Origin of the sequence: Carnobacterium sp. CS13, assembly GCF_016653495.1 — a bacterium.
Classification (GTDB): Bacteria; Bacillota; Bacilli; order Lactobacillales; family Carnobacteriaceae; genus Carnobacterium_A; species Carnobacterium_A antarcticum.
In genome coordinates this window covers 729,215-1,190,587 of the sequence record NZ_CP067364.1, presented here as the reverse complement: position 1 = coordinate 1,190,587, position 461,373 = coordinate 729,215, and the positions used below count along the sequence as shown (strand labels likewise).

456 protein-coding genes, 2 tRNA genes, 2 other RNA genes, 1 pseudogene, 3 riboswitches and 5 other annotated features (2 of these 469 only partly in view) are annotated in these 461,373 nt (G+C 37.3%); of the genes and pseudogenes, 69 read left to right on the top strand and 392 right to left on the bottom strand.

The genetic code is table 11. The features are described 5' to 3' along the window. The 4 genes from tsf to JHE06_RS05800 form a co-directional block, all read right to left on the bottom strand. Positions 1–61, bottom strand: partial view of a translation elongation factor Ts gene (gene tsf / locus JHE06_RS05815; protein ID WP_058918508.1) — the 5' portion only. Its footprint begins 821 nt before the window's first position; only the first 61 of its 882 coding nucleotides appear in the window; it begins with the start codon at positions 59–61; its stop codon lies beyond the left edge, outside the window. A gap of 159 nt (positions 62–220) precedes the next feature. After that, on the bottom strand, positions 221–1,006 hold the full coding sequence (gene rpsB / locus JHE06_RS05810; protein ID WP_058918507.1) for a 30S ribosomal protein S2: 786 nt from the start codon (positions 1,004–1,006) through the stop codon (positions 221–223). Between the two features lie 204 nt (positions 1,007–1,210). Continuing rightward, positions 1,211–1,537, bottom strand: a complete 327-nt coding sequence (locus JHE06_RS05805) for a DsrE family protein (RefSeq protein WP_058918506.1) — start codon at positions 1,535–1,537, stop codon at positions 1,211–1,213. 53 nt (positions 1,538–1,590) lie between these two features. Beyond that, complete coding sequence (locus JHE06_RS05800) at positions 1,591–4,818, bottom strand: DEAD/DEAH box helicase (RefSeq protein WP_058918505.1); 3,228 nt, start codon at positions 4,816–4,818, stop codon at positions 1,591–1,593. A 295-nt stretch (positions 4,819–5,113) separates the two neighbouring features. Here JHE06_RS05800 and JHE06_RS05795 point away from each other — a divergent pair, with 295 nt between their 5' ends. Further along, positions 5,114–5,734: a lysophospholipid acyltransferase family protein gene (locus tag JHE06_RS05795; RefSeq protein ID WP_058918504.1), complete on the top strand. Its 621-nt coding sequence runs from the start codon at positions 5,114–5,116 to the stop codon at positions 5,732–5,734. A gap of 316 nt (positions 5,735–6,050) precedes the next feature. Here the strand turns inward: JHE06_RS05795 and JHE06_RS05790 are convergent, their stop codons facing one another. From JHE06_RS05790 to JHE06_RS05770, 5 genes are all read right to left on the bottom strand, one after another. Continuing rightward, the gene (locus tag JHE06_RS05790; protein ID WP_201089835.1) at positions 6,051–7,835 is read right to left on the bottom strand and encodes an ABC transporter ATP-binding protein; all 1,785 of its coding nucleotides are present in this window, start codon (positions 7,833–7,835) and stop codon (positions 6,051–6,053) included. After that, entirely contained in the window at positions 7,835–9,586 is a 1,752-nt protein-coding gene (locus JHE06_RS05785) for an ABC transporter ATP-binding protein (RefSeq protein ID WP_201089833.1), read from the bottom strand. The genes JHE06_RS05790 and JHE06_RS05785 overlap by 1 nt, the downstream gene beginning before the upstream one ends. 115 nt (positions 9,587–9,701) lie before the next feature. Continuing rightward, entirely contained in the window at positions 9,702–9,938 is a 237-nt protein-coding gene (locus JHE06_RS05780; protein WP_058918501.1) for a YneF family protein, read from the bottom strand. 187 nt (positions 9,939–10,125) lie between these two features. Beyond that, positions 10,126–12,129: a transketolase gene (tkt, locus tag JHE06_RS05775; RefSeq protein WP_201089831.1), complete on the bottom strand. Its 2,004-nt coding sequence runs from the start codon at positions 12,127–12,129 to the stop codon at positions 10,126–10,128. Positions 12,130–12,248: 119 nt separating this feature from the next. Continuing rightward, positions 12,249–12,491 (bottom strand): DUF896 family protein, encoded by a 243-nt coding sequence (locus JHE06_RS05770; protein WP_058918499.1) that lies wholly within the window; start codon positions 12,489–12,491, stop codon positions 12,249–12,251. A 162-nt stretch (positions 12,492–12,653) separates the two neighbouring features. Here JHE06_RS05770 and lexA point away from each other — a divergent pair, with 162 nt between their 5' ends. Next, positions 12,654–13,277: a transcriptional repressor LexA gene (gene lexA, locus JHE06_RS05765; RefSeq protein WP_058918498.1), complete on the top strand. Its 624-nt coding sequence runs from the start codon at positions 12,654–12,656 to the stop codon at positions 13,275–13,277. 69 nt (positions 13,278–13,346) lie between these two features. Here the strand turns inward: lexA and JHE06_RS05760 are convergent, their stop codons facing one another. The 12 genes from JHE06_RS05760 to obgE form a co-directional block, all read right to left on the bottom strand. Next, the gene (locus JHE06_RS05760) at positions 13,347–13,859 is read right to left on the bottom strand and encodes an adenine phosphoribosyltransferase (RefSeq protein WP_058920206.1); all 513 of its coding nucleotides are present in this window, start codon (positions 13,857–13,859) and stop codon (positions 13,347–13,349) included. 23 nt (positions 13,860–13,882) lie between these two features. Then, the gene (gene recJ, locus JHE06_RS05755) at positions 13,883–16,216 is read right to left on the bottom strand and encodes a single-stranded-DNA-specific exonuclease RecJ (RefSeq protein WP_201089829.1); all 2,334 of its coding nucleotides are present in this window, start codon (positions 16,214–16,216) and stop codon (positions 13,883–13,885) included. A 120-nt stretch (positions 16,217–16,336) separates the two neighbouring features. Then, a complete protein-coding gene (locus JHE06_RS05750) occupies positions 16,337–17,203 on the bottom strand; it encodes a DegV family protein (protein WP_201089827.1) in 867 nt (288 codons plus the stop codon). 10 nt (positions 17,204–17,213) lie between these two features. After that, positions 17,214–17,807: a DUF1836 domain-containing protein gene (locus JHE06_RS05745; RefSeq protein ID WP_058918495.1), complete on the bottom strand. Its 594-nt coding sequence runs from the start codon at positions 17,805–17,807 to the stop codon at positions 17,214–17,216. Between the two features lie 181 nt (positions 17,808–17,988). Next, a complete protein-coding gene (locus JHE06_RS05740) occupies positions 17,989–18,603 on the bottom strand; it encodes an acetate uptake transporter (RefSeq protein WP_201089825.1) in 615 nt (204 codons plus the stop codon). Between the two features lie 234 nt (positions 18,604–18,837). Further along, on the bottom strand, positions 18,838–20,211 hold the full coding sequence (gene mgtE / locus JHE06_RS05735) for a magnesium transporter (RefSeq protein WP_201089822.1): 1,374 nt from the start codon (positions 20,209–20,211) through the stop codon (positions 18,838–18,840). A 293-nt stretch (positions 20,212–20,504) separates the two neighbouring features. Next, a riboswitch (M-box (ykoK) riboswitch) is annotated at positions 20,505–20,668 on the bottom strand. A gap of 187 nt (positions 20,669–20,855) precedes the next feature. Continuing rightward, positions 20,856–21,191, bottom strand: coding sequence for a group II intron maturase-specific domain-containing protein (locus JHE06_RS12165; RefSeq protein WP_236253564.1), 336 nt, complete (start codon positions 21,189–21,191; stop codon positions 20,856–20,858). Positions 21,192–21,223: 32 nt separating this feature from the next. Continuing rightward, positions 21,224–22,141, bottom strand: a complete 918-nt coding sequence (ltrA, locus tag JHE06_RS05730) for a group II intron reverse transcriptase/maturase (protein ID WP_236253551.1) — start codon at positions 22,139–22,141, stop codon at positions 21,224–21,226. 587 nt (positions 22,142–22,728) lie between these two features. Further along, positions 22,729–23,130, bottom strand: coding sequence for a LapA family protein (locus JHE06_RS05725; protein ID WP_058918493.1), 402 nt, complete (start codon positions 23,128–23,130; stop codon positions 22,729–22,731). A 99-nt stretch (positions 23,131–23,229) separates the two neighbouring features. Continuing rightward, positions 23,230–24,033 carry an SDR family NAD(P)-dependent oxidoreductase gene (locus tag JHE06_RS05720; RefSeq protein ID WP_058918492.1) on the bottom strand — a complete coding sequence of 268 codons (804 nt, stop codon included), beginning with the start codon at positions 24,031–24,033 and terminating at the stop codon, positions 23,230–23,232. 11 nt (positions 24,034–24,044) lie between these two features. Next, a complete protein-coding gene (gene rnz / locus JHE06_RS05715) occupies positions 24,045–24,989 on the bottom strand; it encodes a ribonuclease Z (protein ID WP_201089820.1) in 945 nt (314 codons plus the stop codon). Between the two features lie 175 nt (positions 24,990–25,164). Further along, the gene (gene obgE, locus JHE06_RS05710; protein WP_201089956.1) at positions 25,165–26,472 is read right to left on the bottom strand and encodes a GTPase ObgE; all 1,308 of its coding nucleotides are present in this window, start codon (positions 26,470–26,472) and stop codon (positions 25,165–25,167) included. Between the two features lie 399 nt (positions 26,473–26,871). Between obgE and JHE06_RS05705 the strand changes: the two genes are divergently transcribed. Next, positions 26,872–27,603, top strand: a complete 732-nt coding sequence (locus tag JHE06_RS05705) for a peptidylprolyl isomerase (RefSeq protein WP_201089953.1) — start codon at positions 26,872–26,874, stop codon at positions 27,601–27,603. Between the two features lie 235 nt (positions 27,604–27,838). Here the strand turns inward: JHE06_RS05705 and pheA are convergent, their stop codons facing one another. From pheA to aroF, 5 genes are read right to left on the bottom strand one after another with little or no spacing between them, the layout of a single operon-like run. After that, a complete protein-coding gene (gene pheA / locus JHE06_RS05700) occupies positions 27,839–28,993 on the bottom strand; it encodes a prephenate dehydratase (RefSeq protein ID WP_201089818.1) in 1,155 nt (384 codons plus the stop codon). A 17-nt stretch (positions 28,994–29,010) separates the two neighbouring features. Beyond that, complete coding sequence (gene aroC, locus JHE06_RS05695; RefSeq protein WP_201089816.1) at positions 29,011–30,084, bottom strand: chorismate synthase; 1,074 nt, start codon at positions 30,082–30,084, stop codon at positions 29,011–29,013. Beyond that, positions 30,062–31,372, bottom strand: a complete 1,311-nt coding sequence (gene aroA, locus JHE06_RS05690) for a 3-phosphoshikimate 1-carboxyvinyltransferase (RefSeq protein WP_201089814.1) — start codon at positions 31,370–31,372, stop codon at positions 30,062–30,064. The genes aroC and aroA overlap by 23 nt, the downstream gene beginning before the upstream one ends. 45 nt (positions 31,373–31,417) lie before the next feature. Further along, positions 31,418–32,473, bottom strand: a complete 1,056-nt coding sequence (gene aroB / locus JHE06_RS05685) for a 3-dehydroquinate synthase (protein WP_201089812.1) — start codon at positions 32,471–32,473, stop codon at positions 31,418–31,420. Positions 32,474–32,506: 33 nt separating this feature from the next. Further along, the gene (gene aroF / locus JHE06_RS05680) at positions 32,507–33,520 is read right to left on the bottom strand and encodes a 3-deoxy-7-phosphoheptulonate synthase (RefSeq protein ID WP_201089811.1); all 1,014 of its coding nucleotides are present in this window, start codon (positions 33,518–33,520) and stop codon (positions 32,507–32,509) included. A 470-nt stretch (positions 33,521–33,990) separates the two neighbouring features. Here aroF and aroE point away from each other — a divergent pair, with 470 nt between their 5' ends. The 4 genes from aroE to JHE06_RS05660 are packed head-to-tail and all read left to right on the top strand — an operon-like array spanning position 33,991 to position 36,621. Further along, positions 33,991–34,803, top strand: coding sequence for a shikimate dehydrogenase (gene aroE, locus JHE06_RS05675; RefSeq protein WP_058918485.1), 813 nt, complete (start codon positions 33,991–33,993; stop codon positions 34,801–34,803). Positions 34,804–34,811: 8 nt separating this feature from the next. After that, entirely contained in the window at positions 34,812–35,339 is a 528-nt protein-coding gene (locus JHE06_RS05670; RefSeq protein WP_058918484.1) for a shikimate kinase, read from the top strand. Then, a complete protein-coding gene (aroQ, locus tag JHE06_RS05665; RefSeq protein ID WP_201089809.1) occupies positions 35,336–35,794 on the top strand; it encodes a type II 3-dehydroquinate dehydratase in 459 nt (152 codons plus the stop codon). The genes JHE06_RS05670 and aroQ overlap by 4 nt, the downstream gene beginning before the upstream one ends. Beyond that, positions 35,791–36,621, top strand: a complete 831-nt coding sequence (locus tag JHE06_RS05660; RefSeq protein WP_201089807.1) for a prephenate dehydrogenase — start codon at positions 35,791–35,793, stop codon at positions 36,619–36,621. Before aroQ ends, JHE06_RS05660 begins: the two co-directional genes overlap by 4 nt. A gap of 64 nt (positions 36,622–36,685) precedes the next feature. On the opposite strand, the gene JHE06_RS05655 is transcribed toward JHE06_RS05660, so the two are convergent. Together JHE06_RS05655 and JHE06_RS05650 are read right to left on the bottom strand one after the other, a co-directional pair. Continuing rightward, on the bottom strand, positions 36,686–37,816 hold the full coding sequence (locus tag JHE06_RS05655; RefSeq protein ID WP_201089805.1) for a DUF1648 domain-containing protein: 1,131 nt from the start codon (positions 37,814–37,816) through the stop codon (positions 36,686–36,688). Then, the gene (locus JHE06_RS05650; RefSeq protein ID WP_058918480.1) at positions 37,813–38,202 is read right to left on the bottom strand and encodes a GntR family transcriptional regulator; all 390 of its coding nucleotides are present in this window, start codon (positions 38,200–38,202) and stop codon (positions 37,813–37,815) included. The genes JHE06_RS05655 and JHE06_RS05650 overlap by 4 nt, the downstream gene beginning before the upstream one ends. Positions 38,203–38,346: 144 nt before the next feature. Between JHE06_RS05650 and JHE06_RS05645 the strand changes: the two genes are divergently transcribed. Genes JHE06_RS05645 through JHE06_RS05635 form a run of 3 tightly spaced genes read left to right on the top strand, consistent with a single transcriptional unit; the run spans position 38,347 to position 41,939 of the window. Further along, on the top strand, positions 38,347–39,099 hold the full coding sequence (locus tag JHE06_RS05645) for a DeoR/GlpR family DNA-binding transcription regulator (RefSeq protein WP_058918479.1): 753 nt from the start codon (positions 38,347–38,349) through the stop codon (positions 39,097–39,099). After that, a complete protein-coding gene (pfkB, locus tag JHE06_RS05640) occupies positions 39,096–40,010 on the top strand; it encodes a 1-phosphofructokinase (RefSeq protein WP_058918478.1) in 915 nt (304 codons plus the stop codon). Before JHE06_RS05645 ends, pfkB begins: the two co-directional genes overlap by 4 nt. Positions 40,011–40,037: 27 nt before the next feature. Then, positions 40,038–41,939, top strand: coding sequence for a PTS fructose transporter subunit IIABC (locus JHE06_RS05635; protein WP_058918477.1), 1,902 nt, complete (start codon positions 40,038–40,040; stop codon positions 41,937–41,939). Positions 41,940–42,132: 193 nt separating this feature from the next. Here the strand turns inward: JHE06_RS05635 and JHE06_RS05630 are convergent, their stop codons facing one another. Both JHE06_RS05630 and JHE06_RS05625 read right to left on the bottom strand, forming a co-directional pair. Continuing rightward, positions 42,133–42,858, bottom strand: coding sequence for an amino acid ABC transporter ATP-binding protein (locus JHE06_RS05630; RefSeq protein ID WP_058918476.1), 726 nt, complete (start codon positions 42,856–42,858; stop codon positions 42,133–42,135). Beyond that, the gene (locus tag JHE06_RS05625) at positions 42,851–44,347 is read right to left on the bottom strand and encodes an ABC transporter substrate-binding protein/permease (RefSeq protein ID WP_058918475.1); all 1,497 of its coding nucleotides are present in this window, start codon (positions 44,345–44,347) and stop codon (positions 42,851–42,853) included. Before JHE06_RS05625 ends, JHE06_RS05630 begins: the two co-directional genes overlap by 8 nt. A gap of 307 nt (positions 44,348–44,654) precedes the next feature. Here JHE06_RS05625 and JHE06_RS05620 point away from each other — a divergent pair, with 307 nt between their 5' ends. Then, positions 44,655–44,792 (top strand): hypothetical protein, encoded by a 138-nt coding sequence (locus tag JHE06_RS05620; protein WP_156413256.1) that lies wholly within the window; start codon positions 44,655–44,657, stop codon positions 44,790–44,792. Positions 44,793–44,858: 66 nt separating this feature from the next. On the opposite strand, the gene JHE06_RS05615 is transcribed toward JHE06_RS05620, so the two are convergent. The 31 genes from JHE06_RS05615 to JHE06_RS05465 all read right to left on the bottom strand — a co-directional run bounded on the left by JHE06_RS05615 (position 44,859) and on the right by JHE06_RS05465 (position 71,732). Next, positions 44,859–45,188 (bottom strand): nucleoside triphosphate pyrophosphohydrolase family protein, encoded by a 330-nt coding sequence (locus JHE06_RS05615; RefSeq protein WP_201089803.1) that lies wholly within the window; start codon positions 45,186–45,188, stop codon positions 44,859–44,861. A 103-nt stretch (positions 45,189–45,291) separates the two neighbouring features. Further along, on the bottom strand, positions 45,292–45,882 hold the full coding sequence (yihA, locus tag JHE06_RS05610) for a ribosome biogenesis GTP-binding protein YihA/YsxC (protein ID WP_058918473.1): 591 nt from the start codon (positions 45,880–45,882) through the stop codon (positions 45,292–45,294). Positions 45,883–46,091: 209 nt separating this feature from the next. Beyond that, on the bottom strand, positions 46,092–47,336 hold the full coding sequence (gene clpX / locus JHE06_RS05605; RefSeq protein ID WP_058918472.1) for an ATP-dependent protease ATP-binding subunit ClpX: 1,245 nt from the start codon (positions 47,334–47,336) through the stop codon (positions 46,092–46,094). Positions 47,337–47,570: 234 nt separating this feature from the next. Then, positions 47,571–48,851, bottom strand: a complete 1,281-nt coding sequence (gene tig / locus JHE06_RS05600) for a trigger factor (RefSeq protein ID WP_058918471.1) — start codon at positions 48,849–48,851, stop codon at positions 47,571–47,573. 242 nt (positions 48,852–49,093) lie between these two features. Beyond that, positions 49,094–50,050: a hypothetical protein gene (locus JHE06_RS05595; RefSeq protein WP_201089801.1), complete on the bottom strand. Its 957-nt coding sequence runs from the start codon at positions 50,048–50,050 to the stop codon at positions 49,094–49,096. A 174-nt stretch (positions 50,051–50,224) separates the two neighbouring features. Then, positions 50,225–51,007, bottom strand: coding sequence for an acetyl-CoA carboxylase carboxyl transferase subunit alpha (locus JHE06_RS05590; protein ID WP_058918469.1), 783 nt, complete (start codon positions 51,005–51,007; stop codon positions 50,225–50,227). Between the two features lie 51 nt (positions 51,008–51,058). Continuing rightward, on the bottom strand, positions 51,059–51,907 hold the full coding sequence (gene accD, locus JHE06_RS05585; RefSeq protein ID WP_201089799.1) for an acetyl-CoA carboxylase, carboxyltransferase subunit beta: 849 nt from the start codon (positions 51,905–51,907) through the stop codon (positions 51,059–51,061). 28 nt (positions 51,908–51,935) lie between these two features. Next, positions 51,936–53,303, bottom strand: a complete 1,368-nt coding sequence (locus tag JHE06_RS05580; protein ID WP_058918467.1) for an acetyl-CoA carboxylase biotin carboxylase subunit — start codon at positions 53,301–53,303, stop codon at positions 51,936–51,938. A gap of 4 nt (positions 53,304–53,307) precedes the next feature. After that, on the bottom strand, positions 53,308–53,730 hold the full coding sequence (gene fabZ, locus JHE06_RS05575; protein ID WP_197408988.1) for a 3-hydroxyacyl-ACP dehydratase FabZ: 423 nt from the start codon (positions 53,728–53,730) through the stop codon (positions 53,308–53,310). 20 nt (positions 53,731–53,750) lie between these two features. After that, positions 53,751–54,251, bottom strand: coding sequence for an acetyl-CoA carboxylase biotin carboxyl carrier protein (accB, locus tag JHE06_RS05570; RefSeq protein WP_058918465.1), 501 nt, complete (start codon positions 54,249–54,251; stop codon positions 53,751–53,753). Continuing rightward, complete coding sequence (gene fabF / locus JHE06_RS05565; protein WP_201089797.1) at positions 54,251–55,492, bottom strand: beta-ketoacyl-ACP synthase II; 1,242 nt, start codon at positions 55,490–55,492, stop codon at positions 54,251–54,253. The genes accB and fabF overlap by 1 nt, the downstream gene beginning before the upstream one ends. 19 nt (positions 55,493–55,511) lie before the next feature. Beyond that, complete coding sequence (gene fabG / locus JHE06_RS05560; RefSeq protein ID WP_058918464.1) at positions 55,512–56,249, bottom strand: 3-oxoacyl-[acyl-carrier-protein] reductase; 738 nt, start codon at positions 56,247–56,249, stop codon at positions 55,512–55,514. Positions 56,250–56,287: 38 nt separating this feature from the next. Next, positions 56,288–57,238 carry an ACP S-malonyltransferase gene (gene fabD, locus JHE06_RS05555; protein WP_201089795.1) on the bottom strand — a complete coding sequence of 317 codons (951 nt, stop codon included), beginning with the start codon at positions 57,236–57,238 and terminating at the stop codon, positions 56,288–56,290. 163 nt (positions 57,239–57,401) lie between these two features. After that, entirely contained in the window at positions 57,402–58,361 is a 960-nt protein-coding gene (gene fabK, locus JHE06_RS05550) for an enoyl-[acyl-carrier-protein] reductase FabK (protein WP_058918462.1), read from the bottom strand. 27 nt (positions 58,362–58,388) lie between these two features. After that, on the bottom strand, positions 58,389–58,619 hold the full coding sequence (locus JHE06_RS05545) for an acyl carrier protein (RefSeq protein ID WP_058918461.1): 231 nt from the start codon (positions 58,617–58,619) through the stop codon (positions 58,389–58,391). A gap of 83 nt (positions 58,620–58,702) precedes the next feature. Continuing rightward, the gene (locus tag JHE06_RS05540) at positions 58,703–59,680 is read right to left on the bottom strand and encodes a beta-ketoacyl-ACP synthase III (RefSeq protein WP_201089793.1); all 978 of its coding nucleotides are present in this window, start codon (positions 59,678–59,680) and stop codon (positions 58,703–58,705) included. Positions 59,681–59,697: 17 nt separating this feature from the next. Further along, positions 59,698–60,150: a fatty acid biosynthesis transcriptional regulator FabT gene (fabT, locus tag JHE06_RS05535; RefSeq protein WP_442861671.1), complete on the bottom strand. Its 453-nt coding sequence runs from the start codon at positions 60,148–60,150 to the stop codon at positions 59,698–59,700. A gap of 280 nt (positions 60,151–60,430) precedes the next feature. After that, the gene (locus JHE06_RS05530; protein WP_058918459.1) at positions 60,431–60,766 is read right to left on the bottom strand and encodes a DUF2187 domain-containing protein; all 336 of its coding nucleotides are present in this window, start codon (positions 60,764–60,766) and stop codon (positions 60,431–60,433) included. A 405-nt stretch (positions 60,767–61,171) separates the two neighbouring features. Then, complete coding sequence (locus JHE06_RS05525) at positions 61,172–61,780, bottom strand: alpha/beta hydrolase (RefSeq protein ID WP_058918458.1); 609 nt, start codon at positions 61,778–61,780, stop codon at positions 61,172–61,174. Positions 61,781–61,839: 59 nt separating this feature from the next. Beyond that, positions 61,840–62,277, bottom strand: a complete 438-nt coding sequence (locus tag JHE06_RS05520) for a MarR family winged helix-turn-helix transcriptional regulator (RefSeq protein ID WP_058918457.1) — start codon at positions 62,275–62,277, stop codon at positions 61,840–61,842. 990 nt (positions 62,278–63,267) lie between these two features. Beyond that, positions 63,268–63,831, bottom strand: coding sequence for an NADPH-dependent FMN reductase (locus tag JHE06_RS05515; RefSeq protein WP_058918456.1), 564 nt, complete (start codon positions 63,829–63,831; stop codon positions 63,268–63,270). 224 nt (positions 63,832–64,055) lie between these two features. Then, a complete protein-coding gene (locus JHE06_RS05510) occupies positions 64,056–64,622 on the bottom strand; it encodes a CDP-alcohol phosphatidyltransferase family protein (RefSeq protein ID WP_201089791.1) in 567 nt (188 codons plus the stop codon). 182 nt (positions 64,623–64,804) lie between these two features. Beyond that, positions 64,805–65,539 (bottom strand): hypothetical protein, encoded by a 735-nt coding sequence (locus JHE06_RS05505; RefSeq protein ID WP_058918455.1) that lies wholly within the window; start codon positions 65,537–65,539, stop codon positions 64,805–64,807. A gap of 55 nt (positions 65,540–65,594) precedes the next feature. Beyond that, positions 65,595–66,695: a lipoprotein gene (locus JHE06_RS05500; protein ID WP_201089789.1), complete on the bottom strand. Its 1,101-nt coding sequence runs from the start codon at positions 66,693–66,695 to the stop codon at positions 65,595–65,597. A gap of 964 nt (positions 66,696–67,659) precedes the next feature. Continuing rightward, on the bottom strand, positions 67,660–68,190 hold the full coding sequence (locus JHE06_RS05495) for a hypothetical protein (RefSeq protein ID WP_201089787.1): 531 nt from the start codon (positions 68,188–68,190) through the stop codon (positions 67,660–67,662). Between the two features lie 8 nt (positions 68,191–68,198). Next, positions 68,199–69,116 carry a DUF6731 family protein gene (locus JHE06_RS05490; RefSeq protein ID WP_201089785.1) on the bottom strand — a complete coding sequence of 306 codons (918 nt, stop codon included), beginning with the start codon at positions 69,114–69,116 and terminating at the stop codon, positions 68,199–68,201. Positions 69,117–69,311: 195 nt separating this feature from the next. Beyond that, the gene (locus JHE06_RS05485) at positions 69,312–70,313 is read right to left on the bottom strand and encodes a LysM peptidoglycan-binding domain-containing protein (protein WP_201089783.1); all 1,002 of its coding nucleotides are present in this window, start codon (positions 70,311–70,313) and stop codon (positions 69,312–69,314) included. A 2-nt stretch (positions 70,314–70,315) separates the two neighbouring features. After that, positions 70,316–70,585 carry a hypothetical protein gene (locus tag JHE06_RS05480; protein ID WP_201089781.1) on the bottom strand — a complete coding sequence of 90 codons (270 nt, stop codon included), beginning with the start codon at positions 70,583–70,585 and terminating at the stop codon, positions 70,316–70,318. Beyond that, positions 70,585–70,995 (bottom strand): hypothetical protein, encoded by a 411-nt coding sequence (locus tag JHE06_RS05475; protein ID WP_201089779.1) that lies wholly within the window; start codon positions 70,993–70,995, stop codon positions 70,585–70,587. The genes JHE06_RS05480 and JHE06_RS05475 overlap by 1 nt, the downstream gene beginning before the upstream one ends. Then, positions 70,992–71,396 (bottom strand): hypothetical protein, encoded by a 405-nt coding sequence (locus tag JHE06_RS05470; protein ID WP_201089777.1) that lies wholly within the window; start codon positions 71,394–71,396, stop codon positions 70,992–70,994. Before JHE06_RS05470 ends, JHE06_RS05475 begins: the two co-directional genes overlap by 4 nt. A 102-nt stretch (positions 71,397–71,498) precedes the next feature. After that, positions 71,499–71,732, bottom strand: coding sequence for a hypothetical protein (locus JHE06_RS05465; RefSeq protein WP_201089775.1), 234 nt, complete (start codon positions 71,730–71,732; stop codon positions 71,499–71,501). A 76-nt stretch (positions 71,733–71,808) separates the two neighbouring features. On the opposite strand from JHE06_RS05465, the gene JHE06_RS05460 reads away from it, so the two are divergent. Further along, positions 71,809–72,489, top strand: a complete 681-nt coding sequence (locus JHE06_RS05460) for a hypothetical protein (protein WP_201089773.1) — start codon at positions 71,809–71,811, stop codon at positions 72,487–72,489. Between the two features lie 320 nt (positions 72,490–72,809). On the opposite strand, the gene JHE06_RS05455 is transcribed toward JHE06_RS05460, so the two are convergent. The 34 genes from JHE06_RS05455 to JHE06_RS05290 form a co-directional block, all read right to left on the bottom strand. Then, positions 72,810–74,885, bottom strand: a complete 2,076-nt coding sequence (locus JHE06_RS05455) for an SGNH/GDSL hydrolase family protein (protein ID WP_201089771.1) — start codon at positions 74,883–74,885, stop codon at positions 72,810–72,812. A 13-nt stretch (positions 74,886–74,898) separates the two neighbouring features. Then, a complete protein-coding gene (locus JHE06_RS05450; RefSeq protein ID WP_201089769.1) occupies positions 74,899–76,623 on the bottom strand; it encodes a phage tail protein in 1,725 nt (574 codons plus the stop codon). After that, on the bottom strand, positions 76,623–77,339 hold the full coding sequence (locus JHE06_RS05445; protein ID WP_201089767.1) for a hypothetical protein: 717 nt from the start codon (positions 77,337–77,339) through the stop codon (positions 76,623–76,625). The genes JHE06_RS05450 and JHE06_RS05445 overlap by 1 nt, the downstream gene beginning before the upstream one ends. Then, on the bottom strand, positions 77,336–81,553 hold the full coding sequence (locus JHE06_RS05440; protein WP_201089765.1) for a phage tail tape measure protein: 4,218 nt from the start codon (positions 81,551–81,553) through the stop codon (positions 77,336–77,338). Before JHE06_RS05440 ends, JHE06_RS05445 begins: the two co-directional genes overlap by 4 nt. Before the next feature lie 17 nt (positions 81,554–81,570). Further along, on the bottom strand, positions 81,571–81,735 hold the full coding sequence (locus JHE06_RS05435; protein WP_201089763.1) for a hypothetical protein: 165 nt from the start codon (positions 81,733–81,735) through the stop codon (positions 81,571–81,573). 23 nt (positions 81,736–81,758) lie between these two features. Further along, on the bottom strand, positions 81,759–82,076 hold the full coding sequence (gpG, locus tag JHE06_RS05430) for a phage tail assembly chaperone G (RefSeq protein WP_201089761.1): 318 nt from the start codon (positions 82,074–82,076) through the stop codon (positions 81,759–81,761). A gap of 110 nt (positions 82,077–82,186) precedes the next feature. Further along, positions 82,187–82,750 (bottom strand): major tail protein, encoded by a 564-nt coding sequence (locus JHE06_RS05425; protein WP_201089759.1) that lies wholly within the window; start codon positions 82,748–82,750, stop codon positions 82,187–82,189. 21 nt (positions 82,751–82,771) lie between these two features. After that, a complete protein-coding gene (locus JHE06_RS05420; RefSeq protein WP_201089757.1) occupies positions 82,772–83,194 on the bottom strand; it encodes a hypothetical protein in 423 nt (140 codons plus the stop codon). Continuing rightward, on the bottom strand, positions 83,194–83,562 hold the full coding sequence (locus JHE06_RS05415; protein WP_201089756.1) for an HK97-gp10 family putative phage morphogenesis protein: 369 nt from the start codon (positions 83,560–83,562) through the stop codon (positions 83,194–83,196). Before JHE06_RS05415 ends, JHE06_RS05420 begins: the two co-directional genes overlap by 1 nt. Continuing rightward, positions 83,559–83,909 (bottom strand): phage head closure protein, encoded by a 351-nt coding sequence (locus tag JHE06_RS05410; RefSeq protein ID WP_201089754.1) that lies wholly within the window; start codon positions 83,907–83,909, stop codon positions 83,559–83,561. Before JHE06_RS05410 ends, JHE06_RS05415 begins: the two co-directional genes overlap by 4 nt. Further along, complete coding sequence (locus JHE06_RS05405; protein WP_201089752.1) at positions 83,899–84,210, bottom strand: head-tail connector protein; 312 nt, start codon at positions 84,208–84,210, stop codon at positions 83,899–83,901. Before JHE06_RS05405 ends, JHE06_RS05410 begins: the two co-directional genes overlap by 11 nt. 2 nt (positions 84,211–84,212) lie before the next feature. Next, complete coding sequence (locus JHE06_RS05400; protein WP_082664154.1) at positions 84,213–84,335, bottom strand: HeH/LEM domain-containing protein; 123 nt, start codon at positions 84,333–84,335, stop codon at positions 84,213–84,215. A 17-nt stretch (positions 84,336–84,352) separates the two neighbouring features. Then, positions 84,353–85,558, bottom strand: a complete 1,206-nt coding sequence (locus tag JHE06_RS05395) for a phage major capsid protein (protein ID WP_201089750.1) — start codon at positions 85,556–85,558, stop codon at positions 84,353–84,355. Between the two features lie 56 nt (positions 85,559–85,614). Further along, complete coding sequence (locus JHE06_RS05390; protein WP_201089748.1) at positions 85,615–86,334, bottom strand: head maturation protease, ClpP-related; 720 nt, start codon at positions 86,332–86,334, stop codon at positions 85,615–85,617. Then, positions 86,312–87,532 carry a phage portal protein gene (locus tag JHE06_RS05385; RefSeq protein ID WP_201089746.1) on the bottom strand — a complete coding sequence of 407 codons (1,221 nt, stop codon included), beginning with the start codon at positions 87,530–87,532 and terminating at the stop codon, positions 86,312–86,314. Before JHE06_RS05385 ends, JHE06_RS05390 begins: the two co-directional genes overlap by 23 nt. Before the next feature lie 172 nt (positions 87,533–87,704). Then, positions 87,705–87,902 (bottom strand): hypothetical protein, encoded by a 198-nt coding sequence (locus tag JHE06_RS05380; RefSeq protein WP_201089744.1) that lies wholly within the window; start codon positions 87,900–87,902, stop codon positions 87,705–87,707. An 11-nt stretch (positions 87,903–87,913) separates the two neighbouring features. After that, positions 87,914–89,629, bottom strand: a complete 1,716-nt coding sequence (locus tag JHE06_RS05375) for a terminase large subunit (protein WP_201089742.1) — start codon at positions 89,627–89,629, stop codon at positions 87,914–87,916. A gap of 85 nt (positions 89,630–89,714) precedes the next feature. Continuing rightward, the gene (locus JHE06_RS05370; protein ID WP_201089740.1) at positions 89,715–90,239 is read right to left on the bottom strand and encodes a phage terminase small subunit P27 family; all 525 of its coding nucleotides are present in this window, start codon (positions 90,237–90,239) and stop codon (positions 89,715–89,717) included. Positions 90,240–90,407: 168 nt separating this feature from the next. After that, positions 90,408–90,557 (bottom strand): HNH endonuclease, encoded by a 150-nt coding sequence (locus tag JHE06_RS12395; RefSeq protein ID WP_442857134.1) that lies wholly within the window; start codon positions 90,555–90,557, stop codon positions 90,408–90,410. A gap of 181 nt (positions 90,558–90,738) precedes the next feature. Continuing rightward, positions 90,739–91,104, bottom strand: coding sequence for a hypothetical protein (locus JHE06_RS05360; RefSeq protein ID WP_201089738.1), 366 nt, complete (start codon positions 91,102–91,104; stop codon positions 90,739–90,741). Between the two features lie 429 nt (positions 91,105–91,533). After that, positions 91,534–91,986 (bottom strand): hypothetical protein, encoded by a 453-nt coding sequence (locus tag JHE06_RS05355; RefSeq protein WP_058918422.1) that lies wholly within the window; start codon positions 91,984–91,986, stop codon positions 91,534–91,536. Positions 91,987–92,000: 14 nt separating this feature from the next. Continuing rightward, complete coding sequence (locus JHE06_RS05350; RefSeq protein ID WP_082664153.1) at positions 92,001–92,513, bottom strand: nucleotide modification associated domain-containing protein; 513 nt, start codon at positions 92,511–92,513, stop codon at positions 92,001–92,003. Positions 92,514–92,528: 15 nt separating this feature from the next. Further along, on the bottom strand, positions 92,529–92,753 hold the full coding sequence (locus JHE06_RS05345) for a hypothetical protein (protein ID WP_058918421.1): 225 nt from the start codon (positions 92,751–92,753) through the stop codon (positions 92,529–92,531). Continuing rightward, the gene (locus tag JHE06_RS05340; protein WP_201089736.1) at positions 92,746–92,892 is read right to left on the bottom strand and encodes a hypothetical protein; all 147 of its coding nucleotides are present in this window, start codon (positions 92,890–92,892) and stop codon (positions 92,746–92,748) included. Before JHE06_RS05340 ends, JHE06_RS05345 begins: the two co-directional genes overlap by 8 nt. Before the next feature lie 123 nt (positions 92,893–93,015). Further along, the gene (locus JHE06_RS05335; RefSeq protein ID WP_201089734.1) at positions 93,016–93,222 is read right to left on the bottom strand and encodes a hypothetical protein; all 207 of its coding nucleotides are present in this window, start codon (positions 93,220–93,222) and stop codon (positions 93,016–93,018) included. Further along, the gene (locus tag JHE06_RS05330; protein WP_201089732.1) at positions 93,223–93,429 is read right to left on the bottom strand and encodes a hypothetical protein; all 207 of its coding nucleotides are present in this window, start codon (positions 93,427–93,429) and stop codon (positions 93,223–93,225) included. Positions 93,430–93,441: 12 nt separating this feature from the next. Next, the gene (locus JHE06_RS05325) at positions 93,442–93,666 is read right to left on the bottom strand and encodes a hypothetical protein (protein ID WP_201089730.1); all 225 of its coding nucleotides are present in this window, start codon (positions 93,664–93,666) and stop codon (positions 93,442–93,444) included. Beyond that, a complete protein-coding gene (locus JHE06_RS05320; RefSeq protein WP_058918417.1) occupies positions 93,659–93,949 on the bottom strand; it encodes a hypothetical protein in 291 nt (96 codons plus the stop codon). The genes JHE06_RS05325 and JHE06_RS05320 overlap by 8 nt, the downstream gene beginning before the upstream one ends. Positions 93,950–93,975: 26 nt before the next feature. Next, complete coding sequence (locus JHE06_RS05315) at positions 93,976–94,674, bottom strand: putative HNHc nuclease (protein WP_058918416.1); 699 nt, start codon at positions 94,672–94,674, stop codon at positions 93,976–93,978. A gap of 13 nt (positions 94,675–94,687) precedes the next feature. Then, positions 94,688–95,158 carry a single-stranded DNA-binding protein gene (gene ssb, locus JHE06_RS05310; RefSeq protein WP_058918415.1) on the bottom strand — a complete coding sequence of 157 codons (471 nt, stop codon included), beginning with the start codon at positions 95,156–95,158 and terminating at the stop codon, positions 94,688–94,690. Beyond that, positions 95,159–95,581: a hypothetical protein gene (locus JHE06_RS05305; RefSeq protein WP_058918414.1), complete on the bottom strand. Its 423-nt coding sequence runs from the start codon at positions 95,579–95,581 to the stop codon at positions 95,159–95,161. Next, positions 95,578–95,784, bottom strand: a complete 207-nt coding sequence (locus JHE06_RS05300) for a hypothetical protein (RefSeq protein WP_201089728.1) — start codon at positions 95,782–95,784, stop codon at positions 95,578–95,580. Before JHE06_RS05300 ends, JHE06_RS05305 begins: the two co-directional genes overlap by 4 nt. Beyond that, positions 95,781–96,278 carry a hypothetical protein gene (locus JHE06_RS05295; RefSeq protein ID WP_201089726.1) on the bottom strand — a complete coding sequence of 166 codons (498 nt, stop codon included), beginning with the start codon at positions 96,276–96,278 and terminating at the stop codon, positions 95,781–95,783. The genes JHE06_RS05300 and JHE06_RS05295 overlap by 4 nt, the downstream gene beginning before the upstream one ends. Further along, positions 96,275–96,490, bottom strand: coding sequence for a hypothetical protein (locus JHE06_RS05290; RefSeq protein ID WP_201089724.1), 216 nt, complete (start codon positions 96,488–96,490; stop codon positions 96,275–96,277). The genes JHE06_RS05295 and JHE06_RS05290 overlap by 4 nt, the downstream gene beginning before the upstream one ends. 91 nt (positions 96,491–96,581) lie before the next feature. Here JHE06_RS05290 and JHE06_RS05285 point away from each other — a divergent pair, with 91 nt between their 5' ends. Beyond that, a complete protein-coding gene (locus JHE06_RS05285) occupies positions 96,582–97,574 on the top strand; it encodes a DUF4393 domain-containing protein (RefSeq protein WP_201089722.1) in 993 nt (330 codons plus the stop codon). Positions 97,575–97,717: 143 nt separating this feature from the next. Here JHE06_RS05285 and JHE06_RS05280 read toward each other — a convergent pair whose 3' ends face one another. The 7 genes from JHE06_RS05280 to JHE06_RS05250 form a co-directional block, all read right to left on the bottom strand. Further along, positions 97,718–98,446 carry a hypothetical protein gene (locus JHE06_RS05280; protein ID WP_201089720.1) on the bottom strand — a complete coding sequence of 243 codons (729 nt, stop codon included), beginning with the start codon at positions 98,444–98,446 and terminating at the stop codon, positions 97,718–97,720. 24 nt (positions 98,447–98,470) lie between these two features. Then, positions 98,471–98,896, bottom strand: a complete 426-nt coding sequence (locus JHE06_RS05275; protein WP_201089718.1) for a hypothetical protein — start codon at positions 98,894–98,896, stop codon at positions 98,471–98,473. A 5-nt stretch (positions 98,897–98,901) separates the two neighbouring features. After that, positions 98,902–99,849, bottom strand: coding sequence for a DnaD domain protein (locus JHE06_RS05270; protein ID WP_201089716.1), 948 nt, complete (start codon positions 99,847–99,849; stop codon positions 98,902–98,904). Between the two features lie 120 nt (positions 99,850–99,969). After that, entirely contained in the window at positions 99,970–100,110 is a 141-nt protein-coding gene (locus tag JHE06_RS05265) for a hypothetical protein (protein WP_156413248.1), read from the bottom strand. Further along, positions 100,097–100,360: a hypothetical protein gene (locus JHE06_RS05260; RefSeq protein WP_058918408.1), complete on the bottom strand. Its 264-nt coding sequence runs from the start codon at positions 100,358–100,360 to the stop codon at positions 100,097–100,099. Before JHE06_RS05260 ends, JHE06_RS05265 begins: the two co-directional genes overlap by 14 nt. Before the next feature lie 4 nt (positions 100,361–100,364). Continuing rightward, entirely contained in the window at positions 100,365–100,703 is a 339-nt protein-coding gene (locus tag JHE06_RS05255; protein ID WP_201089714.1) for a DUF771 domain-containing protein, read from the bottom strand. Between the two features lie 5 nt (positions 100,704–100,708). Next, positions 100,709–100,906 carry a helix-turn-helix domain-containing protein gene (locus JHE06_RS05250; RefSeq protein WP_201089712.1) on the bottom strand — a complete coding sequence of 66 codons (198 nt, stop codon included), beginning with the start codon at positions 100,904–100,906 and terminating at the stop codon, positions 100,709–100,711. 149 nt (positions 100,907–101,055) lie between these two features. On the opposite strand from JHE06_RS05250, the gene JHE06_RS05245 reads away from it, so the two are divergent. Together JHE06_RS05245 and JHE06_RS05240 are read left to right on the top strand one after the other, a co-directional pair. Then, positions 101,056–101,280 carry a DUF2188 domain-containing protein gene (locus tag JHE06_RS05245; RefSeq protein ID WP_201089710.1) on the top strand — a complete coding sequence of 75 codons (225 nt, stop codon included), beginning with the start codon at positions 101,056–101,058 and terminating at the stop codon, positions 101,278–101,280. Positions 101,281–101,324: 44 nt separating this feature from the next. Next, positions 101,325–101,564 carry a DUF1883 domain-containing protein gene (locus tag JHE06_RS05240; RefSeq protein WP_201089708.1) on the top strand — a complete coding sequence of 80 codons (240 nt, stop codon included), beginning with the start codon at positions 101,325–101,327 and terminating at the stop codon, positions 101,562–101,564. A gap of 28 nt (positions 101,565–101,592) precedes the next feature. Here JHE06_RS05240 and JHE06_RS05235 read toward each other — a convergent pair whose 3' ends face one another. From JHE06_RS05235 to JHE06_RS05225, 3 genes are read right to left on the bottom strand one after another with little or no spacing between them, the layout of a single operon-like run. Next, positions 101,593–101,751, bottom strand: a complete 159-nt coding sequence (locus tag JHE06_RS05235) for a hypothetical protein (RefSeq protein WP_201089706.1) — start codon at positions 101,749–101,751, stop codon at positions 101,593–101,595. Continuing rightward, positions 101,752–102,459, bottom strand: a complete 708-nt coding sequence (locus tag JHE06_RS05230; RefSeq protein WP_201089704.1) for a BRO family protein — start codon at positions 102,457–102,459, stop codon at positions 101,752–101,754. It lies immediately after the preceding gene. Positions 102,460–102,495: 36 nt separating this feature from the next. Next, on the bottom strand, positions 102,496–102,756 hold the full coding sequence (locus JHE06_RS05225; RefSeq protein ID WP_058918403.1) for a helix-turn-helix domain-containing protein: 261 nt from the start codon (positions 102,754–102,756) through the stop codon (positions 102,496–102,498). Positions 102,757–102,927: 171 nt separating this feature from the next. Here JHE06_RS05225 and JHE06_RS05220 point away from each other — a divergent pair, with 171 nt between their 5' ends. The 4 genes from JHE06_RS05220 to JHE06_RS05205 all read left to right on the top strand — a co-directional run bounded on the left by JHE06_RS05220 (position 102,928) and on the right by JHE06_RS05205 (position 105,840). Beyond that, positions 102,928–103,578, top strand: a complete 651-nt coding sequence (locus JHE06_RS05220) for a LexA family protein (protein ID WP_058918402.1) — start codon at positions 102,928–102,930, stop codon at positions 103,576–103,578. A gap of 72 nt (positions 103,579–103,650) precedes the next feature. Continuing rightward, entirely contained in the window at positions 103,651–104,313 is a 663-nt protein-coding gene (locus JHE06_RS05215; protein WP_201089702.1) for a hypothetical protein, read from the top strand. 38 nt (positions 104,314–104,351) lie between these two features. Beyond that, on the top strand, positions 104,352–104,543 hold the full coding sequence (locus JHE06_RS05210) for a hypothetical protein (protein WP_058918400.1): 192 nt from the start codon (positions 104,352–104,354) through the stop codon (positions 104,541–104,543). Between the two features lie 148 nt (positions 104,544–104,691). Then, positions 104,692–105,840 carry a site-specific integrase gene (locus JHE06_RS05205; RefSeq protein WP_201089700.1) on the top strand — a complete coding sequence of 383 codons (1,149 nt, stop codon included), beginning with the start codon at positions 104,692–104,694 and terminating at the stop codon, positions 105,838–105,840. Between the two features lie 146 nt (positions 105,841–105,986). Here the strand turns inward: JHE06_RS05205 and JHE06_RS05200 are convergent. From JHE06_RS05200 to JHE06_RS05175, 6 genes are all read right to left on the bottom strand, one after another. Then, positions 105,987–106,077: transfer RNA gene (locus JHE06_RS05200), tRNA-Ser, on the bottom strand. Positions 106,078–106,279: 202 nt separating this feature from the next. Continuing rightward, positions 106,280–106,552 carry a hypothetical protein gene (locus JHE06_RS05195; protein WP_058918398.1) on the bottom strand — a complete coding sequence of 91 codons (273 nt, stop codon included), beginning with the start codon at positions 106,550–106,552 and terminating at the stop codon, positions 106,280–106,282. A 453-nt stretch (positions 106,553–107,005) separates the two neighbouring features. Continuing rightward, positions 107,006–108,151, bottom strand: coding sequence for a THUMP domain-containing class I SAM-dependent RNA methyltransferase (locus JHE06_RS05190; protein ID WP_201089698.1), 1,146 nt, complete (start codon positions 108,149–108,151; stop codon positions 107,006–107,008). A 94-nt stretch (positions 108,152–108,245) separates the two neighbouring features. Next, positions 108,246–108,621: RNase P RNA component class B (gene rnpB / locus JHE06_RS05185), an RNA gene on the bottom strand. A gap of 39 nt (positions 108,622–108,660) precedes the next feature. Next, entirely contained in the window at positions 108,661–108,996 is a 336-nt protein-coding gene (gene gpsB, locus JHE06_RS05180) for a cell division regulator GpsB (RefSeq protein ID WP_058918396.1), read from the bottom strand. A 160-nt stretch (positions 108,997–109,156) separates the two neighbouring features. Continuing rightward, positions 109,157–109,696 (bottom strand): DUF1273 domain-containing protein, encoded by a 540-nt coding sequence (locus JHE06_RS05175; RefSeq protein ID WP_058920199.1) that lies wholly within the window; start codon positions 109,694–109,696, stop codon positions 109,157–109,159. Between the two features lie 70 nt (positions 109,697–109,766). On the opposite strand from JHE06_RS05175, the gene recU reads away from it, so the two are divergent. Together recU and JHE06_RS05165 are read left to right on the top strand one after the other, a co-directional pair. Then, positions 109,767–110,402, top strand: a complete 636-nt coding sequence (gene recU, locus JHE06_RS05170) for a Holliday junction resolvase RecU (protein ID WP_058918395.1) — start codon at positions 109,767–109,769, stop codon at positions 110,400–110,402. A gap of 77 nt (positions 110,403–110,479) precedes the next feature. Continuing rightward, positions 110,480–113,110, top strand: a complete 2,631-nt coding sequence (locus JHE06_RS05165) for a PBP1A family penicillin-binding protein (RefSeq protein WP_201089696.1) — start codon at positions 110,480–110,482, stop codon at positions 113,108–113,110. 141 nt (positions 113,111–113,251) lie between these two features. Here JHE06_RS05165 and nth read toward each other — a convergent pair whose 3' ends face one another. The 11 genes from nth to JHE06_RS05110 all read right to left on the bottom strand — a co-directional run bounded on the left by nth (position 113,252) and on the right by JHE06_RS05110 (position 125,160). Continuing rightward, complete coding sequence (nth, locus tag JHE06_RS05160; protein WP_201089694.1) at positions 113,252–113,902, bottom strand: endonuclease III; 651 nt, start codon at positions 113,900–113,902, stop codon at positions 113,252–113,254. Between the two features lie 16 nt (positions 113,903–113,918). Then, the gene (locus tag JHE06_RS05155) at positions 113,919–114,632 is read right to left on the bottom strand and encodes a DnaD domain-containing protein (protein WP_201089692.1); all 714 of its coding nucleotides are present in this window, start codon (positions 114,630–114,632) and stop codon (positions 113,919–113,921) included. 116 nt (positions 114,633–114,748) lie between these two features. Continuing rightward, positions 114,749–116,047 (bottom strand): asparagine--tRNA ligase, encoded by a 1,299-nt coding sequence (asnS, locus tag JHE06_RS05150; protein ID WP_058918391.1) that lies wholly within the window; start codon positions 116,045–116,047, stop codon positions 114,749–114,751. Between the two features lie 152 nt (positions 116,048–116,199). Then, entirely contained in the window at positions 116,200–116,676 is a 477-nt protein-coding gene (locus tag JHE06_RS05145; RefSeq protein WP_058918390.1) for a cell wall elongation regulator TseB-like domain-containing protein, read from the bottom strand. A gap of 30 nt (positions 116,677–116,706) precedes the next feature. Beyond that, the gene (dinG, locus tag JHE06_RS05140) at positions 116,707–119,511 is read right to left on the bottom strand and encodes an ATP-dependent DNA helicase DinG (RefSeq protein WP_201089690.1); all 2,805 of its coding nucleotides are present in this window, start codon (positions 119,509–119,511) and stop codon (positions 116,707–116,709) included. A 117-nt stretch (positions 119,512–119,628) separates the two neighbouring features. Further along, positions 119,629–120,102, bottom strand: coding sequence for a hypothetical protein (locus JHE06_RS05135; RefSeq protein WP_058918388.1), 474 nt, complete (start codon positions 120,100–120,102; stop codon positions 119,629–119,631). Positions 120,103–120,283: 181 nt separating this feature from the next. Further along, the gene (locus JHE06_RS05130) at positions 120,284–120,886 is read right to left on the bottom strand and encodes a nitroreductase family protein (RefSeq protein ID WP_058918387.1); all 603 of its coding nucleotides are present in this window, start codon (positions 120,884–120,886) and stop codon (positions 120,284–120,286) included. 91 nt (positions 120,887–120,977) lie between these two features. Continuing rightward, a complete protein-coding gene (locus JHE06_RS05125; RefSeq protein WP_058918386.1) occupies positions 120,978–122,189 on the bottom strand; it encodes a CCA tRNA nucleotidyltransferase in 1,212 nt (403 codons plus the stop codon). Further along, a complete protein-coding gene (dapB, locus tag JHE06_RS05120) occupies positions 122,186–122,977 on the bottom strand; it encodes a 4-hydroxy-tetrahydrodipicolinate reductase (protein WP_058920198.1) in 792 nt (263 codons plus the stop codon). Before dapB ends, JHE06_RS05125 begins: the two co-directional genes overlap by 4 nt. A gap of 292 nt (positions 122,978–123,269) precedes the next feature. Further along, positions 123,270–123,845 carry a ReoY family proteolytic degradation factor gene (locus JHE06_RS05115; RefSeq protein ID WP_201089689.1) on the bottom strand — a complete coding sequence of 192 codons (576 nt, stop codon included), beginning with the start codon at positions 123,843–123,845 and terminating at the stop codon, positions 123,270–123,272. Positions 123,846–123,894: 49 nt separating this feature from the next. After that, positions 123,895–125,160, bottom strand: a complete 1,266-nt coding sequence (locus JHE06_RS05110; RefSeq protein ID WP_058918384.1) for a tetratricopeptide repeat protein — start codon at positions 125,158–125,160, stop codon at positions 123,895–123,897. 611 nt (positions 125,161–125,771) lie between these two features. On the opposite strand from JHE06_RS05110, the gene JHE06_RS05105 reads away from it, so the two are divergent. Then, positions 125,772–126,278: a hypothetical protein gene (locus tag JHE06_RS05105; protein WP_058918383.1), complete on the top strand. Its 507-nt coding sequence runs from the start codon at positions 125,772–125,774 to the stop codon at positions 126,276–126,278. A 686-nt stretch (positions 126,279–126,964) separates the two neighbouring features. On the opposite strand, the gene JHE06_RS05100 is transcribed toward JHE06_RS05105, so the two are convergent. The 23 genes from JHE06_RS05100 to dnaE all read right to left on the bottom strand — a co-directional run bounded on the left by JHE06_RS05100 (position 126,965) and on the right by dnaE (position 153,572). Continuing rightward, positions 126,965–127,240: an HU family DNA-binding protein gene (locus tag JHE06_RS05100; protein ID WP_058918382.1), complete on the bottom strand. Its 276-nt coding sequence runs from the start codon at positions 127,238–127,240 to the stop codon at positions 126,965–126,967. A gap of 294 nt (positions 127,241–127,534) precedes the next feature. Next, complete coding sequence (gene der, locus JHE06_RS05095; protein ID WP_058918381.1) at positions 127,535–128,848, bottom strand: ribosome biogenesis GTPase Der; 1,314 nt, start codon at positions 128,846–128,848, stop codon at positions 127,535–127,537. 200 nt (positions 128,849–129,048) lie between these two features. Then, positions 129,049–130,281, bottom strand: coding sequence for a 30S ribosomal protein S1 (gene rpsA, locus JHE06_RS05090; protein WP_058918380.1), 1,233 nt, complete (start codon positions 130,279–130,281; stop codon positions 129,049–129,051). 344 nt (positions 130,282–130,625) lie between these two features. Continuing rightward, positions 130,626–131,300, bottom strand: a complete 675-nt coding sequence (gene cmk, locus JHE06_RS05085) for a (d)CMP kinase (RefSeq protein ID WP_058918379.1) — start codon at positions 131,298–131,300, stop codon at positions 130,626–130,628. Positions 131,301–131,373: 73 nt separating this feature from the next. Then, a complete protein-coding gene (locus tag JHE06_RS05080) occupies positions 131,374–132,009 on the bottom strand; it encodes a LysM peptidoglycan-binding domain-containing protein (protein WP_058918378.1) in 636 nt (211 codons plus the stop codon). 61 nt (positions 132,010–132,070) lie between these two features. Next, complete coding sequence (locus JHE06_RS05075) at positions 132,071–133,516, bottom strand: RecQ family ATP-dependent DNA helicase (RefSeq protein ID WP_201089687.1); 1,446 nt, start codon at positions 133,514–133,516, stop codon at positions 132,071–132,073. Then, complete coding sequence (locus JHE06_RS05070; RefSeq protein WP_236253562.1) at positions 133,509–134,573, bottom strand: helix-turn-helix domain-containing protein; 1,065 nt, start codon at positions 134,571–134,573, stop codon at positions 133,509–133,511. Before JHE06_RS05070 ends, JHE06_RS05075 begins: the two co-directional genes overlap by 8 nt. A gap of 202 nt (positions 134,574–134,775) precedes the next feature. Beyond that, positions 134,776–135,360: an ECF transporter S component gene (locus JHE06_RS05065; RefSeq protein WP_201089683.1), complete on the bottom strand. Its 585-nt coding sequence runs from the start codon at positions 135,358–135,360 to the stop codon at positions 134,776–134,778. A 136-nt stretch (positions 135,361–135,496) separates the two neighbouring features. Further along, positions 135,497–135,620, bottom strand: a riboswitch (FMN riboswitch). Between the two features lie 80 nt (positions 135,621–135,700). Then, positions 135,701–137,515: a sensor histidine kinase gene (locus JHE06_RS05060; protein WP_201089681.1), complete on the bottom strand. Its 1,815-nt coding sequence runs from the start codon at positions 137,513–137,515 to the stop codon at positions 135,701–135,703. A gap of 8 nt (positions 137,516–137,523) precedes the next feature. After that, the gene (locus JHE06_RS05055; protein ID WP_058918373.1) at positions 137,524–138,246 is read right to left on the bottom strand and encodes a response regulator transcription factor; all 723 of its coding nucleotides are present in this window, start codon (positions 138,244–138,246) and stop codon (positions 137,524–137,526) included. A gap of 154 nt (positions 138,247–138,400) precedes the next feature. Further along, positions 138,401–139,141: a pseudouridine synthase gene (locus JHE06_RS05050; protein ID WP_058918372.1), complete on the bottom strand. Its 741-nt coding sequence runs from the start codon at positions 139,139–139,141 to the stop codon at positions 138,401–138,403. A 12-nt stretch (positions 139,142–139,153) separates the two neighbouring features. Continuing rightward, positions 139,154–139,756 carry an SMC-Scp complex subunit ScpB gene (gene scpB / locus JHE06_RS05045; protein ID WP_058918371.1) on the bottom strand — a complete coding sequence of 201 codons (603 nt, stop codon included), beginning with the start codon at positions 139,754–139,756 and terminating at the stop codon, positions 139,154–139,156. A gap of 4 nt (positions 139,757–139,760) precedes the next feature. Beyond that, a complete protein-coding gene (locus JHE06_RS05040) occupies positions 139,761–140,525 on the bottom strand; it encodes a segregation/condensation protein A (RefSeq protein ID WP_201089678.1) in 765 nt (254 codons plus the stop codon). Between the two features lie 3 nt (positions 140,526–140,528). Then, positions 140,529–140,942 (bottom strand): N-acetyltransferase, encoded by a 414-nt coding sequence (locus tag JHE06_RS05035; RefSeq protein ID WP_201089676.1) that lies wholly within the window; start codon positions 140,940–140,942, stop codon positions 140,529–140,531. A 51-nt stretch (positions 140,943–140,993) separates the two neighbouring features. Then, entirely contained in the window at positions 140,994–142,307 is a 1,314-nt protein-coding gene (gene lysA, locus JHE06_RS05030; protein ID WP_201089674.1) for a diaminopimelate decarboxylase, read from the bottom strand. A 187-nt stretch (positions 142,308–142,494) separates the two neighbouring features. Next, positions 142,495–143,316, bottom strand: a complete 822-nt coding sequence (locus JHE06_RS05025; RefSeq protein WP_058918367.1) for a purine-nucleoside phosphorylase — start codon at positions 143,314–143,316, stop codon at positions 142,495–142,497. A gap of 27 nt (positions 143,317–143,343) precedes the next feature. After that, positions 143,344–144,513, bottom strand: a complete 1,170-nt coding sequence (deoB, locus tag JHE06_RS05020) for a phosphopentomutase (RefSeq protein ID WP_201089672.1) — start codon at positions 144,511–144,513, stop codon at positions 143,344–143,346. A gap of 94 nt (positions 144,514–144,607) precedes the next feature. Continuing rightward, entirely contained in the window at positions 144,608–145,498 is an 891-nt protein-coding gene (gene xerD, locus JHE06_RS05015) for a site-specific tyrosine recombinase XerD (protein ID WP_201089948.1), read from the bottom strand. 94 nt (positions 145,499–145,592) lie between these two features. Beyond that, positions 145,593–146,060, bottom strand: coding sequence for a ferric iron uptake transcriptional regulator (gene fur / locus JHE06_RS05010; protein ID WP_058918365.1), 468 nt, complete (start codon positions 146,058–146,060; stop codon positions 145,593–145,595). Between the two features lie 41 nt (positions 146,061–146,101). Further along, complete coding sequence (locus JHE06_RS05005) at positions 146,102–146,980, bottom strand: CvfB family protein (RefSeq protein WP_201089671.1); 879 nt, start codon at positions 146,978–146,980, stop codon at positions 146,102–146,104. Between the two features lie 255 nt (positions 146,981–147,235). Then, the gene (gene pyk / locus JHE06_RS05000) at positions 147,236–148,993 is read right to left on the bottom strand and encodes a pyruvate kinase (RefSeq protein ID WP_058918363.1); all 1,758 of its coding nucleotides are present in this window, start codon (positions 148,991–148,993) and stop codon (positions 147,236–147,238) included. A gap of 68 nt (positions 148,994–149,061) precedes the next feature. Beyond that, positions 149,062–150,024 carry a 6-phosphofructokinase gene (gene pfkA / locus JHE06_RS04995; RefSeq protein WP_201089669.1) on the bottom strand — a complete coding sequence of 321 codons (963 nt, stop codon included), beginning with the start codon at positions 150,022–150,024 and terminating at the stop codon, positions 149,062–149,064. A gap of 209 nt (positions 150,025–150,233) precedes the next feature. After that, positions 150,234–153,572, bottom strand: coding sequence for a DNA polymerase III subunit alpha (dnaE, locus tag JHE06_RS04990; RefSeq protein ID WP_201089667.1), 3,339 nt, complete (start codon positions 153,570–153,572; stop codon positions 150,234–150,236). Positions 153,573–153,722: 150 nt separating this feature from the next. On the opposite strand from dnaE, the gene JHE06_RS04985 reads away from it, so the two are divergent. Beyond that, positions 153,723–153,914, top strand: coding sequence for a YjzD family protein (locus JHE06_RS04985; protein ID WP_058918360.1), 192 nt, complete (start codon positions 153,723–153,725; stop codon positions 153,912–153,914). A gap of 58 nt (positions 153,915–153,972) precedes the next feature. Here JHE06_RS04985 and clpB read toward each other — a convergent pair whose 3' ends face one another. From clpB to JHE06_RS04965, 4 genes are all read right to left on the bottom strand, one after another. Then, positions 153,973–156,594: an ATP-dependent chaperone ClpB gene (gene clpB, locus JHE06_RS04980; RefSeq protein ID WP_201089946.1), complete on the bottom strand. Its 2,622-nt coding sequence runs from the start codon at positions 156,592–156,594 to the stop codon at positions 153,973–153,975. 208 nt (positions 156,595–156,802) lie between these two features. Beyond that, positions 156,803–157,990, bottom strand: a complete 1,188-nt coding sequence (locus JHE06_RS04975) for a polysaccharide pyruvyl transferase family protein (protein ID WP_201089665.1) — start codon at positions 157,988–157,990, stop codon at positions 156,803–156,805. 141 nt (positions 157,991–158,131) lie between these two features. Continuing rightward, positions 158,132–158,473 (bottom strand): metal-sulfur cluster assembly factor, encoded by a 342-nt coding sequence (locus tag JHE06_RS04970; RefSeq protein ID WP_201089663.1) that lies wholly within the window; start codon positions 158,471–158,473, stop codon positions 158,132–158,134. An 86-nt stretch (positions 158,474–158,559) separates the two neighbouring features. Further along, positions 158,560–159,321 (bottom strand): prolyl oligopeptidase family serine peptidase, encoded by a 762-nt coding sequence (locus JHE06_RS04965; RefSeq protein WP_201089661.1) that lies wholly within the window; start codon positions 159,319–159,321, stop codon positions 158,560–158,562. Positions 159,322–159,454: 133 nt separating this feature from the next. Here JHE06_RS04965 and JHE06_RS04960 point away from each other — a divergent pair, with 133 nt between their 5' ends. Further along, positions 159,455–160,267, top strand: coding sequence for a Cof-type HAD-IIB family hydrolase (locus JHE06_RS04960; protein WP_058918356.1), 813 nt, complete (start codon positions 159,455–159,457; stop codon positions 160,265–160,267). 53 nt (positions 160,268–160,320) lie between these two features. Here the strand turns inward: JHE06_RS04960 and JHE06_RS04955 are convergent, their stop codons facing one another. Then, positions 160,321–161,217 carry a YitT family protein gene (locus tag JHE06_RS04955; protein WP_201089659.1) on the bottom strand — a complete coding sequence of 299 codons (897 nt, stop codon included), beginning with the start codon at positions 161,215–161,217 and terminating at the stop codon, positions 160,321–160,323. Positions 161,218–161,389: 172 nt separating this feature from the next. Here JHE06_RS04955 and JHE06_RS04950 point away from each other — a divergent pair, with 172 nt between their 5' ends. Beyond that, positions 161,390–161,881 carry a YajQ family cyclic di-GMP-binding protein gene (locus JHE06_RS04950; RefSeq protein WP_201089657.1) on the top strand — a complete coding sequence of 164 codons (492 nt, stop codon included), beginning with the start codon at positions 161,390–161,392 and terminating at the stop codon, positions 161,879–161,881. A 65-nt stretch (positions 161,882–161,946) separates the two neighbouring features. Here JHE06_RS04950 and JHE06_RS04945 read toward each other — a convergent pair whose 3' ends face one another. The 25 genes from JHE06_RS04945 to JHE06_RS04825 form a co-directional block, all read right to left on the bottom strand. Beyond that, positions 161,947–162,375, bottom strand: a complete 429-nt coding sequence (locus JHE06_RS04945; protein ID WP_058918353.1) for an OsmC family protein — start codon at positions 162,373–162,375, stop codon at positions 161,947–161,949. Positions 162,376–162,407: 32 nt separating this feature from the next. Beyond that, positions 162,408–162,845: a hypothetical protein gene (locus JHE06_RS04940; protein WP_058918352.1), complete on the bottom strand. Its 438-nt coding sequence runs from the start codon at positions 162,843–162,845 to the stop codon at positions 162,408–162,410. Between the two features lie 379 nt (positions 162,846–163,224). Next, complete coding sequence (locus JHE06_RS04935) at positions 163,225–163,794, bottom strand: GNAT family N-acetyltransferase (protein ID WP_058918351.1); 570 nt, start codon at positions 163,792–163,794, stop codon at positions 163,225–163,227. A 354-nt stretch (positions 163,795–164,148) separates the two neighbouring features. Beyond that, complete coding sequence (rplS, locus tag JHE06_RS04930; RefSeq protein WP_058920195.1) at positions 164,149–164,493, bottom strand: 50S ribosomal protein L19; 345 nt, start codon at positions 164,491–164,493, stop codon at positions 164,149–164,151. 148 nt (positions 164,494–164,641) lie between these two features. Continuing rightward, positions 164,642–165,379, bottom strand: coding sequence for a tRNA (guanosine(37)-N1)-methyltransferase TrmD (trmD, locus tag JHE06_RS04925; protein WP_201089655.1), 738 nt, complete (start codon positions 165,377–165,379; stop codon positions 164,642–164,644). Continuing rightward, the gene (gene rimM, locus JHE06_RS04920; protein WP_058918349.1) at positions 165,379–165,894 is read right to left on the bottom strand and encodes a ribosome maturation factor RimM; all 516 of its coding nucleotides are present in this window, start codon (positions 165,892–165,894) and stop codon (positions 165,379–165,381) included. The genes trmD and rimM overlap by 1 nt, the downstream gene beginning before the upstream one ends. Positions 165,895–166,025: 131 nt before the next feature. Continuing rightward, positions 166,026–166,268: a KH domain-containing protein gene (locus tag JHE06_RS04915; RefSeq protein WP_058918348.1), complete on the bottom strand. Its 243-nt coding sequence runs from the start codon at positions 166,266–166,268 to the stop codon at positions 166,026–166,028. Positions 166,269–166,282: 14 nt separating this feature from the next. Beyond that, positions 166,283–166,555 (bottom strand): 30S ribosomal protein S16, encoded by a 273-nt coding sequence (gene rpsP / locus JHE06_RS04910; protein ID WP_058918347.1) that lies wholly within the window; start codon positions 166,553–166,555, stop codon positions 166,283–166,285. A 128-nt stretch (positions 166,556–166,683) separates the two neighbouring features. Then, the gene (ffh, locus tag JHE06_RS04905) at positions 166,684–168,108 is read right to left on the bottom strand and encodes a signal recognition particle protein (RefSeq protein WP_201089653.1); all 1,425 of its coding nucleotides are present in this window, start codon (positions 168,106–168,108) and stop codon (positions 166,684–166,686) included. 16 nt (positions 168,109–168,124) lie between these two features. Continuing rightward, positions 168,125–168,469: a putative DNA-binding protein gene (locus tag JHE06_RS04900; protein WP_058918345.1), complete on the bottom strand. Its 345-nt coding sequence runs from the start codon at positions 168,467–168,469 to the stop codon at positions 168,125–168,127. A 200-nt stretch (positions 168,470–168,669) separates the two neighbouring features. Continuing rightward, positions 168,670–170,283: a PTS transporter subunit EIIC gene (locus JHE06_RS04895; RefSeq protein ID WP_201089944.1), complete on the bottom strand. Its 1,614-nt coding sequence runs from the start codon at positions 170,281–170,283 to the stop codon at positions 168,670–168,672. 192 nt (positions 170,284–170,475) lie between these two features. Beyond that, on the bottom strand, positions 170,476–171,474 hold the full coding sequence (gene ftsY / locus JHE06_RS04890; RefSeq protein WP_201089651.1) for a signal recognition particle-docking protein FtsY: 999 nt from the start codon (positions 171,472–171,474) through the stop codon (positions 170,476–170,478). Between the two features lie 32 nt (positions 171,475–171,506). Beyond that, positions 171,507–172,337, bottom strand: a complete 831-nt coding sequence (gene yidA, locus JHE06_RS04885; protein WP_201089648.1) for a sugar-phosphatase — start codon at positions 172,335–172,337, stop codon at positions 171,507–171,509. Between the two features lie 56 nt (positions 172,338–172,393). After that, entirely contained in the window at positions 172,394–175,969 is a 3,576-nt protein-coding gene (smc, locus tag JHE06_RS04880) for a chromosome segregation protein SMC (RefSeq protein WP_201089646.1), read from the bottom strand. A 73-nt stretch (positions 175,970–176,042) separates the two neighbouring features. Next, positions 176,043–176,738 carry a ribonuclease III gene (gene rnc, locus JHE06_RS04875; RefSeq protein WP_201089644.1) on the bottom strand — a complete coding sequence of 232 codons (696 nt, stop codon included), beginning with the start codon at positions 176,736–176,738 and terminating at the stop codon, positions 176,043–176,045. 215 nt (positions 176,739–176,953) lie between these two features. Then, positions 176,954–178,753, bottom strand: coding sequence for an oligopeptide ABC transporter substrate-binding protein (locus JHE06_RS04870; protein WP_201089642.1), 1,800 nt, complete (start codon positions 178,751–178,753; stop codon positions 176,954–176,956). Between the two features lie 18 nt (positions 178,754–178,771). Then, complete coding sequence (locus JHE06_RS04865; protein WP_201089640.1) at positions 178,772–179,674, bottom strand: ABC transporter permease; 903 nt, start codon at positions 179,672–179,674, stop codon at positions 178,772–178,774. 34 nt (positions 179,675–179,708) lie between these two features. Next, on the bottom strand, positions 179,709–180,671 hold the full coding sequence (gene opp4B, locus JHE06_RS04860; protein WP_201089638.1) for an oligopeptide ABC transporter permease: 963 nt from the start codon (positions 180,669–180,671) through the stop codon (positions 179,709–179,711). Positions 180,672–180,674: 3 nt separating this feature from the next. After that, positions 180,675–181,631, bottom strand: a complete 957-nt coding sequence (locus JHE06_RS04855; protein ID WP_201089636.1) for an ATP-binding cassette domain-containing protein — start codon at positions 181,629–181,631, stop codon at positions 180,675–180,677. Beyond that, positions 181,618–182,643: an ABC transporter ATP-binding protein gene (locus JHE06_RS04850; protein ID WP_201089634.1), complete on the bottom strand. Its 1,026-nt coding sequence runs from the start codon at positions 182,641–182,643 to the stop codon at positions 181,618–181,620. Before JHE06_RS04850 ends, JHE06_RS04855 begins: the two co-directional genes overlap by 14 nt. 203 nt (positions 182,644–182,846) lie before the next feature. After that, complete coding sequence (locus tag JHE06_RS04845; protein ID WP_058918340.1) at positions 182,847–183,089, bottom strand: acyl carrier protein; 243 nt, start codon at positions 183,087–183,089, stop codon at positions 182,847–182,849. A gap of 126 nt (positions 183,090–183,215) precedes the next feature. Then, entirely contained in the window at positions 183,216–184,229 is a 1,014-nt protein-coding gene (gene plsX, locus JHE06_RS04840) for a phosphate acyltransferase PlsX (protein ID WP_058918339.1), read from the bottom strand. Positions 184,230–184,312: 83 nt separating this feature from the next. Next, complete coding sequence (gene recG / locus JHE06_RS04835) at positions 184,313–186,361, bottom strand: ATP-dependent DNA helicase RecG (protein WP_201089632.1); 2,049 nt, start codon at positions 186,359–186,361, stop codon at positions 184,313–184,315. Between the two features lie 206 nt (positions 186,362–186,567). Then, complete coding sequence (locus tag JHE06_RS04830) at positions 186,568–188,244, bottom strand: DAK2 domain-containing protein (protein ID WP_201089630.1); 1,677 nt, start codon at positions 188,242–188,244, stop codon at positions 186,568–186,570. A gap of 57 nt (positions 188,245–188,301) precedes the next feature. After that, positions 188,302–188,664, bottom strand: coding sequence for an Asp23/Gls24 family envelope stress response protein (locus tag JHE06_RS04825; RefSeq protein ID WP_058918336.1), 363 nt, complete (start codon positions 188,662–188,664; stop codon positions 188,302–188,304). 419 nt (positions 188,665–189,083) lie between these two features. On the opposite strand from JHE06_RS04825, the gene rpmB reads away from it, so the two are divergent. Further along, positions 189,084–189,272, top strand: coding sequence for a 50S ribosomal protein L28 (rpmB, locus tag JHE06_RS04820; RefSeq protein WP_058918335.1), 189 nt, complete (start codon positions 189,084–189,086; stop codon positions 189,270–189,272). Positions 189,273–189,326: 54 nt separating this feature from the next. Here the strand turns inward: rpmB and JHE06_RS04815 are convergent, their stop codons facing one another. The 24 genes from JHE06_RS04815 to JHE06_RS04700 all read right to left on the bottom strand — a co-directional run bounded on the left by JHE06_RS04815 (position 189,327) and on the right by JHE06_RS04700 (position 213,701). Beyond that, positions 189,327–189,974 carry a thiamine diphosphokinase gene (locus tag JHE06_RS04815; protein ID WP_201089628.1) on the bottom strand — a complete coding sequence of 216 codons (648 nt, stop codon included), beginning with the start codon at positions 189,972–189,974 and terminating at the stop codon, positions 189,327–189,329. 1 nt (position 189,975) lies between these two features. Further along, positions 189,976–190,626: a ribulose-phosphate 3-epimerase gene (gene rpe, locus JHE06_RS04810; RefSeq protein ID WP_058918333.1), complete on the bottom strand. Its 651-nt coding sequence runs from the start codon at positions 190,624–190,626 to the stop codon at positions 189,976–189,978. An 11-nt stretch (positions 190,627–190,637) separates the two neighbouring features. Beyond that, positions 190,638–191,537 carry a ribosome small subunit-dependent GTPase A gene (gene rsgA, locus JHE06_RS04805; protein ID WP_082664150.1) on the bottom strand — a complete coding sequence of 300 codons (900 nt, stop codon included), beginning with the start codon at positions 191,535–191,537 and terminating at the stop codon, positions 190,638–190,640. Between the two features lie 154 nt (positions 191,538–191,691). Next, on the bottom strand, positions 191,692–193,698 hold the full coding sequence (gene pknB, locus JHE06_RS04800) for a Stk1 family PASTA domain-containing Ser/Thr kinase (protein WP_201089941.1): 2,007 nt from the start codon (positions 193,696–193,698) through the stop codon (positions 191,692–191,694). A 2-nt stretch (positions 193,699–193,700) separates the two neighbouring features. Then, entirely contained in the window at positions 193,701–194,450 is a 750-nt protein-coding gene (locus tag JHE06_RS04795) for a Stp1/IreP family PP2C-type Ser/Thr phosphatase (RefSeq protein WP_058920193.1), read from the bottom strand. Between the two features lie 37 nt (positions 194,451–194,487). Continuing rightward, entirely contained in the window at positions 194,488–195,864 is a 1,377-nt protein-coding gene (gene rsmB / locus JHE06_RS04790; RefSeq protein ID WP_058918330.1) for a 16S rRNA (cytosine(967)-C(5))-methyltransferase RsmB, read from the bottom strand. Then, positions 195,854–196,807, bottom strand: a complete 954-nt coding sequence (gene fmt, locus JHE06_RS04785) for a methionyl-tRNA formyltransferase (protein WP_201089626.1) — start codon at positions 196,805–196,807, stop codon at positions 195,854–195,856. Before fmt ends, rsmB begins: the two co-directional genes overlap by 11 nt. Beyond that, positions 196,804–197,298 carry a peptide deformylase gene (def, locus tag JHE06_RS04780; RefSeq protein ID WP_201089624.1) on the bottom strand — a complete coding sequence of 165 codons (495 nt, stop codon included), beginning with the start codon at positions 197,296–197,298 and terminating at the stop codon, positions 196,804–196,806. The genes fmt and def (JHE06_RS04780) overlap by 4 nt, the downstream gene beginning before the upstream one ends. Before the next feature lie 25 nt (positions 197,299–197,323). Further along, positions 197,324–199,738 carry a primosomal protein N' gene (gene priA / locus JHE06_RS04775; protein WP_201089622.1) on the bottom strand — a complete coding sequence of 805 codons (2,415 nt, stop codon included), beginning with the start codon at positions 199,736–199,738 and terminating at the stop codon, positions 197,324–197,326. A gap of 14 nt (positions 199,739–199,752) precedes the next feature. Beyond that, a complete protein-coding gene (gene coaBC / locus JHE06_RS04770; protein ID WP_201089620.1) occupies positions 199,753–200,958 on the bottom strand; it encodes a bifunctional phosphopantothenoylcysteine decarboxylase/phosphopantothenate--cysteine ligase CoaBC in 1,206 nt (401 codons plus the stop codon). Positions 200,959–201,170: 212 nt separating this feature from the next. Next, positions 201,171–201,386, bottom strand: coding sequence for a DNA-directed RNA polymerase subunit omega (gene rpoZ, locus JHE06_RS04765; protein WP_058918326.1), 216 nt, complete (start codon positions 201,384–201,386; stop codon positions 201,171–201,173). Between the two features lie 5 nt (positions 201,387–201,391). Continuing rightward, positions 201,392–202,006 (bottom strand): guanylate kinase, encoded by a 615-nt coding sequence (gene gmk, locus JHE06_RS04760; protein ID WP_058918325.1) that lies wholly within the window; start codon positions 202,004–202,006, stop codon positions 201,392–201,394. Between the two features lie 65 nt (positions 202,007–202,071). Further along, complete coding sequence (locus JHE06_RS04755; RefSeq protein WP_058918324.1) at positions 202,072–202,293, bottom strand: YdbC family protein; 222 nt, start codon at positions 202,291–202,293, stop codon at positions 202,072–202,074. A 108-nt stretch (positions 202,294–202,401) separates the two neighbouring features. Beyond that, a complete protein-coding gene (locus tag JHE06_RS04750; RefSeq protein ID WP_201089618.1) occupies positions 202,402–203,772 on the bottom strand; it encodes a patatin-like phospholipase family protein in 1,371 nt (456 codons plus the stop codon). 188 nt (positions 203,773–203,960) lie between these two features. Further along, entirely contained in the window at positions 203,961–204,587 is a 627-nt protein-coding gene (locus tag JHE06_RS04745) for a V-type ATP synthase subunit D (protein WP_058918322.1), read from the bottom strand. Positions 204,588–204,593: 6 nt separating this feature from the next. Further along, positions 204,594–205,970, bottom strand: coding sequence for a V-type ATP synthase subunit B (locus JHE06_RS04740; RefSeq protein ID WP_058918321.1), 1,377 nt, complete (start codon positions 205,968–205,970; stop codon positions 204,594–204,596). After that, a complete protein-coding gene (locus tag JHE06_RS04735) occupies positions 205,963–207,750 on the bottom strand; it encodes a V-type ATP synthase subunit A (protein ID WP_201089616.1) in 1,788 nt (595 codons plus the stop codon). Before JHE06_RS04735 ends, JHE06_RS04740 begins: the two co-directional genes overlap by 8 nt. A 12-nt stretch (positions 207,751–207,762) precedes the next feature. Beyond that, positions 207,763–208,074, bottom strand: coding sequence for a V-type ATP synthase subunit F (locus JHE06_RS04730; protein ID WP_058918319.1), 312 nt, complete (start codon positions 208,072–208,074; stop codon positions 207,763–207,765). Beyond that, positions 208,064–209,068, bottom strand: a complete 1,005-nt coding sequence (locus JHE06_RS04725; protein WP_058918318.1) for a V-type ATP synthase subunit C — start codon at positions 209,066–209,068, stop codon at positions 208,064–208,066. The genes JHE06_RS04730 and JHE06_RS04725 overlap by 11 nt, the downstream gene beginning before the upstream one ends. 15 nt (positions 209,069–209,083) lie before the next feature. After that, the gene (locus JHE06_RS04720) at positions 209,084–209,665 is read right to left on the bottom strand and encodes an ATPase (RefSeq protein WP_201089614.1); all 582 of its coding nucleotides are present in this window, start codon (positions 209,663–209,665) and stop codon (positions 209,084–209,086) included. 44 nt (positions 209,666–209,709) lie between these two features. After that, positions 209,710–210,189 (bottom strand): V-type ATP synthase subunit K, encoded by a 480-nt coding sequence (locus JHE06_RS04715; RefSeq protein WP_058918316.1) that lies wholly within the window; start codon positions 210,187–210,189, stop codon positions 209,710–209,712. A gap of 49 nt (positions 210,190–210,238) precedes the next feature. Continuing rightward, positions 210,239–212,194 (bottom strand): V-type ATP synthase subunit I, encoded by a 1,956-nt coding sequence (locus JHE06_RS04710; RefSeq protein WP_058918315.1) that lies wholly within the window; start codon positions 212,192–212,194, stop codon positions 210,239–210,241. Next, complete coding sequence (locus tag JHE06_RS04705) at positions 212,181–212,507, bottom strand: hypothetical protein (protein ID WP_058918314.1); 327 nt, start codon at positions 212,505–212,507, stop codon at positions 212,181–212,183. Before JHE06_RS04705 ends, JHE06_RS04710 begins: the two co-directional genes overlap by 14 nt. A 47-nt stretch (positions 212,508–212,554) precedes the next feature. Further along, positions 212,555–212,601, bottom strand: a sequence feature (sodium ion sensor (DUF1646 type); this cis-regulatory element may regulate processes involved in with the transportation of sodium ions). 233 nt (positions 212,602–212,834) lie between these two features. Further along, a complete protein-coding gene (locus tag JHE06_RS04700) occupies positions 212,835–213,701 on the bottom strand; it encodes a DegV family protein (RefSeq protein WP_058918313.1) in 867 nt (288 codons plus the stop codon). Between the two features lie 168 nt (positions 213,702–213,869). Between JHE06_RS04700 and JHE06_RS04695 the strand changes: the two genes are divergently transcribed. Then, entirely contained in the window at positions 213,870–214,199 is a 330-nt protein-coding gene (locus tag JHE06_RS04695; protein ID WP_058918312.1) for a hypothetical protein, read from the top strand. A gap of 40 nt (positions 214,200–214,239) precedes the next feature. Here JHE06_RS04695 and JHE06_RS04690 read toward each other — a convergent pair whose 3' ends face one another. The 9 genes from JHE06_RS04690 to JHE06_RS04650 all read right to left on the bottom strand — a co-directional run bounded on the left by JHE06_RS04690 (position 214,240) and on the right by JHE06_RS04650 (position 222,674). Next, positions 214,240–214,902, bottom strand: a complete 663-nt coding sequence (locus JHE06_RS04690; protein ID WP_058920191.1) for an ABC transporter permease — start codon at positions 214,900–214,902, stop codon at positions 214,240–214,242. A 9-nt stretch (positions 214,903–214,911) separates the two neighbouring features. Then, entirely contained in the window at positions 214,912–215,853 is a 942-nt protein-coding gene (locus JHE06_RS04685) for an osmoprotectant ABC transporter substrate-binding protein (protein WP_058920190.1), read from the bottom strand. A 27-nt stretch (positions 215,854–215,880) separates the two neighbouring features. Then, the gene (locus tag JHE06_RS04680) at positions 215,881–216,507 is read right to left on the bottom strand and encodes an ABC transporter permease (protein ID WP_058918311.1); all 627 of its coding nucleotides are present in this window, start codon (positions 216,505–216,507) and stop codon (positions 215,881–215,883) included. Positions 216,508–216,519: 12 nt separating this feature from the next. Continuing rightward, entirely contained in the window at positions 216,520–217,698 is a 1,179-nt protein-coding gene (locus tag JHE06_RS04675) for a betaine/proline/choline family ABC transporter ATP-binding protein (RefSeq protein ID WP_201089612.1), read from the bottom strand. Positions 217,699–217,877: 179 nt separating this feature from the next. Further along, positions 217,878–219,329, bottom strand: a complete 1,452-nt coding sequence (gene cls / locus JHE06_RS04670; protein WP_201089610.1) for a cardiolipin synthase — start codon at positions 219,327–219,329, stop codon at positions 217,878–217,880. A 147-nt stretch (positions 219,330–219,476) separates the two neighbouring features. Continuing rightward, the gene (gene thiT / locus JHE06_RS04665) at positions 219,477–220,061 is read right to left on the bottom strand and encodes an energy-coupled thiamine transporter ThiT (protein ID WP_058918308.1); all 585 of its coding nucleotides are present in this window, start codon (positions 220,059–220,061) and stop codon (positions 219,477–219,479) included. Between the two features lie 75 nt (positions 220,062–220,136). Next, positions 220,137–220,239, bottom strand: a riboswitch (TPP riboswitch). 86 nt (positions 220,240–220,325) lie between these two features. After that, positions 220,326–221,402, bottom strand: coding sequence for a hypothetical protein (locus JHE06_RS04660; protein WP_156413245.1), 1,077 nt, complete (start codon positions 221,400–221,402; stop codon positions 220,326–220,328). A 51-nt stretch (positions 221,403–221,453) separates the two neighbouring features. Next, the gene (locus JHE06_RS04655) at positions 221,454–221,975 is read right to left on the bottom strand and encodes a GNAT family N-acetyltransferase (protein ID WP_231726755.1); all 522 of its coding nucleotides are present in this window, start codon (positions 221,973–221,975) and stop codon (positions 221,454–221,456) included. A gap of 33 nt (positions 221,976–222,008) precedes the next feature. Continuing rightward, positions 222,009–222,674, bottom strand: a complete 666-nt coding sequence (locus JHE06_RS04650) for an HD domain-containing protein (protein WP_058918305.1) — start codon at positions 222,672–222,674, stop codon at positions 222,009–222,011. A gap of 450 nt (positions 222,675–223,124) precedes the next feature. Between JHE06_RS04650 and JHE06_RS04645 the strand changes: the two genes are divergently transcribed. Together JHE06_RS04645 and JHE06_RS12160 are read left to right on the top strand one after the other, a co-directional pair. Further along, positions 223,125–224,324, top strand: coding sequence for a quaternary amine ABC transporter ATP-binding protein (locus JHE06_RS04645; protein WP_058918304.1), 1,200 nt, complete (start codon positions 223,125–223,127; stop codon positions 224,322–224,324). Further along, a pseudogene (locus tag JHE06_RS12160) lies at positions 224,317–226,156 on the top strand (ABC transporter permease/substrate binding protein). The gene JHE06_RS04645 and the pseudogene JHE06_RS12160 overlap by 8 nt, the downstream one beginning before the upstream one ends. A 48-nt stretch (positions 226,157–226,204) precedes the next feature. Here the strand turns inward: JHE06_RS12160 and JHE06_RS04630 are convergent. From JHE06_RS04630 to JHE06_RS04620, 3 genes are read right to left on the bottom strand one after another with little or no spacing between them, the layout of a single operon-like run. After that, the gene (locus JHE06_RS04630; RefSeq protein ID WP_058918301.1) at positions 226,205–227,884 is read right to left on the bottom strand and encodes a ribonuclease J; all 1,680 of its coding nucleotides are present in this window, start codon (positions 227,882–227,884) and stop codon (positions 226,205–226,207) included. Positions 227,885–227,918: 34 nt separating this feature from the next. Beyond that, positions 227,919–228,797, bottom strand: coding sequence for a 4-hydroxy-tetrahydrodipicolinate synthase (dapA, locus tag JHE06_RS04625; RefSeq protein ID WP_201089604.1), 879 nt, complete (start codon positions 228,795–228,797; stop codon positions 227,919–227,921). A gap of 40 nt (positions 228,798–228,837) precedes the next feature. Beyond that, complete coding sequence (locus JHE06_RS04620; RefSeq protein WP_058918299.1) at positions 228,838–229,884, bottom strand: aspartate-semialdehyde dehydrogenase; 1,047 nt, start codon at positions 229,882–229,884, stop codon at positions 228,838–228,840. Between the two features lie 204 nt (positions 229,885–230,088). Here JHE06_RS04620 and JHE06_RS04615 point away from each other — a divergent pair, with 204 nt between their 5' ends. Then, a complete protein-coding gene (locus JHE06_RS04615) occupies positions 230,089–230,850 on the top strand; it encodes an alpha/beta hydrolase (protein ID WP_201089602.1) in 762 nt (253 codons plus the stop codon). Positions 230,851–231,088: 238 nt separating this feature from the next. Here the strand turns inward: JHE06_RS04615 and pnp are convergent, their stop codons facing one another. The 8 genes from pnp to JHE06_RS04575 all read right to left on the bottom strand — a co-directional run bounded on the left by pnp (position 231,089) and on the right by JHE06_RS04575 (position 241,266). Then, the gene (gene pnp, locus JHE06_RS04610; protein ID WP_058918297.1) at positions 231,089–233,197 is read right to left on the bottom strand and encodes a polyribonucleotide nucleotidyltransferase; all 2,109 of its coding nucleotides are present in this window, start codon (positions 233,195–233,197) and stop codon (positions 231,089–231,091) included. Positions 233,198–233,394: 197 nt separating this feature from the next. Continuing rightward, positions 233,395–233,664, bottom strand: coding sequence for a 30S ribosomal protein S15 (rpsO, locus tag JHE06_RS04605; protein ID WP_058918296.1), 270 nt, complete (start codon positions 233,662–233,664; stop codon positions 233,395–233,397). Positions 233,665–233,807: 143 nt separating this feature from the next. Then, the gene (uvrB, locus tag JHE06_RS04600) at positions 233,808–235,793 is read right to left on the bottom strand and encodes an excinuclease ABC subunit UvrB (protein ID WP_201089600.1); all 1,986 of its coding nucleotides are present in this window, start codon (positions 235,791–235,793) and stop codon (positions 233,808–233,810) included. A 273-nt stretch (positions 235,794–236,066) separates the two neighbouring features. Next, the gene (gene rpsT, locus JHE06_RS04595) at positions 236,067–236,324 is read right to left on the bottom strand and encodes a 30S ribosomal protein S20 (protein ID WP_058918294.1); all 258 of its coding nucleotides are present in this window, start codon (positions 236,322–236,324) and stop codon (positions 236,067–236,069) included. 158 nt (positions 236,325–236,482) lie between these two features. Further along, entirely contained in the window at positions 236,483–237,508 is a 1,026-nt protein-coding gene (gene holA, locus JHE06_RS04590) for a DNA polymerase III subunit delta (RefSeq protein WP_058918293.1), read from the bottom strand. 68 nt (positions 237,509–237,576) lie between these two features. Beyond that, the gene (locus JHE06_RS04585; protein WP_201089598.1) at positions 237,577–239,937 is read right to left on the bottom strand and encodes a DNA internalization-related competence protein ComEC/Rec2; all 2,361 of its coding nucleotides are present in this window, start codon (positions 239,935–239,937) and stop codon (positions 237,577–237,579) included. 45 nt (positions 239,938–239,982) lie between these two features. After that, complete coding sequence (locus JHE06_RS04580; protein WP_058920188.1) at positions 239,983–240,438, bottom strand: ComE operon protein 2; 456 nt, start codon at positions 240,436–240,438, stop codon at positions 239,983–239,985. A 123-nt stretch (positions 240,439–240,561) separates the two neighbouring features. Continuing rightward, a complete protein-coding gene (locus JHE06_RS04575; protein ID WP_236253550.1) occupies positions 240,562–241,266 on the bottom strand; it encodes a ComEA family DNA-binding protein in 705 nt (234 codons plus the stop codon). Positions 241,267–241,401: 135 nt separating this feature from the next. On the opposite strand from JHE06_RS04575, the gene JHE06_RS04570 reads away from it, so the two are divergent. Continuing rightward, positions 241,402–242,145, top strand: coding sequence for a TspO/MBR family protein (locus JHE06_RS04570; RefSeq protein ID WP_058918291.1), 744 nt, complete (start codon positions 241,402–241,404; stop codon positions 242,143–242,145). A 52-nt stretch (positions 242,146–242,197) separates the two neighbouring features. Here JHE06_RS04570 and JHE06_RS04565 read toward each other — a convergent pair whose 3' ends face one another. From JHE06_RS04565 to gdhA, 16 genes are all read right to left on the bottom strand, one after another. Next, entirely contained in the window at positions 242,198–243,238 is a 1,041-nt protein-coding gene (locus JHE06_RS04565) for a SepM family pheromone-processing serine protease (protein WP_201089596.1), read from the bottom strand. Positions 243,239–243,290: 52 nt separating this feature from the next. Next, positions 243,291–243,785: a pantetheine-phosphate adenylyltransferase gene (gene coaD / locus JHE06_RS04560; protein ID WP_058918289.1), complete on the bottom strand. Its 495-nt coding sequence runs from the start codon at positions 243,783–243,785 to the stop codon at positions 243,291–243,293. Then, positions 243,778–244,353, bottom strand: a complete 576-nt coding sequence (gene rsmD, locus JHE06_RS04555) for a 16S rRNA (guanine(966)-N(2))-methyltransferase RsmD (protein ID WP_201089594.1) — start codon at positions 244,351–244,353, stop codon at positions 243,778–243,780. The genes coaD and rsmD overlap by 8 nt, the downstream gene beginning before the upstream one ends. A 73-nt stretch (positions 244,354–244,426) precedes the next feature. After that, positions 244,427–244,759: a YlbG family protein gene (locus JHE06_RS04550; protein ID WP_058918287.1), complete on the bottom strand. Its 333-nt coding sequence runs from the start codon at positions 244,757–244,759 to the stop codon at positions 244,427–244,429. A 59-nt stretch (positions 244,760–244,818) separates the two neighbouring features. After that, positions 244,819–246,036 (bottom strand): CAP-associated domain-containing protein, encoded by a 1,218-nt coding sequence (locus tag JHE06_RS04545; protein ID WP_201089592.1) that lies wholly within the window; start codon positions 246,034–246,036, stop codon positions 244,819–244,821. Positions 246,037–246,068: 32 nt separating this feature from the next. Further along, positions 246,069–249,500 (bottom strand): pyruvate carboxylase, encoded by a 3,432-nt coding sequence (locus JHE06_RS04540; protein WP_201089590.1) that lies wholly within the window; start codon positions 249,498–249,500, stop codon positions 246,069–246,071. Between the two features lie 136 nt (positions 249,501–249,636). Next, positions 249,637–250,797 carry an FtsW/RodA/SpoVE family cell cycle protein gene (locus tag JHE06_RS04535; protein ID WP_201089588.1) on the bottom strand — a complete coding sequence of 387 codons (1,161 nt, stop codon included), beginning with the start codon at positions 250,795–250,797 and terminating at the stop codon, positions 249,637–249,639. A gap of 249 nt (positions 250,798–251,046) precedes the next feature. After that, on the bottom strand, positions 251,047–252,891 hold the full coding sequence (gene typA, locus JHE06_RS04530) for a translational GTPase TypA (RefSeq protein ID WP_058918283.1): 1,845 nt from the start codon (positions 252,889–252,891) through the stop codon (positions 251,047–251,049). Between the two features lie 358 nt (positions 252,892–253,249). Beyond that, the gene (locus JHE06_RS04525; RefSeq protein ID WP_201089586.1) at positions 253,250–254,038 is read right to left on the bottom strand and encodes an inositol monophosphatase family protein; all 789 of its coding nucleotides are present in this window, start codon (positions 254,036–254,038) and stop codon (positions 253,250–253,252) included. A 49-nt stretch (positions 254,039–254,087) separates the two neighbouring features. Beyond that, on the bottom strand, positions 254,088–254,372 hold the full coding sequence (locus tag JHE06_RS04520) for a UPF0223 family protein (protein WP_058918281.1): 285 nt from the start codon (positions 254,370–254,372) through the stop codon (positions 254,088–254,090). Positions 254,373–254,383: 11 nt separating this feature from the next. Further along, positions 254,384–255,328: a lactate/malate family dehydrogenase gene (locus JHE06_RS04515; protein ID WP_231726754.1), complete on the bottom strand. Its 945-nt coding sequence runs from the start codon at positions 255,326–255,328 to the stop codon at positions 254,384–254,386. A 265-nt stretch (positions 255,329–255,593) separates the two neighbouring features. Beyond that, on the bottom strand, positions 255,594–257,000 hold the full coding sequence (lpdA, locus tag JHE06_RS04510; RefSeq protein ID WP_058918279.1) for a dihydrolipoyl dehydrogenase: 1,407 nt from the start codon (positions 256,998–257,000) through the stop codon (positions 255,594–255,596). A gap of 13 nt (positions 257,001–257,013) precedes the next feature. Next, the gene (locus tag JHE06_RS04505) at positions 257,014–258,663 is read right to left on the bottom strand and encodes a 2-oxo acid dehydrogenase subunit E2 (protein ID WP_058918278.1); all 1,650 of its coding nucleotides are present in this window, start codon (positions 258,661–258,663) and stop codon (positions 257,014–257,016) included. Positions 258,664–258,800: 137 nt separating this feature from the next. After that, positions 258,801–259,778 (bottom strand): alpha-ketoacid dehydrogenase subunit beta, encoded by a 978-nt coding sequence (locus JHE06_RS04500; RefSeq protein ID WP_058918277.1) that lies wholly within the window; start codon positions 259,776–259,778, stop codon positions 258,801–258,803. A 2-nt stretch (positions 259,779–259,780) separates the two neighbouring features. Beyond that, the gene (pdhA, locus tag JHE06_RS04495; protein WP_058918276.1) at positions 259,781–260,890 is read right to left on the bottom strand and encodes a pyruvate dehydrogenase (acetyl-transferring) E1 component subunit alpha; all 1,110 of its coding nucleotides are present in this window, start codon (positions 260,888–260,890) and stop codon (positions 259,781–259,783) included. 540 nt (positions 260,891–261,430) lie between these two features. Continuing rightward, the gene (gene gdhA, locus JHE06_RS04490) at positions 261,431–262,777 is read right to left on the bottom strand and encodes an NADP-specific glutamate dehydrogenase (protein WP_058918275.1); all 1,347 of its coding nucleotides are present in this window, start codon (positions 262,775–262,777) and stop codon (positions 261,431–261,433) included. A gap of 223 nt (positions 262,778–263,000) precedes the next feature. On the opposite strand from gdhA, the gene def (JHE06_RS04485) reads away from it, so the two are divergent. Then, on the top strand, positions 263,001–263,564 hold the full coding sequence (gene def / locus JHE06_RS04485) for a peptide deformylase (protein WP_058918274.1): 564 nt from the start codon (positions 263,001–263,003) through the stop codon (positions 263,562–263,564). A 229-nt stretch (positions 263,565–263,793) separates the two neighbouring features. On the opposite strand, the gene JHE06_RS04480 is transcribed toward def (JHE06_RS04485), so the two are convergent. The 4 genes from JHE06_RS04480 to JHE06_RS04465 form a co-directional block, all read right to left on the bottom strand. After that, positions 263,794–263,866 (bottom strand) — tRNA-Ala (locus JHE06_RS04480). A 38-nt stretch (positions 263,867–263,904) separates the two neighbouring features. Continuing rightward, positions 263,905–264,684, bottom strand: a complete 780-nt coding sequence (locus JHE06_RS04475; RefSeq protein WP_058918273.1) for a Cof-type HAD-IIB family hydrolase — start codon at positions 264,682–264,684, stop codon at positions 263,905–263,907. Between the two features lie 63 nt (positions 264,685–264,747). Beyond that, positions 264,748–266,526: an ABC transporter ATP-binding protein gene (locus tag JHE06_RS04470; protein WP_201089584.1), complete on the bottom strand. Its 1,779-nt coding sequence runs from the start codon at positions 266,524–266,526 to the stop codon at positions 264,748–264,750. Continuing rightward, positions 266,523–268,253 carry an ABC transporter ATP-binding protein gene (locus JHE06_RS04465; protein WP_058918271.1) on the bottom strand — a complete coding sequence of 577 codons (1,731 nt, stop codon included), beginning with the start codon at positions 268,251–268,253 and terminating at the stop codon, positions 266,523–266,525. Before JHE06_RS04465 ends, JHE06_RS04470 begins: the two co-directional genes overlap by 4 nt. Before the next feature lie 447 nt (positions 268,254–268,700). Here JHE06_RS04465 and JHE06_RS04460 point away from each other — a divergent pair, with 447 nt between their 5' ends. Both JHE06_RS04460 and rnjA read left to right on the top strand, forming a co-directional pair. Then, entirely contained in the window at positions 268,701–268,919 is a 219-nt protein-coding gene (locus tag JHE06_RS04460; RefSeq protein WP_058918270.1) for a DNA-directed RNA polymerase subunit epsilon, read from the top strand. Continuing rightward, positions 268,916–270,592 carry a ribonuclease J1 gene (gene rnjA, locus JHE06_RS04455; RefSeq protein ID WP_058918269.1) on the top strand — a complete coding sequence of 559 codons (1,677 nt, stop codon included), beginning with the start codon at positions 268,916–268,918 and terminating at the stop codon, positions 270,590–270,592. The genes JHE06_RS04460 and rnjA overlap by 4 nt, the downstream gene beginning before the upstream one ends. A gap of 41 nt (positions 270,593–270,633) precedes the next feature. Here the strand turns inward: rnjA and JHE06_RS04450 are convergent, their stop codons facing one another. From JHE06_RS04450 to JHE06_RS04395, 12 genes are all read right to left on the bottom strand, one after another. Next, positions 270,634–270,933: a HesB/YadR/YfhF family protein gene (locus JHE06_RS04450; protein ID WP_058918268.1), complete on the bottom strand. Its 300-nt coding sequence runs from the start codon at positions 270,931–270,933 to the stop codon at positions 270,634–270,636. Positions 270,934–271,517: 584 nt separating this feature from the next. Further along, positions 271,518–272,150, bottom strand: a complete 633-nt coding sequence (locus JHE06_RS04445) for a response regulator (RefSeq protein WP_058918267.1) — start codon at positions 272,148–272,150, stop codon at positions 271,518–271,520. After that, entirely contained in the window at positions 272,147–273,217 is a 1,071-nt protein-coding gene (locus JHE06_RS04440) for a sensor histidine kinase (RefSeq protein ID WP_058918266.1), read from the bottom strand. The genes JHE06_RS04445 and JHE06_RS04440 overlap by 4 nt, the downstream gene beginning before the upstream one ends. Beyond that, positions 273,214–273,951 (bottom strand): cell wall-active antibiotics response protein LiaF, encoded by a 738-nt coding sequence (gene liaF, locus JHE06_RS04435; protein ID WP_058918265.1) that lies wholly within the window; start codon positions 273,949–273,951, stop codon positions 273,214–273,216. The genes JHE06_RS04440 and liaF overlap by 4 nt, the downstream gene beginning before the upstream one ends. 185 nt (positions 273,952–274,136) lie before the next feature. Continuing rightward, entirely contained in the window at positions 274,137–274,610 is a 474-nt protein-coding gene (gene greA / locus JHE06_RS04430) for a transcription elongation factor GreA (RefSeq protein ID WP_058918264.1), read from the bottom strand. A 154-nt stretch (positions 274,611–274,764) separates the two neighbouring features. Next, complete coding sequence (gene udk / locus JHE06_RS04425; RefSeq protein ID WP_058918263.1) at positions 274,765–275,412, bottom strand: uridine kinase; 648 nt, start codon at positions 275,410–275,412, stop codon at positions 274,765–274,767. A gap of 93 nt (positions 275,413–275,505) precedes the next feature. Next, entirely contained in the window at positions 275,506–276,666 is a 1,161-nt protein-coding gene (gene mltG, locus JHE06_RS04420; protein ID WP_058918262.1) for an endolytic transglycosylase MltG, read from the bottom strand. 312 nt (positions 276,667–276,978) lie between these two features. Continuing rightward, entirely contained in the window at positions 276,979–277,305 is a 327-nt protein-coding gene (locus tag JHE06_RS04415; protein ID WP_058918261.1) for a DUF1292 domain-containing protein, read from the bottom strand. Between the two features lie 64 nt (positions 277,306–277,369). Continuing rightward, the gene (gene ruvX / locus JHE06_RS04410) at positions 277,370–277,792 is read right to left on the bottom strand and encodes a Holliday junction resolvase RuvX (protein WP_058918260.1); all 423 of its coding nucleotides are present in this window, start codon (positions 277,790–277,792) and stop codon (positions 277,370–277,372) included. Then, positions 277,792–278,058, bottom strand: coding sequence for an IreB family regulatory phosphoprotein (locus tag JHE06_RS04405; RefSeq protein WP_058918259.1), 267 nt, complete (start codon positions 278,056–278,058; stop codon positions 277,792–277,794). Before JHE06_RS04405 ends, ruvX begins: the two co-directional genes overlap by 1 nt. A gap of 210 nt (positions 278,059–278,268) precedes the next feature. Next, complete coding sequence (gene alaS, locus JHE06_RS04400; RefSeq protein WP_058918258.1) at positions 278,269–280,917, bottom strand: alanine--tRNA ligase; 2,649 nt, start codon at positions 280,915–280,917, stop codon at positions 278,269–278,271. A gap of 421 nt (positions 280,918–281,338) precedes the next feature. Next, positions 281,339–282,229, bottom strand: a complete 891-nt coding sequence (locus JHE06_RS04395) for a YitT family protein (protein ID WP_058918257.1) — start codon at positions 282,227–282,229, stop codon at positions 281,339–281,341. Positions 282,230–282,445: 216 nt separating this feature from the next. On the opposite strand from JHE06_RS04395, the gene JHE06_RS04390 reads away from it, so the two are divergent. Then, the gene (locus tag JHE06_RS04390; RefSeq protein ID WP_201089581.1) at positions 282,446–283,399 is read left to right on the top strand and encodes a diacylglycerol/lipid kinase family protein; all 954 of its coding nucleotides are present in this window, start codon (positions 282,446–282,448) and stop codon (positions 283,397–283,399) included. An 83-nt stretch (positions 283,400–283,482) separates the two neighbouring features. Here JHE06_RS04390 and recD2 read toward each other — a convergent pair whose 3' ends face one another. The 11 genes from recD2 to JHE06_RS04340 all read right to left on the bottom strand — a co-directional run bounded on the left by recD2 (position 283,483) and on the right by JHE06_RS04340 (position 295,219). Next, the gene (gene recD2 / locus JHE06_RS04385) at positions 283,483–285,999 is read right to left on the bottom strand and encodes an SF1B family DNA helicase RecD2 (protein ID WP_058918255.1); all 2,517 of its coding nucleotides are present in this window, start codon (positions 285,997–285,999) and stop codon (positions 283,483–283,485) included. 57 nt (positions 286,000–286,056) lie between these two features. After that, positions 286,057–286,740 (bottom strand): tetratricopeptide repeat protein, encoded by a 684-nt coding sequence (locus JHE06_RS04380; RefSeq protein WP_201089579.1) that lies wholly within the window; start codon positions 286,738–286,740, stop codon positions 286,057–286,059. A gap of 135 nt (positions 286,741–286,875) precedes the next feature. Then, positions 286,876–288,000, bottom strand: a complete 1,125-nt coding sequence (gene mnmA, locus JHE06_RS04375) for a tRNA 2-thiouridine(34) synthase MnmA (RefSeq protein ID WP_201089577.1) — start codon at positions 287,998–288,000, stop codon at positions 286,876–286,878. A 227-nt stretch (positions 288,001–288,227) separates the two neighbouring features. Then, on the bottom strand, positions 288,228–288,569 hold the full coding sequence (locus JHE06_RS04370; protein WP_201089575.1) for a DUF1831 domain-containing protein: 342 nt from the start codon (positions 288,567–288,569) through the stop codon (positions 288,228–288,230). Between the two features lie 94 nt (positions 288,570–288,663). Further along, positions 288,664–289,812, bottom strand: a complete 1,149-nt coding sequence (locus JHE06_RS04365; RefSeq protein ID WP_201089573.1) for a cysteine desulfurase family protein — start codon at positions 289,810–289,812, stop codon at positions 288,664–288,666. Positions 289,813–289,964: 152 nt separating this feature from the next. Further along, the gene (gene gshAB / locus JHE06_RS04360) at positions 289,965–292,247 is read right to left on the bottom strand and encodes a bifunctional glutamate--cysteine ligase GshA/glutathione synthetase GshB (RefSeq protein WP_201089571.1); all 2,283 of its coding nucleotides are present in this window, start codon (positions 292,245–292,247) and stop codon (positions 289,965–289,967) included. 4 nt (positions 292,248–292,251) lie between these two features. Beyond that, positions 292,252–292,491 carry a hypothetical protein gene (locus JHE06_RS12310; protein WP_268905525.1) on the bottom strand — a complete coding sequence of 80 codons (240 nt, stop codon included), beginning with the start codon at positions 292,489–292,491 and terminating at the stop codon, positions 292,252–292,254. Positions 292,492–292,520: 29 nt separating this feature from the next. Beyond that, on the bottom strand, positions 292,521–292,772 hold the full coding sequence (locus JHE06_RS12305) for a hypothetical protein (protein ID WP_268905524.1): 252 nt from the start codon (positions 292,770–292,772) through the stop codon (positions 292,521–292,523). Positions 292,773–292,941: 169 nt separating this feature from the next. Next, positions 292,942–293,997 carry a hypothetical protein gene (locus JHE06_RS04350; protein WP_201089569.1) on the bottom strand — a complete coding sequence of 352 codons (1,056 nt, stop codon included), beginning with the start codon at positions 293,995–293,997 and terminating at the stop codon, positions 292,942–292,944. A 123-nt stretch (positions 293,998–294,120) separates the two neighbouring features. Next, on the bottom strand, positions 294,121–294,828 hold the full coding sequence (locus tag JHE06_RS04345; RefSeq protein ID WP_058918247.1) for an LrgB family protein: 708 nt from the start codon (positions 294,826–294,828) through the stop codon (positions 294,121–294,123). Continuing rightward, positions 294,806–295,219, bottom strand: coding sequence for a CidA/LrgA family protein (locus tag JHE06_RS04340; RefSeq protein WP_058918246.1), 414 nt, complete (start codon positions 295,217–295,219; stop codon positions 294,806–294,808). The genes JHE06_RS04345 and JHE06_RS04340 overlap by 23 nt, the downstream gene beginning before the upstream one ends. 193 nt (positions 295,220–295,412) lie before the next feature. Here JHE06_RS04340 and JHE06_RS04335 point away from each other — a divergent pair, with 193 nt between their 5' ends. The 5 genes from JHE06_RS04335 (at position 295,413) to JHE06_RS04315 (ending at position 298,317) form a co-directional block, all read left to right on the top strand. Continuing rightward, positions 295,413–296,690, top strand: a complete 1,278-nt coding sequence (locus JHE06_RS04335; protein ID WP_058918245.1) for a replication-associated recombination protein A — start codon at positions 295,413–295,415, stop codon at positions 296,688–296,690. 90 nt (positions 296,691–296,780) lie between these two features. Further along, positions 296,781–296,968: non-coding RNA, 6S RNA (gene ssrS, locus JHE06_RS04330), on the top strand. Positions 296,969–297,094: 126 nt separating this feature from the next. After that, positions 297,095–297,379: a hypothetical protein gene (locus JHE06_RS04325; RefSeq protein WP_058918244.1), complete on the top strand. Its 285-nt coding sequence runs from the start codon at positions 297,095–297,097 to the stop codon at positions 297,377–297,379. A 156-nt stretch (positions 297,380–297,535) separates the two neighbouring features. Then, the gene (locus JHE06_RS04320; protein WP_058918243.1) at positions 297,536–297,997 is read left to right on the top strand and encodes a universal stress protein; all 462 of its coding nucleotides are present in this window, start codon (positions 297,536–297,538) and stop codon (positions 297,995–297,997) included. A gap of 140 nt (positions 297,998–298,137) precedes the next feature. Beyond that, positions 298,138–298,317 (top strand): ATP-binding domain-containing protein, encoded by a 180-nt coding sequence (locus JHE06_RS04315; RefSeq protein ID WP_058918242.1) that lies wholly within the window; start codon positions 298,138–298,140, stop codon positions 298,315–298,317. 424 nt (positions 298,318–298,741) lie between these two features. Here JHE06_RS04315 and JHE06_RS04310 read toward each other — a convergent pair whose 3' ends face one another. The 29 genes from JHE06_RS04310 to JHE06_RS04170 form a co-directional block, all read right to left on the bottom strand. Continuing rightward, positions 298,742–299,935: an acetate kinase gene (locus JHE06_RS04310; protein WP_058918241.1), complete on the bottom strand. Its 1,194-nt coding sequence runs from the start codon at positions 299,933–299,935 to the stop codon at positions 298,742–298,744. Between the two features lie 22 nt (positions 299,936–299,957). Continuing rightward, entirely contained in the window at positions 299,958–300,965 is a 1,008-nt protein-coding gene (locus tag JHE06_RS04305) for a class I SAM-dependent methyltransferase (protein WP_058918240.1), read from the bottom strand. Positions 300,966–301,176: 211 nt separating this feature from the next. Then, the gene (locus JHE06_RS04300) at positions 301,177–301,512 is read right to left on the bottom strand and encodes a hypothetical protein (protein ID WP_058918239.1); all 336 of its coding nucleotides are present in this window, start codon (positions 301,510–301,512) and stop codon (positions 301,177–301,179) included. Positions 301,513–301,606: 94 nt separating this feature from the next. Then, entirely contained in the window at positions 301,607–301,891 is a 285-nt protein-coding gene (rpmA, locus tag JHE06_RS04295) for a 50S ribosomal protein L27 (RefSeq protein ID WP_058918238.1), read from the bottom strand. Between the two features lie 29 nt (positions 301,892–301,920). Beyond that, positions 301,921–302,256, bottom strand: coding sequence for a ribosomal-processing cysteine protease Prp (locus tag JHE06_RS04290; protein ID WP_058918237.1), 336 nt, complete (start codon positions 302,254–302,256; stop codon positions 301,921–301,923). Between the two features lie 17 nt (positions 302,257–302,273). Continuing rightward, positions 302,274–302,582, bottom strand: coding sequence for a 50S ribosomal protein L21 (rplU, locus tag JHE06_RS04285; RefSeq protein ID WP_058918236.1), 309 nt, complete (start codon positions 302,580–302,582; stop codon positions 302,274–302,276). A 15-nt stretch (positions 302,583–302,597) separates the two neighbouring features. Then, positions 302,598–302,672 (bottom strand) — a sequence feature (ribosomal protein L21 leader region). A 106-nt stretch (positions 302,673–302,778) separates the two neighbouring features. Next, entirely contained in the window at positions 302,779–303,471 is a 693-nt protein-coding gene (locus tag JHE06_RS04280) for an amino acid ABC transporter ATP-binding protein (RefSeq protein ID WP_058918235.1), read from the bottom strand. 12 nt (positions 303,472–303,483) lie between these two features. Continuing rightward, positions 303,484–304,119: an amino acid ABC transporter permease gene (locus tag JHE06_RS04275; RefSeq protein WP_201089567.1), complete on the bottom strand. Its 636-nt coding sequence runs from the start codon at positions 304,117–304,119 to the stop codon at positions 303,484–303,486. A 30-nt stretch (positions 304,120–304,149) separates the two neighbouring features. Further along, positions 304,150–304,959: an amino acid ABC transporter substrate-binding protein gene (locus JHE06_RS04270; RefSeq protein WP_201089565.1), complete on the bottom strand. Its 810-nt coding sequence runs from the start codon at positions 304,957–304,959 to the stop codon at positions 304,150–304,152. A gap of 51 nt (positions 304,960–305,010) precedes the next feature. Continuing rightward, positions 305,011–305,811 (bottom strand): amino acid ABC transporter substrate-binding protein, encoded by an 801-nt coding sequence (locus JHE06_RS04265; protein ID WP_201089563.1) that lies wholly within the window; start codon positions 305,809–305,811, stop codon positions 305,011–305,013. Between the two features lie 95 nt (positions 305,812–305,906). Next, positions 305,907–306,157, bottom strand: a binding site (T-box leader). A 24-nt stretch (positions 306,158–306,181) separates the two neighbouring features. Continuing rightward, positions 306,182–306,976 (bottom strand): septum site-determining protein MinD, encoded by a 795-nt coding sequence (gene minD, locus JHE06_RS04260; RefSeq protein WP_058918232.1) that lies wholly within the window; start codon positions 306,974–306,976, stop codon positions 306,182–306,184. Continuing rightward, positions 306,976–307,698 carry a septum site-determining protein MinC gene (locus JHE06_RS04255; RefSeq protein WP_058918231.1) on the bottom strand — a complete coding sequence of 241 codons (723 nt, stop codon included), beginning with the start codon at positions 307,696–307,698 and terminating at the stop codon, positions 306,976–306,978. The genes minD and JHE06_RS04255 overlap by 1 nt, the downstream gene beginning before the upstream one ends. 46 nt (positions 307,699–307,744) lie before the next feature. Then, a complete protein-coding gene (gene mreD, locus JHE06_RS04250) occupies positions 307,745–308,266 on the bottom strand; it encodes a rod shape-determining protein MreD (RefSeq protein ID WP_058918230.1) in 522 nt (173 codons plus the stop codon). Between the two features lies 1 nt (position 308,267). Beyond that, positions 308,268–309,119, bottom strand: coding sequence for a rod shape-determining protein MreC (mreC, locus tag JHE06_RS04245; RefSeq protein WP_058918229.1), 852 nt, complete (start codon positions 309,117–309,119; stop codon positions 308,268–308,270). Between the two features lie 148 nt (positions 309,120–309,267). Beyond that, complete coding sequence (locus JHE06_RS04240) at positions 309,268–310,281, bottom strand: rod shape-determining protein (protein ID WP_058918228.1); 1,014 nt, start codon at positions 310,279–310,281, stop codon at positions 309,268–309,270. A 381-nt stretch (positions 310,282–310,662) separates the two neighbouring features. Then, positions 310,663–310,863, bottom strand: a complete 201-nt coding sequence (locus JHE06_RS04235; protein ID WP_058918227.1) for a cold-shock protein — start codon at positions 310,861–310,863, stop codon at positions 310,663–310,665. 311 nt (positions 310,864–311,174) lie between these two features. Continuing rightward, complete coding sequence (locus JHE06_RS04230) at positions 311,175–312,584, bottom strand: ISLre2 family transposase (RefSeq protein WP_201088607.1); 1,410 nt, start codon at positions 312,582–312,584, stop codon at positions 311,175–311,177. 208 nt (positions 312,585–312,792) lie between these two features. Further along, positions 312,793–312,993: a cold-shock protein gene (locus JHE06_RS04225; RefSeq protein WP_058918227.1), complete on the bottom strand. Its 201-nt coding sequence runs from the start codon at positions 312,991–312,993 to the stop codon at positions 312,793–312,795. A gap of 224 nt (positions 312,994–313,217) precedes the next feature. After that, a complete protein-coding gene (locus JHE06_RS04220; RefSeq protein ID WP_058918226.1) occupies positions 313,218–313,418 on the bottom strand; it encodes a cold-shock protein in 201 nt (66 codons plus the stop codon). Between the two features lie 240 nt (positions 313,419–313,658). Further along, positions 313,659–313,859 carry a cold-shock protein gene (locus tag JHE06_RS04215; RefSeq protein ID WP_058918226.1) on the bottom strand — a complete coding sequence of 67 codons (201 nt, stop codon included), beginning with the start codon at positions 313,857–313,859 and terminating at the stop codon, positions 313,659–313,661. Positions 313,860–314,082: 223 nt separating this feature from the next. Beyond that, entirely contained in the window at positions 314,083–314,775 is a 693-nt protein-coding gene (radC, locus tag JHE06_RS04210) for a RadC family protein (protein WP_058918225.1), read from the bottom strand. Between the two features lie 91 nt (positions 314,776–314,866). Continuing rightward, positions 314,867–315,541 (bottom strand): HAD family hydrolase, encoded by a 675-nt coding sequence (locus tag JHE06_RS04205; RefSeq protein WP_058918224.1) that lies wholly within the window; start codon positions 315,539–315,541, stop codon positions 314,867–314,869. A 13-nt stretch (positions 315,542–315,554) separates the two neighbouring features. Beyond that, the gene (locus JHE06_RS04200) at positions 315,555–316,862 is read right to left on the bottom strand and encodes a bifunctional folylpolyglutamate synthase/dihydrofolate synthase (RefSeq protein ID WP_201089561.1); all 1,308 of its coding nucleotides are present in this window, start codon (positions 316,860–316,862) and stop codon (positions 315,555–315,557) included. A 134-nt stretch (positions 316,863–316,996) separates the two neighbouring features. Further along, a complete protein-coding gene (locus tag JHE06_RS04195) occupies positions 316,997–319,642 on the bottom strand; it encodes a valine--tRNA ligase (RefSeq protein ID WP_058918223.1) in 2,646 nt (881 codons plus the stop codon). Positions 319,643–319,721: 79 nt separating this feature from the next. Continuing rightward, positions 319,722–319,956 (bottom strand) — a binding site (T-box leader). A 66-nt stretch (positions 319,957–320,022) separates the two neighbouring features. Further along, positions 320,023–320,514: a thiol peroxidase gene (gene tpx, locus JHE06_RS04190; RefSeq protein ID WP_058918222.1), complete on the bottom strand. Its 492-nt coding sequence runs from the start codon at positions 320,512–320,514 to the stop codon at positions 320,023–320,025. 109 nt (positions 320,515–320,623) lie between these two features. After that, the gene (locus JHE06_RS04185) at positions 320,624–321,265 is read right to left on the bottom strand and encodes a redox-sensing transcriptional repressor Rex (protein ID WP_201089937.1); all 642 of its coding nucleotides are present in this window, start codon (positions 321,263–321,265) and stop codon (positions 320,624–320,626) included. Between the two features lie 252 nt (positions 321,266–321,517). Further along, the gene (gene thiI / locus JHE06_RS04180) at positions 321,518–322,735 is read right to left on the bottom strand and encodes a tRNA uracil 4-sulfurtransferase ThiI (protein ID WP_201089559.1); all 1,218 of its coding nucleotides are present in this window, start codon (positions 322,733–322,735) and stop codon (positions 321,518–321,520) included. 23 nt (positions 322,736–322,758) lie between these two features. After that, positions 322,759–323,901 (bottom strand): cysteine desulfurase family protein, encoded by a 1,143-nt coding sequence (locus JHE06_RS04175; protein WP_058918220.1) that lies wholly within the window; start codon positions 323,899–323,901, stop codon positions 322,759–322,761. A gap of 161 nt (positions 323,902–324,062) precedes the next feature. After that, complete coding sequence (locus JHE06_RS04170) at positions 324,063–325,778, bottom strand: septation ring formation regulator EzrA (RefSeq protein ID WP_058918219.1); 1,716 nt, start codon at positions 325,776–325,778, stop codon at positions 324,063–324,065. 217 nt (positions 325,779–325,995) lie between these two features. Between JHE06_RS04170 and JHE06_RS04165 the strand changes: the two genes are divergently transcribed. From JHE06_RS04165 to JHE06_RS04130, 8 genes are all read left to right on the top strand, one after another. Next, on the top strand, positions 325,996–326,463 hold the full coding sequence (locus JHE06_RS04165; RefSeq protein ID WP_058918218.1) for a GAF domain-containing protein: 468 nt from the start codon (positions 325,996–325,998) through the stop codon (positions 326,461–326,463). Between the two features lie 229 nt (positions 326,464–326,692). Beyond that, positions 326,693–327,298: a 30S ribosomal protein S4 gene (gene rpsD / locus JHE06_RS04160; RefSeq protein WP_058918217.1), complete on the top strand. Its 606-nt coding sequence runs from the start codon at positions 326,693–326,695 to the stop codon at positions 327,296–327,298. A gap of 276 nt (positions 327,299–327,574) precedes the next feature. Continuing rightward, positions 327,575–328,873: a Y-family DNA polymerase gene (locus tag JHE06_RS04155; protein ID WP_058918216.1), complete on the top strand. Its 1,299-nt coding sequence runs from the start codon at positions 327,575–327,577 to the stop codon at positions 328,871–328,873. Next, positions 328,870–329,241, top strand: a complete 372-nt coding sequence (locus JHE06_RS04150; RefSeq protein ID WP_058918215.1) for a hypothetical protein — start codon at positions 328,870–328,872, stop codon at positions 329,239–329,241. The genes JHE06_RS04155 and JHE06_RS04150 overlap by 4 nt, the downstream gene beginning before the upstream one ends. 22 nt (positions 329,242–329,263) lie before the next feature. Next, positions 329,264–329,575 (top strand): hypothetical protein, encoded by a 312-nt coding sequence (locus tag JHE06_RS04145; RefSeq protein WP_058918214.1) that lies wholly within the window; start codon positions 329,264–329,266, stop codon positions 329,573–329,575. A 134-nt stretch (positions 329,576–329,709) separates the two neighbouring features. Beyond that, positions 329,710–330,036: a hypothetical protein gene (locus JHE06_RS04140; RefSeq protein ID WP_201089557.1), complete on the top strand. Its 327-nt coding sequence runs from the start codon at positions 329,710–329,712 to the stop codon at positions 330,034–330,036. A 721-nt stretch (positions 330,037–330,757) separates the two neighbouring features. Next, positions 330,758–331,114: a hypothetical protein gene (locus JHE06_RS04135; protein WP_058918211.1), complete on the top strand. Its 357-nt coding sequence runs from the start codon at positions 330,758–330,760 to the stop codon at positions 331,112–331,114. 286 nt (positions 331,115–331,400) lie between these two features. Next, on the top strand, positions 331,401–331,544 hold the full coding sequence (locus JHE06_RS04130) for a hypothetical protein (RefSeq protein ID WP_156413243.1): 144 nt from the start codon (positions 331,401–331,403) through the stop codon (positions 331,542–331,544). A 50-nt stretch (positions 331,545–331,594) separates the two neighbouring features. Here JHE06_RS04130 and JHE06_RS04125 read toward each other — a convergent pair whose 3' ends face one another. Then, entirely contained in the window at positions 331,595–332,221 is a 627-nt protein-coding gene (locus tag JHE06_RS04125) for a DUF1054 family protein (protein WP_058918210.1), read from the bottom strand. A gap of 149 nt (positions 332,222–332,370) precedes the next feature. On the opposite strand from JHE06_RS04125, the gene JHE06_RS04120 reads away from it, so the two are divergent. Next, positions 332,371–332,817, top strand: a complete 447-nt coding sequence (locus tag JHE06_RS04120) for a YueI family protein (protein WP_201089555.1) — start codon at positions 332,371–332,373, stop codon at positions 332,815–332,817. Positions 332,818–332,920: 103 nt separating this feature from the next. Here JHE06_RS04120 and JHE06_RS04115 read toward each other — a convergent pair whose 3' ends face one another. From JHE06_RS04115 to JHE06_RS04100, 4 genes are all read right to left on the bottom strand, one after another. Further along, complete coding sequence (locus JHE06_RS04115; RefSeq protein ID WP_201089553.1) at positions 332,921–333,469, bottom strand: GNAT family N-acetyltransferase; 549 nt, start codon at positions 333,467–333,469, stop codon at positions 332,921–332,923. Positions 333,470–333,566: 97 nt separating this feature from the next. Then, positions 333,567–334,259, bottom strand: coding sequence for a 5'-methylthioadenosine/adenosylhomocysteine nucleosidase (locus JHE06_RS04110; protein ID WP_058918207.1), 693 nt, complete (start codon positions 334,257–334,259; stop codon positions 333,567–333,569). 18 nt (positions 334,260–334,277) lie between these two features. Beyond that, positions 334,278–334,529, bottom strand: coding sequence for a cell wall synthase accessory phosphoprotein MacP (macP, locus tag JHE06_RS04105; RefSeq protein ID WP_058918206.1), 252 nt, complete (start codon positions 334,527–334,529; stop codon positions 334,278–334,280). A gap of 18 nt (positions 334,530–334,547) precedes the next feature. Next, positions 334,548–335,099 carry an NUDIX hydrolase gene (locus tag JHE06_RS04100; protein ID WP_058918205.1) on the bottom strand — a complete coding sequence of 184 codons (552 nt, stop codon included), beginning with the start codon at positions 335,097–335,099 and terminating at the stop codon, positions 334,548–334,550. Between the two features lie 261 nt (positions 335,100–335,360). On the opposite strand from JHE06_RS04100, the gene JHE06_RS04095 reads away from it, so the two are divergent. The 6 genes from JHE06_RS04095 to JHE06_RS04070 all read left to right on the top strand — a co-directional run bounded on the left by JHE06_RS04095 (position 335,361) and on the right by JHE06_RS04070 (position 341,240). Next, the gene (locus JHE06_RS04095) at positions 335,361–336,065 is read left to right on the top strand and encodes a 5-bromo-4-chloroindolyl phosphate hydrolysis family protein (protein ID WP_058918204.1); all 705 of its coding nucleotides are present in this window, start codon (positions 335,361–335,363) and stop codon (positions 336,063–336,065) included. A 20-nt stretch (positions 336,066–336,085) separates the two neighbouring features. Next, positions 336,086–337,303 carry a toxic anion resistance protein gene (locus JHE06_RS04090; RefSeq protein WP_082664144.1) on the top strand — a complete coding sequence of 406 codons (1,218 nt, stop codon included), beginning with the start codon at positions 336,086–336,088 and terminating at the stop codon, positions 337,301–337,303. A 241-nt stretch (positions 337,304–337,544) separates the two neighbouring features. Next, entirely contained in the window at positions 337,545–339,728 is a 2,184-nt protein-coding gene (gene nrdD / locus JHE06_RS04085; RefSeq protein WP_201089551.1) for an anaerobic ribonucleoside-triphosphate reductase, read from the top strand. Positions 339,729–339,759: 31 nt separating this feature from the next. Next, positions 339,760–340,317, top strand: a complete 558-nt coding sequence (gene nrdG / locus JHE06_RS04080; protein ID WP_058918202.1) for an anaerobic ribonucleoside-triphosphate reductase activating protein — start codon at positions 339,760–339,762, stop codon at positions 340,315–340,317. Positions 340,318–340,452: 135 nt separating this feature from the next. Further along, positions 340,453–340,701 (top strand): GlsB/YeaQ/YmgE family stress response membrane protein, encoded by a 249-nt coding sequence (locus JHE06_RS04075; RefSeq protein ID WP_058918201.1) that lies wholly within the window; start codon positions 340,453–340,455, stop codon positions 340,699–340,701. Between the two features lie 101 nt (positions 340,702–340,802). Beyond that, a complete protein-coding gene (locus JHE06_RS04070) occupies positions 340,803–341,240 on the top strand; it encodes an SRPBCC family protein (RefSeq protein WP_058918200.1) in 438 nt (145 codons plus the stop codon). Positions 341,241–341,308: 68 nt separating this feature from the next. Here JHE06_RS04070 and cspD read toward each other — a convergent pair whose 3' ends face one another. The 32 genes from cspD to dapG all read right to left on the bottom strand — a co-directional run bounded on the left by cspD (position 341,309) and on the right by dapG (position 373,586). Further along, entirely contained in the window at positions 341,309–341,509 is a 201-nt protein-coding gene (gene cspD / locus JHE06_RS04065; RefSeq protein ID WP_058918199.1) for a cold-shock protein CspD, read from the bottom strand. A 408-nt stretch (positions 341,510–341,917) separates the two neighbouring features. Beyond that, the gene (locus tag JHE06_RS04060) at positions 341,918–343,237 is read right to left on the bottom strand and encodes an ISL3 family transposase (RefSeq protein ID WP_201089511.1); all 1,320 of its coding nucleotides are present in this window, start codon (positions 343,235–343,237) and stop codon (positions 341,918–341,920) included. A gap of 181 nt (positions 343,238–343,418) precedes the next feature. Then, complete coding sequence (gene ileS, locus JHE06_RS04055; RefSeq protein ID WP_058918198.1) at positions 343,419–346,202, bottom strand: isoleucine--tRNA ligase; 2,784 nt, start codon at positions 346,200–346,202, stop codon at positions 343,419–343,421. A 100-nt stretch (positions 346,203–346,302) separates the two neighbouring features. Next, positions 346,303–346,518 (bottom strand) — a binding site (T-box leader). After that, the gene (locus JHE06_RS04050; protein WP_082664143.1) at positions 346,514–347,194 is read right to left on the bottom strand and encodes a DivIVA domain-containing protein; all 681 of its coding nucleotides are present in this window, start codon (positions 347,192–347,194) and stop codon (positions 346,514–346,516) included. (Overlaps the previous feature by 5 nt.) A gap of 81 nt (positions 347,195–347,275) precedes the next feature. Beyond that, a complete protein-coding gene (locus tag JHE06_RS04045) occupies positions 347,276–348,058 on the bottom strand; it encodes a YlmH family RNA-binding protein (RefSeq protein WP_058918197.1) in 783 nt (260 codons plus the stop codon). A 16-nt stretch (positions 348,059–348,074) separates the two neighbouring features. After that, on the bottom strand, positions 348,075–348,341 hold the full coding sequence (locus JHE06_RS04040) for a YggT family protein (RefSeq protein WP_082664255.1): 267 nt from the start codon (positions 348,339–348,341) through the stop codon (positions 348,075–348,077). Between the two features lie 47 nt (positions 348,342–348,388). Then, positions 348,389–348,880: a cell division protein SepF gene (locus JHE06_RS04035; RefSeq protein ID WP_058918196.1), complete on the bottom strand. Its 492-nt coding sequence runs from the start codon at positions 348,878–348,880 to the stop codon at positions 348,389–348,391. A gap of 45 nt (positions 348,881–348,925) precedes the next feature. Continuing rightward, entirely contained in the window at positions 348,926–349,603 is a 678-nt protein-coding gene (locus JHE06_RS04030; protein WP_058918195.1) for a YggS family pyridoxal phosphate-dependent enzyme, read from the bottom strand. A 3-nt stretch (positions 349,604–349,606) separates the two neighbouring features. Continuing rightward, positions 349,607–350,857: a cell division protein FtsZ gene (gene ftsZ, locus JHE06_RS04025; RefSeq protein ID WP_201089550.1), complete on the bottom strand. Its 1,251-nt coding sequence runs from the start codon at positions 350,855–350,857 to the stop codon at positions 349,607–349,609. Between the two features lie 33 nt (positions 350,858–350,890). Then, positions 350,891–352,219, bottom strand: a complete 1,329-nt coding sequence (ftsA, locus tag JHE06_RS04020; protein ID WP_201089547.1) for a cell division protein FtsA — start codon at positions 352,217–352,219, stop codon at positions 350,891–350,893. Positions 352,220–352,377: 158 nt separating this feature from the next. Further along, entirely contained in the window at positions 352,378–353,304 is a 927-nt protein-coding gene (locus tag JHE06_RS04015) for a cell division protein FtsQ/DivIB (RefSeq protein WP_201089545.1), read from the bottom strand. Positions 353,305–353,334: 30 nt separating this feature from the next. After that, positions 353,335–354,435: an undecaprenyldiphospho-muramoylpentapeptide beta-N-acetylglucosaminyltransferase gene (murG, locus tag JHE06_RS04010; RefSeq protein ID WP_058918192.1), complete on the bottom strand. Its 1,101-nt coding sequence runs from the start codon at positions 354,433–354,435 to the stop codon at positions 353,335–353,337. Positions 354,436–354,457: 22 nt separating this feature from the next. Continuing rightward, complete coding sequence (gene murD / locus JHE06_RS04005; protein ID WP_058918191.1) at positions 354,458–355,840, bottom strand: UDP-N-acetylmuramoyl-L-alanine--D-glutamate ligase; 1,383 nt, start codon at positions 355,838–355,840, stop codon at positions 354,458–354,460. Positions 355,841–355,957: 117 nt separating this feature from the next. Next, positions 355,958–356,923, bottom strand: a complete 966-nt coding sequence (gene mraY / locus JHE06_RS04000; protein WP_058918190.1) for a phospho-N-acetylmuramoyl-pentapeptide-transferase — start codon at positions 356,921–356,923, stop codon at positions 355,958–355,960. 12 nt (positions 356,924–356,935) lie between these two features. Further along, on the bottom strand, positions 356,936–358,414 hold the full coding sequence (locus JHE06_RS03995; RefSeq protein ID WP_058918189.1) for a UDP-N-acetylmuramoyl-L-alanyl-D-glutamate--2,6-diaminopimelate ligase: 1,479 nt from the start codon (positions 358,412–358,414) through the stop codon (positions 356,936–356,938). Between the two features lie 14 nt (positions 358,415–358,428). Then, entirely contained in the window at positions 358,429–360,606 is a 2,178-nt protein-coding gene (locus tag JHE06_RS03990) for a penicillin-binding protein (RefSeq protein WP_201089543.1), read from the bottom strand. Further along, entirely contained in the window at positions 360,603–360,980 is a 378-nt protein-coding gene (gene ftsL, locus JHE06_RS03985) for a cell division protein FtsL (RefSeq protein ID WP_058918187.1), read from the bottom strand. Before ftsL ends, JHE06_RS03990 begins: the two co-directional genes overlap by 4 nt. 41 nt (positions 360,981–361,021) lie before the next feature. Continuing rightward, positions 361,022–361,972, bottom strand: a complete 951-nt coding sequence (gene rsmH / locus JHE06_RS03980; protein WP_058918186.1) for a 16S rRNA (cytosine(1402)-N(4))-methyltransferase RsmH — start codon at positions 361,970–361,972, stop codon at positions 361,022–361,024. 39 nt (positions 361,973–362,011) lie between these two features. Continuing rightward, positions 362,012–362,443, bottom strand: coding sequence for a division/cell wall cluster transcriptional repressor MraZ (mraZ, locus tag JHE06_RS03975; RefSeq protein WP_058918185.1), 432 nt, complete (start codon positions 362,441–362,443; stop codon positions 362,012–362,014). 233 nt (positions 362,444–362,676) lie between these two features. Next, positions 362,677–363,054 (bottom strand): DUF3397 domain-containing protein, encoded by a 378-nt coding sequence (locus tag JHE06_RS03970; protein ID WP_231726751.1) that lies wholly within the window; start codon positions 363,052–363,054, stop codon positions 362,677–362,679. Between the two features lie 762 nt (positions 363,055–363,816). Then, positions 363,817–363,996, bottom strand: a complete 180-nt coding sequence (gene rpmF, locus JHE06_RS03965) for a 50S ribosomal protein L32 (protein ID WP_058918122.1) — start codon at positions 363,994–363,996, stop codon at positions 363,817–363,819. A gap of 71 nt (positions 363,997–364,067) precedes the next feature. Then, the gene (locus JHE06_RS03960) at positions 364,068–364,628 is read right to left on the bottom strand and encodes a YceD family protein (protein ID WP_058918121.1); all 561 of its coding nucleotides are present in this window, start codon (positions 364,626–364,628) and stop codon (positions 364,068–364,070) included. A gap of 127 nt (positions 364,629–364,755) precedes the next feature. Beyond that, positions 364,756–365,955 (bottom strand): nucleotidyltransferase, encoded by a 1,200-nt coding sequence (locus JHE06_RS03955; RefSeq protein ID WP_058918120.1) that lies wholly within the window; start codon positions 365,953–365,955, stop codon positions 364,756–364,758. Positions 365,956–365,967: 12 nt separating this feature from the next. Further along, positions 365,968–367,737, bottom strand: coding sequence for a DNA helicase RecQ (recQ, locus tag JHE06_RS03950; protein ID WP_058918119.1), 1,770 nt, complete (start codon positions 367,735–367,737; stop codon positions 365,968–365,970). A gap of 126 nt (positions 367,738–367,863) precedes the next feature. Then, a complete protein-coding gene (locus JHE06_RS03945; RefSeq protein WP_058918118.1) occupies positions 367,864–368,598 on the bottom strand; it encodes a class I SAM-dependent DNA methyltransferase in 735 nt (244 codons plus the stop codon). Between the two features lie 5 nt (positions 368,599–368,603). Next, complete coding sequence (gene rsfS / locus JHE06_RS03940; protein WP_156413303.1) at positions 368,604–368,957, bottom strand: ribosome silencing factor; 354 nt, start codon at positions 368,955–368,957, stop codon at positions 368,604–368,606. A gap of 13 nt (positions 368,958–368,970) precedes the next feature. Next, on the bottom strand, positions 368,971–369,579 hold the full coding sequence (gene yqeK, locus JHE06_RS03935; RefSeq protein ID WP_058918116.1) for a bis(5'-nucleosyl)-tetraphosphatase (symmetrical) YqeK: 609 nt from the start codon (positions 369,577–369,579) through the stop codon (positions 368,971–368,973). Continuing rightward, complete coding sequence (locus JHE06_RS03930; RefSeq protein WP_058918115.1) at positions 369,560–370,213, bottom strand: nicotinate-nucleotide adenylyltransferase; 654 nt, start codon at positions 370,211–370,213, stop codon at positions 369,560–369,562. The genes yqeK and JHE06_RS03930 overlap by 20 nt, the downstream gene beginning before the upstream one ends. Positions 370,214–370,245: 32 nt before the next feature. After that, on the bottom strand, positions 370,246–370,566 hold the full coding sequence (gene yhbY / locus JHE06_RS03925; protein ID WP_058918114.1) for a ribosome assembly RNA-binding protein YhbY: 321 nt from the start codon (positions 370,564–370,566) through the stop codon (positions 370,246–370,248). Between the two features lie 48 nt (positions 370,567–370,614). Further along, positions 370,615–371,745 carry a ribosome biogenesis GTPase YqeH gene (gene yqeH, locus JHE06_RS03920; RefSeq protein ID WP_058918113.1) on the bottom strand — a complete coding sequence of 377 codons (1,131 nt, stop codon included), beginning with the start codon at positions 371,743–371,745 and terminating at the stop codon, positions 370,615–370,617. Further along, positions 371,723–372,268, bottom strand: a complete 546-nt coding sequence (locus JHE06_RS03915) for a YqeG family HAD IIIA-type phosphatase (protein WP_058918112.1) — start codon at positions 372,266–372,268, stop codon at positions 371,723–371,725. Before JHE06_RS03915 ends, yqeH begins: the two co-directional genes overlap by 23 nt. Positions 372,269–372,368: 100 nt before the next feature. Then, positions 372,369–373,586: an aspartate kinase gene (gene dapG, locus JHE06_RS03910; RefSeq protein WP_201089541.1), complete on the bottom strand. Its 1,218-nt coding sequence runs from the start codon at positions 373,584–373,586 to the stop codon at positions 372,369–372,371. Positions 373,587–373,784: 198 nt separating this feature from the next. On the opposite strand from dapG, the gene JHE06_RS03905 reads away from it, so the two are divergent. Continuing rightward, entirely contained in the window at positions 373,785–374,426 is a 642-nt protein-coding gene (locus JHE06_RS03905; protein ID WP_197408984.1) for a copper homeostasis protein CutC, read from the top strand. A 50-nt stretch (positions 374,427–374,476) separates the two neighbouring features. Here the strand turns inward: JHE06_RS03905 and thrB are convergent, their stop codons facing one another. The 10 genes from thrB to JHE06_RS03855 all read right to left on the bottom strand — a co-directional run bounded on the left by thrB (position 374,477) and on the right by JHE06_RS03855 (position 384,303). Next, on the bottom strand, positions 374,477–375,346 hold the full coding sequence (gene thrB, locus JHE06_RS03900) for a homoserine kinase (protein WP_058920178.1): 870 nt from the start codon (positions 375,344–375,346) through the stop codon (positions 374,477–374,479). Continuing rightward, on the bottom strand, positions 375,346–376,404 hold the full coding sequence (gene thrC / locus JHE06_RS03895) for a threonine synthase (protein WP_201089539.1): 1,059 nt from the start codon (positions 376,402–376,404) through the stop codon (positions 375,346–375,348). The genes thrB and thrC overlap by 1 nt, the downstream gene beginning before the upstream one ends. Continuing rightward, positions 376,404–377,696 (bottom strand): homoserine dehydrogenase, encoded by a 1,293-nt coding sequence (locus tag JHE06_RS03890; RefSeq protein WP_058918109.1) that lies wholly within the window; start codon positions 377,694–377,696, stop codon positions 376,404–376,406. The genes thrC and JHE06_RS03890 overlap by 1 nt, the downstream gene beginning before the upstream one ends. 238 nt (positions 377,697–377,934) lie before the next feature. Further along, the gene (locus JHE06_RS03885) at positions 377,935–378,168 is read right to left on the bottom strand and encodes a YkuJ family protein (RefSeq protein WP_058918108.1); all 234 of its coding nucleotides are present in this window, start codon (positions 378,166–378,168) and stop codon (positions 377,935–377,937) included. A 218-nt stretch (positions 378,169–378,386) separates the two neighbouring features. Beyond that, positions 378,387–379,271 (bottom strand): NAD(P)-dependent oxidoreductase, encoded by an 885-nt coding sequence (locus tag JHE06_RS03880; RefSeq protein WP_201089537.1) that lies wholly within the window; start codon positions 379,269–379,271, stop codon positions 378,387–378,389. 163 nt (positions 379,272–379,434) lie between these two features. Further along, positions 379,435–380,457 carry a glycosyltransferase family 4 protein gene (locus JHE06_RS03875; protein WP_058918106.1) on the bottom strand — a complete coding sequence of 341 codons (1,023 nt, stop codon included), beginning with the start codon at positions 380,455–380,457 and terminating at the stop codon, positions 379,435–379,437. Positions 380,458–380,482: 25 nt separating this feature from the next. Beyond that, complete coding sequence (locus JHE06_RS03870; RefSeq protein WP_058918105.1) at positions 380,483–381,658, bottom strand: glycosyltransferase family 4 protein; 1,176 nt, start codon at positions 381,656–381,658, stop codon at positions 380,483–380,485. Between the two features lie 279 nt (positions 381,659–381,937). Beyond that, positions 381,938–383,659: a phosphoenolpyruvate--protein phosphotransferase gene (gene ptsP, locus JHE06_RS03865; RefSeq protein ID WP_058918104.1), complete on the bottom strand. Its 1,722-nt coding sequence runs from the start codon at positions 383,657–383,659 to the stop codon at positions 381,938–381,940. After that, entirely contained in the window at positions 383,659–383,925 is a 267-nt protein-coding gene (locus tag JHE06_RS03860; RefSeq protein ID WP_058918103.1) for a phosphocarrier protein HPr, read from the bottom strand. Before JHE06_RS03860 ends, ptsP begins: the two co-directional genes overlap by 1 nt. 186 nt (positions 383,926–384,111) lie before the next feature. Beyond that, positions 384,112–384,303: a hypothetical protein gene (locus JHE06_RS03855; RefSeq protein WP_058918102.1), complete on the bottom strand. Its 192-nt coding sequence runs from the start codon at positions 384,301–384,303 to the stop codon at positions 384,112–384,114. A gap of 224 nt (positions 384,304–384,527) precedes the next feature. On the opposite strand from JHE06_RS03855, the gene JHE06_RS03850 reads away from it, so the two are divergent. Together JHE06_RS03850 and JHE06_RS03845 are read left to right on the top strand one after the other, a co-directional pair. Next, positions 384,528–386,756 (top strand): ATP-dependent Clp protease ATP-binding subunit, encoded by a 2,229-nt coding sequence (locus JHE06_RS03850; protein ID WP_058918101.1) that lies wholly within the window; start codon positions 384,528–384,530, stop codon positions 386,754–386,756. 235 nt (positions 386,757–386,991) lie between these two features. Then, positions 386,992–387,273: a DUF1827 family protein gene (locus tag JHE06_RS03845; protein ID WP_058918100.1), complete on the top strand. Its 282-nt coding sequence runs from the start codon at positions 386,992–386,994 to the stop codon at positions 387,271–387,273. Between the two features lie 190 nt (positions 387,274–387,463). Here the strand turns inward: JHE06_RS03845 and JHE06_RS03840 are convergent, their stop codons facing one another. The 6 genes from JHE06_RS03840 to JHE06_RS03815 all read right to left on the bottom strand — a co-directional run bounded on the left by JHE06_RS03840 (position 387,464) and on the right by JHE06_RS03815 (position 394,082). Continuing rightward, positions 387,464–387,709, bottom strand: a complete 246-nt coding sequence (locus JHE06_RS03840) for a hypothetical protein (protein ID WP_058918099.1) — start codon at positions 387,707–387,709, stop codon at positions 387,464–387,466. Between the two features lie 189 nt (positions 387,710–387,898). After that, positions 387,899–389,482: a peptide chain release factor 3 gene (locus tag JHE06_RS03835; protein WP_201089535.1), complete on the bottom strand. Its 1,584-nt coding sequence runs from the start codon at positions 389,480–389,482 to the stop codon at positions 387,899–387,901. 158 nt (positions 389,483–389,640) lie between these two features. Further along, complete coding sequence (locus JHE06_RS03830) at positions 389,641–390,207, bottom strand: thermonuclease family protein (protein ID WP_236253549.1); 567 nt, start codon at positions 390,205–390,207, stop codon at positions 389,641–389,643. A gap of 77 nt (positions 390,208–390,284) precedes the next feature. After that, positions 390,285–391,649: an FAD-dependent oxidoreductase gene (locus JHE06_RS03825; protein WP_058918097.1), complete on the bottom strand. Its 1,365-nt coding sequence runs from the start codon at positions 391,647–391,649 to the stop codon at positions 390,285–390,287. A 266-nt stretch (positions 391,650–391,915) separates the two neighbouring features. After that, the gene (locus JHE06_RS03820) at positions 391,916–393,019 is read right to left on the bottom strand and encodes an AI-2E family transporter (protein WP_058918096.1); all 1,104 of its coding nucleotides are present in this window, start codon (positions 393,017–393,019) and stop codon (positions 391,916–391,918) included. 19 nt (positions 393,020–393,038) lie between these two features. Continuing rightward, complete coding sequence (locus JHE06_RS03815; protein WP_201089533.1) at positions 393,039–394,082, bottom strand: M42 family metallopeptidase; 1,044 nt, start codon at positions 394,080–394,082, stop codon at positions 393,039–393,041. A gap of 417 nt (positions 394,083–394,499) precedes the next feature. On the opposite strand from JHE06_RS03815, the gene JHE06_RS03810 reads away from it, so the two are divergent. Next, the gene (locus tag JHE06_RS03810; protein ID WP_058918094.1) at positions 394,500–394,943 is read left to right on the top strand and encodes a GNAT family N-acetyltransferase; all 444 of its coding nucleotides are present in this window, start codon (positions 394,500–394,502) and stop codon (positions 394,941–394,943) included. A 63-nt stretch (positions 394,944–395,006) separates the two neighbouring features. Here the strand turns inward: JHE06_RS03810 and JHE06_RS03805 are convergent, their stop codons facing one another. From JHE06_RS03805 to JHE06_RS03780, 6 genes are all read right to left on the bottom strand, one after another. Further along, positions 395,007–395,279 carry a DUF3006 family protein gene (locus JHE06_RS03805; RefSeq protein WP_058918093.1) on the bottom strand — a complete coding sequence of 91 codons (273 nt, stop codon included), beginning with the start codon at positions 395,277–395,279 and terminating at the stop codon, positions 395,007–395,009. 1 nt (position 395,280) lies between these two features. Further along, the gene (locus tag JHE06_RS03800; RefSeq protein ID WP_058918092.1) at positions 395,281–396,303 is read right to left on the bottom strand and encodes a ComEC/Rec2 family competence protein; all 1,023 of its coding nucleotides are present in this window, start codon (positions 396,301–396,303) and stop codon (positions 395,281–395,283) included. Between the two features lie 92 nt (positions 396,304–396,395). Next, positions 396,396–397,769, bottom strand: a complete 1,374-nt coding sequence (gene mgtE, locus JHE06_RS03795) for a magnesium transporter (RefSeq protein ID WP_058918091.1) — start codon at positions 397,767–397,769, stop codon at positions 396,396–396,398. A gap of 16 nt (positions 397,770–397,785) precedes the next feature. After that, positions 397,786–398,697 carry an RluA family pseudouridine synthase gene (locus tag JHE06_RS03790; RefSeq protein ID WP_058918090.1) on the bottom strand — a complete coding sequence of 304 codons (912 nt, stop codon included), beginning with the start codon at positions 398,695–398,697 and terminating at the stop codon, positions 397,786–397,788. Next, positions 398,687–399,499 (bottom strand): NAD kinase, encoded by an 813-nt coding sequence (locus JHE06_RS03785; RefSeq protein WP_058918089.1) that lies wholly within the window; start codon positions 399,497–399,499, stop codon positions 398,687–398,689. The genes JHE06_RS03790 and JHE06_RS03785 overlap by 11 nt, the downstream gene beginning before the upstream one ends. A gap of 36 nt (positions 399,500–399,535) precedes the next feature. Beyond that, the gene (locus JHE06_RS03780) at positions 399,536–400,198 is read right to left on the bottom strand and encodes a GTP pyrophosphokinase (protein ID WP_058918088.1); all 663 of its coding nucleotides are present in this window, start codon (positions 400,196–400,198) and stop codon (positions 399,536–399,538) included. 200 nt (positions 400,199–400,398) lie between these two features. On the opposite strand from JHE06_RS03780, the gene JHE06_RS03775 reads away from it, so the two are divergent. Continuing rightward, positions 400,399–400,995 carry a CYTH domain-containing protein gene (locus JHE06_RS03775; protein WP_058918087.1) on the top strand — a complete coding sequence of 199 codons (597 nt, stop codon included), beginning with the start codon at positions 400,399–400,401 and terminating at the stop codon, positions 400,993–400,995. Between the two features lie 155 nt (positions 400,996–401,150). Further along, entirely contained in the window at positions 401,151–401,837 is a 687-nt protein-coding gene (locus JHE06_RS03770; RefSeq protein WP_058918086.1) for a DsbA family protein, read from the top strand. Positions 401,838–401,955: 118 nt separating this feature from the next. On the opposite strand, the gene pepF is transcribed toward JHE06_RS03770, so the two are convergent. From pepF to opp3b, 8 genes are all read right to left on the bottom strand, one after another. Further along, positions 401,956–403,776, bottom strand: a complete 1,821-nt coding sequence (gene pepF / locus JHE06_RS03765) for an oligoendopeptidase F (RefSeq protein WP_201089531.1) — start codon at positions 403,774–403,776, stop codon at positions 401,956–401,958. Between the two features lie 254 nt (positions 403,777–404,030). Continuing rightward, on the bottom strand, positions 404,031–405,230 hold the full coding sequence (locus tag JHE06_RS03760) for a competence protein CoiA (protein ID WP_201089529.1): 1,200 nt from the start codon (positions 405,228–405,230) through the stop codon (positions 404,031–404,033). Positions 405,231–405,352: 122 nt separating this feature from the next. Continuing rightward, positions 405,353–406,018 (bottom strand): adaptor protein MecA, encoded by a 666-nt coding sequence (locus JHE06_RS03755; RefSeq protein ID WP_058918082.1) that lies wholly within the window; start codon positions 406,016–406,018, stop codon positions 405,353–405,355. Positions 406,019–406,333: 315 nt separating this feature from the next. Then, the gene (gene spxA, locus JHE06_RS03750) at positions 406,334–406,732 is read right to left on the bottom strand and encodes a transcriptional regulator SpxA (RefSeq protein WP_058918081.1); all 399 of its coding nucleotides are present in this window, start codon (positions 406,730–406,732) and stop codon (positions 406,334–406,336) included. Between the two features lie 355 nt (positions 406,733–407,087). Beyond that, entirely contained in the window at positions 407,088–408,029 is a 942-nt protein-coding gene (locus JHE06_RS03745; protein ID WP_058918080.1) for an ABC transporter ATP-binding protein, read from the bottom strand. A gap of 2 nt (positions 408,030–408,031) precedes the next feature. Further along, positions 408,032–409,126 carry an ABC transporter ATP-binding protein gene (locus JHE06_RS03740; protein ID WP_058918079.1) on the bottom strand — a complete coding sequence of 365 codons (1,095 nt, stop codon included), beginning with the start codon at positions 409,124–409,126 and terminating at the stop codon, positions 408,032–408,034. A gap of 14 nt (positions 409,127–409,140) precedes the next feature. Then, positions 409,141–410,133, bottom strand: a complete 993-nt coding sequence (gene opp3C, locus JHE06_RS03735) for an oligopeptide ABC transporter permease (RefSeq protein WP_156413299.1) — start codon at positions 410,131–410,133, stop codon at positions 409,141–409,143. A 56-nt stretch (positions 410,134–410,189) separates the two neighbouring features. Continuing rightward, a complete protein-coding gene (gene opp3b, locus JHE06_RS03730; protein WP_058918077.1) occupies positions 410,190–411,137 on the bottom strand; it encodes an oligopeptide ABC transporter permease in 948 nt (315 codons plus the stop codon). A gap of 258 nt (positions 411,138–411,395) precedes the next feature. Here opp3b and JHE06_RS03725 point away from each other — a divergent pair, with 258 nt between their 5' ends. Together JHE06_RS03725 and trpS are read left to right on the top strand one after the other, a co-directional pair. Further along, on the top strand, positions 411,396–411,764 hold the full coding sequence (locus JHE06_RS03725; protein WP_058918076.1) for a DUF3899 domain-containing protein: 369 nt from the start codon (positions 411,396–411,398) through the stop codon (positions 411,762–411,764). A gap of 91 nt (positions 411,765–411,855) precedes the next feature. Then, positions 411,856–412,860 (top strand): tryptophan--tRNA ligase, encoded by a 1,005-nt coding sequence (gene trpS, locus JHE06_RS03720; RefSeq protein ID WP_058918075.1) that lies wholly within the window; start codon positions 411,856–411,858, stop codon positions 412,858–412,860. A gap of 76 nt (positions 412,861–412,936) precedes the next feature. Here the strand turns inward: trpS and JHE06_RS03715 are convergent, their stop codons facing one another. The 18 genes from JHE06_RS03715 to JHE06_RS03630 form a co-directional block, all read right to left on the bottom strand. After that, positions 412,937–413,956: a lipoate--protein ligase gene (locus JHE06_RS03715; protein WP_058920172.1), complete on the bottom strand. Its 1,020-nt coding sequence runs from the start codon at positions 413,954–413,956 to the stop codon at positions 412,937–412,939. A gap of 69 nt (positions 413,957–414,025) precedes the next feature. Beyond that, a complete protein-coding gene (locus JHE06_RS03710; RefSeq protein ID WP_058920337.1) occupies positions 414,026–414,772 on the bottom strand; it encodes an MBL fold metallo-hydrolase in 747 nt (248 codons plus the stop codon). Between the two features lie 121 nt (positions 414,773–414,893). Beyond that, positions 414,894–416,297, bottom strand: coding sequence for a protoporphyrinogen oxidase (gene hemG, locus JHE06_RS03705; RefSeq protein WP_058920171.1), 1,404 nt, complete (start codon positions 416,295–416,297; stop codon positions 414,894–414,896). A gap of 97 nt (positions 416,298–416,394) precedes the next feature. After that, the gene (locus JHE06_RS03700; RefSeq protein WP_058920336.1) at positions 416,395–417,477 is read right to left on the bottom strand and encodes a M42 family metallopeptidase; all 1,083 of its coding nucleotides are present in this window, start codon (positions 417,475–417,477) and stop codon (positions 416,395–416,397) included. A 159-nt stretch (positions 417,478–417,636) separates the two neighbouring features. Then, a complete protein-coding gene (locus tag JHE06_RS03695; protein WP_442861670.1) occupies positions 417,637–419,301 on the bottom strand; it encodes a peptide ABC transporter substrate-binding protein in 1,665 nt (554 codons plus the stop codon). A 192-nt stretch (positions 419,302–419,493) separates the two neighbouring features. Continuing rightward, the gene (locus JHE06_RS03690) at positions 419,494–421,179 is read right to left on the bottom strand and encodes a peptide ABC transporter substrate-binding protein (protein WP_058920170.1); all 1,686 of its coding nucleotides are present in this window, start codon (positions 421,177–421,179) and stop codon (positions 419,494–419,496) included. Positions 421,180–421,503: 324 nt separating this feature from the next. Beyond that, complete coding sequence (gene rplT / locus JHE06_RS03685) at positions 421,504–421,863, bottom strand: 50S ribosomal protein L20 (RefSeq protein ID WP_058918074.1); 360 nt, start codon at positions 421,861–421,863, stop codon at positions 421,504–421,506. A 101-nt stretch (positions 421,864–421,964) separates the two neighbouring features. Beyond that, positions 421,965–422,165 carry a 50S ribosomal protein L35 gene (gene rpmI / locus JHE06_RS03680; RefSeq protein ID WP_201089525.1) on the bottom strand — a complete coding sequence of 67 codons (201 nt, stop codon included), beginning with the start codon at positions 422,163–422,165 and terminating at the stop codon, positions 421,965–421,967. A 25-nt stretch (positions 422,166–422,190) separates the two neighbouring features. Beyond that, the gene (infC, locus tag JHE06_RS03675) at positions 422,191–422,712 is read right to left on the bottom strand and encodes a translation initiation factor IF-3 (protein WP_058918072.1); all 522 of its coding nucleotides are present in this window, start codon (positions 422,710–422,712) and stop codon (positions 422,191–422,193) included. A 216-nt stretch (positions 422,713–422,928) separates the two neighbouring features. Further along, positions 422,929–424,866 (bottom strand): threonine--tRNA ligase, encoded by a 1,938-nt coding sequence (thrS, locus tag JHE06_RS03670; RefSeq protein WP_201089523.1) that lies wholly within the window; start codon positions 424,864–424,866, stop codon positions 422,929–422,931. Positions 424,867–425,294: 428 nt separating this feature from the next. Then, a complete protein-coding gene (gene dnaI, locus JHE06_RS03665; RefSeq protein ID WP_201089521.1) occupies positions 425,295–426,221 on the bottom strand; it encodes a primosomal protein DnaI in 927 nt (308 codons plus the stop codon). Between the two features lie 2 nt (positions 426,222–426,223). Next, positions 426,224–427,660 carry a replication initiation and membrane attachment family protein gene (locus tag JHE06_RS03660; RefSeq protein WP_201089519.1) on the bottom strand — a complete coding sequence of 479 codons (1,437 nt, stop codon included), beginning with the start codon at positions 427,658–427,660 and terminating at the stop codon, positions 426,224–426,226. A 25-nt stretch (positions 427,661–427,685) separates the two neighbouring features. Continuing rightward, positions 427,686–428,153: a transcriptional regulator NrdR gene (gene nrdR, locus JHE06_RS03655; protein WP_058918069.1), complete on the bottom strand. Its 468-nt coding sequence runs from the start codon at positions 428,151–428,153 to the stop codon at positions 427,686–427,688. A gap of 186 nt (positions 428,154–428,339) precedes the next feature. Continuing rightward, a complete protein-coding gene (gene coaE, locus JHE06_RS03650) occupies positions 428,340–428,954 on the bottom strand; it encodes a dephospho-CoA kinase (protein WP_201089517.1) in 615 nt (204 codons plus the stop codon). A gap of 44 nt (positions 428,955–428,998) precedes the next feature. Continuing rightward, a complete protein-coding gene (gene mutM / locus JHE06_RS03645; protein WP_058918068.1) occupies positions 428,999–429,823 on the bottom strand; it encodes a DNA-formamidopyrimidine glycosylase in 825 nt (274 codons plus the stop codon). A gap of 33 nt (positions 429,824–429,856) precedes the next feature. Beyond that, positions 429,857–432,517 (bottom strand): DNA polymerase I, encoded by a 2,661-nt coding sequence (gene polA / locus JHE06_RS03640; protein ID WP_201089516.1) that lies wholly within the window; start codon positions 432,515–432,517, stop codon positions 429,857–429,859. 205 nt (positions 432,518–432,722) lie between these two features. Then, the gene (murC, locus tag JHE06_RS03635; RefSeq protein WP_058920167.1) at positions 432,723–434,051 is read right to left on the bottom strand and encodes a UDP-N-acetylmuramate--L-alanine ligase; all 1,329 of its coding nucleotides are present in this window, start codon (positions 434,049–434,051) and stop codon (positions 432,723–432,725) included. Positions 434,052–434,571: 520 nt separating this feature from the next. After that, complete coding sequence (locus tag JHE06_RS03630) at positions 434,572–437,547, bottom strand: DNA translocase FtsK (RefSeq protein WP_201089513.1); 2,976 nt, start codon at positions 437,545–437,547, stop codon at positions 434,572–434,574. A gap of 281 nt (positions 437,548–437,828) precedes the next feature. Here JHE06_RS03630 and JHE06_RS03625 point away from each other — a divergent pair, with 281 nt between their 5' ends. Further along, entirely contained in the window at positions 437,829–439,148 is a 1,320-nt protein-coding gene (locus JHE06_RS03625) for an ISL3 family transposase (RefSeq protein ID WP_201089511.1), read from the top strand. Positions 439,149–439,232: 84 nt separating this feature from the next. On the opposite strand, the gene ytpR is transcribed toward JHE06_RS03625, so the two are convergent. The 4 genes from ytpR to pepA are packed head-to-tail and all read right to left on the bottom strand — an operon-like array spanning position 439,233 to position 441,778. Continuing rightward, positions 439,233–439,844 carry a YtpR family tRNA-binding protein gene (ytpR, locus tag JHE06_RS03620; RefSeq protein ID WP_201089933.1) on the bottom strand — a complete coding sequence of 204 codons (612 nt, stop codon included), beginning with the start codon at positions 439,842–439,844 and terminating at the stop codon, positions 439,233–439,235. A gap of 12 nt (positions 439,845–439,856) precedes the next feature. Continuing rightward, complete coding sequence (locus JHE06_RS03615) at positions 439,857–440,318, bottom strand: universal stress protein (protein WP_058918062.1); 462 nt, start codon at positions 440,316–440,318, stop codon at positions 439,857–439,859. 47 nt (positions 440,319–440,365) lie between these two features. After that, complete coding sequence (locus tag JHE06_RS03610; protein ID WP_058920165.1) at positions 440,366–440,677, bottom strand: thioredoxin family protein; 312 nt, start codon at positions 440,675–440,677, stop codon at positions 440,366–440,368. A gap of 21 nt (positions 440,678–440,698) precedes the next feature. Next, the gene (gene pepA / locus JHE06_RS03605) at positions 440,699–441,778 is read right to left on the bottom strand and encodes a glutamyl aminopeptidase (RefSeq protein ID WP_058920164.1); all 1,080 of its coding nucleotides are present in this window, start codon (positions 441,776–441,778) and stop codon (positions 440,699–440,701) included. A 174-nt stretch (positions 441,779–441,952) separates the two neighbouring features. Between pepA and JHE06_RS03600 the strand changes: the two genes are divergently transcribed. Beyond that, entirely contained in the window at positions 441,953–442,291 is a 339-nt protein-coding gene (locus tag JHE06_RS03600) for a PepSY domain-containing protein (RefSeq protein WP_058920163.1), read from the top strand. Between the two features lie 52 nt (positions 442,292–442,343). Here the strand turns inward: JHE06_RS03600 and trmB are convergent, their stop codons facing one another. The 6 genes from trmB to JHE06_RS03570 all read right to left on the bottom strand — a co-directional run bounded on the left by trmB (position 442,344) and on the right by JHE06_RS03570 (position 448,593). Beyond that, a complete protein-coding gene (gene trmB / locus JHE06_RS03595) occupies positions 442,344–442,991 on the bottom strand; it encodes a tRNA (guanosine(46)-N7)-methyltransferase TrmB (protein ID WP_058920162.1) in 648 nt (215 codons plus the stop codon). 80 nt (positions 442,992–443,071) lie between these two features. Continuing rightward, positions 443,072–443,869, bottom strand: a complete 798-nt coding sequence (locus JHE06_RS03590) for a phosphotransferase family protein (RefSeq protein ID WP_058920161.1) — start codon at positions 443,867–443,869, stop codon at positions 443,072–443,074. Positions 443,870–444,120: 251 nt separating this feature from the next. After that, entirely contained in the window at positions 444,121–445,569 is a 1,449-nt protein-coding gene (locus tag JHE06_RS03585) for an MDR family MFS transporter (protein ID WP_236253548.1), read from the bottom strand. A gap of 86 nt (positions 445,570–445,655) precedes the next feature. Further along, positions 445,656–446,516, bottom strand: a complete 861-nt coding sequence (dat, locus tag JHE06_RS03580) for a D-amino-acid transaminase (protein ID WP_201089509.1) — start codon at positions 446,514–446,516, stop codon at positions 445,656–445,658. A 110-nt stretch (positions 446,517–446,626) separates the two neighbouring features. After that, positions 446,627–447,856, bottom strand: coding sequence for an ABC transporter permease (locus JHE06_RS03575; protein WP_058920159.1), 1,230 nt, complete (start codon positions 447,854–447,856; stop codon positions 446,627–446,629). After that, positions 447,853–448,593, bottom strand: a complete 741-nt coding sequence (locus JHE06_RS03570; RefSeq protein WP_058920158.1) for an ABC transporter ATP-binding protein — start codon at positions 448,591–448,593, stop codon at positions 447,853–447,855. The genes JHE06_RS03575 and JHE06_RS03570 overlap by 4 nt, the downstream gene beginning before the upstream one ends. Before the next feature lie 217 nt (positions 448,594–448,810). Here JHE06_RS03570 and JHE06_RS03565 point away from each other — a divergent pair, with 217 nt between their 5' ends. The 3 genes from JHE06_RS03565 (at position 448,811) to JHE06_RS03555 (ending at position 450,809) form a co-directional block, all read left to right on the top strand. Next, complete coding sequence (locus JHE06_RS03565) at positions 448,811–449,239, top strand: HIT family protein (protein WP_201089507.1); 429 nt, start codon at positions 448,811–448,813, stop codon at positions 449,237–449,239. A gap of 2 nt (positions 449,240–449,241) precedes the next feature. After that, on the top strand, positions 449,242–449,598 hold the full coding sequence (locus tag JHE06_RS03560) for a YtxH domain-containing protein (protein WP_058920156.1): 357 nt from the start codon (positions 449,242–449,244) through the stop codon (positions 449,596–449,598). Between the two features lie 224 nt (positions 449,599–449,822). After that, the gene (locus JHE06_RS03555) at positions 449,823–450,809 is read left to right on the top strand and encodes a peptidylprolyl isomerase (protein ID WP_058920155.1); all 987 of its coding nucleotides are present in this window, start codon (positions 449,823–449,825) and stop codon (positions 450,807–450,809) included. 195 nt (positions 450,810–451,004) lie between these two features. On the opposite strand, the gene JHE06_RS03550 is transcribed toward JHE06_RS03555, so the two are convergent. The 5 genes from JHE06_RS03550 to JHE06_RS03530 all read right to left on the bottom strand — a co-directional run bounded on the left by JHE06_RS03550 (position 451,005) and on the right by JHE06_RS03530 (position 458,780). After that, on the bottom strand, positions 451,005–451,967 hold the full coding sequence (locus JHE06_RS03550) for a 3'-5' exoribonuclease YhaM family protein (RefSeq protein ID WP_201089505.1): 963 nt from the start codon (positions 451,965–451,967) through the stop codon (positions 451,005–451,007). Between the two features lie 29 nt (positions 451,968–451,996). Next, complete coding sequence (locus JHE06_RS03545; RefSeq protein WP_236253547.1) at positions 451,997–454,843, bottom strand: ATP-binding protein; 2,847 nt, start codon at positions 454,841–454,843, stop codon at positions 451,997–451,999. Next, positions 454,833–456,080 carry a metallophosphoesterase family protein gene (locus JHE06_RS03540; protein ID WP_236253546.1) on the bottom strand — a complete coding sequence of 416 codons (1,248 nt, stop codon included), beginning with the start codon at positions 456,078–456,080 and terminating at the stop codon, positions 454,833–454,835. Before JHE06_RS03540 ends, JHE06_RS03545 begins: the two co-directional genes overlap by 11 nt. Positions 456,081–456,212: 132 nt before the next feature. Continuing rightward, the gene (locus tag JHE06_RS03535) at positions 456,213–456,557 is read right to left on the bottom strand and encodes a YlbF family regulator (protein ID WP_058920331.1); all 345 of its coding nucleotides are present in this window, start codon (positions 456,555–456,557) and stop codon (positions 456,213–456,215) included. 105 nt (positions 456,558–456,662) lie between these two features. Beyond that, positions 456,663–458,780: a PBP1A family penicillin-binding protein gene (locus JHE06_RS03530; RefSeq protein WP_201089499.1), complete on the bottom strand. Its 2,118-nt coding sequence runs from the start codon at positions 458,778–458,780 to the stop codon at positions 456,663–456,665. Between the two features lie 528 nt (positions 458,781–459,308). On the opposite strand from JHE06_RS03530, the gene JHE06_RS03525 reads away from it, so the two are divergent. Then, entirely contained in the window at positions 459,309–460,682 is a 1,374-nt protein-coding gene (locus JHE06_RS03525) for a hemolysin family protein (RefSeq protein ID WP_201089497.1), read from the top strand. Between the two features lie 23 nt (positions 460,683–460,705). Here the strand turns inward: JHE06_RS03525 and JHE06_RS03520 are convergent, their stop codons facing one another. Beyond that, a protein-coding gene (locus tag JHE06_RS03520; protein ID WP_058920151.1) for a DHH family phosphoesterase crosses the window boundary here: on the bottom strand, positions 460,706–461,373 show its 3' portion. Its footprint extends 286 nt past the window's final position; the window shows 668 of its 954 coding nt (coding positions 287–954); the start codon falls outside the window, past its right edge — the gene reads right to left on this strand; it ends in the stop codon at positions 460,706–460,708.

Here is a 461,373-nt window from a genome sequence, read left to right as displayed (position 1 = left end):
TCATGCCGACACCTGTCATATCACGTAATTTTTTTACTAAAGCAGCTGTTACTTGTACCATTATAAATTTCCTCCTAATAAGTTGCCTTGATTTTCATAAGATAATAAATACCCTTAATTTTCATAAAAAAACTGCCCCAAGTAAAATTGAAATGATGCCGCTTCGTATAAAGTCGCTTCTCACTTCTCCTTTTGCTCGAGACAGCCGTTAATTATTTAATTATTCAGCGTTGTCGCCTTCAACAACTTCAACGATTTCTTCGATTGATGCTGTTTCAGCAGCAGGAGCTTCAGCTGTGAAAGTTTCTTCAACAACTTCGTCTTGTCCTTGGTTTCCTTCGATCATAGCGTCAGCCATTTTTGAAGTAATCAATTTAACAGCACGGATAGCATCATCGTTTGATGGAATGATAACATCGATTTCATCTGGGTCACAGTTAGTGTCAACCATAGCCACGATAGGAATGTTTAATTTGTGTGCTTCTTGGATTGCAATACGCTCTTTACGAGGGTCTACAACAAACATTACGTCTGGAATTCTAGGCATATCTTCGATTCCGCCTAAGAATTTTTCTAAACGGTCACGTTGTTTCAATAAGATACCGACTTCTTTTTTAGGAAGGACTTCAAATGTTCCGTCTTCTTCCATTTTGTTGATTTCTTTCAAACGTTTGATACGTTTTTGGATAGTATCCCAGTTCGTTAATGTTCCACCTAACCAACGGTGGTTTACATAGAATTGTCCTGAACGGATTGCTTCTTCTTTAATAGCTTCTTGTGCTTGTTTTTTAGTACCTACGAATAAAGCGATTCCGCCGTTTTCAGATACTTCTTTCATGTAGTTGTATGCTGCATCAGCTAACTTAACTGTTTTTTGTAAGTCGATGATGTAGATACCGTTTCTTTCTGTAAAGATAAAACGTTTCATTTTCGGGTTCCAACGACGTGTTTGGTGACCGAAGTGTACGCCTGCTTCAAGCAATTGTTTCATTGAGATTACTGCCATGATTTGTTTCCTCCATTTGGTTTTTATTTTCCCTCCCTCAAAATCAACTGTAAGGAGACTTGATTGCTCAAGCACCGTCCTTTACATCCTTTGAGGTGTGAAATAGTTTGGTGTTTTAGCACCGTTTATTATTATATAGTTTCTTGATGAATAAATCAAGCCAAAAAGTTTGTTTTGCCAAAATAAATGAATAGCTGTTTTTTATTAAGGTTTCACATAAGCTGCTCCTGCTTGTTGTTGTACAACCAACTCCATTACACCTGAAGGCACGATTTTAATTTCAGGTGCAAGATCATTTTCTTTGATTTCATGTGCGCGTAAAGCGTTATTGCACGCTACAAACCAAACATGTTGCTCAATCAAAGGCTTGATTTCTTCTAAAAGAACAGAATCAAGATATCCTTTGACAGCTGCGGCATTAGCCACCACTTCAATTTTGAGAGAAGCTTGGGCTTTTTTTAAGTTTCGAACATTTCCTAAGACTAAAGACCATTTCTCTAATTCATCAATGTGCAAAATAACATCTGCCACCTGAATCACTTCCTCTCGTTTCTTTGATTTCTATTCCTATTCACTGATCAAATTTAGTTTCCAATACTCAAAATTTCACGAATATCTGATTCCGTTAATTGATTCAATGATTTTTGATCCCCAGCTTCAGCAGTTATAACTTGATCAAATAGAGCTTTTTTCTCTTGCTGAAGCGCATTGATTTTTTCTTCAATGGTTCCTTCAGCTATCAAACGCCAAACTTCAACGACTTTCTTTTGTCCTAAACGGTGAGCACGACCGGCAGCCTGCTCTTCTACAGCAGGGTTCCACCATAAGTCATATAAAATAACGGTGTCTGCTCCGGTTAAGTTCAAGCCTGTTCCACCTGCTTTTAATGAAATTAGGAAAATTTCCTTTTCGCCATCGTTGAAGCGATTGACCATTTCTAAACGCTCTTTTGGTTTTGTTTGGCCGCTTAAATAGAACGTATCTACTCCTTCAGTCGCTAGTTCTCTTTCAATAATCGTCAACATAGAAGTAAATTGCGAGAAAATGAGTACGCGCTTGCCGCTTTCTTTAGCAGTCGCCAATAGGTCTTTTAATTGCTCTAATTTTCCTGATTCTCCTTCGTAGTCTTCCAAGAATAATCTTGGATCACAACAAATTTGACGCAATCTCGTTAATCCAGATAAAATTTCAATACGATTTTTACGGAAATCTTCACCGGACATGTTTTGTACACTTTCTTGAATACGTTGTAAATAAGCTAGATAAACCGTTTTTTGCTCTTTGGTCATGGAACTGTATAAATTTGTCTCGATTTTATCAGGCAATTCTTTTAGCACATCTTTTTTAATTCGGCGCAATACGAACGGACGAATCATTTTCGCAATTTGTTCATAAGGCAATGTTTTGAACTGTTTAATGCTAGGGAAAAAGCCTGGCATGATCAATTGAAAAATAGCCCATAATTCTTCTATCTTATTTTCTATAGGTGTCCCGCTTAATGCAAATCGTTTCTTAATGCTCAGTCCTCTAAGTGCCTGGGCTGTTTTAGTATGGTAGTTCTTTACCATTTGTGATTCATCCAATGCCAGCAAGCTAAATGTCTTCTTTTTATAAAGGTCGGCATCTTGTCTAAAACTTGGGTATGAAGTAATTAAAACCTGATTGGGTTGAACAGAATCGATGATAGCCATTCTTTCTTCCGCTGTACCAGCAACTACAAAGTTTTCAATCGAAGGTGCAAATTTTTTGAATTCATGATTCCAGTTATAGGTTAACGATGCTGGAGCCACAATCAAGAAAGGATCATTTTTACCTTTTTCTTCAATTTCAGAAAGGATATAGGTGATGACCTGGATTGTTTTACCCAACCCCATATCATCGGCTAATATACCGCCAAATCCGTATTTCGAAAGCATCTTCAACCATTTGTACCCAGTGATTTGATAAGGCCTTAAATCAGCGTGTAATCCTTTTGGCACAACTGCTTCAAATTGATCCGGAAAGTTTAAATCTTGTATCAAGTCTTGGAACTTTCTAGAAAGGGTTTGTTTATTTTTTTCTTCCAAACCAAACTTTTCATGTAATTCCAATCCGCGGTAACTTGGCAAACTGATTTTTCCATTTTGAAAATTCTTCAATACTCTCAATTCGCTTAATACATCACTAATTTGTTTAAAGTTATCGGTTTCCAAGTCAATTAAAGTTCCATTGTCTAATTTATGGAAAGCTTTCTTTTCGCTTAGACTTTTTAAAACTTTATCGACCTCTTCTGAAGTAATTCCACCGATATCAAAGCGAATATCTAAAAAAGATCCATCGTTTTGGACGTCTATACTTGTTTCAGGATCGATTTGATCTAAAAACATACTGTCTAATAAATCATCCACATAAATAGTAGCCTCTAATTCAAGTGTGGGGATTTCTTGTGTAAACAAGGTATAAAAATCCTCGTCCCGCACCATACGTTTAGTATAACTTGTTTCAGTCCGATGGTAATTGTATTCTTTTAGACGATTTAATATACTCATTTCTTTTTGGCTGTCCCGAATAATTTGGACCCCCACGTCTGGCAATTGGTTTTCTTCAGGATTGGTTGACAAAACCAATTGTTTATAATTGAACTCAACGGTTGCGTGAACCGCTTCTTTTTCATATCTAAAATAAATAATCGTTTTTAAAGGTTCTTGGATAAATGAATTTTTCAATGCTTCATCAATCGTCACCTCTCCCATTTTTGTCAATAACGGCATAACATAAGCTGTGAAATCCGGCATGTTTTCTGGCAATATTTCGATATCTTTCCCATCGTAACGCTGCAAAAAGTAACGCAAAGGTTGAACTGTCCGCAATTGCTCCTTAGAGGGCTGAAAGATAACATTTCCAGAAATGAACCACTGGTATTCATCTAAATAACTGTCAATTAGGTTTAATGTGTCTAATATAACTACACCGTTTCTTTGAAACAATTCAAAAGAAATAGGCAATTGATTTTCCACAAAAACAACCGTTTTATATTTATTTTTACCATTCACGAATTGAAGATTGCCGCTATCTTGAAGCATTTGTAACGTTAACTCAGCGAGTATAGGCGACAAAACTAGGTACCGCTTGTTATTCGTTAACAATGTCGCTTCTTTTTGATTGCCGATGATCAAAGCATTCGAATGAATTTGTTTTTGAAGAAAATCCATGATTGCTGCATCTTCGTCAGTTAACTTAATTTGTTTAAAATCAATCGTCTGACCAGGTTTTATTTCAAACACGCTTTGAGCTGAAAAACTGTCAAAAAAGCTGGTTAAATCTTTAACAATATAAAGTTTATCAACACCAGCACGGATACTTAAGGCAAAAACTTCGCTTTTTGACCGAACGAGTGCTGTACTTAATGGTTTCGTTTCTATTTTATATTCCAGCTCCAAAATGCGGTTCTTTTGTAAAGGAGTTAAAGTTTCTCTGTGTTCATTTAAGAAAACCCGCGTAAATGATTCCGTTAACTCTTGTCCTGGGTTGGGTGAATCAGCTGCAACTTCTTTGGCATTTTCTTCTGTCATTATCCGACTGATTCCACGATCGCGCAGTTCTAATTCAACCGCTACCGTGTGTCTACAATAACCGTGTTCCTTCCAATAACTGCATTCACAATAGTCGTCTTCTTTAGTTGTACCATCTAGTTCAACACGATAAATTTCATCTCCCATAACTTCAGCAACCCATACCTTTTTTTCAAAATAAGAATTGATTGAAAGGACTCGTTTATCGGCGACATATTTTCTAGCTTGGTCAATAACACGTTCTGGAATACTCCACTTCATTCAACGTTCCCCTACTTTCATACATTTTACCTTTTACATCTTGATTTTTAACTATCTCTCTATTCTACGCCATTCTTGTACAAAAAGAAAACTTTTTCATTCATTTTAATAAGAGCCGGTTTTAATAAAAGCAAAATCGAGTCTGTCGCTTCTTCTTTTTCCAAATACTTTGGTGAATTAAACTAAGATAAAATTGCTTGTTTTTTTGAAATAGCTTGCTAAAACAACTCATCTCGCTCATAATTATACCATCACAATATCGTTCAGTCATCTGAACGCGAAAGGTTGAAAGCCATTGTTTTTTAGAGTATTACGTAGTATCGTCGGTTTCTTATTAGCCATTTTAAATGGGAATGCGCATTATCAAAATAAAGAGAAGCTGCCTAAAGAAGGTTCTTTCATTTTAGTAGCTCCTCATCGTACATGGATCGATCCAATTTATTTAGCACTAGCTGCTAAACCTCATGAATTCACGTTCATGGCAAAAAAAGAGTTGTTTAAAAATCCAATTATGGGATGGGTCATTCGTCACGCTAACGCTTTTCCTGTTGATCGCCAAAATCCTGGACCAAGCGCTATCAAAACACCTGTAAAAATTCTAAAACAAGGAGAGCTTAGTCTTGTTATCTTTCCCACGGGAACTAGACATTCTTCTGAGCTCAAAGGCGGTGCAGCCACCATCGCAAAACTAAGCGGTGTGCCCATTATCCCAGCAGTTTATCAAGGTCCTTTGACCGTTTCAGAGCTGCTTAAACGAAAACGGATAACGGTCCGCTTTGGTGATCCGATCACCATTGAAAAAAGCACAAAATTAACTAAGGATAACTTGAAAGGTATCGAAGAACAAATTCAGCATGCCTTTGATCAACTGGACCATGAAATTGATCCAACTTACAAATACGATTACCACAAATAATTCATTTTATTACCTAAAAAAGGCAACGCTTCAGCTGAAGTGTTGCCTTTTTTAGGTTCTATCATTTTGGGTGTTGGTAAGTGAAATGACTATATGCTACAATCTTGAAATTTTTGGAGGAATAGTGGCTGCTTGTAGCCATGAAAAGGATTCAATGCGAATTACGAAGCGTTTACGCTTCGTTTGAGGCTTGAAAACCTGGAGACCCAAAGAGGCTCCAAGCGGTCCCATGGCTTTCTACAAGCAAACACGTAAGTTCCGAAGGAAATTTCAATCTAAGAGACACCAACACGATTTGATAAAGATCCCTTTTTTACTATTTCACCAGACCATTGTTTTGAAGTCGGTACATTTCATGGTAAACACCATTTTGTTTAATCAATTCGTCATGTGTTCCTTGTTCGATGATCTCACCATGATCTAAAACTAAAATCATATTGGCATCACGAATGGTTGACAATCGATGGGCTATGGCCAATGTAGTACGCCCTTGCCGCATTTTATTCAGACCTTCTTGAATCAATGCTTCTGTCTCTGTATCAATATTGGCTGTTGCTTCGTCCAGTATCAGTATTTTAGGATCCGTTACGATTGTACTAGCAAAAGAAATCAATTGTTTTTGACCACTGGAATAACTTGCTCCTCTTTCAATCACTTTCGATTCATACTGATTAGGCAGCTGCTCAATAAAGGCATCTGCTTGAACAAATTGAGCAGCGGCTTCAACTTGACGATCAGTAATGGCGGGATTTTTCAGACGAATATTGTCATTAATGGTTCCGTAAAATAAGAAGGAGTCTTGCAAAACCAACCCCATTTTGCTACGCAATTCCTCAATCGGGTATTTTTTGATCGAAATACCATCAATTAAAATATCCCCTTCCGAAAATTCATAAAAACGCATCATTACATTGATAATAGAACTTTTCCCACTTCCTGTATGACCGACTAGAGCCACTGTTTCGCCGGGATTCGCCGTAAAGGTAATGTTATTTAACACATTCTTTTTACCATCATAAGAAAAACTAACATTTTTAAACTCAATTTTCCCTGCTTTGATCTTCGCAGAGCTATCAGGTTCTTGCTGAGGCGTGAGTTCTTGATTATCCAATACATTCAATACCCGGTTACTTGAGACCACGCCATCTTGAAAAATACTCAAGCTATCCATCATACGAACCATCGGATTGAAGAAATTTCGCACATAAGAAGCAAATGCATAAATAACACCAACTCCAACCGCTCCAGTTAAAGCGTTGTATCCAAAAAAGCTTAAAACGACTACCAAAGCTAATGTATCCAATAAGTTAATGATCGGACCAAGCAGCAATGCATTGGCTTTAACCATGGCATAACGCGATTCGAAATAAGAACTGTTGGTTTTTTCAAAATCTTTTTGCAATCTTTTTTCTTGTCGAAATTGTTGGATGATACTCATTCCAGAGATTGATTCTGCCAGCTTTGTATTTAAGATACTCAGCTTTTCACGCATACTCCGGTAGATCGTCGAACTGTATTTTTGATAATACCAAATAACTATCAGTAATACTGGAACGAATAACATGATCCACAAAGTGATTTCCAAACTTAATAAAGCCATCGCAATAAAAGAAGCTACAACTCCAAAAATCCCTTGCAAAACGGTAAGAAATACTTCAAAAAACTCTTTGATCGTCTCAGTATCATTGGTTACGCGCGTCACGATTGAACCAGCAGGCGTTTGATCAAAAAATCTCATCCCTAAAGTATGCAATTTAGTAAACACTTTGTTCCGGATATTCTCCACTGTTTTTTCAGAGGCCAAATTAAACAGGTACAGGTTTAAATACCAAACAATAATTTTGAGCAAGGTTACTCCGAAATAAGCAGCGGCAAATAAACCGATAATTCTAGTTGTGGCTGTTTGCGTTGCTAGATAATCATCCATAAACGTTTGTAAAATACGAGGCAACACTACATTCGTTATAGCCACTAATACTCCGAAGAAAATAGCCATAAAAAATTTACCTTTAAACGGGGCGCCAAATTTAAATATTCTACTCACAATTTGGAACTGTTCTTTAAGAGGAAAGGATTTTGACCCACTTGTTTTTTGCTCCATTAGTCTCCCCCTCCTTCAGTTGTTCTTTCCAATTGCTGTTTGTCATACATTTCTTTATACCAACCATTGAGAGCCAATAATTCTAAGTGAGTCCCGCGTTCAATGATTTTTCCTTCTTCGATAACGATGATCTCATCAGCATGCAACACACTGCTGATGCGATGAGCCGCAATAATCGTAGTTTGTTCTGACCGTTCGTGTTTCAAAGCATTCAAGATAGCTTCTTCCGTTTTGGCGTCCACAGCTGAAAGTGCATCGTCCAAAATCAACAGTTCTGGTTTGATGATTAGAGCACGAGCAATTGAAAGCCGCTGTTTTTGACCGCCGGACAATGAAACTCCGCGCTCTCCCACTAAAGTATCGTAGCCTTGCTCCATTTCCATAATATCTTCATGAACAGCTGTTAGTTTCGCTGCATGCTCGACTGCGGATTGATCTAATTCTTGATCTGCAAAACGAATGTTTTCTTTGATGCTCGTTGAAAACAAAAATTGGTCTTGCGGCACATAACCGATATGCTGCAATAGAGCATTTAAAGAATAATCCCTAATGTCTGTATTTCCATATCGGATTTGGCCTTTATAGCGGTCGTATTCACGCAATAACAATTTGAACATAGTTGTTTTCCCGGATCCGGTTTTACCAACTACTCCAAGTGTTTGGCCTCGTTTCAATTCAAAATGAATGTCTTGCAAAACAACTGCAGAGCTTTTTGGATAACAAAACTTTTCAACAGTGTAATCGATATCTCCTGTGATGGCAGTTTGAATGGCATCAGGATTTTCAACGATTTTAGATGTTTCTTGCAAAAGACCTTCAACCCGGTCGTAGCTTGCACTACCTCTTTCTAGAATATTAAATAACCGTCCAATGGCAAACATGGGCCAGACCAACATCGCGATATAGTTGATAAAGGTAACAAAGTCACCGATGGTTATCGCATTAGTCATCACAAGATGTCCTCCGACGATAATGGTTAAAATATAAGAAATACCAATAATAAAAGTCATTACTGGATCAAATAAAGAATCAATTTTATAGACTTTTCTATTTGCAGAAACAACCTGTGCCGTTTTTAATTTGAAATCTTCCACATCTTCATTTTCCTGTCCAAAAGTTTTAATCACTTTCATTCCAGAAATGCTTTCTTGCGTTTTATCGTTCATATGTGAAAATGCAGCCTGTGCTTTACGGAAACGTGTATGCAATTTAGAACCCAGCACCCGCGAAGCAACTCCTAACAAAGGCAAAGGAATCAAGGCAATCAATGTAAGCCGCCAGTCAACCACTATCATCATAGCTGTAATCGTTATGCCGCCCGTAATAATAGAATCCACAAAAGTTAAAATCCCGCCTCCAGCTACGTTTCGGATGGCATTTAAGTCATTCGTCGCATGTGCCATCAAGTCTCCTGTACGGTATTTTTGGAAAAAACTATTATCCATCTCCGTAAAATGATCGAATAAACGTTTCCGTAAAATCCGTTCTAGCTTAGCGGATGTTCCCCAGATGTTCATACGCCAAATATAGCGAAAAAGATATTGCGTAAGAGCTGTGACAGTTAAGATAATGAGCCATTTAATCAAAACTATTTTGGTCAAAGAACCTTGTTTGATTTCATCGATCACGATTCCAAGGATTCTCGGTGGTAATAGTTGTAAAATTGAAACCAGAATTAAAAAACTGATTCCTGTAATATAGGCTTTTTTCTCTTGTTTAAAAAACCAACCTAACTTTTTATAGACGCCCATATAACTTTTCACCTACTCCCTTTTTTGTCCTTTTAAAAGGCTGTTTATGAAATAAAAAATGCGAACAGAAAAAATCTGCTCACATAAATAATATAAGCAAAACATCATATGCCGCTTATTTTTTTTTATTTGCTTTATCTGATTGCACTTTCATCGATGCCATCATTTGTTTGATTTTCTTTTCAGATGGTTTTTGACCCATTTGCATCATCAACATACGTAAAGTATCTTCATTAATTGGCGGGTTCTTTTTGAAATAATCCATCATGTATTTTCTTGCTAAGAAAAATCCACCAACTAAACCTGCAATTAACGCAAGAATAATAAAAAGTATTGCTAAACCTGTGCTCATTTCATTCACTCCTTTCAAAATCTCTCAATGGTTAATTGTACTAGACTTTAAACTAAAAATAAATAGCTAAACGCCTTACTTAAGAAAAAAATGTACCGTTTGCCTGAAGATCTTTCAATTTCCATATAAGAAAGCCATGTGAATTGAACTGTTCTCAATCCACATGGCTGACAAATGAAGAAATAGTCTATAGCTTACTGTAAGCCGCTACAACATTTTCCACTGTAAACCCATAATTTTCAATAACCGTAGCACCAGGTGCACTCGCGCCATATTTGTCGATGGCTACCATAGCTCCATCTAGACCAACATAGCGTTCCCAGCCAAAGCTGGCGCCCATTTCAATGGAAACCCGTTTGCGGACGGCATTCGGTAAGACAGACTCTTGGTAAGCTGCGTCTTGTTTTTCAAATAGATCAAAACTTGGCATCGAAACCACGGAGACATCTTTCCCGTCTGCTTTTAATGCTTTTTGAGCCTCTAATGCTAAGGCTACTTCAGAACCTGTCGCAATCAAGATGCCTTCAGGCGTTTCTCCTGATTGAGGTGAAAGAACATAAGCCCCTTTAGCCACGCTTTCTTGCGCTTTTTCTTGTGTGCCTGGTAAAACCGGCAAGTTTTGACGAGATAAGACCAATAATGTCGGGTGATCCGTTGACATTATTGCGATCTTCCAAGCAGCGGTTACTTCATTCCCGTCTGCTGGACGCAAAACAGTTAAATTCGGCATGCCGCGTAAGCTAGACAAGTGTTCAACCGGTTCATGGGTCGGTCCATCTTCGCCGACTGCCACCGAATCATGGGTAAACACATAGGTTACCGGCAATTTCGAGATCGCCGCTAAACGAATCGCTGCACGTAAATAATCGGTAAAGACAAAGAACGTGCCGACATAGGTTCTTGAACCACCATGTAAAGCGATTCCGTTAGCAGCAGCTGTCATCGCAAACTCACGGACACCGTACCAAATATTGCGGCCCTCATATTGTCCCGGTTGGAAATCTTTTTCTCCAGCAACCATCGTGTTGTTTGAAGACGATAAGTCGGCTGATCCGCCCCAGAAATAAGGAACTTTTTCAGAGATAGCAGTCAAAACTTGGCTTCCGGTAACACGAGAAGCTAAAGCGTCGTCTTCTACGGAGAAGCTTGGCAATTCACTGTCCCAACCTTCTGGCAGTTCAGTAGTCATCGACAATTCGAATTGAGCCGCTAGCTCAGGGTAATCTTTACGGTAAGCTTCAAAAGCAGCCGTCCATTCTTTTTCCGCTGCAACGCCTTTATCGACCATCGTTTCTTTGAAACGTTGTGCTACTTCAGCGGGCACGAAGAAGTCTTCGCCTTCCCATCCGTAAGCTTTTTTCGCTGCTTCGATCCCTTCGGGACCTAGTGGAGCACCGTGGACTTTATGAGATCCCGCATTAGGAGCCCCAAAACCGATCACCGTTTTCACTTCGATCAAGGTTGGTTTCGTTGTTTCTGCTTTTGCTGCTTCAAGTGCAGCATTGATTTCGTCTAAATCGTTTCCATCTTTTACTAAAATATAGTGCCAATTGTACGCTTCAAACCGTTTTCCAACGTTTTCAGTGAAGGCTTTTGAAGTCGGTCCATCCAATGAAATATCATTCGAATCGTATAACATGATCAGTTTACCTAACTCTAAATGACCCGCTAAACTTGCTGCTTCTGCAGAAACCCCTTCCATTAAATCGCCATCGCCACACAAAGCATACGTGTAATGATCCACGATTTGGTGATTTTCTTTGTTATACGTAGCGGCTAAATGGGCTTCAGCCATTGCCATTCCTACAGCATTTGCGATCCCTTGTCCTAATGGACCAGTAGTCGCTTCAACCCCATTGGTATAGTGAACTTCTGGGTGTCCAGGAGTCTTACTTTCCCATTGGCGGAATTTTTTTAGATCATCAATCGACACCTGATAGCCTGCAAGGTGTAAAAGGCTGTACAACATCATTGAACCATGGCCGGCTGAAAGGACAAACCGATCCCGATCCACCCACGTTGAATTTTTAGGGTTTACTTTTAATTGTTGCGTCCAAAGAGTATACGCCATCGGCGCTGCCCCCATCGGCAAGCCTGGGTGACCAGAATTGGCTTTTTGCACTCCGTCTATACTCAGTGTTCTAATTGTATTTACCGCTAATTGGTCCGTATTGTCAAACAAGTAAATCATCCTTTCAATTGTAATACCTCTATTTTACTGTTTTATTCCCATTGAAGCAATCACTGAATGCATTTTTTATAAAGACAGTCTTTCTTTCCTCATACCTGCACTATTTATCGCTCCATTTGTTAGGAACGGTCGTGGATGCCTTTTTCTTTTTGGATTTCTTTCAATTTATCGGGAGTCACATCGTTGCCTTCCTCATCAACAACTTTTAGTCCTTCGATATGATTGCGCATTCCTCCTCGAAAAGCCGCTAAATACGCTTCGCGAAGTTTTTTTTGTTCTGCTTGTTCAGACAAGCTCAGCCCTTCAGCTTTAGATTTATTTGCTAATTCATTGATTCTGGTCAATTGTTCTTTAGGTAACATTTTACTCACTCCATTATTTGTATTCTTTAGCTACTATACCAAAAAAATCCTATAAAATACATCAAATTGATTTTTAAATATAGCGAACATTTGTTTGATTCGCATATAATTTTATGGTATTCTATGAATAAGAAATATATAGGAATTGAGGTGCAGCTATTTATGCGTAAAACTCCAGAATCTAGACAAATTGAAGTATTACAATATATCCACGAACAAGTCCAATCAAAAGGTTACCCACCGACTGTACGCGAGATTGGAACAGCCGTTTCTTTATCTTCTACATCGACTGTCCATGGGCATCTGTCCAGATTGGAAAAAAACGGGTTTATCCAACGAGATCCTAGTAAACCGAGAGCAATCGAATTAACAGCTACGGGGTTATCAAAATTAGGTGTTCAATTAAAACAAATTCCTTTGCTAGGAACTGTTACAGCGGGCGAACCCATCTTAGCAGTAGAAGAAGCGACCGATTATTTTCCGCTTCCGCCAAACTTAAAACAAGAAAGCGAATCGCTTTTCATGTTGACTATCCGTGGGGAAAGCATGATCGATGCTGGGATTTTTGATGGTGATGAAGTGATCGTCCGCAAACAATCCAGCGCCAACAACGGAGATATCGTTATTGCCTTGACCAATGAAGACGAAGCAACATGTAAGAGATTTTATAAAGAAGATCATTATTATCGTTTGCAGCCGGAAAATGAGACCATGGATGCTATTATTTTAGATGAAGTATCTGTTTTAGGAAAAGTCGTAGGACTTTACCGCAGCCATATATTTTAATACAAAAAGTCGCTAAACAAATTTTGTTTAACGACTTTTTATATTGTCCATTATTAGTTTATCAAGCTTCTAGTATTCCATTAAAGCTAAAATATCGTATCCTTTAATTTTGTCACGTCCATTTAAATCGGTTAACTCAACTAAGAAAGCCATACCGACTACTTCTCCTCCTAGTTGCTCAATCAATTTGACTGTTGCCGCAATTGTTCCACCAGTAGCTAGTAAATCATCGCAAACCAGCACTTTTTGTCCAGGTTTGATAGCATCTTTATGAATTTGCAAAACGTCATTGCCGTATTCTAAACCATAGTTGACTTCGACTGTGTCACGAGGCAATTTTCCTTTTTTACGTGCCGGCGCAAAACCGATACCTAATTCATAGGCAACGGGACATCCTACAATAAATCCACGAGCTTCAGGTCCAACAATCATATCCACGCCTTTATTTTTTGCGTATTGAACGATTTCGTTGGTAGCATAACGGTAAGCTTCTCCATCTGCCATTAAAGGTGAAATATCACGAAAGATAATGCCTTCTTCGGGAAAATCGGGTACATTTGCAATATATTTTTTTAAGTCCATTGAAACTTTTCCTCCATCCAATTTTACAGTTCTTTTTTCAACTGTTGTTTTAACCAGGTTTCTAGTTCAGTAAACCGACTATAGATCAAAGCTTCTTCAGCTGCTATTTTTTTCAAACGGTTTTGATAAGTAGTCGATTCAGTCAACTCTTTCTTTTCAGCATTTGGAACAATATTCATAACACCGTCTTTTATTGTAACAAATCCTACTTCAAAAAACACAGAAATCATAAAAATCAATAGTTTTTCTTTTATTTTCAAATGCGTTGCTAATAAACTTATTTTATGACGAACATCAATATCAATATGAGTTGCAGTATACTTAAAAACTTGTGAAAATTGCATCCGACTAGGTATTCCAGTAAGATAAGCTTCTTCTTGGTTAAAGAAACAAGCCACAACCTTTGTTGGCTCTACCTGATTCAATACAGTGCTTAATAAAGTTAAATCTGAGGGGCAATCAACTAAAATAAGTTGATCCGTGTGCAGGATAAAACCCTCGGCACTTTCTTGATCAGTGATCAAATGACTGTAACTTGTCTCAGTGATGCTGCTTTCATATTGTTGATAGTTTTTTTCATTGAAAAATAAATAATCAGCAGGTGCCATCTGCCAAATTGCTGGAGCGATTTGAGTACTTCTCAAATCAAAAACTTGCACTCCCTCAATTGCCAAGTCTTCAATCATCAACTGAGGCTTACGCAACCCATTCCATTCATTAATGCTTAACTGTCCTACAATCGATAGTTCAGCATCAGCACCAATCTCAGCTGCAACAGGGCCGAATTGAAAACCGATCACATCTAAAGCTGCTGTTTCATCCGCTATTTTTAATTTCAAATGTGCATTATCTCCGCCGATACGTCGAACATCTTGTGCTTTTACATTTTCGAATAAAAAGACCGGTTTAGGATTATCCGTTCCAAAAGGAGCAAGCTTTTGCAGCTCTTCGATTGATTCCACGCTACTCTCAGCTATGGTCAACCGTTCATCAACTACGATTTCTTCCGTTAACTGCTCAGCTAAACCGCTTTGCAGTAAGAAAGCATTGAGTTCTGTTTGAATCGCACCAATATTCTCGACAGGCAGTGTCAAACCTGCTGCCATATGGTGTCCGCCAAAATTCGTCGTCAAGTGACTGACATCTTCTAATGCTTCATACAGATGGTAAGCTGACACGCTTCGTCCTGATCCTTTAGCTGTCCCATTCGTCCTATCCATATTCAATACAATAGCTGGTTTTCCAGTCTTGCCAACCACTTTGCTGGCCACGATTCCTAAAACTCCTTCATGCCAGCCTTCTTTTGCTAATACATACACATGCGGGTTCGCATCGCTTTTTTCAATCATATCAAAAGCTTCAGCTGTGATGGTTGAAACCAAGGCTTGTCGTTCTTTATTTTTCTCATTAATTAACTGAGCTAAGGAATTCGCTTCGGCCTCATCGAATGTCGTCAACAATTCTACAGCAGGAGCAGCCTCGCCTAAACGCCCAATCGCATTCAACCGAGGGGCTAAAATAAAGCCAATCGTCTCTTCATCCACTTCTGATTGCTTGGCTCCAGCCACCTTGCATAAAGCAGCTAAACCCACTCTTTGCGATTCTCTTAAAACAGCTATTCCTTGCATGACCAAAGCCCGGTTTTCTCCTAATAAAGAAACTAAATCCGCCACGGTACCAACAGCTACTAAATCGAGTAATTCAAGTGGAACTTCACCCAGTAAAGCAGTCGCCAGCTTAAACGCTACTCCTACTCCTGCCAAATCTTTAAATGGATAGTGGCCATTTGGATGACGGGGATGAACAATTGCATAAGCCGCTGGCAAGATTGCAGGCAATTCATGATGGTCGGTTATGACTACATCAATTCCTAACTCATTGGCTTTAGCAATCGCCTCATGTCCTGAAACACCATTGTCACAGGTAACGATCAACCCAGTTCCAGCTTCGATCAATTTTTCAAACGCCTGAGTATTCGGACCGTAACCGTCGCTAAATCGATTTGGAATATAAAAATTTACTTCTCCGCCAATCATTTCGATGGCTTCTTTCAAAACGGACGTACTTGTGACACCATCCGCATCATAGTCGCCATAAACAGTGATCAGCTCACCTTTTTCAATTGCTTCCATAATACGGGAAACGGCTTTATCCATATCGTGCATGAGAAAAGGATCATGAATCCACGTCTCATCCGGCTTCAAAAAATGCTGGATTTCTTCTTCTGTCCCTAAGCCCCTTTGTAAACACAAAGTCGTAAATAATGATGTGAAACCTAATTTTCGGCTCAATTCTTCTTCATGTTCTTTGTCCATCAGCGTTTCTTTTACTTTCCATTTTGTATGTGCTTTTAGCAAATCGTTTCACTCCCAACTTTCATATTATAGCAAAGAATCCTCCTGAAATGTTATTTAAAAGTCTAAAACAAACAGAAAAAAGCTTTCCTAATAGAAATCAGGAAAGCTTTTCGTTTCACTTTAAGGTTCCAAGATACAGACACCGATCCCGATTAACCCAGGACCCGTATGAACACCTAGTGCTGGGCTAATTTGACCTTCGTAAATTTTATCAAAAAGCGGCAATTGCTTTTTAAGTTCAGCACGAATGCCCGCAACTTGGCTTTCAGCAGTTTTTCCGCCATAAGCAATAGCTAAATGGTATTTTTTAGCCGTTCCTGCAAATTCAACTGCTAAAGAAATTGCTTTTTGAACACTTTTCTTGCTGCCGCGTATCTTAGCGACGGTATCGTAAACCCCGTCTTCATTGCAGGTAATAATAGGTTTTAAATTTAACATATTGCCCAAGATAGAAGCGACCAAACCGATTCGACCACCTTTTTGCAGATACTCTAACGTTGGTACGTGGAAAAAGATTTTAGACTTTGCAACATCTTCTTCTAATTTAGTTTTGATTGTTTCCCAATCCAAGCCTTCTGCAACATAAGTATAGGCTTGGACAGCAATCAACCCGCTGCCGATTCCGATATTTTTTGTATCAACTGTGAAGATATCCAAATCTTTAAACTGTTCCGCCACTACTCGAACCATATTGTTTGTGCCGCTCAGTCCACTAGAAATAGTGACACAGATCACTTTTTCAAAGCCTTCTGATTGAATTTCTTCCAGCATTTCAGTGATGGTTTCGCCGCTCGGCAATGAAGTTTTAGGTATTTCTTCTTCTAACCGATCATATACATCTTGCGCTGTGATATCCACATTATCAGTGAATTCTTCATTATTATAGATAATTTTTAAAGGAATAACTTTCATATTTCCTAACTTAACGATTTCTTCAGGGACATTGGACCCAGAATCGACGAGAAAAGCAATTTTTTCTTTGTTCATAATTATCTCCTCACAGTTCAGTTTCTTTTTTTTGTTTGGTCTCTTTCCTATTTGCTGTTTTTTCTTGAGCAATCAAAGATAACGTTTTTTCAGTAACGATTTTAGTCGCTACCGCTATCGTTGCAGTGCGAACAACTAAATTAGCCATATCTGTATCATTTGGCATCAACGGCAAAGGGTGTCGATCTTTTTTCTCCAAATGTGAAGCGATAGCTATCAAAGCTGCTTCTTGTTCAGTACAAAACAAATCATACGCTTCCCGAATGCCGCTGATTGAAGCTTGATAGATAATTCCTTCTTTAACTTCTGGAATAGTCAAGACTTGTTTCAAAACAGAAATCGCAATTAGGTACGCTAAATGTTTTTTCTTATATCGCTTTTTCACAGGAGCTGGAATCAACCCTAATTTCACATAATTATTTACCATTGACGCCGTAATGATTTTTTTCTGTTGACTCGGATTAAACACAGAAAGATAAGTATCAATCAAAGTCAGTACTTGATCCATGTATAAATCAAAATCTGGCAAGTCTTCCCAACGCGGAAACCGAAATTGAGTAATTTCTTTTGTCCAGGCTATTAATTCTTCTTCTATTTTATTCATGTAGTCACCTATTCTAACAATTTAATTACCCATAGTTTACCATAAGTCAGATAACTAGACAAACTAGTTATTGAAACTAGATATTTTTTTGAAAAGCACTTCGAAGAATCAGCACCTAAAGGTAACCGCATACATAATAGCGTGGTTTAAACTCCTCTTGCAAGAAGAGGAGTTTCTTTTTTTATTTTTTAAAAATACCAAAAGGTTTGCCGATTGGCAAGAAAGTATAACCAAAATGTCCATTTAAAACTGCTGCCGCACTTCCATAAAAAGCAAAGATAGCAATCAAAAACTCAGCAATAGCAGCCATCATGTGAAAGAAGTTTTCTGCAATTCCAAAACTTGACATAAACAGCCCTAAGAAAAGAAAAGCAATCAATAAGAAAATCATAAATAAATTTTTATTGGTTTCCATCGCTCCCAATGTCATAAACACAGTGAAAACAAAGTAGCCTAAGAAAGCCACACCTAATTGTCTAGGGTCATACATTGCCTGAAAAGCAGCTCCAAATAAACCGTTTTGAACCATCCAGCTCATTCCTGTTCCTAACCAAAATAAGCCGTAAGCTGCAAAAGCTGTTGCTCCAAATAAATTGTTGTGTTTTGCATCATATGACGAAGCAATCAACTGCCCAATTCCACCTAGCATAAAAGCCCAAGGGACGATACCGGAAACGCCGTTAGTCCATCCTAATTTTTGTGTAGAAGCAACTAATGTCACTATTGCTAATCCAAATAATCCAATTGCTGTTGGATCTATTATTACCTGTTTAACCTGAACATGTTCTTTTTTCACTGTATGCATACTCCTCTGTTTGTAATATCAACTTATTCAAAGTAGCATCTCCTACAGCTTGAGTCAATAACACTTTGATTGATTTCGCTTTCAATCCTTTAAACCGACACTTTGATTCACAAGTTCTCTTTAGATTGGTTAAAATCTTTTAAATAGAAAAGTACTGTTTTAGGTTTGCCCTAAAAAGAGCAGCACCAAACGTCTTGAGATACGTTTGGTGCTGCTTCCAGATTTTTAAAGCACATGGAGTAGTTTTGTTGCTACGCTAAAGTAAATCAATAACCCCATTGCATCATTGATGGTCGTGATGAAAGGACCAGAAGCAATAGCAGGGTCAATTTTCAGTCTGTTGATAAGAAAAGGAATTACAGCACCCACTACAGTAGACAAGCTTAAGGTCACAAAAAGAGAAAACCCAATAATCACTGCTAAAACTAGATTCTGATAAAAGATACCTACTACGAGTGCTAATACTATTCCCGCAGCTAACCCGATTATCATTCCTGCTACTAATTCTTTTAGTATATTCTGCCAAAATTCTTCCTTGGTTCTTTTTTCTCCCATAGAAATGTTTCGGACCGCTACTGCCAATGACTGCGTTCCTACATTTCCGGCTGAATCCATAATAATGGGGATAAAAGCAGCAAGCACTACAACTTGATTCAAAGTTTCTTCAAAAGAACTAATTAAAGAGGCACTGATCATTCCCAAGAAAACAAGGATGATGATCCACGGCATCCTTACTCGAGCAGTTTGCCAAGCGCTTTCTTCTCCTCTTTCCATTTTGCTTTTAGTTTTTCGGATAGCAGAAAATTCATTAAAATCTTCTGTAGTCTCTTCAACTAGAATATCCATCACATCGTCAACAGTTACAATTCCTAACATCACATCTTCATCGTTTAAAACAGGAACTGCTAGTAAATCGTAATCTTGAATCATACGTGCAACTACTTCCTGGTCATCATTGATTCTCACAAAGGTTAGCTGGGTAAGCATAACGTCTTGAACTTTTGTATCTTCTGGATGAAGAATCATGTCACGAAGAGACAAAATACCTACCAATCTGTTTTCTTTATCTAAAACATAAATATAGTAAACCATTTCTGTTTCTTTAGCAAAGATACGCACCATTTTTACCGTCTGCTGCACAGTGTTTTCAGGAGAAACACTGATAAATCCTTTAGTCATAATGGATCCGGCAGTCTCTGGCTCATAGGCAAGCATTTCTTCTACTCTGCTTCTTTCTGCTGCATCCAACTGGTTTAAGAGAGCCTGTCTTTCTTCGTCATCTCGGTAGGATAAAAAATCCACCACATTATCTATCTCCATATAATGGAATAAATTCGCAATATATTCAGTTGAAAAGGCTTCATAGGCTTCCGTTTGATCAGCGGGATCCATCCATTCAAATAATTCCGCAAACTCTGACGGTTCCAAGAAACTCTCTACTTTTTTCTTTTTTTCAGTATATAGAAGATGGAAGAGTTCTACTTGGTCATTTGTATGGAGTTTTAAGAATAACTTACGAAACTTCTTACGATTATTTTCCTTCGCAGCTTTAAAGATTCCTTCATAGTAATTATTTTTTCTATCATCAATTCTTTTCATTAAAATCATTCCTCTCAGGAAGGCTCCTCAAACGAGCTTCTCCTTCTTGTAATAGTTTATGTAGCGTATGGATGGGATGTTTTTGATTTGTTTCATCTGTCGACAAGACGGAATAGAATCCATCCGAACCACCTCCCTTAAAGGATTTTATGATAAGGCATCAAGAGCAAGATAGGAGCAAAATTATTCTTCTGCTCCTATCTGTCTTTAAGATAAAATAGAAACAAAAAAAACACGCTCCGAAGGGCGTGCAAAACAATTGCTGGGCAAGTTGCTTCAAATGGGCTTAATCCCCGCACCCCTTCATTGAGTTTCAGCACTGTACAGCATAGGGTCAGACCCAGCTACGTTAAAAATTTCCTTAATTCGAAAATTCCTGTTGACCCGTTGGCGTCTTTGGACGTTTCTGGGCAGTAGCTTATCTCTGGTACAGTAGCCTCACCTAACAAGGCTATTTAATTCTATCTATCTTATTCATTGTAGGACAAAAAAAATTAATATTCAAGCCAGCTCTTTTTTAATGATGCGCTTTAGTCTTTTCTAACTTTGATCTGTCTGAATTCTATTCTATATTAATCGAGTAGGAGGAGCCTTACGGCTCCGACCTCTCACACCACCGTACGTACCGTTCGGTATACGGCGGTTCAATAACTTAAGTATCTCTGCTGGAAAAGTTGGTTTAGGTCTTTTAGACCCCAATTTACCAGCTTTTTCTTCGTAATCGCTCCGTGAAGTGTGTGGGTACGGGTCATACGCCAATACCCTTTTCTCGTATTAGCCACCTTCCATGCTTCTTCTTTCTCTATTCCATACTTTCTTAACATACGAAATTTAGTCGATACTTTGTTCCATCGTTTCCAACATAGTTGTCTCAATCGATGATTTAGCCAATGAGCTACGCTCTTGATAAAGCTTTTCATATCTCCAATTCCATAATAATTAATCCAGCCTTGTGTATAGAGGTTAATTTCTTTTATAATTTGTTTGAATGTACCAGGACGTTTTCGGCTCGTTAGTTTTCTGAGTCGGTTACGGAACTTGAGTTTAGCCGCCTTAGATGGGCGGCTTCTGACTTTCCCTGTGTTTTCCAGATAGTGAAACCTAGAAACTTAGCTTTAGCTGGAGTAGTCACTTTACTTTTTTCCGTATTAATCTCCAACCGGAGGTTTCCCCCTATAAAGGTCGTCACGCTTTTTAAAACTCGTTCTCCTGCTCTAGGTGTTTTCACATAGATACAAAAGTCGTCCGCATAACGTACAAACCGGTGTCCTCGCTTCTCTAATTCTCTATCTAGTTGATTTAAATAGACATTAGCGAGTAGTGGAGAGATAACTCCACCTTGAGGGGTTCCTTTATAATTCTCAATAAAGACATTGCCGTCCATAATTCCAGCTTTAAGAAAATTCCATATTAACCGCAACACTATTTTATCTTGGATATAGTAGTTGAGGTAATTCATCAACTTTTGATGATGAACTGTATCAAAATAGTTACGCAAATCACAGTCGACAATCGTTTTGTATCCTTCGGATACATATTGTTCTGCCTGTTTAATCGCTTGATGAGCGTTCCTGCCTTTCCTAAAACCATAACTGTATGTCGAAAAGGAAGGGTCAATGATGGGTTCAATCACTTGTAGAATAGCTTGTTGCACCACTCGATCTCGCACTACGGGAATTCCCAAGTTTCTTATACCACCGTTATCCTTAGGGATAGAAACCCGCTTAACAGGTTGTGGTTGGTAAGTTCCTGCTCTCATCTTCTCTATCATTTGCTGACCATATTTTATTAAGTGAGCGTCCAATTCATGAACGGTCACTCCATCGATACCGGCAGCTCCTTTATTTTGATACACTTTCTTGCTGGCTAACTTTAAATTATCTGAATTAGCGATTTGATTGATTAATGAGATACCATCTTGTTTCATCATATCGTTACTGTAGCTCTCTACACTCTCTTGTACTCTTTCGTTTCCAACTTATCCCTCCAAGAGTAGCCATCTTTCGGTCTATACCACGATGTTTTCTGTAGTCGTGAGCTACATCCACCTCCTTGTTTATTCCAAGATTATTATTGTTCTGCCCTTCGGAGAACTGTGTTCTCCTACTATGGCGTCTGCTGACTTCTCACTATTCGTTGTTACTACGGTGTTTACCGCTAGTGAGACCTCCCGGGTAAGAATGATAACCTTCCACTCATGTCACTGCCTCATTTACTGTAGGAGACTCGTGCAGTATCGGACTTCGCTTTGTTTGGCAAGCTCGTCCATCTCCAGTCAGCCTTGTATGAGATTTCTGTTCGTCAGTGCGAGTGTTTGCGTCCAGCTTCCTTCGGATTCTTTCTCGCGAAAGACACCCTTGCTATTCGCTAACAGTTCCTACTGCCAAGCCTGTAGTGGACTTTCACCACCAAGTTATCACCCATGCCGGGCGCACCAAAAAAGATTGAGACAAAAAATTGTCCCAATCTTTTAAAGGAAGTTATTTCTTTCATACCCTAAAAATAATCCATTGTGTTTTATTTGTTGTCTGGTGTTGCATGAGTCATTCGATCGATCAATTCTTTTTCTAAACTGTTGATTTTATTTTCTTGTTCAATGATTTTAGCATCTTGATCGTTTAATTTTTGTTCATATTCCATTCTCACATTATCTAGTTCATTTTGTTTCGTTTGGTCTATTTTGGATAATTCATCTTTATAATTTTTAATTTGTTTCTTGGTCTTAAAAGCAGAATTCGTTGCGATCAACACCGTTATCAGTGCCCCAATAAATAAAGAACCTAAGATCACCATGATCAGCGGCCACGACACCATTGTAAAGCCAAAGTTAACTGGAACCGCTTCTACATTCACTACTGCAAATAAAGCAATCATTAAAACTAATATAATAGCTACCACAATGCCCCACTGTTTTTTCATTTTATCTTCCCCCTTTTACTAAAAATAAAACTGAAACTCTGCTCAATTTCTATACATTGATTTTAGCATAACGGGGTTTCTTCCCCTAATGAAAACTCTTTATTTATTGTTAAATAGATTCAATGCTAAAAAATCTCCTACTTTCGGAAATAAGTAATACAATTTTCCAGCTATTTCCATAGAATAAGGAAGATTTAACTCTCTTTTAGACGTGCCCATCAAAGCCACGACACGTTTTGCAACAACAGTAGAATTTAAGACCATGCTTCCAACTTTTTCTAAATATTTTCCGCTTTCATCTGCAATATCAAAGAAGTTGGTTTCAATTGGTCCTGGATTTACAGTTGTAACAAAAACATTTAAAGGTTTTAACTCCAATCGTAAGGCATTTGAGTACCCTATGACAGCAAATTTTGTAGCTGAATAAATACTTGACTTCGGAGTTGCCATTTTGCCTCCTTGTGAAGCCACATTGATAATATGGCCTTGACGTTTTTCTGCCATTTGGATAGCGACTAATTGAGTTACATACATCATTCCCAAGACATTTACCCTAAACATATTTTCAGCAACACTCATTTTAAAGGTCAATGCTTCTTCAAAATGGCCAAAACCAGCATTGTTAACTAAAATATCAACAGCGCCTACTTCTTGATGGATGGTTTCAATAACCGTCTGAATTTCTTCTGGATCAGAAACATCCATAGCATAGGCGTAAGCTGCTTTTCCAGAGTAGTTTGCACACTTCTTTTTTACTTCTGCTAGTAAATCCATCCTGCGAGCACTGACCACTACGATTGCACCTTGCTTAGCTGCTTCATAAGCGATTTGTTCCCCTAAACCAGTGGAACCTCCCGTAATAAGTACAATCTTATTCGCTAAGCCGTTTCGCTTGTTTGCCATATCTTACACCCTCATTTCTTAGTTGTCGTTCTTTTTAACGGAATATCAATTTCTTCAAAATCCTTTACGATATGAGTCTGTTTAAAGATTTTTTGTGCTTCTTTTTCCAATAGATGAACATCTTTTCCAAGGTAGCGAGCGCTGATATGAGTTAAAAGCAGTTGTTTAACGCCTGCATCTAAAGCAACTTCAGCTGCATCCAGATTCGTTGAATGGTTGTAGTCACGAGCCATTTTTCGATCAGATCCTTCAAAGGTGCTTTCATGTACCAATACGTCAGCATTTTGAGCTAAAATAGCACTATTGGCAGTTTTTTTTGTATCTCCTAAAATAGCGACCACTCGTCCTTTTTGTGTTTCTCCAATAAAATCTTGACCGTTAAAAATCCGACCATCCGCTAAAGTAATGGTTTCGCCGTTCTTTAACTTTCCATACAGCGGACCAAAAGGCACTCCAGCTTCTTTTAATTTTTCAACTTTCAGACTTCCTTGATGATCAGCTTCTTCAACTCGGTAACCAAACGATTGGATGCCGTGTTCTAGCGGCAAGCATGAAACCTTAAATTGTGCATCTTCAAAAATCACATCTGCTTCATGAATTTCATGAAAATTTAATGGATACTTCAAAAAAGTACCTGAGACTTTCAAACTGGTCAATACAAAATTTTTGATGCCTTTTGGTCCGTAAATCGTTAATGGGTCTTCTCCCCCTTGAAAAGCTCGGCTGCTGATCAAACCAGGCAATCCAAAAATATGATCTCCATGAAGATGTGTAATAAAAATCTTATTTATCTTACGCGGTTTTAAAGTAGTGTGCAGAATTTGCTGTTGCGTGGCTTCTCCACAATCAAATAGCCAAATACTGTTTCGTTCTTCTAACAATTTTAGTGCAATGCTTGTGACATTGCGATGTTTTGCCGGAACTCCTGCACCGGTTCCTAAAAATAATAATTCCATTTTATCCTGTCCCAACTGTGTCATATTTTTATTGAATAGCAATAGTGCTCAAACGATTCACTTTATTTTAGCAAACTTCACTTGAATTAGCGATAAGCACTTACTCGTATCAAAAAAAGAACCCAATAAGATGTCGCCATCCATTGGATTCTTCTTTACACTATTCAACTTACTGCTACTCAACAAACTCAAATTCATATTTCATAATACGAACTGTATCTCCGTCTACTGCGCCTCTTTCGCGCATTTCTTCATCAATGCCCATAGCTCTTAATTGACGAGCAAAACGTCTGATGGATTCATCGTGGCTGAAATTAGTCATCTTGAACAGTTTTTCAAGTTTCTCACCAGAAAGAACCCATGTAGCATCTGGATCTCTTGTGATTTCATACCCTTTTTCTTCTGGGCTATATTTATAGAGTACTGTTTCTTCTTCTTGATCCAATTCTTCTAATTGGAATTCCGAAGTAACGTCCAATATGTCGGCTGTTGCATTCAATAAATTGCTTGTTCCTTTATGAGTGACTGCCGAAATCGGGAAAATTAAAATATCATCGTCGTATTCATCTTTTTTCAGTGCTTGTATTTTTTTTCTGAAAGCTTTTAAATTTTCTTCTGCTTCTGGCATATCCATTTTATTCGCAACAATTAATTGAGGACGTTCCATCAACCGTAAATCATAACTTTCTAATTCGTTATTGATGGTTACATAGTCATCATAAGGATCTCTTCCTTCGCTGCCGCTCATATCAATGACATGCAGAATAACTCGTGTCCGCTCAATATGACGTAAAAACTGAATCCCAAGCCCAATACCCTGTGAAGCCCCTTCAATCAGTCCTGGTAAATCGGCCATAACAAAACTTTTGCCATTGTCCGTTTGAACCATTCCTAAATTAGGAACCAATGTCGTAAAATGATACGCTCCGATTTTAGGCCGGGCTGCAGAAACAACAGATAGTAAAGTTGATTTCCCCACAGATGGGTAACCAACTAATCCAACATCCGCTAAGACTTTTAATTCTAGTTCTAAATTGCGTTCTTCACCAGGCTCACCATTTTCAGCAACTTCTGGTGCTGGGTTTCTTGGAGTAGCGAAACGAACATTGCCACGTCCGCCGCGTCCGCCTTTTGCGACAACTAAACGTTGACCATCATGAATCAAATCGCCTAGGACAATACCTGTATCTATATCACGCACAACCGTACCAGGCGGAACTTTAACTACTTTATCGCCTGCCCCACGACCGTGCATACTTTTACTCATTCCATTTTCGCCATCTTCAGCTTTATAGTGACGCGTGAAACGGAAATCCATTAACGTACGGAGACCTTCGTCTACGACAAAAATCAAACTTCCGCCTTTTCCGCCATCTCCACCTGCTGGTCCGCCATCCGGCACATACTTTTCGCGCCTGAAAGCAACCATGCCATCGCCGCCTTTTCCGGCTTTCACATTAATTGTTACTTGATCTAAAAACATTGACATCGTTAGTTTCCTCCTCATTTTTTTGAGTTTATGAGAGTTTCATTTTGATTTATCTTTTGGGTTACTCTTTAGATGTAGCGATAGTTCTTGCTGTTACATTTGTTCCAAGATGTAATCAAGATTGTTCTTCATCACGTATTCTCTAAAAAAAGGAAGTATTGTTCAGTATACCCCATTCTAATCCATTTTCTATTGTACGTGTGTTTTACTTGTTTGTCTATTTAAATCAAATAAAATCAACAGATAATTCGCTTCTTTTTTCAATGTTCTTCCATAAAAACGATTCCTCTTCTTTTTTTAATACAAAAATCATTTCATTTTAACTATTTAAACTTTGGCTCATCTAGCGTATAATGAAAAAGGACTAATATAAAAGGACGTGAAATGCGAAACATGAAATCAACTAAACTTCTGCTCGGAGGTCTCTTATTCATCATAGCCGTAGCTATGATTATTTATGGTGTCTTTTTTCTGATTCCTAGTCAACCAACGACTTCATCAACACAAATGAGTTCGACCTCCCTTTCCACAACAAAAGAAACAATCGATTCCTTTCCACAACTATCGACAGATATCGCTGAAAATGAAACAGCGGTAGATATGGTAACTTCTATGGGGACCATCAAAATCAAACTTTTTCCTGAATTAGCGCCTAAAGCAGTAGAAAATTTTATTTCTCTCAGCAAAAAAGGCTATTACGATGGAACCATTTTCCATCGTGTGATTCAAGATTTTATGATTCAAGGTGGCGATCCTGAAGGAACGGGTACAGGTGGCGAAAGTATCTGGGGAGAACCATTCGAAGTAGAGCCTTCTGATCAGCTTTATCATATTAGAGGGGCGCTTGCGATGGCAAAAACCAATGCTCCTATTTCAATCGGTAGTCAATTTTTCATTGTTCAAAATCAACAAGACATGTCGAGCTCTGTAGCAGATACTGTCCCTAATGAAATAGCTGAAGCTTACGAAAAAGGCGGTTATCCATCATTGGATGGCCATTATACTGTTTTCGGTCAAGTCATCCATGGTATGGAAGTTGTCGACGCCATCGCTGCTTTAAAAACTGCTAAAAATGATTTGCCTATTGAACCCGTAACAGTAGATTCTATTGTCGTCCATGAATAAGAAAAGAGGTTGGGACAAAAGTCCCAACCTCTTTTGCATATCCGAATATTTATTCTAGAACGTGTTCCAAAAAGCAGACCCGACGTCCACTTCACGAATAATGCTCGATGATCTGTGACCATACTGCGCTTACTCGTTCCAGTTTCCTTAGCCCTTGCAGCTTTAGCTGCTTAGGGATACGGTATGCGAAGTAGAAGATTCGGGTCTAAACGCTTTTTGTCTCACTCCCGTTTTTTTATTTTTTGTTTTTTTCAGCGGCCTGATAGGTGCCGATGACTTTAAAAAAAGAACTCGTTTGGTGAATGGTTTGCAATGCTTGTTGAACTTCTGGCATGTTTACGTTTCCTTCAAAATCAATGTAAAACAGATAATGCCAGGGTTCGTTGGCGACTGGACGAGATTCGATTTTTATCAAATTCAATTTGTTTTCAGCGAAGTGGTGCAACAAATGATGCAGCGTCCCCACTCGATGTTCAATTGAAAAGAGAACACTAACTTTGCTGCAGACATCAGACGATTCTAACCGTTTTGATAACACAATAAAACGCGTGCTGTTCTCATGTTGATCATTGACCTTTTCTTGAAGTACAGTAAGGTTGTATCGATCTGCAGCTCGTTTACTGGAAATAGCAACTTTGGTAAGGTCTTTTAATTCGCTGACTAATTTGGCACTCTCTGAAGTACTACGATAAGGTATCCACTTCCACTCAGGATGCTGATTTAAAAAAAGCATGCTTTGTTCAAAACCCTGAGGATGAGAATAAACTTCAGCGACATTAGCAAGTTCGGTGTCCTGGAATCCTACCAAATACTGGTCTACGTGGATGTATTGTTCTCCAACGATGTAAAAATCGTATCGAGTCAATAAGTCATAAATTTTTGTGATAGCTCCTGTCGATGAGTTTTCAATCGGCACAACCCCATAGTCAATGTCATTTTGTTCAATAGCTGAAAAAACATCTTCGAACTTAGTAAAGTAATGTGGTTGTTCAACCGAACCAAAGTAACTCAACATGGCTTCTTCACTAAAAGATCCTTCTGCTCCATAACACCCAACTTTAGGATTTTTTTTAGTTTTTTTAGAAGAAGCTGGAACAAAAGGCAAGTCCAACGGTTGTTCTTTGCTGGAGTTTTTGTTTTGTAACCCTTTTGAAATAGCCATCAGCTGTTGAAAAAATAAAGCTAGTCCTTGTTGATAAGCAGAATCCACCAAATAAGCTTGGTTTTTACTAATAACTTCTGCTTCTCTATTTTCATTATAGATGGGTAAGTGTTTAGCTTTTTTATATTGGCCGACTTTTTTGACCGTCTCCATTCGCTGTTCAAAGAGTTGGGTCAGTTGCTGATCGATCTCATCGATTTTTTTTCGGTACTCTTCAATTTCTGTCATTTTGCGACCCCCTTTTGCTAAAGCATCAGATCTAATATTCCAATAGCTGTCACAGCTTCAATAACTGGCAAAACTCTTGGAACGATGCAAGGATCATGTCGTCCTTCGATCACCAGCTCCGTGTCTTTTTTTTCTGAAATGTTGATCGTTTGCTGTTTTTTTGTAATCGATGCAGGAGGTTTTACAGCTGCGCGAAAAACAATCGGCATCCCGTTTGAAATTCCTCCGATGATTCCGCCGTTATGATTGGTAGCCGTTTTAATTTGATCCCCTTCATAGTAGTAAGCGTCATTGCTCTGTGAACCAAAAAGTTCTGTAATGGCAAAGCCTGTTCCAAATTCAATTCCCTTGACTGCTGGAACAGAGAACATTAAATGAGCGAGCGTTGATTCAATAGAATCGAAAAAAGGATTGCCGTATCCGGCTTCTAAACCTAAAACCATACATTCTACCGTTCCGCCAACAGAATCACCCTCTTGTTTTGCAGCCAAAATCAGCTGCTTCATCTCTTCTGCTTTTGCTTCATTAAAAACAGGCAATTGTTCTGTCTTAAATTTTTCTAGTTGCTCTTTAGTTACGGTAGTTTCATTGAAGCTGATATCTTGAATCGTACCGATGCTCTTGATATGCGACCCAATCATTATGCCTTTTTCAGCTAGTAGTTGTTTGCAGATCGCTCCAGCAAAAACCAAAGGAGCGGTGATCCTTCCCGAAAAGTGACCGCTGCCGCGATGATCATTGTGACCGCCATAACGCACGTGTCCAGGGTAGTCTGCTTGCCCAGGACGCATAATGTTTTTCAACTGACTGTAGTCTTTAGAACGGGTATCCTGATTGCGTATAATCGCGGTTAAAGGAGCACCTGTTGTTTTCCCTTCAAACAACCCGCTTAAAACCTCAGGTAAATCAGATTCTTTCCGAGGGGTGGTTAAATCATTTTGACCTGGCGCTCTTCTAGCCATTTCTACTAATACTTCATCCCAATCAACTTCAAAACCCGTTGGCAATCCATTGATCACCACTCCGATTCCAACCCCATGTGATTCGCCAAAAATAGAAATTTTTAATTTATTTCCCCAAACACCGCTCATGGCTGTTTCCTCCTAACATAGTATAATCTTCCCAAAAATGAGGATAAGATTTTGAGACACATTCAGCATCTTTCAAGACGATTGGTTCTTGGCAAACGGTAGCTGCAATGGCTAACATCATAGCAATACGATGGTCTTTGTGACTCCAAACTTCAACGCCTCCAACAAGCTGCTCAACTCCTTCAATAATCAACCCATCTGCTGTTTCAAAAATTACTGCTCCTAGTTTAGATAATTCACTGGTAACAGCTTTTAAACGGTCGCATTCTTTGATTCTTAATCTTCCTGCATTAATAATTTCTGTTGTCCCTTCGCTCAAAGCAGCAACTAAAGAAACGACGGGAATGATATCAGGGCATTGTGAACCGTCAATTAACGCAGCTTTTAACCTGCCTGTTGGCTTGCCTTCTAAAGCGTGAGGAGTGCTTAATATTTCAACACCCATTCGTTCCAAGATGGCAATAATTTCTCGATCGCCTTGTAATGAATGGGGCTTTAAGTCTTGAACGACAACTTGATTTGCTAGTGCATCTGCACATAAGAAAAAGGCAGCTTGCGAATAATCTCCTTCAATTCGATACTCTTGTTTTTGATAACGCTGATTTCCTTTAATGATCAATTCACGATAGTCATTGTTCAAAACCTCGATACCAAAAGTTTGCATCATACTTAATGTTAAATCTATGTAACCTTTAGATTCCAATTCTGTTGTGATGACGATTTTTGAATCATTCTTTAACAGCGGCAGTGCAAATAATAAACCAGAAATAAACTGTGAACTAACATCGCCTCGTAATTCGAATAAATCAGGTTGTAAGTCTCCATTGATCGTCAAATGCAATTGGTTTGCTTGTTTTGTGTAGGCAATTCCTTGCCTATCAAAAATTTGATAATAGGGCTCTAACGGACGTGTGCCTAAATTACCTCTGCCGATAAAACGTGTGTCGCCTTCGAATAGAGTAGCGATTGGAATCAAAAAACGCAGTGTTGAACCTGATTCGTTACAGTCGATTGTCCTTGACTGGTCTTTTTCGAGCTCATTTACTGTTTCAGCTTCCCAGTCGATACCTGCTACTTCCAAACCAGCTTCTTTTCTATTGAAACTGGCTCCTAACGAGCGCATGGCTTCAATGGTAGCTATAATATCATCAGAATATTCAATGTTTGTCAACAAGCTCTTTCCTTCGCTTAACGCTGCGCAGATCACGGCTCGGTGGGCCATACTCTTAGAAGGAGGAACTGTAACGGCTCCGGACAATTTAGCTGGTGTTAGAATTAAATCCGTCATTTGCTCACCTCTTTTTAACTATTTCTACTTATTAAACCTACCTATTTAATTCACAAAAAATGTGGCGGTTGTTTCTTCCAAATACGATTTTCCAATAGTTTTTAATAAAACAACTTTTAAAACCCCGTTTATATTCTTTTTATCAAGTGCTACATACTCCAATACTGCTGCATAATCTTTGTGTTCTAAGGTGTAGGGCAAATGATATTGGATCAAAAGCGATTTGATCGTTTCAGCTGTGCCAATAGCCGATAATCCTTTTTCTTCGGCAAGCAATGTGATTTGATACATCCCAATGGCAACAGCTTCCCCGTGAGTGTACTTTTTATAAGCGTAAAATGTTTCCAAAGCATGACCAAGGGTATGACCAAAATTTAACAACATTCGTTCAGCAGTATCTCTTTCGTCTGATTCAACGATTGCTTTTTTTAGAGAACAACACGTATAAATAATTTGTTCGATTTGTTTTGTCATCTCTGCTCTAGTCTTTAGCGTTTTTAAAAAAGCAAAGAAATCAACGTCTAGGATACAAGCATACTTAATGACTTCTGCCATCCCATCGTAAAAGAAACGATCGCTTAACGTTTCCAAAACAAGCGGGTCGATCAAAACTAATACAGGATGGTAAAAGCTGCCTACCAAATTTTTTCCTTCTGGCAAATCAACAGCAACTTTTCCGCCGATGCTGCTGTCAACCTGTGCCAGTAAAGTCGTCGGGATTTGAACAAATGGGATTCCTCTTAAAAAAGTGGCAGCGGCAAACCCTCCAACATCCCCAACAACTCCGCCTCCCAGCGCTACAATTAAATCGCTTCTCGTTAATCCAAAATCGATTAATGCTTTATACAAAAATGGCAGCTGATTCAAAGATTTAGATTCTTCTCCTGGAGGAAGGGCAATCACCACAACCTCGTACCCCTCTTTCAACAGACCCTCCTTTACTTGCTTTTCATAATAACGTGCAACGGTTTGGTCGGTTATGATGGCTACTTTTTTTCCATGGTAGAAACGAGTGATTTCTAAACCAACGTCATTTAAGAGTCCTTTGCGAATTTTTAATGGATAGCTCTGTTCTTTTAAATCGACTACTAATTCTGCCATAATTCCCCTTCCTCCCATTCCATTCTGAGTTCATTAAATTTCTCTTCCTTCAACTTCTGCTAATCGTTTGGCTTTATCCATCAAACGATCGAACTCATCTGGAGTCAGGCATTGTTCGCCATCGCTCCAAGCATTCTCAGGATCGTCATGAACTTCAATCATTAAACCATCTGCTCCAGCAACTACAGCTGCTTTAGCCATTGGTTCCACTAAGTAAGTGTAGCCGCCAGCGTGACTTGGATCGATAATGATAGGCAAATGAGATAATTTTTTGATAACGGGCACAGCTTGCAAATCTAACGTATTTCGAGTAATGGTTTCGTATGTGCGAATCCCACGTTCACAAAGAATGACATTTTCATTTCCCTCAGACATGATGTATTCAGCAGACATTAACCACTCTTGAATCGTAGCTGATAAGCCTCGCTTCAAAAGGACGGGTAATTGTGTTTTTCCAATCTCTTTCAATAAATCGAAGTTCTGCATGTTCCGTGCACCGATTTGAACCATATCAACATCGTCTACAAATGCATCGATGTGTTTAGTAGACATTAATTCCGTTACGATCGGTAAGCCGGTTTCTGCTTTAGCTGCCTTCAGCATATTCAGTCCCTCTAGCTCTAATCCTTGGAAACTGTATGGCGATGTTCTCGGTTTGAAGGCCCCTCCTCTTAAAAAATTGGCTCCTGCCGCTTTAACACGTTTAGCAATACCAATGATCTGTTCCTCACTTTCAACAGAACAAGGACCGGCGATGATTCCTAACCGTTTGCCACCAATTTTTTCACCATCAACTGAGATGATTGAATTTTCTGGATGAAATAAACGATTGGCTTTCTTGTAAGGTTCTTGGACGCGCATGACTTTTTCAACTGCCTGATTGGCTGATATTTTAGACATATCGATTTTACTCGTATCCCCGATCAAACCCAAAATAGTGGTTATAGACCCAGCAGAGTGGTTTATTGTCACCCCTAAACTTTGTAATTTCTTTGTCAACCTGTTTACTTCAACTTGATTCGCTTCTTGTTTTAATACAATTATCATACCGTTTCCTCCTTTTTTTGTTTTACGCTAAAAAAAAATAGAGCTCATTAGTTAATGAGCTCCAGCTTCTCTAATTTCATTCCCCTAGCGTTTAGGGATAATTGAAAGGTCGTTAGATTAATCACTCATCAGGAAGGTACATTCAGTTTTATAAAACGCAAAATAGCCAGCGCTAAAATAAAAGCCCCGGAAAAAGAAGTTATAAAAATTCGTTACATTTTGTGTTTTCATCTGAATGATTCTACTGTTTTCCATGATTTCTCTTCCACCTTTCGTTTTATTAAGAGACAAGAATAAAATCTTGCTGTTCTTAGTTATTGAACTATAACACTCACCAAACATTAATGTCAATCACATTATATTTTTATTTAATTATTGCCAAATCATAATAATATGGTAAACTTCGTTCAAGATAAGTGAAAGGGTATTTTAAATGATAAAAAGCTTTTTTTACTAAGGAGGAAAAACGAATGGAGTTCTATGGATTACTAGGAAAAACCTTGAAGCACAGCCTTTCCCCTAACATTCATCAAGAAATTTACCGTATGCTAACTATTCAAGGTGCATATAAACTGTTTGAAGTTACAGAAGCTGATTTTCCAAAAGCAGTAGCAGCTTTAAAATTATTAACTATTAAAGGTGCAAATGTAACCATTCCTTATAAACAAACCATTTTGCCTTATTTAGATTCTGTCTCTTCTGAAGCTCAACGGATGCAAGCAGTCAATACAGTTTTATTAAAAGATGGAAAGCTGATTGGTTACAATACAGACTATCATGGGTTTGGCATGATTTTTGAAAATCATGCCATTCCTATTCAAGGGAAAACCGCAACACTGTTAGGAAACGGCGGTTCTGCGAAAATGGCTATAACTTATTTGCTAGATCATGGTATTGAACAGATACGCGTTGTTTCAAGAAAAACGTCTCAACGTCCGGTCATAAATCACCCCAAAATCAGTTACCTGACTTACGAAGCCATTGCTTCAATTAACAGCGATTTATTGATCAACACCACTCCAATTGGTATGTACCCAAACTGTGGGATTTCACCAGTAAATGAACAGGTTATTTCACAGCATCTGATTTTGATTGATTTGATTTACAATCCGACAGAAACGCTCTTTTTAGAAACAGGAAGACGTTTAAATAAACCAGCTTATAATGGATTAGAAATGCTCATTGGTCAAGCAATTAAATCCGTTGAAATTTGGCAAGAACAAATTATCCCTCTCACTGTTTCCCAAAAGATAATTCAAGATTTTCAAAACAAATTTAAGTAGGTGAAGATATGAAAACAAATATTGTGCTAATTGGTATGCCTGGTTGCGGCAAGTCAACCTTTGGAAAAAGACTCAGCAAAGAAATTGATTTTTCTTTTATAGATATGGACGTTTATATCGAAACCTACAGCTCTCAAACGATTGCTCAACTTTGGGAAGTTGGAGAAGATCATTTCCGCAATATCGAAACAGCTGTTTGCAAACTGTTAACCAAAGAAAACTATACTATTGTTTCCTCTGGCGGCGGCATTATTAAAAGAGAGGAAAACATTCGGCTATTAAAAAAGACGTCTTATATTTTTTTTATTGATCGGCCATTGGAACTGATTATGCGAGATATCGATGTTTCGGGAAGGCCGCTTTTAAAAAACGATAAACAAACATTGGTCGGTTTATTTGAACAACGAATTGAACAGTATCGTGCAGCTGCTGATTTCATCATCGAAAACGATACAACCCCTGCCACAGCCGTGCAGCAGATGCATACGTTTATTCAACACTTAAAGCTAGTTGAAAAGGAGAGTTTATCAGAATGAAAATCATGGTGATCAATGGACCCAACCTAAATTTTACCGGCATCAGAGAAAAAGAAGTCTATGGTGCCAAAACGTTTAAGGAGATTTGTACCTTTATCCAAACTGAAGGTGAAAACCGAAAGCATGGTTTAACATTGTTTCAAAGCAATTCTGAAGGCGAAATAATAGACGCTTTACAAAAGGCCTTTAATGAACAGTATGATGGTATCATTATCAATCCCGGAGCTTATACACATTACAGCTACGCTATTCATGATGCTATCAAAAGCATCCAGATTGCTACCGTTGAAGTACATATGTCGAATATCCATCAACGAGAAGATTTCAGAAAAATCTCTGTCACCGCTCCAGCATGCATTGGACAAGTAACAGGATTTGGAACAGATGGTTATCTACTCGCTATGGATGCTTTAAATATGCACCAACTAAAGCAATCCGAGGGGGAATCGTTATGACTATTGTTCTTGTTGGGTTAGGTGTCATTGGAGGTTCTTTTGGGTTGGCATTAAAAGAGGCTGGTTATACATCTGTTTATGGAATCGATACAAATGAAACAACATTAAAAAAAGCAAAAAAGCTAGGTATCATTCAAGAAGGGTTCACAGATGGAGAGGAAATTCTTCCTCAAGCAGACCTAATCATCTTTTCTCTCTACCCTACTCTTATCGCTCAATTCATCCAAAGTCATCCAAAAAAATTTAAACCAAATGCTATTTTAACGGATGTCACAGGAATCAAACAAGGAATCATCAAAGATATTTCACCACTCTTACCCGATTCTGTAGACTTTATTTTCGGACATCCAATGGCTGGTCGCGAAAAAAGAGGAATCGATTTTGCAAATCAAGCTGTTTTTAAAGACGCGAATTATTTATTAACTCCTACTGTTAAAAACCAAGAGAAGAATTTAGTTTTTCTAGAACAGCTGGTTAAAGAATTAGGATTCAAAAAAGTCACACGCATCACTCCTCATGAGCACGATCAATTAATCGGGTTCACTAGCCAATTGCCTCATGCTATTGCAGTCGCTTTGGTAAACAGCGATATAAATGAAAAAACAGGAGATTTCGTTGGAGACAGTTACCGTGAGTTGACACGAATAGCTAATATCAATGAAGAGCTATGGAGCGAATTGTTTATCGGAAACAAATCCAACTTATTAGAGGCTATTGATTTATTCGAAACAGAATTAACCAAAATAAAAGCGGCTGTCGCTGAAAATGATACGAAAACATTGAAACGTTTGTTTGTCCATTCAACTGAACGTCGCAGTCAATTATAATAAGTTAACTAAGGAGGCTTCCGCTATAGCGGAAGCCTCCTTAGTTATTGATTTCATGAACCTGCTATAAAAATAAGAGTGGTGAAAAAGCTAAGATCAAGATACCAACGATGATCGCCCAACTTTGCCAGCGGGCAAAGTTGGTTGTTGTTCCAACACCAAACCTTTTTTCTACCCAAATAGACGGATCAGCAGGATTGTAATAAAAAACCCCTAATTTCCAGTACTGATCTTCATTGTAACGGTATTCTAAAGTATCTTTTTCTTCTAAAGAATCCGCCATCTTTAATCGTTCCCCATCTTGCCCATACTTCATCGATAAAACTATGGCATAAACGATCACAAGTATGGTATAGCCGATTGTTAGGTAAATAAACCATTGAATCTCTACATCATTAACGAATACAGTAGCAAGTTGGAGCGCACTCATCAACAATTGAGTTAAAATGGAGATCACCAAAGTAAAACGGGACCATGCTTGCCGAAACAAACGATTCTTTAAACTAGAAACTGATGCGTTTTTAGGATTCAATGATTGCTTTGCATTTTTTATGGAATAATTGCTGATCACAAAAATAATGATCATGATCAACTGCACAGCTAGTAAACCAAAAACAGTTTTAACTGATTTTGTTGCAAAGCGATCGGGTTTAAAATCGATTCCCCAATGAATGGGAAACGTTTCAGGGATCTGTTGATAATTTAGCCAAGTGGCAAAAGCCGTACCGCTAATAATGATTAAATTACTGATGATAATCAGTATGTTTGAAATAGTTGTCCCCTTTTTCCGATAATTCAATTCTACAACTATTTCTTGCCCACTGTCTTGATCGGCTGTTTTAGGCAAGTTCTTTTTCCATGTGGACACTTTTTTATGGATCACCAAATAGGCTAATCCACTGACAGCTAAGACTGCTGCTATCCCCACTACGCTGTAAATGCCTAACTGCATCTCTGTTTGTACGGCATCTTTATTACGGGTAAACCATAAAAACGGCAACGAAAAAAGTACACTGCTCAAAACCGTAATGAAACAATACTGTTTCATCCACTTTTTTAACTGAGGGTCTTCTTGATAATTTTCCGGTAAACTAACGCCAAATTGACTGCTTTTACGTCCCATGAATGGAGTCAACCCAGTTATGAGTCCAATCAATAAAAATAAACTGATCATAAAACCTATGAATAAACTCATTTTGCTTCACCACCCTGTATTTTTTTATTGACGGCCTGTTGCATCTCTTTCAGCTCTTGCTCTGATAACTGATACACAGCAGCATCGATCATCAATTCTGTTAACTTCGTTTTAAACTCTTCTTGATATTCAACAGACATTTTCATTTGCTCACGGTTTTTTATTTGAAAACCTTTCTTCTGGTTGATAAGGATTTCTTCTCTGACTAAATAATTGTAGGCTTTATTGACTGTATGCATGTTGATACCAATATCTCCTGCTAAGCTTCGTACACTGGGCAGCAACTCGCCGGGCATTAATTCTTTCTTTAAAATTCCAGTCTTTATTTGGTAAATCAGTTGAGAATAAATAGGGGTATCGCTTTCTGGTTTAATATGAATAAACAATGAGCTCACTTCTTCCTTATGTTTATACTTGCTCTATAACAAGTATAACACTTGTAGAGTTTTATTACAATTAGGTGTAACCGCTTGTTAATTGATTGTTTTTGGTTGATTTTGATGGTATTATAAGGCGATGGGAGTGATGATATGTTAACGGAAGAACGACATAACTTTATCCTCGTGCAATTGAAACAATCTGGACTCGTAAAGTCGCAAGACCTAATGACAGCACTAGATTGTTCTGAATCTACTATTCGACGAGACTTAGCATTATTAGAAGAAGCAGGCGAATTGATTCGGATACATGGAGGAGCAAAACGGGTTTATCATTTAGATGAGGAATTGTCCGCTACTGAAAAAACGTTCAAAAACGTTCAAGAAAAAAAAGCGATTGCTGAATTAGCTGCTTCTTTCATTGAAGAAAATGATACGATTTATTTGGATGCTGGGACAACAACTATTTACTTGATTCCTTTTTTAAAAGACAAAAACGTTCGAGTCGTTACCAATGGTATTCAACATGCTTCGTTGCTGGCGGACCAGCAAACAGAAACGATTTTGCTTGGCGGAAAAATCAAAGCGACAACGAAAGCGATTATTGGCACTACAAGTCTTCAGCAAATGGGAGACTATCGTTTCAATAAGTGTTTTTTAGGAATGAATGGGATCGATGTTGAATTCGGTTATACTACCCCTGATTCCGAAGAAGCTGCCGTAAAGAAACAGGCTCATTTGCACAGCGCTAAAACATTTGTTTTAGCCGATCAAACGAAGTTTAATAAAGTTAATTTTGTAAAAGTTTGTGAACTAGAAGATGCCACTATTGTGACTGAGGCTATGGATCATGCTTTATATAAAAAATATTTTTCTCAAACATCTATTAAGGAGGTCACAAAATGATATATACGGTAACTCTTAACCCTTCTATTGATTACATTGTTGAAGTCGCTGATTTTAAAATGGGCGATTTGAACCGAATGAAGCGGGATTTAAAATTACCTGGCGGAAAAGGCATCAATGTATCACGGGTGCTGCACAGTCTTCAACTGCCTACTACTACATTAGGTTTTTTAGGTGGCTTTACCGGCCAATTCATTCAAAATTGGTTGATAAAAGAAGGAGTTCATACTCAATTTACTCAGGTGCAAGACGACACCCGAATCAACGTCAAATTGAAATCCGACCAAGAAACTGAAATTAACGCTCAAGGTCCAAAAATCACTGACAAAGAAGCGAATGCCTTACTAGCACAATTTGATACATTAACAGCTGATGACTTAGTGATTCTTTCAGGAAACCAACCGCCGGCATTACCAGCAGATTTTTATCAATCTATTATTGAACGAGTTACCGCTGCAGGCGCAAAATTTGCTGTAGATACAACAGGTCAATCACTATTAGATGCTCTTCCTTCTCATCCTATATTAGTTAAACCCAATCACCATGAATTAGCGGAATTGTTCCAAGTCACTTTTAACAGCGTTGAAGAAATGGTTCCTTATGGGAAAAAACTGATCGAAATGGGAGCAACGTATGCTTTGGTCTCAATGGCTGGCGATGGCGCTTTATTCTTCACTGCTGATAAGGTCTATCTTTCAACGGTCCCTAAAGGACAAGTGAAAAATTCCGTTGGAGCTGGCGATTCAATGGTAGCTGGATTTATTGGAACGTTAGTCCGAACGAATGACCCGCTGCTTGCTTTTCAAACAAGTGTCGCTACTGGAAGTGCCACAGCTTTTTCAGATGATTTGGCAAAAAAAGAAGATATCGATAACCTGATTTCTCAAGTTCAACTAACAGTATTAAATTAAAAAACAGTACCCATAGGAGGAAAAAAAATGAATATCAATGACTTATTGCTTAAAGATGTCATGATCATGGATCTAAAAGCAACAACTAAAGAAGCAGCGATTGACGAAATGATCGCTAGTCTGGCTTCAAAGAAGCGCCTCAATGACCCAGCTTTGTTTAAACAAGGCATTATGGCTAGAGAAGCCCAAACTTCTACAGGGCTAGGCGATGGAATCGCTATGCCGCATGCAAAAACAACAGCTGTCAACGAAGCTACCGTTTTATTTGCAAAAAGTACTGCCGGAGTTGATTACGAAGCACTAGACGGACAACCTACCCATCTGTTTTTCATGATCGCGGCTCCTGAAGGGGCAAATGATACGCATTTACAAGCTCTAGCTGGCTTGTCTCGGTTGCTGATAAACCCTGAATTTGTTGCTTCTCTAAAAGAAACAACGACACCTGATGAAGTCCAAACATTATTTACAGAAGCAGAACAAAAACGGCTAGCAGATGAAAAAGCCGAACAACAAGCAGAAGCAACTAAAACTCCTGATGCTGATCGCCCATTTGTTATTGCCGTAACGGCTTGTCCAACTGGTATTGCTCATACGTATATGGCTGAAGATGCTTTGAAGAAAAAAGCTGCTGAAATGGGCGTTGATATCAAAGTTGAAACCAACGGAACTGAAGGCGTTAAAAACCGGTTGACCGCAGCTGATATCGAACGTGCAGCCGGCGTTATCGTCGCTGCTGATAAAAATGTCGAAATGGCTCGTTTTGATGGAAAACACCTTTTGCAGCGACCCGTCAGCGATGGTATTCGTAAATCTGAAGAGTTGATCACCAAAGCTATGAATCAACAAGCACCAACCTATCATGCTAGTGGTGAAAAAGACACTGAAGACAGCGATGAAGGCAACGGCTCTATTATTAGTAAAGTTTATAAAGATTTAATGAACGGAATTTCTCATATGTTGCCTTTCGTTGTCGGCGGCGGGATCGTCTTGGCTCTTTCTTTCTTTGTAGAACCTTACTTTGGAGAAAGCAGCGAGATCTTCACGTTCTTAAACTCTTTAGGTAGCAATGCTTTTAACTTCTTGATTCCTATCTTGGCAGGTTATATCGCCATGAGTATCGGCGATCGTCCAGGCTTGATGCCAGGGATGGTTGGTGGATTAATGGCCGTCCAAAGCAACGCTGGTTTCTTAGGTGGATTAGCTGCTGGTTTCCTAGCCGGTTACTCTATTCTTCTTTTAAGACGATTGTTGAAAGGATTGCCAAAGTCATTAGAAGGTTTAAAATCAATCTTATTGTATCCTGTTCTTAGTCTACTCCTTATTGGTCTAGTAATGTATTTCATCATTGATCCGGTCTTCTCAACAATCAATACAGCTATGGTTAACTTCCTAGAAAACCTTGGTACAGGAAATGCTGTGTTACTAGGCGCATTATTGGGCGGAATGATGGCTATTGATATGGGAGGTCCATTTAATAAAGCGGCATATGCCTTTTCAATAGGTATCTTCACTGATACAGGTGACGGTAGTTTGATGGCTGCTGTTATGGCTGGTGGTATGATTCCGCCTCTAGCAATCGCTGTTGCAAGTACACTATTTAAAAACAAATTTACAGAAGACGAAAGAAAATCAGGAATCACAAACTATGTTTTAGGGCTTTCTTTTATCACTGAAGGAGCTATTCCTTTTGCGGCTGCTGATCCATTACGCATTATCGGATCATCGGTTATCGGAGCAGCAATTGCTGGCGGCTTAACTCAATTCTGGGATATCACTATTCCAGCGCCGCACGGTGGCATCTTCGCTATTGGTCTTTCAAACCACGCCTTGCTATTCTTGGCAGCATTAGCGATTGGAACGGCTGTTTCTGCCCTGATTTTAGGCTTTTGGAAAAAAACCGTTAACGATACAAACGAAGCAATGAACTAAGAAGAAACAAAAAAAAGAGGTTGGGACTTTTGTCCCAACCTCTTTTGCATATCCGTATATTTATTCTAGAACGTGTTCCAAAAAGCAGACCCGACGTCCACTTCACGAATAATGCTCGATGGTCTGTGACCATACTGCGCTTATTCGTTCCAGTGATTCGGGTCTAAACGCTTTTTGTCTCACTCCCATTTTTTTATAATACTTTTGCTAAAAAATCTTTGGTTCGGTTATGTTCCGGGTGATCAAAGAGCTGTTCTGGAGTTCCTTCTTCTACAATATAACCTGCGTCCATAAAAATGACGCGATCAGCTACTTGCTTAGCAAATCCCATTTCATGAGTCACAACAACCATCGTCATTCCGGTTTCTGCTAAATCTTGAATAACTTTTAAAACTTCTCCTACCATTTCAGGATCCAATGCAGATGTCGGTTCATCAAACAACATGACTTTTGGGTTCATTGCTAATGCACGTGCGATAGCTACTCGTTGTTGCTGACCACCCGATAAACTAGCTGGATAAGCTGTATCTTTGTCTTCTAAACCCACTTGTTTCAACAATCTTCGCGCCTGGCTTTCCGCTTCTGTTTCAGGCATTCCTTTAACTTTGATCGGCGCTATTTTTAAATTATCTAACACAGACAAATGTGGAAATAAATTAAAACTTTGAAAGACCATTCCCATTTTTTCTCGCAATTGATTTAACTTTGTTTCGTTAAGTCCTGTTAAAGCAATATCTTCAAAAATAATTTCACCGCTTGTCGGAGTCTCCAGTAAATTTAAGCACCGCAGCAACGTGCTTTTACCCGATCCTGATGGTCCGATGATCACGACGACTTCCCCTTTTTTTACTTCTCCATTAATGTCGATCAAGACTTCATTTTTATCAAAAGATTTTTTTAAATGGTTAAATTTAATCATGATTCATCTTCCCTTCATAATAATTCAACAGTTTTGTTAAGCTAAAAGTTAAAACAAAATAAATGACCATCGTAACAGCTAACGGTGCAATCCCACGATATGAAACTGAAGTGACGACTTTTGTTTGGAAAATCAAATCACTTACACCAATAATCGACACAATCGAGCTTTCTTTAATGACCGTGATAAATTCATTTCCTAAGGCTGGCCAAATATTTTTTAGCGCTTGCGGGAAAATAATATATCGCATTGAAAGCTTCTTGCTCATCCCTAAACTTCTTGCTGCTTCTGCTTGTCCTTTAGATACGGAATTTAATCCTGAACGGATAATTTCGCAGATATAGGCTCCGCTGTTCAAAGAAACCGCAATGATGCCGGAAGCTAAAGCAGGGATATTTACTAAGTATCCTACTGCAAAATAGATGAACATTACTTGGATCATCATTGGCGTCCCACGAACAAATTCGACATAAGCGGTAGCCAAACCGCGGATAACTTTATTATCCGCCATACGCATCAAGGACAAAAATATTCCTAAAATGCTTCCGAATAATACACTTGAAACAGATATCAGAATGGTATAACCCGTTCCTTTGGCAAAATAGTTCCAATAGTTGATCATTGTATTTGACCCTGTGTCTTCGGCGTCTTCTGAATCAATCGTTCCACCTTGACTATCTTTCAAGTGTTCTCCAGCTTCTTTTAAATACCCTTCAATTAAATTTCCCTCTTTTATTTCTACAAGAGAATCATTGACACTCTCTAAAAGGGTTTGAGTACCTTTTTTAAAAGCGATCGCTGTTCCTTGCTCACCTTCAGCCAATTCAAACGCTCCATCAAAAGTAACTAATCCTGTATCATTTGAAACGTAAGCAGTCGCACTTGGTTTTTCCATTACGATAGCTTCTATTTTGTTCGTTTTTAAAGCTAGAATCAAATCGGTGATTTTTGATAAACTCAACAAATCAGAATCCGGCATTTGTTTCTGGGCTAATGTTTCTTGTAATGAGCCTGTTTGAACTCCAATTTTTTTCCCATGCAGATCATCTTTAGTTTGATAGATGCCTTCATCAGATTGACGGACAACTAAATTTTGCCCTCCTGTATAATAAACAGTAGAAAAATCAACACTTTTTTTTCGTTCTTCAGAAGGACTCATACCTGCTAGAATCATGTCTACTTTATTTACTTCCAAAGCAGGCAACAGACTATCAAATCCCATATCTTGTATTTCCAATGTTACGCCTAAATCGTCAGCAATTTTTTGAGCAATAGATATATCCATTCCGACGATTTCATCCTTGCCATTAACAGTAGCGTGAAATTCATATGGCGGAAAATCAGCGCTCGTTCCAATAGTCAACGTTCCTTTTGATTGGACATCTGATAATGAAGTATCTGCTGCTGCCACTTGCAAAGATGGCATAGTAAAACTAATTAGAGCAGTAAACAGGATAAGTAGAGCAGTAACAAGCGACTTTCTTTTCATTTTATTTCCTCTTTTCTCTTTCTGCATTTTCTTAAACACCTCTGTAGTGTAGCAGAATAAGGATATTTATGCAATATATAAAACATATCTCCGTTGTTTATTCTTATTTATATCTTTTTATGCATAATATACTGAATAAAAAGAATTGTTAAAGATTTTCAATGCCAGAAGTTTCTGTCTTACTGTTAAAAATTAAAAGGGACGCATTTTTTCTATATATACTTTTGGAAGATGTACTGAAATAAAATAGTGGCATTTTTTGTCCAATGGCGTTAAGATAAGAATAGCTTTAAATAGGAGGTATAATATGGGACAATTATCTAAAGTTGAAACTAGTTTAGACGATTTATTTCACAAATTCGTACTAGACCCAGAAGAAGCCACTACTAAAAAAGATGAAACTGAAGAGGACAAAGACAATCATAATGAACTATCCTCTAAATAAAACAATGTAATCAAAAAGCCCCCTCGCTATACATACCGTATAGCAAGGGGGCTTTAGTTATGAAAATCAAATAGGTTCATGTTCAGTTCGTTTTTGGCTTCTTTCTTCAGAAAAGCCGTCGGGGTAGCGACGTTTTAACTTCTCAATATTTTGAATGGCTACTTCTTCAAAAGAAATATCTGCCCACTCAGCAATTTGAGACAAGTACCAAAGAACGTCACCCATTTCTTTGACAAGCTCTTTTTTATCCAAATCATGCCCATGAAAAGTGTATTTCTTAATTAAGTCTACTAACTCGCCTGCTTCGCTGGCTACGCCTAGCGCACAATTAGTCAATACTTGTTCATTTCCATATAACGTACGATTTGCTAATTTTTGATATTCATTAAACTCCATTATTATGAACCCCTTTTATCCATACTCACGCTCTTTAAATACTAGTCATTTTTATTAACTTTTTACAATTAAAAAACACACTTCTATTTATCTGCCAGAAAAATTACTTTTTTTTCAAATAACCTTCAATCAAACTCCACGCTTCTTCTTTGCCTTCCCCTGTTTCAGATGAAAACAAAACGAAATCATCTGCTGGATCAAATCCTAATGATTCTTTAGCGATTTTCACATGTTTATTCCATTTACTTTTAGATATTTTATCTGCTTTTGTGGCAACAACAATCACAGGAATATTAAAGTGTTTAAGAAACTCATACATTTGTTTATCGTCTACAGTAGCTGGGTGTCTAAAGTCAATAACGCATAGGGTCGCCTTTAAAGGTTCTCTTTGAGTAAAATAAGTTTCTAACATTTCGCCCCATTTCGCCCGTTCTGTTTTAGATACTTTTGCATAGCCGTAGCCAGGAACATCAACAAAATAAAATTGGTCTTCAATAATATAATAATTAAGTGTTTGTGTTTTACCAGGTTTACTCGAAGTACGCGCCAACCCTTTACGGTTGATCAATGTATTGATGAATGATGACTTCCCTACATTTGAACGTCCAGCAAGCGCAATTTCTGGCAAGCCCGTATTTGGGTATTGTGCTGGTGAAACTGCACTAATCACGATATCAGCTTTGTTAACTTTCATATTTTAATCTCCATCTCTAAACTAAATTCTTCCATTATTCTACCATATATCAGTAGCAAAAACAGGACTTTATTTTTGATCAGAATCTGTTCAGCTTCCCTTATTTTTAGGAATTAAATGACAAAATGCGTTTATTCTTCTTTTTTAAAAAAAGAAACCAGAAATTATCCAAATCAAAAGATGGATAATGACGGCTTCTTTTGTCTATCTTAAACGATTTTTTGACCCTCAACAGTATAAAAATCTGGTTGGCCATCTCCGATTACTGTTTCTTCCGTGATAACGCATTTAGCGATCTCTGGACGACTAGGTAAATCAAACATGATTTCCAACATGATGCTTTCAATAATTGAACGTAATCCCCGAGCTCCAGTATTCCGTTCGATCGCTTTTTTAGCAATCTCCCTAAGAGCTTTCTCTTCGAATTCCAATTCAACATTATCCAACATCATTAATTTTTTATATTGTTTTTCTAATGCGTTTTTAGGTTGTGTCAGAATATGCACTAAATCATCTTCAGTTAACTTCTCTAAAGCTGCCATTACTGGCAAACGTCCGATAAATTCAGGAATCAAACCAAATTTCAATAAATCTTCAGGGTTGATTTGTTGCATGACACTGGCATTTTGATCCAATACTTTTTTACCAGACCCAAAACCAATCACTTTTTCACCCATTCGGTTTTTAACGATTTTATCGATTCCATCAAAAGCTCCACCAACAATAAAGAGTATATTGCTAGTATCCAATTGAATAAATTCTTGGTTAGGGTGTTTTCTTCCACCTTGTGGCGGAATATTCGCAACTGTGCCTTCCAAGATCTTCAGCAAAGCTTGTTGGACACCTTCACCACTAACATCACGTGTGATAGAAACATTTTCGCTTTTTCGAGCAATTTTATCAATTTCATCGATATAAATAATGCCTTTTTGAGCGCGTTCTACATCGTAGTCAGCTGCTTGCATTAATTTTAGTAAAATGTTTTCAACGTCTTCACCAACATAACCTGCTTCAGTTAAACTGGTCGCATCTGCAATTGCAAATGGAACATTTAGAATACGAGCCAAACTTTGTGCCAAGAACGTTTTTCCTGATCCTGTAGGCCCAATTAGACAGATGTTACTTTTTTGCAGTTCCACACCATCTTCTTCAGTTCCAATTTGATTGACACGTTTATAATGGTTATAGACTGCAACAGAAAGAGCTTTTTTAGCTTGTTCTTGTCCGATCACATAATCATTCAGAATGCTTCTAATTTCTTGCGGTTTTGGCACTTCTAAAAATTCACCGTAACCTGCATCGCTAAATTCCTCATCAATAATTTCTTTACATAAGTCGATACATTCATTACAAATATAGACTCCTGGTCCTGCAACGATTTTTTTCACTTGGTCCTGGGATTTCCCACAAAATGAACAATTTACAGGTCCTTTAGTTTCTTCATCAACAAACATCTACTTGCCCACCTCTATTCTTCATTCATACTCGTTACTTCATAGCAAACCTGCTGCATAAACAACGGTAAGCTTACTTCAAACACTAATAATCATAGCATAATCTCACTTGCATTGCCATGATTCTATTCGTAGTTTTAGTGACTTCATCCTAACAGAAAAGAACCTCAAAAGTTTATTAACCTTTGAAGTTCTTCTCTTCAATTTTCATTTAAATTGAACTGATCTAAAAAATTATTTTTCTACAGCTGTAGAAGTAATTAAGTCAATTGCTTTTTTCATTGAAATATCATGTTTCAACATTTCAGGAGTCAATGCAGCACGAACTGCTTTTTCTTCCATACCGTATTGTTCTGATAAGTTTTTGATTTCTGCTTCTACTTCTTCTTCAGATGGTTCAAAAGCTTCAGCTTCAACGACTGCTTCAAGAACTAAGTTAGTACGAGTTCTTAAATCAGCATCGCCTTCCATTTGTTTGTGTAAGTCTTCTTCTTTTGTACCAGTGATTTGGTAGTACATTTCAGGAGAAACACCTTGGCGTTGCATATCGTTTAAGAACATGTCCATTTGACGGTGAACTTCGTCATGGACCATAGCCCATGGCAAGTCTTCAATTGTTGCATTTTCTACTGCTTGGCGAATAGCAGATTCTTCAATCGCCTCGTCTGCTGCAGCATTTTTAGCTTCAACTAATTGAGTTTTGATTTTTTCTTTCAATGCTGCTAATGTTTCAACTTCTTCATCTACATCTTTAGCAAACTCATCATCTAATGCTGGTAATTCTTTTGCTTTTACTTCGTGAACTTTCACTTTAAAGACTGCTTCAGCGCCTTTTAAATCCTCAGCATGGTAGTCTTCAGGGAAAGTGACAGTAACATCTAATTCATCGCCAGCTTTTGCCCCGATCAATTGTTCTTCGAATCCTGGAATGAAAGAATTTGATCCGATTTCTAGTGAATGATTTTCGCCTTTTCCACCTTCAAAAGCAACACCGTCTTTGTATCCATCAAAATCGATAACAACTGTATCGCCTTCAACTGCTGCATCTTCTTTCAATACTAATTCTGCTTGAGCAGCGCGTTTTGTTTCTAAGTTTTCTTCAACATCCGCATCAGTAACTTCACGATCTTGTTTTTCGATCGTTAAGCCTTTGTATTCGCCTAATTTTACTTCAGGTTTAACAGTGACCGCTGCTTCGATAACCCATGGTTGTCCTTTTTCCATTGATTTAACATCAATTTTCGGTTGGTCAACTGGATCGATTCCTGACTCTTTTACTGCTGCATCATATTCTGCAGGTAATACAGCATTTAATGCGTCTTCAAAAAGTGCTTCTTCGCCGTACATTTTATTAAATACTTGACGTGAAACTTTCCCTTTACGGAAACCTGGTACGTTTAAAGTACCTTTCACTTTGTTGAAAGCTGTAGTCATGCCTTCTTGGATTTTTTCTTCTGAAATTTCAAATGTTAAAACACCATCATTGGTGCCTTTTTTTTCCCATTTTGCAGTCATGTATATTTCCCTCCGAAACACTCTATTTTTGGCAATCTTTTAAAATTGCATACTCCCTAATCTTACACTATCACTGAAATTTTGTAAATACAAACCGTTGAAACCCGGAAAAATTCGGATTTATTTTTCTGTTTGAGCCCAAATCTGGGACTTAGGTTCATTATCTTCTTTTGAAGGTGTACAAATGAACCTTTATCGAATGGACTGATGCATTAATTAGATGATGCCATAAGGCTATTTTGTCAGATCCATCCTTGTATCTCTTCGTTTAATTTCTTCATCCATTCTTTCATCAGCAAATGTGCTGTAGAATCGATCATTTCAGCTTGATAATCTATCTCATAACGTTCTCGGTACAAATCAATCCAATAGTCAGGCAACGTAATCACTTCATCAATAAATGGATACAGTAACATAAAATGCAGATTGGCTTCTTGATGGATAGCTTGATACAAAACAGGATCATTGTTTTCGATTTCTTCTTTTAATAAAGCCGCTACAATCTGAACGGTCTTATTTTTTGCCAGCATTGTCAATTTTATAGGCACTATCGTCCGTTGTTCAGTAAACCATTCGATCGTGAACGATTCATTGACTTGGTGCAGGATCAAGTGCTCAATGACCGATGCTTTAGCGATTCCATTCACAAAAGGATTAGCCAATAACGTTTTAGCTGCTTTAATAAATAAATCAAGCGGCAACGTCTCTATCTCTTTTATAGTTTGCGCTTGTTTTTCAAAAGATTGATTGCCCATTGAAAAAGCATTTTTCAGGATTTCTTGATGCCGTTTTTCTTTCTGGTGCTCATCTTCCGCTTTTTCGTTAATGTTCATTTCTGACAACGCTTGCCAAACAGCAATTGAGTCAAGGTTTTTCATTTTAGTCAGTTCTTTTTTGATGATTTGTGTTGCCTGATCAAAGAAATGAGCTTTGATCAAGACAGAAGTATAAAAGGCATATAACCGTTCTTCACTCTGATAAAAAACGAACTGCGTATCGGCAATTTCTTTAGCTTTTCGATACGCACCTATTTGGTATAAAGCCGTCACATAGAAAGTATTAACTGTTTTATCTTGTTCAATGCTGTAAGCCTCTTTAAAGTAATTAGCGGCTTCTTGCATATTCCCAGCATTGAATTGTTCCATCGCTTGTTTTAAATAAAGTTCATAATTTTTAGGAAATTCAATCTTTTCTCCCACATTGTTCACCCAATCTTTTCGTAAGATACCCTTTTTGTCTGTTCCCAGTGTACCATAGGTTTTGTGATCTTGCGAAGCATCTTGTTTAACCTCTCCCGCTTCATTTTTCTATAACGAAACACAATGAAAAACAAGCACCATTCAGTTGAACTGAGCATGTGCTTGTTTTATTCATCAATATTTTCTGAAACGTTGGTATCTTTCTTCAACCAACTCAGCAGGAGTTTTAGCAGACAAATTGCTTAACTCTTTCGCTATTTGTTTACGCAAGTTTATCAGAATAGCGTCATGCGTTAGCAATTCGCCTTCTTGTACCTCGGGGATGATTTGGTCGATTATGTCCAAACCTAGTAAATCCTGAGCTGTTAACTTCATAATCTCAGCAGCTTCATTGGATCTGGAGGCATCCTTCCATAAGATTGACGAAAAGCCTTCTGGAGAAAGAACAGAGTACATTGTATGCTCCATCATCCAAACTTGGTTTCCCATAGCTAACGCAAGTGCTCCACCGCTGCCGCCTTCACCGATGATAATGGAAAGAACTGGGACTTTTAACTGGCTCATTTCTACTAGATTTCGAGCAATAGCTTCACCTTGTCCCCTTTCTTCAGCTTCCACACCACAGTAAGCTCCTGATGTATTGATCAACGTGACGATCGGTCGTTTAAATTTCTCTGCTTGTTTCATTAAACGCAAAGCTTTTCGGTAGCCTTCAGGATGAGGCGACCCAAAGTTTCGTTCAATATTTTCTTTTAAATCATGTCCCTTTTGGTTGCCGATTACGGTAACGGGTTGACCATTTAAGGTTGCTATGCCTCCTACAATGGCTTTATCGTCACGAAAAGAACGATCTCCATGAAACTCAATAAACCCTTCAAAAATCGATTCAATTATTTCTAAAGCCGTTAAGCGTGACGTTTTCCTGGCCAAGGCGACAATCTCGATCGCTTCGCTCAAATGTTTCACCTTCTCTTATACAAAGTTTCTTTCTTAACTGCGTTTTCCTACTTATTGATGCAGTTCTAGTAAAAGCCCTAGTGTTTGTCTAAGGTCCTTTCTCGGAACGATTTTATCAATAAACCCATTTCTCAAAACAGATTCTGCCAATTGAAAATCATCGGGCAGTGTCTCTTTAATCGTTTGTTCAATAACGCGTCTGCCAGCAAACCCTACTAAAGCTCTAGGTTCTGAAAGAATAATATCTCCTTGCATAGCAAAACTAGCCGTGACCCCGCCGGTTGTCGGATCTGTCAAAACAGTGATGTACAGTAAACCCGCTTCACTATGGCGAGCTACCGCTCCACTAATTTTTGCCATTTGCATTAAAGATAAAATGCCTTCTTGCATCCGAGCTCCACCGGAAGCCGTGAAAATAATAACCGGCAATGACTCGCTAAGCGCCCGCTCAAATGTACGGGTGATTTTTTCTCCAACTACTTTTCCCATACTTCCCATAATAAAAGAGGAATCCATCACACAAATCGCTGTTTCCATACCTTCGATTCGTGCTTTTCCAGTCACAACTGCTTCATGCAATCCTGTTCTTTTTTGAATCGTTTGGATTTTTTCTTCATAACCAGGAAAATCAAGAGGGTTTTCAGTTACGACGTCCAAATTCCATTCCTCAAAGCTATCCTCATCTACAGTAAGCTGAATTCTTTCTTGGGCGCCTACTCTAAAAGTATAACCACATTCTGGACAAATCTTTTCTGATCCTAAGTCTTTTCCATAAATAGCCCGTTTGCAATTAGGACATTGTGTAAACATGCCATCGGGTACTTTAGGAGCGTTTTTTTCATCTTCGAGTTGTGAACTTTTAGTAATTGGAATAAAAGCTCGTTTTTTAAACAGTCTCACTTTCTCACCTCTTTACAACCTTGATGGATTATTCAACACGCGGTTCCCATTCTTTAAGAAAGACATCCTGCAAGAAACTCGTATCGTATTCTCCATTAACAAACCGTTCATCTTCTAATAAATCTTCTTGGAAAAATTGATTGCTGATAATGCCTTCAATGACTAATTCTCCTAATGCACGTTTCATTTTGGCTATCGCCTCAGCTCGGTCTGCGCCTTTTACGATGATTTTAGCGATCATAGCATCGTAGTAAGGCGGAATCACATAGCCTGCAAACATTGCACTGTCAACACGTAAACCATTTCCGCCACTTGGCATCAACAAATAAGTGATTTTACCCGGTGAAGGAGCAAAATTAAACGCTGGATTTTCAGCATTGATTCGACATTCGATCGTGTGTCCTGTAAGTTTGACATCTGATTGTTGAATTGTCAACTCGCCGCCACTTGCAATCGTTAATTGTTCTTTGACAATATCGATTTCAGTTGCCATTTCGGTAACTGGATGTTCCACTTGGATACGCGTGTTCATTTCCATAAAGTAGAAATCTCCATTTTGATCCAATAAAAATTCGATCGTGCCAGCGTTCTTATAGCCAACATGTTTTGCAGCACGAATCGCCGTTTCGCCTAAAGATTGGCGTTGTTCTTCACTAATCGCCACAGATGGTGATTCTTCAATCACTTTTTGATTGTTGCGTTGTAACGAGCAATCGCGTTCACCTAAATGAATAATATTTCCATAGTGGTCTCCTAATATTTGTACTTCAATGTGGCGGGCATGTTCAATGATTTTTTCCATGTACATACGATCATCGCCAAAAGCAGCTTTTGCTTCATTTTTAGCACTATTAAAAGCTGGAACAAGTTCTTCGCTGTTAAATACTTTACGAATTCCTTTTCCTCCGCCACCCGCAGCGGCTTTTACCATTACTGGATAACCTAACTTGTCTGCAAGTTCTTTAGCTTTATCAGTATCGGTGATAAAACCATCACTTCCAGGAATAACCGGGACTCCTGCTTGGATCATTAAATCTCGGGCATTAGATTTATTTCCCATTTGATCAATGGTTTCAGGATCCGGTCCAATGAAAGTCACGTTCATCTCTTTACACATAGTCGCAAAAGTGCTGTTTTCTGATAAAAAACCAAACCCAGGATGAATAGCCTGGGAATGTGTTACAACTGCTGCACTTAAAATGCTTTGCATGTCTAAATAAGAATCTGTAGCTTTTGCTGGACCAATACAGATAGCTTCATCCGCTAACTGCATATGCAATGCGTCTCGGTCTGCTTCTGAGTAAACCGCGACAGTTTGAATCCCTAATTCGCGACAAGCGCGTATGATCCGGACTGCAATTTCACCGCGGTTTGCAATTAAAATTTTATCGAACATGCGGTTATCTTCCAATAATAAACGTTAATTCGACTTCGCAAACTTTTTTGCCATCAACGTAAGCTACGCCTTTACCGATACCAGCATATTCTTTTAATTTAATAATATCAACTTCCAAAACCAATTGGTCTCCAGGAACAACTTTTTTACGGAATTTAACTTTGTTCATGCCACCTAAATAAGCTGTTTTTCCTTTAAAACGATCTAATTGCAACAACGGAATAGAACCTGCTTGTGCTAAACTTTCTAAAATATAAACGCCTGGCAAAACAGGTTCGCCTGGGAAGTGCCCTTGAAAAACTTCTTCGTTGATCGTAACGTTTTTCAATGCTACTACACGTTCACCTGGAATCATTTCATCTACACGGTCAATAAAGTAAATCGGGTAACGGTTGGGGATTAGTTCTTGGATTTCTGCAATATTCATTTTGGTCATTTTATTTCCTCCTAGACGATTCTGAAAAGTGGTTGGTTGTATTCGACAACTTGCTCATCTTCAATAAAGACTTCAGCTATTGTGCCTTCGATATCACTTTTGATTTCATTCATTAATTTCATTGCTTCAACAATACACAACGTTTCGCCAACGGTGACTGGATCGCCAACTTTTTTAAAAACGTCTTGATCTGGTGAAGGCGCCATGTACGTTACTCCTACAAGCGGCGATTGAACAATATGGCCTTCTTTTATTTCTTCTACTTCAATCGTTTCCGATGCTGTGATAGCATCCTTTTGAAGAGAAGATGCTGTTTGAGGTGCTGCATTCTGGTGCTGTCCAGCAGACGGTGCTTCCGTTGCTTGATTAGGAGCAGTAGTTTGGACCGTTTGTTGGGTCGAAATACTGTTTTTGCTCATTCGCATGGTTACATTGTCTATTTGTAAATCAAATTCCGTTAACTCCGAATGATCTACTAATGCAAGCAATTCTTTGACTTGTGAGAAATCCATTACTGTCCCTCCCATTTTTTGAAACAAGTGACGGCATTATGGCCACCGAATCCTAATGAGTTATTTAAAGCGTAACGAACGTCCGCTTTTCTTCCTACATTTGGAATATAATCCAAATCACAGTTTTCATCTTTTACTGTCAAACCGATAGTTGGCGGTAAGAAATCTTCTTCTAAGGCTTTCACACATGCAATAGCTTCAATTGCTCCCGCAGCTCCTAATAAGTGCCCGGTCATACTCTTAGTACTAGAAATAGCAACTTTTTTAGCTCCTTCTTCACCAAAAGCATATTTGATCGCCATAGTTTCCGCTGAATCATTTGCCGGCGTACTTGTTCCATGAGCATTAATATAGCCTACTTCTTCAGCTTTGATCCCTGCTTCTGCCATAGCATTAAGCATAGCTTTACCTGCTCCGCTGCCATCAGGAGTAGGTGCTGTCATATGGTAACCATCACCTGTTGAGCCATAACCGACTACTTCTCCATAAATCGTTGCTCCGCGTTCCAACGCATGTTCTAGACTTTCCAGCAATAGAACACCAGCACCTTCACCCATGACAAAACCGTGGCGTTCTTTGTCAAATGGAATCGACGCACGATCCGGATCTGTACTCGTAGAAAGCGCCGTTAAAGCCGCAAATCCCGAAATCCCGATTTCGTTGATCGTTCCTTCTGCTCCTCCAGCTAAAATAGCATCTGAATAGCCGTGTTTGATGTTGCGGTAAGCTTCCCCAATAGCGTTATTTCCTGAAGCACAAGCCGTCACGATCGATGTATTGATTCCTTTCGTTCCGATTGCAATTGAAATATTACCAGCGACCATATTTCCGATAGCCATTGGTACAAAGAAAGGTGCAACACGTTGCGGTCCTTTGTCGTGCATTTTGATGATTTGTTCCTGCATAGCATTCAACCCGCCAATACCAGAACCAACAATGACACCAAAACGGTCCATATCTGTTTTTTCTGTATCGATTCCGCTCATTTCAACAGCTTGAACAGCTGCAGCAACACCGTATCTTGAAAATTCATCCATTCGTTTCGAGATTTTTCGCGGCATATAGTTGGTTGCGTCAAAATCTTTCAATTCCCCCGCTACACTAATACTTGTTTCACTTGCATCAAATTTTGTAATAGGTGCAATCCCGTTTTTACCGGCTTTTAAACCATCCCAGAATTCATCTACTGTATTTCCTAAAGGTGTAACAGCACCCATTCCTGTAATTACTACACGGTTCATATCTGTTGTTCCTCCTTCTTTAACCATTCATTACCATACCGCCATCGATATTGATCACTTGGCCGGTAATATAGTTGTTTTCGCTTAGAAAAACTGCAGCTCGCGCAACGTCTTCCACTTGACCAAACCGTTTTAAAGGTATTTGTCCGACAGCTTGTTCTTTCATTTTATCTGCTAAGACATCAGTCATCTCAGTTTCAATGAATCCTGGAGCAATCGCATTGACTGTGATTCCTCTAGCTGCCAACTCTCTAGCCGCCGATTTTGTCAGGCCTACTACGCCCGCTTTACTAGCTGCATAGTTTGCTTGTCCGACATTTCCGACTAAACCAACAACACTTGATAAGTTGATGATCGTCCCGCTTCGTTGTTTCAACATAACTTTTGTCGCATGCCGAATCGTATTGAACGTTCCCTTTAAATTGACCGCAATTGTCTGGTCGAAATCTTCTTCAGACATCCGCATCAAAAGCTTGTCGTTTGTGATACCGGCATTGTTAACTAAAACATCTACACTGCCAAATACTTCTTTGGTTTCTTCAATTAATCGTTTGGCGCTTTCAAAGTCACTCATATCTCCAAGAATGGTATGTACCTTAACACCATATGCTTGGACTTCTTCAACTAGTTCCGTTGGAATCGGTTTCCGTCCATTTAAAACAATGTTTGCTCCGGCTTTTGCAAATGCTAAAGCAATTGCTTTTCCAATTCCTCTAGAACTACCTGTGACGATAACGGTTTTGTTTTCTAACGTCATGAACTCATTCCTTTTTTATATAGTTAAAAGCAAGTACGTTATACCTGGTTCTCTGCTTTCAAAGCTGCTAATTTCGTTAACGTTTTTTCTAACGATTTTTTGTTTTCCACATTTAATGTGAGAACAGTTTTATCAATTTTTTTAATGAAGCTGCTTAATGTTTTCCCTGGCCCTACTTCGATAAAGATATCTACACCTAGATCAATCATCGTTTTCACACTGTCTTCCCAATAAACAGGGGACATCACTTGCTTGACCATTATATCGGCAATCTCTGCCTTGTCAGAAAACACTTTAGCCGTTGTATTGCTGACAATGGGTAAAGCGGGATCTTGAATCGCTACCTCTTTTAAAGCTTTGGCTAACTGCTGTGCAGCAGGCAGGAGCAATTCGGTATGGAATGGACCACTCACTTGTAACGGAATAATCCGCTTAGCGCCTTTTTCTAGTAAAATTTCCCCAGCTTTTTCGACTGCAGCCTTAATACCCGCGATAGCAATTTGACCGGGCATGTTGTAGTTTGCTGGAGAAACAACACCTAAAACACTCGCTTCTTGACAAGCTTCACTAATCGTTTCACGGTCTAATCCCATTACAGCACTCATAGCACCTTCGCCTAATGGCACTGCATCCGTCATATACTGACCACGCTTTTTCACTAAGTTGACTGCTGCAGTGAATTCCAATACTTCAGCTTTCACAAAAGCACTGTATTCGCCTAGACTTAAACCAGCTACAACGTCAGGTTGAATCCCTTTTTCTTTCAGTAAAGCGTCAATCGCTGTGCTGAGCGTCAAAATAGCAGGCTGCGTGTAAGTCGTTTGATTCAGCAATTCATTTTCTTCAAAACAAAGTGAGGCGACATCCATTTCTAGAGCAGCACTCGCTGTATTAAAGACATTTTGGACGACTTCGTATTCATCATAGAGCTCTTTTCCCATACCGTAGTATTGAGCACCTTGACCACTGTATACAAAAGCTATCTTCATATTGGTGACTCCTTTAATTAGCTTTTTATTTGAAAAAAATCATCCGATTCACTGATACACGAATAAAAGAAACAGTCATTCCATAAAAATAACCAGAAATCCTTGGAAGCTAATAGAAACTTCTTTCAGCTTTCTGGTATTTTAATGACTTAAACATATGCTTCTACAATGATAGAAGTTCTGCTTGTTTTTTGATTACTTCTTTATATTCATACATTAATTCATGGATGATTTCTTCACAACTTTGTTCTTTCTTGACTAGTCCTGCACTTTGTCCCGACATGAACGAACCGGTATCTTTGTCTCCATCGACAACTGCCCGTTTTAAAGCTCCTTTTCCAATGGCTTCTAAGCGATCAAAATCTGGTTTTTCATCACTAGTAATTTCTTTTTCTACTTTTAAGTATTGACGGGTTAGTTTGTTACGTAAAACACGTACAGGGTGTCCAGTAATTAAACCAGTTACTACAGTATCAATATCTTTTGCTTTTAAAATAGAATCTTTAAAATTGCGATGTGCATTACTTTCATAAGCAACTACAAAACGGGTTCCAAGCTGAGCTGCTGAAGCTCCTAGTGACATAATAGCAGCCACTCCGCGACCATCCGCGATACCTCCAGCGGCTATAACAGGGATAGAAACAGCATCGACGACTTGCGGAACTAAGTTCATCGTAGTCGTTCTACCGATATGTCCGCCGGCTTCCATTCCTTCACAGATAATAGCATCTGCTCCATCTTGTTGCATCCGTCTTGCTAATGCAACTGACGCAACTACAGGAATAACAACCGTTCCAACTGCTTTAAACTGCTCCATGTATCTTCCAGGACTTCCTGCACCAGTTGTCACTACTCGTATTCTTTCTTCGCAGACAACTTTTACGACTGCATCTACATGTGGAGAGAGTAGTAATACGTTGATTCCAAAAGGTTTGTCGGTTAGAGCTTTTGTTTCTCTAATCAGCTCACGAACAGTGTCTGCTGTTGCATGCCCACAAGCTAGGATTCCTAAACCGCCTGCATTTGAAACCGCACTTACTAGACTTGGATCTGCTACCCATGACATAGCGCCTTGAATGATTGGATACTTGATACCAAGTTTTTCAATTAATTCAGACTGCATATAGGTTCCCTCTTTCTAATGATTGCATTATTTTTTAGCTAATTCTGCTTCTACAAAAGTTACGATATCTTGAACCGTTGTTAATCCTTCTTCAGATTCAATTTTAATATCGAATTCGTCTTCAATATCATTGATGATTTGGAATAAGTCTAAACTATCTGCTTCTAAATCTTCACGGAAGTTTGTATCTAATTGTACTTCTTCTTCCTCTTTGTCTAATTGGTCCACGATAATTGCTTGAATTTTTTCGAATGTCATTTTTGTTTCCTCCATTTAAGTTGTTTTTTTAGTTTATTTTTGCTTAATTTTTTTATAGCTTAAGCGAGCTGATTGTTACCTGTTTAAAGTTGGATGAGCATGGAGCCCCAAGTAAGTCCTCCACCAAATCCAGTTAATATAATTTTCTCTTTAGTTCCAAGAGTCAATTCACCAGCCGTGACAAGCTCGTCTAATAAAATGGGTATGCTTGCTGCTGAAGTATTTCCATAATTAGCAATATTCAATGCAAACTGCTCATTAGGAATTTTTAATTTTTTTGCGATAGCTTGAATGATTCGTGAATTCGCTTGATGCGGAATGATTCGAGTGATATCGGATAAGGAAAGATCTGCAGCTTCTGCAACCGTCCGAATGCTTTGAGGCACACTACGGATAGCAAAATCAAAAATAGCTCGACCTTCCATTTTTAAAAATACATCATTCAACTCTTTTTGAGAGCTGTAAGGATTTTGAACAGCTAATGAACCAGTCGTTAAAGCTAAGCCTCGACTCCCATCTGCATGGATGTCTTCGCCTAGAAAACTGCCTTCATGATCTGTCCGTTCTAATAAAACCCCACCAGCACCATCGCCAAACAAAACAGCTGTGCTGCGGTCTTCCCAATTAATGATTTTAGACATAACTTCTCCGCCTAAAACAAGAGCATAACGGAACCCTCCGCTTTGCAACATTTTTTCAGCAACAGATAAAGCATAAATAAATCCTGAGCACGCTGCGCTTATATCAAACGCCATTCCTTGTTTAGCACCAAGAAAATCTTGAACCAAACAAGCCGTTGAAGGACTTAAATAATCCGGTGACATGGTAGCGACAATGATCAAATCGATTTCTTCAGCCGCAACGCCTGCTTTATCAAGAATGCTTTGAGCTGCTTTTCCACAAAGAACAGAAGTATTCTCTTCTTCGCTTATGCGCCGTTTTTCAATCCCTGTCCTCGTTTTGATCCATTCATCATTTGTATCCATTAAACTTTCTAGCATCTCATTGGAAACTACTTTTTTAGGAACATAGCTCCCGGTACCAATAATTTTTGCTTGCATCGAGTTCAACTCTGTTCTTATAAATTATTTTTTATTTCATCTAAGAAACCGTGAAGATTTCTTAAACCTTTAATCAAAACTTCGGCTTCTTCCTTTTTCATCCCAACAACAGTTTCTTTAACCATGTCACGATGAAATTTATCATGTAAACGGTAAAGCAGACGCCCTTTTTTAGTTAACCCTAATTTAACGACTCGTCGATCTGTTTCACTACGTATCCTCTCAACGTACCCTTTTTTAACTAGGTTATTGACAGAAACCGTTAATGTCCCAGCAGTAATAGCTAATTTTTTGGCAACTTCTGAGGTCGTATGCACGCGATACATTCCGATAGCTTCAATAGTATGCATTTCTTTTATGGAAATATCTTTAAATGTGCTTCCTTGGAGTGCATCTTCTTCAATAATCATAATTTCATTAAATATTGTGATTAAATAAGAATTAATTTCATGAACTAATAAATCGTCCACATCAACTCCTCCATTCTTTCATTTTGCCAAAATCCGAAATTACTTTGAACATCAAATCATTTGACTATCAAACTATATTATTAAAACATGTGTCTGTCAAGAATAAAATTGTATTTAATTTCTTCTCTCTTGATGGATGTTGAAAAATGAAGCTTTATGCAGCATTTTTTTATTTTATCTTTTTCTCATATCTATCTTTTTTGCGGAGTTTTGAAAAACAAAAAAACATTCACCCGCTTTTAATGGGTGAATGTTTTTTGCATCGGTTTAAATTCTCGATTTACTTATGAACAAATTCAACAATATCTTTAAAGTTTACAATTGTCTTCGTCTCCATAATATCTTTCATCTTTTCAGAAGATTTTTCCCAGTAAATTTCGACAACAGCACTATTGTTTAATAACTTAACAATAGTTCCAGCCATCTTTTCATCTCTAAAAGAAAAAATGATTTGATCGCCTAAATCTGGTCTGAAAGAAGCTTTGATTTCGTCGATGATTTCGTTTGCTTCATCATACGGCACGCCTAAAAGAGTCGCAATTCTTGATTTGCTGGCTCCTTTTCGAAGCTCAACCTCAACTAACGATTGAATTTCTTTGGTTATTTTGTTTCCCACGTAAATTCCCTCATTTCTTTGGTTCTTAAAGAACGTAACCCGAATATTTTATCTCTCGTTATACTATTATAACACATTTCTCATCAAAATGAAATGTGTATAAATCACCGCTTTTTAAACGACCTTAACTTGATGCCCTGAAAACAGTATTTATAAGTTCTATCATTTTTGATGATGGCAGGTGAAATGACTTTATTCTACAATCTTGGAAACCTGGAGACTCACAAGGCTCAAAGAGATCCCATGGTTTTCTACAAGTAACCACGTAAGTTTCGAAGGAAATTTAAAACCCAAAGAATCATCAACACGATTTGATAACGAGTCCATTCATAAAGACACTCTGCGGCTAGAACAAAAAAATAAAGCCGAGATATAAACCTCAGCTCTTACTTTCAAATGCTATTATTAATAAAATTGTCGACGATACCAATTAGCAGCTGCGGTTACTTCAAGTTGAGTTAGAGAATGGCCTTGATTGCCCCATTCAATAGTCACTTCAGCTCCTGCTGCTTCGAGCGTATTTTTTAATTCTTTGCTTTCCTCAGCCGGACATATAGGGTCGTTGATGCCAGCCCCAATAAAAATAGGCGTGTTCGTTAAATCAGGTAATTCAATATTCCTTAATGGAACCATTGGATGATGCAAGATTGCTCCATTTAATACATTTGGGTAATGGTACAATAAACTAGCAGCAATATTTGCACCATTTGAGTAACCTAAAGCAATTACATTAGTAGAATCAAAACCATATTGTTCAGCTGATTTTTTGATAAAATGATACAAGTTTTCTGTTTCTGTTTTCAAACTTTCTTCATCAAAGACGCCTTCGGCTAATCGCTTAAAAAACCGAGGCATACCATTTTCCAAAATATTGCCTCGTACACTTAAAATAGCAGCATCTTTATCGATCACATGTGCTAATGGCAATAAATCTTTTTCATCTCCACCTGTGCCGTGCAATAAAAGTAATGTGGAGCTTGAAGGATTTATTCCTTTTTTAAATAAATGAATCATTTTTTTCCTCCTCGCTTCTGCATATCAAGATGAAATTAATACCATCCTGGTTAGAACGTTTACTTTATTTCCACCGCATGTAACCCTAATTTTTTCAAGATAACGATAGCTGTTTCAATTTCTTCTTCTGATAACTCTTCAAAAACCTGTCCAATCAATTCTTTATGTTTTGGAAAAGCGTTATCCATGAATGCTTTGCCGCTTTCTGTGATATTAGCGTGAATGACTCTTCGATCCGTTGGGGACGGTTTTCTTTCTACATACCCTTTCTTTTCTAATTTGTCTACAACATATGTGATGCTGCTGCTAGCTAATAATATCTTTTTACCCAGGTGTTGAATTTGTTGCTCCCCTTTATGATACAAGAGCTCAAGTACAGCAAATTCAGTTGGATTTACCCCATACTTTATCATATCTTTTTTGATCACTTCTTGTACACTTTGAGAAGAGCGCAGTAAGACCGTCAATGCTTTTAAAGATCTATCTTGTCTATCCATTAAAGAACTTCCTTTCACAAATGCATTTTATCTCGAACGTGTTTATCTCTTTATCGAGATAAATATACCATTTAACTTATTTCATGTCAATCCATTCGCTTACTTTATGTATGTCTGCTTATTAAAAAGAGCTATAAATCCAAAAAAAGAAGAGCCCAAATTTTTAGGCTCTCCCTGCTTCATTTTGTAACGTAGTTCCTTAGTCGTTTATCTCCAACTCTTTTTCAGTTGGTTCATTCCATTCTAGTAAGCTATCTATCGCTTTTCTGCTTTAGATGCTGCGTGTTTAAACTTCTTTTATTGACTTTTTCCTAGAAAGGAACCGCGCCACATTATGAAGTTGTATCGATCGATGATTCTTTCTAGATGAATAGCTTAATGTAAAAACTTAGTGCTACTCCTTTAGAATCATCTGCTGGTTAATAGTGAAAAACTATTAACCTGAGAACAACTGACGCTCGTTCTCTGACGTAAAGATGAGGTTTATTTCTACTCTATCTCTACACTGTAAGTATAGTATGTATCCGCTTTAATCGCAAGAAAAGAGACTTAAATGGTATGATTTTATGTAAAAAAAGAGAGCTCATCAATGCTGAGCCCTCTTTCTTTCATTTTGTAGCCAGTTCCTATTTTTTTACTTGGTTTCTAGCAGTAGTCTCACTAGAATAAAACTTGGTTCTTTTCGGCACATGAACTTTAGTTTCTTTCATGTGGGTTTTAGTTACTTCTTCTTGACTTGTTCATTTTTCAGGAACTTAGCCACGCTATGAAGTTTTCCTTCGATCACTCTATTTTATTACTCTTTAAGCTTACTTTTTTCTTAAAATAGAATTCTCAAAGGTTCAGTCAACAACAATTTTCATTGTTGACCTTAGAGTCAGTTTAATCAACTCTAGAAAAGAAGACATTGTACCTTGTCCTTCTCTTCACTATTATAATACCAAGTAATTCTTTATAGTACAATTTTTTTGCTTCTTTGTTATGAAAAAATTATTTTTCTCGAACTGTTTTTAATGCGTTGGACCAAGCTATTACTTGATCTAACATAACTCCAACTGTTTCTGCATGCAAATCAGCTGGTTTGAAAACAGACATATTTTCAAAATCAGTAAACAATGACATTGCTGGATGCGTACGTACATCTGCTACTTGCAATTCAGCAAGAACAATACGTAATGTCTCAGCAGCACGAACCCCGCCTGATGAACCATAGCTGACGATCCCAGCTGCTTTGTTATTCCATTCTGGGTAAAGATAGTCAATGGCGTTTTTTAAGGCAGAAGTCATTCCGTGATTATACTCAGGTGTAATAAATACATAACCATCCATTTCAGCGATTTTTGCTGACCATGGTTTAGCTTCAGGCGTTTGATAGTCTTGGCTATAAGCCGCAGAAATAGGTTCTGCATACATTGGCAAATGATAATCTGCAATATCAATTACTTCATATGCCGCATCCCCGCGTTTGTCAGCAAGCTCTTTTACCCATTGAGCCACTTGTAAACTATTGCGCCCTGGACGTGTGCTTCCGGTGATAATACCAATTTTTGTCATATCATTATTCCTCCTTGGTTTTTTCTGATTTTAATCAGCATTCTGTTAACTTTTTCAAAATCTGATCGCTAACATAAAGTAAGTGTATCGTAAATCCTTACACTAATCAACTAAATTGATTGGTTAACAGAGTAAAAACAAAAATTGTTATTATTACTTAACAGTACTTTAAGTAATAAGCAGCGAATACAGTCTGATAGACTGTTCCTTGTAGAACAACGGATTTACTTTTTTACCGATCGAAGCATTTCTGTAAAAACTTTTGCGTACAGAATAAAAGATAAAAATAAAAAAAATCCTGTTACACTCATTAAAAGTGTTGCTGTCCCATCAGAGATCATCGGAAATGCGACTAAACCGGTCATACACCCATAAAAAACAGCAGTAGAAATTTTTCCAAACCACTTTGCTCCATCTAGTTTCTTTCCTTTTTTGAAAAGGACTACATTGCATATCCCCATGGTTAATTCTTTCACTACAAACAATAAAACAAGCAACCACATGTAATCATAACGAAATATCAGACAAAATATAATCGCTGCTTGTGTAATTTTATCAGCTATTGGATCTAACAACTTTCCAATCTCCGTAATTTGGTTGTATTTTCGAGCGATCCATCCATCTAATAAATCAGTCAAACCAGAAAAAACAACAATTAAAGCAGCATATTGAAAATGCTTTGTTTCAGTTGCATTCAAGTAAATAAAAATAAATACCGGAACCAATAATATACGAATATACGATAATATGTTGGGTATCGTAAACCAATCTCTTCTATTATATGATGACAAATCAAAACGACCTCCTAGTAAATAATAGTAGTCTTTATTTAATATATTCGTAATAGCCTATTAATCCTCCTAATATGCTTTCGGATAAAATTGTGTAGAACCCATAAAAAATGAATCACTCCCTTTCTTAAGAGTGATTCACTTGGCGTACACTTTTTGCCTAGATTTTAAGAAATAGTTTTTTAACGTTCTTCATAATCGAATGAGTCAATGGAGTAGACCATTTCATTAAAATCTTGAAGATTGTAGAACGTATCTTCGGCTTCTACCGGGATATCTAGATAAATAGGCATAGCGGTATTTGGCTCTAAAATTCCAAATTTATCTTCTGAAAGAGAAAAAGGTGCTTTATCTAAGATGACATCTCCTGATGTATTGCTGAAACTGACTGTCAACTCAATATTAGTCATAGCTATTTTAGTCAGGTTAACAAGTATAAAAATAGCTTGTGTTTTTCCTGCTTCACCTAGATACATACCTGTAAAATGAATAGCTACATCATTGGGAATGCCAACTGAATCGGCTCCTTGTATTCTCGCTTCGATTTCTTGTAGAACTGGATCGCTTTCAAGAGTAAAGCCATTTTCAATATCTGATTTTTGAGGAACTAAGGTAATATCGTTTTCTATTGGTGCAGTTTCACTAGAATCATTTTTTGGATTTTGAATATTTCCGCCTGCCCCTGCGCCTTCACCTTTCGTTGTATCTGTAGTAGATGAATCCGAACTGGTCATAGATTCATTAATTGAAGAGTCTGAACTGACTGAGGATTGACTGACTTCTGAAGAAGATTGGCTCTCAATTGTTGATTCGCTCGTAACAGCAGAGGACGATTCTGTTGAATCGCTTCCACCACCCATTAAATCGCATCCTGCCATAAGAAAAGCTATTCCTAATACCACCATTAGTTTTTTCATTTTTCTTTCTCCTCCATTCAATTAAATCTAAAAATCACTATCCTTTTTTGTTTTCTTATTTAACGATTTGGTAATTAAATTTATCTACACTTGTCTGAACGTTTTCTTCGGTGATGGAGAAAAACAAGGTTTCTTTATCAGCTGGAACACTTAAAGTCATAGGTATAACTGCATTAGGTTCCAGTACGCCAAATAGTTCTTTAGTCATTGTATATGGCTCTTGATCCCAAACCATTTCGTTGTTTTCGGTTCCATAACTGAAATTAAAACTGATATCTTCCATTGTCACCATTGTTTTATTGATAACTAGGAAATAAGCTAGCACTCCGTTATCGGTTTTATCATACAGTTGAGAATATAGAACAGTTACATCATTTTCAAAACCCATTTCAGGATGTTCGATCACTAATTGATTGAACTCAGCCATTAATGGATTATTGTCAATGGTCTGTCCTTTATCGCTATTTTGTTTTGGCAGTTTTAAAAACAGCTGATCTTGATCTATAGTCTCTGAAGAGTCGCTGCTTGAATCAGCTATATCATAATTAAATGCATTTATTTCTTCAATGACTTGTTTCGCATCTAATGCTGCAAAAGCTGCTTCGCTTTCTGATGGAATAGATAAGTACATCGGCATTACAGTATTTGGCTCCAATACTCCAAAATTTTCTTCCGTTAATCTAAAGGCTTTCTTATCAAAGATGAGTTTCCTATCAATACCGCCAAATGTATAAGTAAACTCCATGTTTTTCATTGGTATGTCTGTTCGGTTAACTATTAAAAACACACCAGACAAATTAGGAGTTTTACCAAAAGTTTGTCCAGAATAAATAATGGTCACATCATCATCAAATCCCATATCTTGGTCTTCTTCCACCATTTGCTGTAAAGTGGACAACACTTCATCATTTTCAATGGTTAGGCCTTTATTGATTTCATCTGTTTGAGGCACAAACGAAAGTACTTCTTTCGCTGACTTCTCTTCATCACTATTCATTTCGCTAGTAGATGCAGCAGCTGTTTGTGAAACTGAATCATCACTAGCTTTGATTATTGAACTTGATTCTTGACTAGAAGATTCATCTTTTGTATTTCCTATTAAATCACATCCTGCTAATAAAGCTGCAATACCAATGAACACCAACATTTTATTCATTTTCTCTCTACCTCCTTATTCACACATTCTCCAGTTGTGTTTTATTTCCGGTAGGATTTATAATAATTTGTTCTCTAACTAGCTGTTTAGGTGTAAAAAATATTTTCTTGGTTTGTTAAGCCCTCTTGTGGTTTCACACACCTGCCTTTTTGTGTCCAATGAACCCAACAAATATAGTTTAACTTCTGCAACCATTTAATTATTTTCTCATTATTCACATTTTGTTCACCTATTAAATTTGATTTAATTGTACCGTATTTTAATTTTTATACCAAATGTTATCCCCTGAAAAATAAGCTTAGATGATATCTTTTAAACAAATAAATCTTTTTTAAGCTCATTCGATTTCTTTGAAAAATTGTTGAATCTCCCAGTTTCTACTTGATTTTTTTTTATTTTATCTATCTGTCCCACTTTTCTCATTTTATTATCACTTTCATTGCGCTAACTTTTTTATCTAAAAAATACTCATAAAATTCTATAGACTAGAATTTCATGAGTACTAAGCGTTATTTACAATAAAACTCACAACGAACAATTTACATACATCTCCCCCTGAATCAGAGCTCTAAAAAGATAAGCAGGATGGGAGCAGAGTTATTAAAATGCAGAATAATGCTTGTTACGGAAGATAAGAGGTTGAAACCTATCTTAACAATCCTTCACCTGTATAGGTTTATCGCTATATTTTAATTGCAATGTGAGCAGGATGTGAGCAGAGTTTTTCTTTAAGTTTTTTAGCATAATAGGGCAAAAAACAGAACTTCATTAAATGGAGTTCTGTTTTTATATGGATAAACTTGTTAGCTATATAACTAATCAATAGATATCTGAAGACAAATAACTTTGATTTTTAAATTTTTTAAATATAATATTAAAAATTCTCCACATATAAAATTTATACTATTAAAAATGATAGATGCAAATCAATCACTCAATTAAATAACTAAAAAATAATCAAATGCTATTTAAGTCTAGGAACAACTTTATTTGTTTCATTATCATTATTTTCATCTACATAACCGTCTAAGAAGAATATATAAAATATGATAATAGTCATTAATACACTAGAAAAAACAAAAAACAAACTCATGAAAAGCAATAATACATTAATATTAATCATCATATTGAATGAGTCTGGATTTTGCAACAAAATCCTAAAGAACATAGAGACAATGATTGTAAAAATTCCAGAACAAAAAGGTATGGCCATACACCAAATAAATTGCTTTAATGCTTTTTTATTTTTTAGAATTCTAGTTATTATTGGAGAGCTTTTTGATATAGAAGTTAGTATACTTATAACAGCTCCCAAAAAACCTGTTAATATAGAAGAAAAATTTAATATATCACCAACAAAATCATAGTAATATAACAGATTTTCATTTATTCCTATTTTATTTAAGTAATTCGCTAAAATAACCGAAATTATAAATGTAATAATATAAAATAATAGAAAACGGTATTTTCTTATGATACTTCTTCTATAACTCATTTACCTCACTATCCATTTCTTTGTATCTTTACTTTTCCTTTTTCTTTATATAATTTTTCCATTTCAGAGTAAATTGAATGCTTATTTAGTTTTTTGTTTTCTTTAAAGTTAAAATTATAACTATCAAATAATTTATTTTCAATTAAATTCACTTCGTCTATTAAACCATCCACGTTTCTCCCTTTGACATACAATTTAGTAACGCCATCTTTCTTGCTATAGGAAAGGATTTCATTCGTAATTGTATCAGGAATGAACTCTCTTGTACTTGTTTTTTTATTCTTGGATATAATTCGTACCTCTACATCTAGAATATCCGCATCTGCCGAAGTTACTTCTCCTTTGATTGCATCTATTAAATCTCCAACTGGTCCATTTCCTGTCTCAACAAGTTGTATGTTTCCCTTAAATAAAACGTCTTTCATTCCAATTAATCTTTTAGCCCTTTTATATGGATCTTTTTCTGTAATTAGCATTAACGTCATTGTAATTCCTTGCTCTTGTTCTTGTAAGAGACTATTCAAAAATAGTTCAATTGCTTTATACCCTAATGAATCACGATTGTTTTGTATCATCATTACAGAATTAACTGAATCATATAATACCGTAACTTCTTCTCCTAAAAATTCATCTGAAGATAAATCTAGCTCTTCTGAATCCCCTACTAATTTCGTTTTGACTGGGAAATTATAGTCTCTTAGTCTTTCAAAAGTTAGCTGACAATAGCTATCATTGTCATAAGGTAAACTAACATATGCTAATTTGGCTTTTTCTCCCTTGTATTCATAAACAAACCTATCTTCACTGCCGTCATATTTTGATTTGATATCATTTAATAAAGGTAGTAGCTCAAGAAATTTAACTTCTTTATTCTTATAAGCTAGTATATGAAAATAATAAAATTTCACTCTTTTATTTTTAGCCATTAAATTACCTCCGAATATTTATATAAGCTACTTAAGTAAACCAAAAAAAGGTTAAGAATACAATGCACTCTTAACCAATTAGCTTATATAATCTTTAGAGGACTATAGATATATTATACATAAAGAACATACGTTTGTACATGGATTTGTTTAAAAATAACCCTACCTCTTAATTGAGATAGGGTTTTACTTTGATTAGTATTTAATTTTTTGACCTACATAAATTTTATTAGCATCTTTAATGCCGTTCTTGTCTTGTAGCTTCTTAGTAGTTGATCCAACTTTCAGAGCAATGGCACTCAATGTATCCCCGGACTTGACTATATATGTTCCGCCTGCAGGAGCAGATGCACCCGTCAATTTAATAACTTGGCCAATGTTGATTAAGTTTGCATTCTTAATACCATTCAAGTTTTGTAATGCTGCTACAGTTGTTCCGTTTTTAGAAGCAATGCCGCTTAATGTGTCTCCTGATTTAACAGTGTACGTTTTATTAGTTGAAGCTGCTGGCTTTGCAGCTGGTGCTTTAAGTGTTAATTTTTGTCCTACTTGAATGAGATTTTTATTTTTAATACCATTCCATTTAGCCAAATTATCCACGCTCACACCACTTCTAGTTGAAATAGCTGATAATGTATCACCAGACTTAACAGTGTAGCTAGTGTCGGTGATTTTATTACTTGATGGCTTAGTTGCTGTTGGTGTTTCTTTTACTGGGGCTGATACCGTGCCTCCTAAAACTTGTTTATCAAATTGAACTAAGTTGTTAGCTTCAATGATAGAAATAATTTTAGATTGATATTGGGGATCCGTAGCATATCCAGCTTCGTGAATAGCTTTGATTTGTTTTTTATAGTCTGTTAAACCTAATGCATTTTTGTATCGGCTGTTTACATTTAAAAACACACCATAGTCTTTAATAGAAGTTGCCCAATCTGGATATGATCTAAAATTAGCAGTGATATTGTAGGTGACTCCACCATATACTTCCCACGTGGCCATGTTCGCTGCGTTTCCCCCATACGAACCTTTAATACCAAATAAGTTATTATACTTAGTGGCTAAACTTGACTGACCCCACGCGCTTTCTAATGCTGCTTGTGCAATGGCCACCGAAGGCAAAACTTTGTAGACGGACCACAATTGAGTAGCCCCTCCTTTTACTTTATTAATGAAGTTTTCTGTTAATGCGCTCATGTTTAATTTCCTCCTTTTGATTGCTTATAAGAATTAAATGCTCCAACACTTGCCCAACCGGTTAAGAAACCTATCAGCAACGATTCAGCTAGTGGTAAAGCAAATACCAATGCGATTACACCGAATAGCACCACGCCTGTAATGAGCGCAAATACGATCACCCAAATACCAGATAGTTTGCTGTTTTGCTTCACGACTTCGGTAATTCCGGAAACGACCACGCTGCCTCCAATTGCCGATAAAATTAACGTCATTAAAATTTCTTCCATCATTAAATATCCCCTTTCGATGTGGCAATAATGTCATCTTTTGTAATAATTACTGCTTCAAGCTCTTCAATCTTTTCGTCCTTAATTTCAATCATAATTTTGTACCCTTCGATGATTTCATCTGCGCGTTCAATTTCTCTATCTTTTCTTTCTATTTCTTTATCCTTTTCATCGACCTTTTTTTCTAGTTCAGAAATTTTTTCTTCTGTAGTGACTAGACGTTTGTAAAGTCGCTCAATTTCTTTATCTTGTCTATCTAAAGATTGCTGAACATAAAACTTTTCTTTATCTGTATCTCCTTCTAGCTTTTTGACTTTTTCATCTTTATTAGCATTCTTAAAAACACCAAAATAAGTGAATATTCCAGCAATTGCTGTTGGCCCTAATATCGTTAGTAACGTTTCTAACTTCACATTTTATTCCTCCCAGCGAATACCACATTTAAACTATTCATGGCAATCGATAGGGTAAATAACCAACCAGCATTAACAGTGCCTTGGATAAATTGTATTCCGAATACAAGCACCAACATCAGCCATACCGATAATAGTAAAAATAATGTTCCTATTCTAAGCAGTCTCATGTTAAAAGTTGTACCGCCCAACATGCCAATCCCCAAAAATATGAATATGATCCCTAAACCTGCTCCACCTAAAAAGCTTAGTGCACGATTCATAAACTCATAAGCATCGTTTTGCGTTAAAAGAGACGGATTAAAATAGAGCAATAATCCATAACCAATTGACGTTATTGAAAAGATATAGGAACTCCATCGTTCTGTAATGAAAGACCAAATTCGCGATAACTTCTTCATTTCACCTCCACCTTTCTTGTAAATAAAAAGAGCAACCCGTAGGCTACTCTCTCAATATAAAAAGGCTGCCCGGATGGACAACCTTTTCTGACTATTTTTGTATTAAAATAACTCTGATAACTCATCATTTATTGAAGGTAAGTCTTTGTCTATTTTCTTTAACAAATCATTTAGTTTATCCTCTACATTTTTAGCGTTGGTGTATAAAGACCCATGCATTTTAGCATCAGTAAACTCCGTTATTTCCCCATTTTTCATGTGTTTTAATATATCTTTTATATCACCTATTTCTCTTTGGTATACATAAAAAATACTTTTCTCTTCTTTTTCACTCATCTCAACACCACCTGTCATATTTTTCTGTCATATATCAATTCCTCTGATATACTTTATAACGAGAGGAGGTGAAAATATGCAAAACGATTTGCCTGAACACAACTTAATGATAGACACTTATTTGCAAGAGATCTATATTCTTTCTTCAGAAATAATAAGGATCTTTGATGAAATTGAATCAATCGTTAATCGTACTAACTTGGGTACAAAAGGTGTTAAATATGTTAAAGACAACCCTGATAAATACTTTTTTATCCAACCAGAAGTATTTACTAGAATTGCAACCATTCAAGTTCATAGTGCTAATATAAAAAAAATATTGTTTGCAGCGCCACGCAAAAAAGACGAAGCAAAATATAAATATGACTATCGTATAAACAGAGTAATTGAACTTCAAAAATACTTTGATATGAATCGTATTCACGAAATTAAAAATGCCAGAACAAGAAACAGCTTAGAACACTACGACGAGCGATTGGACAATATTTCTTTGAGATTATGGAATGGATCCATTGACAAAAAGTATCACATTATTGCAACCAATATCATTACGTCTAAAGAAGAAGCTTTATTCGGTAACCCATACTACTTAAATTGTTATGTCCTTGATTCTAAGATATATAAAAACGCAGAAGAAGAGTCTAACATAGGTAATTTGGCTACTGAAGCAAAATACTTATTCAATGTGATAAGCAATGAATTAAATATAACTAAACAAACAGGTTCGATTGTTCCGATATCTGATAATTTAGCTTAATAAAAAAAAGCCACCTCCTCCCGCTGAGGAGGTGTACAGTGAGCAATGTATGTCTCACCAACTTCACTTTATTATACCATGTTATAACACTTTTTTAAAAAGGAATAGCCGATTTGCGCTATTCCTTTTTCGTTTTCAGTTAACGCACAGTTTGGTTCAAAGGCCAATTTTCGTAAACAGACTTGCCAACACTTGGTAGATATGCAAAAGTCACTTCTCCTTTTGAGTAAAAGTTCATAACTCTAGTCGGGCTACCTTTTATATTCGGGGTAACGCTAACAGATAATTTGTTATCTATAATTTCCAAATCAACAATAAAATCATATGGATGGTTTTACAATACCGTCAACTGGATAATGCAATTCTAGTTTTCTAACATAATTTCTGAATATAACGTCATATCCAGCATCATTTGGATGCAATCCATCCGCAAACAACTCAGAGATTGGAGTGTCTGTGTATTCACAATAACGCATAATACTATCGTAGTTACTGATATATCCCACATTATATTCGTTTGCTATTTGACGGATAGCAGCATCTAATTGATATGTTGTAAAATAGGTAGGCTTTTCATCTGGAACAGGTGGAGGACTAACCAAAATGACTTTTTTATTTAAATTAATAATGTATTCAACAACTTCTCGGAGCGTACTTTTAAAACCAATAAGCTGTATTCGCGACCTATCATTAGTTCCGATTTGAATGACTATCAAGTCGTCATCTTCTTCAACAAGAGTGGGCAATTGGTTTTTAACCGTCGTCACATTTATACCGCTTTGTGCATAGTTTTTAATCACTGTTTTGTGCAGGGGGTTATTTCCTTCAAAATAGAATCTATTGTTAGTCGACAAATTATTTCTTCTGTTTGTGGCTTTCAAAATAACTTTGTGTTCTCCGTATGTGGTGCTAAATCCAATCGTTACCCCTGGTTTTGTACTCGCTCCGTAAGAATCGACTTCAACAACTAGTTCGTCGTCTAAATATACCTCAACTATACCGCTAGAAGGTGTTTCTGTATATTGGATTTTAAAAGCATCTGATTTAAAACTAAATTCAACTAAATTTTCTATTGTTGTGTTGTTGAAACAACGATTAGCTATAGATGGTGTAGTGTATGCCGTTGATAGTATAGTTGTATATTTGCTATCCCATCTGTAAAAGTTATAGTACGTTTGCCAATTTTGCATCAAATCACGATAACTATTTGCCCAGCAATGACCATTCGGATTAGTTTTAACATTTGTTCCAGGAATCAATTCTCCGTTTGTCGCAAACCCAGTCCCGCCCGCACCATGAGCGATGCTATCGCCAATAAATTTTTCGGTATGCGAACAAAAAGGATTGTCTTCAAAAAAAGCGGCGATTATCTGATTAGGTTGCAACTTATAAGTTTCGTTTATTTTTTTTGATAGCGGAGATGATAATAAATCTTCAGTTATGGTTGAATCCTTCACCAAATCTTTAGCTGCAATTTTCAACTTGCTGTAGTGAGATTCAAAACTCAAGGGAATATCCCCTACTACGAACATCTGCTCTCCTAAGTCTTTATTCGCGGTTGAAAATTCTATATATTTTGCATTAGGTGGAGCTTGAACAGAGTCCATTATACTGTAAGCTGTCCCATTTATATAATCATTAGCCCCATCTCTAAAAACAGCATGAACGTGCTTCCTAGTGCTATATGTTTGAGAACCATCAATTCTAATTTTTGATACCGAGAAATCTGGGTTTTTAATTCTCGTACCATTAGTTCGATCAATATAATAACCGGTAACCACTTTATCGTAATCGAAAAGATTAATCGGTCTGTTTTTATGGATGACCGGTACATATTCGGAATGCCTTAAAAAGTCAATTGATTTTTCTGCATATTTTTCAGAAGTTACCGTTCCATCTTTAATTTCTATCCCTTGATAATCACCGAAATATTTCCAAACAGAACCATTCCATACATAAATACGAGCGGGATCTGTTTCTCTAATTAAAGCGACACCGGATGAACCGTTTGGATATGTCGATTTCAATTCACTCAACGAATCCATAAAAATAGATGGTCCACCATCTAATAAAGTAGCTACCCACGAATCGAATTCGGTTTGTGTCATTGTTTGTTGAAGCTGCGCGGTAGTTTCTTGCTCGTTTTTTGTCAGTCTGGCATTTAAACTAGCTTCACCCTTGCGTGCTGCGATTATTTCTGGTGCTGAAATAACGTCTTTTCCTGTTGTCCCTTCGATAACATCTTTGAATTGGTCTTCAATATCCGCTTGCCGGTTGCCTGTTTTAGAAATACCTTCAGCGATATCATCACGCATCTTTTTGATGTACGGTTCATTCACTATGCTACTTTTAATTTGTGCGATTCTAGCTTTATATTGTTCTGTTGTTTCTGCCAAATGTATCACTCCTTTATTCTGTTGTGTTCATATCATCAACAATTAATTTCAACGCTAAAAAATCAGCCATAAACTGATCTAAATCAATGGACTGATTTGCTATGATTCTATCCAATTTTTGTTTATCTTCTTTTACCAATAAACCATCTTTTGTTCCTGTTGCTAATTGAATACCTTCCAATTTCACTTTATCAAAACTCGACATTAAACCTGATTCAGTGATGGTGGCTAAACCATAATTAGGTATATTACCTATAGACAAATTTAGTTCATCCACCACAGTATTTAAGTTATTAATGGCAACTTGGAGCCCTGGTATATCTGCATCACCAATTTTAGTATTAATACTTTTAATTGCTGTATTAATTGTTTTCACTTCATTGCTGACAGATAAAACAGTTGAGTTTACTTTGGAAATACGCAAATTTTGATTCGTTACTGTCTTCCTAACTTCTTCAACTGCTTTACTAGTTTTATTCATATTTGATTGGTATTTACTAGCTTTTATAAATTTATCCCCAATAGTTAAACTAGCATTTTGAGGATTGCTTAAACTGGTTCGCTTCTCTATAACCCTAACTAAATTGTTTTCTGCAATACCAGGGTTGTTATACGGGTAATAATTGTATACTTCAAAGCTATCAATATCCTGATTGATTAGCGATAAATCTAATGCAGTAATTTGATTACTGTCAGTTACTTGATTATACGAATTAACGTATGCTTGCCCTTTGTTTATCAAGTTCGTTTTATTCGTTACATCTTCAAACTTAACAGATTCAACAACTGTTCCAAACTGAGAAAAAGCAACTGGATCATCAATATAATCTTTCCCATTATTCACTTCACCAATAGTTAGATAGGGCTTAGAGTTCTCATTCCCTAATAATATGGCATCTTCTCGATAGAGGATATAACTTCCTACAGTTGCTCCTGAAGGAAGTTCTGATTTAGGAATATCTCTCATATTTTCTCCGAATTCAACAACTGCTTTTTGTCCATCGTCTGTGTTTTCAAAACGATCAATTATACCGATTTCAAAATCGGCACCATAGATAAAAAAGCGAGTGGCCACGTTGTCAGTTCCCAAATCTCTTTCAGCATCTTTTAAGTTTTTTCCAACTCTAATTTCTGTTTGAGTAGTTTCTCCAAATGCTGTTTTCCAATCTAGGTACCACTTACCATCCGTTAAACGCGCTTTTAATTCTCCGCCCAATCGATTGACTAGCTTTTCATATATTGCATCATAAGTGTTTGAATCTTCGTCTAGGAATCGATATACGTTGTCTGTCGAGTTCGTTACAGTAACTTCTCCTAAATAAAACTTCTTCCAACCATCTGTTTGACGGTTGTGTTCATCAATCATCACTTGCAAAAATTGTTTTGGGGTAAGATCATGATACTCGCCATATATTTGTTTAGTCTGTTTGAGCAAACCAATTCCTTGATAAGCTGTTACATTTCTTTTGTATACTCCATCAGATGTCATAGTTGCTGAATACCTCTTAATGAATCCATCAAAAACAACTTTGTTTTTTTTAGTGTTAACTATTTGAATTAACGTTTTAAAAGGATACAAAAGATTGTATCCCGGATTATCCATATTTAAAGAAAAACTATAAGTGTCTATACCTTCAGTACCTTCTACAAGCGTGTCATCAAATACCTTTAAACTACTGGTTATGTCATTATGAATAACCTCTGAATCATCTCCATTAATTAAATTGACTCGAAACATTAGATCAACTCCTTATGGAATTCAAAGTCAATCTTTCCATTTCCAGTAACTGTTAAACCATTCATGCCTGTACTTAATGAAAAATCTAACGAAGTAGAAGATCCTGCCGGGAAATTATACTGGGTATTTCCTTTGTTGATTGTCATCGGGCTAGAACAGTTAACTTTTGGATAAACTCTTTCTGAACCATTATTCATTAATTCAATTTTTTTTGTTCCAGAAACAGTAAATTCTACTTCTTGATAGTAATCAAGGATCGAATAATCATCCCAAAAAGGGCTACCTTCTTTTGCCTCTTTTATCCGAAATGGATAGGCATTAAATACCACTGTCAATTCACCATAGCTAAAAAGGGGACTAAAATCTGTACCTGTCCTTACTTCCGCTAAAAAATAATAGCCGTCGAATAGTTCATCAATAAGTTTAAATTGTGGTTTGGACATAATAAAATTAGTAAACTCTGTATCCAAAAATTCGGCTGCTATTCTATTTGGCTGTGTACCAATCAAGTTTAAGGTGTATTGCAATGAGCGCTCTTCATAAGAAGGACCACCATATATTTCACTAAAATCTAGAGTCTTACTTGAATAAGGAATATATTCTAAAATTTTCTTTTTGTTTGGCTTAAGATATTTTCTATCTTTTACTCTTATTCCCCATTTCTCAAAGATATCAGTTTCATCTATGATTAGTCCTAATCTAAATCCATCACTCATATATTTACACCTTCTCCTGTATCATAAATTAGTTGTCCGTTTTGTTTGTCTAAAATTGGTAGTAAAATACTTGCCATGTTCCGACCGTCAAGATTAATATTCAATGGTCTTCCTTCACTATTTAATAAGTTTGTTAATAAGCTAGAAATTGCATTTTGACTTGCAATTAGTTGTGAAACCACTGTTTGAGAGGACGATTCTCGCGCCGTTTCAGAATTATTTGCGGTAGATTGTCTGTTACCGTTGTTTCTAGTAACGTTGCTCATCATGCTTAATGTGTTCATTATTTTTGTGTCAGCAATATCAGTGCCATTTGCAAATTTAGGTATTGCAGCTTTGAACTTTTCTATTGTCGGCCAAACTTTAGTTCCTCTTGGCAAATTAAATAGGGTATCTACATTAGGTGAAATACCAAATTCACCTTGCGGAGTTAAATAAGGCTCATGATTTCCACCGTCACCTAATGTAGCAAGCCCACCAATATGGAAATTCGTTCCTTTAGCTAATCTAGGTCCACCTAAAGCTCCCTTTTGAATGGTTTGGTAGCTGGTAATATTTTCCTTAATGGTTTTAATCGTAACTGTTTTACCAACCACTCCGTCTATCGACCTTTGAGCAGAACTAGCAACTGTTGCTGCGTTTGTCTCGACTCGGATATCTTTGGGTACCCACTCTTTACCGTTCCAACTACTAGCAGCTTGAACGCCTTCTAATGCTTTCTGTGTGGAATTACTTGTCACAACCATTTCTTTTTGCTTTGGGCTTAAAGAATCCCATTGACCTGTTGCGATTAATGCTTGTTTTGCAGCAGCGCCAGCTGTGGTAGTCATGATCATCTCTTGTTCAGATGGACTCAAATTATTCCAAACACCTGTATCCATTAATGCTTGTTTAAGCGTTTCGGGGGTATTGGTATTTAAAATAGCCATCTGATCTTTGTATTCCATATTTTCCCAATCATAATTTGACTGCAAGAAATAAGTTGCGGTTTCCCCAGCGTTTGTTTCAACGTCTGCGAATTGAGTGGGGAAGTCCATTTCCCACCATTTACCATTAGCCATTAATGCTTCCATAATTTTTTCTTTAGCGTTAGTATCTAATTCAGCGTTTTGCATGATAAATTCAAGATTGTTCCAACCTTCTTCAGACTGGCTGGCTTCAGTAATAACTTCATCAAGGTTTGTTTTAACTTCACCGGTTTTTTCATCAAGTATCATACCGTTCCAAGCTTCATTCGCTTCACGAACTTCTTCAGAAGCACCTTTTGATGATTCAATCATGCTTTGATTCGATTGGTCTATTTTCTGGTTAGCTAATTCGATTCTAGCTTGAATTTCATCATAATTAAGTCCCATATCAGCAAGCATTTTCTTCTGAACTTCCACAGGAACATTACCTTGTTCTTCCCAAACTTTAATATATTCAGCGCCTATTTCTTTCAAGTCTTCTAACTCAGAAATACGTAAAGCAGACATCGCATCATTGTACTCCTGTCCACTAATTTTCCCGCTTGTTCGTTGCTCTTCTAATAGTGCAGCTTGTTCAGCATAACCAGCTTGAATAGCTGTTTTTTCTTCATGTAACATTTCTATACGTTGCCTTAACTGTTCAGCAGAAAATTCTTTCAGATCATTAGCCATAACGGCCTGCACACTTCGTTGTTCTTCAGCACTCAGTTGAAGTGTTTCACTTCTGATTTCAGCTAATCGAGAATGATAGTTTTCTATGACGGTTAATTCAGCATCGGTTACTTCTCTATTTTCAGCTAATGCATTTTCATATATTCCTGTAATCGCTGATTGTATTTTATCCACTTCAGCGATCATTTTGGTCTGTTCAGCCATTCCCTCTGTCATTGACTCTCCGACAATTTTTCTTACTGATTCAGGTAGACCAGCCAATCCTTCTTCTGTTTCAGAGATCGTTTCTTGAATGTCTTCTTTAATGCTGTTAGACATGCCCTCATAAGCACCAACAGCTCTAGTGGTTCCTTCTTCTATGTTAAAAGCCATCAAGTCAGTTGCCAGGCTAGCTTCATCAGACATTGTCTGGAATTCATTCAAGGCTTTGTCTGCACTTTCACCAACGTCGGTGCCCCACTTACGTGTTCGCTCCCCTGCTTTCCATGCATCTTCTCCCCAAACTTTCCATACAACCGCTCCTGCAGCAACTACACCGCCTACCACTAGCAGAGTTGGGGCAATAGCACCAATCGAAGCAATTAAGCCAGCAGAGCTTCCGGAAGCACCTACCATTCCAGCACTCAAAGCTTCTGTTCCACCTAATAGTTTCAATGTTCCATCCGCCGCAATTTCAAAGGCTGCAGAACTAGCTTTAGCCGTTCCACTTACTACTCCAAAATGTTTAGCAAGCCCTCCCATCATAGACAGTCCGCCACTACCAATGCTGATAAACTTGCCTAAAATACTACTTGCTGGACCTATTGCAGCAGTGAAGGCGAACGCTTTGACGATAGTTCCTTGCATTTCAGGACTAGCTTCACTAAAGGATTGAGCTAAGTTTCCTAGAGTTTGAATTAAGGGTTCAGCAGCTTCTAAGCCATTACGCAAAGCATCAACAAATGGACCACCGAATTCAATCGCCGTGTCAACAACTTGATTACGTAAAATTTTGAGTTTTGATTCCGTTGTTTCATAACGTTTACTAGCTTCTTCTGTTAAAGCCGTATTTTCTCCAAAAGCTTTATTAGAGGTTTCGATTGCAGTTCCGAATAGTTCACTCGCATTCCCCGCACGTAAGAGAGCATCCCTTAACCGAACTTCTGAAATACCCATATTGTCTAGCATTTCAATAGCGCTTGTTCCTTTATCTTCAGCATGTCCTAAACCCTGAACGAATGCGGCAATTGCACCTACAGCATCGTCTTTAAATGCTGCAGCAAATTGATCTCCACTCATTCCAGCAACATAGCCAAAATCTTCAAGTGCAGCCTCAGCATCACCAGCTATTTTATACATGTCTTTCAAGCCTTTGCTTCCAAGACCCATCTTATTTGATAGATCCGTTAACTCTTTCCCGCCATTCATATAAGCCTGGTTAACTGCTTCCCAAGAAACACCGCTTCTCTCAGCCGCCCCTTTTAAATCATCAAATGCACCAACACCTTTTACCGTTGCCAATTGCATTTCAACCATGATTTTACTAAAAGCACTACCACCAGCTTCTGCTTCTATACCAACTGAACTCAAAGCAGTAGAAAGACCTAGAATATCAGCTTCACTCATACCGATTTGTGAGCCTGCACCTGCTAACCTAAGTGACATGGCTACGATTTCGCCTTCAGTTGTAGCAAAGTTATTTCCTAAATCAACAATTGCACTTCCTAATTTATCGAAATCGTTTTGGCTCATTTTGGTAATATTGGCGAACCTAGCTAAAGCAGTTGCTGCTTCAGTAGCCGACATGTTTGTCGATTCGCCTAAATCAATCATTGTTTTAGAGAATGACAATACATTTTCTGTCTGAATACCTAATTGACCTGCTGCTTCAGTAACGTTTGCGATTTCTACAGCACTAGACGGCAACTCTTTTGCCATATTACGAATACCTTTTTCTAGATCGGCATAAGACATCGTTACATTACCGTTTGAATCCACAGCTTCATCGACTGTTTTCTTAACGCCTGCAAAGGCAGATTCAAAGTCAATTGCAGCCTTAACACTAGCGGTGACTCCTGCAACAATAGGCGCCGTAACACCGATGGTCCATTTGTTCCCAAAACTAGTTAGTCCATCACCGATTTTCTTTCCTTTGTCTCCGATGGCTTGTAAACTGGTTCCAACTTTAGTCCAATTCGATTCTTGAATAGCAATCGTTTTTCCTAAGTCATTATATTTACCAGTAAGAGTTTCTAATTTACTGGCGGTGCCATTCATTGCTGCCTCAGCACTTAATAAGTCTGTCTTTTGTCCTGCGGTGGCTTTGCTCACATCGCCAATGCCTTTTTTAAGTTCATCGTACTTAGCTTTTTGTTGGGTCAACAACGCACTATAAGCTTGTGCACTTTGTCCGGTTTGGGTGTAAGTCGCTTTCATGCTATTAAGTGATTTCCCATTGTTTTTAAAAGCTGTTTCTTGTGCCTTTAAAGCTTTATCCAGCGATCGTATTTGTGTTCCTAATACCCTGGTACTTTGTTGAAACGGGTCAATATTTAATGTGGCCGTTGCTGCTATATGGCCTAAATTACCACTCATTATTTACCTCCTTTCTTTTAGAACAGGAATGGGAACGCTTGGTCTAACGTTACTAATTCCTCTTCTTTGGTTGCTTCAACATTTGAAACTTCTATTAGGAAGTCGATATCAGCTAATGTCATTCCGTATATTTCGGGAAGCTTATAGCCACTTTTAATCAGACTATTAATGAGTTCTTTCATTTTTTGATAGCCTTCCTCAATGGTTAGGCTTGGTCCTTTTTTTCGTCGTCGCTTTTTCCTCCAAGGCATTCGATATAAATATCTTCAGCTACTGCTTTATTTTTTATAGCACAACCGTCAATAAACTCTTCTGCCGTAAAGGATCGATTGAAGACATACGAGATAAAGTCAGCAAAGTTTTTTTGATTTTCTTCAATATCCTCCAAGGTTTGATCTTCTTTATTTAAGTATTTGTTTTGCTTAAAACTAAACTGCATCGCAGCAATGTTTTCTCTCACGAACAGCTCTTTCTTTTCAAACTTCTTAACTTTTCCATCAATCGTCAATTCAATTGCTACCATCTTTTTTCCTCCTATAATTCAAATAAAAAAGGCTAGTCAAATGACTAACCTTTCACGTTTATTCTGTTATTTCTTCTTCTGGTTCTTCCTCTTCTTCAAAAAGAGGAGGTTCAGGGCAACTCCGGAGTACTTGGGAATACCATTTGCTTGAAGTCTTCAAAAACAAAATCTTCATTGTCTTCACGACCAATATATAAAATATCGCCTTCTTCTTCATCTCCACGAGCAACAAATTGACCAGTAGTCGCATCAGTAGTTGGTGCAGGGGTTCCTTCTTTTGTCGCTCCATCGAATCCTGGAATATTGAACTTACCTTTTAAAAGACCAAACCAAACGGCTTTTCCATCTTCCATTTTTGTTTTAAACATAATCGCAATGTCGTTAGGAGTTAGGTTTTTGTTATATTTTTCCACTCCGTTTTCAATCGTGATCCCAAAGAAATCAACACGAGCTGTAGAAGCTAAATCTAAAACAGCTAGTTCTAATTGAGTATCTGTAATACCTCCTGATAGAACTGCATACGGACCATCATCAGCCATAACCGTTACTAATTCATTTGTGATATTGATCTTCGCTGTTTTTACCCCCGGCAACTTGTTCGTTACTTTTACTGTGTTATCTGAATCAACTTTCCCATATTCTACTGCGCTTAAACCAAATTTTACTTTTCCCATTTTTTCTACCTCTTTCTAATTTTAGTTTTCTAAGTCAAAATCAAAGACCCTATATTTCCTCACGTTCATTTTGAGGTTAATATCAGGGTCTTTATATCGCTTTGAATAATATTGAATGTGTCCATTTCTTTTTAAAATTTTATCGACAAGTTTTTTTATTTGTAGCGATTGACTAGCCGATGTGCACCACCAGTCAATCTGTATCGTTTGTTCCTCAGCAAGGTTTTCATCGTCTGAATAAATTGCTGGATTTTCATCGATCGGATTTATTCGCATAAAAGGAGCGGATTCTACTTTTTTGAAATTATCAGGAATGTCATCAAGGAATATGCCTTGTATATACTGACCTGTTTTATCAAATTTATCGCCTCTCAATGCATCAAAAAGAGAATTGAGTTCACTATCATTCGCCAATAAACGATAAGCTCTTGTTTCGGCCAACATTATAGCTTCAACCCCTTCATGATTTGTTCTCTGTATATTTCTTGCACTTGCGGTGTAGATTGATTAATGGTCTGTTCAACAAAGTTCTGAGCGCTTTGGTAAATTGTTCCCGTGTCTGGATAGTGAACTCGATTCCCGACGGCATGGTTATATCCGATATCTTTTTCAATTAAACCTTGATTAGCGCCTTTAAAACCAGAAACTTCTACACTTGCAGCCATCTCTCCCGTTTCTCCAATTGGAGTATTTGCTGTTAAATTCTTAGCAAACAACTGTGCACCTTCATCTACTGCTTTACGAGCTGCTCTTTTGTTATTGAGCTGCAGCTTCGTAAGGTTAGCAAGAACATCATCTGCTCCTGTTGTCATTCGATCATCACCGCGCTTATCATGCTGAAATCTTTTCTCATAAAGTCTGTTTCAACATTTAATATTTCATAGTCATTCCCTCTAAATTCAATCATCATAGTTGAATCAACTACTCGTTTTTGTTGGTAACGGATATTGAATATAATAGTATCTTTCCGTTTTTTGATTCCTTCACCGGCCATGTCTTGAGTGGTCCGTTCTCTAAACTCTTTAACAGTAGCCTTGCTAGCTTCTGCCCAACAAGAAAACAATTCTTCTTTTTGTCCAGGGATAACTTCGCCATCTTCGTTTTCACCGTTTTTAATGACAAAAAAAGTAATACGTTCATTCATATTTCTAGTGATCATTTACCTCAACCTTTCTGTAGCGCAATTGGTGGATGATGTTTAAAACACCATTAGCCAATGGATAGCGTTCAGAATCAGCAGATAAACCGCGGTGCTCATATTCTTCTTTCACTTGTTTTTTTACAGCCAATGAAAAACGAGCATCATCTAAAAAAGATTGAGGAGTAGAACCTTGCTCAATCGCATCGCAAATTTGAAATTCTACTCCCTCAACCATTTCAATTAACAAATAATCTTCAAAGTCGTGATCTACTTTGCAATAAAGTTTCAAGTTTTGGAGTTCATTCGGTGTTAAATTCATGCCTATCCCTCCAGTAATGCAATTAATGCTGCTTTATTATCGCCTGATTTATACTCAATGCCTCTTTCATCAAGCAACGCTTTTAAATCAACAACAGTCAGGCTGTTATAGTCTACTGCCGCCACTCTTGACTGTGGCGGTATTACTCCCCCACTGGTTCTGGTGCTGTGTAAGTTAAGAAGAAGCCAGCTTTCTTATCAGCTACTTTTACATCAAAACGAGTCACAGCTTGCAAGTATTGACCATAGATTTCATTGTCTGCCCAACGTAGACCTAAATTTTTACGATCTGCGAACAAGATAGCGCGTTTCATATCTCCTACCCATGCCTTGCTGTCTCCAGCCGCTCCAAATTCTTCATCTTTAATAACAAAAATAGGGTGACCAGAAAAAACTTTTCCAGTGGGGCTGATGATAGAATCTTGCAACAAGTAACGACCATTACCATCTTTTACCGTATCTAAGAATTGGTAGAACGATTGAGAGACCACGTAAGAAATCACATATGCAGGATCTAGTTCTACGTTTTGGATCGCTTTTAAATCATCTAAATCCGTGATATTTTTAGCAGTAAATGTTTTCATAACTGTTGCAACAGCTGAGTTTGTTGTGTTTAATTTGATTTCATTGACGTTTTCATTTACTAAACTAATTAAATCAACATCTGCATCATCAATTGATTCCTGAGACAACGGAATGGCACCACGATAAGTTAAAACTGTCCAATCTACGTTATCAAATTCAGGTTTTGCTAGTTTGGGATTCTTTTCTAACTCAGCTACACTAATCATTTTTGTAGTCGCTGATTTCAAAACAGGATATGATCCTTTGCCTTTTTTTGCAGGAATTAAGCGAGTGAAACGTTTCAAATCAACTACTGTATTCACTTCGTGGCTGGGGATGTATGAAGTATCATCAGAAGTAACAAGTTTAGTATCTTGTTTAACGATCCCATCTGTTGTTGGAGTAATTTCATTCTTAATAACAGAATATGGAACAATAGCTTCATCTTTTCCTTCCATTTTCAAACCATTAACATCGTAACCTTTTGTTCTGATAAAATTATTAATCGCATTTCGATATTCATCAGTTGGATCACCAACAACCTTTTTAGTTCCATCTGATTTATTCGATACACCATCGGGTTCTAGTGCAGCTTCATAAGTTGCTAAAGTCGCTTTCTCTGTTTCTAACTTCGCTTTGTTTTCTTCACGTAGATCCTTAATATTTTTAGCGCCTTCTAAATCTTCAGCGTTTAACTTAGCTGTGATTTCACCTTTTTGAGTATTAATTGTTGCTGATAATTCCTTGATATTAGCTTTTAAAGCCTCTACTTTTTCGTTAAACATATATTTTCCTCCTAATTTTTGGTAAAAAAATAGACATCCGATAATATTTCGAATATCTAGTACAAACTATTTAATATTTCTTCTTTTAATAACTCGTTTTTCATTTGAGCAATTTCTTCTAAATTAACTGCAGGAGCAATAAAAGGTGGTTCGTCACTTTCTTTAGCCATAATATTTCTAACTTTATTTATAGCTGTTTCAGACAAAAGGCCATTTTCTACACTTGCAGCTAAAGTTATTGCATCTTCTTGAAACATAATTTCGTCTGCAAAACCTAAATCTAACGCCTTTTGCGCATCCATGTAAGTTTCTTTGTTCATCAATTCAGTTAATTCTAATTCTGATAACTTAGTTTTACTGATATAGGCACTTCTGATACCTTTATCAGCTGTTGTTAAAGCCTCTTTTGCTGATTCCATGTCTCTATGGTCACCTTCAGCGTATCTCCAGCCATTATGAATCATTATTCTTGCTGTTGGTGATATTTTAACCGTGTCAGCTGCCATAATAACTACTGAAGCAGCACTTGCTGCCATACCAACGACTTTAGCTGTTATTTGGCCGGTATATTCTCTAAGAGCAGTGTAGATTTCACTTCCAGCATCCACTATGCCCCCAGGTGAATTTACGGTTAGTTCAATTTCTTCTCCATTATCTGGTAAGTTATCGGAGATATCTTTGGGACATACCGCATCCATACCCATCCAATCATATATACGTTTTTGACTATCGTTTACAATTGGACCTTTCAAGTTAATCTTTATCATCTTGTTCATCACCACCCTTCACTTGTTTTTGTCCGTTCCTTTTATCTTGGTATTCCTCAACCTTGTCAGCCCAAACATAGTTCAAACTGGCCTTTCTTCTTTTCATGTTAGGATCTGTATCCGGAGATTTACCTAGATCAACCAGTGCATCATTTCCAGTGTAAATTCCGCCATTATAAAGCTTAATGACTTCTTCCACATTCCTTCCAGTAACTGCTCTCGTATCAAACACTAACCGGTATTTTCTACGATCCGTTTCACCAAAATTCTTAAGTCCATGTTCACTTGTAATGGCATCAAAATAAAAAGGAAGATCATTTGTTATATAGTCTTCGTTAAGCTGCTTGACAGATTGGTTAGGACTATTCACTGCTAACTTATATGCGGGTATACGTAAACATTTAGCAATTTGAGCTGTCGAATAATTATTTGAGTTAATAAGTTGAAGAACGTTTGTATCGATTTCCAAAGGAGAAAATTCTTGTGTAGAGTCCATCACTAATGGGCTTCCTCCAGTTGAGCCTTCACGCATATAATCAAATTCTTCTCTAGCTCTTTTTCTAGCTTCTTTATTCAATTGAGCGCCTTTCATCGTCAATATCCCACTAGAAAAACCACTTTTAAAAAACTTTTTAAGAGTATCTACTCCGTTTTCTTGCAATGCTATCTCGTCAGCAAGTGATAAGAGAGGGGAACGTCCGGTAACTGTGTCATGCGTAAAAAATTTCCAATGAACAACATCGTTATCGTTGCAATTAAATACTTTTCCAGTAGCAGAGTCAGTAAATGTGTAAGTTAATCTATGTGTATCCACATCTTCTTCTACTAAAGTTTCTGAAGGACGATAAAATACATATTGAATAATTTTATTTGTTGTTGGATCTCGTAAAGCTCTTGAATAAGAATTTCCGGTTAAAATAGCATTTACCGTCATGGCGAATTTCCATGCCCTCGCAGTAGCATTTGATGTTGATCGAACATTCAATAAGTAACTCAACTCTTCATCTTGAACAATATTGTCGTCTAAGTCTTTTTTGATTATTGGGAAGCGAGCTATATCTCCCGCGATAATAGATACTGCAGTTAGTATGTCACTGTTTTTTAAGGCAGATAATCCGACATACTGTGGTGTGTTGCTACCAGCTAACACCGATTCGATGTAGTCATCATAGCCAACGTTACCTTGTATTGATTTAAAATATGTCATATATTTTTCTCACCACCTCTCTAGTAAAATTAGTTAACCAACGCTCATATTTATCAAATAGCTAACGACAATTAAAGCAATCCCTAATACTAAAAATCCTATAATTTGATTGAACAAAAAAGCCGCTAAAGCAATAAATGCGATACCGACGAACAATAAAATTGTATGGATATTAAGGATTAAGAATTGAAGTGCTTTCTTTATTATTTCCAACAGCTTCAAAACTCCCCTCAATAACTAAAATTTTAGATATCTCAGTTTTATCTTTTAGCTCACTCCGTATTTTTTCCTTTACCTCCCTCTTTATAGGTGGTCCGTTTATTGCACACACTAATAAATCAATGCTTTCTACATATGTTAATTTATACATGTATTTTCCTCCTAAAAACCAAAGTCATCACTCATCACTTTCTCGTCTGTCCAATAGCCACTTCCGTCAAACGATTCTAAATAACAGATTGCAAATGCATCGAGTAAAGCATCAATAGGATCAATTTTATTGCTGTTCTTGCTTTTGTTGATTCGAATACCATTGTTGTCTTCTAATGTGATTGCATTGTTGATAGCAGACGTTAAAAGTTCATTTCCATCGTGTCTTATCTTTTTATTGATAACATCATCTCTAAATTGTTTTGTTGGCATAGACAACGTCATGGTTCCTTGTCTAATTTCAATTAATGGCCACTCAGGATGATTCTTTTCAATCAACGTAAGAATGTGCCCAAATTGATAAGGGTCATAGCAGATACCCTGCACATCTAAATCATTGCTATATATAAAGTTCTCTAACCACTCAAAGACAAAGTCATAATCAATAACCCCGCTTTCGAGTTCTGTAATGTCACACTCGCCTCTTTGTTCCAGGACTAGGTAATCTATACCATCACGCTTTATTTTTGTTTCTAAACCATACTTAGTAGCAATAAATGAATGGCTATCGACATGCCAATGATCGTCAGCCATCGTTGCCCAACTAATTGAAAACAGGTCACTAGATTTCCCAACATCGACACCTATCCAAGCTCTTCTGCCTGTTATATCTTCTGGCACCTCATTTTTAACAGCTTCCCAATGTTCAGTAGATAAATAAGACTCTTCGCTAGCTTGTCGCCACATGTTAAAATTTTTAACGAGAACAGAGTTGTATGTGCCTTTTAGCTGTGATTCTTTTTTTCGTTCTCTTAAATAACCAGTTAACTGATCGTAAAGTCCTTCAACCTCAAGAATAGGGTTGCTCTTAATCCAATTTACTTCATCCTCTAATTCTTCTATGCTATCTTGCTCAGCAATATAAGAAAAATAAGTTTCGTTTTGTATTTCACCATCAATAACTTTCTTAGCATATGGCCATTCGATTTTATAAAATGGTGCATTCAAATTGAAACCAGCTGTAGAAATAATAAAAGTTAAAGGAGATTGTAATTGAGCTTGAGAGGATTCTATTAGTTCCATTACCTCGGTAGTTTTAGCAGCAGCGTACTCGTCAATTACAGCAACATACATTTCATATCCGTCTAAGCCACCTGTTTCACGAGAAAGGGGGCGAACAAAAGAATAATCATCTATATTCTTTAATTCTTCACGTACGCGCTTTGTAGACTTACTTACTTCAGGGTATTTACTCCTTAAAGATTCTAATTGCTTAGCGACCATATTAAAGACAATTTTAGCTTGCTCTTTGTCGTTCGCAGCAGTAAAAAGCTGTCTACTTTGAGCTGGGTTTTTACCGAACAAAAATTCATATAAAACTATGCCTGATATTAATAAAGATTTACCGTTTTTCCTCGCTACGCTAACAACAACCTTTTTAAATCTTCTAGCATCAGGGTTGTTTTTCAAGCGCCAACCATAAATAGAACCCACAACAAATTTTTGGAACATTGCTAAAGGGAACGTTTGTCCAGTCTTTGGATCAGGTAGAATCTCCATGAACGCAATAACTTTGTTTGCTGACTCTTCATCATAAAAATAAAGAAAATCATCATCAGCAATTCTTTGCAAATCTTTCATATGACGTTCACAGGACTTAATGACTGATTTACACGCTAGAATATCGCCCTTAATTACTTTTCTAGCGTATTCTGTTGTGTAATCCATCTTTTTCTCCTTATTTAAAAATTATTTTACCGTTAACGTAATCAAATCCTTTGCATTAAAAATAGCCACTAGCGATTGCTAATGACTATCCGAATAAATCTGCTAACGTTTGTTTTTTCTCTTCTTTCGGTGGTGTGTAGATTCGCATTCGACTATCTACTGTTAAGCCGAGATTGCTTGCACAACGCATAATATTTGAACTTGCATCATTCATAACAGATACAGAAGGGTTCTTTTTAGATTTATCTGTATAAGTTATTAACTCTTTTCTTTTAGTTCCATCTTTTTCTGTAATTTCTTCGAGGTAGCTGGCTTCCATAAAAATGCCGTTTTCTTTAACATCTTTTTCAGCTTCTCGGTAAATTGCATACCACGTACAGTACATTTCCAAAACTGCCCGATCTAGGTTTTTAACAGGGAGGGTTTGAAGGTCTTCCCACACTCGTTCGTATTCATATCGAGCAATAGGATTTAGATGGTTGGGAGCAGATTTTTGCAACGTCTTTAAACCCTCTGAAGCTTTATTTTGTATGGCTTTTCGGTCTTCAATCTCGTTTTTTGTAAAGTTCTTTTTGTTGTTTTCTAAAACCTTGAATTTTCTACCTGACATCCTTTTCCACCTCCTTCAAATATTTTCAAAAAGGGAATTTTGGGTACGGAAAGGGGGGCCGTTGTTTTGGATTCCACAAACCGCGCCCCGTTGCACTTCGTAGGGGTACTACTCCCCACTTTCTAACCCTATGTGAAAATATCCCCCACCTTTATTGAGCTGATAGTTCTATATGTTATACCTTTTTTCATCATCCTTAGTCTTTATCGCATGACATTCACCACATAATGGTTGCAGATTGGTCCTAACTAATCGTAAAGACCAATCAACCCTAACAGGTATGATGTGATCAGCTAGTGTGGCATCTCCACCGCACATTCGGCAAACATAATAGTCACCATTCAATACTTGCTTGCTTAATGTTCGCCAAGCTTTCGAGTTATAGAATGACATCAGTTCACGTTGATGCTTCCACCTTGTCTTGTTATATTCTCTGTCCTCTTCTTTGCGTGAATCATGTTCGACCAGCACTCTCTTGCCATTAACAAACGCTAGCTTCTTAGGCCTCATTGGCACTCACCTTATCTAGGTATGCGGATAGCAAGGCACGCTGAACCTGCAGCACTCCTTCAGCTCCTAGCTTTGTCACATCGATGCTGAACTTGTCCGCCAACATATCTTTGTTCTGCTGTTCATGTAATACCTGTCGCATCGTTGAGAATAGTAATGCAGCAACTTCATCAGTCGTTAATCCGTACATAGAGAATATAGACACAAACAACTCCTGCATCTGATCCAAGTCTTTCTCCTCACGAATAGAGGTTAGTAGCTCTAAGAAGTCCTGTTGAGTAGCCTTAGGGTTAGTAGCAGCTTTGCTTGCCTTGCGTTTAAAGTCTTGCGGCCGCTTAATGTTTTTGTTTGGCATTGATTATCATCTCCCACTTCAATTAGATACGTTGTTTAAATTAGTGTGAAAGCACCCACTCAATCGAGTGAATGCTTTGCTGTTTATTCCATCGGCAAGGATTTGCACCTTACATGCCTCAGCAACTCATCGGATAATAGTCTTAGTATTCACTAAGATGGTTGCACTTTTGGTCTATTACCGTTGGCTCGTGAATGCGTCTACCTATTCCGCCACGATGGATTTATCTGTATACCATAAATAATAATCGCCAGTTTCCGCTGACGATTATTACAACACTATATGATGAACGAATAAAGAAAGTCGTTTGATGACAGTTATTTCCTAAAGGATTGAGTTCATATCGCTTTCCTTATTCTTTCACGCTATCATCTTAACACCGTAAATGTTGCACGTGGTTGCAAGTTTCTGCAACGTTATGCAACGTTTTTAGTTTTTATCAGAAGAAGGTATCAACGTTCTTAGTTCTCTGGTCTCCTGTTTATCTAATTCGTTTCTGAAAACATTGACTACCATAGTTCTCCAACGCCATAACGTGGAACGATCAATGTGCAATTGGTCTGCTATGTGTTTGTCTCTCTTCAAAGGATTCGGATCTATGTAATAGACCATCATCATTTTTTGCTTATCGCTGGTTAGTGATGCATAAGTATTTTCTATTGCGATACCTTTCTGCTTGATCCGTAATATTTCTTCATCGTCAGATAATCGAACAGCTGTCATTTCTGTTGGGTTACTAACAAAGCTCGAACGACCTCCACCAATGTTGCTGTCTGAAATTCTATAAGGGCTTAATATGTTCAATCGGATTTTATTTAATTGAGCTTCTAACTGCCTGTAACTGAACAGCATCACTTCTAGTTCTTCGTCTGTATATTCCAAGCGATTGCCCCCTCTTAGTCGTTAGGATTTGTACCATGGTAATATGTTGAAATTTTATTGTTTGATGGTGGACACTCATCACTACTTGTTATTTTTGCCAAGTCATGCATGAAAGAAGAGTATGCATCTACTTTACATTTATCCTCTTCATGCTCCACTGCTGTTTGAATACAACTTTTATGAAATAAAGACATCGGTGCTGTAGAGATTTTCGTAAAGTTTTTTCCGATTGTGTTAACAATATGATTTTGTTTATCTTTCTCCATTTCGATTAATGTCATGATGGCATAGTTAGCAAGGTCCATTAAAGTGTCCTTGATGGTTTCATCTTTAACCAATCGTTCTTCATCTGTCTTAGCAGCTAATGACACTAATCTATTTGTCTTATCGCTAATTCTAGTAACGGCTGAAACAATGCCTAACTTTTGAAATGTGTCACCAAACGCATCACCATAATCAGCATTCTTAGACTTATATATTTCGTTTAATTCTTGCGTTATTTTAGCGTGAACCAATGGTTTATTCATTCACAGTTCCTCCCTTTAATAAAACTGGACAGTCGTATTATTTGGATCAATATTATTTTGATTGCATATCTGACGTTTCAATTTGTACATATCGATATCAACTATCACTGTTTCAGGAACTAATGACCCAGCAACGGTTATTTTAGATATCGTTGCTGGTATCTCCTTAAACTTTGCTGCTTCTTTTAGATCGTCATACTCCTCAATGGATATTTGGACGAAACCTTCTCTTTTATTCATTACCCTTCCACCCTTCAATCAACTTCATCGCTTCGTCTTCTGGTAGTTCCGTTGTGAAAACGGTTCTGTCGTAGTTTTTAACGATTACTTGTAGCGTTTTTGGTGCAGGCACGTTATCCCAAGCTTTACAAAACATCATAAGGTTGTCTGGCAACCACTTATATATCTTGTATTCAACATGCGTTTCGTCATCCCATCCGCAAGAGTCTATATATAGAATTGCTTGGTGTGCAGATTTAAAGTCTTTTTTTCTTCGCTTTATCTACTTATTAACAAAATCAGGCACCTCAACAGTTTCCTTTTTGGAAATAGTTGGATCGGTGATTTCTGGTTCGTCTAGTTGGTCGATTAGTTTAAAAATATCTTCATACAAAACATTTGACATGCTAGAAGAACTAAATATCCCTTGCATCTCTGCGTTATACATTTCTTTAGCTAAACTATCCTTCAACCACTCTTTATTTTTCATCTACTCGTCCTCCTTGATAAAAATCGTTTCGGCTGATAGGTATTCCGCCAAGCAATAGTTATCACAAAACATGTTGTCTTGACCGTTTTCGAATTGAAAAAAATTAATTATCATATGGTTATCTCTTACCGTTATAAATTCTTCGTCAAAGACTTTTTCACATTGTGCACATCTTGAAGCGCCTAACTCAAATTCTGGATACTCCATCTACTTGCCCCCCTAAAATCCATTTACATTCCGCGGTTTCTTAAAAACTTTAACGCTCATCTTCTCGTCCAGCTCGTCCTCACTCATATACCCCATATAGCTAAAATGAAGCTCCCTAGCCACTCTTTCGTCCAACTTGAACTTGTAACCTGTCACACCATTAGACCAGTCTCTAGTGGCGTATTTTGGATAATTGTCTTTCATGAAAACTGCTTTATAGTAGTGGAGTTTATTCATCCTGACTACCTCCTGGTATCCGCCACATCAACGCTTCATTTTGCGCCACTAATGATTGGATCGTACTGTCTTTATCTAAAAGCTTAATGTCACGTTCCAGCATCAAAGTTTTATGTTCTTTTAAATCTTTATTTAATACTTTTATTTCTTGTTCATTCTCAATGACCGTTTTCTCTAGACTGTTTGCTTTAGCACCAGAAAACACTCCATAACTAAAAACAAGGACTGCTAATACAAACAATGCGTACCATACCAACTCTTTTTTAATAGATTGCTTGTTCATTCTCTTCACTCCAATCAATTATTTGGCTATCCCTTATACTTCAACTTCTTAAACTGTTCGTCATTCATGACTACTCCAAGCACGTGATGCTTCTTAGCAAATGTTATTTGACCGATCGTATGTGATTCTTGGTGATGAGTACGGCATAGGCACATCAGCTCATGTTTTGTATGATCGATGTGTTTTCTGTCACGTCCTGCACCAACTGTGTCAACGTGATGCACTTCTCCATGCTCCCAACAGATGGCACACTGTCTTTCATGCAGGCACTTGATGAGGTAATGCTTGATGTCCTCCACCAAACTAAGAGGCGGCACCGTTAACCCTATTTTGTATTCCATACAGAAATCTAATAAGAAAGTGATGAACTGTGATGCAAGGGTCACTGTACACGTTTTGCTCTTTTCAGATAAGCTAAACATTTTTATTTTCTCTTGCTCACAAAAGATAAGTTTCATATCATATTTAATGGACTCTATGTCATAGTCGCTTTTACCGTCTCCAGTTGCCTTTACGATATCGCCAAAAATAGCGTGTATTTTCTTCCTTTGCGGTGCGGTGATGATTCTATTGTCGAAGAGAGTAAACTCTCCAGAAAGTTGTCCATTTTCATCTAGGTAGCGTTCTAGCATGTAACCAGGAATGTTTTTGTCTAACTTTATGGTGAGCAACTGTTCTCCTTTATCATTTGTTCGGTTACCGGTCACTTCTGAATAGATGTTCATGGCTCTGGCTACCTTAGAATGGCAAGTCATCATCTGATATGTCTATCGGTTGGCTGCTGTTTTCAAATGGGTCATTTTGTGGAGCATCACTTCCTTGTGACCGATTAGGAGCTGGTGATGGTCCAGTAGGTACACTTCCACTTGATTGCTCAGCCGTATTTTTACTCTTTGATTCAAGTAATGAGAATGTTTCAACTACTACTTCTGTCACATAAACTCGTTGTCCTTGTTGATTATCATAGGATCTTGTTTGAAGTCGTCCTTCTAAGCCAACGAGTGATCCTTTTTTTGTATAGCTAGCCATGTTCTCTGCAGCCTTGCGCCAGATGACACAATTAATGAAGTCTGCATCACGTTCTCCTTTTTGGTTGGTGAACTGTCTATTTACAGCTGTCGTAAAGGAAGCAACTGCGGTTCCATTTGCTGTATAGCGTAAATCTAATTCTTTTGTTAATCGTCCAACTAAAACAACGTTGTTAATCATTTAAGCACCTCTTCCAACTAATTTCATAATCTCAAAATAATTAACCAAACATTCTTTTAATTCTTCAACGTCATCTACATCTTTTATCATGTCTTTTACATCATTTTGCGTAATTAATTTGTCTAACGTATTTTCTTCAACTGCATCAGCCACCCATTGCGGATGTGTTCCCGCTTTACTAAAAGAACTTTGAGGCAATAATTCTAATAAAGCTTCATACCGTTCTTCAATACCAATTAAAGATCCTGCTGTCATTATGAAGTCATCATCATTTTTTTTAATCTCATATACTCCTGGATGATTTTCTTTTACCATTTTGTGATAGATAGCTTCCCATTCCACATCGCTGAAATGGCTATGATTTGTATACGCTCCATATTCAATTGTTTTCCCATCTACCTCTACTTTGTACGTCTCGCTCATTCTGCATCCTCCTCAGTAACCTTAAACACATCATTTTCTGATGCCCACACCGTTTCTTTTCGTCCTTCTTTCAATAAGCAATACGGAAGTTCTGGATCTGTCTTATCCACTTCTATCACTAAGCACTTACTGCCATTTTTATAATGGGGACTTTCAAAAGGAAAATCACAATTAATTTCTACCCAGTCACCAAACTTGATCATTTAGCATCACTCACTTTCTTTTGTTTGAATTCCTTGTCTTTTTGATATTTCCATTTAAAGGCTGAAGCTGATGAACGACCTTTGATATAGCTATAGATGGTAGTATCATGAACTCCATGGTCTTTGCCAGCTTCTATTGCTGATTCATACGTTTTTATCAATACTTTTCCTTCTGCTTCCCATTGTTCAACTGGTTGCGGAGCTATTGGAGGTTTAGTACGGGATCTAACCTTTTGCCGATTGCTAACGTTTATTTTTTCAACTACTTGCTTGATTACTTTTACTTTCTTACCACACACGCTCATATCTTTAAAGTTGACGACTGTTTTATCGAATCGAGATTGAGACACAATGGCGCTGTTGTTATAAACAACTTCTATTTTGCCTTTAAATGGCTTGCCTATTGTTTTGCATTCAACAACGCTGCCAACAGTTACATTCGTGACGTTTCTTTTGCATTTCGTTTCAAAAGACATTTCATTTATTTTGTTCATTCTTCGATTGCCTCCCACTTATAGTCTTTAAACAAATACAACTTTTCGTTTTGAATAAGGATCAATACGTATTTACCTAAGAATTCACCTTCTACCACATAGTTGCTGCCGTTTATAAACCAGCTCATGAAGTAAATTCCTTTTCGCTCCATGTAATCGGTGGCTTGCTTGATTTCTTGAATCTTCTGAAGTCCATACTCTGCAATATTCATCGTTTAACTCCTTACCATTTTTTCTAAACATATGAATCCCAATTTTTATAGTGTAAAATTATAGTTATTAAATTATGGAAGGAGATTTACCATGTCATTTGAATTAATTCCTCTTTTAACAACTGTTGGAACATCTTTAGGCGTAAGTTGGTTAGCCAAGGGTGAATCCGGCCCATTAGAAACGTTAAACTCACTATGGTATTTAGTATTCGGAAAGTTTAACGAGAGCACTGCTGATAAACGATATGAAGCTCAAATTAATAGAGAAAAAAGCCATTTAGTTGATTCAGCCAATAAGATAGCTGTCGAATTAGGAAAGATACCTGAAGACTGTATACAAGAGCCTAGAGAAAACATTATAAAACCTGCTTTAGAGGCATTAAAAACTTACAATAGCGAAGAAGAACTTCGTGAAATGTTTGCTAAATTAATTGCTTCTTCAATGGATTCAAGAATGAATAATTCAGCTCATCCGTCTTTTGTAGAAATGATTAAACACTTATCACCTGCAGATGCTCAAAATTTGAAAATTATTTATGAAGAAGATTCAGGAATCCCAACAGCTAAAATTGATATTATTAGTAACGAAAACACTATGAAGACGGTTTTTTCCGAATTATTTCTTGCAAATCCAGACATATTCGACCAGTCAATCCAATCATCTTCTCTAATTAATCTAGATAGATTAGGTTTAGCGAAAATAGATTACACACATTGGTTTAACGATCAGACTAGATATAAAGAATTTGAAGGTATTCCAGAGTTTGTGAACCTAAAAAATGAACTTGATCATATTAAGGCCTATGACGATTCATACAATGAGATGTTAAATAACCTAGATAAACCAATGAATGAAGTAGAAAACAATTTAATTAATGTTTCTGAAAGAACCAGTGAATATCCAGAACTTAAACAAAAAATGAAGTTAATACTTGATACTTTGGAAAGAACGAAATTAGAAATGGCTGAAAGAAAACTCTCTTTTGATGAAAATAAAAGTAATTTAAAAGATGTAAAAATTGTGCCTGGAGTTATTATTACTACCTCTTTAGGGGACTCATTCTGCTCTATCTGTCTTTCTTGAATTTATCGAATAAAAAATTAAAAATAAGAGCCGTTAGTGTACTCACTAAAATTATTTCTATCACACTCATTTTAATTACCTCTCAACTGTTTAAATTTATGATTAAGGCAACGAGTTATACAGCTGCCTTAATCATTTTTTTATTAAGCTATTACTTCTACGTTTTTTAATTCTTTTAAGTTGTCTTGTAAGTACTCTTTAATATTGGCTAAGGCATTATGTTTCCAAAGCCCACCATCAGCTTCAAACAATGCACAACCTGGTTCATCGTTCAATCTGAATACGAATAAGCTTTCCGGTTGGTCAACTTCTAAGAATGTTCTGTATGGTTTTAATTCAACAGGGTTAGGCGCTTTACCGGTAGCAAGTGATGACACTCCATTTTTAATCGTTACAGATTGATTGATGCCGTTATCAGATACTGTCGCACCTTTCTCAACGTGGACCGCACTAGCAAATTCAAGTAGCAAGTCTCTATCTTCATTTTTTACAAATACGGATTGCAATTGGATATTAAACTCATCAAGTGAATGGAATCGTGCATAGCGGTAAGTAGGCAGCTCCGCTTGAGTGATGATAAATACTTCTCGGCTTCTTTCTTCGTCCAGTTCCGTAAATACCTTTACTTCTGTTGGTGAAACCACATGAACAGTCAAGTTTTGTTTAAGTAGTTCGTCTCTTCCAGATTTGATGTATTCTACTAAACCCGTTAAAGTGTTTAATTTAATGCTTTTAGCGTACTTTTTAGGGTCTAATTCAACTAATTGATGTTTCCTTTCGTCGTAATATTCTTTTGATTGACTCTTAATTACCTTTTCCTCGTTATTTCCTAAGTCAACTGCATACTCTAAAGCTTCTTTGATGTTTTCCATTTTTCATTTCCCCATTTCTTTTTTTTATTTAGTTGCTTTCCGTTTATTAAAATCAATGATTCCGTCATCGCCTGCTTCAATATCATCAATGGGCGTTCCAGTATCAGTTTTTAAAACGCCATCTTCAACATCAATGAATGTTTGACCAGGAGCATTACTTAAAAGCTCCGCTGCTTGAATTTGTCCCGTTTGCTCATTACGACCAACCAATACGGTAGTGGAGACTGATTTTTGAGGAGCCAGAGTTGATTTAACGGCTACGTCAGTAGTAATAGAGTTCCGTTGTTCATTAGCACTCATTGAGATAGTGATGCTAACTTTTCTAGCTTTATTAAAATCAGTGTTTGGATCCAGAATGTTTTGCATCACTTTCTTAAGTTCACGATCAATCTTCTCTTGAATGGCTCCATTTGATAATTCTGATAAATTTAAGTTGATATCTTTTTGCATGTCTATCACTCACTTTCTGTTTTTTTAAAGGCTCTTATTTTATTTAACCGTGCCTGCAGTTCTTCTCGTGCTGCTGAATCCATTGGGGTCTCATTAACTTCTGGCTTGCCGTGCCATTCAGGCATTGTTTCTTTACGGATAGGTTGTTTAGTGTAATTGTTTTTAGGTGCTGATTTCTTTGCTTTCAACGCTGCTTCACGTTCTTTTTCTAATGCATCAATGTCGTCAAGAGACTTAACACCTTTGTCTTCCCAGTTTTTCAAAATAGTATTTACATATGCATATTTACGAACGCCTTGATCAGCAGCTACATCAATTGCTCTACAAACAATTTCTTCAGCTTCATCACTATCTCCAAAATCAACTATCCAGTTATCGAGTTTTTCCATGTTCAACGGACTGATCATTCCGTATCCGTTTTGTTCCCAGGAAGTGATGCAGTTTGGTCGTTTTTCCTCAGTGGGTTGTTGTTGTTTATTTTTAATACTGTTATTAATAGAGCTGTTATTATTAAAGCTGTTATTATTAGTGCAGTCGTTTTGTAACGTTACGTCTTGTCTGGTTACGTTTTGTAACGTTACAAATTGACCTGTTACGGGCTGTATCATGTCGTTTTGACCTGTTACGGTTTTCTTTTCTGGTACCTCTTGCACTAAATGATAAATGTTACTTCCCCAACCTTTGCCATCACTTTTGCGTTCTCTTTCAATTCGTAGATAGCCATTTTCAATTAATTGATTCTTATATCGGTGAAATCTTTTTTCACTCATCGTTAGTTGTTTGCACATAAGATCTATACCAGGGAATGCACTTGTACCTGCCCCAGCAAAACTACAGATATATGCGTAAATTGCTTTTGCTTCAGGAGCTAGCTCCTCATCTTGCATTACAAGTTTAGGAACCGTACCGTAGCCTTTAGACATAACGCCTTCTAGCTTTAATTTGTCACTCATTTAAATACACCGTCTCTTTCAATTCCTAGTTTTTAGTGGTAAAATTAAGTTAAATTTGTTGTGGTAAACCTCAAATTTCTGGACTAACAAATGTGCGTATTTGTTAGTCTTTTTTTATTTCTAAAAAATAAACGTAAGAATCAAGTAAGCTGCAGCTACTGACATAAAACCAAGGTAGCCGTACATCCACTTCTTATCCTCTTCTGTTTCTAAATCAAACCATTCGTTAGATGCTTGAATAACGCTTTTAAAAATATGCATCCCATTCACACTCCTTAAGTTTTTTATGAGGATTAGCTGACAGACGCTTTTCCCTTTTAATTTCTTCATCAAATTCTTTAATGGCTTCTGTAATTCCACTTATAAACAATTTGTATTCTTTTTTATTTAGTTCTTTTTTATACTTACCTGCAGTCTTCTTTAACTGAATAAGACTCTTAACTACATCACTACTTACCAGAGCCTTATCGTATTCAGTTTGCAAAAACGCTAGCATCACTTCACTACTCACTTACTCACTCGCTCCTTGTGTAGATGTCTGGGAAGTGTTCATCTAAGAACTGAGACATCTTCGAAGCTTGAAAGGCCCAACGTTCACCGGTGCCTGTTTCTGGATAAAAGGTACACCCGCCATTATCAACATCTAATATTTCCCTAAATTCAGGTACATCTAGCACATTTTTTCTTAACCAGATGGCCTTCTTCTTTGTTTTCCGTTCTAGATCCTTCATGGTCCATGTTTCGCCTGCTAATGAAGCTGAAACTAGCTCTTCATATTCTGCTTTTTTTATAATGATTGAATCACTTGGCACTTGCCATAGAATGTTCAACTCAACAATTTGTGGTTGTTGCATTTAAATTACTCCTTTCTAAATTCATCTAAACTTACTTCTAACGCATCGGCTATCTTACAAACTGTGTTGAATCTTAAATCGCTCACTCTTCCGCTTTTTAGTTCATAGAGAGTATTTTGAGCAATTCCAGCTTTTTTTGTCAGTTCATAAATAGTTAGATTTTTTTCTTTTAACTGCTTCTTTATTTTTTGCCATAAATTCATGTATTCCCTCCTATAGACACTATATATGGTGTTAACCGCATTGATGTTCACAACATAATGTGTTATATTATTCTTGTAAGGAATGCCTTCGCCAAAAGTGATTCCTTCAAAAATATTTAAAATACAAAAGAAACGTGGTGAATACAATTATGGGAAAGAACCAACATGTAGTACCTAATCCAAATGGTGGCTGGAATGTTAGAGGCGCAAATAACACTAAGGCCACAAAACATACTGGAACTAAAGCTGAAGCTGTAGATTTGGCTAGAGAAATCAGCAAGAATCAAAACTCTGAATTACTTATACATGGTAAAAATGGGCGAATTCAAAGTAGAGATAGTTATGGCAATGATCCATTTCCACCAAAAGGTTAATGCTAGATTTAATCAAAAAACTTAATGAAAGGAGATTTTAATTTATGGTTCAAGTTCCTTATGTTGAAAGTACAGGTACGGTTTCTGTAAAAGTTCATTTGAAACATGCTGCAGATGTCTTTTTAGTAAATCAATCTAATTTCCAAAAATATAAATCTGGTCAAAGTTATCAATATTTCGGCGGTCATTATACTCAGACTCCCGTAGTTATTACTGCAAACGGTATCGGCAGATTTTATTTAGTTGTTCAAAACGGCGGTGAATACAGATACAGCTTCTTTTAATCTTAAAAGGCTATCTAACAAAAGTTAGTTAGTCTTTTTTTATTTTTGCATTATCTTCCATATATGAATAAACTTTCTGCATCACTTCTTTTGTATTAGTAACTGTCAACGCATTTTCCTTTACTAGTTCAATTATGTGTTCAACCAACTTAGCCTCTACAGTTGTTAAAACTACTTTTTTCTCCATTTAAATCACCTCTAACTCTAATTGCTTAACTACTACTGTCGTTGCCTTGGACGGTTCCCAATCATCTATAAAATCAACTACTGCATCAAAATGCTTATTTTTTAATTGAGAACGTGTTTTGATACCCGTGATAGAAGCTATTTCACTATTGAGAGCTTTGTATAACTCTGCTTTTTGTTTCTTGTTCATATTGTAAGAACGTTCTCGACCGATTTGGAAAACCCGTTGAGAAATACGTCTACTGAGATAGTTGTATTCTCCAGGGCTCAAGCTACTATTTTCTTCTAGGTTGTACACTCGCTTTTTAACTTCTTCGACATCTTCTTTCGTTTCCTCTGTTGCTTGAAACATTAGCTTTAATGCACTCATAGGATCTTTTGGAATTTGATAGCCTCCTGTTTTACGAATGGAGGGAAGTACCTCATTTGTAACCCAACGTTTAAACTTAGTAGCATTAGGCATTTTGGAACCAAAAACCAAACCATACATGCCTGATTCGTTCACTAAAAACATTTCTTGTGTACCACTAGTTGTAGGGATGGGATGTTTCATCCTATCCTCTTCATCTACATGTCTTTGAATAGCTTTATGAGGTTCGCTATAGCCTAATATTTCTGCTATATCTTTCCCAACAAACCAAGGTTCCTCATCGATTAGTTTTGTTCTTACAGCAGATGCTTCAAAATTAAATATTTCTATAACCGACATTTAGTTACCTTCTTTCTATATTTATTTTTAAATTAATTATTTCTTTTCTTTTTCTAAAATAACGCTAAAAGCGGTATCTTTTCCAAAAAAAATATAATCTTGAGGAATGTTATAGACCTTTTCAACTTTTTCAATAGTTTCATAATCTAATTTGCTACTATCTTTTTCATAGGATCTTAGCGTATCCCTGCCCATTCCTAACTTACTTGCTGCTTCTTCTTGGGTCCAGCCTTTCCTAATTCGCAAACTGGCTAAAGTGAACTTTAAATAGTAAGGTATTTTATCCTTAGTAGTCATTTTCTATAACTCCTTTCCTTATCGATATATTCATTATATACCGCTTTATGCGGTAAAGCAACTACTTTAACGCTAAAAGCGAAAAAACATTTTCTTTTTGCTAGTATTATAATGCTTTATGCGTTATTATGATATTAACGAATACGGGAAATTCATGAAGGAGAATCAAAAATGGCAGAAGATATAAAAAGTATTTTTTCTAAAAATTTAAACAGATTAATGGAATTAAAAAATGAAACTGCAACTGAAGTATCCGAAAAAACCGGTATAGCCTACTCAACGGTAAACGATTGGAAAAACGGAAAGAAGATGGCACGCGGTGGTAATTTACAAAAACTATCAGATCATTTCGGAGTTAACATATCTGATTTAACGTCAGCCGATGATATACACCAAAAAACTATTAGCAAATCATCTTACAAAGAATTAAAAGGTGCTGTTGCTGCGGGATATCCTTTAGAAATGTTCGAAACCCCTGAAATGATATCTGTGCCTTATGAAATTAACCAGCAATATCCTGAAGCGTACCTTCTAGAATTAAAAGGAGACAGCATGAACAAGATTCTTATGGAAGGAGCTTATGTTTTAATCGATCCTTGTACAAACTTAGAGAATGGGGAAATTGGTGTTGTTCGCGTTAACCACACAGAAGCTACTTTAAAAAGGTTTTATAAAATGGGTGAAACAATTATGCTTCAACCCGAGTCAACTAATTCTGAACATCATAACCAAATTTATGATTGCACCAAAGGCGAATGCGACAGTATTTCTATTATAGGGAAATTAGTTTGGGCCATGACTCCTATAGGTATGAAATTTTAAACAAAAAAATACCTACCGTTTAAATGACGGAAGGTTATAATTAAAATACATATATTATTAGGAGGATAAAAAATGATGAAATTTAAATTGCTAGCTGTAGTCGGTCTATGTGGCTTTATTTTAGGAGCGTGTGGCGTAGATAACACAGAAAACAAAGCCCAAGAGACATCAAGAGCGGCACTGGTTGAGAAGGATAATTCTAAAGAAAGTGAACCTAAAAAAGATTCTAAGTTAGTTGAAAAAGGCGAACTTTTGGAAGCTGGACAATACAAAAACGATAATGATCTTGGAAAGCTAGAATTAATAAAAATAGCCAGTCCGGGGAACCAAGTAGAAGTGGCACCTAATGTTTTCGTCACGTTCGGAAACGTTAAAATTATAAACTTTGTTGATATTCCTGAATCTTTTCAAGAAACTGCCAACGCGTGGTATGGATTTGAAGGGAATCAAGGCTATGACTTACAATTTGATTATACAGTAGAAAACAAAAATGACTTTAAAATTGATAACGCTGCTGTTGGGAAAGTCATTTTATCCGATGGTGAACAAATCGAGAGGTTTATGTACTCTGATGAAACCTTACAACTTGAAGCAGGAAGTAAAGCTTCAAACCAATTGGGACATGTCGCTATTCCACACTCGGATATAAGTTCAGTTAAGTTTTATATTGACCCAGTAGATTTTGACACTTACGATTCGTTAGGTTCTCAACCGGTAGAAGTAAAATTCGATTAAGATAAAGGCTTCTAAAGCTTTAACAAAGGAGAATTAATATGTCTAACAAAAAGATAATACCTTTTGATATAAAAAAGAAATACAAAACTTATGATGATTTGTCAGAAGAAGATTATTGTGAAATTGATGGTATTGTCGCACCTTTATTTGATTCAGTATATGTAGATAAATACAAAAATACCATCGGTAGAACTAGGTCCGGTATCGAAGTTTTAATGACTGAAAGATAAAAAAAGATCACACTCTCCCCTACCAAAGATTGAGTGTGATCGAGCTTGAATAGCATCCAAAGAAGAACACTATTATCAAATGCCTATAATAGGGCTATTTGACAAGCCCTATTATAGCACATAATCCGGAAGGAGTGTTATAACCAAAATGGCAACATATACTAAATTAAAGTCAGGTTGGCGATATAGAACAAACGTAGTGGTCAACGAAGAAAGAATTCAATTAATGGAAAAAGGATTCCGAACCAAACGTGAAGCTCAAGCAGCAGCCGAAGCTTTGGAGTCAAGGTTAAGGCGCGGAGGTTCTGTATTAGACGGTAACTCCCCTTTTATAGATTATTTCGAGAATTGGTATAAAGTATTCAGAAAAGGTAAATTTTCAAACAGAAATGATCGCGACATCCTACTCAGCATAAGCGTAGCTAAAAGGTTCTTCAAAAAAACTAAGTTAAAAGAAATTGATAAAGTGATGTATCAGTCTTTTTTGAATGATTATGGAAATGGTCATGCCACTGCTACTGTTAAAAAGATTCATACGTATACTAGAGCTTGTTTACGTGATGCACACGAAGCTGGAGCTATAATCCGAGACCCTTCTTATAGGGCATTCGTAAAAGGCACTGTAGAGGCTCAAAAAGAATCTTCTAAGTATCTCAGCCAAACTGAAGCCTCTCTTCTTTTAAAAGAGACAATTAGTAATCTAAATCCCATGTATGCTTCTAGGTACATGATTGTTTTTGGTTTAGCAACTGGATGCCGATTTTCGGAAACATTAGGACTTACCTGGGATTGTGTCGATTTTAAAAATAAGACCGTCAGAATCAATAAAACTTGGGATTACGAACATAAACATGACTTTGCTCCTACAAAAAACAAATCATCTAACCGCGTCATAACGATCGATGACCAAACATTGTCTATTTTGAATGAATTAAAACTATACCAAGCCAAACGACAACTTTCGTCTGGACTTAGAAATAAGAAAAATCTTGTCTTTATTGATCGTCAATTAACTTTAACTTCTAATGCTGGTATGAATAAAACGTTAAAGCGTTTGTGTGTTAAAGCTGGTGTCCAAGAAATAACTTCCCATTCTCTTCGCCACACTCACGCTTCCATTATGATTTACAATGATTTGAATATCAAATACATTTCTAAACGTCTTGGGCACGAAACGATTGTTACTACTTTGCAAACGTACGGTCACATCATAGATGAATTGAGCCAACGTGAAAGTGAGCAAGTAAGTATCACAATGAATGATTTATATACACATTCCGCTGAATCTGGGCATTAAAAAAGTGAGCAGGATGTGAGCAGAGGTGTTTAAATGCAGAATAACACAAACACTCGTTCCCGTATAACAAAACGATTCAAACGTTGATATAACAACGTTTAGTTGCTTTTTAGGTTGTACAGTATAACCCAGAATAATGCTTGTTACGGAAGATAAGGGATTCGAACCCTTGCACGAGCAAAACCCGTCTAACGGTTTTCGAGACCGTCCCCTTCAGCCAGACTTGGGTAATCTTCCAAAATCTGTTCTTAATTATACTCTGAAATACGACCAAAAACAATGATATTGAAATCCACTAGCATGACTCTTGATGACCTTCTAACGCTATTAAAAATTTGAATCCGTCTCTTTTTATAAGCACAAAAAGAGCTACAATCATTTTAGCTGTAACTCTTTCTTTTAATAAATAATCTATTATAGTTGTATTCTTTTTCCTCTATTAAGGTTTTTCCGGAATATCTCCTGGTTCTTCTACTTGTGGCGCTTTCGGATAGTCGATTGGATCTTTTCCGATATCGGGTATCGTAGGTTCTTTTAAGGGTTCATCTTCTATTTCTGGTGCTTTTGGATGATCAATCGGATCTTCTCCAGGATTTTGGATTTCCGGCCCTTCTGGTATTGGATTAACTCCAAACCCTGGTGCTTTAACTTCTTCAAGGAAAGAAGCTGAATCGTCTTGTTTTGATTGCAGTTCATGATTTTCTTTGTTCATAATAGCCACCACTCCTTTATCTTTATTTGTTAAGGATAAATACTATTAACCATTTATCTTTGCCTTTCTTTTTTTCTTGCTTTTCGAAAATCTATTCCGTTCATTTCTTTCTACAAATACTAACGGAATAATTTGGTCTATTCCATTGTTTCTGGTGTTCCTTTATAATTATATCTTAACAAAAATAGAAAACGCACACAAAAAAAACGCCTTTTTATAAAAACCGTTACACGTACTGTTCCTCTTAAAATTATAGTCCTTAAATGAATTGTTTTTGGTTTTAGAAGTTTCACGAGTTTTCGCACCCGTATCTTGTTGTCTTATAATCCACATATAAAAAGTGAAGGTCTCAAGAAATCAGCTTCTTAAGACCTTCACCATAACTGTATTTAATTAGATAGTTTTACCCACCAACACGATTGACAAAGAGCTCTTTTTCTTTTGTCTTCGTTTTTATTTGCGAGGTGCCCGCGGCGGACGTGTACCCCAATATTGAAACAAATCGGTTCTGAGTGCGCCATTATAGAGCTTACGTTTTTTAGTTGCACGTTCGCCATAATAAGATTCAAACGTTAAGTCGCTTGTAATAATATATTTGCTCCATGTTTTTAATGGACGGTAAACGGTCCCCATTTGTTTGTACAAGGCTTGGATCTCTTCTTCTTCTCCTAAGCGTTCCCCATAAGGCGGATTCGCTAAAATAACGCCGTATTCTTTTTCCGTTGTAAAATCAGCCAGTTGCATTTGTTTAAACGTAATACTGTCGCCTACTCCTGCTTCGATTGCATTTTGCTTGGCAATTTCAATCATGCCTGCGTCGATATCCGTCCCAACAATGTCTAATTCTGTGTCGTGATCAATCGCTGCTTTAGCTTCTTCTCGAACGTCTTTAAAGACAGATTGATCAAACCATTCCCATTCTTCACAAGAAAAATTACGATTGAGCCCAGGAGCGATATTCCGTCCAATTAAGGCTGCTTCAATCGGAAGTGTTCCTGAACCACATACTGGATCATAAAACGGACGATCTTTGCGCCAAGTTGTCAGCAAAATTAACGCTGCAGCCATATTTTCTTTCAAAGGTGCGCCACCCTTAGCGATCCGGTACCCACGTTTGAATAAACTTGGACCGGTTGTATCTAGAGTCAATGTAACTTTATCTTTCAATAATGCAACTTCTAATTGATACAAAGCTCCAGTTTCAGGCAAACGTGTTCTACGATGATAAACGTCGCTCAAACGGTCTACAATGGCTTTTTTTACCAATGCTTGGCAATCGGAAACGCTGTAAAGCGTCGATTTGATTGATTTACCCGCTACTGGAAAATTAGCGTCCATTGGTAAATAATCTTCCCAAGGCAATGCTTTGGTTTTTTCAAATAATTCATCAAACTCATAAGCATCAAATTCTCCCACAACGATTTTGATTCTATCTGCTGTTCTTAACCAGAGGTTCGTTTTTGCGATATCCCTTTCTGTACCTGTAAACAATACTTTCCCATTCTCTATTTCACATTCATATCCCATATTGCGTAATTCTTTTCCAACTAAGGCTTCTATACCGCTAGCTGCAGTCGCAACAAGTTGAAATTTTTTCATCTTTTTTGCTCCAATTCTTTTTGTTTTTAACTTTATTTATAAGATAAATATAAAACCCTCCATAGAGGAGGGTTTTATACCTGAATTTGTAAATTTCTGTAAGCCATGTTCTGTCTCAGATAAAATGTCAGGGTCACTTTTATCCGGAGGTAATTATCTGTCTGCAATTACTGCCTCTTCCATCGGTTCAATTCCCTAGGAAAAGTGCCCCTACCAAAGTTTGGGTTGCTCGCTCGAGGGGTTTACCGCGTTCCACCAATACCGTTTCCCGTATTGCTTCGTCACTGTGGCACTTTCAAGAATACTCAAGCATAGTATTAAACCTTAGCTTTTTTTTCTGCCGTCACTTTATCAAAAGATAAAGGCCCTGGCTTATGATTTCGCCAGGCACGAACACTACAAGCATCGCAGCTTGTGCGAGCATGGACTTTCCTCAGTCTAGTCAAGCTAGACCGCAATTACCCGAAATTTACAAATAAAATTCTTTTTTTTGATCTGTAACCGTTCTGTTACAGGTTTTCTTCCGTTTCATCTAATTTTGAACCAAATACATGTCGTTCTAGATTGGATAAACGTTTTAAGATATCAAAATTTGTTACCGTATTATTAGGCTGAGCTGATGAATAAGTTGGTTTAGATAACGAAGCTTGTTTCGTTAGTTCATCTACTTTACTTAATAACCGTTCATTTTCAGCCTTTAATTGGGTAAGCTCTTTATTGTATGACTCATAATCGCGAATCACATCATCTAAGTATTCGTCTACTTCTGCAGGATTGTATCCACGCATACTTGTTTTAAATTCTTTTTGTAAAATATCTTTTGTTGTTAACGTTCTCTCTGCCATGACTACACCTCTTTTTATACTTCATTCATAATGCGGCACTGATTGTAATAAAGTCTGCTATTATTACCATTATAGCAAAGAAGAGCAGAAATAAAAACTTATTTTTGAATAATTCGCAATCTTCCTGTTTTTCAGTCTATTTATTTGCTTAACTCAAGGCTTATTCCTCTTCTAAAACAGTATTCTGCAGTTGATCAAAATCAATCAGACGACACTCATACTCACCTTTTTCTTGCTTTTTCAAAATCGCCTGATAGAGCCATTTTGTTTTGCCTTCATTTTCAAGATCATAAACCAATAAAGCCCCTTGTGTGTGTCCTAACATAAAAGCTTGATGATTTTTTAACTGTGAAGGATCCTTGTACGGCTGATGTGAAACAGCTTCAACAAAATCAACTTGTTTTTTCAACTGCATCAATTTCGCTTGGTTCTGCTCGTTCCAGTTAGAACCAAATTCAAGAAAAGGAAACAGCAAGCCCTGTTTAATTTCTGGGTATTCTTCTTTTAGTTCATTAATGACTTCTACTGCCCATTGTTCAACACCGAATTGCCCACTTGTTAGAAACCATTGGACGCCTTCTTCAATGTAAGAACGAATTTCTTCTTTTAAACATTTTTTTATAACAGCTACTTTAGGATCATCATCTTTAAAAACCCCAAGTTCAAACGAACGGTAACCGCTAATTAATAAATTTGTTATCAAGTCTTCTCATTCTCCTTTTCTTTCAAGTGATGTATTTGATATAATAGATCACAGGAGTGTGATAGGATTGGCTATAAAATATCCAAACGGCAAGAGTTACTTTCATAATGCCGAAAAACAAGGAAAAAAGCAAACAAAAAAGAAAGACTTTTCCTTCAGCAAAAGAGGCATGACCTTAGAAGAAGAATTAAATGAAAGCAATGATTCTTATTTAGCCTTTGAGAGAGCAGTGATTCATAAAAAACCTACCCCTATTCAAATCGTGAGTGTCGATTATCCTAAACGAAGCGCAGCCGTTATTAAAGAAGCTTATTTCCGACAAGCCTCTACGACCGATTACAATGGTGTTTACAGAGGGTTTTATTTGGATTTCGAAGCTAAAGAAACAAAAAATAAGCTTTCTTTTCCTCTTAAAAACTTCCATCAACACCAAATCACGCATATGCAGCAATGTTTAAAACAAGGAGCTATTTGTTTTGTTGTTTTACGTTTTTCAACTACTGATCAAATTTTTCTTTTAGAAGCTGCCTTTCTAATTGATTATTGGGAAAACCAAATGAAAGAAGGACGAAAATCAATTCCTATAAGCGAACTTGAAAAAAATGGATATAAATTGTATTATGGACTATCGCCGCGCATCCCTTACTTGGATGTCGTGGATCATTTGATCGACAAAGCTCGATCAGAGAAACAAAATCAGTAATACTAAGATACTAGAAAAAAAGAAGAAAAGTTTTCGTACTTTTCTATCCTATAGAATGTTAAGGAGTAGAACGACTTATGCCAGAAAAAAAAGAAACCATGTCACGTGTTTCGAAAAAACAAAATGATAAAAAACGACGCTCACAACCTGTAAAGAAAAAAAAGGCCCCTACTAGACCGTTATGGAAAACCATCGTTTTTGGAATTCTCATTGCATTTATTGCTGCTCTGGTTGCTGGAGCTGGTTTGTTTGCCTATTACGCTGCTTCTGCTCCCGAATTGACCGAAAAAGATTTGACCGGATCGATTTCTTCTGATTTATTAGATGATAAAGGAGAAGTTTTTTATACTTTGGGCGGGCAAAACCGAGATGTGGTCACTGAAGATCAAGTTCCACAAGTCTTAAAAGACGCCATTATCTCGATTGAAGACCAACGTTTTTATACGCACAAAGGCATTGACCCCATTCGAATTGGCGGAGCTGTAGTAGCTAATTTGACTAAAGGGTTCGCTTCTGAAGGCGGAAGTACCCTGACACAACAACTCATTAAATTGTCTGTTTTTTCTACAGATGAAGCCGACCAAACATTGAAGCGTAAAGCTCAAGAAGCTTGGTTAGCTTTGAAATTGGAAAAGACTTACACTAAGGAACAAATTCTAACGTTCTATATCAATAAAGTCTATATGTCTGATAATAACTATGGGATGAGCACTGCCAGCGAGTATTATTACGATAAGCCGTTAAATGAGTTATCCCTATCACAAGCCGCTATGCTGGCCGGACTGCCTCAATCGCCAAACACTTATAATCCTTACACGAATCCTGAAAAAGCTGAGAAACGCCGCAATCTGGTTTTAACGATGATGGTAGATAACAAAAAACTATCAACTGCTGAAGCAGATGAAGCCAAAGCAGTGCCGATTGAAGATGGTTTAATTGATCATTCAGGTGACGAAACAAATAACTTGGTATTTGACTCTTATCTAAAAGAAGTCATTAAAGAAGTGAAAGAAAAAACCAAATTAGACCCTTATACCGCTGGCTTAAAAATCAAAACCAATCTGAATATGGATGCTCAACAACAAGTGTACGATATTTTAAATTCTGATGAATACATTGCCTATCCCGATGAAGACATTCAAGCTGGTGTTTCAATGGTAGACGTTAAGACCGGTCAATTGAAAGCGATCGGCGGCGGACGTAACCAAGAAGGCCAATTGAGTTTAAACCGCGCTTCAGAAATGAACCGCAGTGTCGGTTCTGCAATCAAACCATTAAGTGTGTATGGTCCAGCGATTGACTATTTAAATTACTCCACGTATCAACAAGTTGTGGATGAACCTTATACCTTTAAAGCCGGTGGACAACTTTACAACTATGATAGAAGCTACCGCGGCCAAATGAGTCTCCGCGAAGCTTTGATCGATTCAAGAAATGTGCCAGCTGCTAAAATCCTTCAAGAAGTCGGTTATCCAGATACAACTGAATTTTTGGCTAACCTAGGCATCGACGTAACCAAATGGAATGGCGAAACAAAAGGATTAGTAGAATCAAATGCCATCGGTGGAGAAATCACACCAATCCAACTTTCAGCTGCTTATGCTGCTTTTTCAAACGGCGGAGATTATACCGATCCCTATACCGTTTCCAGCGTTGTCTTACAAAATGGTCAAGAAATTGATTTGACCCCTGATACAAGCAAAGCTATGAAAGATTCGACAGCTTATATGATCACCGATATCCTAAAAGACACTGTCAATTCAGGTACGAATAAAGACCTAGTGACAATTTCTGGATTGCCGCAAGCTGGTAAAACCGGTACGACCAACTATACTGACGAAGAAAAAGCAAAATACGACATTCCAAGCGGCGGAGTGCCCGACTCTTGGTTCAGTGGCTATACAACCAACTATTCTATCTCTGTTTGGGTAGGATACGATGATAAGTACACAGATGGCCATTGGTTAAGCCCTTCTTCTCAACAACTCCCACGGAAGATCTACCGCTCATTAATGTCGCATGTGTCAGCGTCTGTTGAGAATTCCGATTGGACTAAACCGGCTTCTGTTGTTGAAGTAGCGGTTGAAGCTGGTTCAAATCCAGCTAAACTGCCAGGACCAAATACTCCTTCTGGCAGTATTGTCAAGGAACTCTTTGTTAAAGGGACTCAACCAACTTCTGTTTCAACTTCATTTGGCGAAGAATTGAAAGCTCCAAGTGGACTAAAAGCAGCTTATGATGAAGAAAAAGATGAAATTTCTGTTCAATGGGATGCTTATTCACTAAAAGATAAAACGAGCAAAGCTAATTATGTCTTAACCGTTGATGGACAAGCTTATGAAACTTCCGATTTATCCTACGTGATCCAAAACCCATCAGAAGGAAAAGTAGACATCACTCTTGCCGTTAAAGCTAACGATAAGACTGGACCAAAAGCGTCTACTTCAGTAACGGTTCCTGAAAAAGAAGAAACAGAAGACAGCAGTGCTGATAGTTCTTCTGAAAGTTCTGAAGAAAGCTCTTCACAAAGCTCTGAAGAAAGCAGCAGTGAATCTGAAAACGAAAGTAGCGAAAGCAGTTCTTCTAGCAGTGAGAGCAGTTCCGAAGAATCTTCCGAATCAGCTCCAGAGGAATCTTCTTCCTCTTCTCAACCCACTAACGAAGAAGCTCCCGATACAGATGAGCCAGAAAAAACTCCTGAAACCTAATGAAAGTTCCGGGATAAAAGACTCCAAAATAAAAAGCTTCAAATCAAGGATAAAACCTTTGATTTGAAGCTTTTTTCTTTAATTATACGTATAAGATGAAAAGAGTTTTTTCTCGCTCTTTTTCTTTTTATCCCTTTTAATTTAGTCGTTCACTATTTTTCCGTTTCCATTAGTCTTTTGACCGAGCAGTTGCAGACAAATTTCATGATCGTGGTTTCTAGCAGTGCATTGGTAGCGTCCAAAGAAAATTAATCGATGGTGAGCTGCACTCCACATTTCAGGAGGAAGCTTTTTCATTAATATTTCTTCCACTTCACGAACCGTTGCATCCGGAGGGCATATGCCTAAACGTTTTGTCACTCTTTCTACGTGAGTGTCAACAGCTATTGCAGGAATATCAAAAGCCACACTCAAAACGACATTCGCCGTTTTTCTGCCTACTCCAGGAAGAGACTCCAATTCTTTTCGGGTATGCGGAACTTCGCCATTAAACTCATCAACTAATTTTTGACAGCACCCTTTGATAAATTTTGATTTATTGCGGTATAAACCGATCGTCTTGATCAGCGCCATAATGTCTTCTACTGGTGCTGCTAAGAAAGCTTGAGGCGTTGGATACGTTTCAAACAATTTCGGGGTTATTTTATTAACAGACACATCTGTCGTTTGAGCACTCAACATCACTGCGATCAACAACTCAAAAGCATTGCGATGGCTCAACTCGCATTTAGCATCTGGAAAGAGCTCTCCCATTGCTTCAATCAATTCTATTGTCTTTTTTTTCGATAGCACTCAAGTCACTCCCGTTTTAATTGTTATTGTTTAACCAGTTGTGAAGCGGAACTTTTGCTCCAGGTTCTTTATCTGTTGAAGGACCAGAAGGACTGGCTGCTTTATTTTGCCGGTGACGTTTGGTCTCATTTTCCACTTGTGCCTTGGAACGGATGTTTTTACGTTCCCAATTCAATAAAATTCGATCCACATATTTTAAATTGTATACTTGACTTAAAACTGCTTCTCTTAAAGCTAATTCAATCAAATCAATAGGGTATTTATCGTCGTCAAGCCACATTCCTATGGTTTGCATCTCTATTGGAGAGAGCGTTCTGCCAAACTCAGCTTCAAAACGCCGGAAAAGTTCTTGCTCAGAAAGTTCTTGCTCTTCGCTTGCAACTTTTTTTTCAGTTTGAATCAATAATATCCCTAATTTGTCCCAAAGTAACGTTAAACTGTACTGGTCATTTGTTTTTCCATCACTGTTTTTTTCAGTTTCAATCGTTAAAACTTTTTTTTGAATCAGCTCGTGAATACCGCGAAAAGCTTCAGCTGACGATATTTCCATTCTTTTTGCAATTTCTTCAGTGTCTGGAAACAGAATTCCCGCATCCATAAATGATTTTAATTGAAGAACTAATACCAACTGCTCATTAGACAAACCGATCTGCCGATATTCTTTTAATAGCACATTGGTTATCGTTGTGTCTCCCGCCTTAAGCCAGGTTTGTAATAATTGATTGGTCATTTTTATACTCCTTACTTTTCCATCTTCTAAATTCCTTAGCTAATAGCTATGCTGTTCTGATCAGCTATGTGAAAAAAACAGCGACTTAAGAAACTTAAGTCACTGTCAATATTGATTTAAGGATAAATGCGATTCAACAAACGTGGGAATGGAATGGACTCACGAATGTGCTCCGTACCACAAATCCAAGTAACAGCTCTTTCTAATCCTAGACCAAATCCAGAATGCGGAACTGAGCCGTATTTACGTAAATCTAAATACCACGCGTAATCTTCTTCAGTTAAACCAAATTCTTTAATGCGTTGTGTCAAAGCGTCAAAATCAACTTCTCTTTCGCTTCCGCCAATAATCTCTCCGTACCCTTCAGGTGCAATTAAATCGGCACACAAGACTACATCTTCGCGTTCTGGATGTGGTTTCATATAAAAGGCTTTGATAGCTTTAGGATAGTTTAAGATAAAGACTGGTTTATCAAATTGTTTAGCGATAAACGTTTCATGAGGGGAACCAAAGTCATCGCCCCAAGTAATATCATCAAATCCATTTTCATTTAAAAGGACAACAGCATCGTCATAAGAGATTCTTGGGTATGGCAACTCGGTATATTTTTTTAATAAGTCTGTATCGCGTTCTAAAACTGATAAAGCATGCTCACAATTGTCTAATACGCTTTGAACGATATAAGCCACATATTGTTCTTGGACTTCCAGGCTTTGTTCATGATCCATAAAGGCCATTTCAGGTTCGATCATCCAAAACTCAATCAAGTGACGACGCGTTTTAGATTTTTCAGCTCGGAAAGTTGGACCAAATGAAAATACTTTGCCAAACGCCATAGCTGCAGCTTCCATATACAACTGTCCGCTTTGAGATAGATAAGCTTCTTGATCAAAATATTCTGTGTGGAACAGTTCCGTAGAATCTTCAGCAGCACTCGCTGTTAAAATAGGCGGATCAATTTTGATAAATCCTTCTTTATTAAAAAAGTCATACGTTGCACGAATGATTTCGTTACGTATTTGCATAATCGCGTGTTGTTTAGAGGAACGTAACCATAAATGACGGTGATCCATCAAAAATTCTGTTCCGTGTTCTTTTGGTGTGATGGGGTAATCATGGCTTTCCCCAATGATTTCAATTTCTTTCACAACAATCTCATAACCAAATTTTGAACGGCTATCTTCTTGGATAGTGCCCGTAAGTAAAATTGATGTCTCTTGTGTTAGACCTTTAGCCAGTTGAAAAACTTCTTCTCCAACTTCACTTTTCACTACGATTCCTTGGAAAAAAGCTGAACCATCACGCAATTGTAAAAATGCGATTTTTCCACTTGATCGTTTATTGGCTACCCACGCTCCGATCGTTACTTCTTCTCCAACATGATTTTTGGATTCTTTAATTGAAATATGTTTCACGGTTATAGTCTCCCTTTGAATTAAAATTAACTACTTTCATTTTGATGTTACTTTTCAAAGTAGTGATGACTCTTCTTATTATAACCAACTTATGCAAAGTTAGCATTAAAAAACGGGGAAAATTTAGTCTTTCTTACATTAAGCGGTTCCGTTTAGATATTCTCAATATCTTTTACCCATTTTCCATCCTTAGCGGTAATGACATAATAACCTAAACGCCCATTTTCTTGCTTGTAAGCCACTTCCCAGACTGGAACGTCTTCTTCGATCCCAATTCGTACTTCCAACAACTCAGCTGGTTTTTTTGCTTCTCTTACAATTTGCTTAGCTTGCTGTTCAGTAATGTAGTCTCCTTCTTTTAGAACAACTACATCTCCACCCTCTTGCTCAACGATGACTAAAACAGGTTCTTTATTTTGGGCGGTACCGACTACGCTGAAATAGGTTTCTGCATTATTGTACCAATAAAATTTATCCGCTTTTGTTAATCCGGCTGTTTCTTTGGCAATCGCAATCGTCTCCGCTTCAGCTTGTTTTAACGGTTGACGGCTGGTATTAAATAAATAAATGGAGCCAAAAATGACGGCAGCCATCAAAATAGTTAATCCGCTAATGATCGTTTTTTTCATGAAATCTCCTCTTTTACGTATTCCTTCATTTTAGTCTTCTTCTAAGAACAGCGACAAATTCCGTTGCAGCTCTTCTTTTGCCACTACTTCTTTTACCAAGTCATGAGGCAACGACGCCAGCATCTGCTGTCCATAGTTGGTTTTAATAAGTCGGTCATCTAAAACAATCATGACGCCTTTATCCTTTTCTGAACGAACTAGCCTGCCTAACCCTTGTTTTAAACGGACTGTCGCTTTAGGCAACGTATCCATCTTAAATGGACTCAATTGTTGGCTCTCTAACCACTTATATTTCGCTTTTGTGAAAGGACGGTCGGGTGACTCAAAAGGCAGACGTGTCACTACAATAATTCGTAATGACTTTCCTGGCAGATCAACGCCTTCCCAAAAACTGTCTGCACCTAACAAAATGCCGCCGGTAGAATGAAAGAAACGTTTGAGGATTCGATCTCTGCTGCCGGATAAGCCCTGCGCTAATAATTCACGCCCTGTAAACGCAGGATGTTGTTGAAGTAAAGAAAAAACATCTTGCAAAGTTTCGTTTGCATTAAATAAGACCATCATATTTTCATTTGAATGCTGGATGACTGTTTCCAAGTGTTCAACGATCATCTCGGCATATTGTTTCTTAGTCAATTGTTTTAGCGGCTTTAATTCTTTAGGGATCCATAACCGTGCTTGTTTTTGATAATCATACGGTGATGGGATAACCATTTTACGCAACTTTTTCTCACCCAGTTGCTTTTCAAAATAAGAAAAATCGCCATTCAACTCTAACGTAGCACCAGTATACAAAATGGAAGTCGTTTGTTCTGCCAATTTTGTTCTTAAAAATTCGCTGCTATCGATTCTTGAACGTTTGATAACAAAACTGTTTTTAGGGCTTTTTTGTTTAAAAGAAAACCAGGTAACTTCATTTTGTTCGCTTTCTCGAAAAATCTTTTGAAAAATACCCTTTTGCGATTCAACTGTTCCAATCAGTTCAAAAAAATCATCAATTAAATGCCGCTCTCGGTGAGTAAATTGTTCACGGTGAATTAAAGCTTGCCGAGTAATTTCATAACCTAAGAAAACAATGTCTTCCATCAATGCCAAAAGAATTTTTGTCTTTTTCTTTAAATCAAGCGTCCAATTTTCAGTTTTAGAAAATTGCACATCTAATTGGTCTGACATTTGTTGTCTTTCAGGGAGTTCTGAACGGCAATACGAAATCAGTTTGTCAAAAAAAGCAGCCAGCTCTTCTTCAAAAGCAACAACGCTCATTTCAATCATATTGATTTGAGTCAATTGAATGCTGTTGCTCTTTTCTGCTAATGCACTTAATCGACTTAGAAAGCTTTTGTCGTCTGCTCGCTTTCCTATTAATTTCATCAACTGCTGATTGCGGTAGTAAGAAAAAACTTCACTGGATGCTGTAGTTGCTACATCAGCCAAGTGATGTGCTTCATCAATAATTATTTTTTGCACATTTGGCAGTACCGGTTCTTCACGTTGCAGATCATGGCATATAAAGGCATGGTTCGTGATGATAATGCTTGCTTGCTTGACTTTCTCCTGAGCATGAAGATAAAAATCTTGCTCATAAAAAAGATCTTCTTGAGCATTGTCCATCCACCCTCGATGCCGAATCTTGTTCCAAAACGGCTGCAAGTAATTGGTTAAATTTAATTCGTCTAAGTCACCAGTAACTGTTTCAGTTAACCAAGTCAGGGTCCGCATTTTTAAAATGGCATCCATTTGGTGTTCGATAGGATCTTTTAAAACCTCTTGAAATTTAGCCAAATGAATATAGTGATGCTTGCTTTTTAAAATCGCTGCTTGAACCGCGAATGGCAAAATCGTATTAAGTTGTATACTATCTTTTTCAAGCAATTGTTTTTGCAATAACGTTGTGTACGTACTAATGATCACGGGCTCTTGAGGTGTTGCCACATAGGCTAATGGAATCAAATACCCTAACGTTTTTCCAATCCCTGTAGCTGCTTCAATAACAAAATGCTCCGAATCTTTCTCAGAAAAATAACGGTAAACTTCATCCATCATTTGTATTTGTAATTTTCGGGTAGTTAACTTCTTCTGGAATAACTGTTCCTTTGCTTCAATACCGACAGGGTAATGTTCCGTTTCACGGTGTGTCCGCTGTTCATATGTCACTGTTTTTTTACGAATTGCCAGCCCTTCTTTGACCAGCAAATCATCAGACAATAGTTGGCGCATAGTCAGCATGTCACTTAATGTTTCTTTAAAAAACAAATTTGTCTGCATGGTACAATGCTCAGCTAGTTCCACTAATTTTTCAACCGTTACTAGAGGCAGCTTTTTCAACTTTTGCTTTAACAGCAGAAATAACTCTGCAGTTACATAAGCATCACTATCTGCTTGGTGAGGGTTGTCATGTAAAAAACCAAATCGTGTAGCTAAATCGTTAAGACGAAAACTCGGTTCAGTGGGCAATAAAATTTGCGCAAGTTCAACGGTGTCCATCCCTATACTATTTAAAGGCGGAAGCCCGCAGCGAACCAACTCTTCTGAAAGGAACTTATAATCAAACTGAATATTGTGCGCGACAAATATACATCCCTCTAACAAGTTGTAGATCATTGGTGCTACATCTTCAAAATAAGGTGCATTAGCAACTGTTTGATTAGAGATGCCTGTCAAATGTTCAATCTGTTTCGGAATGCTAACTAACGGGTTAATATCAATAGCATATTGCTGCACGATTTTACCTTCTTCTATCAATGCGCAGCCGAATTGAATCATACGGTCTCCAGTTGCGGCGTTTCCACCAGTCGTTTCAATATCTACTACTGCATATGTAACTTTTTCTTTCACCTTAGTCACCTAATTCTAATTTCTTGATCGTTATTGTCTTTACCTATCATACTATGAAGTATCAGAAAACACAAAAAAACTATGGCGCTTAATCGTCCATAGTTTTTATTTTTTCGCTTATTTAACAGAATAAATATCTTCCGCTTTTTTAAGAGGATCGATGACTATAAATAAATGGTTGTCTGTAGAGATAAAGCCGGTTTGATAAGCATTGTCATTTCCATCTGGATCCATCGGGTCGTAAGGAAAGTAAACGCAATCCGACTCTACCATAACATCTGATTTAAGATGATCTCCCTCTTTATAAAGGATGTCCATTTTTTCAATGTCGGGATGTTTAGTGACGCGTTCAAACATTCCCAACTCTAATCCTCCTAAATTGATATCATCTGTGTTCACATTATCAGCTTCTGGAAAAATTTCGATTTTTAACGATTCGCATGGAAAGATTTCTTGTAATTCTCCGCCTGCTATCCGTCCGAAGCTTTTACTGATTTGTTTAACCCACAAGTCTCCAATGAACTCTTTCTTAATGGTCCAAGTTTCACCATTTTTAAAATAGAATTTTAAAGCTGTTACTTCTCTTTTCATTATTATTTCCTCCTTTTAGCTCTGTGTATTTGTGATTAATTGAACAATATTATTATAACACAATAAAAGAAAAAACAAAGCCAAATCGTTCGAATATGTGAATTTAAACACATGTCAGAACAAAAAATAAAAAGCGTTACATTAGATTTAGTGGTCTGATGTAACGCTTTTTAAATTTAAATTAATTAAACGAAAGAACTCGTTCAGTGTCATCCATATACTCTTTGCCTTGAGCTGGTGCTTCAATTGAGCCGAATGGCATTTGTGCACGCAATTTCCAATCAGAAGATAAATTCCATTCTGAACGAACAGCGTCATCAATCAGTGGATTGTAATGTTGCAAGCTAGCGCCGATATTTTCAGTTGCTAATGCAGTCCATACTGAATGTTGTGCTATTCCAGAAGATTGTTCTGCCCATACTGGGAAGTTATCTGCATATAGCGCAAATTGCTCTTGCAGATTTTTAACAATGCTCATATCTTCAAAGAATAAAATTGTTCCATAACCAGCACGGAAAGAGTTTAGTTTTTCAATAGTTGGAGCAAAATCTTGTCCTTCAGGAACAGCTATTTTTAATGCCGCCTCTGTTAGGTCCCATAGTTTTTCATGAGCTCCTCCAAACAATACAACCGCACGGGAAGTTTGTGAATTAAATGAAGATGGGCTTTCTTTAACCGCTGTTTTCACTAATGCTAAAATTTGATCATTAGATAGTGATACATTTTTTCCTAAAGCATAAATTGAACGACGTTCTTTTAGTAAATTTGTGAATTGGTTTTCCATTTGAGTAATTCCCCCTTAAAAGTAACTTACTCAAATAGTATAACAGCTTTCTTTTCGTAAGTAAACTGTTCTTTTGTTCATCTTTATTGTGTTAATTACCACGATTTTTTTCGAGATGGGAATCTGCCCAATTTATAAGTTGAACTCTTTCATTCGCAACTTCTCCTAGTAAAATAGCAGTTTCTATTTTATCTAAGGCTTCCCCTAGCCATTTTCCCGGTTTAGCATCAAACTGCTGCAGTAAATCATGCCCAGAAACAACTATCTCATGTTTGCTTTTTATTGGTAATGATGCATTTAATTCTTCCAAATAAGCGGTATCGGATTCACGATTAAAGAAAGGCAGCATGTATTCAACTTCTAGAGCAATCTCATAACCGCTTTGATATAGAAATAAGCGGTTTAACGGTTCTTTGATACGCTGCTGCAAAGCAATGTAAGCGGTTTTTACTCTTTGCAGTTCTTTTTTAGAACACTTCCATTCTCGTAAGAATGTCTCAACTTCATCTTCTGATTTTTTTAGCATAAACAACAACATCGTCCAAGCAGCTAACCGTGTTGGAATTCGACCTTCTAACGCAGCAAATGATTCTAATTCGTTTTTATAAAGTGAAAGACCAGGGCAATAACGATACAACTCTGTTTGAATAAAAGCTTTCAAAGCTTTTTGCCGGCCTCTTCCCAAAAGAAGTTTCATAAATTCTACTTGAATGCGTTCAACTGCAATATTTTCAAGAAGAGCATGATGTTTATGAATAGCATTTTCCGTTTCGTTATCCATAATAAAGTCTAACTGACTGACAAAGCGGACACCGCGCATCATTCGCAAAGCATCTTCAAAAAAACGTTCTTCTGGTGAACCTACCGCTTTGATCAACCCTCTTTTCAAATCATTTACGCCATCGAAATAATCGATCACCTGGCCTTCTTGATCCATCGCTAACGCGTTTACTGTAAAATCTCGCCGTTTTAAATCTTCTTCCAACGAACGCACAAAAACAACTTGATCTGGTCTTCTAAAATCTTGATAAGTCGATTCTGTTCGAAAGGTGGTCACTTCATAAGAGTCGTCTTTGCTTAAAACCATCACGGTCCCATGTTCAATGCCCACATCGATCGTCTTCGGAAAAATTTTTTTGACCTCAGCAGGAAAAGCGCTAGTAGCAATATCAACATCGTTGATTTCTTTGTTTAATAGAGCATCTCTTACACAACCACCTACAAAGTAAGCTTCAAAACCTGCTGCTTGTATTTTTTCAATAATAGGCAAAGCAGTCGTAAATTTTTGGTTGAAAGCGATCATAACAAATTTTCCAATCCATAAACTAATTCTTTCAGGTCCATAACTTTTTCACAGCCCAGAGCTACACCAGTCATAAAAGAAGCACGATCATATGAATCATGACGGATTGTCAAACCTTCGCCTGTGCTGCCAAATTGAACTTGCTGGTGAGCTACTAAACCTGGCAAACGGACACTATGGATTTTCATTCCATGGTAATCCGCTCCACGTGCTCCAGGAATGCTTTCTTTTTCATCTGGATGTCCTTGTTGATGTTCGCCACGTTCTGCATAGATCATTTCAGCTGTCTTAATAGCTGTTCCGCTTGGTGCATCTAATTTATTATCATGGTGCATTTCAATTATTTCCACATCTGGGAAGTATTTGGCTGCCTTCGCTGAAAATTGCATCATCAATACAGCCCCGATAGCAAAGTTAGGGGCTATCAATCCTCCAAGGGCTTGTTTCTGAGATAAATTGACCAATTCATTTACTTCAGTTTCAGAAAATCCGGTTGTTCCTACTACAGGACGAATGCCTTGCTCTAAAGCAAAACGCGTATTTTCATAAGCTACCGATGGAATCGTGAAGTCGATCCAAACATCGGTTTTCACCGTTTTAACAACCGTTTCTTTATCATTAAAAATAGGGACATCTACTGTTGAAAATTCAGCTAATTCGTTTAAGTTCGTTTCTTTGGCATGCGGGTCTAACACGCCTACTAACTCAAACCCCTCGTGGTCTCTAACCATTTTTGTCGCTGTCATTCCCATCTTACCTTTAAATCCAGCTACGACTATCTTAATCATCTTGTCCATCTTTCCCTTCAAAACAGTTTTTATCCTGTTTATTAAATTTGTTCTTCATAAAAAGCAACTCATTAAAAGCTTTCTCATTAATACTACCAAAAAGTCGGCTGGTTGCAAGAGTTGTTGTTTAGTTTTACAAACCTTTTGTATTTTTTGATAATCTTATCAAAAAATACAGTAAAAATAAAAAGTTCCTTTGAATTTCAAATAAATTCAAAGGAACGATTGAAACCAAAATAGACTAACTAGAAGAGTTATTCATATATCATCACTGTTAGATTAATCAGCAGGACTAATGATTTGGCTTTTTTTGTTCTTTTATAAGTGCTTCTTCAATTTCTTTTAAGTCATTTGAAAGTTGAATAAATCCTTCGCGGTCGCCAGCTTCTAGCGCTTCATCCACTTGATTCATAATTTGTTGTTTTTGTTCGCTTAATGATAAAGCAGCTAATGCATGCTCAACTTCTTTTTTCAATTCTAAACTGACAAAGTCGTTCCATTTATGATAAGGATTATCTTCTAATACAGCTAGGTATTGCGGGGATTTCCAAGGATCTCTGAAGATGAGTTCAACGTAGATATCTTCATGCCAATTCAAGCGAACCTCATGAAAGGCTTGTTCAGGGTCATTAAACAATGTACCGTCTTTATAAAAGAAAAACGGTTCGTTATCCGTTCCCACCGAAGACATCATCATTCCTCGTGGCGTAGTATCTACAGACTCAACAAAATGAACTTTATTCAAAACAATATCGTGGTTTAAAAAATAATTTAAAATCCACATTGACTCTCTTCGTTTTAACTGGTGACGATCTAAGAACCACCCAAGAAATACTTTTTTTGCTTCTAAAGGTACTTTGATGTTCATGTGAAGCGCCTCCTCATCTCCAAGCTTTCTCTCATTATACCCTAATCTACTAATAGTTTGTATTTATTTCCTCTAAAATTCCTAATATTTCCTCATCAGACGGTTCAATCAATAAGTAATCAGTTACAGCTTGCTTGATCGTCGTTCGGTTTCCAGCTTCTCTCAAGAAATAGATATAGGATTTTAAGAAGTCCTTATTTTGTCGAAACGCAGGATAAGCTTGTTCAAAAGCTTGTTCTGCTTTATCGTATTCTTCTAGTTTTTCATTAGCAACAGCTAAATTCCAATAAAATTGAGGGTCAGACTGTCCATTTTGCAATGCCTGATCAATCAAATTCACGGTTTCTTCAATCCGTTCTTGTTTTAAGAGCAAATTACTATAAGCTAATTGAAGACTTTCGTTTTCAGGCGCTAAAGCTATCGCTTCGAGGTAATAGTCTTCTGCTGTTTCTTCTTGTTCCAGCCTAAGTGCTACTTCTGCTCCAATCGCAAATAACTCATAATTGTATTGATCCATCCGAAGTCCTTCTTGAATGACCTCAGCTGCTTTCTCAAGTTGATTTTCTTCTTCCAAGCTTTGCGCTAAATTAGGATACACTGATGTATAACTTGGGTCTAAATCTTTTAATTTAAAAAACACTTCATTTGCGCGTTTAAACTCTTTCTGTTGCATATACGTTATGCCCAACTCAAACAAACCATTGACTGTCTCATTCTCCTCAACACTTTGCTCAAGGTACTCCACTGCTTGGTCTAAGTCTCCTAAGGCGCTATAAGCACTCCCACAACGATTTGCTAAGTTGACCCCAGTAAACTCATCGTAACCTTGGATCATCAGTTCTTCATATGCTCGAATAGCTTGAGCATATTTTCCCATCGAAAAATGCAACTCTGCTAAAGCAAATTGGATAACGGGCTCATCCGGCAAAATATCTTTTGCTTTCAATAACTTTTGTTCGCTGACTTCATAAAGGCCTTGTACTTGATACAAATCGGCTAAAACCAATAAAGCTTGCGGAAAGGTTTCGCTTTCTTCTGGTATATCTAGCAGCCAGTCCATGGCGCTATCAATTTCGTTAGCTTCGATAGCAATTTCTGCTAACCCAATTTTCAGTTCATCGTCTTCCGGATAAAGGGCTAATAATTGTTTGTATATCATTTGGGTTTCTTCCAAAAATCCTAGATGATATAAGTCATCGGCTAAATGATACAATTGTTCATCAGAATCGGTTGCTAAAGCTCGTTTAAAAAAATCATTTGCTTCATCTAACTGATTGTTTTGAAGAGCTTCCAGCATTTTTTGTCCATTATTCATTTAATTAATCTACCTTTCTCATTCGCATTCATTCACTTTCATTTTACCACATCTTTGTTTCAATTGTGAAGACAGCGCTTTATTATTAAAGTTTTCTTTAAAAACCATCCAAAAAATTTGATTTTTAGCAGACCTCTTTTAACTCTTTTTTATTTAACCGTATTTTTCTAATAACATTAATCCGTTCAACCCTACCCTCACCCCAATTTAAATTAGTTTTTCCAGCCTTTAAATTTTAATAAATTACCTGCTCAATGTAAGCTTGCTGAATAAAATTGCTAGTCAGTTATTTGCTGGTTTTAAAACGTACACCACAACTTTTTACCTCTGCTTAGCCATATCCTTGGAGAGTATTTATGTATACAAAAAAATACCCGGTTCACTTAAGAATAGAACCCGTTTAGACCGGAAGAATAGTTGATGCCATAAAATCATACGTGGATTTTTGAGAAGAATTATAGTAAGTCAACATTGAACAAGTAAGCGAATTCAATTATTTGAATAGTATATTGTTAATGTTAAGATAGTAATATACTAAGATTGATTAACAGATTGGTTTACGTCATTTGCTTTTAAACTTATTCCTAATTAGGAAAGGAGAAGGAGAAAAAATGAAAAAACTAAGCATTACCATCACTATGCTGTTGGGTTTATTTATTTTAACCAGTTGCGATACTAGCAATGAGAACGAAGAAACTTCTACACAATCCTCTGTTGCACAAAGCGATACAACGAATACCAGTAGTTCGGAAGGTTCAGCAGAAAGTTCTTCGAGCACATCGGAAAATGCAATCGTTTCTGAAAATGAGTCTTCTATACAATCTTCTGTTGCACAAAGCGATACAACAAGTACCAGTAGTTCGGAAGATCCAGCAGAAAGCTCTTCAAGTACATCAGAAAATGTAATCAATTCTGAAGAAGAGGCTTTTAATTTCATCAAAGAGGAAACTGGAATAGAAGCAGATAACACTGACATCGTCTATGGACTTTTAGACTCAGATGAAGATTCTTACACATTAAGACTAGTGAGTCAATCCTTACGAGAGCAAGGCGGTTCTGGAACTGTAGGTCTCTATAAAATTTATAAAGACGGTACTTATGAAGCAGAACCGAACTAAATTAATTTTTAGAGCGACTGTTTAAAACAATCACTTTCTGAAATACCTTTTTCTCAAATAAAAAATACACTCCTACTTCTAATGCCATTCGGACATTCTAGAGTTTGGAAGTGTATTTTTATTTGATTTTTTTGTTCTGGCTCTTTATTGATTAATAGACTAATTTTTTCTAGTTGCCCGATACTAAATTATCCGACACAGATAATCGTAAATTTAATTGTCTGATTGCTGGAATGAAGGCTTATAAACGTATGTAGAGATTATAAAAGAAAATTCGGTCCTCGCAATAGAGAGAACCATTAATTCTCGTATACAGTTAACAAAAAAAATATACCGTCTCGAATTCGAAACCTAGCTGCTTTGGCCATATACAAAGGACTGGTGAGCAAGTTAGACTAGATGGCAAGAATTACCCTTTCATATTTCAGGCTCTCTCATACCTCCTTATTATCCGAAAGAAACACACCGATAAAAGCCTTCATGGATTGCGTTGATCATAAAGATACTGAAATTACGAATCGTATCTATACTCACTACTCACGTCACAAATTTTATGATACCTACTATTATTGAACAACTTGAAGCTCGCGGATAATAAATTTCTGCTCGTATTTGCTATTCATTGAAATACTTAACCTCTAAAAACAACAAGAACCCTTGATTTCTCAAGGGTTCTAAGTCATGTATTATTTAACTGCATCTTTAAGCGCTTTGCCTGGTTTGAACGCAGGTACTTTACTTGCAGCGATTTGGATTTCTTCCCCTGTTTGAGGGTTACGACCTTTACGTGCAGCACGATCGCGAACTTCAAAGTTACCAAAACCGATGATTTGAACTTTTTCACCTTCACTTAAGGTTGTTTGAATAGATTCAAAAACTGCATCTACTGCTGCAGTTGCATCTTTTTTAGTTAAGCCTGTTGAAGAAGCAACGTTTTCGATTAATTCTGCTTTGTTAGCCATGTATATTTCACCTCCCTCGAAAAGAAGAATAGATGCTTTTTTTAAGAAGCAAATAAACATCATAATTTCATTTTTGAGTGGTCCAAAAATGAATCAATGCGAAATGCTACATTAGATTTTCTAAATGACATTTCATTTAAAAAGATATCATACAAATGCTGATACTGCAATGTATTTAACCAATTTCATTGCATTTTATCTGCTTTTTCTTTTTATCTTCATATTTATTTGAACCACTTTACTAAATGTGTTAAAATACTTTCTTTGCTTTTTCAAACTCATGATAAGAATGAATTATTTCCGGCGACGAGTAAGGATTCGAATAGGCGTTCCTTCAAATACGAAGGTATCACGGATTCGATTTTCAAGGAAACGAGCATATGAAAAGTGCATCATTTCCGGCTCATTCACAAACACAACAAAAGTAGGTGGTTTTATCGCCACTTGAGTTGCATAGTAAATTCTTAAGCGTTTGCCTTTATCCGTCGGTGTCGGGTTCATTGCTACCGCATCCATGATCACATCGTTTAAGACTGAAGATTGAATACGCAATCTTTGATTGGCACTAACGCGTTTGATAACTTCGGGCAGTTTATTCAAACGTTGTTTGGTCAATGCTGAAACGAATACGATTGGAGCATAACTCAAGTAAGCAAATTCTTTACGGATATCATTTTCAAAATCTTTCATAGTACTGTTATCTTTTTCAAGAGTATCCCATTTATTGACAACGATAATAACACCTTTACCGGCTTCGTGAGCATAACCCGCGACCTTCTTATCTTGTTCTCTAATGCCTTCTTCAGCGTTTAACACTACAAGGACGACATCAGAACGTTCAATTGCTCTCAAAGCTCTTAAAACACTGTATTTTTCTGTCGTTTCATAGACTTTACCGCGTTTCCTCATTCCAGCTGTATCGATCATCACGAATTCAGTTCCATCTTCATCCACAAATTCGGTATCAATAGCATCCCGAGTCGTTCCAGCAATATCAGAAACGATAACACGTTCTTCACCTAACATGGCATTTATAATGGAAGATTTTCCAACGTTAGGTCTTCCAATCAAACTAAATTTAATAACAGATTCATCATCTTCTTCTTCTGTTTCTTCCGGAAAATGGCTGATTGCTGCATCCAACAAATCGCCTATCCCTAATCCGTGACTTCCTGATAGAGGAAATGGTTCTCCTAAACCTAAAGTATAAAAATCAAAAATTTCGCTGCGCATTTCTGGATTGTCTACTTTATTAACAGCTAACAAAACAGGCTTATTGGTACGGTATAATATTTTTGCTACATTTTCATCTGCATCAGTTACACTTTCTCTGCCGCTTGTGATAAAAATAATGACATCTGCTTCTTCCATTGCAATTTCTGCTTGGTATTTAATTTGGTCAAGGAATGGTTCATCCCCTATGTCAATTCCACCGGTATCAATCACATTAAATTCTTTTCCTAACCATTCAGCTGGAGCGTAAATACGATCACGCGTTACACCTGAAATATCTTCGACGATTGAAATACGTTCTCCAACGATCCGGTTAAAAATAGTTGATTTGCCTACATTTGGACGACCAACGATGGCGATAACTGGTTTTGCCATTGCTTTAGCCTCCTTCTTTTTATTTCTTATTCTTTTAGTTAGTTTATAGAACAAAGCTTGAACTTGCAAGCTTTTGCTGAAAGAAACCGGTTAAAACAATAAAATCCAAGCTTTTTTTTAAGATGATTCTCATTTTAAGACAAAAAAACGACATGCGGCTCAATTACACCACATGTCAGATTTTTTTACATTAACGTTAATTATTTTTCTTCTTTAGTATCTTCTACATCAGAAGTGATATCTGACAATTGATCACCTAGAATATCTCCTAAAGTAAATCCAGTATCTGATTCCGGCATTTGGTAATCGGTTGTTTCTTCTTTTGCTTCTTGGAATGGTTTTTCTTCTAAGGCTTTAATGCTTAAAGATAAGCGTTGATCAGTAGGATTAACATCCAGAACTTTCACTTTAATTTCTTGCCCTTCGCTCAAGACCTCATGCGGTGTTGCAATGTGGTTATGCGAAATTTGAGAAATATGAACCAATCCTTCTACTCCAGGGAAAACTTCCACAAATGCACCAAAGCTCGTTAATCGTTTGACTGTACCGTCTAAGACTGAACCAACAGCTGCACGTTCTTCAATATTGTCCCATGGTCCTGGTAGTGTATCTTTGATAGACAACGAAATACGTCCTTCTTCTTCGTTAACAGAAAGAATTTTAACGTCGACTTCTTCTCCCACAGATAATACATCAGCAGGATTTTTAACATGTTCGTACGATAGTTGAGAAATATGAACCAAACCATCCACACCACCAAGATCAATGAAAGCCCCAAAGTTAGTTAAACGAGCAACTTTCCCTTTAACGGTCTCTCCTTCTGTCAGGTTTTTCATAACTTCTTTTTTCTTGATTTCATTTTCAGCTTGCAAAACAGCTTTATGAGAAAGTATCAATCGATTTTCACTTGGTTCGATTTCCATGATCTTAAAGGCTAATGTTTGTCCTTTGTAGCTTGAAAAATCATCAACAAAGTGAACATCTACCATTGATGCAGGCACAAACCCACGCACTCCTGCGTCTACGACTAAGCCGCCTTTAACAACTTCTTTAACCGGTGCTTCGATAATTGTTCCATTTTCATAATCTGTTTGGATTTTTTCCCATACTTTTTTCGCGTCAATACGGCGTTTTGATAGCAGGTAGCTGCCATTTTCTTTATCTTTGATTTCTTTGATAACAACTAAATCTACGACATCTCCGACGTTGACGATTTCGGTAACATCTTCAAAAGGAGCTGCTGATAACTCATTGTTTGGGATAACCCCTTCAACGCCGCCTCCGATGATTCCAACGATAGCTTGTTTATTATCTTGAATTTTTAATATTTCGCCTTGAACAGTATCCCCAATGTGGATTTCTTGTACGCTGTTTAACGCGTCCATCATTGACTCTTGTTCTGATACTTCGTGATTGTCTGTATGATCTGTCATGTTTTTGTCCTCCTAATTTAGCCAAATAACTATTCTTCATCTATTTTAACTAATTTTTTAAAATATTGCCACCAAAACACCTGATGGATTGTAATCTGCTGCTTCAGCTTAATTTATTGATCAATAAACTTCGTTGGTTTTCCCTTGCTTGGTATGATCAAAAAAATAAAAGCAACTAGCTAAGGCACAGCATAAGTCTACTATCATTATACCGCTTATCATTGCTTTTTCAAAGGAAAGTGCTTTCAAAATCAATGTAGCACATTCTCTTTTTAACCGTTTTTTTATTACTGGTAAGGCACCGGTCAAAAAGAGAAAGATACGTTAATAAAGGAATTATTTCATTACTGCGTTTTTTCTTGAATAACTTCTTTGATTTTTTGAACAACTTGAGGAATATCCAAACTGGTCGTATCAACTAAAACAGCGTCTTTTGCTTGCGTCAAAGGTGAAGCAGAACGATGAGAATCTTTGTAATCACGATCAGCAATTTCTTTTTTCAGCGTCTCTAACGATGTTTCGATTCCCTTTTGCTGGTTTTCTTTATGACGTCTTTCAGCTCGCTCTTCGACACTTGCAACTAAAAATATCTTCACTTCAGCATTAGGTAAAACAGCTGTGCCAATGTCACGGCCATCCATAACAACACCGCCTTGTCCAGCGATTTCTTTTTGTCTTTTTACTAACTCTTTTCTAACTTCACTGTGTGCAGCTACTGCAGAAACAAGGTTCGTTACATCTGGTTGTCTAATAGCTTCAGTTACTTCTTTTTGGTTTACAAATACCTTTTGTGTGTCATCAGAAGGTTCAAAAGAAATGTCGATTTCTTTTAATAGTTTCACCAAAGAAGGCTCATCAGTTGGATCTACCTTTTGTTGAAGCGCTTGGTAGGTCAATGCACGGTACATAGCTCCTGTGTCACAATAAACATAGCCTAAATCTTTTGCTACTATTTTAGCTACCGTGCTTTTTCCAGCTGAAGCTGGACCGTCTATCGCGATCATCATTTTTTTTTCCATTATCATAAGCCTTCTTTCTATTTTCAAACTAAAAGCCGTCCAAGGACGGCTTCTAGTACCTATTCTATTCTCATTAATTAACTTTTAACACAGTACCCACAGAGACTTCATCTCCCGAAATGCCGTTCAGTGCTTTTAGTTCTTCAGTTGTCATCCCATGATTTAACGCAATCCGGTAAAGGTTATCGCCAGCTTTAACAGTATATGTATTTCCAGTTTCTGCTGGTGTCTCTACTTCAGGTGTTTCCACTTCAGGCGTCTCTTCGATCGGCGCTTCTTCAATAATTTCTGGAGTAGATTGTTCTGGTTCTTCTTGCTCAATGACAGCTTCAGATTCAACCGGCGTTTCCGCTATACTGCTTTCTTCTGACGAAACAGATTCTGAACTTTCTTCGCTTGATGAACTAGATGATTTTTTCGCTTCAGAACTTGATTCCGTACTGCTGTTTTGCGTAATCGTTATTTTATCTTCAGCAGGTTTTAGTTCATCAGCACGACCGCTGTTGGTGTACCATAAATAAGTCGCTACTGGCAGAATTATCAGAAGCGCTAAAAAAATAAAAAGCGAAGTCAATATTGGAGAAATACCCCCTTTGGCTTTTTTGCGAGCTATCCTTGACTGTTCATCATTCGCTAAGCCATCTTCATCGTCAAATTTACGAGACCATATTTCGTCTTTTTGATTGTTTTTAGATTTTTTCCCCGCCATAAATATTCCTCCTAAAGATAATTCGCTTTTATTGTACCATATTTCGTTTCATCTTGTCCTATTAATTCTCTAATAAAAACAGTTCATTCAAGGTCTTTTTCCAATTTAAAAATGTGGTTGCCTTATTTCTAAGGAACTCATCTTGATCAGCCGAATAGACACTTTCATCTAAACCACAATTAGAACAGCAGTTTAAAGGCTTTTCTATCCTGGTCTCATCGAAATAATAGAGTATATGAGTTCTTTTGCATGAAGTTGTTTCAGCATATTGAACCATATAGTCAAGTTGCCTTTTCTTTTGCAGCTCGTGGCTCATTATTTGAGCCTTAGCTTCTTCAAGAGGAGTCTTAGAAGAAAGATAATTCTCAATAATTTCTTGTTGAATCGTACTGCAACTGCCATCAAAAACAGTTCCATTGCGATAAGCATAGTTTAACATAGCTGGCGTTGGTAAACCATCTTCATGTAAGCGCATTTGTAAAAATTGATCGCCTGGTTCATAAAGTAGGATGGCGATACTAGGCCTCCCGTCACGTCCACACCTGCCTACCTCTTGAAGATAAGCTTCCATGCTAGCCGGCAAATGATAGTGGATAACAAAACGAATGTTTTCTTTGTTGATTCCCATACCAAAAGCACTCGTCGCACAAATAATGTCAATATCATTTTGAATAAACTGTTGCTGAATTTTAATTTTATCATCCCCTTCGATATCAGAATGATAACTTTCTACCGCAAACGGCGTTTCCGTTTTAAGCCAAGCCGTAACTTCGTCGGCTTTTTTTTTGCTTGAAAAATAAATGATTCCTGGTTTTTTTAGCTGTTCAATTTTTTCCAGCAGTTTCTTTTCTTTATTGCGACGACACGCAACAACAGAAAAAGCAATATTAGGACGATCAACAGAGTACACTATTTGTTTGGTTTTATCTTTATCCAGCAACAGCGAATCGAGTATTTCTTGCCGGACGTTTTCTGTTGCTGTTGCTGTTAACGCCATTGTCAGCGGATAGTTCAATGTTTTTCGAATCGTTCCCAGTTCTAAATAATCTAAACGGAAATCCATCCCCCACTGTGAAATACAATGGGCTTCATCGATCGCCATCAACCCAATTTCCAACTGTTTAAACCGCTCCAATAACAAAGGCTGCTGCAGCATTTCCGGCGAAAGAAAAATGAACTTATACTGATTTAAATGATTTAAAACCCACTCTTTCTCTTTTATATCCATTAAACTATTGATAGCCGCAACTCTTTTTTCACCAAACATTTTTAATTGTTCTACTTGGTCTTGCATTAAAGATAAGAGCGGAGAAACAATCAGCACGATTCCTTTTAAGCAATAACCGGTTAGTTGGTAACAAATGGATTTGCCTGTTCCTGTCGGCAGCATCACGAGTGTGTCTTCTCCTGATAAAGCGGCTAATATGGCTTCTTCTTGGCCTTCACGAAAGGAAGTATATCCAAAATGACTCCCAAGCAATTCTTTGATTTTTTCTTGATTAGTCAATACGATGCCTCCTTTCGATCTGTGCTAAACGATACCAAAGAAAGAGAATATCTGGTCTTTTTTCCGTCAGTTCTTGATAGGTGAGATTCGGTTTTTCGCTTAACATCTGATTAAGTTCTTCTCTTATTTCTATCGGAAAAATAAGAGACAAATCAAACGATGGATCAACAATGCTTATTTCGATTACATGTTCTGAAATCGTACTGAATTTCAACCGGCGCAAATCAGCAATTTCCTCAATAGAATGGCCGTTCAATAAATACTTTTGCGTTATAGCTGCACTTTGGGTAATGCCGCTATAGTCTCTTGCCGTTTCAGAATAAATTGAAAAAAACAAAGGAACCATTTGTGGCTGTCGTTCGATCCATTCGATCAATTCAGCTAAACAATCTGTCAATATTATTTCAGCTTCAAGAGGTTCGATACCATAATGTTCAGCTAATTGTCTTCGTGTTTTTCCAATCTTTCCATGGCCGGTTAGATAAGCAACGATGATCTCAGCATTGGTTTCTGTCAGCTCATTTAATAAAAATAACCATTCTTTGCCAAATTGCTGGGCTAAAGTTTGCTTATCTTGATGATGTTGATTTAACCAATTTTTTAACCAGATTTGATTTTTCCATTCTTTTTCCAATGGCAAATAGTGTTTATTGCCATGGCGAACCTCTGATAAAACTTGGGTAACAAATAAACATTTACGCCAAAAATAGGCGTTAACAGCTCCATTTTTCAATTGATTTAAATGAACTGGATAAGTATGCTTCATAAAGTACTGCTGATAGCCTTTAGCTCCACTTTCTGTTAATTGATACCCTTCTCCTTCGGAATCTGCTGTAATCAATTCTAAACGTTCCATTTTGTTTATTAGGCGTTCAAATTGTTGTCGTTTTATTTTTGGAAACAAAGAAAAATAAGCTGTTAAACGGTATTGTTGAGCATTATACAATATCGAAGCTGTTCTTTTTCCTGTAAGTATATGGTAAATGGTAGAGGATTTTTTCGAAACATCATTTGAAAACAACGACAAACAAAAGTTTTCAAAATAAGTCAATTTCACCAAAGTAGTCTCCTCCTTTTTCTTTGTTCACTTGATTATTGTTACTGCTTATTTTTAATGCTTCTTCTTATTCTAATATACCAAATATTTAGAAAATATAATGGGAAATACATAAATTACTTTATTTTTTTATTGCATTAAACAAAAATGGGCTCGTTACGATCACGAGTCCCATTTCTTTATTTAATATACAATTTAATTTCTATTTTCCATAACTGAAATTAGAGAGCTGATTGCGAACGATCCAGGGTTTCATTTTAGCGAAAAGAATAACGAAAACACTGCTGACGATTATTCCTTTTGCCAGGTTGAAGGGTACTACACCGTAAAAAACGTATTGTTGTATCGGACCAACGCTGAAGTTTAAAACGGCAAAATAAAGCGGGATCAGCACATAAGCATTCAAGAACGATAGGATCGTCGTTAAAGAGAGGGTTCCAATCACATTAGCAAAAACGATGGTTTGCGTGTTTTCTACTTTATTGCGCATAATATAATAAATCGGCAAACAATAAGCTAACGAGGCAATCAAGCTAGCCGCATCACCAATAGGATACCCTGCATCTCCGCCAGTTTGAATATAATGAAGAACCGTACGGATCACAGCTACCATTATTCCCCCTACAGGACCATATAAAAACATACCTAACAATACAGGAATATCACTGAAATCTATTTTCAAAAAAGAAACTCCAGGGATAATGGGAAAAGCGAAAAACATTAGGACGAAAGCGACCGCTGCAAGCATCGAAACTCCTACTAGTCTTTTTGTGTTACTATTTTGCATAAAAATCCTCCTAAAAGGATCCATCAGCTTGAGCATTTTGAGCTTACCGAAGAATACTAGTCAAAAAAATATGCCCGTCTAATTTTTCTTCAGAAAAATCAAACAGAGCATAAGAACATTAGTACATTCAAATAAGCCCCATCTTCTTTATCCAGACTTTACTGTCGGTACTGGAATTAAACCAGTTCAACCAGATAATGCTACCTAGCTCGTGGACTATACCACCGGTCGGGAATTACACCCTGCCCCTGAAGACGAATCTATTATTTTTTTAGTACATCATCTGTACTCCTAAAGTATACTAAACTTAAGAGTATTTTGCAAGAGTTTTACTTACTTTTTATACGTTTGTTTCGTTAGGATCAATATAAGGAAAACGCATGGCGAAAACTGTCTCTTCATTTGGAACACTTTTAACCTCAATAGTGCCGCCATGTTCTTCAATAATATTTTTTACGATTGATAGCCCTATCCCAGTACCCGTCTGATTGGTTTTATAAACCGTTCTAGATTTATCCGCCTTATAAAAGCGATCAAAAATATAGGGAATATCTTCTTCCATTATACCCATACCGTTGTCTATCACTTCCATAACAACTTCATCAAAAACTTTATCTAAATGAACCCATAATTTGACTTCTTTATTTTCTCGTTCCGCCATAGCAGTATGCCGTATAGCATTGTTGATCAAATTGACAAATACTTGGTTCATCTTGTCTTCATCCATCTCGTATGTTTGCACTCCTGGATCGATTTTAAGGGTTAACCTTACATGACTGCTTCCAGCTATACGATTAAAACGCGCCATCAACTTTCTGAAAAACGGTTCTAAAATGACATCTTCACGAATCAAATCAATATGACCTGCTTCCATTCTAGATAAATCCAGCATTTCGTTGACCATTCGGTTCATCCGTTTCGATTCTTCACCGATGATACTCGCCATCTCATGTTTTTCTGCTTCTGTTTCAGCTATATCGTCTAAAATTGCCTCACTGTAACCTTGTATCATTACTAAAGGTGTTCGTAATTCATGAGAAACGTTATTGATAAAATCGACGCGCATTTTATCCAAACGCCGTTCTTTTGTTAAATCTTGCAACGATACTAGAACTCCCCGGACGTTTTCTAACCCTTCATCAAATAAAGGAACCAATGTGATTTCGAAATAAATATCATTAAAGGTAGCATCGTAATAAACTTTTTCAGATTTTTCAATCACTTCATCTATTTGATCTGCTATCACTTCCGGCACAGCCGTTTCTTCTATCCCTTCCAACTTATACCAATTATGCAAAAACTCTTCGCCAATCGGATTAGACATCAGCAAAGTTTTATCTTGATTGTAGTATAAAATACCGGTTGAGATCGAAGTAACAATGTTTTCTAACAATTCTTTTTCTTGTCGAGTTGCCGTTCCAGTGGTTTCCAATGATTTCCGCATTTTATTCATGGCTAAAGCAAGTTGTGAGATTTCATCTTTATAATGTATTGGAGCTTGTTGTGAAAAATCATTTTTTGCATATTCAAAAGCAATGTCTCTTAATTCGTTCAAAGGCTTCCCTAAACGATTTTGCAAATAATAAAAAAGACCAATTGCTAACAATCCATAAAGAGCAAAATTAATCAGAGACCAGATGTTCATTTTTTGTTGTGTTGCGTTTAAAAAAGACAAATCTCCAAACGAATACAATGTTCCCTTTTGTCCATTGAACTCGAAAGTTTTCATGCGGAAAATAAATACAGACTCTGCGTTTTTTTTGTTTTCATGTTCGCTTATGATCTCAGTATCTTTTCCAGCTTTCATCGCTTTTTTTACTTCTTCATCAGCGAGTAAAATCTCTTTAGAAGAAGGTGTCAATTGTTCAGACATATTGTAAGAGGTACTGACAGGTTGACCATCTAAATAAATCGACATAAACACATGGGTATCGTGCGCTTTCAACTTATCCAAGTGATCGATTAAAAACTGAGGATCTTCTTCTAAATATGTTTCTGTCGTTTTTATTGAGGCTCTATAATCGGATAGATAATTGTTTTCAACATTTTTTTGATAGATGCTGCCATATATCTGATTGGTCGTAATAAAGCAAAACCCTACGATAAGCATAGTGACTGCCCATACCCGAAAGGTGATGTTGTTTAATTTAATCATCACTTAACCTACTTCTTTTCTTCAGGATAGGAATTAAATTTGTACCCTAATCCCCAAACAGTCACAATCATTTTTGCAGCCGCCTCAGATTGTTTGGTCAATTTTTCCCGTAATCGTTTAATATGGGTATCTACTGTTCTCAGATCTCCAAAAAATTCATATTTCCATACTTCGCGTAAGAGTTGTTCTCTACCGAAAATTTGATTTGGCGATTGGATCAAATACAATAATAAGTCATATTCTTTTGGCGTTAAATTAACCGGTTTTCCATCCGCTAAAACACGGTGTGACTGATTATCGATTTCAATATTAGGCATCACGATCAAATCGGGATTTTCTTTTTCTTCTTCTTTTTTAGTATGGGTTCTTTTCAAAACTGCCGACACTCGTAAGACAACTTCGCGTGGACTGAAAGGTTTTACAATATAATCATCTGCTCCTACTTCAAATCCTTGAATCCGGTTGATTTCTTCCCCTTTGGCCGTTAACATCATAATAGGTGTATTTTTGTGCTCGCGTAATTTTTCAGCAACTTCAATACCATCCATTTTAGGCAACATAAGATCCAATAAAATTAAATCATAATCGTTTTCTAATGCAAGGTTTAATGCATCTTCTCCATTATCTGTTTCAGTAATGATATAGTTTTCACGTTCCAAATACATCTTTAATAAACGACGTATGCGGTCTTCATCATCTACAACTAGTAGATTTAATGCTTCATTTCCCACTGATGTTACACCTCCACTTTAAACATACTGATTAATCTGTACTAGTCAAGTATACACAACTTTCTTTTTGGCATACAGCTAAACGCACTCTTACTATGTATGCTTACTTTTAAAATAGGAATAATCTGATTGATTATCCCTATTTTAAAGCAGCTTATTTTTCAGAAGAATTTTTATTTTGATTGGCTAAGTTTCGCAATTGGTTGACCTCAAAAGACTTCAGTTCGCGCCATTCTCCTGGACGCAAACCATCTAGATTCAACGTACCGTATGTTTCCCTCTTAAGTTTCTGAACAGGGTGTCCTACGGCTTTAAACATGTTTTTAACTTGACGATTCCGTCCCTCATGAATAGTCAATTCAACCATAGTCACATTTTTTGCTTTATCTGCTGATATGATTTTTGCTTTAGCAGGAGCTGTTCGTTTGCCTTCAACGACAATTCCTTTTTCTAACTTAGTTAGCGTGTGTTTCTCTACCATGCCTTCAACTTTGGCTACGTAGGTTTTATCAATATTAAATTTTGGATGCATCAACATTTGTGACAGTTCGCCATCGTTTGTCAAAATCAGTGCACCTGTTGTGTCATAATCTAAACGTCCCACTGGATAGATCCGTTGTTCGATATGAGGGAATAAATCCGTCACTACACGGCGGTCTTTATCATCGGATACAGCTGAAATGGTATTTCTAGGTTTATTTAATAAAAAATAAATAGGTTCTTCACGATCAATTGGAACTCCGTCCACTTCTACTCGGTCAGAATTACCTACTTGTACCCCTAGTTCTTTGACGACTTCTCCATTTACTTTTACACGGCCTTTAACGATCAACTCTTCTGATTTCCGTCTAGAAGCTATTCCTGCATGAGCCATTACTTTTTGCAATCTTTCCATTTTAACTACCCCTTAATGGTCATTTTTTTGTTCGCTTGGTATATCTATAAATTGTTGATTGAACTGTTCAAAAAACAAATCGGATTCATTTTCGGCAGGTTCTTGTTCCAAGTCCGATATTTTCGGTAACTCTGAGAGTTTTTTCAAACCAAAATAATCTAGAAAATAACGCGATGTGCCATACAAAATAGCTCGTCCCGGCCCTTCGACCCGTCCTTTTTCTTCAATTAACCCTCTCAACGTCAATTTTTGTAGCGCTCCGCTTGTTTGCACTCCCCGGATCTCATCGATTTCCATCCGTGTCAACGGCTGCTTATAAGCGATAATCGCCAATGTTTCTAACGCCGCTTGAGACAAGTTGGTGGACAAAGGTGAAATCGCATAGCTCTTAATAACTTCAGCATACTCTTTTTTTGTTGCCAATTGGTATTGCTCGCCAACTTCTAACAACATTAATCCTCGTTCCGCTGAAGAATCGTACTCTTTTTGTAATTGCATCAAAAGTCGGTAAGCGTGCTGTGTTGAGCAAGATAAAATAGAAGCGATTTCTTCTAACGATAATCCTTCATCACCTGCTACAAAGAGTAATGCTTCAACCGCCGCTGCTTTATTCATGCACTCACGCTCCTATTTCTTCAGTTTTTGTACGGTATACGAAAATATCTCCGTATCTCTCTTCTTGCTGAATCCAAATATTTTTTTCCTTAATCAATTCTAAAAGTGCTATAAAAGTCGTTACTAATTCTTTTTTTGTCGGTGCGTCAAAAAAATCAGCAAACAATACGCCTTCCGTTTTCAAGCCAGAAGGCAGTTTAGCTAAAATAAACTCCATTTTCTCGCCAATCGTCGTTTCTTCAGACATTACTTTGGTTTGAAGCGGTACTTTTTTTAATTGTTTAGTCACCATCATTTGAAAAGCAGCGACTAAATCTAATGTGCTGACTTGCATAGGCTCCATTGGGACATCCGTTTGCAAATATTCAAGATTAACGGGTGCCTTTGTATAATATTGATTCCGTTCTTCTTCTTTTGATTTTAAAACGTCCGCCACTTTTTTGTACTTCTGATACTCTAATAGTTGTTCCACTAATGCTTCCCGTGGATCTTCCCCAGCCTCATAAAGGTCAAGTTCTTCGTCTAAGAGCAATTCTTGTTTAGGCAGAAGCAGTTTGCTTTTGATAGCCATTAGCGTCGCAGCCATGACCAAATAATCCCCAGCAACATCTAATTCAAAGACTTTCATGGATTGAATATAAATCAAATACTGCGAAGTCACTTCCGCAATAGGAATATCGTAAATATCGATTTCCAGATGTTGAATCAAATGCAATAATAAATCAAGTGGGCCTTCAAAAGCATCAATTTTCACATTTATTTCAGACATCGCTCAATCTTCTTTCTCTTCTTTTTCTTCAAGACCTTCTTCATTGTTGTCCTGCTTCTTAGCTTTTTCTTGTTCCCATTTTACAACTAAGGGAGCTGTTTCCAGCGTTCCAATGACCTTTTTTTGTGAAAATTGGTTATCTAAAGCCTCGAAAATCTTATAACTGATGCCTTCATTTCGAAAAGAAGGATTGATAGCAATATGACGAAGCAAAATCAAGTCTTCTCCTATTTCGACGCCTACCACAGCAATCAAATCTCTTGTTTCTTCTCCTCGCCACAAATAAAGTTTACGGTTTTCTTCTTGTTGGTACCACTCCATTTCAGATTGTAATCTAGTAACTTCTTTCAAATCTGGCACAAATGAGAGCAATCCCATGGTAATCTTTTCATAATCATTCTTATAGTCGAGTAACATTGTCATCCTCCTAGAGATTTCCGAGAATCAAAAAGCAGTTTATTCACTTATTTAAATCAGTGAACGTTCCAATCTCATCAAATCTGCATAGTTCTCTCTTTCAATCGCTAAAAAGTCTACTCCGTTTTCAACAAACACCACTGGTGGTCGAGGAATGCGATTGTAATTATTAGCCATCGCATAGCCATAGGCACCGGTGCTAAAAACGGCTAGGATATCTTGTGTTTGAGCCTCAGGCAATGGCAGGTCCCAAATCAACATATCTCCAGACTCGCAACATTTTCCAGCGATGGAATACATTTTTTCCGTTTGGTCACTGACGCGATTAGCAAAAACTCCTGTATACTTGGCATTGTAGAGGGCAGGACGAATGTTATCTGACATTCCGCCATCCACAGCTAAATAATTGCGCACATCAGGGATTTCTTTTTGTGAACCTGTTTGATAAAGAGTGATTCCTGCATCTCCTACCAAACTTCTCCCTGGTTCTATCCATATTTCCGGCATTTCAAGACCTAGCTCTTTCGACACCTGTTCAACTTCATCGATGATGGTATTGATATACGTCTCGATTGGCAACGGCTCATCTTCTGTTGTATAGCGAATACCAAATCCGCCTCCCACGTTTAAAACTTTCAATTTAAAATCAAATTGTTTTTTCCATTCTTTCGCTTTGTTTAAAACTTTATCGATTGCCAAATTAAAGCCTTCCGTTTCAAAAATTTGGGAACCAATATGGCTATGCAATCCCATAACATTAATAAAAGGCATTTTTCTTGTCAGTTCAATAGCCATTTCTGCCTGCCCATTAGTTAAATCAAAACCGAATTTTGAATCATTTTGTCCCGTTGAAATGTAATCGTGTGTATGAGCCTCCACTCCTGGAGTAACACGGATCAGAACATTCATCATTTGTTCGCGTATACTAGTGAATTTATTCAATAGGTTTAATTCATGGAAATTATCGACCACAAAACAACCTACCCGGTAATCTAATCCCGCAATAATTTCAGCATCAGATTTATTATTGCCATGAAAGTGAATCTTTTCGCTGGGATAATCCGCTTTGATAGCCGTATAAAGTTCTCCACCGGAAACAACGTCAAGTGACATGTTTTCTTTTGCCATCAGTTGATAAATAGCTAAGCAGGAAAAAGCTTTACTAGCATAAGCAACTTGAGCCGCTACCCCTCTGTTTTCAAAAGCAGCTTTAAAAGCACGAGCTTTTTCTTTAATGTACAAGGTATCATAAACGTAGATTGGTGTCCCATATTTTTCTACCAAATCTAAACTGTCTACTCCTCCAATTTCCAAGTGATTTTTTTCGTTTATTTTCATTGTACCTGTTAATAATCTTTCATCCATTTGTTGTCCTCATTTCAACTTTATCCGAAAATTTGCTCTATTTACTTTAACACAAAACCCTCTTTTTCTCAACGCGGCAAAAAAGGACCCCAGCTTCATAGAGGCGGGATCCTTTTCTACATTCAAAAAGAAAATTTACAAAACAAAAACACTAAAATATTCATTGGTTTTATTGTTTTCAAAAGAATTAAAGAGCAGCTAAAATGTTTTTTATAAATGCTTTAAAGGTCGTTTTCACACGTTGCGTGGTTTCAACTACTTCTTCATGATTCAAAGCAGCTTGCATACCTGCGGCGAGATTGGTAATGCATGACACACCGATCACTCGTAATCCAGCGTGTTTAGCTACGATAACTTCAGGCACTGTAGACATACCGACAGCATCTGCTCCTAGTAAACGAGCCATTTTGATTTCAGCGGGAGTTTCATAAGTAGGGCCTGAAAAGCCAATATAGACGCCTTCTTTTAAATCCAAGTCCATTTCTCCAGCGACTTTTCTCACAGTTTCTTGATAAGCCTTGTCATATGGTTCACTCATATCCGTAAAACGCACACCCATCGCCTCATCGTTTGGTCCGATAAGAGGGTTTACTCCTGTATAATTGATTTGATCAGTGATCATCATTAATTCGCCTTGAGTAAAGCTGGTATTGATACCACCTGCGGCGTTGGTCACAATCAAAGAATGAACACCTAATTCTTTCATCACTCTAACGGGAAAAGTGACCTCTTGCAAAGTATAGCCTTCATAATAATGGAAACGGCCTTGCATCGCAAGGACCTGTTTACCCCCTAGTACACCGTAAACTAATTGTCCGGCGTGCCCAGCAACTGTCGAAACGGGAAAATGAGGAATATCGCCGTATGAAATAATAACAGGATTTTCAATTTCATCTCCCAATTCTCCTAAACCTGATCCAAGAATCAAACCGATTTCGAGATCTTTTACCCCTTGTTGTTTAATAAAACTAGCTGCTGCTGTAATTTTTTCTTGTAAAGATACTGTCATGATTGATCTCCTTTTAACGTTTTTTTATTAGTTTAGCTGGCTTAAGAAACTTTTCCCAAAACCGGTGCTTTCTACTCCAAAATTATCCGCAATGGTTGCCCCAATGTCAGCAAAGTGCCCTTGAGATAATTCACCACGGTCTTTCATTGATGGCGAGTATGCTAACAATGGAACATATTCACGAGTATGATCTGTTCCTGGGGCGATTGGATCGTTACCATGGTCAGCAGTAATCAAAAGCAAATCATCTTCTTTTAATTGCCCAACGATTTCTTCAAGACGTACATCGAAATCATCAATCGCTTTTCCATATCCAACGACGTCGCGACGATGTCCGAATAAGGCATCAAAATCGACTAGATTCAAAAAGCTTAGTCCTTCAAAATCTTGCGTCATCGCTTTTAAAAGTTGATCGACACCATCCATATTGCTGGTCGTTCGAACGGCTTCTGTTATCCCTTCACCATTGTAAATATCATTGATCTTACCAATGGCAATCACATCTTTTCCAGCCTCGCTCAAATGATTCAAAACTGTTTTTCCGAATGGATTCAATGCGTAATCATGACGCCCACTTGTTCTGGTAAAGTTGCCAGGTTCGCCAACAAACGGACGAGCAATAATGCGGCCAATCATATAAGGATCATCTTTAGTGATATCACGTACGTATTGACAAATTTTGTAAAGTTCTTCTAATGGAATGACTTCTTCATGAGCTGCAATCTGTAAAACAGGATCAGCTGAAGTATAAACAATCAAATCACCGGTCTTCATTTGGTGTTCGCCATATTCATCAATAATAGCTGTACCGCTCGCTGGCTTATTTGCGACGACTTTGCGCCCTGAAAAGTCTTCGATTTTCTTTAATAATTCAGCTGGAAAACCTTCAGGGAACACACGAAAAGGCGTTTGAATGTTTAATCCCATGATTTCCCAATGTCCCGTCATGGTATCTTTCCCAACAGATACTTCCTCTAATTTTGTATAATAACCTACACTATCCGGAACGTTACGGACACCTTTTAAAGGACGGATATTGCCTAAACCTAGTTCTTCCAAGTGTGGAATGTTTAAGCCAGCTTCTTGGGCGATGTGCCCTAATGTGTCGCTGCCTATATCATTAAATTGAGCAGCATCTGGCGCTTCTCCAATTCCTACTGAATCCATGACAATTAAATGTACTCTTTTATAAGACATATTCGTTTGTCCTCCTCTTTCTTGGTTTCTATCTCTCTTATTATAGTAAATAAACCGCTTAAATGCGAGAGAAAAACCAAACTCTCATTTAATTTCAAGCTCGTGGGTGATACGTTTTATAAACGGTCGACATCCGATGAGTCGTAATATGCGTATAGATTTGTGTTGTCGAAATATCTGAATGTCCTAATAACTCTTGGACAGTACGTAAATCAGCGCCGTTTTCTAGTAAATGCGTAGCAAAGGAATGTCGCAATGTATGAGGAGTTACTTCTTTTTCAATGCCAGCTTTTTTCACAAGCCCTTTTAAATTTTTCCATACCCCTTGCCTGCTCAACTTACGTCCATGATGGTTTAAAAAGACATAAAGTGAACGTTTATCTGGCCGTTCCAGACGATTTCGACTATGTTTTAAATACTTTTCGATCCATTCTATGGCTAAATCGCCTAATGGAATAATACGTTCTTTATCGCCTTTCCCAATGGTTTGAATCAAACCTAGAGAAAGATGTAAATCGTCCAATTTTAATTCGGTTAGTTCAGAAACACGCAGTCCTGTAGCGTACATCACCTCAAGCATGGCCCGATCCCTAATTCCCAGCGTTTCACTGGTATTAGGTGTTTCAATGAGAATCTCTACTTCTTTGGTAGAAAGAACTTTTGGCAATGTCTGGGCTTTTTTAGGCGTATCAATGTGTAACATCGGATCAGTAGTTGAAATTTTTTCTTGTCTTAAAAATTGATGGAATTGTCTTAAACTGGAAACCATTCTAATGACTGTACCTGCTGCTTTTTCTTCTTCTTTTAACCGTTGTAAAAAAGACAAGACCATATACCGATCTACCGCATCCCAATGGTTGATATGATTTTCTTTTAGAAAGAGCAAATACTGTTTCAAATCACGCTGGTAGCTTTCTACTGTATTTTTTGAAAGTCCGCGTTCAATTGTCAAAAAGCGGATATATTCCGTTAAACTCTCTTCCATTATCATTTCCACTTCCATCCAAAACATCCTTTCAATAGTTAAAAAGAGAGCACCAAACATGTCTGTTATCCGCTCTCTTACTCTTTATTTAATGTTATTGTATGCCTTTCTTTTCTTGATCTTGGCACTTCTTGCAAATGCCATGAAACGTTAATCGGTGATCTTTGACAAGAAATTGAAAACGCGACTCGACGATCGCTTCAATCTCTTCTAATAAATCTTCATGGACTTCTTCTATGTCACCACATTGAGTGCACAGCAAATGATGATGAAAATGTTTTGCTCCATCTTTTTTTAAATCATACCGCGCTAAACCATCATCAAAACTAACTTTATTTACTATTTCTAATTCGGTCAACATTTCTAACGTGCGGTAGACCGTTGCCAGACCGATATCAGGATTCACTTTTTTGACCAGCAAATATATTTCTTCTGCACTCATATGTTCCGATTCTTTTTCTAGTAGAACTTTCATGGTTGCTTCTCTTTGAGAAGTTAGTTTATAACCCGCATCGTGCAACGATTCTTTTATTTTTAATAGAGATGTTTCAATTGGTTTCATTTGGATTGCCCTCATTTAACTGATGCTGTCTCATCTGTTGTTTATTCTTCTGTTTCAGTATTAAAATCGACCAGTTTTGTTTCGCCATTTTCTTGAGTAATCTTTCTTTGTTTCATCAAATTTCCAAGTGCGCGCTTAAATTGAGCTTTGCTGATACCGAAGCGTTCTCTGATTTCATCTGGGTCGCTTTTATCAGTATAAGGAAAACTCCCTGTATGTGTACGTTCTAAAATAGCAAGCAACATCCCAGCATCATCACTAATAGCTTCATGCGCTCTCGGCATCAAAGAAACGTTTAGAATGCCATCGTTTCTAACACCGATCACACGTCCAGATACTACTTCGCCAAGTCGGGGTTCATCTTTTCGTTCAGAAGGGTGAATAAAACCTAAATAGTTATCCTCTGTTAAGATATAAGTGCCCACTAATTTCAATCGGTAAGCAGTCCCTGTGATGTTTTGGTTATTTAGTACTTCAGCACCTTTACGAGACATAGATTCAAATATAGATTCAGGTGCTTGCTCGCCCCACATACGGTCTTTTTCATCTACACGAATCGTTATCAATAAACGATCTCCTTTTTTAGGCCAAAGGTGTTTAAGTGTCGGCAATTCATCCAGCGACACAACCAATTCTTTGTCCGGCAAACCGATATCCATAAAGACTCCTAAATCTTTGCGCGTATCAACCACTGTCGCCCAAGAATAATTTCCCATACGAACTTCCGGAATTTCTTGAGTCATCATCGTATCTTTATTCATCGCTACATAAGCAAAACCTTCAACAGTATCGCCTAATTGGTAAGTTGTTTCTCCATTTTTTAATAATTTATACGTAACCCCGTCTTTTTGAATAAAATAAGCTTTTTCATTTATATCTGTAACCAAACCTGTAATAACATTTCCTAACGATTGATTCATTATATTTTGTCCTCCATCTAACACCAATGTATTTTTCTTAGATCTATCTTAGTCTATTTTATTTTTCTCTTTCATTTTATAGCAAAAAACTTAGGAATGAAAGGTAGAAACTTTACTTTTCAACTTCCACGTCTATCTAGTTTACCATAATTGTATTATGTCATCTATGGTCTACAAAAAAAAGCTCCCCTCTCAGAGAAACAAGCCTTCTGATGGGGGAGCACCTTTTGTAAAATTATCTTAAGTTTTAACTGATTAGATGGCTGTTGTTGCTCCACGGTAAACAATTCCACGACGAGAATCAACTGTAATTAATTCATCTGGATTAACCAATGAAGTAGCATTTTCTGCTCCTACAATCACTGGAATACCCATAGCAATACCGATAACGGCTGCATGGCTTGTTAAACCACCATTTTCAACAACTAAAGCTGCAGATTTTTCAATTGCTGGCAAGTAGTCTTTATCGGTTGTTTTCACAACTAAAATACTACCTTCAACAGCTTTTGCATTTGCTTCTTCAGCAGAAGCCGCTACAACAGCTTTACCAATAACTGATTCAGTACCAATTCCTTGTCCGCTAACTAACTTCGAACCAATCAATTGGATTTTCATTAAGTTAGTTGTTCCACGTTCGCCAACCGGTACACCAGCTGTGATAATAATCAGGTCGCCTTCTTTAGCAAAGCCGCCTTCTTGAGCGATAGTGGTAGCTAAGTTAAACATATCATCAGTCGATGACGGTTTTTTAGAAACTGTTGGATAAACGCCCCATGAAAGTGCTAATCCGCGCATTTGACGTTCTGAGAACGTTACTGCCACGATATTTGCTTTTGGACGGTATTTAGAGATCATACGAGCAGTGTGGCCAGATTCTGTAGCCGCTACAATAGTATGAATATCTAAGTTACGTGCTGTATGGCCAACTGATTGTCCAATAGCTTCAGTCATATCTGTTTCACTGTAAGCTTTCAACGCGAAAGCGTCTTGGTTTATCAGTGCTTCTTCAGTGCGGATAGCAATACGTGCCATTGTTTGAACAGCTTCTACAGGATAGTCTCCCGCTGCTGTTTCGCCAGAAAGCATGATTGCATCGCTGCCGTCAAAAATAGCATTCGCAACGTCACTAGCTTCTGCACGTGTTGGGCGCGGGTTTTCTTGCATTGAATCCAACATTTGAGTAGCTGTAATAACAGGTTTGCCTAAAGCATTACTTTTTTGGATCAACGCTTTTTGAACGATAGGAACTTCCTCAGTTGGAATTTCCACACCTAAATCTCCACGAGCCACCATAACACCGTCAGCTATCTTCAAGATTTCATCAATGTTATCAACACCTTCTTGGTTCTCGATCTTAGCAATAATTTGAACATGTGTCATATCTTTTTCTTCTAAGATTTCAGTGATTTCTAAAACATCACTTGGACGACGAACAAAACTTGCTGCAATATAGTCAACATCGTTTTCTAAACCAAAACGAATATCAGCAGCATCTTTATCTGTAATTCCTGGTAAGTTTACAGATACGCCAGGTACGTTAACACCTTTTTTATTTTTTAGTACTCCACCATTCTTAGCTACAGTAACCAATTCACGATTTTCGTGATCAATATCTGTTACTTCTAAATCGATCAAACCATCATCTAAAAGAATATGTGAACCGGGGTGAACATCATTGATCAAATCAGGATAAGAAACTGAAAATTTTTCTTTTGTTCCTTCAACTTCGTCCATCGCAATACGAACAACGTCTCCAGAAACAAAATCAACTCGACCATCTTTCATATTATGCGTACGAATTTCTGGTCCTTTCGTATCTAATAAGATAGCGACCATTTTCCCAGCAATTTTTGAAGCTTCACGAATATTTTTGATACGAGCACCGTGTTCTTCAAAGTCACCATGTGAAAAGTTTAAACGAGCTACGTTCATTCCCGCTTCGATCATTTGAACTAATAACTCAACTGTTTCACTAGCTGGACCAATTGTACATACTATTTTCGTTTTTTTCATTCTGCAATCTCTCCCAATAAACATTTTTTAAAATCTTATACACATTATTAATAGGAAATTTCATTAACTTAATAAGAAATTTCTTGATTCAATTTATACAGAGATACATCAGGCATATGTTTTTGATTTTGTAAAAGATCTTCAAAATCATTTTCCACAATTTTACTACCAATAATACCTAAACCTAAGCCGCCTTTGCCTTCTTTCAGAAGGTCAACTGCTTTAGCGCCAAAAATGCTTGCAAGCACACGGTCACGAGCTGTAGGAGAACCGCCACGTTGCACATGTCCTAAGACAGTCACGCGTGCATGATGATCTCCATATTCAGATAGTTTCTCAGCAAAATCATTGCCATTCATTACGCCTTCAGCCAGAATGATAATGCTGTGTTTTTTACCTCGTTCGCGTCCTTTTTGTATCGTGCTGGCAACCTCTTCCATATTAAATTCTTTTTCTGGAATGATGATTTGTTCTGCTCCGCCAGCAACACCGGTCCACAAAGCAATGTCTCCTGCATTACGGCCCATTACTTCAATGATAAAAGTACGCACATGGCTCGTTGCAGTGTCTCTGATTTTATCAACTGAATCTAAAACGGTATTGATTGCTGTATCAAAACCGATACAGTAGTCGGTTCCCGGAATGTCATTGTCGATCGTTCCAGGCAATCCGATCGTTGGATAGCCATGTTTAGCTAAAGCCAAACCTCCACGGTAAGACCCATCTCCGCCAATGACTACTAAACCTTCAATGCCAAATTTTTTCAGCTGTTCTATTCCTCTTAATTGTCCTTCTTCAGTTGCAAATTCAGGGTAACGAGCTGAATAAAGAAATGTTCCACCACGTGAAATTTTGTCTCCAACATCTCTTCTGGTCAATTTACGAATGTCTCCGGCTACTAAACCTGCATAGCCATAGTTGATACCATAAACTTCCATTCCTTCATAAAGTCCTTTACGAACGACTGCGCGAACAGCTGCGTTCATACCTGGGGCGTCCCCACCACTTGTCAAAACAGCGATACGTTTCATTTTGATAACCCACCTCATCAATCAGTGTATTTAGCGTAAAAAACATTCTTTCACCATTGTTAAAAACACTTTTTACATGTTTACTAGTATTCTTTTAAGTCAGACTACTAATCCTCACTTAAATTATTAAGCTCACAGAGTCATTCTACCATTTTTAGCTAAGATTGTCCTAGTAAAATGATGAAATCTTCTAAAAAACCTCTTTTTTTTCATCCTTTTTGGATAACCACATTTTTAGAACCCATAATTTTTTTGAGAACTTCTTGTAACATTTCTGACCCGTCGACCCACTCAGTTTCATCCAGCACCATTTTTTTATTGGTTGCTTCGTAATATAGAATAACAGGAATGTTTCCTGAATGCTGCTTTAACGTTTCTTTCATTTCAGACAATATCTGAATATTGTTTTTTTCAGAAGATATCCGAATAAAACATCTGTCTGGGCTTTGGTCTTGGTTGAGTTGTTCAACATTTTCTAGACGATTGACGATCATTTGCGGCGTTTGATCGCGATTGGCTTCTACTTTTCCTTCTACATAGAGAATTTCACCCTTTTCAAGTAAGCGGCTATACTGACGGTATTTAGGCGGGAAAAGGGTTAGTGAACAATCCCCTGAAGCATCATTTAGTGTTACAAATGCCATTGGTTCGCCTTTTTTGGTCCTGATTTTCCGAACAGCTTTGACTAAGCCTATAACGTTTCCTTGATTGCCGACTTGCAGATTTTGAATGAAACTGGCTTGTTTCAAGAAACGTAAATTTTCATAATTTTCAGTAGGGTGTCCTGATAAATATACTCCTAAATAGTGTTCTTCTGCTTCTAGTTTCTCCTCAAGGGTTAAATCTTCAGCCGTTTCATATTTAGGTTTTAAAATATCGAATAACCCAACGTTATCGCCACTCAATTTAATGCTCGATAAAATGCCTTCTAAAGAAGCAATCAATACTCCTCTGGAATAGCCTAAAGTATCAAAAGCCCCCGTATAGATCAACGGTTTAATGTATTCTTCTTTCAGCCATTTTGCATCTATCCGTCGAAGGAAGTCGATCAGATCATGAAATGCTCCAGTTTCTTTTCTGGTGCGGATAATCTCCAGGATCATTTCTCTTCTCAATCCTTTGATCGACCCTAAACCAAATTGAATTTCTCCCTCTTTTAACGAAAAGACCGAAAAACTTTTGTTAATATCAGGCGGCGATAAAATGATTTTTCGTGTTTTAGCTTCCAAAATAAATTCTTTCATTTTGGTAGGGTTGTTTGAGGCTGAGTTTAACAATGCAACAAAAAACGCTGCTGGATAATGAGCTTTTAAATAAGCCATCTGGTAAGCGATGAAAGCATAAGCGACAGCATGCGAGCGGTTAAAGCCATAGTCGGCAAACCGTTCAATATAGTCGTAAACTTGAGTCGCAACTTCTTGTGTATACCCCAGTTCCTTAGCACCATTGACAAAATGGGTTCGTTCCAAGTCGATAATATCTTTTTGTTTTTTCCCAATGGCTCTTCGCAAAATATCGGCTTGCCCTAATGTATAGCCGCCCATTTTAGAAGCTACTTGCATGACTTGTTCTTGATAAACCATCACGCCATACGTGACTTCCAAAATCTCTTTCAAGCTGTCATGAGGATAAACAATGGGAACTTGGCCTTTTTTCCGTTGAATAAATAAATCAATTTGTTCCATTGGACCAGGACGATACAATGCATTTACCGCGGCCACATCTTCAATTGAAGTCGGTCCCAATTTCCGCAGTACATTTTTAATACCGGCTGATTCAAACTGGAATATCCCGACAGTATCGGCTTTGTAAAATACTTCTAATGTCAACGGATCGTCCATTGGGAGATCGAGCAAATCAAGAGTTATTTTCTCCTCGCGTTTGATCAGCTTTAAAGCCTGATCAATGATTGCCAGATTTTTCAAGCCTAAAAAGTCCATCTTTAACAAGCCGATTTCTTCTACATTTCCCATAGCGTATTGCGTCAAATAAATCGTACCGCTGCCTTTTTGTAAAGGCAAATAACGATTTAACCGTTGGTCACTGATGACGACTCCGGCTGCATGCGTTGAAACGTGCCTAGGCAAACCTTCGATTTTTTGTGCTGTTTCAAATAACAAACGATTTTTTTCGCTTTTTTGCACTAGTTCTCGCAGGGAAGCGGATTGCTTATAAGCAGCTTGAAGTGTGATTCCTAAGACTTTTGGAATGGCATTGGACCAAACGCTCGCCTCAGCTTGGCTAAGGTCAAACGTTCGTGCAACATCTCGTAAAGCCATTTTTGCTGCCAATGTTCCAAAAGTGGCAATTTGAGCCACATGATCTTGCCCGTATTTCGTTTTTACATACTGCAGCATTTCTTCGCGTCGATTGTCTGGAAAGTCTAAGTCGATATCCGGCATCGTATAGCGTTCTTCATTCAAAAAACGTTCAAATAATAAATTGTAGACGATCGGATCGACATCTGTAATGCCTAATGCAAAAGACACCAACGAACCTGCCGCTGAGCCTCTTCCTGCCCCGGTAACTATTTTTTCTTCATGAGCATATGCCATGAGGTCCCATACGATCAGAAAATAATCTTCAAAACCCATTTTATGGATAACAGCTAATTCATGATCAAGGCGCTGCTGATATACCGCATCATAATTTGGAACTCGTTTCCCTAAGCCTTCCGTACAGCGGTCACGCAAATACGCAGCCGTCTGAATTTGTTCCGGTAAAGGATACTTTGGCAGTAAATGTTGTTGCAATTCAATTTCAACGTCAATGAGTTCAGCAATCTTTTCCGTTTGTTTGACAGCTTCTTGTAAACCAGCGGCTTCAAAATCGCTCACTATTTGAACCTTTTCAGGCAAAGCATAAGGGCCTTCCATTATTTGACCCTCTAAATCGATCTTTTCACCAGAGTCAATAGCTCTTAATACTTTCGTACTGAAGTCATCAGCTGAATTCAAATACCGCACATCGTCCAAAGCTACAGTTTGAACAGCGGTCTGTTGCGCCAATGCCACCAACTCTGTTTGGATGGTTTTTAAAGAATCGTGCAATTGAACCCCTACATAAAATTGCTGCTCAGGAAAAATCGCTCGGTACTGTTCGATAACGTCTTTCGCTTTTGTATTTTCTTGGTTCATTAAAAAATATTCTGCTTCGCCGGTTATTCCAGGCGTAATAGCAATCAATTCTTTACTGTGCTCTTTTAATATGCTTCCATCCAGCATCTCATTTCTGTCCAATAACATTTTTTGACTGGACAGTTCCATCAAACTCCTGTAACCTGCTGCATTTTTAGCTAATAAAATAAGCGAATAATTTTTTTGAGTATCTACTACACCGCTGATTTCTAGTGCTAAGCCGATAATGGGTTTGATTCCATGTTTTTTACAGGCTTTATAAAAATCGATGGCGCCATATAAGACATTATGGTCTGTCAACGCTATAGCTTGATAGCCACGCTCCTTAGCGGTTATAACGAGTTTTTCAATCGAAATCGTACTTTTTAATAAACTATAGGCACTAATAACTTGTAAATGTACAAATGACATTTTCGTCACTCCATTCTGGTTCCATCGTTTCTATTATACCCTTACTGTAGAACGTTTCGCAAACTCTTTAAATGAGAAAAACCGAGGTTAAAGCTTTACAATCTTTTTTTAAGTGATAAAATTAACATGTGGAAGAAGGGGTGTTTAAAAATGAAATATATTATTACTTTGTTTTGGGGATTTTGCATCGGACAAGCTGTAAATTACATTGGAAGTTCGTTAACTGGTGGTTCATATGATTTTATGACAGCTACATTAATTGGACTTGTTTCAGCGATTTTGATCATGCTGATCGGCCAAGCTATTCCAAAAACCGTTCACACAACTTCGGCTCACGAATAGCCGTAAGAAAAAAAGCATCCTGAATTGCGGATGCTTTTTTTGTTTTTATTTTTTAATTTTAATCTATGGTTTCATCAAGCGGTTGGTGTGCAAAAGCTAAGTGGTCTTGTTCTAACGTAATAGTCACTTTGGATTTTGGCAACACTTTCCCAGCAATGATCTCTTTTGCTAAAGGTGTTTCAATAGCTTTTGTTAAATACCGTTTTAACGGACGTGCGCCATAGATTGGATCATAAGCATTTTCAGCGATCCATCTTTGAGCTTCTTCTGAAATGGACAACTCAATCTCTTGATCTTCCAAGCGTTCTGCTAAATCATTCGTCAATTTAAGAATAATTTTCTTCACTACTTCGATTGTCAATGGAGCAAAAAGAACCGTGTCATCGATTCGGTTTAAAAATTCCGGTTTAAAATGGGCACTCAATAAAGCCATTACTTCTTCTTTGGAAGCTTCATCGATTTGGCCATTTGCATCCGTACCTTCTAACAAAACAGAAGAGCCGATATTGCTCGTCATAATTAAAACCGTATTTTTAAAATCAACTATGCGACCTTTACCATCGGTTAACCGTCCATCATCTAGCACTTGCAATAAAACATTAAAAACATCTGGATGAGCTTTTTCTATTTCATCCAGCAAAATAATACTATACGGATTGCGCCGAATAGCTTCTGTCAATTGTCCGCCTTCTTCATACCCTACATAACCTGGAGGAGCCCCTACTAAACGTGAAACGGCATGTTTCTCCATGTATTCGCTCATATCGATGCGTACCATACGGTCTTGAGAGTCAAACAAATTTTCTGCTAAAGCTTTAGCTAATTCTGTCTTTCCTACTCCAGTAGGCCCTAAAAATAAGAACGAACCCAAAGGCCGATTAGGATCTTGAAGACCTGCTCGTGCTCGAATAACAGCGTCTGTAACACTTTCGACAGCCTCATCTTGTCCAATGACCCGTTCATGTAACGTATCTGCTAAATGCAGCAATTTTTCGCGTTCGCCTTTTACTAAGCGTGTAACTGGTATTCCCGTTACCCGGCCAACAACAACTGCAATTTCATTTTCAGTAACCGATTCTTGAACTAAACGTTGAGAACTGGATTGTTCTTCATTCTGTTCTGCTTCTAATTCTTTTAATTCTTTTTCCAAGGCTGGTATTTGTCCATGCCGCAAGACTGCTGCTCGCTCCAAATCGTAATTGCTTTCAGCATCTTCTAATTCACGCCGAGCTTGTTCAATCTCAGCACGTTTGTCACGCAATTTTGAAACTTCTTCTTTTTCTGTTTCCCATTTCATTTTTAATAAATTGGTTTCTTCACGTAAATCAGCTAATTCTTCACGCAACAACTCTAATCTTCGTTTGCTTGCATCATCTTTTTCTTTTTTCAAAGCTGCTTCTTCAATTTCTAACTGCATTAACCGTCGTGTTACTTGATCTAACTCAGTCGGCATTGAATTCATTTCAACTCGAATCGTTGCACAAGCTTCGTCCACCAAATCAATTGCTTTGTCTGGCAAATACCGATCAGTAATGTAACGATCAGAAAGAGTAGCTGCTGCGACCAACGCATTATCATGGATGTTCACACTGTGGTGGATTTCAAACCGTTCTTTCAATCCTCTCAAAATACTGATGGTATCTTCAACTGAAGGTTCATTGACTTGCACTCGTTGAAAACGGCGTTCCAATGCCTTGTCTTTTTCCATATATTGTTGATATTCATCTAATGTGGTCGCACCTATACAATGCAACTCACCACGAGCCAACATTGGTTTCAATAAGTTTCCAGCATCCATGCTGCCTTCTGTTTTTCCAGCACCGACGATAGTATGGATTTCATCAATAAACAAGATGATTTTCCCTTCGCTTTTTTTCACTTCTTTTAAAACAGCTTTTAAACGTTCTTCAAATTCGCCACGAAATTTAGCTCCAGCAATCAACGCTCCCATATCTAAAGAAAATATTGTTTTGTCTTTCAGGTTTTCAGGGACATCTTTTCGGACGATTCGTTGAGCTAGCCCTTCCACGATGGCTGTCTTACCAACTCCAGGTTCACCAATTAAAATAGGGTTATTTTTTGTTTTACGCGACAAGATACGAATCACATCGCGGATTTCTTCGTCCCGTCCAATGACAGGATCTTGCTTCCCGCTTTTAACGGCTTGCACAAGGTCTGTGCCATATTTTTCTAGGGCTTGATAGCCTTCTTCTTGGTTTTGTGACGTCACACGCTCTCCTCCTCGCAATTGTTCGATTTCCGTCCTTAATTGTTTTTCTTTTATTCCTTGTGAATCCAAGTAGTTTGTTAAAACATGGTTTTTTAGTTTCATTAAAGCTAAAAGAACCATTTCTGTTGCTAAATAGTCATCTTGGAAAGATTCTCGCAACTGATCGGCTTCAGATAACAAACGAAATAGATTTTGGCTCATAGTTTGGCCATAACTAACTGTATTGCCTTCAACAACTGGCAAGCGATCGAGTTCCTCATCAATAAGCTGTTCGAATTTAGTAACGTCAACGCCGCTATTTTGATAAAAATTACGTGCAAAATGACCCGGTGTCATAAATATTTTCCACAAATGCAAAATGTCTATCTCTTGATGGCGCCTTGTAACAGCTATTTGCTGTGCATCACCTAAAGCTTGCTGCATAGTGGAAGTTAATTTTTCAATATCCAACATACATTCCTCCCTTTTTCTTTTTATTCTTGAACTTATTATATCTATTTGGTCAGAATTGGTCAATAATATAGCTACGTTTTTAATAAAACAGTGGGTTCACTGTTTACTTTACCCCTTTAAATTTTCTAGTCAAATTTTATTATCTTTTTCAAAAAAACAGCACCCTTTCTCATAAAGCTTAGCGAGAAAGAATGCTGAACAGTTTTCAATAGATACTTTTCTTTTGCTCTTTTTCGGGAAAAAAGTCTCCGACCTGGTGGGTTAATGCATTTTCGATACTATCGTACAACTGATCCAAAACAGCTTGTTTCTGCAACTGGATTTTTTTGAGATCGTATTTTTCTCCGTTTAACTGCTCCAGCTTTTTAATGATTTCTGAAACAGGATCTTCATGAGTAAAAACACGTTCTGGCTGCCCAATAGCCTGAAAAAAATAATTTACTTTTTTATCCCAACCGACAGCTAAACTTGGAATGCCGAGAGAACAAGCCACAATATGACTGTGCAATCTAAAAGACAAGATGGAATGATAACCAGCAATTTGCCGAACCAGATCCTCGCCTGTCATCGGACGCGGAGCTGCTAAATCTGATTTGCCTTGGGGATGCGAGCGGTTATAAGACGAAGCAATCTCTTTCGCTAATTCTTCATCTGCTGGATCGCCGTTACAAAACAACTGCCATTTCAAATCCTGTTTATCTAATTCCGCTACCACGTTTAACCAGAACTTTATCATTTGTTTTTTACGCCCAGCTAGATGCATCACACCCAACCCTATTCGTTCACTTGGTTCTTTTCTGATTCCATACTCTTCACTGCACCATAATGCTGTATCGTAAGTTTGTTGAACTTCTATTTCATCATCACTCATGATCTCTTTTTGAAAAGTTTCTAAGTTATCTCTCAGAGATACTGAGATAACATTTTCTTTTAATAATGTCTTTTTTAACAACTTTTTTAATTGACGCCCTTTGATTTTTCCTAATCCACAAGAGTGAAAAACCACTGGCACTCCTTTTTCACTTAAAGCTCTAACATACCTTGAAATAGGAATGATAAAATGGTTGAATAACAGCTGTCCGCCTGCAAATACAGCAATATCGTAATCATCATCACAAATATCTTGAATGAACGTCTTTTTACCTTTACTGCTGTTGAGCAGAAGATAAAGCGGATATTCAATTGCTGAGTGAAAATGCCGGTTAAAATTAAACAGCTTGGCATGCGATTTTTTCGTGTTTGGATTGTCTTCATACCCTTTTTTCCCTGAGATATCTCCCATCACAAGTGTACAATTGGAATACTCTTTACGAATCAAACTAGCAACCGTTTCACAAATGACGCCGTCTCCGAGGTTTTCAGAATAAACTTCACCGATCAAAAGTACCTTCACGATTCATCCCCCCTCTTATCCTCCTAGTATAGTTATTACTTTAAAGACCAGAAAAACAAGTGTCAATTTTGAGGACTTAGCTGTACAGAAACTTAGTTGATCAGTTTATATCTTATGCGCAAATTTAAAGAACTGTTTTCATCAACGAATTCCTAGCGCAATACGAGCATAACGGCTCATTTTTGAAGTATCCCAAGCAGGATACCAAACCAGTTTTACTTCTGAAGCCCTCACTTCAGGAATAACTTTTAGAGCTTCTATAATATCATTGGTAATCACATCGGCAAGCGGACACCCCATGGTAGTAAGCGTCATTTCTACCACACAAAGACCCGTTTCATATAGGTAAACATGATAAACGAGTCCTAAATTAACAATATCGATTCCCAATTCAGGGTCAATAACTTGTTCCAAAGCTGCACTAATACGCTCATGAATTTCAGCTGCTTCTTCTGTATTCCAAAGTTTATTTTTATTCTCCATCTGGTTAAGCACCTCCTGTATTCACTATTCAGTTTACTTGTTCTTATACGGAAAGTAAATAATATCAAAGAGATATTGTGAAAAAATTATAAATGTTTCAAAAAGAACTCTGCCATTTCTACAGATGCCAAATAAGGGACTTTATGACCCGCTCCAACCGTGGTTGTAAAACTGACATTCTCGGCATAAGGTTGATCTTTAATGGACTGATAAAAATCAAAAGTGGGTTGATAAGGTACTAAGTCATCCTTTGTACCATGCCAGAAGTGAACTGGTCGACCAGCAATCGCTTCTGGTTGAGCATCTAATGAAATCGGTTGAAGTGCCGCTAATTCTTTTGCATAGTCAGCTTCATTGAATGGAGCATTCATCCCTTCGACCCATTTAGAAGACAACAACCATTTTGAAAACGAAACGGGTGAAGGACTGCCCATTAAAACCACAGCGGCTTTGATCCAAGGAAATTGAGTTAAAGCTGCACAGGTTGTAATTCCTCCCATCGAAAGTCCGCTTACACCAAAACGGTTTGGATCAGATAACCCCATTTGGATATAATGATCTTTTAATACGGGCAATTCTGCTAAACTGTGTGCAATCACATCCCAAAACTCGGGGCTGTCTTTTTCTAATAATTCGCCAGCACTGCGTTCCCCATGAAGATGGGCTTCTGGCAAAAGCGCGCGAAACCCTCTTTTAGCAAGTTCGTACCCATTGACCAATGAACTTTCTTTGTGATTGGTCCAGCCATGGTAAAAAACCACTGTAGGCAATTCATCTGTTTCTTTTCCTAAAGGTGCGACTTCTAACAAAGGCAATCCAGCTACCGTAACCGATTTAATTGAGATCATCTGTTTTCCTCATTTCATTATTTATCTATTGCTCCGAACTTTATGGTAAAATAAAAATATAGTCTTTACTATTTTAGTTTAACATAAAAAAATAGTCATTCAAAAAAATAAAAAGCGCTAAATGGAGGCCCTCATGAACAGAAAATTAATCGCCATTGATTTAGATGGGACCACACTGAACCCTCAATCAAATATCACGCTAAAAACACAAGCCGTTTTTCAAAAGGCTAAACAAGCCGGCCACATCATTTCGATTGCTACAGGCAGACCTTACCGCAGCAGCAAACATTATTACACGCAACTCGAAATGGATACACCAATGGTCAACTTTAACGGCGCTTTATGTCATTTGCCTAATGAAGCCCAATGGTCTGCTCAGTACCATAAAACATTGGATCGCGATATCGCTCTCAGTATGTTAGATTTGAAAAAAGAATTCGATATTCAGTTAATTGCTGCCGAACTTCAAAACACCGTTTATGCGGATGAAAACTATCTGCCTTATCCCGATTTTTTCCCGAACGGCCAAAAAGAGACTCTAAAACTTTCTGCTGCTAATTTAAAAGAAGACCCTACTTCCGTCTGTGTCTTCACTGCAAAAGAGAATCAAGCATTCATCACGAATAAAATTATCCAACGCTACGGAGATTTAGTAGAAGTAAGAACTTGGGGCGGACAATCGCCTTGTTTAGAAGTTGTGGCTGCTGGAGTTCAAAAAGCAATGGGCGTTGAACGGATCGCAAGCGTCTATGGAATCAAGCAACAAGACATTGTCGCTTTTGGCGATGAAGACAACGATTACGAGATGATTCAATACGCTGGTCATGGCGTTGTGATGCAAAACGGAATCGAAGCTCTTAAAGATATTGCCAATGATATTACTGAAAAAACCAATGCAGAAGATGGTTTAGCCCATTATCTAGAAGATTATCTTGGTTTAATCTAAACAAAAAAGCTTTGAACGTTTGAAACATCGTTCAAAGCTTTTTTCTGTTCGTTTTATGAATTGTCCCTTCTAGCTTTTTGTTGATCTGAACTTAAAAATTCGCCTAGAACTTTATTCGTTCCCATAAAATTAACAAATGCTGCTGCATCCGCTTCCTTAACTGCTTGTTCCAATTCATACATTTCATAATTGCTGATCACGATCATTAATACTGATCGGTCTATTCCTGTATACCCGCCTTTTGCAGGAATAACCGTTATTCCTCGTATCAGCTTTGCATGAATGGCTTTTATAAGAGCATCCGGATCATTAGTCACGATCATCGCAGTAACTTTCTGGTGACTCGTATGGACCATATCTACCACTCTGGTCATTACATAAATAGAAAGCAGCGTGTACATAGCATATTGCCATCCATTTAGAAACCCAGCTGCTATAACAATCAAACAGTTAATGGCTAACAATAAGCTACCGACTGATCTTCCCGTTGTTTTTGCCAAAACCATCGAAATGATATCTATCCCGCCTGTTGAAAAACCGTATTTTAATGCAAACCCAATTCCTGCCCCGCCAATAACGCCTCCAAATAGAGCATTCATAATAGGATCAGTGGTCAACGGGCTGATAGGCAATACAATCGTGAAAAAAGAAACCATCAGGGAGGTTAGAAAACTATACAATGTAAAATCTTTTCCGATTTTAAACCACCCTAACAAAGCAATGGGGATATTGATGAGTAAAATAAAAATACCCGTATCAACCGTTAAGTGAAACCATTCAGTTGTTAAATGTGCCAATAATTGCGAAATCCCATTTACGCCAGGTGCGTAAATACTGGAAGGTATTAAAAAATTATTTAAAGCAATGGCATTTGTAATAGAGGCAAATAAAACGAAAAAGATTTTTTTTGCTTGTTCCAGCCAAAAGTTCGGTGTTTTTAATTTTATCATTTCAGTTCTCCTTTTTCGTGCTCTTTTAGAATAGCAAGCTTCTCAGCATAAATAAAGAAGAATCCGGTTGCATTAAAAAGCTTTAATTTGCAATCGTTTCCTTTAGCCTCTTTTCCCAATATGGTACACTATTAGTAGATTTAAACCATCAACTGAATACGGAGGGAAAAAAATGGCAAAAGAAGCTAGTTTTGATATTGTTTCTGAAACAAATGTGGAAGAAGTTAAAAATGCTATTCAAATGACTAAAAAAGAAATTGATAATCGTTTCGATTTTAAAGGATCTATCAGTGAAATCAGTTTAGAAAAAGAGCAGGTGATCATCGTTTCAGAAAGTGAATTTAAGATAGAACAAGTCAAAGACGTCTTAACGAATAAATTGATCAAACGAGACGTTTCTTCAAAAAATTTACATTTTGGAAAAGTCGAGACGGCATTCGGAGGAAATGTTCGACAAACCGCTGATTTGATGAATGGTATTAATAAAGAACATGCTAAGACGATTACACAATTGATTAAACAATCCGGCAGTAAAGTTAAAACTCAAATCCAAGATGACCAAATACGTGTCACAGGAAAAAATAGAGATGATCTGCAAAAAGTTATCGCTCTTCTAAGAGAAGCAAGTCTTCCGATTGCTTTACAATTTACTAATTATCGTTAATGAACGTAAAAAAGAAACTTTGCACACCGCTTTTAAGTGCCAAAGTTTCTTTTTTTATTTGTATGTTACTCTTTAGCTGCTTCAACTGTTTTAATGGTGACCGTTTGACTTCCAGCTAATAACTTAGAAACAGGACACCGTTTTTCAGCTTCTTTCACTAGTTTATCAGCTTCTTCAAGAGCCATCCCCTTTATTTGGGCTAACCCTACTACTTCAAAGAAAAAACCAATTCCAGAAGATTCTCGCATAAAATCAACTTGAACTTCTACACGGCTTTGATTGTTTTTTCCTCTAGCTTTTAATAAGGATTGGATGGTCGCATTTAAACACGTACTTAGAGACAACCCTAATAATTCCTCTGGATTTGTGCCTGCAGCCTCAGTAATTGGACTAGATACAGTCACTTCTAAGCCGCCGTTTTTCACATAAGCTACTCCATCTACTCCATGTTCATTAACCATTTCAGCATGAAACAAACTTTTAGATTGGGGCATCGTATTTCTCTCCTTTGCATAACCCAATTTATTTACTCTGGTTTAGAGATACCTGCTGCTGCTTCAATAAGCGGCATAACAGCTTTTGCAATAGTCGAACCCGTTACCAGCATCTCATAAAGCGGGACCACGTCGTTAGATGTTCTGCTAAGCAAGCGCATATAAACTTCTCCATCTGCTCCCAGACAAATTCGGTAATACCCTGATTTCATTTCATTTAATTCATTCAACAGTTCCAAAACAGCTGCTTTTTTATCAAAATTGGTTACAAAAGCCAAATTATGATAAACGATTTGATAATCGCTGATTCCCTCTTCTTTATCAAACACGATTCCAAATGGCAAAGCATGTTGTTTAGTGATTTGGAACTTTCCATTGTATAAAATTTGACCATTGTCAATTTGTCTTTTAGCCAATGGTATCTGTTTCTCTCTTAATATCGCTTCAAATTGCTCTGTAATTTTCGTCACTTGAATACCTCACTTCGTTTTTTCTAATCCCATTTTCATCTTAAGTATAACGTATTCATTCTATGAAATACAAGCTTCTCAAAGAGTTTTCACTTTTTAACCGGTTGTGACCTAAAACAACATTAACCTGCTGAAAATTTTCATCAACATAGAAAAGGAGCAATTAGTTATCGACTATCAATTTCCGAACTTCTTTCATTGGCGACAGACACGCGTAATTGATCCCTAAAGAACGGCGCACGTTTGAGGCTTGAAAATTTGGAGACCAAAGGGCTTCTACAAGCAAACACAATTTGACAAAGAACCAGTTTTTGAAGAGTCGTTTTGTATAAAAAACAGCGTATCATTAATGTTTAATTTCACTAACTTTTGAATAAGTTCACTTCTTTAAACGTTCTAAAATCATCATAGCTTGCAGATAATTTGGATTAACAGATCCATCTATATTTTCTTTCACCAGTTGATAGCCAAACGATTCGTATAAGCCAATCGCTGCGTGGCTCCATGTTTGAGTATGTAGATAAATCGGTTGATTTTCACCGTATTTTTGTAATAATTTGGTCACTTCACTTACTAAAACGGTAGCTAAACCATGCCCTTGAAACTCTGGTTTAACTGCTAACCAATGAAGGATTGGAACTTTCTTTCCGGCGACCTCTTTCCACCAAGCACTACAAGTAGCGACTTTTTCTCCATCTTCTGTTTCGATAAACAGCATTCTTTTTTTTAATTCTTCTGGATAAGGGGCAAAAGACTTATCAAAGTATGCAAGTGCATCCTTTATCTCCTCAAACTCTAAAACTGAACATTCAATTTCAGCCCAAGCTTTTTCATCCTCCAATTGATAAGTAGTAATTTTAAACTCTTCTGGCAGCTTTTTTTCTCTTATGGGCAAACCAGCTGATCGTTTCATCCAAATTTCAACATAGGGTATTTTTTTATCTAACATTTTCATAGCTCCTTTACTATCTATCTTTTTTAACTTCGTCTAATGTTGAACAACAGAGCAAAACATGAGACAAGTTGAAGAGTTTCGCTCCAACATATTCTAGCAGTTTCATGTAGTGTTGTCACATCTTCTATAGTTAATAGAACAGCTATTAACTATAGAGACGATTGTCTAAGAAACTATTTAAACGTTTTGTCAGCTTTTTTACTTTAACTTTTTACCTCTCTAAACGACCTAGAACAATCTTAGGTAAAGTGGTCAAGTATGATAGGTTTAGAAAAAAGTACAAAAAGAAAAAGCCCTTGATAGACAAGGACTTTTTCTTTTGTGCTTAGATAGATAGTCAAAAAATGATTATCTTCTAACTTCTTTGATACGAGCTGCTTTACCGTGTAAAGCACGTAAGTAATACAATTTAGCACGACGGACTTTACCAAAGCGTACAACTTCAATTTGAGCTACACGTGGAGTGTGTAATGGGAAAGTACGTTCAACACCTACGCCATTAGAAATTTTACGAACTGTATAAGTTTCGCTAATTCCAGCACCACGACGTTTGATTACAACGCCTTCAAATAATTGGATACGTTCTCTTGTACCCTCAACGATTTTTGCGTGAACACGAACAGTATCTCCTGGACGGAAAGCTGGGATATCTTCGCGCAATTGTTCGTTAGTAATTGATTCGATTAAATTCATGGTTTTTTCTCCTTCCAACAAACATTCATGCATCTCCATTCGGACACAGCGGAATATCGTTATTTCAGTGGGCTTTACCCACTCACCAAAATAGTTTAACACATTCAGAATAGGGTGTAAAGTAGTTTTGCTTCTTTTTAATCCTAAATCAGCATTCTTCTGACTTGATTTCGGCTAACCAGTTTTTTTGTTCTTTTGTTAATTCAAGCTGTTCCAACATATCAGGTCTTCGCAAATACGTTCTTCGCAATGATTCTTTTTCTTGCCACTCAGCAATCTTTTTATGGTTGCCACTGAGCAAAACGTCCGGAACTTTCATACCGCGATAATCTGCCGGCCTGGTGTATTGCGGATGTTCCAGCAGCCCTGTAGAATGCGAATCGGTTTTAGCAGATTCTTCATTTCCGAGTACTTCTGGCAACAATCGAACTGTAGCATCAATCATAACCATAGCGCCTAATTCTCCGCCTGTTAAAACATAATCGCCTAAAGAAATCTCATCGGTTACTAAAGAGCGAATACGTTCATCATACCCTTCATAATGGCCGCAGATAAACACTAGATGCTCTTCTTCAGCTAATTCCTCAGCGACGGATTGAGTAAAAGGCACCCCTGCTGGATCGAGTAAAATGACCCGTTTTTTTGTTTCCGGGTTTTCTGCTTGAATGGTGTCCAAAGCTCCGAAAATAGGCTGCGCTGTTAATAACATACCAGCACCGCCGCCATAAGGATAATCATCAACGTTGCGGTGTTTGTTTTCAGAGAAATCACGGAAATTCATTACGGTAACATCCAACAATTGCCTCTCAATTGCTTTTCCTATAATCGATTCAGTCAGAGGGCCTTCAAACATTCTGGGGAAAAGCGTTAAAACATCAATCTTCATTAATCTAATAACCCTTCCATAACATGTATGGTAACCAATTGCTGCTCTAAATCAACCTTTAACACCACGTCTTCAATATATGGAATTAAAAGATCTTTTTGTTCTGAGCGTTGGATGACCCAAACATCGTTTGCCCCTGGAGACAATACTTCCGTAATTTTCCCGATTTTTGTCCCTTCTTCATCTTGAACCGTTAAGCCGATGATTTGATGAAGGTAATATTCATTCTCTGGCAACTCTCCCAGTTGATCTTCCGTTACTTTTAAAATTCCATCGCGGTACTTCTCAACATCATTGATCGATGGATGGTTTTCAAACGAAAGAATATCAAATGTCTTATGTTTTCGGTGGCTTGCTACCGTTAATTCAATACTTTGTTTACCCTCTTGTTCAAGCAATAATTTCGAACCTTTTTTATACCGCTTATCGGGGAAATCTGTTCTTGAAATTACCCGCACTTCACCTTTAATTCCTTGAGTATTTACTATTTTCCCTACATTATATAAATCAGCCACAATATCCCTCATTTGCTTTTTAGTTTAATCGTTGTAATTGTACCATATGTTTCTTTTAGCGGTGGCTAAAAAGTAGTAAGGCAAAAGAAAAAACCATTTCTAAAAGAAATGGTTTGATTCTTTCAAGAATACTAGCTATCGACAATTGTTAGCCTGACACGTTTCGGTCCTGAAACTTTAACGCTATAGACAACTGTACGAATCGCTTTTGCTACGCGACCTTTTTTCCCAATTACGCGCCCGATATCATCTGGATGAACCGATAAATGATACTCTAAAAACTCTTCAGAATCTACAGTAACAAGTGCTAGTTCTTCAGGATGACTTACAAGAGGGCGAACAATGGTAAGAATTAATTCATTCATGTCAGCCATAGTCCTCATCCTTTTTATTTACTGTTTTTTGAATCGTGGAATTTTTTCATAATACCTTCTTTTGAAAGGATGTTACGAACTGTATCAGAAGGTTGAGCACCGTCGGCTAACCATTTCAATACTAATTCTTCGTCCAATTTTACTTCTGCCGGGCTAACAACTGGGTTGTATGTTCCAACAGGTTCGATGTAACGTCCATCACGTGGAGCACGTGCATCTGCAACTACCATACGGTAAAATGGATTTCTTTTAGAACCCATGCGTTTTAAGCGGATTTTTACTGCCATATTTCTTACACCTCCATTAACTATCTCTCAATAAGTATATTAACAGTAATTTATAAGCTTGTAAAGTGTTTTTTCTTTACAGCACATTTTTTTATTTTTCTTTAGCTGAAAAATGACAAAAGAACAAATTACCGTTTCTTTTTATTTTTTTTCTTAACTTTTTTCTTGTTTTTACGAACCATTGAGTTCATAGCCATTTTGCCTATTTTGCCTTTAACGCCTTGGCCAAACATGCCGTCCATACCATCAAAGTTGCCTTTAGACATTTTGCTCATCATTTTTTTAGACTCGTTAAATTGCTTGATCATACGATTGACTTCAGCGATTGGTCGTCCAGATCCCCGTGCGATACGTCTTCTTCTGCTTTGTGATAAAAGATCAGGGTTTTCCCGTTCTTTCGGAGTCATAGATAAAACAATAGCTTTCATACGAGCCATATCTTTAGGATCCAATTGCAAGTTCTCAAGCCCCGGTGCGTTGCTCATACCTGGAATCATTTTAAGGATATCTTCTAAAGGACCCATATTGCTGACTTGATCCATCTGTTCAATAAAGTCATTAAAATCAAAACTATTTTCTTTAATTTTTTTAGCCATTTCTTCCGTTTTCTTCTCATCGAAGTCTTCTTGAGCTTTCTCGATTAAAGACAGCATATCTCCCATGCCCAGAATACGATTAGCCATTCGGTCTGGATAAAACGGCTCTAGGGCATCTAATTTTTCCCCTTGACCAACAAATTTTATTGGCTTACCGGTCACTGAACGAATAGAAAGAGCTGCACCACCACGAGTGTCCCCGTCTAATTTCGTCAGTATAACACCCGTGATATCTAGTTGTTCATTAAAGGATGCCGCTACATTGGCAGCTTCTTGTCCTGTCATAGCATCAACGACTAAGAAAATTTCCGTTGGATTGGCTACTGATTTGATGTCTGATAATTCTGCCATTAACGTTTCATCAATTTGCAGACGCCCTGCTGTATCAATGATAACAAAATCACGGTGTTCATCTTTAGCTTTTTGAATTCCTTGTTTAGCAATTTCTACTGGGCTGACTTGATCTCCCATAGAAAAGACCGGAATATCTAGTTGTTCGCCTAATGTTTCTAATTGTTGAATAGCAGCTGGTCGATAAATATCGGCCGCTATCATCATTGGTCTTTTATTTTGTGTTTTTCTTAAATGATTTGCTAATTTTCCAGCGGTTGTCGTTTTCCCTGCCCCTTGCAGACCTACCATCATCACAACTGTCGGAGCTTTTGGCGCCATTTGGATGGTACTTTGTTCGCCACCCATTAATTCTGTCAACTCTTCGCTAACGATTTTAATAATTTGCTGGCTTGGTGAAAGACTTTCTAGTACTTCTGCTCCCACTGCACGATCGCTAACTGTTTTCACAAAATCTTTTACTACTTTAAAGTTAACATCCGCTTCTAACAAAGCCAGACGCACTTCGCGCATCATTTCTTTTACATCAGTTTCTGATACCTTCCCCTTGCGACGCATTTTTGCCATCGCATTTTGGAGACGTTCGGATAAACCTTCAAATGCCATTCAATTCACCATTCCTTTATTCATCATCTGTATCTTTTTTTAACCTTCGGACAAAACCTTGCAATGTTTCATCTTTAGGGTAGTGATCTTTTATATAAAGCGAAAGCTCGTTAATGGTTTTTTCTGACTGATTAAAATTATCTAACAGGTGCAGCTTCCGCTCATATTCCATTAGAATCTGCTCTGTTCGTCGAATATTATCATAAATTGCTTGACGACTCACGTCAAAATCTTCCGCTATTTCGCCTAGTGAATAATCATCAGCAAAATACAAAAGCATATAACTTCTCTGTTTTTCAGTCAATAAAGAGCCATAAAAATCGAATAATGCATTCATACGATTCGTTCGTTCTATTTCCACATTATCCCTTCTTTCTGTTCTGAACCATTGTCAAGTGATTTTCGTTTACACACTACTTAAGCGTACTCATTATCCCTTGAATAGTCAATAGGTTTAAGTTGTTTTCTCATGATTTTCAATCATTCTCTCTTTTGTCTCTTTAACGTGCAAAAAAGGAAAAAAGACCCTTTAAAAAGGCCTTCTTTCCTTCAAACAATTGCTTATTTTTTAAGATACTCATCTATATTCGATTTAATATTAGACACTTTAGGTCCATAGATAACTTGAGCGTTGTTTCCTTTAACCACTACACCAGCAGCACCAGTTGCTTTCAATTGGTTCTGATTGACCAATTCACCATTTTTAATGGTTACTCTCAAACGAGTTGCACAGTTGTCTACTTCGATTAAATTATCTTCGCCGCCTAATCCTTCAATGATATCAAAAGATAAACGGTCTTCAGGGGAATCAACAGATGTTGCTTGATCTCCTTTTTCACCAGCTTTTTTAGCTTGGTAATCAGCTTTTGTATATAGTTTTGATTCAACAACTTCATCTTCACGACCCGGTGTTTTTAAGTCGAATTTCAAAATAAAGAAGCGGAACACACTATAATAAACAACTGCGTAGACAATTCCGACTATCACTACTGGAATCCAGTTTGTAAGTCCTTGTCCTGGTAAAATACCGTATAAAACAAAGTCAAGCAACCCTCCAGAGAATGTTAAACCGACTCCGACTTGCAAGAAATGCATTAAAACAAATGAAAATGCCGCTAGTACACAGTGGACTCCAAAGTATAGAAATGGAGAAGCAAATAAGAATGAAAATTCAAGCGGTTCAGTGATTCCTGTGAAAATAGATGTAAGAGAAGAAGACATCATCAACCCTTTGACATCACCTTTACGTTCAGGTTTCGCTGATTTGTACATAGCGAAAGCTGCAGCTGGGAAACCAAAAATCATGAACGGGAACATACCTGAGAAGAATTTAGCAGCTTCTGGATCAACAACTTCACCAGCAGCTAATTGAGCAAAAATAATGTTTTGTGCTCCTTCAACCAATTGTCCTCCAACTTCTGCAGTTCCGCCAAGTGCTGTTTGCCAAAATGGCAAGTAAAAGACATGATGCAATCCAAGAGGAATCAAAGCTCGGTAAACAAAACCGTAAATAAAGGTTCCGATATACCCTAAATCTGCTACTAATGAACCCAACCATGCGATTCCTGAAGCAGCGTATGGCCAAGCAACAGCTAAAATCATTCCAACGATAACCGCTGCAAAAGCAGAAACGATTGGTATGAAACGCGTTCCACTAAAGAATGACAGAGCATCTGGTAAAACGATCTTATAATACCGGTTGTGTAAGAACGCTACGATAGATCCAATAATGATACCACCAAAAACTCCTGTGTTCATCGTGTTTTCGAAACCTAGCGTACTACTGATCAAACCAGGGATAGCTTGCAGCTCTTCTAAGTTGCCAAAGTTTGCAATGGTGCTCGTCAAAGATGCATACATCATCAAATACGCTACTCCGGCAGATAAAGCAGCAACTTCTTTAGCCGCTTTAGCCATACCAAGTGCTACTGCGATAGCAAAAAGCAACGGCAAGTTATTAAAGATAACTTCTCCGCAATCTTTCAAAACAGTCAGTAGTTTGTAAAGGAACGTTCCATCCCCTAAAATACCTTCTAAATTATATAACTCAACAAATGATGCTCCAGTAAAAGATGCTCCAATTCCTAACATCAACCCTGCAACAGGCAACAAAGCAATTGGTAACATAAACGTCTTGCCTAGTTTTTGCAGTGTTTCAAAAACTTTATCTTTCAACATATTTCCTCCTCAATAATTTTGTTGCTTTAATAATGAAAATAAGTGCTTGCATTTCCAAAAAAGTCCAACCAAAAAGCTTCTACTCTCTAAAAATCAACCATTAGAGGGCAGAAACTTTTGGAAACGCAATTTAAATAATACCACATTTTATAAAGGAAAGCCACTGATAGAATAGTCTTTTGGCTTCATTTATAATGATTTTTGAATTAATTCGCTAAACAAACCATAAATGTATTCATTTGGATCAAATTCTTGCAAGTCATCTACACTTTCACCTAACCCCACAAATTTGACAGGAATATCCAATTCTTTTCGAATCGCTAAAACGATCCCACCTTTAGCTGTTCCATCTAGCTTGGTTAAAACTAGCCCAGTAACGTTCGTTGTTTGCTTAAATTGCTTAGCCTGTACCATTGCATTTTGGCCGGTGGTAGCATCTAAAACCAGTAAGACTTCTTGAGGCCCGCCGGGTACTTCTTTTTCGATGATTCGTTTCATTTTTTCTAATTCATTCATCAAGTTTACTTTATTTTGCAAACGTCCAGCAGTGTCTACCAATAATACATCTGCTCCTTGCTGCTTAGCTTGGCGTATGGCATCAAATACAACCGCTGCTGGATCGCCACCTGCTTTGCCTGTAACCACATCTGTTCCTACGCGTTCACCCCATACTACAAGCTGTTCGATTGCCCCAGCCCGAAAAGTATCACCAGCAGCTAATACGACTTTCTTATTCTCTTTTTGATAAAGATGCGCCATTTTCCCAATAGTCGTTGTTTTACCGACACCATTTACGCCGACGACTAAAATAACAGTTAGACCATCGTTATTCAAATGAATCGTCGGTTTTTCTGTATTGTCTTTTTCATAAATTTCGACCATTTTTTCAATGATGGCTTGCTGAACTTCACCTTCAGATTTAGCATTTTTAAATTTTACTTCTTGGCGTAAAGCGTCACTGATTTCCATTGTCGCTTCGTACCCCACATCTGCTCCAATCAGAATTTCTTCTAAATCTTCAAAAAAATCTTCATCTACTGTTCTGAAATTGGCAAATAGTTCGTTCATTCGTTGCGAAAATGATTTTCGTGTTTTTTCCAGACCTTTTTCATATTTCTCAGTGACCTCAGTCTGTTCAATCTGCTCTTCGCCTGTAAAAGCTCGTTTTATTTTATCAAACAATCCCATTCTATTTCCCCCGTTCCCTGCTTTTGATACGACTATTTGCTCATGCTGTCTACCTTTTGTAAAACAAATTTATTGATTGCATGTGCGACGCCGTGTTCATCATTATTTTTAGTGATAAATTGAGCGGATTCTTTGATTTCGGCCGTTGCATTTTCCATCGCAACACCGAGCCCAGCAAATTCGATCATCGCATGATCGTTAGCTTCATCTCCTAACGCCATCACTTCATCTGCTTTAATGCCTAGCAAATCACACAGTATTGCGATGCCTTTTCCTTTATCGACTTCCTTATGCATCATTTCCAATAGAATCGGTCTGGATTTCATGATTGTATACTTTTCAAAAAAGGCTTCTGGGATTTTATCGATAGCTTCATCTAGTTCTTGTTGTTCATAACAAAAAACCACTTTATTGATCGCTGCATCTTCAGCTAATTCATCCATCATAACGGGTACGTATGGTAAGGCATTCATGACCGTTGGATAAAGTGAATCCCGATTCTTAGGGTATGGAGGCTCATAGATTTGTTCTAAATCTATGAAATTACACGGTACATTGATGGCTTGGCTTAACCGATACAATTCTTGGACCTCTACTTGTGTGAGTGTTTTTTGAGATACTATTTCGCCTGTATTTGTTTTTTGAACCAATCCGCCATTATATGTGATCCCGTAATCTCCGATTTCCCGTAGATTCAACTCTTCTAAATAATGAACCATTCCTAAAAGAGGCCTTCCTGTGCATAAAACGACTTTGACACCTAATTCTTTGGCTTTCTTTATGGCAGACTTGTTCTCATCTGAAATGGTACGGTCTTTGGTTAATAATGTTCCATCTAAATCAATGGCAATTAATTTAATCATTTAATGAGCTCCTAATCTATCTATTTAGTAACCTTATTTTATTCGTCCTGCCTTAACTATCCTAAAGGCAAATGTTCTTTTGTTTCAGCTTCTTCCAAACGTACCGACACAATTTTAGAAACACCAGACTCCTGCATCGTTACGCCATATAAAACATTGGCTTCTTCCATCGTTCCTTTACGGTGAGTAATTACAATAAACTGTGTATCGCCTTCAAATCTTCTCAAATACCGTCCAAACCGAACGACATTCGCTTCATCAAGTGCCGCTTCAACCTCATCCAAAATACAAAATGGTACGGGCCTGACTTGAATAATCGAAAATAGTAAAGCAATAGCTGTAAATGCTCGTTCTCCCCCAGACAGTAAACTTAACTGTTGTAATTTTTTTCCAGGAGGCTGTGCAACGATTTCAATTCCAGTCGTCAACAAATTCATTGGATCCGTCAACTGCAGCTCAGCAGTTCCTCCCCCAAACATTTGCGGGAAAACCACACTAAATCGCGCACGAATCGCTTCAAAAGATTCGGAAAAACGCCGTTTAACCTCTTCATCCATTTCATCCATTGTTTCATATAGACTACTTTTAGCTTCAAGCAAGTCATCTCTTTGTTCGACTAAAAATAAATACCGTTCATTTACACGTTCAAACTCTTCAATCGCTCCCACATTGACATTGCCTAGTTCTTCGATACTTTGTTTTAATAATTTTACTTTATGGGCTGCTTCTTCCATGGATATCACAAGCGTATGTTCTGATTTTGCTGCTTCAAAGCTCAAGTGGTACTCTTCATTCAAATAAGTCAATCGGCTTTCAATAGCCACCTCATCTCGATTTAAAGCCACTTCCTCCTTGGTGATCTGCTCCATAACGTATTGCTGTTGATTCTGTTTGAGACTCATTTCTTGTTCTAATTGTTCCAAATCAGTTTCCAATTCTGTGCGCTGATTTTGATGGACGGCTAACGAATGGTCTAAACTGTCTTTTTGTTTTTTTAATTTCGATAATGTTTCCATTATCTCTTTTTGAGACAACTGATGGCTTCCATCTGTTTGAGACATTTGTTGAATCGCTAACTGCAATTTATTTAATTCTTGGTTTTCAATCTCTAATTGGCTTTTGAGTGCAAGCTGCTCTTTTTTCAAGTTAGCAACTTGTTCTTTAATGGTTGCTAACTGGGTCATCAGCCATTGCACTTTCTCACTGGCCTCAGCCTGTAAGGCTGCTCTTTCTTCATTTTGTGAGGAAGCTAGCTCAATTTGATGATTGATTTGTTCCATTTCCGTTTGAATCGCTGCTAACTCAAGAGTTATCGCAGCTGTTCGTTGTTCGTATTGTTCTGTTTCTGCTTTAGCTTCCTCTGATTCAAATTGATATGCTTTTAATTCTCTTTGTAAACGGGATAACTTTTCTTCGTTTATTTCAGCTTGGTTTTTAAGCTCTTGTTCTTTTAGACGTTGTTGTTCTCCGGTTTCTCTGAGACCTTCCAAATTTTGTTGTGCTTGTTTAAGCACTTGTTTAAAGCCGCGCACTTCAATTTCTTTATCGGTTAACGTTTTTTCCATTTGACTGATTTGTTTTGTTAACAATTCCAATTCATTTTTACTCGAAAAGAGACTGCCTTGATTGCCTTTTTTACTTGCTCCGCCAGTCATTGACCCTCCTGCATTGATAACATCTCCTTCGAGCGTTACCACACGATATTTAAATTGAAGAGTCTTAGCAAGATCATTAGCTGTTTGCAAATCTTTTGCCAAAATGGTGGTGCCTAATATATTTTGAATGATATGAGAAATCTCTGCTGGATATTGAACCATTTCGCTGGCGATTCCCATAAACCCTTCGTGCTGTTTTGCCTGGTTTTCAACTGTAACCGGCAATTGACGTGGTTTAATGGTGGTTAACGGCAAAAAAGTTGCTCGGCCAAAACGTTTCTGTTTTAAATATTGAATCGCTTTACGTCCGCTTAGTTCATCTTTCACAATAACGTTTTGAGAAGCCGCACCTAAAGCAATATCGATCGCCATTTCAAATGTTTTTGGAACTACGATCAATTCAGCTACAGCACCGATGATACCGCCGATCTGTACTCTTTGTTTCAATACTTCTTTAACACCTTGATAGAATCCCGCATAGTCATCCCTTAATTCTTGCAAACTTTCTTTTTTAGCTTTAGCTTGCTGAACGACTCGCAAAGCATCGTACATCATTTGTTCTTTTTGTTCTAAGGCTGTCCGTTTTTCTTGGATAGTGATTTGTTGTTCTTGATAATGCAACAATTTCTGCGCAATTTCTTGTTGAATTTGTGCCACATCTCCTGTTGATGATTCCAATTGCTTAGACACTTGCTGAAACTCAGCTTCCAATGTAGCTGTCAACGCTTTAGATTTCAACGTCTTTTGAGCTACTTGGTTGTACGTCTTTTCCAAATAACTTTGTTCATTTCTTAAACTTGTTTTTTGCTGCATCAAATCAACATATTGATTACGCAGCTGTTCAATCGTTTCTTTACTGTTAGCAGAAAACATCATCCGTTCTTTTTCTGCTGTTTCCAGTTCGGTTCTCAACTCTTTTTGCTGATTGATTTTTTTATCCAGCAAAACTTTTAGTTGCTGCAACTGTTCTTCTAATTTTTCAATTTTAATTAACGCCTGTTGTTTAGACGTTTCATAGTGATCCCGGTTTTCTTGCGTGTGTTTTGAGCGTTCATTTAGAACTTGTTTTTGTCCTTCTAATTGTTCGTATTGTTGAATGGTTTTTACTAATTGCTGCTGCTCACTATCAAGGATCTCTGTTAATTGTTGTTTTTGAAGCTTCATTTTTTTTGATTTTTTTTCTAATTCAGCATAAGTTGTTTTCTTTTCAGATAACTGCTCATAAAATGCTGTTAATTTAGATTTATGAGTAGTCCATTGGTCTTTTAATTGTTCAATTTCAACGGCTGTTAATGCGATTTCTACATCACTTAACTGTTCTTTTTGCATCAAGTAATCTTTTGCTATACTGCTTTGCATTTGCAGCGGTTCGATTTGCCCATCCAATTCATAAACAATATCTTGAATCCGATTCAAGTTATCTTCCGTCTCCACTAATTTTTGTTCAGCTTTTTTCTTACGCGTTTTATATTTAAAAACTCCAGCTGCTTCTTCAAAAATTGCTCTGCGGTCTTCTGGTTTGCTGTTGAAAATGGCTTCCACTTTGCCTTGCGATATGATTGAAAATGACTCTTTGCCCAACCCTGAATCCATAAATAAATCAACGATATCTTTCAAACGGCAAGCCTGTTTATTCAGATAAAATTCACTATCGCCATTTCGATGCAATCGCCTCGTGATATTGATTTCACTAAAATCCAAGGGTAGGAAATGATCTTCATTCTCTAGTACTAATGTCACTTCAGCCACATTCAATGGTTTTCTAGTTTCCGAACCAGCAAAAATGATGTCATTCATCTTCCCGCCTCGCAAGCTTTTAGCTGACTGTTCCCCTAAAACCCAACGAATAGCTTCAGTAATGTTGCTTTTTCCGCTGCCGTTTGGTCCCACAACTGCTGTGACCCCTTCGTGAAATTCAATCGTTGTTTTTTCAGCAAACGACTTGAAACCAGCGATTTCGATTCTTTTTAACTGCACAACTAACTGGCCCCTTCCCTAAACATTCAATGATCGAGAATAAGTTATGTGCCTAGGCTTATTCTCGATCATTTTATTTGTCTTGTAAAATCAACAAAGCATTTTCTGCAGCTACTTGTTCTGCCGCTTTTTTTGTTTTTCCTTGCCCTTGTCCCAGAGCCTGTCCTTCTGCACTCACTTCAACAACAAACACCTTTTGGTGGGCCGGCCCAATTTCTTCCACTAGATGGTAATCAATTGAGATTTCTCCTTTTTGTTGCAAATACTCTTGTAAATTTGTTTTATGATCCATCACATGTGAAAAAGCACCGGATTGAATTCTAGGAAAAATAGTTTGTTCTAAAAAGTGCAACACACTATCAATTCCTTGATCTAAATACAAAGCTCCAATAAAAGACTCAAATAAATCACAAAGCAGAGCAGGTCTTTTACGGCCATCCATGCGTTCTTCGCCTTTTCCTAAACGAATGTAATCATCAAAACTACATTCTTTGGCAAATTGGCTCAAACTCGCTTCACATACGATGGTTGCGCGTAATTTAGTCAGTTTTCCTTCAGGAAGTTTTGGAAAATGTTCAAATAAATACCTTGAAATAATTAATTCCAAAACTGCGTCTCCCAAAAATTCAATTCGTTCATTGTCTTTTAATTGTTGATCCCTGTGCTCATTCACATATGATGAATGCGTGAATGCTTCTTCTAAATAAGCAGTATTTTGAAATGTGATGCCAAACTTTTTTTTAATCATTTTTAAAAATACTTCATCCATTTGTTTTTCTCCTCTCGATTAGAGTTCTCCAATCTTATCTATTATACTGTGTTTTAGAACAAAAATAAATAGTTTCGCTGTTTCCTTGCTTTAATAATCACTTTTCATGGTGTTTAACAACAAATAGCAGCGTTTACCACCTTTTAAAAAACAAAAAAAGCAAGAAGGTTTAAATAGAAAACCTTCTTGCTTTTCACCTAGTCTGTTGACGATTACTATTTTTTAAGCGGCGCATCTGCTGTTACACCGATCGTATTCCAGCCGAAGTTACTGCCGTACGTCCAATCGTAATTTTTGACTCGGTTATTGACTGGTAAAATCTCATTTCGGAAAAGTGTTGGGATGACTGGAGCTTCATCAGAAATAAACTCTTGCCATTTGTGGAAAGCATCTACTTTATAGTCAAGATCCCAAGCATCTTCTGATTCAATTGCCGCCAATAATTCATCGTGTTCTTCAGTCGCATAACGTGCCAAGTTAAATTCAGCTGTTCTGCCATATAACCCAGATGGTGTCGGATCAGTACCGGTTCCCCAAGCTGCTTGATAGATATCAATCTCTTTATCATCAGCTTGGACTCGGTCATAGAAACTGTTAAATTCAAGCAATCTTCCATCCGTTAACTCAACGTCTAATCCAATTTGTTGCCATGATTGCATGTAATATTCTGCTAACGGTTCTGCTATTTCGCCACCGGCCATTGAAGCAAAATTGATCGTTAGTTTTTCGCCCTCTGGGTCTTCACGGATATCATCGCCATCTACATCTTTATAGCCGGCATCATCTAATAATTTATTGGCTTTATCCGTATCGTATGTGTACCCTTCCAAATCAGCATCATGAACATCGGCGAAAACCGGTGGAATCAATGAATTGGCTCCTGAACGAAGTCCAGAATAAAATTTTTGTCCGACTGCATCATTATCCAATGCATATGCCATTGCCTGACGCAGGCTCTTATTAGCCATTTTTGCATCAGGATCTGGAATGACTTCGCCTTTTTCGCTGTCCCAAGCCCCTAATTTAAACCCGACATACGTATACGATAATTCTTCTCGGCCAAGCAAGGTATACCCTGCCAAGTCTTTATAAGAATCATACGTATCTGTTGGCATGCTCAATGCTAAATCATATTTGCCGGACTCTAAAGAAGCGACAATGCTGCTTGCCGGAACTACCTCAACGATAACATTGTCTAACTGAGGTTTTCCTTTGTAATAATGCTCATTAGCTGAGTATTCAACAGATTCGCCCGGTACAATATTCTCTACTTTAAATGGACCAAAACCAATCGGATTTTCACGGATCTCTGGAGAAGAAACTAAATCAGCGATCGCAACGTCTTTCAATTGGTGTTTCGGCATTGCTGATGACCAGATACCGCCTCCTGCTTGTAAAATGGTCGGTGAAACTGTTAAGTATTCGACTTTGATCGTTTGATCATCTTCGACTGTAATTCCGGAAATAGTCTCTGTTTCACCATTATGGTATTCTTCCATTCCAACAATATTTGTAAACGTGCTGTCATAACGAATTCCAGTATAATCTTTGTTTCCGATAACTTCATAAGAATACAACATATCTTCTGCAGTAACCGGTTCTCCATCAGACCAAGTGACACCATCTTTTAGTGTGATCGTTGCCGTTTTGGCATCTTGATCAAAATCTAAAGTAGCTGCACCGTCATTAGAGATCATAAAATTGTCATCGGTAGAAAAAAGTGATTCCAAAGCAAATTCCATTAAATTAGCATCGTAATTATCTTCATAGAGTTCTTGACTAAAAATCCCTTGGAATGGAGAATCGGTTACTAACGCAACTTGTAGTGTACCTCCATCAATGACATCCCCTTCATTTTCAACAACCGTTTCAAAATCAATCGCTTTTGTTTCCCCACTTTCTTTAGATATTTCCGCAGCTGATTTATCTGTATTCGTATCTGTTCCTCCGCAAGCTGCCAAAATCAAAGCTAATGCTGCAGTTCCTGTTAATAATCCATATTTTTTCTTATTCATTTTCATTCTCCTCTTCTCTTATCCTAAGCGTTGTTTAGAGTCTGCCGCACGTTTTAAAGCCTGGCCGACATAATTGATACAGAGCATCAATACCAATATCAGAATGGATGCCGGTAACCAAACCCATATTTTATTTTCTAAAATATCAGGAGAGGTAGCATAACTGACTAATGTTCCTAAACTTGGTGTAGATGACGGCAATCCGAACCCTAAGAACGTTAAACCCGTTTCAATACCAATATTAGCCGCAAAGTTCAATGTGAGGTTCACAATAATAACAGAGCTTAAATTTGGCAATATTTCACGAAACATAATATTCACTGAGCTGGTCCCCATCGTTTTTGAAGCACTAACATAATCTCTTTTGGATTCTGATAAAGCTTTACTGCGAATCAACCTAGCTTCGCCGACCCAATAGAATAAACTCATAATGCCGATAAAAGAATAAACATTGTAGTTGGTTATGATGGTAATAAAAACAATGATGATCATCTGTGTCGGCAAAACCATAATAAAATCAATGATTCGCATTAAAATATTGTCTACCAGACCGCCATAGTATCCAGCAATTACCCCAACTGCGATACCGACAGTACACGTAATCAAGGTAATGCTAAAACCAATTAAAATAGAGTTTTTAGCTCCAATAATCAATTGACCATAAATGTCTCGACCACCTTGATCTGCCCCTAATAAAAACTTACTGCTAGGCGGAGCGTACTGGTCCAGTAAGCTGACAAACATAACTTTATCCTGATCAATAAACAATGATCCGATAAAAACATACAGTAGCAATCCAACTAATATCACACTTGCAGTTATAGCGCCTTTATCTTTTAAAAACTCTCTTACAATAACTTTGTATCCCGTTGGCGGAGTACTGACTGTTTCTGATATAAGTTCCGCGTTCATATTTTCCATGGTTTTACTCCTTTCTCTAAAGCTTGATAACCGCTCATTGGATCCTGATACGTGGATCGACCATGCTCATAATAATATCTGAAAGCAGTGTCCCCACTAAAGTTGCTATTCCAAAAAGCAAGACTAAGGCTGTAATCACACTATAATCACGCGATTGGATAGAACTGATAAAAAGCTGCCCCATTCCGGGATAAGCAAAAATTTGTTCTATAAAAATAGAACCGCCAATCAACCCGGTAATCTGGTAACCCATCGTTGAAGCAATCGGCAATGCTGAGTTTCTAAATATATGCCGGTTAAAAACGATTTTTTCGGGAACACCTTTAGATTTAGCAGTCTTCACATAATCTTGCGTCTTTGCATCAATCACTTCGCTTCTTAAGTATTGAATCGTACTCGTTGTTGCTAACAATGCATAAGTAATTGCGGGCAAAATCAGATGATACAACCGATTTAACACATAACTTAAACTCCCTGAACGCAACTGTACGTCAACCGATCCGCTTGTAGGAAACCATTCCAATATGTAACCGAAAAACCATAAAACTAATAAAGCTAAGACAAAAGTAGGTACAGCAAAACTTAAATAACTATAAGTAGTAATGGTTTTATCTAAGAATGAATTATGATAACGCCCTGCTAACATGCCAAGCGGCAATGCGATCAAATAACTTAGAATCAATGAGAAAAAAGATAAGATAATCGTATTCCCAGCTCGTTGGCCAATTAATTTAGCCACAGGTATTTTAAACGTATAACTTTTTCCAAAGTCTCCTTGGAAAGCATTTTCTAACCAGTGAACATATTGAACTGGCCAAGGATCGTTCAATCCAGCCTCTTCACGCAGCCGCTCAATAACTGCCGGATCTGTTTCAGGTGTGATCAATCCTGTAAATGGATCTCCCGGCATAAATTGTGCTAGTAAAAAAATCAAGATGCTTAAAACAAATAATTGTGGAATCATCACCAAGAAACGTTTAAAAATTGTCTTCCACATGACTTAATCTCCTCCTTTTCCATTGGGTCCTAAAGCAACCAAATGTGTTTCTGTCAGAGGTTCTAAATCATATACGCGTTTCTTCTCATCGTAATAGTGTTCCTCTGAATTTTTGTATTCTTGTTCGATCCGTTTCCTATTCCTTTTGTGCTGTTCGCGTCCTTTAGGGTCTATCTCCGGAATGGCAGATAACAGTCGTTTAGTATAAATATGTTGCGGATTTGTATAAATTTCTTGTTTCTTACCTTTCTCAACAAATCGGCCTTTATGCATAATGGCTATATCATCAGACATATGTTTTACGACACCCAAGTCATGAGATATAAATAAATAACTGATTTCGTATTCTTGCTGAATATTTTTCATGAAATTTAAAACTTGTGCTTGAACCGATAAATCTAATGCAGAAGTCGGCTCATCAGCAATAATCAATTTAGGGTTGCAGGCAACGGCCCGAGCAACGCCTATCCGTTGTCTTTGACCACCAGAAAACTCATGAGGATACTTATATAATGCGTCTTCCGTCAGTCCGACAATATTCAATAATTCGAGGATACGTTTTTTTTCTTCTTGCGGTGTTAAATTCAAAAAATTATGAATCGGTTCTCTAATAACATCGATGATCCTTTTTTTGGGGTTAAGGCTCGACATAGAATCCTGGAAAATCATCTGAACATTCCGATTATAATCGGCGTATTTTGCCGAATTTTGACGGGCTTTATTGGTCACATCTTTTCCATTATAAAAAATACTGCCAGAAGTTATTTTTTCTAGGCCAACAATTGATTTACCGATAGTTGTTTTTCCGGAACCGGATTCTCCTACCAGACCGTATGTTTTCCCATTTTCAATTTCAAAACTGACCCCATCAACTGCCCGAACATAATCCGTGACACGGTTGAAAAATCCCGTTTGGATAGGATAATGCACAGCTAAATTTTTGATTTCAATAAACCCCATGTGTATGATCCTCTCCTTCAAAATGAAAATCTTTATAACACGTACAGCGAACAAAATGATTGGGAGCTACTTCATGAAGAACAGGATTTTTTTCATGTGCTTCTTCTTTCATCCATGGTGTTCTCAGGGCAAACCGGCAACCTCCGCGTGGCAATTTATCCAACGGAGGAACAATGCCTTGAATCACATGCAATTCTTGCTCCTCTTCCATTGAATCACTAATTTGAGGAATAGAATTCAGCAACGAACGCGTATACGGGTGTTTTGGATTTTCAAAAATTTCCTCAACTAAAGCTTCCTCAACGACTTGTCCGGCATACATAACGATCACTCGATCAGCCATTTCAGCAACAACACCCAAGTCATGTGTAATCAAAATGATACCTGTCTCGGTTTCTGCCTGTAAATCTTTTAATAAATCTAAAATCTGCGCCTGGATGGTAACATCTAAAGCCGTCGTCGGTTCATCAGCAATAATGATGGCCGGCTTGCAAGCGATTGCGATGGCAATGATGACCCGCTGACGCATTCCGCCGGATAATTCATGAGGGTATTGTTTCATCACACGTTTCGGATTTGAAATGCCCACTTGTTCCAACAATTCTAATACTCTTTGCGTTCTTTCTTTCTTGGTCATCTTAGTATGGTAGATTAGACCTTCTTCAATCTGGTTATGAATAGTCATCAGAGGGTTTAAAGCTCCTAGAGGGTCTTGAAAAATCATCCCAATGTCATTTCCTCGGATTTGATTATATAATGTTTCATTTAAGTTTAGTAAATTCAAATTTTGGTAAATAGCCTCTCCTGTAATTTGAGTATTTACTGGATTATGTAGTCCTACAATTGAAGTAGCTAATGTACTTTTGCCACAACCAGATTCTCCGACAATCGCTAAAATTTCATTTTTTTCTAGAGTTAATGAAACATCATCAACCGCATTATAATAGGTTCCTTTGATTTTAAAGCCAGTATTTAAATGATTGATTTCTAATAATGATTTTTCAAAAGACACTGTTTCTCCTCCTTTATGCTTATTCTTCTAATGAAAATAATAACTTAAAATCAATAAAATGAGATATTGATATGAATTATACATACAACCTCATTCAATTACAACCTTTTTTTAATCATATTGCAATCTTCGTTATGTAACAAAAAAAGAATCCTCGTTAAAGAAAAATACATTTCTTTAACAAGGATCCTTTTTATTTAAAGTTAGTTTAGATTAGCTTCAATGTAATCAACTGCATCTCCGACTGCAGAAATTTTTTCTGCATCATCATCAGAAATCTCAGTACCAAAAACATCTTCTAACTCCATGACGAGTTCAACGATATCTAGAGAATCTGCTCCTAAATCATCTTTAAAAGACATTTCATTCGTTACTTTTTCTTCATCTACACCAAATCGTTCTACAATTATTTTTTTGATTTTTTCGAAAGTTTCGCTTTTAGACAAACCTTTACACCTCCGTTTAATCTCATCTTTTATAAAAATGGTTCACATCTGACATATTTATTTTACAGATTCTTAGCCGCAATGTCTAGGCTTTTTTAAGCTTTACCGATTTAGGCCATTCATTCTTTATTTTTCTTGATCCGTATTTTTCGTTTCAAACTGTTCAACTAAATCGTCAATAACTTTTGAAGCCAGCATTTCGTGAATTTGTTTGATCGTAAAATAAACAGCTTCTTTTTCAGTGGAACCATGTGTTTTAACAACCGGTGCTTTAACGCCGAATAAAACTGATCCGCCGTGTTTTGAATAATCTAACACATCTTTCATGCCTGATAGGCTATCTTTCATTAACAAGCCGCCCAACTTCGCTTTTGGACCATTGTCATAGATAGCACTTTTAATGAGCTGCATCATAGATAAAGCTGTTCCTTCAATTGTCTTCAAGACGGCATTGCCTGTGAAACCGTCGGTAACGACAACATCTGCTACACCATTTAACAGTTCGCGGGCTTCAACGTTTCCAATAAAGTGAATGCTTTTATCTGCCTTTAATAATTGAAAAGCACGTTTTGTTATATCATTCCCTTTATTCTCTTCCGTTCCGTTGTTTAATAGACCAACTGTCGGATGTTCAACACCACGTACAAATTTAGCATACTCTGTTCCTAGAATAGCATATTGATGAATATTCTCAGGTTTTGTATCGGCATTTGCACCAACATCCATTAAAGTAAAGGTGCTGTTTTCTTTAGTCATAACCGGTAAAGTAACCAATAAACCTGGACGATCGATTCCTTTGATTCGGCCAATAATCAATAAACCGGCAGTCAACAATGCTCCTGTATTACCTGCTGAAAATAACGCATCTGCTTCTTTATTTTTTACTGCTTGCGCAGCTAAAACCATAGAAGCTTTCTTTTTACGGCGGATAGATCGAACAGGATCGTCTTCGCTATTGATTTTTTCATCTGTATGCACGATTTTAATATTAGCTTCACCATCTAAATACTGATTGATAGCCACTTCGTCTCCATATAAAATGAATTCTATATCTTTAAATTCTTTGGCTGCTAATACGATTCCTTCAACAATTGCTTTTGGTGCATTATCTCCACCCATTGCGTCTACTGCAATTCTCACTCTAGTTGCCTCCTTCTATCTTTCCTGCTGTTTTTAAATTCATATTGATCTGCCTTTATAAATAGACTCTTGCCGTTTCTCACTTAGTTGAAATTGAGGCCTGCTAAGTTATCCACTCCAACCGCTTTTCGCAATTCTTCATAAGCTGGATTGGTTAAGAAATCCGGTTGGTTGACCAATTCGGAAGCTTCTTGTCTAGCAGCTTCTAGGGCTCCAAAATCGCCAACGATATCGCCTATTTTAAAATCAGGCAATCCTGATTGTTTTGAGCCAAACAAGTCTCCTGCACCTCTTAATTCTAAATCCTTTTCGCTTAAGACAAAACCATCTGTCGTTTCAGTCATGATTTTCATCCGTTCCATACCCGTTTCACCTTTTGGATTGGCAACCAGAATACAATACGACTCTTTATGACCACGGCCTACACGTCCTCTTAATTGGTGCAGTTGAGATAACCCAAAACGATCTGCATCATAAATGACCATAGTAGTTGCGTTTGGCACATTGACGCCCACCTCGATCACTGTCGTTGAGACGAGGACATTCAGTTTATTATCTTTGAAGTCTTGCATAACGGCTTCTTTTTCAGCAGGTTTCATCTTACCATGCAATAACCCTACTTTATAGCGCGATGCATAATAAGCGGTTAATTTTTCATAAATATCTGTTGCATTCTTGACGTCTAAACTTTCAGATTCTTCAATCAAAGGGCAAATCACATAAGCTTGCGAACCTTTTTTTAGTTGGTTCTCAATAAATTCTAACGTATGTTCAAAGTTCTTAGGCCTCGTCCAAGTCGTTTCAATTGGAATTCGACCAGCTGGCAATTCATCAATAATAGAAACATCCATTTCTCCATAAGTCGTGATGGCTAACGTTCTAGGAATAGGTGTTGCTGTCATAAACAACACATCTGGTTCTTTTCCTTTATCGCGCAATATTTTCCTTTGGTTAACGCCAAAACGGTGTTGCTCATCCGTGATGACTAAACCCAGTCGAGCAAAGTGAACATCTTCTTGAATCAACGCATGTGTTCCAATAATGACATCCAATTGTCCATTAGCTAGTTCTTCCAAAATAACTCTTCGCTCTTTTGTTTTAGTTGAACCGGTCAATAACGCCACTCGGACTTCCAGAGGATCAAATAACTGATCCAAACTTTCCATATGTTGTTCGGCTAGAATTTCAGTTGGAACCATCAGGGCAGATTGATACCCCGCATTGGCTGCAGCAAATAATGCGATAGCCGCCACGATTGTTTTGCCGCTCCCTACATCACCTTGTAACAAGCGATGCATATGATTAGGCTGTCTTAAATCTTTGCAAATTTCATTGACTACTCGTTTTTGAGCTGCAGTCAACTCAAAAGGCAGCGACTCAATAAAACGGCGCAACGCCTTGACATCATATTTGATTTGCGTGCCTTGTCCAATTAATTTTTGTTTTTTGCGTAAAACTTGCATTTTAAGTTGGTACAATAAAAATTCTTCAAATACAACTTCTCTTCTAGCCTGCTTTGTCTGTTCTTCTGATGCTGGGAAATGCATGGCATAGATAGCGGCTTGATGAGAAACCAAACGATATTTTTGTCTCAGAAAATCAGGAATGATCTCTGGAATCAATTCATGATAGTTTCGATAGGCTTCTGTAACTAAATTGAAAATCGTTTTTTGTTTTATATTTTTATTTGCTCGGTAAATGGATTCAAATTCATTGTCTTGTTCCGATGAACCACCGCCAAGAATTTTGATTCCTGTTAAACTTTTTCGTTTTGCGTCCCATTTTCCGAAAACAGCTAACTCTTCTCCTGCAACAATTTTGCTTTTTAAATAAGGTTGGTTAAAAAAAGTAATTGAAATCACTGCATGTTCAATTACCAATCGGAAAGAAAGGCGATTTTTTTTAGGGCCAAAACGACTGACTACAGCTTCAGAAACTACATTTCCTTTCAATGTCACCTTTTCTTGGTCTTCTATTTCCAATAGATTTTTTTCTTGAATATCTTCATAGCGAAATGGATAGTGTGAAAGCAGATCTAGTACAGTAAAAATACCTAATTGCTGTAAAGCTTCAAGGCGTTTTTCGCCAACATAGGGAAGAATAGAGACAGAATCATCAATTGATTTACTCATAATAGACACCAGCTGATCATTATTTAATTAGTGAACCTTTTTTTGATCAAGCTGCTGGTTATCCCCCCTTTATTCAAATTCCTTATTTAAGCTATCAACGACCTTTTATTTATGTAACGCTAAAGACAACTTTAAAAATAGGCAAAAATAATTAAATATAATTAAATATTTTTATTATTTCTGCCTATTTCAATTTAGTCCATCATTTATTCTACAGACAATAGATAAGGGTATACTGGTTGTTGTCCTTCGTGAATTTCGACTTCTACGTCTTCATAAAGGCGTTCGATTTCAGCAGCAATCTCTTCTGCTTCATTCATGTCTCCGTCTTCTCCTAATAAAATCGTAATAATCTCACTATCATCTGAAATCATTGATTTAAGAGTTTCAAGAGTCGCTTCTTTACGGTTTGTTTTAGAAAATTTGATTTTACCATCAATAATTCCCATAAAATCGTCTTTTTTAATACTAACGCCATCAATCTCTGTATCCCGAACAGCCGTCGTTATTTGACCGCTGACAACGTTTTCCAGCTCTGTGCTCATTTCTTTTTTGTTGGTTTCCAAGTCATTCAGCTCATTAAAGGCTAACATTGCTGTCATTCCTTGTGAAACCGTTCTGCTTGGTACCACAACAACTGGAACTTCGCTCACTTCAGCCGCTTGTTCAGCAGCCATAAAAATATTTTTGTTATTTGGCAAAACAATTACTTTTTCTGCGTGAATGGATTCAATCGCTTTTAAGATATCTTCCGTACTCGGGTTCATGGTTTGTCCGCCACTAATAACATAGTTTGCCCCTAAGCTCTTAAACAAGTTTTGGACTCCTTCGCCTGCCGCAATTGCAATAACGCCGTAAGGAATTCTTTCAGCAGGTTGAGCCGGTGCTTGAGCATCTTCATTTTCTAAAATCGTTTCATGTTGTACGCGCATGTTGTCTACTTTGATTTTCATTAATGAACCAAATTCTTGACCATAATTCATGACTTCACCGGGATGTTCAGTGTGGACGTGAACTTTGACGATTTCATCGTCAGCCACAACTAGAAGAGAATCTCCAATTTCATTTAAATGATTACGGAAAGTATCGTAGTCAAAATCTTGCTTCACAGTTTCTCCTTCACCGATTTTAACCATAATTTCTGTACAGTAACCATACTTAATATCTTCTGTCGCAATATGGTGAGAAACACTGCGATGGTGTTCTGCATTAACCATTTCAGTCATTTCTTGAGGTGACGGTTGATAAACTTCATCTTCACTAATTTTTCCTGATAAAACTTCCAAGAATCCTTCGTAAATAAACAGCAACCCTTGTCCGCCACTATCAACGACGCCTACTTCTTTTAATACAGGCAATAAATCAGGTGTTTTTGCTAGAGATTTTTTAGCTCCGCGAACGACCGCTTCCATCACTTCAACAACATCATCAGTTGTTTTCGCCTTTTTTTCTCCAGCCTTTGCTGATTCACGAGCAACCGTTAAAATAGTTCCTTCAACTGGCTTCATCACTGCTTTATAAGCTGTTTGTACTCCATTTGTGAAGGCTGCAGCTAAATCTTTTGCTGCTAATGTTTCTTTCCCTTCGATTGCTTTACCAAAACCTCTAAACAATTGCGACAAAATCACTCCTGAATTACCACGAGCTCCCATTAACAATCCTTTTGATAATGCTGCAGCTAATTGATCTACTTGTTCTGAAACAGTCGTTTCAACGGCTTTAACTCCACTTGCTAAAGATAAATTCATGTTTGTTCCTGTATCTCCATCTGGAACGGGAAAAACATTTAATGAATTGACATATTCCGCATTTGTATCTAGACGCTTGGCTCCAACAGATACCATTTTACGAAAATGCTTCCCTTCTAACTCTGTAACATTCACCACTATATCCTCCTTCGTCACTCTACTGTTTCAAGTGACTGTGACAATTTCATTTTATTAGTCATTTAAGACGCGAACACCTTGTACGTAAACATTTACTGCATTAGCAGATATACCAAGCATTGATTCCAAATTATACTTTACTTTTTCTTGGACGTTACGGCTTACTTCAGATATTTTTGTTCCATAACTTACGATAATATAGACATCCACTGCCACACCGTTGTCTTCTTGACGAACAACTACGCCTCGTGAATAATTTTCTTTTTTAAGTATATCATTTAAATTATCACGAATTTGGTTCTTGCTTGCCATTCCAACAATTCCAAAGATTTCAGTTGCGGCTCCTCCAACAACTGTCGCAATAACTTCATTTGAAATATCGATTATGCCAAATTGTGTTTTTATTTTAACTGCCATGGTAAAAAATCCTCCTTTTGGCTAGCCAGCCATGAATTACTACTCCATATTTTATCATAGCCAAGAGAATAAGAAAAGGTTAATGATGAAATCTCACGCGTTCTCTCATGCTTTCATTAGTTTTCTCCTCACTAGGCGACTGCTTTTGAGCATTAATTTGTATTTATGTGAAAACAAGAAGAAATCCCACTTTTGAGTTCAAGGTTTCCAATTGAGCAGCTCTTCTTCAGATAAACTTAGAAGTTCATTTTGCATGATCATTTTTATCCTGTCGTGTTTTTATTGATCTGCTGTCAAGTAAAATTCCTTGAAAGAAAAACGTTGCATATCTCCTCTAGTTATGATAAATTAATTGAGTATGAGTATGAGTGTATAGATTGAAGCCTTGCTTCGAGATATCGGCAAAGGAGGAAAGAATAATGGCTAAAGTATGTGTCGTAACAGGACGTAAAGCTAAAAGTGGTAATAACCGCTCTCACGCTTTAAACAAAACAAAACGTACATGGGGTGCTAACTTACAAAAAGTTCGCATTTTAGTTGATGGAACACCTAAAAGAGTTTGGGTTTCTACTCGCGCTCTTAAATCTGGTAAAGTTGAACGCGTTTAATTTCATGAAAAAGTAGCCTGCCAATCGCAATTGGCAGGCTACTTTTTTGTTTTTTTAATCTTTGCTTTGAATAACGGCTACTATACCTGTTTTAAATGAAAAACGAGTCGTATCTGACAAAAATTCATTACTTGCTAAAGAAGTAGGACATGCGAAATCAACTTCATTTAGAGGATATTTTGCATCAACTAAAGTTAATTTTTTGACAGGAGTCAGACAAATAAAAGCTACGTATTTTTTGTCTTGCTCTTTTTTTATTTCGTAATTTCCTGGAGAAAAGTAAGCAAGGCTGTTTTTGCTGTCTATTAAATGTATTTTCGAAAGATAAGGTTTGAGATCAGGCTGAAAAACAAGCCAAAGATTATTTAAAAAATGATCTATTCTCCCCCCAGTTGCTCCGTAGATGCTTACTTTTGTCGGATTGAATTCACTAAAAGCTATCTTCACAGCAATTTCTGTATCGGTCGCATCTTTTTCAGCTTGAAAGGTACGCACATCGCGTACTTTCTGTTTCACTAATCCTAATTCTTCTTTCGTAATCGAATCAAAATCACCCAAGGCAATCGCGGGTTGAATACCTAAAGCCAATAGTCTGACCGCTCCGCGATCGACACCGATCCAAATGAGCTCTTCATTGATTAAACTGCTAATGTCAGGAATGAATGCTTCAGGTCCTCCTACCATAATAGCTATGTGTGTCATTTTAACGGATCGCATCCTTTAAAGCAGCCAATCGTTCATTCGGATGATCGGCGTCATAAATATAAGAGCCTGCCACAAAAACATCTGCCCCTGCGCCTTTGCACAATTCAGCTGTCTCAGGCACAATTCCACCATCCACTTCAATTTCGTATTGATAATCATTTGCTTTTTTTAATTCATTCAAATCGGTGATTTTCTTCACCGTTTCCTTGATGAAACTCTGTCCTCCGAAGCCTGGATTCACAGTCATCACCAATACCATTTGCACTTCACTTAAAACAGGAATAATAGCGTCAACGGACGTTCCCGGGTTGATCACGACACCTGCTTTAACGCCATTGGCTTTAATCAATTGAATAGCCCGATGAATATGGGGAGTGCTTTCAACATGGACAGTAATAATATCTGCCCCTGCTTTTGCAAAAGCCTCAATGTAATTTTCTGGGTTTTCAACCATTAAGTGGCAATCCAGCGGCAGTTTAGTAATGGGCCGAATAGCAGCCACAATATTCGGGCCGAAGGTTAAATTAGGAACAAAACGGCCGTCCATAACGTCTACGTGGATATAATCTGCTCCTCCTGCTTCGACTAATTGGATATCTCTTTCTAAGTTAGCAAAATCGGCACTCAAAATCGATGGTGAAATTTTCATAAATTGATTCCTCACTTCTCTTTTTTTGTGTATCTTGGTTTTCTATCTTCGATCTCTTCAAGAAATTGTAAGTAATGTTGGTAACGATAAGCTTGAATTTGACCTTCTGCTACCTCTTTTTGAACTTGGCAACCAGGTTCTTTGCGGTGCATGCATCCTCTAAAACGACAACGATCTTGTACGTCAACAAATTCCGGAAATAATTCTGGCAACTCAGCTGCTTCGATTTCCAAAAAATCAATTGAACTGAATCCTGGAGTATCTGCTACAAGTCCGCCATATAAAGGGATCAATTCAACATGTCGCGTTGTGTGTTTGCCGCGTCCAAGAGCAGACGAGATCTCTGCCGTTTCTAAATTTAATTCGGGTGCAATTTCGTTTAAAAGTGTTGATTTCCCTGCTCCGGATTGTCCCATAAAAACGGTCAAATGATTAGGAAAATAAGCTGTCAACACTTCTTTTGCTTGTTCATTCCCCATAACTTCTGGGAGAACAACAGGATATCCGATAGCCTCATACTGTTCTTTTAATGCCACCACTTCTTGAAGCTGTTGTTCGTCTAGTAAATCAATTTTAGTCAGATAAATCACTGCTTCGATTGCTTTGTCTTCTAACGTCACCAAAAATCGGTCCAGTAAATTGGTTGAGAAGTCTGGTTCTATTGCTGACATGACAACGACACCTAAATCAACATTGGCTACAGTTGGGCGGACCAATTCATTTTTGCGCGGCAACAGTTCTTTCAAGATGCCTTCCTCTTTATTGCCGCTTTCAAATTCAACATAATCTCCCACCATGGGTGTTAACTTGCGTTTCCTAAAATTTCCCCTACCACGTGTTTGATAAGTCTCACCTTCAAAGTAAACATAATAAAAACCACTTAAAGCTTTTCTGATTTGTCCTTTTGGCACGCTGCTCCTCCTCATACTGCTTTCATTTCTACTCTACTGAATCATGAAAGAGATTGCAATAGTTCTATTTCTTTATTTTAGCATCAAAAAACCCGAAAGACTAGTTTGCATGTCTTTCGGGTTTTAAAAAATATTATGGAGATCTCATCACCCTTTAAGGTGCGACATCTGTTTTTTCTTCAATTGCTTCTCCATCACGGATGATTCGATAACTGCCTTTACTGCCTTCTTTTAAAACAAAAGGCAAATCAAGTTCAGTATCTTCAGTAATTTCGAATTGTTGGTATACCGTCTCTAATTTATGTTCTTCGTCTTCAATATAAATAGTGATTTCATTTGGCAGGAGTTGTTCTTCACTACTGCTTTCACTTGCACTATCTTCTGTGCTCTCTGATGATGAAGCCACCGGCTCTTCTACTTTTTTGTATGGTATTTTAACCGTCTTTGTAAAAGTATTTAGCGGTATTTCTTCTGGCCCTTGTGAAACCACCACCGAAATACTAGCTCCGCTATACAGTACTTCTCCAGCTGCCGGCTCTTGTGAAATAACCTGACCTTTTGTTACATCATCTGAATATTCACTAGTAATCGTCACATTTAGATTTTTTTCATTAGCATAATCTTGAACACCTTTTTCAGAGTATCCAGACAAATCTCTTATTTCAAATCCAGCTTCGCCCGTACTAACAGTGAAAGTCACGGTCGTTTCACTAGGCACAACCTCTTGATCTTTATAAATATCCTGTGAGATAATCAGCCCTTCATCAACCGTATCGCTACTTTCATCGACGCGGTTGATAACAAATTTCTGCTCCCTTAGCTCTGCGCGGACTTCCTCATAGGGTTTTCCGGTGTAATCCAAAAAAGTTATGGTTTCTTTACCTGAGCTGACCAATAAGTCTACAGAAGAATGTTCCTTGATGCTGGAACCATTCTTAGGATTCGTTTGAATTACCAAACCTTCTTCGACCTCATCATCCGCTTCTTCAATAACTTTCCCTAAAACCAATTCATTGGCTGCTAATACTTTGGTAGCCTCTTCTTCTGTCATTCCTGACAAATCAGGCACTGAAATGTCTTTAGGAGCCGTTAATGCAATTGCGAAAAATGTGCCTAGCCCCAAAATAAGCAAACCAAGCAGTACCAGCCATAGTACTTTTCGTTTTTTCTTTTTAGGTTTTTGGTCTTTATTCGTTTGATTTGTTGTGTTTTCTTTTCCCGCTGCTTCTTCTCCATCTGATTTTGGGCTCGTTACCGGAACGGTGACCGGCTTAATAGGTTCTATCACCTTTGTTTGTTCTATCATGCTTGCTGGAACAAATTTTGGTTCATTGATTCTCTGAGCTGATAAAGAAGTTGCCAAGTCTGCTGCCATTTCATGGACAGAAGGATAGCGATCTGCGGTTTCTTTAGCAGTCGCTTTTAACACAACATTTTCTAACGCTTGAGGAATGCGATGGTCATAGTCTTTTACAGATGGCACGGTTTCTTGAAAGTGTTTCAACGCAATTGAAACTGCTGATTCTCCATCAAATGGCACATTTCCTGTTAACAGTTCATAAAGAATAATGCCCAACGAATAAATATCAGATTGATTTGTTGCCATCCCACCACGGGCTTGTTCGGGCGAAAGGTAGTGAACCGAGCCTAAAAGAGAATTCGTTTGTGTAATGGACGTTTGTGATAAAGCGACTGCAATCCCAAAATCAGTAATCTTCACAACACCTGTCTCGTCGATCAAAATATTTTGCGGTTTTAAATCCCGATGAATGATTCGATTATGATGGGCATCCGCAACTGCTGAAAGCACTTGACTCATAATATCAATGACTTTTTGATAAGGAATGGGAAAATAGTTGTGTATGTATTTTTTTAAATCCATTCCTTTTACATACTCCATTACAATATATTGATTATGGTTTTCTTCGCCAATGTCATAAACACTGACAATATTTGGATGAACCAATTCAGTTGCTGCTAAAGCTTCACGTTTGAAACGACGTATGGTATCTTGATCTTCTCGGAAATCATAGCGCAATACCTTGACGGCTACATCCCGGTCAAGGATCAAATCATGTGCTAAGTAAACATGAGCCATCCCACCGCCACCAACAGTACCGATAATTTTATACCGACCATTTAATTTCTTGCCAATTTCCATCACTATTCTCCCTCCTTTCTCTCAGTAAAGTCAGTCAGCATGACCGTTATGTTGTCATAACCTCCGCGGGCATTTGCAAGAGAGACCAAACTTGTCACTTTCTCTTCAAGAGACATATGGCTATCGCTTAATATTTCTGCAATTTCTTGATCTTCTACCATATTGGTTAAACCGTCCGAACACAGCAACAGTTGATCTCCTTCAAGTGCCGATACCACCATTAGATCAGCATTCACTTCTTTAGAAACCCCTAATGAACGTGTTAATACATTTTTTTGAGGATGATTTAAAGCACCTTCAGTAGAAATTTCACCACTTTTCAACAATTCATTAACCAATGAATGATCTTCCGTAAGCTGCTTCAATCGGCCAGCCATGTATTGGTATGCACGGCTGTCTCCGATGTTTGCTACCACGAACTGGTTATCAATAAATGCCGCAGCTACAAGCGTCGTTCCCATACCTTCTAAATCAGGAAATTGATTTGACTTTTCTACGATTCGTTCATTTTCTCTTTTAATACGATCCTGTATCCACTGACTTACTGCTTCTATTGTATTTGTTTCGGTCTTTTCCCAAGCATGTCCTAAATGAGATACAGCCATTTCGCTTGCTACGTCTCCGGCTTTATGGCCGCCCATGCCATCGCATAAAACAGCCAAAGTAATTCCTTGTTGATTCACAAAGTAACCAGCAAAATCCTGATTATTTTTTCTTCGTTTTCCAACGTCACTACGAAAAACAATGTGCATTTTTTCACCTCGCCCATTTTTCAAAAAATAAAATTTCTTATTTGCTTTTTTTCTTTAAACAACTAATGAAAAAACCATCGGTTCCAAAATCTTGTGGATAGATTTGAAGTAAATCATCTTTGATGTTTGCAGATAGATTTTCTTCTACAGCAACGGACACTTTTTCAAAATTAGGATGGTTCTTTAAAAATGCCTCTACTGTTCCTTGGTTTTCTTCAGCAGTGATCGTACATGTACTATAAACCAGCAAGCCATCTACTTTTAGTTTCGGCGCTACATTTGTCAAGATGGCTAATTGGATTTTTTGCAATTGCAGCAAATCTTTTGGTTGTTTGGTATATTTGATGTCCGGCTTTCTTCTCATTAAACCGAGACCTGAGCATGGTGCATCCACTAGAATACGATCAAAAACTTCATCTTCAAATACTTCGTCTACTTTTCTAGCATCAAGTGTTCTGCCTTCAACCACTTTATCGACGTGTAATCTTTTAGCATTATCTTGAATCAGCTTTACTTTATGAGCATGTAAGTCAAGAGCAGTCACTTTACCACCAGCTTCAGCTGATAAATAGGACGCGATGTGAGTCGTCTTTCCTCCAGGAGCTGCACAAGCGTCAAGTACTTGATGATGAGACTCAATTTGCATTGACGGAGCCACTAACATGGAAGACTCGTCTTGGATCGTTAATTGTCCTGATTGAAATAGCGGTGAAGAAGCAAAATGACCTCCATTGCTAATAATACCCACAGGCGAAACCTTGCTTGGTCTGACATCAAATCCTTCTTCTTGCATGGCTTCTAATGCTTCAGCAACCGTTAGAAAGGGCACATTTACACGAGCACTTGAATGGCTCGGAATTAAAAGAGCTTCTCCTAGTTTTTTTGTTTCTTTGAAACCTATTTCTTCTACAAATTTTTCAATGAGCCATTTCGGCATGCTTACTTCAACACTCAAACGTTCAATTGGGTCTTGAATGGCTGAAATGCTCTTAAAACCTTTTCTTTCAGCGTTTCGTAAAACTCCATTGATAAATTTACTAACTCCAATATGGCTTTTTTTCTTGGCTACTTCCACCGCTTCAAACAAAATAGCATGTGCCGGAATTTTATCTAAATAAATCATTTGATAAATAGATAAACGCAATAAATTGCGAACCCAACTATCGATTTTTTTATCTTTGCTTAAAAATGCTGATAAGTAATAGTCTAATGTTAATTTACGCTGCAAAACTCCGTAAACCAATTCTGTTAACAAGCGAGCATCGGCTGGGCTTAAGTTGTTTTTTTGAATCGCTTCATTCAATAGCAAATTCGAATAAGACTGATTCTCATCTGTTTTTTCTAAAATAGACATGGCTAAATAACGACTTGTTTTTTTAGTATTGCGTTTTTGAGGATTTTGATTAGTTTCCATTGTCGCCTACCATTTCTCCAACTCTTAATTGGCTTCCTACTCCGCTTAAAAAAGCTGTAGTGGTCATTTTACTTTTTCCAGCCGGCTGAAGTTCATTTACTTGCACAACTGTTCGTTCTCCGCATGCAACCATAAAGCGTTCTTTTTCGATTTGTATGATCGTTCCCGGTTCTTTATCGGTGTCATCGTCCAAGGGTGTAACATCCCAAACCTTTAAGCGATTGCCATTTAAAGATGTATAGGCTCCTGGCCAAGGACGCATACCGCGTACTTGCCAATCAATTTCTTTAGCTGATTTACTCCAATCGATCAGCTCTTCTTCGGCTTTGATATTTGGCGAATATGTTACTTTTTCTTCATCTTGCTTTACTGGTGTAACTTTTCCTGCTATTAAGTCTGGTAATGTGTCGATCAACAAGTCTCTGCCTAAACGACTTAAGCGTTCAAAAAGCGTTCCTACATCATCTTTTTCTGTGATTTCTAACGAGCGTTGGCTTAAGATATCCCCGGCATCCATTTTCTTTTCCATATACATAATCGTGACGCCTGTTTCTTTCTCGCCTTTGATCAAAGAATAATGAACCGGAGCTCCGCCGCGATATTTAGGCAGCAGAGATGCATGCACATTGATAGCACCCAGTCGTGGAGCAGATAATAATTTTTGCGGTAAAAATTGCCCAAAAGCAGCGGTTACGATTAAATCAGGTTGCAGCTCGATCACTTTCGCCATTTCTTCAGACCCAGAAATTTTTTCAGGCTGCAACACTAAAATCTGATGCTGGAGTGCTGCTTCTTTCACTGGTGTCGGTGTCATAACTTTTTTTCTGCCTACAGGCCGGTCAGGTTGCGTTACTACCGCAGCAATATCGTACCCCTCATCAATCAAAGCCTCTAAAATAGGCACAGAAAAAGCAGGTGTTCCCATAAAAACGATTTTTGTCATTCGCCATTCTCCTCCATATACGTTTCTAACTCTTCAGGCTGGATTTTTTGAATAATTTTATCCGTAAACAATTTCCCATCTAAATGTTCTAATTCATGCTGAAAAACGCGTGCGAGATAATCTTCCGCTTCAACCTCATACGCTTCGCCCTCACGATCAAAATAACGGATCACAATGTTATCTGCTCGTTCAACTGTTCCATAAATTTCAGGAAAACTTAAACATCCTTCTACATCAACATTTTTTCCAGATACTGTAATAATTTCTGGATTGATCATTTCGAATAAACCCGTTTCTTCATCGACTTCTACTAAAGCAATCCTCAAGGAACGGTTCACTTGGGGCGCCGCAATGCCGATGCCATCGCTTGCTACCATCGTTTCGTACATATCATCCATTAATTGAAGAATTTCATCAGTAATTTCGACTACTTCTCTTGCAGCCTTTGTTAATATTGGCTCAGGATATTTTACAATAGGCAATACTGCCATGGTTTAGCCTTCTTTCTTCCTCTTATTAAATAAAATGCATCGGCTCAGAATCAATTGCAATCTGTAATCCCTTAGTCATTTCTTTTTGTGATTGATTCAATAATTCTTGTAATTTAGTAAATAAAACTGGTTCATTTTTATATTTTATAATGGTTTGATAATAATACCGATTGTTTACTCGCGCAACAGCTTTAGGTGTCGGTCCTAAAACAATTGTTTCAGGTTTTAAATCTGGCTTAATAAATTGAATGATTTCTTGCATTTTTTTAGCTGCTTTTATCTCTTCTTCATGACTCGTTGTAATCAGAATAGTAAAGTAATACGGCGGATAATTTCCCCGGTGCCTCAAACGCATTTCCATTTGATAAAAAGTATCGTAATCGTGTTGTTGAGCCAACTGAATAGCATAGTGTTCAGGATTAAACGTTTGTACGATCACTTCGCCGGTCAATTCAGCTCGTCCTGCTCGGCCGCTTACTTGAGTCAACAGTTGAAAAGTGCGTTCACTAGCTCTAAAATCCGGCAAGCCTAGACTGGTGTCTGCATTCAAAACACCTACCAAGGTAATATTAGGAAAATCTAGACCTTTAGCAATCATCTGCGTCCCTAATAAAATATCCGCTTCTCCATTGCCAAAAGCAGATAAAAGGCGTTCGTGGGCGCCTTTTTTTCTAGTCGTGTCAACATCCATCCGAATGACCTTCGCTGTTGGCAGAACCTTAGCTAACTCTTCTTCAATTTTTTGGGTTCCAGTACCATAATAACGAATTTTGTGGCTTTTGCAACTAGGACAGGTACGAGGGATATTTTCTTCATGACCACAATAATGGCATTTCATCGTCTTAGTGTCCATATGAAGCGTCAATGAAATGTCACAGTTCGGACAAGGCAGTACAAAACCACAGTCGCGGCACATGACAAAAGAAGAATACCCGCGCCGGTTAAGCAAAAGCACGATTTGCTCTTTTTTAGCTATCCGATCTTTTATTTTTTCTTGCAGCAGCAATGAAAAACTACTGCGATTCCCTTCTTTTACCTCTTCACGCATATCAATGATTTCCACTTCAGGCAGTTCTCGCTGATTCACACGTTCTGGCAATTCCAATAGTGTGTACACCTTCTTTTGAGCACGTGCTCGTGATTCTAAAGAAGGCGTGGCACTTCCAAGGATAACCGGACAATGATGATAGTTTGCTCGCCAAATGGCAACATTTCTTGCATGATAACGCGGATTTTCATCTTGTTTATAGGTGCCTTCATGCTCTTCGTCAATAATGATGACGCCGATATTCTCAACCGGTGCAAAAATGGAAGAGCGTGCTCCGACTACGACTTTTGCTTCGCCTTTTTCAATTTTGCGCCACTCGTCATATTTTTCTCCAACAGATAAACCACTATGCAAAACAGCTACCGCTTCGCCAAAACGTCCTTTAAAAGAATTGACCATTTGAGGTGTCAACGCTATTTCTGGAACTAACATCAAAGCAGACTGTCCCTTTTTCAGAGTTTCAGCAATGGTCTGTAGGTAAATTTCAGTTTTTCCACTGCCCGTTATTCCTTTTAGCAGAAAAACTTCAGATTCTTTGTTTTCCACAGCTTGTAAAATGGGCTCTAATGCCTGTTGTTGGGAATGATTGAGTGTGAATGCTGAAGTTTTTTTAAACTCTTGATCTTTAAATGGGTCTCGGTAAATTTCTTCTTCAAAAAAAGATAACCATTTTTTCTTTTGTCCCTCACGTAATATTGTTGACGAAAGAGAGGTCGTTTTAGTTATTTCCTCCACACTGATGGAGTGGTCATTTAAAGATTGAAGCAACTCTAATAGTAACCGTTGTTTAGGCGCTCTTTTACCCAAGCCTATTTTTTCATCTTCTAGCTGCTCGAATGACAAGTCGGCTTGGACCATTCGTCTCTTTTTAGTTTTTGCTTGATTTCTGACAGTATAGACCACTTCTACAGCTTCTTTTTTCTTTAGTTCCAATAAAGCAGGCAATAGGTCACGTTCAACGGCTTCATCCCATGATAACTCATTTCGTCCTTTAAAAAGTTCAAAATAGAGCTCCTCAGGAATATCATCTATCACTCGTATTTTCTTTTCATATTTAGCACGCAAAACAGCCGGAAGCATGGTTTGATAACAGGTTATTTGAAACGAAAAGGTCTTTTCAGCCATTTCCCTCCCCAGTATCAACATCTCTTCGTTGAGAACGGAAGTTAGATCCATTAGTCCTGAAATGGCTTTTAAACTTCCGGTATAATCAGTCGATTGAGTAATCTCCACAACAAAACCTTGAACTTTTCTAGCTCCTTGGCCAAAAGGGACTTCCACTCGCATACCTGGCTGAATTTGATCATTGAATTCAGCTGGAATGGAATAGCTGTAAGGTTTGTTTGTCTGCATCGTCGGTACATCTACGATAACTTTTGCAATTGAAACCACTCTATCTCACACCCTTATTTTTTCATTTGATTGATGGCCACCCTTAATATCTCTGTTGCTATTTCTTGTTTACTACGAACAGAAAGCTCAATAGAATCTTCATCAGCCATAAAAATAGATACTTCATTCGTATCTTTATTAAATCCAGCATGTGGCTTGGATACATCATTAGCTACGATCATATCAGCTTTTTTTTGTTTTAATTTCCCTCTTGCGTATTTTTCAAGGTTATTCGTTTCAGCAGCGAACCCAATTAAAAATTGGTGCTGTTTTTGTTTGCCCAATTCAGCTAAAATATCTGTTGTTTTATCTAATGTAAGCGTCATTGTCGCTTCATTTTTCTTGATTTTTTCTACTGCTTGATTGCTGGGACGGTAGTCAGAGACTGCTGCTGCCATCACTACGATGTCTGCTTGCTCGTAAGCTTGCATAACAGCTTCTTGCATCTCTTTAGCCGAATCTACTTGAACGAATGCTACACCAAAAGGCTGTACTAACTGACGGCTAGCAGAGATCAGCGTGACTGTCGCTCCCAAATCTCTGGCAGCTATGGCTAGACTATATCCCATTTTCCCAGAAGAATCATTCGTGATGTAACGTACCGGATCGATCCGTTCTTTTGTTCCCCCTGCTGTTACAACAACCTGTTTATTTTTTAGCGGCAAGTTGTTCAGTTGCGTTCGTAAAAAACCTTTAACTGTTTCAACAATGTTCACCGCCTCTGGAAAACGGCCTTTTCCTTCATAACCTTCTGCTAAAAATCCTGTATCTGGTTCCATCACAAAACGTCCATCCGCTTCCAGTTGTTGAAGATTACGAACGGTTGCCGGATTTTCCAGCATATGTGAGTTCATGGTAGGCACAACAAAAACAGGTGCTGTCGTAGCCATCAAAGCTGTAGATACAAAATCGTCGGCTATTCCGTTAGCTAATTTAGCCAGCGTATTCGCAGTTGCAGGAGCTACAACGGCAATATCTGTCCAATCCGCTAAATGGATATGACTGACTTGGTCTCCTTCGCGTTCATCAAAAGTATCTGTGTACACATGGTGTTTGCTTAGAATTTGAAAGGTCAACGGTGAAACAAATTCTCTGGCCGATGCAGTCATTGCTACCTTGACATTTGCGCCTTGTTTAATGAATTGTCTTGCTAAATCAGCAGCTTTATATACAGCGATTCCTCCTGAAACATACAGGGCTACGTTTTTATTTTCCAACAATCTTAAAACCTCCTATTTCGCTCTCAAATCTCAGATAATCTCTTACTCCATTTTACTAAAAAAGAACACCTTTGTCTTGCTATCCTTAGAATTATCTCGATTTCCTTACTTGCGGATGCAAAAAGACATTAAAACAAAAGTGCTTCAAAACAGGTAGATCCCTATTTTGCAGCACTTGGCATTTATCTTTTTAAAAGTTTGTTGCGTATTCCTTATTCTTTCGCCCCAACTGTTGCAGGGTCAATAACTAAATCCCCAGCATCAATTTCTTCTAAAGCACGACCGACATTCTTGTGTGATTCGTATTCATCTAACATCGGCATCGCTTTGTTTTCTAACTCATGCGCCCGTTTACTGGCTAAAATCACCAAAGAATATTTTGAATCAATTTTTTCTAATAAACTATCAATAGATGGAAGTAACATCATAATGTTTACAGCTCCTTAATCATTTTTTTATAACGATGAATCACACGCGAAACTTTTAAGTGTTCGCATTCGATAATATTTCTTATTTTGCTGACAGCATTCTCAACCCGATCATTTTCAACAGCATAATCGTAATGCTGCATCAAATTAATCTCTTCAATGGCTTTTTCCATACGTCTTTCAATCACAGCCATGGCATCTGTTCCTCGCCCAATGATACGTGTTTTTAATTCTTTAAGTCCTGGAGGAGTCAAGAAAATAAAAATTCCTTCAGGCATCTTTTCACGTACCTGTAAAGCACCTTGAACTTCGATCTCTAAAAAAACATCTCTGCCACTTGCTAGTGTCTGGTCGACATAAGCCAAAGGCGTACCATAGTAGTTCCCTACATACTCAGCATATTCCAATAAACCGCCGCTTGCAATTAGTTCTTCAAACTCTTCTTTCGTTCTGAAAAAATAATCTACGCCATCAATTTCACCTTCGCGTTGCTTTCTAGTGGTCATTGAAATAGAATATTCAAAGTCATTATTCGGTTGTTCAAAAATTGCTTTTCTCACTGTTCCTTTACCTACACCTGAAGGCCCAGAAAGAACAATTAAAAGTCCGCGTTCTGCCATATTCAAATCCTTCCTATCTAAAAAAAGTTTCTGTTATTATTTCTTTTGTGTAAAATCTTTGGGCATTAATTTAAAGTTGCTAAAAAGGATTTGAGTGTTTCCATTTCTTCATTGGTAAGCGTCAGGCCTTTGCCCATTTTTTCATGGTTTGGAGCCCAATCCCGAATATCAAATTTAGGCGGGTTGCCATTCCAACTTACTAGATTTAATTCTTTACGCCATCCTTTTGCATTTTCAGAAAGCACTGCAATTTCTTCCATAATTTCGTAAGTAAATTTTTGAGCCACTTCATTCACCTCTCATTGATTAAGCTAATTTAATTTAGGCTATGCAAAATACCTGATAATGAGAACTCACCCTTAAGTGTACCATAAAATCCAGTTGTTCTGTAACTTTTATTTAAAATTTCCGTTTTTTATCTGATCCATACAAATGGCCATCATGAAAACATGAGGTTTTTGTTTAATCAAATAGTCAACTTTCCAATTATGCCATTCAATCGGTTGATTTTTTTCAATCAAATTTAAAAAATACAGCAGCATTTTTTTATTAGAAAGAAACGGAATTCTTTCTAAGTAACGAGCAATCCATTCTTCTACTGAATAAATAACGTCAACAGTAAACAATTCATCAACTTCATTGATCGTAGTTGCTTTGACTAATTCTTCGTATTTTTCAAGAATCGCTGTTTCAAATAAAGAAAAGCTATACACTTTTGTCGGATCAATCTGAAATAACTTCCCAATCAGTTCATGTACTGCATAGGTCAGCTCTTTTTTTCCAATTCGCCCTCGCCAATATTTTTCTAAAACCTCTAAATTTTTTTGCTGTTGTTCGGTTTCATTTAAGAAGCCAGCCGCAAACCGTCTATTTTTATTCATCAAAAATTTAGCTAACGCCAAATAAAATTTTTCGTAATGCTTTTTAAAACTATCTTTTTCAAAAGTATACCAACTGCCTTCATAAAATTCAAAGTGCTTCATCGTTTCATAATAACCCAGAGCAATGTTGATATCCGCACGATTGCCATCGAATAACAATAAGTTTCCCAATGGCCATTTACTGCCTAGATCATGAATCGGTACATCAGTAATCGGCCTACTCCTTTTCAACGAGATTGGTCCTGTAATGTCAACGCTGATTACTGCTGTCGGTTTTTTTTCGAGCGCCATCTCAACGGGCAAATTATTGTAGTACCCTCCATCAATATAAGACTTTTCACCAATTTTAGTGATTTGCATTGCTGGATAGAATGAAGCACTTCCCAGCAAATAAAGACTCAATTCGCCAAACGGTATACTAGGTAAGAAAAACTCTACGCGTTTCATCGAAGGATATTCTGTCAGAGTCAAACCAAATTCAATGGCGCTCTTTCTGATGCGTTTTTCATCTGCCAGATAAGTGTCGATCAGCTCTTTTAAAGGAGTGGTATTAAATCCTCTTTTTTTTAAGGCCGACACAACAAAACCTCGCATTGTTCGGCGGTAACTTTTAAAGCTGTTGATTTCGATCGGTTTAGATAAAGCCAAGACATGGTTGGTTTCCATTTTACGCCACATCTGTTCGCCTAAATCGTACTCATCTTGAAGAAATAAAGCTCCATTTAAAGCCCCTACAGAAGTTCCAGTAATCAGGTGAATTTCAATACAAAGCTCTTTCAATGCTTTCCAAACACCTATTTGATAAGAACCTCTCGCTCCTCCGCCGCCTAATACAAGTGCTACTTTTTTTGACCGTTTTATTTGTTTAAGAAGTTCTGTCTCCATCTGCATCATCTCCTTAAACTCAGTATACACGGCTCTTGTTTTTAGTGGTACCAATGACAACGAAAAAACGAACAAAATCATCACTGATTTTGTTCGTTTTTTTAAGGTTCTGTCATTTTTGGTGTTAGTAAGTGAAATGACTGTATTTCACCATAAAAATCACCATCGTGATTTGCCAAAAAGCCTTTTTAACCCATATCTTTTACTTTCATCAATCGGGTGATATTAGCTCTTTCGTTTTCATCTAATTTCATTTGAATAAAATAAATCGTTTCTTCATACCTTGGAATCGTCATATACTCTAATGCATTTACTCTGCGACGAGTTTTTTCGATTTCATCTGCCATTAGTTGACAAGTTTTTTCGATTTCTGAAAGTTCCAATAACTGAGCCATGACTGCTGACATTTTTTCAATTGACGTGTCTAATTCACTATTGGAATTTAAGTAGCCATAACGTAATTCGTTAGTATCTTGACTCTCATCATACTTAAAATTCATGACCGGTACGGAAACACTCATAATATTTTTTTCGTATATCTCTAGTTCTACTGCACGAGGTGGAATCGCTACTAGCTCTTCAATAAAATTTTCGTTTAACAATGCTTTAGCCATCACAAAAGATTGCATCGCACTAGTTAATTTGCCTTCCACTTCTGCACGTAACTCATTGTTTTTCCGGATAAGCGTAATGAATTGACGCATCAGCTCGTCTTGTTTGTCTTTCAACAATTTATGACCGCGAGTTGCAGTACTCAGCTGCTGCTTTAAAATGGTCAATTCCATTCTAGTTGGGTTCACATTTAATTTTGCCATTTAGACTCACTCCCCCTTCGGCAGGTATTCGTCTAACATCTCATCTTTGATCCGCTTCAATTCCGTTCTAGGCAAAATGGACAAGAGTTCCCAACCCAAATCTAATGATTCTTCGATAGTACGATTGGTATAGTTTCCTTGGTTTACGTATTCTTTTTCAAAACGCTCGCCAAATTCAGCATAAAGCTTGTCTGTTTCAGAAAGAGCAGACTCTCCTAGCACCACAGCGAGTTCCTTCGCTTGTTTTCCTTCTGCATAAGCAGCGAATAACTGGTTCATGGTAGCAGCATGATCTTTTCTTGTTTTCCCTTCGCCAGTCCCTTTATCTTTTAAACGCGACAAAGATGGCAAGACATCGATAGGCGGGTGAATACCATTATTGAATAAATCGCGAGACAAAATGATTTGTCCTTCTGTGATGTATCCGGTCAAATCAGGAATCGGATGCGTAATATCGTCTTCTGGCATAGTTAGAATAGGAATCTGCGTAACAGAACCCTTTCCACCGACCAAACGACCAGCACGTTCAAATAACGTTGCCAGATTGGTGTAAAGATAACCCGGGTAACCACGACGTCCAGGTACTTCACGTCTTGCTGCTGAGATTTCACGCAAGGCTTCACAATAATTCGTCATATCCGTCATAATAACCAATACATGCATGTCTTTTTCATAAGCTAAATACTCAGCTGTCGTCAAGGCCATCTTTGGAGTGGCTATCCGTTCAATTGCAGGATCGTCCGCTAAGTTAACAAACATAACCGAATGATCAATGGCACCTGTTTTACGAAAGTCTTCCATGAAAAACTCTGCTTCTTCAAACGTAATACCGATAGCCGCAAAAACAATGGCAAATTTTTCGTCTGAATTTAAAACAGTAGCCTGTCTTGCGATTTGAGCAGCTAATTCTTTATGCGGAAGCCCCGAACCTGAGAATACAGGCAGTTTTTGTCCTCTAACCAATGTATTTAGGTGATCAATAGATGAAATTCCTGTCTGGATAAATTCATCTGGATAGTCACGAGCCATGGGATTGATCGCTTCTCCGTTAACATCCAATGATTTTTCAGCGATCAATTCAGGCCCGTTATCATTGATGCGTCCCATTCCATCGAAGACGCGACCAAGCATGTCTTCAGAAACATCTAACGTTAAGGGTTTGCCTAAGAAACGCACTTTAGTATCTTTTAAGTTGATTCCGTGAGAGCCCTCAAATATTTGAACCATCGCTTTATCCCCATTGATTTCCAAAACTTGTCCACGTCTTTTTTCGCCGTTTTGCATTTGGATGTCAACTAACTCATCAAATTTAACGCCTTCAACACCTTCAACTGCCATCAAAGGACCGACAACTTCTGTGATTGTCCGATATTCTTTAAGCATCTAATTCCATTCCTCCTTTTTCAACGATTTGGTGAATGGTGGTTTTAATATCTGATTTTAAGATTTCAAACTTCCCAATTTCTTCTTCAGGGATGTACTTCCCTCTACCAATTCTTTCACGAACTGTAACAGTACCTTCAATAATTTCGTTAAAATAAGAACCTAATGCCATACCAGCAAGAGCTTCATCTTCAAAATACAAAATAGTTGATAACATTTCATATTGCTTTTCTCGAGAAGTATACGTATCGACATCATCAAACGCATTTTGTTGTAAGAAATCTTCACGAATCATTTTAGATGTCGCCAACTTTAGACGGTCTCTTTCAGATAAAGACTCAACACCGACTAAGCGTACAATTTCTTCCAGTTCAGATTCTTCTTGTAACAAGGTCATGGTTCTTCTGACCATTCCCGTCCAATCTTTTCCTAATTGTTCTCCGTTATAAATCCCTAACTCTTGAGAATATAAAGAGTACGACGCTAGCCAATCAATAGAAGGAAAGTGACGTTTTTGTGCTAATAAATTATCTAAGCTCCAGAATACCTTAGCCACTCGCATAGTATTTTGAGTTACCGGCTCAGAAGTATCTCCTCCAGGAGGGGATACTGCGCCGATAGCAGTGATACTTCCTTCTCGGCCTTCCGTTCCCAAAGTAATGATTTTTCCAGCACGCTCGTAAAATTCTGCAATTCGGCTTCCTAAGTAAGCTGGATATCCTTCATCTCCTGGCATTTCTTCAAGACGACCTGACATCTCACGCAATGCCTCTGCCCAACGAGAAGTAGAATCCGCCATAATAGCGACACTATAGCCCATATCTCTAAAGTATTCAGCGATCGTAATACCTGTATAGATGGAAGCTTCACGAGCCGCAACAGGCATATTTGATGTATTTGCAATCAAAATCGTACGTTCCATAATGGACTCCCCGGTATTAGGATCAATTAATTGCGGAAATTCATTGATTACGTCAGTCATTTCATTCCCACGTTCTCCACACCCGACATACACAACTAAATCAACATCTGCCCATTTAGCGATTTGATGTTGCACCACCGTTTTACCAGCTCCAAATGGACCTGGAACAGCCGCAGCACCGCCTTTTGCTACTGGGAACAGCGTATCAATGACACGTTGTCCGGTAATCATCGGTTCAACTGGGTTTAATTTTTTTGCTGTTGGACGTCCTTGTCTAACGGGCCATTTCTGCAGCATCGTAAATTCTTTTACGCCATTTTCTTCAGTTTCAATCGTATAAATAGTCTCAGTAATATCAAAATTTCCACTCTCAATACTCTTGATCGTGCCTTCAACACCATATGGAACCATTATTTTGTGTACAATAACTTTTGTTTCAGGAATAGTCCCAACGATATCCCCTGCAACAACCTTCGTTCCAACTTCTACAGTTGGCGTGAACGTCCATTTATCTGTTCGACTCAATGCTTCAATAGAAACTCCGCGAATCAGATAGTTGCTTTCTGTTTTGTCCATAAATTTATCAAGCGGACGTTGAATTCCATCAAACATTTGCGAAATCATGCCGGGAGCTAATTCAACTGACAAAGCTTCGCCAGTTGTTTCAACAGGTTCTCCAGGTCCAACCATTGACGTTTCTTCATAAACTTGAATAGAAGCTACATCGTTACGCATTTCAATAATTTCGCCAATTAACCCAAGCTTACCGACTTTACAGATATCTTGAATATTAGCTTGCTCCATCCCTTCAGCCGTAACTAACGGCCCAGAGACACTCACAATTCTTCCTTTGTTCAAACTGGTAACCTCCTATAAAATATTTTGCCCCACTGCCTTTTCAACATTTTGCTGGATTCTTTTTTTCCCAATGTCTAATGAACCTAAGTGATTAGGAATTAAGATAACGGCTGGTTTTATCATTTGGTCGTAGCGGTCGATCGTCTCCGGTATTAATTTTCCTAACGGTTCTGTCAAATAAATAATGCCATACTCTTCTTTAGCTAGGCGATCAACTGTCCGTCTAGCTTCTCTAGCTTCAGATGCGTAAAAAACGTCAAATCCTAAGATTTTAAAAGGTAAAATCGAGTCTTTGTCGCCGACTACACCAATTTTATGAGCCATAATTGATTCGCATCCTTTCTGTAACTTCTTCAAGCGGAAGCTTATTTTCTTTGCCGACTAAAACTAAACGTAAATTTTTAACTTCATTTTCTTTCGCATAAATATACGCTAATAAAGGCATCGGACCAAAGACTTCTAATTTTGCGTCTTTCATTTTTTCCATGAAGGCATCATCCGTTGCAAGATCAATTTTCACAGGAGACAATTCTTGATTGTCTGAACGGATCGAAGCTGTAACAATTTCCCGATATTTGCCTTCCGCTAGTTTTTTACCCGCCTCTTCTAAACTTTCTGAACCCAATGAAATAAGTTCTTCTATAGGCATACTTCCAGCATCGGATAAAATAGTAGTCAAAAAATTTCGTGATCGTTTTTGGCTGATAGCCCTTGTCAAAGTGGACAAGTTATTTAAATCGATATAAAGAACGATCAATTCCAACACTTTAGGGTCTTCTATTTTTATCGCTAATTGTTTTAAATGAGTAAAGTAACGACGATCAAGGATAATGTCAATCGATTGAATATTGGAGTAATCTTCGTAGTCTGTTTTCACTTCAAGAATACTTGTTAAATATTCTTGATCCAAATCATCGGATCTACTGGTTTCTACAGCTTGTCTTAAAGTTGAAATGGAATTTTTTCCAATCGGTATCAGCATTGTTGTGAAGTCATTTTTTGTGAAATACTCTTTTAATAATACTTTTAAATTGTGGTAAGAATACCGCAACGAAAACAATTCAACTAAGTTCGGTTCTGGGCTAATGCTGAATAACTCAGCATACATTCGTTGCAATTCATTCACTAGCATTAAATCATAGTCTTTTGTCTCTTTTAATTGTTCTATATCATTTCGATAAGGTGTATCCTTTAAAACATTCAATGCTTCTTCAAAATCAGGCGCTTGTAGCATCCGTTCAAATTGATCATTTCTAAGGAGATTACTTTCGTAAACACGAATGCGTGCGTTAGTCCCAGCAAATGCTGTTGGCTTCATTTATTCTCCTCCTTTTTATTGAAATAATTTTTTTGAAACAGATGGAATCAAATGATTTTTGCTTTCATTGATCAAAGCATGGAATAAATAATTGTATTGTATTCCATTGTCTCTAAGGATAAATCCAAATTTCCCCGCAATCGTTTCATTTGATAAAGAAACGTTTAGTTCTTTTGATGCTACTTCTTCGATCCATTGTTGAGAAACTTTTTCAGCTGACTTTTCTCCTAAAATCAATTCTACGCGTTCCATCGCTTTAAATTCTTTTAAGACAGATAATAAAAATGCTTGGAATTCTGTTTCATTCCATTGCTCCATTTCCATCAAAGCTTTCTCAAACACAGAATTTAGCGAGAGTTGTTTTTCAGACAGCAATTGATCGCGTTTATGGTTTACCAAGCTATTTTTATTCTTTTCAAACTCATTTGCTAAGCGAACATCAATCATTTTCTTTTGTTTAACTTCTTCTTCAGCTAAGTCTGTATCTGCTGCTGCAAGTCTATTTTTTGCTTCCAGTTCAGCTTGTTGAATTTTGTTTTGTATTTCGACTTTCTTTTTTTCAATCATACGATCCGTAATCAGTTTAAGATCTGACATCATTTCCCTCCGTTCTTAATCGTTTTTTGAATAGAAATGAGTCATTATACATTTAAGACAAGTAAAAAGGAAATAACAAAACCTAAGATAGCGTATGTTTCAACCATAGCAGAATAAATAATTCCTTTTGTAGCGTGCTCAGGTTTTTTAGCTAAAATTTGGATACCAGCAGAAGCAACACGACCTTGTGCAATACCTGAAAATAAACCGGTGAAAGCAATCGGCATAGCGGCCATCAACATATATAAACCCTGTGCTAAAGTTGTATCAGCGCCCGTGTTCAAATAAATCAAGAAGGCAATAACAAAACCATAAAGACCTTGTGTACCTGGCAAAAGCTGTAAGATCAGAGCTTGACCAAATTTTTCAGGCTGTTCAGTGGTTAAAGCAGCTGCTGCTTCCCCTGTCATACCTACACCTTTAGCTGAACCGATACCTGAAAAGATTGTTGCAAACCCAATTCCCATTGCTGCAAAGAATAGACCACCATTGTTTTCTGCTAAAAATGTTATCAAATTGCCCATTATAAAATTCCTCCATTAAAATATATTTTTTTTAGATAGTTGTTTAAGTTTATTGTCTTTTTTTTAAATAAATGTGTTTTTCAAAAGTCTTCAACGGATTCAACGCTCGTCCGCCACCTTCGTAAAATTTTCCGAAAAATTCAACGTATTGTAATCTGGCTGTATGCACGTAAGCACTTAAATAAGTTAAGAAAATATTCAGCGAATGCAACGCGACAAATAGCAAAATCCCAACAGTAAATTTAGCGACAGGAGGTAAAAATTCAACAATCATATTAAAAGCTGCTGCTATACTCCCACCGGAAACTCCTAGGGCCATTAATCTTGTATAACTGACTAAATCACCCACATAACCTGTTATACCATACAAATTATATAGTCCTAATGCTGCTCCCAGACCTTTTTTTTCAGAAGCTAACATGGTCACCACAATAATTCCAACAACATTCACTCCTATTAAAAGATAAGCGATTGTTTTAAGTAGAGAACTATCGAAAACCATCATGCTCAACACTAAGAGTCCAATGCCTACTAGGATCCCTACCCAAGCCATTCCATCAACATAACTAGAGGCTCGTTCTTGTTTCCGCCACTTAACTGCTCCGTTAATAACCAGACCATACACAAGTTGAATGAACCCAAACACGACTGAAAGCAAGAGTATAGTAATAACGTCTGTCGTTGTTGACAATAATTGGAAAGGCAAATCGTAACCAAAGAAACTACCATAAATCACTCCCCAAACAATTACGCCATAAGACAGCAAATGGAAGAAGCGAATAAATTTAGCCATTCCCTTATCTAAATTAAGGTATTTCTGTGCTAGAAAAGTACCGATCAGAAGAATTAAACCATAACCTAAATCTGCGCTCATCATACCAAAAAAGACTAAGTAAAACGGCATCATAAAAGGAGTCGGATCAATATCATCGTATTTTGGCAAACTGTACATCTCCGTGACACTTTCAAACGGTTCAACAAATTTATTGTTTTCTAAAACAACTGGAACAACACCGTAGTCCTTCATTTTAATTTCTTCCGAAATGACTGCGTAGTGTTCTTTTCCAACGTGGGTATCTAAAAGGACTTTCAATTCAGGAACCTGTTCTTCTTCCAACCAACCATTTAACAAGAAGAAACTTTTCCCGTTCAATAAGAGGGTTTTTCCAATTTCTCTTTGAGCGAGATTATAATAATATTCTTCTCCTAGTTCTAACTGTGTTACTTTAGTTTTAAAAGCTACCAATTCTTTTTTTAATGTTTGCTCTTTTTCTTGCAGCTTTTTATTTTCTGCAAGATTGCGTTTCAGTTCTTCTTTGGGTACTAACGTATAAGGATAATTAAACTTGGTAAACTGAAACTGATTCAAAATAGATTCGGTAGCACTATCATTTTCTTTAGCTGTAATAATAAGATAGGCGGCTTCATCTTTGTATTGAAAAATTTCTTCAATATAATTTGAGCCTTTTTCTTTTAGTGCATTTTGAAATTCCGTTACATTTCCAGCAGCAATCGTTCCAACATAACCTGCTGTAAGTTTAAATTCTGCTAAATCATTAGGATTGAATTCTAAAGGGTTCCATTTACGCAAAAAGAGTTCTTCTTCATTTAAACTTTTCTGTTGTTGTTCTAACGCAATAAGTTCTTTTTCTTTTTTAAAAACTTCTTGGCAGATTGCGTCTAATTGAGAAACAGAAATTGCTGCTTCTAGTTCCTCTAACGTATATTCCTCTCGGCCTTTTTTTAATTTGGCAATAAAACCTGGTTGCGGGAGGTACTGTTTTAAGTATGACAACGCATGCTGAATATCTTTCAAACGTTCTTCATATTTTGTTTTTTCAACAGTCGGCATTTCTTTAGAATAATAACTAAGGAGATTGGATTCTTCTAAAGTCGTTAAATCTACTAACTCAAGCCTTTGTAATTCCTGCACTGCTTTTAAAAGAAGATCTTTATCTGCTTGTTCTGCCAAAAGCGTCATCTGTTTCATTTTAGCTATTGCCATAGCGATGGATAACCTCCTTTACAATGTCATTTACCACATCTGTTTCATTTACCTTAGCGGAATGATCCAACTCTGCTGCTTTGGCAGAAATCTCTTCATCTACTTGTTTTTTTATGTGTTCTATTTCTTGATCATACCTTTTTTGTTGCTCTTTTTCGTACTCTGCCAATTTAGAAGATAAACGCGACTGATGATCTGCCATGGTTTCTTCGGTTAACTCTTTTATTCTTTTAACCTCTGCGTCGCTATCTGTTTCTAATTTTCCAGCTCTCTCTTCTGCTTCTTGAACATATTGAATGGCTTCAATACTCATCTTATTTCACCTCCTCCAAAATAAAAAAAAGGCGTAACTAACAAGACTTCTTCTCACCCCTTGAAGAAATTGCCTTGAAAGCTACTGCCCAACCATTTTTATTCTATTTAATTTATAATAAATTTAACATAGAGCAATTTCACTGTCAAATGACTTTTAGGTTTAACTGGAAAGTCTTCAATTGTAATTTGTGTCCTATTTTCGGCAGCATTTTAAAGATTATAGGGTAATGTAATAATAGCAAATTTGTTTATAATAGTTACCTCTAAATTAAATTATACCGTTTTCACAACTTAAATACAATGCTGATTTTTATAACTTTATGTTTTATTTCGGCATTCCAAATGAAAAGACCGCTAACGAACCAAATCCAGTATGAGCTGCGATTGTCGGTCCATAAGGATATATCTTAATATCTTTTACTTTAATTTTTTCTAAAAGAGCTTCTTTTATCCATTCTGCTTCTTCTGGAACTCCTGCGTGTCCAATAAAAATCGTTTGGTTTTCAGGCTCAATGATTCCTTCCGCTGTTTTTTGAACTAAGAATTGCAATGATTTTTTCCGTCCTCGGACTTTAGCATAAGGAACCAAACCACCCAGTTGGTTCATGATAATAATGGGCTTTACATTTAATAGCGTTCCTAAAGTTGCAGAAACTGCTGAGATTCTTCCGCCGCGCTCTAAATGCTTAATATCATCTACTGTTACCCATGAGTGAAGCTTTAATTTATTTTCTTCTATCCAACGAGTTACCTCAATCAGCGACTTGCCTGCTGCTTTCATATTAGCTGCTTCATAAACAAGCAACCCATCGCCAAGACAAACCGCCAATGTATCAATCACTGTAATATCAACAGTTCCATACTCTTCTCTTAGCATTTCTACAGCAGCTAATGCATTATTATACGAACCACTTAATCCCGATGAAAAAGCTAAATAAAGAATCGGTTCGCTCTTTTCAACATAGTACTTAAAGACTTCTAGATAAGTTCCAATATTGATTTGAGATGTTGAAGCAATCTTACCCTCTTTTATATTTTTAAAAAAAGCTTCTCGATCAAATGTTTTGCCCAAATCATCGATTATCTCTTTTCCCTCCATATTGATGACCATATTCATAATGTGAATATGATGCTTCTCAACAAATTCCAGAGGCAGGTCGCAACAAGAATCTGCAATTATTTTATATGTCATGTTAAAACTCCTCGATGGTATACTTTTCTTTTTTAACTGTCCAATTACTATTATAGCTAGAATATGGCAGAAAAGAAAACTATATTGATAATAATTTGAAAAAGACTTGCACATCTGAACGTTTGTTCGTATAATGAAATTAACAAACAAACGTTCGGAGGAATCGATATGGAAAAAAACTTTGCTGAAAAGTCCCCTGCCTTTTTTAATACCTTTAATAAGAAGCTGTTTCTCACTAAAGAACCAGATACCTTGCAAGTGTTTCCTCAGATGCCTGAACATCAAATCCGCTATTTTTTGATGCAAGCTTATGAGCGGCGCAAACCTATCGTTCTCCAAATGAATAAGACCAAACATATCTTGACAATTGATGAACAAAAAGGAATTTTAAGATACGCCCCAAATAAAAAATCGCTTATTATCTTAGAGAGTCTGAGTCGCCAAACAACTTATATGCTTTCTTTTGAAGACATTCGCCATGTTCGGTTAGCTCAATAAAAAAACGAAACCTTTTAAAAGGTTTCGTTTTTTTATTGGACTAGTTTCTAACTTTATTTGTCGGATCTAATTTCTTTTCAATTGCTCCTAAAACAATATCACTAATAACAGCCATCAATGCGGTTGGGATAGCACCTGATAAAATAATAGCCCCACCGTCTGTGGCGTTAACGCCACGCGTAATGATGTCACCTAATCCTCCTGCTCCAATAAAGGTTCCGATTGCCGTAATCCCAATACCGACTACTAATGCATTACGAATCCCTGCCATTATAACAGATAACGATAGCGGCAATTCAACCATATAGGTCAGTTGGAATCTGGTCATTCCCATCCCTTTACCAGAATCTAAGATGTTGCTGTCAACATTTCGAACACCGGTATACGTATTTTTGATGATTGGCAATAAGGAATATAGAAAGACGGTCGTCACAACTGTTCCTACGCCCAGACCTAAACCAAGCATCAAAATAGATAACATGGCTAAAGAAGGAATCGTTTGAATAACATTGGCAACGCCAATAACCCAGTCTGCTAATTTACTGTTGCGTGAAACCCAAAATCCTATAGGAATTCCGACAATAGCTGCAAAAAGAACACCATAAATAGAAATTAAAAAGTGGCGCACAAACTGTTCCCAGATATAAAATCCATTTTCGTTAAAGTAATACCATAATTGTTCCCAAAGACCCATCTCTGAAATATTCACGGATTACTCGCCCCCTTTTGTGTTTGTTTCATTTTCTTCAAAATAATTATTTTCTTCTAAAAAATCTGTTGCAACTTTTTTTGGTTCCAATAAATTATTGTCCGCTTCATAATTCATTTCTTGCATTTTTTCAGTCGTGATCGTCCCTGCTAATTTCAGCAATACTTCATTTAATTCAGGGTAATCTTTTAACACTTGGTAAGTGGTAACAGGACTGGCATCGTATGGGGGAAACAAGTGCTTGTCATCTTCTAAAACGACTAAGTCATAACTGCTGATTCGTCCGTCCGTTGAATACCCTAAAACCACATCCATCTTTCCGGCTGCTAAAGCATCATAAACTAATCCAATTTGCATTGGATAGACACGCTTAAAATCAAAACCGTACGTTTCTACAAACGCATCGTACCCATCGCCTTCTCTCTCCATCCAAGAAGTATCGGCACCTAATTTGAGTTCTGATATGATATCCTTTAAATCACTAACAGTTTGAAGATCATATTCTTCTGCTAATTCTTGTGTGACCATAAACGAGTAAGTGTTAGCAAATCCATATGAAGGAAACCATTTTTGATCGAATTCATCTTTAAATCCATTTACGACAGTTTGGTAAGCTTTCGCTGGATCTGTGATTGGCTCTTGCTGAAGCACGCCTGTTAAATCGGTACCTGTGTAACGGACACCTGAAACATTTGCGTCTCCTCCAACTAAAGCCTGATGATTAAGGGTAGAAGACCCTAAATTGTTGATCAATTGTGCATCGATATCGATATAATGTTCGACCATGCCTTCAACGATAAAACCCAAAATTTGTTGTTCTGTAGTGGTCCCACCTGTAATAGTGATTCCTTCTTCGTCAAAACCCCCGCCTAAACCAGGAAGCGAGCAACTGCTTAAAAACACAGTTGCTAAAAGAAGAACCACAATTTGATTGATTTTTTTAATTGTGTTCATTGTTTTAAAACCTCCTATTTAGTATGCGCTGGCGGGCGTTAATTTTTTCTCTAATTTTCCTAAAATAAAATCTGTTAATAAAGCTAACACCGTTACGGGTATCGTACCACCAATAATCAGGCTAGGTATAAATAGATTTAATCCATTAAAAATAAAGTCTCCTAAGCCGCCTGCTCCAATATAAGAAGCTAGTGTTGCCCAAGCAATAACGTATACACCGGAAAGACGAATCCCGGACATAATGACCGCTGCAGCTTGCGGCAATTCGACTAAACGAATCAATTCCATATCGGTCATACCCATTCCTTTACCCGCGTCTTTTAGCCCTCCGTCTACTCCTTTGACACCAATATAGGTATTTCTAAGAATTGGCAATAACGAATAAATGAATAAAGCAATTATTGCAGGAACTTTTCCAATTCCAAAAAACGGAATCATCAAAGCAAGTAGAGCTAAAGAAGGAACGGTTTGTAAGACCGTTGCAATTCCCATTACGATAGACGCTACTTTATTAAAACGAGTCAATATTATTCCAAGTGGGACAGCTACAATCACACCTAAAAATAAAGCAAATGCAGAAATATAAAGATGTTCCCACGTTTTCAGCAACAGATCCGAACCATTGCTTGCAAAAAAATCAGCCATGTTTCTTCCCTCCTACTCTTTAATTTCTTTTGAAACGGTTGATTCCATCGGCGTTTCAGGTGGTGTTTCTGCGTCATCGCCCCAAATCGTGTCATACACAATATCTACTAGAGAAGCACGCGTAACTATTCCAATTAAACGATTTTTTTCATCAACTACTGGGACATTCTTAAACCCGCGTTTTAAAATACGTTGTACAGTATCTCTTAACAACGTTCCTTTGCGTACAAAATAAACTTTGGTCGACATGATATCGCCAATACTGGTTGCACGTTTCCTGTTTAAATCGATGCTTTCAACATCAACATATCCCTTTAAGATTCCTGCATCGTCCGTCACTAATAACGAGTCTACACGGCGGTCACGCATCAGTTTGATAGCATCAGTAATAGACTTGCCTGGTGTAACTGAAACAGGGTTCTTCAACATAACTTGTTCAACTGTTTGAAGATTAGGCCGTGCTTGGAGCAAACGATCTTCCCCAATAAAGTCTTCTACAAATTGATTAGCTGGAGCAGCCAGAATATTATCCGGTGTATCGAATTGAACAACTTTACCTTCTTGCATAATGACGATGCGGTCCGCTAAATCTAAAGCTTCATCCATATCATGAGTAACAAAAATAATTGTTTTTCCCATCTCTACTTGAAGTTCTTTTAATAATTCTTGGAGAGAGTCTCGCGTAATAGGATCCAAAGCACCAAACGGTTCATCCATTAAAATAATGTCTTGATCCGCAGCTAAAGCGCGGATAACGCCTATTCTTTGTTGCTGACCCCCTGACAATTCAGAAGGATAGCGATCTAGAAACTCTAACGGCAAATCTACTCTTTTTATGAGTTTTTTGGCGATTTCTTTTTGTTCTTCCTCTGACCATTTCATTAATTTCGGAACTAAAACGATGTTATCAAAAATGGTCATGTGTGGCATCAACCCGATTTGTTGGATCACATAGCCGATTTTCCGACGCAATTTCACTGGATCTTTCTTCATGATATCTTCGCCATCAATTAAAATTTGTCCAGAAGTTGGCTCGATCATTCGGTTGATCATCCGCATTGAAGTTGTCTTTCCACTTCCACTTGTACCAATAAAAACAATAAATTCGCCTTCGTTAAACGCAAGATTGATGTTGTCTACTGCTTTTTTTCCGCCTTTATAAACTTTTGAAACATTTTTAAATTCAATCAAAGTTTCCACCCTCTTATCTATTTTTCTTTTCTTTGCTAAAAAATCGCATTATCCTTATCAATTATCTCTTAAATCGCTCGTATAATCAACTTTCTATACTTTTCATTAAAAATCCCTTAAAAAAAAGACGCAAAAATAATGGTTTGACCAACTATTTCTACGTCTGAAAAGTTACTTTGTTATAAAATTGGTGAAAATAATCTAGAAAATGTTTGTTTAAATTTCAGCCAACGCGATTGTCCATCTAATAGGGATTGAGTCAATAAATAACTGCTTTCGATATCTTTATAAAAAATTTCTTTTTGTTGTCTGGCAATCTCTGGGTCATAAATAAAAGCATTTACTTCAAAATTTAGTTTGAAACTTCGAATATCAAAATTAGCTGTTCCAATTGAGCAGATTTCGCCGTCTATCACAATTGTTTTGGCGTGTAAGAACCCATTATTATAGATGTAAACTTCAGCTCCAGCGGCTACCAATTCGGCAGCGTAGTAAGTAGTTGCTCGGTAAATAAACGGATGATCTGGTTTATTAGGAATCATGATTTTAACATCAATACCAGACATGACGGCTATTTCAATAGTCTCCAGTACTGAATCATCCGGTACAAAATAAGGAGTTTGGATAAAAACGGATTCTTTTGCCATACTGATCATCTTAATGTACCCTTTTTTGATTTGTTGGGTTTCAGTATCCGGCCCGCTTGAAACGATCTGCATGTTTGACTTGCCTTTTTTCTTCATTAGCGGAAAATAACTTTCTTGGTATTCTAACTTATGATGAGAAACCGTCGCGTTCCAATCCATTAGAAAGCGGCTTTGCAAGGGCAAAACGGCATTGCCTTCAATTTTCAAATGAGTATCACGCCAATACCCAAATTTTTTATATTCTCCTAAGTATTCATCCCCAACGTTGAAACCGCCAGTGTAGCCAATTTCCCCATCGATAATAACAATTTTTCTGTGGTTGCGGTAATTAAAACGTAAATTTATAAAGCTAAAGCGGGAACCAAAAAAAGTTTCAGCTTCCCCTCCTAAAGCTTTTAGCTTTTTAAAAAATTTAGGTTTCAAAGCACGGGATCCTAACGCATCATAAATAACAAAAACTTCTACACCCGCTGCTGCCCGTTCTTCAAGAGCCGCTAAAACGCGATTTCCGATTTTATCATCTTTAAAAATATAATAAATCATATGAATATGATGCTCAGCTTTGTAAATGTCTTTAATCAATGCATCGTATTTTTCAGCACCATCTGTAAAAATTTGTATTTTGTTGCCTTTTGTTAAAATAGATTCATCGCTTTCAAGAAACAAACTTGCCATTTCTTTGGCATTTTCTGTTGCTTGTCTACTGGACAGCAAATCTTCATCATCTGCCAGCATTTCTTTTTGTGCTTGAACAAGTTCAGGCATTCCTATGCTTTCTTGAGCTTTAATATCGAAAATCTTTTTGCGGGATAATTTATTCCCGATAAATAAATAAAAAACAAACCCCACTCCCGGCAACAACATCAAAACCAATAACCATGCCCATGTAGCTGCGATATCTCGTTTTTCTCGAAAAACAGTGATCATGGCAAAAATGATATTTAAAACAATAATAGCTAATATACTCATCCAAACTATTTGCATATGTTAATCCTTTCGAAACTTTTATTCTTATCTTACTATGTTCTTTTTTCTATTGCTAGCATTATTCAACTTAGAGCGCCTTTTAAAACAAATAAAGAAGCATCCGCTTCAAAAAAAGAATCGGATGCTTTTGTTTTATCGTTTAATTCATTGGAAGCTTGATGCAGTTGGTTCTTTTGGTACAAACAAATGAGGTGCTGTTTTGTTAAAGAGAAGCAACACAATGCCTGTTGCAAACATAGTCGCCAATGCGCTTCCTCCGTTGGCAAGAAACGAATACCATAATGGACTCATTCCTTCTGGGGCATAACTTCCCCAAAAGTAATACCCTGCTATAAAGTGCCAGAAAAAACGAGCTATCGTTCCAACGATTGTTGCTAAAATGATATATCCTGCTTTTTTGACAGGTTGCTTTGCGCGAAAAGCTTGTTGAAGGGGTTTAGCAAAAAAACCAGCAAATCCCGTAAACATAAACGCTACAAAATACTCAATAAAACCTTGCAGCAGATTTAAAATAGCGACATCACCCGTCAAGTAATGTAATACTCCCCATAAAAATCCAGATGCAATACCTGCTACAGCGCCTCTTCGAAGGGCATACAGTATCATCGGGATCATTCCCAATGATATAGTAAAACCTGTACCGACAGTCGTCGGCAATAAGGATAAAACAATGGCTAAAGCTGCGACAATCGTTCCTTCGATCCATACCCGTAATCGTGTATTTTCCATAAAAAAATCCTCCTTTAGTGTGTCGAACAGTGCCACACAACAAAGGAGGAGCTCAAATTATCTTTTAAGATAAATCATTTGCCCCGTCACAATTCCTACGCTCGTGTTAACGAACAGGTTCGAAGGGTCAGAATCTAGGATTCAATCTCAGCTTTTTACAGCACCCCTTTGTGATGGTTGTTCAGTTAGTTTTTACTCTTCAAATACTACGGACAAAAAAGCTTTTTGTCAACTCTTTCTTCCGGCCGGCTTAATCCATACGCTTTATTCAGCCGATGAAAAAGCTGAACTTTCTTGATTCATTTCCTCTTTATCATTTGAACCTGAGTCTATGTCAACCTCAGAGTCTTTAGGTATCTCTGGACTCGAAGAATCTTCTGGCTCTTCAGCCGTATCTGAAGAATTTTCTTTAGCTGGAAGTTCTGGTTCTTGCGTATCTTTTTGTGGCGCCGTCCAGTTGCTTTGAGGACTCTTTGTTGTCTTAGGAGTGGGCTGCCATGTATTTTGATTCGTTGTGCTGCTTTTGACAGAGGTAGAAGTTGATGCTTCATCTTGTTCCGACTCTTCTTGCAGAGCAGCCTCTTTTTCAATTGCTTCCATTCGTTCTTGCTCAGCCAGTCGTTCTTCTTCCAACACTCGTTCTTGTTCTTCTTGTTCTTGAAGCAGTTGTTGTTCTATAACCCTTAATTTAGTTTCTACCAACGCTAATGTTTCAAAAAGTGCTGTTTGGACTTTCTTATTTTTTATCGCTGTAATCATTGCTTTTACTTCATCGTACTGCACTTGAGTAACATCTTCTTTGACTATTTCTGTTTTGGGCTCCTCAAACAATTCAGCTAAAGTTTTCTCAGCTTTTTTTATTGCTTCATATTGATCTTTCGCTTCAGTCAAATATACCTTCAATTCGTCATATAGCAACGGAAAACGTTTTTTTATTTTTTCTAAATGAGTTTGTGCTTGTTCTAATTGGCTTTCAGACACTTCGTCAGCTAATATATTATCTATTAACAAAGATTGAACAACTTTTTGAGCTTGATACCCTTCTTCGGCTGCTCTCACTTCAGTTAGAAGCTCTTTTTTTAAAGGGCTGTCAGGAAGTTCTTTGACTTTATCTAAAGCAATTGATAGTTGCTTTTCCGTAATACCTTTTGCTAACGTCTCTTTTGCTTCCGTTTCAAATAAAGCAGCGACTAGCTTTTCTGCTTCTTTTGTCTCATCTAGCTTTTGTTCTGCTTGTTTAAATTTTTCAGTTTGTACATAACGATGGTATTTAGTGCCCCCCATGATCGTTGCTACCGTTAGCAGCACAAGAAGTGAAAGAACGATATTTTTTTTAGTCATTTTCTGAATCCCTTCTGGTCTTTCTCTGTTTTGTTTTTTATCTTTCATGTACTATATTTTTTTTGAGTAAATAAACTTGTACGCTCCATCTTCCTTGCTTCGTTTTTTTGTATCGACAAATCCCGTTTTTAAATACAGCATTTGCCCGCTTAGATTATCATAGTCAACTGCTAATACAATCTCATCGATCGAATCAAAATTTTCTTTAATGAATAGCGGCAATCGTTCCATCGAAAGTTTTCCGTATCCTTTGTTTTGAAAACGCTCGTCAATGGAATGCGCATGTAATAATAAAGCATTCTCCTCGGTTGGATAAGTCGAAAACCCCTTTTCTTTTTGTAAAATGAAAAATCCTACTAAGGTTTCTTCCTTTAAAATCAAAACCGGAAATTTTTTAGTTTCATGGAGACTATCGGTCATTGCTGTCATCGGCTTAACAGTATAAGGTGTTTCTTTTAATTGATAGTTTTCAAATAGAACTGCATCTGCTATTGTAGCTTCTTTCAATATTATTTCATCAGCCAGTACCATATAGCCTTCACCGCCTCTATAAATTTCACCTAATCGTACCACGCTAGCTTAAACTTTGTTTAGTGCTTCTATTTTTCAACGGTCGCCTTCCCACTCTTGAAAAAACTCCTTTAGATAGTTTTCCATATAAATATGTCGGTGACTTGCCATTTTTTTGCCAACGGATGTATTCATCGTACTTTTTAATTTTAAAAGCTTCTCATAAAAATGCATGATGCCAGTATCTTCACCAGAACGGTACTGTTCAAGCGTTAAATTTTCTCTTGGAAGAAGGTCTGGATGGTGAATCAGACGACCGTGTGCTCCGGTATAAGCCATTGTCCGAGCAATTCCAACAGCTCCCATAGCATCTAAACGATCTGCATCCTGAACTATTTTCCCTTCTAATGAAGAAAGTCTTTTTTTATTCGTTCCGCCTTTATACGACAAATGTAAAATAATATCTAAAATAGCCATCCGTTCTTGTTCTTCCAATTCAATAGTTTTGAGCCAATTACGAATTTTTTCTTCTCCTGCTGCTTCGCTCTTGTTTAACTTCCCATCAGCGACATCGTGTAACAGTGCTGCCATTTCACAGATAAAAAAGTTTACTTCTTCAGTCTCTTGTATCGCGATCGTTTTAGCTACATTTCGCACGCGGTCAATATGCCACCAGTCATGACCACTAGCATCATCTTTTAATAAATCATAAACGTACTCTTCTGTTTGTTTTAAAATTTGCTTTTGATGTCCGGATACCATTTAATAGACTCCTTGGATTTTATTTTCTCTTTGTTATTTTATCCATTCTAGTTTATCAATCTACCGATGAAATCACAAGAAGTAACTTCCTCTGTAAGGCTTGTCCTGCTTTGTTATTTATTTAAAAAAAAGATGAATTTTCCTCCCATGTGTTAATTCTTACCAATTTCTTATTTTCTGCTCATAGCTCTGCTATGACAATGAAAACAAGCTGTTATTGATGATTTATGAAAATCACTTTTGTTTTCATTTCTTCAAGATAATGTTACACTCATTTTTGTGCCTTATTCGGGAAGCTTGTTTTGAGTAAAAACTGGCTTTATAGCCATTCATTTCTATTTGAGATTAAATTAAAAATGAAAGGTTATTCTTCTTCAACAAACGTTTCTCGCATTTCTATAGACTATAGGGTGCACTAGAGGATGTAAAAAAAATAAAGGAGTGGATACTTTGTCAAAAATAAAAGTTGAGAACGTCACGAAAATTTTCGGTAAAAAAAGTGACCGTGCTTTGGAGTTATTGGAACAAAACAAAACAAAGCAAGAAATTTTAAAAGAGACCGGAGCTACAGTTGGTGTGAATGATGTCAGCTTCACGATTGAAGAAGGTGAAGTTTTTGTTATCATGGGGTTATCCGGTAGTGGAAAATCTACGTTAGTGCGTATGTTCAACCGATTGATTGATGCTACAAAAGGAAACATCTATATTGATGGAGAAAATTTATCTAAAATGGATAAGAAAGCTTTACGTCAAGTTCGCCGTGAAAAACTAAGCATGGTTTTTCAAAACTTTGCTTTATTCCCGCACCGTACTATTTTAGAAAATACTGAATACGGATTAGAAATCCAAGGTGTTGATAAGAAAGAACGTTCTGAAAAAGCGATAAAAGCTTTGGAAAATGCAAGTTTAGGAGATTACCGGGATCAATACCCTCACCAACTTTCAGGTGGTATGCAACAACGTGTCGGCTTAGCTCGTGCATTAGCCAATAATCCTGAAATCTTATTAATGGATGAAGCTTTTTCTGCTTTAGACCCATTGATCCGGAAAGAAATGCAAGACGAGTTAGTTGATTTACAAGCTAACGTTAAAAAAACTATCATCTTTATCACACATGATTTAAATGAAGCTTTACGAATCGGTGACCGGATTGCTTTAATGAAAGATGGCGTAATTGTTCAAATCGGTACTCCAGAAGAAATCTTAATGAATCCAGCAAATGATTACGTGGAACGATTTGTTGAAGACGTAGACCGTTCTAAAGTATTGACAGCTGAACACATTATGAAACGTCCTGAGACTGTAAACATCAAAAATCATGGTCCGCGTGTGGCTTTGGAACAAATGCGCCGCGAAGGTCTATCTAGTATTTTAGTGGTTGACAGCAGTCGAAACTTACAAGGATACATTACTGCCGAGGATGCTTCTACAGCACGTAAAGATGGCATCACAAAAATTGAAACCATCCTTAGAACGGATATTCCAATCGTCACTAGAACAACAACTATGAACGATATTTTCTCTGTTATCCATGATTCAACAACTCCTGTTGCAGTAGTTGACAATGGCAAACTAGTTGGAATTATTGTCAGAGGTGCGGTTATCGCCGCGCTAGCTGGTGAAAGTGAGGAGGATTCAGTACATGAATAACATTTTAGATTTGATTCCTAAATTACCGGTAGCAAATGCCGTTGAAGAACTAACAGCTTGGATTACTCAAGCATTCGCGTTTCTCTTTAATCCAATTCAAAAATACTCGGAGATTTTTATGGAGGGTGTTACAAATACTCTATTGTTTATCCCGCCGATTATTTTTATCATTCTTATTGCTCTGCTAGCATTTTTTGTATCTGGCAAAAAGTTTGGATTAGCAGTCTTTTCTCTGGTAGGCTTGTGGTTCATTTATAATCAAGGCCACTGGGAAAACCTAATGAATACCGTCACTTTAGTATTAGTGGCCAGCTTACTGTCTGTTATCATTGGTGTTCCATTCGGTATTTTAATGGCTAAAAGCAAAACGGCTAACGCCATATTGTCTCCTGTTCTTGACTTTATGCAGACTATGCCTGCTTTCGTTTATTTGATTCCTGCCGTTGCTTTCTTCGGTATTGGTATGGTACCTGGGGTGTTTGCATCTCTAATTTTTGCTATCCCCCCTACTGTTCGATTTACTAATTTAGGGATTCGTCAAGTTTCAAGCGAACTGGTAGAAGCTGCTGAAGCTTTCGGTAGTACAGGACCACAAAAATTATTTAAAGTTGAGTTGCCTTTAGCTAAATCAACTATTATGGCTGGTATCAACCAAACGGTCATGCTTGCATTATCCATGGTTGTTATTGCCTCTATGATTGGTGCTCCTGGTCTTGGAAGAGAAGTTCTTTCTTCCCTACAACGTGCTCAAATCGGTACAGGTTTCGTATCGGGCATTGGTTTAGTTGTACTTGCGATCATCATTGACCGCATTACACAGAAGTTAAATAAAAAAGCCTAATTTATTAATTAAAAAGACCGTTAAATCTGTCAATACATTTAAATTTGAAAACTTTTATAGTTGAAAAATTAAACATTATGAAAAGGGAGATGAATCAATTATGTCAAAATTTAATTGGAAACGCCTGAGCCTTATAGCCGGTCTAGGTTTATCATTAGTTGCTGCAGGTTGTGCCGCTGAGGACGATGCTGCGAAAGAAGATACTGTCGGCAAAGGACAAGCAATTGATTTAGCTTATGTCGAATGGGATACTGAAGTTGCTTCAACCAATGTCATCGGTACTGTTTTAGAAGATCTGGGTTACGATGTGACCTTAGTTCCACTAGACAACGCCGTCATGTGGGAAGCTGTCTCAAGTGGTGAAGTCGATGGGATGGTAGCTGCTTGGTTACCAGGAACTCATGGTTCACAGTATGAAAAATACGGTGACCAAATTGTTGACCTAGGTGAAAACTTAGAAGGCGCTAAAATCGGCTTAGTCGTTCCTGAATATATGGATGTTGATTCAATCGCTGATTTAACAGACGAAGCAAAACAAACCATCACTGGTATTGAACCTGGTGCTGGTGTTGTAGCTGCAGCTGAACAATCACTTGAGGATTACCCTAATTTAAGCGACTGGTCTGTTGAGACTTCTTCATCAGGTGCTATGACTGTTGCTTTAAAACAAGCTATTGCCAATGAAGAAGATATCATTGTTACAGGTTGGTCTCCTCACTGGAAATTCGCTACCTATGATTTAAAATATTTAGAGGATCCAGAAAATTCTTTTGGAGCTGCTGAAACAATCAATACAATGGTTCGTGAAGGATTAAAAGAAGATATGCCAGAAGCGTATCAAGTATTGGACCAATTCAACTGGACAACTGATGAAATGGAAGAAATTATGTTGAACATCAATAAAGGTGAAGATCCAAAAGATGCTGCAAAAGCTTGGGTTGAAGAAAACCCTGATCGTGTTGCTGAATGGACAAAAGATGTAGCAAAATAAATAAAATAAAAAAATCCTGAATCGATAGATAATCGATTCAGGATTTTTTTATTTTCGACGGTTACGAGAACTCGTTTCCATAATAATTGGCAAAATAACAGGTCTTCTGCGCGTTTGTTCAAACAAGAATTTACTTAAAGCATCTCTGATTTCTTGCTTCAAGCGACTCCATTCGAATTCTTTATGGTTTAAATTGTCTTCTACTACTTCTCGCACAATTTCATTGCTTGCGGCAATCAAATCAGTATTTTCTTTAACGTAAACAAATCCGCGAGTCATTACTTCAGGACCAGACATAATTTTGCCTTTTTTACGGCTAATCGTTACAACAGCAACAAATATACCATCTTCTGAAAGCAGCTTGCGGTCACGTAAAACGATATTTCCAATATCGCCAATACCAATACCATCTACCATCGTGTTGCCTGCTTCTACTTGACCTGACATATGCATCCGGTCATTTTTATATTCGATCACATCGCCTTTTCCAGGTATAAAAATATTTTTAAATGGAATTCCGACTTCATGAGCTAATTTAGCATGAGCAGCTAAACGGCGATACTCTCCCATAACTGGGATAAAGTACGTTGGCTTGATCAGATTTAACATCAGTTTCAAATCATTTGGTGTAGCATGGCCAGAAGCTTTCAAATTATCAGAAATTTGTTTGACTACTCCGCCTGCACGGTAAATCATGTTTTCTGTTGTTGCCACATTAACTTCCATACTGACAGAAGGACTGGTCACGATATAAATCAAATCGCCTTCTTTAATATTTACTTGAGGATGTTTTCCTGCTGCCATTTTACGCAAGGTTTTAATTGGTTCGCCAGTTGTTCCCGTTTCTAGAACCACGATTTCTTCATCTTTGTATTTATCGATATCTTCAATCGGAACGATCAAATCTTCACTTGGCAAGTTGATTTTTTTGAGTTTCATAGCAATGTCTACGATTTCTTCTAACTGCTTCCCAGTAATAAACACTTTTCTCCAAGATTTGTACGCTGCATCTAAGACTTGTTGGATTCGTAAAATATTGCTCGCAACACTCGCGACAATAATACGTCCCTCAGTATTACGGAAAGTATCCACTACCTCTTCAGCAACTCTCAAATCGCTCACATTTTCAACAGGGCTTTCTGCATCGCTTGAATCACTTAACAAAGCCAGAACTTTATTTTTTCCAATATCGCTGATTTTAGCTAAATCTGTTTGATAAGCTGGCGTTGCACTTTGGTCAAATTTAAAGTCTCCAGTATAAACGATACTGCCTTCATCTGTTTTTAACGTTACTCCTACTGAATCTGGAATCGTATGCGTGGTTCTAAAGAAACTCAAGACTGCATTGCCAAATTCAATTTCAGTGTTCTCATCAATGACATGGTAGTCATCAAATTTGCTTGTCTGGCTATCTTTTTCAACAAATAATTTAGCTAACGCAATGGTTAGTTCTGTTCCAAAAACGGGAACATCAAACTTCTGAAGAAAATAAGGCAGCGCTCCTATTGCATCTTCATGCCCGTGTGTTAAGAAAACGCCAGTTACACGGTCGCGATTTTCTTCTAAATAACTAAAGTCGGGAATGACGATGTCGATTCCTAACAATTCTGTCTCGGGGTACATTAACCCGCAATCTAAGACAAAAATTTCATCTTCCACTTCAACAACGTACATATTTTTACCATTTTCACGTACGCCACCTAGCGAAATAATTTTAATGTTACTCATTTCTTCACCTCTATTTCTCTCTATTCTTGTCTCACTAGTCGCCTAGCTCTAATACAGTTAATATCTTTTGCTCTTCTTCATTGGAACAAGCTACAAGAGGCAATCTTAACCCGCCTACATCTACGCCTAAATGGTTCAATGCCATCTTAACCGGTGCCGGCGAAGGTACAGTGAATAAACTAGCCATTTTAGGCACCAATTGACGGTGTACTTTTGCCGCTTCTGCCACTTCTCTTGATTCAAATAAATCAAACATTTCAACCATTTCTTTACCAAATAGATGGCTGGCAACGGAAATCACACCTGTTGCTCCAACGCAAAATGCAGGATAAGCTAAATTATCTTCTCCTGAATAAACCAGAAAATCATCATTGGTTTGTTCTACGATTTCACTGATTGCATCCATTCCTAAACATTCTTTCACACCAATAATATTATCCAATGCTGCTAAACGAATCGTTGTAGCAGGTTCGATTGCCACACCTGTTCGGCCAGGTACATTATAAACGATGATCGGCAGTTTCGTATTTTGAGAAACCGCCTCAAAATGAGCATATAGTCCTGCTTGATTAGGCTTATTATAATAAGGAGCTACGACCAGTACTGCATCGATTCCATTCATTTGTTCGACTTCTTTAGTGAAAGAAATCGTTTCAGCCGTATTATTCGAACCTGTCCCTGCAATAATCGGTACACGGCCATTTACCAATTCAACTGTTTTTTGGTATAAGCTCACTTTTTCATCTCGTGATAATGTAGGTGACTCGCCAGTTGTTCCGCCGACCACTAATCCTTCACTGCCGTTGGACAAAAGATAGTCGATCAACGTTTCTAATTTGCTGAAATCCATTTGGCCTTCAGCGTTAAAGGGTGTCGCCATCGCTGTGATCACTCTTGCTTTCTTAAAATCCATTCCGTTCACCTTCTCTTTCAAAAACAACTTTATTAGCTGACTATTTTTCTTTTACTAAATCTAAGCTATGCAGACTTTCAGCAATCTGAATAGAATTCCAAGCTGCGCCTTTGACTAAATTATCAGAAACGACCCACATATGGAAACCCAATTTTTCATCTACATCTTGTCTGATTCTTCCTACAAAGGTTTCTTTTTTCCCTACTGCAGTAAGAGGAGTTGGGTACAATTGCGTTGCTGGATCATCTTGTAGTTCTACACCAGGGGCTATACGCAATACATCTTGAATCCCTGCAACAGTAGCACTTTCATCTGCTACTTCGATATAAACTGACTCTGAATGTCCAGAAACCACCGGAACACGAACGCAAGTAGCTGAAACTTTGATATGATCGTCAGACATGATTTTTTTAGTTTCATTGATCATTTTCCACTCTTCATAAGTGTAACCGCCCTCTGCAAAAACATCAATTTGCGGCAATATGTTAAAAGCAATCGGAAAATGCTTTTTATCGCCTCCTGATGGTAATATTTTAGCATCATAAGGTTCATCGTTTAACATGTGTTGTGCTTGTTCTTTCATTTCTTCTAATGCTGCTGCTCCGGCACCGCTAACAGCTTGATAAGTAGAAACAATGATGCGTTTTAAACCATATTTTTTACGGATCGGTTGCAAAGCCACCATCATTTGAATCGTAGAACAATTTGGGTTAGCGATGATTCCGTTATGGTTTTTCATAGCATCTGCATTTACTTCAGGTACAACTAAAGGAACAGTAGGATCCATCCGATAAGCACTAGTATTGTCGATCACAATGGCTCCTCTTTTAACCGCTTCAGGAGCAAATTCTTTTGAAATGTCGCCGCCTGCACTGAATAATGCAATATCTACTCCATCAAATGAATCAGCTGTTGTTTCTTCAATCGTTAGCTCTACATCATTAAAGTATAATTTTTTCCCAGCTGAACGCTTTGATGCAAGCAGTTTGATTTTATTTATAGGCAAGCTTGAGCTTCCTAGCATTTCAATCATTTTAGTTCCAACCGCTCCAGTTGCACCAACTATTGCAATAGTATATCCACTCATTTAAAAGTCTCCTCTACAAATCTTTTGATTAATTTATTCATCACTTTATCTACAAAAGTAGCCAATATATATTTTAGCACAAATAGCGATGAAATCATACAAATCTAGTTTATTCCCTCTTCCCGCTAATTTCATCTACCGAGAAGCTGCTGCTATGCTAAAATAGGTTAGATCCTTACATTCTATGACAGAAAGGAAAATGAGATGAAAAAAAAGCATAAAATTTTTCTTATCGGTTTATTGATTGTTGCTGTAATTTTTTTATCAGGCATGTTGATACTTCAGAGAGTAACCTATCACCCCTCTGTACAAGCTCTTCAAGCAGCTGCTTCTCAACAAATGTATCATGTGGATGAAACACCAGAGGTCGTTTACTTTGAGCCAATTAAACCTGTTACTGATACAGCTATTTTATTTTACCAAGGCGCTCTTGTCGAAGAAAAAAGTTACAGTATTTGGGCTTCAAAATTAGCCGAAAATGGTCATTCCGTCTTTTTAATTCGACACCCTTTAAAATTAGCTGTTCTTGCTGCAGATAAAGCTCAAAAAGTGCTGGATGAATATGACATTGGGTCCTATGTTATTGGCGGACATTCGTTAGGCGGTGTTATGGCTAGCCGCTTTGCACATGCACAAATGGAAAACCCTTTAAAAGCTCCTGTCTTAAAAGGTGTTTTCTTTTTAGCCAGTTACCCAGATGAAAAAGGAAGCTTACAAAACAGCTCACTTCCCGTTTTATCGGTCACCGGTTCAAATGACGGAGTGTTAAACCAAGAAACTTACCAAAAAAATAAAGTTTTCTTGCCCCAAAAAACAGTTTATTACGTCATTGAAGGCGGAAACCATGCTGGTTTTGGCAGTTATGGAGCACAAAAAGGCGACTCTTCTCCAGATATCACTAATAATCGTCAACAAGAAGCAGTATTTACAACACTTCAAAATTGGTTGGATACTCTTCCAGAATAATAACGATGAGTCATTGGTATTGATGTGTATGGGCGGAAAACCCGCATTAACTGTGGCAGATGAGACACCAGGATGGATTCTAAGGCGATTTATTGCCGCGTCAGTGCGTCTTTATAAGAAAGGTCGGTGTTTTTGTTAGTCCTATATTATCATCGCTCTAAGCCGTTGTATTTAGACAAAAGTAAAAATCCTCTTTCCGTTTTGGAAAGAGGATTTTTACTTTGATCATTCAGTTTATTTAGTCTTCTTCTTTTTTCAATAAAGCTTTACGAGAAAGATTGATTCTTCCTTGTTTGTCAATTTCAATAACTTTAACATCGATTAATTCATCTAATGCTAGAACATCTTCTACTTTGCCAACACGTTCATTAGCTAACTCTGAAATATGGACTAGTCCGTCTTTGCCTTTAGCAATTTCTACAAAAGCTCCGAATTTTTCAATTCGTTTAACTTTACCTTTGTAAACTTTTCCAATTTCAATATCTTGAGTCAATTCTTTAATAATGTCTTTAGCACGTTTGATCATCGCTGCATCTTCAGAAGCAATACTGATTTTACCTTCTTGATCGATGTCAATTTTCACACCAGTTTCTTCAATAATAGCATTGATTTGATCGCCGCCTCGGCCAATAACTACTTTGATTTTTTCAGGTTTGATTTGCATCATTTCGATTTTCGGAGCGTATTTGCTTAATTCTTTATGTGGTTCAGCAATAGTGGATACCAACTCATCTAAAATCTCTAAACGGGCTTTTTTAGCTTGTGACAATGCTTCTTCTAAAATTTGCGGTGTGATTCCTTGTATTTTAATATCCATTTGAAGAGCTGTGATTCCAGCAGTTGTTCCGGCAACTTTAAAGTCCATATCGCCTAAATGGTCTTCTAATCCTTGAATATCTGTTAAGACCGTATAGTTTTCGCCTTCCATTACAAGCCCCATCGCAATACCAGCTACTGGAGCTTTAATTGGAACCCCTGCATCCATTAAAGCTAACGTGCCTGCGCAAATACTTGCTTGAGAAGAAGATCCATTTGATTCTAAAACTTCTGAGACCAAACGAATCATGTAAGGGAACTCTTCTTCATTAGGAATAACTTGTGATAAAGCACGTTCTCCAAGTGCCCCATGACCAATTTCACGACGACCAGGACCACGATTTGGACCAGTACTGCCGACAGAGAATTGTGGGAAATTGTAATGATGGATGAATCGTTTGCTTTCTTCAATACCTAGGCCATCAATAATTTGGTGTTCTCCAAGTGGAGCCAAAGTAGCGATGGTAAGAGCTTGGGTTTGGCCACGTGTAAATAATCCTGAACCATGCGTTCTTGGCAAGATTCCAATTTCAGATGCTAAAGAACGAATTTCGTCAATCTTACGGCCATCTGGACGAATCTTATCTACAGTGATCAAACGACGAACTTCGTCTTTTTCCATATCTTCAACGATTTTCTTGATTTCTTTGTTGATACGGCCAGCTTCTTCGTGTTCTTTGTATTCCTCTTGGTAGAATAAAATCGCTTCTTCTTTAACGGCTTCAATATTAACTTCACGAGCTAATTTTTCTTCAGTTTTAATTGCTATACTCATTTTTTCTTTATAAGCAGCATTGATTTCTTTTTCTAAATCCGCATCAACTTGTAATAAAGAAACTTCGCTTTTTTCTTTACCTACAGCAGCTTGAATTTCTTCTTGGAAAGCTACTAATTCTTTAATAGCATTATGACCAAAAAGCAATGCGCCTAACATGTCTTCTTCCGAAACTTCTTTTGCTCCGCTTTCAACCATGTTAATAGCTTCTTTAGTACCTGCAACAGTTAAATGGATATCTGAGACTGCTTCTTGCTCAACAGTTGGGTTGATAATATACTCTCCATCAACACGACCTACATCAACACCAGCAATCGGACCATCAAATGGAATATCTGAAATCACTAGAGACAGTGATGACCCAAACATTGCTGCGAAAGACGGTGAACAGTTTTGATCCACTGACATTACTGTATTGGTTACTTGTACTTCATTACGAAAACCATCCGCAAACATTGGACGAATCGGACGATCAATCAAACGAGCGGTCAGCGTTGCTGCTTCACTCGGACGTCCTTCACGTTTGATGAACCCGCCTGGGATTTTACCAACGGAATACATTTTTTCTTCATAATTAACGGTTAACGGAAAAAAATCGACATCTTTTGCTTTTTTACTAGCTACTGATGCTGATAAAACAGCTGTATCGCCGTAACGAATCAATGCTGCCCCGCTTGCTTGTTTAGCTAATTGACCGACTTCGACAGTTAATGTCCGGCCAGCCCACTCTTTAGTAAATACTTGTTTCTTTGTCATATATTGTTGTTCTCCTTTTTCTATCAAACTACGCTCATTTTTCCACACAGACTACTAAACAAATGTCAGCCTTTAAAGAATTAAACACTCACATTTGTATAGTAGGATGGTTGATGATGCGCATTCGTTTGGCATTTTTATACAAAAAATGAAGCGAGATTCCTTCGAACCTCGCTTCTTAAATAGACATACGTTTCTTAACGACGTAAGCCTAGGCTTTGAATCAAATCACGGTAACGGCTAGCGTCTTTGTTACGTAGGTAAGCTAACAAGTTACGACGGTGTCCAATTTTTTTCATAAGTCCACGGTAAGAATGGTGGTCTTTTTTATGAACACGTGCGTGTTCGTTTAAGTGGTTGATTTCTTCAGTCAATACAGCAATTTGCACTTCTGGAGAACCAGTATCTCCTTCGTGTGTTGCGTATGCTTTCATGATTTCGTTCTTTCTTTCTTTAGAAATTGCCATTTCTAAGCACCTCTTTCTTTTAGTTTGTCCTATTACTGAGTAGACGTTGGTGATTCGTTAAACCAAGTAAAGGATTGTGTTTTAAGCACAAGTAAACTTTACATGATGTCGGACATAAATGCAAGCATTAATCTATGGTTTTCTTATTTGTATTGAGCAGTCAATTCTAAAATAATATCACGTAGATTAGCTGCTTTCTCAAAGTCTAATGTTTTTGCAGCTTCATGCATTTCAGCTTCCATTTTCATGATCAATTCTTTTCTTTCTTTTTTCGATAAACTAGCTACTTTTCCAGAAGTCAATTCCCCTTCTTCTCCACTTACAGCTGTTGTAATAGAAATCAAATCACGAACTTCTTTAACGATAGTCGTTGGTGTAATGTTGTGTTCTTCGTTGTACGCTACTTGGGTTGCGCGACGTCTTTCCGTTTCTCCTATAGCGCCTTTCATAGAATCCGTTATTTTATCAGCGTACATAATAACTTTCCCGTTTTGATTACGGGCCGCTCGTCCAATCGTTTGAACCAAAGAACGCTCACTTCTTAAGAAACCTTCTTTATCTGCATCTAAAATCGTTACCAGTGATACTTCCGGCACATCGATCCCTTCACGAAGTAAGTTAATACCTATCAAGACATCATAAACCCCTAAACGCAAATCACGAATAATTTCGGTCCGCTCCAGGGTCTTGATATCGCTATGCAGATACGCTACTTTAATGCCGACCTCTTTTAGATAATCCGTTAAATCTTCTGACATTTTTTTAGTTAACGTCGTAACAAAGACACGCTCATTTTTCTCAATACGGTCATTTATTTCGCTGATCAAATCATCAATTTGTCCTTTGATCGGACGCACTTCAATAATCGGATCCAACAAACCTGTAGGCCGAATGATTTGTTCAACGACTTCAGGGGTTCTTTCCAATTCATAAGGACCAGGTGTCGCTGAGATGTACATGATCTGATTGACGTGTTTTTCAAATTCTTCTAAACGCAAGGGTCTGTTGTCTAATGCACTCGGCAAACGGAAACCATATTCTATTAAACGCTCTTTTCTCGCTCTGTCGCCGTTATACATTCCTCTGATTTGCGACATAGTGATATGGGACTCATCGACTACAATCAAAAAATCATCCGGGAAAAAGTCCATTAACGTATATGGTGCTTGACCAGGCTCGCGTCCATCCATATGTCTGGAATAGTTTTCTATTCCAGAACAGTAACCCATTTCTAAAAGCATTTCTAAATCGTAATTGGTACGCTGTTCCAATCGCTGAGCTTCTATCAATTTATCTTCTGAACGCAAAACTTTCAACCGGTCTTCTAATTCAGCTTGTATGGTTTTAACTGCATTACGTGTTTGTTCATCATTAGCAACAAAGTGAGTCGCTGGAAAAATCGGCACATGTTGCACATCAGCTTTAACTTCTCCGGTCAAAACATCTACTTCACGAATCCGATCGATTTCATCACCAAAAAATTCTACACGGATAGCTTCACTGTCTCGCGATGCCAAGAAAATCTCAACAACATCGCCTCGCACACGAAAACGTCCCCGTTGAAAATCAATGTCATTTCGTTCAAATTGCATATCTACTAGACGACGCAGCATCTCATCACGGTTCATTTCTGCACCAACACGGATAGATAATACGTGATCACGATAATCAAGCGGGTTCACTAATCCATAGATACATGAAACAGAAGCAACGACAATCACATCACGCCGTTCCAATAACGAACTAGTTGCAGAATGGCGTAATTTATCAATTTCATCGTTAACACTTGATTCTTTCTCAATAAAGGTATCGCTAGAAGGGACATAAGCTTCTGGTTGATAATAATCATAGTAACTGACAAAGTATTCGACTGCGTTATTAGGGAAAAACTCTTTAAATTCTCCATACAATTGACCTGCTAATGTTTTATTGTGAGCAATCACAAGAGTCGGCTTGTTCACTTCTTGAATGACATTCGAAACAGTAAATGTTTTGCCTGTACCCGTTGCGCCCAATAAAGTTTGCTCTTTTTTTCCTTCTTCAAGGCCTTTGACTAATTCTTTAATGGCATTGGGCTGGTCTCCACCAGGTTGGTAATTCGATACGAGTTTAAAACGATCTTTCTCCATGATTACTTTTCACTTCCAGTCATTTTTTCTCTCTTATTAGGTTAAGAATAGCAGCATTATTTTATTTCTATCTTTTCATTCTACCACTGAACATGTGTTCTTACAACTCTAAAGCTACTGCCTATTAAAAACACACTTAGAGGGTTTCTCTAACTATCTATCCCTTAAATCAGTTCGTCAGAAAGAACCAAAAAGACAAAAAAATAAAGCTATAACAATTGGAATCCCAATAGTTACAGCCATACTCTTTTATTCATATAGAACTAACGACAATTATTTTTTAGCTAATTTAGCTGTTAAACGAGATTTGTCACGGTTAGCTTTATTTTTATGAATCAATCCTTTTGATGCAGTCATGTCTATAGCTCTGATTGCTTCTTTGTGTAAAGCCTCAGTATCTTCGCTTCCAGCTTCAACAGCTTGAACAAATTTTTTCACAGCAGTACGCATAGCGCTCTTTTGCACATTGTTTTCTAAAGCTGATTTTTCTGAAGTACGGACACGTTTGATTGCAGATTCGATGTTTGGCATTTGATTCACCCCACTTTCAATTAATTACAACTTAAAATAGATTATTCTAGTTGTTTCCAACACTTAATCATTATACATAATGCCTGGCTTCATTGCAATATAAACTGTAAAGTTTTTTTACTTGATAGCTTAAACGGCAAGTGACGATTTTAATTTCTTTAACGGCCGCCTGAAAACTGCAAAACAAATAATTCGAATTGCATTTCGCGATTTCCTTGGCCAGTCTTTAAACGGTATTCCGCTTCAATTAAACCGTTATAGGCCTCCAATAACGCTTGCTCTTTGAATTTTCTCATTTGCTGAATTCCTAATTTCACCCGGTAAGGATGCACTTTCAAGAGTTTAGCAATGTCTCCTTGTTGGTACCCTTTTTTTTCAAGTATTTTAATTTGAATCAATAAACGAAACTGAGTGGTCATAATCGCGTTGATTTTTATGGGATCTTCTTTTTGCAATAACAAGTCTTGATATAAATTAAGTGCTGAACCGACATCCTTTTTCAAAACATATTCATTTAATGCAAAAATATTTTGTTCCAATGATTTAGCGACTAATTCGTTGACAGCTTCTTTAGTGATCAATTTGGTGTCTTGTCCGAAAAGAAACAATTTTGGCAATTCCGCCATTGCAACTGAAAGTTTAGCATCTGTTAATTGAATGAACAATTCAAAAGCTTCCGGAGATATTTTAAACCCTTCATTTTCAATGGTATCTTTTAAATAGTGCCGCATTTCTTTTTCTGATAACGCTGCAACTTCGATCAAAGTAGCCGTTTTTTTCAGTAATTTCGTAATTTTTTTGCGTTCATCTAACTTTTCATAAGGGGCAAAAACGACTAAAACGGTTGTATCAGAAGGATGATTCAAGTATTGTTCAAACCATTTTATATCGTGTTCAACTTTTGATTTGGTTCTTTCACCGGTTAAAAAAAGAGGACGATCAATGATAACTAATCGATGATCTCCAAAAAAAGGGATGGACTCTGCATCGTCTAACGCTACTCCAAGCGGGACTTCTTCCATATCATAAGCGCCAAAATTCAAATCAATCTCGTCCTCTTTTAAGATGGATTGAATAAATGTGTCTCTGGCAATTCCAGCTAAATATGATTCTGTTCCTAATACTAAATAAACTGGAGCGCTCTCGCCTTTTTTTAGTTTGGCTATTTCTCTTGCAAAATCCAACGCATTCCACCACTTTCTTGTTCTTCTCTCATGGTACAAAGCTAGGATTGAATTTGCAAGTTCTTTTTTTATTTCAAAATCGTTTGAATGGTTTCTAAATACATTTTCTGGTTTAGTTCTAAGTAACGATAATGAATTGCGCCGTTAAGATCTGTTCGGTAAACTTTTGCTCCAACTTCTTCAATACGCTGCAGCACTTCTTCATTAGGATGTTTGAAGCGATTGTTTAACCCGCATGAAATCAAAGCCAATTTTGGGTCTAAGGTTTCGATAAACAGCTTGCTGGAAGAAGTTTGACTGCCATGATGCCCAACTTTCAAAATATCTGCTCTTAAATAAGGGTATTGTTTTAATAAGTTCTTTTCCCCGCTTTCTTCCAAATCGCCAGTAAACAACCACAAAAAAGATCCAATTTTACCATAAACCACCATTGAATCATTGTTTTCCCCTGCTCCTGACGAGAAGGGCCACAATACCATTAATGACTGATTCAGCATAGTGATGCTTTCCTTAGAGGCCAAAACTTCCTGCATTAACGTTCCCTTTTCCGCCAATTCTAAGACCGTAGTACGAAAAGCAGCTTTCTGTGTTGTTCCAGCTGGAAATAACAATTCTTTTACTCGGATAGTCTGGGCTAGCTCACGTAAAGCGCCAGCGTGGTCTTCATCACCGTGGCTAATAAAGACTTGATCCAACGAAGTGATTCCGTGAGACTTTAATACAGGTATTAATACACGGCTCGCAACTGTGGTCTGTCGTTCTCTTAGCTGCCACTTTTCTTTTTCAAACAGCAAGGAGCCTCCAGTATCCATTAAATAATGCCCTTTCCCAAAAGGATCTTTCATTAGAATAGCGTCTCCTTGGCCAACATCGACTATAATGACTTCGCCAAAAGGTGAATACTTTTGATAAAAGACAAAAACGAATAACGTCATCGCTACTAAAAAAACGCTATAGATTCGCTTCTTTTTAACTTTTTGATCAGCTTCTAACGTGATAAGAAAAAAGATAAGAGACAATGTCAGTAAAACGGTTAATGTCAAGGGTACTCTGCCAGTAACAATCACAGCAAACGGAAATTTGCTGAACCATTGGACAAGCCACTCAACTGCTTCAATCAATAAGCCGACTGCGTGTAAGATGCTTTGATAAAACGGAAAAGGAAACAAAATAAACGATAGAAAAAACAGCAAGATAAATAAAGGTAACAGCACCCATGTAAACACTGGAACAAAAATCAAGTTGGTCAGCACACCTATCCATGAAAACTCAAAAAAATGAAAAGATAAGATAGGAATCGAAACCAGCACCATCAAAAAAGAAATCATCAAACTCGTGATCAATGCTGGTCTTGAGCGATTCAAAAAAGATGATGAGAGCAGCAATAAAACCAGGCTCAATAAGTAGCTTAACTGAAACCCGACTGAGTAGATTTGATAAGGGTTGAGGACTAACGCAGATAGGAGCGTCCAAGACCAAACATCTAAACTAGAAATTGACCAGCGGAAATGAGAACTAGCCAGCAAGATCAATCCCATAACCAAGGAACGATACACACTCGTTCCCCAGCCAGCTAAACTACCATAGAAAGGCAAAAGCAGCAGCATCCAATAAAAGGTCGTTTCTTTAGTGACGCCTATCCGCCAGAAACAATAAACCAATCCCGTTAAAAAAAACTGGATATGTAAACCTGAAATGCTTAATAAGTGAACAATTCCGATATTTTTAAAGTTTTGCATAATCGTTTGATCTAATGCGCCTATATCTGCAAAAAGAAGCGTTTTTACATAGCTAGCTATTTTAGGTGTCATTCGCTGATCGATATGTGTTAAGACAGCTTTCCTTAGTTGTTTGAAACCAACTCTTTCTAAAATGGATGGTTCTGATTGCGGTACTGCCTCAATCGTTTCTGCGTTCAATATCCAATGAATTTTTTTTCGATATAAAAAACTACGGTAATTGAATTGGTATTGGTTACGATTGTTCTCTGGCACGGACAACTCGCCATTGATCTTAAGCAACACTTCAGCCGGCAAGGATTGCCATTGGATTTTTTCTGTTTCTGTTAACAACGTATAAAAAACAACCAACTTTTCTGATACTTGCTGGTTAGTTGGAGTTGCTTGTACTGTTCCATAAAACTGTACTCGATCCCCATCTATTTTCAGTGTAGCTGTATCTACTTTCATAAAAAAAGATTGTTCGTTTGATGACAAAGTTGTTCGATTCGTCCATTGATGAATATTAGTGACGAAAGCAATAAAAACCGCTAAAAGAAGCGTACCTAAAAGAAGGTTTCGTTTATGAGTTGCACATATTCTAAAAAAAAGAAGAACCAACAACAATAGACTAAGCCAATGCCCTTGTGTCAAAACGGTTACGGTCATCAACAAGCAAAAAATAGCCGCAAACAAAAAATAATCTTTCATTCTGTTGTGTCCGAGTTCAGCAAGTTATTACCGATTGGCATGGTTTTAAAACGCTAATTCCTTAAAAAAGTTCTCTGGTAAAGAGACCTTTTGACATTGAACGTGGGCTTGTTCAATTAAATTTAACGCATAAGGATTATTGTGGTAATCCTCTAAGTAATAAATTTTTTTGATACCTGCTTGAAGAATCATCTTAGTACATTGAAGACAAGGAAAATGAGTCACATAAATTTCCGCTCCTTCTGTTTGTGCACCAAATTTAGCACATTGTAGAATAGCATTCATTTCAGCATGAATGGTTCTTAAACAATGTCCATCAACCACGTAACACCCTTCATCGATACAATGAATGTCCCCACCAACTGAACCATTGTATCCGCCAGCAATGATTCTTTTTTCCCTGACGATCGTTGCTCCTACTGTTAATCTCTTACAAGTACTTCTTAATGAAAGTAATAAGCTTTGCGACATAAAATATTGATCCCACGGAATCCTTTCTATCATAACCATTCCTCCAATTCATTTTCTTTAACCTGTCTTGATAAAATCACTCTCTACCTGACATTTCATTCAGTATACAAAAGCCTTTCTTACTTTTCAATCACTCTTTAATAAAGAAACACTTTATTCAGCGCCCACTGTAATAAAAGCTTCCAATGCTTCAAATGTTTTTTCGCCAATGCCGGACACTTCTTTTAATTCTTCTGTCGTTTTAAAAGAGCCGTTTTCTTGCCTATATTGTAAAATTCGTTCAGCTTTTTTTTCACCAATTCCGGATAAAGTTTGCAATTCTTGAATCGTTGCTTTGTTAAGATTTACTTTTCCGCCAGCTTCTTCGACCGCTTCTTCAGGAGTCACGATCGTAACCGTTTGATTTGTTGTTTCATCTTCTGCTGCTCCTGTTTCAGGAATAATGATCATCATTTGGTCGGCCAATTTTTGTGCCATATTAACCCCATTTTGATTTGCTGTGGGCAACAGTCCGCCTGCTAAAGCAATCACATCGATCAACCGCAAATCTGATTGGATTTCATACACGCCTGGAAGATGAACAGCACCTTTTATATCCACATAAATAGTCTTTGTCTCATCCGTTTTATTTCCTCCCTCTTCTGAAGAAGCAGCCTCATCTGTATCCGTCTCTTCCCTACCCTCTAAACGAGTTGAATCTTCTAAATAATTTGTTAAAACATCAGTACTTTCAACGTTAGCGGGTTTCATAAAAGCGACTGCTGCTAAAACTCCTAATACAATCATTATCCCTATTCCTAAACTTATGATACTGATTAACCAGTACTTCTCCTTCCATTTCTTTAGCAGCACATTCATTCAGATGGCCTCCTTTCATTCTTTTCTTCTTTTATTAACTATCTGTATTTTTATGCTCTTTCTTTTAATTTTTAATCTCTAATCTTTGTTTTTTTGTTGTCTATTGTAGTATGGTTAAAAAAAGGAGTGGTATATATGAAAGTCAAAAAACAATTTTTTATGTATTTAGCATTTGCTATTATGATCACTGTTAATGCATTAGCCAATATTCTTCCGCTTAATGGCTATCAAACCGGCGAAATTTCAAATCTATATCCTGTTTTATTCACCCCAGCTGGTTACGTCTTTAGTATTTGGAGTGTTATCTACATTGGGCTTTTTTTATGGTTGCTGAGCTTTAGCATGAAAAAGCAACGTTTGTCCAATGCGCAATATGGGGGATTTCTAGTTACTTGTTTATTTAATGCACTATGGATCATTGCTTGGCACTATTTATACGATGGTTTGGCTTTACTGATCATTACAGGTTTATTAGTAAGCATTTTTTATTTATATCAAACGCAACGTCATAAAAATAAATCGACATTAATGTTGTTGCCAATTTCCCTTTATCTTGGTTGGATCATCGTTGCTACTCTCACTAACTTAAGTTATTGGCTGGTAGCTTCTATTGAGATTGGTGCCTCATTTCAATTCGCCTTGACTTATGTACTCTTTGTCTTAACAACTGTTCTGGCTTTCAGCATTCTTTATTTCTTGAAAGACTGGGGAATAATAGCGGTTTTTATTTGGGCAATGATTGGCATTTTTGTTAAAAATCAAGCTGCTCATACTACCTTAGCTCTCACAGTGCTTGGTTTAACCATTTTAATCGGTATTGCAGCTCTTGGTTACTGGTGGTGGGTTCGTAAAAAACAAACACCAAAATATCACTTTTAATAAAAAAATCCCGCTAAACCGAAAACGGTTTAACGGGATTTTTTTATTGCTTTTATTTCAATTCTTTTAAATAATCAATTGCATCTTGAAAGCTTTTAACGGGTACAACAGTCATCTCTGTACCAATCTCTGCTGCGGCTTTTAATGCCTCTTGGTAGTTCGATTGTAAAGCAGGATACTGTTTTCGGATGACTGGGTCAATGGTGTCATCTGGTGCAAAAAAAATCGTTGCTCCTTCTTTATCAGCTGCGGCCACTTTCTTTTCAATACCGCCGATTCGACCAATTGTTCCATCAGGAGAAATCGTTCCTGTCCCTGCTATCTCTTGTCCTTGACGCAAATCTTCCCCAACCAGTTGCGTATAGACTTGTAACGCAAACATAAAACCTGCTGAAGGTCCGCCAATTTCGTCTGTCTTAATGATGACGGGAATAGCCGTTTCAATGGTTGTGTGATCGACCAAACTGATTCCTAAGCCAGGCACCTTTTGTTCCATCTCCATCAACGGAGCAGTAACTACGCCCGCTATGCCATCGCGCTGATAAGTAACGGTTAGATCCTTCCCAATCTTTTGCTGTTTGACATAATCCATGAATTCTGCGGAGCTTTTAAATGTTTGTCCATCCAAAGCGCTTACCGTATCTCCGATTTCCAGCTTTCCGGCAAAACCAGAACCTGGCAAAATGGACATAACATAAATGCCGTTATACGTTAATGTATACGTTTCTCCAGCTGTTTGATAAGCTAATTCGATTGCTGCATTAATTGAACTGTCCATATAATACTTTTGCAAGTTATCGTATTCTTCACTCGTAGTCGTCATTCCAAAAAGTTCTTCTTCAGTTACTCCTTCATGAAAGGGCAAATATTTCATCCAGTATGTTAAAGGGGTCGCTTGCCTAATCGAAACTGTTGTCAGCATATAACTTCCTGCATTTTTGTCTTTCTGGTTGTTCACTTCGATGAGTTCAGACAAATGAACAGCTGAGCCAGGTGCTTCAATATAGTAGGGCAACGGTAAAAAAAATCCTAAAATAATCAGCAAAATTAAACTAACCCATCCGATTCGTTTTAAAACCGTTTGTTTTTTCATTTTACTCATCCTTTACGTAACAAGATTGGCTTAAAGTATAAAACCTCTAGTTTTATGCTTCAGTATTGTTGTATTTTTCTTTAACAGCGTGGTTTACATTAGCAGGAACCAGTTCAGAAATATCCCCTCCAAAAGAGGCCACTTCTTTGATTAAACTTGAACTTAAAAAGCGGTATTTTTCTGAAGCCATTAAGATAACTGTCTCAATTTCAGCATCTTGTAATTTATTCATAGCGGCAATATTCATTTCATATTCAAAATCTTGTATGTTACGTAAACCGCGAATCATTGCATCTGCTCCAATTTGTTGGGCTAAAGAAATCGTCAATCCACCTGAGTGCTCCATTACTTCTACATTTCCAATATGGGCAACAGCCTGCTGGATCAATTCCATTTTTTCGCCAGTATTAAATAAAGATTTTTTTGAAGTATTCGTTGCTACAGCAATAACAACCCGGTCAAAAACTTTTGCTGCTCGTTCAACCGTGTCTACATGACCATTTGTAAACGGATCAAAACTTCCTGGAAAAAGCGCTACTTTAGACATCTGCCACGACTCCTTCTTCACTTACTTGATACATAACAATTTTACTAGCTCCGTAAACTTCAGTCCTGAATGCTTTAGCTCTGTTAATTTCTACCGGCAAATCGACCTTTCGTCCCACTTCGCAAATAATCAATGCTTGATTTGTTAAAAGATTTGCAGCCATGATTTTTTCTATTTGTTTTACAATATCTTGTTCCATATAAGGCGGATCTAGAAAAAGCAAATCAAATGTTCTTTTTTTACTGGCCAATGCTTCGATACTTCGATTAGCATCATTTCTAAAAACTTCAAATTTAGCTGGTTCTTTTGTCATCGTGATATTTTCTTTGATGGTTTTAATGGCTGCTGGACTTTGATCGACTAAAACAGCATGGTCGCATCCTCGTGAGACAGCTTCAATAGATAAACTGCCGCTTCCAGCAAATAAATCCAAACAGTTTCCTCCGTCAAAATAAGGACCAATAATATTAAACAATGATTCTTTTACTTTATCAGTTGTCGGTCTCGTATTTATACCAGGAACTGCTTTTAATTTTCTTCCGCCATACTCGCCTGAAATCACTCTCATCTAACACCGTTCCTTTTCCACTAATTTTTTCTCTAAAAAAGGGTGATAGTTGCTATCACCCTTTTAACTGCTCTTATTTTCTATCAGACATGTCATTAATTGCCAAGGGATCTTCCTTGATTTCTACTACACCCTCAGCCTCTTTTCTAGGAGCTATTTTTTCGAGAGTCTCTTTAAAATCCATATTGATCAGTGGTCTGTAAGAGGGTTCTACTTGTCGAACAAAATGTAATTCTTTGATTTTCTTTTCTGTCATTTCCATATCTGAACGGTTGATGTAAATAACAACGTATTTCATTTTTTTTGATACATAATGAATAAGACCAAATCGTTTTAATGTTTTTAAATGCCTTAAACTGTAGACCCACACAATCAAGCCTTGACGTTCATTCAGAACTAACTCCATATCCACCCTCCTTATGCAATCCTCGTTCTTTCCTTTTTACTCTGAAAAGCATTCCCTGTTCACTCACTATTTTCTGCTTCTTTATCTAGCATCAAAAGAACTTCTTGACCACGAAATGAAATTCCAAAACGCTTCATTTCCGGATCCGTTAATAATCTACGCTGATTCTCTAGACTGAACCAAAAAGTCGTCAGCCAAGTAGAATCAGCCGATTGGTCAAAATATAAAACACGAGTATCAGCTACTTTAACTTGTTCCATTTCCAACTTCATTTGAATCTGCTCGCTTGTTAATGGCGGATAATCACCCAATTGAGTTTCTTCAGTTGTTGCGTCTTCTTCAATAAACGCTTCAATTTCCGAATCATCATCAAGTGTTCCTTCGCTAGACGATTTTTCTTCATCTAGTTGTTTCTGAACTTCAGCATTGTCCTTCTCAAGTAAATCAGCAGCGTAAAGTTTTTCTTGATAAGAAAAAACACTATCTGCAATTGATGAGAGTTCTTCACTATAAACGAGTTCTGGAATCTCATAACGCTGCCGCAAGTTATTGAGTATTTCTAAAATTTCTCGGTGATTGCTTGCGTAAATATCATTTAGTTCTTCATCTTGATGCTTTACAGGAGGCACCGGCGTTTGCGAAGCAATTTCGTAAACACCTAGTTGTAGTAAAGAACGTTTATCTAAATAGCGCACAGCATTCACTTCATTTGTTTTCCGGTCAACCATCAAGATAGCAAATGTTTGATTTTCGAAAGCAATTAAAGGATGGAAATTCAAATCATTTTCCGATAATTCAAGCATGTACGTTTCTTCTTGATAATCAATAGAGAACGTGGGATAAAACATAGCGATTTGGTAAATTTCAGTAACGTCCATTCCTATTTGAAAAGGAGAGACGTCTAATTGAGAACCTAAGACAAAGACGTTTGTAATTTTGCCTTCGTGAGAAACTCCTATTTGAAAATAATCTTGCTCATCTTCTCCGTAGACCCACCAGTCATATCCATAGGCTGTTTGGTCGATCCGCAAAGGTTCACCATATTTTTCTTGAATAGTCTCAATCGCTTTTCCCATGTACTCTCCCATTCCTGCTTCAGGGAGAGTATCTTGTTTAAGAAGAGTTGATTGATTAGAATTGCTTTCTTTTTTAACCTCTTGCAGTTTAGTTTTTTGTGTAATGATTTCAGAAGGACTGTTGGATGCGATTTGAGGAACCCAGTATATTAACATCATCAAGAGAATAAAAATGGGTAGAGCTCTCAAAATAGTTTTCATCCTATTGGCCTCCTTGCTAGTTTCTTAAGAGCTTATTTTGCAATCATTTCAATCAATAAGTCGCCTGTTTCAATTACGTCGCCTGACTCCACATAAATTTGATCAATGACTCCATCGAAATTAGCTTTGATAGTCGTTTCCATTTTCATTGCTTCAGTAATAACAATAGGTTCTCCTTGGCTAACACGGTCTCCTTTTGCTACTAATACTTCGATAACTGAACCTGGCATGGTTGCTCCGATATGCTCTTTGTTCGTTGGTTCAGCTTTTCTACGGACTGCGGCTGTACTTGTAATGCTAAAATCTTTTACAACTACTTCTCTGCCTTGTCCATTTAAGTCAAAGTAAATAATACGATTTCCTTCCGAATCCGGCTCACCGATTTGATTCAATTTGATAATAAGAGTTTTTCCTTTTTCAATTTGAACTTCAATCGATTCCCCTGTTCGCATACCATGGAAGAACGTTACCGTATCTAACACCGTCACATCACCAAATTGTTCATAATTATTACGGTAATCTAAAAAGACTTCTGGATACATGATGTAACTAAGCACGTCTTCGTTTGATGGTTCTTGTCCTATTTTGTCCGCTAATTCTTTTTTTGTCTTTTCAAAGTCAACCGATTTTGCTAAACTTCCTGGTCGAACCGTGATAGGTTGTTTGCCTTTTAAAACGATTTTTTGCAGTTTTTCTGGAAAACCGCCAGTAGGTTGTCCTAAATCTCCCATGAACAAACTAATAACCGATTCAGGGAAATCAATCTCCATCCCTTTTTCATAGACATCTTTTTCGGTCAATTTATTTTGAACCATGAACAAAGCCATATCGCCCACAACTTTGGAAGAAGGCGTCACTTTAACAATGTCACCAAACATTTGGTTCACGACAGCATACATTTTCTTTACATCATCCCATTTGTTTTCCAAACCAACAGCTTTGGCCTGTTGCTGCAAATTGGTGTATTGTCCACCAGGCATTTCATGTTGATAGACTTCTGTTTGAGGCGAATTGACTCCATTTTCAAAATCACTGTAACGTGTCCGTACATCCTCCCAGTAATGGTTGATTTGTTGGGCGTTTTCGATATTGAATGTCGGGCAGCGCTCAGCATCTAATAAGGCATAGTACAAACTATTCATACTAGGTTGGCTAGTCGCCCCGCTCATCGCGCTCATAGCTACGTCCACAATATCTACTCCTGCTTTGACAGCTGAAGCATATGTGAAAATACCATTGCCGCTCGTATCATGAGTATGCAAATGAATCGGCAGATCAACACTGGCTTTTAATTCGCTAATCAAACGATAAGCGGCTTGTGGTTTTAAGATTCCAGCCATATCTTTGACTGCAATAATATGAGCTCCTTGGTTTTCTAATTCTTTAGCCATTTGTTTATAGTATTCGACAGTATATTTGTCTCTTGCCGGGTCATTGATATCCCCTGTATAACAAATGGCTGCTTCTGCAATTTTACCCGTATCGCGGACAAATTGAATGCTTTTTTCCATTTGTGGAATCCAATTTAAGCTATCAAAAATACGGAACACATCAATTCCATTTTTTGCCGCTTGTTGGATAAAGGCTTCAATCACATTATCAGGATAATTTTGATACCCTACAGCATTGGATCCTCTAAATAACATTTGGAGTAAGGTATTCGGCATCTTCTCTCTTAATTTGCTTAAACGTTCCCATGGGTCTTCATTTAAGAATCGATAAGCAACATCAAAAGTAGCTCCTCCCCACATTTCTGATGAGAATAATTGCGGGATCGCTTTTTCAGTTTCCTCAGCAATCGCTAAAAAGTCTTGAGTTCGTACACGAGTAGCTAGTAAACTTTGATGTGCATCTCTAAAGGTTGTATCTGTTAATAAAACTTCTTTCGAATGATTGACCCATTCTACTACTGCATCTGCTCCTTGTTGATCAAGAATGTTTTTTGCACTCTTATACCCTTCATCTAATAAAACCAAATGCTTTGGTTTTCTAGCTGGTTCATAAAATTTCTTTTCGGCATTCTCAATTCCAGGAAATCCATTGACAGTGATATTGCTAATGTATTTCATGGTTTTATTTCCTCTATCACGTACCTTTGAAAATTTAAATAATTCTGGTGAAGTATCAATAAACGTCGTTTTTGCTTCGCCCGTTAAAAAGATAGGATGAGAAATAACATTTTGCATAAAAGGTATATTGGTTTTCACTCCGCGAATTCTAAATTCTTTTAAAGCTCGTTCCATTTTTTGAACGGCTAATTCAAACGTTGAAGCATGTGTACAAGCTTTAACAAGCAATGAATCAAAGAACGGCGAAACAACCGTACCTTGGAAACCATTTCCTGCATCTAGTCGAATACCGAATCCACCTGGCGAACGGTACGTATCAATTTTACCTGTATCAGGCAAGAAATTATTTAGCGGATCTTCTGTTGTGATCCGGCATTGAATAGCTGCTCCGATCAACGGAATATCTGCTTGTTCCGGAATATGAATATCTTTATGCAAATCTAAACCTTGCGCAATTTGAATTTGAGCTTGGACAATATCGATTCCTGTAATCATCTCAGTAATAGTGTGTTCCACTTGGACACGCGGATTGACTTCAATGAAGTAAAATTCCGAACCTTCCAATAAAAATTCGACGGTTCCTGCATTAACATAGCCTACGTGTTCCATCAATTGAACAGCCGCTTGACACATCCTATTGCGAAGATCATCTGAAATGGACACGCACGGTGCGACTTCAACTACTTTTTGATGACGCCTTTGAACAGAACAATCGCGTTCGTATAAATGAATCACGTTCCCATGAGTATCTCCTAATATTTGAACTTCAATATGCTTTGGATCACGAATATAGCGTTCCACATAAATTTCATCGTTCCCAAAAGCCGATTTAGCTTCGCTGCGTGCACGTTCAAAACTGTCTTTGACTTCCTCTGCAGAGTGAGCGACACGCATACCTCGACCGCCACCGCCAAGAGTCGCCTTGATCATGATCGGATAGCCATGTTTTTCACCAAAGGCTTTCACTTCTTCCAAACCAGCAACCGGTCCGTCAGATCCTGGAATGGATTGGATTCCTGCTTGAATCGCTGCTTCTTTTGCTTTGATTTTATCGCCAAAAATATCTAAGTGGTACAATTTTGGGCCAATAAACGTAATACCTTCTTCTTCACAACGTTTAGCGAACTCAATGTTTTCAGATAAAAAACCATATCCTGGATGGATGGCATCTGCTCCAGCATCCTTCGCGATTCGAATCATATCTTCAATATCTAAATAGGCTTCAATCGGTTTTTTGCCTTTTCCAACTAGATAAGCTTCATCTGCTTTAAAACGGTGAACCGCCCCTTCGTCTTCTTGTGCGTAAACAGCGACAGTTCCAATATGTAGTTCTGTTAAAGCTCTAAATATCCGGATCGCTATTTCTCCACGATTTGCTACTAAAACTTTCTCCATTTCCCCACTCCTCATATACTTTTTTTTATTGATTCGTTTATCTTAACGAATCAAGTCTATCTAGGCAAATATTAACAAAAAATGCCTCTATGTTAAGAGGCATTTTTATTTGTGTGTGTTAAACAAAAAACAGTCTCTATTTTGCATTTTTTTCATTCTGTCCGCGCATTTTATTTAACGCACTAACATTCAGGATCAAACCTATTGAAATTGTTAATACCAGCGTGCTGGAGCCCCCGTAACTTATAAAAGGGAATGTTACTCCAGTTATGGGAAGCAATCCTAGCACTCCTCCCAAATTGATGGAACCTTGTATTAAAAACATGGTAGCTATTCCAATACAAAGCAACGAGCCAAAGGGATCTTTCGTCCGGATAGCAACAAGGTAAATTCTTAGGACTAAAAAGATGAAGAGCCCTAAAACAAACAATACACCAATTAAGCCTAGTTCTTCACCTAAAATCGAAATAATAAAGTCTGTGTACGGCTCAGGCAGATAACCTGTTTTTTGTACACTTTGTCCAATACCAACGCCAAAAAGTCCTCCGCGACTGAGTGCATAATACGAATTGACCAGTTGCAATCCAGCGCTTTGCGATACTTCAAAAGGATCCCAAAATGCCAAAAACCGATCGTATTGATAAGGCTGGAGAAAAGGCAGCTTTGTTCCGAAAATCTGTACCAATTCTACCACACCTAGAATAACAGTTATTCCTAATGCACCCATTGTGATGCCTAATTTAGTAGAAACACCACTAGCAAAAATCATAATAACACCGATAACTAAAATGATAGCCGCTCCGCCTATATCAGGCTGAATAGCAATCAATAATAAGATAGTCCCAAATAAAATAATCGGCTGCTTCATTGAAGACCAGAAATTATGGACGATTTGATGTTGTCTTCGCGAAAAGATGTACGCAAAATACCAAATAACAGCTATTTTAGCAAACTCAGCTGGTTGAATGCCAACAGGACCAATATCTAACCAACCCTTTGCTCCATTTATTTCTTTTCCGAAAATGAGCAAGTATACTAACAATCCTACAATCAACCCAATAGCACACATAATTATCTTTCTATGTTTTAAGTTGTCGTATTTTAATAAGAAGATAAACAAGCTAAGCACTAAACCCATTCCTACAAATGCAGCTTGCTTAATAAAATAATATTCCGGATTATTGTATTGACTAATGGCAATGTAACTACTTGAACTGTAAACCATTAAAACACCAAATACGGAAAGAACCAAATATGGGATAAAAATATAATAGTCTAGATATTTCAGTTTTTTCATATCAACGGCTAAAAGAAGCCTGTGGCCTCCTTTATTTTTCTGATTTTTATTTTTTATAACTCGCTGACTATTCACGAACCTTCTTCTGATGTAACAGTTTCATTATATCAACAAAACGACCATCCAACAATATCAAAGATTAGGATTTTCTAATTAGTTCTCTTTCCTCTTTGTGATAACGGTTACTTTTATAATAAAAAAAGATTTCAAGAACAAAATTTCTTGTCCTTGAAATCTTTTTCAACATCCTTAGCCGTTTTGTGATGCTTTGTTTTTCTTCGCAGATTTTTCACGTTCACCTTTGTTCAAAACACGTTTACGTAAACGTACAGACAACGGTGTGATTTCACAATATTCATCATCAGCAATAAACTCTAATGATTCTTCTAAAGTCAAATGACGTGGAGCTTTGATAACGTTTGTTTGGTCTTTATTGGCTGAACGAACGTTAGTTTTTTGTTTAGCTTTTGTGATATTGACCGTGATATCATTTTCACGAGCATTTTCTCCTACGATCATACCTTCGTATATTTCAGTAGCTGGTTCGATAAAGATCGTTCCACGATCTTCAACTCCCATAATTCCGTAAGTGGTAGCTTTTCCTGTTTCAGTTGAAACTAAAGCACCGTGACGACGTCCACCGATTTTATCTTTGATACGCGGCAAGTATTGATCGAATGTGTGGTTCATGATTCCGTAACCACGTGTCATTGATAGAAACTCTGTCGAGTAACCGATCAAACCACGAGCAGGAGCTAGGAAAGTCAAACGGATTTGACCATTTCCATTGTTGACCATGTCTTGCATTTCGCCTTTACGTGCACTTAGTGATTCAATAATAGATCCCATATATTCTTCTGGAGTATCAATTTGAACCAATTCAAACGGCTCACATTGAACGCCATTAAAATCTTTAAGGATAACTTCAGGACGTGAAACTTGAATTTCATACCCTTCACGACGCATGTTTTCAATCAAAATAGAAAGATGCAACTCTCCACGACCGGAAACGATCCATACGTCAGGAGAATCAGTGTTTTCTACCAATAAAGAAACATCGGTATGCAACTCTGCCATTAGGCGGTCTTCAATTTTACGAGAAGTAACCCATTTTCCTTCACGACCAGCAAACGGTGAGTTGTTTGCTAAGAAAGTCATTTGCAATGTTGGTTCATCAATATGCAAAATTGGTAATGGTTCTACATGATCAATCGGTGTTACTGTTTCTCCAACAAAGATATCTTCCATACCTGATACTGCAATAAGTTCCCCTGCTTTTGCTTCGTTTATTTCGACACGTTGCAAACCAAAGAATCCATATAATTTAGTTACACGGAAGTTCTTAGTTGAACCGTCTAACTTGCTTAACGTAACTTGGTCTCCGACTTTAATGGTTCCGCGGAACACACGACCAATACCAATACGTCCAAGATAATCACTATAATCTAATAGAGATACTTGGAATTGAAGAGGCTCGTCACTATTATCAATCGGTGCAGGAATCTCTGAAATGATTGTGTCAAAGACATAATCCATTGTTGGTTCCTGTTCTTCTTTGTTATCTGTTAATCCGCTTGTTCCGTTCATTGCAGAAGCATAAATAACTGGAAACTCTAATTGTTCATCGTCTGCTCCTAATTCAATAAATAATTCAAGTACTTCATCTACAACTTCAGCAGGACGAGCAGCATCTTTATCGATTTTGTTTACTACAACGATAGGAGTCAATTTTTGCTCTAACGCTTTTTTTAATACAAAACGTGTTTGAGGCATCGTACCTTCATAAGAATCGACTACCAAGATAACACCATCAACCATTTTCATAATCCGTTCAACTTCTCCACCGAAATCCGCGTGACCAGGTGTGTCCATGATATTAATGTGAGTGTCTTTGTATTTTACAGCAGTGTTTTTTGCTAAAATAGTGATTCCACGTTCTTTTTCAATGTCATTTGAATCCATTGCTCTTTCAGCTAATTGGTTATGTGAATCCAATGTATCCGATTGTTTCAACAACTCGTCTACCAATGTTGTTTTACCATGGTCGACGTGGGCAATAATGGCTACGTTTCTAATATCTTCTCTTTTTTTCATTAATCTATTCCTCCAAGATTCTTCTCGTTATTTCAATGCTTCTGATTCGCTATCTATCAATATAAAAATTATTCAATCCAATTTATGCACTTGAACTTTTCATAAGTTTTTGCACAATTCAGAATGAAAACGCATTGAAAACTTATGAAGACAACTATCAACTTGTCTAGTCTAACATTAAATCAACCCTTTGAAAAGAAAAAAATCTATGAGAACGGTATATTTTTATTATTTTTTTATGCAACCGCTTCATTATCCAGCTTCATAGCAATAGGCCGCCTGCCAGCTATTCACCCTGAAGCCAGTTTTCTCACTAATTTTGATCCACATCTCTATATTTCAATGCGTTGAGCCCTATTTATTTAATTTCGTTACGGTAAATGTCTGTTACTTCTTTATGCACTGCGGGCGTAGCTACAATCGTAGCATTTTTATTTAACAAATCGATCGGTTGACCATCCAATTGAGTGTAGAGCAATCCAACTTCTTCTGCAATAATTTTGCCTGCCGCGATATCCCAAGGAGCTAACGACGCTCCTAAGTAAGCAACCAATCTTCCTGTAGCAACATGGACTGTTTCAAGCCCAGCAGAACCAATCATTCGTACTCCGCTACTGGTTTTCCCGATTTTTTTTGCTGCTTCATTATTTTCTTTAGAGATTAAACGATAGCTGATAGCAATCAAGCCTTGACCCAAAGCTTTATCTTCTACTCTAGGCAGTTTCTGATCATTTAGATAAGCCCCTTGTCCTTTGTAAGCAGTGTAGAGTTCATCTCGCATAACATCATAGATATACCCTGATTGGCCTACACCATCTTCATAAATACTGATCATTATTGCAAAATCATTTTGCTGATTCACGAAATTTAACGTTCCATCAATTGGATCTATTATCCATACGATGCCCTTCAAATCCGTCATTTGATGTCCCGAACCTTCTTCGCCTAATACCCGCTCTTCAGGAAAATAGCGATTGATTTTCTGAATAAAAAACTGTTCGATTTCTTTATCAATGTTTGTCACCAAGTCTGTTCGGTTTGTTTTTTCTTGAACAATAAGTTCATTGTTAAAGGAATTTTTGCTAATTGCTGCAGCTTCCTTGATCCATTCTTTGATCAAATGATCTCTTTTTTCTATTTGCTCCAAATGCGCACTTCCTTTCTTTTTTTCAACACACTAGTCGGCAATTTCTTAATCAGCGATTTTCTAAACGAAAGGTTTTTTTATTCGTACCTTTTGCTTCTTTCACCGCTTGATAAAGAGAATAACCAGAAACAGCTTCAAACTCTCGACCCCATTTTTTTTCTTCTCCAATAGAGGGAATGACTTCTTTAAATTTTTGGTATTTTGTTAAAAATTCTTGGGTACTTATTCCCGCTTCATAAGCTAATTCTACTGCCCGCCATAAATTGATGACATCTGTCATCTCTGTTCTTGACCATTCATAATCCATTGGATAGCTATAACTTTTATTGTCCATCGTTTTCTCTCCTATCCTTTTTCAATCCAATCCAATTGCTGCCTAATTTCCTTAGCCACTGTAACTAGTTCTTTTTTCTCAGAATCCGAAAAAACAAATCCTGTAGCTTTACGAATGCCATTTTCTCCTAACGAAACCGGAAGAGCTAAAGGAATATCAGATAAGCCTTCAATATCTCCTAAATGCACTAGGGGAACGATTGCTTCTTCGTTGTTCAATATGAATTGAACCAATTTAATCAAAGCGGAAGCATCTGTAAAATACGATTCAGCTTTTTCTGAAAAAAGTGTTCGTTCCAAAACTTTTTGTTCCATTTCAAACATATCTTCTTGATCAACACCGCTGTTTGGATCCATTGTTAAACTTAAAATGGGATTTCCGCCTACGTTTGATCGGCTCCAAGCAGCTATTTTATGTTTTCCCGAACTTCCGCCAATAATAAATGCATTGACATCTCGTAATGAAACAAGCATTTTTTGGCTTAGCAACTGTTGCAAAAACATCGAATCAATATAAGTACCTAATCCAAAAATCCGTTCTTTAGGAAGTCCCGAAAACTTCCATACTAGATAAGTAAAAATATCTGTTGGTTCAGTCGCAATTAAAATTAAGCCACTAAACTGGTTAGCCATAGCTTGGTTGATGATCTTTCTGACCAATAAGATATTTCTTCTTAAAAAGCTGGACTCTGTTTCATCCTCCATTTTTTCTTCTGTTGCCGTTATGACTAAAATATCTGTATCTTGAAAATCTTTCTCATTGCCAACAACAAATGAACCAGTCGAAAATAAAGACGTTGCATACTTTAGATCCATTACAGTTTCTTCTTTCAAATGCGGCAATCGAAAAAAAGTCACTTCTCTTAATTTTAATTTCATCATGCTTAAGAAGCCAAATTGATAAGCTGTCTCGTTTGTACCAGCAATCATTATTTTTTTATTTCGATTTTCCCTCACTTTATCTCCTCCGATAATACCAATAAATTAGAATGAATTCTATTTATAACCTTTAACTAAAAAACTCCTTGGTTTTATTATACCAAACTCTAGATTGATTAGGTTATTTTTAACTTTCAGCCTTTGGCTAGCCTTTCCTTAAATACAAAAAAAGCCCTTATTCACTATAGAATAAAGGCCTTTTTTCAGTCCAAACACGTCTTTATTGGAACAATGAAGACGACTAAACCATTAGGATTAGATTTTATATTTTAACGATTCGTTTTTACATGTGGATAGGTAAACCTAATGCTAGTTCAGAAGCATCCATTACCGTTTCAGCTAAAGATGGGTGAGCATGGATTGTTAAAGCAATATCTTCTGCTACCATTCCTGCTTCAATAGCTAGTCCTATTTCAGCAATCACATCACTAGCACTTACACCAGCAATTTGAGCTCCGACTAAAACGCCATCTTCTTTAGTAGTTACTAAACGTACAAAACCTTCTGTTGCATTTAATGAAAGTGCACGTCCGTTACCAGCTAGCGGGAATTTAGATGCTTTAACATCTAATCCTTTTTCTTTCGCTTCAGCAAGAGTTAGCCCAACAACTGCTAATTCTGGATCTGTAAACGCTACTGCTGGCATTGCTTTATAATCAACAGCTACTTTTTTACCTGAGATTGCTTCAGCAGCAACTTTAGCTTCATAACTTGCTTTATGAGCTAATGCAGCGCCTGGAACAATATCTCCGATAGCAAAAATATTTTTCACACTTGTACGTCCTTGTTCATCAACAGTGACCAAACCGCGGTCGTTTAATTCAACGCCTGCTTGTTCTAGGCCAAGTTCATCGGTGTTTGGACGACGTCCTACAGTTACCATTACATAGTCAGCATCGATTGATTTTTCAGTACCGTTTACTTCGTATTTAACCGTTACACCGTCTTCAGTTTCAACAGCTTCTTTAGCCATTGCAGATGTTTCAATAGTTACGCCTTTTTTAGCGAAATTATTTGTTACAAATTTAATCATATCTTTTTCAAATGTCGGCATAATAGAAGGAGAACCTTCTAAAATAGTAACTTCAGCGCCTAAGTTAGCGTAAGCTCCGGCTAGTTCGCTACCAATGTAGCCTCCGCCGACAACTACTAATTTTTTAGGAACTTCAGATAATGCTAAACCGCCAGTTGAATCGATAACGCGTTTGCCAAATTTGAAGCCTTTGATTTCAATTGGACGGCTACCAGTTGCAATAATGGCATTGTTGAATGAATAAGTTTGAGCAGCTGTTTCACCCATGACACGCATTGTGTGTTCATCGTTAAAATAAGCTTCTCCTCTTAAAATTTCAACTTTATTTTTTTTCAATAAACCTTCAACACCTTTAGTAAGTGTTTTAACAACTTTATTGTCTTTCCATTCTTGTGTTTTTGCGAAATCTAAAACCACGTTTTCAGCAGTTACACCAAAAGTTTCAGAGTGCATAGCATCTTGGTAATGATGGCCGGCACTGATCAATGCTTTCGAAGGAATACAACCGACGTTTAAACAAACACCGCCGATATTGCCTTTTTCAACAATGGTTACTTTTTGTCCCATTTGTGCTGCACGGATTGCTGCAACATAGCCTCCTGGGCCTGATCCAATAACAACTGTATCTAATTCTATTGCGAAATCTCCTACTACCATTCTTTGCTCACCTTTACCCTTCCATTAATAATAATTCTGGATCGCCAAGCAATGTTTTCAATTCATTCATCGCTTTTTGAGCAGTTGCGCCATCGATAATACGGTGGTCGAAACTTAATGACAGTTGCATAACTGGTGCTACTACTACTTCATCGTCAGCATTTACGATTGCTTTTTTAGCAATTCGGCCAACTCCTAAAATAGCTACTTCAGGGTAGTTGATAACTGGAGTGAACCAGCCGCCACCGATTGAACCAATGTTACTGATTGAAATAGAACCATTGCTCATTTCACCAGCTGCTAATTTACCTTCTTGAGCTTTGCCAGAAAGTTCAGTGATTTCACCTGCGATAGAGAAGATACTTTTCGCATCAGAATCTTTTACTACTGGTACAAACAATCCACGATCAGTATCTGTAGCGATTCCGATATTGAAGTAATGTTTGTAAACAATTTCGTTTGTTGAATCATCAATTGAAGCGTTTAAAGCAGGGTATTTGCGTAAAACAGATACGACAGCTTTAACAACATAAGGCAAGAACGTTAATTTAACGCCTTTAGCTGCTGCAACATCTTTGAAACGTTTACGGTGTGCCATCAATTTAGTAGAATCTACTTCATCGAACAAAGTTACATGCGGTGCAGTAGCTTTACTGTTGACCATAGCTTTAGCAATTGCTTTACGCATGCCTGTCATTGGTTCACGAGTTTCAAGTTCTGCTTGAGAAGATTTGAATGGTTTTGCTGGAGCTGCTGCTTTAGCTGCTGGAGCTTGTTTTGCTGCTGCTGGAGCTGTTTCAGTAGTTTGAGCTGCTGCTGGAGCTGCTGAACCATTTTCCTTAAAGTTCTCAACGTCTTCTTTTGTTGTGCGTCCGTTTTTACCAGTCGCTGTAACTAGGCTGATATCAACATCGTTTTCACGAGCAAATTGACGAACAGACGGCATAGCAAGTACACGTTTGTTAGAGTCAGAAGTTTTTACAACACTTGAATCTGTTGAAGCGCCTGCTGCTGGATCTTTTGCTTCGCTTTCAGCTGCTGGAGCTTCTGGTGATGTAGCAGGTGTTGCAGTTTCAGTATTGTGTTCAGGAGAATCAATTTCAACGATTGCTTGTCCAACCATTGCAACAGTTCCTTCTTCAACTAAAATCTTTTTAACTGTACCTGAAACTGGAGAAGCAATTTCTTCAACCGATTTATCGTTTTGAATTTCAACGATTGAATCTTCTTCTTTAATTTCGTCGCCTTCAGCTACTAACCATTTTACGATTTCGCCTTCAGCCATTCCTTCACCAACATCTGGTAATTTGAATTGGTAGAATGAAACGCCTGCGCTTGCTGGTGCAGCTGCTGGAGCTGGAGCATTAGCTGCTGGAGCTTCTGGTGTTGTTGTTGGTACTGCAGCTTCTTCATTATCTTCATGACCTGGAGCATCGATTTCGATAATAACATCTCCAACGTTTGCAACAGTTCCTTCTTCAACTAAAATCTTTTTAACTGTACCTGAAACCGGAGAAGCAATTTCTTCAACCGATTTATCGTTTTGAATTTCAACGATTGAATCTTCTTCTTTAACTTCGTCGCCTTCAGCTACTAACCATTTTACGATCTCGCCTTCAGCCATTCCTTCACCAACATCTGGTAATTTAAATTTAAAAGCCATTTTTGATATCTTCCCTTCTTTATTAGCAATTCTATTTTTCAAGAACTAATTTTAAGTGTTGCTATTAAAATAAAGAGATGCAATCAATTCGCTTTGCATTAAATTGATTGCATCTACCGTCTCTTCATCTAAATAAATTAGAAGTTGTAAATTTCTTTTACTTTTTCTGAAATATCAGTTGCGTTTGGCAACCAAGCATTTTCAGCTAAACCAAACGGGAAGACAGTATCAGGAGCAGCTACACGACCAATTGGTGCTTCTAATGAAAGAATTGAACGTTCAGCAATTTCTGACATAACCATTGCGCCAACACCTGCTTGACGTTGTGCTTCTTGAACGATTACTGCGCGTCCTGTTTTTTCTACAGAAGCAACGATTGTTTCGATGTCTAATGGAGAAACAGTTCTCAAATCAACGATTTCTACTGAGATACCTTCTTTTTCAAGTTCATCAGCTGCTTTGATTGCTTCGCGAACCATAGCACCGTAAGTGATGACAGAAACATCTTTACCTTCACGAGTGATGGCAGCTTTCCCTAGAGGAACAGTGTAAGATTCTTCAGGAACTTCATCACGGAAAGAACGATATAATTTCATGTGTTCAATGAAAACAACTGGGTCGTTATCACGAATAGAAGAAATCAACAATCCTTTTGCATCGTATGGGTTTGATGGAATAACTACTTTGATACCAGGAGATTGAGTAATCAATCCTTCCAAGTTGTCTGAGTGCATTTCTGGAGTGTGAACTCCTCCACCAAATGGCATACGAATTGTAATTGGCAAGTTACGTGTACCACTCATACGGTAACGAGTACGAGCAGCTTGTCCAACGATTGAGTCCATTACTTCGAAAATAAATCCAATAAATTGAATTTCTGGAACTGGACGGAAGCCTTGAAGCGCTAGTCCAATTGCCATTCCACCGATACCTGATTCAGCAAGAGGAGTGTCAGAAACACGCTCTTCACCAAATTTTTCTTGAAGTCCAGCAGTAGCACGGAAAACTCCGCCATTTTTACCTACGTCTTCACCGAAAACCAAAATCTCTTGGTCACGTTCCATTTCTTGTTCAAGCGCTTCAGTAATCGCTTGGATCATTGTTTTTTGTGCCATGATTATTTACTCTCCTTTGCTTCAAAAGCCGCAATTTGCTCAGCGATTACTTGAGTTGGTTCTTCATGCATACTCTTCAAGAAATCTGAAACTTTTTGTTTAGGTGCTTGGTCAGCTTCTTTAGCTGAGGCTTTAATGTCTTCTTGTGTTTTTTCAATTAAGGCTTGTTCTTTTTCTTCAGACCATAATCCTTTTTCAGTTAAGAAGTTACGGAAACGGATCAGTGGATCGCGTTGTTCCCAGTAATCGAAACTTTCTTGATCACGGTAACGTGTTGGGTCATCTCCTGAAGTAGAGTGAGGACCGAAACGAGAAGTAACTGTCTCAATCAATACAGGACCATTCCCAGCAATTGCCCATTCTCTTGCTTGTTTAGCAACAGCATAAACTGCTAATGGATCCATACCGTCTACTTGGATTCCTGGAATCCCAGCTGCAACAGCTTTTTGAGCCAAAGTAGTCGCTGCAGTTTGTTTGTGACGAGGGGTAGAGATAGCATAGCCATTGTTTTGTACGAAGAATACTACAGGTGCTTTATAAGCTCCAGCAAAGTTCATACCTTCATAAAAGTCCCCTTGAGATGAACCGCCATCACCAGTGTAAGTGAAAGCAACATTTTGTCTGCCGCGTTTTTTCAATCCAATACCTGCACCTGCAGCTTGAATGATTTGTGCTCCAATAATGATTTGTGGAGGCATAGCATGTAGATCTGCAGGGTATTTATTCCCGTCAGCATGTCCACGAGACCATAAGAACGCTTGTGAAACAGGTAAACCATGTTGAATTAGTTGCGGAATATCACGGTATCCTGGGAATAACTCATCTTCTTTTTCAAAAGCAAAGTAACTTGCCATTTGTGAAGCTTCTTGTCCAGCAGTCGGTGCGTAAAAACCTAAACGTCCTTGACGAGCTAAAGCCATTGAGCGTTCATGTAAGATACGTGACCATACCATTCTCTCCATTAATTCAACTAATTGGTCATCTGATAAATCAGGCATGATGTCTTTATTAACAACATTTCCATCTTTATCTAAGATTTGTACCATTGGAAAAGCCGCGTCAATCGTGCTTAACAATGCTTCGAAATCTACAGGTTGTTTCTTGTTAGCCATTTGTAACCCATTCCTCTCTCTTTACAATCTAGTTTTTGTAAGGTGCTGTTTTATACAGTCGTTTAAACTGTATTAGTGTAAACCATTTACTATTCAAATTTAACACGCTTTCAGCTGATATGCAAGTATATCACCCCTCTTCAGCCTACAAAAAGCTTATACATTAAGCCGAAATTTTAAAATGCTTTAAATTAAATTAAGCTAGTGATTTTTTTCACCATCACGTTTTTCTCCTTATCTTTAAATTGTAAGAGTTTTTTTCTAATGTTATTTAAAGAATTTCGTTAAATTAAGCTAAAACTGTTATATAATTTAAATATAACTGTATTATAATCAACACAGATAAATAAAAAATGTTCGCTTGTTCTTTATTTCACATAACGTTTTGTCAGATTAAAATTTTCTAACCTTATCATTTTAAAGTCATTTTTTAAGATTTTTCTCCTCTTTTAAATTTTTTGAGAGAAAACTCTTCTTGTAAATACAAAGTTGTTCTAAAAAAAAGAAAAACAGACCTCTTAAAAAGGCCTGTTTTTCTTTTTAAATAACTCCTTGAATAATCATTGTTTTTGCAACTTTAATGAAGCCGGCAATATTTGCTCCGGCAACAAAATCATCTTTTGTACTATATTGTGCAGCAGTATCTCGTACTTCATAATAGATAGCTTTCATAATTTCTTTTAACTTTTCATCAACTTCTTCAAAGGACCAACTTAACCGTTGGCTATTTTGACTCATTTCTAAAGCAGAGACTGCCACGCCGCCAGCATTAGCTGCTTTTCCAGGGCCATATAAAATTCGAGCTTGTCGGTAAACACGGATTGCCTCTAAATCAGCAGGCATGTTGGCTCCTTCTGCAACGGCGATCACTCCTTGTTTTAGCATCTGCTCAGCTTTGCGTCCGTTAATCTCATTTTGAGTAGCACAAGGTAAGGCAATTTGGTAAGGTTCTTCTAAATCCCAAATGCTTCCTGTATGGTAAGTAGCCGTTGGATGAAGTGCAACATATTCTGCAATTCTTTTCCGTTCAACCTCTTTAAGCTGTTTGACTGTTGCGTAGTCAATTCCTATAGGATCAAAGATATAACCCGTTGAATCAGAACAAGCAATAACCGTTCCTCCAAGTTCCTGAACTTTTTGAATGGCGTAGATAGCCACATTTCCACTGCCAGAAACAACCACTTTTTTATTTTCTAGTGTTTGACCTTTGTCTTCCAACATTTCTTTCATAAAATAAACGACTCCATAACCCGTGGCTTCAGTTCTAGCTAAACTTCCTCCCAGAAGCAACGGCTTTCCAGTTAAGATTCCAGCATGAGGAGCATTGAGTCGTTTATATTGTCCATACAAATAACCTATTTCTCTTCCGCCCACTCCGATATCCCCAGCTGGTACATCAAGATCTGGACCGATATGGCGTTGCAATTCAGTCATGAAGCTTTGACAAAAGCGCATCACTTCTGCATCTGTTTTGCCTTTGGGATCAAAATCACTGCCACCTTTCCCTCCGCCAATCGGAAGCCCAGTTAGGCTGTTTTTAAAAATTTGTTCAAATCCTAAAAATTTTATGATACTTTGGTTTACACTCGGATGAAAACGCAAACCGCCTTTGTAGGGGCCTATAGCGGAATTAAACTGAACGCGGAAACCACGATTTACTTGAACACTTCCTTGATCGTTTGTCCAAGGGACTCTAAATTGAATGATCCGTTCAGGTTCGACTATACGTTCCAAAATGTTTTGTTCAATAAATTCTGGATGTGCAGCAAAGACAGGTTCAATAGTGCTGAAGAATTCTTGTATAGCCTGTAAGAACTCCACTTGGTTCGGATCTCGACTAATGAGTTTCGTATAAACCTCATCAATATATTTTTTTGCTTCTTCCATAAACTGGACCCCTTCTTTCTTCAACTGATGATTTAGACGTAGTTATTTCTTGTTCATGATTATCTCACACTTCTTTTTGAAAAAAAAGCTTTACTTCAGAATTTTCTGAATATAATTCTACGTGCAATTTGTTGGGTTTACTGTTAAAATTATAAAGATGTTTGATACTATATTACTTTTTATACTAAATAATCGACAACCAAAACACAGGAGTGGAACAACTATGATTAAAATGAATGATATTATCAGGGAAGGCAATCCTACTTTACGCTTATCAGCTGAAGAGGTAACTATACCTATTAATGAAGAAACAAAAAAACTCGGCCACGATATGCTGGAATTTTTAAAAAACAGTCAAGATCCTGAAATGGCTGAAAAATATCAACTTCGAGCTGGTGTTGGCTTAGCTGCACCTCAATTAGATATTTCAAAACGAATTATTGCAGTGCATATTCCTGGTACTGAGGAAGATTCAGATGAACCCGTTTTAAGTACAGTGATGTTAAATCCAAAAGTAGTCAGTCATTCTGTTCAAGGAGCTTGTCTAGCGGAAGGCGAAGGATGTTTGTCTGTCGATCGAGACGTACCTGGATATGTTCCTCGCCACAGCCGTGTGACAATAACCTATGTAGACTTAAATGGAGAAAACCAAAAGATTCGTTTAAAAAATTATCCTGCCATTGTGGTTCAACACGAAATTGATCATATCAACGGAATTATGTTTTATGACCATATCAATGAAAAAGCTCCCTTCCAATTAGATGAGACCGTTTCTATTTTATCGTAAAGAAAAATAAAGAATGCTGCTAAAGTTAGCTGATAACTTTAGCAGCATTCTTTTTGTGTTGTTATGAAGCAAGCCTTTTCTTAATGTAAGCCTAGTGGATTCACTACTTTGATGTAAAAGTAAATTTATGGACACGCTATGAGCATAAATGGTAAAAAACAGACTTTAAAAATAAAAAACGTTGATACAATCGGGGATAAACACCGTAGTATCAACGTTTTTTTGATGATGGAGATAAGGGGGCTCGAACCCCTGACCTTTTGGCTGCCAGCCAAACACTCTCCCAGCTGAGCTATACCCCCATAAATAAGATTTAACTCTTATTTATAACTTACGTTCATTATATCAGATGAAGCTCTTTTAATGCAACATAAATTCCGTCTTCATTACAATTGGAAGTGATTTTATCTGCTCTTAATTTTACTGTTTCTAAAGCATTCCCCATTGCTACTCCGATACCAACTTCTGATATCATTTCAAGATCATTCAGTCCATCTCCAAAAGCTATTGTGTCTTCAATATCAAACCCTTGGCTTTTAGCAAATTTCAAAATGGTATGTGCTTTAGAACCATCATGCGGTACGATATCTACACCGCTATCATGCCAGCGAATAAATTTAAATTTAGGAAACTGTCCGTTTTCATAAGCTGCCTTTTCTGAATCTGAATAAAAGATAAGCCCTTGATACATGGGATGATGCAAATAGTAATCCTGATCTTGTGGAGGAACTCCCGCACCAAAACTTTTCATAGCAGCAGTCATTTTAATATTTGTTTCAGCGTGACGTCTTCTCAAGGCCTCTGCCGATTCATAGATGATAGCATGATTTTGTGTATCAGCCACTTTAAGCAGACGATCAAATTCTGAACGGTCTAATTTATTTTCATAAACTAAGCGATTATGGTAATAACCTGCAGCACCGTTGCAAATAATATAATTATCAAAATCAAATTCATCAATAACACTTTGAGCTAAACTCAAGTTTCTCCCAGTGGCAATGACGATTTCATGACCATTTTCCTTTAATTCTTTCAAGGCTTTCTTAGTGCTAGGCAACGCTTTTTTTTCGTCATTTAACAACGTTCCATCAATATCAAAAAACAGCATCTTTTTACGCATTTTTTTACCCTACCTTTCTATAGTAAGCTTTAAAACCAAACTGCTTTGATCAATCATTCTTTTTTAGTCTGCTGTTTGCTTAAATTGACTATTGTATAGTTTCTCGTAAAAACCGCCTTTGCTTAGCAACTCTTGATGGTTGCCTTGCTCAACGATCTCCCCTTGGTCCATGACTAAAATTAAATCAGCATCGCGAATCGTTGATAAGCGATGGGCAATCACAAAACTTGTGCGGCCTTCCATAACCTTTTCCATCGCTTTTTGGATCAAGGCTTCCAAACGAGTGTCCACTGAACTAGTTGCTTCATCTAAAATCAAGATTTTAGGGTTAGAGATAATCGCTCGTGCGATTGTCAACAGTTGCTTTTGACCCAATGAAACGTTTGAAGCTTCTTGGTTTAAAATCATGTTGTAACCATCTGGTAACGTTCGGATAAAGTGATCGACATTGGCTGTCTTAGCAGCATCTACTACTTCGTATTCGGTGGCATCCAATTTTCCAAACCGAATATTGTCCGCAATCGTTCCGCTGTACAACCAAGCATCTTGTAAGACCATTCCAAACTGAGCCCGGACATCCTTTCGAGCCATTGTTTTTGTGTCGATTCCATCTATTTTGATGGCCCCGCTGTCTACATCATAAAAGCGCATCAATAAATTGATCAGAGTTGTTTTACCAGCTCCAGTCGGTCCTACGATAGCGACTTTTTGCCCTTTTTTTACTTTAACGTTTAAGTTTTTGATCAACGTATTTTCTTTAGTATACCCAAATGTTACATTTTCAAATTCCACATTGCCGAAAACGGGTTCTGGTAAAGCTACTTGAACAGTATCTGGTTTTTCTTCTGGCTCATCTAAAATCTCGAATACTCTTCCTATTGCAGCTGCAGCACTTTGAAGAACTCCTGACAGTTGAGTTATCTGAGAAAGTGGTTGATTGATCTGCCAAATGTATTGCGTGAAAGCTTGTAAATTACCTAAAGAAAGAGCACCTTGAATAACAAAGAAACCTCCAATCATCGCTACTGCAAAGTAAACCAAATTGGAAACAAAACCAATCAAAGGACTCATGATACCTGAAACAAATGCAGCTTTAAACCCATACGTATTCAGTCGCTGATTGATAACTTTGAATTCTTCTAATTTGTCTTGTTCTTTTCCATATAGTTTGATTTCTGAAAAGCCCGTGAAACTTTCTTGTACATGGCCATTCATAGCTCCTAAAGCATTTTGTTGTTCAACAAAATAAGGTTGGGATTTCCGAATAACGATTTTTGATATCAAATACGAAGTGGGAATCATTATTAAAATCACCAACGCTAATGGAACGGATAAGTACAACATCATTGCAACAGCAAAAATAATTCCCATAATAGAATTGACGATTTGGATCAAACTTTGCTGCATCGCGTTGCTGATGGCATCCACATCATTGGTCACACGGCTCAGAATGTTTCCTTGTTGATTGCGGTCAAAATACGAAACAGGCAGCCGATTGATTTTCCCTTCAATTTCTTCACGTAAATCATACATCGTATTTTGCACTACATTGGTCATAACATACGATGAAACATAAAGCGTGATTTGATAGATTCCTGCAACGCCTACCATCAAGTAAATGATTTGGCGAACATAACTAAAATTCACACTGGCTCCTGGTACGCCTTTAAGCATATCGGCCACATTCATTCCAAGTTCCGTTAATGCCAGTCCAATAATATAAGGCTGCAAAGCATTCATCAACATGCAAACGATTGTTAAACTAATCGCTGAGAAGAACCCTTTTTTATAAGGTTTAACGTAACTCCATATTCGACGAATGGCCACTAATGATCCTCTCATGCTAATTCCTCCTTGGACAATTGAGATGACGCAATTGCATAGTAAATATCTGAAGTTTTTAACAGTTCTTCATGTTTTCCTTGTGCCACAATGACACCTTTATCTAAAACAATGATTTTGTCAGCATGTCTGATCGAACCTACACGTTGTGCCACAATCAAAACAGCGGATTCTTTTGTTTCGGCTTTCAAACGTTCTCTTAGTCTGGCATCTGTTTGATAATCTAAGGCTGAGAAGCTGTCATCAAAAATATAGATATCCGGCTTTTTGATGATCGCACGTGCTATGGACAAGCGTTGCTTTTGGCCGCCCGACATGTTGCTGCCGCCTTCAGCTAAATATTCCTCGTATTGATCGGGTTTAGAGAGAATAAAATCTTTAGCTTGAGAAATATCGGAAGCCTCCTCTACTTCATTAGTAGTTGCATTCCATTTTCCAAACCGCATATTGTGTGAAATGGTTCCAGTAAAAAGCAAGGCTTTTTGCGGAATAAAGCCGATTTTCTTTCGCAATGCGCGCAATTGATAATCTCTGACATCTACTCCATCGATTAAAATTCGGCCTTTAGTAACATCATAAAACCGAGGGATCAATTGAATCAAAGTAGATTTCCCGCTTCCGGTACTGCCTATAAAAGCAATCGTCTCACCAGGATCGGCAGTAAAACTAACATCTCTGATTACAGGAGACTCAGTATTACCAGGATATGCAAAGGTTACATTTTCGAAAGCAATATAACCGTGGGTTTTGGTTTCTGTAACTCCTGTTTCATTTTCATCAATAGAAGGCTCTATTTGCAAGACTTCTTCTATCCGTTCAGCTGAAACAGCGGCTCGAGGGTACATCATAAAAACATTAGCAAATAACATAAATGAAAAAAGAGCATGAAAAATATATTCTATAAAAGCAATTAAACTACCTACTTGTAATCCGCCGTTTTGAATTTCAACAGCCCCTAACCAAACAATTGCAGCTAAAATCAGATTAAACGCAATTGAAAAACCTGGCATCGCTAAAGCCATTAATTTAAATAATTTCTTTGAAACAGATGCATAATTTTGATTTACTTTAGCAAAACGGCTTTCTTGGAAAGATTCTTTCACAAATGCACGGATAACTCGTAAACCTGTTAAATTCTCCCGTAAATTTTGATTGATATCATCTAAATTTGCTTGTTGCTGCTCAGATAACGGTTCAGATTTTTTACCAATCAACCAAACGATTGCGAATAAAAACGGAATCGCTATCAATGCTACATAAGAAAGCGATGGGCTGGTGCGGACGATCATCACAAAACTAGAGATGAACATGATAGGAGTCATCATGCCTAATCGTAACAACATCTGCAGAAAAACCATTACTTGAAAAGCATCATTCGTCGTTCTTGTCACTAGCGAGGACACACCTATTTGATTAAATTCACGATGGGAAAAAGATTGAACAGACATAAAAATATCATTCCTAATGTCTCTAACAATATTAGATGTTATTCTGCTCCCTGCAAAAGCTAGTCCTATTAAACCTATTAAGCCAATAACAGCTAAAGCAATCATCCATTTTCCGTAATAAAGGACAACTGGATATTCATTCATTACAATTCCTTCATCAATGATCAGAGCCAATAAGGTCGGCAATCCTAACTCAATGATGACAAAACCAAATACACATAAAAAGTTTAATAATAGCAGTAACTTATAATTCTTTAGGTAACGCCACATTAATTTCATCTATTCATCTCCTTGCACCCATATTAATTGTTGATTATCTTAATTAATATAGCACAATATCCTTAAAGAAACAGTCATTCGGAAGGATTTCTTTACGGTTTTATTAAATTAGAGCGCTTTTCTTTAGGAATGAACGTAGTTTCTATACTTACTTATTGAATTATGGTAAAATAGGTTTATCTGTTGTGAGACTACCACAACCACCAGTTCGGGAAAAATATTATAACCTAATTTAGAGTTGAAGAAAAAACAACTCGCTATGAATTTTTTCTATTTTGTTTTGCCTTTATAAAATGAAACAAAACTGATGTGGTTTCATCCGATCATCAATAATTGAGTAGATGTTGATGGTTTTTTCAATATGCAACAAAACGCATTAAAAATACTTCACCAAAAAATGAATAAATCAAGTCATTAGTAGAATGACAACTAAAAGGAGAGAAAAACATGATTTTTAAAATCACTTATCAAGAAACAAAAATTAGAAACCCAAAACGCGAAGAGACTAAAACTCTTTATCTTGACGCAGAAACCGAGATAGAAGCGCGTCACTTAGTTGAACAGAACACCCCCTTCAATATTGAATTTGTTCAACCTGTTGATGGAAAGCATTTGGCTTATGAACAAAAAAACCCGGATTTTGCCCTTACGGAGTTCAATAAATGAAACCGTCAATAAAAAATAATGAAGCAGCCGTTTTTGCCATTGGGGGGTTAGGTGAAATTGGTAAGAATACCTATGGCGTTCAATTTCAAGATGAGATCATCATTATTGACGCTGGTATCAAATTTCCTGAAGACGACTTATTGGGAATCGATTATGTCATTCCTGACTACAGCTACATTGTTCAAAATATTAGTAAAGTAAAAGCTTTGGTCATCACTCATGGTCACGAAGATCATATCGGTGGTATTCCTTTCTTATTAAGACAAGCTAATATTCCTATTTACGCAGGCCCTCTTGCGAGTGCCTTGATCCGAAACAAATTAAATGAACATGGCTTGTTACGTGATACTGAACTACATGAAATTGGTGAAGATGATGTTATTAAGTTCCGTAAAACAAGTGTTAGTTTCTTTAGAACAACACACAGTATTCCAGAAGCTTTTGGGATTGTGGTTAAAACACCGCCAGGTAATATTGTAGCCACTGGAGACTTTAAATTCGATTTTACTCCTGTTGGTCAACCAGCAGATTTGCACAAAATGGCTAAAATTGGTGATGAAGGTGTTTTAGCGCTACTATCAGATAGTACGAATGCAGAAATTCCAAGCTTTACGAAATCTGAAAAAGGCGTTGGTGAATCCATTACCAGTATTATGCAAAAAGTTGAAGGCCGAATCATATTTGCTACTTTCGCTTCAAATATTTCACGTTTGGAACAAGTGGCAAATGCAGGAATCAAAACAGGCAGAAAGATTGCTGTTTTCGGACGGAGCATGGAGTCATCTGTTGTAACGGGACGTCAGATGGGGTATATCACAGCACCTGATGAGACGTTTATTGATGCACAAGAATTAAATCGTTTGCCTGCTAGAGAGACCATTATTTTATGTACAGGATCGCAAGGCGAACCGATGGCCGCTTTAAGCCGGATCGCTAACGGTACTCATCGTCAAATCTCTATTCAACCCGGCGATACCGTGATCTTCTCAAGCTCGCCGATTCCTGGAAATACCGCTAGTGTCAATCGTGTCATTAATTTATTATCCGAAGCTGGAGCAAATGTTATTCACGGAAAAGTTAATAACATCCATACTTCTGGCCACGGTGGCCAACAAGAACAAAAACTTATGTTGCGTTTGATGAAACCTAAATATTTTGTCCCAGTTCATGGCGAGTACCGTATGCAAAAAATTCATGCGGGTCTTGCAGAACAAGTAGGCTTACCAAAAGAAAATTGTTTCATTTTAGAAAATGGAGATGTGCTTGCTCTTACTGCTGATTCTGCGCGACGTGCTGGTCACTTTGATGCTGGTGATGTCTACGTAGATGGAAAAGGCATTGGCGATATCGGAAATGTCGTTTTGAGAGATCGTCGTTTGCTTTCTGAAGAAGGTTTAGTAGTGGTTGTTGTTACCATTGATTACAAAGCTAAAGAAATTTTAGCAGGTCCGGATATTTTATCACGCGGCTTTATCTATATGCGCGAGTCTGGCGAATTGATCAATGATGCCCAACGCGTTATTGCTCGTAGTCTTAGAAAATTATTAGCAAATAATGATGGTAATCTGACAGAACAAATGATCAAATCAGCCATCATTGAGAGCCTTAAACCTTTCTTATATGAAAAAACTGAGCGCCATCCAATGGTTTTACCGGTTATTATGCCTGTATAAAACAAAAAAGTCTTACTTTCAAAATTGAAAGTAAGACTTTTTTATTTTGTTTGTTCAATAAATTTGTAAATAGGTTCATCGGCTTTTTTGTCAAAATCAACTTGTAAATCATGACCGCTAAAAAACCATTCATCGTTTTTATCAATAAAATAAGTTATCCCATTGATTTTTTCTTGCGCCAAAACATCTCCGGGTTGAGCAATATCCATTCCTACAGAAAACCCTTCATGAATATCTGTTTTACCATAAACTTTTCCTAAAAATCGTACGCCTCCGCCAGGCATCAACCCTACTTCATCTTCAAACCAATCGATCGCATTTTGTGTTAACTCTATTTTCATATATTATTTCATAGACGGTACACTTGTCTATGAGTCCTCCCTTCCAAATGACTTCCTAATGTTAGTTTAACACACTCTCTTAAAAAAAACATTTTCTGACAAAATTAATGTAAGCACATTTGTAGGGACAATCTCCCTGCCCACTCTTTTTATGAGATAAAACTTGTTCGACTTTTTTTAGAACCGAAGTAAGTCGAGAACCATCAGTTATTATACTATTATTCAAAAGATAAATTTTATATTCCAGAAAGCCTGGTTTCTCAATGAATATTGAGAAACCAGGCTTTTTGTTATTCTATTAAAGCTTCTGTTAGAATACGTTCAACCTATATTTTTTCCCGAACCCGAGAGTACCTTACCTTTTTAATCTACTGAATTAGTTGATATCCCCTGTTTATTCCGAGACGTTAAGTTTAATGCCTTATAAAAATCTAACTTGTTTATTAACCATTTCTTGAATGGTATATATCTTTTACCTTGCGAGAATTAGACTAAAATAGGCTTGCCGGTGTTTTTATGTACCTTCTTAACACTCCAAAACAGACGTTATTTCGACTGTATTCTTCAGCTATACCTTTTATCCTCTAGCGAATCAAATGATGTTTAAACGCATAAATGGCAGCTTGTGTGCGATCCTCGACATCCAGTTTGGCTAATATATTCGAGACATGAGTTTTTACTGTTTTCAATGTAATAAACAGAGCGTCTGCTATCTCTTGATTAGAATTCCCTTGGGCAATCAGCAATAAAATTTCATTTTCTCGTTTAGTTAAATCATCATGAAGTGCATGGTGTTGTTTTTTAGTCAAACGTTCCATCATTTTACCAGTGACTTCTGGCTCTAAAATTGTTTCGCCTTTAAAAGTAGATCGTATAGCGTCGGCTATTTGACTGGCAGTGGAAGTTTTCAACATGTAACTGGCGGCTCCTGCTTCAAGAGCTGGATAAACCTTTTCATCGTCAATAAAACTGGTCACAATAATAATTTTGGCTTCTGGCCACTCGGCCATAATGGCTTTGGTGGATTCGATCCCATCCATCACATCCATCACTAAATCCATCATAATAATGTCTGGTCTTAAAGCTAAAGCCTGTTCATAACCAATTTTCCCATTCTCAGCTTCCCCGATGACTTCTATATCTGGTTGAATGGATAGATAAGAAGAAACACCTAAACGAACCATTTCATGGTCATCAATCAATAGTACTTTGATCATATCGTCTCACTTCCTTTGATAAGCGGTATTTTGATTTCTATGCTTGTGCCTTTTTTCAAAAAACTAATAACTTTAAATGTACCACCCATACCATTTACTCGTTCTTTGATATTTTGCAGCCCATAGTTACCTGCTTTTGTTTCTTTTGGATCAAAACCAATCCCATCATCAATGACTCGTAAAAGGACGGTATCTTGGTATTGGTTTAAATAGACTTCTAATTCTGTTGCCTTTGAATGGCGTAAGGTGTTTGACAGCAGCTCTTGAACGATTCTAAAAAGATGATCTTCTATCCCTGTCGCTAATGAAACATCATCTATCTCCCATTTTAATTGAATTTGTATTTTAGTTTTCAACTCCGTCAGTAACTGTTCAATTCCCGTTTTCAACGTTTTGCCTTCCAAATTGATGGGCCTTAAATGAAGCAATAAAGCACGCATTTCAGATTGGGATTCATTGATGATACCTTCAACCATTTTTAATTGCTTTTGCAGCAGTTCATTTGTATCGTCCATTTGTTCGTTGATAGCAGACAACATCATCATAGCTGCAAATAATTGTTGGCTGACAGAATCATGTAATTCTCTGGCCAAACGGCGTCGTTCCGCTTCAAGTATCTCTTCTTTTGTTTGACCACCTACTAGTTTAGGTTGATTGCTTTGTTCTTGAACTTCTTTAGATAATTCCATTAGTTTTGTACGAATAGATAATAATGACGTTTTGATATCTTCAAAATAAAGTTCTTCATTCGCGTCTTCGAATAATTGTTCTCCAAAATATTCAGCAGAATAATTCCCTCCTGCCAGCAAACGAAGCGCCTCTTCTAACTGTTGCCATTGTTTGCGCTGGATCACGTACATTACCATCGCAATGATCAATCCTAAAAGAAGGGCAATGGCTAAGAGATAAAGTAAAAATGGTATATGTAAAAACCTTGCAGTAAAAAGATCAATATGCCAGGTTTCTGGAGAGCGTGCATATCCGTAAGATAGGGATGCTCCTAATAAAACTACAAACGAAAAAAAGGCGACTCGCAAGAACCACGTTCTAAGGATTTTCTTTTTCATATTGAAATCACCTCTAAATCGCCTATTAGTACGTTCGTAATCAATTTTAGTTTTCTAGTATTTTCATCAAAATTTTTACTATATAATTTAACCGATTCGTTATTTAAAACATAGATTTCATCTTCAAAATTGACTTTCCCTTTAAAAGCACTATGCTCTACCATGATCCCGATACCAGCCGGTACTAAAATACGTGTTTTTCCAAAACCTTTACGAATAACGACATAACTTTCATTTTTAGGCAATAAGGTATTACCGATATCGACAATAGTGTCGCCCATGAAAACAATAAAATTAATATCGTCCCATTCGTAAATCGTATTTCCGATACGTTCATTTCCTAACCAAGTTCGTTTAAAACGTTTCCCGTTTTTGGGTAAATTTGTAGTGGTTTCAACAACGATAATTTCTTTTTCTTGCCATGGAGCATTTTCAAAATGAAGCGGATCAAATTTCGAAAAAAGTTTTCCTCCTATTGTTGCAAAAAATAAAATAGCACAAATCAACATCATCCAAACTGCAGTGGTGGAAAGCAAAGAAAACAGAACCAAAAGTCCTCCTACCAACCAATACATATGTTTTTTCGAAGTTGCTTTAAAACTCTTGCTGCGTATCACGATTAAACTACCTGCTACAAGGACTCCTAAGGTAAAAACATTATTAAACAGCTCATAGATCAACCATAAGGACAACAGTGCTTCAATCAGAAAAAAAAGTTTCCAGTTTTTGTTCATCTTTACTCACCCTCTTTCATGTCTTCTACTGTAGCATAAGTATAAGCCATTTTTAAAGGATAAACAGCCTGCTAAAGCATGAAGTTCTTCTACGACTAAAGACCGATGCCAGCCACCTTTTAATTCCTCTATAAATAAAAAGAAAAGCTGCTCGTTAGGCAGCTTATTGATTGTTATTTAGTTTTCTATTCAATACTAGTGATTTTAATTGGCATATCTCCGCCTGGTGTTGAGATAGTAACTTCTTCACCAATTTTTTTGCCAATCAAAGCTTTTGCAATCGGTGAATCATTAGAAATGAGGCCGCTGAATGGATCTGCTTCAGCACTACCGACAATGGTATACTCTTCTTCTTCCCCATCTGGCAATTCAATAAATGTAATTTTGCGACCTAATGAAACTTCATCTGCTGCTCCTTTTGAATTATCAATGATTTCAGAAAAACGCAGCATATTTTCAATTGTTGTCACACGACCTTCAACAAAAGCTTGCTCATCTTTAGCTGATTCATATTCAGAGTTCTCAGATAAGTCTCCGAAGCTACGCGCAATTTTAATTCTTTCAACAATTTCTTTTCTTTTTACTGTTTTTAATTCTTCTAATTCTGCTTCCAATTTTTTTTTGCCTTCTAAAGTCATTGGATATACTTTTTCTATCATAACAAACTTCTCCTTTTTAAATCATCTAATCTTATTTTTTGATTTTATTATTCATTCATTTATTGAAAGCGTAATTATATTTTCAATAGTGACAAGATACCATGAAGACAAGTAATTGTAAATACTTTAACGGCAATTTAGAAAAATTTCTAATTTAAAATTTGTCATCCATTCGGTATTCAAGGATGCTTTTAATTTTTGTTGTCATCAAATCAATCGCTACTTGGTTCCGACCGCCTTCTGGAATAATAATATCCGCATGTTTTTTTGACGGCTCAATAAACTGGTTGTGCATTGGTTTTACAACGGTTAAATATTGTTCAATAACAGAATCTAATGTTCGCCCGCGCTCTTCAATGTCGCGCTTGATACGACGGATGATGCGAATGTCATCATCTGTATCGACATAGACTTTGATATCCATCAAATCTCTTAATCGCTTATCTTCCAAAATCAAAATACCTTCTAAAATAATGACTTCTTTAGGCTCTTGAATAATCACTTGGCTGCTTCGTGTATGAGCTTCATAGTCATATACTGGTTTTTCAATTGGTTGATAACAGATTAAATCTTTGAGATGATCAATTAATAAATCTGTGTCAAATGCAAAAGGATGATCGTAATTCGTTTTTAATCGTTCTTCAAAAGAAAGATTGCTTTGATCTTTATAATAAAAGTCTTGTTCCAACATTAAAATAGAATGGCCTGAAAAGTGATTGTAAATAGCACGACTAACGCTTGTTTTTCCACTTCCAGAACCACCTGTTACCCCAATGACAATTGGTTTATTCTTGTTACTCATGCCTTCGCTCCATTCCTTATGAAAAGCATTGAGCTAAATGCTCAATGCTTTTCACCTATCGCTTTAATTAATTAGTCAATCAGTCTGGCTAGTCTATTCATTCTCTGTAATGTATTGATCTATAAGCTCTTGATGCTCAGCGTAGGTTCTTGAAAAGTATACTTTTCCTGTTTTAGTATCTGCTAAGAAATACAAGTAGTTGGTTTCAGCTGGATTCAAAGTAGCTTTAATAGCTTCTTCTGAAGGGCTATTAAAAGGCCCTGGGCCGAACCCAGTATTTGCATAAAGGTTATAAGGTGATTCTACTTCTAAATCTTTATAAGTAACCATTTCTTTGTGTTCATTTAAAGCATATAAAACACTGATATCGGATTGCAAAGGCATCTCTACCTCTAAACGATTGAAGAAGACACTCGCAATTTTGGTTCGATCATCATAAGTTATTCCTTCTCGTTCCACTAAAGAAGCTAGTGTCATAACTTCGTGAACCGATAAGCCGCTCTCTTTTATAGGTTCATAATACTTCTGCATGACTTCATCTGTTTTTTCTATCATGTTTCCAATCACTGTTTCAAGAGATTTATCTTCCGAAAAATCATAAGTTGCTGGAAATAAGTATCCCTCTAAAGCATAGCGTGTTTCTTTTGATTCCAATGCACTCGTTAGCAAGTCCGGATATTTTTCTTTTAAGTCTTCCAATAAAGAAGGTTCTTTTACAGCCTCCAAAAATTCCTCAGCAGTATAATCAGTTGAATTCTCCACTGATTTTGCAACTTGATCAATGGTCAAGCCTTCCTGAACTAATATTTTTGTACCATCGAACGCCACGGGACTGCCGCCAGCCTGCAAAGATCGAATAATTTCATCCAATGTCATAGAAGGGGAAAAGAGATAGTAGCCTGCTTGGAAATCTGTTTCATTGTTTAATTTGATATAAAAATTAAACACTGAAGCGCTTTTGATCACTTTTTTTTCTTCTAAAATACGGGAAATATCGGTTGAAGTTGAACCTGAAGGAACCTCTAACGGAATTTCTTTTTCACTGGAAGCATCCAATGGTTGAAGAGATGTCGTTACATATTGGTAGCCTACTATTCCAAAAACGATCAATAATAAAACTAAAATTGAAATGATGCTCAGTACAATTTTTCTGACCATTTTTGTCTCTTTTTGTCTTTCCGCTACTTTTGAATAGACATCTAGTTTGTTCCCTTTCTCATTTTTTGGTTGCTTGCCATTATTTTTCTTCGCCAAGAAGAGGCCCTCCTATCGAAATCAAGAAAACCACGGGATTTTCTACTCTCATTTTCATTTAGTCACATGTTATTTTGACTACTCGCCTGTACTATTATACATGATACCATAATCGTTGCGAAAAAAAAAAGCCAACTGCCAATTTGTTACGATTTTATCATTTAAAGAGGTTATTCTATTCCTTTGCCGATCGTTTTTTATTACGGCGAGAAATCAATAAAACTTGTTTTTACTTTCAAGAAAGATCCGCGCAATAAAATTGAGCTAACTCATCTTACGTTAGCTCAATTTCTATTCATTCAATTATCTTGCTTAAAACGATTCTTCGTCATCAGCCATAAATGTATTTAATACTTCTTCAATCATATCCCACTCTTTGTCTGTTTCAATAGGCTCTAAGTCCCCTTGTCCACCATCTGCTGTTTCTATATAAGAATAAGCTTGTAATTCAACTTCTTCTCCTTCTGCAGAACCAGCTGGATAAACTAAAACATACGATTTTTCAAAATCATCAGAGTCAAAGGTGAATAAAATTTCATACAATTCTTCATTTCCTTGTTCATCGATGATAGTGATATGGTCGTGTTCGTGATCTTCTTCGTGATTGTGGTCATGATTATGGTCGTGATCGTGTGCCATGCTTAACACTCCTTTGTGTTTAAATATAATTCTTATCCATTTTAACGTAAGTCTCTTTTAAAAGCTAGTTTTGATTGCTATCCAAATAGTTTTGGAGAATCATCACTGCTGCTACTTTATCAATGACTTTCTTCCGCTTAGCTCTTGATGCGTTGCCTTCTTCAATCAACATCCGTTCAGCTTGGACAGTTGTTAATCGTTCATCTTGAAAAATAATCGGAAGCTGAATGATTTCTTTTAAAAGTTCGGCATACCGAATCGATGCTTCTGCTCGTGGCCCAATAGAATTATTCATATTTTTAGGCAATCCGATAACCACTTTTGAAACTTCGTATTCTTTTACCAATTCGCTGATTCTGGATAAACCATACTCTTCTTGAATCTCGTTAATTTTAACTGTTTCAATTCCTTGTGCAGTCCAACCAAATGGATCGCTAATAGCAACGCCAACAGTTTTTGAACCAACATCTAATCCCATAGTTCTCATTAAGCTTCTGTTCCACTCGCTTTCAAATAAGTTCTCACTAATTCTTCTACTATTTCATCACGTTCATGGCGTCTAATTAAGTTCCTAGCATCCTTGTGACGTGGAATGTATGCTGGGTCTCCAGAGAGTAAATAACCGACAATTTGATTGATTGGATTGTATCCTTTTTCTTCTAATGCTTCATACACTAATGCTAGTGTTTGCTTAACATCTTTATCATGATTATCACCAACATTAAAACGAACTGTTTCATCTATTGAACTCATGTTCTGCACCCCGATTTCTGTAAACTCTATCCTTATTCTACAAGAAAGCACTTCAAACTACAATAACTATAAAGAAATCCACTTGCTTTTCTGTTCTTTTCATTGGTTTTCATAACAATCTCGCTAATAGTCTATTTAACGCTTTTTAGGTTTCCTATTAAAAAAGGTCGCTTAAAACTTATTACTGTTCTAAGCTTCCTCTATTAGTTCTTAACTATTTTTTTGAACCCATTCTGCTACTTTTTCTAGAGCACCCGGCAAACCAGCAGGATTCTTTCCACCCGCTTGCGCCATATCAGGACGGCCTCCGCCGCCACCGCCAACTAACGGAGCTATTTCTTTGATCAAGTCACCAGCTTTCAACCCTTTTTTGATTGTTTCTGGATCAACAGCTGTCAGAAGGTTAACTTTTCCTTCTTTGGCAAATCCGAGAGTTAAAACATTTGAGACAGCTGTTTGTTTCCATTGATCAGCTAATTGACGCAGTTGATTCATATCATTGACTTCTACTTGTGCAGCAACGATCGTAATACCATTGACTTCTTGTACCGTTTTGAAAATTTCTCCTGCTTGTTCATTTGCTAATTTAGCTTGTAACGATTCATTTTCTTTTTGAGCTTCTTTTAGATCAAATTGCAATTGTTCTACTTTTGATACGACATCTTTTGTTTGTTGAGCTTTTACTAAGCTTGCGAGTTCTTTTAGACGTCGCTCTTCTGATTGCAATATACGGTAAGCAGCTTCACTAGTCACGGCTTCAATTCGCCTCACTCCTGCACCAATGCCTGATTCTGAAAGGATTTTGAAAATACCGATCTCACTTGAATTTTGAACGTGTACTCCTCCACATAATTCCATTGAATAATCGCCTACTTGGACAACGCGTACTTGATTGCCGTACTTTTCACCGAATAAAGCCATTGCTCCTAAGCCGCGAGCTGTTTCAATATCTGTTTCAATCGTTTTTACTGGTAATGAAGCCCAAATTTTTTCGTTAACGATTTGTTCCATTTCATCTAGTTCCTCTTGCGTAATTTGACCAAAATGTGTGAAATCAAACCGCAAATGATTGGAAGTAACTAACGAACCAGCTTGGTTAGCGTGTTCACCTAAGATATCTTTTAATGCACGATGCAATAAGTGAGTCGCTGTATGGTTGCGCGTAATGCCGCGTCGCAAAGCTTCATCCACACATAACTGATACGTTTGCCCTACTTGTAAGCTTTCAAGTACTTCTACCGTATGCAAAGGCTGTCCAGCCGGCGCTTGTTTGACATCTAGTACGTTTGCGACCACCGTTCCATCTGTATTTACGATCGTTCCTTTATCGGCAACTTGTCCGCCTTTTTCTGCATAAAAAGGTGTTTGGTCAAAAATGACACGGACGATGTCGCCTTTTATAGCTTTTTGGACCAACTCTTCTTCTGCAGCAATAACTTCCAGTTTACCTTCTGCCTTGGTCTGATCGTATCCGACAAAGCTGCTTTCTGCTGTTACTTCTGAAAACAACTGTGTTTGAACGCCCATTGATTTTTCATCGCTTCTAGCTGCTCGGGCACGATTACGTTGTATTTCCATTTCTTTTACGAAACCTTCATGGTCGACTGCCAAGCCTTTTTCCTCAGCATATTCTTCCGTCAATTCAACCGGGAACCCAAAAGTATCATATAATTTGAAAATATCTTTACCAGAGATTCGTTTTTCACCGGCAGCTTTTAATTCTTTAATCAGATTATTTAAAATCGTCAATCCATCATTGATCGTTTCATGAAACCGTTCTTCTTCTGTCTGAATGACTTTTACAATAAACGGTTCTTGTTCTAAAATTTCTGGATAGTAGCTATTCATAATTTTGCCGACAACTGGAACCAATTTGTACATAAAGGCTTCATCAATACCCAGTTTTTTCCCATGCATCACTGCACGACGCAACAATCGGCGTAAAACATATCCTCGTCCTTCGTTTGACGGAAGAGCACCGTCCCCGATCGCAAAACTTACTGCACGCAAATGATCCGCAATCACTTTAAAGGAAATATCATCTTGTTCATTATCGCCATATTTTTTGCCATCGCTCATTTTTTCAATCTCTTTAATGATCGGCATAAATAAATCCGTCTCAAAATTCGTTGGAGCATCTTGCAAAATTGAAACGACACGCTCTAATCCCATTCCTGTATCAATGTTTTTATTCGGTAGCGGTTCATAAGTGCCGTCAGCTTTATGATTAAATTCAGAAAACACTAAGTTCCAAATTTCAAGCCAGCGTTCGTTTTCACCGCCAGGGTAATTTTCTGGATCGTCTTTCGCCAAATTATCAAATGCTTCACCACGATCATAAAAGATTTCAGAATCCGGGCCACTTGGACCAGCACCAATATCCCAGAAGTTGTCAGCGACTTCAATAATATGCTCCTCAGTCAACCCAATCTTTTCTTTCCAAATTTGGGCAGCCTCTTTATCTTCAGGATAAACTGTTACATAAAGTTTTTCTGGATCTAAGCCTAACCATTCTTCGCTAGTTAAGAACTCCCATGCCCAGACGATCGCTTCTTCTTTAAAATATTCTCCAATAGAAAAATTTCCTAACATTTCAAATAAAGTATGGTGCCGCGCTGTTTTTCCTACATTTTCAATATCATTGGTTCGAATGCTTTTTTGAGCATTTGCGATTCTAGGATTATCAGGAATCACTGAACCGTCAAAATATTTTTTTAACGTTGCAACACCTGAATTGATCCATAATAAGGTAGGGTCTTCAACTGGCACAAGCGATGCACTTGGTTCTATTTTATGTCCTTTTGTTTCGAAAAAATCTAAAAACAATTGACGGACTTCGTTACTTGATAAGTGTTTCATTTTTTTCTTCCTCTCCATTACATCCAGTTTTTTAACTAATTTAAGAAAAAAGGCATAAAAAAAAGCCCAATTACAACATTGCTAGACAAGGACGAATGAATCGCGGTACCACCTTGTTTGCAATGATGTCATTCGACAATATCATTACCTCTTGAGTCTCGATAACGTGAGAAACGATAGTATTTCTACTATGACTAAAAAAGGGAGCACCCATTTAATACTGTTAGTTTTCTTTCAGCCATGGAAAACTTTTCTTTAAACAATGATAAAAATAGATATGTCCTTTTGGTATCGTCTAAAGTATAGGAGAACCTCACACGATTGTCAATAAAAAAATAAAGCAAAAGGACAGGATCGAGTCGCCACTTTTGCTAGGACTATTTCGTTTATTTTTTATTTACTCGCATTAAATGTTACATTTCTACAAATTTTCAGAAGTAGAATCTTTGGCTAGCGTAAAACCTTTTCCCCATACTTCGCTAGCACTCATCACTACAACAAACGCATGCGGGTCAACGCTTAAAATTGTTTCTCGCAAAAAAGTGAATTCTTGTTCATCGACTACACACATCAACATTTCTTTATCGTTTGCGCCATATTCACCGTATCCGCCAGAAATACTTAAGTTAGTTACTCCACGGTTGATATTTTGATAAATCGCCATTCTAATTTCAGCTGCCTTTTCGGAAATAATCAGCACGTTCTTAGAACGATTAAAACCAACTTGAATCAAATCAATCGTTCGACTGATGACAAATAGAGAAATAATTGAAAACATGACTACTTCACCATCGAACGCAATTAAAGCAGTAACGATCACCAATCCGTCAACCAATGCCACGCTCGTTCCTAATGGCAGCCTTAAATAAACGTGGATCACTTGCGCTATAATACTTGTTCCTCCGGTAGAAGCTTTCGCTTTAAAAACCAGCCCAATTCCAATTCCTGTAGTGATTCCTCCAAACAATGCAGCTAATAACGGATTCAAGGTCCAAGGTTCTATAAAACTAAGCAGACCGATAAAGATGGGGAGAATCAAACTACCGATAATCGTTTTAAAGCCCGCTTCTTTTCCTAGAGCAATAAAACAAATGAATAATAAAGGGATATTGAAAGCCAATTGAACAATGGATGGATTCCAAGAAAACAGATTATTTAAAATGGTGCTTAATCCGCTAACGCCGCCTGAAACAATAAAATTTGGTAATAAAAAGGCATTAAACGAAACGGCTGCAATAAAAGAACCGACAACGATAAAAACGATATCGATTGCTTGCAAAGGGTATTGACTTGCTTTTGGTTTATTCTTCATGGCTAACATAACATCCTTTTCTTTTGACTTTAAGACTACTGCTCATTCTAACATTAAATCTCTTTTTTGGAACTATTTTTTTGAGTCGCTTTTTTCAGAGCAGACTCTATTTAACGCTATTTCCCTGTTTCTCTTTTGTCCTCACTTACTTTTTTTATTTATTTGGCTTATACTTATAAAATAAATCAACTTTCAAATGTACTAAAAGGAGTCCTCATGACGAATCAAAAACACTTTCACATTATCGTCAATGAACTAGCTGGTTCAGGTAACGGCAAACTCATCTGCGCGACATTGGTCAAACTTTTAACTGAAAAAAAGCTTACTTTCCAATTACATAAAACCCAGTATGCTGGACATGCCATTCAATTAACAACCGAATTAGCAAAAAAGATAGTAACGACTTCAGAAATAAACGCTCCTTTGTTAATGATCGTTGGCGGAGACGGTACCCTACATGAAGCAGTGCGAGGGCTTGGTGAGGAATACAAAGATATGCCATTGGCTTATATCCCAGCCGGATCGGGAAATGATTTCGCCAAGGGATTGGGCATTTCTAAAAAAACCCATGAGGCTTTAAGCCAAATATTACAGGCAACGTCTCCAAAAAAAATAGGTGTTTTACGCTATCAAGAAAAAATCCTGCAACAAGAAGGTTATGCTATCAATAACATTGGGATTGGATTTGATGCAGCTACTGTAAAGTACACCAATCAATCTTCTGCGAAAGTACGCTTAAACAAATACAAGTTGGGGTCCGTTGCCTATCTTGCATCTGTGACAACTGTCTTATTCAAACAAAAAGGCTTTCCAATCGAAGTTATCGCGGACGGCAAACAACAATTTTTCCCTAAAGCTTTTTTAGTAACGGTCAATAACCATCCTTATTTTGGAGGAGGCATTGGCATTTCGCCAAAAGCTTCTCCCTATGATCAGCAAGTCGATTTAATCGTTCTTCAAAAATCATCTGTTTTTAAAATTATTTGGTTGTTTCTGCTCATGCTCAATGGCGGCCGGCATTTGCAACACAAAGACGTCCATTCTTTCCAAGCCCGCCACATCCAAATACGGTCGACTCAACTGGAAGATACCCAGGCTGACGGAGAATTTTTAGGACACCGATCAGTTCATTTTTACTTTTCAGCGACAACTCGTTATTTTTGGTTTTAATTGTTTTATCCGTTCTTTTTTATTTTACGCCTAAAAAAATAGGCTTATGGACAACTAAAAAGTTTCCATAGGCCTATTTTTGTTTACGGGGTTATGCCTTCCATACCAATCATAGGGTCAACAGCATTTGTTCGAATCATTTCGACCGTTAAGCGGTAAGATAAAGAAGGCTCTTCTTCAGCTGTTTCAAATAAAGAGACTTCTTCTATCTTGGCCTGGACTGGAGCAGCAGCTGGTTTTGTTTCATTTGAACGGGTTCCAGCTGTCAGTTCTGTTTTTTTCTCTACAGACGAACGTGTTGCTGATGAATCAATCGTTAGTGGAGCGTCGTTGTCCTCCAGGAGCCGTTCTTTTAACGTCGTTAAGCGAGTTGCCGAAGATTTTAGAACACTTTCTTGAAAGGCGGAAACTTCTCCGCATAAAATCAACAGCTCGCTGCTTCTTGTAATCGCGGTATACAGCAAGTCTCTTCTGAGCATACGCCCATAATTTTGCACCATCGGCAAAATGACCATTTTAAATTCACTACCTTGAGATTTATGTATGGAACAACAATAAGCTAAGGTAATTTTATTCCATTCATTGCGTTTATAAGTCACTTCATTAGCATCAAACTGAATCACAAGTTCATCAACTTTATCATCTGCTTCTTTAGCATAGGTAATGCTGGTGATTTCCCCCATATCTCCGTTAAAAACATTTAATTCAGGATTGTTAACTAATTGAAGAATCTTATCTCCAATCCGATAAATCCGGTCATTGAACTTCACTTCTTTACGCCGTCCAGTATCATTAGGGTTAAAAATTTCTTGCATCATCTTGTTCAATGCATCGATCCCAGCCGGGCCGCGATACATCGGCGCTAGAACCTGAATGTCTTGAGGCGTGAATCCTTTGGCTTTCGCTTTTGCGACAACTTGTCGAATCACCTCTTCAATTTGGTAAGCGTAACAGTTAATAAAAGAACGATCTTTTTTATTTTGAGTAAAATCATTTGGCAACTGACCGTCTTTTATTTCATGAGCCAATGAGATAATCGATGAACCGTCTCCTTGGCGGTAAATTTCATTCAATTCCATATTTGGGATGAGTTGAGCATCAATTAAATCATGGAGCACTTGTCCCGGACCTACAGAAGGCAATTGGTTCTTATCTCCAACAAACATCACTTGCATATGTTCTGGTACCGCACGAAGCAATTGATTCGCTAGCCAAGTATCTACCATCGACATCTCATCAACGATCAAGAGGCCTCCTTCTAATTCACGGTCCGATTGTTCATCGTTATTGTTTTCTCGCCCATTCAATCCTAATAAGCGATGTATCGTACTGCTAGGCAATCCAGTTGTTTCATTCATTCGTTTAGCTGCCCGACCAGTCGGCGCGGCTAATAAAATCGGAAAAACTTTGTCGCTATAATCGTTTAAATCCAGTGATAGACCGTTTAGCTCGGCAAATAAAGAAACAATTCCGTTTAAAACGGTTGTTTTCCCTGTCCCTGGTCCACCAGTTAAAATAAACAAAGGCGATACTATCGCTTCTTCAATTGCTTGTATTTGAGAAGCTCCATAAGATATACCTAATCTCTTTTCTAATTTTCGTATTTCTTTTGGGATATCATGGGAGTTATAAGTAATTTCTTTTTTCCGTTCCAATAAGCGTTTAATTGAAGTATTGATGCCCCATTCAGCTGCATACAAAGACTTAATATACAATTTATGCTGGTCTTCAATCAGCTGATTTTCTTCAATAAGCTGCAACAACTCTTCAGCTAAAGCATCCGGATCGATAATAAACGCCCGACTAGATTCTAAGACTTTTAAACTTTCTTCTAACAAAGGTTCAGCTAAAGTATACGTATTCCCTTGACTTAAGCACAATTCATTCAAAGAGTATAGGATAGCCGCTTTTAAACGGGCAGGAGAATCAGCAGCGAAACCTAATTGATCGGCAATCGCATCAGCCTTTTTAAATCCGATATTTTCAATATCTTGAACCAATTGATAAGGATTTTCTTGAATGATATCCAGCGTTTCCCCTTGATACGTTTGGTAGATATTGTATGCCAGTTGACTTCCAAACCCATAACTATTCAAACCAATAATGATTTTTTCCATTCCGTCACTAGCCTGAATCGTATTGACCAACACTTCTCGTTTTTTAGCGTTTAAACCTTTCACTTCAGCAAGCACTTCTGGATTTTCACTAATCTTATCAATGGCATTCTCGCCTAATAACTGCACGATCGTTTCAGCCGTTTTTTTTCCGATTCCTGGAAATTTATCACTAGAAAGATAAGCTACTACTCCTGCAGCTGATGTTGGTTTTTCTTGTTTGTATCGATCAGCAGTAAATTGCACACCGAATTTTGGATGATCAACCAATTTCCCAAAAAAGCGATACGTTTCTTCTTCTTGAACTTGTCCGAAATTTCCAGTAATGACGATTTCTTTGTCATCATAAGTGCTGTTCGTTTCAGCAACTCTAACCAAAAGAACTTTGTAAAAGTTTGTGGGATTTTGATAGAATATAGCCACGACTTGCCCTACAACATAAGGCGTCTCCGTTGCAAATAAGTCTAAATTTTCTTGTTCGGCCATTTCCGTTCATCCTTTCTGCTTATGAACTCATTCCATTGACACTGCGACAACTGCTCTTCACTCTTTTGTTGGAGGTTGAACCATTGCTTCAATTGCTTTTAATTGCTGAATCCGCTCTTGGTGGCTATTTGGATTCAATGTAGATGATTGTTTGAAAAAAGCTTCAAAAACAGTGGGCGGTTCCTTTAAAGCCATCCCTATGAGGCCTCTCTTAAACCACGCTTCATCGTTATCAGGAGTTATCTCCATGACTTTTTCTAAATAATCCTTTGCTTCATCAAAGTGTCCTGTCTGCATTAAGCAATTGCCGATCAATAAAAAGAGCGCACTGTCTGGCTCATTTTCTATCTTTACCATTAAAAGATAGACCAATGCTTTTTTTGGCTCTTTTAATGAAAAGTAGCATTGTCCAATCATACGCGCAGCATCATTTTTCAGTCCTGTTTGAGGATGTTGGAATACTCGCGTGAAGTACACCAAGCTTTCAGTGTACCGTTCTTGTTGATAATATAGGTTTCCAAATGCATACAAAAGTGCTGGATGCTCCGGTTTCTTTTGAAGGGCTGTCTCCAAGACAGCTTGGGCATCAGCATATTTTTTTGCTACAATCAATATCATTGCCAAATTATAATAACTGTCGCTATTTTCAGGTTGTTCTTCTATTTCTTCAAATAATAATTGAATGGCTTCATTTAAATTTCCTTGTTCCCATAATTGAAATGCTTCATGGTTTCGATTCATTTCTGTCCACTCCTTTTGCAGCTCATATTATTTTACACCAAACTAGCAGATGTTTCTACCAAAGTAATGGTATCTTTTAAGGAAAACGAAAAAGACAGAAAAAAAGAGCAGTATTTATCTGCTCTTTCGTCTGTGTTAAATGTATTGTAATTCTCTAGTGTCATTATAAGCGGAATCAATCGTTCCTCCACCTAAACATTCCATTCCATCATAGAATACGACGGCTTGCCCAGGCGTGATTGCTCGTACAGGCTCATCGAATTCAACTGTTGCTGTTGTTCCATCTTCGTTTAAATGAACGGTCACCCCGGTATCCGCTTGGCGGTAACGGAATTTAGCTGTACATTTAATCGTTTTTGGCATTTCTTCATTGGTTGTAAAATGAATGTCTGTCGCATCTAAATGAGTTGCGTATAACCATTCATGGTGGAATCCTTGTCCAACGTAAAGAGTATTTGTCGCCAGATCTTTTCCAATAACAAACCAAGGTTCACTAGAAGCACCACCGCCGCCAATACCTAATCCTTGACGTTGACCAATGGTATAATACATCAAACCATCGTGTTGGCCTTTAATTTCGCCTTCTGTAGTTACCATATTCCCCGGTTGAGCTGGCAAATAAGTCATCAAGAATTTTTTGAAATCGCGTTCCCCAATAAAGCAGACACCTGTTGAATCTTTTTTCTTAGCCGTTGCTAAGTTAGCTTCTTCAGCAATTTTACGAACTTCAGACTTTTCCATTCCGCCTAAAGGAAACAACGTTTTAGCCAATTGTTCTTGCGACAATTGGTTTAAGAAATACGTTTGATCTTTGTTGGTGTCTACGCCACGCAACATTCGTGTTGCCCCTTTTTCATCGCGTTCGACCTGAGCATAATGTCCAGTTGCCACATAATCGGCGCCTAATTCTAGTGCATAGTCCAAAAATGCTTTAAATTTAATTTCTTTATTGCACATCACATCCGGATTGGGCGTCCGGCCTTTTTTATATTCATCTAAAAAGTATTGAAACACTTTGTCCCAATATTGTTTTTCGAAGTTTACTGAATAATAAGGAATCCCAATTTGGTTCGCTACAAGTGCTACATCGTTGTAATCTTCGGTAGCTGTACACATCCCGAATTCATCTGTATCGTCCCAGTTTTTCATAAAAATCCCCACCACATCATAGCCTTGTTGCTTAAGCACTAAAGCCGTGACGGATGAGTCAACTCCCCCACTCATACCTACTACGACACGAGTGTTGCTGTTGTCTTTCATACTATCACCATCATTTCAAATAGATTCTGAAAATCTTAACGATTTGAAGGTCGCATTTTTTCAGTCTTAATCATTATACTAACTTTTTGAAAGAAATCAAGAGAGCTGACTCAGCCTGTTTTTCCCCCGACACCTTTTTCGACTTGAGATAGTCAATTTGATCAACTCTTCAAAACTAACAAAAAAGAGAAAATAACAGTTGCGTCATTTTCTCTCACATTAATTCTTTAAACTTTTTCCACTATTCCTTGTTCTACAAAATCTCGCATAATGAATTCATATCTCTCACGTGCTTCACTGAATGCATTCCCTTTATAAATGTTGACCGCCTGCAATCCATTACTGGTAGTGACTGAAATTTTCAATTGTGTTAAGTCATTTGATACAATGATTTTTAATTTTAGTCCTGGTTTATTTTCAGGAACAACATCCAACGCCCGAATGTATTGAAAATTTCCTGTTTTTGTTTCTTCAAATCCATTATCGCGTAAAGTATATCGTTTCACCTCTGGATGGACTGCATATTTTTCATTGGAACCTTGAAGCTTTGCTGTTTTTGCAAATGCCATTTCATTCACCTCGGTTAGATTTAGTTTCACTTTAACTATACATAGGCTTCTTGCTTTTTACCAATACTGTTTAAACCTTTTTTATCTTTTGCTCTTACTTTTTTAATTTAGCGATGATCTTGATCAATTCATCTGCCAAATGATCGATTGACTGAGAAGTTGTCCCTAAGCCAAAACTGATTCGTATAGATTCAGAAATTTTAGGGTCGTCAGATCCAAACATAGCCATTAGGACATGACTAGGATCAATATTGCCAGCTGTACACGCTGAACCAGCTGATACAGCTATTCCAGCTAAATCTAATAACATCAAGAGTTGTTCTGAAGAAACACCCGTAAACCAAATATTCAGAATATGTGCTAGATGTTGTTCAGAACTGCCATTGACTTCAAAGGCAATGGCGGCTTTTTTTAATCGTTCCAATAATTGGTTACGGAATCCCAAATAACTCTCTTTCCGCTGTTCTTTTTCATTTTGAACGATTTCAACGGCTTTTTGAAAACCGGCAATCGCTGGGATATTTTCTGTTCCAGCCCGGCGTTTCATTTCCTGTTCGCCGCCTAACATAAAACTTGGCAAATTAATTTTTTCGTTGATATATAGAAACCCTGTGCCTTTAGGACCATTAATTTTATGACTCGAAGTAGATAATAAGTCAATATGACTAGATTTAACATCAATTGTTTCTAATCCATATGCTTGGACGGCATCCGTATGAAAATACGCAGTCGTTTCACTTTCTTGAATAATTTCGCCAATAGCTTTGATATCCATCAATGATCCAACTTCATTATTCCCATACATAATTGAAACTAAAATAGTGTCCGGTCTCAATGCTGCTCGGACTTGCTCTGGATCCACTAGGCCAAACGAGTTTACCGGCAGATAAGTAACTTCAAAACCAAGCGACTCTAATTTCTCCATCGGTCTCAAAACCGCATGGTGTTCGATAGTTGAGGTGATCACATGTTTTCCTTCTGTCATCCGAGACAACGCTGTTTCGAAAACAGCTGTATTGTCACTTTCTGTTCCGCCACTTGTTATCACGATCTCACTTGGTTTAGCGCCGATACTAGCAGCAAAAACTAATCGTGCATTATCTAGAATACGCCGACTGTCACGCCCAAAATTATGAATACTAGAAGCATTTCCATAATGATTTTGCATCATTTCATAAACTATTTCTACTACTTCAGGGTGTACCGGACTAGTCGCCGCATGATCTAAGTAAATATTTTCCATTATAACCCTCCCTGACCGCATTCTTTAATTCCTAAAATTCTACCACTAATCTTGTCTTTCAACAATAGTTGAATCAAATTGTCCTTTTAAAATCTGTAAAAACAACAGGCCTCCAAATGCATTAAGCTGGATGCCTGCTGTTCTTATCGTTCTTATTGTACGGCTTCTGGGAAAAGCATTTTTAAAATGCCGATCGTTAACGGGCGACCTTGACCTTCAGAAACAAAAGCATGCATATGCATAGCTGGATTAAAGTTAGCTTCAATAACTGTGTACCCCGGATTTTCTGGAGTAGATGGTTTTTGGTAATCCGGTATAATCAAATCTACTCCACAAACTTTAGCTCCAATGACTTTTGTCATTTCAACGGCTGCTTTTTTATAGCTGTCGTCAATAATATCTGTGACATCAATAGAATCTCCGCCAGTACTAACATTTGAATTTTCTCGCAAATAAACTCTGACATCTGCATCAGGAATGCTTTCAGTCGTATAGCCTTGTCCTTTTAACATCAATTGTTCAATTTCATTTAATTGTATTTTCTCTAAGGGAGCTCGATGGTCTGTGCCGCGAAGAACATCTTTATTTTTCTCTGCAACTAATTCTCTCACTGTGTGCTGGCCATCTCCGATAACATTAGCAGGTATACGCAATAAAATTGCCGCTACTTCATCGTTCAAAACAAAAAAGCGGTACTCTGTGCCCTCGATAAATTCTTCAACCAATACAGTGGTGTCTTCTTTAAAAGCAAATTTTATCGCTGACTGATAATCTTCAAAACGAGCACCTTCCTTAAAGATAGAAATGCCTACGCCATAATTAGTCGATTTTGGTTTTACAACAATGCCTTTATGCGCATATTGCCAAAAACCAGCATTAGCTTCTTCTTCAGTATGGTATTCTTCCCCTTGAGGTACTTTAAAACCTGCATCATTTAAAATCTTTTTCGTGACTGTTTTATTTTCCATAATAAGCGGAGCAATGTACTGATCCTTTGAAGTCATATTAGCATTTTTTACATACTCGGTATGTTTTTTGTAACTTAACTTCAAAAATTGCTCTGTTTCATCTAAAATGTCTATTTTAATGCCTTTTTGAATGGCGTCAGAAATCAACAACTGAGTCGACATCTCCATATTGGTAAAACCTTTCAAGGCATAAAACTTCTCAAAAGCTGCTTGTTTGTAATTATGAGCTAGTTCCAAGCCAAACGTTAGGTAAGAACCCGCTTCTTCGATCCCTTTGATCATTTGGCCAGCGAGTGTTAATTTAGGATCCAACAATTGTTTTTTTGCTTGTCGGACACACTCCAAGGCTGCTTCAGATCCATTCGTAAGTTGAATCATCTCTAACATTTCCTCAATTAAAGTTAGACCTTCCTCTTGGAATTCAGTATTTTCATAAGGGTGCTCCAAAGCTACAAAATCACTCATTTTTTTCCCTAACGCAACATCATTCATATCAGAAGCCTTATCTTTCCAGACCATAAACATACAAAATAGATGGATAAACTGCATGTCTTGTTCAGATATCCCATAAGCATCAAATGGATTTAAATCAAAAATGCGCAGTTCCACATAAGCAATGCCTTTTGTTAATAACTCGCGAGCTGTTTTCGTGCCACGTAATCGAACACCTGAATAAAACTCTCGTTCCTCGAATAATTTTCCTTCGTTTACTGCTTCTTCTAAATTTTCAACATAGTCCGTTAGTGTTTCAAAAGATATCGTTACATCGTCTGTATTGGCGTAACCATAATGGCTGCTGCGAATACTTCTGACATATCCTTTTGGTGGTGTTTCTTCATAACGCTCGCTCTTAAAAAAGCTTGAATCCGCTACTGGAGCTGCTCCTAAAAGGTACGTTAATAACCAACGGTAACGCAGAAAGTTTTTCGCTAACTTCAAGTAAACAGCTGATTTAAATTGAATAGGATCAGCGATATCAGTCTGGTTATGATAAAGCTCATCGATAAAGTGTTTATCAAATTCAAAATTGTAATGCACGCCACTTAACATCTGTTTGTTTTTTCCATATTTTTCCGCTAAATGGTTCCGGTAATTCACATCTTCAATTTTGTCTAGTTTTGCTATTGAAATGTCATTTTCTTTTGGCAAAACAACCGGCATACTCATTGGCCAAATATACTCATCATCTGCCATTGTTCGCAAAGTGACTTCATGGATAGCACTTAACCAACGATGGGTTTCGTATATGCTGTTAACTGGCGGTGTGATCAATTCTAATTGTGATTCACTAAAATCGGTTTGTATGTACGGATGAAAACTTCGATTCCCAAATTGTTTAGGATGATCAGTCAATGCTAATTCTCCGTTAGATAGAACGCGCAAGCCCTCTTTTTCAACTCCGTAAACAGCTTTATAAAAAGCTGCAGGTATTTCAAGTTCTTTAATATTTTCTTTTAATGTTTTCATTAAATTATGCCCTCTTCTTTTCGATAATTTGTTTTTCAATTTCAGCTTGAATTTTCGGTTCCGGTGCAAAATCTTTTTCCCAATTTTCAGGCTTTCTTACTTTGCCATCATGTTCGCGGTAATGAGGTTTTCCGTCCGGAAATAGTTTTCCCATGTTAGCTTCATGAACAATAGAAAAAATCGGATCAGGATTTACTCCCATTAAGACAAAGGAACCATAATTAAAATAATTGGCATCTGTCAATGCATCTACTTGTCCGATTAAACAATTGTCTATCTTTTTCTGTTCCGTGCGGTTTTAATTAAGGATGTATCAACCGTTTTCTGCCAATCCGACACAATTTTTTCGAATGCTGCCAGCTCTCCATCAACGCTAGCATAAAGAAATTCTAATATTTCTTCTGTTGAAAATGCTGCGCGGTTAAGTGCTTCATCTGGTGTCAATGCTGTTGGAACTGTTTTTTGCGGTTTATCAAAAACCGTATGAAATTCTTTTACTTGTTCAAATGCAGATAATTGGTTCATTTTAGCGACTCCTTTAATTCTTCAATCTTATCTAGTATAACTTACACTTTGCAGAAGAGAAACATATTCGTTTCAGTTTTCATGTAAAAGAAAGACTCTTCCCATAGAAGTTTGGCGGAAAACTCACGGTTAGATTCATTCGTTCACTAGCATTAAGATACAGAAACGGTCACTCAGACGGCTTAGTTTTCGTAGAATCTTCAGAAATCAAGTACTTTCTTAAAGCTGCATTCTCAGATTCTAGTATCTTTCGATTCATTTCTGATTCTTTCAAGTCTTGTTGCATAATATTTAAAAATTGGAATCGATCAGTATACGTGCGGTCTGCTTTTTCGGCGTCGCTTTTTTCTTTAAGCAGCTTTTTAAGATCTTCTTCAAGACCACTTATTTCTTCTTTTAAAGCATTATTTTGTTCGATCAATACCGTATTATGAAAAGCTGTTTTTTTCGTTTCTTTTTCTGTTTTGCCGTCTGTTAGATTAATGTAAACAAGATAAACGGCTAAACAAGCGATTAAAATAGGCACAATAAAAGTAGGATGCTGCAAAAAGGAAAGTCGGACAATACTGATACCAGTCAAAATAAAAATAGTTAGTCCAATTTTAAATGATTTTATTTTTCTTTTACTGTTCAATTCACGATAATACATCAGTTGATTTTGCAATTCTTGTTCTCTTAATTGATAGTCATCTTGTATTTTTTGTTGATTAAAAAAGAGTATTTTTTCTTTACTTTCTAAATTCTCTTTTGATTGCTCCTGATAAAATGCAAACCATTCCTTTTCTTTTGTCAACCGCTCTAAATCATGAGCTAAAGCAGCGTGGTAGTCAGCTCTCTCTTTGTTCAACTTCGCAGCCGTTTCTTTGCTTAAACGATCTGCTTTTTGTTTTGCAGCAGCTAGAATCTCATTTGCCTCATTATGCGCTTGCGTTGTCATTTGTTTTTGCCTTTGTTCGAGAAGACATTCATTTTCATGAATCAAATTCTTTAAGTCCATTAGTTGTTGTTGAACATCTCGATAGATTTCTTCTGATTGACGGTATGCTTCATTTAAAATAGCTTCCGCTTGAGCAGCAGTTTCTAAATAGTGTCCCTTTTCATCTATTTCAACTAAAGCGGGTTTTTGATAGACAGCTTTTACTTGTGAATTTTCCGTCAATTCTCCCACCTCTTCACCCCTAATAGTTTTTTGGGGTTCGTTAAAGGTTCCATTACTCTTTTTCATTGGCGAACCCCTTTCATTCAGTTATTTCTGATACCCGGCTTTACTTTTTTAACCGGCGTTTCTTTTAATTATGGCAAATTGTTATAAAAAAAGCGACTAACTTAGATTAACACACAAAGAACTTTAGAGAAAAAAAGACTGGATGACATTAAACATGAATGGAGCAACAAACACGGTAATTGCACCTGTCACACCAATGGCTAACCCCGCCATTGCTCCTTGAGCAGCACCAAGTTCAATAGCTTTTGACGTTCCAACAGCATGAGCAGCACTTCCTAAAGCAATGCCTTGAGCTATATCATCGGTGATTGCAAACCATTTAAAAATAGCCGGTGCCATCATTGCGCCCATAATACCAGAAACAATTACAAAAACTAGTGTCAAAGAAGGAATACCTCCCATTTTTCCAGATATTTCAATAGCTATTGCAGAGGTGATCGACTTTGGCATTAAAGAAGCAATCATTTTTTCATTTAAGTGAAAAACTACTCCCAAAATGCCCGTTAAAAACGTGCAGACTATAGTCCCTAAAAAAATTCCAATCAAGATTGATTTATAATGTTTCTTCAATAAATGAAAAGTATGGTACAAAGGGATTCCTAATGCCACCGTAGCTGGACCAATCAGCATATTCAGCACGCTGCCACCAACATAAAAATCGTCATATGAAATACCGGTACTCAACAAAAAAAGAATAATAAAAATAGTCGAAACGATCAACGGATTTAAAACAGGATAAGGATACCTCTGAAATAGAGCATGAGCTAGCAAGTACATGCCTATGGCCAAAATCAAACCAAAAAGCGGGTTACTTGTTAATTCTTGTACCATGTTCTACCACTGCCTTTCGCTTCTTATGATTTCCAGAAGGATGCTCTTCAAATTTTCTTTTTATTTTTTGAACCAATAGTCCAACAAAAATCAATGTGAAGCCAGAAGTCAACAATAAAATGATCAAGAGGATCCACCAGTTTTCTTTAATAAGGGGAAAATAAACCATTATCCCTACGCTAGCTGGAACAAACAAAAGACTTAAATTGCTTAAAAGAAAGTTTCCTGCTTTTTCAACTGACTTCACATCCAGCCATTTGAATTGCAGAGCTAAAAATAATAAGACCATGCCAATGACACTGCCGGGAACCGGCAAATCAAATCCTTTTGAAACCATTTCTCCTATAAATGAAAAACACAAAATAATAAATAACTGACGATAAATTTTCATTACCTATTCCCCCATTTAATCTAGTCCATAATAGCATAATTCTTATAGAATAGGGAGCCTCTCTGCTTGTCTGCAAGCGGCCAAAAGAAGTTTTACCGGTTTCGAAAAAGCAAACAAATGTTCTTAATCAGTAGAAGACTTTCCACTAAAATGGTATACTATATAGAAAGAATTTTTAAGGAGGCCTTCTGCTTTGAATAAACCGTTAGCTTTTCGTATGCGTCCGACTAATATTGACCAAATTGTAGGACAAACTCACTTAGTAGGCAACGGAAAAATCATCCGTCGTATGGTGGACGCTAAAATGCTGTCTTCCATGATTTTATATGGACCTCCAGGAATTGGAAAAACCAGTATTGCTAGTGCTATTGCTGGTTCCACCCAATATGCTTTTCGGATGTTGAATGCAGCTACTGATACGAAGAAAGATTTGCAAGTGGTCGTAGAAGAAGCTAAAATGAGCGGTTCTGTTATTTTATTGCTTGATGAAGTTCATCGTCTGGATAAACCAAAACAGGATTTTTTATTGCCTCACTTGGAAAATGGTCGTGTCATCATGATTGGGGCTACGACCGAGAATCCCTATATCACAATAAATCCCGCTGTTCGGAGTCGTTCGCAAATTTTTGAATTAAAGCCTCTCTCCATTGAAGACATTCAACTAGCTTTAATGAGTGCTTTAAAAGATAAAGAACGTGGACTAGGCAATGAATCTGTTGCTCTTTCGGATACAGCACTCTTGCATTTATCCCGAGCAACCAATGGAGATTTAAGAAGTGCTTTAAATGGTTTAGAATTAGCCGTTAAATCAACTGATCCTGATGAAACGGGTACCATTCAGATTACCTTAGATATTGTTGAAGAATGTATTCAGCGTAAAGCGTTGACTCACGATAAAAACGGCGATGCTCACTACGATGTTATCTCAGCATTACAAAAGTCTATTCGCGGAAGTGATGTTAATGCTGCACTCCATTATTTAGGCCGTTTAGTTGAAGCCGGTGATTTGCCAATTATTGCTAGAAGATTAATGGTCATCGCATATGAAGATATTGGTTTAGCCAATCCTGCAGCTGCTCAAAGGACCGTCACCGCTGTACAAGCAGCTGAAAAACTTGGCTTTCCGGAAGCTAGAATTCCTTTGGCTAACGCTGTAGTCGATTTATCTCTTTCCCCCAAATCAAATTCGACTTACGTAGCGATTGATGCTGCTCTCGCAGATATTCGAGCAGGAAAGAGCGGTGACGTTCCCGATCATTTAAGAGATTCCCACTACAGCGGTGCTAAAAAACTAGGTCGGGGCGTAACTTACCAATATCCTCATAGCTATCCTAGTGCTTGGGTCGATCAACAATATTTGCCTGATAAATTAAAGCAGGCTCTGTATTACCAACCCAATCACACTGGAAAATACGAAGACGCATTAGCTCAACAGTACGACAAAATAAATCAAGCGAAAAAGAAAAAATAACGCTTTCTTCATTCATTCTAAGCTGTTTCATCTTTGAAAAGACAGCTCAATCGTTTGACAGTATTATAGGTATATGCTACTATAAGGATAAGATTTCTGAGATGTTCGTCATGTCCAACATGTGTTGACCGAACAATTAATATTACCTTGGGATCCAAACTGATTCAAACTGATAGCATGCCTTTTCACTTGGTAGCTAGACGTTTGACAGCGGAGCCCACCTGCTAACTGCGGGTTCAATACAACCTGGACGTACCAACGGCATCACCGGATTTCTTAATTAAAGTTGAAAGACTTTGAAAGCCATTCTTTATTGAATGGCTTTTTTCTTTTCCCTGATGATACAATAGTTACAGTGCCCTTGGAGCGCAAAAACCATTAGAAGATAAAAAGGAGAATACATCATGCTCGTATCTATTTTATTTGGACTTTTCACGTTACTGCTTTTCTATGCAGCCTATTTCTTATGGAGCGGCAAAGCAACTGTTTTTATTACTGAATCTCAATCTGAAAAAGCTCGATTTGCTCAGAAATTTTTTTCTTTTATCGGAAGCTTACTAGCTATTAACGGATTTGCTACTGCTATTTTGGTTTTTTATCGTCCGCTCTGGCTTGCCTTTTCTGTATTAGGTGTAATCAGCTTTTGTATGCTTATTTTTATTTTTGGTTTAAATCGTTTAATGCCTTGATCTACAACTTTTGACTCTTTCATTTTTTCTTTTAAAGAGTCCCTTACTTAAATAAATGTAATTTCTATGAAAACGGATTTTTTTAGGGTACAATAACTATAAGAACAATCTATTCATCATCATACATTAAAATTTTATAAGGATGGAGTGGTTTATATGTTACAACAATACAATCGTATTTTAGTCGCAATTGATGGTTCAAAAGAAGCGGAACTCGCTTTTAAAAAAGCCGTTCAAGTAGCTGTACGGAATAATTCAACGTTGCTGCTTGTTCACGTTATTGATACAAGAGCTTTTCAAAGTATTTCTACTTTTGATGGTTCGATGGCTGAAAAAGCTAATGAACAAGCCAAAACTACTTTAGAAGAATACGTACGCTATGCTAAGAACCACCGTGTCGCAGATATTAGCTATTCTATTGAATATGGTTCTCCAAAAGTATTAATTGCAAAACAAATACCTGAAGATAAAAATGTTGATTTGATTTTATTAGGAGCTACCGGTTTAAATGCCGTTGAGCGGATTTTTATTGGTTCTGTTTCTGAATACGTTATCAGACATGCGTCATGCGACGTTCTTATTGTCAGAACTGACTTAGAGAATAAAAGGGACTCATAATTTTTTAACCCAAAAAAGGCCTTGAAAATATAACTTTTCAAGGCCTTTTCAGCTGTCTAATTTAAAAATCCAGGAATATTATTACCAAAACTGAAACAGAAGCTGAAATGCTTAGAATTCACTTAGAGGGTAATCTAATTGTGGATGTATTGCCGATTAGTTTATCAAAAGGTTTAGAATTTGATAATGTACTCATTTATGATGCTTCAGAAGATAACTACTCAACTGAAAGAGATCAAAAGATTCTTTACACTGCAATCTCAAGAGGAATGAAAAATCTTTTTATCACCTATAAACGAAAATTGAGTAGATTATTATAACCCTATAAACAGGTGGGCAAGTAAGTTAGTTAGTTAGTTAGTTAGTTAGTTAGTTAGTTAGTTAGTTAGTTAGTTAGTTAGTTAGTTAGTTAGTTAGTTAGTTAGTTAGTTAGTTAGTTAGTTAGTTAGTTAGTTAGTTAGTTAGTTAGTTAAAGTTCTTAGTCATTTTTTGCTCGCACCTAACAGATAGCTAGCAGAATAGTTACCCTTTCGCCTTTCAATTCATCTAAAAAGCGGCTAGTTAGCTCTATATTGTTTTGATAGTCATTAATTTCAAAAAATTGCGGCTTATTTCCTTAAACGGTTCTATCATTTAAGAATTACCAATGCGATTTAACAAAGAACAAAAAACACCTTGTTCCCTCTACATTCTAGAGCACAAGGTGTTTTCATCAAAGTTTATTTTTCTCTGCTAACTCTTTAATTACTTAACGCGTAGTCTTTCTACGTCACGAGCAATTGCAATTTCTTCGTTCGTTGGAATCAACAATACTTTAACTTTCGAATCAGCTGTTGAAATAATGCGCTCTTCTCCACGCACTTTATTTGCTTCTTCGTCAATTTTTGCTCCAAACCAATCCATTCCGTCAATAATGATTTGACGAGTTTCTGGAGAGTTTTCACCAATACCTGCTGTAAAGACAATTGCATCTGCACCATTTAATACTGCAAAATATTGACCAATGTATTTTTGTACACGGTTATAAAAAATATCTAATGCTGTTTGTGCTTGTTCATTGCCTGCTTCAGCTGCTTCTTCTACATCACGCATATCGCTAGATACGTCAGAAAGTCCTAATAATCCTGATTTATTGTTTAAAATGTAAATCATTTCGTTAATATCTGTAATGCCTAATTTGTTCATTAAGAATGGCAATAAAGAAGCGTCAATATCTCCAGAGCGCGTTCCCATTGTGATACCAGCTAAAGGTGTGAAGCCCATCGATGTATCTACTGATTTTCCACCTTCAACAGCTGTAATTGAACCGCCGTTACCTAGATGACAAGTAATCAATTTTGTTTCTTCAAGCGGTTTGCCCAACATTTCTGCTGCACGTTCTGATACATACTTATGAGAAGTTCCGTGAGCTCCATATTTACGAGCTGCAAAATCTTCATAATAACTCATAGGAACACTGTATAAATAATTTTCTTTCGGCATAGAAGTATGGAAAGATGTATCAAATACAGCTACACTTGTGATATTTGGCAACAATTTTTTAAATGCTTTGATTCCTGTAGCGTTAGCTGGATTGTGCAAAGGTGCAAATTCTGATAAGCTTTCAATTTGTGCCACTACTTCATCGGTTACTAAAGCAGAATCTTTAAATAATTCTCCACCTGCTACAACACGGTGGCCTACTCCTGTGATTTCATCGTAATTTTCAATAACGTTTAATTCAATCAGTTTGTCTAAAACCATTTGAATAGCAATTTCGTGGTTTTTGATATCTTCTACAACTTTATACTTTTCGCCGTTATATTTCGTAGTAAAAACGGAATCACTTAATCCGACCCGTTCAATAATTCCTGAAACGATTTCTTCTTCTGCTGGCATTTCGTATAACGTGAATTTTAAACTTGAACTACCTGCATTGATTGCGATTGTTTTTGACATAGTGGGTGAATCTCCTTTGTTTTTAATTATTTTTTTTATTCCAAGTTTCAACTTCCTGCATAAAGCGGAACATAGCTTGTTGATTTTTAAAATCAGGAATTTGCGCAAGCAAAACTTGTTTCACTTGTTTAGCATTATTTCCTTTTTTCTGAAGTAAAAGAATAGACTTGCGTGAGCTTTTTGTTTGAAATAATTCTTTCGGCAGATGAAGCATTCCTTGAAGATAAGCTTCTTCTTGAATCATTTTAGTTAACGCAGCAGCTGCTTCTGTTTCAAATAGCTGGGAAGGAACCAAAAACACTCCGTAACCGCCTTTTTTCAAGTAATGGATGCTTTGCTCAATAAACAAATGATGTGCAAAGGAGTGCCCTTCTTTCGCACTTGTCTTGAAATCTTTCGCACGCTCATCCACTGGATAGAAACCAACTGGCAAATCGCTTACGACAATATCTACCGGATCAACCAGCAGACCGGTTAAGGCATCTTGATGAGTCAGTTTGATTGTTTGTCCTTGTAATTCTGTATTAATCAAAGCCAGTGACAACAACAGATCATCATTATCGATTCCTTCAGCCTCAACTTCGATTTTCTTAGACGTTAAACCATTATAGACGGTTGATAATAAATTTCCTGTTCCAACCGCTGGATCCAGCAAACGAATAGCTTTTGCTTCCGTCCCAAGTACTTTCTCGATTAGATAAGTCAAAATAAATCCAATGGCATCTGGTGTCATTTGATGGTTTGCCTGCAGACTATCTTCTTTAGCACCCTTTAAAAGAGCCAATTGAAAACTTTTCCGTATTTCTTCAGGATCCATGTTTTCCAAAGATATTTCATGATAGATCTTATTCAGCATTTCCATTGTTTCATTTGACAGTAAATTATCTACTTGTCTTGCTTTCTTGTCATCAAGAATATTTTCTCCCGTTTCAGCTAGTCCTTCCAAATATGAAACACCTATATTTTTCTGTAGCAATTTAACAGTAGAATCTAATTTTGAAAATAAGTTTTCAATCTCTTTTTGAGACAATAAATTTAACCTCTTTTCTTTATAACATAGCCGTTTCACTATAAACTATAAATAGAGACAGCCTTAGAAATCTGTTTACTTATTTAAACTCACCTGTACTATTTTAACGAATAAACGGATAAACTTCAAGTTTGAATTTAACTGTCTGTAAAAGAAGGCCCTTTACGTGTTTGAGAATCCCACTAAAAAAGTGCTCTCATTTGCTGATTTATTACATTTTCAGCTGCGCATAAGCGATTACTCCGCCAATAATCACAGCCACCATTATGGCAATTATAAAATACTTTAAAGAAGTTTTCCATAATTGACTCTTTTTAGAATTGCGGTAACTAAAATTGCTTGCTGGTTTTCTTAGGATCAGATAAATAATCAGACCTGGAATCAGAAATGTGACCAGTGCTATCAGCACCCACAACCATCCGCGCATTCGTCTAGCTTCAGCGTCATAGTATAACCAGACCAAAAATTTAACTAAACCGATTAAAAAAATAATGATTACTGCTGCTGTAATACTAATCCCAAGAATTCCAATGATTAAATCACTCATTTTAACACTCCTTCTAAGAGAGGTCCGTTGCTAAAAAATTAAAAACTTAAAAAAAAAGCTCTTCTACGGAATAGAAGAGTTTTTTTATGTTTAATTATTGAGCAGCTGGATAAACAGATACTTGTTTTTTGTCGCGGCCTTTGCGTTCGAAACGAACAACGCCGTCGATTTTAGCAAACAAAGTATCGTCTCCGCCAATACCTACGTTAGTACCTGGATAAATCTTAGTCCCACGTTGACGGTATAGAATTGAACCACCAGTAACAGTTTGACCATCTGCACGTTTAGCACCTAAACGTTTAGATTGTGAATCACGACCGTTAGTAGTAGATCCGCCACCTTTTTTAGTAGCGAAGAATTGTAAATTCATTTTTAACATCTGTATTGCACCTCCTGTTTTAATCTGGATTATTGATTTATTTCGACATAATCAGGGTACTCTTCTGCTACACCGATTAAGGATAAGAGAAGACTTTCCAGAAGAATCTGTGCAATGTTCAACTGTTCATCATTGATTTCCAAAGGAAGTTCAACGTATAAATAACCACCTTCAACCTCATCGTTGGTTTCAATAAGAGGCGTAAAGCCGCTTAAAACAGCCAGACTGTTCGTTGTACCGATGGTTAGAGCCGATACAGCTGCACAGACAATGTCGTTTCCGTAAGTTCCTGACTCTGCATGTCCAGTAACTTCAAAAGAGACAAGGTCTTCTTTGTCATTACGTCTGAAAAATGCTTGAATCATTCACGAACACCACTTTCTTACGCGTTAATTGCATTGATCATTACTTTTGTATATGGTTGACGGTGACCTTGCTTGCGATGAGAGTCTTTTCTGCGTTTGTAGACAAAAGTCGTAACTTTCTTTTGACGACCTTGTTTTTCCACAGTACCTTCAACAACAGCTCCGGCAATAGTTGGAGCTCCAACTTTTGTTTCTTCGCCACCTATTAAGATAACTTCATCAAATGTTACAGTTTCACCAGCTTCAACGTTTAATTTTTCAATGTAAATCGCTTGGCCAACTTCAACTTTAATTTGTTTTCCACCTGTTTTTATAATTGCGTACATTTATTCGCACCTCCTTATTAGACTTAGACTCGCCGTTATGAGCGCCATTGCTGGTCTTGTATACTCATTCCCGCGCGGTTGTAGTTGTGGTGCTACACATTAACAACATTAGTAGCATACCAAAAAGCAAGTTCTACGTCAATCAATAGTTTTCATTTTTATTAAAAAATAAATTGGTTTTTTCCGAATAGAGTCCTTATTCTTTTTCATTATGGCCTGAAAAAATATCCGATGAAACAACTCGTGTGCCAAAAACTTTCGCAAATTCAGTATCGTGAGTCACAATTAGGATGCCAGTTCCTGAAGCAGCTATTTTTTGAATCATCTTTCCCACTTCATTAGAAGTTTCAGCATCTAATGCAGAAGTCGGCTCATCAAAACACAAAATTTTGGGATTCAACATCATAGCCCGGGCAATCGCCGCGCGTTGTTGCTGGCCGCCTGATAGTGTACGCGGATAAACATCTCTTTTGGCTGACAGACCCATTTGGCTCAATAACTCTTCAGCTTTTTGGTAGGCCTCTGACTTGGTCAACAACTTTTGAGAAACAGGAGCTTCTATGCAATTTTCAACTACTGTCAAGTTAGGAAATAATTGATAGTCTTGAAAAACCATACCAATTTGATTGCTGTATTTTTTCCTTTCTTGCTTGGATACGTACTCCGTCTTGCCATCTGGAGTTGCGCGACATAAGTAATGCCCATCAATAGAGATCGTTCCTTTATCCGCTTTCTCGAGTCCGTTCAATAAGCGCATTAATGTTGTTTTCCCGGTACCTGATTTTCCTACTAAGGTCACGATCTCATTTGATTCTATGGTGAAATCAAAGTCATCAATTACTTTTAAACGATTAAATTCTTTAGAAATGCCTTCTGCTTTAAGCACCATTTTATTTCCTCCTTAAAAGTTGAATTTCTTTTCAATAGCATTTAAAGCCAAAGTAATGACTCCTGTGATAAGGAGGTAAATCAGCCCCACTGCTGCAAAAGGAAGCAAGGATGCATAGGTGTTAGCCGCAATTTGACCTGCTCTCAACAATTCGCCCAGACCTAAGATATAAACAAGCGAGGTATCTTTCACAAGTGAGATGACTTCGTTTCCTACTGAAGGCAGCACTACGCGAAAAACTTGTGGAATAATAATGCGTTTAAATCCTTGGATTTTTCCGATTCCCAAAACTTTGATGGCTTCAAATTGACCTTTTGGTACGGATAAAATACCTCCTCTAAAAATTTCAGCATAGTACGCTGTATAATTTAAAATAAAGGCTAAAAGAGCTGCGGTAAAACGGTCAAACGTTATCCCTACTAAAGGGAGCCCGAAAAACACAACCATAAGCTGCAACAATAAAGGTGTCCCTCGCATCACATAGATATACACTTGTATGATCCAAGAAAGCCACTTTGGAGCATAAACGCGGACACAAGCGACTAAGAATCCTAAAGGTATAGTCGTAATAAAAACAATAAAAAATAAGCATAAGGTAGTAGTTAATCCATTCAGTAAAGCTGGCATAATATCGCTAATCAAATTCATTTTATCCCTCTTCCGTTGGTTAATTAAGGTTTATTCGCCAAACCATTTAGTCTTAATGGCATCGACCGTTCCGTCTTTTTGCATCGCTGTTAATGTAGCATTCAATTTTCTCAACCACTCTTTATCTGTTTTCCGTAAGCCAACGGCCATTTCTTCTTTACCGAATGTTTCCTCTAAAATCCGATAATTTTCTTGCCCTTTTTGCTTTAGAATGTAACGAGCATAAACTTCGCTAACTGCAACTGCATCACTGCGTTTACTGTCTAAGTCATTAAAAACATCATTATATGAAGGATATTGAACAATCTCTTCGTTTGCGAATGTGTTTACGATTTTGCTTGGGTCATTTTCTAACACACTCACTGTACTAGATGATTGTTGCGAAGCTACAGTCTTTCCTTTTAAATCTGCTAAGTTTTTGATTGGGCTATCTTTCAAAACAACAATAATTTGACTTGAACTAGCATATGGTTCACTAAAAGCCACTTTTTTCTGGCGTTCTTCATTAATAGCATATCCATTCCAGATTACATCAATCTTTCCTGTATTTAACTCCGTTTCTTTCATTGACCAATCGATGGGTTGAAATTTAAGGGTCAATCCTAACCGTTTGCCAGCTTCTTCAGCTAGTTCTACATCAAACCCAGTTAGATTTCCTTCATTATCTCTAAACCCCATCGGCACAAAGGTATCATCTAAACCAACAATCAGCGTTTCCCCAGCTTCCGCTGTAAATACGGGCTCTTTAACTCCTTGGTTCTCTTCTTCTTTGTTGCCGCAAGCCGCTAAAAATCCCCCTATAAGACACAATACACTCAGTAGTTTTACAATCTTTTTCATCGTGTTCTCCCCCATGTCTTTATCGTTATCCCTAAAAAAACAGCCTTTTATTTATTCAGCAAACCATTTGCTATAAATCTTTTCATAGGTACCGTCTGTTTTCATTTCTGCCAAAGAATCATCAATAGCTTTTTTCAATTTAACATCCGCTTTGCGCATCCCAACTGCGTATTCTTCCTTCCCAAAATCTTCTTCTAAAACGCGGTAAGCAATATCAGCGTTTTGCTTCATGTAATAACGAGCTAGCGTTTCATCAACTACAATGGCATCGCTTCGTCCCGAAGCTAAATCATTGAAGACATCATTATTAGACGGGTACTGTACGACTTCTCCATTTTTAAAGTCTTTGATGATATTAGAATCATCGGCTGTAATCGCATCAACTGCACTCGAGGTTTGTTGTGCTGCTACTGTTTTACCGGCTAAATCTGCTTTCTTTTGAATAGGGCTCTCTTCTAAAACAATAATGATTTGACTATTATCCAAATAAGGGTCACTAAATGCGACTTTTTCTTCACGTTCTTCAGTAATGGTATATCCATTCCAAATGACATCAATATTTCCAGCGTTTAACTCGGTTTCTTTCATTGCCCAATCAACCGTCTGAAAGTTAAACGTTACCCCTAAACGTTCGCCGACCTCTTTAGCTAAGTCAACATCAAAGCCGACAATTTCACCATTTGTATCACGAAATCCCATCGGTGCGAACGTATCGTCTAACCCCATGATAATTTCACCTTCTTGTACTAGCTGATCATAGCTATCTTCTTTTGCACTATTAGTGCCGCAACCAGCCATAAATAATCCTGCCATTCCTACTGTAACCATCATCTTCATTAATTTATTTTTCATTCCAGCCACTCCCTTTTTTTATAATTTTTTTATTTTTTACAGACTGCAGTTCTGTAAAAACAAAAAAGTCCTTTGATTTCCCGTTAAACAGGAAATCAAAGGACGATAGATTACTTTATCGTGGTTCCACCTTTTTTTGCAGCCTCTTCACAGAAAACTGCCTTATCACGTTCAAAACTACTAAACGCTTGTACGGTAACGGGTACACCCGAGTCAGTTTACTAAAAAATATGGTTCAACTGCCAGCTTAGAGATGTGTGTTCGGAATAGTTTCTTAATTGCTCGCACCACCCGCAATTTCTCTGCTTAAGTTCCTACTCTTACTTTTTCTCGTCATTGCTTTTCTTTATTGCTTCATACTATACCATAGTTATTTACGTTTACCAAACAATTTTGTCCAAAAACTTTCTTTTTCTCTTTTTAGCGACATCAATGGTACTGTTTCGCCTAAAATACGACGAGCTACATTACGGTAGCCTTGCGATGCTGGATTTTTTGGATCCAACACGATTGGGTCTCCTTTATTAGAAGAACGGACCACATCGTCGTCATCAAAAATAATCCCCAATAAATCGACTGATAAATGACGTGTGATTTCATCAACGTCTAAAACTTCTCCATCTTGCATCATCCGTTTGCGAATTCGGTTGATGATCAAACGAGGAGGCGCTAATTCCGTTTGTTCTAATAAGCCAATGATTCGGTCTGCATCACGAATAGCTGAAATTTCTGGTGTTGTCACCAGTATCGCTTCATCGGCTGCAGCAATTGAATTCTGAAATCCTTGTTCTATCCCTGCTGGACAATCGATTAAAACATAATCGTATTCTTTTTTTAACTCGTCCACGATTTCAACCATTTGTTCTCCGTTTACAGCATTTTTATCGGCATTTTGAGCTGCAGGCAATAAGTATAAATTATCATTGAACCGTTTATCTTTAATGATAGCTTGATGCAATTTAGCACGGCCTTCGACGACATCAATGATATCGTAAATAATCCGGTTTTCTAATCCTAGAATAACATCCAGGTTTCTTAAACCGATATCCATATCAATTAAACAAACTCGTTTCCCTTGCAAAGCAAGTGCAGTTCCAATATTTGCAGTAGACGTTGTTTTTCCCACGCCACCTTTTCCAGAAGTAATGACAATTGCTGTACCCATTATATTAATCCCCCTGTCACTTTACCTAAATTCGGTCGCATTTTTCTCAATTGATCTAAAGATTCAAAATCCAAGATATGTAAATCATTGATAAATGCAAATTCGTTTTTCTTGATTGCAGCATCTGCTATAGATTGATTCTCAATAATCTGTACATTGTCTGCTATTCGCACTTGTGCACTCGTGTGAAAATCTGCTACTACAACTGCAGCTGCATTCCCTTCAAAACCTGCGTGTGCGATACCATGTAGTTCTCCAATAATAAAGATGCTGCCGTTTGCACGAATAACTCCGCCAGGGTGGACTTTCCCGACAAAAAGAATATCTCCAGGTGCTTGAAGCACTTGGCCGCTGCGGATCGTTTGGATTTCCATCTGTAAACTAACAGCTTCTTGCCAAGCAAGAGCACTCTCATATGTAACCACAGCTGAATTAAACTTCTTGATTACAAACTGACTGTTGCTTTTTATTTTTTCTGTCAGCAACTCTTTTTCTTTGTCTGTCAACAACCGATTGCCAGAGAAAATTTCTAAATAGATTTCTTTTTTTTCTTTTGACGGTTCTTCTTTAGCTTCTTTCTTCGGATCCGGTTTTTTAGCTTCTGCCTTGATGTGTTCCAATAATTGTTCTAATTCTTCAATGATTGTAGCAAAAGAAGCCGATTCATCCAAGGTTAATACAAAGCCATCTTTATTCCCTTTTAATGTCACACTTTGTTTCACTTTAACAACTCCTATCAGCTCGATAACGAATGAGTCTTCCATCGTTTTAATTTTCAATCATTTTTAGTATCATTTTTTTTAATGGATAAAATACTAGGATAAAGAATACGAGATTTAACAGCAATGTTGGCCCTAAACGACTAGCCATAAAAGTAGACGTATCGAGTGTAGTAAAACTTAAAACTTTATAAAATTCATAAAGTATAAATTCTAAAAGGCTTAAGTTGATGATGACCATCATTCCGACAACAATCGGATTGGGATTCAACACTCTTTTTAATTTCTCTGTAATATAAACAATTAATGGAAAAGCAGCAACGTAAATACCCAAAATTCCCACATAGTAACTATCGTAAAGCAATCCAAAAATAACAGCATAAAGAATCATCTTATTCCTTGGCAGATAAAAAGACATCAAAATAAAAATAAGAACGATTAATCTAGGAACCATGACTCCCGTTCCCCCATATAATTGTTCAGAAAAAACACCTGAGAGCAGTCCATCCATTAAGAAGCCAAAGAAAATCAGTAAGGGTGCAAAAACCTTTACTTTCCATTGTTCATTCATATTATTCACCACTTTCAGCTGTCCGTTGAATAAAAGTCACATAACGGATATCATTCAAGTCTGACGCAGGAGTAACATAAGCTTCTTGAGATAACCCATGAGCATCTAATTTAACTTCATCAACCGTTCCAATCAACAACGAACTTGGCGACACACCTCCAAGTCCAGAAGTCATCACTTGATCTCCAGTCTTCAATGTTACGTCTGTTGTTATTTGTTTCATGATCAATCGGTTAGTCTCGGCATCATACCCATTGATGACACCATGAACAAAGCCCTCTTCAGAAGAAACCGAAGCAGCGACCCGATTATTATTTTGGTCTAATGTTGTTATCAATTGAACTTTTGAGCTTGTTGGACTCACTTCTATCACCCGCCCAATCAAACCATTATCCGCCATGACAGATAACCCAATTGTTATACCGCTTTGACTTCCTCGATCCACTACGACTTGATCAATCCAATTATCTGGATTTCGACTAATGACCGTACCATTGATTTTTTGGTAATTTGAAAGCGTATCTTGTAGTTCCAATTGTTCTTTCATTTTTTGATTATCTTGTTTTAAATCGCTCAACTCAACTTCTGTTTCGTATAAACGATCGATCTTTGATTTCAACAGCTGGTTTTCTTTATAGGTGTTTTTCAAGTCATCCACTGCCTCAATAAAATTAACAACGGCATTGGTCGGTTTAGCTAACACTCGGCCTGTAATCGCCGTAATATCGTTGGTAAACTTTTGAACTACTGGAGTCTTACCATTTCCTGTAATGGAAAATGCAATAAGACCTAAACAAACTATAACACTCACCAACAGTATAATTAGCTTTTTGTTTGAAAAAAACTGATTCAAATTCTCACCTCATTAATTCTTCAGGCTTTTTCTATTTTACCATAACTTAAACAAAATAACTTAGTATTTTACCAGGTTATCATTTCAAACGAAACGATGCGGGAAGCAAAATACCGCCCGCATCATTTTTACGTCATGTTATTTTTAGCTATCTATTTCTTTTCTTTTTATAGAGGTTCATATGCTTAAGTGATTCTCCAGTACCTAAAGCCACACAATCCAATGGATCGTTTGCTACAAAGACTGGAACATCCGTTTCATCAGCGATCACATCACTCATATTTTTAAGTAAAGCTCCCCCACCGGTTAAAACGATACCATGATCAATGACGTCTGCTGAGATTTCTGGTGGTGTTTCTTCTAGTGTTTCTCTTACTGCACTTACAATTCCGTCAACGACTTCTTTGATGGCTTCCGCCACATCAATTGCTGGCACCTCAATCGTTTGCGGTAGTCCAGTCAACAAGTCGCGCCCACGGACATCCATTTTCCCGTATTCTGCAGCTTTTTCGATTGATGCACAACCAATTTCTATTTTAATCTGTTCAGCTGTCCGCTCACCAATCAGCAAGTTATATTTCTTACGGATATAGTGGATAATTCCATCGTCCATGCTGTCTCCTGCTAAACGAATCGAACGGCTGCTCACTATTCCGCCAAGCGCAATAGTAGCTACATCAGTCGTACCGCCACCAATATCGACTACCATACTACCCGTTGGATCCATTACCGGTAAGCCCGCACCGACTGCAGCAGCAAAAGGTTCTTCAAGAATAAAGGCATCCTTAGCCCCAGCCATTCTAGTTGCATCGATCACCGCACGTTTTTCAACTTCTGTTACACCGCTTGGCACACAAACCATTACATATGGCTTAGAAGTCGTTTTGCCGATTGCTTTTTCAATGTAATATTTCATCATTGCAGCAGTGGTATCATAATCTGCAATCACACCATTTTTCATAGGTCTAATAGCAACAATCGAACCTGGTGTTCTTCCGATCATGTTTCTTGCATCTTCACCAACGGCTACGATTTCTCCAGTATTGATATCTTTTGCAACTACTGAAGGATCTCTTAAGACAATACCTTTGCCATCTACAAATACATTTGTATTCGCTGTTCCTAAATCAATACCGATGTCTTTATTTCCAAATCTAAACACATTATTTCATCCTCTCAAGTCAGTCTAACAGTCTAAATTTCTCAGAAACCATACGTTTTACATTTGATTACTTGTCAGACTCTAAAACAGTATAACAAAAAAAAGGTTATATTGCCTTATCAGAAACCATCATACTTTATTTTCCTGTTCATAACATTAAATATTCTCTTATTTTAATAGAAATTTAAGTTAAAATCAATATCCCATTATGGGTACAACGAATAATGCTGATATAGTTTTGGCAGAAAGCGCTTTGCTTTCTATTCATTTTTATTTATTGATAAACCGATGATCGATTTCCCAAATAGCTCTTTATTATAATAAAACAATAAAAAAAGACCTGGCAATAAATGCCAAGTCTTTTGCAAAGTTTAAATTTAATTAAGCTTTGTTTACGTTTGCTGCTTGAGGTCCACGGTTTCCTTCTTCAACGTCGAAAGTTACTGCTTGTCCTTCTTCTAGAGATTTGAATCCTTCTCCTTGGATAGCTGAGAAGTGTACGAATACGTCGTCTCCGTCTTCACGTTCGATAAAACCAAAACCTTTTTCTGCGTTAAACCATTTTACTGTACCTTGTTCCATAATAAAATATCCTCCTCGTGCGTTTTGCACATTTGTTAATTCTTGCTAACGGTACGAATTGGAATGTTATGAAACAATTCTTATCTGTTACCTCACAAAAACTTAAGACCAGTATAACACGTTTTTTTTTACTTAGCAAGTACAACCATGATCAAGTTTGTGTCAAGTTTTTCTCGAGTGTCCTATTCCTTCACTAGTTTAGGCACTCTATTTTTGTACACCCATCAGCTACCGCACGGCTCCGCCGCTTGCTGGCCCATCTTTTGGAAGAACGTTCCTAAAACCAGGAACCTTCTCCCAAAAGACAGGAATTAACGAAAACTTTTAATTAATTGTCCTATTGCCGATGAACGAGAGGCATACAAGGGAATGGTCCCATTCTTTGCCCCGACTGACTGCCGTGTTTTCTCATGCAATAACGACGATAAACGAACCGTTTGGTTCAGCTTGCGCTGTTGTCTCGCACTTCTATTTTGTTGATGAAGGTAGGCTTCACGCAAGGTGTGATTGAACATCCCTTGTTTTACCTTTACCATAGCTTCGCAACCTTCTGCGCTCCAATGCATCCCACGCTTTTTCATGCGAAAAGAGATGTGTCGTTGATTCGATTCCATTGCGCCTAAACCTCTTGCATCCTCTGGTGCTTGTTCTACTTTTTCGCGCCAATCGAAAATCCGATCCCAATTCCGTAAGACATAGGTTCTAAATGTATTCAGTTTTTCCACTGCTGAAGTTTCGTCTAACGTACTTTCATACGTATCTAACCAAATAGTTAAATCATCTAAATCGTGTGTTTTTATCGCTTGCTTGACCTGTTGTTTAAAGACAGTCGTTTTCACACCAAATGCACGATTTAACCCTTGAAAGACATGATAAGAGTCTAGCTGATTGAAAACGGGATAATTCGATTGAGAAAAAGCTTCTTGGAATCTATCTGCAGTATAGCCTTGTCCACCGTCACTATTGGTAATGACTTGGGCTTGTTGTAAGGCATAATGATTCGCTGTAAAGGCTTGGACCTCTGCCCAAAAACCAGCGGTTTTTTTAGTCGTCATAATGGCTTTAGGTTCCTTTAAGGAAACGCGTTCTCCGTTTTTATTCCAGCCTTCGTAAAGAATGGCATGACGAACTTCTAAGCTTTTTTTCTTTTCTGTTCCACGAACAAAAACTCCATCAGCCTCGGCATAGAAATAGTCCACTTTTTTTCCTTCAGGCAATTCAGCTGCTTCTTCTAGCTCCAATACGCTTTCTTCATCTTCACGTGCTTGTGCTGATCCAACGCGTTTAAGAAGACTGCCAACTGTTTGGTGGCTGATCGTGACAGCCGTCCATTCATTTAGAATAGTTGCAGTATCTCGATAAGTAGCTTTACTCGCCAACTCAGCCACTTTTACTTCTACTAATGGACTATGACGCTGATATTTTCGAATGCCTAACCACTCATCTAGTGGATAATGATTCTGATCCGTGTGATCTACCATTAAGGTACGATAGTACCGAACGGGACCGAAAATAAATTGGACCGTTTTCCAATCTTCTCGTTTCACTTTCCAACCTTCAAGTTGTTTCTCCTCTTTGATCACCTGATTGATATGAGTGAAGACATCTCCTACTAATTCAGAAAATACTTCATACATATAAACTTGAATAGCTTCTTCTGTCTCTATTAAGTTACTTGAATCCTTTATTATTTGGTAAACCTTTGATATAATCTTATTCATAAGAAGGCCTCTTTCATTTATGTATTTGCCGGTCAAGCATACATTTATGATAGAACGCCTTCTTTCTTTTTGCTAGTAAAATTATTAACTCTCGAGAACTATTTTACACATACCATGATCAAGTCGTTTTACAGGTATTTTTTAGAAACGTTAAAAAAGAACTTAGCGGTTTACGCTAAGTTCTTATAAGTTTTAATTTTAAGTTAAATTAAGCTTTATTTACGTTTGCTGCTTGAGGTCCACGGTTTCCTTCTTCAACGTCGAAAGTTACTGCTTGTCCTTCTTCTAGAGATTTGAATCCTTCTCCTTGGATAGCTGAGAAGTGTACGAATACGTCGTCTCCGTCTTCACGTTCGATAAAACCAAAACCTTTTTCTGCATTAAACCATTTTACTGTACCTTGTTCCATAATAAAATATCCTCCTCGTGCGTTAAACACTATATATTTGACATTTTTGTTAACGGTACGAATCGGAATGTTTTGAGACAATTCTTTTTTCTACCTCCAACAAAATGCTAAATTCATTTTATCACAGCATTTTATTTTCCACAAGTAAAACGCTTTATTAAATAAATAAAAAAAAGAACTTAGCGATTTACGCCAAGTTCTTATCAATTTAATTTTAAGTTAAATTAAGCTTTGTTTACGTTTGCTGCTTGAGGTCCGCGGTTTCCTTCTTCAACGTCGAAAGTTACTGCTTGTCCTTCTTCTAAAGATTTGAAGCCGTCTCCTTGGATAGCTGAGAAATGTACGAATACGTCATCTCCACCGTCGCGTTCGATAAAGCCAAAACCTTTTTCTGCGTTAAACCATTTTACTGTACCTTGTTCCATAATGAAATTCCTCCTCGTGCATTTTGCACAAATATAATATTCTTGCTAACGGTACGAATTGGAATGTCTTTTGAAACAATTCTTTTCTTTTACCTAACAAAAACTTAAGTTAAGTATAGCATGGACTAAAAACAATAGCAAGCTAATTCTGCATCACTGTTAATCTTCCTTTTATTAGAAATAGAAAAAAGAACTTAGCGATTTACGCTAAGTTCTTATAAGTTTTAATTTTAAGTTAAATTAAGCTTTGTTTACGTTTGCTGCTTGAGGTCCACGGTTTCCTTCTTCAACGTCGAAAGTTACTGCTTGTCCTTCTTCTAAAGATTTGAAGCCGTCTCCTTGGATAGCTGAGAAATGTACGAATACGTCATCTCCACCGTCGCGTTCGATAAAGCCAAAACCTTTTTCTGCGTTAAACCATTTTACTGTACCTTGTTCCATAATAAAATATCCTCCTCGTGCGTTTTGCACATTTGTTAATTCTTGCTAACGGTACGAATTGGAATGTTATGAAACAATTCTTTTCTTATACCTAAACAAAAACTTAAAATAAGTATAACATGGTTATTTTCTTATGACAAGCCTTTTTCAAAACTAATTTCATTTCCCTGCCTGCAACTGGAAAGAGTCTTCATTAGCTGAACCATGAGTTTGTAAGCTTCATTTAAAATACTTCTAATTCTTTTAAGCTTATGTAGCTTTCTTGCCCTATAATGATATGATCCAGCAATTCGATCCCCATTAATTCTCCACATTCAAACATACGCTTAGTAAATAAAATATCAGCTTCGGATGGAGTCGGATTTCCCGAAGGATGATTATGGCCAACGATCATACGAGCTGCTGAAAACCGGACAGCACCTCTAAAAATCTCGCGGGGATGCGCGACACTTGAATTAAGTCCTCCAATAAAAATCGTTTCTTTTTTTATGATTTCATTTTTAGTATTTAGATACAGCACAATAACATGCTCTTGCTGCAAATCACGCATCTCGCCTAGCAGCATTTCTCCCGCTTTACGGCTGGAAGTGATTTGGCCGATTTTGATTTGAGATGCTTGAGAAATCCGTACGCCTAATTCAATGGCCGCTTTTACTTCAACAGCTTTTATTTTCCCAATACCAGAGATTGCCATTAATTCTTCTATTGAAGCTGTTTTCAGAAAATACAAATCTTCAAATGAATTTAGAACTTCCATAGCTAATGTCATCACATTCGTTCCTTTGATACCTGTCCTCAGTAAAATGGCCAATAATTCATGATTAGCTAAAGCTTTTTCTCCATAAATTTCCAAACGTTCTCTTGGCCTCGAAAAAACCGGTACTTCATTCACTAAACTAGTTACGTTTTCTGTCATAAAAAAACCTCCTCTTCTTCACGAATATATTATCCGCGCAGAGAGGAGATTTTTTTTATTTCTTTTATTCAGCAGTACGATAGGGCTGCTTTTAAAGCTTCACAAAACTGTTCTTTTCAGCAATGAACTCTTTTACTTGAAGTAAATCATCACAAATAGCAAATGCTTTTTGTTTAGCTTCATGGTCAGGTTGAAACAAATCGGGTACCATAATAACATTGATTTCTGCATCATAAGCAGCTCGGATTCCATTCATTGAATCTTCTAAGATGATCGTATGCTCTTTTGCAACACCTAATCTTTCCCAAGCTTTTTCAAAAATCTCAGGATCAGGTTTTGCACGTCTTACTTCATCGCCGCCTATAAAGCAGTCAAAATATTTGTGTACATTCCCGTGTTCTAAAAAGAATGAAACAACTGTTTTAATGTTGCTAGAAGCGACTACTTTTTTGATCTGATTTTCCTCTAAGTACTCAAGCAATTCCAATAAGCCAGGTTTCTTGATCAGCCCATCCTTTTTTATGATGTCAAAAAGCATATCGCTGCTTTCTTTGATAAGTTGAGTCACTTTAGCTTCATCTTCATAGTCTAAGTAAAGATTACGATGCAGCTCTTCATCAGACATTCCAATATACTGAGCATAATAATCATACGTAAAATCTAACCCTATACGATCTGCTACTTCTTTGTTTGCTTGATAATACATTATTTCTGTATCAAACATCAGACCATCCATATCAAAAATAACAGCTTTCACTTGCTCCATTCTCCCCACCCCCTTATTCCTCAGTTGAATCTAGTAAAGTCTGCCTAACTTCTGAAATAAAATACAAGGAACCCGTGATCAAAACAATGTCACTCTCGTCCATTTCTTTCATTGTATCCACCAAGGCTTCTTGCCATTGTTCCTTCATTATTGTTCTTGAATCGGCATAGCTGCTTAAGTCATCGATTGTTGCTGCTCTAGGAAAATCAAAACTTGTTAACACTAAGTGAACATTCGGAAGCTCTGTCAATACATCAAGCATCGGGCCAAGCGCTTTATCGCGTAGAGCAGCGAAAATCAAATAAATTTCTTGCTGGCTAAAATCATGCTTGATCGTTTCGGCTAATCGTCGAATAGCAGGCTCATTATGAGCTCCGTCTAAAATCATTAACGGCTCGTCATTGATTTTTTCCATTCTTCCCGGCCAAAAAGCTTGCTTTAACCCGCGGCGCATCGCTTCATGGCTCACCGCTAATCCCGTTTTATGGCTGTAAATGCGTAATGTTTCAATAGCCACAGCCGCATTTTCAATTTGGTGTTTTCCCAGCATTTCGATTTGAAGTTGATTTAAATAAATGTGTTCATCTTCAAATGTAAACTGTTCTCCCCAGGTAGGCAATGTCTGCCACTTCGAGACACTGAAATCATGGCTAAATCGTTCAATTTCGCTTCCTTGCTCCTCAGCGTATTTTTCAATGACTTGCATCGCTTCTTCAGGAATATTTCCTGTGACGACCGGAACTCCCGGCTTGATAATGCCCGCTTTTTGCAAAGCAATCTCAGGCAAAGTCTCGCCTAAAATTTTCGTGTGATCCAATCCAATAGTCGTGATTGCTGAAACAATCGGGACCACTACATTGGTCGAATCCAACAATCCTCCTAACCCTACTTCGACAATCACTACATCTGCATGACCTTCACCAAAATAAAGAAACATCATCGTGGTGATAATTTCAAATTCACTCGGTCCGCCAAACTCTGTTGCTTCAAGTTCTAAGGTTAGAGGGTAGACAATATTTGCTAACCGCAAAATTTCTTCATCTGAAATCGGCTCTCCGTTCACGCTGATGCGCTCGTTAAATGTTTTAATATAAGGAGAAGTGAACGTACCGACCACTTGTCCATTCGCTTCTAGCATATTTCTTAAAAAAGTAACGGTCGACCCTTTGCCATTTGTTCCTGCTACATGAATGGCTTTTATTTTTTTATCCGGGTGACCGAGTCGTTTTAACATCCATTCCATTCGTTTCAGCCCTGGCTTCATCCCGAAAACACTCGTTCCATGAATCCAGCTCAAAGCTTCTTCATAAGTTTTAAACATCTCTTATCCCACCGTTCTTTTAATGCTTATTCCACTACTTATTATAGACTACTCTTCTAAAAGAATACATTTAAAAAGAGCTGGCGTCCTCATAAATAATACAGAGGCGACAGCTCTTTAGTTTGTACATTCGATTAAAGCTGAGCTTTCAGCACACCGATTCGCTCTGATACAATGGCATGTTTTTCAAGGTATTCAGCTTCTTTAGTTTTTTCAGCTGCTACTACAGCTTCTGGAGCATTATCAACAAACTTAGCATTTGATAATTTTCCTTTGACACGTTTAACTTCTTTGTCCCACTTAACCAACTCTTTTTCAAGACGGGCAATTTCTTCCTCTAAGTTGATCAAACCTGCTAGCGGCAGATAAATTTCAGCGCCTGTAATAACAGCGCTCATCGCTGTTTCAGGAGCTTCTACGTTACTGGAAATGGTTAGAACTTCCGGGTTGCAGAAACGTTCAATATACGAAACATTTTCTTTTAAGAACTGTTCTGCTGTTTCGTCATTGGTTTTGATCATCAGTTCAATCGGTTTTGATAAAGGCGTATTTACTTCTGAACGAATATTTCGAACCGAACGAATCAATTCCATCAAAATATCCATTCCTTTAGTAGCCGCTTCATCAGATAATTCTGGACGTACTACCGGATAATCCGCAATCACTAGCGACTCGCCTTCGTGGGGGATGTTTTCCCAAATTTCTTCCGTCACGAATGGCATAATCGGGTGCAGCAGGCGTAACGTTTGATCTAAAACATGAGCCAAAATACTTCTAGTCGTTTGTTTGGCTGTTTCATTTTCGCCAAACAATACTTCCTTACTCATTTCAATGTACCAGTCACAAAAATCATCCCAAATAAAATGATACAAAATCCGACCGGCTTCGCCGAACTCAAAACGTTCAGACGTATCAGTGACTTTTTGAATGGTTTCATTTAATTTAGTTAAAATCCAGCGATCCGCAACGGTTTTTTCACCAGTCAAATCTATTTGCTCAACAGTAAAGTTTTCCATATTCATCAATGCGAAACGACTAGCGTTCCAAATTTTATTGATGAAGTTCCAAGCAGCGTCCATTTTATCGTAACTGAAACGCACATCTTGACCAGGAGAAGATCCGTTCGATAAGAACCAGCGCAGTGCATCTGCACCATATTGATCGATCACATCCATCGGATCAATCCCATTGCCTAATGACTTACTCATTTTGCGTCCCTCTTCATCGCGAATCAGACCATGAATCAAAACGTTCTTAAACGGTCTTTTTCCAGTAAATTCCAAACTCTGGAAAATCATCCGGCTGACCCAGAAGAAAATAATGTCGTAGCCTGTAACCAATGTGTCCGTTGGGAAGTACCGTTTAAAATCTTCCGCTTCTTCATCTGGCCAGCCCATTGTTGAAAACGGCCATAAAGCTGAGCTAAACCAAGTGTCCAATACATCCGGATCTTGAACCCAATCCTCGCTGTTTTCCGGCGCTTCCATGCCGACATACAATTCGCCAGTCGTCTTATGGTACCAAGCCGGAATTCGATGTCCCCACCATAGTTGACGTGAAATAACCCAATCGTGAACATTTTCCATCCAACGCATATACGTATTCTCAAAACGATCAGGGACAAAAGACACTTTGTTATCTGTTTCTTGATTGTCTATCGCTTCTTTTGCTAAAGACTCCATTTTAACAAACCATTGTGTTGATAAACGCGGTTCGACTACTACTCCTGTACGTTCAGAATGTCCGACACTGTGAACCATTTTTTCAATTTTGATTAAATGACCTTCTGCTTCCAGATCTTTAACAACTGCTTTACGAGCTGCAAATCGATCCATTCCAGCATACTTGCCAGCCAGCTCATTCATCGTTCCATCTTCATGCATCACGTTGACACGCGGCAAATCATGACGGTTCCCGACTTCAAAGTCATTAGGGTCATGGGCAGGGGTGATCTTAACAACCCCTGTACCAAAGTCCTTTTCAACGTATTCATCAGCAACAATCGGTATTTCACGGTTCATTAACGGTAATAAAACAGTTTTCCCAATTAATTGCTGGTAACGTTCATCTTCAGGATGCACAGCAATTGCAGTATCGCCTAACATTGTTTCAGGACGAGTAGTAGCAATTTCAACAACACCGCTGCCATCGGACAACGGGTAGCTCATGTGGTAAAAAGCTCCTTCAACGTCTTTATGGATCACTTCAATATCTGATAAAGCTGTTTTAGCTTTTGGATCCCAGTTGATAATATACTCGCCGCGATAAATCAGTTTCTTTTCATACATTGTAACGAAAACTTTTTTTACGGCTTCTGACAAGCCGTCATCTAATGTAAAACGCTCGCGGCTGTAATCAACTGATATTCCAACTTTAGCCCATTGTTGGCGGATAACCTCTGCATATTCTTCTTTCCAATCCCAGACCGTTTCAATAAATTTTTCACGACCTAAATCATAGCGAGAAATGCCTTTTTCTGCTAATTTTTCTTCTACTTTTGCCTGAGTCGCAATTCCAGCGTGATCCATTCCAGGCAACCACAAAGTATCGTAGCCTTGCATGCGTTTTTGTCGAATAATGATGTCTTGCAAAGCTGTATCCCACGCATGCCCTAAATGAAGTTTTCCAGTAACATTTGGCGGAGGTATAACAATAGAGTAAGGTTGCTTTGTTTTGTCTCCACTTGGTTTAAACAAATCTTTTTCTAACCATTTTTCATAGCGGCCTGCTTCAACTTCTTTTGGTTGATATTTTGTCGCCATCTTCAGTTCATCTGCCATGTCCCTTAACCCCTTTTTCATTTTTTTAAAGCTGCTATTATATAAAACGACAAAAAAAGCACCCATCCTAATGTATAATCATTAGGACGAATGCTTTAGAATTCGCGGTACCACCTAGTTTGCATATTCGTTATTCCCGAATATACCTCTCTCTTCACGTTTTTAACGTAACGTCACTCCGTACAAGGTTACTCTTTCTTCACCCTGTCAGCTCCCAAGCTACCTTCATCTTATTTCGGTTAAGAACTCCCACCATCTGTTCTTTTCTCTATTAAACCAAAAATAACATTACTCTTCTTGTTCATCGCTTTTAAGTATGTCTTATTTTAGCATTGAAAAGGTGGTAATTCAATCCTGTATTTTATAATTCGGAATTAAACTCAACGAGCAGCTTTTGCAACTTCAATAGCTTTGTCATAGTTTGGTTCATCAACCATTTCAGATACGATTTCTTTGTAGATTAATTTTCCGCTTGCATCGATTACAAACACAGAACGCGCTAATACATTCATTTCAGGGACAAATAAACCGTATGCTTTGCCGAAAGAAGCATCCGTATCGTGCAACATCTCCATTTCGATACCTTCTCCAGCACACCAATTTTCTTGTTGTTCTTTTGTATTTGTTGAGATCGTCATTAACTGTACGCCTTCGATAGCACTTGCTGCTGAATTGAAAGCTTTCGTTTGAACCGCACAAACACGTGTATCAATGTCCGGTACGACACTGATTAAAACAACTTTTCCGTTAAATTGTTTCAATTCAATGGTCTCATCTTTTAAATTTTTCACTGAAAAATCCGGTGCTTGTTCTCCCACTGCGGGTTGCGTGCCTTCAACTTTAAAAGGAGTGCCTTTTCTTGTGATTTCCATGTATATCGCTCCTATTCATATATAAACCTACTTCTTTAGTATACGCTGGCTGGAAAGAAAAATGCAACCTTTACCATTTTAATTGCTTCACTAACTACAAAGCGAATACCTATTTAACTACTGGATGAAGCAGCCAGTCATTATAACAAACCAACGTTAAAATTTCACTGGTTAAGTCAATATACCGGATACCCACGTGTTCCGGCACATTAACCCTTCCTGGAGCAAAATTTAATATCGCCGTAATCCCTCCATCTACCAACATCTCTACTGCCTCTTGAGAAAATTCGCTAGGGACCGTAGAGATGGCCACATGAATTTCTTCTCTTAGTAACACTTCTTTCATCTGATCAATCGAATAAACCGGAACTCCGGATAATATTTTGCCGGAATTCTCTTCACATTTCTCGAAGCCGCATGTAATTTTCAAATTTTGATCTCTACGGAAATTATTTTCGATTAACGCTTTCCCAAGGTTTCCAACTCCGATCAAAGCAATCTTAATGATTTTATTCACATTCAATAACTCATTAAATACTTTTGTAACATAATCTACCTCATAACCGTATCCGCTTCTGCCTAATTCCCCGAAATGAGAAAAATCACGTCGAATAGTTGCAGAAGGAATCTGCGTTAACTGACTGATTTCATTTGATTTTATTCGCTTTACTCCGCTATCTTGCAACTTTTTTAAACAACGATAATAAATAGGCATTCTTCTGGCTGTTGCTTTTGGAATCTGACTTCCCATTTGTTCCTCTTTCACTAAAAGCCCTCCTCTTTTGCACCCTTTCTCTTTGCATCATATCATTACAATTGCATAAACTCAATCTTTTTGTGATTAAAATCACATTCAATTTCATATGGTTAATCTATTTCTCAATAAAATTCCTATTGAATTGAAACGAAATGATTAACGTACTTCTTTTTCCTATACTCCCGATGACATTTTCTCCTCAAACACAAAAAAGCCTGAACCAATTAAAGTTCAGGCTTTTTGAGCTTAAAACAAATCAGAAAAAGCTTCTTTTTGCTGTTCTTCTAAAGTGTCTCCCACTTTGATTTTTGAAATAACTAATCCTTCCATTGCACGTTGAATCAAGCCTTCTACATCTAACCGAGCTTCGTATTTACGCGTTTTTTCCACATCCGGTTTTGTTTTTGGAGCAGGCGGAGCGAAAATCGTACAACAGTCTTCAAAAGGTTGGATAGATAATTCAAAGGTATCGATTTTTTGAGCAATTTCGATGATTTCATTTTTATCCATAGAAACAACTGGACGAATAACCGGAGTAGTGGTCACATCGTTGATGGCAATCATGCTATGCATCGTTTGAGAGGCTACTTGTCCAAGAGATTCACCATTAATAATGGCCAATCCTCTCCGTTCTTCACGGATACGGTCTGTGATTCGCATCATCATACGCCGTGTTACAGTCATTAGATATCCCTCTGGTATGCTCTTTTTGATTTCTTCTTGTATCTCAGTAAAAGGCACTTCAATAAACTGAACGCTGCCGACAAAAGCTGCTAATTTCGATGTTAAATCTTTAGCTTTTTGTAAAGCTCGCGGACTTGTATAAGGCGGACTATGGAAATGAACGGCTTCCACTTCAACTCCCCGTTTCATCGTTAGGTACCCAGCCACCGGAGAATCGATTCCTCCTGATAACATCAACATACCCTTACCGCTTGAACCTACAGGCAACCCCCCAGCTCCTAGTATCGTTTGACTAGACAAGAAAAATCCTTCTTTGCGAATTTCGACGCGTAAATCGATATCGGGCTTCTTCACTTGAACAGTGATGCCTTCGACATGTTTAAGAACTTCAGCACCTAATAATTGATTGATGTCATTCGTATCTAATTCAAACTCATGATCTGAACGACGTGTTGAAATTTTAAATGTTTTTCCTTCTGTATACAATTCTTGTACCATAGCCACCGCTGTTTTTTTTACTTGTTCCATGTCACGCTCAAGACGCATCACAGGCGAAAAATTTTGAATACCAAAAATTGGTTTCAATCGTTCTAAAACAACTTCGCTATCTGCACCATTTAACGTCAAATGCATCCGATCGCGACCGCCATGAATTTTTAGCTCATCAAAGTCATGTAAAGCAAATTTCACGTTTTGTACTAATTTATTGATAAAAGATTTTTTATTTTTTCCTTTAGTGGACAATTCGCCATAGCGAACCATTACTTCATCGTATTGCATATTAAATTCCCGCTCCTTTTCTTTTATGCGTTGATTGCTTGAAATTGATGGTACAGCTCATCGAATACATTTAAAAATTGTTTAGCTTCTTCCATCGTATTCGTATCTGTCAAACTAACTCGAACTGCATTTGTGGCAATAAACTCCGGAACATTCATTGCTCCTAAAGTACTAGAACTTGTTTTACTGCGGCTGGAACACGCACTTGTCGTAGAAATGTAAATGTCTTTTTCCTCAAAAGCATGCACCATCACTTCGCCTCTAATGCCTTTTAAACCATAACAAAGAATATGCGGAGCTCCTTCCTCACTAGAAAAAAGAGTTACTTTTGGATATTTTTTCAATGCATCAGCCAAATAGTTTTTTATCTTTTTTTGGAGAGCTTGTTTTTCGACAGCATCAGATAAGACTAACCGCAAAGCTTTAGTCATTGCAGCAATTCCTGCAATGTTCTCCGTCCCACTACGCAACCCAGCTTCTTGACCTCCGCCGTTCAATAATGGAGCAATTTTCTTGCCTTTTTTCAAATAAATAAATCCTACGCCTTTTGGCCCATGAAATTTATGACTTGAAAATGAAGCGATATCGATACGTGAGTCAGGACCTAACAACAAAGGCTGTTTCCCAACAGCCTGGACAGCATCTACATGAAAATGGACAGAGGGATAGTCTTCTAATACTTTTCCAATAGCTTCAAGCGGTTGAATGCTGCCCACTTCGTTATTGATTGCCATAACAGAAACCATAATGGTGTCTGGCCGAAGAGCTTGTTTTAAATCTTCGATTGAAATAACTCCTTTTTTATCAACAGGTAAATAAGTCACTTCGAATCCCAATTGTTCTAATTGATGCATCGTCTCTTTAACTGCCGGGTGTTCAATAGCTGTTGTAATCAAATGTTTGCCAAAAACACTTTTTTCAATGGCCGTTCCTTTAATCGCCCAGTTATCGCCTTCCGTTCCGCCACTTGTAAAATAAATCTCTTGTGGAGTGACATCTATTAACGACGCTATCTGTGCACGTGATTGTTGCAGTAATCCCGCAGCCTGATCGCCTAATTTATGAAGACTAGAAGGGTTGCCATTGATACTTTGGCTGACTTTTAAAAAGGTTTGCAAAACCCCTTCATCGATTTGTGTTGTTGCGCTGTTATCAAAATATATCATTATTGATCACACTTTCTATTATTCTTTTCTATATTTCTGCTAAAAAACATCTTTCTTATTATAACAAAATCTCTTTGAACCACAAGAAAGCATTTTTAACAGCTCTTTCTTCGCCACAACAAAACAGAGTGTTCACAACAATGAATCACTCTGTTTCTTTTCTATCTCTTCTTTTGTTTGTCCTCTAAATAGCTTTCTTCTACTTTTTTAAACGCTCCTGGCTCTACTTCTTCTAAAGCAGTGGAGATCGTTTCAAGCGCTTCTTGATACTCAAACTCTTGATTAAATAATGCAAAGCTTTCAGTAATAGCACTTGAAATTTCAGGATGCGTATGGCGGTAACGATTTGCGTACTGCATCATGTATTCCGTTAACATTGCGCTGTCTACAATATCTTCTGTCTTCTCAATTAATAATTCAACATCATCATCGCATAAATCGCATAACTTTTTAATGTCTTTCATATCAATTCTCAGCTTGTTTAATTCTTTTGATAGTTCTTCAATTCGTTCTGTTGTAGCAAAAAAGAAGTCTAAATAACCTGTAGGCAAGCCAGGTAAATGTTGTTTTTCAATGTATCTCTTTACACCACGTAAGTTAAATTCAAAATCATCGATTTTAGCTTTAACTTCCATTTCTTCTTCACGCAATTCAATCAGATGATCATTGATTTCTTTTTGTTTTCCTTCAATTTGTTCTAAGGCTTTCGCATGCTCTGTGTAACTTTCTTGTACTGCGGAAAAAACGGCTTGATGATTGTTTAGTCCATCAGTAAAGGTATCAAAATTGTTTTGTATCTCCAGCAGCTCTTCTTGCATTGTTTGAGTTTTTGCTAGCTCATCGTTATTTAAGGCATAACTTTGAGCGACACGATCAATTTCAATCAGTAATTTTCGGTTTTTTTCTAATACAAATTCAATGTAATCATCTAAAACAGGTTGACGAGCTACGATAAATTCTTTCGCTTCAATTTCCAACTCCATAATATCGTATAAATGGTTGATATTTTCTTCGATTTCGCGGTTTTTCATTTTTGCCTCTTCAAGTTCACAATCGGCGATCAGTCTTTCGGAAACTTGGCATTCTTTCTCAATAGCCTCAATATCGTCCAGAATCGTATCATCTAAAAACACAAATTTTTGTGCAATTAATTGTTCATATCCTTCTTTTAATTCTTCAATTTGACCAGCAAATTCGGTAGTCAGTTCTTTCAAAATCCCAGGTACTTGTTTAATCAGATGATTCAACTCTTTAGTATCAAGATCAACCTGACTTAATACTTTCTTGGCCTCAATATGGTCTCCTAAAGCAGTCAATTCTTCGATTTTCGAAAAATCTACTTCTAAAAAAGTTAATTTTTTTTCAAGTTTCTCCAAAGCTGGGCCAAACGAAAAGCTCTGTGTCAACAACTTCTTACGAATTTCTTGGTACGTTTCTTGAATACGTTTGACTTCCAAAAGATTTTTTTCTTCACTTTTCAGCAACTCTTTTAAAGCTTCTTGAATATCTGCAATGGTTATTTTGGCTCCTTCGATCAGCTCTGCTGCTTTTGTTTCTGCTTTTTTAGCATGAACCAGTTGCAAGCGATCCGTAGCCTGCTCTGCGTCAAACAAACAGTTTTCTAAATCCGGGAAAGTGGTCGTTTCAACTTTCTGCCATTCTGCTTTCAGCTTCTTGAATGTTTCTTCGGTTTGTCCAGTTAGTTGGAGATCTTTAGCGCTATGTAGATCATCGATTACTGGAAGTTCCATTAACTCAAGTTTCTGTTTTTCCAAAGCATCAATAATGGCGTAATGTTTTTTCTTCATCAAATAACTCGTTCCATAGGCAATAACTGCCAATAAAATAATCGCTATCAAAATATATTCAAAACTCATTCTAATACCTCCAGCTGAATTGGTACTTTCATTACTTGTATTTTTTTAATTTGATTTACTGACTTGTTTTCAAAAAATAGTTGTGTTCATTTAGTTTACGTTTACTTATAAAAATACCTATTGTATATTGTAACATATACAATGAAATCTAACACTACTAAACAAGGTTTTTTATTCACCTCATTTAGTAACTAACCATTTTAAAGGAGTGATTTACTTGTCAAAAGAAGCTAAATACCGATTAACTAACCAGCAACTAGCTGCTGTGATTGGTGACGAAAAAAACTTTATTGCGAATTTAAGCAATGCTGCAGCATTATTATTTGAAAATTTGCCTGATATCAATTGGGCTGGTTTCTATCTTTATGAAGAAACCTCTGGCGAACTTGTTTTAGGCCCTTTCCAAGGAAAAGTAGCCTGCATCCGTATCGAAATAGGTAAAGGTGTCTGTGGTACAGCTTTTGAAAAAAATGCATCTGTTGTGGTGGAAGACGTTAATCAATTTCCAGGTCATATCGCTTGTGACGCAGCCAGTCAATCTGAAATCGTCATTCCATTAACGATAAATAATAAAAAAATAGGCGTATTGGACATCGATGCTCCGATCACGAATCGTTTTGATACAGTGGATCAACAGTTTTTAGAACAATTTGTTGAAATCTTATTAAAAAACAGCCAGATTTAAACAAAAGTGCAACAATGCTTGACTCTTGAGAAGAATACATTGTATAATTCAAGTTGTGTAAAATAATGCAGCGTGAAAGTGGTATTCACGTCAACAGTTTATTGCCAATTATGGTGCATTTGTGTAACCTGCGGCTGCAAAGGTGAAGAATGAAAAATAAACTGCACGAAATACTGAACTATCAACTTGTTATTTTACTCCAAAAAAGAATTATTGGAGGAATTTTATTATGTCACGTTATACAGGTCCAAGTTGGAAAGTTTCTCGCCGTTTAGGCATTTCACTTTCTGGTACAGGTAAAGAAATCGAACGCCGTCCTTACGCTCCAGGTCCTCATGGTCCAAACAGCCGTAAGAAATTAACAGAATACGGTTTGCAATTACAAGAAAAACAAAAATTGCGTCACATGTACGGAATGAACGAACGTCAATTTAAAAACTTGTTCGTAAAAGCTGGTAAAATCAATGAAGGTAAACACGGTGATAACTTCATGATCTTACTAGAACAACGTTTAGATAACGTTGTTTACCGTCTAGGTTTTGCTACTACACGTCGTCAAGCTCGTCAATTAGTAAACCACGGTCACATCCTTGTTGACGGAAAACGCATTGATATTCCATCATACAGCGTTTCAGTTGGACAAGTCATCTCTGTTCGTGAAAGATCTAAAAACATGGAAATCATCAAGTCTGCTGTTGAATCATTATTCGGCCGTCCTGAATTCCTAACTTTTGATGCTGAAAAATTAGAAGGTTCATTAACTCGTTTACCATTACGTGAAGAGTTATACGCTGAAATTGATGAAGCATTCATCGTTGAGTACTACAACCGTTAATAAAACTAGATTCTATCTAGTAACTGTAAAAGCTTCGAAAGTGCTATACAATAGCCTTTCGGGCTTTTTTATTTTTAACCAACTCTCCATGTTAGTCCATGTATTTCTATTATTTTTTGGGGGAACTTTGGGGGAACTTTTTTAAAAAATAAACGGCGGACTACTAGGCATTTTGATAAAACTCTTGGATTTGTTTCCTAGGGTTATTTTAATGTTCTGTTCGCTTTACTTATCGAACGTTTGTTCGTATAATGAAATAAAAAAGGAGGGATCTTTATGTCATTCGATTACTCTGATGAGATAAGCAGCGACATTCTCTGTGTTGATGTTAAATCATTTTATGCTTCAGTTGAATGTGTTGAACGCGGCCTGCACCCATTAAAAACTATGTTGGTAGTTATGAGCAATGCAGAAAATGCTGGCGGTTTGGTTCTAGCTGCCTCCCCTTTAGCTAAAAAAGTATTAGGCATCAGTAACGTGACCAGAAAACGGGATATCCCCTATCATCCTGATTTATTGATCGTGCCTCCACGCATGCAATTTTATATAGAAAAGAATACGGAAATCAACGATATTTTTCGTAAATACGTTTCAGATGAGGATTTACATATTTACAGCATAGATGAATCATTTGTGTCTGTTAGAGCGAGCTTGAAGCTCTTTAAAAGAAAAAGCGCCTACGACTTGGCTAGAATGATTCAATACCACATTCATAAGAAAACTGGCCTTTACGTCACTATTGGAATTGGTGACAATATGTTGCTGGCTAAACTAGCTTTGGATAATGAAGCCAAATGCAACGCTAATTTGATTGCTGAATGGCGATACAAAGATGTCCCAGAAACGATTTGGAAAATAGAAAACATAACCGACATGTGGGGCATCGGAGAACGAACAGCTATACGGCTAAATAGCTTAGGGATTAAATCAGTCTATGACTTAGCACATGCAAATTTTTACCAGCTAAGAGAGTCTATGGGCCTTATTGGAGAACAGCTATACGCTGGTGCATGGGGTATCGATCGCAGCGATATTAGAGATCAGTATCGTCCTTTAGAAAAAAGTTACGGAAACTCTCAAATACTTAAAAGAGATTATTATAAAAGACATGAGATCAAAATAGTGATTCGAGAAATGGCGGAACAAGTGGCGACCCGCATTCGAAAGCACCTTTGCAAAACAGGATGTGTCAGCCTTACCGTTACCTATTCTAAGCATGAAGAAAAAGCAGGATTCTCTCGACAATTAAAAATTCCTAATACATCTAATACGAAGAAGTTAGTCGATTATTGTTTTGATATTTTCAATAAACATTATGAAGACGACATGGCTGTAAGGAGTATCGGAATTTCTTATTCAAAATTGACTTACACTAGTAATATTCAATTGGATTTATTTGAAGATCCCTCTCAACAGATCACAAATGAAAAATTAGATTTGTTGGTAGATAAAATAAGAGATAAGTATGGTTTTCAATCACTAGTACATGCTAGCAGCCTTTTAGAAGGAGCTACAGCTATTAACCGCAGCTCTCTTGTTGGTGGGCACGCTGGCGGAATGGAGGGTATCCAATGAGCTTTTTAAATGAGGAATATCGTGATCGCGGCATTAAGAAATGGGCAGGCTTTTATTTATCTGAGCATACGGCTGTCCAAGAAAAGTTATCAAGCGAAAGGACAAAAGTTAATCAGCAAAAAAGACAGATGAACCAAGGTGAAATTGAAATAGTAATAAATGAATCCATAGTAAAGAATAAGTCTGTCGCTATTCAACTTGAAAACGTAGATCAAAACGGATTTTACTATGATGACGTAGTTGGTCATATTGTTGGTGGTGACGAATTAGGTATCTTCATAAATAATACCAAAGTCGATTTTGATGAAATTCGAAACATTCAATTTGTGGTTCTAAAAAAATGGAACAACACGGATGATGATGTTTAATAGATAAAAGGAGCTGTTTAAAATGAATTTTGCTATACTCACCGGAAAAGTTGTTTCTGAAGTTAAAGTGATTAACACCGATAACGGTTCTCCCCTATGCCGTTTCACACTGAAAGTAGATGACCGTAAATTCAATTGTCTGGTCGTTGGAATGAAAGCTTATAAATTTATGTACGACATTGAAGAAGATTCGGTCATTAGTATAGAAGGAACTATAAACGATCGGATGCAATTAGTTGTGCAAGAGTACCGTCTCGATTCGAAACCTAGCTACTTTGGACAGATATTTGATTATAAAGGCAGAAAGATGCCGCATAAGAAGGTTATGTTTTGAGGAAAAAATACCCTTCTCTCTTTTTGATTGAGGATTATTTTTTATTTAAATTTAATTGTTAGATACAAATCATTAAGGTGTTTGACATACTAAAGTAGAATAAAAAAATATAAATCATTTAGAGGAGTGCTTAAATGATTTCATTAGAACAATTAATTTCTTATAAAGATGATTCACATGATATTTTTGGTAATTCTTACTTTTATGTTATTTCAGATGCAGAAAATAATCTTATATCTAAGTTAAATGGTAAAGATAGAGTAGCTCAATTACTATCGAATCATGATAACGAAGCTAAAGCTCTTTTTTACTACCAATTAAGAGAATTATCTGGTTCAAATGAAATGAAATTCGAAGTCGAAGATTGTTTCCGGGATATAGAAGGTTTCGATTTATCTAATATAGATGAATCTAGATTGAAAATAATCAAGTCTAATGTTGAAAAACCTAGTTCTTTTTAAAGGTTGAGTATTATTGCATAAAAAAAGCCCCATCCAATTTACGAAATATATTTTTAAAAGTCCACAAATGTTTATTTATAAACGTTTGTGGACTTTTTTATTTTACTTAGATTTATGCTTATTTTTCTTACGGACTAACGATATTTGTTTCTTTATAATTTCAAAGTTAAAAGAAGTTAGTGCTTTTGACTTTAGACTATTTTGGCTCTTTATCAAATCGTACTGGTGTCTCTTAGATTGAAATTTCCTTCGGAACTTACGTGTTTTCTTGTAGAAAGCCATGGGACCGCCTGGAGCCCCTTTGGATCTCCAGGTTTTCAAGCCTCAAACGAAGCGTAAACGCTTCGTTTGAGGCTTGAATCCTTTTTATGGCTACAAGCAGCCACTATTCCTCCAAAAATTTCAAGATTGTAGCATATAGTCATTTCACTTACCAACACCCCAAATGATAGAACCACTATTTTTATCTTCCCTCTCCGGTCTCAACTCTTTCTATAGTCCATCTAATATAATAATGATAGAGCAGTAAATACAAAATAGTTCTTAACGCACCCAAAAATTCCCTCCATTTGCTCCATTTTCTTCTTCCTCAGGATTAACTTTCACATAGTTGACACAATTGAGTAAGCTTTTTCTAATTTAACTCAATAGTTTATTCTTTAATAGCCTTTTTTATCTTATAATAAATGTATTAATTAACTAATTGATTGAGGTGATTCTTTTGCTGATTGAAGTAAATGATGATTTTTTGAAAGAAATTAAGCAGATTACAGAAGCTATGAATATAACTCCTGGTGAATACCTTGAGAACCTGTATAAAAATACTCAAAATTTAAAAGATGATCTTTTAGAGGATAAAGAAGACTTTTCAACATTTGTAGAAGAATATCATTTGATTTTAAATGAACTGAGCCGCCATCAAGAAAACCTGCTGGCTTCAGTTAAGGAAATTGATGATACGCTTGTTACTCAACGTGTTTTTGAAGAGTTGATTAGATTATGCAGCGATGATATTTCAGTATTAAGCAAATTATACAAAAAATATAAAGAACAAGACGATAGGATTCAACTAATTTAAACTTCTCTCACTAGAGTCCTTCAAAACAGTTAAAGAATCTAAACAGCGAACTAATCGGTTTAAAAACAATCGCTTTATTAGTCTTTCCTTTAAAACCATAAGAAATCTTAGAGATTTCTTATGGTTTTAAAGGAGACTTTACTGTTTACTTATCGTTTTTTTCATGATAAAATGCATGGATTAAGAGAAGGTTTATACCTTTTTATTTATCAGTTTATTATTCTTTATTTAAAGATTCAGCACTTATTTTTTAGTTGACTACTATTTTTTCAAAGGAGCGTACATTGTGTACAATCAAACCATTCTTGAAGTTTCTGGTACTTCGGTCAAGTTAACCCGTAATAAAGCCACCTTCATTCTCTATTTGTCAGATGATAACGAAGCTCTCATTTTATACGATTATATGTCGCGTCACATTCAAGGAAATTAAATAAAACCGTTGAGATATGATATCTCAACGGTTTTATTTAGTTCAACGGCTTATGGATAGGCTCTAAAAGCCTGTTGGTACAGCGGAAGCAGTTCAGCATAAGTTTTAAAAATAAAATCCTGTGTTTTTTGAGGGTTCACAAGCATAGGATCGTTAGCAGAGAGTTGTCGTCCAACTAAAAACTCCCCTTTTTTAATATCTCGCCATCTCATTAACCCCTTCTCCAATTCTGCTTCCTTGATAGGCATCACTTGTTCTTTAGTATGATCAAAAGAAACCACATAATCTGCAGGTAATTTTTCTAAACTGATAGAATTCTTCAGAAAATCTTGAGCCATTTCTTTTTCATGTTGCGGATTATCGATAAAAGCCAGCCAAATAAACAGATGCGTTTGGTAAAGTCCTAATTGAAAATGGGGGTATTTTTTATAACCGCGTGTATCGCCGCCAATGGCACACCATGTATCTTTTGGTGGGTTTTTTGTCCGCCTAATGTGTTGTGCAATATGAACAGGGAGCTCTTCTTCATTCAACAGTTCCGCTAACTCTTTTGAAAACACCTTGCCTAACTCTTTGAATTTAGGTTGAATCGTTTTTCGGATAGCTTTCATTCTTGGTTCTAGTCCTTCAATAGCAAAGATAGCAAAATCTTCTTGTGTAAATGTGACTGAATTCAACGCAGGTTCACTCCTTTAATATTTTTTTAATTGTATTAATCGTAATGTTAAAAAAGCGGTGATTCTGCAAATAAATATCTTTATGGTATACTGGATACAATTAAACGAATAGGAAACCACTACCTTATTTCCGCCAAAGGAGAGTTTTTATGAGTCCGAATAATGTACAAGATTATTTAAATAAAGGCATGTATGGCTCTAATCAGACAAATCCCGACGAGCGTCGAAAGTATTTAGGCAGCTTGCGGGAACGTATTTATCTGACCATGACGATTGAACAAGTCCTTTCAAACAATTATATAGACGCGCTCAAAAAAGAAATACAACTGCATCCTGATAATACCCTTTTATTGAACGGTTCTATTGATATGGAATATTTATCTCCCTATATCCAATTAAGCAATTCATTGAAGTGTCCTTTTAGAATGATCTCAGATGATAATTCTGAAAAAAGCCCTATTGGATTGGTCTATGTAGCTCCTGCAGCTGTAAATGTCGATGTCGTTGACGTCTCAGAGAAGTACCCTGAGCCTGAACCAGATCAGGGAAAAAAAGCTCCTAAAAAGAAATCTTTTTTCAAAAGATTCTTTTCATAAAAATTGAATGGACAAAAAAACCAGTTAAGTCATGTTGCTTAACTGGTTTTCTGCTTTCAGTCCAGCTTTCTTAATCGAATTCACAAATCAATTATCGGTATTTTTATCGTTCAACTAAAAAATCTGTTACTTTATTTTCTGGTCTCCATTCAAAATTAACGACTGGTTCATCCCCGCCTATCAGCCCTTCCCCTATTTTGATAAAGCCCAGTTTGTTTAATACATGTTGCGATTTTTTATGGTAAAGATATGTTTTTGCGCTAATCGTTTGAATGTGTTGACTAGCAGATAACCAGTTCAAAAAAACAGCAGCAGCCTCTGTAGCATATCCTTGTCCTGCATAAGAATCCACTATGCCGTACCCTAATTCAGTCATTCCCGTTTTACCAGGATTACCTTGAGCACTGACCTCACCGATGATTTTATTTTCCTTTTTCAACACAACAAGACGTGTCCATTTTTCCATATCCGGTTCTTTTCTTACTTCTTCTAATACAAACGGCAAATAAAAAAAGAATTCTACTCCTGGCCATTCTTTTGCTACTGTATAACCAGACACTTCCATTAGTGCTTCATCGCTGATCAAAGTGGCTTCTATGAAAGAGGCTTTGTAGGGGACTAACAGCAAACGTTCTGTTTCTAGAATTGTCATGCCCGTGATCTCACTTTCTATTCTTAATTTTTTCAGTGCTTCGTTTAGTAAAGATTTGTAAAAAAACTTCTCAAGTATATAGCGTTTAAGTAAAGGTTTAATCGATCGCTTTCAATAGTTCCAAAACCATGTAAGCAGATTGTTTACCTGCTTCAATGATAAATTCATCAAAGCTGACGCCTGCCTCTTCATCTGCTACATCTGACATAGCCCGCACAATGATAAACGGTTTATTAAATTGGAAGCACACTTGAGCAATCGCTGCTCCTTCCATTTCAGCGGCTAAAGCATCGGGAAAATGCTCGAGTATGCTAGCTGTTGCTCCTTTTCCAGCAACAAAAGAATCGCTGGTGACGATCACGCCTTGGACCGGAGCTAAACCAACAGCTTTAGCTGCTTCAGCAGTCTTTTCCATTAACCCTTTATCTGCTGGATAACGTGCTGGCATTTGCGGTACTTGGCCAATTGCATAACCAAAGACAGTTGCATCAACGTCATGATAAGCTAATTCTGTTGAGATCACTACATCTCCAACCTTTAGGCCTTTTCCGATACCACCTGCTGAACCAGTGTTGATCACTGCTTCGACGCCGTACTGAGCAATCAACAAGGTTGCGGCAATGGCTGAATTCACTTTCCCAATACCCGACTGAACTAAAAACACTTCATGATTGGCTACCATCCCAGAAATAAAAAAGGCATTGGCTTGTGACCATTCTTTTTTATTTGTCAGTTGTTTTTCTAATAGTGCTATTTCTTCTGCCATCGCTCCAATAATTCCAATTTTCATGCGATTTCTCCTTTAAATTTAAATTAAGAAAACAATAATCAATACAATAATTAATAATATCGACACCACGATAATCGCTTTCGTTAATAACCGATCTACATTTCGGTATTTATCATTTTCGGTTTTTCGACTTTTAGTGATTTTACCTTCTTTTTCTAATTTTTTTTGATAAGCTTTTTCAACTTTTTCTCGTTCTTTCGCTCGCTTTTTCGTTTCTTTTTCTTCCTGTTCTTTTGCTTTTCTTAATTCTGATCTTGTTTTTTGATCCATTTGTTGGTTCACACCTCTTTAGTCCTTTTTTCCAAGTTTCATTTTCCAATAAAACAGAGCAAAAACAGTTTTAGCATCAATAATAATTTGCTGTTCGTAAGCTTCCCATGCTTCTTCAAACGTTAGCGTTAAGATTTCGAGAAACTCATCTTCATCTTGTAAAAGCGGTTGGTCAATTTTTGTTAATCCCTCTGCTCGATAAATATGCATCAGTTCATTTGTGAAACCAGGTGAAGAGTAAAATGAAGTTTCAAGTTCAAACGTTGCTGCTTGATAACCCGTCTCTTCTTCAAGCTCTCTTTTACCGGTTTCTAAAGGGTCTTTATCTGTATCATCGATTTTTCCTGCTGGTATCTCTAAAATAGTCTTTTCAATTGCTTTACGGAATTGTTTTACAAACACCATTTTTCCATCCGATGTAAAAGGCATAATGGCTGCTGCTCCAGCATGTTTTACCAATTCCCGACTAGCTTGCTTTCCATTTGGCAACAGGACTTCTTCCACCCAATATTCCGTTATATTCCCTTTGTAAATCAATTCACTGCTGACGGTTTTTTCTTCAAATTCCAAGTTTGTTCCTCCTGAGTGTTCCAGACTTCTTACATATCATACCGTTCTAGCTTTCATTTTTCAATCCTGAAGTAAAGAAACCTTCTCTTAAACATTTCTTTATTTCTGTTGGTTATTATTTCTTTTCTCGAATCCGAGCAAAAGTCGTAGTCAGAAATCCATCTTTAGTCTGATGGGCCTTTTCCTATTTTTTATGATAAAATAAGAGATGAAGAATGAGTGGAGATCAAGGGACCAAAATAAAAAAATGGAGTGAATAGAATGAATACTTTCCTTAAAAACCTTGGAGATATTTTCCGCTACACTTTCACTAGTGTCACAACGGTTTTAATATTTCTAGTGCTGATGTTTATCTTGAATATTGGATTTTGGTGGTCTTTAATCATCAGTGTTGTCATAGGAGCTTTTTTCTTTTATAAACAAAATGACAACAAGAATAATACACCTCATCAGAAGTTGCGCAAAGTCTCTTCTGAAAAAGAAGCTTTTTATAAAGCGAATGGTATGGATAAAGAAGAAATCCATTTTTTCAGAGAAACCATGTACACCGCCAAATTACAGATTTTGACTTTAGAAAAAAATATGAATGCTGTTTCTAAATTGAAAGCTATCGAACAACGCAACAATACCATTCATTTGGTTAAGTCTTTATTTAAAGAAATCACTGCCGAACCCCGTCGCCTTCATGAAGTAGATAAATTTCTCTATGTGCACTTGCCTTCCCTAACTGATTTAACCAATAAATACCTTGAAATCAGCCAACATGAAGTGAAAAACAAATCTACTTTCACTGTCTTAGATCAAAGTGCGACAACCATTGACGAAATGTGCCGTTTGATAGCAGTAGATTATGTAGCTTTTAAATCAGGGGATTTTGACGATATGAGCTTAGAGGTAGAACTTGCAAAGAAAGCTATTGAACGCGATAATGGTGAAACCAATACGATTGAAGATGATGAACTTTAAAGGAACAGGGAGATGAGTTTATGACTGAACAAAATAATGAACTTGAAAAAAATAAAACAACGATTAAAGAAGTCAGTTCTGAATTAGATGATTTGCTAGCTAATCCTTTTGGAGAAGCTGCTTCGGATCATTCAGTTGAAAAAGCGGCTATCGAAAACGAAATGGTTGAAACAGATAAGTCTGACCGTTTAATTAATCGCTTGCCAGAAGAACGACAAGTACAAGCAAGAGCTTTAGCAGAACAAATTGATGTTTCCAATATTCAATCGGTTATGAGTTATGGTGCTGCTGCTCAGCAAAAATTAGGTGAGTTTTCTCATTCCATGTTAAACCATGTTCAAAACCAAGATACTGGAGAAATCGGCGACTCTTTAAACGATTTGATGTACCGCTTAAATGAGGCTAATCCTGAAGATTTAAGAGCCGAAGACAATAATGTCTTTAAAAAAATATTTGGACGCGTTAGAAAATCCATCTATGAAATGACCGCAAAATATCAAAAAATCGGCGCACAAATTGATAAGATCGGTGTAAAGCTAGATCAAGAAAAAAACGGGTTAATTAATGACAATATGATGTTGGAACAACTTTACCAAAAAAATAAAGATTATTTCGATGCTTTAAACATTTACATTGCTGCTGGTGAAATCAAGATCGATGAACTGTTGGATACTTTGATCCCTGAAGCTGTAAAAATTGCCGAAAACAGTTCCAATCAAATGGATGTACAGACAGTCAATGATTTGAATCAGTTTTTGGATCGTTTAGAAAAAAGAACTCATGATTTAAAATTAGCTCGTCAAATGACCATTCAACAAGCTCCTCAAATTCGGTTGATACAAAATACAAATCAAGCATTAGCAGAAAAAATTCAATCTTCGATCAATACTGCGATTCCTCTTTGGAAAAACCAAATTGCTATTGCTTTGACCTTATTGCGTCAAAAAGATGCGGTCACTGCTCAACGTCAAGTTTCTGAAACAACCAATGACTTGCTCAAGAAAAATTCTGAGATGTTAAAAATATCCTCTATTGAAACAGCAAAAGAAAATGAACGAGGCATTATTGATATTGAAACGTTGCAAAAAACACAAAGCGATTTAATCGAAACGTTACAAGAAACGTTACAAATTCAAAAAGATGGTCGCATAAAACGAAAAGAAGCAGAAAAAGAATTGACCGTTATGGAAACTACCTTAAAAGATAAATTACTAGAATTAACCACCGATCAGTCATAACAAACAAATACAAAAAGGCCTTACCGTTGTTTAATGGAAAGGCCTTTTTATATTTTTACTGCAACCGCATCTGGTTACTTTTACATCAGAATAAGAAAAAGTTTTACATGAATTACTTTTTTCTCTTCTTAGAACGATCAAACCATGGTACACTATCTAGTGTGATAATCGATTCCGTATCTATATATAGTACCTGATCGTTTTTCAAGACTAATAAGTATTATTAGGAGGTTGACTTATAATGGAAACTACTATTGATTTAGATTGTGAAAAAAACTACAATCATTTTTACTTAACTGTGCTCAAACGCGATGGTCGCTTGGTGCCATTTCAAAAAGAAAAACTTTATGAATCGTTGGCTAAAGCTGAGGTCCAAGTCCATCAGACTCTCTCAGAATCAACAAAAAAGCATTTGGCACTGCTCACTGATCAAATAAAAAAGAAAATCATTCAGCAGAACCAGCAAGAAATTACATTCGATGAAATCCAAATGATTGTTGAAGAAACATTAAAACGGGAACAACTACTCCTTCTTGTTGAAGCTTATATTGCTTATCGTATTCAAAAAAATTCTCTACGGGCTAAGAATACGGATATTAACTATGCCGTTAATCGATTATTAGTTAAAGATCACCTGCTCATTAATGAAAATGCTAATAAAGACAGCGACATTTTTAATACTCAGCGTGATTTAACCGCTGGGATTGTTGGAAAATCAATTGGACTCAAGCTTTTACCAGAGCATGTCGGCAATGCTCATCAAAAAGGCGATATTCACTATCACGATTTAGATTATCATCCCTATTCCCCTATGACCAACTGCTGCTTAATAGATTTCGAAGGAATGTTAGCCAAAGGATTTAAAATCGGCAACGCTGAAGTAGAGCCACCTAAATCTATTCAAACCGCTGCTGCTCAGATGGCGCAGATTATTGCGAATGTGGCATCAAGCCAATATGGCGGATGCAGTGCCGATCGTATCGATGAAGTTCTTGCTCCCTATGCACAATTAAATTTTAAAAAACATTTAAAGACAGCTACCGAATGGATTGAAAATAAAGAAAAAAGACTTGATTTTGCTATAGAAAAAACCAAAAAAGATATTTATGATGCTATGCAAAGTTTAGAATATGAGATCAATACACTCTTTTCTTCTCAAGGACAAACGCCCTTTACAACTATTGGCTTTGGTTTAGGAACCGATTGGCTTGCACGCGAGATTCAAACCGCTATTTTATCTATTCGTACAGCAGGAATCGGTAAAGAAAAGCGAACTGCTATTTTTCCTAAACTCATTTTCAGCCTTAAACGTGGGACTAATCTGGAACAGTCTGATCCGAATTATGACATCAAACAACTGGCTATAACCTGTGCAACAAAAAGAATGTATCCTGATGTTTTGATGTATGACAAAATTGTAGAACTAACGGGCAGTTTTAAAACTCCCATGGGATGTCGTTCATTTCTGCAGGGTTGGAAAGATGCCAATGGAATTGAAGTGAATTCCGGCCGTATGAACTTAGGTGTGGTTACTTTGAATTTGCCGCGAATCGCACTTGAATCTAAAAGGAAACAGACTATTTTTTGGTCTCTACTAAAAGAACGTGTCCAAACCTGCAAAGACGCTTTGCTTTATAGAGTTAATCGAACAAAAGAAGCTACCCCTAGCAACGCTCCTATTCTTTACCAACACGGGGTTTTTGGCGAACGATTATCAACTACAGCAGCCGTTGATGAGCTATTAAAAAATAAGCGGGCTACTGTTTCATTAGGTTATATCGGTCTTTATGAGGTTGCGACCGTTTTTTATGGCTCAGAATGGGAAACAAACCCACGCGCCAAAGAATTCACCTTAGCTATTTTAAGCTATTTAAAAAAACAGACAGACAGTTGGAGCGAGTATTATGGATATCATTTCAGCGTCTATTCTACTCCAAGTGAAAGCTTAACAGACCGCTTTTGTCGTTTGGACACTGATAAATTTGGTTTAATTCCTGATATTACAGAAAAAGAATATTACACCAATAGTTTTCATTATGATGTCAGAAAAAAACCAACCCCTTTCGAAAAATTAACTTTTGAGAAAGATTATCCTAAATATACAAGTGGCGGTTTTATTCATTATTGTGAATACCCAAATATGCAGCAAAACCCGAAAGCCCTAGAAGCTGTTTGGGATTTTGCTTATGATCAAGTGGGTTATCTCGGAACAAACACGCCAATTGACTATTGTTACCAGTGTGACTTTAAAGGAGATTTTCTCCCTACTGAAAAAGGATTCGAATGCCCAGAATGCGGCAACCGAGATCCTAAAAAATGTGATGTGGTTAAACGTACCTGTGGGTATTTAGGCAATCCTCAAGCAAGGCCTATGGTACATGGACGCCACCGAGAAATTGCTGCCCGAGTCAAACATATGAATTAAAAAATCATAATTCACTAGGAGGAACTTCGAAATGAAAAAACCGAACCCACAGGAATGGCTAGCGCAAGATTTTAGTCGTATGAAAGTTGCTGATTATAAACCCTTTAATTTTGTTGATGGTGAAGGAGTTCGTTGCAGTTTGTATGTAAGTGGTTGTTTATTTGCCTGTAAAGGCTGTTACAATAAAATTGCTCAAAGTTTTGATTATGGCCAGCCTTACACTACAGCATTAGAAGACCAAATTATGGTTGATTTAAGTCAATCTTATGTACAGGGACTTACCCTTTTAGGAGGAGAACCATTTTTAAATACCGGGATAACGGTTCCTCTTGCAAAACGTGTAAAAGAAGAATTTGGGGCTGCTAAAGACATTTGGGCTTGGACCGGTTATACTTGGTCAGAATTAATGTTAGAATCTAGTGACAAGCTGGAATTGCTCTCTTATCTAGATGTTTTAATAGACGGCCGTTTTGTATTAGCAAAACGTGATTTAACTCTACCTTTTAGAGGGAGTTCAAACCAGAAAATCATTGATGTCCAACAATCTTTAGCTCACAATTCCCTTATTTTATGGGAAGAAAAGAGCTAAATAACCGATTTTCCTTCTTTTTTTGTACCGAATAGTGCGTATCATTTGAACTGTGAACAAAATGTGTCTATACTAATAAGTGTAATAGATTTATTACAAAACAAATGTACTTATACAGAAAGAGGAGGAAATAACATGGGATTTATTTGGTCATTAATAGTAGGTGGCGTTCTAGGAGCAATAGCAGGAATGATTTTAGGTAAAGATGTTCCTGGTGGTATTATTGGTAACATTATTGTAGGATTTATCGGTTCATGGATCGGTTCTTCTCTATTAGGAAACTGGGGACCAATCATTGGTGGTTTTGCTATTTTACCCGCTTTAATCGGTGCTGTAATTTTAATCTTTATCTTCTCATTGATTGTTGGAAGACGTAAAGGTTAAATAGACCTTTTTTCTTAAGCAAATCAATATATTAAAAAACTCTTTGGGGGCCTATTCTCCCAAAGAGATTTTTTTATTTTTTATAAAAAGGAGGAACAAAGATGAGCAGTGAATATTATTCTTTGATTGTAACAGCTCCAATTGATTCTGTTTTAAACAGCATTAATGAACCAGCTAATTGGTTGCCTTTTTTGCCAGGATTTAAACAGCTCATACCGCTTACATCTGATACATACCAAGTCTCCATGCTCTTATCGCTCGGATCAATAGAACGGGAAACAATATTAACGTTTTATTTCACCCCTAGCTCAAATCCCAATCAACTCGCTTTTGACTATTCTTCAAAAAATAAGAGTGTCACTGGAAGCGGCAAGCTGATCCTCTCTTCTGAATCTATTGCTGAAACACAAATTGAAATTTTTCTAGACCTTAGATTAAAAGGAAAAAGAAACTTACTGCTTGCGCCTATGCTTGCTTCTGTTAAAAGAAAATGGGCTCAAGATTTATTAACACAAATGAAACAACTTTTAGAAAATTGATTTTTAAATTCTAACCCATACAAAAAAGGAGCAATTTTGTTTATTGCTCCTTTAACTACTTTATTTAATTAAAGTTTAACGACATTCGCTGCTTGAGCGCCACGGTTTCCTTCAATAATTTCAAACTCAACCGGTTGGCCTTCTTCCAAGGTCTTAAATCCGTCACCAGTGATTGCGCTAAAGTGGACAAATACATCATCGCCGCCTTCAACTTCAATAAAACCAAAGCCTTTTTCAGCGTTGAACCATTTTACTGTTCCTTTTTCCATCTCATTCTCACCTGCCATTACATTGATTTGCAACAGTATTCTTTTCAAAAAAATTCAGGTCTTTACTATTCTTAAAAATAATCGTCCATATAACTATTTTTACAAAAAGGATAAACCGTTACTATTACCAATTATAACGTAGTGTATTCTATCGTGCAAGGGGTTACTTTGTTTCTATATCAGCTTTCTAGAAAAAAAAGAGGTTGGGACAAAAGTCCCAACCTCTTTTGCATATCCGAATATTTATTCTAGAACGTGTTCCAAAAAGCAGACCCGACATCCACTTCACGAATAATGCTCGATGGTCTGTGACCATCGAGCATTATTCGGTTCTACGTCAACTAACGTTGGTGAAGAATTTTAGTCCCTTATTTAATTAAAAAACTTGAACACTTTTCATGGTAGGCATTAAGCTGCTATGAAAAGTGTTTTTTCGTTCTGTTTAATAGCAGCTGGTTTCATATTAAAATGCAGAAGAATGCGATTTTTATAGTTTACGAAGTTCCGGTAGCCGTAGGCTACACGGTTAAGAACTTTGATCTTATTGTTGATTCCTTCAATTTTTCCGTTTGAATACTTATAGGCAAATGTATTTTTAATGTGCTTCATATGCTTTTTCAATGTTTTAAGGCTTGTCTTCATTGGTTTTGAGATAAGTGGATGATCTTTTTCTAAAATCTTTACTAGCTCATCATAGTCATTCTCTTCAACCACTTTTAGAATTGTTTGATACACCTCATAAGTCTCTTTCAGAACGGTGTTGTATCCTAGCAGTTCATCGACAATCGCTGATTCTAAGCGTAGACCAAACAGAGCATAGTAAGTATAAGTTGTATAAGACAGTTCAGATTCTTTCTTTAGGATTTTTTTCCAAAACCGTTTTAATCGACGATATTTTTTCATGTCTTCTCCATTTGATGTGTGGAATTGATTCATGACCGTTACCCTTGTACGATTCAATGAACGATTGACCAGCTGGACAATATGAAAACGATCAATGATGATCTTGGCGTTTGGAAAAAGAATGGGAATAAAATTGACGTAACCAGCATTCATATCGACTGTAATGGTTTCTACTTTTTTTCTGGCCTTTAGGCCATACCGTGAAAGGAAATGGTCTTTTATCGTCCGGCTGTCTCGAGAAGGTAAAATATCAATGATCGTTCCTTTTTCGGCGTCTATGTATTCAAAAGCCATTGTGCTGTTGGCATACTTAAACTCGTCAAACGAAAGATGCTTAGGAAGCCAAGAATAATGCGGTTTGTAGTTCTTAGCTTGCTCGTTAATAACGCGCTGTGTCGTTGCTTCAGAGACTCCAATTTGACTAGAGATATCTTTTATAGATTGAGCCATAGAGGCTTTATCTAAAATTTGTGCTTTTACAGGGTTCGAAATAAAACACTGTTCTTTCAATAGAGGCGTTTTTGCAGTAAACGTAGCCTCACATTCTTTGCACTTGAATCGTTGCTTTTTAAGCAGTAAATAGGTCGGATGAATGCCACTCATGGGCAAAATAATGCGAGAGACCTGTGTCCCATTACAATAGACGGTATACTGCTCGTTTGGTATATGGCACTTCATACATTCCTGAGGAATGTAGGTCAAACGACCTTTAATAAATTTACATTTTTTCCCCTTGAATTGACCGTATTCTACGCAATTCTCTTCAAAAACAATGTTTTTGTCTTGTATATCTAGTACTTTTCGCATATCATTTGATGTAGGCAAGTGAGTTCTCTCCTTTGAATGAGTTGTGGTGACTTTAATTCTACAGGAGAACTCACTTGTTTTCTATTTTCACGAAAAAAGACGTTAGCAAGTTTTCACTCACCAACGTCAAATATTGTACAACCCATTATTCGTTCCAGTGATTCGGGTCTAAACGCTTTTTGTCTCACTCCCTTTTCGTTTAATCTGTTTCTGTAACCAAAGCTTCAGGATAATTTTCTGAAACGATCGCTGCACAGCGAGCACACAATGTTGGAGCTGATTTGTTTACTCCTACATCTTCTTTAATGGCTCGACATCTTTCACATGTTTCTCCATGAGCATGCTCAACAACAATTGCTAAAGAATCGAATTGTAAAGCTGTTTCAGGCGCTTCTTTTTTATCACCAGCAATTTCTAATTCAGAAACAATCAGCAATTGACCGATATTGCTGTTTAAAGAAACAAATAGATCTTTTGTTTGCTCAGTGGGATATAGAGTCAATTTAGCTTCAAATGATTTACCAATTTTCTTTTCATTACGAGCCTCTTCTAATGCTTTTTGAACATCTTGACGGATGTCCATAAAAGCACCCCACATATCCAATAACTCTGATTCATTCTCATATTCTTCAACTTGAGGCATTTCAGCTAGTTGAACATATACTTCTTCTTCGCTTAAGTGCGCCCAAATTTCTTCAGCAGTATGCGGTAAAATAGGCGTCAATAGTTTAGCCATTTTTACGACTACTTCATAAAAGACAGTTTGCATAGCACGACGTTCGTAAGCGTCTTCGGCTTCAATATAAACGACATCTTTCGCAAAATCAAGATAGAATTGAGATAAATCAACCGTACAGAAATTATTGATCAATTGATAAATAGCAGAAAACTCATATTTATCATAATTTTTTTCAACTTTTTCTACCAATTGGTTCAAACGAATAAGCATATATTTATCAACGGAACGCAAATCACTAAATTCCACAGTATGCTCCGCTGGTTGGAAATCTGACGTGTTAGCTAATAAAAAGCGCATAGTGTTCCGAATTTTGCGGTAAACTTCTGAAACTTGTTTCAAAATATCGTCACTAACACGTACGTCAGCTTGAGTATCTACACTTGAAACCCACAAACGGATAATATCAGCACCCATTTGCTTCGTCACTTTATCAGGAGACATCGTATTTCCAATTGATTTGCTCATTTTACGTCCTTCGCCGTCTAAAACCATTCCTTGAGATAAGACTGTTTTATAAGGAGCAACGCCATTAATAGCTACGCTAGTTGTAATGCTGGAGTTAAACCAACCACGGTATTGATCAGAGCCTTCCAAATACATATCAGCTGGGAAAGACAAATTAGCCCTGCCTTTCAAGACAGCTTCATGAGAAGATCCAGAGTCAAACCAAACATCCATAATATCCGTTTCTTTTGTGAAACTATTATTCGGACTTGAAGGATGAACAAAGCCTTTTGGCAATAAATCTTTTGCTTCACGCTCAAACCAAATATTAGAGCCGTATTCGCCAAACAACTTCGCTACATGATCGATTGTTTCTGGAGTAATGATTGGTTCCCCGTTTTCACCATAAAAAATCGGCAATGGTACACCCCAAGCGCGTTGACGAGAAATAACCCAATCGCCACGGTCTCTTACCATATTGTATAGACGCTGCATTCCCCATTTTTGAACCCACTCTACGCCTTCAACTGCGTTTAAAATGTCTTCACGGACTTTGTCGATAGACGCAAACCATTGAGGAGTTGCTCGGAAGATAACCGGTTTTTTTGTGCGCCAGTCATGCGGATAACTATGCATAAAGAAGCTCAAACTTAATAATGCGCCTTTTTCTTCTAGCATATCCGTGATAATCTTATTGCCTTTATCATAAAAAACGCCTTCCAGACCTGGTGCTTCATCAGTGAAACAGCCTCGGTCATCAATTGGCGATAAAACACCCAATTTATATTTTTGACCGATAATATAGTCATCGTCACCATGCCCAGGGGCTGTATGAACTAAACCAGTACCTGCGTCAAGAGTGACATGATCGCCTAAAATGACTAATGACGTCCGGTCGTATAATGGATGCTGAGCCGTCATGAATTCCATATCTTTTCCTTTTAATTCGCTGATGACTTCAACTTGTTTCCAACCAATTTCTTCTGCAACAGTTTCAACTAACTCTTTTGCTAAAACATATTTTTTGCCATCTGCTACGACCACAGCGTATTCGTATTCTGGGTGAACTGCGATTCCTAAGTTAGATGGAATTGTCCAAGGCGTTGTAGTCCAGATGACTAGAGAAGTAGCTTCGTCGATCAAACCTTTGCCATCAACTATTTTAAAAGCAACATAAATACTAGGTGATTTTACATCTTTGTATTCAATTTCCGCTTCGGCTAAAGCTGACTCACTAGACGGTGACCAATAAATAGGTTTCAGCCCTTTGTAAATATAGCCTTTTTCGGCCATTTTTCCAAAAACACGGATTTGAGCTTCTTCATAATCTGGTGTCAAAGTAACATAAGGATGGTCCCATTCCCCTGCAACTCCTAAACGTTTAAAGTCTTCACGTTGTTTGTTGATTTGTTCCCATGCATATTGTTCACATAGTTTACGAAACTCTGCGACAGACATTTCTTTACGTTTAACTCCTTTATTCGTTAACGCTTGTTCAATTGGCAGTCCATGTGTATCCCACCCAGGAACATACGGAGAACGGAATCCTGACATGGATTTATAACGAATAATAATATCTTTACTGATTTTGTTTAAAGCATGTCCAATATGGATGTTCCCATTAGCGTATGGAGGGCCATCGTGGAGAATAAATGTAGGCTTAGTTTCATTTAATTTTTGACGTTGCTCATAAACGTCTGCTTCTGCCCAATCTTTTTGCCATTCCATTTCGCGTACAGGTAAGTTTCCACGCATTGGAAAAGAAGTTTTTCCCAACTGCAATGTCTCTTTCATTTTCATTAGTTCATTCCTCCATCTTTAATCTGGTGCTTATTTTATTAGCGTACTGCTTTGGCCTTTAAATTGCAAATTCATTGTACAAAAAAAAGACTCCACCCCTCAAAGGGACGAAATCTCGTGGTACCACCCAAGTTCAGAAAACAAAACGTTTTCTCTCAAGTAATTGTTAACGGAAATCAACCGGCTGATTTTACTAATACATTCAAATCAACACTCCTGGGGGATCTGACACTAAAAAGGGCCTGTTAGACTTTCACCATCTTCTAACTCGCTAAAAAGGTTTTTTAATGCTTTCTGTCCCATTCATCGTTTTATGCTTTTGGCAATTCAATTGCAGGCAACGTGCCTTCTGTTTGTTCTTCTTGTTCTTCAGATTCTGCTTCTTTTGCCGAAGTACCTTCATCCGTTGTTTCAGTAGATACGTCAGTTTCTGTCTTTTCCTCTTTAAGATCTTCGTCATCAACTTCTGTTGCTTGGATATCAGAAAGCATTTCTTTCAATGTTGGGAGTTCTAATGCTTCTTCTTGTGAAGGTTTCAGAATATCTTCCCATTCTTCATTCTTGACCATTTCCAATTGTGATTCGATCATCAACTGTAACCGTTGTTTAAAGACTCTGCTTTGTCTTCTCAACTCATCTGTTTCAGTCGTGATTTTTTTCGCTTTGGCAACAGCTTCATCTAATAAACGATCTGCGTTCTTTTCTGCTTCTAAACTAATCAATTCTGCTTCTTTAGCAGCATTCTCTTTCAAGCGATCTGCAGCATCTTGAGCTACAATGATCGATTTGTTTAATGCATCTTGTAAATTATTGTAATGAGTCACTTTTTCTTCAGAAAATTTTAAATTCTTTTCCAATTCGCGGTTTTCTTTCAATACCATTTCATAATCTTTAATGATTTGGTCTAAATAATCATTTACTTCATCTTGGTCATATCCACGCATCTTGACTGGGAACTCTTTGTTATGTATATCTAAGGGAGTTAACACCATCTAAGACACCTCCATCATCTGAATTGATTGTACTCTTAAGCTTTTAATTAAACGATTTACTATTAGAATACCTAAACAAGGCTATTTATGCAAGACCCCAAATTGTATCCGCCATTTATCCTTTTTAGTTTTTCCTTCGATTTCTTGGATTTGAAGCCTTCCAAAGCCACGTACAGAAACAATATCTAGTAATCCTAATTCAAAATCAGGCCGCGTTATTTCTGCCCAATTTAATTTTATTTTACCTGACTCAACCATTTGTTTAGCACGTTGTCTAGAGATATTAAACAATGTAGCAATAACTGTGTCTAGCCGCATAGAAGAAACCGTTTCTTGTACTACAGTCCAGCTGTCGATCGGCAGCAGCATATCTAAATAGGTTTTCTCTTCAATACGCACTGAAACATTGCCTATTTTGTCCACTTGATTTAATACGAAACTCTTCATGCTGTCTTCAACAAAAAATTGCCACTTTTCGCCATCGGAAATAATGTCGCCAAAATACTCTCTTTTTAGTCCGGTCGAAAGTAATGTCCCTAAAACTTTTCCATGTGACATTTTTGCAAACTTAAGTGGATAGCGTATTTCACACAAGGTAATATCAAATTCATCTTGTTTGGGAATGTAATATTCAGGACAAATGTACACTCTAACACGTTCGGCAGCTTCATAGCCGCCGAATGTATAGAGTTTTATCTCGCTTCTTTTTCCAACAATCGTTTCCACTATATAAGCTTGTCTTGGATCCAAGAAATTGGTCAGATAAGGAGCATATTGATCTTCACATGCTCTTATCCAGCCAGTAACTTGATCAATAAAAGGTCGTTCTTCTTTTCTAAAATGTTGGTAGACATTCTCTAACATCAGGAACCCTCCTAGGTCAGAAGCCGAAAAATAATCTTAAAACGATTTGGTAAAGAGAAAACAATCCTCTTTGTGCTAGATTCAATACAAGAATAGCAACAATCCCTGAGATACTGATCATTCCAATTGGTGGAATGATGCGTCTAAAAAAGCCTAAGTAAGGCTCGCAAATTCGGGTTAAAAGCTGTCCGAATTTAGATTGATAGGCTCCCGGCATCCAAGACATCAATATATAAATAATGATGATTGTTGAATACACTTGGATTAGTTTTGATAAAATCATATACAATCCAGAAATAATAGTAATCACGTTTAGGCTAATCCTCTTTTCTAATATAAATCTTTGTCTCTCATGATATCCGTTAAAGCTCCATCGATAGCAACATTATGTGGAGTACATAAGAAAATCTCATCTCCGATTCGTTGGATATCGCCATCAAGAGCATAAACCGTTCCAGTTAAAAAGTCGACGATTCTTTTAGCTTGATTTTCATCCATCCGAACAAAGTTTAACACAACGGATTGGTTGTTTAATAAGACATCCGCTATTTCTTGAACTTCTGAGTAAACTCTCGGCTCAAAAATAGTGATCTTAGCTTGTTGTGGGGTAGGCTGTTGGCTAATGGACACCACTTTATTGCTTTTTGCTTGTTCGCGTCTTGTATTGATAATTGGAGTCGCTGATGTTTCAGTCTGTCGTTGTTTATTGAGTTTAGAAGCAATAGGAGTATCAACTTCTTTCGTTGACTCCATTTCATCATAATTTGTTTCGTCTTCTTCATCCAATCCAAAAAAACGATTAAAATTATTCATCATTCCCATTTTAACTCCTCCTCATTATGCAAGTTTTGATACCAAAATTACATTCTAGTCTTTGAATAAAGAAGTCCCTACTCTAATGTAAGTTGCTCCTTCTTCTACAGCAATCTGATAATCTTCACTCATTCCCATACTTAATTCAGTACATGGAGCATAACTTAATGCTTTTTCTGCTATTTTTCGTTGGCATTCTTTTAATGTTGCAAAAGTTGTGCGAAGGATAGCTGTATCTGCAGTTAACGGAGCCATAGTCATTAACCCAATGACTTTGATTTTCGGATAATCAGCTAATTGTTGAATAAATTCATCTAATTCATCAGGATGAACCCCACTTTTAGTTGCTTCTCCACTGACATTAACTTGGACGAAACAAGAAATAGTCGCTTCAGCTCGTTTTTCAATTTCTTTTGCCAATGACAGCCGATCAAGCGAATGCAGATAGTCAATTCGGTTGATAACATTCTTCACTTTTCTAGTTTGCAAGTTCCCAATAAAATGCCATGATATTTCTTGATCAGCAAGAGCTTCTTGTTTTAGAGCTAAGCCTTCAGGACGGTTCTCAGCTAAATGCCGAAAGCCTTCCTGAACGATTGCTTTGGTGAGTTCAATTGAAACACTTTTAGTAACAGCGATAACTTGTACTTCAGATCTTTTCCGATCAACTGTTTCTAAAGACTGGTTCAGTTTCTCTTCAAGCTGCAGCACGTTTTTATGAATATCTGCCATTTTTTATTTACGGCGTCTTCTGAAGAAAGGAGGAGTATCGAGATTATCATCATCGTTACTGTGGCCTCTATCTTGTTTTTCTTCACGTTTGAAGACGTCAAACTCCGGTTTTTCGTTGTTAAAAGTTGATTCATCTTGTTTATTTGAAGCATTTTGATCACGAACATTAGGCTCACGGCGAATATCCCAGTCACCGAATGGATCTTTTGGAGCACGTGGTTGTGAATTAGCTTGAGAATCATTTGATCCTAAAGCACGGCTGCGTCCAGAACTTTGTGGACGTACATCTCCTGTTTTAGTTGTATCGATTCCCGTAGCTATCACGGTTACGATAACTTCATCCCCCAGTTTTTCATTGATGGATGTTCCAAAAATAATATTTACTTCTGTAGTAGAGGCTGAAGAAACAATATCGGAAGCATCTTGGGCTTCAAATAGTGTCAAATCAGAACCGCCTGTAATATTCAGCAAGACAGATTCAGCTCCATCAATAGAAACTTCGAGCAAAGGCGATGAAATAGCTTTTTTCGTTGCTTCTGCTGTTCTATTTTCACCACTGGCCATTCCGATACCCATTAAAGCCGAACCTTGGTTTTCCATAACAGTCTTAACATCAGCAAAGTCTAAGTTAACATATCCAGGAGCTGTGATTAAATCAGAGATCCCTTGAACCCCTTGGCGTAAAACATTGTCTGCTTCATGAAAAGCTTCTAGCATTGGTGTTTTTTTATCAACAATCTCTAATAAGCGGTTATTCGAAATAATAACTAAGGTGTCAACGTGTTCTTTCATTTGTGCTACCCCTTCAGCCGCAAAACGACCGCGCTTTGGTCCTTCAAATGTGAATGGACGTGTAATGACACCAACGGTCAAAGCACCTTGTTCTTTTGCAATACGTGCTACGATAGCAGCAGCACCTGTACCAGTACCTCCGCCCATGCCGGCTGTTACAAAAATCATATCTGCTCCGCGTAAAGCTTCAGCTATTTGTTCTTCACTTTCTTCTGCTGCTTTGCGTCCGATATCTGGGTTTGCTCCTGCACCTAAACCTCGTGTTAACTTAGGTCCTAATTGAATTTTCACTTCTGCATTTGATCCCGCAAGTGCTTGAATATCCGTATTAGCTACGATAAATTCTACACCTTTAACTCCTTCATCAATCATGCGGTTAACCGCATTGTTTCCTGCTCCGCCGACACCGATAACCTTAATAATTGCCCCATTAGCTGGATTTGTATCAAACTCTAATTCCATTCTATTTCCTCCTACTTGCACTTTTTAGTGGTATTAATCGAAAAAGTTAGAAAAGAAGTTTTTCGCTTTATATGTTAAGGTATCTTCTTTTCGTTTTGTTTTTTTCTTTGGTTCTTCTGGCATGTCTAGCTGATTCTCATCATATTCAAAATTAGTTTGATCAGATTTCTGATTTTTCAATGTTTCACTGGCTTCAAATTCCATCATGGAATGTCCTTTTACGATTTGATGAATATCATCTAAATGTGCTTCATAATGAACTAAACCAATTCCGGTCGTAAAGGTTGGATAACGCATCCCCATTTGATCAGGGATATATAACTTCACATTAATTTCAAAAATATCTTTTGCTAATTCAACAACGCCGGGTAAAGCTGCTGCCCCGCCAGTCAAAATAATGCCTCCTGGCAGTTCGCGAGCGCCGACGATATCCAACTCATGTTTTATTTTCTCAAATATTTGTACCAAACGTGCTTCGATGATTTCAGATAAATACTGTTCATCTATTTTGACAGGTTTGCTTTGACCAATCACATCCACCGGGAATGTCTCATCCGGGGAAGCTTCTTCTGGTAAGGCATAGCCATAATCACGTTTGATTCTCTCAGCGCTTTCAAGTGAGGTGTTTAAGACTACAGAAATGTCTTTAGTAACATATTCTCCGCCTTCTTGATTGACGTAAGCGAATTTCAATTGGTTGTCATGCATAACAGAAGCTGTAGTTTGTCCACCGCCCATGTCAATTAAAATTGTTCCAAAATCGCGTTCCCCGCTTGACATCGCTATACTACTTGCAGCTAGAGGCTGTAAGACGATATCTTGAATGTGAAGACCGGTTTTTTCTACACAACGTTTTACATTGTGCAAAATCGTTTTAGGTCCAGTAATCATTGTAGCATGCATTTCTAAACGTACGCCAATCATCCCTCTAGGATCTTGGATTCCGTCAAATCCGTCTACAATAAACTCTTCAGGCAAGATTGCTAAAATTTCACGCTCTGGCGGAACAGATTTTACCATCGCCCCTGCCATAACATTGCGGACATCTTCTTCAGTGATTTCACGATTGTCGCTGGCAACGGCTATCATGCCATGACAAGGTTCGATATCCACATTATTACTTGGGATTCCAACGACAACATTACGAATATCGACATTTGCCTTTTGCTCAGCTTGTTTAATGGCTTTATTAATCGAATCAACGGTTTTATCAATATCTACGATAATTCCGCGACTCAGCCCTTCAGATTTTTCATTTCCTACTCCAATAATATTCATTTCACCATTGATAAATTCAGCAACAACTACTTTTATTGAAGTGGTTCCAATATCTAGACTTACATACATTCCAGTATTTTTCATTCATTGAAACCTCCTTATACTTCATTTTCATTTAATTATTTCTTTGTATTACGATAGACATATTTAATTTTACCATATCGTTTCTCAATTTACGAAGTATTTAATGGGATTTCTCGTTTTCGAGTCCCTTTATTTCGTGTACTGTGTTATATTCTTCGTTATTCTTCTGTATCAGACACCTTAGACTCCTCTTCTGATGGTTCCGGTTCGAAAGGAGTAAAATAAACACCTACTTCAATATTGATAACGCCTTTTCCTTCACCTATTTTTTGAACGATATCTGGATAGTAAATCATTTTTTCAGCAAACGACGTAATCGACGCAACGACTTGATTGCCATCATTCATATAAAGAGTGATCAAATACTCATCTGTTTTGCTTGGAGTATACTCTACTTCTGAAATACTATTGTGAATATTTTCGTTCAACAATTGGTACTGCTCAATCATTTTATTTAAGGCTTTGCCTTCTTTAAATTTAATGAAAATTGGTGGATTTCCAATGGATACTTTTCTACTTTCATTTACAATTTTTCCATTTTCAAGAATATTAAAATATTCATTCTCTTTTTCTAGATAGGCTACGGTTTTGTATTCTGAAACCACCAATTCATAAGAATTTAACCCATCAAATTCTATTTGCATTGATTTCACTTGAGGTAACTGATTTTTGACTAAAGTTTCTCTCTTTTTTTGAGAAAAAAATGTTTCCCATAATGAATCTCCTGAACGGATTTGGCTAGCGTCAATAACGGCTTGGTCGGTTACTTCGTTTGTACCTATAACTGTAATTCTTCCAACTTTGCTTAAGGGTGTAATAAAGTACACCACTACTAAAATTGCAAATGAAAATAACAAAAGTAATGAAATTAAACGACGTTGCATTTCTTTCCGTCTTTTTTCTTTCAGTTTAGGAAGTTTATTTTCTAAAGAAAGTTCTTTTTCTTTAGACTTTTTTGCTGTTTCAAAAGATTTTACTTCATCGCTTTCTCTTGATAATTTAAATAGTGCTTTTATTTTATCCCAAGAAGACGGTTGCGTAGGCAATTCATTCTTCTTTTTGTTGGGTTTTTGGTGTTTTGCCATACGCTGACCTCCTCTGTTTACACTTTATCGTTAATGGCTGATTTCCTGCATGATTTTTATTAAATGATCTGCTGCATCTGGCAAGCCTAATTTCTTCGCTTCACCGGCCATCTGTTTACGTGCTTTTTCATTTAACATCAAGTCATCTATTGAAGCAACTAAACTGTTCCCCGACAACTCTTTTTCGGCAATCATTTTTGCTGCACCGTGCTTGACTAAGCTTTCAGCATTTCTAGTTTGGTGATCATTTGTGACGTAAGGACTAGGAATCAGGATGCTAGGTAAGCCTAGTGCTGTCAATTCTGCCAAAGTAGTCGCTCCGCTTCTTGAAACAACTAAATCTACGTTCGCAAATACTTCGGGCATATTTTCAATATAAGGAACCACGGATACTGGACTTCCAGCTATTGTCTGTTCTTGTACTTGTTGTTTTATCTTTTCGTAATGGATCTCGCCTGTTGCAAATAATACTTGATAATTCTTAGTCATAAATGCAGGTAAGGCTTCTAAAAAGGCTTCGTTTAAGCTTCTGGCCCCACGGCTTCCACCAAAAATCAACACCGTTGGTTTCGTAGCTTTTAACTGATATTCTTCTAGAACAGCGGAAGGTTTTATGCCGACAACTTCTTGTGCTCTCGGATTACCGGTATAAACGATTTTTTCAGGGTACTTACCAAATTCTGCTCGCGCTTCTTCGAAACAAATAGCTATTTTTGTGACATAACGGGCTAAAAATCTATTGGTCACACCAGCCACACTATTTTGTTCATGGATGATGCTGGGAACCCCCATTTTGGAAGCTGCATACACGACTGGAGCACAAACATAACCGCCCGTTCCTATTACAACATCAGGTTTAAACTCTTTAACAATTTTTTTAGATTTTTGAATACTTTGAATGAACAACTGAATAGTTTTTAGGTTTTTAAAAGAAACCGAACGTTTAAATCCTTGGATTTTAACAGCCTTGAAAGGAATTCCCGCGCTTCGAACAATTCGGTTTTCTAACCCATTCTCGGTCCCCACATACAGAAATTCAATAGAGGGATCTACCACTTGTAGTCTTCTAATTAAGGCTAGAGCTGGATAAATGTGTCCGCCCGTTCCGCCACCAGATAATAAAATTTTCATTTGTTATGTAAGACCATCCGGCCTACTCCTCCTCTTCTTCTGTTTCAGTAATTAAGCGATCGATCGAATGAATAAACGCATCTCCACGTACTTCAAAACTGCGGTATTGATCCCAACTAGCACAAGCAGGCGACAATAAAATTACTTCTCCAGGCTGACTCAATTCAAATGCTACTGGAACGGCTGCTTCTACATTTTGTACGTAGTTGATTTGTTTTACTCCAGCTTTTTCTCCAGCCTCAGCCAATTTCGCAGCTGTTTCTCCAAATACAACTAAGGCTTTAACGTGAGCTAGTTCAGGCAATAAGTCATCAAAACTATTTCCCCGATCTAGTCCTCCTGCCAACAAAATGACCGGAACATCGAAACCTTTTAAGGCATTTTTTGTTGCTAACGTGTTGGTCGCTTTTGAATCATTGTAAAACTGTCTTTGTTTATAGTCGGTAACAAACTGAGTACGATGCTTTACGCCAGCAAATTTTTCAAGGCATTCGCGAATCGTTCCGTTTTCTTGTCCTAATAATTTAGCAACAGCAATCGCAGCCATGGCGTTTTCTACATTGTGTTCACCTGGTACCAAAATAGACATTTTATTCATGATTGGTTCACCTTGATAGAAAATGACTTCATCTTCAAGATAAACGCCTTTTTCAACTCGTTCCAATCGCGAGAAAGGAATAATCTTTGCTTGGCTCTTTTTGGATAACTCTCTTAGTTCCGGTTGATCCCAATTAACAATGAGATAATCTTCTGCTGTTTGATTTTTAGTGATTTGCATTTTAGCTGCTACATATTCTTCTCTAGTCCCATGATAGTCTAAGTGTGCTGAATAAAGATTCGTAATAACTGCAATGTGCGGTTTCATCTCGGTTATTCCCATCAATTGAAAACTAGAGAGTTCCATTACGATCTCGTCTTCTGCGGTTGCTTGTTGTGCAACTTGACTAGCTGGTGTGCCTATATTACCAGCAACATAAGCATGTCCTGTTTCTCTGTGGTTGTTTAATAAATCTGCGATCATGGTAGTAGTCGTTGTTTTTCCATTCGTACCCGTTACGCCAATCAACAGGCTTTCAGAAACTTCGTAAGCTAATTCGACATCTGTTATTACTGGAATGCCTTTTTCAAGCGCACGAACCACAATAGGATTCGTATACATGATTCCCGGATTCTTAACTACCCATTCGAAATCTTCATCCAACAATTCTACAGGATGCCCGCCCGTTACCACGCGAATACCTGATTCAAGCAATTCTTGTGCTTCAGGGTTTTCATCAAAGCTTTTGTAGTCATTGACGGTTACGAGAGCCCCCAATGAATGGAGCAATTTAGCTGCATTCACACCGCTTAAAGCTAATCCTAAAACCAGCACTTTAATATTTTCATATCGTTTAATTTTCTTCATCCTTAGACCTCTTTCCTATAAGAGCTGCTTTATCAAGCTCATCATTTAGCCACCCTTGACAGACGGACCGTTTCAGGATTGGGTGATTGGTTTTAGTGGCGGATCAAAGAACCACCATCAAAGAACCACCATCAAACACAATGCAGCAGAAACTAGACCGATGAACCAAAAGGTTAATACGACACGCCATTCACTCCAGCCGCTCATTTCAAAGTGATGGTGAATTGGGCTCATTTTAAATACTCTTTTTCCTGTTAATTTAAAAGATGTGACTTGAATCATTACGCTTGCCGTTTCAACGACAAAAATAAGGCCAATCAGCAATAAAGACCATTCTTGTTTCAACAAAATCGAAACAGCCGCTAACCCACCGCCTAAAGCTAATGAGCCAACATCTCCCATGAAAATTTTAGCAGGTTTTTTATTGAAAAAGAAAAAACCAATTAGGCTGCCGATAATAGACAAACAAAAAATCAACACATCTGTCTGTTGTTGTTGCCATGCTATTATAGCGTACGCACTGTACGCAATACTCGCTGTGCCCGCCACCAAACCATCTAAACCATCGGTCAAGTTTACAGCATTAGAGAAACCAACTAACCAAAATAAGATAAAAACCCCATAAAACCAGCCCAAGTGAATCGTTCCTAAAAAAGGAATGGCTAAATCAGTTGATAAGTTATTTATAAGGTAACCACTAAAAAATACAATACCACCAATAATCTGACCAAGTAATTTTTGTTTAGAAGTTAAACCAAGATTGCGTTTTTTAAAGATTTTAATAAAGTCATCTAAAAAACCCAATAATCCATAAACTAAGGTAATGAAAAGCAACAAGCCTAAACCGATTGTCAGGTTTCCTTGCCAAACACCTACCCAACTACTAGAAATAACTGCCGCGATAAGAAAAACGACTCCTCCCATAGTAGGCGTTCCGGTTTTTACTTCATGCCATTTTGGACCTTCTTCTCTTGTAGTTTGACCTAGTTGTTTTGTTCTAAAATAGCCAATAACAATTGGCATCGCCATGATGGTCAGTGCAAATCCACTGACTAAAGGCAATAACATTTCTGTCCAATGCATGCTGAATCGCTCCTAAATTTCTTTGTTTTTTAGTTTAACTGCTTTTTTTGCTTCTTCGACATCATCAAAATGATGTTTTTCATGACCAATGATTTGATAATCTTCATGTCCTTTACCTGCAATCAAGATGATATCATCGGTAGTTGCTTGGTCAACAGCGGCTTGAATGGCTGTTCTGCGATCTGGAATCATTTGATAAGTGTTTTCCTCTAAATTAGCTACCATTTCATTTAAGATCATCTGCGGATCTTCAGTACGCGGATTGTCCGAAGTGAAAATCACATGATCTGCATGAGTAAAAGCAACATCTGCCATAATTGGTCGTTTTGTCCGATCACGATCGCCTCCACAGCCTACAATACAATAGACTTTCCCGGATTTTATTTCGTTAACTGCGTTTAATACATTCAGTAATCCATCTGGTGTATGGGCATAGTCTACAATGATCGCAAAGTCCTGCTCCCCTTGAACGACTTCAAACCTTCCTCTTACACCTTTAATTTTTTCCATTGAAGCAATAACACTCGGTAAAGGCAAGCCAGAAGCATAAGCAGCAGCAAAAGCTGCTAAAGCATTCAATACATTAAATTTACCGACCAATTGCATTTTCACAGGATAAGCTTCATTTTTGAAAAGCAACGTAAAACTTGTCCCTTGGTTGGTTATTTTTAAATGAGTTGCTCTAAAATCAGCTGGCTGAACAATTCCATAAGAGTAAACGAGTGCTGCTGTTTTATTTTGGTAACTTCTCCCTACAGGATCATCAGTATTTAGAATAGCGTATTTAGGCTGGTCTCCTCGGTAAGTATTGCCTAATTGGGAAAACAGTAATTCTTTAGCATGACCGTACTCTTCCATCGTATGATGGTATTCTAAGTGATCTTGACTTAAATTTGTAAAAACAGCAACATCAAAATCCGTTCCCCAGACCCGACCTTGTACTAAAGCATGAGAAGAAACTTCCATCGAACAAGTAGTGACATCGGCTTCTTTCATTTCTCTAAGCGTTTTTTGCAAAGTGATGCTGTCTGGAGTTGTATTTTTCGCTTCAAAAACGTCATCCCCAATTCGACGGTACATCGTTCCGATTACCCCAGTTCTCTCTTGATGATCTCTGAAAATTTGATCTAATAAGTGAGTAACAGTTGTTTTCCCATTAGTTCCGGTAACCCCGATCATATGCAACTCTTGACTCGGAGACTGATAGAAATGATTGGCTAGAATCGCCATCGCTTTTACCGTATCAGATACATAGACGACGGGTACTGATACATTGATTTCTTCGCTGGCAATGATGACAGCGGCTCCTTTTTCAACAGCTTCTTCAGCAAGTTCATGCCCATTGTAAACTGCTCCGGCAATACAAATGAACATAGAATCTGACTCTATTTCACGTGTATCCTGTGTTACTTTCGTAATAACTAATTCTTCTGGAACTCTGGTCAGCATGTTTTTTGTGACTAATTGGTTTATCAATTCGATTGCTTTCATTATTTCCACCTTTTCTATTCTTGAGGAGAAGCTAATGTGATTTTGATTTGCTCTTCACCCTGCATGTTAGCTTGCGGCGTTAAACTTTGTTCAACGACGTATCCCTCTCCTTCAAATGCAAATTCAATTCCAGTAATTTCCGATACTTTCAACACATCGTTTTTCGACCATCCTGTCATATCCGGCATAGTCATAGCCCCATTTGTCATTAAAATGGCCCGTTGGTTTTTAATGGAGCTTTCTTCAGGCAGCGGCAATTGCTGTACTATTGTATCACCATTTCCTACGATGGTCACATCTAACTGAGCTTCTTCTAATGATTTTAACGCTTCTTCTTTAGATACACCCGTTACTTTTGGCATGACGACTTGATTAGGATCTTCAACTTCAGAATCAGAATCCAAGTGTTGATATTCCAATGCTCGTTTCATAACAGGATTAAAAACAGCTTGGACGACATCTCCTCCCACTAAAGAAGAATCTGTAATCGTTGGTTGCTGAACGGTCACGTACAAAACAACTTTTGGATCGTCGGCCGGCGCCATCCCAACAACGGAATAAACGTAGTTGGAGCCTCCGCTATAATATTGTTTTGTATCAGGATTAACGATTTGTGCAGTACCTGTTTTAGCAGCTATTTCATAGCCATCAATTTGATAACCTTGACCGGTCCCATTTTCACCGTACACAACTTCTTTTAAATAGTTCAATGCTTGATCGGCTGAATTTTTAGAAATAGGTTCGCTGACAACTTCTGGTTCAAATGTAGTTTCTTTACCTGTTGCCGGATCAACTATTTTACTAATATACTGCGGCTTCATCATTTTACCTTCGTTGGCTACTGCTGAATAAGCTTGCATCATTTGAAATACTGTCACTGTCAAACCTTGTCCAAATGAGGTATTCGCTTTTTCAAGCGGCCACTCATAAGGATTAGAACCACTTTGTTCATTTGGAAGTCCTGAAGCAGTCGTTTTTCCCATTCCAAAATTATCCAAATACTCTTTCCAGGTATCTTCTCCCATTTTTTCCATTAAATTAACAAAAGCAACATTACTTGACCGTTCCAAGCCTTCCAAATAACTGATTTGTCCCCAACCATTTACATTGTGGTCATGAACGACTCCACCTTCTATTTTTTTAGCGCCTGACATATAAGTCGCATTAGGATCAAATACACCTTCGTTAATAGCTGCTGCAAGAGTCAATACTTTCAGTGTTGAGCCTGGTTCAAACGTATCTTCAACTAATAAGTTTTGCCAGAGTTGCCCAATACCTTCTTTCGTCGTGGCGTTGAAAGAGGGGCGTTGAGAAGCAGCAATGATCGTTCCCGTCTCTGGATCCATCAATGTTGCTGTCATTCCTACAGGATTAAATTTATCATTCACTTCAGTCATGACGCTTTCTAAATATACCTGCATGCGTTTGTCTAACGTCAAATAGATATCCTTTCCATCTACTGAATCAGTTGTTTCTACTGTAGAATTTGGTAAAACATATCCAAAGCTGTCTTTTTGGTATTTTATAGAACCGTCAGTTCCAGTCAACACATCGTTATAGGCTTGTTCTACACCCATTAATCCGGTTAAATCAGTACTGAGTGTTCCTTCTTTCGTTTCGCCGTTTTTATCTGTCGGCAATTCAGCATATCCCACCAAATGCGAAGCAAAAGTACCATTAGGGTAAAGCCTTGTAGGCGTTTCTTCAAAAACAATCCCTGGTAGATCCTCTTCTTCGATGGCACTTTTAATATCGTATGATAATTTTTTCCCCGCCGAACCAAATTCTACTTGAGACAAGTCTTTTTGGTTTAAAGTTTTAAATATATCCGCTTCACTCATAGCAATGTGTTTTGATAAAGCCGCAGCTGTCTTCTGCTTGTCTTTCACATGTTGCGGTTCTTTCGGATCATTTGACCACTTATCGGTTAAAATGGCGACTAACGAGTAAGAAGTAGCGTCCATAGCAATCGAGTTTCCACCTATATCATAAATGGTCCCTCGGTTTGCTTCTAGTACGCTACTTCTTGTATAAAGGTTATTAACATTTTGAGACAGATTTTCCCCGTTAATTTCTCCTTTTACCATAATGTAAGTAAAACGTCCTACAAATACCAAGAATAAAAGCAAGGTACCAAAAAAGAGCAGGATCGCAATTTTTTTTCTGTTTTTTAAAGGGTTTCTGTTTGTCATTTAATAACATTCCTTACATTGGCTTCATTCATTTCTAAACCTTGACGATTGGCGATTTCATAAACACGGTCATAACGCGATAATTCTTGAACTTCTTGTTCTAAATTATTGTTTATGGTAGTGATATTTGCGATAGACGAGTTCGTGTCTTGAAGGGCGCGGTTTGTACTCGCTATGTTGATTTCTAGTGAGATGCTCACAGCAATCAACGCAAATGTAATGACTGAGACAATTCCAATCACCATTTTTTCTAGGTTTGTAATCCCCGATTTTTTTGGAAGAGGTCTATGTATAGTTGTTTCTTTTGGCAAAACGGGGGATTGTATTGGCGTTTCCACTTCAAGGTTTCTAGCTAAGTTACTATTCAACGACATTCAAATAACATCCTTTCTTTCCTCTCACTATTTAAGTTTTTTTATTTTCTTTGTCTTTCTGCTACTCTCAATTTTGCACTGCGAGCTCGATTGTTTATTTCCAATTCCGTTTCACTTGGAACAATCGGTTTTCGTGTCACCAATTTTAATTCCGGCAAAAATTCTTCAGGAATGATAGGCAATCCGGGTGGGATATCTGGTCCTTTAGCATGATCTTTGTAGATTGATTTTACGATTCGGTCTTCTAACGAATGAAACGTAATGGCGCTTATTCTTCCGCCAACATTCAATAGTCCAATGGCTTCTTCTAAAGAATCTTCCACGGCTGATAATTCATCATTTACAGCAATACGCACAGCTTGAAAAACGCGTTTAGCTGGATGTCCGCCTTTTCTCCTGGCAGGTGCAGGAATACCTTCTTTAATAATGTCAACTAATTCAGTAGTGGTTTCAATTAGCTTTTGTTCTCTTGCCGCTTCTATTTTCCGAGCAATACTTTTAGAGAACTTTTCTTCTCCATAACGATAAAAAATTCTAACTAAGTCTTGATACGACCAAGTATTGATGACTTCTTTCGCTGTCAATGGAGCTTCTGTATCCATACGCATATCTAACGGGGCGTCTTGGTGGTAACTAAACCCTCGTTCCGCTTCGTCTAGTTGTGGCGAAGAAACACCTAAGTCATATAAAATGCCGTCAACTTCGAATACCCCTCGCTCATTTAGTTCTTCTTTAATAAAGCGGAAATTAGCCTTAATGAAGGTTACCATTCCTTTTTCGACATAAGTCGCTAACCGTACTTTTGCATTTTCAATTGCTCGTTCATCTTGGTCAAATGCGTAAAGATGACCGTTTTCATTTAATTGAGAAAGCAGATATTCGCTATGGCCTGCTCCGCCTAAAGTACAGTCGACGTAGACACCATCGGGAATTAAAGACAGACTATCCACTGTTTCGTGAAGCAAGACTGTTTCATGATTAAATTCTGCCATTTCCGTTCCCCCTTTGTTTATGATTTGAAAGTTCGTTTACTAAAACCCAAAATCAATCATGTTTTCAGCGATCTCGTCAAACGTCTCTTCAGCTTCTGCTGAAAACTCATTCCATTTGGATTCGCTCCAAATCTCGATTCGATCTGATACACCGACTACATGACACACTTTTTCTAGTTTCGCATGGTCTCTTAATGTTTGCGGAATATTGATTCTTCCTTGCTTATCTAATTCGCATTCCGTCGCTGCTGAATAAAAGAACCTAGTAAAAGCACGAGCTTCTTTTTTTGCAAGCGGAAGTTGCTTAAGTTTTTCTTCGAGTATAGTCCATTCATTCTGGGGATAACCAAATAAGCAACCATCTAAACCGCGGGTTAAGATGAATTTCGTTCCTAAATCGTCGCGAAATTTCGCCGGCATGATCAAGCGGCCTTTTGCGTCGATGTTGTGCTTATACTCACCCATTAACATAGCTATACTCACCCCACTTTTAGTAGTTATTTTCAGTCTACCACATCGCCCCACTTTCCACCACAATTAATCGAAGGATTCTATAAAAAAACACACGGAATAAAAGAAAGCTTTAGCCTCTCTGTTTAGCAGCCTTTTCAAAAGTGTTTTAAGAGTGGGGAATTTTCCCAAAAAAGCACAAAAAAAGCAGCAAGATGGATAACTATACCATCTCGCTGCTTCTAAAACGCTTTTTAAGTAAACTGTGTGAAGATATTTGCTCCTACTAAAAAATAATAAGTAAGAATAGAAAATAAAAAAATAAAACGCCAATACGTTTTCCAAAAACGCCCATAAATGATTTCGCCTTTTTTATAAGCCAATGCCATTACAATGAACATTCCTAAACCGAGAATAAAAATCAGAAAATAAGGAAAAATCGATTGACCAAATGTTAACGAGCTTAGGATATGGATACCCAACAGTAAATATGGAACCATTAAATCTGGCAGCTTAATGCTCTTGTTTTGTCTTCTAAAATGTCGGTTGACGCTTTTATTAAACAACACTAACAGCAAAAGCGGCAAAAGATACAGTATGATCATCACAATGGTAAAAGTAGTTGCTTCCAAAACAACCCTCCCTTTCCACTTACGCATTCGCAGGATTGATGAATGAAAGAACAAAATTACTCCTCCTACTAAGAAGGCGCTCATTCTCCCAAACAATTCTTTATTCAATTTACCCTAAATTTCTACTTTTGTATACCTTTAAATAAGACAAGAGCTTTAACGCTCTTACCCACAAAATGCTCTTAGAAACATACTCGTTCTGTAAAATATCTATTGAACGTGTTTTTACTAGAATAATCTTATGGCTTTTGTTCATTCTGACTACTCTTTGGATACATTAAATAGTAAATCGAAAACCGTTTTTTTAGTCCATTAAATCTAACGGTTCTCTCTAGCAAAGAGAACCGTTAGATTTCTTAAATGAAACTTAATAGAATTCTGCTGGCTTTTATGTTATACTTATAAAGTATTAAAAGTAAGTATGCAACATTATATAGAATAGTTTTTAAAGAAGTTTATCCACACTGGCACAGTTTTAGAACTGTAAGGACATAAAAGAGGTAGGGTTTATGTCGTTTAAATGAGAAACCGATTGATATAATTTGATTAGTATTTATAACCCAAAAATAACTTTAAGAATATTTATTTTTAATTAGAAAGCCACTCAGAATCTGAGTGGCTTTCGTCAATTCCATCAAAAAAAACGCCCTTTTTACGAAAACAAGAGCTGCAAATACCGATACAAAGCAAAACACCCTTGAGCCATGGTCTCAAGGGTGTTTTTAAAACATTATCTCAGGTTATAAGCAGTTTCTGTCCGCATTACGCTTCTTTACTTACTACTTCTTTACCGTCATATTGTCCACATGCTGCACAAACGTGATGGCTTTTTCTCAATTCCCCACAGTTAGGACATGGGTTCATGCCAGGCACTTCTAACTTGAAATGCGTACGACGTCTATTTTTTTTAGCTTTTGATGTTCTTCTTTTTGGTACTGCCATTCTCTACACCTCCTTAAAGATTGCTTCTGCTTCTAATCGTTCAACTAGAAGAGAAGTTGTATGTTTTAATCTCACTTCTGATCATCCGATTCATCTTTAAATAAATCTTTTAAACCAGCAAAACGCGGATCCAAAGTTTCTGATTTTTGTTTTGCTTTATCTGAAAGATAATCTTCTTCAGACACCACAAGCCAATCACTTCCACTTGGCATTTCGTGTTCCTTTTCTTCCTCTTCAGTAAAAACCTGCATTGGAAGATTTAACAAGACAGCATCTTCAATCGCTTCAGATAGATCGATCAGCTCTTTATCTAAATAAATCACTGTTTCGTCTTCTTTGTCGTCTGTATAATTTGTAACTTGTTGCGGAACATAAATCTCATTTACCTCAATCGATAAAGGTACTAAGACTGGTTTTAATGATCTTGCAGAAGGTAGTGTCACATCTAATGAAACAACCATATGAAGCAAGATGTCGTTTTCTTGAACAATCAGCGTTCCTTCCAAATGAATGGGAGAAACATCTAATATTTCTTCTTCTCTCTTCATCAGGGACTCTTTCAAGTCAACCGTCTCAGAAAAAATAAGGGGTTCAAAGCGGTATTTTTGCAATTCGTTTAATGACCATTTCATTTTCCATCACTCCTAAAGCAACAAAGGTAATTATACTAGTCTCGCGGGCCTTTGTCAACGTATTTTACCTTACACCAAAAATGTTGTAACTCTTGTTTTCATTCCTATTTTCATAAGAAAATCTTATTTAATCTTTTTTCCAACGGATAGGCTGCCTTCGATAATCTTGTGAATCAGCTGGGTAAGAAAAAGCCAGATTATAGACTTCCCCCGCTTTGATGTCCAGTTTCCATAAACAAGCATTTTTTTGTTGAATATTAGTCAATAACGGCAGCGAAGCTTTCTTTTTCATTTGATTTAAATACTGTTGTCCTTCATGACTAAAACCTAAAATATGAAGAGCTTTGGGAAATTGGAGTTCTTTCATCATCTCTTCTGCTTTCACATCTAATAACAGATAAACACATAAACGCTGCAGCCTAACCCAAGTATACCGTTTATTCTTGACTAAAGAAATAAAATGTTCAAACGTTTCCGCTTCTTTAACTTTTTCTTTTAAACGGTATTCAATCCCTTCAGTCATCTGATAAACTGTCCGTAATTCCGCAACTGACTGGATGGTCAGTTGGTATTTCAGATACGGCCAAAAATTTTCCCACGAAAGAAATGCTGCTGTTTTTAATGCTTCCCGACTATTTTCCGGCATGACTTCTGCCAGCTCAGTTAAAGCTTCTAAACGTAAAGGAGAATCAATCAGCTTTCTTCGGATAGCTGTTGCACTTGCGAATTCTTTAGAAGACACTTCTTGATCGTGGTATCCGGCCCCTTCTCTCTTCACTGTGTGTAACGTCATGGGATGGGCGTACTTAGCATTTTCTTTTGCATAAGCTAGGCCAAGTATGTTGTTGGGTGTCGTTTGGTCAAGCGCTTGTGCAGGCAGCAACTCTGACAGTACCTGCTGCATCTGAGCGGCGTAAGTCGTTCCATTATTCTGCAATTCTTTAAATCGTTCCTCTATCTGCTCCGATTCTTTTACAAAAAATTCAGCAACCGCTTGATATTCCTGCGCATCTCCGGTTTCTGCACCAAAACATAAATGTTCACATCCTAATGAATGCAATAAAGCCACTGCGCCTTTCGCAAAATAATCAGCGGGTTGTACGCTAAAAGCAACAGGCAATTCAATGACCATATCTGCACCTGCTGATAAAGCCATTTGAGTTCTAGTCCATTTATCAACAATGGCCGGTTCGCCACGCTGCAAAAAGTTTCCGCTCATCACAGCAATCAAAACATCTGCTTTCGTTTGTTCTTTAGCTTGATGCAAATGGTACAGATGTCCATTGTGAAATGGATTGTATTCAACGATTACGCCGCAACTTTTCATTTTTCCCTCACCTCAACTTTTGACGCTTGTTTTTTTTAGTTCTTCTAAAAATACGGCTCCATATTTTTCCAGTTTATTCTCTCCAACTCCTTTGACCATCAAAAGCTCATTATCTGTTTGAGGCATGAGTTGACACATTTGCTTCAGTGTCTCATCCGAAAAAATAACATAAGGAGGCACTTTTTGGATGGTTGCCAGTCCTTTTCGTACTTCACGCAGCCGATCAAACAACACATCGTCAATAGCAACTTTATGCGCTTGCTGAGCTTGTTTACGTGTCACTTTTAGTTCGCCTTTTAAAACTGTCACGCCTTTCTCAGTAACTTTCAATAAAGGATATTGTCCATCGGTCGGCATCAAATATTTTTCAGCCGTCAAGTAATCGATCAGCTGAGTTACTTCTTTTTGAGAAGACGTCTTCATTAAGCCATAAGTCGACAATTCTTCAAACTTCCATTGTTTTATTTTTTGGTCTTTTGAACCCGTCAGTACTTTCATGACCATTGATTTACCAAAAGTTTCTCCCATACGTTTAACACAAGATAAAACTTTTTGAGTATCTAAAGTGACGTCAATGGCTTCTCGCTCATCCAAACAATTGCTGCAATGCCCGCATTCTCCGCATTCTTCCCCAAAATAACGAACGATGTACCGCTGCAAGCACATTTGAGTAGAACCATATTGTGCCATTTCTCTTAGCTTAGTGTATTCAAGCTTTTTATGTTCTTCATTCATCTCAGATTGTTCGATGAAATAATGTTGAATTTGCATGTCTTGCGGCGAAAACAATAAAATAGCGTCACTTGGCAATCCGTCTCGACCAGCCCGGCCTGCTTCTTGATAGTATGCTTCGATATTCTTAGGAATTTGGTAATGGATGACAAAACGCACATTGCTTTTATCAATTCCCATTCCAAAAGCATTAGTTGCAACCATTACGTTTACTTCATCATAGAGGAATTTTTCTTGCCAATCGTTTCGTTCCTCTTCTTTCATTCCACCATGGTATTTTCCAACAGTTATTTTGTTCGTTTTTAATAACAAGTAAATCCGTTCAACTTCTTTGCGTGTACTGGCGTAAATAATCCCAGATTGTCCTTCATTGATTTTTAAGTAATCCAAGAGATAGCGATTCCGTTCTTGGCCTTTTACCACTTGGAAAGCTAAATTATCGCGAACAAATCCTGTATTCACACGATTGTTTTCTTCAATTCCTAATAATTGCAAGATATCATTAGATACAAGCGGTGTTGCAGTAGCGGTCAAAGCCAGAATAGTTGGACGATAAGTAAAATTTTGGATCGTATCACATAACGACAAATAACTCGGTCTAAAATCATGCCCCCATTGTGAAATACAATGCGCTTCATCAATAGCAATCATCGATACTTTAACCGATTGCATCAAATAAAAGATTTCTTCCGTTTGGAAACGTTCAGGTGCAACATAGACTAATTTATAGTCCCCATTGCTGGCTTTTTTCAATCGATCATTCATTTCCGCTGACGAAAGCGTACTATTTAAAAATGTTGCTGCTATGCCTAATTCCGTCAAAGCATCCACTTGATCTTTCATCAAAGAAATCAATGGCGATACAACGATGGTCACGCCATCAAACACTAATGCCGGAATCTGGTAACAAAGCGATTTCCCGCCTCCGGTAGGCATAATGGCTAATGAATCTTGACCATTTAAAATCTTTTCAATTACTTCTTTTTGGCCAAACCGAAAAGCATTAAAGCCATAAATGTCATGAAGCAATTGATGAGCTTTCGCTAACATCTTGCACCCTCCTTTTTCACATTCAACAGTCTTCCTAGATTAAAAAAACAGAAAAATCAGTTTCGATTCTCCTGTTTTTTCTCCGCTATGAATGCCTTTAGTTGTTGCAGAAAGTTGATTCACAACTTATTTTTTACACGTAAAAAACCAGCGCGTAGATTCATCATTTATGTCAGACTCTCCAAATTCTGCACTAGTAAAAATTGAAGTAAATCCAGCTTGCTGCAACATTTCCCGATACACTTCTATTGGGTAAGTCCGTTCTTTATGAGTTTCATCAAAACGCTCATAGCGATCTGTTTCTTCCTCGTAAACAAAAAATGTCAAGTCATGTTCGATTGAGTGTTCCGTTTCTCCAGCATAACTTTGCCAAAGGAAACTGATCTCTTCCGACTGATCATTATACATATAGCCCGGGAAAATGTTATCGATTTGATAAATTGAATGAACATCGAATAAAAATGTTCCTTCTTCATTTAACGTTTGATACACTTCTTTAAAAACATTCAAAACTGCGGCAGCATCCGGCATATAACAAATTGAGTCTGAAAAACAGGTAACAACATCATACTGTCCAATTTCTGATAAATCCAGCATGTCGCCTTCTATTAGCGGCAGCTGAACGCCTTCAGAAAAGGCTCGTTCGCTTGCCAAACTCAACATATTAGCTGACAAATCTAACCCTGTCACATCATAGCCATGTTTTTTCAATGTGACTGCTAATGCGCCTGTTCCGCAAGCCAATTCGAGTACGGATTGCCCTTTGTTTTGAAGTTGACGGTCCACGAAACTAGCCCATCGTTCATAAAGAGTATCGTCCATAATAGCGTCATAAACTTGTGCAAATGTTTGATAACTCATTGGACTTAAACCATATCGGTGATGTCTACCAATGGTGCATCACTCCATAGTTTTTCGAGATTGTAAAACGAACGTTCTGAGTAATGAAAAACATGTACAATAATTTCGCCTAAATCGATCAATAACCATTTTGCAGATTCACGGCCTTCGACGCGATTTACTTTAAGTCCAGCTTTGTGAACTTGATCAATGATTTCATCTGCGATTGCTTGTACTTGCTTTTCACTATTTCCGTGCATAACGACAAAATAATCAGCTAAAATAGAAATTTGGCGAACGTCCATTGCTAAAATGTCTTCTGCTCGCTTGTCATCTCCGGCTTTTACTGCAATTTCTAATAATTTTTCACTTGTTGCTATCATTATATTCCTCCTAAGGTTTTGCTACCCATGTATTATAAGTATCGATGGTTTTCGGGTAAATTTTTCTTTTTTGACCAATCAAATGCAGCAAAGTGTGTTCCGTTTCAAATGCTACAGCTTCTGCTAAGCTCGTTTCAGCTGCTTTTCTTGCTTCAGAGACAACCGGGAAAACACGACCAGGTTCAATATAATCGGCTACATAGATGATTTGTTCTAATAAAGACATCTCTGGACGGCCGACTGTATGATAATGAATAGCATTTAAAATATCCGCATCTTGGATGCCTAATTCTTTTTTGACTAAAATAGCTCCAACAGGACCATGCCAAATTTCACTGCCATATTGCAATAGTTCCAAATCCAAATTTGCGCTAATGATCAAATCATGCATTTCGCCATGATTGCGTTCTTTAGCATAATCATGCGTTAAAGCAGCAATACTAGCCGCCTCTGTTGAAACGCCATAGCGTTGAGCTAATTCTACAGCTGCGGTTTCGACGCCTAGGACATGCTTAAAACGTTGACTGCTCATTTGTGTTTGTACTTTTTCAAGCAGTTCTTTTCGGCTGAGGTTAATATATTTCTCGCCGTAAAATAAGTCATTCGGTTTTATCAGCATTTTGATATAACCCCTTCTCACTAATATACTGTAATGTTTTATCAGGAATCAAATACCGTACCGGACAATTTGTTTCCAGCTTCGTGCGTAAAAGCGTAGAACTGATGTCCAGCGAAGGGACATCGACCCATATAATCGGATAAGGACTTTCTAACCCATATCCTGGTCTATTTACGCCGACAAATTGAACGAGATGGAGCAATTCTTCGATGCGATACCATTTAGGTAAATAAGCTACCATATCGCCGCCAATAATAAAGTAATAATCCGTCTCTGGATGTTCCTTGACTAACTGCAACAATGTATCGTAAGTATAACTCTTACCGCCACGTTCAACTTCGCTTTTCTCAATGTCAAAAAGAGAGTTATCTTGAATAGCTGCCTCAACCATTTTCACTCGATGAGAAGCAGCAATAGCTTTCTTTTCATCTTGATGTGGAGGATTTGCACTCGGCATAAAATAAATTTTATCCAAACCCAGCTGCTGGCAAACTTGATCTGCAATAATCAAATGCCCGATATGCGGCGGATTGAATGTTCCACCCAGTATCCCAACTTTTTTCCGTTTGTTTTTTACAGGTAAAACCTCTGTCAAAGCGTCAACCTGATGGAAAGAAACAGTTTGCTTGTTCAAGATAATCACCTTTCTTTCATTCGTTCATGTTTTTACTTTTTCTTTTTAGCTGGCAATTCAGTTGAAATACGTTGGTATTTCTCTTGTGATGAAGGGCTAAATAACACGATCACACGACCAATGACTTGAACTGCATCGCAGCCTAAGGCCCGTTCGATTTCTGCTGCTACTTCATCAACCGATTCATCGGTATTTTGCAGTAAGTTGATTTTTATTAATTCTCTTTTTTCAAGTGCTTCGCCAATCTGTACAATGACTTCTTTGTTTAAACCATTTTTTCCAATTTGGAAAATAGGGTCTAAATGATGAGCTTTGCTTCTTAAATAACGTTTTTGTTTTCCAGTTAATTCCATTTTTTCACTCCATCTAGATTATAGTCGCTAATTTTTTGGTCTTTAAGTTTAAATTAAAGATTTACGAATAACTACATTAACACCTTTTGGTGCCCAACCTGCAACTACTGCTCCAGGCTCATTAACAGTTACCCAACCCAATCCTGCAAAAACAATATCGGATTTTTCTTTGATAGTAAATTCGAAACGAACCAATTCGGGGAAATCTGCCACTTCATCTTTACGAGGGGGCTGTAACAATTCACCAACTTGTTTTTTATACAATTCATCCGCATTAGCTAATTTTGTCCGATGAATTTTTAAATCATTAGAAGTAAAGCAAGTAAATGAGCGTCTGCCGCCTTGTAAATAATCAAAACGCGCAACACCTCCAAAGAACAAGGTTTGCCCTTCGTTCAATTGATAGACCATTGGTTTGATTTCTTTTTTAGGAGCTATCAATTTTAAATCTTTATCCCCTAAAACGTGCGCCATTTGATGACGATGAACAATTCCAGGTGTATCGATCAATAGTTTTCCATCTTCCAAAGGTATTTCGATTCGATCCAACGTTGTTCCAGGGAACTGTGAAGTTGTAATCAAATCTTGGACACCAACTGTCATTTTAATAATTTGGTTAATCAATGTTGATTTTCCAACATTGGTTACTCCCACTACAAAAACATCGCGTCCTTGACGGTATTTTTCAATAGTGTCTAATAAACTTTCCATTTCTTTAGGTTTCATAGCGCTTGTTAAAACGACCTCTTTAGGGCGCAATCCTTCTTCAAAAGCTCGTTCACGTAACCATTGGGTCATTTTTCCGCGTTTTAAGGATTTAGGCAATAAATCAACTTTGTTGCCCACTAATAGAACCGGGTTATTGCCGACAAAACGATGGAGTCCTGGAATCAAGCTGCCATTGAAATCAAAAATATCAACAACATTCACTATCAACGCATCTTCTGTTCCAATTTCATTCAGCAATTTCAAAAAATCGTCATCGGTTAAGTGGACATCTTGAATTTCATTGTAGTGCCGTAATCTAAAACAACGTTGACAATACACTTCTTCTTGTTCAAGTCCTTTTTTCAGGGCTGATTCTGGTGTATATCCTGGAGCGTCTTTATCGGTTGTTTGAATAACAGCTCCACATCCGATGCACCGAATTTCTTCCTCATTCATTAATTCTTTTGTCATGTAAAGACTTCCTCCATCTCATATCTGGATCTTTTCGTATTAAGTAGTTCATAATATGCAATTCTATAAAACGATTAAACTGAGTGTTCCACGCATCACTATTGACAATCGGTTTTACCAAAACATTCCGTACACCGGCAAGGTTGGCTCCCCAGATATCAGTCATGATTTGGTCGCCAACCATCAATACTTCTTCTTTGGGCAAATTCAGTTTCGCCTCGGCTTTTTTAAAGCCAATAACCGTTGGTTTCATTGCTCTGGAAACGTACTCTAACCCTAAAACAGTGGCTACTCGTTCCACGCGAGAAGCTTTATTATTCGAAAGAATGATAACTGGGATACCAGCTGTTTGCATGACTTCGATCCACTTTATCAGCTCTTCCGTTCCATCTGGGTTGTTCCAAGCAATCAGGGTGTTATCTAAGTCTGTTAAAACGGCTTTAATATTTTGTTTTTTTAATTGTTCAGGTGTAATGTGATAGATGGCATCTACCATCCACGTCGGTTTAAATATATTCAGCATTATTTCTCCCTATCCATTAAAATAGGAGTACCTTGGACAGTACTCCTCTAGTTTACTATTTCTTTAATTATACGCCAAATCAACAAAATTACAAGCAGACCTAGTTGTTTTTAGGCTGATTCTCATTTTGCAAAAAGACAGCATGCAATTCATTGATCGCTAGTTTTAAATCTGTTTCTGCAATCAAGATCCACACAGTTGTGTAGCTGTCAGCAGATTGATAAATGGGTATCTGATGTTTAGCCATTGTAGTGACCATTTTTGCTATAACTCCCGGTACTCCAGTGATGCCCGCACCTACGATTGCTACTTTTGCACAATTCTCAACAAGAGTGTAGGAAACGCCTTGTTCATCAAAAATAAGTCTAGCTCTTTCCGAAGTCGTTTGCGGTAATGTGAATACGATCTTATGCGGAAAAATATTGATGAAATCCACACTGATATCCAATTCGGCTAATAACGAAAAAATGATTTTTTGAGTTTGCTGAGCCGTTTCGATGCTAAATTGCACTAAATTAGATACATGGGCAATCCCGGTCACTAAACGATAAGGTTCGATTTGACCTTCAATATGCGTTACTAAAGTTCCCGTGTTGGTAACCGGCTGATAGGTTGATCGGATTCTTAAAGGAATACCCGCTTGCATCGCAATTTCTACAGCTCGCGGATCGATAACTTTCGCTCCCTCATGTGCCATGTTGCTCACTTCTTGGTAACTAACGACTTTTAAAAACTGAGCTTTATCGACCAGTCTAGGATCAGCAGTCATCATGCCCGAAACATCTGTAAATATGTCAATGTTTTCTGCTTTAAATGCCGATCCTAAGAAAGCAGCCGACGTATCGCTTCCACCACGGCCTATAGTGGTGATATGTCCGTTTTCACTGACTCCTTGAAAACCAGTGACTACTACCACATCATTGGTTTTAAAATAAGAATAAATCGCTTCTTTTTCAATTCGTTGTACTTTAGCATTCCCAAAATCTTCATTCGTTACAATCCCAGCATCTTGCCCTGTTAAGCCGACAGCACTTAGCCCATTCTTCTTTAACTCATTTGTAAAAACAGCTGTAGAAATTGTTTCTCCAACTGACAGCAACATGTCTCTTTCACGCAAATCTAAAAAACTGCGATTCCCCCCGATTAAGGATAAAAGCGAATCCGTTGCATATGGATCTCCCATACGGCCAATTGCCGAAACCACTACAATCACTTTGTAGCCTAATGACACAGCATGAACGATATGCTTTTCAGCTGCCCGTCGGCTTTCTTCATCTTTAACAGAGGTGCCTCCAAATTTTTGAACTAAAATTTTCATCGTTTACCATCCTTTGGGTATCTAAAATAGTATGAGTGGATTTCACTCTTTTCGTCAGCTTAAGCTTATTCCTGTTTTATTATAACGAAGACTTAGACAATATTCAATTAAGTACGGACGCAAGAAACTAGTTCAGTGTTTCCGCTTTTTCGTGCTATACTAAGAAAAAATGATTTATAACTGGAGAGTGACAAAATGATTCTTAAAGAAGTATGCGTTGAAAATTATACGGTGATTCCTCAAGCTATTGCAAATGGAGCCAATCGTATCGAGCTCTGTGACAATTTAGCGGTAGGCGGAACAACTCCTAGCAAAGGAGTGATGCACGAAACAATGGCTTATTGCGGCGAAAAGACGATTCCCGTAATGGCTATCATTCGACCACGAGGCGGTAATTTTGTTTACAATGATACAGAGCTAAAAATCATGGGCTACGATATTATCGAAGCTCGCAATTTAGGATTAGACGGAATTGTTATCGGCTGCTTGAATGAAAACAACTGGTTAGATGAAGATGCATTAGAGCAAATTTTAGAAGAATCTTATGGATTACAGATTACATTCCATATGGCTTTTGATCAGATACCCGTTGAAAAGCAATTTGAAGCCATTGATTGGCTTATTGAACATGACGTTCAACGTATTTTGACACATGGCGGCCCATCAGGAGTACCTATTGAAACCACGTTACCCCATTTAAAAGAATTAGTCGATTATGCAAATGACCGTATTATCATCTTACCCGGAGGCGGCATCACCAACAAGAATGCTCAAGAAGTCATTGACTATTTAGGTGTCAATGAAGTTCACGGTACAGCTATTGTTGGCCAACTTCACTAGCATAAAAAAGAATCCTTCTACTCATGCAATGAGTGTAGAAGGATTCTTTTTTACTGTTTCTTCGCCTGTACGCCTAAGCGGTCTATGGTCAATTCCTTAACGACAGCTTTTTTAAATTTTTCCTGCAACAGTAATTTCATCTCTTTTAGACGATCTTTTGACAGCAGTACTAAAACAGTTGGTCCTGCTCCACTTAAAAAAGTTCCATATGCTCCATTGGCATCTGCTAGTTTACGAATAGGCGATAAATGAGGAACCAATTCTTTGCGGTATATTTCGTGCCATAGATCTCTTGCCATCATTTGCCCTGCTAAATCCAAATCACCTGTCAGAACGGCACTGATCATCACATTACTAATGGAACTAGCTTTAACCGCTTCGCTATATGTTAACGTTTGGGGCAAAACAGTGCGGCTTTCCTTAGTCAGTAGTTCGTGATTCGGAATCACAGCTAATAAACTTGTTTCTGGAAAAGGATATTTAACAGCAAAAATTTCTTTTCCCAACTGGCTCGCGACTACAAAATCCCCCATAATAGCAGGAGCAACATTGTCTGGATGACCTTCAATAGTTGCTGCTATTTCTAGTTTCTCCATAGAGGTTAAATTTAATTGAGCGACTTGGTTTGCTAATTCGATTCCTGCTACGATCGCGGCAGAACTGCTGCCTAAGCCTCGTGTTGACGGGATTTCGCTTTTCATTCTCAGCTTCCTGGGAGTTAACGTCGAAACTATAGATAAAGCCGTTTGGATTATCAAATTGCTTTCATCTGTGGGAATACTTTCACCCAACTGGTGATCAATCTGCCAAACCGCTTGTTCTTGACCTACCTCTAATGTCAGATAGAGGTTCAACGCCAATCCACATGAATCAAACCCTGGTCCTAAGTTAGCCGTTGTCGCAGGTACTTGGATCGTTATCATATCAATGCCGCGCCTTTTCTTAAATGATCCCGCATATCTTCTAAATCATCCATTTTAGCGATTGGGATTTCAGTTACACTCATCGCTGTGTCGGGGTCTTTCAATCCGTTGCCTGTAAAGATACAGACCACTGTTTCTCCTTGTTGAATAGCGCCGCTTTTTACATTTTTGATCACACCAGCTAGCGAAGCTGCCGACCCAGGTTCGATAAAGACGCCATCCATCGCCGCAATTTTTTTATAAGCTTCAATGATTTCATCATCTGTGACAGACTCAATGATTCCCTTAGATTCATCACGTGCAGCTTCAGCTAAATTCCAGCTAGCAGGATTTCCGATGCGAATAGCTGTTGCAATCGTTTCTGGCTGCTCGATCACTTTTCCTTTCACGATTGCAGCGGCGCCTTCAGCTTCAAAACCATGCATTCTAGGCAGACCCGTTTGATGCAAATCGTTCCATTCTTTGAACCCTTTCCAATAAGCAGAAATATTGCCGGCGTTGCCGACAGGAATCGCTAAAACATCGGGTGCTTTTTCAAGTGCTTCACAAATTTCAAAAGCTCCTGTTTTCTGTCCTTCCAAACGATAAGGGTTAACAGAATTCACTAACGTTACAGCCTCTGTTTCAGCCAATTGACGAACAGCAGTTAAAGCTTCATCAAAATTTCCCTGAATCGAAATGATATCAGCTCCATACATCACTGCTTGTGCTAATTTTCCTAAAGCTATCTTCCCTTCAGGAATAACGATATAAGCTTTCAAGCCCGCACGAGTTGCATAAGCAGCCGCTGAAGCGCTGGTATTTCCTGTAGAAGCACAGATGATCGCTTTTGCGCCCTCTTCCTTTGCTTTGGCTACAGCCATGACCATTCCTCGATCTTTAAAAGAACCAGTAGGGTTTAATCCTTCATATTTTCCATATAGAGTTACCCCTAATGTTTCAGACAAATTAGGTAAAGGAATCAATGGTGTATTTCCTTCGCTTAATGAAATCATAGGTGTGTTTTCAGTGACCGGCAGCAACTCTTTGTATTTATCTAATAAGCCTTTGTACATTATTTCCCCTCCATAACTTTAAAGCACGCCAATAATTTCATGCCTTCGGTTTCTTTCAGTGTGCTGAGAACAGCTTTTTGTTGAATTTTATTCATTGTATGTGTCACAATAACCACTTTAGCAGACGCTTCCGGAAGCGGTTGTTGGATGATTTGGTCAAATCCAACAGCTGATTTGCTGAAAATAGTGGTCAATTCTAAGAAACGTCCTGTTTGGTCTTGCATTTCAATGGCAATGTAATATTTAGATTCCACGGCTTTATCTTCCGTAATCGTAGTCTCGTGCTGATAAGAATTAAAGACGTTTCCTGTAGTACCCAAACCGATATTTTTAGCAACTGTAATAACATCACTAACCACACTAGTAGCTGTTGGCAACGCCCCGGCTCCTGGTCCATAAAACATCGTTTCGCCAACTGCTGCTCCAACAACAAAAACAGCATTATTTTCGTTTTGAACGCCCGCTAAAGGGTGGTTTTCTGGTACGAGCACAGGTCCAACATCTACATGTACACTACTGTCGTTCATTCCAACAGCTGAACCGATGAGCTTGATTCGGTAACCTAAACGTTTAGCCATTTCGATATCTGCCAGTTTAACATTGCGAATGCCTCTTGTTTCAATTTGATCTAATTCAACATTCATTCCAAATGCCAGCCGTGTTAGAATCACCATTTTTCTAGCAGCATCGATCCCATCTACATCATTGGTCGGATCGCTCTCAGCAAAACCTAAATCTTGCGCTTTTTTCAATGCTTCTTCATATGTTTTGTTTTTGTTCGTCATTTCAGACAGCATAAAATTGGTTGTCCCATTCACAATACCGAAGACCTTTTGGATATTGTCTGAAGCTAGGCTGTCAACGATCGTTCTTAAAATAGGTATGCCGCCTGCTACGCTGGCTTCATAATATAGGTCACAATGGTACTCTTTTGCTAAGGCAACCAGTTCATTTCCATGAAGAGCGATCAAGTCTTTATTAGCCGTTACTACATGTTTGCCTGCTCTTAAAGCTTGAGTGATATAATCTTTAGCTATTTCAATGCTTCCCATGACTTCTATGACAATATCGATTTCAGGATCCTCTAAAATAGCCGCTGCATCTGTAGTCAGCTCGATTCCTTCAGATAAGGCTCCACGATTTTTTTCGGTGTTTCGAACCAACACTTTTTTTACATTCAATTCTTCGCCTGTTACTTGGCTGATTTTATTTTCATGGTGTTTCAGAATGCTGAGGACGCCACTTCCAACTGTTCCAAAGCCTAAAATTCCGACTTGTAATTGTTTCTTCATCCTTAAGATCCTCCTTTATTTTCATTACATGATTAAAACATTTTAATGTAATTCTAATTGTACACAGGATTAAGTATACCTAATTATTAATAAGATAACTACCCCTTACTGTAGTAAAAATTGCACTTAAGCAGAAACCCACAAGCAGCAATCAAATCCTTGGAGATAGTTAAAAGCTTTAAAATAAAAAAAAGAGAACAACTATGGGCGCTCCCATCTTTGTTCTTCTCTTTGATTTTTAATCTTGCAACAATTCAAAAATTTCAATTGCAACTAAATCCAAATCATCAAATTGGTAAATTTGGTGAGTTGAACTATCTTCTAATTCAAAAGTAGCAGTTTTCGCATCATAAGAAATCGAGCAACGTTCGTTACCTTCCTTTTCGAATCTACGAACTTGAACTTCACTATCTTTATCCTCTAGCATAGCTTCCAATCGACGTATGATCGCCTGTAATTGTGAAGGTTTCATAATCTCGTGCCCCTTTCAAACTTGACTCAGTAATTATTTTAACAGATTTCCCTTCAAAAGACAGTAAACTCATCTCTTTTTCATAAAAAAAATACTTTTTAAATAGGCAAATTTGGAGCAAAGCTTATGATAACACTCTTTGTTAGGTTATTGGATGAAAAATTTTTATAGGCTAAATAAAAAAATAGCAATCTCAGCATCGCTAAGATTGCTATTTTTTATTTTATTGGTCGTTTTCCTTCAGACCACCAAAGTTTGATAAAAGCTTGCGTTCCATCTTCTCCGTGACCGTTTTTTTCCAATTTTTCATACAGTTGTTCAGCTAAAGCAGTAGAAGGCAATTCAATTCCCATCTTCTTAGCTTCATCCAACGCAATTTTCAAGTCTTTCACAAAATGTTTTACAAAGAATCCAGGTGAAAAGTCTTCTCGTAAAATTCGCGGACCATAATTAGTTAATGACCAGTTATTGGCACTTCCGCCTCCAACAGTGTCTAAGACTTTGTCTAAATCTAATTCTGCTGCATCTGCATAGACTAGCAATTCTGTCATCCCAGTCATAGTGCCAGCAACCATGATTTGATTGGCCATCTTAGTGTGTTGACCTTTTCCAGCAGATCCTTGTAAATTTACTTTGCTTGAAAATACTTTAAATATAGGTTCCGCCTTAGTATAAGCTGCTTCGTCGCCTCCTACCATTATGGTTAAGGTGCCTTTTTGTGCTCCTAGATCTCCGCCAGAAACCGGAGCATCTAACACAGATATCCCTTTTTCTTTTCCGGCTTCATAAATTTTCAATGCCAAAGAGGGAGTACTGGTAGTCATATCTACTAAAATATGGTCAGCTGTAGCTGCTTGGAAGATACCTTTTTCACCAAAATAAGTTTCTTCCACATCTTTTGGATAACCGACGATCGTAAAAACAACGTCGCTTTTTTCTGTAACTGCTGCAGGATTTTCAACCCACGCAGCACCTAAGGAAACAAGTTCATCGGTCTTACTCTTAGTACGATTGTAAACATTGACGGGATAACCAGCTTTCAATAAATGTTTTACGATGGATGAGCCCATTACACCCGTTCCTATAAAGCCAATTTTTTTCATCTCTTTTTAGCAGCTCCTTTTCATTCCAATGATTATAGTATACCATCTCAATGGAATTCTGCATAAAAAACGCTTTAACACGTTCCCGTTAATTTAAGTAGATGAGCATCTTTTTTAACATTTCTAATGTATTCAAGTAAATAAACTGAACCCCAATTCTTCTTTAGCTATTGGCTTGCTGCTGATAAAACTCCAACCAGACTTGAGCCAAACGCTCTTCGGAATAAGCTTCGCTCCCAGCTAATGCTTTTTGAAGCAAGTTTCGGTAAAAAACTGGATCGTTCTTTAATTGTTCGATTTTCGCTTTCATTTCTCCTTTATCTTTAGCGGCTGCATAATAGCCCTCTAATATTGGCAAGTACAATGATAAATCCCGCAAGATTACTGGAGTTTCACAAGAAAAGGCTTCGAGAATGCACATAGGAAACAATTCCTCGTAGGAAGGCAGTAAAAAAACATCAGCCATATTATAATAATTGAGCATTTCTTCTCGTTTGAGTATCCCAGTAAACAGCAAATTCTCAGGAGGGTGTTCCATTAGCTTTTTAAATTTCTCGTACCCATCGGTTATTTTTCCAAATGAAAAACCTCCTGCCCAGATAAACTGGATCTCTGGCATTTCTTCAGCGAGAGCAGCAAAATCCAGGACTCCTTTTCGTTCTTGGACCTGCCCAGCACCCAAAACAATAAACTGGTCTTTCGACAGTCCTAAAGCAATTTTCAGCTGTTGGATAGTTTTAGGTTCTAAACGGTGAAACTCCGTTTTTGTTACAAAATTTGGGATATACGTAACGTTTTCCTTTGCTATTCCATATTTTGCCAATTCCTTAATAAACGATGGATTAACTACTACTAAATGGTCCATTCGTTTATAAAAAGCTATTACATAATAGAAAAAAAGTTTTTCTATCCACTTCGGCAACTGGATGCTTCCTTTTAGCGTAGATGGCAAAAAATGAACATAACCAACTCGTCTACCAAAACGCCGTCTAAAAAAAGTACTAATATAATAAGTTGGATCAATGGTATGATAATGGCTGATTTGCGTTTTAGTGTAACGGTTGATTGAAACAACCAGACTAGCGCTGTGATACTTTTTTAATAAATGAACTAGCTCCTGATAAGCACTGCCTACGCCTTGCCCTGCTACTCTATCAGCAGAGGAGAACATCGTTAAGTGAATCATTTTCTTCCCCTCCTTACTTAAAAAATCATTTGTTAAAACGAATGGCTGCTTCTTTTTCATATGAATATTGTCGAATGGTTTCTCTATAAAATTGAAGGACTTTTTCGCAAAACACCTCCGATGAGATTGAATTTAAAACTACTTTGCGTTCTTCTTCACTTTTTTCGCGTTTTTTAACTTGGCTTAGATAACGACAGATTGCTTCTGCTATTTCTTCATCTTCTTGAAACAATGCTCCAAAACCGCCGATTTGCAGCAAATTCTCCGTATAATCATTTACGCGTGCAATGATATCTGTTCCAGAAGCAATTGCTTCGATATAAGTCAACCCTTGCGATTCTGAATCAGAAGCGCTCACAAATAAATCAGCTGCTTGATAATATGCATGTACCTGTGAGCTTTCAACTTCACCGACAAAAATAATACTATCGGTCAATGCTAAAGAATCAACCAGATTTTCAAGTTCTTTTTTAGCAGGACCATCGCCAACAATCACTAATTTAGCAGTTGACTGCTGTTGCAAAACATCAGGCATCGCCTTAATGAGCAATTCGATGCTTTTTTCTTTTGCGACACGGCTTAGCGATAATAATAAAGGAGCGTCTGCAGAGATATTAAGTTCTTCTCGAATAGCACGATTAGCTAATGTTTCAAAGCGTTTCAAATCGACTCCTGTCGGGATCACTTCTATTTTTTGTGTCACTCCATAGTTTAATAGCTGACGCTTAGCTTTTACGCTTGGTGCAATAACAGCAGCAGATTGATTGCAAAAAAATTTCGATGCTAGCTTCACATGGGTTGGCCGAACGACTTTTCCTTTTGCAATATAATGAAGATAATCTTCATACATTGTATGATACGTATGCACACAAGGAATTTTTAATTGGTAAGCTACATATTTCCCTGTTAACCCTAAACTGAATTCTGTTTGAGTGTGAACGATATCTAACTGCAATTCTTTTGCCCTCTTTAAAGCACGATGAGCTCCTTTGATAGCCACACGCCGGTCTTGGAAAGAAAAGAATGGAACACTCGTAAAACGTACGATGTCTTCTTCCTCTCCATGAACCTTTGGATCTGTGGTCGTAAAAATAAACACCTCATGACCTTGATTTAGAAGCTCTTCTTTCAACGTCTTAATGGAGGTCGCAACGCCACTTACTTGCGGGAAATAAGTGTCTGTAAAGATTCCGATCTTCATGAATTTTCACCCCTTTATCTAATTATACTTGTTTTTTTTAAAAACCATAAATTTTAGCCTTTTTCACAAGTTAAACCACTACTGCATTTCAATAAATCGCTCTTATGTCTTTAGTATACTTAAAAAATAACGTTTCGCCTCCAACTAAAGCAGGATTTTTTTTAATGCGGTTCCCTTTTTTGGTTTTTTTATAAATTCTCTTACTCATCAACTGTTGTTCAAAGACAAAAAAAGCTGTAAGAATCAATTGATGATTCTTACAGCTTTTTTATTTAATGCTTATTTTGTATACGTTTCTACTAATTTAACTACTTCTTCAGCAGTGTCACAATCGTTGATTGCTTTTTCTGCTAATTCAGCCATTTTCGTAGTATCTAACCGTTTCATAAGACTGCGTGTTTTTAGAATGCTTGATGCACTCATAGAGAACTCATCCAAACCTAATCCCATTAATAATGGAACAGCTGTTTGATCTCCAGCCATTTCGCCACACATACCAGTCCATTTGCCCTCTTTATGAGAAGCATCAATCACGTTTTTAATCAAACGTAAGATTGCTGGATTGTATGGTTGGTAAAGATAAGAAACACGTTCATTCATACGGTCTGCTGCCATTGTGTATTGAATCAAATCATTCGTTCCAATACTGAAGAAATCAACTTCTTTAGCAAATTTGTCTGCAATTACAGCTGCTGCTGGAATTTCAATCATGATACCAACTTCGATATCTTCTGAAACTTCGATGCCTTCATTTACTAATTTTTCTTTTTCTTCAAGCAACATACCTTTAGCTTGACGGAATTCGCCTAAAGTTGCGATCATAGGGAACATGATACGCAATTTACCAAACACAGATGCACGTAAAAGTGCACGTAATTGGGTTCTAAACATATCCGGTTCAGCTAAACAAATACGAATTGCACGGTAGCCTAAGAATGGGTTCATTTCATGCGGCAATGTCAAGTAAGGCAATTCCTTGTCTCCACCAATATCCATTGTCCGTACGACAACAGCTTTATCTCCCATTCCTTCTAAAACAGCTTTATAAGCTTCAAATTGGGCTTCTTCTGTTGGGAAATCCGGTGAATCCATGTAAAGAAATTCTGTTCGGTATAATCCAACAGCTTCTCCGCCGTTATCTTTGACACTCACTAAATCTTTAGGCGTTCCAATGTTAGCAGCTAATTCAATGTGTTTGCCATCAGCTGTAAGAGTTTTTTCGTTCTTCAATTTATTCCATTCAGCTTTTTGAGCTGCAAATTGAGACGCTTTCTCTTCGTATTCAGATACATCTGCAGTTTCTGGGTGAACCAAAACATCCCCTTGTAAACCATCCACAATTAGAAGATCGCCTTCTTTTACAATAGCTGTAATTTCTTTTGTTCCTACGATTGCAGGAATTTCAAGTGAACGAGCCATGATTGCAGAGTGAGACGTACGGCCACCAATATCCGTTACAAATGCTTTTACAAATTTACGGTTTAATTGTGCGGTATCGCTTGGGGTTAAATCATGTGCAATGACAATTACTTCTTCATCAATCATTGATGGGTTTGGTAATTTCACTCCCAACAAATGACTTAATACACGTTTAGTAACATCTTTAATGTCAGCTGCACGTTCTTGCATATAAGGATTGTCTTCCATTCCTTCGAAAATGCCGATAAACATATCCGTCACTTCTTTTAATGCACTTTCAGTGTTCACTTTGTTATCTCTTATGTTACTTTCGATGCTCCCAATTAATTCAGGGTCAGAAAGAACCATCAAATGAGCATCAAAAACTTGAGCTTCTTCTTCGCCTAAAGCTTCAGCAGCTTTAGTACGAATCAGCTCAAGTTCTTGAGTAGCTTTATTTAACGCATTTTTCAAACGTTCAATTTCTGAATCAGAATTTTCAACTGAGAATTTGTCGAAAGATAAATCGGGTTCAACAAGTAAATAAGCTTTTGCTATTGCAATGCCATCACTTGCCGCAATCCCTTTCAATTTTTCAACCATTACTCAGCTAAACCTTCTTTCTTCATCGTTTCTTCGATGCTGTTGATTGCTTCAGCTTCGTCAGTTCCATCGGCAGTAATCACAACTTCTGCACCTTGGCCAACGCCTAAAGACATAACACCCATGATAGATTTTAAGTTAACAGATTTACCTTTATATTCTAGGTTGATATCTGAATTGAATTTGCTCGCTGTTTGCACCAATAAAGTTGCAGGACGTGCATGAATCCCTGTTTCAGCTATTACATGAAAATCGCGTTTTTCCATAATGTTTGATCTCCTTTTAGTAAATAATAATTTATCAGGGCCACTCTCAAATGACTGTTTCTTCCAAATAAAACGCATTGAAACAAACATTCCATGAAATAACCCTTTCATCTTTATAGACTACCATTTTTAAGTAGTTTCTACAACCATTTTCTCTTTTTCTTTTGTATTTTCCCTGTATATTCTTTACTCAGCGAAAGTTTGATACCGGAAAACAACTTCTCCATTGTGCTTTGCTTCACCAATAATCTGATCTTTTTTTTCATGGTTCAGCCATATTTCTCTGAATTGCATGAAGTCTTCTTTTGCTATCAACAGTTCTTTTAAATCTCCATTGATTAGTTTTTCAACTTCATTTGCCATCTCTCCGCTTTCCATTTCTTCACTTCTTTCATCTTTTAATCTTTATAATTGTAATGCATTTTTTTACTAAAAGATAGTGCATTACACTTGAAAGTCAGACAAGGTCAGTGTATAATAAGAACATAAGGTCAGGGAAGGTCAGAGAAAGGTCATGTACAGTTGATTTTCAATTCTCCAGTACTGAATCGTTCATCCGCCCTTTTCTTGTAAACTTTAATTACTGAAAGGTTGTGCATGTTATGTTATGTCAAAACTGTAATCAACGAGATGCAACAATTCATTTATATACAAATATGAATGGCCAAAAAGGTCAATTAGATATTTGCCAAAATTGTTATCAACTACTAAAAAACGCTAATGAAAGTGGAAGTTCCAGAAATAATCGTCCTACACCTCAAGATCCTTTTGGATTCGGCGGATTGGATAACTTCTTCCGTTCTATGCAAAATCCAACTGGTCAAGGTGTACCACCGACTCAAAGTGGCGGCAATTCCGGAAACGGACAACCGCCTACTAATAAAAAAAGTGGTTTATTAGGCGAATACGGTACGAATTTAACAGATTTAGCTAGAACTGGAGCTATCGATCCTATTATCGGACGAGATAAAGAAATCGAACGAGTCATTGAGATTCTAAATCGTCGAACAAAAAATAATCCAGTTTTAATTGGCGAACCTGGGGTTGGTAAAACGGCAGTCGTTGAAGGACTAGCTCAAAAAATCGTTGACGCAGAAGTTCCTCAAAAACTAATGGATAAAGAAGTTATTCGTCTTGATGTAGCTTCTCTTGTTCAAGGAACCGGTATCCGGGGACAGTTTGAAGAGCGGATGCAACAATTGATCGATGAGTTGAAAAAGAATCCGCAAATCATTCTCTTTATTGATGAAGTGCATGAAATAGTTGGTGCTGGTAGTGCTGAAGGCAGCATGGATGCCGGAAATATTTTGAAACCAGCATTAGCGCGTGGCGAATTGCAGATGGTCGGTGCAACAACATTAAAAGAATACCGTTCAATCGAAAAAGACGCTGCTTTAGAAAGACGGATGCAGCCTGTCCGGGTAAGCGAACCGACTGTTGATGAAACAGTCGCGATTCTAAAAGGAATTCAAAAGAAATATGAAGATTACCATCAAGTCGCTTATACGGATGAAGCCATTAAAGATGCCGTCATGCTATCACATCGCTACATCCAAGATCGTTTCTTGCCAGATAAAGCAATTGATTTGCTAGACGAATCCGGTTCTAAGAAAAACTTGACGATTCAAGCAATCGATCCAAAAATGATTGAAGATAAAATTGCTGAAGCTGCACATCAGAAACAATTAGCTTTACAGCAAGAAGATTATGAAAAAGCCGCTTTTTATCGTGACCAAGCAACTAAATTTGCGGCAATGCGCGATCAACAACAACCCGATTCGGAACGCCCGGTTGTGACTGAACAAGATATGGTCAATATTATTGAAATGAAAACCAATATCCCAGTTGGGGAATTAAAAGAAAAAGAACAAACCCAATTAAGAAACTTAGGTACGGAATTAAGCAAACATGTGATTGGACAGGATCAAGCAATTGATAAAATTTCCAAAGCTATTCGCAGAAGCCGTATTGGATTGAACAAGAAAAATCGCCCAATTGGTTCTTTCTTATTCGTAGGGCCAACTGGTGTTGGTAAGACAGAGCTAGCCAAACAATTGGCGCTAGAGTTATTTGGAAATAAAGAAGCTTATATCCGATTCGATATGAGTGAATATATGGAAAAACACAGTGTTGCTAAGCTGATCGGTTCTCCTCCAGGATATGTTGGATATGATGAAGCTGGACAATTGACTGAAAAAGTTCGTCATAATCCTTATAGTATTTTACTATTGGACGAAATCGAAAAAGCCCATCCAGATGTCTTGCATATGTTCTTGCAAATTTTGGAAGATGGTCGTTTAACCGATGCACAAGGACGCACAGTCAGCTTTAAAGACACTATTATCATTATGACGAGTAATGCTGGCACAGGATCTGTGGAAGCTAATGTCGGTTTTGCTGCCGCTTCTAAAGGAAATCAAAAATCCGTTTTAAATCAGCTCACTGATTTCTTTAAACCTGAATTCATTAACCGCTTCGATGCGATCGTTGAATTCAATTCTTTAAAGAAGGAGCACCTGCTTGTCATCGTGGATCTAATGCTGCATGATGTTAATGAGATGTTGAAAGACCAAAACATTTCAATTGAAGCAGATCAACAGGCGAAAGAAAAATTAACTGAACTAGGTTATGATCCTCAATTAGGGGCTCGTCCATTGCGCCGTGTTATTCAAGAACAAATAGAAGATCGCATTGCTGACTTCTATCTTGACCACCCTGAAAGCAAGGACTTGGTCGCTACAGTCAATGATGCTGGTGAAATAGTCGTAAACGCTAGACAAACAGAACCTTCTATCGTTCAAACCCATCAAAACGATACTAAAGAAAACTAATTATTGATTAAAACGAGTTTGAGACTTTTCTCAAGCTCGTTTTTTTGTTTTTTCATTTGCACTCTGTATTGACTATCTGTTTTATAGAACATTAATTATTAAATCTCTGTTAAAAGTGATAGCTTTCTTATTTTCAATATGAAAAAACAATGATTCAGCTAATATGCTTTGAGTTTAGCCGGTTTTAATTATATAATACTCTTAACATATACGTTATAAAAAGAGGTGAACTGCAATGAAATTAATTGATGTCACAAATAACCATACAGCTTTAGTAACGGAACAACTTGGAAATACAGATGCCAACTTTATTAAAGTCTATTCTTTAGGTCCAACTACGGTAGTTTTTTCAGGTGCTCCTACTCATAAAGACGTTCTTTTATTAAATAAAGAACGCAATATTAAAAATGCAGAAATACAGTACGCTATTGATCATATTTTACAAACTACACCAAATAATGTAGACATTTTGCATGCACCTAATATTGTTGAGCTTTCAATACCTGTTAACGACTAGCAGCTGATTGCATTATTTTTTGCTCTTTTTTATTTTTTTGTTAAGCTTAATAAAAAGAACGCCTTTTTTTGAAGGCGTTCTTTTTATTCTTGAGTCTCTTAAATTTGATACTAAAAAATCAGAACAGCGACAATTATCATCTTTCATTAGACGACTTACTCATTTTCCAATACAGTCAATTCAGCTGCACCTAGTTTTTGTATTCTAAAGCTTCCGGCCAGAACAGCACTACACTATTATCTTCGGCTCTGCTTCCCGAGACAAATGCATCTTTTCCGGGCTTTAAGGCTAGGATTCCTTCATCATAGAGATGCTCCACAGCATCTACGATATCTCCATCAGAAAGCGTCCCCTTAAGACCATCCATTTTTTCTTTTATACCCTCTCCGCTTTTATAAATAGAAATAATTTCATTTCTTAATTCTTCTTGATTCAATATGAACCCCTCCTGTCTATTAATTTAAATAAAGTATAACAATTAATGTAAGGGTTTTCCGTTTTTCTGTTTTGTCCTGCCCTGATCAACGTTAAAAAGACCAAGCAACTGTATACATCAGCATAACTTGGTCTCTTATCAAAAACTCAAAAAATTTAGTACTTATTTTCAAAAATTGATGGCTGCAGCTTACAACAGCGAAGACAACTCTACATTCGGATATTTATCCGCAAACCATCGCATGGCAAATTGATTCTCAAATAAGAATAACGGATGATCGTAGCGATCGCGTACCAATAAATTACGACTAGAAGACATATTGACATCTAAATCTTCTGGTTTGATCCAGCGGGCAATTTTGCTTCCAATTGGAGTCATGATCACTTCTGAATTGTATTCATGTAACATCCGGTATTGAAATACTTCAAACTGTAACTGCCCCACTGCCCCAAGAATATAATCTTCTGTATGGTATGTTTTATATAATTGGATGGCTCCTTCTTGAACAAGCTGTTGAACTCCTTTATGGAATGATTTTTGCTTCATGACGTTTTTAGCAGAAACTTTCATAAAAAGTTCAGGTGTAAATTGTGGCAATTTCTCAAATTCAACATTTAATTTGCCCTCGAAAATAGTATCTCCAATTTGGAAATTTCCCGTATCGTAAAGACCGATGATATCTCCAGCTACCGCTCGTTGAACTGTCTCGCGGCTTTCAGCCATAAACTGAGTTGAATTAGACAGTTTTATTTTCTTTTTCGTTCTTGCCAGTGTGACATCCATCCCTCGATCAAATTCACCCGAACAAATCCGGATAAAGGCAATACGGTCACGATGGGCCGGATTCATGTTAGCTTGAATTTTAAAGACGAATCCTGAAAACTCATTTGTGTAAGGATCGACTTCTTCCCCTGCTGTATCTTTGTGCGCTGTTGGACTTGGTGCAAACTCAAGAAAAGTGTCTAAAAATGTTTGGACACCAAAATTCGTTAGCGCTGAACCAAAGAAGACAGGAGTTAGTTCGCCATTAGCGATTTTCTCTTCTGAAAAAGCATTTCCCGCTTCATTCAACAATTCAATGTCTTCTAAAGCTTGTGTGTATAAAGAAGACTTTTTAATAGGATGGTCGCCTTCAATTTCTCCGGCTGCATTTAATTCAACAACTCTCTCATTGTCTTTACCATTTACTTCTGGACGGTGAATTTCAATGCATTTATTGTAGTTGTCATATAAACCTAATAAGCCTCTTCCCATACCAATTGGCCAATTCATTGGATAAGAATCGATTTCTAAAACTTCTTCCAATTCTTCTAATAATTCCAGCGGTTCTTTTCCATCTCGATCCAGTTTATTAATAAACGTAAAAATAGGAATCCCACGCATACGGCAAACTTGAAAAAGCTTCTTCGTTTGAGGTTCAATTCCTTTACCGCTGTCAATCACCATAACGGCACTGTCGACGGCCATTAATGTTCGATACGTATCTTCTGAAAAGTCTTCATGTCCTGGTGTATCCAAGATATTTATTTTCTTCTCTTTGTACTCAAATTGCATTACCGAACTAGTAACTGAAATACCACGTTGTTTTTCAATTTCCATCCAGTCTGAAGTTGCAAACTTGCCTGTTTTTTTACCCTTTACTGTACCAGCTTGGCGAATAGCTCCTCCAAAAAGCAGCAACTGTTCTGTTATCGTTGTTTTACCCGCATCCGGATGGGAAATGATCGCAAATGTTCTTCGCGACGCCACTTCATCTTTTAAATATTGTTCCATTATTAATCCCTCATTTAAGTTGTTTATTTATCATTATTTATAGTTACCGGCATGTCGTTACATGTCAACACCCTTTTCTATCTCATTAGTTATCTCATCTATTTTTATCATTAACCAAATTATTATAGCATACACATATAGATTAAGTTTAATTTTTTTTACTTTTTGTTAAACCCGTATTTTCCGACATACCCTTCAATTGACCAAATGTTCACCTTTTTTTCTATTGCTGTTTGCTCAGCACTCTGCAAACGGGACAGATAAAGTTCATTGCCTTTTTCGTATCCTACCCTGGCTAAACCTTCACGAACAAGCACTTCTTGAACCAGTTCTCCATCAGCAAAAAGATAAGCCAAAACTCGATCATAAGTATCAAGTCGTTCATGTGTGTCTTCATATTCAATAGTCAAGTTCTTTCCTTCTAAGTAGGTTGTTAAAAATTCTTTTGCTTCTTTGCCATAGGGCTGACTGGAGCCCGTTTTGGTTCTGCTGCTTTCCGGCGTATCAATTAACAGCAAACGCAATTTTTGTTCTTGGCTTCCATCACTAAAGACCAATGTATCTCCATCAATGACACGTTCCAATTCGACTGATAATTGATTTTCTACTGATTGCCCGGAATAAGGAAGACTCGGTTCTTCATTGATCACATAGTTTCCTATTCCTGCAATAAGAAGTGCAATTATGCCTGAAAGGATTTTTTTATTTATCTTTATTTTTTTCATACTCTTTCTCCTTATAAAAAGGCCTGCTGTTCGAAAGAACAGCAGGCCTTTGCTGCTGCTTTGATATAAAGCAGCTTTTATTTAGTTTCTTCAGCTAATTTTCTTTCTTGTTCTACAGCTGCTTGCGCAAGTATATTCAAGTAGTTCCATGGACGGTCAAAATGAGGTTGGAAGAAGAAATCAACATAAGCTAAATCTTCAATAGTCATTTTATTTTGAATGGCTAATGATAATGTGTTTGCAGATTGTGTCACATCATATTTAGACATGATTTGTCCACCAACAATTCGTGTTGTTCCTACTTCATAGACCAATTGCATCAATACTTCTTCAGTTGTCGGCATAAATTCTGGACGGTAGTTGTCTTTCACTAAGACCGAACGTACCTCTAAATCAAAATGCGGCGCTCCACTTGTGGTGACTCCTGTTGAACCGATGTTATATCCAAATAAATACAAACCAGAAGTTGATTGTGTACCTCTATACTTAACTTTTGGTTCTACAATATTCTTCCCAACTAACATTCCCATCCGTACGGCATTTGTAGCTAACGGAATATAAGCATGTCCGCCATTCGGGTTGTAGTTGACTGCACAACTATCTCCAGCAGCATAAATATCTGGATTGCTTGTTCTCATATAATCGTCTACGATGATTGCGCCATTTGGCAACATATCAACTTTTCCTTGCAACAATTCATTGTTGGGACGGAAACCGACACACATAACCACTAAGTCAGCTTCGTATTCGCCTTCTGTTGTAATAACAGATTTCACTTCGCCAGCTTCGTTAGCAGTAAATCCATTCACTGCTTGATTTAAAGCTAGTTTGATACCACGTTCTTGTAAATCGTTTTCCAATACATCTGTAAACTCTTTATCCAAATATTTATTTAAAATGCGGTCTAAACCATCAATTAAAGTCACTTCTTTGCCAGATTCAGCAAATGCTTCTACTAGTTCGATACCAATATATCCGCCACCGACTATTGTGATTTTTTTCGCATCTTTAGCTTGAGCAATAAGTTCATTTGCTTGTGTATAGTTTTTACACAATAAAATCTTTTTGTACTCAATGCCTGGAATTGGAGGAATAATTGGCCAAGAACCTGTTGTATTAACCAATTTATCATATGTTTCTTCGAAAACTTCGCCTGTTTTTAAATTTTCTACAATTACTTTTTTAGATTCTGTATCAATTTCTTTAATGTTGTGTTCCATTTTAACATTTGCACCCATTGAAGTAAGTTCTTCAGGGTTTGAATAAAATAGTCCTGCAGGATCTTTCACAACACCCCCGACATATAATGCAATTCCACATGATAAGAATGAGATATTATCATTTCGTTCAAATACTGCAACTTCTGCTTCGGGGTTTTCATTTAGGATAGTTTTAACAGCTGATGTGCCTGCATGCGTACATCCGATTACTACTACTTTCATCTAGTGTATCCTCCTATTGAATCAACTAATTGATTCGTTTATTCTAATGTGTGCTAAAGGCTAATCTAAGCGTTTCTTATTTAACCTTAGTACACTATATCACAAAGAATTGGAAATTCCAAACATTAAGAAGAATTTCACGAAGTTTTTTTAACTTTTGTACCATACCCGAACATTACAGAAAAAATCGGCAGGCATGAATCCGGTTCAATACCGAATCCATGCCTGCCAATTAGCTGCTTAATATAAATTCTAACTTTTAGAAATCACATCATTTTTGGTTTTTGGTGCTTTTTTCTTAAATTTATCATGTCTTTCAAATAAACGACTACCGTTTTCACTACAGCATAAAAAGGTACACCTAAGATCATGCCTAAGAGACCCGCTAAGTTGCCTGCCACTAACAAGATAATAATGATCGTTAGAGGATGAATAGCCAACGTTTTACCAATGACATTCGGTGAAATAAAATTCCCGTCGACTTGCTGCACGACTAATACAACTAATGCTACTAATAAAGCTTTAGTGGGAGAAATAGTCAATCCGATGATGACTGCAGGTGCTGCACCGATGTAGGGTCCAACATAAGGTATGATATTTGTAACTCCTGCAATAATGCCTAATAACAAAGCATAAGGCATCCCTATGATCAAATAACCAATATAGGTAAACACTCCTACTAATAAACATACTAACGCTTGGCCGCTGATATAAGAAGAGATCGTATGGTTCATTTGCCCAAGCAATTCAATCATCTGTCCGCGGTATTCTTTTGGAAAAAATTTAGCAACGGCTGGACGGAAGTGTTTTCCATCTTTAAACATATAAAACAAAATGATTGGAGCAGTTACAATAACGATTGTGGTATTTGCTACCGCTCCGAAAATAGAACCGATACTAGTGGTGATACCTGAAAATACACTGTTCGCTATATTGCCAATGGATAGGTCCATTTTATTCATCGAATCTTCTAAGTTGAAATCAGCCAACCAAGGCTGTTGAACTAAATCTTGAGAAAATTTTTCCAATGACTGCATGAGACTTGGGATACTTGCAATCAATTGTCCAATTTGATTAACTAAATTTGGCAAAACAGAAACAATCAGAAAAATAAGACTGCCTAAAAATAAAAGCAAAACAACGATAATGCCATATTTTCTTTTAATGTTTATTTTCTCCAATAAATTAATCAAAGGATTTAAAAGGTAATATAGAAATCCTGCTACCAAAATGGGGGTAAATAAAGTCGATACAAAAGTAGTCAACGGCTGAAAAACAAAATTGATTTTCGAAGATATAAAAATCAAAGTAGCTACGATCAGCAGCCAAGTCGTCCAGAACATTAATTTTGAGTTTTTAAAATAATCCATCTTTTCCCTCTATTTCTAATTAACCCTGCATAGAGCTAAATAAGTATTTTTCAATTAATTGTTCAGTAGCTTCAATCGATTCCTTATGTGTTCGTTCATACGCATGGCTGGCATCAATTCCTGCGCCTACTAAAGCATGACGGACATCTGCTCCGGCTTTCATAGCAGCTGAAGCATCGCTTCCATAATAAGGATAAATATCTAATTGATAAGGAATAGCATAGTCTTCGCACAATTGCGTCAACTGACGCCTCAGTTGGTAATGATAGGGCCCGCTGCCATCTTTGGCACAAATCGAGACAGAGTATTCATCTGTTTGTTGGTCGTCGCCTATAGCACCCATATCAACAGCTAAGTAGTCTACTACTTTTTCAGAAATATTGGAATTTCCTCCATAGCCAATTTCTTCATTAGTTGAAATGAAAAAGTGAGTGGTGTATGGCAAGGAACTCGTTTTATTTTCAGATAGTTTTTCCAAAATAGACAATAAAATAGCAACACTCACCTTGTCATCTAAGTGGCGAGACTTAACAAAGCCGCTTTCAGTTACTTCAGTACGTGGATCAAAGCTGATAAAGTCTCCTACTGCAATGCCCAGCTCTCTAGTGTCTTCTTTTGAAAGGACTTTTTCATCAATCCGAATTTCCATGTTCTCTTGGTTTCTTTCAGCTGTTCCCGCATCCTTATAAACATGTACACTTGTTTGATGCATTAAGATAGTACCTGTATACGTTTTTCCTGAAGAAGTATGAATGGTGCAATATTCACCCTCAATAGCATTGTAACGAAACCCGCCAATCAAGTCTATTTTCAATCGGCCGTCAGGTTTTACAGCACGAACCATCGCTCCAAGCGTATCTACATGGGCTGTTACAAAGCGTTGCTGCTGGTGATCCTCTCCTCTAACAGTCACCATTAACCCACCTTTATTATCTTTATGCCCTTCGTAGCCCATCACCAACAACCTATCCTGTATCTCTTTTATAATTTCACTGGTATTGCCTGTTGGAGAAGGAATAGAAGTAAGGTGTTTTATCCATTCCATCGTTTTATTGCTGCTCATTTAAATGCCCTCCATTTTTATGTACTTGTACTGTCATAAGTATAATCTATTGTTTGGTAGAAATAAAGATTTAACCTAGCTGTTTTATTTTGTAAAGAGTTTACGTACCTTATGCATTCAAATCTATTCATAAGGTACATATCCTGCTTTTGCGTACCTTATTGTCTAGGTTTGTCACGTAATAAGGCCCGTATCGATTTTTATGTGCCTTACGAGTGCTATTAAATCTTTCATACGGCACACAACCATTTTTCTCCAATCCGATCGAACCTTTTCGGCCACAACCGAAAAGTGCTCTTTAAAAGTTGCTTCTCTATAGAATCAGACTGTTTACTTTTAATGCAACACTAGTGATAGAAACTGAGAATAATATATGGTACCCTTAACACCACATTGAAATAGAAAGAAGGTAAACGCATGCACTTTATTTGGACTTCTGATTTGACTTCTCCTACTTACCACGATGCTTTACAAATTCGACATACGGTCTTTGTAGGCGAACAAGGCGTTCCAGAAGAAATGGAAATAGATGAACTAGAAGGTGAAACGGACTACATCGTCGGGTATGTGGATGACCACCCAGTAGCGACAGCTCGTGTTTTACCAATTGGGCAAGATACCTATAAAATTCAACGAGTGGCTGTTCTAAAAAATTACCGCGGCAAGCAATTAGGCAAAAACTTAATGTTGGAAATTGAACGATATGCTCATCAAAATAAACGGTCTTATTTAACTTTAGGCGCACAAGACCACGCTATTGGTTTTTACTCGAATCTAGGCTATGCTATCGTTGGCGACGGTTACTTAGATGCAGGCATTCCGCATCACGATATGAAAAAAGAAATCATTTCCGCTAATTGATTATCACTAAAAAAAGAATTGTCCGCTATCTTTTCAGAGCGGACAATTCTTTTTTTAATTACTTTATCCATTGTTATCTTGCTGTTGCTGCTTTGTTTTCTTCAACAAAGCTTCTCGTTTAGCTTTCATTCGTGCCATTCGTTCACTTTTTTCATTTGGCAGCAAGGTTAATTGAGGAGCTGTTTGATTGTCTCTTCTCTGATAATCAATTTCAAAAACGTCTCCTAACTCTGATTCCACCGGGAGTGATTGAACAGCGATATGAATGGGTTCACTGCCATCATCGGGAATCAAGCGGGCTACTGCCCCTTCAATTTCTTCAAGAACCACTTTCATTTCAGTGTTCTCCTTTCTCCGTGTCAATGCTGTAATTGCCGTTTGGATTAACTCTCACCGTCACCGTTCCGTCTTCCGCAGTACCATAAATAGGGATTTCATGAAGCTCAAATCGTTCTATGGTTTCTTTATTAGGATGACCGTAACTATTAGTGAGCCCAGCTGAATAAATACTGAATCCTGGCTGAATCGCTTCGATCCACTCATCACTTGAACTCTCTTTGGATCCATGGTGCCCCATCAAAAGAAGCGTCGATTTCAGCTCTGCGCCGCTGTCGATAATCGCTTCCTCTACTCTGCTGGAAGCATCTCCACTGAGCATTGCGCTAAAATCACCCATGGTCATTTTTATAACAATGGAATCATCATTGGGATTGCTTCTCGGATCAACTGTTGGATTTAACACTTCAAGTAGAAAGGGCCCTATTTGATGGTTTTCTCCACTTTTAGGTTCAGCATATTGGGCATTGCTCTGAGCTAGAGCATCCAAGATACGTTCATAGATCTTACTCGTCGAGTCGTATCCGTTCATCCACACTTCTTGGACGTTATAGTATTGTAAAATCAAATCGCCATAACCGATATGGTCTGAGTCATTATGCGTAAAAATCAACAAGTCGATTTTGCCGCCGGTACCAATATACTGGTCTAAATACGATAATATTTTTTTGTCTTTGTCTTCATAACGACCTGTGTCAATTAAAATGTTTGTTCCATCTTCAGATTGGATCAACGTTGCGGAACCTTGGCCTACATCTAAAAATCGAAACTGTCCAGCTTGAACTTCTTGTTCTTTAAGTTCTTTCTTTTCATTTGACCAACCCATTTCTTCTTGAAAGAAAGCTGTTACCTCTTCTTTAAACTGAAGAATACGTTCATTAATAGAGTAGTCGGGATTTTCGCTTCTTCCTAAAGTCAAGCCGATGGTAAATGAAAAAAGAATAATCAATCCCATTATCCCAAATTGAGTCCGTTGTTTTTTTTGTTTTTTTGTTAATTTTTTTGGTTTCTTTCGATACGCCACTTTTTTTCAATCCTTTACTGTTAAAAGACAACTTTCTAAAAAATAGAAAGTTGTCTTTTGGTTCTGTATTTTCAAACTATTGGACACCATTATTATCCTGTTTGGACAAAAAACGACATAAAGTAAGCCGCGATGTTAAAATAAATCAAAACACTGGTTAAATCGCTCAGTGTTGAGATAAAAGGACCACTGGCAACAGCAGGGTCAAACCCTATCCGATCCATTAAAATAGGAATAAAGCTTCCAGCTAAATTAGCTACTATGATAGCAAAAAACATGGCTATTCCGACAACAAATCCTAAAATAAAATTTTGTTTCCAAATACCAATCACAATAAAAATAGTTACTCCTGTCGTTAAACCCGTCACGATTCCGGTTAAAACCTCGCTCAGAATCAAACTTCCAAACCCTTTACTTTTATCATCGTTATCTGCTAGTTTTCTTACAGCAACAGCTAAAGACTGTGTCCCAGCGTTACCGGCGGTTCCTGTAATCAAAGAGATGAAGACTGCTAAAATACTCGCTTCGCTTACCAACACTTCATAACGGCTAATCAAAGTCGCTGTTCCCATCCCTAAAAATAATAGCGTAATCAACCAAGGCAATCGTTTAGACGCGGCAACAAAAGGATTTTCCGATTGTTCTCCAACATCTACCCCAGCTAAACCAGAGTAATCACTTTCAGCTTCTTCATCAATGACATCAATAATATCATCAACCGTAATGATCCCTAAAAGATACTCATCATTATCGATGACCGGAACTGCTAAAAAGTTATAATCCCGAATAGTCTTAGCGACATCATTTTGGTCGTCGGTCACATTTACTGAGACTGGACGATCCCCCATGACTTCTGAAACCAATTCATCGTCGTCATGTGTAATCAATTCTCTAAGCGAAATAACACCCACTAACCTTTCAGCCGGGTCGACAACGTAAATATAATAAATCGTTTCTGCTTCCGCTGCTTTGCTTTTTAAAATAGCCATGGCTGAACGAATGGTCTGGTGAGCTTCAACGGAGACATACTCAGTTGTCATGATCGCTCCAGCTGTTTCATCTTCATAATGAAGCAATTCTTTAATCTCATTTGCACTGTCTTCGGTCATCAAATTCAAATAATTACGCAAATCCGGTTTGTCTAGTTGCTTTAAAACATCCACAGCATTATCGGTATACATTTCACTCAACATATCGGCTGCATATTGTGGATCCATTTCTTTTAAATAAACTTCTACGGATTGCTCGTCTTCTTCAATAACTTCAAACATATCAGCCATTTCTTTTGGCGAAAGAAAATAATACATTCTTTGGCGATCTTGTTCAGATAAAGAAAGGTAGTATTGCCCTTGTTCGTAGACATGCAGCGATAAAAACTCTTGGCGGAATCCTTTAATATTTTCTTCGCTTAAGTACAATTGTGCTAATGCTAATTTTTCTTCTATTTCTACTGGCGCTTCATTCAAAAAAAGCTCCCCCTTTCTACCGGTGATTTTCTATTGCTCGTTGGCGTTCAAGCCACTCAGCAATATCGACCGGATAGTCCGCCTCTAAAACAATCTTTTCTTGTGTAAAAGGATCAATGAAATCTAGTTCACGACAATGTAAAGCTTGTCTTTTGACCCATTGATTCCACTCTCCGCCATAAAGGTCATCTCCCATAAGCGGGTTTCCGATATGAGTAAAATGCACTCGAATTTGATGAGTTCTGCCAGTATGCAACTGAATATCTACTAATGTCGCTTCTTCAAATTCTTCTCTTACCCAATATTCTGTCAAGGCCATCTTTCCATCTGGATGGACGATTCTCTTGATAATGGAGTCTTTTGGTCTAGCAATCGGCGCTTCAATTATCCCATGCTGGTTTTCTTTTAATTTTCCTGTTAATAAAGCAATGTATTTTTTGTGCAATTGTTTTTTTCTCAGCTCTTTATCCAATAAAGCGTGCGCGTAACCATGCTTAGCAAAAAGCATCAACCCTGTCGTATCTCGATCCAAACGCGTCACAATATGGATGACTTGATTTTTATATCCTTGTTTAACGTAGTATCCTTTCACACGATTGGCCATTGTTCCTGCTGGATGAACCTTAGATGGAATAGAAGCCACACCAAAAGGTTTGTTTACTACTAAAAAATTAGCATCCTCATAAACAATGTCAATAGGGATATCGATGGGAATGGTTGTATCATGCCCTTTTTCATCTGGAATGGTTATTTCTACCACATCACTTTTTTGTAAATGATAGAGCACATTTTCAATTTGATTGTTAACCGTAATTTTACCGCCTTGAAACTTCACCTTCGCCAGCAAACTGCGTGAAATCCCTTTTGTTCCTAAAAATGTTTTTACTTGCTGTTTTTCTGATGATTGATAAGTCCAGCTAAATTTCATATTTATTTTTCGCTCCAATAAATGCGTCTTCTACTCGGCTCCAAAAATGCGTATGGCGGTAACGAGCAAAATGAATGCGTTCTTTTGCTATCCGATATTGTAAATCGATAATATTTTTCTCAGATGACGATAGTTGATCGATAGTCAAAACAAACCCATCAGTCGTTATAGGTTTAATTCGGATCCATTCATCTGGTGCAACGATCATCGGCGAACTTAAGGTCCGAAAGACACGGTTGTTGATCGAAGCTATTTCAGCTAGCTGCATCGCTTCCAACCTCGGGTGAATAATTGCTCCTCCAACCGATTTATTATACCCCGTTGACCCAGTAGGCGTAGAGATACAGATGCCGTCTCCTCTAAAACGCTCAAACAGTTCATCTTTAATAAATACATCGCATACCATCGTACCATCGACTCGCTTCATTGTCGATTCATTTAATGCTAAAAAATGGGACGGTTCTTTGCGCCCTTGATAAGTGGCCCGCACATCCAATAAAGGGTAACTGATGCTTTCTCCTTTATCATGAATTAAACTTGTCACTAGTTCTGACAATTCATAGTCTCTCCAGTCCGTATAGAAGCCCAAGTGTCCTGTGTGTACTCCCACAAAACGCACACGGTCTAGCATATGTGCGTAACGGTGAAATGCAGACAACAATGTACCATCCCCGCCGATCGTGATGACTAAATCAGGATGACGTTCATCTATTTTGAGCGCTGCTTTTTTAAGGAGCAAACGCAGCTCTCCTGCTAAAGTAATGGAGCTTTCATTATTATTATGGACAATTGCAATTTTCACAGTTACCCTCCTTTCTCCTACAGTGTTTCAAAAAAACTATGGTTGCTTTTTGTTTTCCGTTTCTTCTGTACTGCTTCTTTTACTATATGAAAACATATGTTGCGCTTCTTGAATCTCTTCACGAATTTGAGACATTTCTTCATCTAATTGAAATACTGCTTCAGCTGCTCTCTTCAATCGAAGTTTGATATCTTCAGGAAATTCGCCATTGTATTTGTAATTTAATGAATGCTCTATCGTCGCCCAAAAGTTCATCGAAAGCGTTCTGATCTGCACTTCTGCTAAAATAATTTTTTCTCCTTCGATTACTTGTACCGGATATTCAAAAACAACATGATACGAACGGTAACCACTTTCTTTTTTATTGGTGATATAATCTCGTTCTTCAATGATCTTTATATCGTTTCGGTTTCTTAATAACCGCACTACTTCATGAATATCTTCTACGAATTGACACATGATTCGCAAACCGGCAATATCTTGCATATCCGTTTCTAAATGTTTCAAAGGGATATTGCGCAATTCAGCTTTTGCTAGAATACTGTCGACAGGTTTGACCCTTCCTGTAACGAATTCAATTGGCGTGTGCAAATTTTCTTTTCTAAATTGTTTTCGGATTCCTTTTAATTTGATTTTTAATTCTTCCACTGCTTGTTGATAAGGTACTAAAAACTCATCCCAACTCTGGTTTTCTTCCATCAATCATACCTTCTTTACCTGTCATTTCAATACGGTTTCATTTATTTAATACATACAAGTATATTTTAACATATATGTATTAAAAGAAGAAATATCCCCTGATGAAAATAAAAAATGGTATCATAGATAGATGCCTTTTACTATTAAGTTCTTAATCCATACCCTAATAACCGAAAATGAATAAGGAGACGAATATAAGCATGAGCGAACAACTAGAAATTGAATTCAAAAATATGTTAACGGCTAGCGAATACCAAAAGCTGCTGCTTTATTTTCAAGCGAAAGAAAAGAGCTTTTTCTTTCAAGAAAATCATTACTATGATACAATTCATGAAGATTTAAAACACCTGAGATGCGGGTTAAGAATCCGTATCATGCCAAATTCTGCTGAATTAACACTTAAAACTCCTTTAGGCGACCATTTACTAGAAACAACAGACCCGCTGTCTTTAAAAACTGCTAAAGAATTGATTTCGAAAAACAGCATTTTACAAACTGGGGCAGTAGCCAAAAAACTCCAAAGCTTAAAAGTAGATCCTGATAGTGTTCAATTGATTGGTTCACTTAAAACCAAACGTTTTGAAAAAGAAACTAAAGATGGATTATTTGTCTTAGACCATAGTTTTTATGGAGAACAAACGGATTTTGAATTAGAGTTTGAAACTCATGATGCAGATAGCGGAGAACAAATCTTTAATCGTTTTTTAGAAGTGCATCATTTAATGAAACGACCTTCTAAAAATAAAATAGTAAGAATGCTAGAAGCCTTCTCATTAAATTCTCCAATAACGGATTGAATTTTAATTTGTGGCAGATTTGTTACAAATTTGTTTTGTACCCATTTAGAAATAAGTTCTTTTGTTACTTTTTTTCAAAGATATTTGTTAAGGTATATATGTTGCTGGTAGGAGCAACACGCGTAAAAAAATATATGAAGCTAAGGTGAATTGTTATGCTCTCAACCACGCATTCCGAAAAAGGGAATCATTTTAAACAAGTTATTGAGATTTATTTATTTATTAATCCCATCGGTTCTGTTTGTTATCAAGCAGAAAAAGGGGTAATGGACTTTATACAATCTTGTGAAGAAAAAGTTCATTTTCATTTTATTCCTGTCCACAATTTCAAGACATTCTCTGATTACATGAAGGCATTAGAATTGCCAGCAAAAGATCTAAACTTAAGAAACGAGCTTTTTTCTCAAACTTATGAAGCTTGTTTGGCTTACTCGGCTGCTTGTATGCAAGGCAAGAAAAAAGGCCGCGTATTTTTAATGGCTATGCAGCAAGCTTTAACTATTGACAATCTCCCTTTCTCTCAAAAATTATTGCAACAAATCGCTTATGAATCAAATTTAGATATCCCGATGTTTTTAGAAGATAAGAAATCAGAATTTGCTAAAGCAGCTTTTGAAGCTGACCAAAAAATTGCTCGTGAAATGAACATTCTTACAACTCCTTCTTGTGTAGTCTTTAGTGACCAGCACAAAGATCATGGACTTTTGATTGAAGAATACATTACGGTAGATTTACTGGAAAAATTATGTGCCCAAGGCTCAGAAGTTTATGAAAGCAATCCGATTGCAATTGCTTCCAATCAATTGCCTGTCGTGAAGAAAAATCATCTGCACGTTCTTTAAGCAAAAATAATAGTTATTCAAAAAAAAAGAACCTATCCATATGCTATTCCCGAAACTGACAGTTTTAGGAGCAGTACATGGATATAGGTTCTTTTTTATGCTTTCTTATTCGCTAGCTTTAAGCCTTCAACGTTTCAATCAACGTCTCCAACTCATTTAACCTAGTTTCAAAAACAGTCATCGCTTCTTGAATATAGTTTTTTTCTGTCATATCTACTCCTGCTTTTTTCATGACTTCAATCGGATAATCACTACTGCCTGATTTCAAATAAGTCAGGTAGTTCTCTAATGATGTACCTTCTTCATCTTTTAAGATTTTGGCTGCTAACGCTGTTGCTGCTGAAAACCCTGTTGCATATTGGTAAACATAATAATTGTAATAAAAATGAGGAATACGCGACCATTCAAATGCAATTTCAGAATCTTCTTCAACTGCTGGACCATAGTAGCGTGCATTCAATTTTCCATAAGCTTGATTTAAAAAATCACTGGTTAAAGGTGTGCCTTTTGCTGTTTCTTCATGAATAAAATGCTCAAATTCAGCAAATTGTGTTTGCCGGAAAATAGTTCCTTTAAAACCATCTAAATAATGATTTAAGATATAAGCACGCACTTGAGGGTCTTTTTGAGTCTCTAATAAATATTCGGTCAAGATATTTTCGTTAGTTGTCGAAGCAATTTCAGCTAAGAAAATAGAATAATCTCCGTAGACATATGGTTGGTTTGCTCTAGTAAAATAGCTATGCGCGCTATGTCCCAGTTCATGAACTAACGTATATAAATGATTTAATGAATCGTGCCAGTTTAGTAAAATATAGGGATTGGTTTCATAAGCTCCTGAAGAGTATGCACCGCTACGCTTGCCTGCATTCTCTACAACATCGATCCAACGCTCTTGAAAAGCTTTCTCTAACACAGCTAGGTATTCTTCTCCTAGTGGTTTTAAGGCTTCCATTGTTGTTTCTTTAGCGTCTTCATAAGTGAACTTGATGCCTGCTTCTCCAGTAATAGGCGTATACATATCGTACATATGCAATTCGTCAACGTTTAATAGTTCTTTTCTTAAAGCTACATAACGATGAAGCAGCGGCAGATTATCATCGACAACCTCTAATAACGTATCGTATACTGTTTCAGGAATATGGTTTGCTGCCAATGCTTTCTCACGTGCAGATTGGTAATGATGCACTTTTGCATTGTAATTATGGTATTTAACATGCGAAGACAAGGTACTAGCGAAGGTATTGTTCAACCCCTGATAGACTTGGTATAAATTTTTAAAAGCAGCTTCACGTACAGAACGATCCATACTTTCCATCAGTTGTCCATAGACTCCGTGCGATAATTGGATATCGTCGCCGTTCTCATCTTTGATTACTGGAAACTGTAAGTCAGCATTATTCAAAACATTAAAGGTCCGGCTTGAAGCTCCAAAAATTTCTCCTGCTCCTGCCAAGAGAGCTTCCTCATTAGCTGACAGAATGTGTTTTCTAGAAGCTGTCAATTGATCAATGTAATGTTGATACATAACTAAATCTTTGTTTTCTTTTAAATAACCAGACAATTTTTCTTCTGGGATTTCTAATACTTCAGGTTCAAACCAAGAAATTGCTTCTCCTGCTTTAGTTGCTAGTGAAGAAGCGCGGTCGTACATTCCTTGATATACGGCGTTGGCTGTATCTTGATCATTTTTTAAGTGAGCGTAAACATACAACGTTTCCAGCTCGTTGGAAATTTCAAGAATATATTGAATACAGTGCAAGAACGTTTCAGCACTTTCTGTTAATCTCCCTTTAAATGCAGCTATTCCAGCTATCTTTTGTTCCAATTCTTGATAGGCTGCATGAAACGCTTCATCAGACTCAAAAATAACATTTAAATCCCAAGTCAATGCTACGGGGACTTCTTCACGTTTTGGTAATTTTTTTGATTCTTCCATACTAATCCCTCCTAATTTTCATCACTTTTTAATTTTAACATACCTTTCACATAAATAAAGGTTCTTTTATGTGAGTGCCCCTTATGGAGTCGCTTTTTAGGATGTATTAGTGAAATATAAAGAATCTTCACTATTTTTATTTGGCTGGAGAAGAGTTAGTACAGTTATTTTCATCATGTTTTCATGATTACACGGTAGGTATTAAAGCAATAACCACACATTAAAGTTTCCAAAAGAGATGTTTTTTTCCCTCTTCAGTTCTCCATAGCCGTTTTAGTCCCAGAAAAGTCTTTTATTTTTTCTTGTTCATTTAGATAATAATAAGGTTTAGCTTTTATCCGCCACTCTTTTTTGGTTATTTTTTCTAAAATTCCTTGAGTAGTTAAGGATTCAATGAATGGTAAAAGGGAATCGATTTGCTCATTTAAAGTGACTAATGGCATTGTAAAAAACACTAGCTGCTGCTTATCTATCATTCTTTTTATTTGATTGTCAATTTCTTGCTTAGTTAGAATAGTTTTCAATTCTTTTTGAACGAGCCATTCGAGTAAGATATATTTCCAAAAATGAGGCATTGTTTTAATGGCAACTTTGTTTTCAACTGGTAGATACACCTCCTTGGGCAACGAAACAAGCGAATGCCCATGGCGGTAAATATATTTTTGAAAAGCTACCATTTCAGGCTCTTGGTATCTTCTCCTACGATTCAAGAGCAGATGGCTCTGCAGCAGTTCTTTCTTCAGTGTCTCTTGTGGGCGACAATAAAAAGGTGATTCCATTTTTATTTCTATAGCTTGCTTCATAAAAAGATCAGAAAAATGTCCTGCTGATTTAAATGTTGTCTTTTCACATGCTACTTGCTGTGACACTTTTTTTTGATGGATATTAGAAATTAAATGCAACTGTCGTTGGTAAACATCTAAACTATAAAGGTAATAACCATATGTTTTATTTTTTTTCATAAATAAACGCTGAAACGAAGTAAGTTTTTGTGTAAATTTAAATTTTGATCCCAAAATCCAATAAACTTCATACTGGTTGTTCTGATAGCCTTCTGTTCGTTCGATCATTCTGTCCGATGATAATGAGCTGCATTGAAACTCAATGACTATTGGAGTCTTTGAATTTAACCAAACAAGTAAATCTGGCCGTTGTTTTAAGCCCGGCAAATAGGCTTCTAACTGACAAGGAACTCCTTGTTTGACAAACCACTCAAACAGCAATTTTTTCCCTAATAGATGTTCTTCTGTCTCACCTTCAGAAAACACTTGGCAAGTCGTCTGATGATAATGGGCAAAATGAGCTTGTTTTAATTTTCCTTGTTTTAAAAAAACCGGTGCTTGGCAGCAAGGGCAGATATATTCTTCTTTTTTAGTGTTTGTTCTCCTTTCTGTTTTCAGCTTATCTGCATAAACGTGTTGATTTTTTTGATTTAACGCTACTAACATATACATCACTTCCATTCCTCAGGTTTATTGAACTATCCGCAGAATGGCCTAATTTCTGTTTCTAAAAAAGAACAAACAAAAAAAGGAACTAAGAGGCTTTCCGTCTCTTAGTTCCTTCACCTATATACTTATTTGAAATAGTAACGTGTTAACTCTAGTGCGCTGTTTTCCATGATCAATTGTCCATGCTCAGTCAACACACCATGAGTAATGGGAGTCTTTTCAGCAAATTCAAGTGCTAAAGAAACCTCTTCATCAACGCTTCGTTCAATCATCTCTTCAACAAAGAAAACTAAATGCAAGAAATAATCGCCTTTATATAAATAAAGATTCGATGCTGCATTGTCTAGATACAATCTTTTTGATAGTGAAACCATGTCTTCGAATTGATTGAAACGCAAGACAACTTCTTCAATTTCTTTATTTGGATTGCCTAAATAATTTTCTACGTTATCTGTTTGTCCATCTTGAACTAATTGTTTTTTTATCAACTGTGAAAAATCTCCTGAACCAAAATTATCAGATGCTGAAGAAAAGTCAATATCTTCGCTTAATGGACCACCTTTACTAATGAACAATTCTAAACCACTGCCATTAGGTAAAACCTGAAATGTAATTGCATCAGATTCATGGAACTGTTCATCCACGTCGACTTCTTCCAAAATACTGTAAAAGAATTCTTCAATCTGTTTATGATTCCCTAAAAGATCTAAAAAGGTTATGCCTCTTTCTTCCAAATCAGCATTTCCAATGAGTACACGGATTGTATTTTCATTTATGTGTTCCATTTCCATAGTCCTACACCTCATTTCTTCATTTCTGCGGTTATCTTCAAATAATCGCAAGAACTATTTATACTAACTATTTTAAAGCAAATATATTAAATGTAAAGATAAAAGTGTCCGAAAAAAATAGCTGCTTCGAGAGATCCTCTTCTTACGAGCTCTCATTAATTAAAGCAGGCCCAATCCCACTTTTAAACAAACAAAAAAATACTTTGCATTTATTAACTCTGTTTAGTTTATTAGTTTAATAAATACGGAAAAGCCTGGAATAGAATTACTTAAAAGCAATTCTGTTCCAGACTCTATTAAATCATTCTCACAAATTTAATACCCAACGATTTTTTGTGCATGCTGTAATTCAAGCGCACGAACTTCTCTAGGTAAAAAGCGTCGAATTTCATCTTCATTGTATCCTACTTGCAATCTTTTATCATCTAACATGATTGGTCGACGTAAAAGCCCAGGATTTACTTGAATTAAATCAAACAAGTTTTGAAGAGGTAAATCATCTAAATCAACATCTAATTCTTGAAAGACCTTTGATCTAGTAGAAATGATTTCTTCTGTTCCATCTTCCGTCATCCGCAAAATTGATTTAATCTCAGGAATAGATAAAGGTTCAGAAAAAATATTTCTTTCTGTATAAGTAATGTTGTTTTCTTCTAACCACGCACGAGCTTTGCGGCATGAAGTACAACTAGGTGATGTATATAAAGTAACCATATGTTATGTCTCTCCTTTTTTAGTCGGATAGATAGCCAATAAAATAATTTTAATGACACCCTTAACTGGCTTACAAGACCTATTATACACTACCTAAAAAAATAATACTACCCTTTTTGTCAAAGTTCCGTCACTTTTAAGACATTTTTCGTTGTTATCTCTGTACTCCACGATTTTCCGTTCACATTTAACTCAACAAAACCCTTTATGCATCAACGTTAATAGACAATAATTGTATATTGATAATCATTACAATTAAGTCTTTATTGTAAATAAGTTTTTTTGCATTAAAAAATAGAAGACATAAAAACAGACATTTCTAATATATTAGAAATGTCTGTTTTTCGACTTGAATTTATTTCGCGTAGTTCGCTTTTTTTTCTTTCAAAGCTGCTACATCTGATTCACGACAGTAAACAAAATGTCCTGGTGTAATTTCTCTTAATTCTTCTGCTTCTTCATTTGCTTCTCTACGAATATAAGGCGTCCGGACACGATTGCGCTCATACTCAGGATCCGGCAATGGAACAGCAGACAATAAACTTTCCGTATAAGGATGCAAAGGTCTATTGTAAACTTCGTCAGCAGCTGCTAATTCAAGTAATTTACCATTGTTCATTACTCCAATACGGTCACTGATATATTTCACCATTGATAAGTCATGGGCAATAAACAAGAACGTCAAATCTTGCGTTTTTTGTAATTCCATTAACAAATTTACTACTTGGGCTTGTATAGAAACATCTAAAGCCGAGATAGGTTCATCCGCAATAATAAATTTTGGTTTAACTGCAAGAGCTCTTGCGATTCCGATACGCTGACGTTGGCCACCTGAAAATTCATGCGGATAACGTGAAGCATGGTCTGGATTTAGTCCGACCGTTTTCAGCAACTCATCTACTTGACGATTACGGTCTTCAGTTGAAGTAGCTAAATTATGAATATCAATTCCTTCGGCAATAATGTCGCGTACTTTCATTTTCGGATTTAATGAAGCATAAGGATCTTGAAAAATCATTTGCATATCTCTTCTGAATGACAACATTTCCTTTTTACCTTTAATACTGTGGACTTTAGTTCCTTGAAAATCTATTTCGCCAGCTGTTGGGTTGTAAAGACGAATAATTGAACGACCAGTTGTCGATTTACCTGAACCGGACTCTCCAACTAAACCGAAAGTCTCCCCTTTATAAATGTCAAAAGTCACATCATCTACTGCACGAACTTCATTTTTAGTCCCACTGTTAAAGTATTGCTTTAATCCTTTAACTTCTAATATTTTTTCTCTGTTCTCCATTTTTAGACGCCTCCTTTTACTTCATGGTTAGCATCAAAAACGGCTGAATCTTCATTGTGTTGATGTTTTGAAAATTTTTGCTTATAGATTTCTTGACGTGCTTTAATTTCAGCAGGTGGTTCAACTGCTGGTGCATTAGGGTGCAATAACCAAGTTGCTGCATAATGAGTCTCAGAAACTTTAAACAAAGGCGGTTCTAATTCAGTATCGATTTTCATCGCAAACTCGTTACGAGGAGCAAAAGCATCTCCTACAGGTGGATCCAGTAAGTCCGGAGGCGTTCCTGGGATTGCATAAAGCGTCTCTTTGATCTCTAATGTAGGCATTGAACTAATCAATCCCCAAGTATATGGGTGTTGTGGATTATAAAAAATCTCATCAACAGTTCCTACTTCTACGATTTTTCCAGCATACATAACCGCTACGCGGTCAGCTACGTTAGCTACTACGCCTAAATCATGTGTAATAAAAATAATCGAAGTTGAAATTTTCTTTTGCAGTTCTTTCATCAAATCAAGAATTTGCGCTTGAATTGTTACGTCTAAAGCTGTTGTCGGTTCATCAGCTATCAAAATTTCCGGATTACAAGCTAAGGCAATCGCAATAACGATTCGTTGTCTTTGTCCACCTGAAAATTGATGCGGGTATTGTTTCATACGTTTTTCAGCATGAGGCAACCCTACCAAATTTAACAATTCTAGAGCACGCTTAGATGCTTCATCTTTATTTAATTTTTGATGAAGGCGAATCGGTTCAGATACTTGTTTTCCAATCGTCATTGTCGGATTAAGCGACGTCATCGGATCTTGGAAAATCATAGCGATATCCTTTCCTCGGATGCCTTGCATTTCTTTTTCGGTTTTTTTAATTAGGTCGCTGCCATTGAACAAAATCTCGCCTTGCTCAACATTAGCGTTTTGAGAAAGCAAACGCATAATACTGCGAGTCGTCACGGATTTACCAGAACCAGACTCACCGACGATAGCTAATGTCTCCCCTTTTTTTAAATTGAAACTGACACCACGAATGGCTTTTACTTTACCAGCATAGGTGTCGAATGTGATATTCAAATTCTTAACTTCTAATACATTATTCATTCGGATTCACCTCGCTAATCTTTCATTTTTGGATCAAATGCATCACGTAAACCATCAGCTAGCAAGTTAAATGAAATCATCAAAATACAAATAACAGCTGCCGGATACCACATCAAATGTGGTAAGAAACGGAATGTTTTGTAACCATCGTTAATCAATGTTCCTAAAGAAGCCGTTGGTGCTGGAATACCAATACCAATGAAACTTAAGAAGGCTTCAAAGAAAATAGCCGCTGGAATTGAAAACATTGTTTGAATGATAATAATCCCTGATAAATTTGGAATCAAATGTTTAATAGCAATTTTAAAGGGAGACTCTCCCAATGTTTTTGCTGCTAAAATATATTCTTGGTTTTTCAACTTCAATGTTTGTGCTCGAATAACCCGAGCCATTGAAATCCAACCTGTAATCGCTAAAGCGATAATAATTGATTTAATACCTGGGTCTAAGACTAATAACATTAAGATAACCACAACTAAGTTTGGCACACCGGATAAAATCTCCAATAACCGTTGCATAGCGTTATCAACTTTTCCGCCAGCCCAACCTGATACTAATCCATAAAGAACACCTATGGTTAAGTCAAATAACGCTGCGACAAAGGCAATCAAGAGCGACACGCGGGTTCCGTGTAAGATACGCGAAAGCAAATCACGGCCTAAGCCATCTGTTCCTAAAATATAATAAGCATCTGTTGGCACACCTTGCTGTTCGTATTTGTCCACACGTGTATTCCCCATAACTTGCGTTCCGTTTAAACCATCAATGTTTAATCCTGGAATTTTAGGCGGCAAGTTAGCATGTGAAACCGTTTGGTGGTTCGGATCATGTGGCGAAATGACCGGAGCTGCAATACTTAAGATAACAAAAATAATCAGTACAAACAAACTAACTACCGCAGCTTTATTTTTCTTTAATCGTCTCCAAGAATCCTGTAGAAAACTTAAAGAAGGCGCTGCTATTTTTTCATTATCTGCTGCATTTAAACTACCAGCTGGAACAAACATTTCAGGAGGCAAGGTAGTTGTCTCATCAACAACAGCTTTTTGTTTTGAATCACTCATTAATTGTCCCCTCCTTCAGTTGCAACACGAATACGTGGATCTATTACTCCGTAAAGAATATCCACTACTAAGATAATGCCTACAAGCATTGCAGAGTATAAAACTGTTACACCCATGATCGTAGGATAGTCATTAGTCATAATTGATTTAACGAATTGTTCACCAATCCCTGGAATAGCAAAAATATTTTCAACAACCATTGAACCGGTCATTAAACCGACAGCCATAGGCCCCAAAATGGTTACCAAAGGAATCAAGGCATTCCGAACACCGTGTTTAAAAGCTACGATCCATCGGCTCAAACCTTTAGCTCGTGCCAATTCGACATAATCACTGCCAAGAACCTCTACCATCTCAGTTCGAATAAAACGAGCCGAATCTGCAAGAGGCGAAATGGCGAGTGCTAAGGTCGGTAAGACAGATGACTGAAATCCATCATTCCACAAAGCGATCGGGAACCACTTTAAGTAAACTCCAAAAATCAGCTGTAACAGTACTGCAATAACAAAGTTTGGTATCGACCGCCCTAAGATTGCTGTAAAGGTAGCTGTTGTATCGATCCAAGTATTCTGATTCATAGCGGCTATAACCCCTAAGATAATCCCTAAGACCGTTCCTAAGACTACCGCCTGAATCCCCAGCTGCATGGATGGCCCTACCCGCGTAGACAGCAATTCTGTTACAGGAGTGTTATTGAATTGAAAAGAAACACCTAAATCTCCTTTCAATAAGCCGGTTATATAAACTAAGTATTGAACCGGAACAGGTTCATTTAGTCCATATTTTTCATTCATGATAAAGATTTGTTCCTCTGATAATTTATCCTGGTTACTGTATGGAGTACCGGGTAAGAGCTTCATCAGGAAGAATGTGATCGATGCAATTAAGAATAATGTCAAAAACATATACAAGATACGTTTCCCAAGAAATTTAGCATAACTTTTCATCGATTTAAGCACCTCCAACGATTAATTTTAATTCTATTCAAAAAGAGAATATACTATATAGAATAGCTTGTCAAAAGCATAATTGCAAAAGAATTTTTGTTTCACCCATATTATAATGCCGAAAAATTAAAAACAAATGGCATAAACACAGCTGATGCTACCCGTTTGTTCATCAAATTGTTATTTTATTTTTCCGTTGTATTTATATTTGTTTTCATGTAAATTTAAATAGAGTACGAATCTTCTGGAGGTTAAAAAATGAGATTTAAACTTACTGCTACTAATCTTATTATCATCATTCTTATTTTATGCTTAATTTCTGAATTGATTCTCTATCAAAAAATCAGTTTTTTACAGACAACTAATCTTACTTTTATGATTGCTGGCGCTTTTTTGATCATCGGATTATTTTGGGCTACTCTTCATTCAGGCGTTTTTGACTTCTTTCATTACAGTATGAGAAGAGTTGCTGCTATAGCAAAACGGAAGGAACCTTTGGTGGATGATGAAACTGAACTTATGGCTTTATCAAGAGCTGTTGGAACTGGTTATAAATACCCGTTAAAAGTAGGTTTTGGCTTATTGATCATTTGTCTTATCGCTTTAGCCGGTCATTACTTATTTTAAATAAAGAATAGAGAAGTTAATAGACTCTTTGCCCATTTTTGGTTTTATAACGTATAATGAATGTATTGCAATTTTCAAAAGGAGTGTTTTTATGCAAACCATCTTTTCAGGAATTCAGCCTAGCGGGATTCCTACTATCGGAAATTATATTGGAGCCATGAAGCAATTTGTTGCTTTACAAGAAGACTACAATAGTTATTACTGTATCGTTGACGAACACGCTATTACAATGCCTCAAGATCGGTTAAAATTAAGAGAACAAATCAAAAGTCTCGCTGCTTTATATTTAGCTATTGGATTAGATCCTGAAAAATCGATTATCTTTATTCAATCGGAGGTTTCAGCCCATGCTGAGGCGGCTTGGATCGTTCAATGCAATACATCCCTTGGTGAGTTAGAACGAATGACTCAATTTAAAGACAAATCTTTGAAAAATAAACGTGCAGGAGTGTCTGCTGGATTATTGACTTATCCTCCTTTGATGGTTGCCGATATTATTTTATACCAAACTGACTTAGTTCCTGTCGGAGATGATCAAAAGCAACACTTAGAACTAACACGTGATTTCGTAGAACGTTTCAACAATAAATACAGTTCTGGGCAGCCTATCTTGACTTTACCTGAAGTGAAGATTCCTGAAGAAGGCGGACGTATTATGAGTTTGCAAGAACCAACAAAAAAAATGAGCAAATCTGATAAAAATGCTAAATCATTTATTTCAATGTTAGATGAGCCTTCTATTATTCGTAAAAAATTTAAAAGTGCTGTAACAGATTCAAGCGGAATCATCGAGTATGATCCGATCAATAAACCAGGTATTTCTAATCTCTTGGTTATTTTCTCTGCTTTTTCTGGCCAAAGCATTGACTCATTAGTCACAATGTATACCGGCAAAGGATATGGGGAATTTAAAGATGAATTAGCAACAGCTGTCATCGCTGTCATGGAACCTATTCAACAACGACATGCAGAACTGCTGAAATCCGACGAACTAGACCTCATCTTAGATCAAGGAGCTGAATCAGCTCGAAAAGTTGCGAATAAAACATTGCAAAAAATGAAAAACGCTGTTGGACTTGGAAGAAAATCACGTTAAAATCAAACAAATAATCAGGAACGGGCTCACAAGATAGTGAGTCCGTTCCTGATTATTTGTTATTAGCTGATTCCTCTTAATAAATCAAGTGCACTAGCTCTTCTTTTGTGATATTGCCAAAATAATGCTTAATGTCAATTGTGTCTAAAACTGCTGCAATTTCTTTAGGTTCGTACTTAATCCCCGTTAATTTTTTTTCAACGTCTGAAATTTCTCCTAAACCAAAGAAGTCTCCATAAATACGGACATTTTGAATGTGGCCTTTATCGATATTCATTTGAAACTCAACTGAACCAATTGGGAAACGATGACGACGAATCAATTCAAATTTCGGTGATTTTCCGTAATTCCAGTCCCAATTTCGGTAATATTCGGCGGAAATTTCTTCGATTTTCTCCCAATCTTCTTCTGTTAATTTATATTCTTTAACATCTTCTCGCGAATCAACCTCAAAAATATTTAATAACAACTTATCACGGAATTCTTTCGTTGTAATGTATTGATAATCATCCGACAGATAAGGACGAATATTGGTAACTCGGCTTCTGATCGACTTGATTCCTTTAGATTCTATTTTATCTTTTCTAACTTTCAACGCTCCCACAACTGCTTCCACATCACTGTCAAACATTAGCGTACCATGAGCTGTCATGCGGCCATTCGTTGAATACATCGCGTTTCCAGAGAACTTCTGTCCGTCGATCACTAAATCATTGCGGCCTTCTAAAGCGGCTCCTTCTACTCCCATTTTATGAAGCGATTGAATAACCGGTTCAGTAAATTTACCAAAATCGCGGAACGAATTGCCGTCATCTTTTGTAATAAAACAAAAGGATAAATTTCCAAAATCATGGTAAACTGCTCCTCCTCCTGATAATCGGCGAACAATATGGATATTATTTTTTTCAACATAATCCGTGTTGATCTCTTCAATCGTATTTTGATTTCGTCCAATGATAATAGACGGCTCATTTATATAAAAAAGCAAGATGGGTTCATCCAAAGTTAAGTGTTTCAATAAAAAAGTTTCGATGGCTAAGTTGATACGTGGATCCGAAATTTCTTGTCCATTGCGTTCGTTTGCGACAAAATACATGTTGTTATTCCTCTTTTCATTATGATCATTAAAATTAACTATACCTTATTGGTTAGCTAAATGGTTTTTTTATATCTGAATAACCAAATCTTTTTCAGCTAAAATAACAGGTAAATCAGGTGCTTCATTGACCGCTTGTGCTTTTAATAACTCTAAATCGCCTTCTTGCGGCAAGTGAGTTAAAATCAATTTTTTGACATTTGCTTCTTTTGCAATTCGGGCAACTTCAATCGAGGTCATGTGAACACGATGGTTTTCCATCCCCTCAAAAAAATTCGTATCAGCTAAAAGAACATCTGCATCTTGACTGAATGGAATAAATTCTGGCAAGTAACCAGAATCGGCCGTAAATACGAATACTTTCCCTGTACTTTCTTCAGTGATTCTCAAGGCGAAGCAAGGAACAGGATGCAAAGTCTTCATAAATTGTATCCCAAAAGGTCCGACGGTCAATGGTTCTTCTTCTTGATATCCGATACCTTCAGTGACTCTCTCCATCGTTAGCCGCTGAAAGTTTTCTTGATCCTCTTGGTGCCCATATATCGGCAGAATAGGCGCTCTGCGTTCGTCATGGTCCATTCTTTTGAGCTGTCTTGTGTATTGCAGCACACCTACATCAGCAATGTGGTCCTGATGGTAATGAGTTAAAAGAACGGCATCTAAGTTTAAAGGGTCAAGATGATTTTCAAGTGAAATCAATGATGCACTACCTGCATCAATCAATAAGTGAAACCCTTGAGATTCTAAAAGATAAGAACTCGTTCCTTCGTTTTTCGTTGGGTAGCCACCCCAATACCCTAATACTGTCAATTGCATCATTGAACTCTCCTCTTTGTTTTAGTCTTCTATTATTACCATACACCACTAATCGAAAATTGAAAATAAAAAAGCCCTTTTTCGTTTCCAAAAGGGACTCTTTTATTTAACTTCATTTCACTTAGATACAATTTTGTTTTTTCGTGTATTCCACTATTTGTTTCCCGATACGATTTCCTTGTTTAATGCACTGGTTGATGCCAAACCCTTCTAGCCCATTTCCTGCAATATAAATACCGGGAAATTCTGTTCGAAACACTTTAGAAATTTTCTGCATTTCGTCTTCTTGAGAAGCCGTATACTGAGGGATAGCGTTTGGCCAACGTTTTACAATTCGATAGTTAGGCTCTTCAGTAATACCTAATATAATCTTAAGATCTTCTCGAATAAAATCTTCAATCTCCCTATTGCTCAACGAAACTAAGGTATCTTCGCCATTTCTACCAAAGTTGACACCAATCAAAGTTTCGTCTGCCTTTTTTAAAAAAGGCCATTTTTTATCTAAGAAAACAATTGATGTAACAAAAGAATCGTTTCTTCTAGGTGTGACGATTCCGAAGCCTTTTGGTTCGTTTTTGATAGCTTTTTTTGGAAAACTAAAAAGAATGTACCCAATTGAAGCTGTTTGAATTTGACTAAATAACTCATTAACCTCTTGGTGATCAATCAACTTTGCGTATTCAGTGGCCGGTGTGGCGATACAAATAGCTCCAACGCGTACTTGTTCTTTTCCATTGATATCAAGTATATAGGTTCCTTCTTCATTCTTTTTGATTTCTAATACTTTTTTGCTATATTGAATATGACCTTTCAACTCTTCTTCAAGCGCTTCAGTTAAAACGGATAAACCTTTTTCAAACGTTACATAATTACCAGAACCGTCTAATAATTCTGGATGATGTGCTAATCCTTTTGACAAGCTTCCGTATTTTAATTCCAAATCATAGGCTAGTTCTTTTGAAGCTTTGATGCCCATTCGGTCTACATCACTAGCGTAAATTTTAGAAAAGAAAGGTTCAACAATGTGTTCAACCATTTCATCTCCAAAACGTCTTTTCAGGTAAGTGCTTGTTTCAATATCTTTTTTTAATTTCTTCACTGGGAAAAAAGTCGATTTGTAACTCGCCAACTTTCCATGCAAAGTCAGCAGCTTATCTTTCCATATATCGTTTTGCTTAATAGGGATCCCTTTATATGTAGGATAATTCAGTTGGTGTAGCTTATTATAAAAGAAAATATCGGGTTTATTACCTTCGCTATAAATTAACTGATCTTCTAGTCCTAGTTCTTCAATCAACTTTAAAGCTTCAGGATAACGAGTATCAATCGATTCGGCACCTAAATCAATATAATAATCGTCTACTTTCATAGTATAAATTTTTCCACCTATTTTTAACGATCCTTCTAACAGGATCAATTCAAAGGGTAAATTTTCTTTTTCGAGTTTTTGTTTAACTCGGTAAGCTACAGTCAACCCTGTTATCCCACCACCAATAACAACGATTCTTTTTTTAGCTCTCTCCATGCCTGTTTCTACCCCCTTTATAAAAATAGCCACGATTGGTTTACTGGGACCTCGTACATTATAAGCTTTCCCCCAGGCTGTGTATCAGCAAAATACTTTACCCAAATTTAATTTTTTTAACTGTTTCATTGTCTAATCGTTTAACGACTTCTGTAACCAGTTTGACTGTGTTTAAGTAATCATCTTCGTGGATAACCGAAGTATGTGAGTGTAAATACCGAGTCGCTACTGTGATAGCCAAAGCCGGAACTCCATTCCTTGTTACGTGTTGACTGCCTGCATCCGTTCCGCCACCGGCAATTACCGTATATTGAAAAGGAATAGCTAACTCTTCAGCTACATTGACAACAAAGTCTCGCAAGCCTTTATGGGCAACCATTGATGCATCATAAATAATGATCTGAGGACCTTGTCCTAGTTTTGAATCTGCTTCTTTAGGAGTCATTCCAGGTGTATCTCCAGCTGTTCCCGTATCAAGTGCAAAAGCAATATCAGGATCAACCAAATGAGTAGCTGTTTTTGCGCCGCGTAAACCGACTTCTTCTTGTACATTTCCTACAGCAAATGCTTTATTGGGGTGTCCTTCTTTTTGCAGATTTTCTAATACTTTTAAGGTTACAGCAGTACCAATCCGATTATCCCAAGCTTTTGCCAAGAGAAATTTCGAGTGATTCAAACGTTTAAATTCAATATATGGGGTTATCATATCGCCCGGTTTTACGCCCCAAGAATTCGCTTCTTCTTTGCTAGAAGCACCGATATCAATAAACATATCTTTGATATCATAGGCTTTATTACGCACTTCAGCCGTCAATACATGCGGCGGCTTGCAGCCGATCACTCCATGTAAAACAGCATTTTTTGAAGTTGTGATCTCGACTTGTTGAGCTAGCATAACTTGTGCCCACCACCCGCCAAGCGGTTGAAACTTGATAAACCCTTCTTCTGTAATCGTTGTGACCATAAACCCAACTTCATCTAAATGCCCAGCAAACAATATCTTAGGCCCTGATTTATCACCGACATGTTTAGCTATCACACTTCCTAAACCATCAAAAACGATAGAATCAGCTGATTTTCCAGCATATTCAACGAAAATATCGCGTACTTGCTTTTCATTCCCAGGTACGCCTTTTGCATCAGTCAATCTTTTTAGCATTCTTAATTCTTTTTCTTCCATCATGTAAACCCTCCAATATACTATTATCTCCTATACTATAACATTCTATTGCAAAAAAAGGGCGACACTTTTTAGCCTTTTGCACAAAATAAGCAAGAAGGAAAATAGCTTTCCTTCTTGCTTTCTTGAATACAGTTGGTCTGCATAAAATTGTTATATTTAGTGATTTTCAACAGAAGCCCATTTGTAAGAGTATTCAGGTCCTACTAAGTGTGTACCAATATTTTTAACATAAGGTTTTTCTAAAATTGCGTTATAGCGTTGGTAAATTGGTCCGATAGCTGCTTGATCAAGTAAGATTTTTTCAGCTTCGATCATATCTGCCCATCTTTGTTCTGGATCATTGATATGTGTGGAACCGATGCTCTCAATTAACGCGTCATACTCTGGAATAGCAATACTTGCTTTGTTATTTGAGTTCGTACTTTCAAACAATTCTAAAAAGTTGATTGGATCTGCATAGTCTGCTCCCCAGCCAGCCATTTGAATGTCATAGTCTTGACGTTGATTTACATCAATACGGACGTTAAACGGCACTGAACGAATACTGATCTCCAAACCTGGAAGGTTTTGCATCAGTTGTCCTTGCATATATTCAGAAGATTTTTTCGCATTTTCAGAATCATCTGAAAGCAATTCTAATTTCAATGAATCTTCGCCCAGTTCAGCCAAACCTTTTTTCATGTACTCTTGTGCTGCTTTAATATCATAACTTAACAAATCGCCGTTTTCTTCACGGAAATCTTGATCTGTTTCAGGGTTCTTAGCTAGACCAGCTGGTACTAACCCATTTGCTGGCAATGAACCATTTTGCAATACCGTTTTAGCATAGGCTTCTTTATCAAATGCCATTGAAATAGCTTTACGGATATTTTCATTTGCTAATGGTGTTGGTTTGCCATCACGTTCTTGGTTGTATTTAAAATAAAAGACAGATGATGTTGGTTCTGATTTCAAATCAGGATCGCCTTCTTTGGTTTGAACATACTCACCTGACAACTTGATCGTATCAACACTGCCTGCATCGTATAAATTGATTGCAGTTGATGTTTCTTTAACCACATCTACATTGATTTGCTCTAATTCAACTGTGCTAGCGTCCCAATAAGTATCATTTTTCTTGTAAGACCAGCTTAAACCAGTACCATCCCAATCCGTTAAAACAAATGGTCCGTTATACAAGAGGTTGTCGCTATTTGAAGCATATTGGCTTCCTTTTTCAGTCACATATGCTTCGTTTTGAGGCAAGAACATTGATAATGACAACAAATCTTTAAAGTACGGTACTTCTGCAGCCAACTGAACTTCTAACGTTTTTTCATCAATGGCTTGAACGCCTAACTCTTCAGGAGCCATATCCCCTGCACTAATTTCTTCCGCATTTTCGATTACTCCAGACATCATATAAGAGTATTGTGAAGCAGATTCTGGATCTACGAGACGACGCCATGCAAAAACAAAATCGTTAGCAGTAACAGGCTCTCCATTTGACCAATTTGCGTCTTCTTTGATTTTGAATGTATACGTTAAACCATCTTCGCTGATTGTTGGGTCTTCAGACGCCATTGCGAGCTCTGGCTCGTTCTTTAGATTCAAACGATACAATCCTTCTAGCACATTGTTCATGACTGTAGAGCCCACTGTATCTGTATTTAAAACAGAATCCATTGTTGGGATTTCAGCCGTTTCAATCAAATTCAATTCTTGTGTCGTATTAGAATCTTTTCCAGTTTTTGAACCCGCATCATTTGAACCACATGCAGCAAGTACTAGAGTAGACATTAACGTGATTCCTACGAAACTCTTTATTTTTAAATTCTTCAATCTTGTTCCTCCTCGTAATAAATCGACTTTCATTTAGAATTGCATATAACTAACATAGTCGATTCTATCATTATGGAAAAACAGTCGCAATCCGCCATCACCCTACTCTAATGGAGCTTTTAAGTCATTCACATAATTAGGCAAAAAAAAGAAGCGAAAACATACTTCGCTTCTTTCTTGATGGAGCATAGATTATTCTTTACCGTCTACATAAGCCCATTTGTATGAGTACTCCGCTCCAACTAAATGAGCAGCAATATCTTTAACATATGGTTTTTCTAAAACTGCGTTGTAACGTTGGTAAATTGGTGCGATTCCTGCTGTATCCATTAGGGTTTTTTCAGCATCTAACATACCAGTCCAGCGTTTTTCTAAGTCATCTACTTCACTTAATGAGCTCTTAATCAAAGCATCATAGTCATCATTAGCATAGCTTGATTTGTTGTTTCCATTGTCTGAAGCAAATAATTCTAAGAAGTTGATTGGATCTGCGTAGTCAGCTCCCCAACCAGACATTTCAATGTCGTAATCTTGATTTGTATCAGCTTCTAGACGTACTTTAAACGGTACATTCCGTAACTTGATGTCTAGATCAGGCAAGTTTTGAGTCAATTGACCCTGCATAAATTCTAGTGATTTTTTAGCATTTTCGCCGTCATCTCCAAGAATCTCAAGCGTTAGACTGTCTTTTCCTAATTCTTTCAAACCAGCTGCAAAGTATTTTTGAGCTTCTTCAACATTAAAAGTCAACAAGTCGCCATTTTGGTCACGGAAATCTTCACCAGTAGCTGGATCAACGGCTAAACCCTGTGGTACTAAACCATCAGCTGGCAATGAACCATTTTGTAATACTGTCTTAGCATAAGCTTCTTTATCAAAAGCCATAGCAATCCCTTTACGAATATTTTCATTGGCTAGATCCGTTGTTTCGCCATTTCGTTCTTGGTTGAATTTAAAGTAGAATACAGAAGAAGTTGGTTCTGATTTCAAATCAGCATCATCTTGTTTGGTTTGTACATATTCACCAGTTAATCTCATACGGTCAATACTGCCTGTTTCATACAAGTTTAATGCTGTCGAAGTTTCTTTCACTACGTCAAAATTGATGGTATCTAACTTAACGGTATCTGCATCCCAATAGTCTTCATTCTTTTGGTATACCCAGCTTAAGCCGGTTCCGTCCCATTCGGTTAATGTGAATGGACCGTTATAAATCAAATTGTCGCTGTTCGAAGCAAATTTATCGCCTAACTCTTCTACATAATCTTGATTTTGCGGGTAATACATCGGCAATGTCAATAAATCTTTAAAGTAAGGAACGGCACGAACCAATTTGATTTCTAGCGTCTTATCATCAATAGCTGTAACACCCAATTCGCTTGGTTCCATTTCACCATTGATGATTTCTGTTGCGTTTTCAACGATGTCTTGAATCATGTAGTTATAAGAAGCTGCCTCATCTGGATCTGCCAAACGCTGCCATGCGTACACAAAGTCATTTGCAGTAACAGGGTCTCCATTAGACCAGTTAGCATCTTCTCTGATTTTGAAAGTATACGTTAACTTATCCTCACTCGTTTCTGGTTCAGCTTCAGCCATACCTAAAACAAGCTTGCCATCTAGTCCTTGACGGTAAAGTCCTTCAAAAACATTGTTCATTACGTTTCCGCCGACAACATCTGTATTTAGAACCGAGTCCATTGTAGGGATTTCGCCGCTTTCTATCAGATTCAATACTTGCTCCTTGTCTAATCCTGCATCCGATGCAGTTGAAGACGCTGAATCGCCACCTGAGTTACCGCTTCCACCACAAGCCGCTAATACCAAAGCTGAAGTAGCTGTGATTCCTAGCAAACTTAAAAATTTATTTTTTTGCATATTGTATTCCCCCTGTTTGTTTATTGCTATATTAATTTTTGTTATGAAATTAACGTTAGCTTACTCAAACTATATTATCATCTTATTATCATATAATCAATCACAAAATTAAAATTTGTTAAGCAAATCATTATTTTATGGCTTTTTCTCACTAATAATCGTACCAAAGTTCATTAAGTATACTGGAAACCAAAATAGGCAGTGTTTTTGGTTCTTCTAATTTAAAATAAAAAAACTCTCAAAAACAGATGATAACATCCATTTTCGAGAGTTTTTTCATTACGCCTTTTATAAGTAAGGGTAAAAAAATCAGCTTTTAGAGCATTATTTTCCTAAAGCAGTTTTAGCTTGTTCGGTTAATGCTGTGAATGCTGCTGCGTCTGTAACAGCGATATCAGCTAACATTTTACGGTTGATATCAATTTCAGCTAATTTAAGACCGTGCATAAATGTGCTGTAGCTCATGTTGTTCATACGAGCAGCTGCATTGATACGTGCAATCCATAATTTACGGAAATCGCGTTTCTTTTGACGACGATCTCTATAAGCGTATTGATATGATTTCATAACAGCTTGTTTAGATACTTTGAATAAAGTATGTTTAGAACCATAATACCCTTTTGCTAATTTTAATATTTTTTTGTGACGTTTACGAGTAACCGTTCCACCTTTTACACGTGGCATATTAATTTCCTCCTCTAAGATGTTTTCTTTCTAAGAAAACTCTTTTCAATGATGTTTTAAGGCTATGTTAAGTTAGCGAATGAATTAAACTCTATTAGGAATTATTTCCATTGAGATAACATTTGGCGAATACGTTTGTAGTCTCCATCTGATACCATTGCAGATTTACGTAATTTACGTTTTTGCTTTTGAGATTTGTTAGCGAACATATGGCTTGTTTTAGCATGGTGACGTTTTAATCCGCCGCCGCCTGTTCTTTTAAAACGTTTAGCTGAACCACGGTGTGTTTTTTGTTTTGGCATTTAATTTTTCCTCCTCAAAGTCTTCTTACTTTTCAGTTTTTGGCGCTAAAATCAAGAACATACTACGTCCATCCATTTTAGCAGCTGATTCGATACTAGCGATATCAGCAGTTTCTAATGCTAACCGATCTAAAACTTTCTTACCAATCTCTTTATGAGTAATGGCACGACCTTTAAATCGAATTGATGCTTTAACTTTATCGCCTTTTTCAAGGAACTTACGAGCATTACGTAATTTCGTGTTAAAGTCATTTAAGTCAATTGTAGGACTTAGACGGACTTCTTTCAGTCCGACGACTTTTTGGTTTTTACGAGCTTCACGTTCTTTTTTCTGTTGCTCAAAACGGAATTTGCCGTAATCCATGATTCGTGCTACGGGTGGTTTTGCTGTGGGCGCTACTAAAACTAAGTCTAAGTTTGCTGCTTCTGCAATTGACAAGGCTTCACTTTTGGTTTTAAGACCAAGTTGTTCGCCTTCGCTACCTATAACGCGCAATTCACGTGCACGAATGCCGTCATTTACCATCATATCTTTTGCTATGGTCATACACCTCCATTAGATTTGAGAGAAAGAACAGCAGAAAAAAATAGACGAGTTCACTATGAACCCGCCTATAAATAATTTCCAACTTACGCCGTGCGTAAGTCATCATCGTTTATATCTAGCCCAGAGACTTTTAGTCAACTAAGGCGAGAAGCGAGGGCTCCTGCTTTGTTTTCTCAACTTATACATCATACCATGATTATCTATCTTTGTAAACTGTTAACGGCTAAAATTTTCAATTTCTTTTTTTACGGCTTCTAAAAATTCAAAAACTGGCATTATTTCTGTTTCTTTTTCGCCATACTTCCGGACAGCGACACTTGATTCAGCTACTTCATTATCTCCCAATACCAATTGATACGGTATCTTTTGTGTTTGTGACGCTCTAATTTTATATCCCATTTTTTCATTACGGTCATCTACTTCCACGCGCATACCGATTGCTGCCATTTTTTCTTTCAGTTCATAAGCATAATCTGCATGCATCTCAAGGTTTACCGGAATAATCGTAGCTTGCACTGGCGCTAACCACGTTGGGAATGCCCCTTTGTACTCTTCAATCAAGTAGGCAACGAAACGTTCCATTGTAGAAACGATTCCGCGATGAATAACGACTGGGCGATGAGTATTTTCACCATCTTCTCCAACATAAGTTAGATCAAAACGCTCTGGCAACAGGAAGTCCAATTGAACGGTAGAGAGAGTTTCTTCAATTCCAATGGCTGTCTTCACTAAAACATCTAGTTTTGGACCATAAAAAGCTGCTTCTCCTTCGGCTTCAAAGTATTCCAGTCCCATCTCATCCATCGCTGCTTTAAGCATCGTTTGAGCTTTTTCCCACATTGCGTCATCATCAAAATATTTATCTGTGTTTTTAGGATCCCGATAACTCAAACGGAAACGATAATCTGTGATATTAAAGTCTGCATAAACAGCTAACAACAATTCCATTGTGCGTTTGAATTCTTCTAAGATTTGATCTGGACGAACAAACGTATGTCCATCATTTAAAGTCATTTCACGAACGCGTTGCAATCCTGAAAGAGCTCCACTTTTTTCATACCGATGCATTTGACCTAATTCAGCAATTCGAATTGGCAATTCACGGTAACTATGCAGGTCATTTTTATAAACCATCATATGGTGTGGACAATTCATTGGGCGCAAGACGAGCATTTCGCCATCTCCCATATCCATTGGCGGGAACATGTCTTCATGATAGTGATCCCAGTGTCCAGATGTTTTATAAAATTCAACATCTGCCATGATCGGAGTATAAACGTGTTGGTACCCTAAACTCAATTCACGGTCAACGATATACCGTTCTATTGTCCGGCGAATGGTTGCCCCTTTTGGTAACCAGAATGGTAACCCTTGCCCAACTTCAGGACTGATCATAAATAAGTCTAATTCTTTTCCTAATTTACGATGATCGCGCAGTTTAGCTTCTTCACGCATTTTGATAAACTCTTTCAAGTCTTTTTTATCAAAGAAAGCTGTCCCATAGATCCGTTGCATCATTTTATTGTCTGAATTTCCTCGCCAATAAGCTCCAGCAAGCGAAAGCAATTTAAAGACTTGGATCCGTCCAGTTGACGGAACATGGACGCCGCGGCATAAATCCACAAAATCTCCTTGATCGTAAACTGTGATCGTTTCATCTTCTGGCAGTTCAGTGATCAATTCGACTTTATAAGGATCTTCCTTAAATAACTCAAGAGCTTCCGCACGTGTAACTTCTTTGCGGACAATAGGATTATTTTCTTTCACGATTTCCATCATTTTAGCTTCGATAAGTGGTAAATCTTCTTCCGTAATCGGCGTTTCTGTATCTGTATCATAATAAAAGCCGCTTTCAATAGCAGGACCTACACCAAATTTGATTTCAGGATATAAACGACGTAACGCATTTGCCATTAAATGAGCACTTGAATGGCGTAAAATCTGTAACGCATCTTCATGATCCGGTGTGATGATTTCAAGTGAACCATCTGCTTCTAACGGTCGAGTGTAGTCTACCAATTCTCCATTGAACTTCCCTGCTAATGCTTTTTTAGCTAAGCTTTTGCTGATGCTTTCAGCAATATCTTTTGTTGTCGAACCTGCTGCAAATTGTTTTACAGCGCCATCCGGCAAAGTAATATTGATTTCTGACATGTTTCATTCCTCCAATGATTCAAATTTTTTTCTATCAAAAAAGCCTTTCAAGCTGTGACCAAATAAAAAAGCCCCTTCTATGCTAGTTACCTAACATAAAAGGGACGTAAAATTCGTGGTTCCACCCAGATTTAGAATCCCCCATTCACAATCAACAGGAATTCTCTCTAAGCTGGTAACGTTGGCTAAACGACCGGCTGCTAATACTTAACGGTTCACAGCGGCACTCGAAAGGGGTCAACATAAGATCAATTTTAGGAAACTTGCAGCAGTTGTTTCCCTCTCTTAAAAAATTGCTTTCTTATCTCGGTGTCTTTCTCAAAGATTTTATCTATTGATGTAATTAAACCATTCTTTCAGGATAAATTCAAGTAAAGTTTCATTAAATGATCATGCCGCTCTTCATTTCATCGTTTATTGGTATGGAGTTAAGATAATCTGCGGTTTTCACCGATCATTTTGATTTCTTTAGATAAATATCGAACACGTTCCATGATCCGTTGAGCTTTTAATGGTTCATCTTCTCCCCGTTGCGTCATTCGCAAATGTTCTTCACCCAATTGTTTCATATCAAAATTGGAAGAAAAAAACGTTGGCAATTGTTCTTGCATACGGTACTGCAAAATGACACCTAAGACATCGTCTCTAATCCAACTAGACATTGAATCAGCACCTATATCATCCAACATTAAAATAGGAGCTTTTTTTACAGCTTCTAATTTTTCTCCGGTCGTATTCTGGCCAATGGCTTGTTTCATTTCTACTGCGAAAGAAGGAAAATGCATCAGTGTAGAAGGGTATCCTTTTTCAGCCAGCTCATGAGCAATAGCCCCCAACAAAAATGATTTGCCAACACCAAATGCTCCTTGTAAATACAATCCTTGATGAAAAGCTTTCGGATCGTCTAAATAGTCTGCAATAAAATCATATGCAGCGGTGATGGCGACAGCTCGTTCATCGGTTAGATGAAACCGTTCAAATGTCGCTGTTCTGACGTCTTTAGGCATATCCATGGAATGAATCCGACTTTTAATAGCCTGTTCTTTTTGTTTTGCGATCAATTCAGCTGTGGGGACATAAGTGACGTCAATAAAATAATAATTCATCACTAGTTGAGGGTGATATCCAGGAGCCATCATCCCGGTTTTTTCTTGGTACTTTTTCTTTTCATTTACAAATTCATAAAGCTTGGCATAACTTTTCGCAATAGCTTCGTTGCTCAATTTTTCTCGGTTCTCTTCGATGAACTGTTGCACATCAGGATCGTCTAGTACATCTTGGATCAGTTTTTCATATTGATCAGATAAACTTCGTTCTTTCAGCATTTTTGTTAGACTCTTGCCAATATCTTCCATTTTTAGTCACCTTCTTTCCCAAAGTTTTGGATTTTTTTCAGCCGTTCCATAAAGGCTTGTTTTTCAGCTTCGCTCATCGGCTGTTCAGCTTTTGCTGTATTTCCTTCTTTTGCCCATTCCGGCAGGGTTTCTGTTCTCGTTTTTACAGGTTTCCCATAATTAGTCTGTCTTTGGTTCCCATATTGTTTTTTGACTGTTTGTTGTTTTTCAGCATTTTCTGAATACATTTTTTTAACTTTTTGAAGAGCCATCTCGGGAGAAAACACTTTATTTTGGGCCCAGTCATTTGAAATTTTATAAGCTAAAGCTTTTTCAAAAATAGGATTGTCTCTAGCTACGAGAATATAATGAATTAAAATATTGACAACAGAAGAAGGCAAATTAGCTTTTCGAAGGATCTCTTCTAATGTCCATTCTTCATTTTTAGTCACATAACCGCCTTTTTGATCTTTGATCGAAGTCATAAAATCATAAGGACTAATTTGTTCGCTCACTTCGATGATTTTAATCTCATCTTCTGATAAACCTTGTTGTTTCAAATCATCTTCACGAACTTTTTGTTGTTTTTGATCAACTTGGATATCTTTTTCAACCACATCTTGCAACTGAACATTCTTTTGATTGTTTTTGTGATAATCATGGTAGACGACATTTTTTAATTTTCGTTCGTCAATATTCCCTGTTTCCATATCGCTAGCTTCTAAGATATACCGCTGCATGGCCAATTCATTAATACCATACATCGTATGCAAAACTAAAATCGTTTTTTCCAAATCTTTTGTAATTGCCGAACGATTGATATAGTGGCTGTTTAGCCCTGTATAAAAAAACTTAAAGTCAAATGTTTGAGCATCAATCGTCGGCCCCTCAGGCTGGGTTGCCCCTACTAATTCAACTGGTTCTTTCAATAACGCTTTTTCTTGTTTAAATAATTCTGCATCAAAACGATAGACATCTAAAAACGACTTTGTAACATCTTGAAATTTTTCTTTATTAAGAGGGGCCACTACAAAACGGCTTCTTAGGTTTCTAAATTTTCGTTCTCCGATCGTTTCAAAGAGAAGCAAACTTAGCAAGTCATCGTTAAAAAACACCGCACTAGATTGAGGTGCCAGTAGTTCATAAACATACAGCTTCTCTGGATCCGTTTGAAGATAACTTTTTAATAATCCGATAGCTTCTAATTTAATTCTTGCTTGATAGAGTTCGGGGATGCCTACATTCAGCAATGTCAACAATTCTGAATGTAAAATCCCTTCGCTCCAATAAGATTCTTCCCCAATTTCTGTCCATAACGTCATATACAAACTATAAGCTGTTGCCCCAATGAGAGGCTGATATAAAAAAGTCAGGATTTTTTGATCCATATCCGAAAGCAAGGCATTTTGTCGGACCATGAATCCGTCTTTTGGACTCATGTTTTTCCAAGGATAACTCAAATGCCGTCACACCTTTCTGATTCCATTAATTCTTTTCTGATTTCTTTTTTTCAAATTCTTGCAGTTCTTTTAAGAAAACGCTCATATCTTTGAATTGTCGGTACACACTTGCAAAACGAATATAAGCAACATCATCAACTTCTGCTAGTTTTTCCATGATGTATTCTCCAATAATAGCGGATGAAATTTCATTTTCTCCTAAACTGCGGATTTTATTTTCAACGTCGTCAACTATTTTCTCAACTTGTTCCACTGCAACGGGTCTTTTTTCACAAGAGCGAATGATGCCCCGCAAAATCTTTTCACGGTTAAATTCTTCGCGTGTGCCATTTTTCTTTATCACCAGTAATGGTGCTTGCTCTACTCGTTCAAACGTTGTAAATCGGAAACTACATGCTTCACATTCTCTTCTTCTGCGAATAGCACGTCCATCATCTGCAGGACGGCTATCGACAACTCTAGAACCATTATTTTGACAACGAGGACATTGCACTATTCATCATCCTTTTTTTATGATTTCTCGCATTTTTTTATTACACTCGCCACGATTATACCCTATTATACCACAGGTAGTACCGAGGTGAAACACCAGAAAAGCCCCGCTAATACGGATGGTTCTTGATACGATAAAAAGAATGAGTCTACTTTACACTCATTCTTTCATCTAAAAATCTTTTAGTTAATTTAGAGCAGCGGTTTCTTCAAAAAAATGATCCAACCATTCCATTACTTGTTTTTTAGTTTCTTGACGTGTGCCATTATTATCGATCACTACATCCGCTCTTTTTATTTTTTCAGCAATAGGCAATTGGGCAGCGATCCTCTGTTCAGCTGTTTCACGCGTCAAAGTATCCCGCTCCATCAGTCTGGTAAGTTGTGTCTTTTCTGATAAGGCAACTACCATAACTTGATCCACTTCTGTTGAATAATTGCTTTCAAACAATAAAGGAATATCTAAGATGATCAGCGGCGGATTTATTAATAAATAATGCGTTTTTTGTTCTCTGATCCATCTACGGATGTGTTTTCCTAAAAGCAAGTTTAGCGTTTCTCGTTGTTGGCTGTCTGCAAAAACAATCGTTCCTAATGCTTTACGGTCTAAAGAACCATCCGGTCGAAGCACTTCCTCACCAAAATGCTCTTGAATATCTTTTAAACCATCTGTTCCTGGCTCAACCACTACTCGTGCTCCAATATCTGCATCTACAACTGGTATACCTTTTTCTTTAAAAATTTCGCTAACAGTTGTTTTCCCCGTGGCAATGCCTCCTGTTAATCCTAAAACAAATGTCATCTGCTTCACCTCTTTTTTCATCCTGTAATCCGCTTTGTCTCCTGTTACTTTTGACAGCTCGGGCAAATGTGGGTGCCTCTTTGAGCCACTTTCAACTTTTGAATAGGTGTTCCACAGTAAATGCAGGGTTCATTTGTCTTTCCGTAAACATGCAGCTTCACTTGGAAACTACCGGCTTCTCCTAGAGCATTTTTATAAGTTCTAATAGTAGTCCCGCCAGCTTCCACAGCTTCCCCTAGCACTTGTATGATTGCTTCGTGGAGGCGTTTGGTTTCTGATAGTTTTAAGGTATTAGCCGGTCTTAGCGGGTGGATTTTAGCTTTAAAAAGGGCTTCGTCTACGTAGATATTTCCTAACCCTGCTACAACTTTTTGGTCTAACAACAAAGGCTTGATTGCCCGCGTTTTTTGTTTGAGTGTTTTTTGAAAAGAAGCAAGCTTAAACGTTTCTGGTACAGGCTCAGGACCTAATGTTTTCAAACCAGCAACACTTTCTTGTTCTCCTAATGGAACAAGAGTCATTCGGCCAAATTTCCGAACATCCAGGTAACGCAGGTCCCAGCCATCATCTAAATGAAAGACCACATGAGTGTGTTTCTTTAGCGGAGTTTCTTTCGCTTCTACTTCGTATTTCCCTTCCATTCGTAAATGGGATACCATCGCCCAGTGAGTGAAGAGAAAAATCAAGTATTTCCCTCTTCGTTCGAAACCAACCAACTTTTCTCCAATCAGCTGGTTTGCAAATTCTTCACTGTGAATGGGTCCAGAAATAATCCGGTCCCAATATACATCAACCCCTACAATGGTCCTACCTTCGACAAGTTGGGCCAAACCTTTTCTGACCGTTTCCACTTCTGGTAATTCTGGCAATCTTTTAGCAACTCCTTTTCATCCTAGCTTGTTTTATTTCGCTTCGTACCAATTGTCGCCGCTGTCGCTTTCTACCTTTAACGGTACATTCAAATCTACTGCATTTTCCATCACTTCAGCAACCAATTTCTCAAGGATTGGAATTTCAGCTTCAGGCGCTTCAAAAATCAGCTCATCGTGTACTTGCAATAACATTGTTGCTTCTAATTTTTCTTCTTTCAACCGCTTATCCATTTCAATCATTGCCACTTTAATAATATCTGCAGCACTGCCTTGAATTGGAGTGTTCATTGCTGTGCGTTCAGCAAATGAACGTAAATTGAAATTACGTGAATTGATATCTGGTAAATAACGACGTCGATGGAAAAGTGTTTCAACGTACCCTTTATCTTTGGCTTCACGAACGATTTCTTCCATATAGGTTTTAACCCCTGGGTATTTAATAAAATACGTATCTATAAAGTTCTGAGCTTCTTTACGGCTGATTTCTAAATTTTTTGATAAACCATAATCACTAATGCCGTATACAATGCCAAAGTTAACTGCTTTAGCACGACGGCGCATCTCAGAAGACACATCTTCTTGCTTTTCAATTCCAAAAACACGCATGGCTGTACTGGCATGGATATCTTGACCTTCAATAAAGGCAGCTTTTAAATGTTCGTCATCAGAAATATGCGCCAGAACGCGTAATTCAATTTGCGAATAGTCAGAAGCAAATATTTTCCACCCTTTATGGCTGGGAACAAAAGCTTGTCTGATCTTTCGTCCTTCTTCTAAACGAATAGGTATATTTTGCAGATTTGGATCAATAGAACTTAAACGCCCTGTTTGTGCAATAGTTTGCATGTACCGTGTATGGATCTTACCATTGTGTCCATGGATGACTTTTAATAAACCTTCAATATACGTTGACTGAAGTTTAGCGATTTGACGGTATTCTAAAATATCTGCCACGATGGGTGCTTGGTCTCGTAGTTGTTCAAGAACGTCTACAGCTGTTGAATACCCTGTTTTAGTTTTTTTGATAACTGGATAACCCATTTTTTCAAACAAGATGACGCCTAGCTGCTTAGGCGAATTCAAATTAAATTCTTCTCCCGCTTGCTCGTAAACTCGCTTTTCAATAGCTAACAAACGCTCTGCAAACTCAACTTTCATTTCTCGCAATCGTTGAGCATCCACCTTTATTCCTGTGATTTCCATCTCTGCTAAAACCATCGCCAACGGTAATTCCATATCGTAAAACAATTCGCTTTGGTTGTTTTCAGCTAAATGCTGTTCAAGTTGAGCACTTAAAACTAAAATTGCTTTGACTTTCCGCGCTAAATGATCTTGCATCACCGCCGGATCTTCCGGCAGATGAATTTTAGCCCCTTTACCATAGACACTTTCGTCCGAAGCTACTTCAAAGTAATGATGTTCTGTTGCTACTTCTGATAAATCTTTGCTATTGTCTTTAGTATTCAATATATAAGAAGCCAGCAAAATATCGAATTGTATATTTTCAACATCGATACCATACCGTTTCAATACCACAAAAGTACGTTTAGCATCGAAAACTTGTTTGCTAAACTTCGGATTTTTAGCCCAATCTTGAAAATCTTTTGAATTTAAGACCAATTCCGGTTCCCCAACATAGATATGATCAACATTTCCCCAACTGATACTAACGATATCCGCTGTATGGTAATTGTCGGTCAGCATTTCAACATAGAGAGCCATTTTATCGCTGAACATCTCTGGTGAAATTTCCGTTACAGTTTCATAGACGATTGCTTCGCGGTTAGCTTCGTTTTCAGCATCATGTTCTGTTGTATCTAATCGGCTTAAATGTGTTTTGAAATCCATTTCTTTATAAAAATCAATCAATTTTTCCGTATTTGGTCCGGTATAAGCTAGATCTTCTATCTTAATGGTGATAGGCGAATCTTGATCAATGGTGGCTAAGCGTTTGCTTAAGAACGCCGTTTCTTTTTCATTGATCAAATTTTCTTTCATTTTGCTTTTCTTCATCTCGTTAACGTGATCGTAAATATTTTCAACTGAGCCGTATTCTTTTAATAATTTTAACGCTGTTTTTTCACCGATTTTAGTTACCCCTGGTATATTATCCGAAGCGTCCCCAGCGAGACCCTTCATGTCAATAATTTGCATCGGGGAAATTCCCATCTCTGCTTGAATAGACTCAACGGTGTATTCTTTCAGTTCGCTAACGCCTTTGACAGTGATATCCACCCGTACATTTTCTTTAGCTAGTTGTGTGAGATCTCGGTCGCCCGAAACGACGACCACATCAAATTCAGCAGGATTTGCTTGTGCTGACAAGGTTCCTATAATATCGTCCGCTTCATAATTGTCTAATTCATAATGCTTGATACCGAAGCCATTTAACAACTCGCGCAAATAAGGCATTTGTTCCGAAAATTCACTCGGTGTTTTTGATCTTCCGCCTTTATACTCTTCAAAAAAAGCATTTCTAAACGTCGTTTTTCCGGCATCGAAAGCAACTAAAACATGAGTAGGCTTTTCTTTAGTCAAGACATTTTCGATCATACTATGAAACCCATAAAGAGCATTCGTGTGTAAACCACTTTTATTTTTAAACCGTTCAAGCTGCTGGTGCAAAGCAAAAAAAGCTCGGAATGCAACACTATTCCCATCGATTAATAATAATTTGTTTTTTTGAGTCATAAAAAAGCTCCTTTGTTTTCAGTTCTATAAGGATTATTTCTCCCGTTCATCTTATGAAATGAACCGATCGATATGCCCCTTTTCTTCATTAATATTTTACCAAAAAAACCTTTAGATAGCGAATCTGGTAAAAGACGACTAGACTCACAAAGACTGGGGGAAAAAGTGTCTTTGCCACTTTTTCCCCCAGTCTCCATTTTGTTATTTATTTGCTTAATGTGGAACGGCTTAATAAGGTTTCATAAGCCAATTCGAATTTTTGAACATCTCCTGCACCCATAAAAATAGCAACTGCATCGTGGTGTTCCAATAAAGGTGACATGTTCTCTTCTTTCAAGATCAAAGCACCTGTATCGATTTTTTCAGCTAGGTCTTCGATTGTTACATCACCTTGTTGCTCACGTGCTGAACCAAAGATATCACATAGATAAACCGAATCGGCTAAATTAAGAGCTTCTGCAAATTCACTTAACATAGCTACAGTCCGAGTGAACGTATGTGGTTGGAAAATTGCAATGATTTCTTTATCAGGATACTTTTGTCGAGCAGCATCAATAGTTGCCCGTATTTCTGAAGGATGATGAGCATAATCATCAATAATGACCATATCTGCCATCAATTTTTCACTGAAACGGCGTTTAACACCAGCAAATGTTCTAAGATTAGCTGCCACTTTGTCTTTATCAATATTTTCATAATGACAGATGGCAATGACCGCTAAAGCATTTAGAATGTTGTGTTTGCCATATGTTGGAATTACAAAGTGGCCATAAAATTCATTTCTAATGTAAACGTCAAAACTTGAACCGGTGATTGAACGACTCAAGTTTTTAGCTTGGAAATCGTTGTGATCTCCGAAACCATAATACACAACAGGAACATTCGCATGCAATTTCACCAATTGCTCGTCATCTCCACAAGCAATAATGGCTTTTTGAACCTGTTGAGCCATCACACTAAAGGCGTCCACTACATCTTCCAAACTAGTAAAATAATCTGGATGATCGTAATCAATGTTGGTAATAATAGCATAATCAGGATGATACGCTAAGAAATGACGACGGTATTCGCACGCTTCCAGTACAAAGAAATCTGCATCGGGAACACCATGCCCGGTACCATCGCCGATCAAATAACTCGTATCTACAATTGTACTCATGACATGAGCCAGAAGTCCTGTCGTACTCGTTTTTCCATGTGAACCTGTAATCGTGATACTAGTATAGTGTTTCAGTAAATCACCAAGGAAATCCTGGTAACGTATTACTGATAATCCCAGTTCTTTAGCAGCAACAATTTCTTCATGTGAATCCGGAAAAGCATTTCCGGCGATAATGGTCAAGCCATTACGAATATTTTTTTTATCAAAAGCCAGAATAGGAATACCGGCTTCTTCAATGTTTTTTTGTGTAAAGAAGTACTTGTCTACATCAGAACCTTGGACCTTAAAACCTTTATCATGAAGGATCAAAGCTAATGCACTCATGCCTGAACCTTTAATCCCAACGAAATGATAGATTGTTTCATTATTCATTTTTATAAAGCCTCCATTATTTAGCTACATTTTGTTTGTTATTAGACTAAGTAACCCTGCTCTAAAGCTTGTTTTGTTTCTTTTTGATGACTGAATGGGTTTCAAAAAAATCTTTTGTCCTATCAGCACCATCTGCTTAAGGCGGGAATCAATTAAATTCATTGCTTTGTTAATTGTTTTTTTCAAAAAATATCCTTTGCAAAATACAACGAATACAGTATACCATGATTTTTTTTTTTAGCCTACCAATAATAAGCTTCTGCTTGAATCTTAATTTAAACCAAATATTGGCAGCGAATACATGTAATAAATGAAACCAATTTCTCATCTAAATAGACTAATGGATACTTAATACTAATAAAGTTAGCGGTATAAAAAAAGATTCATAGACAAATCGTGTTGGGAATTCTTAGGGGAAATGAAATTTCTGCCGGAATTTCAAAATCGTAGAAGATAAATACCTTTATTTGGCTTACCAATACCAAAAAAGCTGAGACCAAATGTCTCAGCTTAGTATGTTTTATAGGTATTTTTCTTCATAGTCGGCTTTAGTGATAAAAACATCACGTGGTTTTGAGCCTTTATTAGCAGAAATCAAGTTCTCACTTTCAAGCGATTCAATTAAATTAGATGCTCGATTAAACCCAATTTTAAACTTGCGTTGTAAAGAAGACGCTGAGACTTGACCTTCATCAATAATAAACGGCAAAATTTCACCAAATAATTCATCTTTATTTTCAACAGCTTCCACTCTAGCCAAAAGGGTTTCAGGTTCAAAAAGATAATTGGTTTTCCGTTGATCTTTTACATGTTTTACAATAGAATCAATTTCCTTTTCTACATAAGTCCCTTGAATTCGGATCGGCTGACTGGCTCCATTCTCCAAGAATAGCATATCGCCTCGTCCTAATAATTTTTCTGCCCCTCCACTGTCCATAATAGTACGGGAATCCACTTGACTAGAAACCATGAAAGCAACTCGTGTAGGAATATTATTTTTAATCGTTCCAGTAATAACATCAACACTCGGCCGTTGTGTCGCTACTAAAAGATGAATGCCTGCAGCTCGTGCTTTTTGTGTAATACGCACAATAGAATCTTGAACATCGCTGCTTGCAACCATCATCAAATCGGCTAATTCATCAATAACAATCACAATGTAAGGCAACCTCAAGCCATAATCTCCATGCTCTTCAGCTTTTTCATTAAAGCGCTGAATGTTTCTTACCCCAGCAGCTGCTAATTTTTGATACCGCTCTTCCATTTCATTAACAGCCCATTTCAATGCTTCACTCGCTGCTTTAGGTTCTGAAATAACCGGTGACAAAAGATGTGGTATCGCATTATAAGGTGCTAACTCAACAGCTTTCGGATCAATTAAAATCAGTTTAACTTCGCTTGGCTTAGCCTTATACAACAAGCTGACTAAGATAGAGTTGATAAATACACTTTTCCCTGATCCTGTTGCGCCGGCAATTAAACCATGCGGCATTTTATCAATCGTTGAAACCACTGCATCACCAGCTAAATTGACACCGATCGCAACTGTTAACGGAGAAGGATTGTTTTTGAATTCCTCACTCGCCATTACTTCTGAAAGCATAACAGGTCTTGAATTTTTATTTGGTATTTCAACCCCTACCGTACTTTTCCCAGGAATAGGAGCTTCGATACGGATATCTTTCGCTGCTAGAGCCAATTTCAGATCATCGGATAAATTAGTGATTTTATTTACTTTTACACCTCGACCCAGTTGCAATTCGAATTGGGTAACGGCAGGACCAACTGTCCACCCTACTACTTGAGCGTTGATATTAAATGCATCTAACGTCTCATTTAGTAACTCGGCTTGACCTAATACCCAATCATCCACAGCATTGCTTTTAAATTCAACCGGTGGATTTAACAATTCTAATGAAGGAAACTGGTAAGCACTTAACTCTACTTCTTCTTCTAATTCCTCTTCTAATTTTCCTGTGGCAACTAATGGCTGTTTTTCATTTTTTTCAGTTGTTTGAGTGTTGTTCTCATTTGATAATTCATTTCTCGCAGAAACAAAAGTTTTTTCTTGATGAGGCAAATCATTCGTTGGTTCTTCTGCTGTCATGGCTGTTTCCGATACTGAAAGTGTAGCTGGCTCCTCATTTAATGACTCCTTATGAGGCAGCTCAGCTCCGTTCTCTGTTAGGATGATCGGTGCTGCTGACGAGATAGTCTGATCTGCTTTTTCATCCCCATGACGATCCGGCAATTCTTTTTGAAGCTCTCTGTTTAATTGTTCCTCTAGTTTCTTTTGGGGTAGTTCCTTTTCTTCAAGAATGTCCGGTTCTTGTTCTTTAAAGGTTTGTTTATCTAAATAATGCAGACGACTCATTGCTGCTTTAAATTCCAACATTTCAATTTCTTCAGCTGTCAGTTCTTCAGTTGTTGATTCAGCTAAAGAAGCTTCCGTGCTTTCAGACAAGTCTGCATCCATTGCTGCACTGGTTTCGTCTTCTTTTGGTTGCGAAGCATCTGCATCAATAACAGTTGATTGAATCTCATTGTCTGGCACCGCAGCTTTATTCTCTTGGCTCTCTTCGATTGATTCATTCGCTTCTTCTATCGCTGACTCTTTTTCTAAGGTCGGCAATGGTTCTAAATTAACGGCAAGGTCCGTTTCTTTAGGTTCTTCAGATACTCTTAAGGTTTCATTTGGAACAAGTATTTCGGGTTCTTCAGGCATAACAATTTCATTGTCGGTACCTTTTTCATTAAAATACCCTGATACATTTTTTCCATGATTTAGACGGGTATCTTGATCCTCTTCGATCATTCCTGCTAATGAACGCCTTAACGTTCTTTTGCGCTGATTAAAAGAACTAGATTGTTTTTCTTCTTCCGGATTCTCTAAAACAACAGGCTCCTCTGGTGTCGTTGCGCTAAAAGGTACAGCATGTTCTTTTTTAAATAAACTTTCCATTTTTGCAGACAAATGATCAACCAATAAAATAAATTCATTGGCTTCTTTTTTTAATTCTTGTGCTATCTTTTTATAATCAATCTTTTTTTTCTCTTTTTTATCATTCTCTTGAAATCCATAATAAGGCGAAGGTATTTTTTGAACTTTAAAAGGAGTCGAACTCCGTCCAGTTTGAAACGGCATATCGTCATTTTTCAAAGCTTCTTTGGCTTTTTCATGGTTTCTTATTCGATTTCCCATAGCTTCTTTTTCTTTTTTTAATTGGGCTTTTTGAGTAGCGATAACTTTAGATTTTTCCGTTCGCTGTTTTCGTTCTAGATTGTTTTGACTAATCAACTCAGAAAAAAGCATTTCCGACCCTTTCGTAGGCAGTTCGCGGGTTAATTTTATGGGTTGTTCAAGTTGGCTATTTTTTGTACGAGTAAAAAGGCTCTCTTTCTTCGCTACGTGTTCAGAGTCACGATAGAAAGGAAACTTGGTTTTATGTGACCGTTTCTGGCCCTTTTGATAACTTGGTCCATCATATTTTGGCATGATGACGCTCCTTTCCTCTCTGTAGTTTCGTGTCTTAGTTTAACACAAATATCAAAGGCATTGTAGGGCTAATCTTACTCATTTGTTTAGAATAAATATGAAAACGAAATAAGACAGTAGTCATTATTGCACTACTGTCTTATTTCGTTTATTTAGGGTTGTACAATATTTGACGTTGGTGAGTGAAAACTTGCTAACGTCTTTTTTCGTGAAAATAGAAAACAAGTGAGTTCTCCTGTAGAATTAAAGTCACCACAACTCATTCAAAGGAGAGAACTCACTTGCCTACATCAAATGATATGCGAAAAGTACTAGATATACAAGACAAAAACATTGTTTTTGAAGAGAATTGCGTAGAATACGGTCAATTCAAGGGGAAAAAATGTAAATTTATTAAAGGTCGTTTGACCTACATTCCTCAGGAATGTATGAAGTGCCATATACCAAACGAGCAGTATACCGTCTATTGTAATGGGACACAGGTCTCTCGCATTATTTTGCCCATGAGTGGCATTCATCCGACCTATTTACTGCTTAAAAAGCAACGATTCAAGTGCAAAGAATGTGAGGCTACGTTTACTGCAAAAACGCCTCTATTGAAAGAACAGTGTTTTATTTCGAACCCTGTAAAAGCACAAATTTTAGATAAAGCCTCTATGGCTCAATCTATAAAAGATATCTCTAGTCAAATTGGAGTCTCTGAAGCAACGACACAGCGCGTTATTAACGAGCAAGCTAAGAACTACAAACCGCATTATTCTTGGCTTCCTAAGCATCTTTCGTTTGACGAGTTTAAGTATGCCAACAGCACAATGGCTTTTGAATACATAGACGCCGAAAAAGGAACGATCATTGATATTTTACCTTCTCGAGACAGCCGGACGATAAAAGACCATTTCCTTTCACGGTATGGCCTAAAGGCCAGAAAAAAAGTAGAAACCATTACAGTCGATATGAATGCTGGTTACGTCAATTTTATTCCCATTCTTTTTCCAAACGCCAAGATCATCATTGATCGTTTTCATATTGTCCAGCTGGTCAATCGTTCATTGAATCGTACAAGGGTAACGGTCATGAATCAATTCCACACATCAAATGGAGAAGACATGAAAAAATATCGTCGATTAAAACGGTTTTGGAAAAAAATCCTAAAGAAAGAATCTGAACTGTCTTATACAACTTATACTTACTATGCTCTGTTTGGTCTACGCTTAGAATCAGCGATTGTCGATGAACTGCTAGGATACAACACCGTTCTGAAAGAGACTTATGAGGTGTATCAAACAATTCTAAAAGTGGTTGAAGAGAATGACTATGATGAGCTAGTAAAGATTTTAGAAAAAGATCATCCACTTATCTCAAAACCAATGAAGACAAGCCTTAAAACATTGAAAAAGCATATGAAGCACATTAAAAATACATTTGCCTATAAGTATTCAAACGGAAAAATTGAAGGAATCAACAATAAGATCAAAGTTCTTAACCGTGTAGCCTACGGCTACCGGAACTTCGTAAACTATAAAAATCGCATTCTTCTGCATTTTAATATGAAACCAGCTGCTATTAAACAGAACGAAAAAACACTTTTCATAGCAGCTTAATGCCTACCATGAAAAGTGTTCAAGTTTTTTAATTAAATAAGGGACTAAAATTCTTCACCAACGTTAGTTGACGTAGAACCTTATTTAGTTCATTTGAAATGCTTCTCCTGTTACAGCTGATCCAGGTAAAACTAAAATACCTTTTGTCGCTTCCGGGTTTTCTATGCCTAGTTCTTTAGCTGAACAAACCATACCGTGACTTGGTTCTCCCCTTAACTCGCCATCCCAAATAATCAAACCATTTGGCATCATAGCACCTACTTTAGCCACAACGACCTTTTGCCCTTTAGCAATATTCGCTGCGCCGCAAACAATTTGAATCACTTGTTCTTGATCTACTTCTATTTGTGTAATAGAAAGGTGATCAGAATCTGGATGAGGCACACATTCTTTTACTTCACCAACCACAAACTTAGGAGTTGTGTCCGCTACTAGCTGTTCATTAAAACCGGCTTTTGATAAGCAGTTATTTAATTGATCCACTTGTTCCGTTGTTAATGTCACAGGCCCTTTCCCTTCAAGTTGAAGCACATCTGACACTTGGAAGAAGTTAAAGCCAACCGTTTCGCCTGTTTCTGATTTAAAGATGCGTGTAATATTTTCTTTTGTTTCAAATCCTTGTTCTGCAAACACACTTTTTCCTGTCATTAAGATTAATGTGTCCCCTATGCCATCCCTATTGTAACTGCTTATTATCATGTAATTTTCTCATCCTTTTTCTGTATTTCTTATTACTAAGACATCGCATGGAGCTTGTCGAATAATGTATTCACTAACGCTTCCAATCATCCAGCGCTCAACCATATTCAACCCTGTTTTTCCAACAACGATCAAATCACTACGGTGTCGTTCAGGGATATCTTTTGCTAACTCTATTTTCGGAGACCCTTTTACAAGTTCCGTCGTTACTTTATCTAAACCTGCTGCTTTAGCTTTATCGCCATATTCTTTCAACAGCTTTTCCATTTCAGTTAGATCAAATTCAAGAACGTCAAAACTGGCGCTTTCAATCCCCATATTATAAGAACGCGTATCAATGACATGTGCAATAACTAACTCACTATGATTTCGTTTAGCGATTTCAACAGCTTGTTCAAAAGCTTCTTTAGCAGAATCGCTTCCATCAACAGCAACTAAAATATGAGCGTATTGTTGAGTATCTTGTAACATATCCTCATCTCCTTATAATTTATATGGTGCTAGATAAGCTTAGTATATTACAATGTTTCGATAAAAGCTTCAATTTCCTCTTTTGTTTTACGATCTTTGCTGACAAAGCGTCCAACTTCTTGCCCTTTTTCAAAAGCTACAAAACTGGGAATACCAAAAATAGCTAATTCTCCACACAAATCAATAAAACGGTCTCGATCCACTTCAATAAACTGAACCTCAGGATAGCTTTCAACAATTTCTGGCATGACTGGTTTTATAAATGTACAATCGCCACACCAGTCTGCCGTGAAAAAGAATACCACTTTATCGGCTTGTGTAAGTAAATCAAATTCTTCAACGGTTGCTAATTTTTTCATTTTCGCACTCCTTTTATTGATTTAATTGTTTTTCATAATGGTTTCAAATGTACTGCGATCCAACGTACGGGCAATTTGAAGAACCATTTCTTTAGCTGCAGCATAGTCATCAATATGAAAAACCGTTTGATGAGTATGGATATAACGTGCACACACACCAATTACTGCGCTGGGAACTCCATTATTCATAACATGAGCCGCACCAGCATCTGTTCCGCCTTTAGAAACAAAATATTGATAAGGAATATTGTGAGTCTCAGCTGTATCCAATAAAAATTCACGCATACCTTTCAACGTGATCATACCTGGATCTTGGATTCTCAGTAAAAATCCTTCGCCTAAATGTCCAAAATTCGCTTTATCACCCGTCAAGTCATCGGCAGCAGAACAATCAACAGCAAAAAATAAATCAGGTTTGAATTGATGAACCGCTCCTTTAGTTCCTCGTAAGCCGACTTCCTCTTGAACGTTTGCTCCAGCAATCAAAGTATTTGGCAATTCTTCACCCATCAACTCTTTGAGCGCTTCTATCACGACAGTCGTTCCATAACGATTATCCCAAGCTTTCCCAAGTATTTTTTTGCCGTTGGCCATCTTAACCGTTTCAACATCGGGCACGATAGTATCGCCAGGTCGAACACCAAAAGCTTCGGCTTCTTCTTTAGAATCAAAACCTGCATCAAAAAGGATATCACCTATTTCCGGTTTCCCTGCTTGTCCATCTTTCCCTCTCAAAAGATGCGGCGGCACAGAAGATGAAACACAAGGGTAATCTCCCTTTGCTGTCTGCAATGTGAACCGTTGTGCCGAAACAACATAAGGATTCCATCCGCCTAGAGGAACCACGTTAAAAAGTCCTTGTTCTGTAATCCGCGCTAACATAAAACCGACTTCATCCATGTGAGCAGCAATCATAATTTTAGGAGCATTTTCTGCTTTGCTTTTGCGGATACCAAAAATCCCGCCTAACCCGTCTTGTTTTACTTCATCCACTAAAGGCGTTAATTGTTTTCGCATTTCTTCGCGAACACGGTGTTCGAACCCACTAGTTCCTTGCAGTTCGGTCATTTTTTTGATTAACTCAAATGTTTGTGTATTCATATTATGTATCCATAAAAGCTGGTTTTCATGCTTTTATGTTTTCCCCTCCTTCTGTTAATACTTGTTCAACATCATTATACCCTAATCATCGGCTAATTTTAAGATAGAAGACTTTTTTTTCAATAAGTAGTATACTAATAAAGAAGCAACTAGCTGTTCGAAAGGCGGGATATCATGAAAAATAAATGCGAAGAAACACCAACATACGCTATCGTTGGCGGATTTTTATTTGGCGCTGGAGTAACTTGTGGCTACTTTTTAAGTCACTACCTGCAAAAAAACAAAGCCATTCACGGCGATGACATTCTTACTAATGTTAAAAACTTATTCTTGAAAGAAGGCCCTATTGAGGGTTCCTGGATTGAATTAAAAAAGGTCCCTCTTCAAAAGTTCGCGCTTAAAACAGACGTCTATTATGGAGGCGTTTCACGGATGGAAGAAGACCATTTAGTCCAATATGAGTTTATTGCGGATGCTTATTCAGGCAGTATATTAGATATTTACCGCATTTAATACAATGAAAAAGCTGAGACCTTCTCTTTTTATAAGAAGCGGTCTCAGCTTTTTAATTTCTTTTTGGAAATTTTGCAACTACTCGATAAATTCGATGTCCGCGATTCGAAAACTTTTCTTCGTACTCTGTCATGACATTTCCTTCAAAATCACTTTCATGCAGGTTCAGCCACACTTGCTCTAAAATCATACCGTACTGAGAAAAGCTGGCTAATGAATACTCGAATAACCCCTGATTGTCCGTCTTAAAATGAATTTCGCCTTCCGGAACTAAAACTTCTTCGTAATTTTCCAAAAAGCTGCGGTATGTTAACCGGCGCTTTTCATGGCGTTTTTTTGGCCAAGGATCTGAAAAATTTAAATAAACTTGATCTACTTCTCCTTTAGCAAAATACTGTGTAAGCGAACCGCCGTTGACGTGCAGCAATTGAATGTTAGGCAATTGTTCTTCAATTAACTTATCCAGCGCTGCAACGATGACACTTTCTTGTAATTCAATACCAATGTAATTTATTTCAGGATGTAGTTTTGCCATTTCTATAATGAAGCGGCCTTTTCCAGTCCCTACTTCGATATGGATAGGATGGTTGTTGTTGAACCGTTCATGCCATTTGCCCACCCATTCTTCAGGCATATTTGCAATGTATTGAGGATACTGTGCTATTTTAGCTGGAGCACCTGGTTTTTTTCTTAAACGCATCTTTATTCCCCTATCTCGTTTCATTTTATTATTTTTTATTTTCCAAAACAAAAACCCTCTTCGGAATCACGAAGAGGATTCTAGTCTGTTTCAGTATCTGGCATTTGATAAAGAGTTTGCAACTTTAAAATATCTTTATTCATTTCATAAAATCTTGCTTCATGATGATGGCGTTTTGTTTGGATTAAGTAATTCATTAATGCGTACCAAGTCACTCGTTCAATCAATTCTTCTGTAACAGTAACACCATAATGTTCTAACCATTCTGACCAATCCGCACGATCGACATATTGAAACAGCAACATGCTTAAATCCATTGCTGGGTCTGCTAACATCGCTGAATCCCAATCTACTAAGTACAACCGATTTTCATCGGATAGCAACCAATTTTTTTGATAAATGTCGCCATGACACACTCTAGGAACCACGGTCTTCATATCGGTTACTTCTTTTTTCAGTTTTTTTAAAATACTATCTAGTAATGGATGAATTTTTAAATCATGTGGCAATTCATGTTCATAAGTTTGCAGCAGCTGCTGCGGAGTCACTTCTTCGCCGCCGACACGCGCAAGCATTCTTCTTAACGGTTCAGAATTATGAATACGACTTAATAATTGTGCAACACTAGGAGATGACATCTCAGTGCTTTTAAGAGTTCTTCCATTTAACCATTCTTGCGCTGTTAAAACATCTCCGTTACCTATACGTTTGGTCCAGACTAAACGTGGGGTTATGCCCTCGACAGAAAGTGCAGCTAAAAAAGGCGAAGAATTTCGCTTCAAAAAAAGCTTTTCTTCCGCTCTAGTTCCCATGTATGCTTGTCCTGTGTCACCACCAACTGGATGCAACTTCCATCCAGAATCTATTTCAAAATCCATACCCTATCATTCCCTGTTTTATATTCAAGTACTTTTTCCAGTAGACAAAAAAATGACAGATATCACAAAAGACATCTATCATTCTGTTCACTCCTATTTTAGATAGAATTTCTGAATCCGTCAAGCGCATATACGTTCTTTTTTTAAGTACGCATTTGCAGCGTTGCCTTTTAAATAGAAAAACCATGAAATCATCGAATAATTTCATGGTTTTCTATTTGGTGCAGTTCAATCAAATAAATTTGCCATTATTATTCAGATTTAGTAATAATAGTCGTTTCATCTGGTATGAACGGATTTTCTCTGATAAAAAACGTCATGACCAAGGCGATAAAAGAAAGCAGCCCGACAAGCAAAAAGACTGCTTGAAATCCAGCTAAATCAGCTAACTTATCTGAGGCCAAACCTTGTGCAGCGCTGCTGTTTGAAGCTAGCGTCATGACTACAATGAATAAAGCCGTTCCCATGGAGCCAGCCAATTGACGTTGCGTATTAAACATAGCAGACGCATGGGAAGCCATTGTAAGCGGGACAGCATTAAAAGCTGCTGTTTGTAACGGCATCAAAGTTAATGAGAAGCCTAAAGAACGGATCATTTGCAAACCAACAATGGTTTTGATTGATGTTTCTAAGTCGATAAAACCAATCAATAAAGTGGTCGTCGTAATCAAGAATAGACCCACAACAGCTAACTTTTTCCCGCCATGTTTATCAAAAAGCCGACCTGTTATCGGGCTCATTACAGCCAAAACGATCGCACCTGGCAATAAGATCATGCCTGATTGCATGGGGGTCAAACCACGTATCGTTTGGAAATAAATTGGAAGCAGAATAATAGCACCATACAGTCCCGCAGTGATAATGAAAGAGATCATCAAATTCAAGCGGTAGCCGCGGTAACTAAATACTTTAAAATTCAACAGCGGTGTTTCAGATTTATTGCTCCGTTTGACCAATAAAATGATTGCCAAAATCCCTATAACTAACGGCAATGCTACAATGGCGCTGAAAAACGGGTTAGAAGAAGCATTGCTGAATCCAAATAACAAGCCCCCAAAACCAAGAGTGGAGTAAATAACACTGACCCAGTCCAATTTAGGACGTCCGACTTCCCCAACATTTTTTAAGACAAAGAAAGCGACAATGACATCTACAATTGCAAAAGGCAGGATGAAATAAAACAACATATTCCAATGGTAATTTTGAACTACCCAGCCAGAAAAAGTCGGTCCAATAGCGGGAGCAAAGTTCATTGCTAACCCGATCAATCCCATTGCTGCTCCTCGTTTTTCAATTGGAAACATATAAAGCACTACAATCATTTGCAAAGGCAATACGATCCCGGCTCCAATTGCTTGAATCATCCGTCCCATAATCAACATACTATAAACATGAGAAGTTGCAGCTACTAAAGTTCCGATTGAAAAAACAGACATGGCAAAAAGATACAACTGTCTTGTGGTAAAACGATCAACCAAGTAGGCTGTGATAGGGACCATGATTCCATTGATCAACATATAAGCTGTCGTTAACCATTGTCCTTGTGTAGCTGTAATCGAAAATTCACTCATAATACGAGGTAAAGCAGTACTCATTAGAGTTTGATTTAAAATCGTGACGAATGTTCCCATAATGATCACGCCTAAAATAGGAATGACCTGCTCCATCTGTGTCGGTTCTTTATTTAATTGGTTTTCCATCAAAACGCTCCTTTTTTAACTATCTAAAAAACGCTAACCCCGAATAACCAGGGCTGCGTTTCATACTTTTTTGAGTGTTGTTCATTCTATTGGATCTTACCACATTGGGCTTCAACTGCATCTAAATAAAGCTGTTGCAGTTGCTTTACTATCGGACCTGGTTTTCCTGTACCAACAGCTGTTCCGTCAATTTCAATAACCGGCATAGCTTCAGCCGTGGTGCTAGAGGAAAAGACTTCGTCAGCTGATTTTAGCTGTTCAAGAGTAAAGGCTTCTTCTTTTACTGGTATGCCAGCTTTTCTAGCAACTTCCAATAATACCATTTTAGTTATTCCTGGTAAAACAAGGTTTCCATCAGGATGAGTATAGACGGTGCCGGCTTTTATCATCCAAACATTAGAAGACGAACACTCTGTTACTTTTCCATCACGATAAAGAATAGCTTCTTCTTTTCCTTGCTTATAAGCTTCATTTTTTGCCATGATGTTTCCTAATAAGCTGATCGACTTAATGTCACAATGCAGCCAACGAGTATCGGGAAGAGTGATAGCTGTAATTCCTGAATTCATTTTTTCTTGATTTCTTGGAACAATCGTTGTAGAGGCTGTAAAGACTGGGGAAACATTTGCGACATCAGGGTAAACATGGTTCCTAGGAATTGCAATTCCTCTAGTAACTTGCAAGTAAACATTTCCTGTGTCTATTTGATTGATTTGAATTAAATCAGACAACATTTTTTGCAACTCTGTTTTTGTAAACGGCAATGTCAAATCAATTTTTTTTGCACCGGTGAACAAACGGTCAATATGTTTATCCATAGTGAAAAAGGATCCGTTGTATACACGGATAACTTCATAAATCCCATCTGCAAATTGATAACCTCGATCTTCCATATCAATGACTACCGCACTTCGTTCCACAAGTTGATTATTCCAAATAACTTTCATGATTTTCCCTCTTTCAAATAATTCACCATTTTAATATACAATAAGCGATTATCCTCTCGCTACTATGCTGTGTTCTTAACGAACGGCTTTCTTTACTTCATTAACTATTATCAGTACCGTCTTGTTTTTTCCATTTTTTTAATCCGATCTGGTAAGTAAAAGTGACTAAAGAGAACACTAAACAAAACTAAAGAGAAGAATACGCTTAGACTAGCCATTAGTGGCAAGGCATGCAGAGAAGCTAAACCGATACCACAACTTTCTGTTAGCAGTAAAATCAACAGTATTTCTTTCATCGCTTTAATTTTTTGTTTTTGATCCACTGGATATAAAACAGACATGGCCATATTGTCAAAATGAAAATACAGCGGCAATAGCTGAAACCCTGTTAAATACAAAAATAACAATGCCAGCAATAAGCTCAATACAAAAGACTCAACAAATAAAACCAATACTATTGCTAATAAACTAAGCCGAACAAATAACCCACTGTATTCTGTCCCTCTTAAAAAAGCCCGACTGTATAAATACAGGAAGGTTCTCTGATGTTCTATTTTGATTCTCTTTAATAAACCATCTAAATACTGGCGTCTTTTTACAGTAGTTTTTAACACTGGAATGTCGGTAAACAAATTAATAAATTGAAAAATTCGTTGCATCCGTCCCATTTCAGCATTAATCATTGCCTGCCATTGATAAGAATGAGCTGGCAAAAAGCGTTTCTCATACTGATGCCATATAACGTATACGATGACAGCGAAAAAAATACCCGCTAACAGAGAAAAATAAAGCATTACAAAATTCCCAATCAATGCTGACAGCAAAAAGGCAAAGCGAATTTCTTTTCTCTTAGCTGTTGAAGCTAATTTAAATTCAAAGTGTTGCACTTTAAACTCACAGTCTTTCATTATCAGCAAATAGACGACAAAATAAAGCATATCTGTAAAAGCAAATGAAGCCGTTGCTACCAATAATGGCATTAAAACGCCTACTCCTAAAATGATCACACTGGCTGGCAGCAGAAAACTGTGCCATTTGGCCAAGGATAAATAGTCTTTCAAACTTTTTTCTTTAGGAAGTAAAAAGACCGCATCAGCGGGTTGTAAGAGAGTCGCTAATTTACCGATAAACAGCAATCCGGTAAAAAGGATCACAGCGATCATTCGCCCATACATAAAATCTGTCGAGATCGTTTTAAGGAACTCAGAATAAGAATACCCCAATGCACCTAACAAAAAAAGACACACGATCACAAAATGATCGTTTAAAACATATTTTAAATAACGAAGCATCTTTTTTTGATGATGACTCACTCTTTTTTTCCAAATGCTGTTCATCATTTTCGATCAACCTCTTCTTTAGTCAATTGAAGATAGATTTCATCCAATGTAGCATGAGGTAAATTAAAGGTCTTTCTTAAATCTTCTAGTGTTCCGGCTGCACGAATGACCCCTTCGTGAAGCAAAATAAAACTGTCACATTGTCTTTCTGCAGTCGCCAAAATATGGGTAGACATTAGAATAGAAGCTCCTTGGCGTTTCATTCCATTCATCAGTTCTAATAAAGCATTAATACCCAATGGATCTAAACCAACAAAAGGTTCATCAATAATATATAAACTCGGCTCTACTAAAAAAGCACACAGTATCATTACTTTTTGTTTCATTCCTTTTGAGAAATTAGCTGGGAACCAATCTAATTTGTTATCTAAACGGAATGTTCTTAATAACTTTGAGGCTCTTTCTAAAGCCGCTTCAGCAGGTATATCATACGCCATGCCGGTAATTTCAATATGCTCTCGCAAGGTTAGTTCTTCATATAGTACTGGAGTTTCAGGAATGTACCCGATTTTTTTTCGATAAGCCGTTAAGTCATCTGATAATGTTTGTCCATCAATGGTTATTTTTCCTTTAGAAGGATGCATTAGTCCAATAATATGTTTAATCATTGTACTTTTACCAGCTCCATTCAAACCAATCAAGCCTACTAAATTCCCGTCCCCAACTTCAAAAGAGACGTCTTTTAAGACTGGGATTTGGCTGTAGCCGCCTGTAATATGCGATACTTTTAAACTCACTGCTGTTTGCCTCCTTTATTTTACACAATTGTACCATAAGATAAAGCGACATGCCTTCTCAATTTCCGATTTGTTAAGGTTTCACTTTCTTTAGTTTTTGTGATACATTTATTATGAAATAGTAAACATTTTCAAAACAAGCTTTTTTCGCTCCAAACTGTTTTTTAAAACTAAGGGGCGCTAAATAAATTCTTTAAAACGAAAGAAGGTCATATCTGTGACAGACTGTATTTTTTGTAAAATCATCAACAATGAATTGCCTAGCCGAAAAATTTATGAAGATGAGGATATTGTCGCTTTCCTTGATCTGACGCAAGTTACACCTGGACACACATTAGTGGTTCCAAAAAAACATGTCGCGGATATTTTTGATTATGATGAAGAATTGGCTGCAACGGTTTTTTCTCTTATCCCGAAAATTGCACGTGCCATCAAACGATCTAATCCAGAAATCGCAGGTATGAACGTCATGAGCAATAATGGCACTATTGCTTATCAATCTGTTTTTCACAGCCACATTCACTTATTGCCGCGTTATACTGCAAGAGATGATTTCAGTATTCATTTTGGAGATCATTCAGATAAATATACAGCTGAAGAATTAGATGCCATTGTTGCATCAATAAAAAATGAGATGGAGGAATAATCATGGCAAACGGTTTTTTTAAAGGACTTATTTTCGGTTCATTAGTTGGTGGGGCTTATACTCTACTGAATACACCTCGCTCTGGAGAAGAAAACAGGGATGTTCTGCTGAACTATATTGACGATACAACCGTTCTAGTAGATGATGTTTCCAACAGTTTAACCGAATTAAAAGGAGCTATTTCGGAACTTACTAACGAAGGCAAAGCTTTAGCAGAGGAATTTACAGAAGAGGTAACAGAATCTGTTGAAGAGTTTACTTATCAGGCTGAGCCTCGGATGCGACGGATACAAGAACAAACACAAAAATTGACGGATGATATCGAAACATTAAGCCAAAACGTCACTCCAGCACAGTAGCTTCTAAAAAAATAGAACAAAATAATTTTATTATTTTGTTCTATTTTTTATGGTCTTTTTTTAGGAAAGCTGCTTTTACTAAATATGATTATTTTGTGATGATTAAGAGACTTTATTTTTGTTTTCCCGATTTTGTTTTTTTTATTTAAATGAGTGTGGTATATTAATACTTGTGATTGTAAACGTTGCGTTACATCGAAAAAAAAGAATGGATGTGTCTATAAATGAAAAAACTTATTTTAACAGCTGCAACAGTGTTAGCTGGTTTAGCAATTGCTGGTTGTGCAGATAATACAGTTGCCTCAACAACTGCAGGTAAAATTTCACAAGACGAATTATATGAAGCAATGAAAACAAACGTGGGGTCTTCTACTCTACAACAATTGATCATTGAAGATGTTTTGTCAGAGAAATACGGAAAAGTTGTAACAGATAAAAAAGTTAGTAAAGAATACAAAACTCAAGAAGAATCTTACGGTGGCGCAGATGCCTTTAAATACGTATTATCTTCATCCGGTTTTACAGAATCTTCTTATAAAGATACGATTCGATTAAATCTTTTGATTGAAGAAGCTGTAAAAGACAATACAGAATTTACAGATGAAGAAATCCAAACAGCTTACGACGCTTATACACCACCAGTGACTGCTGCTCATATTCTTGTAGAAGATGAAGACCAAGCCAAAGATTTGATCACACAATTAAACGATGGTGCTGATTTTGCTACTCTTGCTAAAGAAAATTCTGCAGATACAGCTAGCGCTGAAAAAGGCGGAGAACTTACTTTTTCTACTGGTGAAATGATTCCAGAATTTGAAGAAGCTGCAATGAAGTTAAAAGAAGGCGAAATGACAACAGAACCCGTCCAAACAACTAATGGTTACCACATCATCAAGATGATCGAAAAACCAGAAAAAGGAACATTGAAAGAAGAACGCAAAAACATCGAAGCTCAATTGCTGCAAGCTAAGTTAGCCGATAGCGCTGCTATCCAAGCTATTCTTTCTTCTATCATGCAAGATGCTAACGTAGTTATCAATGACGAAGATCTTTCTACAGCTATGGACAGCTACTTGCAAACTGCAGATTCAACAACAGAAGACACTTCTGCTGAAGATTCTGCTGCTACTGAATCGGCTCCTGCTGATTCAAGTACTGAAGACTCAAGTACAGCTGATTCAGCTGCCACTTCAGAAAGTTCAGCTGAATAAAACACGTTGATTTATAAAAAGAGGTTGGGACAAAAGTCCCAACCTCTTTTGCATATCCGAATATTTATTCTAGAACGTGTTCCAAAAAGCAGACCCGACGTCCACTTCACGAATAATGCTCGATGGTCACAGACCATCGAGCATTATTCGTTCCAGTGATTCGGGTCTAAACGCTTTTTGTCTCACTCCCTTTTTTTATTCTTCACTATTTTCGCTTATTTGCGGTTTATAAAATGTTCGGTTATCTAATCCAAAGATACGTTCAGTGAACGCTCCTGGTTCTGTTCGACTTAAAGATGCACTCAGCATATTGATGGTGGCATCTAAATTATCGATCATAAATAAAATTTCAGCTTCTCTCAACTTCGGTCGAACCGGTGATCCATATTCTAATTTTCCGTGATGAGATAAAATCATATGTTTCAGCAGAATCACATCTTCGCTTTTATCGTCTATTTTCAACACTTGACAAGCTTTGGTGATTGCTTCGTCCACAATCACGATATGTCCAATCAAGTTCCCTTCCAATGTGTATTCTGTTGAAATGGGGCCAGACAATTCCATTACTTTTCCTAAATCATGCAGAATGATTCCTGAAAACAATAATGGCCTATTGATATCTTCATATTGATCAGCAATTGTTTTAGCCATTCTTAGCATTGAAACCGTGTGAAATGCCAATCCTCCTATAAAAGCATGATGGAAACGCTTGGCTGCTGGGTATTGAAAAAAGTCCTTTTGGTAATGATTCAAAAGATGGCGAACAATTCGGTTCATATTTGCATTAGTGATCTCGAAAAGAGTTTCATTGATTTCTTCCATCATTTCTTCTTTTTTCAGAGGTGCTCGTTCAATAAAAAGTTCCGGTGTATCTGGTTCACCAGCTTTTGTAACCCGCAACTTAAATATTTTAATTTGCGGATTGCCTTGATAAAGTTCTCGTTTGCCTGATAGCATAACCACTTTGCCAGCAGTCAAAGAAGCGATATCGTCTTCCGACGCATCCCAAAACTTGCCATCCATTTGTCCACTGGTATCTTGAAATGTGAACGCAATAAATTTTTTCCCATTTTTAGCTACTCTAACATCAGCAGCTTTGATTAATAAATAAATCTCAAACGTATCGTCTACATTGTATTCAAATAGCTTTTTTTCCATGCGACTCCCTCTCTCTTCTTCTGTCATAGTCAGTATAACATTTCTATCTGCTCTTTTCGAAAATTACTTAGTGCCTCTTTATCAAAAGTAAAATAAAAAATTTGCGTTTTCTCGCTCATTCGCTTCATCAATTCTATCATCTGTGATTTACGGTCTTGATCAAAATTCACGAATCCGTCATCAATCATCAATGGCAATTGAACGATGTCGCTAGCATTTTTAACAAAAGCAAAGCGTAAGGCAACATACAATTGTTCTGCTGTTCCTTGAGACAGTTCCGTTGCGTCAAAAATAGTTCCATCTTGTCGTTGGACTTCTATTTTATCGTCTTTTACAAATACTTGCTGATAACGCTCATTTGTCAACAGTTTGAAAAACTCGGTCGTATCTTGAAGAGTCTCTGGAAAACGGTCTTTTCGAGCATGTGTCAGCGCACGTTCGATCAATTCAGCTGCTACTCTGTAGCTAGCCCATTTATTGACCAACTCTTGCAATTCACTTTTTAAATTTGCATATTCTTGTAACAAAACAGAATAGGCCCCGCCTTTTTCTAATTCGTTCAAGGCTACCTCACATTTAATTTTTTGATTGATTTGTTGTTCTTCCGTTTTTTTGTACTGCTGAATCTGTTTCCTCGTTTTTTCTATATCCTCCAGTAAATCTGTTCGGTCTCGGTACTGTTCAAGTAAGCTGATGTCTTCCGATACTTGTTGTTTAAGCAATGCCAAACGAGCTTGCTTTTGTTTTCGTTCTTCAAATAAAACATAGTTCTTTCGGAAATCTTGTTCGTTTTTGGCTTTGACCGAGCGAAATAAATCATTGCGTTGGTTTTCAAGCTCTCGCTGTTTATACACCCACTGTTTAAGTTGTTCTTGGTGCTCTTCTTCTTTTTTAGATAACGCTGCAAGGGCTTGTTCGTCACCCTTAGCTTCTTGATAAAAACGTAAAAAACCTGATAGTACTGCTGGCAAATGCCGCCAATCCACAAAAATCACTGGTTCTAAAAAATCAACTTGTGCTTTCCACTCCACTAATTTTTCGTTTAGTTGTTCCAGCTGCTTCTCTTTCTCTTCAACAGCTTTATTGCGTTCTCGCAACGAATCAAATAAGTCGCCTTTTTTCACTAAGTCTGTTATCGAAAAGGATGAGGGATAGCCATTTTGTTCATTGATTCTATGGGATTCTTCTTGATTTTCTTGTTGTTCACGCCTAATTATTTCACTTTTTTCTGTAGCTTGTTTTAATTCAACAGCGACTTGATCGATTTCAGCTAATTTATCACGCCATTGTTTTCGAAGTTCGATTTGTTTGATGTAATCTTCGTAAGTATAAGCAACAGCAGGCTCTGTTTTAGCCAGTTTATTTTTAGCCGGTTTTTTAATGGCTAAAAATAAACTGCTGATTACTAGCAATAGACCAAACCCTACCAAAAATAAGCTGAACCCATTGCTTAAAAACAACCCGCTAAAACTAGCGAACAAACCGACAAGAATACCTGAACCTGCCGTTAATAACTTCTTATTAGCAGACGGAACAGTTGTCTGGATCTGCTTTTCAGGAAGACTACGAGCAGCTTTTTTTTGATGGGATTCTTCAACTTGTTGTAATGTTGCTTTGTCCCATAACAACGGTTCAATTTTATCTAATTGGGTGGATAAGGACTCATTTTGATACTGTAAAAAAGCAGTTTTCTCTGCTGCTTCCTGCTTTTTTTCTTCTGACTCTCTTGTTTTTTGATACAGCAACTGATAAGCCCTTTTCTGTTCAGGTGTTTGAGCTGGCGGAATAGACTGCCCAATGTTTAAACCAAGTTGTAATTTATCTCGCACCATTAGATTTGTTTCTTTTTGTATGTCGCGTTCAATAAATTCTTTTTCTTGTAACATAGCTTTGATGTTGTCCGATGAAGCAAATAACTCTTGAATGCTTTCTTTATGTGTTAAATAAAGCTGTTGGCTTTGCGTTAGTTTGCTTTTTTCTTTCAGGTGCTTAGAGCGCTCATTTTCTTGCATAATGTCTATCCGCACTTGCTCAATCGCTTGGTTCAAATGATTCAACTGATACAACCCATCTTCTGGCAGTTCTGCCAGAGTCAGTTGACTGAGTTCTTGTTGAATGAGCAGCATTTCAGAAAAGTGATTCCAGTTCGTAGCTAGATGATTCAGTTGTTCCAACCGTTCTTCTGCTTGAACAGAGCGTTTTCTGAGAGACACGATTTCGTTTTCAAATGCTTCTTTTTGAGTATATAAGGTTGTGTATTCATCATTTTTTTCTTTAGCAAAGCGAACTTGTTTTCTTTTTGCTTCTACTTGTTTGATTTTTTGATTGATTTCAGGAACACGCCCAGTTTGTTTATACAGTTTTCCTGCTTCTAATTGAAACTTGTCGGCAACTTTTAACAGTTGTTCATTTCCTAATGTTCCTACACTTAAAAAATAACGGTTTAATTTAGTCCGGTTCATTTGTTGGATTTTCTGAAGACCAAATAGATTAAATGAAAATAGCGCTTGGTAAGTTGCTTTGTCTATTCCATTAACAATTTTTTCCAATAAGGCATCTGATCCAACTTCACCGTTAGCTAACGTAACCGTCACTTCTCCATTGGCTTTCCCTTTTATGCGTTCAATAATGACCTCACCAAAAGGTGTATCGGAAACGACAAGTCGTCCGCCATATTGTGAACTGTTTTTTGGTTCATAACGTAATTCTGAACTTTGTTTGGTTGGAAAACCAAACAAGATACTATGAATAAAAGCCATTAAGGTTGTTTTCCCTGCTTCGTTTTCTCCATAAAAAAGTTGCAGTTGTTGCAATGGATCAATCTTTTTATCAATCCATTTTCCAAATCCATAGACTTCGAGAGACTTAATTTTCACTTTCAGCACTTCCTTCGATCCCCAACAATAACTGAACTTGTTGTTTAGCATTTTCTAAAATTTGTTGTCGATACATTTCATCTCTCGTATCGAGCAGGTCTGCTACCCCAGCATGATCAAAAAACACATTCGTCAGCTCATTAAAAACGGCTTCTTGCTTGATCTCTGCCATAGCCTTCTGCCATTCTTCAGGAAACAGCTGCATATATTGAGCGGTTCCTTGGGCTTCGGCGTTCATTCCTACTTGGTAGACCCATACAAATGTTTTTGTTTTGGCTATTTGCTGTAATGCTTCTAATAATTCCCCTTGCTCTACTTTTTTTCTAACTCCATCGAGCAATTCATCCGTATCTTCTAACAAGATGGAAAGAAAAACATTATAAGCTTCATTTTTTTTCTCTGCAATGGCTTCTTGAATTAAGCGATAAACGTCTTCCAAGGTTTTTTTATTTTTAACAGAGACCACTAGTTTTTCCCATTGAATCGTTGCGGTAGGACAAAAAACGATTTGTTCTTTAGTATCCGTTAAAGTAACCCACTCACAGCCCTTTGGTCCACTTTCTTTACTGCTGCGCCCTTGTGTGTTGCCAGAATAGATGACTGGGGGGTTAATCGCTAATCGTTGACGTTTATGGATATGTCCGAGTGCCCAATAATCGTACTGTTTGCTTTTTAATTCCCCTAATGAAAAAGGAGCATAATTCCCATGTTCGGATTCCAGACCTTCAGAAAAGCCATGCAATAAGCCGATTTGGTAATCTGCTTCAGCAAATCTTATCGGATAGTCACTGATTTTCCTTTCATTTACCCAACGTTTTGTGTAACTAAACCCTGTTATTGCAACTTTTTCATTACGTTTAGTCGTTAACCAATGCGTTTCAGGGTGTTCCTTAAAAATCGTAACATTTTCCGGCATTTCCAAATGCAACCCTTGGTTTTCTATGTAGTCATGATTTCCATGCAATAAATACACTGGAATTTCTTGTTGATTTAACCGTTCCATTTCGTTTCTCAAATAAGCTTGAGCTTTTACACTGCGGTCATCGTTATCGTAAATATCCCCTACTAAACAAACAAAATCGACTTCTTTTTCAATAGCCACATCAACTAATCTAGTGAGTGCCTGAAAAGTTGAATGGTAAATAGCTTCCCAGATAAAAGTCGGCATCGATTTCAAACCAATAAAGGGACTGTCTAAATGTAAATCGGCGCCATGTATAAATTGAACCACTGTCATCCATCCTTTCTTCAGATTTTTTTCTTTTTTGTTGTATTCCTTTATCTTTGAATGGGCACATATGTTCCGTTCTATGAATAAAAAAAGAGTTCACTACAATAGCTAAACTCTAGTGAACTCTTTTTTACTAGATTACCCTTGATAAATATCTTGAATAGGTTTCATAATGATACGGTTTAAGTCATCAATCAATGTGCTTAATTTTTGTTCTGCTTCCATTAAATCTTTAATGATAAGGTTCTCGCCTGATTTCAATGCCATCTCTTGAGCTTCTTTGATTTCTTCTTCCAAAATCTCTTCACCAGACATTTGTTTTTGTTGCAAACTCATTTGAATCTCTTGGAATTGTTGAAACACTTCATTTGCTTCAGGATCTTCTTTAACGGCTGCAAAAGCTGCTTGTAAATCAGCGTAAGCTTCCGTTTCTCTTAATTCTTTTTCGAGTTGGTTAGCTGTATCATAAATGTTCGTATCCATCATCTAAATCACTCTCCCGGTATTTTTATCTTCACCTGTTTACTATACCATTTTTTATTTTCTTTTCCAAATAATCCCTTTTATTTTCACAATATTTTTATTCGTTTATTGATCTTTTAAGCGATCCAACAGCTTACCAGCTTTGTCTTTTAAATTTTCAGCACCTTTTTTAAATTGTTCGCTCCAATAATCGACGTTCTCTTTTAGATCCTCTTTCCATTGTGGCTGCTCTTCTGATTTAGACTGGACAATGGTTTCTGCGCTTTGCGTGCCAAATGGCGTTTGCGGCGTTTTGGGTAAGACATTTTCCATCTGCAGTTTAAATAAAGGACCTACGCCTGTAGAGCTTCCTGTGCCCATATAATGATTTTCATCTGTTTGGTCAAAGCCCATCCATGTAGCTACTACAACATCCGGTGTATATCCGACAGTCCATTGATCTGTTGTTCCGCCAGATTCATTAAACGATACTTCCGTGCTTCCTGTTTTACCAGCGATGGTATAGCCGTTCGGAGCATTGTTGCTTGCTGTTCCGCTTGTAAAAACACCCATTAACATACTCGTCATCTGCTCCGCTACTTCCGGACTGGTGACTTTTTTAGCTTTCGGTTCTGTATGGTCAACAATGATCGCGCCAGTTGCGTCAACAATTTTAGTAATAAAGAATCCATCGCTGCGTATCCCGCCATTTGCAAAAGTTGTGTAGGCACTCGCCATTTGCAATGGAGAAACTCCACCTGTTGTTCCTCCTAATGCTAAACCTAAATACTTATCATCTTCCTCTACCGGTATGCCAAATTTTTCAACTTTCTTGATGCCTTTTTCTAAACCTATTTTATCTAATAACCAAACTGCCGGCGCATTTAAGCTTTGAGCCACAGCTTGGTACATCGGTACTTCGCCAGCATAGGTGCGCGTGTAATTTTCCGGTGTATAATCGTCTGACCCATAAGATTTTTTTTCATCCTGCAACATTGAATTGATCGTATACCCAGCTTCGAGTGCGGGCGTATAAACTGCCAATGGCTTCATGATCGAACCAGGCTGACGTTTGATTTGAGTTGCGCGGTTAAACCCTCTAAAAGTATGTTCGCCTCTTCCGCCAACAACAGCAAATACGCCGCCTGTTTGAGGATTCATGGCTACTGAACCGCTTTGTAATAATGTCCCATCGGCTGCATCAGTAAAAAGCCAATCGTTGGCATAAGCCTGATCCATCCTTTGTTGGTAATCTTGGTTCAAGGAAGTATAAATTTTATACCCTTTGTTTAAAATTTCTTCCTCTCCCAGACCATATTTATTAATAGCTTCTTCGATAACGGCATCAAAATAATAAGGGTATTGATAACCATTTGTTTGTTGGTAATTGTCTATTAACGTCAAGGTTTCTTTTTTAGCGGATGCCCCTACTTCTTCCGTAACACCTTCGTTTTTAACCAGTAAGTCTAACACGACATTACGGCGTGCGATAGCTTGTTCCATATTATCTTTGGGGTTGTAGTTTGTTGGAGCTTTCAGCATACCGGCAATCGTTGCCGCTTCTGATAAAGAAACATCCGTTGCTGGTTTTCCAAAATACTTATGAGAAGCGTCTTCCACTCCCCAGACACCATTGCCAAAATAGGAATTGTTTAAATACATTTCTAAAATTTCTGATTTCGTATATTCTTTTTCTATTTCGATTGCTAGAAATAATTCTTTTAGTTTCCGGATCAATGTTTGATCTAATGTAAGATAAGCATTTTTGGCTAACTGTTGACTAATAGTACTTCCGCCTCCGCTGATATTGCCGCGATTTACGATAAAGCCAACCGCTGCGCGAGCAATACCGATCACATCAAACCCTTTATGGTCATAGAAACGTTTGTCTTCCGTCGAAATAACCGAAGCTTGGATAGAAGGAGAGATCTCTTCTAGCGAAACAAAAGTACCTTTATGAGAATAAAGGGTTCCAGCTTCTTCATTATTGATATCATAAACAGTCGTCGTTTGTTCAAGTCCAGCTTTCAAAGTAGAAACATTCGCTGTTTTAGCTAAGTATAATAAATAGCCGCTGCCAAACAAAGAACTGATCAAAACAAGTAATATAATAATTTTTGTCACATGATAATTTTTCCACGCTCTTTTTAAACTCTTACTAAAAGCTGCTAAATAAGGGCGTAACCACTGCCAAATCTTGTTCAGCTGTTCTTTTAGCTTTTCAAAAAATAATTTTCCATTCATTTTAATTAGTCATCCTTTGTGTTTTCATTTTAACTGTTTTCGCATCCATTATAAGCAGTGTATCAAACTACTAAGCACAATAATATCCTACTAAAGTAGGATATTATTGCTGTAAAAAGCTAATTGCGTTTGCTTATAATTATCTGTAATGAAGAAATAAATAAGTTTTTTACTTTAACATTTTACCATATTAAGGTAAAGTAAACCTATAAGACTTTTTTAAGATGGAAAAAGTCCATTTTTTTCTATAAAACCGTGTAGGCATGCACTATTTTTTAGCAACCATTAAAAGTGAGGTGAGATCCTTTGGGACAGAAAACAGAATAAAACTATTAACGGATCAAAAGAAACGAATTTATACAAAAAAACTTTCTTTTGATTATTTTTATATTTTAAACTATTTTATTCTAAAGGATTTTTACTCATTATAAAATGAAAATATTTTGTAAGAAGGATCGAGTCGTTCAGGATCAAGATAGTATTATTACAAGGAGGTGAAGCTTACGTTTTGTTGACGTAAGCATATATTTGTCAATAACTACTGGTATGATTTTATTTTTTGTTATTTTATTGATTGCAGCTGTATTTGTCATGTCAGAATTCATTCTTGTCCGCATTCGTCCTTCAAGACTCGATTTTCTGATTGAAAATGGGAACCAAAAAGCTGAACTGTTAAAAACCATGTCGCAAAACCTGGATACCTATCTATCTGCGACCCAACTTGGGGTTACAGTTACTTCTCTAGCTATTGGGTGGTTAGGAAGTCCGACATTCGGGCGTTTATTCGATATTCTTTTTTCCAATATCAGCCTTCCAGCTTCTGTTTCCAAAATCATTTCTGTTGTATTGTCTTTTACCGTATTAACTTTTTTGCAAGTGGTTATTGGGGAACTCGTGCCGAAAAATATCGCTATCACTAATACCGAAAAAATCGGGTTAATGATAGCTAAACCTTTACAATTTTGGTTTCGTTTAATGTACCCGATTGTATTTGTTCTAAATAAATTAGCAAACGCGATTTCCAAGGCTTTAGGAGTTCCAACAAAAAGTGAATTTGGCGAAGGTGTTTCTGAAGAAGAACTTCGCATCATTATGGGCGAAAGTTTAAAAAGCGGCGAAATCAACCGTGATGAATACCAATTTGTTGAAAATGTTTTCGCCTTTGACGATCGAATGAGTCGCGAAATCATGGTTCCTCGAACAGAAATGGTGACTGTCTCAACAGATATGTCATTGAAAGAAATTAGTCAATTAGTTAGTGAAGAACGTTACACTCGTTATCCCGTTATTCAAGATGGCGATAAAGATATTATCTTAGGAACGCTTAATACGAAAGAAATTTTTTCAGCTTTTGTTGATGCTGTCGAAGCTAATCATTATGAAACGTTTGATTTTTCTAAATATATCCGTCCCATTATTCGTGTCATCGAAACGATTCCTATTAAAGAATTGCTGGTCAAAATGCAAAAAGAACGAAACCAAATTGCAATTCTGGTGGATGAATACGGTGGAACCAGCGGAATGCTTTCGATGGAAGATATCGTTGAAGAAATTGTCGGAGACATTAGTGATGATTATGAAAGTGTTGATGAGCCTGAGATCAAAAAAGTCGGCGAAAATCATTATCGGGTAAGTGCCAGAATGCTCGTCGATGAAATCAATGAACTGTTCGGCCTTTCAATTGAAGAGGAAAATGTTGATACTATCGGCGGTTGGATGTTGAATGAAAAATACGATATCGCAGAAGGCGAGACTCTTACTTCTGGGGAATACACGTTTACGGTTATGAAATCAGGAAACAGCACCATTGAAACAATTGATATCGTTAAACATCCTTCCGCTAATAAACCGCCCGAAACAAAACCAACATCTATAGATGAAACAAAAAGCAAAGAGCAGTAGCTCTTTGCTTTTTGTTTCTTTTCTTAACTCCAGAGTCGTGCAGCTTGCTCTAGTTCTGCAATAATTTGATCCACTTCCGCTCTATTTTTAGCGTTTGCTCCACTAGCTAAAGGATGTCCGCCACCGTGATGAAGTTTTGCAATTTCATTGATAACAGGACCTTTTGATCTTAAGCGGCATCGAAAATGACCTTCTGGCTGCTCAACAAAAATTCCCCAAAGCAATACGCCTTCCATTGTTCCTGGTACCGCTACAATGGAAGATGTCTCTGTATCCATTACGCCAAACCGTTCCATCACTTCTTTAGTCAACATAACTTTGGCTACACCTGTAGAAGTAAGTTCAATGTTTTGTAAAACATAGCCGGTTAATTTCGCTACTTTTTGAGAAATGACATTCATTTGATTGTTCACTTCATTCGGAATAAAATTATATTCCATTAACCCTGCAGCCACACGCATCGTATGCGGTGTTGTGGAAGGATACAGGAATCGCCCTGTATCTCCCACGATTCCCGCGTATAACAAACGCGCGGCTTCATCTGTCATAGTTAACTGCTGCTGATTAGCTGTATAAAAATCAACAATGATTTCACTGCAGCTGCTCGCTTCTATATTAACAATTTGAAAATCTCCATAAGCATCGTCATTGGGATGATGATCGATTTTGATTAATTTTGTGCCTTTGAGAT

Bases quoted from the DNA above. Each gene is read 5' to 3' on its own strand.
- JHE06_RS05425 (WP_201089759.1), bottom strand. From the start codon at position 82,750: ATGGGAAAAGTAAAATTTGGTTTAAGCGCAGTAGAATATGGGAAAGTT.
- gshAB (WP_201089571.1), bottom strand. From the start codon at position 292,247: ATGAAAACATTAAAAGAAAATATTAAAGAACTTGAAATACCTGCAGCT.
- JHE06_RS05635 (WP_058918477.1), top strand. From the start codon at position 40,038: ATGAATATCAATGACTTATTGCTTAAAGATGTCATGATCATGGATCTA.
- JHE06_RS03575 (WP_058920159.1), bottom strand. From the start codon at position 447,856: ATGATGAACAGCATTTGGAAAAAAAGAGTGAGTCATCATCAAAAAAAG.
- JHE06_RS05770 (WP_058918499.1), bottom strand. From the start codon at position 12,491: ATGTTACCTAAAGAACAATTGACCAGAATCAATGAATTAGCAAATAAA.
- JHE06_RS04215 (WP_058918226.1), bottom strand. From the start codon at position 313,859: ATGGAACAAGGTACAGTAAAATGGTTTAACGCAGAAAAAGGTTTTGGC.
- dapA (WP_201089604.1), bottom strand. From the start codon at position 228,797: ATGGATTTTAAGAAAGCAAGAGTGATCACAGCGATGGCGACACCCTTT.
- opp4B (WP_201089638.1), bottom strand. From the start codon at position 180,671: ATGTGGAAGACAATTTTTAAACGTTTCTTGGTGATGATTCCACAATTA.
- JHE06_RS03600 (WP_058920163.1), top strand. From the start codon at position 441,953: ATGAAAAATAAATGCGAAGAAACACCAACATACGCTATCGTTGGCGGA.
- rplS (WP_058920195.1), bottom strand. From the start codon at position 164,493: ATGAATTTAATCGAATCAATTACTAACGAACAATTGCGCGAAGATATC.
- JHE06_RS05205 (WP_201089700.1), top strand. From the start codon at position 104,692: ATGGCAACATATACTAAATTAAAGTCAGGTTGGCGATATAGAACAAAC.
- JHE06_RS04145 (WP_058918214.1), top strand. From the start codon at position 329,264: ATGAATTTTGCTATACTCACCGGAAAAGTTGTTTCTGAAGTTAAAGTG.
- JHE06_RS03770 (WP_058918086.1), top strand. From the start codon at position 401,151: ATGCTCTCAACCACGCATTCCGAAAAAGGGAATCATTTTAAACAAGTT.
- lysA (WP_201089674.1), bottom strand. From the start codon at position 142,307: ATGGATGAAAGATTATTAACAGGTACAATGAAAATAAACGAAAAAAAT.
- JHE06_RS05760 (WP_058920206.1), bottom strand. From the start codon at position 13,859: ATGGACTTAAAAAAATATATTGCAAATGTACCCGATTTTCCCGAAGAA.
- scpB (WP_058918371.1), bottom strand. From the start codon at position 139,756: ATGAATAAAGCAGCGGCGGTTGAAGCATTACTCTTTGTAGCAGGTGAT.
- JHE06_RS04970 (WP_201089663.1), bottom strand. From the start codon at position 158,473: ATGGAGAATAAAAATAAACTTTGGAATACAGAAGAAGCAGCTGAAATT.
- JHE06_RS05265 (WP_156413248.1), bottom strand. From the start codon at position 100,110: ATGCATATTTTTAAAAGCGTTATTCAAGCATCTAACGAATGGTTTGAT.
- udk (WP_058918263.1), bottom strand. From the start codon at position 275,412: ATGAGTAACAAGAATAAACCAATTGTCATTGGGGTAACAGGTGGTTCT.
- JHE06_RS04045 (WP_058918197.1), bottom strand. From the start codon at position 348,058: ATGTTAGAGAATGTCTACCAACATTTTAGAAAAGAAGAACGACCTTTT.
- JHE06_RS03775 (WP_058918087.1), top strand. From the start codon at position 400,399: ATGAGCGAACAACTAGAAATTGAATTCAAAAATATGTTAACGGCTAGC.
- yihA (WP_058918473.1), bottom strand. From the start codon at position 45,882: ATGAAAGTTAACAAAGCTGATATCGTGATTAGTGCAGTTTCACCAGCA.
- JHE06_RS04090 (WP_082664144.1), top strand. From the start codon at position 336,086: ATGACTGAACAAAATAATGAACTTGAAAAAAATAAAACAACGATTAAA.
- fabZ (WP_197408988.1), bottom strand. From the start codon at position 53,730: ATGAATATTGCAGAAATCCAAGAACTAATCCCCAACCGTTACCCGATT.
- JHE06_RS03780 (WP_058918088.1), bottom strand. From the start codon at position 400,198: ATGGAAGAAAACCAGAGTTGGGATGAGTTTTTAGTACCTTATCAACAA.
- JHE06_RS03615 (WP_058918062.1), bottom strand. From the start codon at position 440,318: ATGTTACAAGATACTCAACAATACGCTCATATTTTAGTTGCTGTTGAT.
- JHE06_RS05155 (WP_201089692.1), bottom strand. From the start codon at position 114,632: ATGACCAATCAATTATTACAAACCTGGCTTAAGGCGGGAGACACAACG.
- JHE06_RS03825 (WP_058918097.1), bottom strand. From the start codon at position 391,649: ATGAAAGTAGTAGTAATCGGATGTACGCATGCAGGCACATCAGCTGTT.
- JHE06_RS04565 (WP_201089596.1), bottom strand. From the start codon at position 243,238: ATGAAAAAACAAACGGTTTTAAAACGAATCGGATGGGTTAGTTTAATT.
- JHE06_RS03945 (WP_058918118.1), bottom strand. From the start codon at position 368,598: ATGAGTTATCAAACATTTGCACAAGTTTATGACGCTATTATGGACGAT.
- JHE06_RS04050 (WP_082664143.1), bottom strand. From the start codon at position 347,194: ATGGTGTTAACTCCCTTAGATATACATAACAAAGAGTTCCCAGTCAAG.
- JHE06_RS04290 (WP_058918237.1), bottom strand. From the start codon at position 302,256: ATGATTCAAGCATTTTTCAGACGTAATGACAAAGAAGACCTTGTCTCT.
- JHE06_RS05245 (WP_201089710.1), top strand. From the start codon at position 101,056: ATGGGAAAGAACCAACATGTAGTACCTAATCCAAATGGTGGCTGGAAT.
- JHE06_RS03535 (WP_058920331.1), bottom strand. From the start codon at position 456,557: ATGGATACGAACATTTATGATACAGCTAACCAACTCGAAAAAGAATTA.
- JHE06_RS05750 (WP_201089827.1), bottom strand. From the start codon at position 17,203: ATGAACAAAGAAAAAATTGCTTTTCTCGTCGATTCTGGGTCCAATGTC.
- JHE06_RS04540 (WP_201089590.1), bottom strand. From the start codon at position 249,500: ATGGAGAAAGTTTTAGTAGCAAATCGTGGAGAAATAGCGATCCGGATA.
- JHE06_RS05720 (WP_058918492.1), bottom strand. From the start codon at position 24,033: ATGGCAAACAAGCGAAACGGCTTAGCGAATAAGATTGTACTTATTACG.
- pfkA (WP_201089669.1), bottom strand. From the start codon at position 150,024: ATGAAACGTATCGCTGTTTTGACAAGTGGTGGGGACGCCCCAGGTATG.
- JHE06_RS04450 (WP_058918268.1), bottom strand. From the start codon at position 270,933: ATGAAAATAGAGTTAACACAAAATGCGATCGATTGGTTTGAAGATGAA.
- JHE06_RS04630 (WP_058918301.1), bottom strand. From the start codon at position 227,884: ATGAGTAACATTAAAATTATTTCGCTAGGTGGCGTACGTGAAAATGGT.
- JHE06_RS05450 (WP_201089769.1), bottom strand. From the start codon at position 76,623: ATGTTTCGAGTCAATTTAATTAATGGAGATGATTCAGAGGTTATTCAT.
- JHE06_RS05380 (WP_201089744.1), bottom strand. From the start codon at position 87,902: ATGTATAAATTAACATATGTAGAAAGCATTGATTTATTAGTGTGTGCA.
- uvrB (WP_201089600.1), bottom strand. From the start codon at position 235,793: ATGGAGAAAGATCGTTTTAAACTCGTATCGAATTACCAACCTGGTGGA.
- JHE06_RS04535 (WP_201089588.1), bottom strand. From the start codon at position 250,797: ATGAAAAAACTGAAATATCTAGACTATTATATTTTTATCCCATATTTG.
- JHE06_RS04365 (WP_201089573.1), bottom strand. From the start codon at position 289,812: ATGGAAAATATTTACTTAGATCATGCGGCGACTAGTCCGGTACACCCT.
- ftsL (WP_058918187.1), bottom strand. From the start codon at position 360,980: ATGTCGTTGAATAGTAACTTAGCTAGAAACCTTGAAGTGGAAACGCCA.
- JHE06_RS05005 (WP_201089671.1), bottom strand. From the start codon at position 146,980: ATGAATCAATCGTTAGGAAATGTTATTACAGGTTTGGTTACAGATATA.
- JHE06_RS04440 (WP_058918266.1), bottom strand. From the start codon at position 273,217: ATGAAAAAGAAAATCCTTAGAACGTGGTTCTTGCGAGTCGCCTTTTTT.
- JHE06_RS03590 (WP_058920161.1), bottom strand. From the start codon at position 443,869: ATGGATTTTGAAATAGATTCTGGATGGAAGTTGCATCCAGTTGGTGGT.
- ruvX (WP_058918260.1), bottom strand. From the start codon at position 277,792: ATGAGAACTATGGGATTAGATGTTGGTTCAAAAACTGTTGGCGTTGCT.
- JHE06_RS04110 (WP_058918207.1), bottom strand. From the start codon at position 334,259: ATGAAAATTGGAATTATTGGAGCGATGGCAGAAGAAATAGCACTATTA.
- JHE06_RS05405 (WP_201089752.1), bottom strand. From the start codon at position 84,210: ATGAATTTAACACCGAATGAACTCCAAAACTTGAAACTTTATTGCAAA.
- ltrA (WP_236253551.1), bottom strand. From the start codon at position 22,141: ATGATGAAACAAGATGGTATCTCATTAATCAATCAAATCGCTAATTCA.
- JHE06_RS04185 (WP_201089937.1), bottom strand. From the start codon at position 321,265: ATGGGAAGTCAGATTCCAAAAGCAACAGCCAGAAGAATGCCTATTTAT.
- JHE06_RS04500 (WP_058918277.1), bottom strand. From the start codon at position 259,778: ATGGCACAAAAAACAATGATCCAAGCGATTACTGAAGCGCTTGAACAA.
- fur (WP_058918365.1), bottom strand. From the start codon at position 146,060: ATGAAACCAATTGAAACATCTCTATTAAAAATAAAAGAATCGTTGCAC.
- JHE06_RS03585 (WP_236253548.1), bottom strand. From the start codon at position 445,569: ATGGAAAACCAATTAAATAAAGAACCGACACAGATGGAGCAGGTCATT.
- ftsA (WP_201089547.1), bottom strand. From the start codon at position 352,219: ATGAAAAATACTGGAATGTATGTAAGTCTAGATATTGGAACCACTTCA.
- JHE06_RS04275 (WP_201089567.1), bottom strand. From the start codon at position 304,119: ATGAATTTGATTAGCGATATTATGCCAGCTTTACTGAATGGATTAACT.
- JHE06_RS05395 (WP_201089750.1), bottom strand. From the start codon at position 85,558: ATGTTTAACGAAAAAGTAGAGGCTTTAAAAGCTAATATCAAGGAATTA.
- JHE06_RS05050 (WP_058918372.1), bottom strand. From the start codon at position 139,141: ATGGAAAGATTGCAAAAAGTAATGGCTCATGCAGGAATAGCTTCTAGA.
- trmD (WP_201089655.1), bottom strand. From the start codon at position 165,379: ATGAAGATTGATGTTTTAACGCTTTTCCCCAGAATGTTTGAAGGCCCT.
- JHE06_RS03610 (WP_058920165.1), bottom strand. From the start codon at position 440,677: ATGAAAAAATTAGCAACCGTTGAAGAATTTGATTTACTTACACAAGCC.
- JHE06_RS03960 (WP_058918121.1), bottom strand. From the start codon at position 364,628: ATGAAATGGTCATTAAACGAATTGCAAAAATACCGCTTTGAACCCCTT.
- ftsZ (WP_201089550.1), bottom strand. From the start codon at position 350,857: ATGGAATTAGAGTTTGATACAAATCCAGCTAATGGGGCAATTATTAAG.
- aroB (WP_201089812.1), bottom strand. From the start codon at position 32,473: ATGGCAGAATTAGTAGTCGATTTAAAAGAACAGAGCTATCCATTAAAA.
- fabK (WP_058918462.1), bottom strand. From the start codon at position 58,361: ATGCAGTCTGAATTAATTGAAAAACTTGGTATCAAGTATCCAATCATT.
- JHE06_RS05340 (WP_201089736.1), bottom strand. From the start codon at position 92,892: ATGATGTTTTGTAAAGCTTGGGATAACGTGCCTGCACCAAAAACGCTA.
- rpsA (WP_058918380.1), bottom strand. From the start codon at position 130,281: ATGACAGATCATACAGACAATCACGAAGTATCAGAACAAGAGTCAATG.
- JHE06_RS04345 (WP_058918247.1), bottom strand. From the start codon at position 294,828: ATGGTACAAGAATTAACAAGTAACCCGCTTTTTGGTTTGATTTTGGCC.
- JHE06_RS04725 (WP_058918318.1), bottom strand. From the start codon at position 209,068: ATGAAGCCAACAGCATTTGCTGGGACTAACGCACGCATTCGTGTTTAC.
- ftsY (WP_201089651.1), bottom strand. From the start codon at position 171,474: ATGGGATTGTTTGATAAAATAAAACGAGCTTTTACAGGCGAAGAGCAG.
- JHE06_RS05290 (WP_201089724.1), bottom strand. From the start codon at position 96,490: ATGAATATTGCAGAGTATGGACTTCAGAAGATTCAAGAAATCAAGCAA.
- JHE06_RS05255 (WP_201089714.1), bottom strand. From the start codon at position 100,703: ATGCAACAACCACAAATTGTTGAGTTGAACATTCTATGGCAAGTGCCA.
- JHE06_RS05330 (WP_201089732.1), bottom strand. From the start codon at position 93,429: ATGGAGTATCCAGAATTTGAGTTAGGCGCTTCAAGATGTGCACAATGT.
- thiI (WP_201089559.1), bottom strand. From the start codon at position 322,735: ATGCAATACGATGAAGTAATGGTTCGCTATGGCGAATTGTCCACTAAA.
- lpdA (WP_058918279.1), bottom strand. From the start codon at position 257,000: ATGGTAGTAGGAGATTTCGCAATAGAATTAGATACAGTTGTTATTGGA.
- lexA (WP_058918498.1), top strand. From the start codon at position 12,654: ATGCGTAAAACTCCAGAATCTAGACAAATTGAAGTATTACAATATATC.
- JHE06_RS05225 (WP_058918403.1), bottom strand. From the start codon at position 102,756: ATGACTACTAAGGATAAAATACCTTACTATTTAAAGTTCACTTTAGCC.
- fabG (WP_058918464.1), bottom strand. From the start codon at position 56,249: ATGACGTTAGAAAACAAAACCGTTATCGTCACAGGTAGTTCTAGAGGA.
- thrS (WP_201089523.1), bottom strand. From the start codon at position 424,866: ATGTCAGAAATCAATATTACTTTGCCGGATGGCGCTGTAAAACAATTT.
- JHE06_RS04700 (WP_058918313.1), bottom strand. From the start codon at position 213,701: ATGACATATAAAATAATTGCAGATTCTTGTTGCGACCTGCCTCTGGAA.
- JHE06_RS04070 (WP_058918200.1), top strand. From the start codon at position 340,803: ATGAGCAGTGAATATTATTCTTTGATTGTAACAGCTCCAATTGATTCT.
- JHE06_RS05440 (WP_201089765.1), bottom strand. From the start codon at position 81,553: ATGAGTGGTAATTTAGGCCATATAGCAGCAACGGCCACATTAAATATT.
- JHE06_RS05100 (WP_058918382.1), bottom strand. From the start codon at position 127,240: ATGGCTAACAAAGCAGAATTAATCGAAAACGTTGCTTCTTCAACAGGC.
- yhbY (WP_058918114.1), bottom strand. From the start codon at position 370,566: ATGGAATTAACTGGAAAACAAAAACGTTATTTAAGAAGCAAAGCTCAT.
- fmt (WP_201089626.1), bottom strand. From the start codon at position 196,807: ATGACAAAAATCGTTTTTATGGGAACACCTGCTTTTTCTGTGCCTATT.
- JHE06_RS04370 (WP_201089575.1), bottom strand. From the start codon at position 288,569: ATGGCATTTGCAAAAACAGCAAAGCTTCAAGGTTCCAATGAAAAATAT.
- ssb (WP_058918415.1), bottom strand. From the start codon at position 95,158: ATGATTAACAACGTTGTTTTAGTTGGACGATTAACAAAAGAATTAGAT.
- JHE06_RS05060 (WP_201089681.1), bottom strand. From the start codon at position 137,515: ATGATTAAATTAAACAACATCACCTTTCGGGTATGGGCAGTCACTATG.
- JHE06_RS03710 (WP_058920337.1), bottom strand. From the start codon at position 414,772: ATGCAATTGACAGTATTAGGGTATTGGGGTGGCTACCCAACGAAAAAC.
- JHE06_RS04270 (WP_201089565.1), bottom strand. From the start codon at position 304,959: ATGAAAAAGATTGTAAAACTACTGAGTGTATTGTGTCTTATAGGGGGA.
- JHE06_RS03690 (WP_058920170.1), bottom strand. From the start codon at position 421,179: ATGCAAAAAAATAAATTTTTAAGTTTGCTAGGAATCACAGCTACTTCA.
- JHE06_RS03715 (WP_058920172.1), bottom strand. From the start codon at position 413,956: ATGTATTTTGTCGCAAACGAACGCAATGGACAAGAAATTTCGGATCCA.
- JHE06_RS04570 (WP_058918291.1), top strand. From the start codon at position 241,402: ATGAAAGTCAAAAAACAATTTTTTATGTATTTAGCATTTGCTATTATG.
- JHE06_RS04155 (WP_058918216.1), top strand. From the start codon at position 327,575: ATGTCATTCGATTACTCTGATGAGATAAGCAGCGACATTCTCTGTGTT.
- JHE06_RS04205 (WP_058918224.1), bottom strand. From the start codon at position 315,541: ATGGAGCAAGTGAAAGCTGTTATTTTTGATATGGATGGTCTGATGTTT.
- polA (WP_201089516.1), bottom strand. From the start codon at position 432,517: ATGACTCAAAAAAACAAATTATTATTAATCGATGGGAATAGTGTTGCA.
- JHE06_RS04225 (WP_058918227.1), bottom strand. From the start codon at position 312,993: ATGGAACAAGGTACAGTAAAATGGTTTAATGCAGAAAAAGGTTTTGGT.
- greA (WP_058918264.1), bottom strand. From the start codon at position 274,610: ATGATAGAAAAAGTATATCCAATGACTTTAGAAGGCAAAAAAAAATTG.
- rpmI (WP_201089525.1), bottom strand. From the start codon at position 422,165: ATGCCAAAACAAAAAACACACCGTGGTTCAGCTAAACGTTTTAAAAGA.
- JHE06_RS04855 (WP_201089636.1), bottom strand. From the start codon at position 181,631: ATGGGGTTTATTGAAATCAAAAATTTAGCTGTGCATTATCCTATCCAA.
- JHE06_RS03995 (WP_058918189.1), bottom strand. From the start codon at position 358,414: ATGAAAGCAATCGAATTGATAAACCAATTAGTCACAAAAAACATGCTG.
- JHE06_RS04325 (WP_058918244.1), top strand. From the start codon at position 297,095: ATGCTCGTATCTATTTTATTTGGACTTTTCACGTTACTGCTTTTCTAT.
- JHE06_RS05195 (WP_058918398.1), bottom strand. From the start codon at position 106,552: ATGAACAAAGAAAATCATGAACTGCAATCAAAACAAGACGATTCAGCT.
- JHE06_RS04950 (WP_201089657.1), top strand. From the start codon at position 161,390: ATGGCAAAAGAAGCTAGTTTTGATATTGTTTCTGAAACAAATGTGGAA.
- rpmA (WP_058918238.1), bottom strand. From the start codon at position 301,891: ATGTTAAAAATGAATTTACAATTCTTCGCTACTAAAAAAGGTGGCGGA.
- JHE06_RS04935 (WP_058918351.1), bottom strand. From the start codon at position 163,794: ATGTTAGATAAAAAAATACCCTATGTTGAAATTTGGATGAAACGATCA.
- hemG (WP_058920171.1), bottom strand. From the start codon at position 416,297: ATGGAGAGAGCTAAAAAAAGAATCGTTGTTATTGGTGGTGGGATAACA.
- rsmH (WP_058918186.1), bottom strand. From the start codon at position 361,972: ATGGCAGAATTTAATCATGAAACAGTCTTGCTTCACGAAACAGTGGAT.
- JHE06_RS03870 (WP_058918105.1), bottom strand. From the start codon at position 381,658: ATGAAGATCGGAATCTTTACAGACACTTATTTCCCGCAAGTAAGTGGC.
- JHE06_RS05630 (WP_058918476.1), bottom strand. From the start codon at position 42,858: ATGATTAAATTTAACCATTTAAAAAAATCTTTTGATAAAAATGAAGTC.
- JHE06_RS04720 (WP_201089614.1), bottom strand. From the start codon at position 209,665: ATGTCAGATCTTAAACTGATTACGGATCGTATGATTGAAAAAAAGAAA.
- JHE06_RS04465 (WP_058918271.1), bottom strand. From the start codon at position 268,253: ATGAAATTAATGTGGCGTTACCTAAAGAATTATAAGTTACTGCTATTA.
- JHE06_RS04715 (WP_058918316.1), bottom strand. From the start codon at position 210,189: ATGGGCAATTTGATAACATTTTTAGCAGAAAACAATGGTGGTCTATTC.
- JHE06_RS03530 (WP_201089499.1), bottom strand. From the start codon at position 458,780: ATGAATGGAAAATTATTTTTTGAAAAGCTAAAAGAACAGCTGAACAAG.
- JHE06_RS04310 (WP_058918241.1), bottom strand. From the start codon at position 299,935: ATGTCAAAAACAATCGCAATCAATGCAGGTAGTTCAAGTTTAAAATTC.
- JHE06_RS04265 (WP_201089563.1), bottom strand. From the start codon at position 305,811: ATGAAAAATAAATTAATGAAGATGATGGTTACAGTAGGAATGGCAGGA.
- JHE06_RS05625 (WP_058918475.1), bottom strand. From the start codon at position 44,347: ATGAAAAGAAAGTCGCTTGTTACTGCTCTACTTATCCTGTTTACTGCT.
- JHE06_RS05370 (WP_201089740.1), bottom strand. From the start codon at position 90,239: ATGTCAGGTAGAAAATTCAAGGTTTTAGAAAACAACAAAAAGAACTTT.
- def (WP_201089624.1), bottom strand. From the start codon at position 197,298: ATGGCAGTATTGCCTATTGTAAAATATCCTGAGCCAATATTAACAAAG.
- thrC (WP_201089539.1), bottom strand. From the start codon at position 376,404: ATGTACAAAGGCTTATTAGATAAATACAAAGAGTTGCTGCCGGTCACT.
- JHE06_RS03560 (WP_058920156.1), top strand. From the start codon at position 449,242: ATGGCAAACGGTTTTTTTAAAGGACTTATTTTCGGTTCATTAGTTGGT.
- JHE06_RS04705 (WP_058918314.1), bottom strand. From the start codon at position 212,507: ATGAGTATTGAAGCCATTCAATATGTTCAAGAAGCAGAAGAGAGAGCT.
- rpmF (WP_058918122.1), bottom strand. From the start codon at position 363,996: ATGGCAGTACCAAAAAGAAGAACATCAAAAGCTAAAAAAAATAGACGT.
- JHE06_RS04825 (WP_058918336.1), bottom strand. From the start codon at position 188,664: ATGGCAGTTAAAATAAAAACACAATTTGGCATAATCGATATTTCAAAT.
- JHE06_RS04710 (WP_058918315.1), bottom strand. From the start codon at position 212,194: ATGGCAATAGCTAAAATGAAACAGATGACGCTTTTGGCAGAACAAGCA.
- JHE06_RS05525 (WP_058918458.1), bottom strand. From the start codon at position 61,780: ATGATTCATTTATTTAAAAAAGGAATAAATCCTTCAAGCTCCACATTA.
- aroF (WP_201089811.1), bottom strand. From the start codon at position 33,520: ATGATAATTGTATTAAAACAAGAAGCGAATCAAGTTGAAGTAAACAGG.
- JHE06_RS05335 (WP_201089734.1), bottom strand. From the start codon at position 93,222: ATGAAAAATAAAGAGTGGTTGAAGGATAGTTTAGCTAAAGAAATGTAT.
- JHE06_RS05135 (WP_058918388.1), bottom strand. From the start codon at position 120,102: ATGAAAAGAGAAGTAACAGCTTTAAAATTCTATTTTAAAAATGGTGAA.
- JHE06_RS05500 (WP_201089789.1), bottom strand. From the start codon at position 66,695: ATGAATAAAATGTTGGTGTTCATTGGTATTGCAGCTTTATTAGCAGGA.
- rnz (WP_201089820.1), bottom strand. From the start codon at position 24,989: ATGGAATTATTATTTTTAGGAACCGGTGCAGGAGTTCCGGCAAAACAT.
- fabD (WP_201089795.1), bottom strand. From the start codon at position 57,238: ATGAAGATAGCTTTTGTATACAGTGGTCAAGGTGCTCAATACTACGGT.
- JHE06_RS12305 (WP_268905524.1), bottom strand. From the start codon at position 292,772: ATGAACCAATTATCTGCATTTGAACAAGTAAAAGAATTTCATACGGTT.
- JHE06_RS03630 (WP_201089513.1), bottom strand. From the start codon at position 437,547: ATGCCAAAATATGATGGACCAAGTTATCAAAAGGGCCAGAAACGGTCA.
- murG (WP_058918192.1), bottom strand. From the start codon at position 354,435: ATGAAAATTTTATTATCTGGTGGCGGAACGGGCGGACACATTTATCCA.
- nrdG (WP_058918202.1), top strand. From the start codon at position 339,760: ATGAAAAAACCGAACCCACAGGAATGGCTAGCGCAAGATTTTAGTCGT.
- dnaE (WP_201089667.1), bottom strand. From the start codon at position 153,572: ATGTCATTTGTACATTTACAAGTTATTAGTGCCTATAGTTTATTAAAA.
- JHE06_RS04660 (WP_156413245.1), bottom strand. From the start codon at position 221,402: ATGACTAAAAAAAATATCGTTCTTTCACTTCTTGTGCTGCTAACGGTA.
- JHE06_RS04195 (WP_058918223.1), bottom strand. From the start codon at position 319,642: ATGGCAGATGAACTGAAGATGGCGACAAAATATCAACCAAAAGAAGTT.
- JHE06_RS04395 (WP_058918257.1), bottom strand. From the start codon at position 282,229: ATGAAGAATAAACCAAAAGCAAGTCAATACCCTTTGCAAGCAATCGAT.
- JHE06_RS05250 (WP_201089712.1), bottom strand. From the start codon at position 100,906: ATGAATTTATGGCAAAAAATAAAGAAGCAGTTAAAAGAAAAAAATCTA.
- JHE06_RS05210 (WP_058918400.1), top strand. From the start codon at position 104,352: ATGTCTAACAAAAAGATAATACCTTTTGATATAAAAAAGAAATACAAA.
- JHE06_RS05785 (WP_201089833.1), bottom strand. From the start codon at position 9,586: ATGGGCGTCTATAAAAAGTTAGGTTGGTTTTTTAAACAAGAGAAAAAA.
- JHE06_RS05080 (WP_058918378.1), bottom strand. From the start codon at position 132,009: ATGGCGGGGAAAAAATCTAAAAACAATCAAAAAGACGAAATATGGTCT.
- JHE06_RS03850 (WP_058918101.1), top strand. From the start codon at position 384,528: ATGTTATGTCAAAACTGTAATCAACGAGATGCAACAATTCATTTATAT.
- JHE06_RS05660 (WP_201089807.1), top strand. From the start codon at position 35,791: ATGACTATTGTTCTTGTTGGGTTAGGTGTCATTGGAGGTTCTTTTGGG.
- gdhA (WP_058918275.1), bottom strand. From the start codon at position 262,777: ATGGAAGAAGCAAAAAAATATATTGATGAGGTTTATACGAAACTCATT.
- JHE06_RS03815 (WP_201089533.1), bottom strand. From the start codon at position 394,082: ATGAGCAGCAATAAAACGATGGAATGGATAAAACACCTTACTTCTATT.
- aroQ (WP_201089809.1), top strand. From the start codon at position 35,336: ATGAAAATCATGGTGATCAATGGACCCAACCTAAATTTTACCGGCATC.
- rpmB (WP_058918335.1), top strand. From the start codon at position 189,084: ATGGCTAAAGTATGTGTCGTAACAGGACGTAAAGCTAAAAGTGGTAAT.
- JHE06_RS04960 (WP_058918356.1), top strand. From the start codon at position 159,455: ATGAACAGAAAATTAATCGCCATTGATTTAGATGGGACCACACTGAAC.
- mraZ (WP_058918185.1), bottom strand. From the start codon at position 362,443: ATGTTAATGGGTGAGTATAAGCACAACATCGACGCAAAAGGCCGCTTG.
- JHE06_RS03860 (WP_058918103.1), bottom strand. From the start codon at position 383,925: ATGGAAAAACGCGATTTTCATGTAATAGCTGAAACAGGGATTCATGCA.
- JHE06_RS05435 (WP_201089763.1), bottom strand. From the start codon at position 81,735: ATGAAAGAACTCATTAATAGTCTGATTAAAAGTGGCTATAAGCTTCCC.
- rnjA (WP_058918269.1), top strand. From the start codon at position 268,916: ATGAAACCGTCAATAAAAAATAATGAAGCAGCCGTTTTTGCCATTGGG.
- opp3C (WP_156413299.1), bottom strand. From the start codon at position 410,133: ATGTTTGTTCCAGCTGGTAGTTTAAATGCAGCAGATAATGAAAAAATA.
- dnaI (WP_201089521.1), bottom strand. From the start codon at position 426,221: ATGGAAGATATTGGCAAGAGTCTAACAAAAATGCTGAAAGAACGAAGT.
- JHE06_RS04175 (WP_058918220.1), bottom strand. From the start codon at position 323,901: ATGATATATTTTGATAACAGCGCAACAACACAAATCGATGAAGGGGTT.
- JHE06_RS05495 (WP_201089787.1), bottom strand. From the start codon at position 68,190: ATGAGTTATAGAAGAAGTATCATAAGAAAATACCGTTTTCTATTATTT.
- JHE06_RS03700 (WP_058920336.1), bottom strand. From the start codon at position 417,477: ATGGAAGAAAAAGAATTAAGAATGCTAAAAAGATTGACTGATGCAAAA.
- recQ (WP_058918119.1), bottom strand. From the start codon at position 367,737: ATGTTAGCGAAAGCTCATCAATTGCTTCATGACATTTATGGCTTTAAT.
- JHE06_RS04620 (WP_058918299.1), bottom strand. From the start codon at position 229,884: ATGAGTGGATATACTATTGCAATAGTTGGTGCAACTGGAGCGGTTGGA.
- JHE06_RS04955 (WP_201089659.1), bottom strand. From the start codon at position 161,217: ATGATAAAATTAAAAACACCGAACTTTTGGCTGGAACAAGCAAAAAAA.
- rplU (WP_058918236.1), bottom strand. From the start codon at position 302,582: ATGTACGCAATTATAAAAACAGGTGGAAAACAAATTAAAGTTGAAGTT.
- JHE06_RS05115 (WP_201089689.1), bottom strand. From the start codon at position 123,845: ATGAACATCAAAGTACCTTTAGAAGCAAAAAAAGTATTTCTTGGGTGG.
- JHE06_RS03760 (WP_201089529.1), bottom strand. From the start codon at position 405,230: ATGTATATGTTAGTAGCGTTAAATCAAAAAAATCAACACGTTTATGCA.
- JHE06_RS04585 (WP_201089598.1), bottom strand. From the start codon at position 239,937: ATGAAAGATTATTTTTTGTTTGCGGCTATTTTTTGCTTGTTGATGACC.
- radC (WP_058918225.1), bottom strand. From the start codon at position 314,775: ATGACAGAAAACGTAACTAGTTTAGTGAATGAAGTACCGGTTTTTTCG.
- JHE06_RS05315 (WP_058918416.1), bottom strand. From the start codon at position 94,674: ATGAACATCTATTCAGAAGTGACCGGTAACCGAACAAATGATAAAGGA.
- JHE06_RS03915 (WP_058918112.1), bottom strand. From the start codon at position 372,268: ATGCTGAATATATTTAAACCGACGTGGATGGTAGATGCCATCTATCAC.
- xerD (WP_201089948.1), bottom strand. From the start codon at position 145,498: ATGGAAGAGAGTTTAACGGAATATATCCGCTTTTTGACAATTGAACGC.
- JHE06_RS04320 (WP_058918243.1), top strand. From the start codon at position 297,536: ATGTTACAACAATACAATCGTATTTTAGTCGCAATTGATGGTTCAAAA.
- JHE06_RS03790 (WP_058918090.1), bottom strand. From the start codon at position 398,697: ATGAAATTTAGCTGGACTTATCAATCATCAGAAAAACAGCAAGTAAAA.
- JHE06_RS05165 (WP_201089696.1), top strand. From the start codon at position 110,480: ATGCCAGAAAAAAAAGAAACCATGTCACGTGTTTCGAAAAAACAAAAT.
- JHE06_RS05110 (WP_058918384.1), bottom strand. From the start codon at position 125,160: ATGAATAATGGACAAAAAATGCTGGAAGCTCTTCAAAACAATCAGTTA.
- JHE06_RS05540 (WP_201089793.1), bottom strand. From the start codon at position 59,680: ATGCAAGCAAAAATTATTGGTACCGGGAGCTATGTTCCTAAAAAAGTA.
- JHE06_RS05655 (WP_201089805.1), bottom strand. From the start codon at position 37,816: ATGAGTTTATTCATAGGTTTTATGATCAGTTTATTTTTATTGATTGGA.
- fabF (WP_201089797.1), bottom strand. From the start codon at position 55,492: ATGAACCGTGTAGTAATTACAGGAATGGGTGCTGTTACACCTTTAGGA.
- JHE06_RS03755 (WP_058918082.1), bottom strand. From the start codon at position 406,018: ATGGAAATGGAACACATAAATGAAAATACAATCCGTGTACTCATTGGA.
- recD2 (WP_058918255.1), bottom strand. From the start codon at position 285,999: ATGGCCGAACAAGAAAATTTAGACTTATTTGCAACGGAGACGCCTTAT.
- JHE06_RS04220 (WP_058918226.1), bottom strand. From the start codon at position 313,418: ATGGAACAAGGTACAGTAAAATGGTTTAACGCAGAAAAAGGTTTTGGC.
- JHE06_RS04340 (WP_058918246.1), bottom strand. From the start codon at position 295,219: ATGAAAATTTATCGTCAGTTATTTATTATTTTGTGTTTTTCATTTATA.
- JHE06_RS04115 (WP_201089553.1), bottom strand. From the start codon at position 333,469: ATGACAATTCTAGAAACAGAACGTTTGCTGTTAGTCCCCTACAAAGCC.
- JHE06_RS04040 (WP_082664255.1), bottom strand. From the start codon at position 348,341: ATGATTTTATCAAAACTAATCCAAGTGTATTCAACAATCATCATTATT.
- JHE06_RS04300 (WP_058918239.1), bottom strand. From the start codon at position 301,512: ATGAGTGATTTAATCATTGGAATTCTTGGGATTAGTATTACAGCAGCA.
- JHE06_RS05065 (WP_201089683.1), bottom strand. From the start codon at position 135,360: ATGCAAAATAGTAACACAAAAAGACTAGTAGGAGTTTCGATGCTTGCA.
- JHE06_RS03555 (WP_058920155.1), top strand. From the start codon at position 449,823: ATGAAAAAACTTATTTTAACAGCTGCAACAGTGTTAGCTGGTTTAGCA.
- JHE06_RS04740 (WP_058918321.1), bottom strand. From the start codon at position 205,970: ATGCTTAAAGAATATCGGACAATCACAGAAGTTGTCGGTCCTTTGATG.
- JHE06_RS05615 (WP_201089803.1), bottom strand. From the start codon at position 45,188: ATGGAGTTTAATGAATATCAAAAATTAGCAAATCGTACGTTATATGGA.
- JHE06_RS04015 (WP_201089545.1), bottom strand. From the start codon at position 353,304: ATGGCAAAACACCAAAAACCCAACAAAAAGAAGAATGAATTGCCTACG.
- JHE06_RS05725 (WP_058918493.1), bottom strand. From the start codon at position 23,130: ATGAAAAAACAGTGGGGCATTGTGGTAGCTATTATATTAGTTTTAATG.
- JHE06_RS05105 (WP_058918383.1), top strand. From the start codon at position 125,772: ATGAAAAAACTAAGCATTACCATCACTATGCTGTTGGGTTTATTTATT.
- pyk (WP_058918363.1), bottom strand. From the start codon at position 148,993: ATGAAAAAAACGAAAATAGTATGTACAATTGGTCCAGCTAGTGAAACA.
- JHE06_RS04945 (WP_058918353.1), bottom strand. From the start codon at position 162,375: ATGCCCCAATCTAAAAGTTTGTTTCATGCTGAAATGGTTAATGAACAT.
- JHE06_RS05460 (WP_201089773.1), top strand. From the start codon at position 71,809: ATGCAAAACGATTTGCCTGAACACAACTTAATGATAGACACTTATTTG.
- rpsO (WP_058918296.1), bottom strand. From the start codon at position 233,664: ATGGCAATTTCTAAAGAAAGAAAGAACGAAATCATGAAAGCATACGCA.
- rpoZ (WP_058918326.1), bottom strand. From the start codon at position 201,386: ATGATGTTACTTCCATCTATTGATAGTTTATTAGAAAAAATTGATTCA.
- JHE06_RS05220 (WP_058918402.1), top strand. From the start codon at position 102,928: ATGGCAGAAGATATAAAAAGTATTTTTTCTAAAAATTTAAACAGATTA.
- yidA (WP_201089648.1), bottom strand. From the start codon at position 172,337: ATGATTAAATTAATTGCCATTGATTTAGATGGAACATTATTAACCAAA.
- JHE06_RS05515 (WP_058918456.1), bottom strand. From the start codon at position 63,831: ATGACAAAAATTGGTATTATCACCGGAAGCACACGTCCAGGGCGCAAT.
- JHE06_RS04815 (WP_201089628.1), bottom strand. From the start codon at position 189,974: ATGACACACATAGCTATTATGGTAGGAGGACCTGAAGCATTCATTCCT.
- JHE06_RS03810 (WP_058918094.1), top strand. From the start codon at position 394,500: ATGCACTTTATTTGGACTTCTGATTTGACTTCTCCTACTTACCACGAT.
- JHE06_RS03880 (WP_201089537.1), bottom strand. From the start codon at position 379,271: ATGAAAAAAATTGGCTTTATAGGAACGGGTGTAATGGGCTCATCCATC.
- JHE06_RS04140 (WP_201089557.1), top strand. From the start codon at position 329,710: ATGATTTCATTAGAACAATTAATTTCTTATAAAGATGATTCACATGAT.
- nrdD (WP_201089551.1), top strand. From the start codon at position 337,545: ATGGAAACTACTATTGATTTAGATTGTGAAAAAAACTACAATCATTTT.
- JHE06_RS04520 (WP_058918281.1), bottom strand. From the start codon at position 254,372: ATGGACAATAAAAGTTATAGCTATCCAATGGATTATGAATGGTCAAGA.
- obgE (WP_201089956.1), bottom strand. From the start codon at position 26,472: ATGTTTTTAGATCAAGTAACAATTAATGTGAAAGCCGGAAAAGGCGGC.
- JHE06_RS04750 (WP_201089618.1), bottom strand. From the start codon at position 203,772: ATGGAGACAGAACTTCTTAAACAAATAAAACGGTCAAAAAAAGTAGCA.
- opp3b (WP_058918077.1), bottom strand. From the start codon at position 411,137: ATGAAAAGTTATGCTAAATTTCTTGGGAAACGTATCTTGTATATGTTT.
- JHE06_RS05035 (WP_201089676.1), bottom strand. From the start codon at position 140,942: ATGTTACTCGACTATAAGAATGATTATGAAAAGATTACCATGGGATTG.
- accB (WP_058918465.1), bottom strand. From the start codon at position 54,251: ATGGATTTCTCACAAGTCAAAGAATTGCTTGCATTAGTAGATCATTCG.
- JHE06_RS05270 (WP_201089716.1), bottom strand. From the start codon at position 99,849: ATGAGTGACAAATTAAAGCTAGAAGGCGTTATGTCTAAAGGCTACGGT.
- pheA (WP_201089818.1), bottom strand. From the start codon at position 28,993: ATGACAGAAATTGAAGAGTACCGAAAAAAAATCGATGAGATCGATCAG.
- ffh (WP_201089653.1), bottom strand. From the start codon at position 168,108: ATGGCATTTGAAGGTTTATCCGAACGTCTCCAAAATGCGATGGCAAAA.
- JHE06_RS05235 (WP_201089706.1), bottom strand. From the start codon at position 101,751: ATGGAGAAAAAAGTAGTTTTAACAACTGTAGAGGCTAAGTTGGTTGAA.
- rpsP (WP_058918347.1), bottom strand. From the start codon at position 166,555: ATGGCAGTAAAAATCCGCTTAAAACGCATGGGTTCTAAAAGAAATCCA.
- yqeK (WP_058918116.1), bottom strand. From the start codon at position 369,579: ATGCTGATAAAACCGAATGACTTATTTTACGGCGAGAAATATATTAAC.
- JHE06_RS03845 (WP_058918100.1), top strand. From the start codon at position 386,992: ATGAAATTAATTGATGTCACAAATAACCATACAGCTTTAGTAACGGAA.
- JHE06_RS05745 (WP_058918495.1), bottom strand. From the start codon at position 17,807: ATGAATAAAATAGAAGAAGAATTAATAGCCTGGACAAAAGAAATTACT.
- JHE06_RS05580 (WP_058918467.1), bottom strand. From the start codon at position 53,303: ATGTTCGATAAAATTTTAATTGCAAACCGCGGTGAAATTGCAGTCCGG.
- pnp (WP_058918297.1), bottom strand. From the start codon at position 233,197: ATGACAAAGAAACAAGTATTTACTAAAGAGTGGGCTGGCCGGACATTA.
- JHE06_RS04615 (WP_201089602.1), top strand. From the start codon at position 230,089: ATGAAAAAAAAGCATAAAATTTTTCTTATCGGTTTATTGATTGTTGCT.
- JHE06_RS05320 (WP_058918417.1), bottom strand. From the start codon at position 93,949: ATGAACAAGCAATCTATTAAAAAAGAGTTGGTATGGTACGCATTGTTT.
- JHE06_RS05470 (WP_201089777.1), bottom strand. From the start codon at position 71,396: ATGAAGAAGTTATCGCGAATTTGGTCTTTCATTACAGAACGATGGAGT.
- JHE06_RS04575 (WP_236253550.1), bottom strand. From the start codon at position 241,266: ATGAATGTGCTGCTAAAGAAATGGAAGGAGAAGTACTGGTTAATCAGT.
- JHE06_RS05790 (WP_201089835.1), bottom strand. From the start codon at position 7,835: ATGGAGCAAAAAACAAGTGGGTCAAAATCCTTTCCTCTTAAAGAACAG.
- rplT (WP_058918074.1), bottom strand. From the start codon at position 421,863: ATGCCACGTGTAAAAGGTGGAACGGTTACTCGTAAACGTCACAAAAAA.
- JHE06_RS04865 (WP_201089640.1), bottom strand. From the start codon at position 179,674: ATGGAAAATATGAACGCGGAACTTATATCAGAAACAGTCAGTACTCCG.
- JHE06_RS04695 (WP_058918312.1), top strand. From the start codon at position 213,870: ATGGAAAAAAACTTTGCTGAAAAGTCCCCTGCCTTTTTTAATACCTTT.
- JHE06_RS05125 (WP_058918386.1), bottom strand. From the start codon at position 122,189: ATGATCGCTTTCAACCAAAAATTTACGACTGCTTTGCCTATTATTGAA.
- mnmA (WP_201089577.1), bottom strand. From the start codon at position 288,000: ATGAAAGACAACAGCAACACTCGTGTCGTAGTAGGTATGAGTGGGGGA.
- typA (WP_058918283.1), bottom strand. From the start codon at position 252,891: ATGAAAAAAAGAGAAGATATTAGAAACGTAGCCATTATTGCCCACGTC.
- JHE06_RS04170 (WP_058918219.1), bottom strand. From the start codon at position 325,778: ATGAGTTTTGAATATATTTTGATAGCGATTATTTTATTGGCAGTTATT.
- coaD (WP_058918289.1), bottom strand. From the start codon at position 243,785: ATGTCTAAAGTAGCGCTTTTTCCAGGAAGTTTTGATCCGTTTACAAAT.
- pepF (WP_201089531.1), bottom strand. From the start codon at position 403,776: ATGGAAGAATCAAAAAAATTACCAAAACGTGAAGAAGTCCCCGTAGCA.
- JHE06_RS05780 (WP_058918501.1), bottom strand. From the start codon at position 9,938: ATGAGCACAGGTTTAGCAATACTTTTTATTATTCTTGCGTTAATTGCA.
- JHE06_RS04460 (WP_058918270.1), top strand. From the start codon at position 268,701: ATGATTTTTAAAATCACTTATCAAGAAACAAAAATTAGAAACCCAAAA.
- rpe (WP_058918333.1), bottom strand. From the start codon at position 190,626: ATGAAAATTTCACCATCGATTTTGAGTGCCGATTTTGCTAACTTAGAA.
- JHE06_RS05040 (WP_201089678.1), bottom strand. From the start codon at position 140,525: ATGTCTGAAATAAATGTGAAAATTGATGCTTTTGAAGGCCCACTTGAT.
- gpsB (WP_058918396.1), bottom strand. From the start codon at position 108,996: ATGGCAGAGAGAACGTTAACAACAAAAGATATTTTACAAAAAGAATTT.
- JHE06_RS05705 (WP_201089953.1), top strand. From the start codon at position 26,872: ATGAAATCAACTAAACTTCTGCTCGGAGGTCTCTTATTCATCATAGCC.
- murC (WP_058920167.1), bottom strand. From the start codon at position 434,051: ATGAATAATGAAACAATCTATCATTTCGTTGGGATTAAAGGTTCAGGC.
- JHE06_RS04235 (WP_058918227.1), bottom strand. From the start codon at position 310,863: ATGGAACAAGGTACAGTAAAATGGTTTAACGCAGAAAAAGGTTTTGGT.
- pfkB (WP_058918478.1), top strand. From the start codon at position 39,096: ATGATATATACGGTAACTCTTAACCCTTCTATTGATTACATTGTTGAA.
- JHE06_RS04150 (WP_058918215.1), top strand. From the start codon at position 328,870: ATGAGCTTTTTAAATGAGGAATATCGTGATCGCGGCATTAAGAAATGG.
- trpS (WP_058918075.1), top strand. From the start codon at position 411,856: ATGCAAACCATCTTTTCAGGAATTCAGCCTAGCGGGATTCCTACTATC.
- JHE06_RS03875 (WP_058918106.1), bottom strand. From the start codon at position 380,457: ATGATTCACTTAACGATGTTCTCCTCTGCTGATAGAGTAGCAGGGCAA.
- gpG (WP_201089761.1), bottom strand. From the start codon at position 82,076: ATGGTAGCAATTGAATTGACGATTGATGGAAAAGTTAAGAAGTTTGAA.
- ptsP (WP_058918104.1), bottom strand. From the start codon at position 383,659: ATGGTTGAAAAATTGAAAGGGATTGCGGCAAGTGATGGCATTGCAATA.
- dat (WP_201089509.1), bottom strand. From the start codon at position 446,516: ATGAAAGTTATTTGGAATAATCAACTTGTGGAACGAAGTGCGGTAGTC.
- JHE06_RS04350 (WP_201089569.1), bottom strand. From the start codon at position 293,997: ATGAAAAAGAGTAATGGAACCTTTAACGAACCCCAAAAAACTATTAGG.
- JHE06_RS05520 (WP_058918457.1), bottom strand. From the start codon at position 62,277: ATGGATAGACAAGATAGATCTTTAAAAGCATTGACGGTCTTACTGCGC.
- JHE06_RS05130 (WP_058918387.1), bottom strand. From the start codon at position 120,886: ATGGAAAACCAATTCACAAATTTACTAAAAGAACGTCGTTCAATTTAT.
- JHE06_RS04280 (WP_058918235.1), bottom strand. From the start codon at position 303,471: ATGGTGCTTAAAGCAGAAGGCATTTCTAAAGAATTTAATCGTTTAAAA.
- aroC (WP_201089816.1), bottom strand. From the start codon at position 30,084: ATGAGCGGTGTTTGGGGAAATAAATTAAAAATTTCTATTTTTGGCGAA.
- JHE06_RS03740 (WP_058918079.1), bottom strand. From the start codon at position 409,126: ATGAATAATGTATTAGAAGTTAAGAATTTGAATATCACATTCGACACC.
- JHE06_RS05800 (WP_058918505.1), bottom strand. From the start codon at position 4,818: ATGAAGTGGAGTATTCCAGAACGTGTTATTGACCAAGCTAGAAAATAT.
- JHE06_RS03990 (WP_201089543.1), bottom strand. From the start codon at position 360,606: ATGACAAACAGAAACCCTTTAAAAAACAGAAAAAAAATTGCGATCCTG.
- minD (WP_058918232.1), bottom strand. From the start codon at position 306,976: ATGGGTACAGCAATTGTCATTACTTCTGGAAAAGGTGGCGTGGGAAAA.
- JHE06_RS04550 (WP_058918287.1), bottom strand. From the start codon at position 244,759: ATGGAGTTAGTTCTGAATGAACGTCAAGGCTTGATTGTGTGGGTCTAC.
- JHE06_RS04230 (WP_201088607.1), bottom strand. From the start codon at position 312,584: ATGAATAAGATTATATCAAAGGTTTACCAAATAATAAAGGATTCAAGT.
- tig (WP_058918471.1), bottom strand. From the start codon at position 48,851: ATGACTGCAAAATGGGAAAAAAAAGGCACCAATGATGGTGTTTTAACA.
- JHE06_RS05025 (WP_058918367.1), bottom strand. From the start codon at position 143,316: ATGACAGTATCTTTACAAGAAAAAATTACAGCAGCAGCTAGTTTTATT.
- JHE06_RS04870 (WP_201089642.1), bottom strand. From the start codon at position 178,753: ATGAATAAGAAAAAATATGGATTATTAACAGGAACTGCAGCATTAGCT.
- JHE06_RS04445 (WP_058918267.1), bottom strand. From the start codon at position 272,150: ATGATCAAAGTACTATTGATTGATGACCATGAAATGGTTCGTTTAGGT.
- JHE06_RS05385 (WP_201089746.1), bottom strand. From the start codon at position 87,532: ATGACATATTTTAAATCAATACAAGGTAACGTTGGCTATGATGACTAC.
- JHE06_RS03550 (WP_201089505.1), bottom strand. From the start codon at position 451,967: ATGGAAAAAAAGCTATTTGAATACAATGTAGACGATACGTTTGAGATT.
- JHE06_RS05375 (WP_201089742.1), bottom strand. From the start codon at position 89,629: ATGGATTACACAACAGAATACGCTAGAAAAGTAATTAAGGGCGATATT.
- JHE06_RS05145 (WP_058918390.1), bottom strand. From the start codon at position 116,676: ATGAAAAAAACGATCATTAGCGGATTAACTATTTTGATGGCTGCCGTC.
- JHE06_RS05545 (WP_058918461.1), bottom strand. From the start codon at position 58,619: ATGACATTCGAAAAAATTCAAGCAATTATCGTGGACCAATTAGACAAA.
- infC (WP_058918072.1), bottom strand. From the start codon at position 422,712: ATGACCATAGCAAAAGATATGATGGTAAATGACGGCATTCGTGCACGT.
- JHE06_RS05305 (WP_058918414.1), bottom strand. From the start codon at position 95,581: ATGAGCGAGACGTACAAAGTAGAGGTAGATGGGAAAACAATTGAATAT.
- JHE06_RS05285 (WP_201089722.1), top strand. From the start codon at position 96,582: ATGTCATTTGAATTAATTCCTCTTTTAACAACTGTTGGAACATCTTTA.
- JHE06_RS04030 (WP_058918195.1), bottom strand. From the start codon at position 349,603: ATGGCAGATATTCATAAAAACGTGCTGCAGCTTGAAGAGAAACTGAAC.
- JHE06_RS05670 (WP_058918484.1), top strand. From the start codon at position 34,812: ATGAAAACAAATATTGTGCTAATTGGTATGCCTGGTTGCGGCAAGTCA.
- JHE06_RS03885 (WP_058918108.1), bottom strand. From the start codon at position 378,168: ATGAAACCTTCACAATTACAGGCGATCATACGTCGATTGGAAGCTATG.
- def (WP_058918274.1), top strand. From the start codon at position 263,001: ATGATTAAAATGAATGATATTATCAGGGAAGGCAATCCTACTTTACGC.
- spxA (WP_058918081.1), bottom strand. From the start codon at position 406,732: ATGGTTACTTTATATACATCACCTAGTTGTACTTCATGCCGCAAAGCT.
- rsmB (WP_058918330.1), bottom strand. From the start codon at position 195,864: ATGGAAACTAATCAAAATCCTCAAAAACGCAATACTAAAAAAACAAGT.
- JHE06_RS03540 (WP_236253546.1), bottom strand. From the start codon at position 456,080: ATGACAGTGGTTCAATTTATACATGGCGCCGATTTACATTTAGACAGT.
- mraY (WP_058918190.1), bottom strand. From the start codon at position 356,923: ATGCATTGGACAGAAATGTTATTGCCTTTAGTCAGTGGATTTGCACTG.
- JHE06_RS04965 (WP_201089661.1), bottom strand. From the start codon at position 159,321: ATGATCTCAATTAAATCGGTTACGGTAGCTGGATTGCCTTTGTTAGAA.
- JHE06_RS05420 (WP_201089757.1), bottom strand. From the start codon at position 83,194: ATGTTGGCCGAAACAAGAGCTTATCGTTTATTGGCGAATGATAGTGAA.
- rnc (WP_201089644.1), bottom strand. From the start codon at position 176,738: ATGGATGAAGTATTTTTAAAAATGATTAAAAAAAAGTTTGGCATCACA.
- JHE06_RS05325 (WP_201089730.1), bottom strand. From the start codon at position 93,666: ATGAATAAACTCCACTACTATAAAGCAGTTTTCATGAAAGACAATTAT.
- JHE06_RS04545 (WP_201089592.1), bottom strand. From the start codon at position 246,036: ATGAAAACTATTTTGAGAGCTCTACCCATTTTTATTCTCTTGATGATG.
- deoB (WP_201089672.1), bottom strand. From the start codon at position 144,513: ATGTCTTATAAAAGAGTACATTTAATTGTCATGGATTCAGTAGGAATT.
- JHE06_RS04035 (WP_058918196.1), bottom strand. From the start codon at position 348,880: ATGGGAATGATGAATAATTTTAATCGTTTTTTTGGATTGGATGAAGAA.
- JHE06_RS05485 (WP_201089783.1), bottom strand. From the start codon at position 70,313: ATGAGCGCATTAACAGAAAACTTCATTAATAAAGTAAAAGGAGGGGCT.
- JHE06_RS03805 (WP_058918093.1), bottom strand. From the start codon at position 395,279: ATGAAAGTGGTTCTTGAAGAAATTGAAGGGGCAGTAGCCCGCTTGATT.
- pepA (WP_058920164.1), bottom strand. From the start codon at position 441,778: ATGAATACACAAACATTTGAGTTAATCAAAAAAATGACCGAACTGCAA.
- JHE06_RS05645 (WP_058918479.1), top strand. From the start codon at position 38,347: ATGTTAACGGAAGAACGACATAACTTTATCCTCGTGCAATTGAAACAA.
- rpsD (WP_058918217.1), top strand. From the start codon at position 326,693: ATGTCACGTTATACAGGTCCAAGTTGGAAAGTTTCTCGCCGTTTAGGC.
- JHE06_RS04200 (WP_201089561.1), bottom strand. From the start codon at position 316,862: ATGTTTAAAACTTATGAAGAAGCTTTGAGCTGGATTCATGGAACGAGT.
- yqeH (WP_058918113.1), bottom strand. From the start codon at position 371,745: ATGACAAAAGAATTAATGAATGAGGAAGAAATTCGGTGCATCGGATGT.
- mgtE (WP_201089822.1), bottom strand. From the start codon at position 20,211: ATGAAAAGAATTGATGATAGAAAAAATAATTACTATGAAGGAATCTTT.
- tkt (WP_201089831.1), bottom strand. From the start codon at position 12,129: ATGATTTACTTGTTTGACAATACGGACCAATTAGCGGTAAATACAATT.
- JHE06_RS04730 (WP_058918319.1), bottom strand. From the start codon at position 208,074: ATGGCTCATAAAATTGGTGTAGTCGGCGACAAAGACTCGATTTTACCT.
- mreD (WP_058918230.1), bottom strand. From the start codon at position 308,266: ATGAATGAACAATGGAAAGTAAAGGTTTTTGCACCCTTACTGATTTTC.
- thiT (WP_058918308.1), bottom strand. From the start codon at position 220,061: ATGGAAAATACACGATTACGGGTATGGATCGAAGGAACGATTGTCGCA.
- JHE06_RS05390 (WP_201089748.1), bottom strand. From the start codon at position 86,334: ATGAACAAGATGATAAAGATTAACTTGAAAGGTCCAATTGTAAACGAT.
- ileS (WP_058918198.1), bottom strand. From the start codon at position 346,202: ATGAAAATGAAAGAGACATTGCAGTTGGGAAAAACTTCTTTTCCAATG.
- JHE06_RS05280 (WP_201089720.1), bottom strand. From the start codon at position 98,446: ATGGAAAACATCAAAGAAGCTTTAGAGTATGCAGTTGACTTAGGAAAT.
- JHE06_RS04415 (WP_058918261.1), bottom strand. From the start codon at position 277,305: ATGGCACACGATCACGACCATAATCATGACCACAATCACGAAGAAGAT.
- alaS (WP_058918258.1), bottom strand. From the start codon at position 280,917: ATGAAACACTTATCAAGTAACGAAGTCCGTCAATTGTTTTTAGATTTT.
- aroE (WP_058918485.1), top strand. From the start codon at position 33,991: ATGGAGTTCTATGGATTACTAGGAAAAACCTTGAAGCACAGCCTTTCC.
- JHE06_RS04475 (WP_058918273.1), bottom strand. From the start codon at position 264,684: ATGCGTAAAAAGATGCTGTTTTTTGATATTGATGGAACGTTGTTAAAT.
- JHE06_RS03955 (WP_058918120.1), bottom strand. From the start codon at position 365,955: ATGAAAAGTTGCGGCGTAATCGTTGAATACAATCCATTTCACAATGGA.
- JHE06_RS05295 (WP_201089726.1), bottom strand. From the start codon at position 96,278: ATGAACAAAATAAATGAAATGTCTTTTGAAACGAAATGCAAAAGAAAC.
- JHE06_RS04380 (WP_201089579.1), bottom strand. From the start codon at position 286,740: ATGAATCGAAACCATGAAGCATTTCAATTATGGGAACAAGGAAATTTA.
- JHE06_RS04650 (WP_058918305.1), bottom strand. From the start codon at position 222,674: ATGGTATCCGGACATCAAAAGCAAATTTTAAAACAAACAGAAGAGTAC.
- JHE06_RS03890 (WP_058918109.1), bottom strand. From the start codon at position 377,696: ATGAAGAAACAATTACAAGTCGGAATTTTAGGCTTTGGAACAGTTGGA.
- dapB (WP_058920198.1), bottom strand. From the start codon at position 122,977: ATGATTAAGATAGTCGTAGCTGGATTTAAAGGTAAGATGGGAATGACA.
- macP (WP_058918206.1), bottom strand. From the start codon at position 334,529: ATGGATCAAAAAACAAGATCAGAATTAAGAAAAGCAAAAGAACAGGAA.
- JHE06_RS03855 (WP_058918102.1), bottom strand. From the start codon at position 384,303: ATGGAAAGCGGAGAGATGGCAAATGAAGTTGAAAAACTAATCAATGGA.
- JHE06_RS12395 (WP_442857134.1), bottom strand. From the start codon at position 90,557: ATGTGCGGTGGAGATGCCACACTAGCTGATCACATCATACCTGTTAGG.
- JHE06_RS03830 (WP_236253549.1), bottom strand. From the start codon at position 390,207: ATGAAAAAAATAAAGATAAATAAAAAAATCCTTTCAGGCATAATTGCA.
- pknB (WP_201089941.1), bottom strand. From the start codon at position 193,698: ATGGAAATTGGCAAGAAATTAAATGGTCGGTATAAAATTATCGGTACT.
- JHE06_RS05300 (WP_201089728.1), bottom strand. From the start codon at position 95,784: ATGATCAAGTTTGGTGACTGGGTAGAAATTAATTGTGATTTTCCTTTT.
- JHE06_RS04470 (WP_201089584.1), bottom strand. From the start codon at position 266,526: ATGAGAGGATCATTAGTGGCCATTCGTCGAATATGGAGTTACGTTAAA.
- JHE06_RS04120 (WP_201089555.1), top strand. From the start codon at position 332,371: ATGAGTCCGAATAATGTACAAGATTATTTAAATAAAGGCATGTATGGC.
- dapG (WP_201089541.1), bottom strand. From the start codon at position 373,586: ATGAAAATTTTAGTTCAAAAATTTGGAGGCACCTCTGTTAAAGATGAA.
- JHE06_RS04405 (WP_058918259.1), bottom strand. From the start codon at position 278,058: ATGAGTTCAATAGATGAAACAGTTCGTTTTAATGTTGGTGATAATCAT.
- clpX (WP_058918472.1), bottom strand. From the start codon at position 47,336: ATGTTTGTTGATGAAGAAACTAAAGGACCTGTAAATTGTTCATTTTGT.
- JHE06_RS05345 (WP_058918421.1), bottom strand. From the start codon at position 92,753: ATGAATAAAAGAGAAGGTTTCGTCCAAATATCCATTGAGGAGTATGAC.
- pdhA (WP_058918276.1), bottom strand. From the start codon at position 260,890: ATGGCTAACAAGAAACAACCTGTAGATTTCGAAGCATTGTTAAGCACG.
- JHE06_RS05275 (WP_201089718.1), bottom strand. From the start codon at position 98,896: ATGCAAAAAGATATCAACTTAAATTTATCAGAATTATCAAATGGAGCC.
- JHE06_RS05415 (WP_201089756.1), bottom strand. From the start codon at position 83,562: ATGACAACAGGAGCAGATGATGTTCTTGCTAACCTTACGAAGCTGCAG.
- JHE06_RS04745 (WP_058918322.1), bottom strand. From the start codon at position 204,587: ATGGCAAAATTAAATGTGAACCCAACTAGAATGGAATTGACCATTTTA.
- JHE06_RS05190 (WP_201089698.1), bottom strand. From the start codon at position 108,151: ATGAAAAAATTTCAACTTGTTGCGACTGCAGCTAGCGGTATAGAAGCC.
- JHE06_RS05410 (WP_201089754.1), bottom strand. From the start codon at position 83,909: ATGATCACTAGAAATATGAATGAACGTATTACTTTTTTTGTCATTAAA.
- murD (WP_058918191.1), bottom strand. From the start codon at position 355,840: ATGAAGAAAATTAAACGATATGAAAATATTAAAGTGCTGGTTTTAGGA.
- cmk (WP_058918379.1), bottom strand. From the start codon at position 131,300: ATGGAAAAAAAAATGATGATCGCGATAGACGGTCCAGCTTCAGCTGGA.
- trmB (WP_058920162.1), bottom strand. From the start codon at position 442,991: ATGCGTTTAAGAAAAAAACCAGGTGCTCCAGCTAAAATAGCACAGTAT.
- JHE06_RS05480 (WP_201089781.1), bottom strand. From the start codon at position 70,585: ATGATGGAAGAAATTTTAATGACGTTAATTTTATCGGCAATTGGAGGC.
- JHE06_RS05505 (WP_058918455.1), bottom strand. From the start codon at position 65,539: ATGAAAAAACTAATGGTGGTATTAGGAATAGCTTTTCTTATGGCAGGA.
- cls (WP_201089610.1), bottom strand. From the start codon at position 219,329: ATGCAAATAGTTTGGATGAGTATATTAGCTATTATTGTTTTAAATATC.
- JHE06_RS05490 (WP_201089785.1), bottom strand. From the start codon at position 69,116: ATGGCTAAAAATAAAAGAGTGAAATTTTATTATTTTCATATACTAGCT.
- JHE06_RS05620 (WP_156413256.1), top strand. From the start codon at position 44,655: ATGGGACAATTATCTAAAGTTGAAACTAGTTTAGACGATTTATTTCAC.
- cspD (WP_058918199.1), bottom strand. From the start codon at position 341,509: ATGGAAAAAGGAACAGTAAAATGGTTCAACGCTGAAAAAGGCTTTGGT.
- JHE06_RS04985 (WP_058918360.1), top strand. From the start codon at position 153,723: ATGAAATATATTATTACTTTGTTTTGGGGATTTTGCATCGGACAAGCT.
- liaF (WP_058918265.1), bottom strand. From the start codon at position 273,951: ATGAACAAAAACTGGAAACTTTTTTTTCTGATTGAAGCACTGTTGTCC.
- recG (WP_201089632.1), bottom strand. From the start codon at position 186,361: ATGAGTAAATCAATTGATGATTCTGTCTCTATTCTTCCCTATGTTGGC.
- JHE06_RS05465 (WP_201089775.1), bottom strand. From the start codon at position 71,732: ATGAGTGAAAAAGAAGAGAAAAGTATTTTTTATGTATACCAAAGAGAA.
- JHE06_RS05240 (WP_201089708.1), top strand. From the start codon at position 101,325: ATGGTTCAAGTTCCTTATGTTGAAAGTACAGGTACGGTTTCTGTAAAA.
- JHE06_RS04095 (WP_058918204.1), top strand. From the start codon at position 335,361: ATGAATACTTTCCTTAAAAACCTTGGAGATATTTTCCGCTACACTTTC.
- JHE06_RS03745 (WP_058918080.1), bottom strand. From the start codon at position 408,029: ATGGAGAACAGAGAAAAAATATTAGAAGTTAAAGGATTAAAGCAATAC.
- aroA (WP_201089814.1), bottom strand. From the start codon at position 31,372: ATGACGGATTTAATTCTAACACCAGCTAAATTGTCCGGAGCCGTTACA.
- JHE06_RS04915 (WP_058918348.1), bottom strand. From the start codon at position 166,268: ATGGCTGACATGAATGAATTAATTCTTACCATTGTTCGCCCTCTTGTA.
- JHE06_RS04795 (WP_058920193.1), bottom strand. From the start codon at position 194,450: ATGCACATTGTTTTTCGTAGTGACGTTGGAAAACGAAGAAAAAATAAT.
- tpx (WP_058918222.1), bottom strand. From the start codon at position 320,514: ATGGAAATCACAAGAAAAGGCACTCCTTTTAAAGTTGAAGGCACGCAA.
- JHE06_RS04505 (WP_058918278.1), bottom strand. From the start codon at position 258,663: ATGGCTTTTAAATTTAAATTACCAGATGTTGGTGAAGGAATGGCTGAA.
- rpsB (WP_058918507.1), bottom strand. From the start codon at position 1,006: ATGGCAGTAATCTCAATGAAACAATTGCTTGAAGCAGGCGTACACTTC.
- rsmD (WP_201089594.1), bottom strand. From the start codon at position 244,353: ATGAGAGTGATTTCAGGCGAGTATGGCGGAAGAAAATTAAAAGCAGTT.
- JHE06_RS05360 (WP_201089738.1), bottom strand. From the start codon at position 91,104: ATGCCAAACAAAAACATTAAGCGGCCGCAAGACTTTAAACGCAAGGCA.
- JHE06_RS05445 (WP_201089767.1), bottom strand. From the start codon at position 77,339: ATGAGTGATGGATTTAGATTAGGACTAATCATAGATGAAACTGATATC.
- der (WP_058918381.1), bottom strand. From the start codon at position 128,848: ATGGCAAAACCAGTTATCGCCATCGTTGGTCGTCCAAATGTAGGCAAA.
- JHE06_RS05230 (WP_201089704.1), bottom strand. From the start codon at position 102,459: ATGTCGGTTATAGAAATATTTAATTTTGAAGCATCTGCTGTAAGAACA.
- JHE06_RS05350 (WP_082664153.1), bottom strand. From the start codon at position 92,513: ATGAATAAACCATTGGTTCACGCTAAAATAACGCAAGAATTAAACGAA.
- JHE06_RS05215 (WP_201089702.1), top strand. From the start codon at position 103,651: ATGATGAAATTTAAATTGCTAGCTGTAGTCGGTCTATGTGGCTTTATT.
- JHE06_RS03820 (WP_058918096.1), bottom strand. From the start codon at position 393,019: ATGGATTATTTTAAAAACTCAAAATTAATGTTCTGGACGACTTGGCTG.
- JHE06_RS04390 (WP_201089581.1), top strand. From the start codon at position 282,446: ATGACGAATCAAAAACACTTTCACATTATCGTCAATGAACTAGCTGGT.
- JHE06_RS03835 (WP_201089535.1), bottom strand. From the start codon at position 389,482: ATGGAACAATATTTAAAAGATGAAGTGGCGTCGCGAAGAACATTTGCG.
- JHE06_RS04075 (WP_058918201.1), top strand. From the start codon at position 340,453: ATGGGATTTATTTGGTCATTAATAGTAGGTGGCGTTCTAGGAGCAATA.
- JHE06_RS04680 (WP_058918311.1), bottom strand. From the start codon at position 216,507: ATGGCTGATTTTTTTGCAAGCAATGGTTCGGATCTGTTGCTGAAAACG.
- rpsT (WP_058918294.1), bottom strand. From the start codon at position 236,324: ATGCCAAACATCGAATCTGCAATCAAACGTGTCCGTACTTCAGAAAAA.
- JHE06_RS03725 (WP_058918076.1), top strand. From the start codon at position 411,396: ATGAGATTTAAACTTACTGCTACTAATCTTATTATCATCATTCTTATT.
- gmk (WP_058918325.1), bottom strand. From the start codon at position 202,006: ATGGCAGAACGCGGACTTTTAATTGTTCTTTCTGGGCCTTCAGGTGTA.
- coaE (WP_201089517.1), bottom strand. From the start codon at position 428,954: ATGACATTTGTTTTAGGATTAACAGGAGGCATTGCCACGGGGAAAACA.